The organism is Pseudomonas jessenii (genome assembly GCF_002236115.1).
In the GTDB taxonomy this organism is placed as follows: domain Bacteria; phylum Pseudomonadota; class Gammaproteobacteria; order Pseudomonadales; family Pseudomonadaceae; genus Aquipseudomonas; species Aquipseudomonas jessenii.
Window position 1 is genome coordinate 57,371 of the sequence record NZ_NIWT01000004.1, and the last position, 461,373, is coordinate 518,743.

General features: G+C 60.0%; 397 protein-coding genes, 4 tRNA genes and 5 pseudogenes (2 of these 406 only partly in view). 244 read left to right on the forward strand and 162 right to left on the reverse strand.

Translation table 11 applies throughout. From position 1 onward, the window contains the following. On the reverse strand, nucleotides 1-526 hold the start of the coding sequence (gene recN / locus PSJE_RS13375; protein WP_090453029.1) for a DNA repair protein RecN. It extends 1,148 nt beyond the left edge of the window; the window shows 526 of its 1,674 coding nt (coding positions 1-526); its start codon is at nucleotides 524-526; its stop codon lies off the left edge, out of view. Nucleotides 527-766: 240 nt separating this feature from the next. Between recN and grpE the strand changes: the two genes are divergently transcribed. From grpE to PSJE_RS13415, 8 genes are all read left to right on the forward strand, one after another. After that, on the forward strand, nucleotides 767-1,333 hold the full coding sequence (grpE, locus tag PSJE_RS13380; RefSeq protein WP_015093431.1) for a nucleotide exchange factor GrpE: 567 nt from the start codon (nucleotides 767-769) through the stop codon (nucleotides 1,331-1,333). Nucleotides 1,334-1,398: 65 nt separating this feature from the next. Further along, the gene (dnaK, locus tag PSJE_RS13385) at nucleotides 1,399-3,351 is read left to right on the forward strand and encodes a molecular chaperone DnaK (protein WP_224795452.1); all 1,953 of its coding nucleotides are present in this window, start codon (nucleotides 1,399-1,401) and stop codon (nucleotides 3,349-3,351) included. A 295-nt stretch (nucleotides 3,352-3,646) separates the two neighbouring features. Next, nucleotides 3,647-4,771: a molecular chaperone DnaJ gene (gene dnaJ / locus PSJE_RS13390; RefSeq protein ID WP_057716482.1), complete on the forward strand. Its 1,125-nt coding sequence runs from the start codon at nucleotides 3,647-3,649 to the stop codon at nucleotides 4,769-4,771. A gap of 10 nt (nucleotides 4,772-4,781) precedes the next feature. Further along, a complete protein-coding gene (gene dapB, locus PSJE_RS13395; RefSeq protein ID WP_057716481.1) occupies nucleotides 4,782-5,585 on the forward strand; it encodes a 4-hydroxy-tetrahydrodipicolinate reductase in 804 nt (267 codons plus the stop codon). 259 nt (nucleotides 5,586-5,844) lie between these two features. Continuing rightward, entirely contained in the window at nucleotides 5,845-6,981 is a 1,137-nt protein-coding gene (carA, locus tag PSJE_RS13400) for a glutamine-hydrolyzing carbamoyl-phosphate synthase small subunit (protein ID WP_090453031.1), read from the forward strand. A gap of 116 nt (nucleotides 6,982-7,097) precedes the next feature. Continuing rightward, on the forward strand, nucleotides 7,098-10,319 hold the full coding sequence (gene carB, locus PSJE_RS13405; RefSeq protein ID WP_007988688.1) for a carbamoyl-phosphate synthase large subunit: 3,222 nt from the start codon (nucleotides 7,098-7,100) through the stop codon (nucleotides 10,317-10,319). Between the two features lie 2 nt (nucleotides 10,320-10,321). Next, a complete protein-coding gene (gene greA / locus PSJE_RS13410; protein WP_057716674.1) occupies nucleotides 10,322-10,798 on the forward strand; it encodes a transcription elongation factor GreA in 477 nt (158 codons plus the stop codon). A gap of 28 nt (nucleotides 10,799-10,826) precedes the next feature. Beyond that, a complete protein-coding gene (locus tag PSJE_RS13415) occupies nucleotides 10,827-11,231 on the forward strand; it encodes an MFS transporter (protein ID WP_090457736.1) in 405 nt (134 codons plus the stop codon). Between the two features lie 9 nt (nucleotides 11,232-11,240). On the opposite strand, the gene PSJE_RS13420 is transcribed toward PSJE_RS13415, so the two are convergent. Continuing rightward, on the reverse strand, nucleotides 11,241-11,549 hold the full coding sequence (locus tag PSJE_RS13420; protein ID WP_007942889.1) for a YhbY family RNA-binding protein: 309 nt from the start codon (nucleotides 11,547-11,549) through the stop codon (nucleotides 11,241-11,243). Between the two features lie 105 nt (nucleotides 11,550-11,654). Here PSJE_RS13420 and rlmE point away from each other — a divergent pair, with 105 nt between their 5' ends. The 17 genes from rlmE to PSJE_RS13505 all read left to right on the forward strand — a co-directional run bounded on the left by rlmE (nucleotide 11,655) and on the right by PSJE_RS13505 (nucleotide 27,807). Beyond that, nucleotides 11,655-12,287, forward strand: a complete 633-nt coding sequence (rlmE, locus tag PSJE_RS13425; RefSeq protein ID WP_057716479.1) for a 23S rRNA (uridine(2552)-2'-O)-methyltransferase RlmE — start codon at nucleotides 11,655-11,657, stop codon at nucleotides 12,285-12,287. A 199-nt stretch (nucleotides 12,288-12,486) separates the two neighbouring features. Beyond that, nucleotides 12,487-14,397 (forward strand): ATP-dependent zinc metalloprotease FtsH, encoded by a 1,911-nt coding sequence (gene ftsH / locus PSJE_RS13430; protein ID WP_057716478.1) that lies wholly within the window; start codon nucleotides 12,487-12,489, stop codon nucleotides 14,395-14,397. Nucleotides 14,398-14,405: 8 nt separating this feature from the next. Beyond that, entirely contained in the window at nucleotides 14,406-15,257 is an 852-nt protein-coding gene (folP, locus tag PSJE_RS13435) for a dihydropteroate synthase (RefSeq protein ID WP_090453033.1), read from the forward strand. A gap of 16 nt (nucleotides 15,258-15,273) precedes the next feature. Beyond that, nucleotides 15,274-16,611: a phosphoglucosamine mutase gene (glmM, locus tag PSJE_RS13440; RefSeq protein ID WP_090453035.1), complete on the forward strand. Its 1,338-nt coding sequence runs from the start codon at nucleotides 15,274-15,276 to the stop codon at nucleotides 16,609-16,611. A 66-nt stretch (nucleotides 16,612-16,677) separates the two neighbouring features. Beyond that, nucleotides 16,678-17,433 (forward strand): triose-phosphate isomerase, encoded by a 756-nt coding sequence (tpiA, locus tag PSJE_RS13445; protein ID WP_090453037.1) that lies wholly within the window; start codon nucleotides 16,678-16,680, stop codon nucleotides 17,431-17,433. A gap of 4 nt (nucleotides 17,434-17,437) precedes the next feature. Next, nucleotides 17,438-17,821 (forward strand): preprotein translocase subunit SecG, encoded by a 384-nt coding sequence (gene secG / locus PSJE_RS13450; protein WP_017336473.1) that lies wholly within the window; start codon nucleotides 17,438-17,440, stop codon nucleotides 17,819-17,821. A gap of 22 nt (nucleotides 17,822-17,843) precedes the next feature. Then, a tRNA-Leu gene (locus PSJE_RS13455) sits at nucleotides 17,844-17,929 on the forward strand. Nucleotides 17,930-18,026: 97 nt separating this feature from the next. Continuing rightward, nucleotides 18,027-18,103: transfer RNA gene (locus tag PSJE_RS13460), tRNA-Met, on the forward strand. A gap of 138 nt (nucleotides 18,104-18,241) precedes the next feature. Continuing rightward, complete coding sequence (gene rimP, locus PSJE_RS13465; RefSeq protein ID WP_007915250.1) at nucleotides 18,242-18,700, forward strand: ribosome maturation factor RimP; 459 nt, start codon at nucleotides 18,242-18,244, stop codon at nucleotides 18,698-18,700. Nucleotides 18,701-18,759: 59 nt separating this feature from the next. After that, a complete protein-coding gene (nusA, locus tag PSJE_RS13470) occupies nucleotides 18,760-20,241 on the forward strand; it encodes a transcription termination factor NusA (protein ID WP_007988680.1) in 1,482 nt (493 codons plus the stop codon). A 27-nt stretch (nucleotides 20,242-20,268) separates the two neighbouring features. Next, the gene (infB, locus tag PSJE_RS13475) at nucleotides 20,269-22,794 is read left to right on the forward strand and encodes a translation initiation factor IF-2 (protein WP_090453038.1); all 2,526 of its coding nucleotides are present in this window, start codon (nucleotides 20,269-20,271) and stop codon (nucleotides 22,792-22,794) included. A 159-nt stretch (nucleotides 22,795-22,953) separates the two neighbouring features. Beyond that, nucleotides 22,954-23,355 carry a 30S ribosome-binding factor RbfA gene (gene rbfA / locus PSJE_RS13480; protein WP_007973108.1) on the forward strand — a complete coding sequence of 134 codons (402 nt, stop codon included), beginning with the start codon at nucleotides 22,954-22,956 and terminating at the stop codon, nucleotides 23,353-23,355. 3 nt (nucleotides 23,356-23,358) lie between these two features. Then, entirely contained in the window at nucleotides 23,359-24,276 is a 918-nt protein-coding gene (truB, locus tag PSJE_RS13485) for a tRNA pseudouridine(55) synthase TruB (RefSeq protein ID WP_090453040.1), read from the forward strand. Nucleotides 24,277-24,393: 117 nt separating this feature from the next. Next, entirely contained in the window at nucleotides 24,394-24,663 is a 270-nt protein-coding gene (rpsO, locus tag PSJE_RS13490; protein WP_015093441.1) for a 30S ribosomal protein S15, read from the forward strand. 206 nt (nucleotides 24,664-24,869) lie between these two features. Further along, nucleotides 24,870-26,975 (forward strand): polyribonucleotide nucleotidyltransferase, encoded by a 2,106-nt coding sequence (gene pnp / locus PSJE_RS13495; RefSeq protein ID WP_090453042.1) that lies wholly within the window; start codon nucleotides 24,870-24,872, stop codon nucleotides 26,973-26,975. 139 nt (nucleotides 26,976-27,114) lie between these two features. Then, nucleotides 27,115-27,190 (forward strand) — tRNA-Thr (locus PSJE_RS13500). 311 nt (nucleotides 27,191-27,501) lie between these two features. Further along, nucleotides 27,502-27,807, forward strand: a complete 306-nt coding sequence (locus PSJE_RS13505; protein WP_090453044.1) for a DUF6388 family protein — start codon at nucleotides 27,502-27,504, stop codon at nucleotides 27,805-27,807. A gap of 131 nt (nucleotides 27,808-27,938) precedes the next feature. Here PSJE_RS13505 and nadC read toward each other — a convergent pair whose 3' ends face one another. Continuing rightward, complete coding sequence (nadC, locus tag PSJE_RS13510; protein ID WP_057716471.1) at nucleotides 27,939-28,787, reverse strand: carboxylating nicotinate-nucleotide diphosphorylase; 849 nt, start codon at nucleotides 28,785-28,787, stop codon at nucleotides 27,939-27,941. Nucleotides 28,788-29,030: 243 nt separating this feature from the next. On the opposite strand from nadC, the gene ampD reads away from it, so the two are divergent. The 3 genes and pseudogenes from ampD to PSJE_RS32210 form a co-directional block, all read left to right on the forward strand. Then, the gene (ampD, locus tag PSJE_RS13515; protein ID WP_057716470.1) at nucleotides 29,031-29,591 is read left to right on the forward strand and encodes a 1,6-anhydro-N-acetylmuramyl-L-alanine amidase AmpD; all 561 of its coding nucleotides are present in this window, start codon (nucleotides 29,031-29,033) and stop codon (nucleotides 29,589-29,591) included. Next, nucleotides 29,588-30,424 carry a regulatory signaling modulator protein AmpE gene (gene ampE / locus PSJE_RS13520; RefSeq protein ID WP_057716469.1) on the forward strand — a complete coding sequence of 279 codons (837 nt, stop codon included), beginning with the start codon at nucleotides 29,588-29,590 and terminating at the stop codon, nucleotides 30,422-30,424. Before ampD ends, ampE begins: the two co-directional genes overlap by 4 nt. 1,809 nt (nucleotides 30,425-32,233) lie before the next feature. Beyond that, nucleotides 32,234-32,770, forward strand: a pseudogene (locus PSJE_RS32210) (methyl-accepting chemotaxis protein); the annotation flags it as partial. Between the two features lie 27 nt (nucleotides 32,771-32,797). Here PSJE_RS32210 and PSJE_RS13530 read toward each other — a convergent pair. Together PSJE_RS13530 and cra are read right to left on the reverse strand one after the other, a co-directional pair. After that, complete coding sequence (locus PSJE_RS13530; protein ID WP_090453047.1) at nucleotides 32,798-33,574, reverse strand: TatD family hydrolase; 777 nt, start codon at nucleotides 33,572-33,574, stop codon at nucleotides 32,798-32,800. 3 nt (nucleotides 33,575-33,577) lie between these two features. Further along, nucleotides 33,578-34,573, reverse strand: coding sequence for a catabolite repressor/activator (gene cra / locus PSJE_RS13535; RefSeq protein WP_057716466.1), 996 nt, complete (start codon nucleotides 34,571-34,573; stop codon nucleotides 33,578-33,580). A gap of 290 nt (nucleotides 34,574-34,863) precedes the next feature. Between cra and ptsP (PSJE_RS13540) the strand changes: the two genes are divergently transcribed. From ptsP (PSJE_RS13540) to PSJE_RS13555, 4 genes are all read left to right on the forward strand, one after another. Continuing rightward, nucleotides 34,864-37,725 (forward strand): phosphoenolpyruvate--protein phosphotransferase, encoded by a 2,862-nt coding sequence (gene ptsP / locus PSJE_RS13540; RefSeq protein ID WP_090453049.1) that lies wholly within the window; start codon nucleotides 34,864-34,866, stop codon nucleotides 37,723-37,725. Continuing rightward, nucleotides 37,725-38,666: a 1-phosphofructokinase gene (gene pfkB, locus PSJE_RS13545; RefSeq protein ID WP_090453051.1), complete on the forward strand. Its 942-nt coding sequence runs from the start codon at nucleotides 37,725-37,727 to the stop codon at nucleotides 38,664-38,666. Before ptsP (PSJE_RS13540) ends, pfkB begins: the two co-directional genes overlap by 1 nt. Nucleotides 38,667-38,677: 11 nt before the next feature. Continuing rightward, nucleotides 38,678-40,417, forward strand: a complete 1,740-nt coding sequence (locus tag PSJE_RS13550; protein ID WP_090453053.1) for a PTS fructose-like transporter subunit IIB — start codon at nucleotides 38,678-38,680, stop codon at nucleotides 40,415-40,417. Nucleotides 40,418-40,600: 183 nt separating this feature from the next. Beyond that, on the forward strand, nucleotides 40,601-42,142 hold the full coding sequence (locus PSJE_RS13555) for an alkaline phosphatase D family protein (RefSeq protein WP_090453055.1): 1,542 nt from the start codon (nucleotides 40,601-40,603) through the stop codon (nucleotides 42,140-42,142). 128 nt (nucleotides 42,143-42,270) lie between these two features. Here PSJE_RS13555 and PSJE_RS13560 read toward each other — a convergent pair whose 3' ends face one another. Both PSJE_RS13560 and PSJE_RS13565 read right to left on the reverse strand, forming a co-directional pair. After that, nucleotides 42,271-44,799 (reverse strand): PepSY domain-containing protein, encoded by a 2,529-nt coding sequence (locus tag PSJE_RS13560; RefSeq protein ID WP_090453056.1) that lies wholly within the window; start codon nucleotides 44,797-44,799, stop codon nucleotides 42,271-42,273. 161 nt (nucleotides 44,800-44,960) lie between these two features. Further along, entirely contained in the window at nucleotides 44,961-47,285 is a 2,325-nt protein-coding gene (locus tag PSJE_RS13565; protein WP_057716460.1) for a TonB-dependent receptor, read from the reverse strand. A 207-nt stretch (nucleotides 47,286-47,492) separates the two neighbouring features. Between PSJE_RS13565 and PSJE_RS13570 the strand changes: the two genes are divergently transcribed. Together PSJE_RS13570 and PSJE_RS13575 are read left to right on the forward strand one after the other, a co-directional pair. Beyond that, entirely contained in the window at nucleotides 47,493-48,173 is a 681-nt protein-coding gene (locus tag PSJE_RS13570; protein WP_090453057.1) for a Fe2+-dependent dioxygenase, read from the forward strand. After that, the gene (locus PSJE_RS13575) at nucleotides 48,174-48,935 is read left to right on the forward strand and encodes a tetratricopeptide repeat protein (protein WP_224795448.1); all 762 of its coding nucleotides are present in this window, start codon (nucleotides 48,174-48,176) and stop codon (nucleotides 48,933-48,935) included. 156 nt (nucleotides 48,936-49,091) lie between these two features. On the opposite strand, the gene PSJE_RS13580 is transcribed toward PSJE_RS13575, so the two are convergent. The 5 genes from PSJE_RS13580 to PSJE_RS13600 all read right to left on the reverse strand — a co-directional run bounded on the left by PSJE_RS13580 (nucleotide 49,092) and on the right by PSJE_RS13600 (nucleotide 54,366). Then, complete coding sequence (locus PSJE_RS13580) at nucleotides 49,092-50,255, reverse strand: type III PLP-dependent enzyme (protein WP_056728269.1); 1,164 nt, start codon at nucleotides 50,253-50,255, stop codon at nucleotides 49,092-49,094. A 660-nt stretch (nucleotides 50,256-50,915) separates the two neighbouring features. Beyond that, nucleotides 50,916-52,073 carry an osmoprotectant ABC transporter ATP-binding protein OsmV gene (locus PSJE_RS13585; RefSeq protein WP_090453059.1) on the reverse strand — a complete coding sequence of 386 codons (1,158 nt, stop codon included), beginning with the start codon at nucleotides 52,071-52,073 and terminating at the stop codon, nucleotides 50,916-50,918. Then, complete coding sequence (locus PSJE_RS13590; protein ID WP_057716456.1) at nucleotides 52,070-52,723, reverse strand: ABC transporter permease; 654 nt, start codon at nucleotides 52,721-52,723, stop codon at nucleotides 52,070-52,072. Before PSJE_RS13590 ends, PSJE_RS13585 begins: the two co-directional genes overlap by 4 nt. 12 nt (nucleotides 52,724-52,735) lie before the next feature. Then, nucleotides 52,736-53,629 carry a glycine betaine ABC transporter substrate-binding protein gene (locus PSJE_RS13595; RefSeq protein ID WP_057716455.1) on the reverse strand — a complete coding sequence of 298 codons (894 nt, stop codon included), beginning with the start codon at nucleotides 53,627-53,629 and terminating at the stop codon, nucleotides 52,736-52,738. A 20-nt stretch (nucleotides 53,630-53,649) separates the two neighbouring features. Further along, nucleotides 53,650-54,366: an ABC transporter permease gene (locus tag PSJE_RS13600; RefSeq protein ID WP_057716454.1), complete on the reverse strand. Its 717-nt coding sequence runs from the start codon at nucleotides 54,364-54,366 to the stop codon at nucleotides 53,650-53,652. Between the two features lie 438 nt (nucleotides 54,367-54,804). Here PSJE_RS13600 and PSJE_RS13610 point away from each other — a divergent pair, with 438 nt between their 5' ends. Both PSJE_RS13610 and PSJE_RS13615 read left to right on the forward strand, forming a co-directional pair. After that, on the forward strand, nucleotides 54,805-56,388 hold the full coding sequence (locus PSJE_RS13610) for a peptide chain release factor 3 (protein ID WP_057716453.1): 1,584 nt from the start codon (nucleotides 54,805-54,807) through the stop codon (nucleotides 56,386-56,388). 338 nt (nucleotides 56,389-56,726) lie between these two features. Next, nucleotides 56,727-56,981 carry a hypothetical protein gene (locus PSJE_RS13615; RefSeq protein ID WP_090453060.1) on the forward strand — a complete coding sequence of 85 codons (255 nt, stop codon included), beginning with the start codon at nucleotides 56,727-56,729 and terminating at the stop codon, nucleotides 56,979-56,981. Nucleotides 56,982-57,178: 197 nt separating this feature from the next. On the opposite strand, the gene PSJE_RS13620 is transcribed toward PSJE_RS13615, so the two are convergent. The 9 genes from PSJE_RS13620 to PSJE_RS13660 form a co-directional block, all read right to left on the reverse strand. Further along, complete coding sequence (locus PSJE_RS13620; RefSeq protein ID WP_057716451.1) at nucleotides 57,179-58,159, reverse strand: peptide ABC transporter ATP-binding protein; 981 nt, start codon at nucleotides 58,157-58,159, stop codon at nucleotides 57,179-57,181. Continuing rightward, nucleotides 58,159-59,127 carry an ABC transporter ATP-binding protein gene (locus PSJE_RS13625; RefSeq protein WP_057716450.1) on the reverse strand — a complete coding sequence of 323 codons (969 nt, stop codon included), beginning with the start codon at nucleotides 59,125-59,127 and terminating at the stop codon, nucleotides 58,159-58,161. Before PSJE_RS13625 ends, PSJE_RS13620 begins: the two co-directional genes overlap by 1 nt. A gap of 10 nt (nucleotides 59,128-59,137) precedes the next feature. Next, nucleotides 59,138-60,049 carry an ABC transporter permease subunit gene (locus PSJE_RS13630; RefSeq protein WP_057716449.1) on the reverse strand — a complete coding sequence of 304 codons (912 nt, stop codon included), beginning with the start codon at nucleotides 60,047-60,049 and terminating at the stop codon, nucleotides 59,138-59,140. 10 nt (nucleotides 60,050-60,059) lie between these two features. Then, nucleotides 60,060-61,070 (reverse strand): ABC transporter permease subunit, encoded by a 1,011-nt coding sequence (locus PSJE_RS13635; RefSeq protein ID WP_008051717.1) that lies wholly within the window; start codon nucleotides 61,068-61,070, stop codon nucleotides 60,060-60,062. Nucleotides 61,071-61,142: 72 nt separating this feature from the next. After that, a complete protein-coding gene (locus PSJE_RS13640; RefSeq protein WP_090453062.1) occupies nucleotides 61,143-62,738 on the reverse strand; it encodes an ABC transporter substrate-binding protein in 1,596 nt (531 codons plus the stop codon). 78 nt (nucleotides 62,739-62,816) lie between these two features. Beyond that, on the reverse strand, nucleotides 62,817-64,250 hold the full coding sequence (locus PSJE_RS13645) for an OprD family porin (protein WP_057716447.1): 1,434 nt from the start codon (nucleotides 64,248-64,250) through the stop codon (nucleotides 62,817-62,819). Between the two features lie 174 nt (nucleotides 64,251-64,424). After that, on the reverse strand, nucleotides 64,425-66,026 hold the full coding sequence (locus PSJE_RS13650) for an ABC transporter substrate-binding protein (protein WP_057716446.1): 1,602 nt from the start codon (nucleotides 66,024-66,026) through the stop codon (nucleotides 64,425-64,427). 303 nt (nucleotides 66,027-66,329) lie between these two features. Continuing rightward, complete coding sequence (locus PSJE_RS13655) at nucleotides 66,330-67,955, reverse strand: ABC transporter substrate-binding protein (RefSeq protein ID WP_057716445.1); 1,626 nt, start codon at nucleotides 67,953-67,955, stop codon at nucleotides 66,330-66,332. Nucleotides 67,956-68,401: 446 nt separating this feature from the next. Continuing rightward, entirely contained in the window at nucleotides 68,402-69,118 is a 717-nt protein-coding gene (locus PSJE_RS13660) for an SIMPL domain-containing protein (RefSeq protein ID WP_090453064.1), read from the reverse strand. Nucleotides 69,119-69,490: 372 nt separating this feature from the next. Here PSJE_RS13660 and PSJE_RS13665 point away from each other — a divergent pair, with 372 nt between their 5' ends. The 9 genes from PSJE_RS13665 (at nucleotide 69,491) to PSJE_RS13705 (ending at nucleotide 81,112) form a co-directional block, all read left to right on the forward strand. Then, a complete protein-coding gene (locus tag PSJE_RS13665) occupies nucleotides 69,491-70,753 on the forward strand; it encodes an ATP-binding protein (protein ID WP_057716443.1) in 1,263 nt (420 codons plus the stop codon). After that, entirely contained in the window at nucleotides 70,746-71,306 is a 561-nt protein-coding gene (locus PSJE_RS13670; protein ID WP_007973041.1) for a response regulator transcription factor, read from the forward strand. Before PSJE_RS13665 ends, PSJE_RS13670 begins: the two co-directional genes overlap by 8 nt. 86 nt (nucleotides 71,307-71,392) lie before the next feature. Further along, a complete protein-coding gene (locus tag PSJE_RS13675; RefSeq protein ID WP_057716442.1) occupies nucleotides 71,393-73,120 on the forward strand; it encodes an ABC transporter ATP-binding protein/permease in 1,728 nt (575 codons plus the stop codon). A 177-nt stretch (nucleotides 73,121-73,297) separates the two neighbouring features. After that, on the forward strand, nucleotides 73,298-74,047 hold the full coding sequence (locus PSJE_RS13680) for a FadR/GntR family transcriptional regulator (RefSeq protein WP_178081865.1): 750 nt from the start codon (nucleotides 73,298-73,300) through the stop codon (nucleotides 74,045-74,047). Between the two features lie 403 nt (nucleotides 74,048-74,450). After that, entirely contained in the window at nucleotides 74,451-75,362 is a 912-nt protein-coding gene (gene kdgD / locus PSJE_RS13685) for a 5-dehydro-4-deoxyglucarate dehydratase (protein WP_057716441.1), read from the forward strand. Nucleotides 75,363-75,423: 61 nt separating this feature from the next. Beyond that, nucleotides 75,424-76,869: an aldehyde dehydrogenase family protein gene (locus PSJE_RS13690; protein WP_090453066.1), complete on the forward strand. Its 1,446-nt coding sequence runs from the start codon at nucleotides 75,424-75,426 to the stop codon at nucleotides 76,867-76,869. A 188-nt stretch (nucleotides 76,870-77,057) separates the two neighbouring features. Continuing rightward, nucleotides 77,058-78,419: an MFS transporter gene (locus tag PSJE_RS13695; protein ID WP_057716439.1), complete on the forward strand. Its 1,362-nt coding sequence runs from the start codon at nucleotides 77,058-77,060 to the stop codon at nucleotides 78,417-78,419. Nucleotides 78,420-78,430: 11 nt separating this feature from the next. Then, nucleotides 78,431-79,984 carry a galactarate dehydratase gene (gene garD / locus PSJE_RS13700; protein ID WP_090453068.1) on the forward strand — a complete coding sequence of 518 codons (1,554 nt, stop codon included), beginning with the start codon at nucleotides 78,431-78,433 and terminating at the stop codon, nucleotides 79,982-79,984. 186 nt (nucleotides 79,985-80,170) lie between these two features. Then, nucleotides 80,171-81,112 carry an AEC family transporter gene (locus PSJE_RS13705; protein ID WP_090453070.1) on the forward strand — a complete coding sequence of 314 codons (942 nt, stop codon included), beginning with the start codon at nucleotides 80,171-80,173 and terminating at the stop codon, nucleotides 81,110-81,112. Here PSJE_RS13705 and PSJE_RS13710 read toward each other — a convergent pair. The 7 genes from PSJE_RS13710 to gatC form a co-directional block, all read right to left on the reverse strand. Beyond that, nucleotides 81,109-82,590, reverse strand: coding sequence for a PhoPQ-activated pathogenicity-related family protein (locus PSJE_RS13710; RefSeq protein ID WP_090453072.1), 1,482 nt, complete (start codon nucleotides 82,588-82,590; stop codon nucleotides 81,109-81,111). The genes PSJE_RS13705 and PSJE_RS13710 overlap by 4 nt on opposite strands. 204 nt (nucleotides 82,591-82,794) lie before the next feature. Beyond that, complete coding sequence (locus PSJE_RS13715) at nucleotides 82,795-83,175, reverse strand: carboxymuconolactone decarboxylase family protein (protein WP_057716435.1); 381 nt, start codon at nucleotides 83,173-83,175, stop codon at nucleotides 82,795-82,797. After that, a complete protein-coding gene (locus PSJE_RS13720; RefSeq protein ID WP_090453073.1) occupies nucleotides 83,172-84,233 on the reverse strand; it encodes a calcium/sodium antiporter in 1,062 nt (353 codons plus the stop codon). Before PSJE_RS13720 ends, PSJE_RS13715 begins: the two co-directional genes overlap by 4 nt. 50 nt (nucleotides 84,234-84,283) lie before the next feature. Continuing rightward, nucleotides 84,284-84,658 (reverse strand): septal ring lytic transglycosylase RlpA family protein, encoded by a 375-nt coding sequence (locus PSJE_RS13725; RefSeq protein ID WP_008051680.1) that lies wholly within the window; start codon nucleotides 84,656-84,658, stop codon nucleotides 84,284-84,286. 149 nt (nucleotides 84,659-84,807) lie between these two features. After that, a complete protein-coding gene (gatB, locus tag PSJE_RS13730; protein ID WP_090453075.1) occupies nucleotides 84,808-86,253 on the reverse strand; it encodes an Asp-tRNA(Asn)/Glu-tRNA(Gln) amidotransferase subunit GatB in 1,446 nt (481 codons plus the stop codon). A 10-nt stretch (nucleotides 86,254-86,263) separates the two neighbouring features. Further along, nucleotides 86,264-87,715, reverse strand: coding sequence for an Asp-tRNA(Asn)/Glu-tRNA(Gln) amidotransferase subunit GatA (gatA, locus tag PSJE_RS13735; RefSeq protein WP_057398872.1), 1,452 nt, complete (start codon nucleotides 87,713-87,715; stop codon nucleotides 86,264-86,266). A 17-nt stretch (nucleotides 87,716-87,732) separates the two neighbouring features. Next, the gene (gene gatC, locus PSJE_RS13740; RefSeq protein WP_003221657.1) at nucleotides 87,733-88,020 is read right to left on the reverse strand and encodes an Asp-tRNA(Asn)/Glu-tRNA(Gln) amidotransferase subunit GatC; all 288 of its coding nucleotides are present in this window, start codon (nucleotides 88,018-88,020) and stop codon (nucleotides 87,733-87,735) included. A gap of 211 nt (nucleotides 88,021-88,231) precedes the next feature. On the opposite strand from gatC, the gene mreB reads away from it, so the two are divergent. From mreB to tldD, 8 genes are all read left to right on the forward strand, one after another. Next, nucleotides 88,232-89,269, forward strand: coding sequence for a rod shape-determining protein MreB (mreB, locus tag PSJE_RS13745; RefSeq protein WP_002555108.1), 1,038 nt, complete (start codon nucleotides 88,232-88,234; stop codon nucleotides 89,267-89,269). A gap of 191 nt (nucleotides 89,270-89,460) precedes the next feature. Beyond that, complete coding sequence (gene mreC / locus PSJE_RS13750) at nucleotides 89,461-90,549, forward strand: rod shape-determining protein MreC (RefSeq protein WP_408003799.1); 1,089 nt, start codon at nucleotides 89,461-89,463, stop codon at nucleotides 90,547-90,549. Beyond that, a complete protein-coding gene (gene mreD, locus PSJE_RS13755; RefSeq protein ID WP_007970244.1) occupies nucleotides 90,549-91,040 on the forward strand; it encodes a rod shape-determining protein MreD in 492 nt (163 codons plus the stop codon). Before mreC ends, mreD begins: the two co-directional genes overlap by 1 nt. Nucleotides 91,041-91,072: 32 nt before the next feature. Beyond that, nucleotides 91,073-91,681: a Maf family protein gene (locus PSJE_RS13760; protein WP_090453079.1), complete on the forward strand. Its 609-nt coding sequence runs from the start codon at nucleotides 91,073-91,075 to the stop codon at nucleotides 91,679-91,681. 45 nt (nucleotides 91,682-91,726) lie between these two features. Further along, a complete protein-coding gene (rng, locus tag PSJE_RS13765) occupies nucleotides 91,727-93,184 on the forward strand; it encodes a ribonuclease G (protein ID WP_090453080.1) in 1,458 nt (485 codons plus the stop codon). 75 nt (nucleotides 93,185-93,259) lie between these two features. Continuing rightward, entirely contained in the window at nucleotides 93,260-97,063 is a 3,804-nt protein-coding gene (locus PSJE_RS13770) for a YhdP family protein (protein ID WP_090453082.1), read from the forward strand. A gap of 183 nt (nucleotides 97,064-97,246) precedes the next feature. Next, nucleotides 97,247-98,101, forward strand: coding sequence for a carbon-nitrogen hydrolase family protein (locus tag PSJE_RS13775; RefSeq protein ID WP_057716429.1), 855 nt, complete (start codon nucleotides 97,247-97,249; stop codon nucleotides 98,099-98,101). A gap of 12 nt (nucleotides 98,102-98,113) precedes the next feature. After that, entirely contained in the window at nucleotides 98,114-99,556 is a 1,443-nt protein-coding gene (gene tldD / locus PSJE_RS13780; RefSeq protein WP_057716428.1) for a metalloprotease TldD, read from the forward strand. 48 nt (nucleotides 99,557-99,604) lie between these two features. Here the strand turns inward: tldD and yjgA are convergent, their stop codons facing one another. After that, a complete protein-coding gene (gene yjgA, locus PSJE_RS13785; protein ID WP_056728351.1) occupies nucleotides 99,605-100,129 on the reverse strand; it encodes a ribosome biogenesis factor YjgA in 525 nt (174 codons plus the stop codon). 108 nt (nucleotides 100,130-100,237) lie between these two features. Between yjgA and pmbA the strand changes: the two genes are divergently transcribed. The 6 genes from pmbA (at nucleotide 100,238) to PSJE_RS13815 (ending at nucleotide 105,594) form a co-directional block, all read left to right on the forward strand. Next, entirely contained in the window at nucleotides 100,238-101,584 is a 1,347-nt protein-coding gene (gene pmbA, locus PSJE_RS13790; RefSeq protein ID WP_057716426.1) for a metalloprotease PmbA, read from the forward strand. Nucleotides 101,585-101,834: 250 nt separating this feature from the next. Further along, the gene (locus PSJE_RS13795; protein ID WP_090453084.1) at nucleotides 101,835-102,230 is read left to right on the forward strand and encodes a FagA protein; all 396 of its coding nucleotides are present in this window, start codon (nucleotides 101,835-101,837) and stop codon (nucleotides 102,228-102,230) included. Next, nucleotides 102,223-103,599 (forward strand): class II fumarate hydratase, encoded by a 1,377-nt coding sequence (locus PSJE_RS13800; protein ID WP_090453086.1) that lies wholly within the window; start codon nucleotides 102,223-102,225, stop codon nucleotides 103,597-103,599. Before PSJE_RS13795 ends, PSJE_RS13800 begins: the two co-directional genes overlap by 8 nt. A 27-nt stretch (nucleotides 103,600-103,626) precedes the next feature. Next, nucleotides 103,627-104,055 (forward strand): hypothetical protein, encoded by a 429-nt coding sequence (locus PSJE_RS13805; RefSeq protein ID WP_090453088.1) that lies wholly within the window; start codon nucleotides 103,627-103,629, stop codon nucleotides 104,053-104,055. A 2-nt stretch (nucleotides 104,056-104,057) separates the two neighbouring features. Next, on the forward strand, nucleotides 104,058-104,669 hold the full coding sequence (locus PSJE_RS13810) for a superoxide dismutase (RefSeq protein WP_090453090.1): 612 nt from the start codon (nucleotides 104,058-104,060) through the stop codon (nucleotides 104,667-104,669). A 31-nt stretch (nucleotides 104,670-104,700) separates the two neighbouring features. Then, complete coding sequence (locus tag PSJE_RS13815) at nucleotides 104,701-105,594, forward strand: ZIP family metal transporter (protein WP_057716421.1); 894 nt, start codon at nucleotides 104,701-104,703, stop codon at nucleotides 105,592-105,594. Nucleotides 105,595-105,622: 28 nt separating this feature from the next. Here the strand turns inward: PSJE_RS13815 and PSJE_RS13820 are convergent, their stop codons facing one another. The 10 genes from PSJE_RS13820 to PSJE_RS13865 form a co-directional block, all read right to left on the reverse strand. Continuing rightward, nucleotides 105,623-105,895: an HPr family phosphocarrier protein gene (locus tag PSJE_RS13820; protein WP_057716420.1), complete on the reverse strand. Its 273-nt coding sequence runs from the start codon at nucleotides 105,893-105,895 to the stop codon at nucleotides 105,623-105,625. Between the two features lie 15 nt (nucleotides 105,896-105,910). Further along, entirely contained in the window at nucleotides 105,911-106,768 is an 858-nt protein-coding gene (gene rapZ, locus PSJE_RS13825) for an RNase adapter RapZ (RefSeq protein WP_057716419.1), read from the reverse strand. Nucleotides 106,769-106,770: 2 nt separating this feature from the next. Beyond that, on the reverse strand, nucleotides 106,771-107,235 hold the full coding sequence (ptsN, locus tag PSJE_RS13830) for a PTS IIA-like nitrogen regulatory protein PtsN (protein ID WP_008046148.1): 465 nt from the start codon (nucleotides 107,233-107,235) through the stop codon (nucleotides 106,771-106,773). Nucleotides 107,236-107,247: 12 nt separating this feature from the next. Beyond that, complete coding sequence (gene hpf / locus PSJE_RS13835; protein ID WP_007941242.1) at nucleotides 107,248-107,556, reverse strand: ribosome hibernation-promoting factor, HPF/YfiA family; 309 nt, start codon at nucleotides 107,554-107,556, stop codon at nucleotides 107,248-107,250. 74 nt (nucleotides 107,557-107,630) lie between these two features. Next, nucleotides 107,631-109,124, reverse strand: coding sequence for an RNA polymerase factor sigma-54 (locus PSJE_RS13840; protein ID WP_015093497.1), 1,494 nt, complete (start codon nucleotides 109,122-109,124; stop codon nucleotides 107,631-107,633). Nucleotides 109,125-109,371: 247 nt separating this feature from the next. Beyond that, entirely contained in the window at nucleotides 109,372-110,097 is a 726-nt protein-coding gene (lptB, locus tag PSJE_RS13845) for an LPS export ABC transporter ATP-binding protein (protein WP_008054366.1), read from the reverse strand. After that, nucleotides 110,097-110,645 (reverse strand): lipopolysaccharide transport periplasmic protein LptA, encoded by a 549-nt coding sequence (lptA, locus tag PSJE_RS13850; RefSeq protein WP_057716418.1) that lies wholly within the window; start codon nucleotides 110,643-110,645, stop codon nucleotides 110,097-110,099. Before lptA ends, lptB begins: the two co-directional genes overlap by 1 nt. After that, nucleotides 110,632-111,204: an LPS export ABC transporter periplasmic protein LptC gene (gene lptC, locus PSJE_RS13855; RefSeq protein ID WP_057716417.1), complete on the reverse strand. Its 573-nt coding sequence runs from the start codon at nucleotides 111,202-111,204 to the stop codon at nucleotides 110,632-110,634. Before lptC ends, lptA begins: the two co-directional genes overlap by 14 nt. Before the next feature lie 7 nt (nucleotides 111,205-111,211). After that, entirely contained in the window at nucleotides 111,212-111,736 is a 525-nt protein-coding gene (locus tag PSJE_RS13860) for a KdsC family phosphatase (RefSeq protein WP_008018712.1), read from the reverse strand. Then, on the reverse strand, nucleotides 111,736-112,710 hold the full coding sequence (locus PSJE_RS13865) for a KpsF/GutQ family sugar-phosphate isomerase (protein WP_057716416.1): 975 nt from the start codon (nucleotides 112,708-112,710) through the stop codon (nucleotides 111,736-111,738). Before PSJE_RS13865 ends, PSJE_RS13860 begins: the two co-directional genes overlap by 1 nt. A 275-nt stretch (nucleotides 112,711-112,985) precedes the next feature. Here PSJE_RS13865 and PSJE_RS13870 point away from each other — a divergent pair, with 275 nt between their 5' ends. The 10 genes from PSJE_RS13870 (at nucleotide 112,986) to hisC (ending at nucleotide 120,948) form a co-directional block, all read left to right on the forward strand. Then, on the forward strand, nucleotides 112,986-113,795 hold the full coding sequence (locus tag PSJE_RS13870; RefSeq protein ID WP_007986707.1) for an ATP-binding cassette domain-containing protein: 810 nt from the start codon (nucleotides 112,986-112,988) through the stop codon (nucleotides 113,793-113,795). Next, nucleotides 113,795-114,592, forward strand: coding sequence for a lipid asymmetry maintenance ABC transporter permease subunit MlaE (gene mlaE / locus PSJE_RS13875; protein ID WP_090453092.1), 798 nt, complete (start codon nucleotides 113,795-113,797; stop codon nucleotides 114,590-114,592). The genes PSJE_RS13870 and mlaE overlap by 1 nt, the downstream gene beginning before the upstream one ends. Continuing rightward, nucleotides 114,592-115,059 (forward strand): outer membrane lipid asymmetry maintenance protein MlaD, encoded by a 468-nt coding sequence (mlaD, locus tag PSJE_RS13880; protein WP_007970271.1) that lies wholly within the window; start codon nucleotides 114,592-114,594, stop codon nucleotides 115,057-115,059. Before mlaE ends, mlaD begins: the two co-directional genes overlap by 1 nt. 11 nt (nucleotides 115,060-115,070) lie before the next feature. Continuing rightward, nucleotides 115,071-115,724 (forward strand): MlaC/ttg2D family ABC transporter substrate-binding protein, encoded by a 654-nt coding sequence (locus tag PSJE_RS13885; RefSeq protein ID WP_057716414.1) that lies wholly within the window; start codon nucleotides 115,071-115,073, stop codon nucleotides 115,722-115,724. Beyond that, nucleotides 115,721-116,026, forward strand: a complete 306-nt coding sequence (locus PSJE_RS13890) for an STAS domain-containing protein (RefSeq protein WP_090453094.1) — start codon at nucleotides 115,721-115,723, stop codon at nucleotides 116,024-116,026. Before PSJE_RS13885 ends, PSJE_RS13890 begins: the two co-directional genes overlap by 4 nt. A gap of 114 nt (nucleotides 116,027-116,140) precedes the next feature. After that, nucleotides 116,141-116,380, forward strand: coding sequence for a BolA family protein (locus PSJE_RS13895; RefSeq protein WP_020796650.1), 240 nt, complete (start codon nucleotides 116,141-116,143; stop codon nucleotides 116,378-116,380). A gap of 22 nt (nucleotides 116,381-116,402) precedes the next feature. Then, nucleotides 116,403-117,668: a UDP-N-acetylglucosamine 1-carboxyvinyltransferase gene (gene murA / locus PSJE_RS13900; RefSeq protein WP_056728381.1), complete on the forward strand. Its 1,266-nt coding sequence runs from the start codon at nucleotides 116,403-116,405 to the stop codon at nucleotides 117,666-117,668. A gap of 125 nt (nucleotides 117,669-117,793) precedes the next feature. Then, complete coding sequence (hisG, locus tag PSJE_RS13905; protein ID WP_008018703.1) at nucleotides 117,794-118,429, forward strand: ATP phosphoribosyltransferase; 636 nt, start codon at nucleotides 117,794-117,796, stop codon at nucleotides 118,427-118,429. Nucleotides 118,430-118,555: 126 nt separating this feature from the next. Beyond that, entirely contained in the window at nucleotides 118,556-119,893 is a 1,338-nt protein-coding gene (gene hisD / locus PSJE_RS13910; protein WP_057716412.1) for a histidinol dehydrogenase, read from the forward strand. A gap of 2 nt (nucleotides 119,894-119,895) precedes the next feature. After that, nucleotides 119,896-120,948 carry a histidinol-phosphate transaminase gene (gene hisC / locus PSJE_RS13915; protein ID WP_090453095.1) on the forward strand — a complete coding sequence of 351 codons (1,053 nt, stop codon included), beginning with the start codon at nucleotides 119,896-119,898 and terminating at the stop codon, nucleotides 120,946-120,948. Nucleotides 120,949-121,086: 138 nt separating this feature from the next. Here hisC and PSJE_RS13920 read toward each other — a convergent pair whose 3' ends face one another. From PSJE_RS13920 to algW, 3 genes are all read right to left on the reverse strand, one after another. Continuing rightward, entirely contained in the window at nucleotides 121,087-121,806 is a 720-nt protein-coding gene (locus PSJE_RS13920) for a DUF4198 domain-containing protein (RefSeq protein WP_090453097.1), read from the reverse strand. Nucleotides 121,807-121,818: 12 nt separating this feature from the next. Beyond that, on the reverse strand, nucleotides 121,819-123,924 hold the full coding sequence (locus tag PSJE_RS13925; protein WP_090457740.1) for a TonB-dependent siderophore receptor: 2,106 nt from the start codon (nucleotides 123,922-123,924) through the stop codon (nucleotides 121,819-121,821). An 87-nt stretch (nucleotides 123,925-124,011) separates the two neighbouring features. Then, a complete protein-coding gene (gene algW / locus PSJE_RS13930; protein WP_057716410.1) occupies nucleotides 124,012-125,172 on the reverse strand; it encodes a Do family serine endopeptidase AlgW in 1,161 nt (386 codons plus the stop codon). A 103-nt stretch (nucleotides 125,173-125,275) separates the two neighbouring features. Here algW and PSJE_RS13935 point away from each other — a divergent pair, with 103 nt between their 5' ends. The 3 genes from PSJE_RS13935 (at nucleotide 125,276) to cysN (ending at nucleotide 129,116) form a co-directional block, all read left to right on the forward strand. Next, nucleotides 125,276-126,034, forward strand: a complete 759-nt coding sequence (locus tag PSJE_RS13935; protein ID WP_057716409.1) for a Nif3-like dinuclear metal center hexameric protein — start codon at nucleotides 125,276-125,278, stop codon at nucleotides 126,032-126,034. Between the two features lie 256 nt (nucleotides 126,035-126,290). Beyond that, entirely contained in the window at nucleotides 126,291-127,208 is a 918-nt protein-coding gene (gene cysD, locus PSJE_RS13940) for a sulfate adenylyltransferase subunit CysD (protein ID WP_008046199.1), read from the forward strand. 9 nt (nucleotides 127,209-127,217) lie between these two features. Then, nucleotides 127,218-129,116 carry a sulfate adenylyltransferase subunit CysN gene (gene cysN / locus PSJE_RS13945; protein ID WP_090453099.1) on the forward strand — a complete coding sequence of 633 codons (1,899 nt, stop codon included), beginning with the start codon at nucleotides 127,218-127,220 and terminating at the stop codon, nucleotides 129,114-129,116. A gap of 183 nt (nucleotides 129,117-129,299) precedes the next feature. Here cysN and PSJE_RS13950 read toward each other — a convergent pair whose 3' ends face one another. From PSJE_RS13950 to PSJE_RS13960, 3 genes are read right to left on the reverse strand one after another with little or no spacing between them, the layout of a single operon-like run. Continuing rightward, entirely contained in the window at nucleotides 129,300-130,205 is a 906-nt protein-coding gene (locus PSJE_RS13950; protein WP_090453101.1) for an acyltransferase, read from the reverse strand. Then, a complete protein-coding gene (gene pta / locus PSJE_RS13955) occupies nucleotides 130,206-132,305 on the reverse strand; it encodes a phosphate acetyltransferase (protein ID WP_090453103.1) in 2,100 nt (699 codons plus the stop codon). It abuts the gene before it with no gap. A 60-nt stretch (nucleotides 132,306-132,365) separates the two neighbouring features. Beyond that, nucleotides 132,366-132,692 carry a DUF3565 domain-containing protein gene (locus PSJE_RS13960; protein ID WP_057716672.1) on the reverse strand — a complete coding sequence of 109 codons (327 nt, stop codon included), beginning with the start codon at nucleotides 132,690-132,692 and terminating at the stop codon, nucleotides 132,366-132,368. Here PSJE_RS13960 and PSJE_RS13965 point away from each other — a divergent pair. The 3 genes from PSJE_RS13965 (at nucleotide 132,661) to PSJE_RS13975 (ending at nucleotide 135,052) form a co-directional block, all read left to right on the forward strand. Continuing rightward, complete coding sequence (locus tag PSJE_RS13965; RefSeq protein WP_007942189.1) at nucleotides 132,661-133,146, forward strand: FKBP-type peptidyl-prolyl cis-trans isomerase; 486 nt, start codon at nucleotides 132,661-132,663, stop codon at nucleotides 133,144-133,146. The genes PSJE_RS13960 and PSJE_RS13965 overlap by 32 nt on opposite strands. 122 nt (nucleotides 133,147-133,268) lie before the next feature. Next, on the forward strand, nucleotides 133,269-133,751 hold the full coding sequence (locus PSJE_RS13970; protein WP_056728393.1) for a glutathione peroxidase: 483 nt from the start codon (nucleotides 133,269-133,271) through the stop codon (nucleotides 133,749-133,751). 197 nt (nucleotides 133,752-133,948) lie between these two features. Next, entirely contained in the window at nucleotides 133,949-135,052 is a 1,104-nt protein-coding gene (locus PSJE_RS13975) for an NADH:flavin oxidoreductase (protein ID WP_090453105.1), read from the forward strand. A 115-nt stretch (nucleotides 135,053-135,167) separates the two neighbouring features. Here the strand turns inward: PSJE_RS13975 and PSJE_RS13980 are convergent, their stop codons facing one another. Both PSJE_RS13980 and cysZ read right to left on the reverse strand, forming a co-directional pair. Beyond that, entirely contained in the window at nucleotides 135,168-136,367 is a 1,200-nt protein-coding gene (locus PSJE_RS13980) for a glycosyltransferase family 4 protein (RefSeq protein ID WP_090453107.1), read from the reverse strand. A gap of 36 nt (nucleotides 136,368-136,403) precedes the next feature. After that, the gene (gene cysZ, locus PSJE_RS13985) at nucleotides 136,404-137,156 is read right to left on the reverse strand and encodes a sulfate transporter CysZ (RefSeq protein WP_057716404.1); all 753 of its coding nucleotides are present in this window, start codon (nucleotides 137,154-137,156) and stop codon (nucleotides 136,404-136,406) included. A gap of 314 nt (nucleotides 137,157-137,470) precedes the next feature. Between cysZ and trxB the strand changes: the two genes are divergently transcribed. Together trxB and PSJE_RS31635 are read left to right on the forward strand one after the other, a co-directional pair. Continuing rightward, nucleotides 137,471-138,427 carry a thioredoxin-disulfide reductase gene (gene trxB / locus PSJE_RS13990; RefSeq protein ID WP_057716403.1) on the forward strand — a complete coding sequence of 319 codons (957 nt, stop codon included), beginning with the start codon at nucleotides 137,471-137,473 and terminating at the stop codon, nucleotides 138,425-138,427. 87 nt (nucleotides 138,428-138,514) lie between these two features. After that, nucleotides 138,515-138,604: pseudogene (locus PSJE_RS31635) on the forward strand (outer membrane lipoprotein carrier protein LolA); the annotation flags it as partial. A 2-nt stretch (nucleotides 138,605-138,606) separates the two neighbouring features. Here the strand turns inward: PSJE_RS31635 and PSJE_RS13995 are convergent. From PSJE_RS13995 to PSJE_RS14025, 7 genes are all read right to left on the reverse strand, one after another. Next, complete coding sequence (locus PSJE_RS13995) at nucleotides 138,607-139,857, reverse strand: 2-aminoadipate transaminase (protein WP_090453109.1); 1,251 nt, start codon at nucleotides 139,855-139,857, stop codon at nucleotides 138,607-138,609. A 248-nt stretch (nucleotides 139,858-140,105) separates the two neighbouring features. Then, nucleotides 140,106-140,444 carry a HopJ type III effector protein gene (locus PSJE_RS14000; protein WP_057716401.1) on the reverse strand — a complete coding sequence of 113 codons (339 nt, stop codon included), beginning with the start codon at nucleotides 140,442-140,444 and terminating at the stop codon, nucleotides 140,106-140,108. Beyond that, entirely contained in the window at nucleotides 140,437-140,733 is a 297-nt protein-coding gene (locus PSJE_RS14005) for a DUF1244 domain-containing protein (RefSeq protein ID WP_046040093.1), read from the reverse strand. The genes PSJE_RS14000 and PSJE_RS14005 overlap by 8 nt, the downstream gene beginning before the upstream one ends. 97 nt (nucleotides 140,734-140,830) lie before the next feature. Continuing rightward, nucleotides 140,831-141,202, reverse strand: a complete 372-nt coding sequence (gene folX, locus PSJE_RS14010; RefSeq protein WP_007970304.1) for a dihydroneopterin triphosphate 2'-epimerase — start codon at nucleotides 141,200-141,202, stop codon at nucleotides 140,831-140,833. A 2-nt stretch (nucleotides 141,203-141,204) separates the two neighbouring features. Next, nucleotides 141,205-141,765, reverse strand: coding sequence for a GTP cyclohydrolase I FolE (gene folE, locus PSJE_RS14015; protein ID WP_008046221.1), 561 nt, complete (start codon nucleotides 141,763-141,765; stop codon nucleotides 141,205-141,207). A gap of 19 nt (nucleotides 141,766-141,784) precedes the next feature. After that, nucleotides 141,785-142,495 carry a dihydromonapterin reductase gene (gene folM / locus PSJE_RS14020; RefSeq protein WP_090453111.1) on the reverse strand — a complete coding sequence of 237 codons (711 nt, stop codon included), beginning with the start codon at nucleotides 142,493-142,495 and terminating at the stop codon, nucleotides 141,785-141,787. Between the two features lie 171 nt (nucleotides 142,496-142,666). Further along, nucleotides 142,667-143,236, reverse strand: a complete 570-nt coding sequence (locus PSJE_RS14025) for an antibiotic biosynthesis monooxygenase (protein ID WP_090453113.1) — start codon at nucleotides 143,234-143,236, stop codon at nucleotides 142,667-142,669. Between the two features lie 223 nt (nucleotides 143,237-143,459). Between PSJE_RS14025 and PSJE_RS14030 the strand changes: the two genes are divergently transcribed. Further along, the gene (locus PSJE_RS14030; protein WP_090453115.1) at nucleotides 143,460-144,419 is read left to right on the forward strand and encodes a MerR family transcriptional regulator; all 960 of its coding nucleotides are present in this window, start codon (nucleotides 143,460-143,462) and stop codon (nucleotides 144,417-144,419) included. Nucleotides 144,420-144,422: 3 nt separating this feature from the next. Here PSJE_RS14030 and PSJE_RS14035 read toward each other — a convergent pair whose 3' ends face one another. Together PSJE_RS14035 and PSJE_RS14040 are read right to left on the reverse strand one after the other, a co-directional pair. After that, nucleotides 144,423-145,028: a hypothetical protein gene (locus PSJE_RS14035; protein ID WP_057716397.1), complete on the reverse strand. Its 606-nt coding sequence runs from the start codon at nucleotides 145,026-145,028 to the stop codon at nucleotides 144,423-144,425. 54 nt (nucleotides 145,029-145,082) lie between these two features. Next, on the reverse strand, nucleotides 145,083-145,559 hold the full coding sequence (locus tag PSJE_RS14040; protein ID WP_090453117.1) for a PAS domain-containing protein: 477 nt from the start codon (nucleotides 145,557-145,559) through the stop codon (nucleotides 145,083-145,085). A gap of 102 nt (nucleotides 145,560-145,661) precedes the next feature. On the opposite strand from PSJE_RS14040, the gene PSJE_RS14045 reads away from it, so the two are divergent. The 4 genes from PSJE_RS14045 (at nucleotide 145,662) to PSJE_RS14060 (ending at nucleotide 149,191) form a co-directional block, all read left to right on the forward strand. Beyond that, entirely contained in the window at nucleotides 145,662-146,117 is a 456-nt protein-coding gene (locus tag PSJE_RS14045; RefSeq protein WP_090453119.1) for a flavodoxin, read from the forward strand. A gap of 191 nt (nucleotides 146,118-146,308) precedes the next feature. Beyond that, nucleotides 146,309-147,091, forward strand: coding sequence for a class II aldolase/adducin family protein (locus PSJE_RS14050; protein WP_090453121.1), 783 nt, complete (start codon nucleotides 146,309-146,311; stop codon nucleotides 147,089-147,091). Beyond that, on the forward strand, nucleotides 147,091-147,993 hold the full coding sequence (locus tag PSJE_RS14055) for an alpha/beta fold hydrolase (protein ID WP_057716393.1): 903 nt from the start codon (nucleotides 147,091-147,093) through the stop codon (nucleotides 147,991-147,993). The genes PSJE_RS14050 and PSJE_RS14055 overlap by 1 nt, the downstream gene beginning before the upstream one ends. Nucleotides 147,994-148,279: 286 nt before the next feature. After that, nucleotides 148,280-149,191, forward strand: coding sequence for an SDR family oxidoreductase (locus PSJE_RS14060; protein ID WP_090453123.1), 912 nt, complete (start codon nucleotides 148,280-148,282; stop codon nucleotides 149,189-149,191). 74 nt (nucleotides 149,192-149,265) lie between these two features. Here the strand turns inward: PSJE_RS14060 and PSJE_RS14065 are convergent, their stop codons facing one another. Beyond that, complete coding sequence (locus PSJE_RS14065) at nucleotides 149,266-150,036, reverse strand: N-acetylmuramoyl-L-alanine amidase (RefSeq protein WP_090453125.1); 771 nt, start codon at nucleotides 150,034-150,036, stop codon at nucleotides 149,266-149,268. Nucleotides 150,037-150,615: 579 nt separating this feature from the next. On the opposite strand from PSJE_RS14065, the gene PSJE_RS14070 reads away from it, so the two are divergent. The 4 genes from PSJE_RS14070 (at nucleotide 150,616) to PSJE_RS14085 (ending at nucleotide 157,352) form a co-directional block, all read left to right on the forward strand. Further along, nucleotides 150,616-152,409, forward strand: a complete 1,794-nt coding sequence (locus PSJE_RS14070) for a DUF1302 domain-containing protein (protein ID WP_090453127.1) — start codon at nucleotides 150,616-150,618, stop codon at nucleotides 152,407-152,409. Nucleotides 152,410-152,432: 23 nt separating this feature from the next. Then, entirely contained in the window at nucleotides 152,433-153,803 is a 1,371-nt protein-coding gene (locus PSJE_RS14075; RefSeq protein ID WP_090453129.1) for a DUF1329 domain-containing protein, read from the forward strand. Between the two features lie 141 nt (nucleotides 153,804-153,944). Continuing rightward, nucleotides 153,945-156,491 carry a LuxR C-terminal-related transcriptional regulator gene (locus tag PSJE_RS14080; protein WP_090453130.1) on the forward strand — a complete coding sequence of 849 codons (2,547 nt, stop codon included), beginning with the start codon at nucleotides 153,945-153,947 and terminating at the stop codon, nucleotides 156,489-156,491. Between the two features lie 171 nt (nucleotides 156,492-156,662). Further along, complete coding sequence (locus PSJE_RS14085) at nucleotides 156,663-157,352, forward strand: hypothetical protein (protein ID WP_090453132.1); 690 nt, start codon at nucleotides 156,663-156,665, stop codon at nucleotides 157,350-157,352. Nucleotides 157,353-157,355: 3 nt separating this feature from the next. Here the strand turns inward: PSJE_RS14085 and PSJE_RS14090 are convergent, their stop codons facing one another. Next, the gene (locus PSJE_RS14090; protein ID WP_090453134.1) at nucleotides 157,356-158,141 is read right to left on the reverse strand and encodes an IclR family transcriptional regulator; all 786 of its coding nucleotides are present in this window, start codon (nucleotides 158,139-158,141) and stop codon (nucleotides 157,356-157,358) included. Nucleotides 158,142-158,306: 165 nt separating this feature from the next. Here PSJE_RS14090 and hmgA point away from each other — a divergent pair, with 165 nt between their 5' ends. The 3 genes from hmgA to maiA are packed head-to-tail and all read left to right on the forward strand — an operon-like array spanning nucleotide 158,307 to nucleotide 161,567. Continuing rightward, the gene (hmgA, locus tag PSJE_RS14095) at nucleotides 158,307-159,611 is read left to right on the forward strand and encodes a homogentisate 1,2-dioxygenase (RefSeq protein WP_090453136.1); all 1,305 of its coding nucleotides are present in this window, start codon (nucleotides 158,307-158,309) and stop codon (nucleotides 159,609-159,611) included. 3 nt (nucleotides 159,612-159,614) lie between these two features. Next, on the forward strand, nucleotides 159,615-160,919 hold the full coding sequence (gene fahA, locus PSJE_RS14100; RefSeq protein WP_090453138.1) for a fumarylacetoacetase: 1,305 nt from the start codon (nucleotides 159,615-159,617) through the stop codon (nucleotides 160,917-160,919). Between the two features lie 12 nt (nucleotides 160,920-160,931). Beyond that, nucleotides 160,932-161,567: a maleylacetoacetate isomerase gene (maiA, locus tag PSJE_RS14105; RefSeq protein ID WP_057716383.1), complete on the forward strand. Its 636-nt coding sequence runs from the start codon at nucleotides 160,932-160,934 to the stop codon at nucleotides 161,565-161,567. Nucleotides 161,568-161,687: 120 nt separating this feature from the next. Here maiA and PSJE_RS14110 read toward each other — a convergent pair whose 3' ends face one another. Then, nucleotides 161,688-162,491 carry a SirB1 family protein gene (locus PSJE_RS14110; protein ID WP_057716382.1) on the reverse strand — a complete coding sequence of 268 codons (804 nt, stop codon included), beginning with the start codon at nucleotides 162,489-162,491 and terminating at the stop codon, nucleotides 161,688-161,690. Between the two features lie 183 nt (nucleotides 162,492-162,674). Here PSJE_RS14110 and PSJE_RS14115 point away from each other — a divergent pair, with 183 nt between their 5' ends. Next, nucleotides 162,675-163,694 (forward strand): Glu/Leu/Phe/Val dehydrogenase family protein, encoded by a 1,020-nt coding sequence (locus tag PSJE_RS14115; RefSeq protein ID WP_057716381.1) that lies wholly within the window; start codon nucleotides 162,675-162,677, stop codon nucleotides 163,692-163,694. Between the two features lie 188 nt (nucleotides 163,695-163,882). Here PSJE_RS14115 and PSJE_RS14120 read toward each other — a convergent pair. Continuing rightward, nucleotides 163,883-164,122 (reverse strand): annotated as a pseudogene (locus tag PSJE_RS14120) (YebG family protein); the annotation flags it as partial. A 276-nt stretch (nucleotides 164,123-164,398) separates the two neighbouring features. Between PSJE_RS14120 and PSJE_RS14125 the strand changes: the two are divergent. Further along, nucleotides 164,399-164,899 (forward strand): phosphate-starvation-inducible protein PsiE, encoded by a 501-nt coding sequence (locus tag PSJE_RS14125; RefSeq protein WP_057716379.1) that lies wholly within the window; start codon nucleotides 164,399-164,401, stop codon nucleotides 164,897-164,899. Here PSJE_RS14125 and PSJE_RS14130 read toward each other — a convergent pair. Both PSJE_RS14130 and PSJE_RS14135 read right to left on the reverse strand, forming a co-directional pair. Beyond that, nucleotides 164,896-165,210 (reverse strand): DUF3509 domain-containing protein, encoded by a 315-nt coding sequence (locus PSJE_RS14130; protein ID WP_057716378.1) that lies wholly within the window; start codon nucleotides 165,208-165,210, stop codon nucleotides 164,896-164,898. The genes PSJE_RS14125 and PSJE_RS14130 overlap by 4 nt on opposite strands. Before the next feature lie 314 nt (nucleotides 165,211-165,524). Next, a complete protein-coding gene (locus PSJE_RS14135; RefSeq protein ID WP_090453140.1) occupies nucleotides 165,525-166,901 on the reverse strand; it encodes an L-serine ammonia-lyase in 1,377 nt (458 codons plus the stop codon). Nucleotides 166,902-167,036: 135 nt separating this feature from the next. On the opposite strand from PSJE_RS14135, the gene PSJE_RS14140 reads away from it, so the two are divergent. From PSJE_RS14140 to PSJE_RS14160, 5 genes are all read left to right on the forward strand, one after another. Continuing rightward, nucleotides 167,037-167,984, forward strand: coding sequence for a LysR substrate-binding domain-containing protein (locus tag PSJE_RS14140; protein ID WP_057716376.1), 948 nt, complete (start codon nucleotides 167,037-167,039; stop codon nucleotides 167,982-167,984). Nucleotides 167,985-168,198: 214 nt separating this feature from the next. After that, nucleotides 168,199-168,606 carry an HPF/RaiA family ribosome-associated protein gene (locus tag PSJE_RS14145; protein WP_057716375.1) on the forward strand — a complete coding sequence of 136 codons (408 nt, stop codon included), beginning with the start codon at nucleotides 168,199-168,201 and terminating at the stop codon, nucleotides 168,604-168,606. Nucleotides 168,607-168,829: 223 nt separating this feature from the next. Continuing rightward, nucleotides 168,830-169,408, forward strand: a complete 579-nt coding sequence (locus PSJE_RS14150; RefSeq protein WP_090453142.1) for an RNA polymerase sigma factor — start codon at nucleotides 168,830-168,832, stop codon at nucleotides 169,406-169,408. Continuing rightward, nucleotides 169,405-170,400, forward strand: a complete 996-nt coding sequence (locus tag PSJE_RS14155) for a FecR family protein (protein ID WP_090453144.1) — start codon at nucleotides 169,405-169,407, stop codon at nucleotides 170,398-170,400. The genes PSJE_RS14150 and PSJE_RS14155 overlap by 4 nt, the downstream gene beginning before the upstream one ends. Before the next feature lie 237 nt (nucleotides 170,401-170,637). Beyond that, entirely contained in the window at nucleotides 170,638-173,067 is a 2,430-nt protein-coding gene (locus PSJE_RS14160; RefSeq protein WP_090453146.1) for a TonB-dependent siderophore receptor, read from the forward strand. A 144-nt stretch (nucleotides 173,068-173,211) separates the two neighbouring features. On the opposite strand, the gene PSJE_RS14165 is transcribed toward PSJE_RS14160, so the two are convergent. Further along, complete coding sequence (locus PSJE_RS14165) at nucleotides 173,212-174,087, reverse strand: helix-turn-helix domain-containing protein (RefSeq protein WP_090453148.1); 876 nt, start codon at nucleotides 174,085-174,087, stop codon at nucleotides 173,212-173,214. A 151-nt stretch (nucleotides 174,088-174,238) separates the two neighbouring features. On the opposite strand from PSJE_RS14165, the gene PSJE_RS14170 reads away from it, so the two are divergent. After that, nucleotides 174,239-175,141 (forward strand): DMT family transporter, encoded by a 903-nt coding sequence (locus PSJE_RS14170; RefSeq protein WP_090453149.1) that lies wholly within the window; start codon nucleotides 174,239-174,241, stop codon nucleotides 175,139-175,141. A 27-nt stretch (nucleotides 175,142-175,168) separates the two neighbouring features. On the opposite strand, the gene PSJE_RS14175 is transcribed toward PSJE_RS14170, so the two are convergent. Together PSJE_RS14175 and PSJE_RS14180 are read right to left on the reverse strand one after the other, a co-directional pair. Further along, nucleotides 175,169-175,678: a DUF2165 domain-containing protein gene (locus PSJE_RS14175; protein WP_090453150.1), complete on the reverse strand. Its 510-nt coding sequence runs from the start codon at nucleotides 175,676-175,678 to the stop codon at nucleotides 175,169-175,171. Nucleotides 175,679-175,865: 187 nt separating this feature from the next. After that, on the reverse strand, nucleotides 175,866-176,840 hold the full coding sequence (locus tag PSJE_RS14180; protein WP_090453152.1) for a 2-hydroxyacid dehydrogenase: 975 nt from the start codon (nucleotides 176,838-176,840) through the stop codon (nucleotides 175,866-175,868). A gap of 195 nt (nucleotides 176,841-177,035) precedes the next feature. Here PSJE_RS14180 and PSJE_RS14185 point away from each other — a divergent pair, with 195 nt between their 5' ends. Continuing rightward, on the forward strand, nucleotides 177,036-177,293 hold the full coding sequence (locus PSJE_RS14185) for a hypothetical protein (RefSeq protein WP_090453154.1): 258 nt from the start codon (nucleotides 177,036-177,038) through the stop codon (nucleotides 177,291-177,293). 128 nt (nucleotides 177,294-177,421) lie between these two features. Here the strand turns inward: PSJE_RS14185 and PSJE_RS14190 are convergent, their stop codons facing one another. The 5 genes from PSJE_RS14190 to norR form a co-directional block, all read right to left on the reverse strand. Then, nucleotides 177,422-178,171 (reverse strand): YkgJ family cysteine cluster protein, encoded by a 750-nt coding sequence (locus tag PSJE_RS14190; protein ID WP_090453155.1) that lies wholly within the window; start codon nucleotides 178,169-178,171, stop codon nucleotides 177,422-177,424. A gap of 83 nt (nucleotides 178,172-178,254) precedes the next feature. Further along, on the reverse strand, nucleotides 178,255-178,581 hold the full coding sequence (locus PSJE_RS14195; RefSeq protein ID WP_057716365.1) for a hypothetical protein: 327 nt from the start codon (nucleotides 178,579-178,581) through the stop codon (nucleotides 178,255-178,257). A 152-nt stretch (nucleotides 178,582-178,733) separates the two neighbouring features. Beyond that, the gene (locus PSJE_RS14200) at nucleotides 178,734-179,192 is read right to left on the reverse strand and encodes a GNAT family N-acetyltransferase (protein WP_191622249.1); all 459 of its coding nucleotides are present in this window, start codon (nucleotides 179,190-179,192) and stop codon (nucleotides 178,734-178,736) included. Between the two features lie 27 nt (nucleotides 179,193-179,219). Beyond that, a complete protein-coding gene (locus PSJE_RS14205) occupies nucleotides 179,220-180,122 on the reverse strand; it encodes a chemotaxis protein CheV (protein ID WP_090453157.1) in 903 nt (300 codons plus the stop codon). Nucleotides 180,123-180,318: 196 nt separating this feature from the next. Then, nucleotides 180,319-181,869, reverse strand: coding sequence for a nitric oxide reductase transcriptional regulator NorR (norR, locus tag PSJE_RS14210; protein ID WP_090453159.1), 1,551 nt, complete (start codon nucleotides 181,867-181,869; stop codon nucleotides 180,319-180,321). 156 nt (nucleotides 181,870-182,025) lie between these two features. Here norR and hmpA point away from each other — a divergent pair, with 156 nt between their 5' ends. Both hmpA and PSJE_RS14220 read left to right on the forward strand, forming a co-directional pair. Next, nucleotides 182,026-183,207 carry an NO-inducible flavohemoprotein gene (gene hmpA / locus PSJE_RS14215; RefSeq protein WP_057716362.1) on the forward strand — a complete coding sequence of 394 codons (1,182 nt, stop codon included), beginning with the start codon at nucleotides 182,026-182,028 and terminating at the stop codon, nucleotides 183,205-183,207. 297 nt (nucleotides 183,208-183,504) lie between these two features. Next, nucleotides 183,505-184,014 carry a disulfide bond formation protein B gene (locus PSJE_RS14220; protein ID WP_057716361.1) on the forward strand — a complete coding sequence of 170 codons (510 nt, stop codon included), beginning with the start codon at nucleotides 183,505-183,507 and terminating at the stop codon, nucleotides 184,012-184,014. Nucleotides 184,015-184,564: 550 nt separating this feature from the next. On the opposite strand, the gene PSJE_RS14225 is transcribed toward PSJE_RS14220, so the two are convergent. Beyond that, a complete protein-coding gene (locus PSJE_RS14225; protein ID WP_057716360.1) occupies nucleotides 184,565-184,825 on the reverse strand; it encodes a hypothetical protein in 261 nt (86 codons plus the stop codon). 27 nt (nucleotides 184,826-184,852) lie between these two features. On the opposite strand from PSJE_RS14225, the gene cyoA reads away from it, so the two are divergent. From cyoA to PSJE_RS14260, 7 genes are all read left to right on the forward strand, one after another. Next, nucleotides 184,853-185,797, forward strand: a complete 945-nt coding sequence (gene cyoA, locus PSJE_RS14230; RefSeq protein ID WP_057716359.1) for a ubiquinol oxidase subunit II — start codon at nucleotides 184,853-184,855, stop codon at nucleotides 185,795-185,797. 3 nt (nucleotides 185,798-185,800) lie between these two features. Next, entirely contained in the window at nucleotides 185,801-187,831 is a 2,031-nt protein-coding gene (gene cyoB / locus PSJE_RS14235) for a cytochrome o ubiquinol oxidase subunit I (RefSeq protein WP_015093557.1), read from the forward strand. 3 nt (nucleotides 187,832-187,834) lie between these two features. Beyond that, complete coding sequence (locus tag PSJE_RS14240) at nucleotides 187,835-188,455, forward strand: cytochrome o ubiquinol oxidase subunit III (protein WP_030128695.1); 621 nt, start codon at nucleotides 187,835-187,837, stop codon at nucleotides 188,453-188,455. Beyond that, a complete protein-coding gene (gene cyoD, locus PSJE_RS14245) occupies nucleotides 188,456-188,797 on the forward strand; it encodes a cytochrome o ubiquinol oxidase subunit IV (RefSeq protein WP_090453161.1) in 342 nt (113 codons plus the stop codon). It begins immediately after the preceding gene. Nucleotides 188,798-188,808: 11 nt separating this feature from the next. Then, nucleotides 188,809-189,696 (forward strand): heme o synthase, encoded by an 888-nt coding sequence (gene cyoE, locus PSJE_RS14250; protein ID WP_090453163.1) that lies wholly within the window; start codon nucleotides 188,809-188,811, stop codon nucleotides 189,694-189,696. A gap of 268 nt (nucleotides 189,697-189,964) precedes the next feature. Continuing rightward, nucleotides 189,965-190,603 (forward strand): DUF6036 family nucleotidyltransferase, encoded by a 639-nt coding sequence (locus PSJE_RS14255; protein ID WP_191622247.1) that lies wholly within the window; start codon nucleotides 189,965-189,967, stop codon nucleotides 190,601-190,603. Continuing rightward, nucleotides 190,587-191,039: a hypothetical protein gene (locus PSJE_RS14260; RefSeq protein ID WP_090453165.1), complete on the forward strand. Its 453-nt coding sequence runs from the start codon at nucleotides 190,587-190,589 to the stop codon at nucleotides 191,037-191,039. The genes PSJE_RS14255 and PSJE_RS14260 overlap by 17 nt, the downstream gene beginning before the upstream one ends. A gap of 283 nt (nucleotides 191,040-191,322) precedes the next feature. Here PSJE_RS14260 and PSJE_RS14265 read toward each other — a convergent pair whose 3' ends face one another. Further along, entirely contained in the window at nucleotides 191,323-192,741 is a 1,419-nt protein-coding gene (locus tag PSJE_RS14265) for an aminotransferase-like domain-containing protein (protein WP_090453166.1), read from the reverse strand. A 148-nt stretch (nucleotides 192,742-192,889) separates the two neighbouring features. Between PSJE_RS14265 and PSJE_RS14270 the strand changes: the two genes are divergently transcribed. The 10 genes from PSJE_RS14270 to PSJE_RS14315 all read left to right on the forward strand — a co-directional run bounded on the left by PSJE_RS14270 (nucleotide 192,890) and on the right by PSJE_RS14315 (nucleotide 202,211). Continuing rightward, nucleotides 192,890-193,990 carry an MFS transporter gene (locus PSJE_RS14270; protein ID WP_090453168.1) on the forward strand — a complete coding sequence of 367 codons (1,101 nt, stop codon included), beginning with the start codon at nucleotides 192,890-192,892 and terminating at the stop codon, nucleotides 193,988-193,990. 42 nt (nucleotides 193,991-194,032) lie between these two features. Beyond that, on the forward strand, nucleotides 194,033-195,313 hold the full coding sequence (locus PSJE_RS14275) for an ATP-grasp domain-containing protein (protein WP_090453170.1): 1,281 nt from the start codon (nucleotides 194,033-194,035) through the stop codon (nucleotides 195,311-195,313). 48 nt (nucleotides 195,314-195,361) lie between these two features. After that, a complete protein-coding gene (locus tag PSJE_RS14280; RefSeq protein ID WP_008018868.1) occupies nucleotides 195,362-195,856 on the forward strand; it encodes a RidA family protein in 495 nt (164 codons plus the stop codon). Between the two features lie 83 nt (nucleotides 195,857-195,939). Then, on the forward strand, nucleotides 195,940-196,425 hold the full coding sequence (locus PSJE_RS14285; protein WP_090453172.1) for a cupin domain-containing protein: 486 nt from the start codon (nucleotides 195,940-195,942) through the stop codon (nucleotides 196,423-196,425). 243 nt (nucleotides 196,426-196,668) lie between these two features. Then, nucleotides 196,669-197,313, forward strand: a complete 645-nt coding sequence (yfcF, locus tag PSJE_RS14290; RefSeq protein ID WP_090453174.1) for a glutathione transferase — start codon at nucleotides 196,669-196,671, stop codon at nucleotides 197,311-197,313. Nucleotides 197,314-197,345: 32 nt separating this feature from the next. Beyond that, a complete protein-coding gene (locus PSJE_RS14295; protein ID WP_090453175.1) occupies nucleotides 197,346-198,686 on the forward strand; it encodes a KamA family radical SAM protein in 1,341 nt (446 codons plus the stop codon). A 31-nt stretch (nucleotides 198,687-198,717) separates the two neighbouring features. Further along, on the forward strand, nucleotides 198,718-199,593 hold the full coding sequence (locus tag PSJE_RS14300; RefSeq protein WP_090457746.1) for a branched-chain amino acid aminotransferase: 876 nt from the start codon (nucleotides 198,718-198,720) through the stop codon (nucleotides 199,591-199,593). Nucleotides 199,594-199,611: 18 nt separating this feature from the next. Further along, nucleotides 199,612-200,370, forward strand: a complete 759-nt coding sequence (locus tag PSJE_RS14305; RefSeq protein ID WP_090453177.1) for a TauD/TfdA family dioxygenase — start codon at nucleotides 199,612-199,614, stop codon at nucleotides 200,368-200,370. A gap of 66 nt (nucleotides 200,371-200,436) precedes the next feature. Then, nucleotides 200,437-201,396: a diiron oxygenase gene (locus PSJE_RS14310; RefSeq protein ID WP_090453179.1), complete on the forward strand. Its 960-nt coding sequence runs from the start codon at nucleotides 200,437-200,439 to the stop codon at nucleotides 201,394-201,396. Nucleotides 201,397-201,410: 14 nt separating this feature from the next. After that, nucleotides 201,411-202,211 (forward strand): N-acyl homoserine lactonase family protein, encoded by an 801-nt coding sequence (locus tag PSJE_RS14315; protein WP_090453180.1) that lies wholly within the window; start codon nucleotides 201,411-201,413, stop codon nucleotides 202,209-202,211. Nucleotides 202,212-202,325: 114 nt separating this feature from the next. Here the strand turns inward: PSJE_RS14315 and PSJE_RS14320 are convergent, their stop codons facing one another. From PSJE_RS14320 to PSJE_RS14335, 4 genes are all read right to left on the reverse strand, one after another. Beyond that, nucleotides 202,326-203,756, reverse strand: a complete 1,431-nt coding sequence (locus PSJE_RS14320; protein WP_090453182.1) for an aminotransferase-like domain-containing protein — start codon at nucleotides 203,754-203,756, stop codon at nucleotides 202,326-202,328. Between the two features lie 234 nt (nucleotides 203,757-203,990). Further along, nucleotides 203,991-204,695, reverse strand: coding sequence for a hypothetical protein (locus PSJE_RS14325; RefSeq protein ID WP_057716344.1), 705 nt, complete (start codon nucleotides 204,693-204,695; stop codon nucleotides 203,991-203,993). A 323-nt stretch (nucleotides 204,696-205,018) separates the two neighbouring features. Beyond that, entirely contained in the window at nucleotides 205,019-206,539 is a 1,521-nt protein-coding gene (locus PSJE_RS14330) for a sensor histidine kinase (RefSeq protein WP_090453184.1), read from the reverse strand. After that, nucleotides 206,536-207,255 (reverse strand): response regulator transcription factor, encoded by a 720-nt coding sequence (locus PSJE_RS14335; RefSeq protein WP_090453186.1) that lies wholly within the window; start codon nucleotides 207,253-207,255, stop codon nucleotides 206,536-206,538. Before PSJE_RS14335 ends, PSJE_RS14330 begins: the two co-directional genes overlap by 4 nt. A gap of 298 nt (nucleotides 207,256-207,553) precedes the next feature. Here PSJE_RS14335 and msrB point away from each other — a divergent pair, with 298 nt between their 5' ends. From msrB to msrA, 3 genes are read left to right on the forward strand one after another with little or no spacing between them, the layout of a single operon-like run. Beyond that, nucleotides 207,554-208,072: a peptide-methionine (R)-S-oxide reductase MsrB gene (msrB, locus tag PSJE_RS14340; RefSeq protein WP_090453188.1), complete on the forward strand. Its 519-nt coding sequence runs from the start codon at nucleotides 207,554-207,556 to the stop codon at nucleotides 208,070-208,072. Between the two features lie 33 nt (nucleotides 208,073-208,105). Further along, nucleotides 208,106-209,881, forward strand: coding sequence for a cytochrome c biogenesis protein DipZ (locus PSJE_RS14345; protein ID WP_090453189.1), 1,776 nt, complete (start codon nucleotides 208,106-208,108; stop codon nucleotides 209,879-209,881). Between the two features lie 30 nt (nucleotides 209,882-209,911). After that, nucleotides 209,912-210,619, forward strand: coding sequence for a peptide-methionine (S)-S-oxide reductase MsrA (gene msrA, locus PSJE_RS14350; RefSeq protein ID WP_090453191.1), 708 nt, complete (start codon nucleotides 209,912-209,914; stop codon nucleotides 210,617-210,619). A 46-nt stretch (nucleotides 210,620-210,665) separates the two neighbouring features. Here msrA and PSJE_RS14355 read toward each other — a convergent pair whose 3' ends face one another. Beyond that, on the reverse strand, nucleotides 210,666-211,571 hold the full coding sequence (locus tag PSJE_RS14355) for a LysR family transcriptional regulator (protein ID WP_090453193.1): 906 nt from the start codon (nucleotides 211,569-211,571) through the stop codon (nucleotides 210,666-210,668). Between the two features lie 102 nt (nucleotides 211,572-211,673). Between PSJE_RS14355 and PSJE_RS14360 the strand changes: the two genes are divergently transcribed. Then, nucleotides 211,674-212,849 carry an aspartate aminotransferase family protein gene (locus tag PSJE_RS14360; RefSeq protein WP_090453195.1) on the forward strand — a complete coding sequence of 392 codons (1,176 nt, stop codon included), beginning with the start codon at nucleotides 211,674-211,676 and terminating at the stop codon, nucleotides 212,847-212,849. Nucleotides 212,850-212,857: 8 nt separating this feature from the next. Here PSJE_RS14360 and PSJE_RS14365 read toward each other — a convergent pair whose 3' ends face one another. From PSJE_RS14365 to PSJE_RS14380, 4 genes are all read right to left on the reverse strand, one after another. Further along, complete coding sequence (locus PSJE_RS14365) at nucleotides 212,858-213,112, reverse strand: Txe/YoeB family addiction module toxin (protein WP_057716336.1); 255 nt, start codon at nucleotides 213,110-213,112, stop codon at nucleotides 212,858-212,860. Further along, nucleotides 213,109-213,363 (reverse strand): type II toxin-antitoxin system prevent-host-death family antitoxin, encoded by a 255-nt coding sequence (locus tag PSJE_RS14370; protein ID WP_057716335.1) that lies wholly within the window; start codon nucleotides 213,361-213,363, stop codon nucleotides 213,109-213,111. The genes PSJE_RS14365 and PSJE_RS14370 overlap by 4 nt, the downstream gene beginning before the upstream one ends. A 208-nt stretch (nucleotides 213,364-213,571) precedes the next feature. Next, on the reverse strand, nucleotides 213,572-214,063 hold the full coding sequence (locus tag PSJE_RS14375; protein WP_090453197.1) for a P-loop NTPase family protein: 492 nt from the start codon (nucleotides 214,061-214,063) through the stop codon (nucleotides 213,572-213,574). A 24-nt stretch (nucleotides 214,064-214,087) separates the two neighbouring features. Further along, the gene (locus PSJE_RS14380) at nucleotides 214,088-216,010 is read right to left on the reverse strand and encodes an alkaline phosphatase D family protein (RefSeq protein WP_090453199.1); all 1,923 of its coding nucleotides are present in this window, start codon (nucleotides 216,008-216,010) and stop codon (nucleotides 214,088-214,090) included. Between the two features lie 205 nt (nucleotides 216,011-216,215). Here PSJE_RS14380 and PSJE_RS14385 point away from each other — a divergent pair, with 205 nt between their 5' ends. The 7 genes from PSJE_RS14385 to PSJE_RS14415 all read left to right on the forward strand — a co-directional run bounded on the left by PSJE_RS14385 (nucleotide 216,216) and on the right by PSJE_RS14415 (nucleotide 222,639). Beyond that, the gene (locus PSJE_RS14385; RefSeq protein ID WP_008050013.1) at nucleotides 216,216-217,196 is read left to right on the forward strand and encodes a quinone oxidoreductase family protein; all 981 of its coding nucleotides are present in this window, start codon (nucleotides 216,216-216,218) and stop codon (nucleotides 217,194-217,196) included. A gap of 13 nt (nucleotides 217,197-217,209) precedes the next feature. Beyond that, nucleotides 217,210-218,058, forward strand: coding sequence for a TauD/TfdA dioxygenase family protein (locus PSJE_RS14390; protein WP_057716330.1), 849 nt, complete (start codon nucleotides 217,210-217,212; stop codon nucleotides 218,056-218,058). Nucleotides 218,059-218,173: 115 nt separating this feature from the next. Beyond that, nucleotides 218,174-219,226, forward strand: a complete 1,053-nt coding sequence (locus PSJE_RS14395; protein ID WP_090453201.1) for a beta-keto acid cleavage family enzyme — start codon at nucleotides 218,174-218,176, stop codon at nucleotides 219,224-219,226. Nucleotides 219,227-219,318: 92 nt separating this feature from the next. Then, complete coding sequence (locus tag PSJE_RS14400) at nucleotides 219,319-220,650, forward strand: MFS transporter (RefSeq protein ID WP_090453203.1); 1,332 nt, start codon at nucleotides 219,319-219,321, stop codon at nucleotides 220,648-220,650. After that, nucleotides 220,647-221,309 carry a DsbA family oxidoreductase gene (locus PSJE_RS14405; RefSeq protein WP_090453204.1) on the forward strand — a complete coding sequence of 221 codons (663 nt, stop codon included), beginning with the start codon at nucleotides 220,647-220,649 and terminating at the stop codon, nucleotides 221,307-221,309. The genes PSJE_RS14400 and PSJE_RS14405 overlap by 4 nt, the downstream gene beginning before the upstream one ends. Beyond that, entirely contained in the window at nucleotides 221,306-221,632 is a 327-nt protein-coding gene (locus PSJE_RS14410) for a Rieske (2Fe-2S) protein (protein WP_090453206.1), read from the forward strand. Before PSJE_RS14405 ends, PSJE_RS14410 begins: the two co-directional genes overlap by 4 nt. Continuing rightward, complete coding sequence (locus tag PSJE_RS14415) at nucleotides 221,629-222,639, forward strand: YeiH family protein (RefSeq protein WP_057716325.1); 1,011 nt, start codon at nucleotides 221,629-221,631, stop codon at nucleotides 222,637-222,639. Before PSJE_RS14410 ends, PSJE_RS14415 begins: the two co-directional genes overlap by 4 nt. 307 nt (nucleotides 222,640-222,946) lie before the next feature. Here the strand turns inward: PSJE_RS14415 and PSJE_RS14420 are convergent, their stop codons facing one another. Then, complete coding sequence (locus tag PSJE_RS14420; protein ID WP_057716324.1) at nucleotides 222,947-223,963, reverse strand: AraC family transcriptional regulator; 1,017 nt, start codon at nucleotides 223,961-223,963, stop codon at nucleotides 222,947-222,949. A gap of 356 nt (nucleotides 223,964-224,319) precedes the next feature. Here PSJE_RS14420 and PSJE_RS14425 point away from each other — a divergent pair, with 356 nt between their 5' ends. The 8 genes from PSJE_RS14425 (at nucleotide 224,320) to PSJE_RS14460 (ending at nucleotide 236,339) form a co-directional block, all read left to right on the forward strand. Further along, nucleotides 224,320-224,886: an RBBP9/YdeN family alpha/beta hydrolase gene (locus PSJE_RS14425; RefSeq protein ID WP_057716669.1), complete on the forward strand. Its 567-nt coding sequence runs from the start codon at nucleotides 224,320-224,322 to the stop codon at nucleotides 224,884-224,886. A gap of 124 nt (nucleotides 224,887-225,010) precedes the next feature. Beyond that, complete coding sequence (locus PSJE_RS14430) at nucleotides 225,011-227,014, forward strand: DUF1302 domain-containing protein (RefSeq protein WP_090453208.1); 2,004 nt, start codon at nucleotides 225,011-225,013, stop codon at nucleotides 227,012-227,014. A gap of 41 nt (nucleotides 227,015-227,055) precedes the next feature. Further along, on the forward strand, nucleotides 227,056-228,414 hold the full coding sequence (locus PSJE_RS14435) for a DUF1329 domain-containing protein (RefSeq protein WP_057716322.1): 1,359 nt from the start codon (nucleotides 227,056-227,058) through the stop codon (nucleotides 228,412-228,414). Between the two features lie 209 nt (nucleotides 228,415-228,623). Then, nucleotides 228,624-229,715 carry a WD40/YVTN/BNR-like repeat-containing protein gene (locus tag PSJE_RS14440; protein WP_090453210.1) on the forward strand — a complete coding sequence of 364 codons (1,092 nt, stop codon included), beginning with the start codon at nucleotides 228,624-228,626 and terminating at the stop codon, nucleotides 229,713-229,715. A 16-nt stretch (nucleotides 229,716-229,731) separates the two neighbouring features. Further along, the gene (locus PSJE_RS14445; protein WP_090453212.1) at nucleotides 229,732-232,251 is read left to right on the forward strand and encodes an efflux RND transporter permease subunit; all 2,520 of its coding nucleotides are present in this window, start codon (nucleotides 229,732-229,734) and stop codon (nucleotides 232,249-232,251) included. Between the two features lie 6 nt (nucleotides 232,252-232,257). Continuing rightward, complete coding sequence (locus PSJE_RS14450) at nucleotides 232,258-234,036, forward strand: acyl-CoA dehydrogenase C-terminal domain-containing protein (RefSeq protein WP_090453214.1); 1,779 nt, start codon at nucleotides 232,258-232,260, stop codon at nucleotides 234,034-234,036. A gap of 24 nt (nucleotides 234,037-234,060) precedes the next feature. Beyond that, on the forward strand, nucleotides 234,061-235,704 hold the full coding sequence (locus tag PSJE_RS14455; RefSeq protein WP_090453216.1) for a fatty acid--CoA ligase: 1,644 nt from the start codon (nucleotides 234,061-234,063) through the stop codon (nucleotides 235,702-235,704). 293 nt (nucleotides 235,705-235,997) lie between these two features. Beyond that, complete coding sequence (locus tag PSJE_RS14460; RefSeq protein ID WP_090453218.1) at nucleotides 235,998-236,339, forward strand: potassium channel family protein; 342 nt, start codon at nucleotides 235,998-236,000, stop codon at nucleotides 236,337-236,339. A gap of 166 nt (nucleotides 236,340-236,505) precedes the next feature. Here the strand turns inward: PSJE_RS14460 and PSJE_RS14465 are convergent, their stop codons facing one another. The 5 genes from PSJE_RS14465 to PSJE_RS14485 all read right to left on the reverse strand — a co-directional run bounded on the left by PSJE_RS14465 (nucleotide 236,506) and on the right by PSJE_RS14485 (nucleotide 242,693). Then, nucleotides 236,506-236,727 (reverse strand): formate dehydrogenase subunit delta, encoded by a 222-nt coding sequence (locus tag PSJE_RS14465; protein WP_057716316.1) that lies wholly within the window; start codon nucleotides 236,725-236,727, stop codon nucleotides 236,506-236,508. After that, nucleotides 236,724-239,600: a formate dehydrogenase subunit alpha gene (fdhF, locus tag PSJE_RS14470; RefSeq protein WP_090453220.1), complete on the reverse strand. Its 2,877-nt coding sequence runs from the start codon at nucleotides 239,598-239,600 to the stop codon at nucleotides 236,724-236,726. Before fdhF ends, PSJE_RS14465 begins: the two co-directional genes overlap by 4 nt. Next, nucleotides 239,597-241,156: a formate dehydrogenase beta subunit gene (locus PSJE_RS14475; RefSeq protein ID WP_090453221.1), complete on the reverse strand. Its 1,560-nt coding sequence runs from the start codon at nucleotides 241,154-241,156 to the stop codon at nucleotides 239,597-239,599. Before PSJE_RS14475 ends, fdhF begins: the two co-directional genes overlap by 4 nt. Beyond that, a complete protein-coding gene (locus PSJE_RS14480; protein WP_056855147.1) occupies nucleotides 241,156-241,632 on the reverse strand; it encodes a formate dehydrogenase subunit gamma in 477 nt (158 codons plus the stop codon). Before PSJE_RS14480 ends, PSJE_RS14475 begins: the two co-directional genes overlap by 1 nt. Before the next feature lie 749 nt (nucleotides 241,633-242,381). Then, nucleotides 242,382-242,693 (reverse strand): DUF3077 domain-containing protein, encoded by a 312-nt coding sequence (locus PSJE_RS14485; protein ID WP_090453223.1) that lies wholly within the window; start codon nucleotides 242,691-242,693, stop codon nucleotides 242,382-242,384. A gap of 638 nt (nucleotides 242,694-243,331) precedes the next feature. Here PSJE_RS14485 and PSJE_RS14490 point away from each other — a divergent pair. Beyond that, a complete protein-coding gene (locus PSJE_RS14490; protein WP_090453225.1) occupies nucleotides 243,332-246,151 on the forward strand; it encodes a TrlF family AAA-like ATPase in 2,820 nt (939 codons plus the stop codon). Nucleotides 246,152-246,701: 550 nt separating this feature from the next. On the opposite strand, the gene PSJE_RS14495 is transcribed toward PSJE_RS14490, so the two are convergent. From PSJE_RS14495 to PSJE_RS14510, 4 genes are all read right to left on the reverse strand, one after another. After that, nucleotides 246,702-248,042 (reverse strand): AAA family ATPase, encoded by a 1,341-nt coding sequence (locus PSJE_RS14495; protein ID WP_090453227.1) that lies wholly within the window; start codon nucleotides 248,040-248,042, stop codon nucleotides 246,702-246,704. Between the two features lies 1 nt (nucleotide 248,043). Beyond that, nucleotides 248,044-248,991, reverse strand: coding sequence for a reverse transcriptase domain-containing protein (locus tag PSJE_RS14500; protein WP_090453229.1), 948 nt, complete (start codon nucleotides 248,989-248,991; stop codon nucleotides 248,044-248,046). A gap of 548 nt (nucleotides 248,992-249,539) precedes the next feature. Continuing rightward, nucleotides 249,540-249,869 carry a hypothetical protein gene (locus PSJE_RS14505; protein ID WP_090453231.1) on the reverse strand — a complete coding sequence of 110 codons (330 nt, stop codon included), beginning with the start codon at nucleotides 249,867-249,869 and terminating at the stop codon, nucleotides 249,540-249,542. Nucleotides 249,870-250,017: 148 nt separating this feature from the next. Further along, a tRNA-Leu gene (locus PSJE_RS14510) sits at nucleotides 250,018-250,102 on the reverse strand. A 107-nt stretch (nucleotides 250,103-250,209) separates the two neighbouring features. Here PSJE_RS14510 and queA point away from each other — a divergent pair. The 6 genes from queA (at nucleotide 250,210) to PSJE_RS14540 (ending at nucleotide 256,310) form a co-directional block, all read left to right on the forward strand. Then, complete coding sequence (gene queA / locus PSJE_RS14515; RefSeq protein WP_090453232.1) at nucleotides 250,210-251,274, forward strand: tRNA preQ1(34) S-adenosylmethionine ribosyltransferase-isomerase QueA; 1,065 nt, start codon at nucleotides 250,210-250,212, stop codon at nucleotides 251,272-251,274. A gap of 14 nt (nucleotides 251,275-251,288) precedes the next feature. Next, nucleotides 251,289-252,404 (forward strand): tRNA guanosine(34) transglycosylase Tgt, encoded by a 1,116-nt coding sequence (gene tgt, locus PSJE_RS14520; RefSeq protein ID WP_162130301.1) that lies wholly within the window; start codon nucleotides 251,289-251,291, stop codon nucleotides 252,402-252,404. 43 nt (nucleotides 252,405-252,447) lie between these two features. Next, nucleotides 252,448-252,783 (forward strand): preprotein translocase subunit YajC, encoded by a 336-nt coding sequence (gene yajC, locus PSJE_RS14525; RefSeq protein WP_007956696.1) that lies wholly within the window; start codon nucleotides 252,448-252,450, stop codon nucleotides 252,781-252,783. A 64-nt stretch (nucleotides 252,784-252,847) separates the two neighbouring features. After that, complete coding sequence (secD, locus tag PSJE_RS14530; RefSeq protein WP_057716306.1) at nucleotides 252,848-254,716, forward strand: protein translocase subunit SecD; 1,869 nt, start codon at nucleotides 252,848-252,850, stop codon at nucleotides 254,714-254,716. 9 nt (nucleotides 254,717-254,725) lie between these two features. Then, nucleotides 254,726-255,640, forward strand: coding sequence for a protein translocase subunit SecF (secF, locus tag PSJE_RS14535; RefSeq protein WP_090453234.1), 915 nt, complete (start codon nucleotides 254,726-254,728; stop codon nucleotides 255,638-255,640). A 121-nt stretch (nucleotides 255,641-255,761) separates the two neighbouring features. Beyond that, the gene (locus PSJE_RS14540) at nucleotides 255,762-256,310 is read left to right on the forward strand and encodes a glycine zipper 2TM domain-containing protein (RefSeq protein ID WP_057716304.1); all 549 of its coding nucleotides are present in this window, start codon (nucleotides 255,762-255,764) and stop codon (nucleotides 256,308-256,310) included. Between the two features lie 260 nt (nucleotides 256,311-256,570). Here PSJE_RS14540 and suhB read toward each other — a convergent pair whose 3' ends face one another. After that, entirely contained in the window at nucleotides 256,571-257,389 is an 819-nt protein-coding gene (gene suhB, locus PSJE_RS14545; RefSeq protein WP_008053258.1) for a type III secretion system regulator SuhB, read from the reverse strand. Between the two features lie 146 nt (nucleotides 257,390-257,535). Between suhB and trmJ the strand changes: the two genes are divergently transcribed. The 22 genes from trmJ (at nucleotide 257,536) to PSJE_RS14650 (ending at nucleotide 276,637) form a co-directional block, all read left to right on the forward strand. Then, nucleotides 257,536-258,306 carry a tRNA (cytosine(32)/uridine(32)-2'-O)-methyltransferase TrmJ gene (gene trmJ, locus PSJE_RS14550; RefSeq protein ID WP_008053257.1) on the forward strand — a complete coding sequence of 257 codons (771 nt, stop codon included), beginning with the start codon at nucleotides 257,536-257,538 and terminating at the stop codon, nucleotides 258,304-258,306. 2 nt (nucleotides 258,307-258,308) lie between these two features. Next, nucleotides 258,309-259,085, forward strand: coding sequence for a serine O-acetyltransferase (gene cysE, locus PSJE_RS14555; protein WP_007982740.1), 777 nt, complete (start codon nucleotides 258,309-258,311; stop codon nucleotides 259,083-259,085). Nucleotides 259,086-259,339: 254 nt separating this feature from the next. Beyond that, nucleotides 259,340-259,831 carry a Fe-S cluster assembly transcriptional regulator IscR gene (gene iscR / locus PSJE_RS14560; RefSeq protein WP_007903581.1) on the forward strand — a complete coding sequence of 164 codons (492 nt, stop codon included), beginning with the start codon at nucleotides 259,340-259,342 and terminating at the stop codon, nucleotides 259,829-259,831. 50 nt (nucleotides 259,832-259,881) lie between these two features. After that, nucleotides 259,882-261,096, forward strand: a complete 1,215-nt coding sequence (locus PSJE_RS14565; RefSeq protein WP_057716303.1) for an IscS subfamily cysteine desulfurase — start codon at nucleotides 259,882-259,884, stop codon at nucleotides 261,094-261,096. A gap of 101 nt (nucleotides 261,097-261,197) precedes the next feature. Next, nucleotides 261,198-261,584 (forward strand): Fe-S cluster assembly scaffold IscU, encoded by a 387-nt coding sequence (iscU, locus tag PSJE_RS14570; RefSeq protein ID WP_028620148.1) that lies wholly within the window; start codon nucleotides 261,198-261,200, stop codon nucleotides 261,582-261,584. Between the two features lie 34 nt (nucleotides 261,585-261,618). After that, nucleotides 261,619-261,942 (forward strand): iron-sulfur cluster assembly protein IscA, encoded by a 324-nt coding sequence (iscA, locus tag PSJE_RS14575; protein ID WP_003227904.1) that lies wholly within the window; start codon nucleotides 261,619-261,621, stop codon nucleotides 261,940-261,942. Nucleotides 261,943-261,950: 8 nt separating this feature from the next. Then, nucleotides 261,951-262,472, forward strand: coding sequence for a co-chaperone HscB (hscB, locus tag PSJE_RS14580; protein WP_057716302.1), 522 nt, complete (start codon nucleotides 261,951-261,953; stop codon nucleotides 262,470-262,472). A gap of 51 nt (nucleotides 262,473-262,523) precedes the next feature. Beyond that, on the forward strand, nucleotides 262,524-264,386 hold the full coding sequence (gene hscA / locus PSJE_RS14585) for a Fe-S protein assembly chaperone HscA (protein WP_090453236.1): 1,863 nt from the start codon (nucleotides 262,524-262,526) through the stop codon (nucleotides 264,384-264,386). Nucleotides 264,387-264,388: 2 nt separating this feature from the next. Beyond that, nucleotides 264,389-264,730 carry an ISC system 2Fe-2S type ferredoxin gene (gene fdx / locus PSJE_RS14590; protein WP_007998670.1) on the forward strand — a complete coding sequence of 114 codons (342 nt, stop codon included), beginning with the start codon at nucleotides 264,389-264,391 and terminating at the stop codon, nucleotides 264,728-264,730. A gap of 14 nt (nucleotides 264,731-264,744) precedes the next feature. Beyond that, nucleotides 264,745-264,945 carry a Fe-S cluster assembly protein IscX gene (gene iscX, locus PSJE_RS14595; protein WP_008070969.1) on the forward strand — a complete coding sequence of 67 codons (201 nt, stop codon included), beginning with the start codon at nucleotides 264,745-264,747 and terminating at the stop codon, nucleotides 264,943-264,945. A gap of 89 nt (nucleotides 264,946-265,034) precedes the next feature. Then, the gene (gene ndk / locus PSJE_RS14600; protein ID WP_007903599.1) at nucleotides 265,035-265,460 is read left to right on the forward strand and encodes a nucleoside-diphosphate kinase; all 426 of its coding nucleotides are present in this window, start codon (nucleotides 265,035-265,037) and stop codon (nucleotides 265,458-265,460) included. Nucleotides 265,461-265,488: 28 nt separating this feature from the next. Continuing rightward, nucleotides 265,489-266,631 carry a dual-specificity RNA methyltransferase RlmN gene (gene rlmN, locus PSJE_RS14605; protein WP_057716300.1) on the forward strand — a complete coding sequence of 381 codons (1,143 nt, stop codon included), beginning with the start codon at nucleotides 265,489-265,491 and terminating at the stop codon, nucleotides 266,629-266,631. A 16-nt stretch (nucleotides 266,632-266,647) separates the two neighbouring features. Then, nucleotides 266,648-267,406, forward strand: coding sequence for a type IV pilus biogenesis/stability protein PilW (gene pilW, locus PSJE_RS14610; RefSeq protein WP_090453237.1), 759 nt, complete (start codon nucleotides 266,648-266,650; stop codon nucleotides 267,404-267,406). Further along, on the forward strand, nucleotides 267,406-268,440 hold the full coding sequence (locus PSJE_RS14615) for a RodZ domain-containing protein (RefSeq protein WP_090453239.1): 1,035 nt from the start codon (nucleotides 267,406-267,408) through the stop codon (nucleotides 268,438-268,440). Before pilW ends, PSJE_RS14615 begins: the two co-directional genes overlap by 1 nt. 3 nt (nucleotides 268,441-268,443) lie before the next feature. Continuing rightward, a complete protein-coding gene (gene ispG / locus PSJE_RS14620; RefSeq protein WP_008057743.1) occupies nucleotides 268,444-269,553 on the forward strand; it encodes a flavodoxin-dependent (E)-4-hydroxy-3-methylbut-2-enyl-diphosphate synthase in 1,110 nt (369 codons plus the stop codon). A gap of 38 nt (nucleotides 269,554-269,591) precedes the next feature. Continuing rightward, nucleotides 269,592-270,881 (forward strand): histidine--tRNA ligase, encoded by a 1,290-nt coding sequence (gene hisS / locus PSJE_RS14625; protein ID WP_008053247.1) that lies wholly within the window; start codon nucleotides 269,592-269,594, stop codon nucleotides 270,879-270,881. A gap of 41 nt (nucleotides 270,882-270,922) precedes the next feature. Next, on the forward strand, nucleotides 270,923-271,564 hold the full coding sequence (locus tag PSJE_RS14630) for a tetratricopeptide repeat protein (RefSeq protein ID WP_057716297.1): 642 nt from the start codon (nucleotides 270,923-270,925) through the stop codon (nucleotides 271,562-271,564). Further along, a complete protein-coding gene (gene bamB / locus PSJE_RS14635; RefSeq protein WP_057716296.1) occupies nucleotides 271,557-272,708 on the forward strand; it encodes an outer membrane protein assembly factor BamB in 1,152 nt (383 codons plus the stop codon). Before PSJE_RS14630 ends, bamB begins: the two co-directional genes overlap by 8 nt. A gap of 67 nt (nucleotides 272,709-272,775) precedes the next feature. Beyond that, nucleotides 272,776-272,961, forward strand: a complete 186-nt coding sequence (locus PSJE_RS30575) for a hypothetical protein (RefSeq protein ID WP_139212618.1) — start codon at nucleotides 272,776-272,778, stop codon at nucleotides 272,959-272,961. Further along, nucleotides 272,949-274,418, forward strand: a complete 1,470-nt coding sequence (der, locus tag PSJE_RS14640; protein WP_057716294.1) for a ribosome biogenesis GTPase Der — start codon at nucleotides 272,949-272,951, stop codon at nucleotides 274,416-274,418. The genes PSJE_RS30575 and der overlap by 13 nt, the downstream gene beginning before the upstream one ends. A gap of 291 nt (nucleotides 274,419-274,709) precedes the next feature. Then, a complete protein-coding gene (locus tag PSJE_RS14645) occupies nucleotides 274,710-275,858 on the forward strand; it encodes a pyridoxal phosphate-dependent aminotransferase (RefSeq protein WP_090453241.1) in 1,149 nt (382 codons plus the stop codon). Further along, a complete protein-coding gene (locus PSJE_RS14650) occupies nucleotides 275,846-276,637 on the forward strand; it encodes an amidohydrolase (RefSeq protein WP_090453243.1) in 792 nt (263 codons plus the stop codon). The genes PSJE_RS14645 and PSJE_RS14650 overlap by 13 nt, the downstream gene beginning before the upstream one ends. Nucleotides 276,638-276,823: 186 nt before the next feature. Here PSJE_RS14650 and leuA read toward each other — a convergent pair whose 3' ends face one another. Further along, on the reverse strand, nucleotides 276,824-278,503 hold the full coding sequence (gene leuA, locus PSJE_RS14655) for a 2-isopropylmalate synthase (protein ID WP_057716291.1): 1,680 nt from the start codon (nucleotides 278,501-278,503) through the stop codon (nucleotides 276,824-276,826). 166 nt (nucleotides 278,504-278,669) lie between these two features. Here leuA and PSJE_RS31300 point away from each other — a divergent pair, with 166 nt between their 5' ends. Further along, nucleotides 278,670-278,831 carry a hypothetical protein gene (locus PSJE_RS31300; RefSeq protein ID WP_167362849.1) on the forward strand — a complete coding sequence of 54 codons (162 nt, stop codon included), beginning with the start codon at nucleotides 278,670-278,672 and terminating at the stop codon, nucleotides 278,829-278,831. A 124-nt stretch (nucleotides 278,832-278,955) separates the two neighbouring features. Here PSJE_RS31300 and PSJE_RS14665 read toward each other — a convergent pair whose 3' ends face one another. Both PSJE_RS14665 and xseA read right to left on the reverse strand, forming a co-directional pair. After that, nucleotides 278,956-279,777 carry a peptidoglycan DD-metalloendopeptidase family protein gene (locus PSJE_RS14665; RefSeq protein WP_090453245.1) on the reverse strand — a complete coding sequence of 274 codons (822 nt, stop codon included), beginning with the start codon at nucleotides 279,775-279,777 and terminating at the stop codon, nucleotides 278,956-278,958. Nucleotides 279,778-279,780: 3 nt separating this feature from the next. Next, nucleotides 279,781-281,160, reverse strand: coding sequence for an exodeoxyribonuclease VII large subunit (gene xseA / locus PSJE_RS14670; protein ID WP_090453246.1), 1,380 nt, complete (start codon nucleotides 281,158-281,160; stop codon nucleotides 279,781-279,783). Nucleotides 281,161-281,356: 196 nt separating this feature from the next. Here xseA and PSJE_RS14675 point away from each other — a divergent pair, with 196 nt between their 5' ends. Further along, a complete protein-coding gene (locus PSJE_RS14675; protein ID WP_090453248.1) occupies nucleotides 281,357-282,124 on the forward strand; it encodes a sulfite exporter TauE/SafE family protein in 768 nt (255 codons plus the stop codon). A 141-nt stretch (nucleotides 282,125-282,265) separates the two neighbouring features. Here the strand turns inward: PSJE_RS14675 and PSJE_RS14680 are convergent, their stop codons facing one another. Genes PSJE_RS14680 through PSJE_RS14690 form a run of 3 tightly spaced genes read right to left on the reverse strand, consistent with a single transcriptional unit; the run spans nucleotide 282,266 to nucleotide 284,661 of the window. After that, nucleotides 282,266-282,673: a DNA polymerase III subunit chi gene (locus PSJE_RS14680; protein WP_090453250.1), complete on the reverse strand. Its 408-nt coding sequence runs from the start codon at nucleotides 282,671-282,673 to the stop codon at nucleotides 282,266-282,268. An 8-nt stretch (nucleotides 282,674-282,681) separates the two neighbouring features. After that, nucleotides 282,682-283,110: a DNA polymerase III subunit chi gene (locus tag PSJE_RS14685; RefSeq protein WP_090453252.1), complete on the reverse strand. Its 429-nt coding sequence runs from the start codon at nucleotides 283,108-283,110 to the stop codon at nucleotides 282,682-282,684. 60 nt (nucleotides 283,111-283,170) lie between these two features. After that, on the reverse strand, nucleotides 283,171-284,661 hold the full coding sequence (locus tag PSJE_RS14690; RefSeq protein ID WP_090457748.1) for a leucyl aminopeptidase: 1,491 nt from the start codon (nucleotides 284,659-284,661) through the stop codon (nucleotides 283,171-283,173). Nucleotides 284,662-285,053: 392 nt separating this feature from the next. Here PSJE_RS14690 and lptF (PSJE_RS14695) point away from each other — a divergent pair, with 392 nt between their 5' ends. From lptF (PSJE_RS14695) to pdxJ, 8 genes are all read left to right on the forward strand, one after another. Further along, complete coding sequence (gene lptF, locus PSJE_RS14695; protein ID WP_057716285.1) at nucleotides 285,054-286,172, forward strand: LPS export ABC transporter permease LptF; 1,119 nt, start codon at nucleotides 285,054-285,056, stop codon at nucleotides 286,170-286,172. Next, on the forward strand, nucleotides 286,165-287,226 hold the full coding sequence (gene lptG, locus PSJE_RS14700) for an LPS export ABC transporter permease LptG (RefSeq protein WP_057716284.1): 1,062 nt from the start codon (nucleotides 286,165-286,167) through the stop codon (nucleotides 287,224-287,226). Before lptF (PSJE_RS14695) ends, lptG begins: the two co-directional genes overlap by 8 nt. Nucleotides 287,227-287,397: 171 nt before the next feature. Beyond that, entirely contained in the window at nucleotides 287,398-289,197 is a 1,800-nt protein-coding gene (lepA, locus tag PSJE_RS14705; RefSeq protein ID WP_008053223.1) for a translation elongation factor 4, read from the forward strand. 5 nt (nucleotides 289,198-289,202) lie between these two features. After that, nucleotides 289,203-290,057: a signal peptidase I gene (gene lepB / locus PSJE_RS14710; protein WP_057716283.1), complete on the forward strand. Its 855-nt coding sequence runs from the start codon at nucleotides 289,203-289,205 to the stop codon at nucleotides 290,055-290,057. A gap of 184 nt (nucleotides 290,058-290,241) precedes the next feature. Next, nucleotides 290,242-290,931, forward strand: coding sequence for a ribonuclease III (gene rnc, locus PSJE_RS14715; protein WP_008053221.1), 690 nt, complete (start codon nucleotides 290,242-290,244; stop codon nucleotides 290,929-290,931). Then, nucleotides 290,924-291,826: a GTPase Era gene (gene era, locus PSJE_RS14720; RefSeq protein ID WP_007973959.1), complete on the forward strand. Its 903-nt coding sequence runs from the start codon at nucleotides 290,924-290,926 to the stop codon at nucleotides 291,824-291,826. The genes rnc and era overlap by 8 nt, the downstream gene beginning before the upstream one ends. Before the next feature lie 172 nt (nucleotides 291,827-291,998). After that, nucleotides 291,999-292,682, forward strand: a complete 684-nt coding sequence (gene recO / locus PSJE_RS14725; RefSeq protein WP_057716281.1) for a DNA repair protein RecO — start codon at nucleotides 291,999-292,001, stop codon at nucleotides 292,680-292,682. A gap of 49 nt (nucleotides 292,683-292,731) precedes the next feature. Next, nucleotides 292,732-293,475: a pyridoxine 5'-phosphate synthase gene (gene pdxJ, locus PSJE_RS14730; RefSeq protein WP_090453254.1), complete on the forward strand. Its 744-nt coding sequence runs from the start codon at nucleotides 292,732-292,734 to the stop codon at nucleotides 293,473-293,475. 125 nt (nucleotides 293,476-293,600) lie between these two features. Here the strand turns inward: pdxJ and mltF are convergent, their stop codons facing one another. Further along, nucleotides 293,601-295,061: a membrane-bound lytic murein transglycosylase MltF gene (gene mltF / locus PSJE_RS14735; protein WP_090453256.1), complete on the reverse strand. Its 1,461-nt coding sequence runs from the start codon at nucleotides 295,059-295,061 to the stop codon at nucleotides 293,601-293,603. Between the two features lie 285 nt (nucleotides 295,062-295,346). On the opposite strand from mltF, the gene purL reads away from it, so the two are divergent. Further along, nucleotides 295,347-299,243, forward strand: a complete 3,897-nt coding sequence (gene purL / locus PSJE_RS14740) for a phosphoribosylformylglycinamidine synthase (protein WP_090453258.1) — start codon at nucleotides 295,347-295,349, stop codon at nucleotides 299,241-299,243. 5 nt (nucleotides 299,244-299,248) lie between these two features. Then, nucleotides 299,249-299,560 (forward strand): YqfO family protein, encoded by a 312-nt coding sequence (locus PSJE_RS14745; protein WP_057716278.1) that lies wholly within the window; start codon nucleotides 299,249-299,251, stop codon nucleotides 299,558-299,560. A 184-nt stretch (nucleotides 299,561-299,744) separates the two neighbouring features. On the opposite strand, the gene nagE is transcribed toward PSJE_RS14745, so the two are convergent. The 7 genes from nagE to PSJE_RS14780 all read right to left on the reverse strand — a co-directional run bounded on the left by nagE (nucleotide 299,745) and on the right by PSJE_RS14780 (nucleotide 308,513). Continuing rightward, entirely contained in the window at nucleotides 299,745-301,460 is a 1,716-nt protein-coding gene (nagE, locus tag PSJE_RS14750; RefSeq protein ID WP_090453260.1) for an N-acetylglucosamine-specific PTS transporter subunit IIBC, read from the reverse strand. Nucleotides 301,461-301,489: 29 nt separating this feature from the next. Beyond that, nucleotides 301,490-304,006 (reverse strand): phosphoenolpyruvate--protein phosphotransferase, encoded by a 2,517-nt coding sequence (gene ptsP / locus PSJE_RS14755; RefSeq protein WP_090453262.1) that lies wholly within the window; start codon nucleotides 304,004-304,006, stop codon nucleotides 301,490-301,492. Between the two features lie 154 nt (nucleotides 304,007-304,160). Then, nucleotides 304,161-305,183, reverse strand: a complete 1,023-nt coding sequence (locus PSJE_RS14760; protein WP_090453264.1) for an SIS domain-containing protein — start codon at nucleotides 305,181-305,183, stop codon at nucleotides 304,161-304,163. Continuing rightward, nucleotides 305,164-306,270, reverse strand: coding sequence for an N-acetylglucosamine-6-phosphate deacetylase (nagA, locus tag PSJE_RS14765; RefSeq protein ID WP_090453265.1), 1,107 nt, complete (start codon nucleotides 306,268-306,270; stop codon nucleotides 305,164-305,166). Before nagA ends, PSJE_RS14760 begins: the two co-directional genes overlap by 20 nt. A 39-nt stretch (nucleotides 306,271-306,309) precedes the next feature. Beyond that, on the reverse strand, nucleotides 306,310-307,041 hold the full coding sequence (locus PSJE_RS14770) for a GntR family transcriptional regulator (protein WP_057716273.1): 732 nt from the start codon (nucleotides 307,039-307,041) through the stop codon (nucleotides 306,310-306,312). A 295-nt stretch (nucleotides 307,042-307,336) separates the two neighbouring features. Next, nucleotides 307,337-307,840 carry a L,D-transpeptidase family protein gene (locus tag PSJE_RS14775; RefSeq protein ID WP_007982819.1) on the reverse strand — a complete coding sequence of 168 codons (504 nt, stop codon included), beginning with the start codon at nucleotides 307,838-307,840 and terminating at the stop codon, nucleotides 307,337-307,339. A gap of 121 nt (nucleotides 307,841-307,961) precedes the next feature. Beyond that, a complete protein-coding gene (locus PSJE_RS14780) occupies nucleotides 307,962-308,513 on the reverse strand; it encodes an NUDIX hydrolase (protein WP_057716272.1) in 552 nt (183 codons plus the stop codon). 147 nt (nucleotides 308,514-308,660) lie between these two features. Here PSJE_RS14780 and PSJE_RS14785 point away from each other — a divergent pair, with 147 nt between their 5' ends. From PSJE_RS14785 to guaA, 8 genes are all read left to right on the forward strand, one after another. Continuing rightward, the gene (locus tag PSJE_RS14785; protein WP_057716271.1) at nucleotides 308,661-309,260 is read left to right on the forward strand and encodes a CoA pyrophosphatase; all 600 of its coding nucleotides are present in this window, start codon (nucleotides 308,661-308,663) and stop codon (nucleotides 309,258-309,260) included. A gap of 70 nt (nucleotides 309,261-309,330) precedes the next feature. Beyond that, complete coding sequence (locus PSJE_RS14790; protein WP_057716270.1) at nucleotides 309,331-309,855, forward strand: gamma carbonic anhydrase family protein; 525 nt, start codon at nucleotides 309,331-309,333, stop codon at nucleotides 309,853-309,855. Then, the gene (locus tag PSJE_RS14795) at nucleotides 309,852-310,067 is read left to right on the forward strand and encodes a DUF1289 domain-containing protein (protein ID WP_090453267.1); all 216 of its coding nucleotides are present in this window, start codon (nucleotides 309,852-309,854) and stop codon (nucleotides 310,065-310,067) included. Before PSJE_RS14790 ends, PSJE_RS14795 begins: the two co-directional genes overlap by 4 nt. Nucleotides 310,068-310,853: 786 nt before the next feature. Further along, complete coding sequence (locus PSJE_RS14805; RefSeq protein ID WP_057716267.1) at nucleotides 310,854-311,321, forward strand: VUT family protein; 468 nt, start codon at nucleotides 310,854-310,856, stop codon at nucleotides 311,319-311,321. Nucleotides 311,322-311,398: 77 nt separating this feature from the next. Further along, nucleotides 311,399-312,580 carry a formate-dependent phosphoribosylglycinamide formyltransferase gene (purT, locus tag PSJE_RS14810; RefSeq protein WP_046040988.1) on the forward strand — a complete coding sequence of 394 codons (1,182 nt, stop codon included), beginning with the start codon at nucleotides 311,399-311,401 and terminating at the stop codon, nucleotides 312,578-312,580. 195 nt (nucleotides 312,581-312,775) lie between these two features. Continuing rightward, nucleotides 312,776-313,324, forward strand: coding sequence for a hypothetical protein (locus PSJE_RS14815; protein WP_057716265.1), 549 nt, complete (start codon nucleotides 312,776-312,778; stop codon nucleotides 313,322-313,324). A 229-nt stretch (nucleotides 313,325-313,553) separates the two neighbouring features. Continuing rightward, the gene (gene guaB, locus PSJE_RS14820; protein WP_008053208.1) at nucleotides 313,554-315,023 is read left to right on the forward strand and encodes an IMP dehydrogenase; all 1,470 of its coding nucleotides are present in this window, start codon (nucleotides 313,554-313,556) and stop codon (nucleotides 315,021-315,023) included. Nucleotides 315,024-315,122: 99 nt separating this feature from the next. Further along, nucleotides 315,123-316,700 (forward strand): glutamine-hydrolyzing GMP synthase, encoded by a 1,578-nt coding sequence (gene guaA / locus PSJE_RS14825; protein ID WP_008053207.1) that lies wholly within the window; start codon nucleotides 315,123-315,125, stop codon nucleotides 316,698-316,700. Between the two features lie 190 nt (nucleotides 316,701-316,890). Here the strand turns inward: guaA and PSJE_RS32215 are convergent. Continuing rightward, a pseudogene (locus PSJE_RS32215) lies at nucleotides 316,891-321,600 on the reverse strand (membrane-targeted effector domain-containing toxin). Nucleotides 321,601-321,790: 190 nt separating this feature from the next. On the opposite strand from PSJE_RS32215, the gene PSJE_RS14835 reads away from it, so the two are divergent. Next, a complete protein-coding gene (locus tag PSJE_RS14835) occupies nucleotides 321,791-323,167 on the forward strand; it encodes a multicopper oxidase family protein (RefSeq protein ID WP_090453270.1) in 1,377 nt (458 codons plus the stop codon). Continuing rightward, nucleotides 323,167-323,664 (forward strand): tRNA adenosine(34) deaminase TadA, encoded by a 498-nt coding sequence (gene tadA, locus PSJE_RS14840; protein ID WP_090453272.1) that lies wholly within the window; start codon nucleotides 323,167-323,169, stop codon nucleotides 323,662-323,664. Before PSJE_RS14835 ends, tadA begins: the two co-directional genes overlap by 1 nt. Nucleotides 323,665-323,769: 105 nt before the next feature. Here tadA and cmoB read toward each other — a convergent pair whose 3' ends face one another. The 8 genes from cmoB to PSJE_RS14885 all read right to left on the reverse strand — a co-directional run bounded on the left by cmoB (nucleotide 323,770) and on the right by PSJE_RS14885 (nucleotide 334,273). Beyond that, the gene (gene cmoB / locus PSJE_RS14845) at nucleotides 323,770-324,726 is read right to left on the reverse strand and encodes a tRNA 5-methoxyuridine(34)/uridine 5-oxyacetic acid(34) synthase CmoB (RefSeq protein WP_057716261.1); all 957 of its coding nucleotides are present in this window, start codon (nucleotides 324,724-324,726) and stop codon (nucleotides 323,770-323,772) included. Next, nucleotides 324,723-325,466 carry a carboxy-S-adenosyl-L-methionine synthase CmoA gene (cmoA, locus tag PSJE_RS14850; protein ID WP_008053199.1) on the reverse strand — a complete coding sequence of 248 codons (744 nt, stop codon included), beginning with the start codon at nucleotides 325,464-325,466 and terminating at the stop codon, nucleotides 324,723-324,725. Before cmoA ends, cmoB begins: the two co-directional genes overlap by 4 nt. A 189-nt stretch (nucleotides 325,467-325,655) precedes the next feature. Then, nucleotides 325,656-326,291, reverse strand: a complete 636-nt coding sequence (locus PSJE_RS14855) for a lysoplasmalogenase (protein ID WP_057716259.1) — start codon at nucleotides 326,289-326,291, stop codon at nucleotides 325,656-325,658. Nucleotides 326,292-326,293: 2 nt separating this feature from the next. Further along, nucleotides 326,294-326,686, reverse strand: a complete 393-nt coding sequence (locus tag PSJE_RS14860; RefSeq protein ID WP_090453274.1) for a protease inhibitor I42 family protein — start codon at nucleotides 326,684-326,686, stop codon at nucleotides 326,294-326,296. A gap of 189 nt (nucleotides 326,687-326,875) precedes the next feature. Next, a complete protein-coding gene (locus PSJE_RS14865) occupies nucleotides 326,876-327,334 on the reverse strand; it encodes a hypothetical protein (protein ID WP_090453275.1) in 459 nt (152 codons plus the stop codon). A gap of 186 nt (nucleotides 327,335-327,520) precedes the next feature. Next, nucleotides 327,521-329,938: an endopeptidase La gene (lon, locus tag PSJE_RS14870; RefSeq protein ID WP_090453276.1), complete on the reverse strand. Its 2,418-nt coding sequence runs from the start codon at nucleotides 329,936-329,938 to the stop codon at nucleotides 327,521-327,523. A 315-nt stretch (nucleotides 329,939-330,253) separates the two neighbouring features. Beyond that, nucleotides 330,254-332,665 (reverse strand): glucose/quinate/shikimate family membrane-bound PQQ-dependent dehydrogenase, encoded by a 2,412-nt coding sequence (locus PSJE_RS14875; protein WP_090453277.1) that lies wholly within the window; start codon nucleotides 332,663-332,665, stop codon nucleotides 330,254-330,256. A gap of 225 nt (nucleotides 332,666-332,890) precedes the next feature. Then, a complete protein-coding gene (locus PSJE_RS14885) occupies nucleotides 332,891-334,273 on the reverse strand; it encodes a carbohydrate porin (protein ID WP_090453279.1) in 1,383 nt (460 codons plus the stop codon). Nucleotides 334,274-334,638: 365 nt separating this feature from the next. Between PSJE_RS14885 and PSJE_RS14890 the strand changes: the two genes are divergently transcribed. Next, a complete protein-coding gene (locus tag PSJE_RS14890) occupies nucleotides 334,639-334,869 on the forward strand; it encodes a VF530 family protein (protein WP_090453280.1) in 231 nt (76 codons plus the stop codon). Between the two features lie 2 nt (nucleotides 334,870-334,871). Continuing rightward, nucleotides 334,872-335,516: a Pr6Pr family membrane protein gene (locus PSJE_RS14895; RefSeq protein WP_090453281.1), complete on the forward strand. Its 645-nt coding sequence runs from the start codon at nucleotides 334,872-334,874 to the stop codon at nucleotides 335,514-335,516. A 153-nt stretch (nucleotides 335,517-335,669) separates the two neighbouring features. Here the strand turns inward: PSJE_RS14895 and PSJE_RS14905 are convergent, their stop codons facing one another. Next, the gene (locus PSJE_RS14905) at nucleotides 335,670-336,455 is read right to left on the reverse strand and encodes a siderophore-interacting protein (protein ID WP_090453282.1); all 786 of its coding nucleotides are present in this window, start codon (nucleotides 336,453-336,455) and stop codon (nucleotides 335,670-335,672) included. Then, nucleotides 336,452-337,027, reverse strand: a complete 576-nt coding sequence (locus PSJE_RS14910) for a PadR family transcriptional regulator (RefSeq protein ID WP_057716251.1) — start codon at nucleotides 337,025-337,027, stop codon at nucleotides 336,452-336,454. The genes PSJE_RS14905 and PSJE_RS14910 overlap by 4 nt, the downstream gene beginning before the upstream one ends. Before the next feature lie 501 nt (nucleotides 337,028-337,528). Here PSJE_RS14910 and PSJE_RS14915 point away from each other — a divergent pair. The 6 genes from PSJE_RS14915 (at nucleotide 337,529) to PSJE_RS14940 (ending at nucleotide 344,655) form a co-directional block, all read left to right on the forward strand. Beyond that, nucleotides 337,529-338,017, forward strand: coding sequence for a CS1 type fimbrial major subunit (locus PSJE_RS14915; protein WP_057716250.1), 489 nt, complete (start codon nucleotides 337,529-337,531; stop codon nucleotides 338,015-338,017). Nucleotides 338,018-338,125: 108 nt separating this feature from the next. Then, nucleotides 338,126-340,648, forward strand: a complete 2,523-nt coding sequence (locus PSJE_RS14920) for a TcfC E-set like domain-containing protein (protein WP_090453283.1) — start codon at nucleotides 338,126-338,128, stop codon at nucleotides 340,646-340,648. Nucleotides 340,649-340,686: 38 nt separating this feature from the next. Next, nucleotides 340,687-341,931, forward strand: coding sequence for a hypothetical protein (locus PSJE_RS14925; protein WP_090457750.1), 1,245 nt, complete (start codon nucleotides 340,687-340,689; stop codon nucleotides 341,929-341,931). 59 nt (nucleotides 341,932-341,990) lie between these two features. After that, nucleotides 341,991-342,734 carry a pilus assembly protein gene (locus PSJE_RS14930; RefSeq protein WP_090457752.1) on the forward strand — a complete coding sequence of 248 codons (744 nt, stop codon included), beginning with the start codon at nucleotides 341,991-341,993 and terminating at the stop codon, nucleotides 342,732-342,734. Nucleotides 342,735-342,797: 63 nt separating this feature from the next. After that, on the forward strand, nucleotides 342,798-343,286 hold the full coding sequence (locus PSJE_RS14935; RefSeq protein WP_090453284.1) for a CS1 type fimbrial major subunit: 489 nt from the start codon (nucleotides 342,798-342,800) through the stop codon (nucleotides 343,284-343,286). 169 nt (nucleotides 343,287-343,455) lie between these two features. Continuing rightward, nucleotides 343,456-344,655: a DUF2771 domain-containing protein gene (locus tag PSJE_RS14940; RefSeq protein ID WP_224795449.1), complete on the forward strand. Its 1,200-nt coding sequence runs from the start codon at nucleotides 343,456-343,458 to the stop codon at nucleotides 344,653-344,655. 145 nt (nucleotides 344,656-344,800) lie between these two features. On the opposite strand, the gene PSJE_RS14945 is transcribed toward PSJE_RS14940, so the two are convergent. From PSJE_RS14945 to PSJE_RS14960, 3 genes are all read right to left on the reverse strand, one after another. After that, on the reverse strand, nucleotides 344,801-349,477 hold the full coding sequence (locus tag PSJE_RS14945; RefSeq protein WP_090453286.1) for an NEL-type E3 ubiquitin ligase domain-containing protein: 4,677 nt from the start codon (nucleotides 349,475-349,477) through the stop codon (nucleotides 344,801-344,803). A gap of 171 nt (nucleotides 349,478-349,648) precedes the next feature. After that, entirely contained in the window at nucleotides 349,649-352,762 is a 3,114-nt protein-coding gene (locus PSJE_RS14950) for a transglycosylase domain-containing protein (protein ID WP_090453288.1), read from the reverse strand. A 292-nt stretch (nucleotides 352,763-353,054) separates the two neighbouring features. Beyond that, nucleotides 353,055-353,513, reverse strand: a complete 459-nt coding sequence (locus tag PSJE_RS14960) for an REP-associated tyrosine transposase (RefSeq protein ID WP_090453290.1) — start codon at nucleotides 353,511-353,513, stop codon at nucleotides 353,055-353,057. Nucleotides 353,514-354,041: 528 nt separating this feature from the next. On the opposite strand from PSJE_RS14960, the gene PSJE_RS14965 reads away from it, so the two are divergent. Beyond that, nucleotides 354,042-355,475: an amino acid permease gene (locus tag PSJE_RS14965; RefSeq protein ID WP_090453292.1), complete on the forward strand. Its 1,434-nt coding sequence runs from the start codon at nucleotides 354,042-354,044 to the stop codon at nucleotides 355,473-355,475. A gap of 233 nt (nucleotides 355,476-355,708) precedes the next feature. Here the strand turns inward: PSJE_RS14965 and PSJE_RS14970 are convergent, their stop codons facing one another. Further along, nucleotides 355,709-356,833, reverse strand: a complete 1,125-nt coding sequence (locus tag PSJE_RS14970; RefSeq protein WP_090453294.1) for an OpgC family protein — start codon at nucleotides 356,831-356,833, stop codon at nucleotides 355,709-355,711. Nucleotides 356,834-357,077: 244 nt separating this feature from the next. Between PSJE_RS14970 and PSJE_RS14975 the strand changes: the two genes are divergently transcribed. The 3 genes from PSJE_RS14975 to PSJE_RS14985 are packed head-to-tail and all read left to right on the forward strand — an operon-like array spanning nucleotide 357,078 to nucleotide 359,899. Further along, entirely contained in the window at nucleotides 357,078-357,452 is a 375-nt protein-coding gene (locus tag PSJE_RS14975) for a GtrA family protein (protein WP_057716240.1), read from the forward strand. Continuing rightward, nucleotides 357,449-358,390, forward strand: coding sequence for a glycosyltransferase family 2 protein (locus PSJE_RS14980; RefSeq protein WP_090453296.1), 942 nt, complete (start codon nucleotides 357,449-357,451; stop codon nucleotides 358,388-358,390). The genes PSJE_RS14975 and PSJE_RS14980 overlap by 4 nt, the downstream gene beginning before the upstream one ends. After that, nucleotides 358,391-359,899, forward strand: a complete 1,509-nt coding sequence (locus PSJE_RS14985; RefSeq protein ID WP_090453298.1) for a glucosyltransferase domain-containing protein — start codon at nucleotides 358,391-358,393, stop codon at nucleotides 359,897-359,899. It abuts the gene before it with no gap. 27 nt (nucleotides 359,900-359,926) lie between these two features. Here PSJE_RS14985 and PSJE_RS14990 read toward each other — a convergent pair whose 3' ends face one another. Together PSJE_RS14990 and PSJE_RS14995 are read right to left on the reverse strand one after the other, a co-directional pair. Further along, a complete protein-coding gene (locus PSJE_RS14990; RefSeq protein WP_090453300.1) occupies nucleotides 359,927-361,546 on the reverse strand; it encodes an FMN-binding glutamate synthase family protein in 1,620 nt (539 codons plus the stop codon). 164 nt (nucleotides 361,547-361,710) lie between these two features. Further along, on the reverse strand, nucleotides 361,711-362,511 hold the full coding sequence (locus PSJE_RS14995) for a helix-turn-helix transcriptional regulator (protein WP_090453302.1): 801 nt from the start codon (nucleotides 362,509-362,511) through the stop codon (nucleotides 361,711-361,713). Nucleotides 362,512-362,635: 124 nt separating this feature from the next. On the opposite strand from PSJE_RS14995, the gene PSJE_RS15000 reads away from it, so the two are divergent. The 5 genes from PSJE_RS15000 to PSJE_RS15020 all read left to right on the forward strand — a co-directional run bounded on the left by PSJE_RS15000 (nucleotide 362,636) and on the right by PSJE_RS15020 (nucleotide 366,777). Then, nucleotides 362,636-363,457 carry a carbon-nitrogen hydrolase family protein gene (locus tag PSJE_RS15000; RefSeq protein WP_090453304.1) on the forward strand — a complete coding sequence of 274 codons (822 nt, stop codon included), beginning with the start codon at nucleotides 362,636-362,638 and terminating at the stop codon, nucleotides 363,455-363,457. Between the two features lie 242 nt (nucleotides 363,458-363,699). After that, on the forward strand, nucleotides 363,700-365,025 hold the full coding sequence (locus tag PSJE_RS15005; protein ID WP_090453306.1) for an APC family permease: 1,326 nt from the start codon (nucleotides 363,700-363,702) through the stop codon (nucleotides 365,023-365,025). 155 nt (nucleotides 365,026-365,180) lie between these two features. Then, nucleotides 365,181-365,615 (forward strand): NUDIX hydrolase, encoded by a 435-nt coding sequence (locus PSJE_RS15010; RefSeq protein ID WP_057716233.1) that lies wholly within the window; start codon nucleotides 365,181-365,183, stop codon nucleotides 365,613-365,615. A gap of 23 nt (nucleotides 365,616-365,638) precedes the next feature. Further along, nucleotides 365,639-366,277, forward strand: a complete 639-nt coding sequence (locus tag PSJE_RS15015) for a LysE family translocator (RefSeq protein WP_057716232.1) — start codon at nucleotides 365,639-365,641, stop codon at nucleotides 366,275-366,277. A gap of 2 nt (nucleotides 366,278-366,279) precedes the next feature. After that, the gene (locus PSJE_RS15020) at nucleotides 366,280-366,777 is read left to right on the forward strand and encodes a GNAT family N-acetyltransferase (RefSeq protein ID WP_090453308.1); all 498 of its coding nucleotides are present in this window, start codon (nucleotides 366,280-366,282) and stop codon (nucleotides 366,775-366,777) included. A 177-nt stretch (nucleotides 366,778-366,954) separates the two neighbouring features. Here PSJE_RS15020 and metR read toward each other — a convergent pair whose 3' ends face one another. After that, on the reverse strand, nucleotides 366,955-367,872 hold the full coding sequence (gene metR / locus PSJE_RS15025; protein ID WP_007985733.1) for a transcriptional regulator MetR: 918 nt from the start codon (nucleotides 367,870-367,872) through the stop codon (nucleotides 366,955-366,957). Between the two features lie 117 nt (nucleotides 367,873-367,989). Next, nucleotides 367,990-373,206, reverse strand: a complete 5,217-nt coding sequence (locus tag PSJE_RS15030) for a dermonecrotic toxin domain-containing protein (protein ID WP_090457754.1) — start codon at nucleotides 373,204-373,206, stop codon at nucleotides 367,990-367,992. Between the two features lie 206 nt (nucleotides 373,207-373,412). Here PSJE_RS15030 and PSJE_RS15035 point away from each other — a divergent pair, with 206 nt between their 5' ends. Next, entirely contained in the window at nucleotides 373,413-374,444 is a 1,032-nt protein-coding gene (locus tag PSJE_RS15035) for an alpha/beta fold hydrolase (RefSeq protein WP_090453310.1), read from the forward strand. Nucleotides 374,445-374,574: 130 nt separating this feature from the next. Here the strand turns inward: PSJE_RS15035 and aauR are convergent, their stop codons facing one another. The 7 genes from aauR to PSJE_RS15070 all read right to left on the reverse strand — a co-directional run bounded on the left by aauR (nucleotide 374,575) and on the right by PSJE_RS15070 (nucleotide 383,123). Then, nucleotides 374,575-375,903, reverse strand: coding sequence for a two-component response regulator AauR (gene aauR, locus PSJE_RS15040; protein WP_090453312.1), 1,329 nt, complete (start codon nucleotides 375,901-375,903; stop codon nucleotides 374,575-374,577). Continuing rightward, nucleotides 375,900-377,801: a two-component sensor histidine kinase AauS gene (gene aauS / locus PSJE_RS15045; protein ID WP_090453313.1), complete on the reverse strand. Its 1,902-nt coding sequence runs from the start codon at nucleotides 377,799-377,801 to the stop codon at nucleotides 375,900-375,902. The genes aauR and aauS overlap by 4 nt, the downstream gene beginning before the upstream one ends. 158 nt (nucleotides 377,802-377,959) lie before the next feature. Further along, a complete protein-coding gene (locus tag PSJE_RS15050; RefSeq protein ID WP_057716227.1) occupies nucleotides 377,960-378,694 on the reverse strand; it encodes an amino acid ABC transporter ATP-binding protein in 735 nt (244 codons plus the stop codon). Then, nucleotides 378,691-379,362, reverse strand: a complete 672-nt coding sequence (locus PSJE_RS15055; protein ID WP_057716226.1) for an amino acid ABC transporter permease — start codon at nucleotides 379,360-379,362, stop codon at nucleotides 378,691-378,693. Before PSJE_RS15055 ends, PSJE_RS15050 begins: the two co-directional genes overlap by 4 nt. After that, nucleotides 379,362-380,108: an amino acid ABC transporter permease gene (locus PSJE_RS15060; protein ID WP_057716225.1), complete on the reverse strand. Its 747-nt coding sequence runs from the start codon at nucleotides 380,106-380,108 to the stop codon at nucleotides 379,362-379,364. The genes PSJE_RS15055 and PSJE_RS15060 overlap by 1 nt, the downstream gene beginning before the upstream one ends. A gap of 194 nt (nucleotides 380,109-380,302) precedes the next feature. Next, nucleotides 380,303-381,217: a glutamate/aspartate ABC transporter substrate-binding protein gene (locus tag PSJE_RS15065; protein WP_046041277.1), complete on the reverse strand. Its 915-nt coding sequence runs from the start codon at nucleotides 381,215-381,217 to the stop codon at nucleotides 380,303-380,305. Between the two features lie 277 nt (nucleotides 381,218-381,494). Continuing rightward, nucleotides 381,495-383,123 carry a glucan biosynthesis protein D gene (locus PSJE_RS15070; RefSeq protein WP_057716224.1) on the reverse strand — a complete coding sequence of 543 codons (1,629 nt, stop codon included), beginning with the start codon at nucleotides 383,121-383,123 and terminating at the stop codon, nucleotides 381,495-381,497. 415 nt (nucleotides 383,124-383,538) lie between these two features. Between PSJE_RS15070 and PSJE_RS15075 the strand changes: the two genes are divergently transcribed. Continuing rightward, entirely contained in the window at nucleotides 383,539-383,724 is a 186-nt protein-coding gene (locus tag PSJE_RS15075) for a hypothetical protein (protein WP_090453315.1), read from the forward strand. Nucleotides 383,725-383,874: 150 nt separating this feature from the next. On the opposite strand, the gene PSJE_RS15085 is transcribed toward PSJE_RS15075, so the two are convergent. From PSJE_RS15085 to PSJE_RS15120, 8 genes are all read right to left on the reverse strand, one after another. After that, on the reverse strand, nucleotides 383,875-384,381 hold the full coding sequence (locus PSJE_RS15085) for a BRO-N domain-containing protein (protein ID WP_090453319.1): 507 nt from the start codon (nucleotides 384,379-384,381) through the stop codon (nucleotides 383,875-383,877). Nucleotides 384,382-384,820: 439 nt separating this feature from the next. Continuing rightward, nucleotides 384,821-386,245 carry a gamma-aminobutyraldehyde dehydrogenase gene (locus PSJE_RS15090; protein WP_090453321.1) on the reverse strand — a complete coding sequence of 475 codons (1,425 nt, stop codon included), beginning with the start codon at nucleotides 386,243-386,245 and terminating at the stop codon, nucleotides 384,821-384,823. A gap of 176 nt (nucleotides 386,246-386,421) precedes the next feature. After that, nucleotides 386,422-387,231, reverse strand: coding sequence for an ABC transporter permease (locus PSJE_RS15095; protein WP_057716221.1), 810 nt, complete (start codon nucleotides 387,229-387,231; stop codon nucleotides 386,422-386,424). Then, nucleotides 387,221-388,168, reverse strand: a complete 948-nt coding sequence (locus tag PSJE_RS15100; RefSeq protein WP_057716220.1) for an ABC transporter permease — start codon at nucleotides 388,166-388,168, stop codon at nucleotides 387,221-387,223. Before PSJE_RS15100 ends, PSJE_RS15095 begins: the two co-directional genes overlap by 11 nt. Nucleotide 388,169: 1 nt before the next feature. After that, nucleotides 388,170-389,207 (reverse strand): ABC transporter ATP-binding protein, encoded by a 1,038-nt coding sequence (locus PSJE_RS15105; protein WP_090453323.1) that lies wholly within the window; start codon nucleotides 389,205-389,207, stop codon nucleotides 388,170-388,172. A 256-nt stretch (nucleotides 389,208-389,463) separates the two neighbouring features. Then, the gene (gene ydcS / locus PSJE_RS15110) at nucleotides 389,464-390,615 is read right to left on the reverse strand and encodes a putative ABC transporter substrate-binding protein YdcS (protein ID WP_057716218.1); all 1,152 of its coding nucleotides are present in this window, start codon (nucleotides 390,613-390,615) and stop codon (nucleotides 389,464-389,466) included. 83 nt (nucleotides 390,616-390,698) lie between these two features. Next, nucleotides 390,699-392,156 (reverse strand): gamma-aminobutyraldehyde dehydrogenase, encoded by a 1,458-nt coding sequence (locus PSJE_RS15115; RefSeq protein WP_224795450.1) that lies wholly within the window; start codon nucleotides 392,154-392,156, stop codon nucleotides 390,699-390,701. Between the two features lie 147 nt (nucleotides 392,157-392,303). Further along, on the reverse strand, nucleotides 392,304-393,218 hold the full coding sequence (locus PSJE_RS15120) for a LysR family transcriptional regulator (RefSeq protein ID WP_090453326.1): 915 nt from the start codon (nucleotides 393,216-393,218) through the stop codon (nucleotides 392,304-392,306). A 194-nt stretch (nucleotides 393,219-393,412) separates the two neighbouring features. Here PSJE_RS15120 and PSJE_RS15125 point away from each other — a divergent pair, with 194 nt between their 5' ends. From PSJE_RS15125 to PSJE_RS15195, 15 genes are all read left to right on the forward strand, one after another. After that, complete coding sequence (locus PSJE_RS15125) at nucleotides 393,413-394,105, forward strand: tellurite resistance TerB family protein (RefSeq protein WP_057716215.1); 693 nt, start codon at nucleotides 393,413-393,415, stop codon at nucleotides 394,103-394,105. A gap of 177 nt (nucleotides 394,106-394,282) precedes the next feature. Further along, nucleotides 394,283-395,905, forward strand: a complete 1,623-nt coding sequence (locus tag PSJE_RS15130) for a methyl-accepting chemotaxis protein (protein WP_090453327.1) — start codon at nucleotides 394,283-394,285, stop codon at nucleotides 395,903-395,905. Beyond that, a complete protein-coding gene (locus PSJE_RS15135) occupies nucleotides 395,905-396,441 on the forward strand; it encodes a chemotaxis protein CheW (RefSeq protein ID WP_090453329.1) in 537 nt (178 codons plus the stop codon). Before PSJE_RS15130 ends, PSJE_RS15135 begins: the two co-directional genes overlap by 1 nt. Continuing rightward, a complete protein-coding gene (locus PSJE_RS15140) occupies nucleotides 396,438-397,709 on the forward strand; it encodes a CheR family methyltransferase (RefSeq protein WP_090453331.1) in 1,272 nt (423 codons plus the stop codon). Before PSJE_RS15135 ends, PSJE_RS15140 begins: the two co-directional genes overlap by 4 nt. Further along, nucleotides 397,706-398,386: a chemotaxis protein CheW gene (locus tag PSJE_RS15145; protein WP_090453333.1), complete on the forward strand. Its 681-nt coding sequence runs from the start codon at nucleotides 397,706-397,708 to the stop codon at nucleotides 398,384-398,386. Before PSJE_RS15140 ends, PSJE_RS15145 begins: the two co-directional genes overlap by 4 nt. Further along, nucleotides 398,383-400,662 (forward strand): hybrid sensor histidine kinase/response regulator, encoded by a 2,280-nt coding sequence (locus PSJE_RS15150; RefSeq protein WP_090453335.1) that lies wholly within the window; start codon nucleotides 398,383-398,385, stop codon nucleotides 400,660-400,662. The genes PSJE_RS15145 and PSJE_RS15150 overlap by 4 nt, the downstream gene beginning before the upstream one ends. Continuing rightward, the gene (gene cheB / locus PSJE_RS15155; RefSeq protein WP_057716209.1) at nucleotides 400,659-401,669 is read left to right on the forward strand and encodes a chemotaxis response regulator protein-glutamate methylesterase; all 1,011 of its coding nucleotides are present in this window, start codon (nucleotides 400,659-400,661) and stop codon (nucleotides 401,667-401,669) included. The genes PSJE_RS15150 and cheB overlap by 4 nt, the downstream gene beginning before the upstream one ends. A 48-nt stretch (nucleotides 401,670-401,717) precedes the next feature. Beyond that, a complete protein-coding gene (locus tag PSJE_RS15160; RefSeq protein ID WP_057716208.1) occupies nucleotides 401,718-402,719 on the forward strand; it encodes a response regulator in 1,002 nt (333 codons plus the stop codon). A 207-nt stretch (nucleotides 402,720-402,926) separates the two neighbouring features. Next, nucleotides 402,927-404,022 (forward strand): peptide chain release factor 2 gene (prfB, locus tag PSJE_RS15165; RefSeq protein ID WP_109790603.1). Its coding sequence is split into 2 segments (ribosomal slippage): nucleotides 402,927-402,998 and nucleotides 403,000-404,022, totalling 1,095 coding nucleotides; the frame shifts between segments, so codons are not numbered across the junction. A 114-nt stretch (nucleotides 404,023-404,136) separates the two neighbouring features. After that, nucleotides 404,137-405,639, forward strand: coding sequence for a lysine--tRNA ligase (gene lysS / locus PSJE_RS15170; protein ID WP_057716207.1), 1,503 nt, complete (start codon nucleotides 404,137-404,139; stop codon nucleotides 405,637-405,639). Nucleotides 405,640-405,737: 98 nt separating this feature from the next. Further along, nucleotides 405,738-406,454, forward strand: a complete 717-nt coding sequence (locus PSJE_RS15175) for a TetR/AcrR family transcriptional regulator (protein ID WP_090453336.1) — start codon at nucleotides 405,738-405,740, stop codon at nucleotides 406,452-406,454. Nucleotides 406,455-406,504: 50 nt separating this feature from the next. Beyond that, nucleotides 406,505-407,059, forward strand: coding sequence for a hypothetical protein (locus PSJE_RS15180; protein ID WP_090453338.1), 555 nt, complete (start codon nucleotides 406,505-406,507; stop codon nucleotides 407,057-407,059). Between the two features lie 32 nt (nucleotides 407,060-407,091). Continuing rightward, nucleotides 407,092-408,369 carry a flavohemoglobin expression-modulating QEGLA motif protein gene (locus PSJE_RS15185; RefSeq protein WP_057716204.1) on the forward strand — a complete coding sequence of 426 codons (1,278 nt, stop codon included), beginning with the start codon at nucleotides 407,092-407,094 and terminating at the stop codon, nucleotides 408,367-408,369. Between the two features lie 146 nt (nucleotides 408,370-408,515). Next, on the forward strand, nucleotides 408,516-409,430 hold the full coding sequence (locus PSJE_RS15190) for an alpha/beta hydrolase (RefSeq protein WP_090453340.1): 915 nt from the start codon (nucleotides 408,516-408,518) through the stop codon (nucleotides 409,428-409,430). Further along, complete coding sequence (locus PSJE_RS15195; RefSeq protein WP_057716202.1) at nucleotides 409,427-409,756, forward strand: PA3694 family proteiin; 330 nt, start codon at nucleotides 409,427-409,429, stop codon at nucleotides 409,754-409,756. The genes PSJE_RS15190 and PSJE_RS15195 overlap by 4 nt, the downstream gene beginning before the upstream one ends. Before the next feature lie 138 nt (nucleotides 409,757-409,894). Here PSJE_RS15195 and PSJE_RS32220 read toward each other — a convergent pair. The 5 genes and pseudogenes from PSJE_RS32220 to PSJE_RS15210 all read right to left on the reverse strand — a co-directional run. Then, nucleotides 409,895-409,981: pseudogene (locus PSJE_RS32220) on the reverse strand (OmpA family protein); the annotation flags it as partial. 91 nt (nucleotides 409,982-410,072) lie between these two features. Beyond that, nucleotides 410,073-411,482, reverse strand: coding sequence for a transposase (locus tag PSJE_RS30605; protein ID WP_139212626.1), 1,410 nt, complete (start codon nucleotides 411,480-411,482; stop codon nucleotides 410,073-410,075). Between the two features lie 137 nt (nucleotides 411,483-411,619). Continuing rightward, a complete protein-coding gene (gene lptF / locus PSJE_RS15200; protein WP_090453342.1) occupies nucleotides 411,620-412,411 on the reverse strand; it encodes a lipotoxin F family OmpA-related lipoprotein LptF in 792 nt (263 codons plus the stop codon). Nucleotides 412,412-412,456: 45 nt separating this feature from the next. Continuing rightward, nucleotides 412,457-412,870, reverse strand: a complete 414-nt coding sequence (locus tag PSJE_RS15205; protein ID WP_090453344.1) for a DUF4398 domain-containing protein — start codon at nucleotides 412,868-412,870, stop codon at nucleotides 412,457-412,459. A 316-nt stretch (nucleotides 412,871-413,186) separates the two neighbouring features. Then, nucleotides 413,187-413,531, reverse strand: coding sequence for a hypothetical protein (locus PSJE_RS15210; RefSeq protein ID WP_008051389.1), 345 nt, complete (start codon nucleotides 413,529-413,531; stop codon nucleotides 413,187-413,189). A gap of 202 nt (nucleotides 413,532-413,733) precedes the next feature. Here PSJE_RS15210 and ppc point away from each other — a divergent pair, with 202 nt between their 5' ends. The 6 genes from ppc (at nucleotide 413,734) to PSJE_RS15240 (ending at nucleotide 420,346) form a co-directional block, all read left to right on the forward strand. Further along, nucleotides 413,734-416,364, forward strand: a complete 2,631-nt coding sequence (gene ppc, locus PSJE_RS15215; protein ID WP_090453346.1) for a phosphoenolpyruvate carboxylase — start codon at nucleotides 413,734-413,736, stop codon at nucleotides 416,362-416,364. A 288-nt stretch (nucleotides 416,365-416,652) separates the two neighbouring features. Continuing rightward, nucleotides 416,653-417,300, forward strand: coding sequence for an adenylate kinase (gene adk / locus PSJE_RS15220; protein WP_057716198.1), 648 nt, complete (start codon nucleotides 416,653-416,655; stop codon nucleotides 417,298-417,300). 94 nt (nucleotides 417,301-417,394) lie between these two features. Beyond that, nucleotides 417,395-418,069 carry a tRNA (adenosine(37)-N6)-threonylcarbamoyltransferase complex dimerization subunit type 1 TsaB gene (gene tsaB, locus PSJE_RS15225; RefSeq protein WP_090453348.1) on the forward strand — a complete coding sequence of 225 codons (675 nt, stop codon included), beginning with the start codon at nucleotides 417,395-417,397 and terminating at the stop codon, nucleotides 418,067-418,069. Nucleotides 418,070-418,324: 255 nt separating this feature from the next. Next, entirely contained in the window at nucleotides 418,325-418,630 is a 306-nt protein-coding gene (locus tag PSJE_RS15230; RefSeq protein ID WP_057716196.1) for a hypothetical protein, read from the forward strand. Next, complete coding sequence (locus PSJE_RS15235; RefSeq protein ID WP_090453350.1) at nucleotides 418,630-419,490, forward strand: DUF72 domain-containing protein; 861 nt, start codon at nucleotides 418,630-418,632, stop codon at nucleotides 419,488-419,490. The genes PSJE_RS15230 and PSJE_RS15235 overlap by 1 nt, the downstream gene beginning before the upstream one ends. Nucleotides 419,491-419,524: 34 nt before the next feature. Next, nucleotides 419,525-420,346: an isocitrate lyase/PEP mutase family protein gene (locus PSJE_RS15240; protein WP_090453352.1), complete on the forward strand. Its 822-nt coding sequence runs from the start codon at nucleotides 419,525-419,527 to the stop codon at nucleotides 420,344-420,346. A 22-nt stretch (nucleotides 420,347-420,368) separates the two neighbouring features. On the opposite strand, the gene PSJE_RS15245 is transcribed toward PSJE_RS15240, so the two are convergent. Continuing rightward, the gene (locus PSJE_RS15245; protein WP_090453354.1) at nucleotides 420,369-420,989 is read right to left on the reverse strand and encodes an energy transducer TonB; all 621 of its coding nucleotides are present in this window, start codon (nucleotides 420,987-420,989) and stop codon (nucleotides 420,369-420,371) included. Nucleotides 420,990-421,082: 93 nt separating this feature from the next. On the opposite strand from PSJE_RS15245, the gene PSJE_RS15250 reads away from it, so the two are divergent. After that, a complete protein-coding gene (locus PSJE_RS15250; RefSeq protein WP_057716192.1) occupies nucleotides 421,083-421,865 on the forward strand; it encodes a class I SAM-dependent methyltransferase in 783 nt (260 codons plus the stop codon). A gap of 112 nt (nucleotides 421,866-421,977) precedes the next feature. Here the strand turns inward: PSJE_RS15250 and PSJE_RS15255 are convergent, their stop codons facing one another. Further along, nucleotides 421,978-422,616 carry a TetR/AcrR family transcriptional regulator gene (locus PSJE_RS15255; protein ID WP_057716191.1) on the reverse strand — a complete coding sequence of 213 codons (639 nt, stop codon included), beginning with the start codon at nucleotides 422,614-422,616 and terminating at the stop codon, nucleotides 421,978-421,980. A gap of 93 nt (nucleotides 422,617-422,709) precedes the next feature. On the opposite strand from PSJE_RS15255, the gene PSJE_RS15260 reads away from it, so the two are divergent. The 4 genes from PSJE_RS15260 to PSJE_RS15275 all read left to right on the forward strand — a co-directional run bounded on the left by PSJE_RS15260 (nucleotide 422,710) and on the right by PSJE_RS15275 (nucleotide 429,464). Then, nucleotides 422,710-423,810 (forward strand): efflux RND transporter periplasmic adaptor subunit, encoded by a 1,101-nt coding sequence (locus PSJE_RS15260; RefSeq protein WP_090453356.1) that lies wholly within the window; start codon nucleotides 422,710-422,712, stop codon nucleotides 423,808-423,810. A 6-nt stretch (nucleotides 423,811-423,816) separates the two neighbouring features. After that, complete coding sequence (locus PSJE_RS15265) at nucleotides 423,817-426,882, forward strand: efflux RND transporter permease subunit (RefSeq protein ID WP_090453358.1); 3,066 nt, start codon at nucleotides 423,817-423,819, stop codon at nucleotides 426,880-426,882. An 813-nt stretch (nucleotides 426,883-427,695) separates the two neighbouring features. Continuing rightward, a complete protein-coding gene (locus tag PSJE_RS15270) occupies nucleotides 427,696-427,971 on the forward strand; it encodes a DUF6124 family protein (RefSeq protein WP_090453360.1) in 276 nt (91 codons plus the stop codon). A gap of 146 nt (nucleotides 427,972-428,117) precedes the next feature. Next, nucleotides 428,118-429,464 carry a Fic family protein gene (locus PSJE_RS15275; RefSeq protein WP_090453362.1) on the forward strand — a complete coding sequence of 449 codons (1,347 nt, stop codon included), beginning with the start codon at nucleotides 428,118-428,120 and terminating at the stop codon, nucleotides 429,462-429,464. Nucleotides 429,465-429,509: 45 nt separating this feature from the next. On the opposite strand, the gene PSJE_RS15280 is transcribed toward PSJE_RS15275, so the two are convergent. From PSJE_RS15280 to plsB, 3 genes are read right to left on the reverse strand one after another with little or no spacing between them, the layout of a single operon-like run. After that, entirely contained in the window at nucleotides 429,510-430,199 is a 690-nt protein-coding gene (locus PSJE_RS15280; RefSeq protein WP_057716186.1) for a DUF4197 domain-containing protein, read from the reverse strand. A 27-nt stretch (nucleotides 430,200-430,226) separates the two neighbouring features. Then, a complete protein-coding gene (locus PSJE_RS15285; RefSeq protein WP_090453364.1) occupies nucleotides 430,227-430,625 on the reverse strand; it encodes a YbaY family lipoprotein in 399 nt (132 codons plus the stop codon). A gap of 60 nt (nucleotides 430,626-430,685) precedes the next feature. Then, on the reverse strand, nucleotides 430,686-433,178 hold the full coding sequence (plsB, locus tag PSJE_RS15290; RefSeq protein ID WP_090453366.1) for a glycerol-3-phosphate 1-O-acyltransferase PlsB: 2,493 nt from the start codon (nucleotides 433,176-433,178) through the stop codon (nucleotides 430,686-430,688). 236 nt (nucleotides 433,179-433,414) lie between these two features. On the opposite strand from plsB, the gene PSJE_RS15295 reads away from it, so the two are divergent. After that, nucleotides 433,415-433,624, forward strand: coding sequence for a cold shock domain-containing protein (locus PSJE_RS15295; RefSeq protein ID WP_007954750.1), 210 nt, complete (start codon nucleotides 433,415-433,417; stop codon nucleotides 433,622-433,624). 136 nt (nucleotides 433,625-433,760) lie between these two features. Here PSJE_RS15295 and PSJE_RS15300 read toward each other — a convergent pair whose 3' ends face one another. The 4 genes from PSJE_RS15300 to PSJE_RS15315 form a co-directional block, all read right to left on the reverse strand. Then, complete coding sequence (locus PSJE_RS15300; protein WP_057716183.1) at nucleotides 433,761-434,138, reverse strand: hypothetical protein; 378 nt, start codon at nucleotides 434,136-434,138, stop codon at nucleotides 433,761-433,763. An 81-nt stretch (nucleotides 434,139-434,219) separates the two neighbouring features. Next, complete coding sequence (locus tag PSJE_RS15305; protein WP_090453368.1) at nucleotides 434,220-435,029, reverse strand: putative RNA methyltransferase; 810 nt, start codon at nucleotides 435,027-435,029, stop codon at nucleotides 434,220-434,222. Further along, nucleotides 435,029-436,180: a succinyl-diaminopimelate desuccinylase gene (gene dapE, locus PSJE_RS15310; RefSeq protein ID WP_057716181.1), complete on the reverse strand. Its 1,152-nt coding sequence runs from the start codon at nucleotides 436,178-436,180 to the stop codon at nucleotides 435,029-435,031. Before dapE ends, PSJE_RS15305 begins: the two co-directional genes overlap by 1 nt. Nucleotides 436,181-436,417: 237 nt before the next feature. Next, entirely contained in the window at nucleotides 436,418-439,009 is a 2,592-nt protein-coding gene (locus PSJE_RS15315) for a glycosyltransferase (protein WP_090453369.1), read from the reverse strand. 264 nt (nucleotides 439,010-439,273) lie between these two features. On the opposite strand from PSJE_RS15315, the gene tcdA reads away from it, so the two are divergent. After that, the gene (gene tcdA / locus PSJE_RS15320; RefSeq protein ID WP_046041104.1) at nucleotides 439,274-440,092 is read left to right on the forward strand and encodes a tRNA cyclic N6-threonylcarbamoyladenosine(37) synthase TcdA; all 819 of its coding nucleotides are present in this window, start codon (nucleotides 439,274-439,276) and stop codon (nucleotides 440,090-440,092) included. A 104-nt stretch (nucleotides 440,093-440,196) separates the two neighbouring features. On the opposite strand, the gene PSJE_RS15325 is transcribed toward tcdA, so the two are convergent. The 4 genes from PSJE_RS15325 to PSJE_RS15345 form a co-directional block, all read right to left on the reverse strand. After that, entirely contained in the window at nucleotides 440,197-440,601 is a 405-nt protein-coding gene (locus PSJE_RS15325; protein ID WP_057716179.1) for a SufE family protein, read from the reverse strand. Beyond that, the gene (locus tag PSJE_RS15330; protein ID WP_090453371.1) at nucleotides 440,598-441,803 is read right to left on the reverse strand and encodes an aminotransferase class V-fold PLP-dependent enzyme; all 1,206 of its coding nucleotides are present in this window, start codon (nucleotides 441,801-441,803) and stop codon (nucleotides 440,598-440,600) included. Before PSJE_RS15330 ends, PSJE_RS15325 begins: the two co-directional genes overlap by 4 nt. Nucleotides 441,804-441,948: 145 nt before the next feature. After that, entirely contained in the window at nucleotides 441,949-442,983 is a 1,035-nt protein-coding gene (gene dapD / locus PSJE_RS15340) for a 2,3,4,5-tetrahydropyridine-2,6-dicarboxylate N-succinyltransferase (RefSeq protein ID WP_090453375.1), read from the reverse strand. A 32-nt stretch (nucleotides 442,984-443,015) separates the two neighbouring features. Further along, entirely contained in the window at nucleotides 443,016-443,378 is a 363-nt protein-coding gene (locus tag PSJE_RS15345) for an ArsC family reductase (RefSeq protein ID WP_224795451.1), read from the reverse strand. A gap of 317 nt (nucleotides 443,379-443,695) precedes the next feature. On the opposite strand from PSJE_RS15345, the gene PSJE_RS15355 reads away from it, so the two are divergent. Further along, complete coding sequence (locus tag PSJE_RS15355; RefSeq protein WP_090457756.1) at nucleotides 443,696-445,327, forward strand: Na+/H+ antiporter; 1,632 nt, start codon at nucleotides 443,696-443,698, stop codon at nucleotides 445,325-445,327. Nucleotides 445,328-445,358: 31 nt separating this feature from the next. Here PSJE_RS15355 and PSJE_RS15360 read toward each other — a convergent pair whose 3' ends face one another. The 4 genes from PSJE_RS15360 to map all read right to left on the reverse strand — a co-directional run bounded on the left by PSJE_RS15360 (nucleotide 445,359) and on the right by map (nucleotide 451,190). Next, a complete protein-coding gene (locus PSJE_RS15360; protein WP_090453378.1) occupies nucleotides 445,359-446,102 on the reverse strand; it encodes a M12 family metallopeptidase in 744 nt (247 codons plus the stop codon). Between the two features lie 203 nt (nucleotides 446,103-446,305). Next, nucleotides 446,306-447,505 carry a succinyldiaminopimelate transaminase gene (gene dapC, locus PSJE_RS15365; protein ID WP_090453380.1) on the reverse strand — a complete coding sequence of 400 codons (1,200 nt, stop codon included), beginning with the start codon at nucleotides 447,503-447,505 and terminating at the stop codon, nucleotides 446,306-446,308. 158 nt (nucleotides 447,506-447,663) lie between these two features. After that, the gene (locus tag PSJE_RS15370; RefSeq protein WP_090453382.1) at nucleotides 447,664-450,366 is read right to left on the reverse strand and encodes a [protein-PII] uridylyltransferase; all 2,703 of its coding nucleotides are present in this window, start codon (nucleotides 450,364-450,366) and stop codon (nucleotides 447,664-447,666) included. Between the two features lie 41 nt (nucleotides 450,367-450,407). Next, nucleotides 450,408-451,190, reverse strand: a complete 783-nt coding sequence (map, locus tag PSJE_RS15375) for a type I methionyl aminopeptidase (protein WP_057716174.1) — start codon at nucleotides 451,188-451,190, stop codon at nucleotides 450,408-450,410. A gap of 371 nt (nucleotides 451,191-451,561) precedes the next feature. Here map and rpsB point away from each other — a divergent pair, with 371 nt between their 5' ends. The 9 genes from rpsB to bamA form a co-directional block, all read left to right on the forward strand. Further along, the gene (gene rpsB, locus PSJE_RS15380; RefSeq protein WP_007978390.1) at nucleotides 451,562-452,299 is read left to right on the forward strand and encodes a 30S ribosomal protein S2; all 738 of its coding nucleotides are present in this window, start codon (nucleotides 451,562-451,564) and stop codon (nucleotides 452,297-452,299) included. A 189-nt stretch (nucleotides 452,300-452,488) separates the two neighbouring features. Beyond that, the gene (gene tsf / locus PSJE_RS15385; RefSeq protein ID WP_008052779.1) at nucleotides 452,489-453,352 is read left to right on the forward strand and encodes a translation elongation factor Ts; all 864 of its coding nucleotides are present in this window, start codon (nucleotides 452,489-452,491) and stop codon (nucleotides 453,350-453,352) included. 214 nt (nucleotides 453,353-453,566) lie between these two features. Then, on the forward strand, nucleotides 453,567-454,310 hold the full coding sequence (gene pyrH, locus PSJE_RS15390) for a UMP kinase (RefSeq protein ID WP_008000043.1): 744 nt from the start codon (nucleotides 453,567-453,569) through the stop codon (nucleotides 454,308-454,310). Further along, nucleotides 454,307-454,864 (forward strand): ribosome recycling factor, encoded by a 558-nt coding sequence (gene frr, locus PSJE_RS15395; protein ID WP_008019552.1) that lies wholly within the window; start codon nucleotides 454,307-454,309, stop codon nucleotides 454,862-454,864. The genes pyrH and frr overlap by 4 nt, the downstream gene beginning before the upstream one ends. A gap of 13 nt (nucleotides 454,865-454,877) precedes the next feature. Further along, nucleotides 454,878-455,633: a polyprenyl diphosphate synthase gene (uppS, locus tag PSJE_RS15400; RefSeq protein ID WP_057716173.1), complete on the forward strand. Its 756-nt coding sequence runs from the start codon at nucleotides 454,878-454,880 to the stop codon at nucleotides 455,631-455,633. Further along, the gene (locus PSJE_RS15405) at nucleotides 455,633-456,439 is read left to right on the forward strand and encodes a phosphatidate cytidylyltransferase (RefSeq protein ID WP_090453384.1); all 807 of its coding nucleotides are present in this window, start codon (nucleotides 455,633-455,635) and stop codon (nucleotides 456,437-456,439) included. Before uppS ends, PSJE_RS15405 begins: the two co-directional genes overlap by 1 nt. Further along, the gene (gene ispC / locus PSJE_RS15410) at nucleotides 456,436-457,626 is read left to right on the forward strand and encodes a 1-deoxy-D-xylulose-5-phosphate reductoisomerase (protein WP_057716171.1); all 1,191 of its coding nucleotides are present in this window, start codon (nucleotides 456,436-456,438) and stop codon (nucleotides 457,624-457,626) included. The genes PSJE_RS15405 and ispC overlap by 4 nt, the downstream gene beginning before the upstream one ends. Before the next feature lie 53 nt (nucleotides 457,627-457,679). Further along, the gene (gene rseP / locus PSJE_RS15415; RefSeq protein ID WP_090453386.1) at nucleotides 457,680-459,032 is read left to right on the forward strand and encodes a sigma E protease regulator RseP; all 1,353 of its coding nucleotides are present in this window, start codon (nucleotides 457,680-457,682) and stop codon (nucleotides 459,030-459,032) included. Nucleotides 459,033-459,106: 74 nt separating this feature from the next. Beyond that, nucleotides 459,107-461,373, forward strand: partial view of an outer membrane protein assembly factor BamA gene (bamA, locus tag PSJE_RS15420; RefSeq protein WP_057716169.1) — the 5' portion only. Its footprint extends 109 nt past the window's final position; 2,267 of the gene's 2,376 nt are visible here — the first part of the coding sequence; the start codon lies at nucleotides 459,107-459,109; its stop codon lies off the right edge, out of view.

A 461,373-nucleotide genomic window follows, 5' to 3' on the forward strand; every position in this document is an offset into this window, starting at 1 on the left:
GTCGCTCCAGTTCCTGGCGGGTCTGGCGCCAACGCTGGGCGGCGAGCTGAACCTGGCGGGCAAGGTCGGTCGCGCCGGCATATTCATCGAGCAGGCGGCGGTGAGTATCGGTCTTGAGCAGGGATTGGTGTTCGTGCTGGCTGTGAATGTCGATCAGCAGCTCGCCCAGCGCCTTGAGGTCGCCAAGCGGGCAGGGCGTGCCGTTGATGTAGCCGCGCGAACGCCCTTCGGATGTGATGACCCGGCGCAGGATGCACGGGCCGTCGTTTTCGAGGTCGCGTTCGGCCAGCCAGGCGCTGGCTTCCGGAATGTCGACCAGATCGAAGGTGGCCAGGATATCGGCCTTGTCGGCGCCGGGGCGGACCACGCCGCTGTCGGCGCGATCACCCAGGGTAAGGCCCAGCGCGTCGAGCATGATCGACTTGCCCGCGCCGGTTTCTCCGGTGATCACGCTCATCCCGCGATCGAGTTCGAGATCGAGATGTTCAACGATGGCGTAGTTGTGTACGGACAGGTGCACCAGCATATGGGCCGCTCCCAGGTGTTAGGTCTGGTTATTTATACAGTGTTTTGTTTCGGGCTGACAATGCCCCTCGTTAGCTCGATTCGCTCGGACCGACGAAAGCCTTATCGCGACCGGGAATGACAAAGCAGTTGTTTTTTGTAGGGTTAATCGTCGGCCCCCCTTGAAGCCGGATTTTGCGGCCCCATATAGCTGGGCAGACGCGCGAGTTGAGCTCGCGGACGAAATTGAAAGGAGAAATCTATGGCTGACGAACAGACAGTGGATACGCAAAACCCAGACGCCAACCAGGCGCCCGAGGCTTCGGGTGATGACCTGGCGGCTCGTGTACAAGTGCTCGAAGAGCAACTGGCAGGCGCTCAGGATCAGGCTTTGCGTGTAGCCGCCGATCTGCAGAACGTCCGCCGTCGCGCCGAGCAGGATGTGGAGAAGGCTCACAAGTTCGCGCTGGAAAAATTCGCCGGCGACCTGCTGCCGATCGTCGACAGCCTGGAGCGTGGCCTGGAACTGTCCAGCCCGGACGACGAAAGCATCCGTCCGATGCGCGAAGGCATCGAGCTGACCCTGAAAATGTTCCACGACACTCTCAAGCGTTATCAGCTTGAAGCGATCGATCCGCATGGCGAACCGTTCAACGCCGTTCAGCATCAGGCAATGGCCATGCAGGAAAGCGCAGATGTCGAGCCGAACAGCGTTCTGAAGGTGTTCCAGAAGGGCTATCAGCTCAATGGTCGCCTGTTGCGCCCGGCGATGGTCGTGGTCAGCAAGGCGCCTGCGCCGGTTTCGCCTTCGATTGACGAGCAGGCTTGAAATCCGCCGCAAGGCCCCCATTTATAAGTCAAGCGTTTAAGTGCTACCGCAGTTAGCCACCACTGCTGCGGCAACCAAATCAAAGTTTCGGGAGAGTGAACATGGGCAAAATTATCGGTATCGACCTGGGGACTACCAACTCCTGCGTCTCCGTGCTGGAAAACGGCAAGGCAAAAGTTATTGAAAACGCTGAAGGCGCGCGTACCACGCCGTCGATCATCGCTTACGCCAACGATGGCGAAATCCTGGTTGGCCAGTCGGCCAAGCGTCAGGCCGTGACCAATCCGCACAACACCCTGTATGCGGTGAAGCGTCTGATCGGTCGTCGTTTCGACGAAGAAGTCGTGCAGAAAGACATTCAGATGGTCCCTTACAAGATCGTCAAGGCTGACAACAGCGACGCCTGGGTTGAAGTGAACGGCCAGAAAATGGCGCCGCCACAAATCTCGGCTGAAATCCTGAAGAAGATGAAGAAGACCGCCGAAGACTATCTCGGCGAGACCGTGACTGAAGCAGTGATCACCGTTCCGGCCTACTTCAACGACAGCCAGCGCCAGGCGACCAAAGACGCCGGCCGCATCGCTGGCCTGGACGTAAAACGTATCATCAACGAACCAACCGCAGCTGCTCTGGCTTACGGTATGGACAAGGCCAAGGGCGATCACACCGTGATCGTTTACGACCTGGGCGGCGGTACTTTCGACGTTTCCGTGATCGAGATCGCTGAAGTCGATGGCGAGCACCAGTTCGAAGTACTGGCCACCAACGGTGACACGTTCCTGGGCGGTGAAGACTTTGACATTCGTCTGATCGACTACCTCGTCGACGAATTCAAGAAAGAAAGCGGCATGAACCTCAAGGGCGACCCGCTGGCCATGCAGCGCCTGAAAGAAGCTGCTGAAAAAGCCAAGATCGAACTGTCCTCGAGCCAGTCGACCGACGTGAACCTGCCGTACATCACTGCAGACGCCACCGGTCCTAAGCACCTGAACGTGAAGATCTCCCGCGCCAAGCTCGAAGCGCTGGTGGAAGACCTGGTTCAGCGCACCATCGAACCTTGCCGCATCGCAATGAAAGATGCCGGTATCGACGTTGGCGCGATCAACGACGTGATCCTGGTGGGCGGTCAGACCCGTATGCCACTGGTTCAGAAGCTGGTAACCGAGTTCTTCGGTAAAGAAGCTCGTAAAGACGTCAACCCGGACGAAGCGGTTGCCATGGGTGCTGCCATCCAGGGTGCGGTACTGGCCGGTGACGTGAAGGACGTTCTGCTGCTCGACGTCAGCCCGCTGACCCTGGGTATCGAAACCATGGGTGGCGTGATGACCGCGCTGATCGAGAAAAACACCACGATTCCTACCAAGAAATCGCAAGTGTTCTCGACTGCCGACGACAACCAGGGCGCCGTGACCATTCACGTGCTGCAAGGCGAGCGTAAGCAAGCCGCACAGAACAAGTCCCTGGGCAAGTTCGACCTGGCTGACATTCCACCAGCTCCACGTGGCGTGCCGCAGATCGAAGTGACCTTCGACATCGACGCCAACGGCATCCTGCACGTAGGTGCGAAGGACAAGGCTACCGGCAAGACTCAGTCGATCGTGATCAAGGCCAACTCCGGTCTGTCCGACGAAGAAATCGAGCGCATGGTGCGTGATGCCGAGGCTAACGCCGAGGAAGATCGCAAGTTCGAAGAGCTGGCCGCTGCCCGTAACCAGGGTGATGCACTGGTTCACTCGACTCGCAAAATGGTCTCCGACGCCGGCGATAAAGTGACCGCTGAAGAGAAGACTGCAATCGAAGCTGCCGTAGTTGCCCTGGAAGCCGCCGTTAAAGGCGACGACAAGGCTGCTATCGACGCCAAGGTTGAAGAGCTGTCGAAAGTCTCCGCTCCAGTGGCGCAGAAGATGTACGCCGAACAGGCTCAGCCTGCTGAAGGCGCGGCACCGCACGACGACAAGGCGGAAAAGGCTGACGACGTTGTCGACGCCGAGTTCGAAGAAGTCAAAGACCACAAGTAAGTTGTTGGTCGGCCGGTTGACTGCCTTTAGGCGGTGACTGGTAGGATGTCGCCGCGCGGGAGCTTGCTCCCGCGTTGGCGTATCTGGAATGCGCGAATTTTTACAGCATGCGACAACGTTCACGTGCTGGTGGTATGGCCGGAAATGCTCCTGCTTTTCGTGCCGCAAGTACCGCAAGAATCAAAGACCAGGATCGTTGAATTGACGTGAGTTGGGTCCGGGCCTGTATTGGGGCTCAACGAGTTCGGCAAACTCAGGAGGGTTTTGTCGGACGTCCTCAAGAGTGCAAAGACTTATGGCAAAGCGTGACTATTACGAAGTGTTGGGTGTTGAGCGTGGCTCAAGCGAAGCGGACCTGAAGAAGGCTTACCGTCGCCTGGCGATGAAGCACCACCCGGACCGTAATCCCGATGACAAGGCGTCGGAAGAGATGTTCAAGGAGGCCAACGAGGCCTACGAAGTGCTGTCCGACTCCAGCAAGCGCGCGGCGTACGACCAGTACGGCCATGCCGGTGTCGACCCGAGCATGGGTGGCGGCGGTGCCGGTTTCGGCGGTCAGAACTTCTCCGACATCTTTGGTGATGTCTTCAGTGACTTCTTCGGTGGCGGTCGCGGCGGTTCCCGTGGCGGTGCTCAGCGCGGCAGTGACTTGCGCTACACCCTGGAGCTGGATCTCGAAGAGGCGGTGCGCGGTACGACCGTGAATATCCGCGTTCCGACGCTGGTCAACTGCAAGCCTTGCGATGGCTCCGGCGCCAAGAAAGGTTCTGCGCCGGTGACCTGCCCGACTTGCGGCGGTATCGGCCAGGTGCGCATGCAGCAAGGTTTCTTCTCGGTGCAGCAGACCTGCCCGCGCTGCCATGGCCAAGGCAAGATCATTTCCGATCCGTGCGATTCCTGCCACGGCGAAGGTCGTGTCGAAGAGTACAAGACCCTGTCGGTGAAGGTGCCGGCCGGTGTCGATACCGGTGATCGCATTCGTCTGTCCGGCGAAGGCGAGGCGGGTGCCCAGGGTGGCCCGACTGGCGACCTGTACGTGGTGATCAATGTGCGCGAGCACTCGATTTTCCAGCGCGATGGCAAGCACCTGTTCTGCGAAGTGCCGATCAGCTTCGTCGATGCGGCGCTGGGTGGCGAGCTGGAGATTCCGACCCTTGATGGTCGGGTCAAGCTGAAGATCCCTGAGGGGACCCAGACCGGCAAGCAGTTCCGAGTGCGTGGCAAGGGTGTCGCGCCAGTGCGTGGCGGTGGTGCTGGCGACTTGATGTGCCGCGTGGCGGTCGAGACTCCGGTCAACCTGAGCCGTCGCCAGCGTGAAATGCTCGAGGAATTCCGTAGTTCGCTGGCGGATGACAACAGCCATTCGCCAAAAACCACCGGTTGGTTCGAAGGCGTGAAGCGCTTCTTCGGCGATTTGTAAGGAGACAGGCATGCGACGTATTGCAGTGATGGGCGCCGCCGGGCGCATGGGCAAGACCCTGATTGAAGCCGTGCAGCAAACCCCGGGCGCCGGTCTGACGGCGGCGGTGGATCGTCCCGACAGCACGTTGGTCGGCGCGGATGCCGGTGAGTTGGCTGCGCTGGGTCGTATCGGCGTGCCTCTGTCCGGTGATCTGGATCGGGTGGTCGACGAGTTCGACGTGCTGATCGACTTCACGCACCCGACGGTGACCCTGAAGAACCTGGCTTTCTGCCGTAAACACGGCAAGGCCATGATCATCGGTACCACCGGTTTCAGCGTTGAAGAAAAGCAGTTGCTGGCGGAAGCGGGCAAGGACATTCCGATTGTCTTCGCGGCCAACTTCAGTGTCGGGGTCAACCTGTGCCTGAAGTTGCTCGACACGGCCGCTCGCGTATTGGGCGACGATGTCGATATCGAAATCACCGAAGCTCACCATCGGCATAAAGTCGATGCGCCGTCCGGCACTGCCGTGCGCATGGGAGAGGTGATTGCCGATGCGTTGGGTCGCGATCTGAAAAAGGTGGCGGTGTATGGCCGTGAGGGCCAGACCGGCGCTCGTGATCGCGAGACCATTGGTTTCGCCACTGTGCGCGCTGGCGACATCGTCGGTGATCACACCGTGCTGTTCGCCGCCGACGGCGAGCGCGTCGAGATCACCCACAAGGCGTCCAGTCGCATGACGTTCGCCAAGGGTGCGGTGCGTGCCGCATTGTGGCTGGACGGGCGCGAGCCTGGCCTTTACGACATGCAAGACGTGCTCGATCTGCGTTAAGATGCACCCGAAATCGGGCTCGCGCACAGCGTTTGAGCCCGGTTTTGTTCCGCCAAGCGACGTCCTGTCGCATTCTCCAGCCTTTAAGGCTCATTGGCGGTAGACCAAAAAGGCCTTTTTCTGTAAGCTACAGCTTTAGTGTGTCCACTAAAAGCGCGCAGAATAATTCAGTGAAGAAGCGGGGTGACGTGTCCATACGTCACTCCGCTTTTTTACAACCTGCGATCGCCCTTTCAGGCTTTATTTACGGGAGGTCTTCTTGACTAAGCCAGCCATACTCGCCCTTGCTGATGGCAGCATTTTTCGCGGCGAAGCCATTGGAGCCGACGGTCAAACCGTTGGTGAGGTGGTGTTCAACACCGCAATGACCGGCTATCAGGAAATCCTTACCGATCCTTCCTACGCCCAACAGATTGTTACCCTGACTTACCCGCACATCGGCAACACCGGCACCACGCCGGAAGACGCCGAGTCCAACCGCGTCTGGTCTGCCGGCCTGGTCATCCGTGACCTGCCACTGGTGGCGAGCAACTGGCGTAACACGATGTCCCTGTCCGACTACCTGAAGGCCAACAATGTTGTGGCCATCGCCGGTATCGACACCCGCCGCCTGACGCGCATCCTGCGTGAAAAAGGCGCGCAGAACGGCTGCATCATGGCTGGTGACAACATTTCCGAAGCTGCCGCCATTGCCGCCGCCCAGGCTTTCCCTGGCCTCAAGGGCATGGACCTGGCGAAAGTCGTCAGCACCAAGGAAAGCTACGAGTGGCGCTCGACTGTCTGGGATCTGAAAACCGACAGCCACGCGACCATCGAAGCTTCCGAGTTGCCGTACCACGTGGTTGCCTACGACTACGGCGTCAAGGTGAACATCCTGCGCATGCTGGTCGAGCGCGGTTGCCGCGTGACCGTCGTGCCTGCGCAAACACCTGCTGCCGATGTGCTGGCGCTGAAGCCGGACGGCGTATTCCTGTCCAACGGCCCTGGTGACCCGGAGCCTTGCGACTACGCGATCCAGGCGATCCAGGACGTGCTGGAAACCGAAATTCCGGTCTTCGGTATCTGCCTCGGTCACCAACTGCTGGCCCTGGCCTCCGGCGCCAAGACCCTGAAAATGGGTCATGGCCACCACGGTGCTAACCACCCCGTCCAGGACCTGGACAGCGGTGTGGTGATGATCACCAGCCAGAACCACGGTTTTGCCGTAGACGAAGCGACCCTGCCGGCCAACGTTCGCGCGATCCACAAATCGCTGTTCGACGGCACCCTGCAAGGTATCGAGCGTACCGACAAGAGCGCCTTCAGCTTCCAGGGTCACCCGGAAGCCAGCCCTGGCCCGAACGACGTAGCGCCATTGTTCGATCGCTTCATCACCGAGATGGCCAAGCGACGCTGATCGCTCGCCCTGATGTAGCAAGGCTTGAGGGTGGTCCCGATACCGGCGGCCCCCTCAAGGCTTCAGATTGAACAAGACGGCTTGCCGACTGACCTGCGGATTTGAGTGACAAACCCATGCCAAAACGTACAGACATTAAAAGCATCCTGATTCTCGGCGCTGGCCCGATCGTGATCGGCCAGGCCTGCGAATTCGACTACTCCGGCGCCCAGGCCTGTAAAGCCCTGCGCGAGGAGGGCTACCGCGTCATCCTGGTGAACTCCAACCCGGCCACCATCATGACCGACCCGGCCATGGCCGACGCCACCTACATCGAGCCGATCAAGTGGCAGACCGTTGCCAAGATCATCGAAAAAGAGCGTCCGGACGCGCTGCTGCCGACCATGGGCGGCCAGACTGCTCTGAACTGCGCCCTGGACCTGGAGCGCGAAGGCGTTCTGGAAAAGTTCGGCGTAGAGATGATCGGTGCCAACGCCGACACCATCGACAAGGCTGAAGACCGTTCGCGTTTCGACAAGGCGATGAAGTCCATCGGCCTGGCGTGCCCGCGTTCCGGTATCGCCCACAGCATGGAAGAGGCCAATGCGGTCCTCGAGAAGCTCGGCTTCCCGTGCATCATCCGTCCGTCCTTCACCATGGGCGGCACCGGTGGCGGTATCGCTTACAACCGTGAAGAGTTCGAAGAAATCTGCGCCCGTGGTCTGGACCTGTCGCCGACCAAGGAACTGCTGATCGACGAATCGCTGATCGGTTGGAAAGAGTACGAGATGGAGGTTGTCCGCGATAAGAAGGACAACTGCATCATCGTCTGCTCCATCGAAAACTTCGACCCGATGGGCGTGCACACCGGTGACTCGATCACCGTGGCACCTGCACAGACCCTGACTGACAAGGAATACCAGATCCTGCGTAACGCCTCCCTGGCGGTACTGCGCGAGATCGGCGTGGAAACCGGCGGCTCCAACGTTCAGTTCGGTATCTGCCCGAACACTGGCCGCATGGTCGTGATCGAGATGAACCCGCGTGTATCCCGTTCGTCGGCCTTGGCTTCGAAAGCCACCGGCTTCCCGATCGCCAAGGTTGCGGCCAAGCTGGCCGTGGGTTACACCCTCGACGAGCTGTCGAACGACATCACCGGCGGCAAGACCCCGGCGTCCTTCGAGCCGTCCATCGACTACGTCGTCACCAAGCTGCCACGCTTTGCCTTCGAGAAGTTCTCCAAGGCTGACGCGCGCCTGACCACTCAGATGAAGTCGGTCGGTGAAGTCATGGCCATCGGCCGGACCTTCCAGGAGTCCCTGCAGAAAGCCCTGCGCGGCCTGGAAGTCGGTGTTTGCGGTCTGGACGAGAAGGTTGATCTGGCCAACCCGGAAAGCATGAGCGTGCTCAAGCGCGAGCTGACCGTGCCGGGCGCCGAGCGTATCTGGTACGTGGCGGACGCCATGCGCGCCGGCATGAGTGTTGAAGACATCTTCGGCATGACCATGATCGATCCTTGGTTCCTGGTACAGATGGAAGACCTGATCAAGGACGAAGAGAAGGTCAAGACCCTGGGTCTGACCAGCATCGACCGCGATCTGATGTTCCGCCTCAAGCGCAAAGGCTTTTCCGATATGCGCCTGGCCAAACTGCTGGGCGTGACCGAGAAGAGCCTGCGTGCTCATCGTCACAAGCTGGAAATCTTCCCGGTCTACAAGCGCGTCGACACCTGCGCCGCTGAGTTCGCCACCGACACCGCTTACCTGTACTCGACGTACGAAGAAGAGTGCGAAGCGGCGCCATCGGGTCGCGACAAGATCATGATCCTGGGTGGCGGTCCGAACCGTATCGGCCAGGGCATCGAGTTCGACTACTGCTGCGTACACGCGGCACTGGCCCTGCGCGATGACGGGTACGAGACCATCATGGTCAACTGCAACCCGGAAACCGTATCCACCGACTACGACACCTCCGATCGCCTGTACTTCGAACCAGTGACCCTGGAAGACGTGCTGGAAATCGTCCGCGTCGAGAAGCCAAAAGGCGTGATCGTCCAGTACGGCGGCCAGACCCCGCTGAAACTGGCTCGTGCCCTGGAAGCTGCTGGCGTGCCGATCATCGGCACCAGCCCTGATGCAATCGACCGCGCTGAAGACCGTGAGCGCTTCCAGCAGATGGTTCAGCGCCTGAACCTGCGTCAGCCGCCAAACGCCACCGTGCGCAGCGAAGACGAAGCGATTCGTGCCGCCGCCAAGATCGGTTACCCGCTGGTGGTGCGTCCGTCCTATGTACTGGGCGGTCGTGCGATGGAAATCGTCTACGAAGAAGAAGAACTCAAGCGCTACCTGCGCGAAGCGGTTCAAGTGTCCAACGACAGCCCGGTGCTGCTGGACCACTTCCTCAATTGCGCGATCGAAATGGACGTGGATGCAGTCTGCGACGGCAAGGACGTGGTGATCGGCGCGATCATGCAGCACATCGAGCAGGCTGGCGTTCACTCCGGTGACTCCGCATGCTCGCTGCCGCCGTACTCGCTGCCGGCGCACATCCAGGACGAAATGCGCGAACAGGTCAAGAAAATGGCCCTGGAACTGGGTGTGGTCGGCCTGATGAACGTACAGTTGGCGCTGCAAGGCGAGGACATCTACGTCATCGAAGTCAACCCGCGCGCTTCCCGTACCGTACCGTTCGTGTCCAAGTGCATCGGCGTTTCCCTGGCGATGATCGCAGCGCGTGTGATGGCCGGTAAAACCCTGAAAGAACTGGGTTTCACCAAGGAAATCATCCCGAACTTCTACAGTGTGAAAGAGGCAGTGTTCCCGTTCGCCAAATTCCCAGGCGTTGACCCGATCCTCGGCCCAGAGATGAAGTCGACTGGTGAAGTGATGGGTGTGGGCGACACCTTCGGTGAAGCGTTCGCCAAGGCCCAGATGGGTGCCAGCGAAGTGTTGCCGACCGGCGGTACTGCGTTCATCAGCGTACGTGACGACGACAAGCCACTGGTTGCGGGCGTGGCCCGTGATCTGATCAACTTGGGCTTCGAAGTGGTCGCCACTGCCGGTACTGCCAAGCTGATCGAGGCTGCAGGTCTGAAAGTGCGCCGTGTGAACAAGGTGACCGAGGGTCGTCCGCACGTGGTCGACATGATCAAGAATGACGAAGTCACGCTGATCATCAACACCACCGAAGGTCGTCAGTCGATCGCTGATTCGTACTCCATTCGTCGTAATGCCTTGCAGCACAAGATTTACTGCACCACCACCATTGCTGCTGGCGAAGCCATCTGTGAAGCGCTGAAGTTCGGTCCCGAGAAGACCGTGCGCCGCTTGCAGGATCTACACGCAGGATTGAAGGCATGAGCATAACGAAGTACCCGATGACCGTTCAGGGCGCACGCGCCCTGGAAGAAGAGCACACTCACCTGACCAAGGTCGTTCGTCCGAAGCTTAGCCAGGACATCGGTACGGCCCGCGAGTTGGGTGACTTGAAGGAAAACGCCGAATACCACGCTGCCCGTGAGCAGCAAGGTATGGTCGAGGCGCGGATCCGTGATATCGAAGGCCGCATGCAGAACGCGGTGATCATCGATGTGACGACCATTCCTCACAGTGGCAAGGTGATTTTCGGCACAACCGTCGAAATCGCCAACGTCGAAACCGATGAAAGCGTGACTTACCAGATCGTTGGTGAGGATGAGGCTGACATCAAGCTCGGCAAGATCTCTGTCGGCTCGCCGATTGCCCGCGCCTTGATTGCCAAGGAAGAGGGTGATGTGGTTGCAGTCAAAACGCCTGGTGGCGTTATCGAGTACGAGATTGTCGAAGTTCGCCACGTCTGAAGGCCGGCGCCCGTTTCGTGCGGGCGTCATGCTTTGGCAGCTGACCCAGATGTTGTGGGTCGGCGGCTTGTGGTTGTTGCACGTCGGTCTTTTGCCGGTGCTGGGACGAATTGGCCTGGCACCGCTGCTGATCGATGAAATCGCAGGCATGCTCAATACGCTGGTAGTGGGATTCGCTACGGCGTGTGTGATATTGCAGGCTTTGGTGCTGGTTAAGGCCGAGGGCCTTGTCAGTCTATGGCGCGATATTCGCGGGCAACTGCTGTTGATGGCGCTGTATGCGTGCGCGATGTACTTCGTGGTGCGTTTCGGCTGGCCGGATGCCGTGCGTTGGCAGGCGTTCAGCTATCTTGTTCTGGGCTTTACCGGGCTGGTGCTGGTGTTGCAGCCGATGCCGGGATGGAGTGGCAGGGTGCGCGAAGCACACCCTTGACCCTTGCCATCACTTGAAGCGATGGACGTTCGACAGCTGCTTGTTGACGCTGAAGTTCTTGCGGTAGATCAGTGCCATCTTGCCGATGACCTGGACCAGATCCGCTTTGCCGACCTTGCAGAGCTCTGCAATGGACGCCAGGCGCGATTCGCGATCGAGGATGTTGAGCTTGATCTTGATCAGCTCGTGATCCGCCAATGCGCGTTCGAGTTCGGCTAACACACCTTCAGTCAAACCATTGTCTGCCACAATCAGAACCGGTTTCAGATGGTGGCCAATGGATTTGTACTGTTTCTTCTGCTCTTGAGTGAGCGGCATAATCTGACCCCTGCGTCTGATCTTGTAAAAAGCGGCGGCCAGTTTACCCGAGCGAGTCCGGGACCGCCCAGTTAATCACGACCCGTTTTATTTTCGAGGTGGCCCGTGGCCCGTTCCAAGACAAGCCTTAACTGGCTGAAAGAACATTTCAACGACCCATTCGTCAAAATGGCGCAAAAAGACGGGTATCGTTCCCGCGCCAGCTACAAACTGCTGGAGATCCAGGAAAAGGACCGTCTGATCCGCCCGGGCATGAGCGTAATCGACCTTGGAGCGGCCCCTGGTGGCTGGTCCCAGGTGACCAGTCGTCTGATTGGTGGGCAGGGGACATTGATCGCTTCTGACATTCTGGAAATGGACAGCATCCCGGACGTGACCTTCATTCAGGGCGACTTTACCGAGGATGCCGTGCTGGCCCAGATCCTCGATGCCGTCGGAAATAAGGAAGTAGACCTTGTGATTTCCGATATGGCCCCCAATATGAGTGGACTACCGGCCGTGGACATGCCGCGAGCGATGTTCTTGTGCGAGTTGGCACTGGATCTTTCGACTCGGGTGCTCAAGCCCGGTGGTGATTTTTTGATCAAGATCTTCCAGGGCGAAGGTTTCGACGAGTTCCACAAGAGCGTTCGCCAGCAGTTCGAGAAGGTGCAGATGCGCAAGCCGACTTCGTCGCGCGACCGTTCTCGCGAGCAGTACCTGCTGGGCCGTGGTTTCCGCGGACGCAGTGAGAGTTGAGTGAATTTTCGATCAAGGCGATAGGATTTTTGTATTACGCCTTGTCAGAATTAGCGAATATTGTGTAGGAAGTGTTTCACAAAGGGTTACAGACGGCGCCTGCCAAGTTGTAGGTAATGTAGTAAGTTAGGCCGGTGAATATCATGCGAAGCGCGCGCCAGTAGCGGAGCTTGCTTCAGAGGGTAGTTAATTGAACGATATGGCAAAGAATCTGATCCTGTGGTTGATCATCGCGGCTGTCCTGGTGACGGTGATGAACAACTTCTCCAGCCCTAACGAGCCGCAGACCCTCAACTATTCCGACTTCATCCAGCAGGTCAAGGATGGCAAGGTCGAGCGCGTAGCGGTTGATGGCTACGTGATTACCGGCAAGCGCAACGATGGCGACAGCTTCAAGACCATTCGCCCGGCGATCCAGGACAACGGCCTGATCGGCGACCTGGTGGATAACCACGTCGTGGTCGAAGGCAAGCAGCCTGAACAGCAAAGCATCTGGACTCAGCTTCTGGTTGCCAGCTTCCCGATCCTCGTGATCATCGCCGTGTTCATGTTCTTCATGCGGCAGATGCAGGGCGGTGCCGGTGGCAAGGGCGGGCCGATGAGCTTCGGCAAAAGCAAGGCGCGCCTGCTCTCCGAAGATCAGGTGAAGACGACCCTGGCTGACGTTGCCGGTTGCGACGAAGCCAAGGAAGAAGTCGGTGAACTGGTCGAGTTCCTGCGCGATCCGGGCAAATTCCAGCGCCTCGGTGGCCGCATTCCTCGCGGTGTGCTGATGGTGGGTCCTCCGGGTACCGGTAAAACCTTGATCGCCAAGGCCATCGCCGGCGAAGCCAAAGTACCGTTCTTCACCATTTCCGGCTCCGACTTCGTCGAAATGTTCGTCGGCGTGGGTGCCAGCCGTGTTCGCGACATGTTCGAGCAGGCCAAGAAACACGCTCCATGCATCATCTTCATCGACGAAATCGATGCGGTCGGTCGCCATCGTGGTGCTGGCATGGGTGGTGGTCACGACGAGCGCGAGCAGACGCTCAACCAATTGCTGGTTGAGATGGACGGCTTTGAGATGAATGACGGCATCATCGTGATTGCCGCGACCAACCGTCCCGATGTTCTGGACCCTGCACTGCTGCGTCCGGGCCGTTTCGACCGTCAGGTTGTAGTTGGTCTGCCGGACATCCGTGGTCGCGAACAGATTCTCAAGGTTCACATGCGCAAAGTGCCGATGGGCGACGACGTTGCCCCGGCTGTGATCGCTCGTGGTACTCCAGGCTTCTCCGGTGCTGACCTGGCGAACCTGGTCAACGAGGCATCGTTGTTCGCTGCCCGTGCCGGCAAGCGCATCGTCGAGATGAAAGAATTCGAACTGGCGAAAGACAAGATCATGATGGGCGCCGAGCGCAAATCCATGGTCATGTCCGAGAAAGAAAAGCAGAACACGGCTTATCACGAAGCGGGTCACGCCATTGTAGGTCGTGTCGTGCCTGAGCATGATCCGGTGTACAAGGTGTCGATCATCCCGCGCGGTCGTGCGCTGGGTGTGACCATGTTCCTGCCGGAAGAAGATCGTTACAGCCTGTCCAAGCGTGCGTTGATCAGCCAGATCTGCTCGCTGTACGGCGGTCGTATCGCTGAAGAAATGACCCTGGGCTTCGATGGCGTGACCACCGGTGCCTCCAACGACATCATGCGCGCCAGCCAGATTGCGCGGAACATGGTGACCAAGTGGGGTCTTTCGGAAAAGCTCGGTCCGTTGATGTACGCCGAAGAAGAGGGTGAAGTGTTCCTCGGTCGCGGCGGTGGCGGTCAGAGTGCAAGCTTCTCTGGTGAGACAGCCAAGCTGATCGATTCCGAAGTGCGCAGCATCATCGATCAGTGCTATGGCACGGCGAAGCAGATTCTCACGGACAACCGTGACAAGCTCGATGCGATGGCCGATGCCTTGATGAAGTACGAAACGATCGATGCCGAGCAGATCGACGACATCATGGCGGGTCGTACGCCTCGCGAGCCGCGCGACTGGTCGGGTGGTACGGGTACTTCCGGCACCCCTCCGGTGGTGCAGGATGAGCGTCCGGAAACACCGATCGGCGGTCCTGCTGCTGACGTATAAGGTTTTAAATGACTTCTGTTCAGTCCTCGACCCGGTTGCCTTGCGGCAACCGGGTTCTTGATTTGGCCCAGACGCATGTCATGGGTATTCTCAATGTCACCCCTGATTCTTTCTCCGATGGCGGCCAATACAGCCAGCTCGACGCGGCCATGCGCCACGCCGAAGCCATGGTGGCGGCCGGCGCGACGCTGATCGACGTCGGTGGCGAGTCCACCCGCCCTGGTGCCAGGGTTGTGTCGCCACTCGAAGAGCTGGAGCGCGTAGCCCCCATCGTCGAGCGCATCAATCGCGAACTGGATGTGATCATCTCGGTCGACACCTCAACGCCTGCCGTCATGCGAGAAGCAGCGCGCCTGGGTGCGGGCCTGATCAACGATGTGCGTTCGTTGCGACGCGATGGTGCCCTGGATGCTGCTGCTGCCACCGGGCTGCCGGTTTGTCTGATGCACATGCTGGGCGAGCCGGGCGATATGCAGGACAATCCGCAGTATCAGGATGTCACCCGGGAGGTCGGCGAGTTTCTCGCCGAGCGCATGCATCAGTGTTCATTGGCGGGTATTCCAGCTGAGCGGATCATTCTTGATCCCGGCTTTGGCTTCGCCAAAACCTTGCAGCACAATCTGAGTTTGTTCAAACATATGGAAGTCCTGCATGTCTTGGGGCGGCCCCTGTTGGTCGGGGTTTCGCGTAAGAGCATGATTGGTCAGGCATTGAATCGTCCGGTGGGAGACCGGCTGTATGGTGGTTTGGCGCTCGCGGCGCTGGCTTTGGCGAAAGGTGCGCGTATATTGCGCGTCCATGATGTAGCCGAAACAGTGGATGTGGTGCGGATGATCGCCGCAGTGGAATCAGCCGAATAAGAATGAAGGAGCACTTATGAGCAAAAAATATTTTGGCACCGATGGTATTCGTGGGCGTGTCGGTGAGTACCCGATTACTCCTGATTTCATGCTCAAGCTCGGCTGGGCTGCAGGCATGGCTTTCCGCAAGATGGGCGCCTGCAAGGTATTGGTAGGCAAGGACACCCGAATCTCCGGCTACATGTTTGAGTCGGCGCTTGAAGCGGGGCTGACGTCGGCAGGTGCCGATGTGATGCTGCTGGGGCCGATGCCGACTCCGGCAATCGCCTACCTGACGCGCACTTTCCATGCCGAGGCAGGCATCGTCATCAGTGCGTCACATAATCCGCATGATGACAATGGCATCAAGTTCTTCTCCGGCAAGGGCACCAAGCTTCCGGATGAAGTCGAGCACATGATCGAAGAGCTGCTCGATACCCCAATGACTGTGGTTGAGTCGAGCAAGATCGGCAAGGTGTCGCGAATCAATGACGCGTCGGGTCGGTATATCGAATTCTGCAAGAGCAGTGTGCCGACCGGTACCAGCTTTACCGGCCTCAAGATTGTGATCGACTGCGCCCATGGTGCGACCTACAAAGTGGCGCCGAGCGTGTTCCGCGAGTTGGGCGCTGAAGTCGTCGTATTGTCGGCGCAGCCGAATGGATTGAACATCAACGACAATTGCGGTTCGACCCATATGGGGTCGCTGCAGGCTGCCGTTGTGGCCGAGAAGGCTGATCTGGGCATTGCCTTCGATGGTGACGGTGATCGCGTTCAGATGGTCGATCACACGGGAGCGGTGGTGGACGGCGACGAATTGCTGTTCATCATTGCCCGTGACCTGCATGAGCGCGGCAAGCTGCAGGGCGGCGTGGTCGGAACCCTGATGAGTAACCTGGGGTTGGAGCTGGCCTTGGCGGATCTGGGTATTCCATTGGTGCGCGCCAATGTCGGTGACCGCTATGTCATTGCCGAACTGCTGGAGCGCAACTGGATCGTGGGTGGTGAAAACTCTGGGCACATCGTGTGCTTCAGCCACACCACCACGGGCGATGCAATTATTGCGGCGCTGCAGGTGTTGATGGCGCTGGGCAGGCGTGACGAAGGTCTGGCGCAATCGCGGCAGGCGCTGCGCAAGTGTCCTCAGGTGCTGATCAATGTGCGATTCGGCGGCGGCGCAAGCCCTCTCGAACATCCGTCGGTCAAGGAGGCCAGCGAGCGTGTGACCAAGGCCATGGCAGGTCGCGGGCGTGTGCTGTTGCGCAAGTCCGGAACCGAGCCGCTGGTGCGTGTGATGGTCGAAGGCGAAGACGAAACGCAGGTTCGTGGGTATGCCGAAGAGCTGGCAAAACTGGTTACTGAAGTTTCTGCCTGAATTCGGCTTGCCAGCCATGATTGTGTTGGGTAACATCTGCGCCCACTTTGACCGACGAGGTACAGCATGCGTCGCCCTATGGTAGCTGGTAACTGGAAGATGCACGGTACCCGCGCCAGCGTCGCAGAGCTGATCAACGGCCTTCGTGACTTGGCCTTGCCGAGCAGTGTTGATGTTGCGGTATTCCCGCCTTTCCTGCATATCAATCAAGTGATTGAAGGCCTGGAAGGAAAGTCGATTTCGGTCGGCGCGCAGAATTCTGCGGTGGAATCCGGACAAGGTGCGTTGACCGGTGAAGTTGCACCGAGTCAGTTGGTGGATTCAGGTTGTTCCCTGGTGCTTGTCGGGCATTCCGAGCGCCGCCAGATTCTGGGGGAGCAGGACGCAATGCTGATCCGCAAGTTCGCAGCGGCACAGGCATGTGGCTTGACTCCGGTGTTGTGCATAGGGGAGACCCTGGAGCAACGTGAAGCCGGAAAAACTCTTGAGGTTGTCTCGCGTCAGCTTGGCAGTATCATTGAGGAGCTGGGTGTTGGTGCCTTTGCCAAGGCAGTGATCGCTTACGAGCCGGTCTGGGCCATTGGCACGGGGCTGACTGCAACGCCGCAACAGGCGCAGGATGTGCATGCAGCCATTCGCGCCCAGTTGGCGGCAGAGAATTCTGAAGTCGCACAAGGTGTGCGGCTTCTATACGGCGGCAGCGTGAAGGCGGCCAATGCGGTCGAACTGTTCGGCATGCCGGATATCGATGGGGGTCTCATTGGTGGGGCTTCCCTGAATGCAGATGAGTTCGGTGCGATCTGTCGCGCCGCGGGAAACTGAAAAAATGCTGGAAACAGTCGTAGTCGTTTTTCATCTGCTGGGTGCATTGGGCGTAGTAGCTCTGGTTTTGCTGCAGCAGGGTAAAGGTGCGGATGCTGGCGCGTCTTTCGGAGCAGGTGCTTCAAATACTGTGTTCGGAAGCCAAGGTTCCTCTACCTTTCTTAGTAAGTTTACTGCTATACTTGCCGCAGGTTTTTTCATAACCAGCTTGGGGTTAGGTTACTTTGCTAAAGAGAAGGCTCACCAGCTGACTCAAGTAGGTCTCCCAAATCCAGCGGTACTGGAAGTTCCAAAGCAACAACCGGCTTCTGATGATGTCCCGGTGCTTCAAGAGCAAAAGTCGGCTACTCCAGCGACTGACGTGCCTCCAGCTCAAGAGCAGAAGTAAGAAGGGTTTCAAACGTAGTATTGCCGAGGTGGTGGAATTGGTAGACACGCAACCTTGAGGTGGTTGTGCCCATAGGGTGTAGGGGTTCGAGTCCCCTTCTCGGTACCAATTAGTCAGGAGAGCCCGCTGTTGCGGGCTTTCTTGCAGGTGGAAGGTTACATTGACCCTGTAGGGGATCGGTCGTATACTTCCGCCCCAGCTTTGTCGCGGGGTGGAGCAGTCTGGTAGCTCGTCGGGCTCATAACCCGAAGGTCGTCGGTTCAAATCCGGCCCCCGCAACCAGTTTAAGGAGCCCCTTTTAAGGGGCTTTTTGTTAGCTGGACACTTTCAACGCCGCTGTTCGACGGCGTTTCAAGGATGGGCGTTTCGCCCATTTTTTTATTTTGCATAGCATGCACATACATGCACTAGGGGGTTCAGGTGTCGAGCAAGCTAGAAGAGTTGCAGGCCTTGCTGGCCCCGGTGGTCGTGGCCCTAGGCTATGAATGCTGGGGTATCGAGTTTTCGGCTCAGGGTCGTCACTCGATGTTGCGCGTTTATATCGATAAAGAAGGCGGCGTGCTGGTGGACGATTGCGCCATCGTCAGCCGTCAGATCAGCGGTGTGCTGGATGTTGAAGATCCAATCTCCGTTGAGTACACCCTTGAAGTTTCCTCGCCTGGCATGGAACGCCCTCTGTTCACTCTTGAGCAGTTTGCAAAATTTGCCGGTGAACAAGTGAAGATCAAGCTGCGCTCGCCTTTTGAAGGACGACGCAACTTTCAGGGCCTTCTGCGCGGCGTAGAAGAGCAGGATGTCGTGGTGCAGGTAGATGACCATGAGTTCCTGTTGCCGATCGATATGATCGACAAGGCCAACATTATTCCCAGTTTTGACTGAGGCGTGCCAGATACTGCGGATCCCGCGGATCCAATGGCTTGCGAAAGGCGAGGCGTACGATGAGCAAAGAAGTACTGCTGGTTGTTGAGTCGGTATCCAATGAAAAGGGCGTACCGGCAAACGTGATTTTTGAAGCGCTGGAGCTGGCCTTGGCCACTGCTACCAAAAAGCGTTTTGAAGACGAAGTTGATCTGCGTGTGGAAATCAACCGCCACACGGGTGCATACGAGACATTCCGTCGCTGGACGGTCGTCGAAGAAGCTGACCTGGACGATCCGGCCATCGAAACCTGGCCGAGCAAGGTTGCTGAAACGCATCCTGGCGCCAAGGTCGGTGACGTCGTAGAAGAGAAGATCGAGTCCATCGAGTTCGGCCGCATTGCCGCACAGACTGCCAAGCAAGTCATTGTGCAGAAAGTTCGCGAAGCCGAGCGCGCTCAGGTTGTTGACGCTTACCGCGAGCGCCTGGGTGAAATCATCTCCGGCACCGTGAAAAAAGTTACCCGCGACAACGTGATCGTTGATCTGGGCAACAACGCTGAAGCGTTGCTGGCCCGTGAAGACATCATTTCTCGCGAAACTTTCCGGGTTGGCGTGCGTCTGCGCGCGCTGCTCAAGGAAATCCGCACCGAGAACCGCGGCCCGCAGTTGATCCTGTCGCGTACTGCGCCGGAAATGCTGATCGAGTTGTTCCGCATCGAAGTGCCGGAAATTGCCGAAGGCCTGATCGAAGTGATGGCTGCGTCCCGTGATCCGGGTTCGCGCGCCAAGATCGCCGTTCGCTCCAAGGACAAACGCATCGACCCGCAGGGCGCTTGCATCGGTATGCGCGGTTCGCGCGTCCAGGCAGTGTCGGGTGAGTTGGGCGGTGAGCGTGTTGACATCGTCCTGTGGGACGACAACCCGGCTCAGTTCGTGATCAACGCCATGTCCCCGGCCGAGGTTGCGGCAATTATCGTTGACGAAGATGCCCACGCAATGGACATCGCCGTTGGCGCAGACAATCTGGCTCAGGCCATCGGTCGCGGTGGTCAGAACGTGCGTCTGGCCAGCCAGTTGACTGGCTGGACCCTGAACGTGATGACCGAATCGGACATCCAGGCTAAACAGCAAGCAGAAACCGGCGACATCCTGCGCAACTTCATCGACGAGCTGGAAGTCGACGAAGAACTGGCTCAGGTGCTGGTTGATGAAGGCTTCACCAGCCTGGAAGAGATTGCCTACGTACCGTTGGAAGAAATGCTCAACATCGACGGCTTTGACGAGGAAATCGTCAACGAGCTTCGCGCTCGTGCCAAGGATCGCTTGTTGACCAAAGCCATCGCTACTGAGGAAAAGCTGGCAGACGCCCATCCGGCCGAAGACCTGCTCTCGCTTGAGGGTATGGACAAGGATTTGGCGATGGAACTGGCGGTGCGCGGCGTAATTACCCGCGAAGACCTGGCCGAGCAGTCTATTGACGACCTGCTCGACATCGACGGCATTGACGATGATCGTGCCGGCAAGTTGATCATGGCCGCCCGAGCCCACTGGTTCGAGTAATTAGGCGCGGCCTGAGGAGAGAAGTGCATGACGCAAGTCACGGTGAAACAACTGGCCGATGAGGTCAAAACACCGGTAGAGCGCCTGTTGCAGCAGATGCGTGAGGCAGGTCTGCCGCACACCGCCGCCGAAGAAAGTGTGACTGACAGTGAGAAGCAATCGTTGCTGACTCACTTGAAAAGCAGCCACAAGGCGAAAGTGGAAGAACCACGCAAGATTACGCTGCAGCGTAAAACCACCAGCACCCTGCGTGTTGCTGGCAGCAAGAGCATCAGCGTTGAAGTACGCAAGAAGAAAGTCTTCGTACAGCGCAGCCCGGAAGAAATCGAAGCCGAGCGCAAGCGTGAACTGGATGAACGTCGCGCAGTAGAAAATGCTGCTCGTCAGAAGGCTGAAGAAGAAGCCAAGCGTCGCGCCGAAGAAGAAGCGCGTCGCCAGCCTGCTGCTGCGCCGACCGCTCAAGCCGAACCTGTTGCAGCGCCTGCTGCGGTGGCCGAGCCAGTTCGCGAAAGCGCACCGGTTGTGGCGGCTGCTCCAGCTCCTGCGGCCGATACCCGCAAGCGCGACGAACAGCGCCGTCCGGACAAGCCACGTGCCGATGACAGCAACCGTCGCGGTAGCGGCGATGGCGAGCGCAAAAACGCTCCGCATCGTGCTTCGGTCAAGGAAAAGGCTCCGGCTCCACGTGTTGCCCCACGTACTACCGACGAAGAAAGCGATGGCTTCCGTCGTGGTGGTCGCGGCAAGGCCAAGCTGAAGAAACGCAACGCCCACGGTTTCCAGAGCCCGACCGGCCCTGTCGTGCGCGAAGTGAAGATCGGCGAAACCATCACTGTTGGCGATCTCGCCCAGCAGATGTCGGTGAAGGCTGCTGAAATCATCAAGTTCATGTTCAAACTGGGTACTCCAGCGACCATCAACCAGGTACTGGATCAGGAAACTGCCCAGTTGGTTGCCGAGGAACTGGGCCACAAAGTGACCCTGGTCAGCGACACCGCCCTGGAAGATTCCCTGGCCGAGTCCCTGAAGTTTGAAGGCGAGGCAGTTTCCCGCGCACCAGTCGTGACCGTAATGGGCCACGTTGACCACGGTAAGACTTCCCTGCTCGACTACATCCGTCGTGCCAAGGTTGCTGCTGGCGAAGCCGGTGGTATCACCCAGCACATCGGCGCATACCACGTTGAAACCGACCGTGGCATGGTGACGTTCCTCGACACCCCTGGTCACGCCGCGTTTACCGCAATGCGTGCCCGTGGTGCCAAGGCGACCGACATCGTGATCCTGGTGGTTGCAGCGGACGACGGCGTGATGCCGCAGACCATTGAAGCTGTCCAGCACGCAGTAGCGGCTGGTGTGCCACTGGTTGTTGCAGTGAACAAGATCGACAAGCCAGGTGCTGACCTCGATCGCATCCGTAGCGAACTGTCGGTTCACGGCGTGACGTCGGAAGAGTGGGGTGGTGACACTCCGTTCGTACCAGTCTCGGCGAAGATGGGTACTGGCGTCGACGAACTGCTCGAAGCCGTATTGCTGCAAGCCGAAGTCCTGGAACTGACTGCAACTCCGTCGGCTCCTGGTCGTGGCGTCGTGGTTGAATCGCGTCTGGACAAGGGCCGTGGCCCGGTGGCTACCGTTCTGGTTCAAGACGGTACCCTGCGCCAAGGCGACATGGTCCTGGTCGGTTCGAACTATGGCCGTGTACGTGCCATGCTCGACGAGAACGGCAAGCCAATCAAGGAAGCCGGTCCGGCCATCCCTGTCGAGATTCTCGGCCTGGACGGTACCCCGGACGCTGGCGACGAGATGAGCGTGGTTGCCGACGAGAAGAAAGCCCGTGAAGTGGCTTTGTTCCGTCAAGGCAAGTTCCGCGAAGTCAAACTGGCTCGCGCTCACGCCGGCAAGCTGGAAAACATCTTCGAAAACATGGGTCAGGAAGAGAAGAAGACGCTCAACATCGTCCTCAAGTCCGACGTCCGTGGTTCGCTGGAAGCGTTGAACGGTGCCTTGAACGGCCTGGGTAACGACGAAGTGCAAGTGCGTGTAGTGGGTGGCGGCGTCGGTGGTATCACCGAATCCGACGCCAACCTGGCACTGGCCTCCAACGCTGTACTGTTCGGCTTCAACGTGCGTGCCGATGCCGGCGCGCGCAAGATCGTCGAGCAGGAAGGTCTGGATATGCGTTACTACAACGTGATCTACGACATCATCGAAGACGTCAAGAAAGCCCTGACCGGTATGCTCGGCAGCGATGTTCGCGAGAACATCCTGGGTATCGCCGAAGTGCGTGACGTGTTCCGTTCGCCGAAGTTTGGCGCGATCGCCGGTTGCATGGTTATCGAAGGTGTTGTTCACCGTAACCGTCCAATCCGTGTACTGCGTGAAGACATCGTTATCTTCGAAGGCGAGCTGGAATCCCTGCGCCGCTTCAAGGATGACGCTTCCGAAGTACGTGCCGGCATGGAATGCGGTATCGGCGTGAAGAGCTACAACGACGTTAAAGTCGGCGACAAGATCGAAGTCTTCGAGAAGGTGCAGGTTGCTCGCAGCCTCTAACTCGCGCACTTCAGGAGCCGTGACGGGGCGTCGCATGCAAATGCGCAATTCGTCACCAGGACTCTAAACGCAACGCCCGGTCTGGCTTTTGTCAGGCCGGGCGTTTGCCGCTTTCAGACCTCACGGGTTTCACCGTGGGGCAGTAACAGGTAACAAGACATGGCAAAAGAATATAGCCGTACCCAACGCATCGGCGATCAGATGCAGCGTGAGCTGGCACAACTGATCCGTCGTGAAGTCAAAGACCCGCGCGTCGGCCTGGTCACCATTACCGCAGTGGAAGTCAGCCGTGACGTCGGTCACGCCAAGATCTTCATCACCGTGATGGGGCAGGACAGCGCCGAAGAAATTGCACAAAGCATCAAGGTGCTCAACTCCGCCGCCGGTTTCCTGCGCATGCAGTTGGCTCGCGAGATGAAGCTGCGCAGCGTTCCACAGCTGCACTTCCACTACGACGAAAGCGTCGTGCGTGGTGCGCATCTGTCGGCATTGATCGAGCGCGCAGTGGCTGAAGACAATCAGCATCCGGTTGCGGCAGAAGCCGAAGACACCAAGGAGTAATCGGTGGCTCAGGTCAAACGTATCCGTCGTAACGTCAGCGGCATTATCCTTCTCGACAAGCCGCTGGGGTTTACCTCCAACGCGGCCTTGCAGAAGGTTCGCTGGTTGCTGAACGCCGAAAAGGCAGGTCATACCGGCAGTCTCGATCCCTTGGCCACCGGCGTGTTGCCGCTGTGCTTCGGCGAGGCGACCAAGTTCTCGCAATACCTGCTCGATTCCGACAAGGGTTATGAAACCCTGGCGCAACTGGGCAAGACCACCACCACGGCGGATGCCGAAGGTGAAGTTTTGCAGGAGCGCCCGGTGACCGTTGGTCGCCCCGATATCGAGGCTGTACTGCCGAAATTTCGTGGGCAAATCAGTCAGATACCGCCGATGTACTCGGCACTCAAGCGAGATGGCCAGCCGCTATACAAGCTGGCTCGTGCAGGCGAAGTAGTGGAGCGCGAACCGCGTTCTGTTACTATTACGCGCTTGGAATTGCTGGCCTTCGAAGGTGATACTGCGCGGCTGGCGGTGGATTGCAGCAAAGGCACCTATATCCGTACCCTGGTGGAGGATATCGGTGAGCAACTCGGTTGTGGCGCTTACGTTGCAGAACTGCGACGTACCCAGGCCGGGCCATTCACCCTGGCGCAGACGGTTACCCTCGAAGAGCTGGAAGCGGTACATGCCGAAGGCGGCAACGAAGCGGTCGATCGCTTCCTGATGCCATCGGACAGCGGCCTGCTGGATTGGCCACTGTTGCAGTTCTCGGAAGCGAGTGCGTTCTACTGGCTCAACGGCCAGCCGGTACGTGCCCCGGATGCTCCGAAGTTCGGCATGGTACGGGTACAGGATCACAATGGTCGCTTCATCGGTATCGGTGAAGTGAGCGAAGACGGGCGCATCGCGCCGCGTCGACTGATTCGGTCAGAATGACCGGACGAGGGTGGCTGTCAACAGGCACGGTCACTACTCATTTTTAGATACAGGGATTTGTCCCTGGCCTGTTGAAACTGTTTTTCTGAAACAGTTTCCTGATAAAAGGATTGCCTCATGGCTCTCGACGTTCAAGAAAAAGCTCAAATCGTAGCTGACTACCAGCAAGCTGTTGGTGACACCGGTTCGCCAGAAGTGCAAGTTGCACTGCTGACCGCCAACATCAACAAACTGCAAGGTCACTTCAAGGCCAACGGTAAAGACCACCACTCCCGTCGTGGTCTGATCCGCATGGTTAACCAGCGTCGTAAGCTGCTGGACTACCTGAAAGGCAAGGATCTGGGTCGTTATCAGACTCTGATCGGTCGCCTGGGTCTGCGTCGCTAATAAGCGATTGCGCTAGAGGTTGGTTGTCTGTCGTGCACCAGCGGGTTTCCCGCCGGCGCATGGCAGGCTCCCAGCCTCAAGTTTTATCTGGATACCTGCTTTGCCTGAGTAACACCTGGACAAACCAGTCGGGCCGATTCCCGGCGTTGCCCAAGAATTTCGCAAGAAACCAGTTCCCCCAAGAGCCACAAAGAAGGTAGGACACCGTGAACCCGGTAATCAAAAAATTCCAGTTCGGTCAGTCGACCGTTACCCTCGAGACTGGCCGTATCGCCCGTCAGGCCTCCGGCGCAGTATTGGTCACCGTTGACGACGACGTCAGCGTATTGGTGACCGTAGTCGGTGCAAAACAAGCCGATCCAGGCAAGGGCTTCTTCCCTCTGTCTGTTCATTACCAGGAAAAGACTTACGCTGCCGGTAAGATCCCTGGCGGTTTCTTCAAGCGCGAAGGCCGTCCTTCCGAGAAAGAAACCCTGACTTCCCGACTGATCGACCGTCCGATCCGTCCGCTGTTCCCGGAAGGCTTCATGAACGAAGTGCAGGTTGTCTGCACCGTCGTTTCCACCAGCAAGAAGACCGATCCGGACATCGCTGCGATGATCGGTACCTCGGCTGCGCTGGCGATCTCCGGCATTCCTTTCGATGGCCCGATCGGCGCTGCCCGCGTTGCGTTCCACGAAAGCACCGGTTACCTGCTGAACCCGACTTACGAGCAACAGGCTGCTTCGAGCCTGGACATGGTCGTTGCCGGTACTTCGGACGCTGTGCTGATGGTTGAATCGGAAGCCAAAGAGCTGACCGAAGACCAGATGCTGGGCGCGGTACTGTTTGCTCACGACGAGTTCCAGGTTGTGATCAACGCCGTCAAAGAACTGGCCGCTGAAGCTGCCAAGCCAACCTGGACCTGGGCTCCTGCGCCAGAAGCCACCGAACTGCTGGGCGCTATCCGTGCCGAGTTCGGCGAAGCGATCTCCCAGGCCTACACCATCACCGTCAAGGCCGACCGTTACGCTCGCCTGGGCGAGTTGAAGGACCAGGTCGTTGCCAAGCTGTCCGGTGAAGAAGGCCAGCCTTCTTCCGGCGAAGTCAAAGCGGCTTTCGGCGAAATCGAATACCGCACCGTTCGCGAAAACATCGTCAACGGCAAGCCACGTATCGACGGTCGCGACACCAAGACCGTACGTCCGTTGAACATCGAAGTCGGCGTACTGCCTAAAACCCACGGTTCGGCTCTGTTCACCCGTGGCGAAACCCAGGCTCTGGTCGTTGCAACTCTGGGTACTGCCCGTGATGCACAGCTGCTGGACACCCTGGAAGGCGAGAAGAAAGACCCGTTCATGCTGCACTACAACTTCCCTCCGTTCTCGGTAGGCGAGTGTGGTCGCATGGGTGGCGCTGGTCGTCGCGAAATCGGTCACGGCCGTCTGGCCCGTCGTTCGGTTTCGGCCATGCTGCCTGCCGCTGACGTTTTCCCGTACACCATCCGTGTTGTGTCGGAAATCACCGAATCCAACGGTTCGAGCTCGATGGCTTCCGTTTGCGGCGCTTCCCTGGCCCTGATGGACGCTGGTGTGCCGATGAAGGCGCCGGTTGCCGGTATCGCCATGGGTCTGGTTAAGGAAGGCGAGAAATTCGCCGTCCTGACCGACATCCTGGGTGACGAAGACCACCTGGGCGACATGGACTTCAAGGTAGCCGGTACCGCCAAAGGCGTGACCGCGCTGCAGATGGACATCAAGATCAAGGGCATCACCGAAGAGATCATGGAAATCGCTCTGGGCCAAGCCCTGGAAGCGCGCCTGAACATCCTCGGCCAGATGAACCAGATCATTGGCCAGTCGCGTACCGAACTGTCGGCCAACGCTCCGACCATGATCGCGATGAAGATCGACACCGACAAAATCCGTGATGTCATCGGTAAAGGCGGCGCGACCATTCGTGCGATCTGTGAAGAAACCAAGGCTTCGATCGACATCGAAGATGACGGTTCGATCAAGATCTTCGGCGAAACCAAGGAAGCGGCTGAAGCAGCACGTCAGCGCGTTCTGGGCATCACCGCTGAAGCCGAGATCGGCAAGATCTACGTCGGCAAGGTTGAGCGCATCGTCGACTTCGGCGCATTCGTCAACATCCTGCCGGGCAAGGACGGTCTGGTTCACATCTCCATGCTGAGCGATGCTCGCGTTGAGAAAGTGACCGACATCCTGAAAGAAGGCCAGGAAGTGGAAGTGCTGGTACTGGACGTGGACAACCGCGGCCGTATCAAACTGTCCATCAAAGACGTGGCGGCAGCCAAGGCTTCGGGCGTTTAATCACGCCTCACGCCTGACCGCTTCAACGTTATAAAAAATGCCCCGCCGTGAAAACGGTGGGGCATTTTTTTGTCTGTAGATCACAGAGTTGATTGACGACGTTGCCGTTGCTGAAACTCGGTGCTAGGTTTAGCCCACCGCCCGTGTAGCTCAGCCGGTAGAGCAGCGCACTCGTAACGCGAAGGTCGCAGGTTCGATTCCTGTCTCGGGCACCATTTCCCCCCTCGCTTGTTTCACCTTTCCGCTCAGGTTCTCGAGTTCGCGGTCCTGATCGCTGTTTGAATTTATGTTCCCGCCGTCATCAAAACATCGCGTGCACAACTTTTTGTGGGGAGATGTAAAGAGACGTGTAAATCCTCAGCCAAACGTCCTATATTCGGAGTCTGCCTGAGCAACGCCCAGCAGTTTTCAGATGATCCAGAATGGTTCTGAAGGCCAGATAAACCGGGCTTGATCCGGTTTTTTGTGTCAGAGAGATCCTTGAAGATCCAGATCCATCTTCCATTCCCAGATCAGCGAGAACGCCATGACTGTTAAAGAGATGACCCAGGAAGCCCGACACGAAGAAGCGCTGAAGAAGTATGTGCTGGATGCCCCCGAGTTGATGGACGAGATCAAGGACTTGTCCGCCGACGATCAGAAAGACCAGATCCAGTGGGCGTTCGAGGATGAAGCCGAAGCCCAGGGCTTGCAACCGTGGGAACTGACGCTCAAGTACACATCAACCCCGGAAGAATACGAGACCGAACGCCTGAAACTGCACAAGGAAGCTGCCGAGGTGTTGGGCGTCGAGTGGGAAGAGTACTGCGAGATGAACAATCTGGTGGTCTGACACTCATGTAGGAGCGAGCTTGCTCGCGATGGTCGTTAACGATAACGCCTGTTTACTGGTTAAACATGGCGCTCTCAGGTACATCGCGAGCAAGCTCGCTCCTACAGTTTTGGCAACTCACATACGTGTGATCAGAGACTCAGGCGCATCGACAGATCGACCGCCTTCACATCCTTGGTCATCGCACCGATCGAAATGTAATCCACCCCGGTCTGTGCAATTGGCAGCAACGTACTTTCGTTGATCCCGCCGCTGGCCTCCAGCTTGGCCTTGCCGGCATTCAGGCGCACGGCTTCACGCATGTCGTCCAGGCTCAGTTCGTCGAGCATGATGATGTCGGCACCGGCCGCCAGCGCTTCCTTGAGTTCATCCAGGCTTTCCACTTCAATCTCGACCGGTTTGCCCGGGGCGATCTTGTGCGCGGCGGCAATGGCCTGCGCGATGCCGCCGCTGGCGGCGATGTGGTTTTCCTTGATCAGGAAGGCGTCATACAGGCCGATGCGGTGGTTATGGCAACCACCGCAGGTCACGGCGTACTTTTGCGCCAGGCGCAGCCCCGGCAGTGTTTTGCGGGTGTCGAGCAGCTTGACCTGAGTCTCGGCCACGAAGTCCGCCAGGTATTGCGCGCGGGTCGCCACGCCGGAGAGCAGTTGCAGGAAGTTCAGGGCGCTGCGTTCGCCGGTCAGCAGTGAGCGCGCAGGGCCTTCGAGGTGGAACAGCACCTGATTGGGCGTCACCCGTTCACCGTCGGCAACCTGCCAGTGCACCGCCACCCGCGGGTCCAGTTGCCGAAACACGTTATCGACCCAGGCGGTGCCGCTGATGACGGCCGCGTCGCGGGTAATGATGGTGGCTTTGGCCAGGCGTTCGGCCGGGATCAGCTGCGCGGTGATATCGCCGCTGCCGATGTCTTCATGCAGCGCACGGCGCACGTTGGCTTCGATTTCGGCGGTCAGATCGGCGAGACGTAGATTCGGCATAACAGACTCCACAAACAAAGTGGCTCGATTATAGGGCCATGCCACCGACCAACCCAAGGCATCAGAGCGTTACGTTTGCGCTGGCACCTGTATTTGGTCGAATCCCTGACGTTGCCGGCGTTGGCTGTCGATTCCGAACATACGCCTGTTTGAGATCGGCAACCTCAAACGCGGCAAGTGATCGCGTCCTGGGGGATTATCGCGGCATACTGTGCCAATACAGTCGACGTTGAAGGAATCGGTATGCAGTTGGACCCCGCGAGCGGTTGGATTCAGGGTGTGCATGTCTGCCCCTCTCCCAACTTCAATGCGCGCCCCACAGGCGAAATTTCCCTGCTGGTGATCCACAACATCAGCCTGCCGCCGGCGCAGTTCGCCACTGGCAAGGTGCAGGAGTTTTTCCAGAATCGTCTGGATGTCACCGAACATCCCTATTTTGAAGGGATTGTGGACTTGCGGGTGTCGGCGCACTTTCTGATCGAACGTGACGGTACCGTTACCCAGTTTGTTTCGTGCCTTGAGCGTGCGTGGCATGCGGGCGTCTCGAGCTTCGAGGGGCGGGAAACCTGTAACGATTTTTCCGTGGGCATCGAGCTCGAAGGCACGGATGATCTGCCGTTCACCGACGCGCAATACCACGCGTTGACAGCCCTGACGCGCCAGTTGCAACAGGCGTTCACGGCAATCACCACAGAGCGCATCTGCGGGCACAGCGATATTGCACCGGGGCGCAAAACCGATCCAGGGCCGGCGTTCGACTGGGCACGCTATCGTGCCGCCCTGGCACAAGAGGAAGGACGATGAGTTTTCTGGTGTTGCTGTTGGCGGTGTGGATCGAGAAGTTCTCGGCCCTGCGCCATCGGGTTCAGCGTGACAATGGCTGGACACACGAGCTGAACAAGCTTGAGGCCAGCCCGCGATTTTCAAACCGACCATGGCTGGTGCTGTCGATACTGGTCTTGTTGCCGGTGGCGTTGCTGGGGTTGCTGCTGGTCGTCATCGAGCCGGTGGCCTACGGCTTGCTGGCGTTGCCGATCCATATGCTGGTAGTCATCTATAGCCTGGGGCGCGGTGATCTACTGGGCGATCTCGGGCCGTTCCGCGATGCCTGGCGTCGGGAGGACCTGCAAGCGGCGGCCCATGTCGCCCAGCGCGATCTGGATATCTGCGCAGACAATGGCGAGCAGCTGCTGGAGCAGGTCGAAGGGCATTTGCTGTGGGAAGCCTACCAGAGCTTTTTCGCGGTGATTTTCTGGTACTTCCTGTTGGGTCCGGTTGCGGCGCTGAGTTATCGATTGCTGGCGCTGGCCGAAGAGCACGGGAAAAACCCTGCAGTGGTCGAGCGCGCCGGGCAACTGCGTCACGCCTTCGACTGGTTGCCGGTGCGTCTGCTGGCCGCGAGCCTGGCGTTGGTCGGCAATTTTGTCGCGGTCAGTCGGGTGATGCTGCATGAGCTGCTGAACTGGAACATCAGCGCCGCGCAATTGATCGTGAAAGTCGGGCTGGTGGCCGGTGAAATTCCGGCGCCGGTGACCGGCGCGGAAGGTATCAACAATCTGGACCGCATCTGGGCGCTGCTGCTGCGTGCGGCGGTGCTCTGGTATGCCGGGTTTGCGTTGTGGACGGTCCTGCATTAACCCGGCTGTCTGAGCCATTGTGGCGAGGGGGCTCGCCCCCGTTGGGTGGCGAAGCCGCCCTATGCGATTTGACAGTTGAAACGTGGATCTACGACCTACGACTTCTGCGCAGCCGAACGGGGTAGTGCGGCGATCCGACAAGCCCCCTCGCCACATTGAGTTCGCTTCGTATCGCTCGCGGACTTCTGTCGTTAACCTTAAGTTACAAAACGTCCTGCCGATTTAAGTTATACAGAGATAGCGTCGAATAGTGGCTATCTGCTTTCTGTCTGCGCCTGCCAATAAAAAAAATAAGAAACTGAAGGGAGACATCCAGTGAAGAGCTTGCTCTATCCCGCTGTCGCACTGATGAACCGTCTGAGCTTCGGTATGAAGTTCAGCCTGATCAGCGTACTGTTCCTGGTGCCGATGCTGGTGACCAACTTCTATCTGGTGCGTGACTCCTACCGCGAATTCCAGGGCACGCGCATCGAGCTGCAAAGTCTCGACCTGTTGGGCAGCAGCCTGACGTTGCGGCGCGATCTGGAAACCCTGAACAACCTGGTGCAGATCAATGTCAGCCTCGGCCAATCCGGCAAGGCCGGCAATGTCGAATCGAAAATCAGCGCCCTTGAGCAGAATATTCTGACTCGCCTGCAAGGGCTGACGGCGATGACCAGCGACCCGGAGCAGGTTGCGGTGTTTGATGGCAAACGCGATGAAATGATCGCCGCGTTCAAGGCCCAGCAAACGGAAAATTCCCTGCAAAGCAAAAGTGCCTTGATCGGCAAGCTGGTGGGCAGCGCGCAGATTTTCAGCCAGCTCATCACCAGCCAGTCCGGTCTCAGTCGCGACAACCAGAGCGACATGCGCCAGTTGAGCGAGCTTGTCACCCTCGTCACGCCGCGGGTCACCCAGATCCTGGGCGAAGGTCGGGCAATGGGGTCTTACTCGTTGGGGCAGGGATTCATCAACTCGGCTTCGAGTACCCGTTTCGATGAATTGCTGGCGCAGATTGAAAAGCTCCAGGCCGAGTATGGCCTGAAGTTGCAGGATGCCCTGGGTTCCAGCAAGGCTGCGCGTGAGACCCTGGCCACTCAGGCCGATAGCAGCCGGGCATCCTTGAAGAAAGCCAGCGAGCTGTTCGAAGAACAAGTGGTCATGGCTGATACCCTCGACGCGCCGTGGCAGGGCTTTTACGATCAGGTCAGCGCCCTGATGGACCAGACTTACCAACTCAACGAAGCGGTCCTGAAGTATCTCGGCCCGCAATTGCAGCAGCGACTTGAGCAGAATCGCACGCACATGGTCTTGCAGGCCGTGGCGCTGTCAGTCGTCTTTGTGTTGATCTTTTATCTCTACGGCGCTTTCTATGCCTCGACCCGCACCACGCTCAAGCGCCTGGGGGCGGTGATGGACAAGGTGGCGGCCGGCGACATGACCGTGACCTTCAGCGCCCACAGCCGCGATGAGCTGGGGGAGCTGGGCGAAGTGTTCAACGGCACGGTGAAAAAGATCCATGACCTGATCGAGCGGGTGGGACAGACCGTCAGCGAAGTCGAGCGTCAGGCCGGCCAGGTGGAAAGCGTTTCCGCGCAAAGCAACCAGGCCGTCGCCGGGCAGCGCACGCAGATCGAACAAGTGGCCACGGCGATGAACCAGATGTCGGCCACTTCCCAGGAAGTGGCGCGCAGTGCCGCCGCGGCGGTGAGCAGTGCCCACAGTGTCAACGATGAGACCATCAGTGGTCGTGGCCTGGTGGAGTCGCAGCAAGGCAGCATTGCCGCGCTGGCCAGCGAGATCGATCAATCGGTACTGGTGATCAATCAACTGGCCAGCGACAGCCAGTCCATCAGCCGTGTGCTCGAAGTGATCAAGAGCATCGCCGAGCAGACCAACCTGCTGGCGCTCAATGCTGCCATCGAGGCGGCACGGGCCGGTGAGCAGGGCCGTGGTTTCGCCGTGGTAGCCGACGAAGTCCGGACCCTGGCCAAACGAACCCAGCAATCGACCGAAGAAATCGAGCAGATGATCACCAGGCTCCATGGCGGTGTCGGCGCGGCGGTCAAGGCCATGGGCACCAGCCATGAAATGGCCAATGGCACGGTCGGGCAGTCGGAAAAGGTCCAGCGGGCGCTGGAAAACATCTTGGGAGCGGTCGGCATGATCGTCGACCAGAACCAGCAGATTGCCGCCGCGGTGGAGCAACAAACCGCCGTGGCCCACGACATCGACCAGAACATCGTCGAGATCAATCGCGCTGGCGAGCGCACCGCTGAAGGTGCGCACCAGACCGAAGATGCCAGCCGGGCGTTGTCGGCCCAGGTCGTGGAGTTGAAACAGTTGATCAGCGCATTTCGAGTGTAGCGGTCGCCTGATACCACAGGGTTTGATTCACCAGTTGAACAACTCGCAGGCATTGGCGGTACTGGCCGCAGCCAATTGCTCGGGGCTGATCGCCATGATGTCGGCCAGTGCCGCGCAGATCGCGGGCAGATGCGCGGGGCTGTTGCGTTGGCCGGGGAACATGGCGGGCGCCATGTCCGGGGAGTCGGTTTCCAGCACCACAGAATCCAGCGGTAGCTCGGCGAGCACTCGGTGCATGCGCAATGCTTGAGGCCAGGTCGCCGCGCCGCCCAGGCCGAGTTTGAAACCCAGCTTGATGTATTCCCGGGCTTCTTCCTGGCTGCCGGCAAAGGCGTGGATGATGCCTGCCCGTTTCAGGCGAAACCGTTTGAGCGTGGCAATCACCGCCGCATGGCTGCGCCGCACATGGATCAATGCCGGAAGAGCGAAATCCGCCGCCAATTGCAATTGCGCCTCGAACAACGCCTGCTGGCGGTCGCGGTCCAGGTTTTCGATGAAGTAGTCCAGGCCGATCTCGCCGACGGCACATAGTTGCCGATGGCCAGCCAGGCGGGTCAGCCAATCGCCGAGTTCGCTCAAGTCTTCAGGGCGATGATCGTCCAGATACACCGGGTGCAATCCGAACGCCGCATGCAGGTCGGGATCGTTTTGCACCAGCTCCCAGACCCGCTGCCAATTGACCTGATAAACCCCCAGCACCACGATCCGCCGCACCCCGAGGGCGCGGCTTTCGGCCAGCAGCGCCTGACGGTCGGCGTCGAAGTCCGGAAAATCCAGATGGGTGTGGGTGTCGATCAGCTCCACGGTTCAGTCCTGGCGAATACGCTGCTTGAACGTGCGCGCAATGGCTTGCACACCGGGCCGGTAATCCGACTGCTCGATGGCTGCCAGGGCCAGTGCGAGGGCCTTGTCGGCAATCAGCTGGTGCTGCTGGGCCATGGCGTTGACCGGCAGCGGCAGGAAGTCCAGCAACTGAGTGTCGCCGAACGTGCCGAGGCGCAGCGGGCGGTTTTTCAGCGGGAAGTCGTGCAGCGCATCGAACACGCCTTGAAGCAGCACGTAGGATGTGGTCACCAGGGCATCGGGCAAATGGCCCAGGCGCTGCAGTAATTCTTCCATCAATTGTTTGCCGCACTCGCGGCTGAAGGATTCGCCTTCTTCAATCAGCACCTCACCGTTGAACCCGACGAGCGCCTCTTTGAAGCCGGCGCAACGTTCCTGGCTGATGCTCAGCTCCGGGCGGGCGCCGATCAGCGCGATCTGTTTGGGCAAGGGGGCGAGCAGGCTGCGGGTCAGTTGCAGGCTGGCCTCGCGGTCGTCACTGATCACCGAGCAGAAATGCTCGGGTTCCATGACCCGGTCGATGGCGATGATCGGAATGCCCTTGGCCTGCAATTGGCGATAGCTGTCGTCGCCGGGCGGCAGGCAGCTGGCAACGATCAGTGCGTCGCAGCGCCGGGCGCGGAACAACTGCAGCAATTGCCGTTCGCTGTCCGGCGCATCGTCGGAACTGGCGATCAGCAACTGATAACCCCGGGCCCGCGCACCTTGTTCCAGCAATTTGGCGATTCGCGCGTAACTGGGGTTTTCCAGATCCGGCAGAATGAACCCCAATGTGCGGGTGTGTCGGCTGCGCAATCCGGCGGCCTGTGGGTTAGGCGTGAAGCCATGTTGTTCGACGACCGCGCGCACGCGTTCGACGGTAGCGCTGCTGATGCGCTGTTGTTCGGCCTTGCCATTGATGACATAGCTGGCGGTGGTGACGGACACACCGGCCAACTGGGCGATATCACTGAGTTTCAACCCGCTGTTTCCTTGTTTTTTCGAGATTGCCTCGACATTTTCGTCAATCCTAACCGATTAAGGCAGGCGACCATTGTCGCAACGCATCCGACAAGTTGGACTTCAAGGATGGGCCAATTTCGAGTAACGTGCCAATCGATATAGATTAAACGTTTCAGCAAGCGTATTTTCTACGTTTTAGGCGCCTTTGGCCGGTTCTGCCGTGAAACCGCCAAAAGCGATGACCAAGCGCCTAAGCTGACTCATTCAAAACAATACCTGGTGCCCCAAGGCGCCAAAAAGGAGAAAGCATGCTCGAGCTCACTGTAGAGCAGATTTCGATGGGCCAGTCGGCTGTGGATAAGTCCGCAGCCCTGCAATTGCTGGCCGGGCATCTGGTCGCCGACGGCCTGGTTGCCGAGGGTTATCTCGCCGGCTTGCAGGCGCGGGAGGCTCAGGGCTCGACCTTTCTCGGTCAAGGTATTGCCATCCCCCACGGTACGCCCGAAACCCGCGACCTGGTGTTCACCACCGGTGTGCGCCTGATGCAGTTCCCCGATGGCGTGGACTGGGGCGATGGTCATATCGTTTACCTGGCGATCGGCATCGCCGCCAAATCCGATGAACATCTGCGCCTGTTGCAATTGCTCACCCGCGCCCTCGGCGAGACTGACCTGGGCCAGGCCCTGCGTCGCGCCGGTTCCGCCGAAGCCTTGCTGAAGTTGCTGCAAGGCGCGCCGCAGGAGTTGGCGCTGGATGCACAGATGATCGGTCTCGGTGTGGCGGCCGAAGATTTCGAAGAGTTGGTCTGGCGTGGTGCACGTTTGCTACGGCAGGCCGACTGCGTGAGCAACGGTTTCTCCGCCGTGCTGCAGCAGGTTGAAGCGCTGCCCTTGGGCGATGGCCTGTGGTGGCTGCACAGCGAACAGACGGTGAAGCGTCCGGGCCTGGCCTTCGTCACCCCGGACAGACCGCTGCGTTATCTCGGCCAGCCACTCACTGGACTGTTCTGCCTGGCCAGCCTCGGTGAGGCCCATCAAGCCCTGCTCGAACGCCTGTGCGCGTTGTTGATCGAAGGGCGTGGCCATGAGTTGGGGCGCGCCACCAGCAGCCGCAAGGTCCTCGAAGTGCTCGGTGGTGAAGTGCCCGCCGACTGGCCCAGCGCGCGAATTGCATTGGCCAACGCCCACGGTTTGCATGCGCGCCCGGCGAAAATCCTCGCGCAACTGGCAAAGAGTTTTGAAGGTGACATCCGCGTACGCATCGTTGATGGCCATGACAGTGCGGTGTCGGTAAAGAGCTTGAGCAAGTTGCTCAGCCTCGGCGCCCGTCGGGGACAGGTCCTGGAAATCATCGCCGAACCGGGCATCGCGGCGGATGCGTTGCCAGCCTTGTTGGCCGCCATCGAAGAAGGCCTCGGTGAGGAAGTCGAACCGCTGCCGCCGGTAAGTCAGACGCGTGAAGTCGTTGCCGATATGGCCGAAGTGGTCCTCGCCCCGTCATCTGGCAGCGTGGTTCAGGCGATTGCCGCCGCTCCGGGGATCGCTATCGGCCCGGCGCATATTCAGGTGCTGCAAACCATCGATTACCCGTTGCGCGGCGAGTCCGCCGGCATTGAGCGCGAGCGCCTCCAGCACGCCCTGGCGCAGGTACGCCGTGACATCCAGGGCCTGATCGAGCGCAGCAAGAGCAAAGCCATTCGCGAAATCTTCATTACCCACCAAGAGATGCTCGACGACCCGGAACTGACCGATGAGGTCGATACGCGCCTCAAGCAGGGCGAAAGTGCCGAGGCGGCGTGGATGGCCGTGATTGAAGCGGCGGCTCGGCAGCAGGAAGCGTTGCAGGATGCCTTGCTCGCCGAGCGTGCGGCCGACTTGCGCGACATCGGGCGTCGGGTGTTGATGCAACTCAGCGGCATCGAAACCCCGAGCGAACCGGATCAACCGTACATTCTGGTGATGGACGAGGTCGGCCCGTCCGACGTCGCGCGTCTCGACCCGGCTCGCGTGGCGGGGATTCTCACCGCTCGGGGTGGTGCTACGGCGCACAGTGCGATTGTTGCCCGGGCGCTGGGTATTCCGGCCTTGGTCGGCGCCGGTCCCGGCGTGTTGCTGCTGGCACCGGGTACGGCTTTGCTGCTCGATGGCCAGCGTGGTCGTCTGCATGTGGACGCTGACGCGGCGACCTTGCAGCGCGCCACGGCCGAACGCGATACCCGCGAGCAACGCTTGAAGGCGGCTGCTGAACTGCGTCATCAACCGGCATTGACCATCGATGGCCACGCCGTCGAAGTGTTCGCCAACATTGGTGAAAGCGCCGGCGTCACCAGTGCGGTGGAGCAGGGCGCCGAAGGCATTGGCCTGTTGCGCACCGAACTGATTTTCATGGCCCACCCGCAAGCGCCCGACGAGGCGACCCAGGAAGTCGAGTACCGCCGCGTCCTCGACGGTCTGGCCGGGCGGCCGCTGGTGGTGCGCACCCTCGATGTCGGTGGCGACAAACCGCTGCCGTACTGGCCGATTGCGAAGGAAGAGAACCCGTTCCTCGGCGTGCGCGGCATTCGCCTGACCTTGCAGCGTCCGCAGATCATGGAAGCGCAACTGCGTGCCTTGCTGCGGGCTGCCGACAACCGGCCGCTGCGGATCATGTTCCCGATGGTGGGCAGCGTCGACGAGTGGCGCCAGGCCCGTGACATGACAGAACGCCTGCGCCAGGAAATCCCGGTCGCCGACCTGCAACTGGGGATCATGATCGAAGTGCCGTCGGCGGCATTGCTGGCACCGGTCCTGGCCAAGGAAGTCGATTTCTTCAGCGTCGGCACCAACGACCTGACCCAGTACACCCTGGCCATCGACCGTGGCCATCCGACGCTGTCGGCCCAGGCCGATGGCTTGCATCCGGCGGTGCTGCAACTGATCGACATCACCGTGCGTGCGGCCCATGCTCACGGTAAATGGGTCGGTGTGTGCGGCGAGCTGGCGGCCGACCCGCTGGCGGTGCCGGTGCTGGTCGGCCTCGGAGTGGATGAGCTCAGCGTCGGGGCGCGCAGCATTGCCGAGGTCAAGGCGCGGATTCGCGAACTGGGCTTCACTCAGACTCAAACCCTTGCCCGACAGGCCCTGGCCGTGGGCAGCGCCAATGAAGTGCGCGCATTAGTGGAGGCCCTGTAATGGCCCGGATACTTACCCTAACCCTTAACCCGGCGCTGGACCTGACCGTCCAGTTGCCGCGCCTTGAAGCCGGCCAGGTCAACCGCAGCGATGTGATGCACACCCACGCCGCCGGCAAAGGCGTGAACGTGGCGCAAGTGCTGGCGGACCTCGGGCATCAACTGACCGTCAGTGGCTTTCTTGGCGAAGACAACCTGCAAGCGTTCGAAACATTGTTCGCCAAACGCGGTTTTGTCGATGCCTTCATCCGTGTTCCGGGCGAAACCCGCAGCAATATCAAACTGGCGGAAAGCGACGGCCGCATCACCGACATCAACGGGCCGGGGCCGCAGGTCAGCGAGGCGGCGCAGCAGGCCTTGATGGATCGGCTGGAGCAGATTGCTCCGGGGCACGATGCGGTGGTTGTCGCCGGAAGCTTGCCGCTGGGCGTCAGTGCGCAATGGTTGCAGGCGTTGATCTTGCGCTTGAAGAGCCTGGGGCTGAATGTTGCCCTCGACACCAGCGGCGAGGCATTGCGCGCAGCGCTGAAAGCGGGGCCGTGGCTGATCAAACCCAACACTGAAGAGCTGGCCGAGGTGCTGGGCTGCGAGGTCGTGTCGGTCAGTGCCCAGGCCTTGGCGGCGGAGCGTTTGCATGCCCAGGGCATCGAGCATGTGGTGATTTCCCATGGCGTCGATGGCGTGAACTGGTTCAGCGTCGGCTCGGCGCTGCATGCCACGCCACCCAGGGTCAACGTCGCCAGCACGGTGGGCGCGGGTGATTCGTTGCTGGCGGGGATGCTCCACGGTTTGCTCAGTGCCGATACGCCGGAGCAGACCTTGCGCACCGCCACGGCGATTGCCGCGATGGCAGTGACCCAGATCGGATTCGGCATTGGCGATGCAGCGCAACTGGCGCAGCTCGAACAGGGTGTGCGCGTGCGTCCCCTGACAGAACAATAAGAGGGATTGTCATGAAGTTAGCCATCGTTACGGCCTGCCCGAACGGCATGGTCACCAGTGTGCTGTGTGCCCGGCTGCTCGATGCCGCGGCCCAGCGCCAGGGCTGGAGCACCAGTGTCGAAGTCACCGATGCCGCGCATCCCGAAAAGCAACTGTCGGCGGCCACCCTCGACGCGGCGGAGTGGGTGTTGCTGGTGACCAGCGCGCCGGTGGAAATGTCGCGTTTTGTCGGCAAGCGAGTGTTCCAGAGCACCCCGGCCCAGGCCCTGCAAGACGTGGAAGCCGTGCTGCGCCGTGGAGCGCAGGACGCTCAGGTTTACGTCGCCGAAGAGGCCGTCGTCGAACCTGTGGCGGTTGTCCAGAACGCGCCGCGACTGGTGGCCGTTACCGCGTGCCCGACGGGTGTCGCTCACACGTTCATGGCCGCCGAAGCCTTGCAGCAAGCGGCCAAGCGCCTTGGCTATGAGCTGCAGGTGGAAACCCAGGGCTCGGTCGGCGCGCGCAATCCATTGAGCGCGCAAGCGATTGCCGAGGCCGATGTGGTGCTGCTGGCGGCCGATATCGAAGTCGCCACCGAGCGTTTCGCCGGCAAGAAAATCTATCGCTGCGGCACCGGCATTGCCCTCAAGCAAGCCGAAGCGACGTTGAAAAAGGCCTTGACCGAAGGTCAACAGGAAAGCGTATCGAGCGCTGCCAAAACAACGACCAAACAGGAGAAGACGGGCGTCTATAAACACTTGCTGACCGGCGTGTCCTTCATGTTGCCGATGGTGGTGGCCGGCGGCTTGATGATCGCCTTGTCGTTCGTGTTCGGCATCACCGCGTTCAAGGAGGAGGGCACGCTGGCGGCGGCGTTGATGCAGATCGGTGGCGACAGCGCGTTCAAGCTGATGGTGCCGCTGCTGGCAGGCTATATCGCCTATTCCATCGCCGACCGTCCGGGCCTCGCGCCGGGGATGATCGGCGGACTGCTGGCGAGCACCTTGGGCGCCGGTTTCATCGGCGGGATCATTGCCGGCTTTCTTGCCGGTTATGCGGCCAGGGCGATCAACCGTTATGCGCGATTGCCGCAAAGTCTTGAGGCGCTCAAGCCGATCCTGATCATCCCGCTGCTGGCGAGTCTGTTCACCGGTCTGGTGATGATCTACGTGGTCGGCAAACCGGTCGCCGGGATGCTTGCCGGGCTCACGAACTTTCTCGACAGCATGGGCACCACCAACGCGATTCTGCTCGGAGTGTTGCTGGGCGGCATGATGTGCGTCGACCTCGGCGGGCCGATCAACAAGGCGGCCTATGCATTTTCGGTGGGGTTGCTGGCGTCGCAGAGCTACGCGCCGATGGCGGCGACCATGGCGGCCGGTATGGTGCCGCCGATCGGTCTGGGCATCGCCACGTTCATTGCCCGACGCAAGTTCGCCCAGACCGAGCGCGAGGCCGGCAAAGCAGCGCTGGTGCTGGGGCTGTGCTTTATCTCTGAAGGGGCGATTCCTTTTGCGGCGAAAGATCCGCTACGGGTGATTCCGGCGAGCATCGCCGGCGGTGCGCTGACGGGTGCGTTGTCGATGTATTTCGGCTGCAAATTGATGGCGCCCCATGGTGGGTTGTTCGTCCTGGCGATCCCGAATGCAATCAACCATGCGCTGCTCTACCTGTTGGCGATTGTGGCGGGGAGTCTGTTGACGGCGGTGGCGTATGCGCTGGTGAAACGGCCGGAAGTGGTGGAGTTGGCGGTAGAGCCCGTCACCGCCTGACACCTGACCCTGTGGGAGCGAGCTTGCTCGCGATGACGGATTCACCCTCAACAAATATGTTGGCTGAACGACCGCTATCGCGAGCAAGCTCGCTCCCACAGGGATCTTCAGCGCTGGGAAGATTTGTGTCATGCCAGGGTCATAGGGTCATGCTTTAGTTTTTCCTTTTTCAGGGAGAACACCATGAGCGATTTCAACCTCGGGCGCCGTCGTGTCATGCAAGCGGTCGGCGCCGGGCTGTTGTTGCCGGGGCTGGCGCCGGCGGTGATCGCTTCGGTCAAGGATCGGCCGCAACTCACCGACGGCGTACAGTCCGGCGACCTGCTGGGCGACCGGGCGGTCATCTGGAGCCGCTGCGACCGCCCCGCGCGGATGGTGGTGGAGTGGGACACCCGCAGTCTGTTTCCCAACCCACGGCGATTCGTCTCGCCCCTGGTCGATGCGCGTACCGATTTCACCGCCCGGGTCGAACTCACCGGGTTGCCCGCCGACCAGGCGATTTTCTATCGCGTGCAGTTCGAAGACGCCCGGAATGGCGTTGCCAGCGAGCCCTGGTTCGGTCACTTGCGCAGCGTGCCGCAGGCTCGCCGTGACATCCGTTTTGTCTGGAGCGGCGACACCGTCGGCCAGGGCTTCGGCATCAACCCCGACATTGGCGGCATGCGCATCTACGAAGCAATGCGCCTGCGTCTGCCAGACTTTTTTATCCACAGCGGCGATACCATTTACGCCGACGGTCCGATCCCGGAACAGCTCATCACAGAAGGTGGCCGGGTGTGGCGCAACATCACCACCGAGGCCAAGAGCAAAGTCGCCGAGACCCTTGATGAGTACCGCGGCAATTACCGCTACAACCTGATGGACGAAAACATCCGTCGTTTCAATGCCGAGGTCCCGCAGGTCTGGCAGTGGGACGACCACGAAGTGGTGAACAACTGGTCGCCGGGCAAGCAGCTGGATGCGCGTTACCAGGACAAAGATATCCACAGTCTGGTGGGCCGCGCACGCCAGGCCTGGCTTGAATATGCGCCGATGCGTTTGCAGAGTGCCGATGGCGGCGGGCGGATCTATCGCAAGCTTGGTTACGGGCCGCTGCTCGATGTTTTTGTACTGGACATGCGCAGTTATCGCGGGCCCAACGATGACAATCAGGGCGCTGAAAAACCTTTCCTCGGGCGTGAACAACTGGACTGGCTCAAGCGCGAAATGCAGGCCTCGAACGCGCAATGGAAAGTGATCGCCGCCGACATGCCCATTGGCCTCGGCGTGCCCGACGGCGAGGTCAGCCCTGGTGTCGCGCGCTGGGAGGCCGTGGCCAACGGTGACCCCGGCCCGGCACAGGGGCGTGAACTGGAAATCGCAGAATTGCTCGGCTTTCTGCGGGCGCAAGAGGTACGCAATTTCCTGTTCCTGACCGCGGATGTGCATTACTGCGCTGCCCATCATTACCATCCGGATCGGGCGGCGTTTCAGGATTTCGAACCGTTCTGGGAGTTCGTCGCCGGACCGCTGAATGCCGGTAGCTTTGGACCGAACTCGCTGGATAAAACCTTTGGTCCTGAAGTGGTGTTCGAGAAGGCGCCGCCCGCGCAGAACGTCTCACCGTTTGCCGGGTTTCAGTTTTTTGGCGAGGTGAACATCGATGGGCAGAGCGGGGAGTTGAGCGTGGTGTTGCGGGATCTGGACGGGGTGTCTGTATTTGAGAAAAAGCTGCAGCCGGTTTGAGATGGATATGGATACATGAACCCTTGTGGGAGCGAGCTTGCTCGCGATGGCGGTATTACATTCAACACATTGGTTGACTGATAGACCGTAATCGCGAGCAAGCTCGCTCCCACAGGGAACTCAGTGAATCAGTACACGTCGCGGCGGTAGCGGCCCTGTTCGATCAGGCGCTCCACTTCGGCGCTACCCAACACTTCGTTGAGCACCTGATCCACGCCCGAAGCCATGCCTTGAAGGCTGCCGCAGATGTAGATCACCGCATCGTCCGCCAGCCACTTCTTGAGCTCGGCCGCCGATTCACGCAGGCGATCCTGTACGTAAATCTTTTCGGCCTGGTCGCGGGAAAATGCCAGGTCGAGGCGCGCCAGATCACCATTGATCAGCCACTCCTCCAGCTCCTTTCGGCACAGGTAATCGTGCTCGCGGTGGCGCTCGCCAAACAGCAGCCACTGGCGTTGCTGACCATCGGCAATCCGGGCCTTGAGCAGGCTGCGCAACCCGGCCAGGCCCGTGCCATTGCCCAGCAGGATCATCGGCACCGGTTGGGCCGGCAGATGGAAGCCACTGTTGCGCCGCACGCGCAGGCTGATGGAGCTGCCCACCGGCGCGTGTTCGGTCAGCCAGCCGGAACCGACACCGAGGTTGCCGTCGGCATGCACTTCCTGACGCACGATCAATTCCAGCACGCCATCGGCCGGGATCGACGCAATGGAATACTCGCGCATGGCCAGCGGCACGAGGGCCTCTGCCAACGCTTGGGCGTGCAGGCCGACCAGGTGGGCGCGGTTCTCCGGCAACTGGCGGCTGGCCAGGGCCTGTTCGAGGGTTTCTTCCAGGCCGTTGAGTTGCACCTTGGTTTCACCGTGAATCCCCATGCCGTCGAGGAAGTGCTCGATGGCCCACGGGCAATTGCGCGGCATCACTTCCACCAGGTCGCCCGCCAGCCAGCTGCTGGTGGAAGGAGGCTTGAGGCCCAACAAGTACACCGGCGAGCCACTGCTGTCCGGATTGAGCAGTTCACGATGCAGCAGGGTCCAGTTGTCGTAGCTGGGCGCTTGCCAGGTATCCACGGGGGCCTGGCCGGTCAACAGGCCCAGTTGCTGTTGCCAGTGGCGCAAGGCGTAAGGGTCACCGCTGTCGACCTCCACCGGGGCGAACAGGGTCTTTGCGCCATGTTCGCCCAACCAGGCGTGCAGGCGTTTGGCGAAACCGCAGAAGTGTTGATACTGCCGGTCGCCCAACCCCAGGACGGCGTAATTCAGGCGTCCCAGGCTCGGTGTCCGGCCCAGTACCTTGCGCTCGAAACTGCGGGCGCTGTCCGGTGCTTCGCCGTCGCCGAAGGTGCTGACCACGAACAAGGCATTGTTCGATTCATGCAAGTCCTGCTCGCTGACGTCCGCCAATGGCTGCACTTTGACCGGCAAGCCTGCGGCCTGCAATTGTCCGGCGGTTTGCCATGCCAGCTGTTCGGCAAAACCACTTTGGCTGGCGAAGCCGATCAGCCACGCCGGCGCGTCGCTGGCGGTTTGCACGAGATCTTTGCGCGCATCCTTGATCTGGCGTTTTTTGCGCCGACGATCCAGGTACAGTATCCAGCCGGTGATGAAGAACAGCGGCATGGTCAGCGAGGCGATGGTCAGGATAATGCGCCCGACGATGCCGAAGTAACTACCGACGTGCAGCGCATAGATGCTGGTCAGCAGTTGCGCCTTGAGGCTCTTGTCGCTGTAGCGATCAACCCGTTTGACCACGCCGGTGGCCGGGTCGAGGGTGATCTGGTTCAGGGCGCGGTCGTGAGGCGAAGTTTTCAGCAGGAAGTAAACGGTCGCCGGTTGGCCGGCCACGGGCGGCATGCGCACGTTATAGGAGCTGAGTTGCGGGCCGGCCGCACTGTAGATGCTGCTCCACATCGCCGCGTAATCGGCCGTCGGTGCCGGACCGCTTGGCGCAGGGCCGCGTCCGCCGCGAACGCGTTCGCTCTGTGGTGAGTCGGAGAGCAACCGGGTCAGGCCTTTGTTGTACCACTCGTAGGACCAGGACAACCCGGTCAGCGCCGCCAGGAGGTAAAACACCAGGCACCAGGTGCCGGCCACCGAGTGCAGGTCCCAGTTGAAGCTGCGGCCCTTTTTCTTCCAGTCCAGGGTCAGCCAGGTCCGCCAGCTTTTCCACTGGCGAGGCCAGCGCAGGTATAGGCCGGACAGGCAGAAGAACACCAGAATCAGCGTGCACGCGCCGGTGATCTGCCGCCCCGTGTCGCCCATGGCGAGGAAACGGTGCAGTTGCAGCATCAGGCCGAAAAAGCCCTGGCCGGTGGCGTCGCCGAGGAACTCGGCGGTGTACGGGTCGAAGTAGCGCATCTCGCCACGGCGTTCACCCGGCGGCGGGGTGAACCACACTTTGGCGGCGCTGCCGCTGTCCGTTTCCACCGTGAGCATCGAGACTTTTTTGCCCGATGCGGCTTCGATTCGCTCCACCAGTTCGACGGGCGGCAGCACACCGGCGACCTGTTTCTCGACCTGCAACACAGAAGGATTGAGTGTGCTCAGGATTTCATCCTGAAACGACACCGCCGCCCCGGTGATGCCCATCAGGGCCAGGACCAGCCCGGCGCTGATGCCGAAAAACCAGTGCAACTGGAACAGGGTTTTCTTCAACACGTCGCTCGCCTTGTTCGTTCAAGTTGATTCATCACGGCGCGCATTATGCCGTGGGGTTGTCGAGAAGCATTCTTTTTTACGCACAAAGGCCCCGTTCATGTGGATGAACGGGGCCAGGTCTGATTTCACCCTCTCCTGTGGGATTGCAGTGTGAGTGGCAATCAGAAGTGGAAGTTGGTGCTCAGCAAAGCGGTACGACCGGCCGCCTGGTTGGCGAAGTGAGTCGAGAACGCCTTGTCGTAGTAGGTTTCGTCGGTCAGGTTCTGTACGTTCAGTTGCAGGTCGACGTTCTTGGTCAGCTTGTACGCCGCCATTGCGTCGTAACGAACGTAGGAATCGACCATGGTGGTGTTGGCGGCACTGCCGAACACGTCATCGACATAGAACGCACCGCCACCGATGGTCAGCCTTGGCGTGACCTGATAGGTCGTCCACAGGCTGGCGCTGTTTTTCGGCGTGTTAGGCAGTTCGTTGCCGTTGTTGGCTTTGTTTGCCGGCAGGTCGCCGCCATCGACTTGCTCGCTGTCCATGTAGGCGTAACCGGCGAAGACCTGCCATTTGTCGGTGAGCTTGCCGGTGGCCGACAGTTCGATACCTTGAACGCGGGTTTTGCCGACGTTTTCAAACGTAGTGGTGTTGGTTTGCACACGAGCGTTTTCTTTCTCGGTGCGGAAGATGTCGGCAGTCAGGGACAAACGATCGTTCAGCAGATCCCACTTGGTACCGATTTCGTAGTTCTTGGTGGTTTCCGGCTCCATGTCGCTTTTGAGCAGGTTGCCGTTGCGATCCGGCGTGCCACCCAACGGGTTGCCTTCCGCGCCATCGCCGAGGGTGTTGCCTGGTGGAGTGGCAGACGTCGCATAGGAGGCATAGATGCTGCCGTTTTCCGCTGGTTTGTACACCACACCGAACTGACCGGTAACGAACTCGCTGGTGTCATCGCCCTTGGACGTGGTCACGCTGGAACCGTTGAAGGTTTTGTAGTCGGTGTCGAAATGGTCGTAGCGCAGGCCCATGTTCACCAGCCACTGCTCGGACAACGTCAGGGTGTCGAATACATACAGTGCGTAGGTGTTGGCCTTGGTATCGGTGCCCGCGTAGTTGCGGGAGATGGCACCGCTCCACGGATCATTCGGCGTCGGGTTGGACAGCGAGGTGCAGTTGTAACCGCTTGGCGCGCCGATCAGTGCCGGCGAGCAGTTGTTGGTTACCGCTGCCGTTCCCGGGGTGGTGTCCGTGTTGACGTTGTACGAGGATTTTTCACTTTCCTCGTGGGTGTATTCGACACCGGTGGAGAAGCTGTTCTTGAACCCGGCGATGTAGATATCACCAAACAGGTCGGTCTGGTTGGTGGTGGTCTCGGTGTTGCTCACGCGGGTGTTCGCCCGGCGCCAGACGCTGCCGTTGTTGACGTTGCCTTTACTGTCGTCCGGCTGGGTCAGGATGTAATCCTGCATGCTGGTGCCGTGACGCAGGGTGTTCTTGATGGTCAGCGAGTCGCTCAGGTCGTGCTCGATGGCGAAGGTCGCGGTGTCGGTGCGGGTCTTGCGGAAGTCGCGGTCGGTCAGACCATAGAAATTGCTGCTGTCGCCGCCGTCATTCGGCTTGTCCGGGTTGGACTTGGTGCGTCCAGCCGCGAGAGTGGTCGGGATCGAGTACGGAATGCCCGAATCCGGCGTGTCGTTGCTTTCGAGATGGTAGTAGTCGAGGTTGACGCGAGTGTCTGTACCCAGGCCGAAAGCCAGGGACGGTGCGACACCCCAGCGGTCGTAGTCGACGCTGTCACGTCCGGCGACGTTGCTCTCATGGCTCATCAGGTTCAGACGGCCAGCGGCAGTGTCGGTGAACTGATAGTTGCCGTCCATGGTGTAGCGCTGGGTCTGGTCGGAGCCCCAGGTGAAACCACCATCGAACGAATTGCCCAGGTGAGCTTTCTTGCTGACCAGGTTGATGCTGCCGCCTGCAGCGCCGCGACCGCCGATGGCAGAGTTCGGGCCTTTGCTGACTTCGATCGATTCCACGGCGAAGATCTCGCGGCTCTGGGAACCGGTATCGCGAACGCCATCCAGGTAGGTATCGCCCTGGGCGTCAAAGCCGCGAATGAACGGACGGTCGCCCTGTGGGTTGCCGCCTTCACCGGCACCGAAGGTGATGCCTGGAATGGTGCGCAGGGCGTCCTGCATGTTCATGGCGCCCGTGTCTTTCAACACTTGTTGCGGAATGACGGTGATCGAGCGCGGTGTGTCCACCAGCGGCGCGGTGTACTTGGGCGAGGAGGCTTTCTCTACGTTGTAGGTCGTCTCGTCCTGGGCTTCGCCGGTGATGGCGGTGGCGCCCAGCGAAATCACATTGCCCGGTGCTTTTTCGTCGGCTTTTTCCGCCGCGAAAACCATGTGGCCCGCAGAGCCGGCAGTAATCGCCATGCCGATGGCCGATGCGAGCAGACGTGGTGAACTGACCGGTACTTGTGGTTGTTGACGCGACATTTGAGTTCCCCTCCCCAAGGATTTGAGGCCGCGGAATATAGGGTAAACACGTATTCGTATCAATTGCGAAACATTACTATTCGCACTGAATTTACATTCTTTACAATTTACCCTTACGGTTTCTGCTGACTCATTCGTCAGATGTGTTTTACACAGGCAATAAGAATCAATACCATTGGCATCCCTTTGGTTTCAGGTGCCTTTGTCATGCTGCTGCACATTCCCGGCCTGTTTGAAAAAGACGAGGTGCAGCGCATTCGCGAGGCTCTGGAACAAGCCGATTGGGCCGATGGCAAGATCACCGCCGGCTACCAGTCGGCGAAGGCCAAACACAATTTGCAGTTGCCGGAAGGTCACCCGCTGGCCAAGGAGATCGGCGCGGCGATGCTGGAGCGGCTGTGGAAAAATCCGCTGTTCATGTCAGCAGCGTTACCGCACAAAGTCTTCCCTCCGTTAGTGAACTGTTACACCGCCGGTGGCAGTTTCGATTTCCATATCGACAACGCGGTGCGTCAGCCAAAAGGCAGCATCGAGCGGGTGCGTACGGATTTGTCCGCCACGCTGTTCTTCAGCGAGCCGGAGGATTACGACGGCGGCGAGCTGGAGATCCAGGACACCTTCGGCACCCAACGGGTGAAGCTGCCTGCCGGCGACATGGTGCTGTATCCCGGCACCAGTCTGCACAAGGTCAATGCGGTGACACGCGGAGCGCGACTCGCCTCGTTTTTCTGGACGCAAAGCCTGGTGCGTGAAGACAGCCAGCGCGCCCTGTTGTTCGAGATGGACGGGGCAATCCAGCAACTGACCCGCGATGTGCCCGATCATCCATCGCTGATCCGCCTGACCGGGACGTATCACAACCTGTTGCGTCGCTGGGTCGAGGTGTAAGTGGCGGATTTTCGTTTACGCCGCGAGGAAATGCTCGACGGTGAGCGCCTGCGCGCGATGCTCGACGAAAGTCCGGCCCGTGCGGCCCAGGCCATCCTGATTGCCGCACGAGAAGGAGAGGTCGAAGCCCAGGCCTTGCTCGGGCAGATTCTGCTCGACGGCCAGGGGATCGCGCAGGACCAACCGCTGGCGCTGAGCTGGTTCGGCATCGCAGCGCGCCAGGGGCACCTCATGGCGCGCAACATGCTCGGTCGTTGCCATGAGCATGGTTGGGGCTGCGCTGCCAATGCATCGCTAGCGGCCAGGCATTACCGACTTGCGGCCACTGCAGGGCTGGATTGGGCAATGTACAACTACGCCAATCTGCTGGCGACCGGTCGCGGGGTGATTGAGGATCAGCTTCAAGCACTGAGTCTCTATCGCCGTGCGGCTGAGTTGGGTCATGCAAAATCGATGAATCTGTTGGGGCGGTATCTGGAAGAAGGGCGGGTCTGTCCGGTGAATCCGGCAGCGGCTCGTAACTGGTATCGACGTTCAGCCGAAGGCGGGGATTTTCGCGGGCAGTTCAGCTTTGCAGCGGTCTTGACCGACGAAGGGAATATCGAGGATGCGCTGGTCTGGCTGCGCAAGGCGTTGGCTGGTGGCAACCTGAATTTTCTGCGAGTGGCGAGTCAGGCGCTGATGGGCGCGGTCGATCCGAGGATCCAGGCACTGGCCCACGAATTCCATCATCGTGCCGAAGAATTAACCCCAGTCTCTTGAGCCTTTGTGGGAGCGAGCTTGCTCGCGATGACGTCATGACTTCAGCATCAATGTTGATTGAGCTATCGCCATCGCGAGCAAGCTCGCTCCCACAGAGGGTGGCGTAAATGAAAAAGCCCATGACAGGTCATGGGCTTTTTGTTTTCTACGCAGTATTTACACGTAGAACGACTTCAGCGGCGGGAAGCCATTGAACTCGACGGCGCTGTAACTGGTGGTGTACGCACCGGTCGACAGCCAGTACAGGCGATCACCGATGGCCAGGTTCAGCGGCAGGCCGTACTTGTAGTTTTCGTACATGATGTCGGCGCTGTCGCAGGTTGGACCGGCGATGACCACTTCTTCCATTTCGCCTTTCTTCTCGGTCCAGATCGGGAACTTGATGGCTTCGTCCATGGTTTCGATCAGGCCGGAGAACTTGCCCACATCCGTGTACACCCAACGCTCTACCGCGGTACGGGATTTACGTGCAACCAGTACCACTTCGCTGACCAGGATGCCGGCGTTGGCGATCAGCGAGCGGCCTGGCTCCAGGATGATTTCCGGCAAGTCATCACCGAAGTCTTCCTTCAGGAAGCGGATGATTTCCTCGGCGTAGGTTTCCAGGCTGTTGGTGCGGGTGATGTAGTTGGCCGGGAAGCCACCACCCATGTTGATCAGCTTCAGGTGGATGCCGTCTTCTTCCTTCAGGCGTTCGAAGATCACTTTGACCTTGGCGATCGCCGCGTCCCAGACGCTGATGTCGCGCTGCTGCGAGCCGACGTGGAACGAGATGCCGTAAGGCACCAGGCCCAGGTCGCGAGCGAGGATCAGCAGGTCCATGGCCATGTCGGTCTGGCAGCCGAATTTGCGCGACAACGGCCAGTCGGCGGTGGTCGAGCCTTCGGTCAGGATACGCACGTAGACTTTCGAGCCCGGTGCGGCCTTGGCGATGTTGCGCAGGTCGGCTTCGGAGTCGGTGGCGAACAGGCGCACGCCCTTCTCGTAGAAGTAGCGGATGTCCTTGGATTTCTTGATGGTGTTGCCGTAGCTGATCTGGTCGGCGCTGACGCCGCGACCAAGCACTTTGTCCAGCTCGTAGATCGAGGCGATGTCGAAGCTCGAGCCTTTCTCTTTGAGCAGGTCGATAATCTCGACGGCCGGGTTGGCCTTGACCGCGTAGTAGACCTTGGCGAATTCGAAACCGGCGCGCAGGTCGTCATAGGCCTGGCTGATCATCGCGGTGTCGATCACCACGAACGGGGTTTCCTGTTTGTCGGCGAACGCCTTCATTTTCTGAAAGGTTTCACGCGCGAAATAGTCTTCGACCTGGATCGACATACCTGGGAGCTCCTAAAGGCAAACGTTGTTAATCAATGGGTGCAAATGAACGTCCTCCGTATCCCCACTTTGGTTCGCCTACTTCCCAAGGCATGTCGCCGAAAGCAAAAAGGCCATGGGAAGTGCAGCTTTCCCTTGGCCTTGCTGTCTCGTCGTCAGTACTTGAGCCGGATGGATCGTTTCCAGCATGGACGTTCGGCGCGAACTTTAGGGCGTGAGGGGCTTGAGATCAACAAAAAATGTCGCGTTTTTGCACTCTTCTGACGCGCGTTGCAGGCATCACTCTTTGTAACCGACACAGATGACAGTCGGATGTTCCCGAGGATTTATGGAGTGTTAAAAATACCTGCACGTTCGACGCTTTTGTGTGCAAAGTCGCTAGTAACTACGATAGCGTCAACATCGGCGAAGTTGGCTGCGAAAAGGTGGGCTGAGAGGGGGTTTTACTATTCAGGAGCGTGTTTTCGGATGGTTTTTACAGGCGCTACTGTTGATATTTTTTTCCGGCCTGCGAATCACTGGAAAATCGCATCGAACCTGTGGGAGCGAGCTTGCTCGCGATGACATTTTCACAGCCAGCATCGTAGTTGCCTGAAATGACGCCATCGCGAGCAAGTTCGCTCCCACAGGTTTTGTATTTTTACCGGGTAATGTCAGCTATCAGGCGACCACTGCCTCAGCTGGCGAGACGATATTGGTCTTCATCCCCCGCGAACGTCCGGAACTCAGGTACGCCGCAATCGACTCCTGTGTGACCTCGCCAAGGAACACCCGCTCGGCATCCATCACCGGCAACCACGCCCGATTGAACTCGTACATGCGCGACAGCAGGATGCGCAAATGCTCGTCGTACGCCGCCGTGGCGTTGAACTCGCGTTGGTACTGCGCGCAGGTGCCGCTCTGACGGTGCAAGTCACGACGTCGTACATAACCCAGGGCTTTATTCTCGGCACAAGTGACCACCACATAGCGTCGGTCATGCTCGTCCATCAACTCCAGAGCTTCGGCCACCGGGGTATGCGGGCTGACGGAAGGCGCGTTGTCCGCCGCATCTTCGGCTTTCACCAGCAGCAGGCGTTTCAGTGTGCTGTCCTGGCCGACGAAGTTGCTGACAAACTCATCCGCCGGATGCGCGAGCAAAGTGTCCGGGTGATCGATCTGCAGCAGCTTGCCGGCGCGGAAAATCGCGATCTTGTCGCCGAGCTTGATCGCCTCGTCGATGTCGTGGCTGACCATGATCACGGTCTTGTTCAGCGCCCGCTGCATTTCGAAGAACTCATTCTGGATCATCTCGCGGTTGATCGGGTCGACTGCCCCGAACGGCTCGTCCATTAATAGCAGTGGTGCATCGGCGGCCAGTGCGCGAATCACGCCGATCCGCTGTTGCTGGCCACCGGACAATTCGCGGGGATAGCGATGCAGATATTGCTTGGGTTCAAGCTTGATCATGCTCATCAACTCGCGGGCGCGGTCGTGGCATTTCTGCTTGTCCCAGCCGAGCAGTTTCGGCACGACCACGATGTTTTCTTCGATGGTCATGTTCGGGAACAAACCGATTTGCTGGATGACATAGCCGATGTTGCGGCGCAGTGTCACTTCGTCGAGGCCCGTGGTGTCTTCACCGTTGATCAGGATCTTGCCCGAGGTCGGTTTGATCAGGCGATTGATCATTTTCAGCGTGGTGCTTTTGCCGCAACCGGATGGCCCGAGGAACACGCAGATCTCGCCTTCGTTGACGGTCAGGCTCACCGAGTCCACGGCTTTCACGTCTTTGCCGTTGCTTTGGAAGGTCTTGCTGAGGTTTTGAAGTTCGATCATTTGAGCAGTCCTTTTGGAGTCAGCGAACGTTGCAGCACTTGCAGGATCAGGTCGGCGATGATCGCCAGCACACTGACCAGTACAGCGCCGACAATCAGCATCGACATGTCGCTGCGGCTGATGGCAGCGAGGATGAGTACGCCCAGGCCACCGGCGCCGATGGTCGCGGCGATGGTCATGACGCCGATGTTCATGACCACGGCAGTGCGCACACCAGCGAGGATCACCGGCACGGCGATGGGTAATTCGACCATGCGCAGGCGCTGACCGAAGGTCATGCCGATGCCGCGCGCGGCTTCACGGATGCCCGGTTCGACGTTGGTCAGGGCCAGGTAGGTGTTACGCATGATCGGCAGCAGCGAATACAGAAACACCGCGGTGATGGCCGGCATCGGGCCCAGGCCCTGGCCGAACTTGGAGTAGAACGGCAGCAGCAGGCCAAACAGGGCAATCGACGGCACGGTCAGCAGCACCGTGGCGCTGGCTTGCAAAGGCCCGGCGAGGCTCGGGAAGCGTGTCATCAGGATGCCCAGCGGCACGCCAACCACAATCGCCAGGGTCACGGCGATGCCGACCAGGGTGATGTGTTGGCCGGTCAGCTGTATCACCTGCTGCCAGTCGAGGTGGGAAAAGGCGTTGAGAAATTCCATGGCTTTTCCTCCTTATTTGATTGGATGCTGGCGCAGGAAATCTGCGGCAACGGACGAAGGGCTTTGGTGATCGACATCGACCCGCGCATTGAGCTCGCGCATGGTGTTGTCGTCGAACAGCTCAGCCAGAGGCTTGAGTTGTTCGGCCAGTTGCGGATGCGCATCGAGGTAGGCCTGACGCACCACCGGTGCGGCGGTGTAGTCGGGGAAGTAATGCTTGTCGTCTTCCAGCAGTTTCAGCTTGAAGGCGTTGAGGCGACCGTCGGTGGTGTAGACCAGACCGGCAAACACCTGGCCGTTACGCAGCGCGGTGTAGACCAGTCCGGCGTCCATCTGGCGGATGTTCTTGCGGGTCAGGTTCATGTCGTAGAGCTTGACCATGCCATCAAGACCGTCCGAGCGGTTGGCGAACTCGGTATCCAGCGCCACCAGATTGTTGGTCTCGGCCTCCTTGCGCAGCACCGAGTTCAGCTCGCTGATGGTGTTGATCTGCGGGTATTGGTCAGCAACGTTTTTCGGCAGTGCCAAGGCATAGGTGTTGCTGAATTTCGACGGTGTCAGCCAGACCAGGCCTTTTTTCGCGTCGAGTTCTTTTACTCGTGCGTAGGACTGTTCGCTGTCGAGTTTTTCAGTGACATGGTTGTAGGCCACCAGCGAAACGCCGGTGTATTCCCAGAGCATGTCCAGTTGGCCACTTTCATGGGCGCTGCGGGCCAGATTGCTGCCCAGGCCGCCGGTCACCTGCACCTCGTAACCCTTGGTGCGCAGGTACTGCGAGGTGATTTCCGCCAGCAGGGTCTGTTCGGTGAACACCCGGGCGCCGATGCGGATCAACGGTTTTTCCGTGGCTTGGGCAAATCCTGCGAACAGCAGGACGCAGCCTAGTAAAAAGCTTGAAGTTTTCATGACGATTCCTTTGCCGAGGCTTAAGACGGGCGCAAGCCGCGTTCGAGCCAGAGGCGGCTGGCGAGTGTCACCAGACCGTCGAGCAACAAGGCCAGCAGGGCTGTGCAGGCCGCGCCGAGCAGCAATTGCGGCTGATTGTTCAGGGCGATGCCGGGGAAGATCAGGCTGCCGAGACTGTTGGCGCCGATCAGGAACGCCAGCGGCGCCGTCCCGACATTGATCGCCAATGCCACACGCACACCACCGATGATGATCGGCACCGCGTTGGGCAATTCGACTTTCCACAGCACCTGGCGCGGGGTCATGCCGATGCCGACGGCGGCTTCCTTGAGCGAACCCTGAACGTTTTTCAGGCCTTCGTAGGTGTTGCGCACGATGGGCAGCAAAGAGGCGAGGAACAGGGCGAAGATGGCAGGACCGCTGCCGATGCCGAGGATGCCCAAGGCGATGGCCAGGACGGCCAGGGGCGGAATGGTGTTGCCAATGTTGAAGAACTGCATGAAACGTTCGGCACGGCCGATCATGGACGGGCGGCTGAGGAGGATGCCGGCAGGAATGCCCACGACAAGGGCGGCCAGCATGGAAGCGAGGACGAGAACCAGATGAGCTTGCAGGTAAAACAACAAATCGTCGCGGTAGTGTTCGATCGTGTTGATGCCGATCCATTGGATCAGCAGGGCCAGAAGGGCGAATACCAGCGCGCCTCCTATCAGCCCTTTGCCATAGTGGATAGCCACAGGCGGACTCCTTTTTTCAGTCGGCGAACACTTTCTCGTGTGGCAACGCCATTCCTGGCTGCCGAAAAAATGATCGCGATAAGCAGCTCATGCCGAGCGCGTTTCACTGTAGGAGCGAGCTTGCTCGCGAAAAACTTCAAGACAATGCGTACCTTCAGGTACCCAGCATTATCGTTGACGTCCATCGCGAGCAGGCTCGCTCCTACAGGGGGAAACGCACGACAATCGAGCCATGAGCACAGCCTCGTCAGGCCGAATTGCAGGTGTTTCAGGCCCCCGACGAGTGGTCGTTACGGGGGAGTGGACGTCTCCGTGCTTTAAAAGGTTCCCATCTGAAGCAGCATTTGGCCACCCCTAATGTGCTCAACGGTTCGGTTCTTCGATCAACTTGGGCTATAATCTGCGCCCTTTTTTGAATCACCTGCCAGGCGATTTCCCATGACCAAACAGGCCGCCGAAGTCGCGAAACGCCGCACTTTCGCCATTATTTCCCACCCCGATGCCGGTAAGACCACCATCACCGAGAAGCTCCTGCTGATGGGCAAGGCGATTGCGGTAGCCGGTACGGTGAAATCTCGTAAATCCGATCGCCATGCCACCTCCGACTGGATGGAAATGGAAAAGCAGCGGGGTATCTCCATTACCACGTCGGTCATGCAGTTCCCGTATCGCGAACACATGATCAACCTGCTCGACACTCCGGGCCACGAAGACTTCTCCGAAGATACCTATCGCACCCTGACGGCGGTGGACTCGGCGTTGATGGTTCTCGACGGCGGTAAAGGTGTAGAGCCTCGGACCATCGCCCTGATGGACGTCTGCCGTCTGCGTGACACGCCGATCGTCAGCTTCATCAACAAACTCGACCGTGACATCCGCGACCCGATCGAACTGCTCGACGAAATCGAAGCCGTCCTCAAGATCAAGGCTGCGCCGATCACCTGGCCGATTGGTTGCTACCGTGACTTCAAAGGCGTGTATCACCTCGCCGATGACTACATCATCGTGTACACCGCCGGTCACGGCCACGAACGCACCGAAACCAGGATCATCGAGAAGCTCGACTCCGATGAAGCCCGCGCCCACCTGGGTGACGAGTACGAACGTTTCATCGAGCAGCTGGAACTGGTGCAGGGCGCCTGCCACGAGTTCAACCAGCAGGAGTTCCTCGACGGTCAACTGACTCCGGTGTTCTTCGGTACGGCACTGGGCAACTTCGGTGTCGACCACGTCCTCGACGCCGTCGTTGATTGGGCGCCGCGTCCACTGGCACGCGTGGCCAACGAGCGCACCGTGGAGCCGGTGGAAGAGAAGTTCTCGGGTTTCATCTTCAAGATCCAGGCGAACATGGACCCGAAACACCGCGACCGCATCGCCTTCATGCGCATCTGCTCGGGCAAGTACGAAAAAGGCATGAAGATGCGCCACGTGCGCACCGGCAAGGACGTGCGGATCGGCGACGCGCTGACCTTCTTCTCCTCCGAGCGTGAGCAACTGGAAGAGGCGTTTGCCGGCGACATCATCGGCTTGCACAACCACGGCACCATCCAGATCGGCGACACCTTCAGCGAAGGCGAAGTCCTGGGTTTCACCGGCATTCCACACTTCGCCCCGGAACTGTTCCGTCGCGTACGCCTGAAAGATCCGCTGAAATCCAAGCAACTGCGCCAGGGCCTGCAACAACTGGCCGAAGAAGGCGCGACCCAGGTGTTCTTCCCGGAACGCAGCAACGACATCATCCTCGGCGCCGTCGGTGTGCTGCAGTTCGATGTGGTCGCCAGCCGTTTGAAAGAGGAATACAAGGTCGAGTGCTCCTACGAGCCGATCACTGTTTACTCTGCGCGCTGGATCGAATGCAGCGACAAGAAGAAGCTTGAGGAATTCTCCAACAAGGCTGTGGAAAACCTGGCGCTGGACGGCGGTGGTCACCTGACCTACCTCGCACCGACGCGGGTCAACCTGGCATTGATGGAAGAGCGCTGGCCGGACGTGAAATTCCGTGCGACCCGTGAGCATCACTAAGCGCTGAGTTGCAAAATCCAAAAGCCCCGTTGCGAAAGCTGCGGGGCTTTTTATTGTCTGGCGCAATTGCCTGTAGGGGCGAGCCTGCTCGCGATGATTCCAGCCGCGCTGCATTTATCCAGACAGAGCGTGTCATCGTTAGCCTCCATCGCGAGCAGGCTCGCTCCTACAGGGGGCTTCGTTGTTAGTTGAGTTGTGAATAACCCCTATTCCAAACCAGTCTCCAAACCCGCTGCATTTTCCCCCGCCAGATAGCGTCCAATCTGGAGAACCCGGCTGATCGGAACTAGATTTGACTCAGCACCAGACAGGCACTCAACGAAAGGAAGGAATCGGCTATGAACAGGTTGTTTCGCGTTTTACTGCTGTTGAAGGTGATGGTGATGCTCTCGCTCGGAGCTTCGACGGCGTGGGCCGAGTGTATCGATCACGGGGAGCAGGCTTCGAGCGGGCAGGCGGGTTATGCGGAGTTGATGATCGCCAAGTCCGAATCGGAACCGGGAGATCAGGGGCAGGGCGGTGCGGACAACGACGATGATTCGACCACCGACGAACCGGACTCCGATGAGGAAGAGGGCGACAGCCAGACGTAGTCGCTCTATTGCAGGCAAAAGAAAACCCCTTCTACCTGAGTGATGCGCATTCGAGGCGGAAGGGGTCGGGTTAACGCGTAATTACTTGAGCTACTCAATCCCTGTGGGAGCTAGCCTGCTAGCGATTGCGGTGTGCCAGTGAGCAGAAATGTTGACTGGTATGCCGCTATCGCCAGCAGGCTAGCTCCTACAGTTTTTTATGCCGCGCCGTCGAGGAATTGCTCGGCGTAGTGGCAAGCCACCTGGCGGCCGGCGATCAGGCGCAGGGCCGGCTCTTCAGTGCTGCAACGCTCGGTGGCGTACGGGCAGCGCTTGTGGAAGGCGCAGCCGGACGGCGGGTTCAGCGGGTTGGGCAATTCGCCTACGATCTTGATTTTCGGCTTGTCCGGATCCGGGTGGATGGCCGGCGTCGCCGACAGCAGTGCCTGGGTGTAGGGGTGCAGAGGTCGGGAGTAAATGTCCTCTTTCGTGCCCATTTCCACCGGACGACCGAGGTACATCACCATCACATGGTCGGCAACGTGGCGTACCACCGCCAGGTTGTGGGAGATGAACACATAGGCGGTGTTGAACTCTTGCTGCAAATCCATGAACAGGTTGAGTACCTGTGCCTGAATCGACACGTCCAGTGCCGAGGTCGGTTCGTCCGCCACCAGCACTTTCGGTTGCAGCATCATCGCGCGGGCCAAGGCGATCCGCTGGCGCTGACCACCGGAGAACATGTGCGGATAACGCTGATAGTGCTCGGGACGCAAGCCCACCTGCTTCATCATCGCCTGGACTTTCTCGCGACGTTCCGCGGCGCTCAGGTTGGTGTTGATCAATAACGGCTCTGCAAGCTGATCACCGACTTTCTGCCGAGGGTTCAACGAGGCGTACGGGCTCTGGAACACCATCTGCACGTCTTTGCGCAGTTGCTTGCGCTGGGCCTTGTCGGCACCGGCGACTTCCTGCCCGGCAATTTTCAAGGAGCCGGAGGACGGCTCTTCGATCAGGGTCAGGGCACGGGCCAGGGTGGATTTGCCGCAACCCGACTCGCCTACGACAGCGAGGGTCTTGCCGGCTTCCAGTTCGAACGACACGCCGTTGAGGGCGCGCACGGTGGCGTGACCCTTGAACAGGCCTCGGGACACCTCGTAGTGACGGGTCAGGTCGCGGGCGGTAAGAACGACGGCCATTACGCCACCTCCTGGTTCAGCGGGTAGAAGCAGCGAGCGAGGCTGTTGCTTTTCTGGTCAAGGGCCGGACGTTGTTGACGGCAGTTGTCTTTCACGTACGGGCAGCGTGGCGACAGCAGGCAACCTTGCGGGCGGTCGTAGCGACCGGGAACGATGCCCGGCAGGGTCGACAGGCGCGAGGCACCCAGGCTGTGTTCCGGAATTGCCTTGAGCAACGCTTCGCTGTACGGGTGTGCCGGAATGTCGAACAGTTGCGGCACCTGGCCGACTTCGACCGCCTGGCCGGCGTACATCACGCACACGCGCTGGGCGGTTTCGGCCACGACGGCGAGGTCGTGGGTGATCAGCACCAGGCCCATGTTCTGCTCTTTCTGCAACGCCAGCAGCAGGTCCATGATTTGCGCCTGGATGGTTACGTCCAGCGCCGTGGTCGGTTCGTCGGCGATCAGCAGTTTCGGTTCGCCGGCAATCGCCATGGCAATCGCGACACGTTGGCTCATGCCACCGGACAGTTGGTGCGGGTAGGCGTCCATACGGCTGGCGGCACCCGGGATTTCAACTTTTTCCAGCAGTTCGATGGCGCGCTTGCGCGCAGCCTTGCCGGACATTTTCAGGTGCAGGCGCAGCACTTCTTCAATCTGGAAACCGACGGTGTAGCTCGGGTTCAGGGCAGTCATCGGATCCTGGAAGACCATGGACAGGTCTTTACCCACGATCTGGCGACGCTGGCGATTGTTGAGCTTGAGCATGTTCTTGCCGTCGAAATTCAGGGCGTCAGCGGTGACGATCCCCGGATGCTCGATCAGGCCCATCAGCGCCATCATGGTCACGGACTTGCCGGAACCGGACTCGCCAACGATGGCCAGCACTTCGCCCTTGTCCACTTGCAGGTCGAGACCATCGACGACTGGCGTGGCGTTTTTGTCGCCGAAGCGAACGTTGAGATTCTTGATTTCTAGCAGTGACATGGGAATCTCCTCAGGCGGCGTTCTTGAGTTTCGGGTCCAGCGCATCGCGCAGGCCGTCGCCCATCAGGTTGATTGCCAGCACGCTGAGCAAAATGGTCAGACCAGGCAGGCTCACTACCCACCAGGCGCGTTCGATGTAGTCGCGGGCCGAAGCCAGCATGGTGCCCCACTCAGGGGTTGGCGGTTGTACGCCAAGGCCGAGGAAGCCCAGTGCGGCGGCATCGAGGATCGCCGAGGAGAAGCTCAGGGTGGCCTGAACGATCAGCGGCGCCATGCAATTAGGCAGCACGGTGACGAACATCAGGCGCGGCAGACCGGCACCGGCCAGGCGCGCGGCGGTCACGTAGTCGCGGTTCAGTTCGCCCATCACCGCAGCGCGGGTCAGACGAACGTAGGACGGCAGGGACACCACGGCGATGGCGATCACGGTATTGATCAGGCCAGGGCCGAGGATGGCGACGATCGCCACGGCCAGCAGCAGGGACGGCAGGGCCAGCATGATGTCCATCAGACGCATGATGCTCGGGCCAAGTATGCGCGGGAAGAACCCGGCGAACAGACCCAGCAGGATCCCCGGGATCAGCGACATGACAACCGACGACAAACCGATCAGCAACGACAGGCGCGAGCCCTGGATCAGGCGCGACAGCAGGTCGCGACCCAGTTCATCGGTGCCGAGCAGGAACTGCATCTGTCCACCTTCCAGCCAGGCCGGCGGGGTCAGCAGGAAATCACGGTATTGCTCGCTCGGGTCGTGAGGGGCAACCCACGGGGCGAAGATGGCGCAGAAAATCACCAGCAGCATGAACATCAGGCCGGCGACGGCACCTTTGTTCTTGGAAAACGCTTGCCAGAATTCTTTGTACGGAGACGGGTACAGCAGGCTTTGATCGACTGCTACCGATGGAATTGGAGTGGTCATGGTCATGATCTCAGCGCTGATGACGGATGCGTGGGTTGGCAAAGCCGTAGAGGATGTCCACTACGAAGTTGACCACAATCACCAGGCAGGCGATTAACAGGATGCCGTTTTGCACGACGGGATAATCCCGGGCGCCAATGGCTTCGATCAGCCATTTGCCGATGCCGGGCCACGAGAAGATGGTTTCGGTCAGGACCGCACCGGCCAGCAGGGTGCCGACTTGCAGGCCGACCACGGTGAGTACCGGGATCAGCGCGTTGCGCAGGCCGTGTACGAACACCACGCGTGCCGGCGACAGGCCTTTGGCCTTGGCGGTGCGGATGTAGTCTTCACGCAGCACTTCGAGCATCGACGAACGGGTCATCCGCGCGATCACTGCCAGCGGAATGGTGCCGAGCACAATGGCCGGCAGGATCAGGTGGTGCAGGGCGTCGAAGAATGCGTCCGGCTCGTCGGCCAGCAGCGTATCGATCAGCATGAAGCCGGTGCGTGGCTCGATGTCATACAGCAGGTCGATCCGCCCGGATACCGGGGTCCAGCCCAGACTTACCGAGAAGAACATGATCAGGATCAGGCCCCACCAGAAGATCGGCATCGAGTATCCCGCCAGGGAGACACCCATCACTCCATGGTCGAACAAAGATCCTCGCTTGAGTGCCGCGATCACCCCGGCCAGAAGGCCCAGGATGCCGGCGAACAACAGGGCGGCCATGGACAGTTCCAGGGTCGCGGGGAACAGGGAGGTGAATTCGCTCCACACGCTTTCACGGGTACGCAGGGATTCCCCGAGATCGCCGTGGGCCAGCTTGCCGATGTAATCCAGGTACTGGGCATACAGGGGTTTGTTCAGACCTAGGCGTTCCATTGCCTGAGCGTGCATTTCGGGGTCGACCCTACGTTCTCCCATCATGACTTCTACGGGGTCGCCCGGGATCATGCGAATCAACGCGAAAGTCAGCAAGGTGATGCCGAAGAACGTGGGGATCAGTAACCCCAGTCGGCGGGCAATAAAACTAAACATCGTGTGTTGTACCTCATCAGCCGGTTAGGCGTGCCCGGCATGCCTGGGTCAGGAATGCCGGGAGTTTTCTTATTACTTCACCTGGGTGGTGGCGAAGTTATTCGTGGTGAGGGGGCTAATGTGATAGCCCTCTACGTTGTTGCGCATTGCGGTAAACATTCTAGTGTGCGCCATGCTGATCCACGGCTGGTCCTGGTTGAAAATAACCTGGGCCTGTTCGTAGAGCGCTGCGCGTTCGGCCGGATCGGTTTTTTCCCGGGCCTGGTCGAGCAGCGCCTGGAACTTGTCATTGCACCAGCGTGCGTAGTTTTCTCCGTTCTTGGCCGCTTCACAACTGAGCATAGGCGTCAGGAAGTTATCCGGGTCGCCGTTATCACCCGCCCATCCGGCGGAAACCATGTCGTGCTCGCCGTTTTTGGCGCGTTTGAGCATTTCGCCCCATTCCATCACGCGGATGTCGATCTTGATCCCGACCTTGGCCAGGTCGGCTTGCATCATCTGCGCGCCGAGCATCGGGTTCGGGTTGGTCGGACCGCCACCGTTGCGGGTGAACAGGGTGAAGGTGGTGCCTTCCGGTACGCCGGCTTCCTTGAGCAGGGTGCGAGCCTTGTCCAGATCACGGGCCGGGTTTTTCAGGCTGTGGTTGTAGCCCAGCAGGGTGTCCGGGTACGGGTTGACCGCGGCGGTCGCATTGCCCTTGCCGAACAACGCATTGACGTATGCCTCTTTGTCGAAGGCGATGTCGATGGCTTTGCGCACCCGCACATCACTCATGTATTTGTGCGTGGTGTTCATGGCGATGTAGGAAACGGTCATCGCGTTCAGTTCATCGACTTTCAGCTTGTCGTCTTTCTTGATGCTCGGAATGTCATCCGGCTTTGGATAGAGCGCGACCTGGCACTCGTTGGCCTTGAGCTTCTGCAGGCGCACGTTGTTGTCGGTGGCGATGGCCAGGATCAACGCATCGGCTGGCGGTTTGCCACGGAAGTAGTCCGGGTTGGCCTTGAAGCGGACCTGGGCGTCCTTGTTGTAGCGCTGGAAGACGAACGGGCCAGTGCCGATCGGCTTGTTGTTCAGGTCGCCGGTCTTGTTCGCTTTGAGCAACAGGTCGGCGTACTCGGCGGAGTAGATCGAGGAGAACGCCATGGCGATGTCGGCCAGAAACGGTGCTTCGCGACGGGTCAGGGTGAACTTGACCGTGTTGTCGTCGACTTTCTCGACGCTCTTGAGCAGTTCCTTGAAGCCCATGCTTTCAAAGTACGGGAAGCCCACGCTCGACAGCTTGTGCCACGGATGATTCGGGTCCAGCTGACGCTGGAAGCTCCAGACCACGTCGTCGGCATTCATGTCGCGGGTCGGCTTGAAGTATTCGGTGGTGTGGAACTTGACGCCTTTACGCAGATGGAACGTGTAGGTCAGGCCGTCTTCGCTGATGTCCCAGGAGTCGGCCAGTGCCGGAATCACGTCGGTGGTGCCGGGCTTGAAGTCTGCCAGGCGATTGAAGATGGTTTCGGCCACGGCATCGGCGGTGACTGCAGTCGTGTACTGGACCATGTCGAAGCCTTCGGGGCTGGCTTCCGTGCAAACCACCAGGGGCTTGGCCGAAACACCGACAGCGACACTGAGCAACGCGGCCGCGATGGCCGCACGTAGGGGAAGCATTTTCATCAAGAACCCTCTGCAATCAGTTAAAGGACAAAAGCCGAACGGCCGATTCGTCACTGAATCAGCCGTTCGGCACGGGCATTACAGGATGTTGAACGGAACCGTGGTTACGAGGCGGAACTCGTTGATGCTGCCGTCAGCCTGGTTTTCGCTGGCACGGTGAGCGGTGTAGGTGCCGCGAATCGTGGTGGCCTTGAGCGGGCCGCTCTGCACGGCGTAGGTCGCGCCGATGCCGTATTCATAATGGTGTTCGCCATCCTGGGACTGGATGCCGTCGTAACCCTTGCCTGCCACGCCGCCGTTGCCGGTGTAGTGAGTGCCGTCGATACCCCAGCCGCGAGCCTGGTAGATGTTGAACTTCAGGCCTGGTACGCCGTATTCGGCCATGTTCAGACCGTAGGCAACCTGGAACGATTTTTCGTTCGGGCCGTTGAAGTCCGACAACAGGGAGTTGGCCAGGTAGATGCCGTTGGTTTCGTGCAGGTAGTCGAAGTACTCGTTACCGTTCACTTCCTGGTACGAGAAGGTCAGGGTGTGGGCCTGGTGGGTCAGTCCGAACGACAGCGAGTAGGTGTCGTTGTCGATGTCGCCGATCAGGGCTTTACCGGTTTCCTTGGTTTTGTAGTAGTTCAGGCCGGTGGTCAGGCTCAGTACCTGGCTGTCGCCCAGTACGTGAGAGGCGCCGAAGTAGTACTGGTTCCAGATATCTTCAGCCTGGGTCGCCCAGAGACTGGTGGTCAGGCTGGCGAACGGGTTGTAGGTGATACCGCCGGTGTAGACGTGGTCGGTTTCGACGATGCCGTTTGCGTATTCGGTGCGGAATTTGCGCTGGCTTTCTTCGGTACGCGGTGAGTTGCGGTCGAAGGTGGCCAGGTCGAAGGCCAGGTTGTTCAGCTCTTCGCTGTGGAGGGCCACGCCCTGGAAGCTCGAAGGCAGTGCACGGTTACCGATCACGTCGACCATCGGGCTGCTGAAGTTCATGCGGCCGGCGGTCAGGGTGCTGTTGGAGACACGAGCCTTGACGTTGGCCAGGCCCAGTTTGCTCCACTGGCCTTGAGCGTCGCCGCCCTCTTTGGTCAGGGTACGGTTGTTGCCCGCGCCTGGACGAGTGCCCGGTGCGCCGCCGTTGTTGGACGCCAGGTCTTTGCGGTCCTGGTCCAGTGCGATGGCGTTGTACGCCGCCACCTCAGTGCTGAAGCCAACGGTGCCTTCGGTGAAGCCCGAGTTGTACTTGAGGATGGTGCCCTGGACCCAGTTGATCCGGCGATCGGTCGGGGTCGAAACGCCGTCTTTCTTGTAGGCGAACTTTGCGCCGCGTTGCAGTTGTTCGTTGGCGTACCAGTTGCGCGTGGTGCCGGTGATCGACTGGCCTTCGATAAAGCCGGTGGCTTCGCTTTGGGCGCTTTTCTCGTTCACGGTAACCGGGGTGAAAGCCTGGCTTTGGGTTTCTGCGTAAGCCGTGGCGGTTACGCTGCTGATGGCCATGGCCAATAACGCGGTGCTGCTCAGTTTCATGGGTAAAGCTCCTTACTTTCTTTTTTTTATGCCGGTCTTTTTTTGTGATCCGGCTATTGGTTTAGAACTCATTCACGGCATCGCAAACGTTTGCTGTCAGCCAAATTGGCAAAAGACGGCAAAGCGTCTGCGTGAGGGCGGAACATCCGCCCTCCGGCATTTCTGGCTAATCGGTTATTTTTCTATGCTGACACCCGAGAAAACATTGCGACCGAACGGGCTCACCTTGAACCCTTCGATTTTGGCGCTCAGCGGCTGGTTGACCGTCGAGTGGGCGACTGGCGTCATCGGCACTTGCTGCTTGAGCAATTGCTGCGCCTGTTTGTAGAGCAGGGTGCGCTGGTCGCGGTCGGTGACGACCTTGGCCTGTTTGATCAGCTTGTCGTAAGCCGGATCACACCACATCGAGTAGTTGTTGCCGCCAATGGCGTCACAACTGTAGAGCGTGCCCAGCCAGTTGTCCGGGTCACCGTTGTCGCCGGTCCAGCCGATCAGGCTGATGTCGTGTTCGCCATTCTTGGTGCGCTTGATGTACTCGCCCCACTCATAACTGACGATCTTGACCTTGAGGCCGATCTTCGCCCAGTCAGCCTGGAGCATCTCGGCCATCAACTTGGCGTTGGGGTTGTACGGACGCTGGACCGGCATGGCCCAGAGGGTGATTTCGGTGCCTTCCTTGACGCCGGCAGCCTTGAGCAATTCCTTGGCTTTTTCCGGGTTGTAGGCGGCGTCCTTGATAGTCTCGTCGTAGGACCATTGGGTCGGCGGCATGGCGTTGACCGCCAGTTGCCCCGCGCCCTGGTAGACGGCATTGAGAATGCCTTGCTTGTTCACCGCCATGTCCAGCGCCTGGCGTACTTCAAGCTGGTCGAATGGTTTGTGGCGCACGTTGTAGGCGATGTAACCGAGGTTGAAACCGGGCTTCTCGATCAGTTGCAGGGCCGTGTCGTTCTTCAGTGCGGGCACATCGGCAGGGCGCGGGTGCAGGGTGATCTGGCACTCGCCGGCCTTGAGTTTCTGCACGCGCACCGAGGCGTCGGTGTTGATGGCGAAAATCAGGTTATCGAGCTTGACCCGGTCAGGGGCCCAGTAATGCTTGTTGCCGGTGTAACGGATGTTCGAGTCTTTCTGGTAGCTCTTGAACACGAACGGCCCGGTGCCGATCGGCTTCTGGTTGATGTCGCTCGGCTTGCCTTCGGCCAGCAGTTTGTCGGCGTATTCGGCCGAAAGGATGGCGGCGAAGCTCATGGCGATGTTCTGGATGAACGCGGCGTCCACGCTATTGAGCGTAAAGACCACGGTCAGTGGCCCGGTCTTTTCGACCTTGGCGATGTTCTTGTTCAGGCTCATGCCGTTGAAGTACGGAAACTCTGTCGGATAAGCCTTACGGAAAGGTTGCTGCGGGTCGAGCATGCGATTGAAGGTGAACAGCACGTCATCGGCATTGAAGTCTCGGGTCGGCGTGAAGTATTTGGTGGTATGAAACTTCACCCCTTCGCGCAGGTGAAACGTGTATTTGAGGCCGTCCTCGGAAATATCCCAGCTCGTGGCCAGGCCCGGTACGACGTTGGTCGCGCCTTTTTCGAACTCAGCCAACCGGTTGTACAGCGGCTCGGCGGCGTCGTTGTCGGTCGCAGTGGTGTACTGCGCCGTGTCGAAACCGGCGGGGCTGCCTTCGGAGCAGAACACCAGGCTGTTGTTGGCGGCCTGGCTGATGGAAGTGGCGGCCAACAGGCCGGTGCCCAGCAATGCGGATAAAACCAAGGTATGGCGCATAACGCTCCCTTCTCTCTCAAAGTGTTTTCAATGAGTCGCCGTCCCGTCCGCGGACGTAGAGGCATCACTGATTTCAAGCCATGCGCGCAGCATTAACCGATGACCCACGCGTGCACTGGTCAGATCCCGACGGTATGAGCCACGGGTCCGGCAGTAAATGCGTAGAGTCCTAAAGACTCGTAGGAAATGGCAACGCGTCCTCGCCCGATGCTGTAGTCAGCTGCGGACTAGGATGTAGGCGAATTCCTGCTTTCTCGGAAGATAAAGCAACGGCGACGTCAGGAACGTCGCCGTTGCAAAACCTTATTTGCTGACGCTGACGCCGTAGAAGGAGTTCAAGCCAAATGGGCTGATCTTGAAGTCCTGCACGTTGGCGCGCATGGGTTGGAACACCGTCGAGTGAGCGATAGGTGTCATAGGCACAGCATCCTTGAGGACGTGTTGCGCCTGTTTGTACAGTTCGGTGCGTTTGCCTTGGTCCGAAGTGCGCTTGGCTTGCTTGACGATGTCGTCAAACTTCTTGTCGCACCATTTGGAGAAGTTGTTGCCTTCCAGCGAGTCGCAGCCGAACAGCACGTTCAGCCAGTTGTCCGGGTCACCGTTGTCGCCGCTCCAGCCAATCAGCATCGCGCCGTTCTCACCGCCCTTGGAGCGCTTGATGTACTCGCCCCACTCGTAGCTCTGGATCTTGACCTTGAGGCCGATCTTGGCCCAGTCGGACTGCAGCATTTCTGCCATCAGCTTGGCGTTCGGGTTGTACGGACGCTGAACCGGCATCGCCCACAGGACGATTTCGGTACCTTCCTTGACGCCGGCTTCCTTGAGCAGCTCCTTGGCTTTCTCGGGATCGTACTTGGCGTCCTTGATGGTGGTGTCATAGGACCACTGGGTCGGCGGCATGGCGTTGACCGCCAGTTGGCCGGCGCCCTGGTACACGGAGTCGATGATCTGCTGCTTGTTGACGGCCATGTCCATGGCCTGGCGCACTTTCAACTGCGACATCGGGTTTGGCTTGTCGTCGCCCTTGATCTTGTCCATCACGTTGTAGGCGATGTAGCCCAGGTTGAACCCGGCCTGCTCAGGCATCTTCAAGGACTTGTCTTCCTTGAGCGCCTTCAGGTCGGCCGGACGAGGGAACAGGGTGACCTGGCACTCGTTCTTCTTCAGCTTCTGGATGCGTACCGACGGGTCGGTGGTAATGGCGAAGATCAGGTTGTCGATCTTCACGTCGTCAGGCTTCCAGTAGTCCTTGTTCCCTGTGTAGCGGATGTTGGAGTCTTTCTGGTAGCTCTTGAACACGAACGGGCCGGTGCCGACCGGCTTCTGGTTGATGTCGGCGGCCTTGCCTTCCTTGAGCAGCTGGGCAGCGTACTCGGCGGACTGGATCGAGGCGAAGCTCATGGCCATGTTCTGGATGAACGCGGCATCAACGTCCTTGAGGGTGAACTTGACCGTGTGGTCGTCGACTTTATCGATCTTGGTGATGTTGGTATCCATCCCCATGTCGGTGAAGTACGGGAATTCGGTCGGGTACGCTTTGCGGAACGGATCATCCTTGTTAATCATGCGATTAAAGGTGAACAGCACGTCGTCGGCGTTGAACTCACGAGTCGGTTTGAAATACGGGGTAGTGTGGAACTTGACGCCTTCACGCAGGTGGAAGGTGTAGGTCAGGCCGTCATCGGAAACGTCCCACTTGGTCGCCAGCCCAGGAACCACGGCGGTGCCGCCACGTTCGAACTGGGTGAGGCGGTTGAACATGGTTTCTGCAGAGGCGTCGAAGTCGGTTCCGGTGGTGTATTGACCTGGATCGAAACCGGCCGGGCTCCCTTCGGAGCAGAACACCAGGTTAGTCGCTGCTTGGGCGAACGGTGCGCTGGCTAACAAGCTTGCGCCAACTAAGAACGGAATGACCGCGTGTTTAAGCATGGTGGCCTCATGATTTGTTGTCATTTTTGGAATTAGAGGACGACCTCGTGAGTCGTGCCTGCGGATACTTATGCAGGGGCCATACCCAATGCAAGATCCAGAGTGACTACAAGCCTTAAACGGTGGCACGAACGTACCTTAATGTCGCATTTGTATAATTCCTGACGCATTTGACCGTTTGCGCGGCGTTTTTATGGTGCAAATGACGCACTTTTACAGTGCGCTCTTGACTCGGGTTGCTCCCGCGTGGGGCGGGGGTGTTACTTATTCATACCCCGAATTGTGGGGTGGGCATGGCGTGAATAAGAGTGGTTATTGTTGTACCGATAGTGGCCAATCGACGGCTTTTCTCGGGGGACCTATCCAGTTATAGCTCATGCCTGAAAACTGCCAAAAAAAACGGCGATCATTTTCATGATCGCCGTTTTTGTTTACGGGCTACCGATTCAAGGCATCAGCACTTCAATCGAGCCATCGGCTGTCATGCTGACCTGGCTGGTGCCGGCCTCGACATCCGGCGTCACCGGTGCGCTGTCCATGGCGGCGGCTTTCATCATCATCGGCGCGCGCATGTAAGGCTGTGGATAACCGTTGCTGTTGAGGTTCAGGTTGACGATTTTGTAGCTCTTGCCGCCAAGGGCGTCGGTGGCCAGTTGGGCGCGGGCCTTGAAGGCGGTCACGGCGTCCTTGAGTAGGGCATCTTCGCTGGCCTTGCGGGTCGGGGTGGCGATGGCGAAGTCCATGCCGCCCATTTTCAGGTCGGTGAGCAGTTCGCCGGTCAGCTTCGACAGCGCAGCGAAGTCCGGGCTTTCCAGGCGCAATTCGGCGCGCTCGCGCCAGCCGGTGATTTTCTGGCCCTTGGTGTCATAGATCGGGTAGCTGTTGCGGCTGCCCTGGCGCAGAGTGATGTCCTTGACTTGCTTGGCCTTGGCCAGCGCCTTGTTCATGGTGGTGCTGACATCGGCGGCGAGTTTGGCCGGGTCGGTGTTCTGTTCTTCGGTGTAGAGGGTCACGATCATCAGGTCGCGGGCCACTTCCTGACTGACTTCGGCGCGCAGGGAAATCTGGTTGTAATGAAGCTCGTCGGCGGCCAGGGCCGGGAGGCTGGCGACGGTGCCAACGCTCAGGGCGAGGAGGGCGGCGCTGCGGCGGAATGTGTGCATGAAGGCTCCTTGAAAGGTGCGCAGGGGTATGGTCCGGACCTGCGTGAAACCATCAGACTCTAGCTTTTAAGCTCCGGTTCGCACAGTTACAACTTCTATACAGATGGAACTCAGGTGGCCCTGTGGCGAGGGGGCTTGCCCCCGTTGGACTGCGCAGCAGTCCCAAAACCTGCACCGCGTTATGACAGTTAGACCGAATCGACCTATTTGCGACTGCTTCGCAGCCGAACGGGGGCAAGCCCCCTCGCCACAGTTGTCATCGCCCGCGAAATTATGGGTAGCACTGTGGCCGTTTGCCGCACTTTTGCCTGTCAGCCCCCTCGCTTGGTTATACTCCCTGCGATCCGCCTGGAGCGCTCATCAGGAGAGCTCATGCTCGCCCCCGTTCAAATCACTTCCGCCACTCGCCAGAACCTCTGGCGGCTGACGTTCATCCGCACGTTGGTGCTGGCCGCCCAGGCCGGTTCCGTTGGCCTGGCCTACTGGCTCGAATTGCTGCCGCTGCCCTGGTTTCAATTGGCGGCGACGCTCGCATGTTCAATGCTGCTGTGCGTGTTCACGGCCATTCGCCTGCGTACCTCGTGGCCGGTGACCGAGCTCGAATACGCCGTGCAACTGGCCTGCGATCTGTTTATCCACAGCGCATTGCTGTATTTCTCCGGTGGCTCGACCAACCCCTTCGTCTCCTATTACCTGGTGCCGCTGACCATTGCCGCCGTGACCTTGCCGTGGCGTTACTCGGTGATCCTGTCGGGTATCGCGCTGACGATGTACACGCTGTTGCTGGCGCAGTTCTACCCGCTGCAAACCTTCCCGATCGCCCGGGAAAACCTGCAGGTGTACGGAATGTGGCTGAGCTTCGCCCTCGCTGCAGCGGTGATCACGTTTTTCGCCGCGCGCATGGCCGAAGAGCTGCGTCGTCAGGAAGAGTTGCGCGCCATTCGCCGCGAAGAAGGCCTGCGCGATCAGCAACTGCTGGCCGTCGCCACCCAGGCCGCCGGTGCGGCCCATGAACTGGGCACGCCGTTGGCGACCATGAGTGTGCTACTCAAGGAAATGCGCCAGGATCATCATGATCCGATGTTGCAGGACGACCTGAGCGTGCTGCAGGATCAGGTCAAGTTGTGTAAAGAGACCTTGCAGCATCTGGTACGCGCCGCCGAGGCCAATCGCCGGTTGGCGGTGGAGATGCAGGACGTCACCGATTGGCTTGATGAAGCCCTCAATCGCTGGCACCTGATGCGTCCGGAAGCCAGTTATCGCTTCCAGCGCCTCGGCCAGGGCCCGGTCCCCCGGATGGCGCCGCCGCCGGACCTGACCCAGGCTTTGCTGAATCTGTTGAACAACGCTGCCGATGCCTGCCCCGAAGGGCTGCAAGTGACGCTGGACTGGGATTGGGAAAACCTCACCATCAGCATTCGTGACCATGGCGCCGGTGTGCCGCTGGCCATCGCCGAGCAAATCGGCAAGCCGTTTTTTACCACCAAGGGCAAAGGCTTCGGCCTGGGCCTGTTTTTGAGCAAGGCCAGCGTGACACGCGCTGGCGGCTCAGTGAAACTCTACAGTCATGAGGAAGGTGGCACGCTCACCGAGCTGCGCCTGCCCCGTGTCGCCCGAGGAGACGAACATGAGTGAAGAGATCCAAGTCGAAGGCGAAGAACTGCCGCATTTGTTGCTGGTCGATGACGACGCCACATTCACCCGCGTCATGGCCCGCGCCATGGCTCGCCGCGGTTTTCGCGTCAGCACTGCCGGTTCCGCCGAGGAAGGCCTGGAGCTGGCCAAGGCCGATCTGCCGGATTACGCCGCCCTGGACCTGAAGATGGACGGCGATTCCGGCCTGGTGCTGCTGCCCAAGTTGCTGGAAATGGACCCGGAAATGCGCGTGGTGATCCTCACCGGTTACTCGAGCATTGCCACTGCCGTCGAGGCGATCAAGCGCGGTGCCTGCAACTACCTGTGCAAGCCGGCGGACGCCGACGACGTGCTGGCGGCGCTGCTGTCCGAGCACGCCGACCTCGACAGCCTGGTGCCGGAAAACCCGATGTCCGTGGACCGCCTGCAGTGGGAGCACATCCAGCGCGTGCTGACCGAACACGAAGGCAACATCTCCGCCACCGCCCGTGCCCTGGGCATGCACCGCCGCACCCTGCAGCGCAAACTGCAGAAGCGTCCCGTTCGCCGCTGAACGAATGCGGGCCGTATCTCGCGAAAAACCGGACCGATCATCTATGATCGGTTCGTGTGTGTACTTTTTTCTATCGAGCCTTATCCATGAATCAGAACGCTGAGTATTCCGCGGTCAACGACGCTGTGCGCGGGCAGTTTTTTCGCAAAGTGTGGGCGATGATCACGCCTTACTGGCGCAGTGAAGAGAAGGTCAAAGCCTGGACTCTGCTGATCGCCGTGATTGCGCTGTCGCTGATCAGCGTAGGGATCTCGGTGTGGTTCAACACCTGGTACAAGGATTTCTACAACGCGCTGCAACAAAAGGACGAGGAGGCATTCTGGCGGCTGATCCTGTATTTCTGCGGGATTGCTGCGGTGGCGATCGTCGGCGCGGTGTATCGGCTGTACCTGACGCAGATGCTGACGATCCGCTGGCGGGCATGGCTCACCGAAAAGCATTTCACCCGCTGGCTGGGTGACAAAAACTACTACCAGCTGGAGCAGGGCGGTTACACCGATAACCCGGACCAGCGGATTTCCGAAGACCTCAACAACTTCACTTCCAACACCCTTGAGCTGGGTATCGGGCTGCTGCGCAATATCGTCAGCCTGGTGTCGTTCTCGATCATCCTGTGGGGTGTGTCGGGCAGTATTGAAGTATTCGGCATCACCATTCCCGGCTACATGTTCTGGTGCGTGCTGGTTTACGCGGTGGTCGGCAGCTGGTTGACGCATTTGATCGGTCGTCGCCTGATCGGCCTGAACAACCAGCAACAACGCTTCGAAGCTGACCTGCGTTTCTCCATGGTGCGAATTCGCGAGAATGCCGAAAGCATCGCGTTGTACAACGGAGAACCGAACGAAAACCGCCGGTTGAGCAGCCGCTTCGGGATGGTCTGGCATAACTTCTGGGACATCATGAAGGTGTCCAAGCGCCTGACGTTCTTCACCGCTGGTTACAGCCAGGCCGCGATCATCTTCCCCTTCATGGTTGCCGCCCCGCGTTACCTTTCCGGCAAGATCGAACTGGGCGAACTGATGCAAATCAGCTCGGCGTTCGGCAATGTGCAGGAAAGTTTCAGCTGGTTTATCAGTGCCTACCAGAGCCTCGCTTCCTGGCGCGCCACCTGCGATCGTCTGTTGAGCTTCCACCAGGCCATGCGTGACAACGAAGAACGTGCGCCGGCCATCGACGTCCAGAATTCGGGCTCGGTGCTGAAGGTGCACAACCTCGGCCTCGACCTGGCTGAAGGTCGTCACCTGCTGACCAACGCCGACATGACCGTGAAGGAGGGCGAGCGTGTGATGCTCAGCGGTCGTTCCGGCAGCGGCAAGTCGACCCTGCTGCGGGCGATGGGGCATCTGTGGCCGACCGGCCACGGCAGTATTCGCCTGCCATCGGCGCGCTACCTGTTCCTGCCGCAAAAACCGTATTTGCCGATTGGCACCCTGCGTGATGTCCTCAGTTATCCACAGCCCGGCGATACCTATCCGAACGAGCGCTACGCGCAGGTGCTGGAAACCTGCCGCTTGCCGCACCTGATTGCCCGTCTCGACGAAGCCAACCACTGGCAGCGCATGTTGTCGCCGGGTGAGCAGCAGCGCCTGGCCTTCGCCCGTGCGCTGCTTTATGCACCGCAATGGCTGTACATGGATGAGGCCACCTCGGCGATGGACGAAGAAGACGAGGCCACGCTTTATCAGGCGCTGATCGACGAATTGCCGGGGCTGAGCATCGTCAGCGTCGGCCATCGCAGCAGCCTGAAGCGCTTTCACCCTCGGCACATTCGTATCGAGAATGGCCATCTGGTGGACCAGGCTGTGACTGCATAACACCACAATCCCTTGTAGGAGCGAGCTTGCTCGCGATGGTGGCTAACGATAACGCGTGCTTCCTGAAGACACGCGGCGCTTGCCAGTCCATCGCGAGCAGGGGTGGTGGTGATCGTACAACCGCGTTGCGCTATGATGCGGTTTCAGCCGCCGATTTTTTCGAGACAGATGTTCACCATGGAAAACCCGAACGACGTACCACGCCTCCCACGCAAGCGCCGCAGCCTCGCTCAGGAACTGGTGACGGTGCTGTCGGAGCAGATCCGCGACGGCCATCTCAAGCGTGGCGACAAGTTGCCCACCGAGTCGGCCATCATGGATGCCCATGGTGTCAGCCGCACGGTGGTGCGCGAGGCGATTTCCCGTTTGCAGGCGGCAGGGCAAGTGGAAACCCGCCACGGTATCGGCACCTTCGTGCTCGACACGCCGAGCCCGAGCGGTTTCCGTATCGACCCGGCGACTGTGGTAACCCTGCGAGATGTGCTGGCGATCCTGGAACTGCGCATCAGTCTGGAAGTGGAGTCTGCCGGGCTGGCGGCGCAACGTCGCAGTCCGGAACAACTGGCCAACATGCGCGCCGCCCTCGATGCGTTGAATGAAAGTGCCGCTCACGCCAGTGACGCCGTGGCTTCGGACTTCGCCTTCCACCTCGAAATCGCGCTGTCCACCGGCAACCGCTACTTTACCGACATCATGACCCATCTGGGCACCAGCATCATTCCGCGCACACGGCTGAACTCCGCGCGCCTGGCCCATGACGACCAGCAGCACTACATGAGTCGCCTGAGCCGTGAGCACGAAGAAATCTACGACGCCATTGCCCGTCAGGATTCCGATGCGGCGCGGGCCGCCATGCGTTTGCACCTGACCAACAGCCGTGAGCGGTTGCGTCATGCCCATGAAGAGGCTGAGGCGCAGCGCGGATAAGAAATCTGACTCCGGTAATCCCTCGCCTGATCTGCCGCCATCGCGAGCAAGCTCGCTCCCACAGTGTCTTGTGTCGATCGTAGAATTGAGATCACACACAGCCCCTGTGGGAGCGAACTTGCTCGCGATTGGGCCGTAAGCCACACCAGAAAAGCCTCGTTCCTACTGACTTCTCTTCTGACAACGTATCTCTGATACGCCTACGGTCGCGACTTTTTTCCTCCGCGCTCTTAGGTCGGAGAGCCTCTGATTTGCTGGTTTCCTGATCCGCTTGTCCAACAATTTTCACCCCCAGCGATGAAATGCAGTTGACGGTTGTATTTTAAGTTGTACGATGACCTACAACTTCGGCGCAAGCTGAACGGTTTTCTCACACAACGTCGCAATCCAGGGTGTTCGAATAATGAATCCACAAGAACTGAAGTCCATCCTCTCTTCCGGTCTGCTGTCTTTCCCGGTTACCGATTTCAATGCACAGGGCGACTTCAACCGCGCGGGTTACATCAAGCGTCTGGAATGGCTGGCCCCATACGGCGCCTCGGCTCTGTTCGCCGCAGGCGGCACCGGTGAGTTCTTCTCTCTGGCGGCCAGCGAATATTCGCAAATCATCAAGACTGCGGTCGACACTTGCGCCACCAGCGTGCCAATCCTGGCCGGTGTCGGCGGTTCGACCCGCCAGGCTATCGAATACGCACAGGAAGCAGAGCGTCTGGGCGCCAAAGGTCTGCTGCTGCTGCCGCACTACCTGACCGAAGCCAGCCAGGACGGCGTTGCCGCCCACGTTGAAGCCGTGTGCAAATCGGTCAACATCGGCGTGGTGGTCTACAACCGTAACGTCTGCCGCCTGACCGCGCCGCTGCTGGAACGTCTGGCCGAGCGCTGCCCGAACCTGATCGGCTACAAGGATGGCCTGGGTGATATCGAGTTGATGGTGTCGATCCGTCGCCGCCTCGGTGATCGCTTCAGCTACCTGGGTGGCTTGCCGACCGCCGAAGTCTACGCCGCGGCCTACAAGGCCCTGGGCGTGCCGGTCTACTCCTCGGCGGTGTTCAACTTCATTCCGAAAACCGCGATGGACTTCTACCACGCGATCGCTCGCGAAGATCACGCCACCGTCGGCAAGATCATCGACGACTTCTTCCTGCCGTACCTGGACATCCGTAACCGCAAAGCCGGTTATGCCGTAAGCATCGTCAAGGCCGGGGCAAAAATTGCCGGCTACGACGCAGGTCCTGTGCGTGCACCGCTGACCGATCTGACCGGCGAAGAGTACGAAATGCTCGCCGCGCTGATCGACAAGCAGGGTGCGCAGTAACACATCCGTTCAAGTAAGGCCGCTGAGCAATCGGCGGCCTTTTGCGTGAGGAGATCTCAAAGTGGCAGAAGCAAAGCGTTTCGATAACTACATCAACGGCGAATGGGTTGCCGGTGGCGACTATTCGACCAACATCAACCCGTCCGAACTGACCGACGCCATCGGCGACTACGCCAAGGCTGATCTGGCTCAGGTCCACGCTGCCATCGACGCCGCCCGTGCCGCGTTCCCGGCCTGGTCCACGTCCGGCATTCAGGCGCGTCACGATTCCCTGGATAAAGTCGGCACTGAGATCCTCGCCCGTCGCGAAGAACTCGGCACCCTGCTGGCCCGGGAAGAGGGCAAGACCCTGCCTGAAGCCATCGGCGAAGTGACCCGCGCCGGCAATATCTTCAAGTTCTTCGCCGGCGAGTGCCTGCGCCTGTCCGGCGACTACCTGCCGTCGGTGCGTCCGGGCGTCAACGTTGAAGTCACTCGCGAAGCTTTGGGCGTGGTCGGTCTGATCACCCCGTGGAACTTCCCGATCGCCATCCCGGCATGGAAAATCGCCCCGGCCCTGGCCTACGGCAACTGCGTCGTGCTGAAACCCGCAGACCTGGTTCCAGGTTGCGCCTGGGCCCTGGCCGAAATCCTCTCCCGCGCAGGCTTCCCGGCCGGTGTGTTCAACCTGGTGATGGGCAGCGGTCGCGTGGTGGGCGATGCACTGGTCCACAGCCCGAAAGTCGACGGCATCAGCTTCACAGGCTCCGTGGGCGTGGGTCGTCAGATCGCTGTCAGCTGTGTATCGCGCCAGGCCAAAGTCCAGTTGGAAATGGGCGGCAAGAACCCGCAGATCATTCTCGACGACGCCGACCTCAAGCAAGCGGTCGAGTTGTCAGTGCAGAGCGCGTTCTACTCCACCGGCCAGCGTTGCACCGCTTCCAGCCGCTTTATCGTCACCGCCGGGATTCACGACCAGTTCGTCGAAGCCATGGCCGAGCGCATGAAGTCGATCAAGGTCGGCCATGCATTGAAGGCGGGTACCGATATAGGTCCGGTGGTCTCGCAAGCGCAACTCGAGCAGGACATGAAGTACATCGACATCGGCCAGTCCGAAGGTGCGCGTCTGGTCAGCGGCGGTGGTCTGGTGACGTGCGACACCGAGGGCTACTTCCTCGCGCCAACCCTGTTTGCCGACAGCGAAGCTTCGATGCGCATCAGCCAGGAAGAGATCTTCGGCCCAGTGGCCAACATCGTCCGCGTCGCCGATTACGAAGCCGCGCTGGCCATGGCCAACGACACCGAGTTCGGGCTGTCGGCGGGCATTGCCACCACCTCGCTGAAGTACGCCAACCACTTCAAACGCCACTCCCAGGCCGGGATGGTGATGGTCAACCTGCCGACCGCCGGTGTGGATTACCACGTTCCGTTCGGTGGGCGTAAAGGTTCATCCTATGGATCACGTGAGCAAGGTCGCTATGCGCAAGAGTTCTACACGGTCGTGAAGACCAGCTACATCGGTTCGTAACAAGAAACACCGCGGTATTGGCAACGATACCGCGCCCCCTGTAGGAGCGAGCTCTGCTCGCGATGGTCTCGAGATCGCGAAGTTCAGCCTGATGCCCAGCGTCATCGTTGACGACCATCGCGAGCAAGCTCGCTCCTGCAAAGCACCGTTATTACCCGCATAAAAATAATCAGTGGGAGTACATCTACATGCAATCGACCCAGAAGCCGACTCACGTCCGCTATTTGATCCTGCTCATGCTGTTTCTGGTGACCACAATCAACTACGCCGACCGGGCTACCATCGCAATCGCTGGCTCCAGCCTGCAAAAAGACCTCGGCATCGACGCCGTGACCCTCGGCTACATCTTCTCCGCATTCGGTTGGGCCTATGTGGCCGGGCAAATCCCCGGCGGCTGGCTACTGGACCGTTTTGGCTCGAAAAAAATCTACGCATTGAGCATCTTCACCTGGTCGCTGTTCACCGTGCTGCAAGGCTTCGTCGGTGAATTCGGCATGTCCACGGCGGTGGTTGCGCTGTTCATGCTGCGCTTCCTGGTGGGCCTGGCTGAAGCGCCGTCTTTCCCTGGTAACGCCCGAATCGTTGCGGCGTGGTTCCCGACTGCTGAACGCGGTACGGCCTCGGCGATCTTCAACTCGGCGCAATACTTCGCCACCGTGCTGTTCGCTCCGCTGATGGGCTGGATCGTCTACTCCTTCGGCTGGGAGCACGTGTTCATCGTCATGGGTATCCTGGGCATCATCTTCTCGCTGGTCTGGCTGAAAGTGATCTACAGCCCGCGCGAACACCCACGGATCAACGATGCTGAGTTCAAGCACATCTCCGAAAACGGCGGCATGGTCGACATGGACCAGAAGGGCAAGAAGTCCGACGGTCCGAAGTGGGATTACATCCGCCAGTTACTGACCAACCGCATGATGCTCGGCGTGTACCTGGGCCAGTACTGCATCAACGGCATCACTTACTTCTTCCTGACCTGGTTCCCGGTGTACCTGGTGCAGGAGCGCGGCATGACCATCCTCAAGGCCGGTTTCATCGCGTCCTTGCCGGCAATCTGCGGCTTCATTGGTGGTGTGCTCGGCGGGGTGATTTCCGATTACCTGTTGCGCAAGGGCCATTCCCTGACCTTCGCCCGCAAGGCGCCGATCATCGCTGGTCTGCTGGTTTCCAGCAGCATCGTGGCGTGCAACTACGTGGACGTAGAATGGATGGTCGTCGGCTTCATGGCCCTGGCGTTCTTCGGCAAAGGCGTCGGCGCACTGGGCTGGGCCGTGGTGTCCGACACTTCGCCGAAGCAGATCGCCGGTCTGAGCGGTGGCCTGTTCAACACCTTCGGTAACATTGCTTCGATCACCACTCCAATCGTGATCGGTTACATCATCAGCTCCACCGGTTCATTCAAGTGGGCGTTGGTGTTCGTCGGTTGCAACGCACTGGTTGCGGTGTTCAGCTACCTGGTGATCGTGGGCCCGATCAAGCGCGTGGTGCTCAAAGAGCCACCAGCGAACGGTACTGAAGCCCCAGGCAAATTGTCTCAAGCGCATTCCTGAGGAGCGGTGTCATGCAGTTGATTGAACATTCCGACTCGCCGCGCTACATCCGCCTGCACGAGCGGGACAACGTAGTGATCGTGGTCAATGATCAGGGTGTACCGGCCGGCACCGAGTTTGCGGACGGTCTGGTTACCGTGGATTTCGTGCCGCAGAGCCATAAGGTCACCCTGGAAGACATTCCCGAAGGTGGCCAGGTGATTCGTTATGGCCAGGTCATTGGCTATGCCTTGCAGCCGATTCCCCGAGGCAGTTGGGTCAAGGAAGATCAACTGCGCATGCCGACCGCGCCACCGCTGGACAGCCTGCCGCTGTCCACCGACGTGCCGGCCGCGCAAGCACCGCTGGAAGGCTTCACCTTCGAGGGTTATCGCAATTCCGACGGCACCGTCGGCACGCGCAACATTCTCGGCATCACTACCACCGTGCAGTGCGTGACCGGAGTACTGGATCATGCGGTCAAGCGCATCAAGGACGAGTTGCTGCCCAAGTACCCGCACGTCGATGACGTGGTGGCGCTGACCCACAGCTACGGCTGTGGCGTGGCCATCACCGCCACCGACGCGTACATCCCGATCCGCACCGTGCGCAACCTGGCACGCAACCCGAACCTGGGTGGCGAAGCCTTGGTGATCAGCCTGGGCTGCGAGAAATTGCAGGCCGGGCAAGTGATGCACGAGAACGACAGCTCGGTGGATTTGAGCGAGCCATGGCTGTACCGCCTGCAGGATTCCAGTCACGGCTTCACCGAGATGATCGAGCAGATCATGGAACTGGCCGAGACGCGCTTGAAGAAGCTCGATCAACGTCGTCGGGAAACCGTGCCGGCATCCGAGTTGATCCTGGGCATGCAATGCGGTGGCAGTGATGCGTTCTCCGGCATCACCGCCAACCCGGCTCTCGGTTATGCCTCTGACCTGCTGCTGCGGGCCGGTGCGACGGTGATGTTCTCCGAAGTCACCGAAGTGCGCGATGCGATTTATCTGCTGACCTCCCGCGCGGAAAATCAGGACGTCGCCCAGGAACTGGTGCGGGAAATGGACTGGTACGACCGCTACCTGGCCAAGGGCGAGGCGGATCGCAGTGCCAACACCACGCCGGGCAACAAGAAGGGCGGGTTGTCGAACATCGTCGAGAAGTCATTGGGCTCGATCGTCAAGTCCGGCAGCAGCGCGATCAATGGCGTGCTTGGCCCTGGCGAGCGTTTCAAGCGCAAAGGCCTGATTTTCTGTGCGACCCCGGCCAGCGACTTTGTCTGCGGGACGTTGCAGTTGGCGGCGGGGATGAACCTGCATGTATTCACTACCGGTCGCGGCACGCCTTACGGGCTGGCCATGGCGCCGGTGGTGAAGGTATCGACCCGGACCGAACTGGCGCAACGCTGGCCGGACCTGATCGACATCGACGCAGGGCGCATTGCCACCGGCCGCGCATCCATCGAGGAGCTCGGTTGGGAGTTGTTCCACTACTACCTGGACGTGGCCAGCGGCAAGCAGCAGACGTGGGCGGAGAAGCACAAGCTGCATAACGACATTACCTTGTTCAACCCGGCGCCGATCACCTAAGACCGAGTCGCCTTCATCGCGAGCAAGCTCGCTCCCACAGTGGATTTTCGCCGTGCACAGATTTTGTGTTCGGCACTGGAAAAATGTGGGAGCGAGCTTGCTCGCGATATCGGTCTAACAGACGCCAGGGGACTTGGTGGCTTATCATTAGCCCCCTAACGACGCCCACCCCAAGGTCCTCCCGGCATGCTGGCAATTTTCCTCGAAACCCTGAACATCACCGCGCCGGTGTTCGTCATGCTGTTTCTGGGGGTGCTGCTCAAGCGCATCGACTGGATCAACGACAATTTCATCCACACCGCGTCGGCATTGGTGTTCAACGTGACCATGCCGGCGCTGCTGTTTTTGGGCATCCTGCATGCCGACCTGCACGCGGCGTTGCAGCCGGCGCTGCTGATCTATTTTTCCCTTGCGACCCTGGTGTGTTTTGCCATCGCCTGGGTTTGGGCGATCTGGAAGTGCCCGCGGGAAGATCGGGGGATCTACACCCAAGGTGCCTTTCGCGGTAACAACGGGGTCATTGGCCTGGCGCTGGCGGCGAGCATGTACGGCGACTACGGGATTTCCCTCGGGGCGATCCTGGCGGCGCTGGTGATCCTGTTCTACAACACCCTTTCGACCATCGTGCTGGCGGTGTACAGCCCGGTGATCAAGTCCGATCCGTGGAGCATCTGCAAAAGCGTGTTCAGCAATCCGCTGATCATCAGCGTGATTGCGGCTGCACCATTCGCCTATTTCAAGATCGGCTTGCCCGGCTGGCTGGAAACCTCCGGCCAGTACCTGGCGCAAACCACGTTGCCGCTGGCGCTGATCTGCATCGGCGGCACGCTGTCGCTGGCGGCACTGCGCAAAAGCGGCAGCATGGCGCTGAGTTCAAGCCTGGTGAAGATGATCGGCTTGCCAGTATTGGCGACACTGGGGGCGTGGTTGTGGGGCTTTCGTGGGGCGGAACTGGGGATTCTGTTTCTGTACTTCGGCAGCCCGACAGCCGCAGCCAGTTTCGTCATGGCCCGGGCGGCGGACGGCAATCACGAGTTGGCGGCAGCGATCATCGTGATCACCACGCTGATGGCGGCGGTCACCACTAACGTCGGGATCTTCTTTTTGCAGTGGGGTGGCTGGATTTAACGCCTCTGTTCATCGGCCAGGGTTTTGCACGCCGGTTCGATAACCGGAGGCGCCTGGGTCGGATAGTGCGTGGGTATGACCTGAACCGGGGTCGTCATGACGAAGCCATCGGCAAAAGTCGTTTCGACAAAGGTCGCTTTCCAGCCATTTTCCGGTGTGTCGATCTGTATGTCGGCGTTGAACGGGTCCGTGAGTTTTACGTCTTCAGGCGCGTACTGGATGCCACAGGGGTGACGAAAGTCCCGGGCGACCGGATTTACCGCCGTCCACTGAACCACTCGCACCGGTGTCTCGGAAAAGTGCAGCCCCATCCCTTGTGATGAAACGTGCGGGTTCGAGCGCATGGAAATGACCGGCAAAGGCTTGTCCTGTTGCCAGCGATTGATGACCGGTATCAGCGAGTTCTCGATGAACCGGTTGATACCGTAGTGGCTCGCATTGGGAGCGACTCGCAAAGCTTTCGGACCTGGCAATTGATCGAAGAAATACTGCGAATTGTCTGGCAGGAAAAAATCGTCGCTGCTGGCATTGACGATGTATTTCGGAATCGCCAGGCGATCGGCATAGCGGGTTTGCAGGTAGCTTAACGGGTCTTCGATTTTCATCAGGTGTGCGAAGTTTTCAGTCTTGATCTGTTGGGTGATGCCCTCGTGATGGTAGTCAAAAAATGCCAGTGGCCAGTTCTTTCCATAGGCTTGCCAGGTATGTTCAAGCACATTGTCCGTGCCCAGTACGTCGATCACAAAAGGCACGATGGCCATGATCCGGTCATCTGCAATCGCCGCCAGCCAAGTGGTCCAGCCACGTTTTGATGCGCCGCTGGCAATGAAACGGTCTATTCCCCAGGGTTGCAGCTCCTTTTGCGCGAGGTCCATAGCCTTGCCCATCGACACCACCATGGGCAGGCGCACCGACATGTACAGGCGCTGGTGCGGGTCATCGAGGAAGAGTTTCCAGCTGTGGGCGACACTGGCATCTTCCGTGCGCGCTATGCCGTCGTCGGCATAGGTCAGGTACTGGTTCGGAACGTTGCTGACTGAAATGACAATCGTGCGTGTTTTGCGCGCCACTTCAAGTGCCATGGTTTCGGTAAAGTCCGTCGGATCGTCGGCGTTGTTCTGCCCTGCGTTGGGGGTTCCGTTATTGGCCACCAGCAGTGACTGGCCGTGCAGGGCATTGTCCGGGATGTAGATGTCCACGGTGTGTTTCCACTGCGCGGGGCTGACCAATCCCTGCGGCGACCATTGCTGGGAGGATAGGTCGAAACTGCGCATTTCCACACCTGGAAATGTCGTGTTGCCTTTGGCGGTGTAAACCAGTGGATTGGCGTCTTCGGCTTTCTTGTAGCAGGCAAGCACTTCGCTGAAGTCTTGATTGCTGGCCTCGAAACACGCCTGGGCAGAGGCATGTATCGAGCTGCTGACGAGCAGACTGGATAACATCAATTTCGACAATACGTACCGGGCGGGCAATCCCATGGGAACCTTCCTTGTAAAGCCGGGGGGGGCTGGGTACAACGAAGATGCGCCGGCCTTCCCCTGGCGGTTTTTTGTCGGCGCAGTGTGTCGAAAGGAGGTGTGGATGAACAGGTTTGGCGGGGCGCCTTTTATTGTCGAAATATGTGGTTGAGCCGTTCAGTCACGAGCGTTACCGAGGGCTGTGGTCCGCTCTGGCGATGGTGATCACTCCGGCTTCTGGTAGCTGTCGATCACTTCCTGCGCCGCGCGAAACGCATCGATCGCGGCCGGCACGCCGGCATACACCGCGCAATGCAGCAGCGCTTCGCGAATCTCCTCCACGGTGCAGCCGTTGTTCAGTGCGCCGCGTACGTGACCTTTCAGCTCCTGCGGGCACTTGAGTGCGGTCAGGGCAGCGAGGGTGATCAGGCTGCGGGTTTTCAGCGGCAGGCCTTCGCGATTCCACACGCCGCCCCAGGCGTGTTCATTGACGAAGTCTTGCAGCGGCTGGGTGAACTCGGTGGCGTTGCCCAGTGCGCGGTCGACGAAGGCGTCGCCCATCACTTGGCGGCGGACTTCAACGCCGGGTTTTTTATTCTCGGTCATGGGACTTCCTTCTTATGGTGTTGGCGACGCCAGGCGCGTAGTGACGTGAACAGCAAAAACGCTACCAGCGCTGGCAGGACGAATAACAGCATCAAGTGTTCCAGCTTGCCGGCCAGTGGCATGCCGGTGGTGAACGACACCACGTGCAGCCCATACGCCAGGTACAAACCCAGAAACAGCAGGCCTTCGGCGCGGGTCACCCGATAGCCGGAGTAGAACACCGGCAGGCACAGCGCCGCGATGCCGAGCATCACCGGCAGGTCGAAATCCAGGGCGTTGGGCGACACCGACAGCGGTGACGGTGCCACGAGCGCGGTAAAGCCGAGCACGCCCAGGAGGTTGAACAGGTTGCTGCCAATCACGTTGCCCACGGCAATATCGCGTTCGCCGCGTATAGCTGCGATCAACGAAGTGGCGAGCTCAGGCAGTGAGGTACTGACGGCGACGATGGTCAGGCCGATGATCCGCTCCGACAACCCAAGGTCGGTAGCGACCGCAACGGCTGCCCCCAGCAGCAAGTGTCCGGCGTACACCAGCATCGCCAGTCCGGCGACGATCATCAGCAGGCTGCTCAGCCATGACGCCTGGCCGTTGTGATCATGGCTCGATACCGGGCGTGCCGAGTGTCGCGACTGACGCAGTAACAAGCCCAGGTAAATCGCCAGCGCCGTCAGCAACATCACGCCGTCGGCCCGGGTCAGTTCTTCATTCCAGGCGAGTACGAACACCAACAGGCTGGCGCCGATCATCAACGGAATATCCAGGCGCACCAATTGTCGGGAAACCCGCAGCGGAATGATCAGCGCAGACAACCCGAGGGTGACGAGGATGTTGAAAATGCTGCTGCCGATCACACTGCCGACGGCGATGTCGGCATTGTGCGCCAGGGTCGCTTGCAGGCTGACCGCCATCTGCGGTGCGCTGCTGCCGAGGGCGACGATAGTCAGGCCGATGATCAGCGGTCGTATGTGCAACCGCGCGGCGATGCGTACGGCGGCGCGCACCATCAATTCGGCACCGACAATCAGCAGGAGCAATCCGCTGAGCAATTCGATCACGCTGATCAGGGGTAAATCGGCTAATCCGAAAATGGTCGGGGCTCCATCGGTCAGTCGTCGAGGGCTTGCACGCGAACCCGCGCGGTGCCGCTGCGCAGCATGCCCAGGCGCTCGGCGGCTTCCTTGGACAGGTCGATCAGGCGGCCCCGGGTGTGCGGCCCGCGATCATTGATGCGCACCACGCAGGATTTGTCGTTATTCAGATTGGTGACCTTCACCCGTGTACCGAAGGGTAGCTGGCGATGGGCGGCGGTCATGGAATTCATGTTGAAACGCTCGCCGTTGGCGGTGCGTTTGCCTTGGTGTTTGGCGCCGTAGTACGAAGCCACGCCGGTTTTGTCGTAGCCATGCGGATCGACGGTGTCGGTGCTGGCGCAACCGGCCAGGAGCGAAAGGAGGGCGCAAAGTCCAAGTAGACGCTTCATTTGAAAGCTTCCGAAAACAAATGTGGGAGCGAGCTTGCTCGCGATTGGCATTCTGACAGTCAACTTTGTGTTGAGTGCCGGACCGCTATCGCGAGCAAGCTGGCTCCCACAGGGAATGGAGCCAGATTTTAGAGCTGGCTCCATTCTCATCAGCCTTCGAGCTTGCTTTTGAGCAGTTCGTTGACCTGTTGCGGGTTGGCCTTGCCTTTGGAGGCTTTCATGGCCTGACCGACGAAGAAGCCGAACATCTTGCCGCGCTTGGCTTCGTCTGCCGCGCGGTATTGTTCGACCTGCTCGGCGTTGGCCGCGAGCATTTCGTCCAGCACCGCCGAGATGGCGCCGGTGTCGGTCACTTGCTTGAGGCCGCGCTTGTCGATGATCTCGTCTGCGCTGCCTTCGCCGTTGGCCATCGCTTCAAACACCACCTTGGCGATCTTGCCGGAGATAGTGTTGTCCTTGATGCGCAGCAGCATGCCGCCCAGAAGCTCGGCGGAAACCGGCGACTCTTCGATGTCCAGGCCTTGCTTGTTGAGCAGGCTGCCCAACTCGACCATCACCCAGTTCGCCGCCAGTTTGGCGTCGCCGCCGATGCTCGCGACTTTCTCGAAGTAATCGGCTTGCTCGCGGCTGGTGGCCAGCACACTGGCGTCGTAGACCGACAGACCGAACTGCTCCTGGAAGCGCTCGCGCTTTTGCGGTGGCAATTCCGGCAGGGTGGCGCGCACGTCGTCGAGGAAGGAGTTCTCGATGACCACCGGCAGCAGGTCCGGATCGGGGAAGTAACGGTAGTCGTTGGCTTCCTCTTTGCTGCGCATTGGACGGGTCTCGTCCTTGTTCGGGTCGTACAGGCGGGTCTGCTGGATCACCTTGCCGCCGTCTTCGATCAATTCGATCTGACGCTGGATTTCGCTGTTGATCGCCTTCTCGATGAAGCGGAACGAGTTGACGTTCTTGATCTCGCAGCGGGTGCCGAACTCGGCCTGGCCTTTCGGGCGGATCGAAACGTTGCAGTCGCAACGCAGCGAACCTTCGGCCATGTTGCCGTCGCAAATCCCTAAGTAACGCACCAGTGCGTGGATCGCCTTGACATAAGCCACGGCTTCCTTGGCACTGCGCATGTCCGGCTCGGAAACGATTTCCAGCAGCGGTGTGCCGGCACGGTTCAGGTCGATGCCGGTGGCGCCGCTGAATTCTTCGTGCAGGCTCTTGCCGGCGTCTTCTTCCAGGTGCGCGCGGGTGATGCCGACACGTTTGACCGTGCCGTCCTCGAGGGCGATGTCCAGGTGGCCCTTGCCGACGATCGGCAGCTCCATCTGGCTGATCTGGTAGCCCTTGGGCAAATCCGGGTAGAAGTAGTTTTTACGGGCGAACACGTTGTGCTGGCCGATCTCGGCGTCAATCGCCAGACCGAACATCACCGCCATGCGTACCGCTTCCTGGTTCAGCACCGGCAATACGCCCGGCATGCCCAAGTCTACCAGGCTGGCCTGGGTGTTCGGTTCGGAACCGAAGGTAGTGGAACTACCGGAAAAGATTTTCGACCGGGTGGTGAGCTGGGTATGAATCTCCAGCCCGATCACGACTTCCCATTGCATGTGTGTCTCCTCAGAAGCCGGTTGGGGTGCGGGTGTGCCAGTCAGTGTTCAACTGATACTGGTGGGCAACGTTCAACAGGCGACCTTCCTGGAAATACGGAGCGAGCAATTGCACGCCGACCGGCAGGCCGTCGACAAAACCGGCTGGCATCGACAGGCCGGGCAGGCCTGCGAGGTTGGCGGTGATGGTGTAGACGTCTTCCAGGTACGCAGCGACCGGGTCGCTGTTCTTGGCGCCAAGCTTCCAGGCCGGGTTCGGCGTGGTTGGGCCGAGGATGATGTCGACCTCATTGAAGGCGGCCATGAAGTCGTTCTTGATCAAGCGACGAATCTTCTGCGCCTTCAGGTAGTAGGCGTCGTAGTAACCGGCGGACAGGGCGTAGGCACCGACCATGATCCGGCGCTGCACTTCTGTCCCGAAACCTTCGCCACGGGAGCGCTTGTACAGGTCTTCCAGGTTTTTCGGGTCTGCGCAACGGTAGCCGAAACGTACGCCGTCGAAACGCGACAGGTTGGAGGACGCTTCCGCCGGGGCGATCACGTAGTACGCAGGAATCGCGTGCTGCATGTTCGGCAGGCTGATTTCCTTGACCACGGCGCCGAGTTTTTTCAGCTCTTCGACGCTGGCCATGACCAGGTCGGCAATGCGCGGGTCGAGACCGGCGCTGAAATACTCTTTCGGCACACCGATACGCAGGCCTTGCAGCGAACCGTTGAGGCTGGCGCTGTAGTCCGGCACGGGTTCGTCAATGCTGGTGGAGTCATTCGGATCGAAGCCGGCCATACCCTGCAACAAAATTGCGCAGTCTTCGGCAGTGCGCGCCAATGGGCCGCCCTGATCGAGGCTGGAGGCGTAAGCGATCATGCCCCAGCGCGATACGCGACCGTACGTCGGTTTCAGGCCGGTGAGGTTGGTCAGCGCCGCTGGCTGACGGATCGAACCGCCGGTATCGGTGCCGGTGGCCGCAGGCAACAGTCGAGCGGCCACCGCGGCGGCCGAACCACCGGACGAACCGCCCGGCACGTGTTCCAGGTTCCACGGGTTTTTCACCGCACCGTAGTAGCTCGACTCGTTGGCCGAACCCATGGCGAATTCGTCCATGTTGGTCTTGCCCAGGGTCACGGCGCCGGCAGCGGCCAGTTTGGCGACGACAGTGGCATCGTACGGTGCCTTGAAGTTGTCGAGCATCTTCGAGCCGCAGCTGGTGCGAATGCCCTGGGTGCAGAACAGGTCCTTGTGGGCGATCGGCGCGCCGAGCAGGGCGCCGCTCTCACCATTGGCCCGGCGGGCGTCAGCGGCTTTCGCCTGCGTCAGCGCCAGGTCTTCGGTGAGGCTGATGAAACTGTTGAGCTGCGGATCGAGCTGGGCGATGCGCGCCAGCAGGACCTTGGTCAGCTCTTCGGAGGAAAACTTTTTATCGGCGAGTCCGCGGGCGATCTCGGCCAGAGTCAATTGATGCATTGCAGGCTCTTTCCCTATTAGTCGATGACTTTCGGAACCAGGTACAGGCCGTTTTCGACCGCTGGTGCGATGGACTGGTAGGCCTCGCGGTGATTGGTCTCGGTCACGACGTCTGCGCGCAGGCGCTGGCTGGCTTCCAGTGGGTGGGCCAGCGGTTCGATACCATCGGTATCGACCGCCTGCATTTCGTCGACCAGCCCGAGAATGCTGTTAAGGGCCGAAGTGATGTGTGGAAGATCGGCATCATTGAGGCCAAGGCAGGCCAGATGAGCGATTTTTTCCACGTCGGAGCGTTCAAGCGCCATTGGGATTCTCCAGTGGAAAACAAAACGGACGGCGTCCGTGTGTTAGATTGTCGGAACACTACCGCACTTCTACGGTCATAAGGCCGCGATTGTGGGGCTTGGTGCACAGAAAAGCGGCCAATTTAACATATTGGCGCCTTGCCCAAAATCCCTGTCGTTGTTAGAGTTTGCCGCACTTTTTTACCCACGCGTTGCCTAGGGTCCCTTTCCCATGTTCAAGAAACTGCGTGGCATGTTTTCCAGCGATCTTTCCATTGACCTGGGCACTGCCAACACCCTTATTTACGTGCGCGAGCGCGGTATCGTCCTGAATGAGCCCTCCGTTGTGGCCATTCGGACACACGGTAACCAGAAAAGTGTCGTTGCTGTCGGCACCGAAGCCAAGCGCATGCTGGGTCGTACGCCGGGCAACATTGCTGCCATTCGTCCGATGAAAGACGGCGTGATCGCCGACTTCAGCGTGTGCGAAAAAATGCTGCAGTACTTCATCAACAAGGTTCACGAAAACAGCTTCCTGCAGCCTAGCCCACGCGTGTTGATCTGCGTTCCATGCAAATCCACCCAGGTTGAGCGTCGTGCCATCCGTGAATCGGCCCTTGGCGCCGGTGCCCGTGAAGTGTTCCTGATCGAAGAGCCAATGGCCGCTGCGATCGGTGCCGGCCTGCCGGTTGAAGAAGCTCGCGGTTCGATGGTCGTGGATATCGGTGGCGGTACCACTGAAATCGCGCTGATCTCCCTGAACGGTGTGGTTTACGCCGAATCCGTACGTGTGGGCGGCGACCGCTTCGACGAAGCGATCATCACCTACGTACGTCGCAACTACGGCAGCCTGATCGGTGAATCCACCGCCGAGCGCATCAAGCAGGAAATCGGTACCGCGTATCCGGGCGGCGAAGTTCGCGAAGTCGACGTTCGCGGCCGTAACCTGGCCGAAGGCGTTCCACGCGCATTCACCCTGAACTCCAACGAAGTGCTGGAAGCTCTGCAAGAGTCCCTGGCAACCATCGTTCAGGCCGTGAAAAGCGCCCTGGAGCAATCGCCTCCGGAGCTGGCTTCCGATATCGCCGAACGTGGCCTGGTACTGACCGGTGGTGGCGCCTTGCTGCGTGACCTGGACAAATTGCTGGCCCAGGAAACCGGTCTGCCGGTGATCGTTGCCGAAGACCCGCTGACCTGCGTTGCTCGCGGCGGTGGCCGTGCATTGGAAATGATGGATAAACACACCATGGACCTGCTTTCCAGCGAATAAGTCGCCGGATTGCCTCTATGCTGTTGAGCGCGCAGGCAGCACTTTGCAGTGCTGCCTGTTCGCGTTTATCTTCTGTCAGTCTGCATCCAGGCCGGATTGCTGCCGTATGAATAAACAGAACATTTGCCTGGGAGGAGCGGCTTATTAAACCGCTTTTCACCAAGGGCCCTTCACTTGGCGTGCGCCTGTTGGTGCTGGTCGTGCTATCGGTCGCGCTGATGGTGGTCGATGCCCGTTTCAGTCTGCTCAAGCCTGCACGCAGCCAGATGTCGCTGGTGCTGATGGACGCCTACTGGATCACCGACCTGCCCGGACGACTGTGGGAAGGCGTTGCCAGTCAGTTTGGCAGCCGGACCGAACTCGTCGCCGAAAACGAAAAACTCAAGACCGAGAACCTGCTGTTGCAGGGGCGCATGCAGAAGCTTGCCGCCCTGACCGAGCAGAACGTTCGGCTGCGCGAGTTGCTCAACTCTTCGGCCCTGGTCAACGAGAAGGTCGAAGTGGCCGAGTTGATCGGCATGGACCCCAACCCCTTCACCCATCGCATCATCATCAATAAAGGTGAGCGCGATGGCGTAGTCCTCGGTCAGCCGGTACTCGATGCCCGTGGCCTGATGGGGCAGGTGGTCGAGTTGATGCCCTACACCTCCCGCGTCTTGCTGCTGACCGATACCACCCACAGCATTCCGGTGCAGGTGAACCGTAACGGTTTGCGGGCGATTGCCAGCGGCACCGGCAACCCGGAGCGTCTCGAGTTGCGGCATGTGGCCGATACCGCCGACATCAAGGAGGGCGACCTGCTGGTCAGCTCCGGCCTCGGTCAGCGTTTCCCGGCGGGTTATCCGGTGGCGACGGTCAAGGAAGTGATTCACGATTCCGGCCAACCGTTTGCCATTGTCCGCGCCGTTCCGACCGCCGCCTTGAACCGTAGCCGTTACCTGTTGCTGGTGTTCAGCGACAACCGGACTGCCGAAGAGCGCGTCAACGCTGCCGCCCAGGCCCAGGAAAGCCTGGATGCGCAGGGCGGTGGGCCGATCATTCCGTCGACGGTTCCGAAACCGGTCAGCCCCGCGGTACCCGCTGTACCGGCCGCCGCACCGGCGATTCCTGCGACGGCGGCACCTGCGGTCACCGCGCCAGCCAAGCCAACCACCACGCCAGCCAAGCCTGCGGCCTTGCATCCTGCGGCGGCTAAACCGCCGGCGGCGCAACCCGCTGCCGCGAAGCCTGCCGCCAAACCGCCAGTGTCCGCGCCGGCCACTCCAGTGGGGAGAGAATAATGGGCGGTGTGAAAGCATCCCGAAACGGCTGGATAGTCTGGCTGACGTTCGCCGTCGGTCTGCTGTTGAGCGTTTCGCCTCTGCCGCAATTCATGGAAATCCTGCGCCCGCTGTGGCTGGCGTTGTTGCTGGCATTCTGGGCGTTGAACCTGCCGCAGACCGTCGGGATGGTGACGGCGTTTTGCCTGGGGCTGGCTGAAGACGTGCTCTACGGTACCTTGCTGGGTCAGAATGCCTTGATCCTGACGCTCATCACCTATCTGGTGCTGGCGCTGCAGCAACGCCTGCGGATGTTCCCGATGTGGCAGCAGAGCCTGGTGATCCTGGTGATCTTCGGCCTCGCCCAGCTAGTACAGCTGTGGCTCAGTGCCTTGACCGGCAATCGTCAGCCGACGTTGGCGCTGGTGCTGCCGGCACTGGTCAGTGCGCTGCTCTGGCCCTGGATCAGTTTCGGTTTGCGCGGACTGCGTCGACGCTACAAAATCAATTAATTCGCTCAGGCATTGGACAGGGAGAGGTCTTGATGAAACGGTTGTACCTCGCCTCTGGTTCGCCGCGTCGACGTGAATTGCTCACGCAGATCGGCGTTGCGTTCTGCGCCGTCAGTGCGGACATCGATGAAACTCCTTTAGCTCAAGAATCCCCATCGGCCTACGTCGAGCGTCTGGCACGCGGCAAGGCCGAGGCCGGGCGCGGCGTCGTCGTGTCTGACGAACCATTCTGCGTGCTCGGTGCCGATACCGCCGTGGTGCTCGATGGAAAAATTCTCGGCAAACCGGTTGATCAAGCGGATGCGTGCGCCATGCTGACGATGCTGTCAGGGTGTGAACATGAAGTCCTGACCGCGATTGCCGTGCTCGATGGCGGACGTTGCGAATCCCGGGTTGTCACCAGCCGGGTGCGTTTTCGAGATATCAGTCGTGAGGAAGCCGCAGCCTACTGGGCCAGCGGCGAACCACGGGACAAGGCGGGCGGTTATGGCATTCAAGGACTGGGTGCGGTGTTTGTCGCCGGGCTCGATGGAAGTTATTCAGCGGTGGTCGGACTACCGCTTTGCGAAACCGCGGAACTGCTCGGCCATTTCGGCATACCCTGTTGGCAACCCCGGAACGCACACCAAGCAACGTTCTGAACAGATGCGGCCATTATCGTGAACATGCCTGAACGAGACCCTGCCATGAGTGAAGAGATTCTGATCAACATCACGCCGATGGAGTCGCGCGTGGCGGTGGTCGAAAACGGTGTCCTGCAAGAGGTCCACGTCGAGCGTACGCAAAAGCGCGGGATCGTCGGCAACATCTATAAAGGCAAAGTCGTGCGGGTATTGCCTGGAATGCAGGCGGCATTCGTCGATATCGGCCTGGATCGTGCCGCGTTCATTCATGCGTCGGAAATTTCCGTGCGAGAAGGCCCGGCGGTCGAGAGCATCAGTGCACTGGTGCACGAGGGCCAGAGCCTGGTGGTGCAGGTGACCAAGGATCCGATCGGTTCCAAAGGCGCACGCCTGACTACCCAGCTTTCGATTCCTTCACGTTATCTGGTGTACATGCCGCGCACGGCCCATGTCGGCATTTCTCTGAAGATCGAAGACGAAGCCGAGCGCGAACGCCTCAAACAGGTGGTCACTGATTGCGTGGCCAAGGAAGGTATCAAGGAAGCTGGCGGTTTCATCCTGCGCACGGCAGCCGAAGGTGCCGGCGCGGATGAAATCCTCATGGACATCCGTTATCTGCGCCGTCTCTGGGATCAGATCAACGCCCAGATCAAAACCATCAGTGCGCCTAGCGTAATCTACGAAGACCTCGGTCTGGCGCTGCGCACCCTGCGTGACCTGGTGAGCCCGAAAATCGAGAAGATCCGCATCGACTCCCGGGAAACCTTTCAGAAAACCACGCAATTCGTCGCCGAACTGATGCCCGAGATTGCTGACCGCCTGGAGCACTACCCGGGCGAGCGGCCGATTTTCGACCTGTATGGCGTCGAAGACGAAATCCAGAAGGCACTCGAACGCAAGGTCCCGCTCAAGTCCGGCGGTTATCTGGTGGTCGATCCGGCGGAAGCCATGAGCACCATCGACGTCAATACCGGGGCGTTCGTCGGCCACCGCAATCTCGAAGAGACCATCTTCAAGACCAATCTCGAAGCCGCGACGGCTATCGCCCGTCAATTGCGCCTGCGTAACCTGGGCGGAATCATCATCATCGACTTCATCGACATGGAAGATGAAGAGCACCAGCGCCAGGTGTTGCGCACGCTCGAAAAGCAACTGGAGCGCGATCACGCCAAGACCAACATCATCGGTATCACCGAGCTGGGCCTGGTGCAGATGACCCGCAAGCGCACCCGCGAAAGCCTTGAACAGGTGTTGTGCGAGCCGTGCAATGCCTGTCAGGGACGGGGCAAGCTCAAGACCCCGGAAACCGTTTGCTACGAAATCTTCCGTGAAATCTTGCGCGAGGCTCGCGCCTATCAGGCGGAAGGCTATCGTGTATTGGCAAACCAGAAAGTGGTGGACCGCCTGCTCGACGAAGAGTCGGGCAACGTTGCCGAACTGGAAGGGTTTATCGGGCGCACCATCCGCTTCCAGGTCGAAACCATGTATTCCCAGGAACAATACGACGTGGTGCTGCTCTGAAGCGTTTTGTTTTGATTGTTCGAGAATGGCTGGCCTCAGCTTTTTGCAAAACTTTTGCCATGGGAGCCACCTGACATGGACCGTCTGACACGCATATTGGCCGCACTGACCCGCTGGGGTCTGGGCCTGTGCGCGTTGGTTTTGGTGTTGATGGCGCTCTACGTCAGCCTTGGCCGGGAGCTGATGCCGCTAGTCGCCGAGTACCGCACCGACATCGAAACCAAAGCCAGCGATGCCTTGGGCATGCCGTTGCAGATCGGCGAGCTCGAAGGCAACTGGAGTGGATTCGCCCCTATATTGATGGCCCGCGACGTGACGGTCGGCGACGGCGCCAATGCCTTGCACCTGGATCAGGTGCGCGCGGTGCCGGACCTTTGGGCCAGCTTGTTGGCCCGCCAGGTACGCATCGCTCATCTGGAGTTCAGCGGCCTCAAGATCAACCTCAGGCAAGGTGAGGGCGGTCAGTGGGCTCTGGAAGGTTTGCCGATGCGCCAGGACCAGCCCACCGATCCGGAGCAACTGCTCAATCAGATGCAGATGATCCAGCAACTGTCGGTGCTCGACAGCCAGGTGACCTTGCAGCCGTTTGGCGAATCGCCGCTGACCTTGACTTATGTCGGCCTGAATCTGAAAACCGGGGCGTCGCGGCAGCGGCTCGACGCACGGCTGACCCTGCCGGACGGGCAACCGGTGGCCATGAGCCTGCGTACCCGTATTCGAGCCAGCCAATGGAAGGACGGTGAAGCCGAGGTCTACCTGAGCCTGCCGCAAAGCGACTGGTCGAAGTGGTTGCCTGAACGTCTGACCCAACAGTGGATTTTTTCCGAGATCAAGGCCGGCGGCGAGCTGTGGGTGACTTGGGGCAAAGGCGCCTTGCAAAGCGCTGCGGTGCGCGTGAACGCGCCACAACTCAAGGGTGCCTACGCCGAGCGCAAGCCGATCCAGATCAATAACCTGGCGCTCAATGGTTACTTCCAGCGCAGTGCCAAAGGTGCGTCAGTGACTCTGGACTCCCTGGCGATGAACTTCGGCGAGACCCGCTGGGAAACGCATCTGCAGCTCACGCAAAACGCCGCCACTGATAAAACCGAAGAACTCTGGCACCTGCAAGCCGACCGGGTTGATCTCACGCCGCTGACCCCGCTGCTCAACGCACTGGCGCCGTTACCAGAGGGTTTTGCCACGGTCGTCGAGCGGCTCAAGGTCACGGGTGGCCTGCGTAACGTGCTGGTCGACTTCCGTCCCAATGCCACCGACGACAGCAAGTTCGGGTTTGCCGCCAACCTCGACCAGGTGGGCTTCGACGCCTATCACGGTGCGCCGGCGGCGCGAAATGTCAGCGGCAGCATCAGCGGTGACCTGGGGCACGGCGAACTGCGCATGGACAGCAAGGATTTCATGCTGCACCTGGACCCGATTTTCGCCAAGCCATGGCAGTACATTCAGGCCAATGCGCGGCTGACCTGGAAACTCGATAAAGAAGGTTTCACCCTGATCGCGCCGTATCTGAAAGTGCTGGGCGAGGAAGGCAAGATCGCCGGCGACTTCCTGATTCGCCTGTATTTCGATCACACCCGGGAAGACTACATGGACCTGCGGGTCGGCCTGGTGGACGGTGACGGTCGCTACACCGCCAAGTACTTGCCGACGGTCCTCAGTCCGGCGCTGGACGAATGGCTGCGCACGGCGATTCTCAAGGGCGCGGTGGATCAAGGCTTCTTCCAGTATCAAGGGTCGCTCAGCCACGGTGCCGCGGATGTCGATCGCAGCATCAGCCTGTACTTCAAGGTTCACGATGCCGAACTGGCCTTCCAGCCGGGCTGGCCCCATGTCAGCAAGGTCAGCGGCGATGTGTTTGTCGAAGACAGCGGCGTGCGGATTCTGGCCAGCAAGGGCCAATTACTCGACACCCAGGTCAACGATATCTACGTCGACATTCCCCATGTGCCAGCCGGGCAGAACGTTCATTTGTTCCTCGATGGCGGATTTGCCGGCGGTTTGGGCGATGGCCTGAAAATCCTCCAGGAAGCACCGATCGGTACCGGAGCAACCTTTGCCGGCTGGGAAGGCGAGGGTGACCTGCAAGGCAAGTTGAAGCTCGATATTCCCCTGGCAAAAGGCGAGGAGCCGAAGATCCTCGTCGATTTCAAGACCGCCAAGGCGCGCTTGAAGCTGGCCGAACCTGCGCTGGAACTGACCCAACTCAAAGGTGATTTCCGTTTCGACAGCGGCAAAGGCCTGACCGGGCAGAACATCAGCGCCCGGGCGTTCGACAAACCGGTCACCGCACAGATATTTGCCGATGGCAGCCCGGGCAAGCACAGTACCCGGGTGGCCGCGTCAGGGCAGGTCGAGGTCAAGAAACTGACCGACTGGCTGAAGGTCACCCAACCTCTGCCGGTGAGCGGTGTGATCCCGTATCAACTGCAACTGACACTGGACGGCGCCGACAGCCAGTTGATGGTCAATTCCAGCCTCAAGGGCGTGGCCGTCGATTTGCCTGCACCGTTCGGCATAACCTCCGAGGCCGGGCGCGACACCACGTTCCGCATGACCTTGCAGGGCGACGAGCGGCGTTATTGGGTCAATTACGGAGATTTGGCGAGTTTCACGTTCGCGGCCCCGGCCAGTAGTTTCGCCGACGGTCGCGGGGAGTTGTTCCTCGGTGGCGGCGAGTCCGTCTTGCCTGGCACCAAAGGCCTGCGGATACGGGGCGTGCTGTCGGAGCTGGACGTTGGCCCGTGGAAGGATCTGGTGGACAGATACGCCGGACAAGACCCCGGCGGCAGCGCCAGGCAACTGCTCAGCGGCGCGGATTTCAAGGTGGGCAAGCTCAGCGGTATCGGCACCACCCTCGATCAGGCCTCGATCCAGCTGGCGCGCAAGCCTTCCGCCTGGGCGCTACAACTGGACAGCCAGCAGATCAATGGCAGCGCCAGCCTTCCCGATGCGAAAGCCACGCCGATCACGATCAATCTGCAAACTGTGCGCCTGCCCGCACCGGACCCGACCGTGCTGGCCGATGAAAACTCGCCGGATCCGCTGGCGTCGGTGGACCCGACAAAAATCCCCGCGATGGACATCACCATCAATCAGCTATTCCAAGGGCAGGATCTGGTGGGGGGCTGGTCGCTGAAAATTCGTCCGACGCCCAAGGGCATCGTGTTCGACTCCCTGGACCTGGGCCTCAAGGGCATGCTGTTGGTGGGCAGCGGTGGCTGGGAAGGCGTGCCTGGCGCCAGCAATAGCTGGTACAAGGGCCGTATCAGCGGCAAGAACCTCGCCGATGTGCTCAAGGGCTGGGGGTTTGCGCCGAGCGTCACCAGCCAGGACTTCTATATGGATGTCGATGGCCGCTGGCCCGGCTCACCGGCCTGGGTGGCGACCAAGCGTTTCTCCGGCACGCTTGATGCGACCCTCAATCAGGGTCAGTTCGTCGAGGTTGAGGGCAGTGCCCAGGCGCTGCGGGTATTTGGCTTGCTCAACTTCAACTCCATCGGCCGGCGCCTGCGCCTGGACTTCTCCGACCTGTTCGGCAAAGGCCTGAGTTATGACCGGGTCAAGGGGCTGCTGGTCGGGACCAATGGTGTGTATGTCACCCGTAAGCCGATCCAGCTGACGGGCCCGTCGAGCACCATTGAACTCGACGGCACCCTGAACATGGTGGCCGATCAGATCGATGCGAAACTGATGGTGACCTTGCCGGTGACCAATAACCTGCCGATTGCCGCATTGATCGTCGGTGCACCCGCGGTCGGCGGGGCGCTGTTCCTGATCGACAAGCTGATCGGAGACCGGGTCGCCCGTTTCGCCAGTGTGAAGTACACCGTCAAAGGGCCTTGGAAAGAACCGAAGATTGCCTTCGACAAGGCTTTTTGAAACGCCATCCTTCGGGCCTATGGAGTAGCATGGCCATTGCGGCTCGCCCCTTGTAGGAGCGAGCCCGCTCGCGATGGACGTGAACGATGACGCAGGCTGTCTGAAAAAACGCGTCGCATTCAAACTCATCGCGAGCAAGCTCGCTCCTACAAGGTCTGTGTTGGTTTCAATAAGGAAAAGGCCATGTCTCTAGCGGTGATTCAAATGGTCAGCCAGAGCGATGTGCTGGCCAATCTGGCCCAGGCCCGTCGGCTGCTCGAGCGAGCGGCCGCCGGTGGCGCGAAGCTCGCGGTATTGCCGGAAAACTTCGCCGCCATGGGCCGGCGCGACATTGCCGACATCGGACGCGCCGAAGCACTGGGCGAAGGCCCGATCCTGCCCTGGTTGAAACAGACCGCACGCGACCTCAAGTTATGGATTGTGGCCGGCACGTTGCCGTTGCCGCCGGTGGATCAACCGGCGGCCAAGGTGCATGCCTGTTCGTTGCTGGTCGATGACCAGGGTGAAACGGTGGCGCGCTACGACAAGCTGCACCTGTTCGACGTCGACGTGGCCGACAATCGCGGCCGTTATCGTGAATCCGATGACTATGCTTATGGCAGTGGGGTCGTGGTGGCGGACACACCGGTTGGGCGGGTTGGCCTGACGGTCTGTTACGACTTGCGCTTCCCGGAGCTGTACAGCGAATTGCGCGCGGCCGGCGCGGAACTGATTACCGCCCCTTCGGCCTTCACGGCGGTGACCGGCGCGGCGCATTGGGATGTGCTGATTCGCGCACGGGCCATCGAGACACAATGTTATGTGCTCGCGGCTGCCCAGGGTGGGACGCATCCGGGGCCGCGGGAAACTTTCGGTCATGCTGCCATCATCGACCCGTGGGGGCGTGTGCTGGCACAACAGGATCAAGGCGAGGCCGTGCTGCTGGCCGAACGCGACAGCAGCGAACAGGCGTCCATCCGGGCGCGGATGCCGGTGTCCAGTCACCGGCGCTTTTTCTCGCAGGGCGCCCAGCGACCTGCATCAGAACGACGAATTTAAGGCGTAAAGCATATGAGCGAGTTGTTGTCCTCAGTCAGTGAACACCTGCTGGCGCCCGGTGGCGTCACGATCGAGAGCCTGCAAGGCGTGCTAGGCGACCTGGCCGGGCCGGGCATCGATGCGGCCGACCTGTATTTCCAGGGGCAGATCTCCGAGTCCTGGGCGCTGGAAGACGGCATCGTCAAGGAAGGCAGCTTCAACCTTGACCAAGGTGTGGGCGTGCGCGCGCAATCGGGTGAAAAAACCGGTTTTGCCTACAGCAATGCCATCACCCTGGAAGCCCTTGGCGCGGCGGCGCGGGCCGCCCGTTCGATTTCCCGCGCTGGCCAGAATGGCACCGTGCAGGCATTCACCAGCCAGGATGTCGCGCAGTTGTATGCGCCGGACAATCCCCTGGAAGTGCTGACCCGTGCCGAGAAAGTCGATTTGCTCAAGCGAATCGATGCCGCGACCCGCGCCCTCGACCCTCGCATCCAGCAAGTCACCGTGAGCATGGCCGGTGTCTGGGAACGGATTCTGGTGGCTTCCACCGACGGCGGTCTGGCGGCGGATGTACGGCCGCTGGTGCGCTTCAACGTCAGCGTGATCGTCGAGCAGAACGGTCGCCGCGAGCGCGGGGGGCATGGCGGTGGCGGTCGGACCGATTACCGTTATTTCCTCGGCGAAGACCGCGCCATGGGCTATGCCCGTGAAGCGTTGCGCCAGGCGCTGGTCAACCTCGAAGCCATTCCGGCACCGGCCGGTACCTTGCCGGTGGTGCTCGGTTCCGGCTGGTCGGGCGTGTTGCTGCACGAAGCGGTCGGTCATGGTCTGGAAGGCGACTTCAACCGCAAGGGCAGTTCGGCCTACAGCGGTCGCATGGGCGAGATGGTTGCGTCGAAGCTGTGCACCATTGTCGATGACGGCACCCTGGCCGGTCGCCGTGGCTCGTTGAGTGTCGACGACGAAGGCACGCCGACCGAGTGCACCACGCTGATCGAAAACGGCGTACTCAAGGGCTACATGCAGGACAAGCTCAACGCCCGCCTGATGGGCGTGGCACGCACCGGTAACGGCCGTCGCGAATCCTACGCGCACCTGCCGATGCCGCGCATGACCAACACCTACATGCTCGCCGGCGAAAGCGACCCGGCGGAAATCATCGCTTCGGTGAAGCGCGGCATTTACTGCGCCAACCTGGGTGGCGGTCAAGTGGACATCACCAGCGGCAAGTTCGTGTTCTCCACCAGCGAGGCGTACCTGATCGAGGACGGCAAGATTACCGCTCCGGTCAAGGGTGCGACCCTGATCGGCAACGGGCCGGAAGCCATGAGCAAGGTGTCGATGGTCGGTAATGATCTGTCGCTGGACAGCGGCGTGGGTACGTGTGGCAAGGATGGGCAGTCGGTGCCGGTGGGTGTCGGCCAGCCAACGCTGAAGATTGATGCGATCACCGTGGGTGGCACGGGGTCGTAAGAAGTGAGGCTGCGGGTGAGCTGCGAGGCAGCTCACCCGCTTCGAGAATTAACGCAGACCGCGTTGAGTCTCGTCCAGCTCACGGATGTACTTGAAGATTTTACGGCTGGAAGCAGGAGGTTTGTTTTGCGCAACCTCATGCTGGGCCTGACGGATCAGGGATCGCAATTGCTGGCGGTCCGCGTCCGGGTAGTCGACGACGAATTTTTCCAGTACGGCATCGTCGCCGGCAATCAGACGATCGCGCCAGCGTTCCAGGTTATGGAAGCGTTCGTTGTATTGACGGGTGGAGGCATCGAGTTGATCGAGCAGAACCAGAATGGCGGCAGTGTCCTGATCGCGCATCAGTTTGCCGATGAACTGAAGGTGCCGTTTTCGCGCGATGTTCGCGGTGTGCTTGGGCGCATCGGCCAGAGCCCGACGCATTCCGTCGGTCAAGGGCAGTTTTGCCAGCAAGTCAGGCTTGAGTGTTGTAAGGCGCTCGCCAAGGTCAACCAGAGCATGCAGCTCGCGTTTGACCTGGGATTTGCTTTTTTCTCCCGTATCGAGGGAGTCGTCGTAAGAATCAACCATGGTGGCCGTCCGCAAAGAAACGCCGCCATGATAACCAGTCGGGGGCCGCTTGTCCGGCCCGGTCGCTCGATGACCGTTACCGAAAGCAGAATTTGAGTGGAGAACAGCATGAGTGCAGTTGAAAGCGTCGGCCCACAAGCGTTGCCGGCACTGCAGGAACAAGTCGAGCAGATCATCGCTGAAGCCAAGCGCCAGGGGGCCAGCGCCTGTGAAGTGGCGGTGTCGCTGGAGCAGGGGTTGTCGACTTCGGTGCGCCAGCGTGAGGTCGAAACCGTTGAGTTCAACCGCGACCAGGGGTTTGGCATCACCTTGTACGTGGGGCAGCGCAAAGGCTCGGCCAGCACCTCGGCCAGCGGTCCTGATGCGATTCGCGAAACCGTCGCCGCTGCACTGGCCATCGCCAAACACACTTCGGAAGACGAAGCCTCGGGCCTTGCGGATGCCGCGCTGATGGCGCGCGATATTCCGGATTTCGACCTGTTCCACCAATGGGACATCACTCCGGAACAAGCCATCGAACAGGCCCTGGCCTGCGAAGCCGCGGCGTTTGCCGCCGACAGCCGGATCAAGAACGCCGACGGCACCACCCTCAGTACCCATCAGGGCTGCCGCGTTTATGGCAATAGCCACGGCTTTATCGGCGGTTACGCATCGACTCGGCACAGTCTGAGCTGCGTGATGATCGCCGAGGCCGATGGCCAGATGCAGCGCGATTACTGGTACGACGTGAACCGCCAGGGCAATCTGCTCGCCGACCCGGTGAGCATCGGTCAACGCGCTGCGCAACGGGCGGCAAGTCGTCTGGGCGCACGTCCGGTACCGACTTGCGAGGTGCCGGTGCTGTTTTCCGCAGAGTTGGCTGGGGGGCTGTTCGGCAGTTTCCTGTCGGCGATTTCCGGCGGCAGCCTGTATCGCAAGTCGTCCTTCCTTGAGGGCACTCTCGGGCAGAAGCTGTTTCCGGAGTGGCTGACCATCGACGAACGTCCGCATCTGATGCGTGCCATGGGCAGTGCAGCGTTCGACGGTGATGGTTTGGCAACCTACGCCAAACCGTTCGTCGAAAAGGGCGAGTTGGTGTCTTACATCCTCGGCACCTATTCCGGCCGCAAGCTCGGTATGCCGAGCACGGCCAACGCCGGTGGCGTGCACAACCTGTTCGTCACCCATGGCGACGAAGACCAGGCGGCGTTGCTGCGGCGCATGGGGCGTGGCTTGCTGGTGACTGAATTGATGGGGCAGGGCCTCAACATGGTCACCGGCGATTACTCCCGTGGTGCAGCGGGTTACTGGGTCGAGAACGGTGAAATCCAGTTCGCGGTCCAGGAAGTGACCATCGCCGGCAACATGCGCGACATGTTCAAGCAGATCGTTGCCGTGGGTAATGATCTGGAACTGCGCAGTAACATTCGCACCGGCTCGGTGCTGATCGAGCGGATGACGGTGGCAGGCAGCTAAGCCACGGCCGCTTCACCAAAAGGCGCGCCACCCATTGGGTGGCGCGCCTTTTTTGTTGGCTACAACTCAGATCCCCTGTGGGAGCGAGCTTGCTCGCGATAGCAGCGTGTCAGACGAAATCAATGTTGAAAGTGATGACGCCTTCGCGAGCAGGCTCCCTCCCACAATGGATCTGCTGTGTCGGCACGGCCTTGTTTTGGTTCTCATTATCATATAATAATAAATCTCATTACCGAATGAGCCCCGGATCATGAGTTCTGCCTTGCACGAGCAGCCTTACCTCGAAAGCTGGCGCTGGATGAGTCGCCAGATCCGTTGCGCGATGAACCCCGACGAGCCTCGCCTGATCGACCACTACCTGGCCGAAGGCCGGTACCTGGCGTGTTGCACGGCCACCTCACCCTGGACCGTCGCCGAAACTTCCTTCCGATTGTTGCTCGATACCGCCGCCGATGTCGCGCTGCCGTGGCACTGGCGCACTTACTGTCTCGACCAGGCCTGGCGCCCGCTGCGCGAACTGGAACGCCTCTCGTTGTGCAAATGCCGCCTCAAGCGCTGGCAGAGCTACACCTGGCAACTCGCTACCTGTGAGTTGCAGCCCTCGATTCCTCTCATAGAACTGATGCAAGGATCTCCCGATGAGTAATACCCGTATCGAACGCGACAGTATGGGCGAGCTTCAGGTCCCGGAAGACGCCCTCTACGGCGCACAGACCCAGCGTGCGGTGGATAACTTCCCGATCAGCGGCAAACCGATGCCGGTTCAGTTCATCCGCGCCTTGATCCTGGCCAAGGCAGCGGCCGCCCGCACCAACGTCGAGCTCAAGCAGATCGGCGAAGCCCAGGGCAAAGCCATCGTCGACGCAGCCCAGGGCTTGCTCGAAGGTGATTTCATGCAGCACTTCCCGGTGGATGTGTTCCAGACCGGTTCCGGCACCAGCTCGAACATGAACGCCAACGAAGTGATCGCCACGCTGGCCAGCCGCTTGCTGGGCGAGGCGGTGAACCCCAACGATCACGTCAACTGCGGGCAGAGCAGCAACGACATCATCCCGACCACCATTCACGTCAGCGCAGCACTGGCGCTCCATGAACAACTGCTGCCGGCGCTGACGCATCTGGTGCAGGTCATCGAGCGCAAGGCCGAGCAGGTTCATCACCACGTCAAAACCGGGCGTACGCACCTGATGGACGCCATGCCGGTGCGCATGAGCCAGGTGCTCAACGGTTGGGCGCAGCAGCTCAAGGCCAACATCGGCCATCTGCAGGGCTTGCAGCCAAGCCTGCAATCCCTGGCTCAAGGCGGCACGGCGGTGGGCACGGGTGTCAACGCCCACCCCGAGTTCGCGGCGCGGTTCAGCCAGCAGCTAAGCAAATTGACCCGGGTTAAGTTCCAGCCAGGCAAGGACCTGTTCGCGCTGATCGGCTCCCAGGACACTGCCGTTGCCGTCTCCGGACAGCTAAAGGCCACCGCCGTGTCGCTGATGAAAATCGCCAACGATCTGCGCTGGATGAACTCCGGCCCGCTGGCCGGCCTTGGCGAGATCGAACTGCAAGCCTTGCAGCCGGGCTCTTCGATCATGCCGGGCAAGGTCAACCCGGTCATTCCAGAGGCCACCGCGATGGTCGCGGCTCAGGTCATCGGCAACGACAGTGTTATCACCATCGCCGGTCAGTCGGGCAATTTCGAACTGAACGTGATGCTGCCGATCATCGCCCAGAACCTGCTGAGCAGTATCGAGTTGCTGGCCAATTCCAGTCGTCTGCTGGCAGACAAGGCCATCGCCAGCTTCAAGGTCAACGAAGGCCGGATCAAGGAAGCACTGTCACGCAACCCGATTCTGGTCACCGCGCTCAACCCGATCATCGGTTACCAGAAGGCTGCCGAGATTGCCAAGAAGGCCTATCAGCAAGGTCGGCCGGTGATTGACGTCGCGCTGGAACACAGCGACCTGACGCGCAGCCAACTGGAAGAATTGCTCAACCCGGAAAAACTCACTGCGGGCGGCGTCTAAGCCCCGTTACCGCTTTGGAGGCGCACCATGGAGCACTGGAAACGCACGATCGAAAGAGCCAATCGCTTTTTCATGCTGGGTGAACTGGTCGATGCCCGCGAGGCGTACCTGCAGGCATTGGCTCTGGCCCAGGTGCTGTTCGAGCGCTGGGCGGATGCCGACGAAGCGGTAGCGGCCTGCGTGATTTCCCATCACAACCTGGCAGACCTGCACTTGCGTCTGAATCAGCCGGAGGAGAGCGCCGAATATTTGTGTGCCATCCACCAACGGCTGCTGCAGACCATGCAGGACCCGCGGCTACCTCAAACATTGCGAGAAGCCGCGTTGCGCCAGAGCAGCAAGACCTACGTCGAGCTGCTGAATTTCATCAGTGAGCACGGCGAGTATCCGCGTACCCATCGGCTGCTGCACATCGATGCCGCTTCGCCTGCGCCTCATCATCATGGAGTCCATTGAACATGGCTTTTACCTTGCCTGCCTTGCCGTACGCCTACGACGCCCTGGAGCCGCACATCGATGCGCAGACCATGGAGATCCACTACACCAAGCATCACCAGACCTACATCAATAACCTGAACACGGCTGTTGAAGGCACCGAGTATGCCGAGTGGCCCGTGGAGAAGCTGGTGTCCGCCGTTCAGCAACTGCCGGAAAAACTACGGACGGCGGTGATCAACCAAGGTGGCGGCCACGCCAATCATTCGTTGTTCTGGGAAGTCATGGCGCCCGACGGTGGTGGCGAGCCCGAAGGCGTGCTGGCCAAGGCCATCGATGAACAACTGGGCGGTCTCGACAGCTTCAAGGAAGCCTTTACCAAGGCCGCGTTGACCCGCTTCGGCAGCGGCTGGGCCTGGCTGAGCGTGACCCCGCAAAAGACCTTGGTAGTGGAAAGCAGCGGTAACCAGGACAGCCCGTTGATGAACGGCAATACCCCGATTCTGGGCCTCGACGTCTGGGAGCACGCCTATTACCTGCGTTATCAGAACCGTCGTCCGGAATACATCAGCGCGTTCTACCGCGTGATCAATTGGCCGCAAGTCGCTGCGCGCTATCAGGCCGCACTGGTTTAAGTCTTCCATAAAAACAATCCAAGGCTGGACTATGGGCACTGAAACACTGGCGATCGGAAATGGACGGATGTTTCGTTACGCGTTCGGATCGCTGTTACTTCTGGCGGGAATGAGCCTTTTGGTTGCCCATGGGCTGGCATGGCTCGACCTTGAGCCGAAGTTGCTGCGCGCACTGCAGGGCGGTGCGATCTGCGCCTTGGGTACCGCGCTGGGCGCGGTGCCGGTGTTGGTGATTCGGCGGATGCCGCAGAGGCTCAGCGACACTTTGCTTGGCTTTGGCGCTGGCGTGATGCTGGCTGCGACGGCATTTTCGCTGATCGTTCCGGGCATCTCTGCCGCCGAAGGGCTTGGACTGTCACCTTGGGCGTCCAGTGGGCTGATCAGCTTCGGCATTATGCTCGGCGCCTTCCTGTTGTTCCTGGTGGATCGGAAGGTCTCTGGCGCCAGCCCGGACATGCTGGTCGGCACGCTGGAACGACCGGTCATTGCTCCGCGGATCTGGCTGTTCGTATTTGCCATCATCGCCCACAACATCCCGGAAGGCATGGCGGTAGGTGTTTCGGCCGGTGGCGCAATGCCTGACGCCGACAGCCTGGCCATGGGCATTGCCTTGCAGGATGTACCGGAAGGGTTGGTCATCGCTTTGGTGCTGGCCGGGGCAGGGATGTCCCGGGGCAAGGCGTTCCTGATCGGTGCGGCGTCAGGTTTGGTAGAACCGGTGTTCGCACTGCTATGCGCGTGGCTGGTGAGCCTGGCCGAACTGCTGCTGCCTTTGGGATTGGCGCTGGCGGCGGGGGCGATGCTGCTGGTGGTGACCCACGAAGTCATTCCCGAGTCGCGCCGCAATGGTCATGACAAGCTTGCCAGCCTCGGGCTGCTGATGGGGTTTTGTTTGATGATGGTGATGGATACAGCCCTCGCTTGATTTGTGGTGAGGGGCTTTTGTGGTTGTATTACTCGCCTTCGTCGAAGAAGTTGTTGATCAACGCCACCAGAGCATCCAGCGCTTCCTGTTCCTGCTCGCCTTCTGTGCTCAAGTGGATCGTGGTGCCTTTGCCGGCGGCCAGCATCATCATCGCCATGATGCTTTTACCATCGACCATGGACTGTGGTGTACGTCCGGCCCTGATCTGGCACGGGAACTGACCTGCTACCCCAACGAATTTTGCAGAAGCGCGAGCGTGCAGACCCAGTTTATTGATGATTTCGATTTCCAGAGCAGGCATCGCGATGTGAATCCTTTAGCTGAGGTCGCGGTGGCGGACCTGGACGTTCTTCAGGGATTGTTGCAGCGTTTGCCCCAGGCGCTCGGTCAGGTAGACGGAACGGTGATGTCCGCCAGTGCAGCCAATGGCAATGGTGACGTAGGCGCGGTTGCTGGCGGCAAAGCGAGGCAGCCACTTTAGCAGGTATGTGGAAATGTCCTGGAACATCTCTTCGACATCCGGCTGAGCCGCCAGGTATTCGGCAACCGGTTGATCGAGCCCGGACTGTTCGCGCAACTCCGGTTTCCAGTAAGGGTTGGGCAGGCAGCGCACATCGAACACCAGGTCGGCGTCCACCGGCATGCCGCGCTTGAAGCCGAAGGATTCCACCAGGAACGCAGTCCCCGGCTCCGGCTGATTCAACAGACGCAGTTTGATGGCATCGCGCAGTTGATAGAGGTTCAGGCTGGTGGTGTTGATCTTGAGATCGGCGAGGTCGGCAATCGGCCCGAGCAGGACGCTCTCGACGCTGATGGCTTCGGCCAGCGAGCGGTTGGCGTTGGTCAGGGGGTGACGCCGTCGGGTTTCCGAGAAGCGCTTGAGCAGTGTTTCTTCGTCGGCGTCCAGGTACAGCACATCGCACTGGATGTGGCGGGCACGGACTTCCTCGAGCAGGTCGGGGAAGCGTGACAGGTGGCTGGGCAGGTTGCGCGCGTCAATGGAAACGGCGACCAGCGGCTGCAACATCTCGGTATGAACCAGGGCGCGTTCGGCCAGCTCCGGCAGCAGACCGGCTGGCAGGTTGTCGATGCAGTAGTAGCCGCTGTCCTCAAGAACGTCGAGGGCGGTACTTTTACCTGAGCCGGAACGGCCACTGACGATGATCAAGCGCATGATTACTGACCGTTTTGCTCGTCAAGGACAACCTGATACAGGGCTTCGTTGCTTGCAGCACTACGCAGCTTTTCGCGAACTTCCTTGCGGTCGAGCATGCTGGCGATCTGTCGCAGCAGCTCAAGGTGCGCATCGGTGGCGGCTTCCGGGACCAACAGCACGAACAGCAGGTCAACCGGCGCGCCGTCGATGGCGTCGAAATCGATAGGGGCGTCCAGGTGCATCAATGCACTGATGGGCGAAACACAGCCCTTGAGACGGCAATGTGGAATAGCGATGCCATTGCCAAACCCGGTGGAGCCGAGTTTTTCACGGGCGATCAGCGCCTCGAAGACATCTTGCATCTCCAGGGCCGGCACTTCGCGGGCGATAAGATTGGCAATTTGTTCGAGGGCTTTCTTTTTACTGCCTCCCGGCACGTTCACCAGGGAACGGCCGGGGGTCAGGATACTTTCAAGTCGGATCATGGGTTGGGAGTGTTAACGACCGGTTGCGCCCTGGAGGAGGCTCTGGGTCTTTTCCTTATGCTTTTTGAGTTGTTTATCCAGCTTGTCGGTGAGTGCGTCGATCGCGGCATACATATCGGTATGTTCCGCGTTGGCGACCACTTCATTCCCGGGAATATGCAGCGTGGCTTCGATTTTCTGCTTCAGTTTTTCGACGGTCATCGTGACCTGCACATTAGTGATCTTGTCGAAATGTCGCTCCAATCGTTCGAGTTTTTCGCCGATGTAGGTGCGAAGAGGTTCGGTCACTTCCAGTTGGTGTCCACTGATGTTGACTTGCATACAGCTTCTCCTTCGTTGCCAGTGCATAAAGCGGCAGATCAGATGATCTACCACTGGAACGCTGTGGCGTGGCCCTACATCAACCGCTTGCGTTCGCTCGAAGGCGCGATCCCGAGGGATTCGCGGTACTTGGCGACGGTGCGGCGAGCCACCTGAATGCCTTGTGCCTCCAGTAAACCAGCGATCTTGCTGTCACTCAACGGCTTTTTCTGATTTTCCGCTGCAACCAGTTTTTTGATGATCGCCCGGATCGCCGTGGACGAGCATTCGCCGCCTTCGGAGGTGCTTACGTGACTGGAAAAAAAGTACTTCAGTTCATAAATGCCCCGGGGGGTGTGCATGAACTTCTGGGTGGTCACCCGTGAAATCGTCGATTCATGCATGCCGACCGCTTCGGCGATGTCATGCAGGACCAGCGGCTTCATGGCTTCGTCGCCGTACTCCAGAAAGCCGCGCTGATGCTCGACGATCTGGGTGGCAACCTTCATCAGGGTTTCATTGCGGCTTTGCAGGCTCTTGATGAACCAGCGGGCCTCCTGCAACTGATTGCGCATGAAGGTATTGTCGGCGCTGGTGTCGGCGCGGCGCACGAAACCGGCGTACTGGGCATTGACCCGCAGCCGTGGCACCGACTCCTGATTGAGCTCCACCAGCCAGCGCTCGTTGTCCTTGCGCACGATGACGTCAGGAACGACGTACTCGGCTTCGGTGGACTCGATCTGCGAGCCCGGGCGCGGGTTGAGGCTCTGGACCAGCTCGATGACCTGGCGCAGCTCATCTTCCTTGAGCTTCATGCGACGCATCAACTGGCTGTAGTCGCGGCTGCCAAGCAGGTCGATGTAATCGGTGACCAGGCGCTTGGCCTCGGCCAGCCAAGGGGTCTTGGCAGGCAGCTGGCGCAATTGCAGCAGCAGGCATTCGCCCAGGTTGCGGGCGCCGATACCGGCGGGCTCGAATTGCTGGATGCGGTGCAGGACGGCTTCGATTTCGTCCAGTTCGATGTCCAGTTCCGGGTCGAACGCTTCGAGGATTTCCTCGAGGGTTTCGTCCAGGTAGCCCTGATTGTTGATGCAGTCGATCAGGGTCACGGCGATCAGGCGATCGGTGTCGGACATCGGGGCCAGGTTCAGTTGCCACAGCAAGTGGCTCTGCAGGCTTTCGCCGGCCGAGGTGCGGGTGGTGAAGTCCCACTCGTCATCATCATTGCTGGGCAGGCTGCTGGCGCTGGTCTGGTAAACGTCTTCCCACGCGGTGTCGACGGGGAGTTCGTTGGGGATACGCTCGTTCCAGTCACCCTCATCGAGGTTATCAACCGTCGGGGCGCTTTCCTGGTAGGAGGGCTCCTGGATGTCGGTGTTGGGCTTTTGTTCGGCGTTGTCGGCCAGGGGGTCGGAATTGTCGAAGTCGTCGCCTTCTTCCTGGCGTTCGAGCATCGGATTGGACTCCAGGGCCTCCTGGATTTCCTGTTGCAGGTCCAGGGTCGACAATTGGAGCAGGCGGATGGCCTGTTGCAGCTGCGGTGTCATCGTCAGCTGCTGGCCCATTCTCAAGACTAGCGATGGTTTCATGGCAGGGGCTTAACACCTTATTCGCCGGCGCACATGCGCCATCCACTACAGGGCGCCGGGGCGCCAAACTTAAGCAAATTATATGCCTGAAACTAAAGGGTTTGCCTAGAGCGCTGTAACAATAAAAAACTATAAAGCTGTGTTGCAGCGCTGCCCTTGTCGAGGGCTGACCACGCTTGTCGGCACGGAAGCGCTGGTGAGTGGCTGGTCAGGTGCCCGGGCAAGCTGCCTGGGCACGGCTCAGCGCTTACAGGCGGAACTCATGGCCCAGATACACTTCCTTGACCAGGTCGTTGGCCAGGATGGTCTCTGCGTCGCCTTCGGCAATCAGTTGGCCGTCATTGACGATATAGGCGGTTTCACAGATATCCAGGGTTTCACGAACGTTGTGGTCCGTGATCAGCACGCCAATGCCCTTGGCCTTGAGGTGGTGAATGATCTGCTTGATGTCGCCGACCGAAATCGGGTCCACGCCGGCGAAGGGCTCGTCGAGGAGGATGAATTTCGGGTTGGTGGCCAGGGCGCGGGCGATTTCCACGCGACGGCGCTCACCACCGGACAGGCTCATGCCCAGGTTGTCGCGGATGTGGCTGATGTGGAATTCCTGCAACAGGCTTTCCAGCTCCTTGCGACGACCGGCCTTGTCGAGTTCCTTGCGGGTCTCGAGGATGGCCATGATGTTGTCGGCCACCGACAGTTTGCGGAAGATCGATGCTTCCTGCGGCAAGTAGCCGATACCGGCCTTTGCGCGGCCGTGCATCGGTTGGTGGCTGACGTCCAGGTCATCGATCAGGACACGGCCCTGATCGGCTTGCACCAGGCCGACGATCATGTAGAAGCAGGTGGTCTTGCCGGCGCCGTTCGGGCCAAGCAGGCCGACGATCTGGCCGCTGTCGATGGACAGGCTGACGTCACGCACGACCTGGCGGCTCTTGTAGCTCTTGGCCAGATGCTGAGCTTTCAGAGTTGCCATTACTGGGCCTTTTTCTCGTCGGTTTTCTTCTTCGGCTGGATCACCATGTCGATACGCGGACGCGCCTCGGTGACTTTGCTGCCTGTGGCGCGACCGGCGCTGGCGAGTTTCTTGTCCGTGTCGTAGACAATTTTCTCGCCTTGGGTGACGTTGTTGTCCTTGTCGACAACTTTGGCCTTGTCGATCAGTACGACGCGATTTTGCGAAGCGTGATACTGGATCGTCACGCCCCAACCCTGGACAGGCTTGGTGTCGCCAGCCGTTTGCAATTGCTCGAAGTACGCCAGGTTGCCCACCGAGGTCACTACGTCAATGTCGCCAGCCGGGGTGCGGGTGATGGTAACGGTGTTGCCTGTCACCTTCATCGAGCCTTGGGTGATGATCACGTCACCCTTATAGGTAGCAATACCTTGCTTGTCGTCCAGTTGGGCATCGTCGGCCTGAATACGGATAGGCTGCTGTTGGTCTTCCGGCAGAGCCCAGGCGCTCACGCTTCCCAGTGCTGCGCCCAGACTGAGCAAAATCGGGAGGGTTTTAACGAGCCTCATACTGTCCTCTTACGTTCGATAGCAGGTGTATCCTGCTTTCTTTCAAATACGCTTTCATTCCCTTGCCAGTCGATACACCGCCAGCGCCGTCGATTCTAACGTCTTGCTCGGTCTGCGCATATTGCTGCTGCGGGAACACGGTCATGCGGGTGCTGGTGATCAGGGTTCTACGGTTTTTCTCGTCGAAGCGCGTGATGCGCACGTCATCGATCAGTTCGACCTGTGTGCCATCAGGGTTGACCTCGCCGCGCAGGCTCTGGACGTGCCACGGGAATTCAGTGCCGCGGAACACATTCAGGTCGGGATTGGTCAGCAATGTCACCTCGGTCGCTTTCACGTGCTCGACCTTGTCGGACACCAGATCATATTGCAGCTTGCCGTCGGGCAGGTACTGCACGCTGTGGGCGTTGATGGCGTAATAGTCGATCGCGCTTTCATCGACCGGCGTTACCGGCTTGTCGAGGAAGCGTTCCGGGCTGATGTTCCAGTAGCCAACCGCAGCGAATATCGCCGCGATGCAACTGAACATCAGGGTGTTGCGAAATTTTTTGCTCAGCATAGTGGGCTCACAGGTACGCCGCATTGGCCGCGTCGAGGCGGTCCTGGGCGCGCAGGATCAATTCGCAGAATTCGCGAGCGGCACCTTCGCCGCCACGGGCGAGGGTGATGCCGTGGGCGTGTTCACGCACGAAGCTGGCGGCATTGGCCACCGCCATGCCCAGGCCGACGCGGCGAATCACCGGCAGGTCCGGCAGGTCATCGCCGAGGTAGGCCACCTGTTCATAGCTCAAGTTGAGTTGGGCCAGCAGTTCGTCGAGTACCACCAGTTTATCCTCGCGCCCCTGATAGAGGTGCGGGATACCGAGGTTTTTGGCCCGCCGCTCGACCACCGGGGTCTTGCGGCCACTGATGATGGCGGTCTGCACGCCGGCGGCCATCAGCATCTTGATGCCCTGGCCGTCGAGGGTGTTGAACGTCTTGAACTCGCTGCCGTCTTCGAGGAAGTACAGGCGCCCATCGGTCAGCACGCCATCGACATCGAACACCGCCAGCTTGATCTGTTTGCCGCGTTGCAGCAGGTCCGCACTCATTACATTACTCCTGCACGCAGCAAGTCGTGCATGTTCAAGGCGCCGACCGGGCGGTCTTCACTGTCGACTACGACCAGCGCGTTGATTTTATGGTCTTCCATGATTTTCAGCGCTTCGGCGGCGAGCATCTCGGCGCGGGCAGTCTTGCCGTGTGCTGTCATGACCTGGTCGATGGTAGCGCTATGGATGTCGATGCTACGGTCCAGCGTGCGACGCAAGTCACCGTCAGTAAAAATCCCGGCCAGCTTTCCGTCGGCTTCCAGGATCACGGTCATGCCCAGGCCTTTGCGGGTCATTTCCATTAGCGCGTCCTTCAGCAGGGTGCCGCGCTGTACTTGCGGTAACTCTTGCCCGGCGTGCATGACATTTTCCACTTTCAGCAGCAGGCGTCGGCCCAGGGCGCCGCCGGGATGGGAAAAGGCGAAGTCTTCGGCGGTAAAGCCACGGGCTTCCAGCAGCGCGACTGCCAAGGCATCGCCCATGACCAGGGCGGCGGTGGTCGACGAGGTGGGGGCCAGGTTCAACGGACAGGCTTCGTGCTCGACGTGAACATTCAGGTTGACTTCGGCGGCCTTGGCTAGCGGCGAGTCAGGCTTGCCGGTCACGCTGATCAACTGAATGCCCAGGCGCTTGATCAGTGGCAGCAGGGTCACGATTTCATTGGTGGAGCCGGAATTCGAGAGCGCCAGAATGATGTCGTCGCGGGTAATCATGCCCATGTCACCGTGGCTGGCTTCAGCCGGGTGCACAAAAAACGCCGTGGTGCCGGTGCTGGCCAAGGTCGCGGCAATCTTGTTGCCGATGTGTCCCGACTTGCCCATGCCGACCACGACCACGCGGCCTTTGCTGGCCAGAATCATCTCGCAAGCGCGTACGAAATCTGCGTCGATATGGGGTAGCAGGCCTTGCACGGCTTCTACCTCGAGGCGGATGGTGCGTTGTGCTGATTGAATCAGGTCGCTGGATTGGCTCATGTCAGAAATCGTATAGCCTGATGAAAAGGCGGCGATTATAACGGTTATGATCGAATCCCTCACGCTAGTTCGTCGCGCATTGCCATCCTTGTTGCCGGAAACCTTCTAAACGGGGCCTTCAACCTGTCATGCGGCTGAACATGACCTGGCTTTGGCCTTGGGCGCGCAGCCGTTGCAGTGATATAGTTCGCCGCCAGTTCGGCCTGCCCGGGAGGTATGTGCTTTTGTCAGAAAGCCAGGCGTCCGAGTGAGAGGCTGCATCGCAAGGAGTTTAGATGAGTGCCGATAACGCCTACGCGGTCGAGCTGAAGGGACTGTCCTTCAAGCGCGGTGCGCGCAGCATTTTCAATAATGTCGATATCCGTATCCCGCGCGGCAAGGTCACCGGCATCATGGGGCCTTCCGGGTGTGGCAAGACCACGCTCTTGCGTCTGATGGGCGCCCAGTTGCGGCCCACCAAGGGCGAAGTCTGGGTCAACGGTCAGAACCTGCCAAAACTGTCGCGCAGCGACCTGTTCGACGCGCGCAAGCACATGGGCGTGCTGTTTCAGAGCGGCGCACTGTTTACCGACCTCGATGTCTTCGAGAACGTCGCTTTTCCGTTGCGTGTTCATACCCAACTGCCGGATGAAATGATCCGCGACATTGTCCTGCTCAAATTGCAGGCCGTGGGCTTGCGCGGTGCCATCGAGCTGATGCCCGACGAGCTTTCCGGCGGCATGAAACGCCGTGTTGCGCTGGCCCGGGCGATTGCGCTCGACCCGCAGATCCTCATGTACGACGAGCCCTTTGTCGGCCAGGACCCCATCGCAATGGGCGTGCTGGTGCGCCTCATCCGGTTGCTCAACGATGCGCTGGGCATCACCAGCATCGTGGTATCCCACGACCTGGCCGAGACCGCGAGCATTGCCGACTACATTTATGTGGTGGGCGATGGTCAGGTGTTGGGGCAGGGGACGCCTGACGAGTTGATGAATTCGGATGAACCGCGCATTCGTCAGTTCATGACCGGCGAACCCGATGGCCCGGTTCCGTACCATTTTCCAGCGACGGATTACCGCGCAGATCTTCTGGGGAAGCGCTGATGCGCAGAATTTCATTGATGGAGCGCGTTCGCCGCTTCGGCCAGGCCGGCATCGATGTGCTGGCGGTGTTCGGGCGTTCGAGCCTGTTCCTGTTCCATGCCTTGCTCGGCCGGGGCGGTATCGGTGGCGGCTTCGGGCTGCTGGTCAAGCAGTTGCATTCGGTGGGCGTGATGTCCCTGGTGATCATCGTGGTCTCCGGGGTGTTCATCGGCATGGTGCTGGCGCTGCAGGGCTTCAACATTCTTTCCAGCTATGGTTCGGAGCAGGCTGTCGGGCAGATGGTGGCGCTGACGCTGCTGCGTGAACTGGGGCCGGTGGTGACCGCCTTGCTGTTCGCCGGGCGCGCAGGTTCGGCGTTGACTGCCGAAATCGGCAACATGAAGTCCACCGAGCAGTTGTCCAGCCTGGAAATGATCGGGGTCGACCCGCTCAAGTACATCATCGCGCCACGCCTGTGGGCCGGTTTCATTTCCCTGCCGGTGCTGGCGATGATTTTCAGCGTGGTGGGTATCTGGGGCGGCTCGTGGGTAGCGGTCGACTGGCTGGGGGTCTATGAGGGCTCCTACTGGTCGAACATGCAGAACAGCGTGACGTTCGCCGACGATGTGCTCAACGGGATCATCAAAAGTATCGTCTTTGCCTTTGTCGTGACCTGGATCGCCGTATTCCAAGGCTATGACTGCGAATCCACTTCCGAGGGGATCAGTCGTGCCACTACCAAGACCGTTGTATATGCCTCGTTGGCAGTACTCGGCCTGGACTTTATTCTGACCGCCTTGATGTTTGGAGATTTCTGATGCAAAACCGCACCCTGGAAATCGGTGTCGGCCTTTTCTTGCTGGCTGGCATCCTGGCTTTGCTCTTGTTGGCGTTGCGGGTCAGTGGCCTGTCCCCGACTCCGAGCACCGACACGTATAAACTTTACGCCTACTTCGACAATATCGCCGGTTTGACGGTCAGAGCAAAGGTGACCATGGCCGGTGTGACCATCGGCAAGGTCACGGCCATCGATCTGGATCGCGACAGTTTCACCGGTCGGGTGACCATGCAGCTGGAAAAACGCATCGATAATCTGCCGGCGGACTCCACTGCATCTATCCTGACTGCTGGCCTGTTGGGCGAGAAGTACATCGGTATCAGCGTGGGCGGGGAAGACACCCTGCTCAAGGATGGTGGAACCATCCATGACACGCAGTCATCGCTGGTGCTCGAAGACCTGATCGGTAAATTCCTGCTCAATACCGTTAGCAAAGAAGCTAAATGAGGAACTGTTAAATGATCTCTATCTTGCGACGTGGCCTGTTGGTAATGCTCGCGGTGTTTCCGTTGGTGTCCCACGCCGTAGCGGCGACTTCGGCGCACGATCTGGTGCAGGACACAACCAACCGTATGCTCGCGGACCTGGCGGCAAACAAAGAGAAGTACAAGCAGGATCCGCAAGACTTTTATGCGGCGCTGAACACCATCGTCGGGCCGGTCGTGGATGCCGAGGGTATTTCCAAGAGCATCATGACGGTCAAGTACTCGCGTAAAGCTACGCCTGCACAGATGAAGACCTTCGAAGAAAACTTCAAGAAGGGTCTGTTCCAGTTCTATGGCAATGCCTTGCTGGAGTACAACAACCAGGGCATCACCGTTGAACCGGCCAAAGACGAGTCGGGCGACCGTACCAGTGTAGGCATGACTGTCAAAGGCAGCAGCGGCGCGATCTATCCAGTGTCCTACACGCTGGAAAAGATCAACGGCGAGTGGAAACTGCGTAACGTCATCATCAATGGCATCAATATCGGCAAGCTGTTCCGCGATCAGTTCGCCGATGCGATGCAGCGAAATGGCAACGACCTGGACAAGACCATCAATGGTTGGGCCGGGGAAGTCGCCAAGGCCAAGGAAGCCACCGACAAGAAACCAGAGCAGTCAGCCCAATGAGTGAGTCGGCAGTCCAGATGGACGAAGCGGGCGAGCTGCGACTCAGTGGCGTGCTGGATTACCGCACCGGCCCTGGCCTGCGCGAGCAGGGCAAGGCGCTGATCAAAGCCAGCAATGCTGCAGCGCTGGTGGTCGATTGCTCGGCGGTAACCAAGTCCAGCAGTGTCGGTTTGTCGTTGCTGCTGTGCTTTATCCGTGATGCGCAGGAGGCCGGCAAGGCCCTGAGCATCCGTGGGATGCCGGAAGACATGCGTGAAATCGCTCAGGTCAGCGAGCTGACCGAGCTGTTGGCGCATCCCTAACCCGCATCTATGAATAAGCCCCCCGTCTGAGTCCTGCTTGGCGGGGTTCGCAGGCGCGGGGCTTTTTTGTATGATGTCCGACCCGCGCGCACAGGGCGCCGATTGAGGTTGAGCATGCAGGCCAACGAAGTTAAGAGCTTTCTTGAAGGAAAGCTGCCCGGAACGAAAGTAGAAGTCGAGGGCGAAGGCTGCAATTTCCAGCTGAACGTGATTAGCGATGAACTGGCGGCGTTGAGCCCGGTCAAGCGTCAGCAGCAGGTCTATGCCCATTTGAACCCATGGATCACCGATGGCAGCATCCATGCGGTCACTATGAAATTTTTCAGCAGCGCGGCCTGGGCCGAGCGCACCTGAGCCCAAGGGCGTCGAGATTCTTATGGATAAATTGATTATTACTGGCGGTGCTCGTCTTGACGGCGAGATCCGCATCTCCGGGGCAAAGAACTCTGCCCTGCCGATCCTGGCGGCTACCCTGCTGTGCGATGGCCCGGTGACTGTGGCCAACCTGCCGCACCTGCACGACATCACCACCATGATCGAGCTGTTCGGGCGCATGGGTATCGAACCTGTGATCGACGAGAAGCTGGCCGTCGAAATCGACCCGCGCACCATCAAGACCCTGGTCGCACCTTACGAACTGGTTAAAACCATGCGTGCGTCGATTCTGGTGCTCGGTCCGATGGTTGCTCGTTTCGGTGAAGCCGAAGTCGCCTTGCCTGGCGGTTGCGCCATCGGTTCGCGTCCGGTTGACCTGCACATCCGTGGCCTGGAAGCCATGGGCGCCGTCATCGACGTCGAAGGCGGCTACATCAAGGCCAAGGCGCCTGAAGGTGGCCTGCGCGGTGCGCACTTCTTCTTCGATACCGTCAGTGTGACCGGTACCGAAAACATCATGATGGCCGCGGCCTTGGCCAAGGGCCGTAGCGTCCTGCAAAACGCCGCTCGCGAGCCTGAAGTGGTCGACCTGGCGAATTTCCTGAACGCCATGGGCGCCAAGGTTTCCGGCGCCGGTACCGATACCATCACCATCGATGGCGTCGAGCGTCTGCACACCACCACTTATAAAGTAATGCCTGACCGCATCGAAACCGGCACCTATCTGGTGGCGGCGGCGGTGACCGGTGGTCGTGTGAAGGTCAAGGATACGGATCCGACCATCCTCGAAGCCGTTCTGGAAAAACTCCGTGAGTCCGGTGCCGAAATCACCTGTGGCGAAGACTGGATCGAGCTGAACATGCACGGCAAGCGTCCGAAAGCCGTCAACGTGCGGACCGCTCCGTACCCGGCGTTCCCGACCGACATGCAGGCGCAGTTCATCTCCCTCAACGCCATTGCCGAAGGCACCGGCGCTGTGATCGAGACGATCTTCGAAAACCGCTTCATGCACGTCTACGAGCTGCACCGCATGGGCGCCAAGATCCAGGTCGAAGGCAACACCGCCATCGTCACCGGCACCGAAAAGCTCAAGGGCGCGCCAGTCATGGCGACCGACCTGCGTGCTTCGGCCAGCCTGGTGATCTCGGCCCTGATCGCCGAAGGCGACACGCTGATCGACCGCATCTACCACATAGACCGTGGCTACGAGTGCATCGAAGAAAAACTGCAGATGCTGGGCGCCAAGATCCGTCGCGTTCCGGGCTAGTCCCTGCTGTATGGGCATAAGGACATGCCCGTTGATTTGTTGAAGTCGAGCCGTTTTCGGCTCGATGTGTGTCCGGCGCCATTTGCGACCGGGCATGAGTACCTTGATAAGGACTGACGTTTCCCATGTTGACCATCGCACTGTCCAAGGGCCGCATCCTTGACGACACCCTGCCGCTTCTGGCTGAAGCGGGCATCGTGCCGACCGAGAATCCGGACAAGAGCCGCAAGCTGATCATTCCCACGACCCAGGAAGATGTACGCCTGCTGATCGTGCGTGCCACCGATGTGCCGACTTACGTCGAGCATGGTGCCGCCGACCTCGGTGTCGCCGGTAAAGATGTGCTGATGGAGTACGGCGGCCAGGGCCTGTACGAGCCGCTGGACCTGCAAATTGCCCAGTGCAAGCTGATGACCGCCGGCAAGGTCGGCGCGGTCGAGCCCAAGGGCCGCCTGCGTATCGCCACCAAGTTCGTCAACGTTGCCAAGCGCTACTACGCCGAGCAGGGCCGTCAGGTCGACATCATCAAACTCTACGGTTCGATGGAGCTGGCGCCGCTGATCGGCCTGGCGGACAAGATCATCGACGTGGTCGACACTGGTAACACGCTGCGGGCCAACGGTCTGGAGCCACAGGATTTCATTGCTGCCATCAGCTCCCGGCTGATCGTCAACAAAGCTTCGATGAAGATGCAGCACGCCCGTATCCAGGCGTTGATCGACACCCTGCGCAAGGCAGTGGAGTCTCGACACCGCGGCTGATTCACCTGCGCGACGTTAAGTCGCGCCCGTCTATCCGCCTCATAGCCAGAATTCTCAGGTGCCCAAGCGGAAACGACTGCTAAGTTAGGGCGCCTGAGTTTTTGCCATTCCTATGAGGCTCTCGCTATGACCGCACCGACTGCAATTCGCCGACTCAACGCTGCTGACCCGGATTTCGCGCATCATCTGGATCATCTGCTGAGCTGGGAAAGTGTGTCTGACGACTCGGTCAATCAGCGGGTGCTGGACATCATCAAGGCTGTGCGTGAGCGTGGCGACGCGGCACTGGTGGACTTTACCCGCCAGTTCGACGGCCTGGACGTGAAGTCCATGGCCGACCTGATCCTGCCGCGTGAGCGTCTGGAATTGGCACTGACGCGCATTACCGTGGCTCAACGCGAAGCGCTGGAAGTCGCCGCCGCCCGTGTGCGCAGCTATCACGAAAAACAGAAGCAGGACTCCTGGAGCTACACCGAGGCCGACGGCACCGTGCTGGGCCAGAAAGTCACGCCGCTGGACCGTGCCGGCCTGTACGTACCGGGTGGCAAGGCGTCGTACCCGTCGTCGGTGTTGATGAACGCGATTCCGGCCAAGGTCGCCGGCGTCACCGAAGTGGTCATGGTCGTGCCGACCCCGCGCGGTGAAATCAATGAACTGGTGCTGGCCGCTGCCTGCATCGCCGGCGTCGATCGTGTGTTCACCATCGGTGGCGCTCAAGCCGTTGCCGCATTGGCTTACGGCACCGAAAGCGTGCCGAAGGTCGATAAAGTGGTCGGCCCGGGCAACATCTATGTCGCCACTGCCAAGCGCCACGTGTTTGGCCAGGTCGGAATCGACATGATCGCCGGTCCCTCCGAGATCCTGGTGGTGTGCGACGGCCAGACCGATCCGGACTGGATCGCCATGGACCTGTTCTCCCAGGCCGAGCACGACGAAGACGCCCAGGCGATTCTGGTCAGCCCCGACGCCGAATTCCTCGACAAGGTCGCCGCCAGCATCGCCAAGCTGATGCCGACCATGGAGCGCGCCGCGATCATCGAAACCTCGATCAATGGCCGTGGTGCACTGATCAAGGTGCGCGACATGGAGCAAGCCATCGAAGTGGCCAACCGCATCGCGCCGGAGCACCTCGAATTGTCCGTTGCCGATCCACAAGCCTGGCTGCCGCAGATCCGCCACGCCGGCGCGATCTTCATGGGTCGCCACACCTCTGAAGCCTTGGGCGACTACTGCGCAGGTCCCAACCACGTGTTGCCGACCTCCGGCACCGCGCGTTTCTCCTCGCCGCTGGGTGTGTACGACTTCCAGAAACGCTCGTCGATCATCTTCTGTTCCGAGCAGGGCGCTTCCGAGTTGGGCAAAACCGCTTCCGTGCTGGCCCGTGGCGAATCGCTGACCGCCCACGCGCGTAGCGCCGAGTACCGCATCGTCGACGAAGACTTTCCACAAGGGCAGGGGAACTGAACATGAGTAAATTCTGGAGCCCGTTCGTCAAGAATCTGGTGCCTTACGTCCCGGGTGAGCAGCCGAAGCTGGCAAAACTGGTGAAGCTAAACACCAATGAAAATCCGTACGGTCCATCGCCCAAAGCCTTGGCCGCGATGCAAACCGAACTGAACGACAACCTGCGTCTGTACCCGGACCCGAACAGCGATCTGCTGAAGAGCGCGGTCGCCAGGTACTACGGTGTGCAAAGCAATCAAGTGTTCCTCGGCAACGGTTCCGATGAAGTGCTGGCGCACATCTTCCACGGTTTGCTGCAGCACGATCAGCCGCTGTTGTTCCCGGACATCAGCTACAGCTTCTACCCGGTCTACTGCGGTTTGTACGGCATCAAGTTCGACGCGGTGCCGCTGGACGAGCAGTTCCAGATCAACCCGGCGGACTATGCCAGGCCGAACGGCGGGATCATCTTCCCCAACCCGAACGCGCCGACCGGCTGCCTGTTGGCGCTGGAAGCGGTGGAGCAGATTCTCAAGGCAAGCCCGGATTCGGTGGTGGTGGTCGACGAGGCCTACATCGACTTCGGTGGCGAGACGGCAATCACCCTGGTGGACCGTTATCCGAACCTGCTGGTGACCCAGACCCTGTCCAAGTCCCGTTCCCTGGCGGGCCTGCGGGTTGGATTGGCGGTCGGCCATCCGGACCTGATCGAGGCGCTGGAGCGGATCAAGAACAGCTTCAACTCCTATCCGCTGGATCGCATGGCGAATGTCGGCGCTGCCGCCGCGTTCGAGGATCGCGAGTATTTCGACAAGACCTGCCGGTTGGTGATCGAGAATCGCGAGAAGGTCGTTGCACAGCTGGAGGAGAAGGGTTTTGAAGTGCTGCCATCGGCGGCGAACTTCATTTTTGCCCGTCACCCCCGGCACGATGCGGCGGGGCTTGCGGCGAAGCTGCGCGAGCAAGGCGTGATCGTCCGGCACTTCAAGCAGGAGCGGATTGCCCAGTTCCTGCGGATCTCCATCGGCACGCCAGAACAGAATCAGGCGCTGATCGACGGTTTAGGCGATCTCTAAACCATCCCCCGAACCTGTGGGAGCGAGCTTGCTCGCGATGAGGCCATAACATTCAATATTTTGTTGAATGTCACACCGACATCGTCGGAACGCCGCCCGGAGCAAGCTCGCTCCCACAGTGTTTAGTGTCGCTTTGACTTATTCGTGATGCGGCTCGCCCAGGAACGTCAGCGAACTGAACAGCCCGCGACTATTCACATCAATGCTGTCCTTCACCGGCACTTCCACCTGCGCCGAAATCACGTTCAAGCCTTCATTGCGCACCAGCACCTGAGCCCGGCCGTTTGCATCGGTTTCGGTGCTCAAGGTATTCGGTGCGTTGCGATAGTCCCCCACCAGCTTCACGCCCGCAGCGGGTTTGCCATCCAGTAACACTTGGACTGGCAGCGACTCGCCCGGCCCTACGGTCAGCGGATCGACCTCAGGCAGAATCAGCAATTTCATTTGATCCAGCTTGGGCAGCTTTGCACCCGGCTGATAGATCGCCAGGCTGTACTTGAACGTCTGGGTCGCCTCGATCGCTCCCGGCACTTTGCTGCGTCCTTCGTTGATCCATTTCTTGTCGGCGGTCTGCGACCACATCCCATTGTCGAGCGCCACCGCCATCACGGCGGGTGGTTTAAGCGGTTGCAGGCGCGCGTGATCAGGCAGGCGCTGCACCGTCACCGGAATCATTTTTCCATTGACGTCATAGGCCCAGGCACCGCTGATTTTCTGTGCCTTGAAGGTGTTGTCTTCGGCGCCGTGCCCGTAAATGACCTCGATGTTTCCACGACGTTGTTCGGTCCACAGGCCGTGGGCCGAGACCTCGGTGGCAAACAGCAAGCCGAGCAGTGCCAGGGGTTTGAGTGGGTGCATGGGGACGTCCTTTTACAGAGTGAGTGTCAGGCTGACGGTGAAATTGCGCGGCTCGCCGGGGTTGACCCAGTAGTTGCTGTAGGAGCGCTCGAAATATTTTTCGTCGAAAATGTTGTTCAGGTTCAGGCCCACCGTGATGTTGTCGCTGGTCTTGTAATGGGCCAGCAGGTCGACGGTGTGATACGCGGGTAACTCAAAGTCGCTGCCAGCTTCGCCCGAGCGATCGCCGACATAAGTGAACGCGGCGCCAAGGTCCGAGCCGCGCAGTCGACCGTCCTGGAACTCATAAACACCCAACAGGCTGCCACTGCGTTTGGCCACGCCGAGAATGCGGCTGCCGGTGGGAATGACCTTGTCGCCCTCAGTGACTTCAGCGTCGATGTAGGCGAAGGCGCCAATCACGCGAACAGCGTCGCTGACATGTCCGGTGACTTGCAGATCGATGCCCTGACTGCGTGCCTTTCCCATGGCGCGGCTGGTGTCTGTACCCGGGTCGAGGGTGAGGACGTTTTCTTTCTCGATATGGAAAGCGGCGAGGGTGCTGCTCAAACGGTCATCGAACAGCTCGCTCTTGATCCCGATTTCGTAGCCGATGCCTTCTTCCGGGTCGAAGGATTTACCGGCCGCGTCCAGGCCATTGTTCGGCTTGAACGAGGTCGAGGCGTTGGCGAACAGGCCGACTTCAGGTGTCAGTTGATAAAGCAAGCCGGCCCGTTGGGTCAGCGCGTCGTGGCTCTGAGTGCTGGTAGCGCCACGGGTGTGATCGTCGATGTGTTGCTCGAAATGTTCGAAGCGCACACCGAGCATGCCCCGCAGCTTGTCGGTGAAGATGATCTGGTCCTGCAGGTTCAGTGCATGGCTTTCGACGTGTTCGAAGAAGTCCGTACCCGAGCGTGCGCCGTTGGGTTTTGGCTGGCCATAGACCGGTTGGTAGATGTCTATGGCGTAGGGGCTGCCGGCAATGGTCGTCACCCGTTCGTTCTTGCGGTAGTTCTCGTATTCGCTGCCGATCAACAGTTCGTGCTGCAAACTGCCGGTGTCGAAAAAGCCGCGCAGTTCGAGTTGGGTAATGCTGTCGTGCCAATCGTTGTCACGCTCGCGATAGCGACGATTGACGGTATGGCCGTCGGCATTCAGCGGGCGCGACTCTGACGCGAACCCCCAGAGTTTGCCTTCCTTGTAATGGCTGGCCAGGCGCAGTTTCCAGCTGTCGCCGAGCTGATGTTCGAGGGCGGCCTGCAGCATGTTGTTGTGGTTGTCGATGTCTCCATCATCGGGTTCGCCGAGGAAGGTCGAACGGGAGACGCCGCTCCAGGTGTTGTTGGGGGCGACGATGCCGCGATCGAAGGTCGAACTGTGGCGAACGAATTCGCTTTCCACCAACAGGCTGGTGTCCGGGTTCAGTTGCCAGCTGAAGGAGGGCGCGACAAACACGCGCTGGCTGTCGACGTGATCGCGGAAGCTGTGGTTGTCCTCGATGGTCAGGTTGACCCGCGACAGCACGTTGCCTTGGTCATCCAGTGGCGTGTTGACGTCCAGCGCCATGCGATAACGATCCCAACTGCCCGCGCTGGTGTTCAGGGTCGCGAAGGCTTCGGGCTGAGGTTTCTTGGTGACGATGTTGACTGTGCCGCCCGGATCACCTCGGCCATACAGACTGGCGGCGGGGCCTTTGAGCACCTCGATGCGCTCGATGTTCGCCACATCCGGCGTGCTTGGGTAGCCACGGTTGGCGCTGAAGCCGTCCTTGTAGAACTCCGACGTGGTGAAGCCGCGTACGCTGTATTCGTAAAGCGTCAGGCCACCGAAGTTGTTCTGCTTCGAAACGCCGCCGGCAAAGTCCAGCGCGCGCTCAACGCTGATGCTGCCCAGATCGTTGAGCACGCTGACGGGGACCACGCTGATCGATTGCGGGATGTCGCGAATGGCGGTGTCGGTTTTGGTCGCGCTGGCGGAGCGGGTGGCGCGGTAGCCAGCGACAGGCCCGGTAGGGGATTCGTAGTCGGAAGTGACGCTGATGGCATCCAGTTCCAACGCTCGGGGTTCTTCGGCGAAGGCCGGTTCTCCCAACAGCCCGAGGGCAAGACTTGCCACCGAGGCCTTTATTCGAGACGACATGTTATATTGTTCCAATTCCAAGAATTGAAACAACATAACATAACTAATGAGAATGTCTTCCATCGACCCGAAATGATCGGGTCTGGCTTATTCCTCTTCTTTTTCCTTGATCGGAGCCGGCGGCGGACGCAGGCCGACTTCAGCCATCAGCTTGAGCTCCTTGCCGTTGCGCATCACCTCGATCGCGACCTTGTCGGTCGGCTTGATCCGCGCTACCTGATTCATCGAGCGACGGCCATCACCGGCCGGTTCGCCATCGATGGCAAGAATCACATCACCCAGTTGCAGACCGGCCTTCTGTGCCGGGCCATCGCGGAAAATTCCCGCCACGACAATGCCTGGACGACCGGACAAGCCGAACGACTCGGCCAGTTCCTGGGTCAGCGGCTGCACCTCGATACCCAGCCAGCCACGAATCACCTGGCCGTGCTCGATGATCGACTTCATCACTTCCATCGCCAGCTTCACGGGGATTGCGAACCCAATGCCCTGGGAGCCCCCGGACTTGGAAAAGATCGCCGTGTTGATGCCGGTCAGGTTGCCGATGGCATCCACCAGCGCACCGCCTGAGTTGCCCGGGTTGATCGCCGCATCGGTCTGGATGAAGTCTTCGTAGTTGTTCAGGCCCAATTGATTGCGCCCGGTGGCGCTGATGATGCCCATGGTTACGGTCTGGCCGACGCCGAAGGGGTTGCCGATGGCCAGCGCCACATCGCCGATGCGGATGTTGTCGGAACGCCCCACGGTGATCGCCGGCAAGTTTTTCAAGTCGATTTTCAGTACCGCGAGGTCGGTCTCCGGGTCGCTGCCGATCACTCGCGCCAGGGTTTCCCGGCCGTCCTTGAGCGCCACCACGATCTGGTCGGCACCGCTGGTCACGTGGTTGTTGGTCAGGATGTAGCCTTCCGGGCTCATGATCACGCCGGAACCGAGGCTCGACTCCATGCGTTTCTGCTTGGGCGAGTTATCGCCGAAGAAGCGACGAAACTGCGGATCTTCGAACAGCGGATGGTTGGGTTTGTTGATGACTTTGGTGGTGTACAGGTTCACCACCGATGGCGCCGCGGTGGATACCGCTTCGGCATAAGACACCGGACCCTGCTGCATGCTGGTGGTTTGCGGCGCTTGTTGCAGATTGACGTCGAGGCTCGGGAGCCCGACCCACTGCGGGTAACGCTGGATTATCAAAAGAGCGACAAGCACGCCGGCCAACAGCGGCCAGCCGGAAAAACGCAGCGCCTTGAGCATTAAGCAGTTCCTGAGAGAGTTGCAGGCGGTCTGAGACCGCTCATAATGACGCGCATTATACGAGGCCGCACGCGCCTCTGAACGGGATATTTAGGAGTCTTTTATGGCCGTCGCCCTGAGCACCCTGGTCGAAGAAGCCGACCGCTACCTCAACAGCGCCAAAATCGCCGATTATTGCCCCAACGGCCTGCAGGTCGAGGGGCGGCCACAAGTGATGCGCATTGTCAGTGGCGTCACCGCCAGCCAGGCCCTGCTCGATGCGGCCGTGGAGGCCAACGCAGACCTGGTGCTGGTGCATCATGGCTACTTCTGGAAGGGTGAAAACCCGTGCATCACCGGCATGAAGCAGCGTCGCTTGAAGACCCTGCTCAAGCACGATATCAGCCTGTTGTCCTATCACCTGCCGCTGGACCTGCACCCGGACGTCGGCAATAACGCGCAGCTCGCACGGCAACTCGACATCACCGTCGAAGGTCCGTTGGACCCGGACAACCTGAAGATTGTCGGCCTGGTCGGCTCGCTGAATGAGCCAATGATGCCCCGGGATTTCGCCCGCCGCGTCCAGGAAGTGATGGGGCGTGAGCCGCTGTTGATCGAAGGCAGCGCCATGGTACGCCGCGTCGGCTGGTGCACCGGTGGTGGCCAGGGTTACATCGATCAAGCCATTCTGGCGGGTGTCGATCTGTACCTCAGCGGCGAGGCTTCCGAGCAAACCTTCCACAGCGCCAGGGAAAACGACATCAGCTTCATCGCCGCCGGTCACCATGCGACCGAGCGCTACGGCGTTCAGGCACTGGGGGATTATCTGGCCCGTCGGTTTGCGCTGGAGCACATCTTCATCGATTGCCCGAATCCGATCTGAAAGCGCACCCTCTTCCTGTAGGAGCGAGCTTGCTCGCGATGAACCTGAAGACACCACGGGGTGTCAGACTCCCAGCGTTATCGTTGACGACCATCGCGAGCAAGCTCGCTCCTACAGGGGGTGAGCCCAAACAGGCAGGCATATTCATATGCTCTTTCGATCTAGTTGGCGTCCTGATTAGAAGGGGTCGCTGTGCTAGGATCCCCGCTCGAACACGGCCCGGTGGCCGTTCATAAGAAAGTTTTCGTGAGTAGCCATGGTCGACAAACTGACGCATCTGAAACAGCTGGAGGCGGAAAGCATCCACATCATCCGCGAGGTGGCCGCCGAGTTCGATAACCCGGTGATGCTGTACTCCATCGGTAAAGACTCCGCCGTGATGCTGCATCTGGCACGCAAGGCGTTCTTCCCGGGCAAGCTGCCGTTTCCGGTGATGCACGTCGACACTCGCTGGAAATTCAAGGAGATGTACAGCTTCCGCGACAAGATGGTCGCCGAGCTGGGCCTCGACCTGATCACCCACGTCAACCCGGACGGCGTGGCGCAGGACATCAACCCGTTCACCCACGGCAGCGCCAAGCACACCGACATCATGAAGACCGAGGGCCTCAAGCAGGCACTCGACAAGTATGGTTTCGACGCAGCATTCGGCGGCGCCCGTCGCGATGAAGAGAAGTCCCGCGCCAAAGAGCGTGTGTACTCGTTCCGCGACAGCAAGCACCGCTGGGATCCGAAAAACCAGCGCCCCGAGCTGTGGAACGTCTACAACGGCAAGGTCAACAAGGGCGAGTCGATCCGCGTCTTCCCGCTGTCGAACTGGACCGAGCTGGACATCTGGCAGTACATCTACCTCGAAGGCATCCCGATCGTTCCGCTGTATTTCGCCGCCGAGCGTGAAGTCATCGAGAAGAACGGCACGCTGATCATGATCGACGACGAGCGCATCCTCGAGCACCTGAGCGACGAAGACAAAGCGCGCATCGTCAAAAAGAAAGTGCGTTTCCGTACCCTTGGTTGCTACCCGTTGACGGGCGCGGTGGAGTCCGAGGCCGAAAGCCTCACGGACATCATTCAGGAAATGCTCCTGACGCGAACTTCCGAGCGCCAGGGCCGTGTCATCGACCACGATGGCGCAGGCTCGATGGAAGACAAAAAACGTCAGGGTTATTTCTAAGGGGTTGTCATGTCGCACGCATCTGATTTGATCAGCGAGGACATCCTCGCCTACCTGGGCCAGCACGAACGTAAAGAGCTGCTGCGCTTTCTGACCTGCGGTAACGTCGACGACGGCAAGAGCACCCTGATCGGGCGCCTGCTGCACGACTCCAAGATGATCTACGAAGATCACCTGGAAGCCATTACCCGCGATTCGAAAAAAGTCGGCACCACCGGCGAAGACATCGACCTGGCGCTGCTGGTCGACGGCCTGCAGGCCGAGCGTGAACAAGGCATCACCATCGATGTCGCGTACCGCTACTTCTCCACCGCCAAGCGCAAATTCATCATCGCCGACACCCCTGGCCACGAGCAGTACACCCGCAACATGGCCACCGGTGCTTCCACCTGTGACCTGGCGATCATCCTGGTCGACGCCCGTTACGGCGTGCAGACCCAGACCCGTCGCCACAGCTTCATCGCCTCGTTGCTGGGCATCAAGCACATAGTCGTGGCCATCAACAAGATGGACCTCAAGGACTTCGACCAGGGTGTGTTCGAGTCGATCAAGGCCGACTACCTGCAGTTCGCCGAAGGCTTGAAGCTCAAGCCCACCAGCATGCACTTCGTGCCGATGTCTGCGCTGAAAGGCGACAACGTGGTGAACAAGTCCGAGCGCTCGCCGTGGTATACCGGCCAGTCGCTGATGGAGATCCTCGAGACCGTGGAAGTGGCGGGCGATCGCAACTTCACCGACTTGCGTTTCCCGGTTCAGTACGTCAACCGTCCGAACCTGAACTTCCGTGGCTTCGCCGGCACCCTGGCCAGTGGCATCGTCAAGAAAGGCGACGAAGTCGTGGTCCTGCCGTCGGGCAAGAGCAGCCGCGTGAAATCCATCGTCACCTTCGAAGGTGAACTGGAGCACGCAGGTCCTGGTCAGGCTGTAACGCTGACCATGGAAGACGAAATCGATATTTCCCGTGGCGACCTGTTGGTACATGCCGACAACGTGCCGCCAGTCACCGACAGCTTCGAAGCGATGCTGGTGTGGATGGCTGAAGAGCCGATGCTGCCGGGCAAGAAGTACGACATCAAACGCGCCACCAGTTACGTGCCTGGCTCCATCGCCAGCATCGTCAACAAGGTCGACGTGAACACCCTGGAAGAAGGTCCGGCCAGTGCGTTGCAGCTGAACGAAATCGGCAAGGTCAAGATCGCGCTCGATGCGCCGATTGCCCTCGACGGTTACGACAGCAACCGCACCACCGGCGCCTTCATCATCATCGACCGCTTGACCAACGGCACCGTTGGCGCGGGCATGATCGTCGCCCAGCCTGTAGCTCACGGCAGCTCCACGCACCACGGCAAACTAGCTCACGTCGCCACCGAAGAGCGTGCACAGCGCTTCGGCCAGCAACCGGCCACCGTGTTGTTCAGCGGCTTGTCGGGCGCGGGCAAAAGCACCCTGGCGTATGCGGTTGAACGCAAGCTGTTCGACCTGGGCCGTGCGGTGTTCGTGCTCGATGGCCAGAACCTGCGTCACGACCTCAACAAAGGTCTGCCACAGGATCGCGCCGGGCGTACCGAGAACTGGCGTCGTGCCGCGCACGTGGCGCGTCAGTTCAACGAGGCTGGTCTGCTGACCCTCGCTGCGTTCGTTGCCCCTAGTGCCGAAGGGCGTGAACAGGCCCGGGAACTGATCGGCAAGGAGCGTCTGCTGACGGTCTACGTCCAGGCTTCGCCGACGGTCTGCGCCGAGCGTGATCCGCAAGGTTTGTACGCGGCGGCCGGGGATAACATCCCGGGCGAGTCCTTCCCGTACGATGTGCCGCTGGATGCCGACCTGGTGATCGACACCCAGTCCGTGTCGCTGGAGGAAGGCGTCAAGCAAGTGCTGGGTCTGCTGCGTGAGCGTGGCGCGATCTAAGCGCTGACCGGTAAAAAGAAACCCGTCGATGAGTGATCATCGGCGGGTTTTTTTGTGTCTGGTAATCAGTCAAAACAAACACTAAACCTGTGGGAGCGAGCTTGCTCGCGATAGCGGCGGATCAGTCGACATCAATGTTGAATGTCAGTCCGCAATCGCGAGCAAGCTCGCTCCCACAGGGGATTAGTGTTTGCCTGGGAATTCGTGGTGCAGCTGTTCCAGCAACGCATCCTTGTCCAGCCACAACTGATTGATCCAGCCCTGAAACTGCAGGCGGTATTCACCGTCCTGGTCGTAGTTCTTGCCGATGAACTGCGGCGGGATCTTCAGCTCCTCAAAGTGCACCACCACGTCCGCAACGTTCCCGCACAGCAAATCCCAGAAACCCGGGCGCCCGGCGGGGTAGTGGATGGTCACGTTGACCAGGGATTCAAGCTGCTCACCCATCGCATCCAGCACAAAGGCAATGCCGCCGGCCTTGGCCTTGAGCAGGTACTTGAAGGGTGACTGCTGTTGCTTGTGCTTGCCCTCGGTGAAGCGCGTGCCTTCGACGAAGTTGAAAATGCCCACCGGGTTGTCGCGGAATTTCGCACAGGTCTTGCGGGTGGTTTCCAGGTCCTTGCCTTTCTTCTCCGGGTGCTTTTCCAGATAGGCCTTGGAGTAACGCTTCATGAACGGAAAGCCCAGCGCCCACCAGGCCAGACCGATCACCGGAACCCAGATCAGCTCCTGCTTGAGAAAGAACTTCAGCGGCTGAATGCGCCGGTTTAGCACGTATTGCAGCACCAGGATGTCGACCCAGCTCTGGTGGTTGCTGGTGATCAGGTACGAATGCTGATAGTCGAGGCCTTGCAGGCCGCTGATGTGCCAGCGTGTGCGGCGCACCAGGTTCATCCAGCCTTTGTTGATGCTGATCCAGGCTTCGTGGGTATGGCTCATCAGCCAGCCCGCGAGGCGCTGGGTGAGGGCGAACGGCAATACCTTGACGAGTGCCACGCAGAACAGGAACGAGCAGAGCAGAATCGTGTTCAATGCCAACAGCAGCGAGGCGATCACGCCCCGCAGCGCAGCAGGTAAGAAATCCAGCATTTACACATCCATAGGTCGGTTGGCGGCTTGAATCGCGGTCAGGGCGATGGTGTAGACGATGTCATCGACCTGCGCGCCGCGCGGCAAATCGTTCACCGGTTTGCGCAGGCCTTGCAGCATCGGCCCGAGGCTGACGCAGTCGGCGCTGCGCTGTACGGCCTTGTGCGTGGTATTGCCGGTGTTGAGGTCGGGGAATACGTACACCGTGGCACGACCGGCCACCTGACTGTTCGGCGCCAGTTGCCGGGCCACGCTTTCGTTGGCGGCGGCGTCGTACTGCAAGGGGCCGTCGATCAGCAGCGAGTGCTGTTGTTCGTGGGCGAGCAGGGTTGCCTCGCGGACCTTCTCGACTTCTTCGCCGCTGGCCGACTCGCCGCTGGAGTAGCTGATCATCGCCACCCGTGGCGTGATGCCGAACGCGGCGGCCGAATCAGCGCTTTGCAGGGCGATCTCGGCCAGTTCACTGGCGCTCGGGTGCGGGTTCATCACGCAGTCGCCGTAGACCAGCACCTCTTCCGGAAACAGCATGAAGAACACCGACGACACCAAGGTGCAGCCTGGCGCGGTTTTAATCAGCTGCAGGGCCGGGCGGATGGTGTTGGCGGTGGTGTTGATCACGCCCGATACGAGGCCGTCGACTTCATCCAGGGCCAGCATCATGGTGCCGATCACCACGGTGTCTTCCAGTTGTTGCTCGGCCATTGGCGCATTGAGGCTTTTGCTTTTGCGCAGCGCGACCATCGGCTCGACATAGCGTTCGCGGATCGAGTCCGGATCAATGATTTCCAGGCCCGGTGGCAACTCGATGCCCTGGGCACGGGCGACGGCCTGCACGTCCTCGGGCTTGGCCAGCAACACACAGCGAGCGATGCCACGGGCCTGGCAGATCGCGGCGGCCTGCACGGTCAGCGGCTCGCTGCCTTCGGGCAGTACGATGCGCTTGTTGGCCGCCTGGGCGCGCTGGATCAATTGATAGCGGAAAACCGCTGGCGACAGGCGCATTTCCCGTGGCGTACCGCAGCGCTGGTGCAGCCAGTTGGCATCGAGATGGCCGGCGATGAAATCGGTGATGATTTCGGCGCGCTCGCGGTCATCGATGGGGATTTCCTTGTTCAGGCCATTGAGCAGGTTGGCGGTGTCGTAGGAGCCGGTACTCACCGACAGCACCGGCAAACCAGCCTGCAGGGCGCCACGGCACAGGTCCATGATGCGTGGGTCGGGCAGGGTGTCGCTGGTCAGCAGCAGGCCGGCCAGAGGCACGCCGTTCAAGGCCGCAAGGCTGACGGCGAGGATGATGTCGTCGCGGTCGCCAGGGGTCACCACCAGCACGCCGGGCTTGAGCAACTCCACGGTGTTACGCATGGTGCGGGCGCAAATGATGATCTTGGTCATGCGCCGGGTTTCGTAATCACCGGCGTTGAGCACTTGCGCGCCCATCAGGTCGGCGACGTCGCGGGTGCGCGGGGCGTTCAGTTCCGGCTGGAACGGAATGCAGCCGAGCAAGCGGAAATCACCACTGCGCAGCAACGGCGAATGCTCTTTCAGGCGCGTGGCGAAGGCCTCCATGCTTTCTTCGGTCTTGACCTTGTTGAGGATCACACCGAGGACTTTCGGGTCTTTCGGGCCGCCGAACAACTGCGCCTGCAACTCGACGCGACCGGAGAGCTCGGTCAGCACTTCGTTTTCCGGTGCCGAGACCAGGATCACCTCGGCGTCGAGGCTCTTGGCCAGGTGCAGGTTGACCCGCGCGGCATAACTGGCGCTGCGGGTCGGCACCATGCCTTCGACGATCAGCACGTCCTTGCCGATGGCAGCCTGCTGATAAAGGGTGATGATTTCTTCGAGCAACTCATCGAGCTGGCCGTCGCCGAGCATGCGCTCGACATGGGCCAGGCCCAGGGGCTGCGGCGGTTTCAAGCCGTGGGTACGCGCCACCAGTTCGGTGGAACGTTCCGGGCCCGTGTCGCCCGGATGCGGCTGGGCAATCGGTTTGAAAAAACCGACCTTGAGCCCGGCCCGCTCAAGGGTGCGTACCAGCCCTAGGCTGATGGAGGTCAGACCCACACCAAAATCGGTGGGCGCGATAAAAAAAGTTTGCATGCGGATTCTCTGAAGGAGCATGGCAAAGGTGATCATCTATATCTGACGATCTACCGAAATTCAGTCGCCAAGGTTATCGCTAACCGAGCCCTGTGCGCACCAACCGCAAGCAAAGGGCTGGCCTATTTTTTCAAGGCGTTGCACAGGGTCCATGACCCAGGCGCGGGATTGCCAGGGTGGCTGGTGCCGCAGGTGCTGGGTGTGGCCGCAGGAAAGCTCGGCCACCCAGTGTCCGTCCTCGTCCTGATGGAAGCCTGTGATCGTCGAATCCCGTCTGTCCGGGTTGTGTTCGCTTTCGGACGATTGCTTCGCTAAACTTGGCCTTTCAATTTTCCTATGCAAAAGGTCTCGCCCCATGCTGATCGCCGCCAATAAGGCTGTCTCCATCGACTATACCCTGACCAACGACGCTGGTGAGGTCATCGACAGCTCCGCCGGCGGCGCGCCGCTGGTCTACCTGCAAGGTGCAGGCAACATCATCCCGGGCCTGGAAAAGGCTCTGGAAGGCAAGGCTGTCGGCGACGAGCTGACCGTAGCCGTTGAACCGGAAGACGCTTACGGCGAATACGCCGCCGAACTGGTCAGCACCCTGAGCCGCAGCATGTTCGAAGGCGTCGACGAGCTGGAAGTGGGCATGCAGTTCCACGCTTCCGCTCCGGACGGCCAGATGCAGATCGTGACCATCCGTGATCTGGACGGCGACGACGTCACCGTTGACGGCAACCACCCGTTGGCCGGTCAGCGCCTGAATTTCCAGGTCAAGATCGTTGCCATCCGTGACGCCAGCCAGGAAGAAATCGCTCATGGTCACGTCCATGGCGAAGGTGGCCATCACCACTGATTTCTGCGCTAAGCTCAGATAACTGGAGAGGCGCCTTGTGGGCGCCTTTTTAGTCTGCGGCCGTCCCTGATGACACCGCCAAGTGGCTGTTTCGAGAAGAACACGGGAATCTGGAGTACGCCATGAGTGCTTTTCACGACCTTAAATTGACAGCCCTGGATGGACAGGAGCTACCTCTGGCGCCTTTCAAAGGCCAAGTCGTACTGGTGGTCAACGTCGCCTCCAAATGCGGCCTGACCCCGCAGTACGCGGCGCTGGAAAATCTCTATCAGCAATTCAAGGCCAAGGGCTTCAGCGTCCTGGGCTTGCCGTGCAACCAGTTTGCCGGGCAGGAACCGGGGACCGAGCAGGAAATCAAGGATTTCTGCAGCCTCAACTATGGCGTGACCTTTCCGTTGTCCAGCAAGCTGGAAGTCAACGGGCATGAACGTCATCAGTTGTATCGCCTGCTGGCGGGAGAGGGCGCGGAATTTCCCGGCGATATCACCTGGAACTTCGAGAAGTTCCTGCTGGGCAAGGACGGGCGTGTACTGGCTCGGTTCTCGCCACGCACGGCACCGGATGATCCGACCATCGTTCACGCGATAGAAAAAGCGCTGAGCTGACATCCTCCTCTCCCTCTGTAGGAGCGAGCTCGCTCGCGATGGTTGTAGGAACACCGCGGGGCATCAGACCGCCAGCGTTATCGTTGACCACCATCGCGAGCAAGCTCGCTCCTACATCACCCAAATCAATAGTGCTGTTCAGTAAGTGCGAACCTCCATATTATCGCCGTCATAAAGTCATTTCTGTGGAGCGTCCCATGCCCGTCAAAGCCCTGTTCAAACCGTTCCACCTCGGCACCCTCGAACTGCCGACCCGCGTCGTCATGGCGCCGATGACCCGCTCCTTTTCCCCAGGTGGCGTGCCTAATTCCAAAGTGATCGAATACTACCGTCGCCGCGCCGCAGCCGGCGTCGGCCTGATCATCACCGAAGGCACCACCGTCGGTCACAAGGCTTCCAACGGCTACCCGAACGTTCCGCATTTCTATGGCGAAGCAGCCCTGGCCGGCTGGAAGAAAGTCGTCGACGCCGTTCACGCCGAAGGCGGCAAGATCGTTCCGCAGTTGTGGCATGTGGGCAGCGTGCGCCGGATCGGCACCGAGCCGGACGCCAGCGTGCCGGGTTATGGCCCGTCGGAAAAACTGAAGGAAGGCCAGGTCGTGGTTCACGGCATGACCAAACAGGATATCCAGGACGTGATCGCCGCGTTCGCCCAGGCCGCCAGGGATGCCCAGAGCATCGGCATGGACGGCGTGGAAATCCACGGTGCCCACGGTTACCTGATCGACCAGTTCTTCTGGGAAGGCAGCAACCAACGTACCGACGAATACGGCGGCAGCCTGGCCAACCGTTCGCGCTTCGCCATTGAGTTGATTCAGGCCGTGCGTGCCGCGGTCGGTGAAGGTTTCCCGATCATTTTCCGTTTCTCCCAGTGGAAGCAGCAGGACTACACCGCACGTCTGGTGCAAACCCCTGAAGCCTTGGGCGAGTTCCTCAAGCCATTGGCCGACGCGGGCGTGGACATTTTCCACTGTTCGACCCGCCGCTTCTGGGAGCCGGAGTTCGACGGTTCCGAGCTGAACCTGGCTGGCTGGACCCGCCAACTCACCGGCAAGCCGACCATCACCGTGGGTAGCGTCGGCCTGGACGGCGAGTTCCTGCAGTTCATGGTTAACACCGACAAGGTCGCGCAGCCTGCCAGCCTGGAAAAACTGCTGGAGCGCCTGAACAACGACGAGTTCGACCTGGTGGCGGTCGGTCGTGCGTTGCTGGTGGACCCGGACTGGGCGCAGAAAGTGCGTGACGGCCGTGAGGAAGACATTCTGCCGTTCAGTCGTGAGGCGTTGATGACGCTGGTTTAAGCGGCGACCGGGAAGGCCTCATCGCGAGCAAGCTCGCTCCCACAGGGTGTGCGTTGTACACAAATCCTGTAGGAGCGAGCTTGCTCGCGATGACTGACTCAAGATCACTGAAAAATCAGAGCACAGTCGGCGCATTCGGCACCACCATCTCCCCGGCACAGGCCCCGCGCAACTGTCCCTCGAACTGCTCGATAATCGTCGCCCAACCCTGGCGACTGGCATGCTGGCGCGCATTGAGCCTGACATTGCGCAAGGCTTCCCTTTCCTCCAGCAGCCATGCCGCTGCATCGCAGAACGCTTCTTCATCCCCCGGCATCGCCAGTACGCCGTTGTAGCCATGACGAATATGCTGGGCCGCCGCCGCCTGGTCGTAGGCCACCACGCCGAGCCCCGAGGCAAGTGCTTCAAGCACCACATTGCCAAAGGTTTCGGTCAGGCTCGGAAACAGAAACACGTCGCCCGACGCGTAGTGACACGCCAGGGCTTCACCCCGTTGGGTGCCGCAGAAAATCGCCTCGGGCATTTCGTTTTCCAGTTCCTGGCGCTGCGGGCCATCGCCGACCACGATCAGTTTCAGCGTGCGCTGGGGATAACTCGCCTTGAGGGTATTGAAGGTGCGCTTGAGCAGGCCAAGGTTTTTTTCCGGGGCCAGGCGTCCGACATGAATGACGGCGATGTCTGCCTCGGCCAGCCCCCATTGCTCGCGCAGGGCATTCAAGCGTTTGGCCGGGTGAAACAATTCGCTGTCGACCCCACGGGACAGCAACGCCAGGCGCTCGAAATGCCGCCGCTCCAGTTCCATGCGTTGGCTGACGCTGGGCACCAGGGTCATGGTCGAGCGGTTGTGGAACCAGCGCAGGTAGTGAGTGAGCAGGCGCGTGAGCAAACCAAGCCCGTACTGGTTGGAGTACTGTTGGAAATTGGTGTGGAAACCGCTGACCACGGAAATTCCCAGTCGCCGTGCCGCACGCAACGCAGAGAGCCCCAGCGGGCCCTCGGTGGCGATGTAGAGCACATCCGGGCGGTGACGCGTCCAGCGCCGCAGCAGCTTGTGCATCGACGACTGACCCCATTGCAGGCCGGGATAGCCCGGCAGTGGCCAGCCGCGGCACAGCAGCAATTCATCGTCGCTGCCCAGTTGCTGGTCGCAGCCCTGACGCGGCCGCACCAGCTCCACTTGATGCCCGCGCGCGCGCAAACCGTCGCACAAGCGACCAAGGGTATTGGCCACGCCGTTGATTTCCGGTGGGAAGGTTTCGGTGATCAGGGTGATATGCAGAGCTGTCGTCATGACCCCAGTGTCGGCTGGGGCCATGTCGTCAGTGTGACGTCGGGATGATGGATTTGTGACTCAGCGCTGGGTTACCAGGTTTTCTGCCCCGCGCTCACGCACCCAGAACAGCGTCGCCCCGGCCACGGCAGCCGGCATCATCAGGATGTTCACCACAGGGATCAGCAGCACCAGGTACACGCTGCCGCCGAAGCTCATGCTCTGCCAGCGCTTCTCGCGCAGCCAGGCGAGCATCTCGTTCCAGCCCAGCTTGTGGTTGTCCGCCGGGTAGTCGATGTACTGGATCGCCATCATCCACACACCGAACAACAGCCACAGCGGCGCGGCGATGATGTTCACCACCGGGATGAACGAGAGGATGAACAACCCGATCGCCCGGGGCAGAAAATAGCCAAGCTTGCGCATTTCCCGGGCCAGGGTACGCGGAATCATGGCGATCAACTCGCCCCAACTGAAGGCCGGAAAATCATCGGTGCCGCGCACCACCACTTCGACTTTCTCCGCGAGGAAGCCGTTGAACGGCGCGGCAATGACGTTGGCGAGCATGGTGAAGGTGAAGAACACCATCAACACCACCAGCACCACGAACAATGGCCAGAGGATGTAGCTGAGAAAACTCAGCCAGTCGGGCAGCGATGGCATCAAGGTGTCGACCCACAGGCTGAATTGATGGCTGGCCAGGTAGATCAATCCGACGAACAGCACCAGGTTGATTGCCAACGGCAACAGCACAAACAAACGCAGGCTGGGGCTCAACACCAGCTTGAGGCCTTCGCGCAGGTATTGCGGGCCGGACAGTACAGGGGCGGGCATAAGGTGCTCCGAGCAGAGGGAAAACGCGCCGACCTTACCGGCTTTGCCTTGCAGGCGAAAGCGCGGTGGCGGTATCGACATTCACTGTAACAAAGACGTCGATATCGTCGGTCAGATGCCATAGAGACCACCTATGAGCTGGATTGTTAAACCGTATTTCCTTAATCTTCGCCCCCTCGATACGCTGCACCCAATCTTTTTACAGGACGGTCGGGTCAAGCCTTCCCCAAGTGCTTTCAACCGTTCTTTTTTATTCCAGCCGGCAATCCGGCGTTCCGTGCCAGGTAATCCGGGCCGGTCAACAGGAGCAGGTCATGTCTGAAGTCCGTCATTCGCGAGTGATTATTCTCGGTTCCGGCCCTGCCGGTTACAGCGCCGCGGTCTATGCCGCCCGTGCCAACCTCAAGCCACTGCTGATCACCGGCATGCAGGCCGGCGGTCAACTGACCACCACCACCGAAGTCGACAACTGGCCGGGCGACGTCCACGGCCTGACCGGCCCGGCGCTGATGGAGCGGATGCGCGAGCACGCCGAGCGCTTTGAAACCGAGATCGTTTTCGATCACATCAATGCCGTCGACTTCGCCGCCAAGCCATACACCCTGACCGGCGACAGCGCGACTTACACCTGTGACGCCCTGATCATCGCCACCGGCGCCAGCGCTCGTTACCTGGGCCTGCCATCGGAAGAAACCTTCATGGGCAAAGGCGTTTCCGCCTGCGCAACCTGCGACGGTTTCTTCTATCGCAACAAGCCGGTGGCCGTGGTCGGCGGCGGCAACACCGCTGTCGAAGAAGCCCTGTACCTGGCCAACATCGCCAGCAAAGTCACCCTGATCCACCGTCGCGAAACCTTCCGCGCCGAGAAGATCCTGATCGACAAGCTGAACGCCCGTGTCGCCGAAGGCAAGATCGAGCTGAAGCTGAACGCGACCCTGGACGAAGTGCTGGGCGACAACATGGGCGTGACCGGTGCTCGCCTGAAGAACAACGACGGCAGCTTCGACGAAGTGAAAGTCGACGGCGTGTTCATCGCCATCGGCCACACCCCGAACACTTCGCTGTTCGAAGGCCAGTTGACCCTCAAAGACGGCTACCTGGTTGTGCAGGGCGGCCGTGACGGCAACGCCACTGCCACCAGCCTCGAAGGTATCTTCGCCGCTGGTGACGTGGCAGACCACGTGTACCGTCAGGCCATCACCTCGGCTGGCGCAGGTTGCATGGCGGCACTGGATGCCGAGCGTTACCTGGATAATCTGCAGAACGCTTGATTCTGTAGAAACGAAAAACCGGCTTCGGCCGGTTTTTTTGTGCCTTCGGAAAATACACATGTCCCTGTAGGAGCGAGCGCGCTCGCGATGGTCGTCAACGATAACGCTGGGAGCCTGACACCCCGCAGGGCCCTCAGGTTCTTCGCGAGCATGCTCGCTCCTACAGTGGGCGCTGTGGATCAGGCCAATTTCTTCAGACACGCCTCAAGGATATCCAGCCCTTCCTCCAGCACCGCAGCCTCGATGGTCAGCGGCGCCAGCAAGCGAATGATGTGCCGCGACTTGCCGCTCGGCATCAGCAGCAAACCGGCATCGCGCGCCAGGGCCAGCAGTTGGGTCAATTGTGTCGGTGCGGGCGAGCCATCGGCGTTGATCAACTCGATACCACGCATGGCGCCGACGCCGGTCAGGCGTCCCAGGTACGGCGTCAGGTTGTTCGCGCGCCAGGTTGCATGGCGACCGACAATCGCTTCTTCCTGTTGGGTGCTCCAGGCATGCAGGTTGGCATCGGTCATTTCGTCCAGGGTTGCCAGTGCCGCTGCACAGGCGATGGGATTGCCGGAGTAAGTGCCACCGAGTCCGCCCTTGGGCAAATTGTCGAGCAGTGACTTGCGCCCGACCACCGCACCCAGCGGCACGCCGCCGGCGATGCTTTTGCCGAGCAGAATCAGATCGGGCTCGATGCCCAGCCGCGAGAAGGCGAAACGCTCCCCGGTACGGCCGAAACCGGACTGGATTTCATCGGCGATCAGCACAATGCCCTTGTCGTCGCAGAACTTGCGCAGCGCCTGGGCGAACTCGACGTCCATGGCCAGGAACCCCGCTTCACCCTGCACCGGTTCGACGATAAAGCAGGCGACGTCTTCGACATCGATCTCGACGCTGAACAGGCGCTCCATGGCCTTGAGGGCCTCGCCACAGGTGACGCCGTTGTCCCGGCTGGGGAAGGGCAGGTGAAACACCGGCCCCGGCAGCACGCCGACTTTCTGTTTGTACGGCGCGACTTTGCCATTGAGGTTGAGGGTGGCCAGTGTGCGGCCGTGGAAAGCGCCGTCGAAGGCGATGACCGCGCTGCGGCCGGTGGCGCCACGGACGATCTTCAGGGCGTTTTCCGCCGCTTCCGCGCCGCTGTTGGTGAGCATGCCGCTGACCGGGTAAGCCACAGGCATGAATGCGCTGAGGCAATCCATCAGTTCGAGGTAAGGCTCATGGGGCGCAGCGTTGAACGCGTAGTGGGTCAGACGGGTGGCTTGTTCGCGAATGGCTTCGACGATGCGCGGATGGCAATGGCCGAGGTTCAACACACCGATGCCGCCGACAAAGTCGATGTAGCGTTTGCCATCGGTGTCCCAGACCTCGGCATTCTTGCCATGGCTGAGCGTGACAGGGTGAACGATGTTGATCGACTGGCTGATGGTTTCGCTGCGCATGAATGACCGGCTCGGAAGAAGGAGGACTTCTTTTTATCTAAGCCGTGAGCGGTGGTACGGGGCAAACGAAATAAAGTTGCCGGGTCAATCTTAAAAGTCGGGTTGTGCTTGTGATCAATTGCGCGCCATGAACACAAAACCTGTAGGAGCGAGCTTGCTCGCGATGGTGGTGAACGATGACGCTGGGAGCCTGACACCCCGTGGCGTTCTTCAGTCCATCGCGAGCGGGCTCGCTCCTACAATTTGAATCAGCGGCGAGTCAGCGGTTGCTGAGAGAACTTCACACCGGCCAGGCCGTGGGCAATCAGCGCGCGGATGTTGCCGTGGTCGCTGCCTTCCGGCGTTGCCAGCACCGAGCGGTAATGCTCGCCGAAAGCCAGCAGGGCTTCTTCATCGCTCAAGCCTTCGAGCAGCGCCAGGCCCAGGGTCTTGCACGAGCCTTCGTTCTGCCCGGCCGCGTTTTCCACACCACCGTTGTTGAAGGCCTGAGGCTGGTAGTCGTAACCGGCGGCAATGAACGCAAGGGTGTCGGCGAAGGCGTGTTCGCCGGTCTTGAGGCTGGCGCGCAGGGTGTTCAAATCACTCATTGGGTTTTCCTTTGGCGAACGCCGCTTGCTGGTCGGCGCTGGCTTCTTGCTGATATTGGGCTTTCCATTCGGCGTACGGCATGCCGTAAACCACTTCGCGGGCTTCGTCGAGGCTGACCTCGATCTGGCGGTCGTCGGCCGCGGCCTTGTACCACTTGGACAGGCAGTTGCGGCAAAAGCCCGAGAGGTTCATCAGGTCGATGTTCTGCACATCCTTGCGGCTGTCCAGGTGGGCCACCAGCCGACGAAAGGCGGCGGCTTCGAGTTCCAGGCGTTGTTGATCGGTCATGGCGGTCTCTTCGAGACAGCTTCAAGCGGCACGCTTGAAGCTGCAAGTTGGATGGCGGTGGCTTGAAGTCTACCGCTTGCGGCTTGAGGCTTGAAGCTCAGCGGCTTGCCGCGAGTGTTATAGACACCGACTCGGCGAATCGCAGCGCGTGGGGCTTGTCGACCTCGACCTCGGCGTACAGCACCGATGCGTTGGCCATCACCAGGTCGAGAATTTCCTGGGTCAGACGTTCGAGCAGCGCAAAGCGGTTGCCTTCCACATGGGCGATGATTGCCTTGGTAATGGTCCGGTAGTTCAACGCGTGATCGATGTCGTTGTCCCGTACCGCTTCCTGGGCTGCGTACAGAATGGTGAGGTTGATCAGCACATCCTGCTTGTTGAGGATTTCATCCTCGTTGATGCCGATGAAGGTACGCAGGCACAGGTCTTTGACCCGGATGCGTGCCATACCTGGCTGAAGTTGTGGCATTGCTACTTGCTCCGTCCAATCAATTGCAGGAACTCCTGGCGGGTATTGCTCGACTCGCGGAAGGCACCGAGCATCACCGAGGTGTTCATGGTCGAATTCTGTTTCTCGACGCCGCGCATCATCATGCACATGTGCTGCGCCTCGATGACCACTGCGACGCCGGCCGCGCCGGTCACTTGCTGCACCGCGTCGGCGATTTGCCGGGTGAGGTTTTCCTGGATTTGCAGGCGCCGGGCGAACATGTCCACCAGCCGCGCGATCTTCGACAGGCCCAGCACCTTGCCGGTTGGAATATAAGCCACATGCGCCTTGCCGATGAAGGGCAGTATGTGGTGTTCGCACAGCGAGTACAGCTCGATGTTGTCGACGATGACCATTTCATCGTTGTCGGAGGCGAACAGCGCGCCATTGACGATCTCTTCGACACTTTGCTCATAGCCATGGCAAAGGTACTGCATGGCTTTGGCTGCACGCGTCGGCGTATCGAGCAAGCCCTCGCGGTCGGGGTTTTCACCGAGACCGATGAGGATCTCTCGATAATTCTGGGGCAGGGATAACGTCATGGAAAATCCTCGCGGGACACTATTTGATGTGCCTTCCGCCATTGACGGTCAGGGTGGTGCCGGTGACATAAGGGTTGTCGAGCAGATAGCGCAGGCTCTGGTAGATCACTTCGCAACCGGGTTCGATGCCCAGCGCGGACTTGGCCAGCGCCTTGGCGCGGTAGGCCGCGTCGTCTTCAGGGTTGAACAGTAGCAGGGCCGGCGCGATCCCGTTGACCTTGATGGCCGGCGCGTACCGGGCGGCGAAGGACAGGGTCAGGCTGTCGAGCCCGGCTTTGCTGGCGCAATAGCCGATGTGCCTGCTGCTGCCCTTGCGGGTCACGTCATCGCTGATGTGCACGATGTCGGCGGGGCTCGAGCGTTGCAGCAGGTCGGCGCAATGCAGGTTGATCAGGTAGGGCGCCAGCATGTGCACGCTGAACATGCGGGTGAATGCCGCGGCGTCGGTGTCCGGCGTTTCAGCCAGCCATTCGGAAGCGTTGTGGACGATTGCCCGCAGGCTGTCGGTATGGGTTTTCAGCTCGTTGATGAAGGCGAAGATCCCGGCCTCGCTGGCGAAGTCCGCGAACACCGCGGTGGCCCCCAGGTCGCGCAGGGCTTGTACGCCGGGGCGCTCGCTGCGGTAGCTGAAAATCACCCGATGGCCATCTTCCAGCAATCGCCGGGCGCAGTGCAGGCCGACACGCTGGCCGGCACCGGTAATGAGGACAGGGGCTGCGGAAGAAGTCATGAACGGCTCGCATCGCGGTGAGAGCAAAACTATACCAGCGACGGGAGCGCTCTACCTATTGCGAGGGAAACAAGTGTGGGAGCGAGCTTGCTCGCGATTGCGGACTGTCAGACGACACATATGTTGACTGACACGCCCTCATCGCAAGCAAGCTCGCTCCCACAGGAGGGATCAATGATTCTGTGTGGAGGGTTCGGCACGCAATGGGCGTGCCGGCGTGCTGTTCAGCCAGCCGGCCAGCAAACGGGTCGACAATGGAATGAACAGGTAAACCATCAGCGGCGTCAGGCACAGGGTGCTGATGAACACCCGCGGCAGCAGGCTCATGTCACTCAACAGCGGCCCCAGCACAAAGTTGAACAGCAGCGAGACCGGAAAGAACGCCAGCCAGATCGCCACGGCCTGTTTCCAGCGTGGCGGGCGTTGACCGACGGCACCGAACCAGCCCTCGATGCCGCTGACCCGGTGTTCTGTCGGGTGGGCGAACAGGTCGCCGCCACGTCCGAGCCATGCGCTGCGCGAAGCGGAATGTTCCCAGGCGTGCAGGGTCTGCTCGTCGGCGAAGCGGAAAATGATCTGGAATTCGTCATCGCCGGGCGGCGGAGCGAGCACACCGGAGCCGAGATAACCGGGAAAATCGGTGGCCAATTGTTCGCCTTCGCGCAGCCAGGCGATCAGGTCCTGGTAGCGTCCATTGGCAACGCGGCGCGCAACCATCAGCGTGACGGGAGGGCTAGACATTGTGTATCTCCGTAAGGCATTTGCGTCGCTCCGGATAGGAACTTCGCCAGGCACAGCGCCGGGGTGGTGGGCTGCGACTCGAAACAAGCAAGGATTATTCCTGATTCAGTCAATCGCGTCTGCGGCGTTTTTCGCTCGTTCGCGGCATGGAATTTTTTACGGAAACTTTACGGGGCAGGGGCGTTAGAATACGCCTTGGACGATACAAGGATGTTTCAACAGGATGCCCATATTTACAGACGTCGCTTCAGGCTCCACGCAGGCCGTCGCTCTCGAACAGGAAGAGCTCTTTCCCATTCGCGAGGTGGCGCGACTGACAGGTGTCAACCCGGTCACGCTTCGAGCCTGGGAGCGACGATATGGCCTGATTGTTCCAACACGCACCGACAGTGGGCATCGACTGTATTCGATGTCCGATATTGAGCGTGTCCATAGCATTCTCGGCTGGATCGAGCGCGGGGTTGCCGTCAGCAGGATCGGCAAGATCCTGGCCAGGACCGAGCCACTCCAGGCGTTGTCGCATATCATCCCCAACAACCTCGTGGAAGCCGATTACGCGCAGTGGCGGCAGCAGATTCATGTTGCGGTCAACGGGTTTGACGAGCTTCGGCTGGAGGAGCTCTACGGGCAAGTCTTTTCCAGCTACTCCCTGCCGGTGGTGTTCCAGGGCATTCTGATGCCCGTCTGGAAGCGGTTGTTGCAACGCCAGGAGCAGTTCGGCGGCACCAGCGAGTGGCTGTTCCTGGATGGCTTTTTGCGTTCCCGGGTGTTGCAGCGTCTGTTGTTGATGCGCGAAAAACAGCCGCGTCGCGTGGTCATCTGTGCTCTGGATGGCAATTGCCGGGAACTGGAACTATTGGTCGCCGCCCTGTTCCTGAGTTCCGGGCCATTGGCCGTTCGCGTACTGAACATGGGCCAGCCATTCGAGGAACTGGCGCTGATGTGTGAAAGGATCAAGCCCCTGGCTCTGGTGCTGTTTTCCAATCATGTGCCGGCTCCCGAGTTGCCGCGGCGTCTGAATCGCCTGGCCATGAGTCTGGAGTGCCGATTGTTGTTGGCCGGCGATGCTTCTGACCTGGCACAGGAAAGCCTGGCCGGGTCATCGATCGGTTGCCTGGGCAATGAAGGGGAGGTCATGAGCCAGCGTCTGAAGCAGTTCCTGGCGGGTACTCTGGATACTTGACGTTCAGAGATGCAGCGCGGGATGAGTCAAACGATGCTGTTGCAGGATGAACTGGCGCAGACGCTCGGCTTCATCGGTATCGCTCAGGCTCAGTTGATAGGCGTAGAAGCCCTGTTCGTTTTCTTTCTCGAAAGTACCGCGCAAGGCAATCCGCTCGTAGCCTGAGGGGCTGAACCACAAGGCGAAATGCTTCGGTGGTTTGGTCCTGTTGCGAGCTTCCAGCAAAACCCCTTTGCACGACACTTCGTGTACCCACAGGGTGCCGGGTTGACCCTTGGCGTTTTCCAGCGCTACCGGTTCATCCAGTACCAGGCGCCAAGGCCGGACCATCGGCCCGTCTTCGTAGATGCTGGGCACGCCGAGGCGCAAATGCAGCGCATGGAACTCGTCTTCCACCAAGTGCAGGGGAAAGGTCATTTGCTGGTTTTCGAAGCTGGCTTGAATGGTGACCTGCTCATGGGCCGCCAGGCGGGTGAGCAGGTCACGGATTTGCGACCCACCGTTGACGAGAAGGCTCGACGTTGCGTCCCGCACATTGAGTTGCGGGTTGTGTTGCATGGTCTGGATGAAATCCAGCTCATCCTGGGTCAGGAGCGCGTCGCGTTGCATGGCCAGCTCGAAAGATGTAGTTACAAAGTCATTGGTGATTGTAATTACTGACCATTAATTCTGAGTTTCGTTTGCGCCGTTCGTCGCCTTTAGCTCAGCAAGCTCGGCCTGGAGTTCAGCCAACTGCCTCTCCAGCTGTGCCACGCGCTGTTGCGCCTTGATCTGCACAGTGACGTCTTTCTGTACGCCGACAAAATAGGTTTGCCCGTCCGCTGGATTTTTCACCGTTGAAAGGGACAGCTCGTTCCAGAACGGCGTGCCGTCCTTGCGGTAGTTACGCAGTATTTCCCGGCAGGTTCCTTCACGGTTCAATGCATCGCGAATCAGCGGCAGCGCTTGCTGATCGCGGTCCCCCGACTGCAGGAAGCGACAATCCTGATAGAGGATTTCTTCACTGGAGTACCCCGTCAGGCGTTCGAACGCGGGGTTGACGTAAATGAGGATCTTGTCCTGATCGCCTTCCTTTTCGGCAATCACGATACCGTCGTTGGAGGCGTTGATCACCATTTGCAGCAGTTGTGCATTAATCATCGGAGTATCCTTTCCTGATTGATTGTCAATTGCATTCTAAAAGAATAATCACAACCGTGGTGTTAATATCCGGGTCTTTCACTCGGATTCAGGATCAGATCGATGAAAGTCGCCATCATTTCCGGCTCGGTGTACGGCACGGCCGAAGAAGTTGCCCGCCACGCCGCCAGCCTGTTGAACGCCGCCGGTTTCGAAACCTGGCACAACCCGCGTGCGACCCTCGCCGACGTCCAGGCGTTTGGCCCTGAAGCCTTTCTGGCGGTGACCTCGACCACCGGCATGGGTGAGCTGCCGGACAACCTGCAGCCGCTGTATTCGACCATTCGTGATCAATTGCCAGCAGCCTGGCGCGGTTTGCCGGGCGCGGTGATCGGATTGGGCGATGCGAGTTATGGCGATACTTTTTGTGGCGGCGGCGAGCAGATGCGCGAATTGTTCGCTGAACTTGGCATTCGCGAAGTGCTGCCGATGCTGCGCCTGGATGCCAGCGAAACGGTGACCCCAGAGACGGACGCCGAGCCTTGGCTGGCGGACCTGATCAGCGCACTGCGCGACTGAGCGTTGCCCCGGCCCTATGCCTGTCAGACCCCTGCTGGCGCCGGTCGTTTGACATGGAACCAGGACGGCAGGGCGGCTGACTCGCTGGGCCATCAAGCTGGCTGCCAATGCAACTACACGAACCTCAAGGGCTGACTAGACTCGGTGGACATAGGAAACACTCCATAATAAAAACACCGAGGCTCCTTGCCGTGACTGTCCCTTCCGTCCAATCGCCACCCAGTGTCAAAGACAAGGTCAGTGCTGCCGAGTGGCAGACCCGCGTCGACCTGGCAGCCTGTTATCGCCTGGTCGCCCAACATGGCTGGGATGACCTGATCTTCACCCATATCTCCGCCAAGGTGCCTGGCACCGAAGATTTCCTGATCAACCCGTTCGGGTTGATGTTTCACGAAATTACCGCGTCGAGCCTGGTCAAGGTGGATCAGGCCGGCAACAAGTTGATGGACAGTCCTTACGAGATCAATCCGGCGGGTTACACCATCCACAGTGCCGTGCATGAAGCCCGTCACGATGTCGTCTGCGTGCTCCACACCCACACGGCTTCGGGGGTGGCGGTGTCGGCGCAGAAGCAGGGTGTTTTGCCGATCAGCCAACAGTCGTTGTTCGTGCTTTCCAGTCTGGCCTACCACGCCTACGAAGGCGTGGCGCTCAACCATGAAGAGAAAGTGCGGCTACAGGCCGACCTCGGTGAAAACAATTTCCTGATGTTGCATAACCACGGCCTGCTGACCTGCGGCAGCACCATCGCCGATACGTTCCTGATGATGTTCACCTTTCAGCGTGCCTGCGACATTCAGGTCATGGCGCAAAACGGTGCCGCTGAACTGATCGCCATCGAACCGCAGATTCTGGCCGGCGCCAAAGCCATGATCGCGGGTGTCACCCGAAGTGCTCAAGGAATGGGCGGAGCGCTGGCCTGGCCGGCACTGCTGCGCAAACTCGATAAACTGGACCCGGGTTATAAACTCTGATGGAGCTCGCCGAGATCCCCTTGTGTGTCTGGCGCAAACGCAGCCAGACGTTCGTATTCCGTGGCCAGAGCATCCGCTACTGGGCAGCAGGCCAGGGTGAGCCGCTGTTGCTCATTCACGGCTTTCCATCTGCCAGTTGGGACTGGCATTACCTGTGGCAGCCATTGGCCCAGCGCTTTCGCGTGATCGCTTGCGACATGCTGGGCTTCGGCGATTCGGCCAAACCGGCGAATCACGAATACAGCCTGCTGGAGCAAGCGGATCTGCAGCAGGCACTGCTTGAACACCTGAATGTCGAGCAGCCAGTGCACCTGCTCGCCCACGATTACGGCGACAGCGTGGCTCAGGAACTGCTGGCCCGGCATTACGAATCGCGGGTGGAGCTGGCCAGTTGCGTGTTTCTCAATGGCGGGTTGTTTCCGGAAACCCACCGCCCGGTACTGATGCAAAAACTCTTGCTCAGCCCTTTGGGCTGGATGATCGGCCGCGCCTTCAGCCGTGATGGCCTGGTAAGAAGCTTTCGGCAGATTTTCGGTCCGCAAACCCGTCCCAGTGAAAGCCAGATGGATGATTTCTGGAGTCTGGTCGAAAGCCATCAGGGGCCACGGATCATGCACAAATTGATCGGCTACATCCCGGAGCGACGCGTCTGGCGCGACCGCTGGGTGAGCGCGATGCAACGCGGTGAAGTGCCGCTGCGAGTGATCGATGGCGGGGTCGATCCAGTCTCCGGCGTGCACATGGTCGAGCGATACCGGGAGTTGATCCCGGAGGCGGACACGGTAGTGTTGCCCGACATTGGCCACTACCCGCAGATCGAGGCGCCCTGCGAGGTGCTCAAGCACTACCTGGCGTTTCGCGATCAATTGCTCTTGCCGCCGCGCAAGGTGGCGTGTTCCTGAACCTTAAGGTGAACTGTTGTGGCGAGGGGGCTTGCCCCCGTTGGGCTGCGCAGCGGCCCCAAACCATACGGCGCAGTGATTCAGGTATAACGCGTTTAGCCGGTTTACGACTGCTTTGCAGCCGAGCGGGGGCAAGCCCCCTCGCCACAGGGTTCATGCCTGTTTCTCTTTCAATCATCCCCCTGCCTTATCGCGCACCATTCAGCCTCTCCCGTGTTCATTGTGACCCGCTGCGCCGTGCCTGAAACTCGGACTCACTGTCCCTTGGCCTGCTGGAGTCCCCCCCATGAATGAGTCTGTGCGCTTCGAAGATAAAGTCGTGATCATCACCGGAGCCGGTGGCGGCCTGGGACGGACGCATGCACTGTTGTTCGCCAAACAGGGCGCCAGGGTGCTGGTCAACGATCTTGGCGGCTCGGCCCAGGGCGAAGGCGCCAATGCCTCGGCCGCCGACCGCGTGGTCGCGGAGATTCGCGAGGCCGGCGGCATTGCCGAAGCCAACCACGATTCGGTCACTGACGGTGACAAACTGGTCCAGCACGCCCTGGACGTCTTCGGTCGCGTCGACGTGGTGGTCAACAATGCCGGGATCCTGCGGGACAAGACCTTCCACAAAATGGATGACGCCGACTGGGACCTGGTTTACCGCGTCCACGTCGAAGGTGCCTACAAAGTCACCCGCGCCGCCTGGCCGCACATGCACGAGCAGAATTACGGCCGGGTGATTTTCACCGCGTCGACCTCGGGCATCTATGGCAACTTCGGCCAGTCCAACTACGGCATGGCCAAGCTCGGCCTCTATGGCCTGACCCGCACCCTGGCCATCGAAGGCCGCAAGAACAACATCCTGGTCAACGCCATCGCCCCCACCGGCGGCACGCGCATGACCGAAGGCCTGATCCCGCCGCAAGTCTTCGAACAGCTCAAGCCCGAACTGGTCAGCCCGCTGGTGGTGTACCTGGCCAGCGAGAACTGTCAGGAAACCTCCGGTCTGTTCGAAGTCGGCGGCGGCTGGATGGGCAAGGTCCGCTGGGAGCGCAGCCTCGGCATCGGTTTCGATCCACGGGCCGGCTTCTCCCCGGAAGACGTGGCGGCGCACTGGCAGCAGATCTGCGACTTCGAGGGCGCGGCGCATCCGAAGGACAACATCGAAGCGCTGAAGGAAATGATGGGGAATTTGCAGAAATATACGCTTTGATACCACCGGCAAGGTCACATTGACTGACCTTGCCGGTTGTTGCATTTGTCGGCTGCAAAGCCGTTTGCCAATGGTCAGCCGGGAAAGTATTTGACGACCAGCGCCTTCAGGTTGGCGGCTGTTTGCGCGTCCATTTTTCCATCGAAGTTTTCCGGGCGAAAATGCATCTGGAATGCCCGCACCAATTGTTGAAAACCGCCTTCCGTAGACGCTCCCGAAACATCGTACCCATAGGATTTGAACAGCCCCAGCAATTCGCTTCGGGCTGGAACCCCCGATGTGTTGTATTGGCGCAGATACTCGTCCCGAGTGGTTTCATCGAACCAGGCGCCGACGCCTTTCAAGTAAAGCTCCCGCCAGGGAAACATCGGCCCCGGGTCACTTTTGCGGCCGATCGAAACATCGGAGTGGCCCAGAACCTGCGTCGGCGTGATATCCGGGTAGCGCATGAGGATATTCAGTGCCAGTTGTTCAATCGCAGCAATCTGCTCGGGGTGATACGGCGGAAAGGTGAATTCGCCCTTGTTGTCGGTCGCCAGGTTGACGATTTCAATGCCGATGGACGTATCGTTCAGATTGCTGCGGCTACCCCACTGACTGACACCTGCGTGCCACGCGCGATAGGTTTCATCCACCAGGCTGAAAACTTCCTGCCCGGTATGGCCGGCCTTCAGGTAACTGGGGTCCGTGATATCTGGAACCAGATAATGCGCGCTGACATTGGGGCCAGTCAGGGCACTGACAGAACTCGCAAAGTCAGCGGCCGTGTAGTGAAGAATCAGAAAGCGTATTCGACTGTTGAAACTTCTGGTTGAGCGATACCGGTTGTAGTTGATGGATTTCATGGTTGCACTCGCAATAAGTAGGTTTGAAGTCGGACGAAGATAAAAGTCGTTCGCCGACTTGCTGTTCAACTTAAAGACTTGAGTGCTTTTGGTGTTTACCTATGCTTGTAGGTACTTTCTGAAAGAAAAGTAGGTATGCGAAGCTTTGCCTGGATACTCCGGAGTCACTGACTGGCAGCCGTTAATGATCAAAAACCATCGCCCATAAAAAAGGCCGCTGCAAACGCAGCGGCCAAAGTAAGACGTTGGATCAGGAGCTACAAATCAACGTCAGTGAACACAGGGTGACGAACCGAATCCTCGATTCATCTGAAGTCTCTCAGTCACGGCGCAGGCGGGTACAGGGTGCCTGCGGTGGTTTACTGTGACAGTGAGGTAAGAATAAGCCCTCGGCGCTGTAGGAAAAACACCAATTCCCGACATGCACTGTTGCAGCCCCGGCAACAGTCAGGATTCGGGTGCTCGTCGTCTGTGCCGGTCATCCTTTAGAGGTACACCACGAATACCTCCTTGGTGCGCTTATCGACCCCGGTGCCCGGCAGTAGGGTGAGGCCTTCTGTCACTCACCGGGGAAGACGCATGACAAAAACAACAATGCGCGCCATCTTCACACCGCAGGCGCTGGCGGTTGCAGTCGCATTAGGCTGTTGCGCCCAGGCGCAGGCCCTTTCATTCAACATCGGGGAGATCGAGGGGACATTCGACTCCTCGTTGTCGGTCGGCGCGAGCTGGGGCATGCGTGATGCGGATAAATCCCTGGTGGGCATCGTCAACGGCGGCTCCGGCCAGTCTTCGACCGGTGACGACGGGCGATTGAATTTCAAGAAAGGTGAAACCTTCTCGAAGATCTTCAAGGGTATTCACGACCTCGAACTGAAGTACGGCGACACCGGTGCGTTTGTGCGAGGCAAGTACTGGTACGACTTTGAACTCAAGGATGAAAGCCGCCCCTTCAAGGACATCAGCGATCACAATCGCAAAGAAGGCGCCAAGTCTTCAGGCGGACAAATCCTCGACGCTTTCGTCTATCACAACTACTCCCTCGCCGATTTGCCGGGCACGGTCCGCGCCGGCAAGCAGGTGGTCAGTTGGGGGGAGAGCACGTTCATCGGCAACTCTATCAACAGCATCAATCCGGTCGACGTGTCCGCGTTCCGTCGTCCTGGCGCCGAGATCAAGGAAGGCCTGATCCCGGTCAACATGTTGTTCGCCTCCCAGGGGCTGACGGAAAAGCTGACCGTGGAAGGCTTCTATCAACTGGAATGGGACCAGACGGTCGTCGATAATTGCGGCACTTTCTTTGGTGTCGATGTGGTGGCGGACGGCTGCAACAAGGGCTACACCGTCGCCAGCCCGGCCATTGCACCCTTGCAGCCGATTGCGGCTGCCTTTGGCCAGGGCTTCGAGGTCAGCAAGGAGGGGGTGATCGTTCCCCGTGGTGGTGACCGCGATGCCCGGGATTCCGGGCAGTGGGGTACGGCGCTGCGCTGGCTGGGGGACGACACCGAGTACGGCCTGTACTTCATGAACTACCACAGCCGTTCACCGAATGTCGGGACCACCACCGCCGGCCCCGGTACGCTGGCAAGCATTCCGGGAATCGTTGCCACCGCCAACCGCATCGCCCCCGGCAGCGGTTCGGGCCTGGCCCAAAGTGTGATGCTCGGTCGCGGCCAGTATTACCTCGAATACCCGGAGGACATCCGCCTCTACGGCGCCAGCTTCGCCACCACGTTATCCACCGGCACCGCGTGGAGCGGGGAAATCAGCTACCGTCCCAACGCCCCGGTGCAGGTCAACACCAATGACCTGACCCTGGCCTTGCTCAACCCTATCGCGGGCGGAGCAGCATCGCCCATTGCCACGTCACCGGGGGCCGACAACAAAGGCTATCGCCGCAAGGAGGTGACGCAGATCCAGAGCACCCTGACGCACTTCATCGATCAGGTCGCGGGTGCAGATCGCCTGACCCTGGTAGGCGAGGCGGCGGTGGTTCGGGTCGGTGGTCTGGAAGCACGCACCAAACTGCGCTACGGCCGCGACTCGGTGTATGGCCAGTATGGATTCGGTGGCGATACCGACGGCTTCGTGACTTCGACTTCATGGGGTTATCGCGCCCGGGCCATCCTCGACTACAACAACCTCATGGCCGGGATCAACTTCAGGCCCAACCTCTCATGGTCCCACGACGTCGCAGGCTTTGGTCCCAACGGTCTGTTCAACGAAGGCGCCAAGGCCGTCAGCCTCGGAGTCGATGCGGACTATCGCAACACCTATACCGCCAGCCTCAGTTACACCGACTTTTTCGGCGGCGACTACAACGTCCTCACCGACCGTGACTTCGTGGCGTTGAGCTTTGGTGTGAACTTCTGATCTGGCTGAAAAGGATGAATTCAATGCGCAAGATGATTCTGCAATTGGGCACCGTTCTGGCCCTGAGTCTGCTGGCCGCCAACGTGATGGCGGCGGTGTCGCCGCAAGAAGCCAACACGCTCGGCACCAGCCTTACACCGCTCGGTGCCGAGAAGGCCGGCAATGCCGATGGCTCGATTCCGGCCTGGACCGGCGGCATCCCGAAAAACGCTGGCGCGGTGGACAGCAAAGGTTTCCTGGCCGACCCGTTCGCCAACGAAAAGCCGTTGTTCGTGATCACCGCGGCGACCGTCGACAAGTACAATGACAAGCTCTCCGACGGCCAGATCGCAATGTTCAAACGCTATCCAGAGACCTACAAGATTCCGGTCTACCCGAGCCATCGCACCGTGGCGTTACCGGCAGAAATCTATGAGTCGGCCAAGCGCAGTGCGCTGAACGTAACACCGATCAACGAGGGTAACGGTCTGGCCAACTTCACTGGTAATCGCTACTACGCATTCCCGATTCCGAAGAATGGCGTGGAAGTGATCTGGAACCATGTCACTCGTTACCACGGCGGCAATCTGCGACGCACCATCACCCAGGCAACACCGCAGTCCAATGGCGACTTCACGGTGATCCGCTTCAAGGACGAAGTCGCCGTGCCGTCGTTGCTCAGCGATCTGAAACCGGGCAGCGACGATAACGTCCTCAACTACTTCAAGCAGGAAGTGACCGCGCCGGCGCGGCTGGCGGGCAACGTGTTGCTGGTCCACGAGACCCTCGACCAGGTCAAGGAACCGCGCAAGGCCTGGATCTACAACGCTGGCCAGCGCCGGGTACGGCGTGCGCCGCAGGTCGCTTATGACGGTGTCGGCACCTCATCCGACGGCCTGCGAACTACCGATAACTTCGACATGTTTTCCGGCGCGCCGGATCGCTACGATTGGAAACTGATCGGCAAGAAGGAGATGTACATTCCCTACAACAGCTACAAGCTCGACTCGCCCAACCTCAAGTACACCGATGTGATCAAGGCCGGGCACATCAATCAGGACCTGACCCGCTACGAGTTGCACCGTGTCTGGGAAGTCGTCGCCACGGTCAAGCCGAGCGAGCGTCACGTGTACGCCAAGCGCCACATGTACATCGACGAAGACAGCTGGCAAGTGGCGCTGGCCGACCACTACGACGGGCGTGGTCAACTCTGGCGCGTCGCCGAAGGGCATGCTCAGTTCTACTACGATCACCAGGTGCCGGCCTACACCGTCGAGGCGCTCTATGACTTGATCGCCGGTCGCTATATCGCCCTGGGAATGAAGAACGAAGAGAAACGCAGCTTCGAATTCAATATCGATGCAAAAGCGGGGGACTACACTCCAGCAGCCTTGCGGAGCACGGGAGTCAGGTAGGTTTCCTACAGGGTCTTACACAAAAGGGTGACTTTGCGGTCACCTTTTTTATAGCGGTCGATCAGTGTGTTGAATACTTCTTCAACAAGCGCTCGGGAGGGGGCTAGGGTGGCGCCAGAATTATAAAAAAGGCGCACCACAATGACTGCAATGACGCACTGTCTGGACCGCCCTGGCTTCCTGCCCCGACTGTCGTCCCATCATCTGTCCCGCGAGCGACTGATCGAGCCCATGCTGGTTTCGACCGCTCGGGTGAAGTTGCTTTGCGCACCGGCCGGTAGTGGCAAGAGCGCGTTGCTTGCCGAATGCCTGCTGCGGGCGCCGGAGCACGCTCGGATCTGTTGGCTGCCGCTGACGGGGGCGTCGTTGAGTGCAGCCGATTTACTATTGCGCCTGACGCAAGCGCTGGGTCTGCCCTCGACGGATGAGCCCGGGCTGTTGGCGCATCTGGCCCGATTACAGGCACCGACCTGGCTGTTTATCGATGATTACTGTCGAGCACCCAATCCGGAACTCGACCGGATGCTCGATCGCCTGTTGGCCGTCGACAGCCCGGCGCTGACCTGGTGGCTGAGCTCCCGTCGACGACCACCCTGCAACTGGCCGCGGCTGCTGCTCGATGATGAGTTGTACGAGTGCGAAGGCCGGACGCTGGCGTTTACCGAGGCCGAGGTCGGGCAGTTGCTCGGTCATGTCGAGCCGAGCCTGGCGGCACAAACCGCCAAAAGGGTGGCTCAGCGCAGTGGTGGCTGGTGCGCTGGCGTGCGGATCGCATTGCTCAATGGTTGTCCGTGGTCGGGTGAGCAGGGGCGTTCGGCGACATTGCTCGATTATCTGCAACACGAGTTGTTCAACACCTTGCCATCGGAGTTGGTTGAGGTCTGGAAGGTGTTGGTTCATCTGCCACGCTTCAACGCCAGCTTGTGCGAGCATCTTTTCGGCACGGGTGAGGGCGCACAGTGGTTGCACGCGTTGCAGGACATGGGCTGCTTCATTGAACCCTGGGAAGACTCCGTCGAGTGGTTGCGGGTCTTCGAACCACTGGCCCGGGAGATGCGTGAAGAACCGACCCCGGCCGGGCGATCCTGGCATCGCCGCGCGTGCCAATGGTTCAGCGCCGAAGAAGACTGGCAGGGTGCCTTCGAGCAGGCGTTGCTGGCGCAAGAGCACGAGGTCGCGGTCAGCCTGTTGCAACACTTCAGTTTTGAGCATCTGTTCAAGCGTCAGAACGTCAGCTGGTTACTTAAACTGCACGAGCAGCTGGGTGAACAGTTGACCCTGGGCACGCCGCAACGGGTGGGGTTGATCACCGCGGCGTTGCTGTTTGCCGGGCGTTTCGAGCAGGCGGCTGCCTGCATTGGGCAACTGTCCCGATTTGCCCCGCAACCGACGGCATCCTTGCAACGCCAACTGCTGGCGCGTTGGCAGGCGCAACAGGGTTGGTTGCTGCATTTGCAGGGACGCCTGCCGGCGGCACGGGCGCATTTTATCGAGGCGCTGGACGAACTGGCGGCCGAGGCGTGGCCCGCACGATTGTTGTGTCTGTCCGGGCTGACCCAGCAAGCGCTGCTCAACGCCGACCTCGATGCCGCCCAGGCCTTCAATCGTGATGCCCTGTGCCTGGCGCGGGCGCAAGGCTCGTTGCTGTTTGAAGGCTTGCTCGAACTCGATCATGCGCAGTTGCTGGAGCAGCGTGGCGCACCGCGGCGAGCAGGGCAGTTGCTGGCCGACATCCATGAAATGCTCGGACGGCAGGCTGATCGACCGACGCCGCTGCTGGGACGAATCGCCCTGCGGCGTGGGCGCTTGGCCTTGTGCCGGGGCCAGGATGAATTGGCCGGTGAATGTTTCCAGGCGGGCCTCGATGACTGCCTCCACAGTCAGGACAAGCATGTCCTGTACGGGTTTCTCGGGCAGGCGCAACTGGCGGCCAACCAACGTGATTACGCCCATGCATTTGATCGTCTGCGCGAGGCCGAACGGTTGATGCAGCAACGGCAGATCCCCGACACGGTGTATCGCGGGGTACTGCTGCAAATCAGCAGTCATTTCTGGCTGCAACAAGGGCGCCCGGAGCTGGCCCGGGAAGCGCTGACCCGGGTCTTGCGTCATTATCGTGGGGCCAACGCGCGCCAGGCACCGCCGGCCACGCTGCAACTGATTGCGCGTATCGAATACCAGTTGGTGTTGGCCGAGACTCAACTGCAACTGGTGCAACGTCCACTGGATCGACTCAGGGCGTTACTCGAACACGCGCAACAACACGCCATGCTGGCGCTGGAAACGGAGCTGCAATTGGCAATCTGCGAAGTGGCGGACCTGACGGGTGAGCCGGACACGGCTCACGCAGCGCTGGAGGCCGGGCTGGCGTTGGTCAAGCGTTGTCAGGGACAACAGGCATTACGTGATTTGAACTTGCGCCAGCCGAACCTGATCTGTCGTTTACAAGGCGAGGAGACGGTGACCGCGCTGGCCCTGGATGCCAGCCTGCTAAGTTGTCGGGAGCTGGAAGTGCTCGGCCTGATTGCCCAGGGTAATTCCAATCAGCAAATTGCCGAGCAGCTGTTCATTTCGCTGCATACGGTGAAAACCCATGCCCGGCGCATTCACAGCAAGTTGGGTGTGGAACGGCGTACACAGGCAGTTGCCATGGCAAAGAAGTTGGGATTGATAATGCAGGCCTGGTAGTTGTTGGTTTTTAGTCGGGAAATGAATTCAAACATATGGTCGCGTGCATAAATAACTGTGTTGATTAGTATGGTCGTCGGCGCTGACAAACAAGCAAGTGTTTGCGATGTCAGTATGTTGAGCGACAGTTCGAGCAGGATGCTCGGTTCTTTAACGTGACAGGAAGTCTGTATGAGTGACAGTTTTTTTTCTACCAGTAAAATTGTTCTATTGAAGCGTATTCGTGCGGATTTCGCCGTCGAGGTGCTGTTGGTTGAACGCCTGGGGAAACTCGGGATCAACCCGTTCACGACCTATCTGAATACGTTGGGTGAGAGTATTGACGCCGACGTCATTGAGTCCAGGACGTTATTCGATGAAACGCTGGAGTGGGTTGAGAGAGAGTCGCTGCCTACTTATGTCCAGGTTATCAATGGAATCTTCAAACGGCGTTATTCTTTCGAGCCGGAGTATCAGGTTAAAGGGCTGGATTTGCTAGAGTTTGAAGAAATAGTAATGGATACCGTCCGTTGGTTGACCGATGCGCCCTCAATCAACCTCTCAAAACGCTCGGTCAAGGTTTCTGGTATCGAGCAGGTCCACGCAGCGTTAAAGTATCAGATCCCGGAAATCAATATTGATAATGTGTACTTGACCAGCTTTGTGACTGAGTCGGACGGGCGAAAGATACTTCAATCCAGAAGTCTGGCCGAAGATATCTTTGCTCATTTTCAACATGATGAAATTCCTTACTATCACGGCGAAGGACTGGGTGTTTATTCGATCGCCTACAGTTCCCGGGAATCTGATTTGCATCCGCAACTGACGATCAAGGACATCAGTGACCTTGTAATCGAAATTGCTCCGGATTTCCTGATCTGATACTCAGGGACTTTCGTAGCCCATTCTCCAACTGACGGCCCGCGTCGCAGCCAGTAACCGCTGCGCCGCCGGGCCGTTTTCATCGGCATGAAACAGCGAGGTCGGCCCGACCACGGTCAGTACTGCCGTGATCCTGCCCATGGCGTTGAACACCGGTGCCGACAAGGCATCCACTCCGGGCATCAAGAGTCCATGCACATGATGCAGGCCCCGATGGCGGATCTGATCGCACATCGTTGCGTAGGCCTGATCATCCGCCAAGGCGTGGGCGGTAACGTTTTGCAGTTCCTGTTCACGCAGATCCACGGTTTCACGCGCAGGCAGGTAGGCGCCAAACACCAGTCCCGTCGAGGAACTGAGCAAGGGCAACACCGAGCCCAGTTGTGTCACCACCGTCACCGCACGCACCGCCGGTTCGATATGCACCACGGTCGCGCCCTGATTGCCCCACACCGCCAGGAAACAGGTTTCGTTCAAGTCATCGCGCAGTTCAGCCAGGGGCAGGGCGGCGACTTTCAGCACGTCCATACTGTTGAGTGCCGCCAACCCTACGCGCAGGGCTTCGCGGCCCAGGCCGTAATGGTTGGTGGCGGCGTTCTGTTCGGCGAATCCGCTGGCGATCAAGGCCTGCAAATAGCGATGAACCTTGCTCGCCGGCATCTGCACGTGTTCGGCCAGGCGCGACAGCGAAGTCGAAGGCGACAACTCGGCCAGAGCCTTGAGGATGTCGGTGCCAACCTCGGCCGAGCGGACTTTCTGTTTGCCGTTGCTGTCGCTGGTCTTTTCCATGGTGGTGCTGTGATCCCGTGACGAATGGGCGTCTTTATAGCTTGACGGTCAATACCAATCAAATTACGTTATGCGTAATCAAATTACGATAAAAACAACCCAGGCGTGCCTCGACCTCTGCAACAGAGCGAGCGGCCACTGCCGACTCCCTGTTCAGGAGGCTCCATGAACCCCGATTCAACGACGCCAGCGCTGGCCTACCTGTCAGGCTTCGGCAACGAATTCAGCAGCGAAGCGTTGCCCGGCGCACTGCCTGTCGGCCAGAACTCCCCGCAAAAAGCCCCGTACGGCCTTTACACCGAACTGTTCTCCGGCACGGCGTTCACCATGGCGCGCAGCGAAGCGCGGCGGACCTGGATGTACCGCATTCAGCCATCGGCCAATCACCCGGCATTCGTCAAACTGGACCGGCAACTGGCCGGTGGCCCGTTGGGTGAGGTGACCCCCAACCGCCTGCGCTGGAACCCGCTGGATATTCCCGCCGAGCCGACCGATTTCATCGACGGCCTGGTGAGCATGGCCGCCAACTCGGGCGCAGAAAAACCGGCCGGGATCAGCATCTACAACTACCGCGCCAACCGTTCCATGGAACGCGTGTTCTTCAACGCGGACGGCGAGATGTTGCTGGTGCCTGAACTGGGGCGCCTGCGCATTGCCAGCGAACTGGGCGTGCTTGAACTCGAGCCGCTGGAAATTGCCGTACTGCCACGTGGCCTTAAATTCCGCATCGAACTGCTCGACCCGCAAGCTCGCGGTTACGTCGCCGAAAACCATGGCGCACCGCTGCGTCTGCCGGACCTGGGGCCGATTGGCAGCAATGGTCTGGCCAATCCGAGGGACTTTTTGACCCCGGTGGCGGCCTACGAAAACCTGCAACAACCCACCACGCTGGTGCAGAAATTCCTCGGCCAGTTGTGGGCCTGCGAGCTCAATCATTCGCCGCTCAACGTGGTCGCCTGGCACGGTAACAACGTGCCGTACAAATATGACCTGCGCCGATTCAACACTATCGGCACCGTCAGTTTCGATCACCCCGATCCGTCGATCTTCACCGTGCTGACGTCGCCGACCAGCGTTCACGGCCTGGCCAACCTCGACTTCGTGATCTTCCCGCCACGCTGGATGGTGGCCGAGAAAACCTTCCGTCCGCCGTGGTTCCATCGCAACCTGATGAACGAATTCATGGGTTTGATCCAGGGCGAATACGACGCCAAGGCCGAAGGCTTTGTGCCCGGCGGCGCATCGTTGCACAGCTGCATGAGCGCCCACGGTCCGGACGGCGAGACCTGCACCAAAGCGATCAACGCCGACCTCAAGCCGGCGAAAATCGACAACACCATGGCGTTCATGTTCGAGACCAGCCAGGTGTTGCGCCCAAGCCGTTTCGCCCTCGATTGCCCGCAACTGCAAAACACCTACGACGCCTGCTGGGCTACGCTGCCCGCCACTTTCGACCCGACCCGGAGATAACCCATGACGCAGACTTCCATCACTCGCAGCTGGGTTGCATCCGCCAACGGCCACGCGGACTTCCCCCTGCAAAACCTGCCGCTGGGCGTGTTCAGCCTCAACGGCTCGGCACCGCGCAGTGGCGTGGCGATTGGCGAGCATATCTTTGATCTGCAAGCGGCCCTTGAGGCCGGATTGTTCGATGGCGCCGCGAAGGCTGCCGTCGAGGCCACCCGTGGCGGCCTGCTGAATGCGTTCTTCGAACTGGGCCGCGAGGCTCGCGTCGCATTGCGCGAGCGTTTGCTGGAACTGTTCGCCGAGGGCAGCACCCTGCACGGCAAGATCGAAGCCCAGGGTGCAAAACTGCTGCCGCTGGCGGCAGATTGCGAGATGCACCTGCCGGCGAAAATCAACGATTACACCGACTTCTACGTCGGCATCGAGCACGCGCAGAACGTCGGCAAACTGTTCCGTCCCGACAACCCGTTGCTGCCGAACTACAAGTACGTGCCAATCGGCTACCACGGTCGTGCGTCGACCATTCGCCCGTCCGGTACCGATGTGCGCCGCCCGAAAGGCCAGACGCTGCCGGCCGGTCAGAGCGAACCGACGTTCGGCCCTTGCGCGCGCCTGGACTACGAACTGGAGCTGGGCATCTGGATCGGCCAGGGTAACGACATGGGCGACTCGATTGCCATTGGCGACGCCGCCGACCACATCGCCGGTTTCTGCCTGCTCAACGACTGGTCGGCACGGGACATCCAGGCCTGGGAATACCAGCCGCTGGGGCCGTTCCTGTCGAAAAGCTTCATCACCAGCATCTCGCCGTGGGTGGTCACCGCCGAAGCGCTGGAGCCGTTCCGTCGTGCCCAGCCTGCACGTCCCCAAGGCGATCCGCAGCCGCTGCCGTACCTGCTCGACAAGCGCGACCAGGCCGCTGGCGCGTTCGACATCGAACTGGAAGTGTTGCTGCTCACCGAGGCCATGCGTGAACAGAACCTGCCAGCCCATCGCCTGACCCTGAGCAACACCGGGCACATGTACTGGACCGTGGCACAAATGGTCGCGCACCACAGCGTCAATGGTTGCCAATTGCAGGCTGGTGACTTGTTCGGCTCGGGCACGTTGTCGGGGCCGCAGAGCGGTCAGTTCGGCAGCCTGCTGGAAATCACCGAAGGCGGTAAAAAGCCGATCGAACTGGCCTCGGGCGAGGTGCGTAAATTCCTTGAGGACGGTGACGAAATCATCCTGCGCGGCCGTTGCCGCCGCGACGGTTTTGCTTCCATCGGTTTCGGCGAATGCCGCGGCAAAGTGCTGCCGGCGCGCTAACAGGAGCGGGGCATGGAACTCTATACCTACTACCGTTCGACATCTTCGTACCGGGTGCGAATCGCGTTGGCGCTCAAGGGCCTGGATTATCAATCCTTGCCAGTCAACCTGATCGCACCGCAGGGTGGCGAGCATCGTCAGCCGCCTTATCTGGGCATCAACCCGCAGGGCCGCGTGCCGGCCTTGCGCACCGATGAAGGCGAGTTGCTGATCCAGTCTCCCGCGATCATCGAGTACCTGGAGGAACGTTATCCACAGGTCCCGCTGCTGTCCAAAGACCTGGCTGCCCGTGCTCACGAGCGCGGTGTGGCGGCAGTGATCGGCTGCGATGTACACCCGCTGCACAATGTCAGCGTGCTCAATCGGCTGCGCCAGTCGGGCCACGACGAACCGCAGGTGGTGGAGTGGATCGGTCACTGGATCGGCCAAGGGCTGGCCACGGTGGAGCAGTTGATCGGTGATGACGGTTACTGCTTCGGCCCCGAACCCGGGCTGGCGGACGTCTACCTGATCCCGCAGCTGTACGCGGCCGAGCGTTTCAATGTTTCTCTTGAGGCTTATCCACGCATCCGGCGAGTGGCGGCATTGGCGGCGACGCACCCGGCGTTCATCAAGGCGCATCCGGCGAACCAGCCAGACACTCCTTAAAGCCCCTGCACCAGCCCCATGTGGGAGCGGGCTTGCTCGCGAAGGCGTCGTGTCAGCCAACAATGATGTCGACTGACTGTCCGCTTTCGCGAGCAAGCCCGCTCCCACAAGGTTTTGTGATCAGTGAACGATGGAGTTCGGCGGCAAATGCCCCAGCCGCTCCGTCAGGCGAATCCGCTGGATCGGATCGTCGCTGAGCAGCAGCGCATGCTCCAGGTCAAAACGCTCGGCGTTCGGACAGTCCAGCCGTTGGTACAGGCTGGCCCGGGCCAGATAGTCGGCGGCGCTGGCGTTGCCCAGTTCCAGGACGCGTTCGGCGTCGATCAAGGCATTGATGACGTCGTCGTGGGACAGGTACAACTGGCGCAGGTTGCGCGACAGCCGCTGCAACATCTGCACTGGCTCGGCGGTTTCCAAGTGCTCGGCGCTGAGCTTGATGTTCGGGCCGTACTGGCGGTTCAACAACTCCCGACAATCGTTGGGATAAAGGCGACGGCCGCCGCAGGGGTCGAGCAAATGATCGGCGCCCGGCACCCGCAGCAGGAAATGCCCGGGGAAGTTGACCCCGACCATGGGAATTTCCAGGCCCTTGGCCAACTCCAGCGCAATCAGCCCCAGCGTCAAGGGTTGTCCTCGTCGGCGCTCCAGTACCTTGTCGAGCAGTGCCACTTGCGGGCGCAATGGCGTGAAGTCGTCCTGGGCGAAGCCAAGGTCATTCATGCGCCGCAGCAGCGGTTGGGCCAGTTCACTGACCGGCAGCATCGGCAAGCCACCGCTGACCCGCTGTTGCAACGCCTGGAAATCGGCCAGCAGCGCTTGCGGTTCCACCTCGCTGTCGTGCTCGGCCGCAATCCACAGTGCCGCCTCGAACAGCGCGGGCGGTGAACGTTGCAGACAGGCGAAGAACGATTGGCGCGGGGTCATCAAAATCTCCGGGCAATGCCTCGTTTTAGCCCCCTCTCCGGCATTCGTCCAGTACCGTACAAGAGCGACCACGGGTTATTTCCGAAAGCCTGCATCGGGGCCGTGCTTATTCCGGTGCGCTTCTGCAATTTTTGGGCGCAAGCCTATACTGGCGACTACAAGAAGTGATTCGGGAGCCCTACGATGTTCGCTCTCATGCAAAGCACTCGCCTTGAATCGCTGCATCTGAGCGTTGACTCGGTCACCGGGTTGAAGGCGGTCATTGCCATTCATAACAGCCGGCTGGGGCCTGCCCTGGGTGGTTGTCGTTACCTTGCCTATCCCAGCGACGAGTCTGCGGTCGAGGATGCGGTGCGCCTTGCCCAAGGCATGAGTTACAAGGCGGCACTGGCCGGCCTGGCCCAGGGCGGCGGCGTGGCGGTGATCATTCGCCCCGTTCATGTGGCCAACCGCGCGGCGCTGTTCGAAGCCTTCGGGCGCTGTATCAATCAGCTCGACGGGCGCTACATCACGGCCATCGACAGTGGCACCTCAGTGGCGGACATGGATTGCATCGCCCAGCAGACCCAGCATGTCACCAGCACCACCGCGGCGGGCGACCCTGCGCCACACGCGGCGATGGGCGTATTCACCGGCATTCGCGCCACAGCGATGGCGCGACTGGGCAGCGATAACCTCGAAGGCCTGCGCGTTGCCATTCAAGGCTTGGGCAACGTTGGTTATGCCCTGGCAGAACAGTTGCACGCTGCCGGGGCCGAACTGCTGGTCAGCGATATCGATCACGGCAAGGTGCAACTGGCAATGGAGCAACTCGGGGCTCACCCCATCGCCAACGACGCACTGCTCAGCACGCCTTGCGATATTCTTGCGCCATGCGGTTTGGGCGGGGTGCTCAACAGCCACAGCGTGACGCAACTGCGCTGCTCGGCAGTGGCCGGTTCGGCGAACAATCAGCTGACCCATCTGGATGTTGCCGACCAACTGGAACGGCGCGGCATCCTGTACGCACCGGATTACGTGATAAACGCCGGCGGACTGATTTACGTGTCGCTCAAGCACCGCGGCGAGGAACTGTCGACCATCACCGCGCACCTGTCGAAAATCAGCTCGCGCCTGACTGAAGTGTTCGCCCACGCCCAGGCGGAAAAACGCTCCCCCGCGCGGGTGGCCGACGAGTTGGCGGAGAAGGTGTTGTACCGGTGAAACTGGCATGAGTTTTCCACAGGCATGAAAAAGGCCCTGGGTCATTCGACTCAGGGCCTGTTCAATTCGGGCTTTGCCTATTTGGCGGCTTTTGGGGCCTTGGCAGGCTTGGCCGGGGTGACCGGCTCAGCGGCCTCAACGACCTCGGTTGCCGCAACAGGTTGTGCGACTTCAACCGGTGCGCTGAGCAGTTCGGACAGGGCGTCCGGCTGGCTCTTGAACGCCTTGGCGAACACGTCGCGATTTTTCGCCATGTAGATCCCGGCTTCTTCCACTTGCTGCTCGGTCAGGGACGGAACGGCTTTTTGCAACACTTCAGCCAGCAATTCGGCCAGTTCGAGCATTTTGTCATGACGGTCAGCTTCGGCTTTATCCATGAACAAGCGCTCCAGATCTCGGCTGCTGCGGTATACCACTTCGACGGCCATTCACCACCTCACATGCCTTCACATTGGTTGTCGATTTCGACTACTGTATCTATATACAGCTAAAGGATAAGCGAATCCCTGCCTTTTGGGTAGTGGCTTTTTAATGTAGACCGGATTCGGGATTTGTCAGGCGAGGCGCTGCACAGGTGCGACCAAACGCCACGGCGCACAATCCCGAGTGGCTCGCCATCATGGGCTGGCCTTTTTTCTGCATGCAGAAAAACCGTCACGTCCAACCCGCATCATCCGGTCGAGCCGACCTAAGGAAGCATCATCGTGAAAATCAACTGGGCCGAAAAACTGCGGCAGAACGTGCATGAACTGGCCGAGTCCCTGGGCAATCTGTTTGTCGAAACCTTTCACTACCTGGCGCTGTTCGCCATTGGTGCGGTGACCGCATGGGCGGCGGTGATGGAATTTCTCGGGATGATCGAAGAAGGGCACATCAAGATCGATGACATCTTGCTGCTGTTCATCTACCTGGAACTGGGGGCGATGGTCGGGATTTACTTCAAGACCAACCACATGCCAGTGCGCTTCCTGATCTACGTGGCGATCACCGCGCTGACGCGGCTGCTGATTTCCAACGTATCGCACCACAACCCGCCGGACCTGGGGATCATCTACCTGTGCGGCGGGATTCTGCTGTTGGCGTTTGCGATTCTGGTGGTGCGTTACGCTTCGTCGCAATTTCCTTCGGTGAAGATTGAGAACCCGCACCGCAAAACAGGTAAGGGCTCCAGTGAACATCCGGAAGTAGAAAAGGGCGAGCTTTAAAGCCCCATGGTGGGTCGGTGGCGGTCACTGGCTGGTGGGGGCAGGTTGCGCGTGCCGCCGTCGGTCATTGATTCGAGGATGGCCACGGCGCAGTGGCCCTGCTCGATGGCAATGCCGAACTGAATGCTTTGCACCAATCGTTTGAGGCGCTCGGGGTCATTGCGTTGTTCGGCGCTGATCATGCGTTTGGCCACCACGCGGCCACTGTTGGACAGGGTCAGCATGATGCGGCCGTCCAGGCCCTGAATGCTCAGGTTGATCTGGTAATCCGCTGCAAAGGCATCGGTAATGAGCTGGAAAGGGTTGTCCATGATGCGTCACCGCCTGATTGAACGTGCAGTTGTTGACCGGCCATGATCGGGTTGGTTCGCAACGCCAGACCACCGGCCATCTCGCCATCATTGTTCCAGCATGGAAGAAGCAAGGCCCATGCCGGAAAATTGTCGGACAAAAAACATGTTCTGTAGGGGCGAGCCTGTTCGCGATGGTCGTGAACGATAACGCGTCAAACCAGATGGTTCGCGGCGTCTGAGGGTTTTTCGCGAGCAAGCTCGCTCCTACGGGGGGGGGGGCCGCGTTTTCTGCACGTTTCAGGGCAATTAACCTCGACGTGCCTCCAAAACGGTCAACATTCCACCCAGTTCACCGCCAGTCCGCCCCGCGACGTCTCTTTGTACTTGTCATGCATGTCGGCCCCGGTGTCGCGCATGGTACGGATCACCCGGTCCAGGGAAATGAAGTGTTTGCCGTCGCCGCGCAGGGCCATTTGCGTGGCATTGATGGCCTTGACCGCGGCGATCGCGTTGCGCTCGATACACGGCACTTGCACCAGTCCGCCAACCGGGTCGCAGGTGAGGCCGAGGTTGTGTTCCAGGCCGATTTCGGCGGCGTTTTCCAGCTGCTCCGGGGTGGCGCCAAGCACCTCTGCCAGGCCAGCGGCGGCCATGGCGCAAGCGGAGCCGACTTCACCCTGGCAGCCGACTTCGGCCCCGGAGATCGAAGCGTTTTTCTTGCACAGAATGCCGACGGCAGCTGCACCCAGGAAAAATGCGACCACGTCATCGTCAGACGCATCGGCATTGAATTTCATGTAGTAGTGCAGCACCGCCGGAATGATCCCCGCCGCGCCGTTGGTCGGCGCCGTGACCATGCGCCCGCCGGCCGCGTTTTCTTCGTTCACGGCAAGGGCGTACAGGTTGACCCATTCCATCGCTGACAAGGTGGACGTAATGACATTCGGCTTGCCGATTTCCTGCAGGCTGCGATGCAGTTTCGCCGCTCGACGCGGAACACTCAGGCCGCCGGGCAAGATGCCTTCGTGGCGCAAACCCTGCTCGACGCATTCGCGCATCACCGACCAGATATGCAACAGGCCCTGGCGGATTTCCGCGTCACTGCGCCATGCCCGTTCGTTGGCCATCATCAGTTCGCCCACCCGCAGCCCGTGCTCGTTGCAGAGTTTGAGCAGTTCGGCGGCGCTGGAGAAATCGTAAGGCAGCACCACGTCGCCGGCCGGCGCGATTCCGGATTCGGCTTCGGCTGCTTCGATGATAAAACCGCCGCCCACCGAGTAGTAGGTCTGCTCGAACAGTTCGCCGGTTTCACCGAAGGCTGTCAGGGACATGGCGTTGGGGTGGTAGGGCAGGCTTTCGTCCAGTAGCAGGAGATCGCGTTGCCAGTCGAAGGCAATTTGCGCAACGCCAGCAAGGCACAGTTTGCCGGTTTCGCGCAGGGTGTGAATGCGGCTGTCGATGGTGATTGGATCGATGCGGTCGGGCCACTCGCCCATCAGGCCCATGACGCAGGCGCGGTCCGTCGCGTGGCCGACGCCGGTCGCTGAAAGAGAACCATAGAGGCGGATTTCCACGCGTCGCACGTCGCTCAGAAAACCGTGATCGACCAGCGCTTGGGCAAAGGTTGCGGCAGCGCGCATCGGACCGACGGTATGGGAGCTGGACGGGCCGATACCCACTTTGAAGAGATCGAAAACACTGATAGCCATGCTAAAGCCTGTACACGCAATGGAAGGGAAATCGCTGCCATTTCTGTAGGACAAGCGCAATTTGGGCGATACTGCCTGTCACGAGCCTGCGTGACCAACGAAATTTCCTAAGACATCCTTTAGCAGGACTAAACGATGAGCCGTCAATTACACGCCCAGACGTATGTCTGGCTGAACGTGTTTGCCTGTGCCGCGCGGCACCTGTCGTTCACCCGCTGCGCCGAAGAACTGCACATCACACCGGGGGCGGTCAGCCAGCAGATCCGCCAGCTGGAAGAACGCCTGGGCTTTCGCCTGTTTCACCGCCGCGCCCGCGGAGTGGAGCTGAGCGCAGAGGGGCAGCGCCTGGCCATTACCGTCAACGAGGCCTTTGGCAGCATCGACTCGGAATTGCGGCGACTGGACGCGGGCATGATCAGCGGGATTCTGCGGGTGCGTTCGATTCCGTCGTTCCTGAGCAAATGGCTAACGCCGCGACTGCCGCGTTTGCAGCAGCGTTTTCCGGACATCCAGTTGCGCCTGGTGGCCGAGGACAGCAGCGTGCCGTTGCATGAAGGTGACTTCGACCTGGCGATCGACCTGAACGACGGCAGTTATCCGGGCCTGTTATCCACAGCCTTGCTTGATGAACAGATTTTTCCGGTGTGCGCGCCGAGCCTGTTGCGTGGTCGTCCACCGCTGCATGGTCCGGCGGACCTGATGCACTTTCCCTTGCTGCACGACATCACCGCCTGGCGCGGCAGCTACGAGTACGCGGAATGGGAGTTTTACCTCAACGCCATCGGCTTCGAGGGTGCGGATGTGCGACGCGGGCATACCTTCAATCGCAATCACCTGACGATCGAAGCGGCCATCGCCGGGATGGGGGTGGCGATAGCCCGACGGACACTGCTCAACGATGAGCTGGAGCGCGGGGCGTTGATCGTGCCGTTCGGCCTGGCGGTGCCCAATCACAAGCGCTACATGCTGCTTTACGCACCCGGGGCGTTGAGCCATCCGGGTGTGCGCGCGGTGCACGATTGGTTGGTGGAGGAGGCGGGTGCTTTTCGCAGCCTGCACCCGTTGGGGGAGCGGCAAATGTGAGCAATTATTACGTAAGAGCAGGGCGACCCAACTCCCGACCTTAACAGCGCTTTTACCGGTTGTCCGGCTTTTTTTGCGATTGAAAATTTATCTTTTTTAGGGGGTTGAATTGTTCAGCGTACAGACCGATTGTGTAAGTAAGAGGTCACGGTGATGACGCCCAAGGGCTTAGCTGACCGGCCTCTCGCGAGCTAGCTGAAGTAAGGGATGAACTATGCAAATCCAAGTCAATAGCGATAACCATATTCAAGGCAGTAAACGACTGGAGGAGTGGGTACGTACGACCATTGAGAGCACGCTCGAACGCTACGAAGAGGACCTGACACGAGTCGAGGTTCACCTGCGGGACGAGAACGGCGACAAGCCGGGTCCCCACGACATGCGCTGCCAGCTGGAGGCGCGGCCAAAAGGCCATCAACCGATTTCCGTCACCCATAAAGCCTCCACCATGGAGCAGGCGATCGACGGAGCGGCTACCAAACTTGAACATGCGCTGGAGCATATGTTCGGCAAATTACGCGGCAAACGAGCCAATGTGGTGCCCATCGAGAGTGCCGCCCATGCCGACCATCTGCTGGAAGAAGAGTTTCTTGAGAACGAACAGGCAGCGCTTAACGGCTGACACCTGATTCACTTTTTTACCTTCCCATGAAAACGGGCCTGCATTGCAGGCCCGTTTTGTTTTCGGTGGCTTTTGGATTCCATGGCTATGCCATTGGTGCAACCAACGGGCGTAATAAAGGGCTGCACCCGATCCTTTTGCATATGAGAATATTTATCATTAATATTGCGGCCTTTCCGGTCCCCTGACGCTGTCGTGGCCTCCCCGGTTTTCAGGTCGAAACATGAACGATGATCACTCTGCCCCCGAACCCCGCGATATCGAGCGCGATCCACAGCGCGGGGACCGTGCGCATTTTCTCCAGGTGTTTCTCTCCCAGCGTTCGCAAATGGAAGCACTGGTGAGCCGGCGTGTCGGTTGTCGGGCGACGGCGGCTGACCTGGTACAGGATTTGTTCCTGCGATTCTGGCGGCGGCCGTTGGTGCAAGTCGAGGAACTCAGCACCTACCTGCTGCGCTGCGCCGGCAACATCGCCATCGATCACTTGCGCAGTGAAGGCACGCGGGTCCGGGTCAGCGAAGGTTTGATGGTGGAATCACCAGACAGCCATGGCAGCGGACCGCAAGCGGCGCTGGAGGCGGGCAACGATCTGCGCCATGTCGAAGCCGCATTGCGCGCCTTGCCGGAGCGTACGCGGCAGATCTTCTTGCTCAATCGCATTCACGGCCGCAAATACGCCGAGATCGCCAAGGCCATGGGCTTGTCCCAAAGTGCCGTGGAAAAACATATGATGCGGGCCCTCGAAGCCTGCAAGGCCAGCCTTCGGGAACCCGAACCGCGTACGCCAGGGACAGCACCGTGAACGACTTCAAACGCGTCACCCCGACGCCGACGCCGGCGCAGGAGCAGGCCGCGCTGGCCTGGCTGAGCCTGTTGCATGACCAGCCCAATAGCGGTGACCAAGCGACGTTCAGCCAGTGGTTGCAGGCCGACCCCGCCCATGCCGAGGCCTATGCCCGGGCGCAGGTCCTGTGGGAGTTGAGCGAAGGACCGGCGCGCACACTCGCCGATGAAGACGCTTTTGCCTTGCAGGGCTATCTCAACGCCATGGACAAGCCGCGGCGCAGCACGCTCGGGCGCTGGTCCGGTACGCTGGCGATGGCCGCGTGTCTGCTGTTGATGATAAGTGTCGGTACAGGCTGGCAGCCTATGCGTTGGATTGATGACCTGGGGGCGGATTACGTCTCGGCACCGGGGGAAATTCGCACCGTTACCCTGGCCGATCAGTCGCAGGTGACACTGGATGCCGACAGCGCCATCGCCGTGGATTTCAGTCGCGGTGAGCGGCATGTGCAACTGCGCCGCGGCGCCGGCTTTTTCAGCGTTACCCATACCGGCGAGCCGTTTGTGGTGGACGCCGAGAAAGGCCAGACGCGGGTCCTGGGCACGCAGTTCGAAGTCCGTTTGCAGCCCCACGGTGCACAGGTCACGGTGCTGTCGGGACGGGTTGGCGTGACGGCGCACCAGAAAGCCGATCAGCAAGAGCTCACCGCCGGCCAGCAAGTGGCCTATGGCGAAGGCTCGGCGCAAACACTCCACTCGGTGGACAGCGAAGCGCAGTTGGCATGGCGCCAGGGCTGGCTCAATTACTACAAGGCGACGTTGGCCGATGTGGTACAGGATTTGGCGCGCTATTACCCCGGACGGATCGTGTTGCTCAATGATGAACTGGCGATGCGCCGGGTCAGTGGCAGCTTTCCGAGCAGGAACCCGCAGGCGGTGTTGAGTTCCTTGCAGGGGGTGTTGGGGTTTGAGCAGCATCAGGTTTTGGGGCATCTGATTATTCTGCGCTAAAGCTGTTGGCCTCTTCGCGGGCAAGCCCGCTCCCACAGGGTTACGTGTTGCCCCAATATTGTGAGCAACTCAATACCTGTGGGAGCGAGCTTGCTCGCGATGACGGCAGATCAGACACCCAACCACTCAAATAAAAATATTTTCAGTTTTTGCTGAGGTAAACCCGATTGCCATCCGTGTAGTGACTGAAACTGCGAGTCATTCGCATCCGTTGCGGTTCTACACAGGTCATGAGTCATGAAGTCCAGGGCAAAATCGGGTTCGGTCAAACAATGGTTGGGTGTGTCTGCGTTGAGCTTTTCGGCATTGGCCTTGTTGCCGCTGAGCGTAGCGCTGGCCGCAGAGGCAGGCAGCAGTCAGTCGCGTGGGCAATTCAATTTCGCGCTGGCCGCCAAACCGTTGCCCCAGGCCCTGAGCGATTTCAGCCGAGTGACCGGCATCAGCGTCGTCTACACCGATGAGGCGCCGTACGGTCTCAATGCGCCGGCCATCAATGGCCAGATGAGCGCCGAACAGGCTCTGCAACGTCTGCTTACCGGTTCGGGCTTGACGTTCCGTCGCACCGACGGCCACACCATTGCACTGGAACCACGGCCAACTGAAGGGGCGTTGAACCTGGGCGCGACCACCATCACCTCGGTGATGGATGACTCCATGAGCTATCAACCGCCACCCATCACTTCGGTGATGCGCTCCTCGGCCCCCGTACAGGATATCCCGCAGACGATCAACGTCGTTCCGGCCCAAGTCATCCGCGACCAGGCGCCGCGCAATCTCGATGACGCGCTGGCCAATGTCAGCGGCATCACCCAGGCCAACACCCTGGGCAGCACCCAGGACTCGGTGATGGTCCGTGGCTTTGGCGACAACCGTAACGGCTCGATCATGCGCGACGGCATGCCGATCGTGCAGGGGCGTGGCCTCAACGCCAGCGTGGACCGGGTCGAAGTGCTCAAGGGCCCGGCCTCGTTGCTCTATGGCATCCAGGATCCGGGTGGCGTGGTCAATATGGTCAGCAAGAAGCCCGAGCTTGAGCGGTACAACGCGCTGACCGCGCGCGGTTCGAGCTATGACGACGGCAAGAACGGCAGCGGTGGCAGCCTCGACAGCACTGGGGCCCTCGGCGATTCCGGACTGGCCTACCGCATGGTGCTGGACTACGAAGACGAAGATTACTGGCGTAACTTCGGTGTGCATCGCGAGAGCCTGATCGCGCCGTCGCTGGCCTGGTACGGCGAAAGCACCAAGCTGCTGTTCTCCTATGAGCACCGCGAATTCCTCACACCCTTCGACCGCGGCACGCTGATCGATCCGCGGACCAACCATCCGCTGGACATCTCGCGCAACGAGCGTCTCGACGAACCGTTCAACAACATGGAAGGGCGCTCGGACCTCTATCACTTCGAGGCCGATCACGAACTCAACGACAACTGGAAAGCCCATTTCGGCTACAGCTGGAACCGCGAAACCTACGATGCCAGCCAGGTGCGCGTGACCGCCATCGACACCAAAAAGGGCACCCTGACCCGCAACATGGACGGCACCCAGAATGCGATCAGCACCGACCGGTTCACCACCGCCAGCCTCGAAGGCAACGTGAATGTGCTCGGCATGCAGCATGACCTGCTGTTCGGTATCGACGATGAGTACCGCAAGATCTACCGCGAAGACCTGATCCGCCAAAAAAGCCTGACCACATTCAGTTACGTCAATCCGGTTTATGGTCGGGAAGTGCCGGGCACCACCGTCAGTGCGCCCGACAGCGCGCAGACCGATGAACTGCGCAGCGATTCGGTCTTCCTCCAGGACTCCATCCACCTCACCGACCAGTGGATTCTGGTGGCCGGCGCGCGTTTTCAGGCGTACGACCAGTACGCCGGCAAAGGCGTACCGTTCCACGCCAACACCGACAGCAACGGGCAGAAATGGGTGCCGCGTGCGGGCCTTGTGTACAAATACACCGATGCCTTGTCGTTCTACGGCAGCTACACCGAGTCGTTCAAACCCAACTCGACCATCGCGCCATTGAGCGGCAGCAGTACCGTGCTTGACGGCGGTATCGCTCCGGAAGAAGCCAAGTCCTGGGAGCTGGGTGCCAAGCTTGATCTGCCGGGCCGCGTTACCGGCAACATCGCACTGTTCGACATCAAGAAGCGCAATGTGCTGGTGGCCAACGCCGAAGGTCCGACCACGATTTACAGTGCCGCCGGTGAAGTGCGTTCCCGTGGCCTGGAAGTGGACCTGAGCGGTCAGCTCACCGATCGCTGGAGCATGATCGGCAGCTACGCCTATACCGATGCCGAAGTCACCGAAGACCCGGATTACAAAGGCAATCAGTTGCAGAACGTGGCGAAGAACAGCGGCTCGTTGTCGGCCGTCTATGACTTCGGCAGCGTCATTGGCGGTGATCAACTGCGGGTCGGCGCCGGGGCGCGTTATGTGGGTGAGCGCGCGGGCAACGCGGTGAACGATTTCGACCTGCCGAGCTACACCGTGGCCGATGCGTTCGCCACCTACGACACCAGGGTCGAAGGGCAGAAGGTCAAGTTCCAGCTCAACGTGAAGAACCTGTTCGATCGCACCTACTACACCTCGGCGGCGAGTCGGTTCTTTGTGTCGATGGGGGATTCGCGGCAGGTGACGTTGTCGAGCACCTTGGAGTTCTGACGATAGACCGTGTCATCGTTCATCGCGAGCAAGCTCGCTCCCACAAGGTTTGGCGGTGCTCACCGGTTTTGTGACTACCCCATTCCCCTGTGGGAGCGGGCTTGCTCGCGAAGGCGGTCATGCAGACCACAAAAAAGCTCGGGTCTAGCGCAAAAACGCCTGTCGATATTCGCCGGGCGTCCCGCCAAGTGACTGGCGAAACCGGTTGGTGAAATGGCTGGCGCTGGCAAAACCACAAGCCAGTGCAATCTCCCCCAGTGGCTGCGAGGTCGTGCGCAGCAACTCCCGCGCCCGGTCAAGGCGCCGCGCCAGCACGTACTGGTGGGGTGGCAAGCCGAAGCTTTCGCGGAACATCCGCGCGAAGTGGTATTCGGACAACGCGCACAACGCCGCCAATTGACCGAGGCTGATGGCCTCGTCCAGATGGCTGTCGATGAACTCCACCAGATGCCGGCGCTGGTGCGCGGCCAGCCCGCCTTTAAGGCGTAAGCCCTGACGCACGTTGACCTGGCTGAGCAGGGCATGGCTGAGCAGTTCGTGCGCCAGGCTGCTGGTGAGCAGGCGCTCGCCCGGCTCGTCCCAGTTCAAGGCGACCAACTGCCGAAAGCGCAGCGCCTGCTGCGGATCATCGAGAAAGGTCTGCTCGCGCAGCTGCATTTCCCGTGGCTCGCGATCGAGCAGGGTGACGCAGCCAAGGGCAAATTGTTCGGGGCTGAAATACAGGTGTGCCAGGCGAATATCGCCATTGATCACCCAGCCTGACTGGTGATCGGCGGGGAGGATGCACAGTTTGTCCGGACCACCCTTGTTGCCGGGCTGGTCGCGGCGAAAGGTGCCGGTGCCGCCGGCGAGGTAACAGGACAACGTGTGGTGGCTGGGCGCTTCGTATTCCTGAGCGTCGTGGTGATTGCTCCACAAGGCTGCAGACAAGCCGTCACCGAGCTCGGCGCTGTGCTCAAGGCGAGCATTCGGCGAGCGGTTGAGGGCTTGAAAGACTTGTAGGGTATCCAGTGCAGCCATGGTCGTTGCTCTCTAACACCTGCATCCAACGGCTTGCATCCTACTCCGTAGACGTGCGCCTGCCAGCCTGCCCTCAGACAAAAGCGCAAGTTTATGCAAGTGCGCCCAGGCGTGGCGCCGGACACTGGGCACCTAGCGAGGAGCCTTAGTCATGAACCTTTCTTTGTACCTGCTGACTGTGCTGATCTGGGGTACCACCTGGATTGCCTTGAAATGGCAACTGGGCGTGGTGGCCATTCCCGTGTCAATCGTCTATCGCTTCGGCCTCGCCGCGCTGGTGCTGTTCGTGATCCTGCTGCTCAGCCGACGCCTGCAAGTGATGAACCGTCGTGGGCACCTGATCTGCCTGGCTCAGGGCTTGTGCCTGTTCTGCGTCAACTTCATGTGCTTCCTCACCGCGAGCCAGTGGATCCCCAGCGGTCTGGTGGCCGTGGTGTTTTCCACCGCCACCCTATGGAATGCCCTCAACGCGCGGGTGTTCTTCGGTCAGAGAATTGCCCGCAATGTGCTGATGGGCGGTGCGTTGGGCCTGCTTGGGTTGGGGCTGCTGTTCTGGCCGGAGCTGGCCGGGCATACCGCCAGCCCGGAAACCTTGCTCGGCCTCGGTCTGGCCCTGTGCGGCACCTTGTGTTTCTCGGCGGGCAACATGCTTTCGAGCCTGCAACAGAAGGCTGGTCTCAAACCGCTGACCACCAATGCCTGGGGCATGGCTTACGGGGCGGCGATGCTAACCGTGTGGTGCCTGGTCAAAAGCATTCCCTTCGACATGGAGATGAGCGCGCGTTACATCGGGTCACTGTTGTACCTGGTGATTCCGGGATCGGTGATCGGTTTCACCGCCTACCTGACCCTGGTCGGCCGCATGGGGCCAGAGCGGGCTGCGTACTGCACAGTGCTGTTTCCGGTGGTGGCACTCAACGTGTCAGCGTTCGCCGAGAGTTATCAGTGGACGATGCCGGCGCTGTTGGGGCTGGTATTGGTGATGTCGGGTAACGTACTGGTGTTTCGCAAGCCCAAACCACGCTTGGTACAGGGGAGTAGCAAGCTCGCTTGAGATGACGTTCATCGAGCGCTGAAGTCCTCAGTGCTCGACTTTGATCGCAATATAAATCAGCAGCGGTAGTATGAAGTCGACAATATGCCGGGTCCAGTCTTTGTAACTCCAGGCTTGTGATTGGTCCATGTTGAACCATTCCACGCCGATAACTTGAAAGCCGACATAGTAAAGCAAGAGCGCAATGAGTAATCCTATGATCGCGGGCTTTTTGGCCTCGTGAAACTCTTCAGCGCTGCTACTCATGTTTTTATAAAGATAACAGGTTCCGATCATGAAGAAGAGCGTGTAGATAACCTCGAGCGTAATGATGAGCCAGTAGATGCGGTGATGGAGTATCTGCGAGGTAATGGCCCTGTAGGTGTACTTCTCGTCGTCATCTGTGGTCTCCATGCTCAGGATGTTACTGATGTTTTCGTAGTTGGTTGCGTAGTCCGTAACGTTGCTGTACATCACCAGCAATCCAAAAATACTTATGAATAACATTAGTGTGGCTTTGCTGAAACGTATGACTTGATTTGTCGTAAGTTGATTCAAGGTGGTGATCTCCTTTGTTGTTTCCGTTGTGTCTGGAAAAGTAAGGAGAGTCTAGCGGGTGGTTTTGTTATTTGTTTATTGACTGAATTGCAGGGTGTGTATTCAGACAGTTTTTTTACAGGTTTAGAGTGATATTGTTTTTATTTTTTGCATTTAAGGGCAGGCGCTTTTAACGCCTGCCCTTTTTTCAACCCTTCCAGACTTGCGGATTGACCAGGTCCTGTGGGCGCTCCCCCAACAGCGCACTGCGCAGGTTGGCCAGGGCACGGTTGGCCATGGCATCGCGGGTCTCATGGGTGGCCGAGCCAATGTGCGGCAAGGTCACGGCATTTTTCAACTGGAACAGTGGGGACTCGGCCAGCGGTTCTTTTTCGTAAACGTCCAGCCCGGCACCACGAATGCGGTTGTTTTGCAGTGCTTCGATCAGTGCCGGCTCATCCACCACCGGGCCACGGGAAATGTTCACCAGAATGGCACTTGGCTTCATCAGCGCCAGTTCACGATGGCTGATCAAGTGTTTGGTTTTCTCGCTGAGCGGCACCACCAGGCACACGAAATCGGCCTCGGCCAGCAGTTGATCAAGGCTGCGGAACTGCGCGCCGAGCTCCTGCTCCAGTTCGGTCTTGCGGCTGTTGCCGCTGTAGATGACCGGCATGTTGAACCCCAGGCGACCACGTCGGGCGATGGCGGCGCCGATGTTGCCCATGCCGACAATGCCCAGGGTCTTGCCATGCACATCGCAACCGAACAGCTGCGCACCGACAGTGGCCTGCCATTGCCCGGCCTTGGTCCAGGCATCCAGTTCGGCGACGCGGCGCGCGCTGCTCATCAACAGGGCAAACGCCAGGTCGGCGGTGCTTTCGGTGAGCACATCCGGCGTGTTGGTCAGCATGATCCCGCGTTCGTTGAAGTAGGCCAGGTCATAGTTGTCGTAGCCCACCGAGACACTGGATACCACCTCCAGCGTGGTGGCGTTTTCCAATTGAGCGCGGCCGAGTTTGCGACCGACGCCGATCAAGCCGTGGGCGTGGGGCAGGGCTTCGTTGAATTGGGCGTTGATGTCGCCGTTTTTCGGATTCGGCACGATGACGTCGAAATCCTGTTGCAGGCGTTCGATCATTGGTGGGGTGACGCGGCTGAATGCAAGGACGGTCTTTTTCATGGGCGGGCGGGCTCGTCGGGCGGCGAAGAATAATGAGCACGCTAACATTCTTCGCGGGATTTGTGCGAGTCGTCAGGCGGTCTATGCAAGCTTGCAGCTTGTCGTGCTCCATCCAGTTATACTGCCGCACTTCTTATACTGTGGCATGCGGCCCGCTCACCGGGCCCGACATTTCATGCACCACCCGGAGCTTTCATGACTTCCCCGAAACAACCGCCGGTCGCCGACGCCCTGAACGACGTGCAGGCAGAGCTGCCAGACAGCGTCGACTCCAGCGCCGACAGCGAATCCAAAGCCGGGATCCCGGCCTTCAAATTCCCGTTCAAGCCGGGTGAGCTGGCGGCCGCCAAGGGTTCCAACCAGCCGTGGTACAAGAACGGCGCCAAGAACGGCCACACCAAGACGCCGGGCATGGCACCGCCGGGGACTCGTCGGTCGATGGGTAAGCGCTGAGTTCTTAAGTCTGCGGTGACTGATCTGCCGTCTTCGCGAGCAAGCCCGCTCCCACATTTGGAATGCATTCCTCCAGTGGGAGCGGGCTTGCTCGCGAAGGGGCCGGCACAAACACTGCAAATCCCGGATCAAGTCGCCCGCAACGAAATAAACGAGTAATTCGTCAGCGCATCCGCCGTCACTTGCGCACCTGCGGCCAGCACTTGCCCGGCAATATCATCCCCCGACACATGAAACCGCCATTCACTGCCCCACTGCGGCAACGTTTGCCCGGCCAGGTCGTCGATGATCGCGGCAAATTCCGCCATATCCGGCAGATAAGCGGTAAACCCGTCGCCCTTCAGGGCTGTGGTGCGAATCCCCAGCAGCGCACAAATTGCATCCTTCATCGGAATGTCATCACGATCCGCCTGACGGGAGCGCTGGATCAGTTCCGACAATTCCCGATCGACCAGCTCACCACCGACAATCAGCTCCGGTCCTTTTTCCCACGACTCAGGCGGACATTCCTTCATGGCAGTGTTCAGAGGTATGTGCGGATTGATTTCCATCGGATAGATATGGCACACCAGCGGGCGGCGTTCATAGATGCGGCAGAGGTTGTCTTCGTCAAGATTTCGGCAGGGGCCGACATTGTAGGCGGCGAAGGTGATGGCCACGTACACCTCGGATTCACCGCTGCGCACTGCCGCCGAACGGCGTTCGGCGTGTTCCCGTTGGTGCACCGGCAGACCCAGGCCATTGCCCAGAAACGCTTCCACCAGCACGATCACCTGACCGCCATCGGCTGCCCACATCCGGGCTTCGCCCAGGGTCAGGGGCACATGGTGGTCGTTACAGCATTTGCCGCAGCCTACACAGGAAAATGTTGTATTCATCGAGCGTTCGTTCGCGTCACAGGGCATGAAGCGGCGACAGAATGCCGCCGCAAAAGCCGCTATCGAAGCAAATTATGCGCCAGTCAGTTTGCCTTGCCGGCCGGGCGGATGGAGTCCCATTCGGTGACGTACGCGGTTTTGCTCTTTTTGTTGTACAGGCACAACTCGGTGCCTTGTGCGCCTTTCATGTGCTTTTGCGGGTACTGGCCCTGGAGCAGGAGCGCGGTGTAGCCGACCCGGTCATCGAACTGCGCGGCGTTGCCGACCGGTTTGCTGTCCTTCAGGCCACTGGCCTTGGTGCAACTGGTGAGTACGGCTTTGTCGTAGGTGGCCCAGGCGTCGGGGCTGGAGGCGTGGGCCTGGGAGGCGAGGGCGGTGAGGCAGAACAGAATCAGGGGCGCAGCTTTCATGGTTCAGGCTTCCTTGGGCTGAGTGGCCAAGGCAGGAGTATGCCTGAAAGGTAGATGGAGACTTTGCTGGCCTCTTCGCGAGCAAGCCCGCTCCCACATTGGACGGTGTACACACATCAACTGTGGGAGCGAGCCTGCTCGCGATGGCGGCATCAGAGCGGAACCGGCTCCCGGCGGATCGCGCGCATCCCGACGTTTTCATACAAGCGCCGCGCCCGAAGGTTGTCTTCACGTACCTTCAGGTCCACGAAACCTTCATGCCGCTGCTGGAACACCTTGAACGCCTGCAACAACAGCGCACGCCCCAACCCCCGACCCTGAAACCGCGGGTGCACCACCAGGTTCTTGATATAGGCACTGGTCCAGCACTGGCAAACACCGACCACTTCCTCGGCATCCAGGGCAATGAAGCACAGGGCCGGGTCATATTCCGGATCGGTTTCGAACTGCCGTTGCCACATGTCCAGCGCGGCTACGCGACCACCGCCGTCGAGATAACCGAACTCCATCAACCGGTGCACGGCGGCGCCCAGTTCGGGGCGGTATTCGCTCAGTTGCAGGCCGGTTGGCCAATCAGGGGGCGGCACGACGACAGAGAGGTCGCGCCGCATCAGCCAGCAGAATTCTTCGGTCAACACTCAATAACCCTGTTCGGTGACAGCCTTGGCCGCGGTGATCAGGCACTGGGTCAATTCCGGCGAAGAAAACTTGGTCAGCACCGCGTTCGCCCCCGCCAGTCGTGCTTTCTCGGCGTTCATCGCACTGTCCAGCGAGGTGTGCAGCAGCACATAAAGATGCGCGAAATCCGGGGTTTCCCGCAGGGTGCGGGTGAAGGCGTAACCGTCCATCTCCGACATCTCGATGTCCGAGACGATCAGGTTGATCTGCTGCGCGGTGCCTTGCAGGTCCAGCAGGCAGTCGATGGCTTCCTTGGCGCTGCGGGCCGTATGGCACTGCAGGCCGAGGTTACGCAGGGTGTGCACCGATTGCTGCAAGGCGACCTGACTATCATCGACCACCAGGATGCGTGCGTTGCCGAGCAGTTCGGCGTCTTCCATGCTCAGTTCGGTCGGCGCCATTTCGATTTGTGCCGGGGCGATGCCATGGATGACTTTTTCGATGTCCAGCACTTGTACCAGGGTGCCATCGACCGACGTCACGCCAGTGATGTAGGCACGCAAACCACCGGAGCCGAAGGGCGGCGGGCGGATGTCGGTGGTCAGGCAATGGACGATCTTGCTCACGGCCTGTACGTGCAGGCCCTGCTTGGAGCGGCTGACGTCGGTGACGATCAGGCAGCCGCCGTTGGGGTCTTCCAGCGGACGCTCGCCAATGGCACGGCTGAGGTCGATCACCGACAGCGAGGCACCGCGCAGGGTGGCGATGCCTTTGACGTGGGGATGTGACTCCGGCAGCCTGGTCAGCGGCGGGCAGGGAATGATTTCACTGACCTTGAGCAGGTTGATCGCCATCAGCTTGCCGCTGCGCAAGGTAAACAGCAGAAGCGAAAGTGAGTCTGCGCGGGCTTTGGTGGAGGACATATAAACCTTCTCTGGAAAAAGGTGACGGGCAATCCAGGGATCGCCAATGACTTCGATGCCGGGTTATCGACTTGTTTGGGGCAGGCTTTAACAATTGCGGTGAACAGTAAGACGCCATCGCGAGCAAGCTCGCTCCCACATTGGATCGTCGTCGTTCACACATCCTGTGGGAGCGAGCTTGCTCGCGATGGGGTCATCACTTCATGCCGAGCCTTTTGGCCATCCGCCCAAGATTCGCCCGATCCAAGCCTAGCTCACGGGCCGCGCTTGCCCAGTTGTTGTTGTGCCGCTCCAGGCAGGCACCGATCAACTGGCGCTGATAGTTTTCGGTCGCCTCGCGCAAATCACCTGCTACCAACGCCACAGCGGCGATGGCGGGTTGCTCGGCAGCGGTTTCAACGCTGGCGCTGGGCAAGTCGAGGTCGGCTGCGCTCAAGCTGAGAATCTTTGGCCGCTCCTTGCAATTGCCCAGGGCTTTCAAGGCGCTGCGGCCGATCAAATGTTCAAGCTCGCGCACATTGCCGGGCCAGTCGTAGGCCAATAACGCGGCCTGGGCGTCGCTGTTCAGGCGCAGGCTGTTGAGGCCCATGCGCGAGCGGTTCTGCTCCAGGAAGTAACCGCTGAGCAGCAGCACATCGCGCCCGCGATCGCGCAGGGCCGGCACCTGCAGCGGATACACGCTGAGGCGATGGTAGAAGTCGGCGCGGTAACGGCCGCTGCGTACTTCTTCGGCGAGGTCGCGGTTGGTCGCCGCGATCAGGCGCACGTCGACCTGATGCTCCTGGTCCGAACCCAGTCGCTGCAGTTGACCGCTTTGCAGCACCCGCAGCAACTTGGCCTGCACGGTCAGCGACAACTCGCCGACTTCATCAAGGAACAGCGTGCCGCCATTGGCCAGTTCGAACTTGCCACGGCGGTCGTTCATAGCCCCGGTGAAGGCGCCGCGAACATGGCCGAACAACTCGCTTTCCACCAGGGTGTCGGGCAGCGCGGCACAGTTGAGGCTGATGATCGGTTTGTCGGCGCGGGGCGAGGCGGCATGGATGGCTTGGGCCACCAACTCCTTGCCGACCCCGGTTTCGCCGGTGATCAACACGGTCAGGTCGCTGCCGCCCACCAGGCTGATTTCTTCGACCAGGCGCTTGTGGGCCTTGCTCTGGCCAATCATCTCGCGATTCTGCTGGCCGCTGGCCTGGCGGTAGACCTCGGCGCGCTGATGCTCATCTTCGACCCGGTTGTTCAACCGCTCGATGCGCTCGGCGGCGTTGACCGTAGCGGCCGCGAGGCTGGCGAAGGCTTGCAGGGCATCCAGTTCGATCGGTTCGAAGCGCTCCGGGTCGAGGGCATCGAGGGTCAGCAGGCCCCATGGGCGCTCGTCGATGAACAACGGGCAACCCATGCAGTCGTGGACTTCCAGATGATCATCCAGGCCATCGACCAAGCCGTCATAGGGGTCAGGCAAGTCGCTGTCGGCAGCGAAACGGGTCGGGCCGGGGCCGCTGAGCAGCGCTTCGAAACGCGGGTGCTCGCTGACCTTGAAGCGCCGGCCGAGGGTGTCGGTACTCAAGCCGTCGACGGCCAGCGGCACCAGCCATTCACCATCAAGACGCAGCAGGGCGGCGGCGTCGCACGGGAGCAGGGCGCGCATGGCTTCCAACAGGCGGCGATAACGCTCACCCTCGGGCAGTTCGCGGGACAGGTCGGCGACCAGGGGCAGCAGAGCAGTGAGCAGGGGTTTTGCAGTCATAGTGACTCCGTGTAGTCGGTATGACTATAAACCAGGCAGTGTCTAAATGACTATTCAGTTATTAAGTTATTGATTTATAACGATTAAATAGTTGGCACGAAAGCTGATAAGCATAGGGTAGTCCGTTAGCAACCCAAGAAGACCAGGAGTCACCTTATGCTGAGCGCTCAAGACCGTGCCATCGTCAAATCCACCGTGCCGCTGCTTGAAAGCGGTGGTGAGGCGCTGATCACGCACTTCTACCGCATGATGCTCTCCGAATATCCGCAAGTCCGCCCGCTGTTCAACCAGGCCCACCAGGCCAGCGGTGATCAGCCGCGTGCCCTGGCCAACGGCGTATTGATGTATGCGCGCCATATCGACCAGCTCGACCAGTTGGGCGACCTGGTGGCCAAGATCATCAACAAGCACGTGGCCCTGCAGATCCTCCCGGAGCACTATCCGATTGTCGGCAGCTGCCTGCTACGGGCCATCGCCGAAGTATTGGGCGAAGAGATCGCCACTCCTGAAGTGATCGCGGCCTGGGGCGCGGCCTACGGTCAACTGGCGGACATCCTGATCGGTGCCGAAACCAGCATCTACGACCAGAAGGAACAGGCACCGGGCGGTTGGCGCGGGGCGCGGGAATTCATCGTGGCAGACAAGGTCGAGGAGAGCGCCGAGATCACTTCGTTCTACTTCGAACCCGCGGACAAAGGCCCGATCCTGCTGGCAGAACCCGGCCAGTACATCGGCATGAAACTGATCCTCGACGGTGAAGAGATCCGTCGTAACTACTCGCTGTCGGCACTGGCAAACAAAGGCCAGTACCGCATCAGCGTCAAACGCGAGGCCGGTGGCCGCGCTTCCAACTTCCTGCACGACCAGTTGCATGTCGGCGCCAGCATCCAGTTGTTCCCGCCATCGGGCGAGTTCGTCCTGACCGCCAGCGACAAGCCACTGGTACTGATCAGCGGTGGCGTGGGCATCACCCCGACCCTGGCGATGCTCGAAGCGGCGCTGGAAACCCAGCGGCCGGTGCATTTCATCCACTGCGCGCGCAACGGCAGCGTCCATGCCTTCCGCGACTGGATCGATGGCCTGGCTGAGCGTCACCCGCAACTCAAGCGCTTTTACTGCTATTCCGAGGACGACGGCGTGAGCCCGGCGGCGCACAAGATGGGGTTGTTGAGCCAGCAGCAGTTGCATCAATGGCTGCCGCAAGAGCGCGATCTGGATGCCTACTTCCTGGGGCCAAAAGGCTTCATGGTCGCGATCAAACGCCACCTCAAAGCATTGGGTGTGCCGGAGAAGCAAAGCCGTTATGAGTTCTTCGGGCCGGCGGCGGCGCTGGAGTAAGTGGTTGACGCGGTGGGTCAGCAGGCTCACCGCGTCGCCTTCATCGCGGGCAAGCCACGCTCCCACAGGGATTTGTGTCGATCCGGATTGATGTGAACGACACAACCCCCCCTGTGGGAGCGTGGCTTGCTCGCGAATGCCACACCTCGGTCCTGAACTGAAAAAAGTCAGAAAGTTAATCCCTTCTTAACCGCCTTATCGTCTATTCCCCCGAATCCCCCTCACATGCGCCAGACTCTCAAAGGTCCGGGCCAGCGTGTAGACTGACGGGCAATCGAAATATTGAAGGGAAACGCGATGAGCGATGAATCCATGCGGTTGGGGCGTGAACGGCGCTATCTGGTGTTTTTGGGCATCATTTGCCTGGCGCTGATCGGCGGCGCGCTGTACATGCAAATTGTTCTGGGCGAGGCCCCTTGCCCGTTGTGCATCCTGCAACGTTACGCGTTGCTGCTGATCGCGATCTTTGCCTTCATCGGCGCGGCCATGCGCGGCCGTCGCAGCATCACGGTGTTTGAAACCCTGGTGGTGATTTGTGCAGTGGCAGGTGCAGGCGTTGCCGGGCATCACGTCTATACGCAGTTCTATCCGGCGGTCAGCTGCGGCATCGATGTGCTGCAACCGATTGTCGATGACTTGCCGCTGGCGAAGATCTTCCCGCTGGGTTTCCAGGTCGATGGTTTCTGCTCCACGCCATACCCGCCGATCCTCGGTCTGTCGCTGGCGCAGTGGGCGCTGGTTGCCTTTGTGCTGATCGTGGTGCTGGTGCCGTTGCTGACTTCGCGTAACCGCAAAACGCTGCGTTGAGGTCAACTGCCGCCTCCTATTGTCGGACAAAAAAGCCCCGGTCCTCGAAGAGAGGGCCGGGGTTTTTTTGTCTTGCAGAGCACATTTCAGAGGCTGGGTAAAAAGACTGTGACGGGTGGCAATCAAGGGTGCGACACGTGTGCGACATGTTGTCACAGAGTGAGCGCCGCAGGGCGTTCGAGAAGGCCGGATTGGTGCATGGAAACGTAACGAAATTGGCTTGTTTTGCAGGCTTCCGGTTTTTTCCATTACGGGCACGAACAGGCAGTTTTAACAGGCTCTGGCGAATGGCCAGAGCCCCCGTCATATCGGGCCTTGGGCAAGGTCAAGGGCCGAGAAGAGGGACACGATACTGTCTGAACCGTGGGTGGAAGACCTACTTATTTTGGTGTTTTTGTTGAGAATTAATTTCGATAAGATGCGCCACTTTTGCGAAAACGGTTAATGATTGTTGCCGGTTCGGATAAAAATTATTTCGGGATGAGACATGGTTTATGGAACGTTACATATCTACAATCGCCCGCACTGAATTCCCGGCACTGCTCAAATCTTAACCAGGGGTGAGCAGAAACAGGGTGTCGAGAGGTCTGGTGGCTTCATGCGATTCCCAGGTGTCGGAGCCTCCAATTACCCGCACCAAATGGAATTGGTCTGTAACAAGGCCTTTGACCACGTATTCGAATAAGAACTCACCGCAGGCCCGGGATTTGTCGTACAGCGTCTGACGCACGACGGGCATGCCCTTATTCAATCCAAGAAAAATGCCAACCCTTGGCAGGGTGAAGTGTTGGCGATCAAAACCCAACTGCATTGCGCAAGCTGCTTTAGAGGTCGTGAGATGAGTAAAAACAGGTACCCCAGACTACTAGGCTTATTGCCGCTGATCGGCACGTTGTTGCTGTCAGGCTGCAACATGACCTTGCTCAATCCCAAGGGCCAGGTTGGTCTGGATGAGCGAAACCTGATCATCACCGCAACGCTGCTGATGCTGTTGGTCGTCGTTCCGGTCATCATCATGACCTTCCTGTTCGCCTGGAAATACCGCGCGTCCAACACCAACGCTACCTACACCCCGAAATGGAACCACTCCACCAAGATCGAGATCGCGGTGTGGGCTGTTCCAGTGCTGATCATCATTGCCCTGGGTTACGTCACCTACAAGTCGACCCACGCCCTTGACCCGTACAAGCCGCTGGAATCCGACGTCAAGCCTGTGACCATCGAAGTGGTCGCGCTGGACTGGAAGTGGCTGTTCATCTACCCGGAACAAGGCATCGCCACGGTCAACAAGATCGTGTTCCCGGCGCACACCCCGATCAACTTCAAGATCACTTCCGACGCCGTGATGAACTCGTTCTTCATCCCTGCGCTGGGCGGCCAGATCTACGCGATGGCGGGCATGCAGACCAAGCTGCACCTGATCGCCAACGAGAACGCCGAGATGGACGGTATCTCCGCCAACTACAGCGGCGCGGGTTTCACCGGTATGAAATTCAAAGCGATCGCAACTTCCCAGGAAGATTTCGACGCCTGGGTAAGTGAAGTCAAAAAGGCACCTAAGCAGCTTGAACAAGCTGAATACGCAGCCCTTGCCAAGCAAAGCCAGAACAACCCAGTCGAGCTCTACTCCTCGGTGACGCCGAACCTGTTCCAGACCATCGTCGACAAGTACGAAGGCATGAAACCGGGTCCGAAAGTGAAGCACGAGAAAGAAGAGAAAGAAGTGGCCGCTACGCAAGGAATGGACATGAACTCGCATTCAGCTGCCGGGGCAGAGGAGTAAACGATGTTTGGTAAATTAAGTTGGGAAGCAGTCCCGTTCCACGAGCCGATCGTAATGGTGACCATCGCCATGATCGCGCTCGGTGGTCTGGCGCTGTTCGCTGCAATCACCTACTTCAAGAAGTGGACCTACCTGTGGACCGAGTGGCTGACGTCGGTCGACCACAAGAAAATCGGCGTGATGTACATCATCGTCGCCATGGTCATGCTGCTGCGCGGCTTTGCCGACGCCATCATGATGCGTACCCAGCTGGCCATGGCCACCGAGGGTTCGCCTGGCTACCTGCCACCTGAACACTATGACCAGATCTTCACCGCCCACGGTGTGATCATGATCATCTTCATGGCGATGCCATTCTTCACCGGCCTGATGAACCTTGCAGTGCCGCTGCAGATCGGCGCGCGTGACGTTGCCTACCCGTTCCTGAACTCCCTGAGCTTCTGGCTGCTGGTTTCCGGCGTGGTGCTGATCAACCTATCCCTGGGCGTCGGCGAATTCGCCAAGACCGGCTGGGTTGCCTATCCGCCGCTGTCGGGCCTGCAATACAGCCCTGGCGTGGGGATGGATTACTACATCTGGGCGCTACAGCTATCCGGCCTGGGTACGACGCTGACGGGGGTCAACTTCCTGGCCACCGTGCTGAAAATGCGTACCCCTGGCATGAAGCTGATGGACATGCCGATCTTCACCTGGACCTGCACCTGGGCCAACGTCCTGATCGTGGCTTCGTTCCCGATCCTGACCGCTACCCTGGCGCTGTTGACGCTTGACCGTTACATGGATTTCCACATTTTCACCAATGAACTTGGTGGCAATCCGATGATGTACGTGAACCTGTTCTGGGCATGGGGTCACCCTGAGGTGTACATCCTGATCCTGCCAGCGTTCGGTATCTTCTCTGAAGTCATCTCGACCTTCACCGGCAAGAAACTGTTCGGCCACCACTCGATGGTCTACGCATCGGGCGCGATCTCGATCCTGGGCTTCATGGTTTGGCTGCACCACTTCTTCACCATGGGTTCGGGTGCCAGCGTCAACGCCTTCTTCGGTCTGGCGACGATGCTGATTTCCATCCCGACGGGTGTGAAGCTGTTCAACTGGCTGTTCACCATCTACCAGGGCCGTCTGCGTTTCACCAGCCAGGTTCTGTGGACCCTGGGCTTCATGGTGACCTTCGCCATCGGCGGCATGACCGGCGTACTGCTGGCCATCCCGGGTGCTGACTTCGTTCTGCACAACAGCCTGTTCGTGATCGCGCACTTCCATAACGTGATCATCGGCGGTGCGGTATTCGGTTACATCGCAGGTTTCGCGTTCTACTTCCCTAAAGCGTTCGGCTTCAAGCTGCACGAAGGCTGGGGCAAGGCAGCGTTCTGGTTCTGGATCTCGGGCTTCTTCGTCGCGTTCATGCCGCTCTACGCGCTGGGCTTCATGGGCATGACCCGTCGTCTGAACGCCACCACCAACCCTGAGTGGGTGCCGTACCTGTACGTCGCCATGTTCGGTGCGGTGATGATCGCCGTGGGTATCGCTTGCCAGCTGATCCAGCTGTACGTCAGCGTGCGTGACCGCAACAAGCCGGAAAACATGTGCGAACACGGCGACCCGTGGAATGCCCACACCCTGGAATGGTCGACCTCGTCGCCACCACCGTTCTACAACTTTGCCGTGCTGCCGAAAGCCGACTGCATCGACCCGTTCACCGAAGCCAAGGAAAACGGCACCGCGTACAAGGCTCCGGCCAAGTACCAGCCGATCCACATGCCTAACAACACCGCCACCGGTGTGGTCATGGGCGCGCTGTTGACCGTGTTCGGTTTCGCGATGATCTGGCACATCTGGTGGCTGGCAATCGCTAGCCTGGCCGGCACCGTGATCTACTTCGTGATCCACGCGGCCCGTGATGATCAAGGCTATATGGTGCCGGTCGACGTGATCGAGCGCATCGAAGCCGAGCAGCACAAGCGCCTGGTAGCGGCAGGGAAAATCCCGGCCACCGCCACCCGTGTTGAAACCTCGTTGGAACAGGCTTAAACCATGTCGAATTTAGTGACCAATGTTGGACACGCCCATGGTGACCATGGGCACGATGACCACCACGACTCGGGCGAGATGACCGTATACGGTTTCTGGCTCTACCTGATGACCGACTGCATTCTGTTTGCGTCGATCTTCGCGGTGTACGCGGTACTGGTTAACAACGTAGCGGGTGGTCCGTCGGGCCACGACATCTTCGAACTGCCATACGTGCTGGGCGAAACCGCTCTGCTGTTGTTCAGTTCGATCACCTACGGCTTCGCCATGCTGGCGTTCTACCGGGGCAACAAGAAGCAGGTCCTGGGCTGGTTGGCCATGACCTTCCTGTTCGGCCTGGGCTTCATCGGCATGGAGATCAACGAGTTCCACATCTTGATCTCCGAAGGCTACGGCCCTAGCCGTTCCGGCTTCCTGTCCGGGTTCTTCACCCTGGTCGGTACCCACGGTCTGCACGTGACCAGCGGTCTGATCTGGATGGCGATCATGATGTATCAGGTCAACAAGCATGGCCTGACCTCGACCAACAAGACCCGTCTGAGCTGCCTGAGCCTGTTCTGGCACTTCCTGGACGTCGTCTGGATCTGCGTATTCACCGTTGTTTATCTGATGGGGACTATGTAAATGGCTAACCCAGCTCATTCCCACCATGGCCACGACGACGCCGGTCACGGCAGCTACAAGTCGTACGTCATCGGCTTCATCCTGTCGGTGATCCTGACCGCCATTCCATTCGGTCTGGTGATGTACCCGACACTGCCGAAGTCGATCACCCTGTTGATCGTCCTGGCGTTCGCGATCGTCCAGGTGCTGGTGCACCTGGTGTACTTCCTGCACCTGGACCGTTCGGCCGCGCAGCGAAACAACGTGATTGCGTTTGTCTTCGCCGCGATCGTGATTGTCCTGCTGGTTGGCCTGTCGCTGTGGATCATGTTCAGCATCCACACGTTCATGATGGCGAAGTGAGGTAAGTCCGCATGTCCCTCAAGCACTTTATCCAAATCACCAAACCGGGGATCATTTTCGGTAACGTGCTTTCTGTGGCAGGCGGATTTTTCCTGGCCTCCAAAGGGCATGTCGATCTGGCCATCTTCCTGGCCGCCATGATCGGCACGTCCCTGGTGGTTGCCTCCGGTTGCGTGTTCAACAACTGCATCGACCGCGACATCGACCTGAAGATGGAACGCACCAAGAACCGGGTGCTGGTCCAGGGCTTGATCTCCCTGAAACTGGCCCTGATCTATGCGACCGTCCTGGGTGTCGCCGGTATTGCACTGTTGTACAAGGTGGCCAACCCGTTGGCCGCACTGTTCGCAGTCATCGGCTTCGTGATCTACGTCGGCTTCTACAGCCTGTACCTCAAGCGCAAGTCGGTTCACGGCACGCTGGTGGGCAGTCTGTCGGGCGCCATGCCGCCGGTGATTGGCTACGTCGCAGTCAGCAACACCTTCGACATGGCCGCGCTGACCCTGCTGGTGATGTTCAGCCTGTGGCAGATGCCGCATTCCTACGCCATCGCGATCTTCCGCTTCAACGATTACCTGGCCGCATCGATTCCGGTGCTGCCGGTGAAGCGCGGCATCCAGGTGGCCAAGAAGCACATCCTGCTCTACATCCTGGCGTTCCTCGTGGCGACCTTGATGCTGACCTTCAGCGGCTACGCCGGCATGAGCTACCTCGCCGTCGCCGCGGCCATGGGCATGTACTGGCTGTACATGGCCTGGACCGGCTACAAGGCAGTGGATGACACGGTCTGGGCACGCAAGCTGTTCGTGTTCTCGATCTTCACCATTACCGCGTTGAGCGTGATGATGTCCCTGGACTTCAAAGTGCCGGCGGAGTTGTTGCTGACGTACGCGCCTTAAGCGTCGGATGCTGTAAAGAAAAGCCCCGCCTTCGAGAGAAGAGCGGGGCTTTTTGTTGGGTGCTTTCTGCGGGACCGCGTTGCCGCCATCGCGAGCCTGCTTGCTATGGCCGCGACGCGGACTGACAGGCCTCTTACGATAGGGGGCCTGACCGGCAAAAATGCTTACGGATTTGCCTGAACTTTCCCACGGGTTTTTCAGGTTGAGGGTCGGAAGTCGCCTATCTAGCCTCGGGAGCCGTTATTACGAGGATCCCAGAGGATCTACGATGGAGCTACCAGAGGTAATCACCCCGCGTGTTAATACGGAAACAGCGTTGGGGCAGGCTTTGATTTCAATATTCAAATCTGTCGAAGCGGAACTGGAGCTAGAGAACGCAGGACCAGGGGCCGTCAAAATTATCGTTTTCGGTGGCTGCGCTGTTCACCTTTATACCCATCATCGCGTTTCCACCGACGTCGATGCCGAGATTTATGAGGCTCATGTTCCCGAAGGTTTACACCTGCAAACCATGCTCGCAGAGATACCCGAACAGTTTGTTGATGAGCGATCCGGTCGATTGATGGAGCTGAACTACGACCTGCAATACAACACCAGTTTTGGTCCGATACATGAGGACTATTGGGAGCGGAGCCTTCCTATTGAAGCGTTTCCGATAGAGTCCCCGCTGCACGTTCATATCGCAGCACCTGTCGACATTGCCATCTCCAAGCTGGGCAGAGCGACCGATCAGGACATTGGTGATATCAAGGCACTTCTCAGGGCTGGTTTCATCTTGACTACCGAGTTCCGTCGACTGGCATTGCAGGCGATTGATGTATATGTTGGCAACAAGGAGCCACCAATCTCCGTTCTCACTAATATTTTGCATGATTATCTGGAGAGCACAGATGACGAAGCCTCATAGCGGCCACGTCCTCTCATCCGCCTTGGACACGCTGGTAAAAAGACCTTTAAATCAAGCGGATGACGCTGCTCTCGTGAGCGCCGCCAAAGCTGTCTGGTACTCGGACTCAAATCTTGAAAGCGAGGTTACCGCTTTTTTGAATCGTCACACTGACGAAGTGGAGGTCCGGCGCGCTGGCTATCTGCTCGAGCGATTCACTCGATTTGCTTGCTTGTCCGATCTCCGGGTGTCGGAAACGCTCAATGTCCTCGAGCTTTTTGCACATTCGACTTCCGTGCAAGCCGTGATGCTACAAACCGTCACGCCATTGCGTCGACGCCGTGATGAACTCGCTGTCTCTTGGGGGTTGAGTGAGGGCCTCGGCCTAAAAGCCCAAGCCCTCATGCCTTTTCAGACCCGGCATTACGAAGCTGAGCAGCGCGCCATGTTTTCCTGAGCTCTGGTTGCAGCGAAGAGGCTGCATCGTTTGGCCCAAAAATTGAAACGGCCTACAGCGCAAAGCCCCTCCTTTCGAGAGAACGGTGGGGCTTTTTCATTCATGCGCGGTTGTTACAGGGGGTATCGAGCACCTTCACCACGTTATCGCTGATATCGGGTACGACGCTGAACCCTTGTGGGAGCGAGCTTGCTCGCGATGGCGGCGTGTCAGGCAACATCAATTTTGAATATGACGGCCTCATCGCGAGCAAGCTCGCTCCCACAAGATCGGTGGTCGTCGGTTACTTGCTTTGCTTATCAAGCAACCGGAAAAACCGCTCGCGCACTTGCAAGCTATCGCTGTGCGCCACATTGAAGCGCAGGAACTGGCTGGCATCCGGCCCTTTGCTCAGCAAGGTGCCCGGCGCCAATACCATATTGTTCTCCAGCCCTTGGCGAGCCAGGTTTTCGGCATGCAGGCCGTCCGGCAACCGCGCCCATATAAACACCCCTTCTCCGGGAAGCGAGGAAAGCGAACATCCGGCCTCCGCTAACCAACTGGCCACACGACTGTTCGATTCATAGAGCCGATCCACCGTGCGCCGCGCATGCTTGGCATAGCTGCCGTCGCTGAGCATGGTGCAGGTGATCTGCTCCGCCAGTTCTGAGGTCACGCCACCGCAGGCCATTTTCAACGCGACCATCCGCGCCGCCAATTGTGGCGAGAGCACGGTGTAGCTGACCCGGCTGTTGGCGGTCAGGGTCTTGGAGAAGCCGGAGACATAACTCACATTGTCCAGCCCGCTGGCGGCCAGGCGCGGGGTGCGGCGATGCTGGATGTCGCAGTACAGGTCGTCTTCGACGATGTGGAAGCCATGGCGGTGGCTCAGTTCCAGCAAGCGGTAAACCTGGGCCGGGGTGAACGAGTGGCCGGTGGGGTTATGCAGCGTGCTGTTGGTCATGTACAGCACGGGTTTGTGGGCGATCAGCAGTTGCTCGAAGGCGTCGAGGTCCATGCCGTCGCAATCCCGTGCGATGGTGATGACCTTGGCCCCGTGCAGCGCCAGATTGGCGTGCATGTTGAAGTAGCAGGGGTCGTCGAGCAGTACGGTGTCGCCGGGTTTGACCAGCAGGCGCATCAGCAGGTCGATGGCCTGCATGGTGTTGGCGGTGGTGATGATCTGGTCCACCGGCGCTTCGATGCCGAAGGTCGCCAGCTTCACCCGCAGGGCCTGGCGCAACGGCAAGTAACCGCCGGCCACGCCGTACTCGCCCATGCGCAACGACGTTGCTCGCAGGGTACTGCGCACGGCTTTCTGTAATTCTTCGGCGGGTAGCCACGAGGTCGGCAGAAAACCGCAGCCGGGGCGCAGCGCGCCGTTGTCCAGCAGCAAGGCGCGACGAATCACGCTGAGGGTGTCCTGGGGTTGCAGGTCCGGGCCGGTGCCGCTTTTCAGCGCCGCTTCGGAGCGATGCACGTAATGCCCGGAGCCCTGCCGCGACACCACCAGCCCCTTGGCCCGCATGCGGTCCAGTGCATCGACCACCGTGGACTTGCCTACGTTCATCAAGTCGGAGAGTTCGCGAATCGGCGGCAGCTTGGCGCCGTGGGGCAGGCCCCCGGTGCTGATGGCATGCGTCAGCTGATCGACGATCTGCTGCACCAGCGGCGCACCGGGCTGGAATTCAATGGCGGCAATGACTGCACGTTGAACCTGCATTTTACTGGTCTCTCCGGCAGTAAAGTTCGTTGGATTCTATACGAACTTGCCCTGATCAGGACACGCCTCTCTCTCTACCATGCCCTTACAGACTTTTCTGAATGTCAGCCTTTGTCGGCGGGCGTTCACCCGGTTCCTGAGGTGCTGCATGAGTGTCGAAACAACGGTCGCGGTGGCTAAACCGGTCATTAACCTGCGGTTATTCACGATCCGGATCATCACCGCCGTCTCGCTGTTCGCGGTACTGGGCAAGGCCAACGTCTGGCTCGACACGGCCACCAACAGCATCCTGGCCCTTGGATATCGCGCCTTGTTGCTGCTGTTGCCCCTGACTTTACTGGTACTTGGCCGTCGTTCCCTGAGCGTCACGCTGCTGTGTGCCGGCCTTGGCCTGGTACTGCTGGCGTTGACCAGCAATCAAGGCATGGTGATGTTTGCTGCCGCGTTGTTTGCCTACGGCATTGCCATTGCCGGTTACCTGATCAAGAGCGAAGCGGCCCAGACCAAGGAAGGCGCGGCCTACAACCGCGTCGCCATGAACTTGGGCAGCCTGGTGGCCGGTTTGATCCTGCTGTCGCCGCTTCTCACGCCGACGATGTTTTTCCTCGGCGCGGCGGCCTTCGTGTTGCTGTGCCTGCCGATCGCCCTCGGCGCGACATTCACCACCGAGCCGGTGGTAGCCCGCCCGGCCACTCAGGTCGGCAGCAACTGGGGCAACAAACTGCCCTGGGTGATCGCCGGGATCATCATGGGCATCAAGCTGTTCGGGGTGTTCTCGATCCTGCCACAGGCAATCCTGCTCAAGACCGGCGAGTTGCCGGCCTGGTACGGCTTGATGCTGATCCTCAACAGCGCCGTGGTGGTCTTCGCCCAAGTGCCGGTGATGAAGCTGATCGAGCGCACCGGGCGCTACAAGGTCGTGGCGGTGATCGGGATCATCGTCGGCGGTTTTGCGGTGCTGTCTTCGCCTGCCGCGTTCCACGTCGAAACCCTCGCCGGGGCGCTGGTCTGGGTGGCACTGCTGTCCATTGCCGAATGCGCCTTCAGCTACCTCGATTACTTCTCCGTCAAACAGAACAACATGTTCGTCAAGGAAGTGTCCCTGGGCGTCGGGGCCGGGCTGACCGTGTTGATCATGCGGGTGGTGCCGGCGCCGTACAACGCGCTGGTGCTGGCCGCCATCGGTGCCGCAGGGATCCTGGCCTGGTACTGGCTCAACCGTAAATCCAATGCGTCGTTGCATGACTGAGTCATTGCCGTTGCGGTTTTCACTTTGCAGGTCAGGGGCATTATGAATACGACTTCATGTGTAGTAGTGGTCGGTTACAACGGCAATCGGGTGCACGACATCCAGAAACTGCGCGAGCTGTGCAAGTCGCTCTACAACGCCAGGCTCATCCTGCTGGTCGAGCAAATTCAACCCCATGACGACCAGGTGGCCGATCACGTCTGCAGCACTTCGCTGGCGGAAGAAGATGTGGCGGCATCCCTTGAACTGGTGGTGGGGTGCCTGAATGCCGACAGCTGGAAGCTGATCGGCGTACTGCCGTTCTCCGATCGCGGCGTGCTGCTCGGTGCAGCGCTGGCCACTCACTTCGGCCTGCCGGGCATTACCCCGGAAGAAGCGCGGGCGGGCCTGGACAAGCAGATCTTCCGTCGGCTCGAAGCGGCGGCCAGCACCTCCCCCGGAGATTACCGGCCGGTGTTTTCCGCGCGGGTCGAAAACCTGTCGGAACTGCGCCAGCGCGTCGTCGAACTGGGCGGCAAGGCCTTCATCAAACCGGCCTGCGAAGGTGCGAGCCGGGGCTGTCGCGTCATCCATCATCCGTCGGAATGCGATGACGCCTGGCTGGCCCTGAAGCCTTACCGCGAAGGCGGCATCGTCCTTGAAGCGCTGGTGCAGAACGCCCGTGAATACAGCTGGGACTGTGTGGCCGGCAGCACCTGGGTGACGGAAAAAACCACCACCGAAGGCGCCTACCGCGCCGAGATCCAGCAAGTGGTGCCAGCGCCGTTGTCGGTGGACGTGCAGGCGCGGCTGATGGCGGCTGGCCGGCACATGTCGGCGCTGGTCTCCCAGGACAACGGTGCCTGGCACAACGAAGTGTTCCTGCGCAGCGACAACCTGACCTCGGCCGTGGAAACCAACATGCGCCCCGGCGGCATGCACATCTGGGACCTGGCCAAACGCGCCTTCGTCAATTTCGATCCGTGGGAACGCTGGGTGCGCTGGGCGGTGGAAGGCAAGACCGAACAGCATGAGCCAGTGGCCCGCGGCTACTGCGGCATTCGCCTGCTCAGGGCGCCGGCCGGCGGCATCCTGCGGGCGACGCCCGACATCGCCACCGTGGCCCGTTCGCTGCGCATTGAACTGCTGGAAGGCCAGTACGCCAAGCGCATCGGTGACTCGGTCAGCGCGCAGGTCAAGGACAACTTCTCATTCATCGGCCACATCGTGTTGTTCAACGAACACTACGGGCAACTGAGCAACGACCTGTTGCGTCTGGCCGAGGTGATTGAGTCACGCATCGAGGTGACTTGCCTGGCACCGGTCACTCGCGCCGTGTGTTGAGCCAGCAAGCACCCGTTTTTTGCATTACTGATCAAGAGGGTTCGATCAATGATCCAGCACATGACCTGCGATGAACGCTTCATCGCCCTGGCCAAAGAGTTTGGTTATGACATTTACGGCGAAAACACCGCAGGCGGGCATTACGCGCCGCTGATCCGTCATCACGATGAGCTGTACATCAGCGGCCTGGTGCCGCGCATGAACGGCAAGATCCATTACCCCGGCCGCGTCGGACTGGATCTCACCATGGCTGATGCGCAGGCGGCCGCCAGCATCAGTGCGATGCGTGGGCTGGCGTTGATCGTTGATGCCATTGGTTCGCTGGACAAGATCAAGTCACTGATCCGGGTAACGGTGTATGTGAAGTCCACGGCGGACTTTGTCGATTTGAGCGAAGTGGCCAACGGCGCCTCGGATGTGTTCAGCCATGTACTGGGCGATGCCGGAAAACATACGCGCACCACAGTCGGTGTTTATCAGTTACCCAAGAATGCCGCGATAGAAGTGGACATGATTGCCGCCTTGCGCCCATCGGTTTTATAAGTTATTTCCAGACTTTACAGCGCTGAACTGTTAACTTAAGGTTTAGCGCTAAGGTATGGGAAATAATAAGAAAGGACGTGCGAATGGATAACTTTCAAGGTGCGTTTTTTTCATATAAGGACTTTCGTAAGAGCCTGCACCATCGAACGCCAAGTCCCAAGGTATGGAAAGGCACTGAACTGACGGATATGCGCCAGACCCTTGAAGCCAGCGACGTTGATATTGTCGCGTTGGCTCATGAAAAGAGCATTGAAGGCTGCGAAGTGACGCCTGGCATGGCGATCGCCATGCAATGGCTCAACCCCGGTGTGACGCTCAACGGTCATGCCCATTCCTGGTGGCATCTGTTTGTCATCCAGTGCGGCAGCGGCGTGTTGACCCTTGGCGATGCCGACGGGGTCGATGTCAGCAGCGGTGACGTGCTGCTGGTGCCGGCCTGGACCCGACATGGGTTCGTTAACACCAGTAAATACGAGCCTCTGGCGATGCTGAACATGAGCAATATGCCACAAATGGCACTGCTTTCGAACTTTGCCGACAGCCATGGCCTGATCACCACCCAGCCGTAATTTCCCAGCGCATCAGCCAAGGGAGCCAACCATCGTTGGCTCCCTTTTTTGTTTTTAAGACCTGCCACCGGTATCGCATTTTGCAGCGCTATTGCCGGGATTTTGGCTGCGTATCTGTCGATGAAAAACAACTTTCTGTATCGATTGAAACAGGCAAATTCTGTATCTATTCAGCCTTCATCCAACTTACTACGATCACTTCCAATGCACGTTAATCCCTGCAGTCAGTGAATGGAGTGTTCTATGGATAACAGGAAGCTAAAACTGTATGTCGGCGCCGATCATGTCAGCGCTTTTGCGATGTCGGCTTTTGTGGCGCTCAAGGAAAAGCAACTTTCATTTGAACTTGTTGCTGTCAATCTAAAAGCACGCGAAAACTATATGCCGAGTTATCGCGATCTTTCGCTGACCTGCAAAGTTCCAACGCTGGTTCACGCAGGTTTTGCCTTGTCGGAATCATCGGCGATTGCCGAATACCTTGATGAACTCTCCCCGGGGCATAAAAAACTCTATCCGCAGGACATCCGCCAGCGCGCCCGTGCCCGTCAATTGCAGGCCTGGTTGCGCAGTGACTTGTTGGTGGTGCGCAAGGAGCGCCCGTTTGACCTGGTGTACTTCGGCAAGAAAAACACCGTGCTGTCCGACGAGGCCGAAGCCGCCGTCGAGCGCTTGTTCTTCGTCGCCGGGCATTTGCTGGAAGAGGGCGCCGAGCATCTGTTCGGTGACTGGAGCATTGCCGACACCGACCTGGCAATCATGCTCAACCGACTGGTTGCCAACGGCGATCCGGTGCCGGCACGGCTCGCGGCATATGTGCGTCGCCAGTGGGATCGCGACAGCGTTCGGGCGTGGATGGACATAGAGCGCAAAGCGCCGGCCATCGCGTAACAACACTCAGGGCAATCACCAGGAGCGCGGCCATGCAAGGACTGTCGGAGCACGAACGCTACAAACCCTATAACTCACGCACCATCCGCGACACACCGTACTGGCACAAGCTGACGCCGGCGTTGCAGGAGGCCATGACCGTGGTGGCCAGGGTCATGCCGTTTCGCACCAACGAATACGTGCTGGGCACGCTGATCGACTGGAACAACATTCCGGACGATCCGGTTTTTCGCATGACTTTTCCCCACAAGGACATGTTGCTGGCGGAGGAATATGCCTCGCTCAAACAACTGATCGAGCAGGATGACAGCGCGGCGATCAAGCGTCGGATCGAGGCGATCTGGCGGCGCATGAACCCGCATCCGGCCGGGCAGTTGACCCACAACGGAGTCACCCTCAACGGCAAGGTCCTGCCGGGCATCCAGCACAAGTACCGCGAGACCGTGCTGTTTTTCCCCGGTGCCGGTCAGACTTGTCACGCGTACTGCACCTTCTGTTTCCGCTGGGCGCAGTTCATCGGCGAGGAAGAACTCAAGTTCAACGCCCGTGAGTCCCAGGAGCTGGTCAGTTACCTGAGGGTGCACACCGAAGTGACCGACGTGCTGATTACCGGCGGCGACCCGATGATCATGAACACCCGCTCCCTGGCCGGTTACATCGAGCCGCTGCTGGATTTGCCACACCTGAAGAACATCCGCATCGGCACCAAGTCCGTGGCGTACTGGCCGCAGCGTTTTGTCAGCGACAAGGATGCACCTGAGCTGCTGGAGCTGTTCCAGCGCATCGTCGCGGCGGGGAAAAACCTGTCGATCATGGGCCACTACAACCACCCGGTGGAGATCCGCCAGGTCATCGCCCGCCAGGCCATCGAGCGTATTCGCTCGACGGGCGCGACGGTGCGCATGCAGGCGCCGGTGATCCGCCACGTCAACGAAAACCCCGCTGACTGGGCGGCGCTGTGGACCGAAGGGGTGCGGCTCGGGGCGGTGCCTTATTACATGTTCGTTGAGCGTGACACCGGGCCCAGCCACTACTTCGCGATGCCGCTGGCTCGGGCCTTCGAGATCTTCCAGGCGGCGTACCGCACGGTATCGGGGCTGGCGCGAACGGTGCGCGGGCCGTCCATGAGCACCTTCTACGGCAAGGTGTTGATCAACGGCATCGAGACCGTCGCCGGGGAAAAGGTCTTCGTCTTGCAGTTCCTCCAGGCACGCAATCCGCAATGGGTGTTGCGCATGTTCTACGCGCGCTTCGATCCGCAAGTGACCTGGTTCGACGACTTGCAACCGGCCTTCGGCGAGCGTGCGTTCTTCTTTCAGACCGAGCTCACCGCCGTGCCGGAATTGATACCCGTGTTGCTGGAAACAGCGTAGGAAAATTGATGAACAATGGGGAGATATGGATATGAGCAGTATCCCGTTTGATCAGCGCGAGGGCGTTATCTGGCTCGACGGCGAGTTCGTCGAGTGGTCCCGGGCGCAGTTGCATGTGCTGACCCATGGCCTGCATTACGCGAGCACCGTGTATGAAGGCGAGCGGGTCTACAACGGCAGGATTTTCAAGCTGCGCGAACACAGCGAACGCTTGTATCGCTCGGCGCAATGGATGGATTTTGCCATCCCCTATGAGATGGCTGAACTGGAAGCGGCGAGCCATGAACTGCTGCAACGCAACAAGGTTGCCGACGGCTACCTGCGCCCGGTGGCGTGGCGTGGCAGCGAGATGATCTCCACCTCGGCACGTTTCAACCGTGTGCATGTGGCCATCGCGTGCTGGCAGTGGCCGAGCTATTTCGACCAGGCGGCGCGCATGGCTGGTATCCGCTTGAAGACCGCGAGCTGGCGCCGCCCGCCACCGAGCAGCAGCCCGTTCGAGGCCAAGGCCTCCGGGCATTACCAGATAGCCACGCTGAGCAAGCACGACGCCGAGAACACGGGGTACCACGATGCGCTGATGCTCGACTGGCGCGGCCATGTTGCCGAAGCCACCAGCGCCAATGTGTTTTTCGTCAAAGACCGGACGCTGCACACCCCGCTGCCGGATTGCTTCCTCAACGGCATCACCCGCCAGACCGTGATCGAACTGGCCAAAGCGCTGGACTACCAGGTGGTCGAACGCACGATTTTGCCTACGGAACTTGCCGACTTCGATGAGTGTTTTCTCACCGGCACCGCCGCCGAAATCACCCCGGTGCAGAGCATCGATGAGCAGCACTATCGACCGGGTGACGCCTGCCGCGACTTCATCGCCGCTTACACCTCAACCGTCAACGCCGGATAACCCGCCAGGAATCTCACCATGTCAGACCAAGGGATTGTTGCGTCTCAACCTTGCATTTCGCTCGGCCATCGTCACGAAGAACTGTCGACGTTGGGCTGGACGGTGCTGATCCCGGACGAATTTGCCGATGATGTCGTAGGCACCTTGTGCGAGTTCGGTCGGATCATTCCGCAGTTCAACGGCCAGACGGCCTTTGCCATTACCCGCAAGCCGGGTTACGAAGACTTGCCGTATTCCCAGAGCATGAACGGCATCGGCCCGCACACTGAAGCGCCGGTGTACGGGCCGCCTCCACGCTATCTGGCGTTGCATTGCCATAAACAGGCCAGGTGCGGTGGCGGGCACACCGGGTTGGTGGACGGCTATGAATTTCTCAAGTCCCTGGAGCGCAGTGAACCGGAACTGCGTGAGTGGCTGGATGACACGCCGGTAGAATTTGTCGCCACCGCCAAACCGGGTGAACCGGGACAGCGGCGGGTCAAGGAGTACATCCTCACGCCTACGGAAGACGGGGATATTTTCCGCTTCAGCTACAACCAGTTTCACTACGGCGACGTGAACCCGTCCAAGGAAGCGTTGCAGCAATCACTGGTGACCAACAACACCTCGCCGCTGGCCAGGTTTGCCGTGCTCGGCGAAGCGTATTTCGTCGAGCACAACGTTCCGGTGCTGATTCCCGACGGATGCCTGCTGATTTGGGATAACTGGCGGATGATTCACGCCCGCAGTCGTTACACTGACCCGGCGCGCAACCTGACCCGCTATTGGCTGGCCTGATTTTTCCGTCGCCCTACATTCTTTTGGCGTACCCCTGGCGGGTACGCGCCTTACAGGTATCGCGTCATGCAAACAGCAATCGAGATCGCCCAGGTCGATCATCAACTGATCGTGCGGCTCAACCAGGCCTGGACCAAGCGCGCCACGGTGTGTTCGCCGGACAGGGGCCAGGTGGAAGAAGTTTTTGATCCCGCGCGGCCGGACTACCCGGAGTGCATGGTGCCGTTCTTCCATCATCCGAAATTCCAGGCCTTGAGCGACGAGCTCAAAAGCAGCGTGGTGACCTGGGGCTGGATCGGCTACAACCTGCGCACCGTCACCGCCGAAGAACACGTGGTCAACCCGGCACTCAGTGTCATCGCCAATCAGTACCTGGGCAAGGATGACTGGCATTTTCGCGAGGCCATGCAACAGACCCTGATCGACGAGCACTACCACACGCTGATGCACCTGCGCGCCATCGAACGGACCAAACTCGATCGGGCGCTGGACCAGGATCTGGACTTGCCACCCTCCGTCACTTACCTGCGTCTTAAAGCCCAGCGTGAAGCACTGCCAGAGCAATGGCAGCGGGATCTGGCGGCGATCACGTTTGCGGTGGTGGCCGAGATCAGCGTCAACGCCTATCTGGACTTGCTGGCGGACGACCAGACCATCCAGCCGCAGAACCGCCGGGTGGCCGAACTGCACAACCGCGACGAGTACGCCCACAGCAAGGTGCTGGCCGAAGTGGCGAAGGTCATGTACGCCAACATGCAGCCCACTCAACGGGAGTTTTTCGCACGCAACCTGTCGGTGGCGCTGAGTGCTTTTATCGCTCAGGACTACTCCATGTGGGAGGCGATTCTGACGCAGCTCGGGGTCGAGGAGGCGGCGCTGATCATTGCCGACACCCGCGAGAGCAACAGGAACGCGACCATCATGCGCGACTACAGTGGCCTGCATAAATTGGCCCATGACCTGGGCATCAGCGACCAGATCGATTTCGACTTTCGTCCGACCCTCAAAACCACGACGGTCGCCTGAACCCGGAGGTGCTTATGTCCACGCCTGTGTACGAAGTGTTCGCCATCCGTGTCGGTGCAAACGCCCAGCGCACCGCCAGGGAGAATTTTCTCTACGACGCCTGTTGCGGTGATCCGAATGCGCCGATGCCGCTGGACTACTACTTCTGGGTCATCCGCAACGAACAGCAGGTGATCGTGGTCGACACCTGTTTCCAGCCGGCCACGGCGCACCGGCGCGATCGCCAGATGTATCGCCTGCCGGAAGAATCCCTGCGGCAACTGGACATCGATCCGGCCCGGGTCGAGCACCTGATCCTTACCCATTTGCATTGGGATCATGCCGGCAACCTCGGGTTGTTCCCCAAGGCGACCGTGCATTTGCAAGACGCGGAGTTGCGTTTCTGCACCGGGCCGAAAATGGTCCATCGCACGGTGAACAAAACCTACGAAGTCGAGGACGTGATGTCGGCGTTGCCGCCGCTGTTCGAAGGGCGGATGCGTTTGCACGACGGAGTTGTCGAGGTCGTTCCGGGCGTGACCCTGCATCCGGTAGGCGGACATACACCGGGCAGTCAGGTGGTGCGGGTAGCGACCGAGCGCGGCTGGATTGTGCTGGCCTCGGATGCGGCGCATTTGTGGGCCAACATTCGCGGGCGAAGTCCGTTTCCGATTCTCGATGACCTGGCGCAAACCCTTGAAGCCTTCACCGAGATCGACCGTCTGGCCGACAGCGAAGACCATGTCATCCCCGGCCATGACCCGCTGATCGCCGAGCGTTTTCCGCACTGGAATGATGACCCGCATATCATTTGCCTGCACCAGAATCCGCTCTGAAGATCACCTACAACCCTGTGGGAGCGAGCTTGCTCGCGAAGGCGTCAGTACATTCAAAATTGATGTGTCTGACACACCGCCATCGCGAGCAAGCTCGCTCCCCCAGGGTCGCGGTCAACCCTGATTTTTCAGGATACGTCCCAACGTCTGCAGTGCCTCATCAACCCGCGGCGAATACGGCGCGCCACAGCCAATGCGCACAAAGTGATCGAAACGCCGGGCATTGGAAAAGATATCCCCAGGTGAAATCTGGATGCCGGCCTTCAACGCGTCGTGAAAAAACGTCATCGATGAATGCCGGCTAGGCAGTTCCACCCATAACAGCGTGCCGCCTTGCGGGTGGGTCACGCTGGTGCCGATGGGAAAATAACGGGTGATCGCTGCGCTCATCTGCTCGCGTTGTACGGTCAGGGTTTTCCTCAACCGCCGCAGGTAACGTTCGTAGGACGGTGTCTTCATGAACGCACTGGCCGCCAGTTGCGATAACGCCTCGCACCCGCGCGACTGCGTATGCTTGAGCATCTCCACGCGGTCGTGCCATTTGCCGGCGCTGATCCAGCCAAGGCGCATGCCCGGTGCCAGGGTTTTGTTCAGCGAGGCGCAATAGATCACGTTGTCGGTGCTATCCCAATGTTTGAGCGTGGACAGCGGCTGCTCGGTGTCCACCAGATCGCCGTAGGTGTCGTCCTCGATCAGCACGGTGTCGTGCTCGGCGCACAGTTTCACCAGCCGTGCCTTGTTGGCGTCGGGCATGATGCTGCCCAACGGGTTTTGCAGGTTGGGGATGACGATCAGCGCCTTGACCCGTTCGGGGCCTTGCAGCAGCCGTTGCAGGGCCTGCAGATTCAGCCCGGTATGGGCCGAGGCCGGGACTTCCAGCACGCGCAGGTTCAGGCTTTCGAGAATTTGCAGCAGACCGTAGAAGGTCGGCGACTCCACGGCCACGGTGTCGCCGGGGCGGGTGACCGCACGCAAGGCCAGATTGATCGCCTCGGTGGCGCCGTTGGTGATCACGATCCGCTCGGAGGCCAGGTGGGTCTTGCTGGCCAGTGCCCGCCGGGCCAGGATGTTGCGCAATGCGCTGTTGCCGCAGGCGCCGCCCGCGGTGCCGAGCAGGCAGGCGTCGTAGCGCAGCGCCTTGATCATGTTGTCTTGCAAGGTCTTCAGTGGGTAAAGCTGCGGCGCGCAGTAGGCGCTGGCGAAATTGACCTTGATCGTCGCGCGCTGACTGGCCTTGAGCACCGCACAGACCTGTTCATGAATGCCGACATACGCGCGGGTATCCAGCGCTGGCGCCGAGGTCGTCGGGGCGGGCCTGGGCAGGGTGTCGGGCTGGCGAATGTAGTTGCCGGAGCGTGGCCGGGCTTCCAGCACGCCATAGTCCTCCAGTTCCCGGCACACCTGCACGGCGGTCGACAGGCTGACGGCGTGTTTTTCCATCATCAACCGAATCGAGGGCAGGCGTTCACCGGTTTTCAGGGTGCCGCTGCGGATAGCGTCCAGGTAGTGGTTGGCCAGCTGGCGATACAAGGGGGGCGTGTTCATGATGACCTCGGCAGTTGCACCACTGAGGTCTGGGCTGGAAAGTGAGTTGACGCTCCCCGCAGGCGGACCCGTGGTGCTCATGGGTGAAGGGAAGTGGTGTTCTGCGTCGATACTGGAAGAGTAATCGCGGTTTTGCCCGAATCACGGGCAATAAAAAGCCCCGCACTGATGGCGGGGCTCTTGAGTCGGTCGCTCAGGACCTTGTGGCGAGAGGGCTTGCCACAACAACAGGTATTACTGAGCGGCGATGCTGTACCCGTCGAACGCGGTCTGCTGCTGCAGGGCGGTGATGATGTTCTTGCGGTTGACCGCTTGCTCGGCGCCGCTGTTGTCCAGGAACGTCTCGCTTTCCAGTTCCGCCTCTTCGCCTTCGCCAACGAAGGTGAGGCCGAGGAATTCCAGGGCTTCACGGTCGACGCTCAGGCGCGAGCGCGGGGTGCGCAGCGGCAGGGTGACGCTAATGCCGTCCTTGCTGATGGTGAACACTTCGACTTCTTTCTTCGCCTTGGCGGCTTTGCTCTTGCCGCCGCTCGGGTTGCTGATGGCCTGGTGGGTCTGGTTCAGCACCTTCAGGGCCAGGCCGTAGACGATTTCCTGGAACGCCGGATCGTCCTTGAAGCTGGACAGGATGCGGCTGATCGGGAATTTGCCGCTCAGGTCTTCGAGGGCGGCGATATCGGCAGCCTCGGCGTCCTTGAGCTGCTTGAGCTGGCCCATCAGTTCGTAGGCTTTATCGTCATCGAAGCTGTCGTGGGCCTGGCGGATCGCGGCGCGCAGTTCGCGGATCTGGTCGCTTTCGCGGGTGGACTGGAACGCGTCCAGCACCATCTCGCTGATGGTCTTGGCCTGAGGCACGTGTTGTGAAAGATTGATGGAGTTTTCGTATTCCGCTTTGGACGACAAGGTGACTACGGTTTCAGCGGTATTGGAATCGGACATTGAAATTTCACTACTTCTTTGAACTTGAATAGGGGCGAAAAAGCCCGGGGGCTTTTTCAGGCCGACTAATCTATTGGACCGGGACGGTGTTGTCACGGATCAACAGGCGGCCGGTCATGTTTTTGCTCCCCTGTAGGAGCGAGCCTGCTCGCGATGGACGTTAACGATAACGCGTTCATTCTGGATGAACGCGGTGCCCTTGAGACCATCGCGAGCAAGCTCGCTCCAACAGGGTTAGTGGGGGTACGCAAAATCTGTAAGCACCCGAAAAAACTGTGGGAGCGAGCTTGCTCGCGATGGGGCCTTGTCAGCACCAAAGTTTTTCAGGCCTGCCTCGGTGTATTGAGGTTCATCGACCGCACCGCCAACGCAGTCGCCGTTTCCTCATCGATCGGCAGCGAAAACCGGAACGTCGCACCCCGCCCCGGCACATCGATCAACTGAATCTCGCGCCCGTGCAATTGCAGGATGCGATGCACGATCCGCAACCCCAACCCGCCATCACGGCGTGCGCCGCCGATATTGAACGGCCGCAGGAACAACCCTTCGCGCAGTTCCGGGGCGATGCCGGGGCCGGTATCGCTGACCGTGACTTCGATGAATGAGCCTTGCGGGCGCAGGCCCAGTTCGACCTCGCCACCGGCCGGGGTATGGCGCAGGGCGTTGTCGAACAGGTTGGTCAGCACCCGCTCGATTAGCCCAAGGTCGGCGCAGGCCGCCGAGACGTTGGCGGCAAAAGTGGCCTTCAACTCGACTTGACGCGCTTCGGCGGTGAGTTCGAATTTCTGGAAGATGTCCTGGGCCAGGTCAGTCAGGGAAAAGCGTTCCAGCACCGGCTGTACGAAGCCATGTTCCAGCCGCACCAGTTCCAGCAGCGACTGCGCCAGACCACCTACCTTGCGGCTCTGGTCCAGCGCGATGCCCAGATAGCGACGGCGGTCGGCAGGGGACAGCGTGGCGTCCTTGAGCGACAGGGTTTCCAGATAACCGTGCAACGAGGCCAGCGGCGTGCGCAAGTCGTGGGAGATGTTCGCCACCAGTTCGCGGCGCTCCTGATCCTGGCGGGTCAACGAGCGCCATTGCTCGCCCAGGCGTGTCTGCATCTGTCGGAACGCCGCATCGAGTACGGCGATTTCATCGTGACTCGCGGCTTTCTCCACCGCGACGGGCAGAGCCGGTGTGACCGGCACCCCATCGATGTCGAACTGGCTGACGGTTTCGGTCAAGCGGCGTAACGGCCGGGTGATCAGGGCAAATGCGGTGAGACCGGCAATCAGGCACAGCAACGCCACCAGCCCGATGGACAACAGCGCGGTGTTGAGCGCTGCACTGGTCGCGCCGCGTTCGGCCAGGCGGTCGTGGTCTTCACCGAGCAACACCACGTAGAGATAACCGGCCGGCTTGCCGTCGACCTTAAGCGGTGCGGCGCTGAACACCTTGCGCGCATCGGCGCTGCGCGGGTCGTCGCCGAGAATCGGCAGGGCATCGCCCCGCAACAGGCGCTGGATCGGCGCCAGGTCGATCCGTTCACGACGGATCCGGCCTTCGGGCGCGGCGCTGCCGACAATCTTGCCCTCGGTGTCCAGCAGGTACACCTCGACGCTCGGGTTGACCTGCATCAGCTTGCTGAACAGGTCACGCACGGCATTGGGCATCAGGCCCTGTGTGTCCATCAGCACCGTGTCACTGGCGATGTGCTGCGCCAGGTCCCGGGACAAGCCTTGCACCACTTCCTGCTCATGCATCTGGTTGGAGCGCACCTGCATCCACGCCGACGTGCCGCAGCACACCAGCAGCAGCACGGCGAACACCAGGGACAGGCGTTGCGTCAGGGTCAGCCTCATGGCCGTGGTTCCTCCCCGGTGGCGAATTTGTAGCCGCGCCCCCAGACCGTGAGGATGCGCACCGGTTGCGCCGGGTCGGCCTCGATCTTGGCACGCAGGCGGTTGATGTGGGTGTTGACCGTGTGCTCGTAGCCTTCGTGGCTGTAGCCCCACACGGCATTGAGCAGGTCCATGCGCGAGAACACCTTGCCGGGCTGGCGGGCGAAGAAGTACAGCAAGTCGAACTCCCGGGGCGTGAGGTCCAGGCGTCGTCCATCGAGGGACACTTCGCGGGTGATCGGGTCGATGGCCAGGCCGTCGGTGAGCAGGCTGCCGGCGTCCATCTTCAGGTTGCGCGCCATGGCATCGACCCGGCGCAGCAACGCCTTGACCCGGGCCACCAGTTCAAGCATGGAAAAGGGCTTGGCCAGATAGTCGTCGGCACCCAGTTCGAGGCCGAGAATCCGGTGCACTTCGCTGGAGCGCGCGCTGGTGATGATGATCGGCGTGTAGCGGGCCATGGCGCGGGCGCGGCGGCAGATTTCCAGGCCGTCGACACCGGGCAGCATCAGGTCGAGGACCAGTGCGTCCCAGTTGCCTTGCTGCAGCAGGCGCATGCCTTCATTGCCATCGGCGCTATGCACCACCTCGAACTGCTCGTCGCGAAGATGCAGGCAGATCAGGTCGGCGATATGCATATCGTCCTCGACCACCAGGACGCGTTTGGTCTGTTCCATACAGCTCAATCCTTCGGCGCATTGTGCGTAATGCCACTCGGTCAAGGTGCAAAAACTGTGGGAGCGAGCTTGCTCGCGATGGCGCAATGTCAGTCAACGACGATGCTGACTGTGCAATCGTCATCGCGAGCAAGCTCGCTCCCACAGGAAATGCATTGTTCAAAATTGGCGTTATGCATTGTGCGGGTTTTTCGGCGCCCGAGTTATCACGAATTGTTTAACTTCCCGTGAGGATTTGGCGATCACCCAAAGCCTAGGCTGTGTTCTATGAAACACCCCTGGATTTTTGGAGACGAACATGTTTTCACGACGGCAATTTCTTGTAGCGAGCGGCGGGCTGGGGGTGGCAGCCCTGGCGATCGGCCTGTTGCCGAAGTTTTCCACAGGCTCGGCCTTGATCAGTGAAGCCAGCGCAGCGGAGGTATTCGAAGTGACCCACAGCGACAGCGAATGGCACGCTCTTCTGAGCGACGAGCAGTACGAAATCCTGCGCGAAGAGGGCACCGAGCGGGCCTACAGCAGCCCGCTGAACAACGAGCACCGCGATGGCACGTTCGTCTGTGCCGGTTGCGAGCTGCCGCTGTTTTCCTCGGCGACCAAATTCGACAGCCGCACCGGTTGGCCAAGTTTCTGGGCACCGCTGGACAAGGCCGTGGCGACCCGCCAGGACCGTGCGTTCGGCATGGTCCGTGAAGAGGTTCATTGCCGGCGCTGTGGCGGGCATCTGGGGCATGTCTTCGACGACGGCCCGAAACCCACCGGCCTGCGTTACTGCATGAACGGCCTGGCGATGAAATTCGTGCCCAAGACGGTGTGATCCCCTTCCACTCACTTTTTGCAGGTAATCGCCATGTGGCTGCTGGTCCTCGCTTATCTCGGTGGTGTGCTGACGATTGTCAGCCCGTGCATTCTGCCGGTGTTGCCGTTTGTCTTCGCCCGCACCGGGCAACCCTTCGTCAGAAGCGGGTTGCCGCTGCTGGTGGGCATGGCGCTGACCTTCGCGCTGGTCGCCACGTTGGCGGCGGTGGGCGGCAGCTGGGTGGTGCAACTCAATCAGTACGGGCGTTGGCTGGCGCTGGTGTTCGTGGCGTTGTTCGGTCTGACGCTGTTGCTGCCGCAACTGGCCGAGCGTCTGACCCGACCACTGGTGGCGGCGGGCAGTCGTTTGTCGGAGGCGGCGGGCGCCGATGCACGGCCACGTCCCGGTGCTTCGCTCCTGATCGGCGTGGCCACCGGCCTGCTGTGGGCGCCGTGCGCCGGGCCGATCCTGGGCCTGCTGCTGACCGGTGCGGCGCTGCAAGGCGCCAGCATTCAAACCACCTTTTTGCTGCTGGCGTACGCCGCTGGTGCCGCCACTTCCCTCGCGCTGGCCTTGTTGCTGGGCGGCAAAGTCTTCACCGCGATGAAACGCTCGATTGGCGCGGGCGAATGGCTGCGTCGCGGTCTTGGCGGGGCGATGCTGGCCGGTGTGGCAGCGATTGCCCTAGGTCTGGACACGGGGATTCTGGCGCGGTTTTCCACGGCGTCGACCAGTGGTATCGAGCAAGCGCTGGTGGAGAAACTGTCCGGCAAGTTACCGCGTAACAGCGGGGCGATGATGGCGCAAAACTCGACCTCCGCCGGCGCGGTGCAAGTGGCTGACAAAACCCCGGGCACCTTGCCGGTCGAAGGCAACCTGCCGTCGCTGGAGGGCGCCGTGCAATGGCTCAACTCGCCACCCCTCGATGCCCAGGCCTTGAAAGGCAAGGTCGTGCTGGTGGATTTCTGGACCTACTCCTGCATCAACTGCCTGCGCTCGCTGCCCTATGTGAAAGCCTGGGCCGAGAAGTATCGCGATCAAGGCCTGGTGGTGATCGGCGTGCATGCGCCGGAGTTTGCCTTCGAACGCGACGTCAGCAACGTCACCAAGGCCATGAAAGACCTGGGCATCAACTACCCGGTGGCCATCGATAACGAGTTCAAGATCTGGCGCGCCTTCAACAACGAGTACTGGCCGGCGCATTACTTTGCCGACGCCCAGGGACGCATTCGTTATCACCATTTCGGCGAAGGCGCGTACGCCGAATCGGAGCGGGTCATCCAGCAATTGCTGCGCGAGGCGGGGGCGGCCAAGGTCGCCGACGGGCTGATCAGTGCCAAGGCCAATGGCGTGCAAATGGCCCCGGACAAGGACGCCGTGCAGTCGCCGGAAACCTATGTCGGCTACCAGCGCGCTGAGCATTTCGTGCCCGAAACCGCGCTGGTACCGGACAAGGTTGCGGCCTACAACCCGCCGGCGCAACTGGCCCTCAACGACTGGAGCCTGGGCGGCCAGTGGCATGTCGGCCCGGAGCGGGCCACCGCCAGCGCACCGGCCAGCCGTATCGTCTATCGCTTCCACGCCCGTGATTTGCATTTGGTGCTCGGCCCTGGCGCCGATGGCAAACCGGTGCGTTTCAAGGTGCTGATCGACGGCAAGGCCCCCGGCGATGCCCATGGCATGGACGTGGCACCCGATGGCAGCGGCACCGTGACGGACCAGCGTTTATATCAACTGGTACGCCAGAGCGGCGGCGTGACCGACCGGACCTTCAGTATCGAGTTTCTTGATCCGGGGGCGTCGGCTTACGCCTTCACTTTCGGCTGATAACTGTTCAACGCTTCAGGAGTTCGCCCCATGAAAACACTCTTTACCTGGCGCCGTATCCTGCTGGGGCTGGCGGCTGCCGGCATCATCAGCCAATGCTCGGCCTTCTCTTTCGGCGGTGCCGAAAAGGCGGTCATCATTCCACCGCCGGCCCTTGATGAAACCACCCAGGCCCGCAGCGAAACCGCGGTGTTCGCCGGTGGCTGCTTCTGGGGTGTTCAAGGTGTGTTCCAGCATGTCAAAGGCGTGAAAAACGCTGTCTCCGGCTACGCGGGCGGGGCGGCCAGTACCGCGCAATACGAGCGCGTCAGCAACGGCAATACCGGCCATGCGGAGTCGGTCGAAGTCACGTTCGATCCAGCCCAGGTCAGCTATGGCACCTTGCTGCAGATCTACTTTTCCGTGGCGCACAACCCGACCGAACTCAACCGCCAGGGCCCGGACAGCGGCACCCAGTACCGCTCGGCGATCTTTACCAAAAACGCTGAGCAGCAGCGGGTCGCACAGGCCTATATCACCCAGCTCGATGCCGCCCATGCCTTCGACAAGCCGATCGTGACCAAGCTTGAAACCTTCAACGGTTTCTACCCGGCGGAGGAGGAGCATCAGGATTTCCTGACCGAGCATCCGACCTATCCATACATCGTGATCAACGATTTGCCGAAGGTCGCGCAGTTGAAACAGCTGTACCCGGATCGTTATCAGGAACAGCCGGTGTTGGTGAAGGCGGGGATGTAGTGAATGGGGAATCGACGACCTTGGCACTGAATCGTAGGTCAGCGGATCAGTGCTTGCCCCACAGCTGCATGGCGAATTCGACGAAACGGCGCAACTTCGGCAAACGGTGGCGATCCTGGGCATAGACCAGGTGCATCGGCCGGCTGGGCGGACAGTAATCGGGCATCAGGGCCAACAGCTTTCCGTCCTTGAGGTCCTGCTCGACCAAGGCGTCGGGCATCATCACGATGCCCATGCCGGTGCGCGCCGCTTGATGCAGTCCGGCGGAACTGTTGATCAGCATCGGCCCGCCGACCCCCACGCTGACTTCGCCATCGGGACCGGCCAGGCGCCATTCCTTTTGCACCGATTGCCAGTCATCTCCGGCCGGATAGGCAAAGGACAGGCAGTCGTGATGGCGCAGGTCTTCAGGTGTTTGCGGAGTGCCGCGACGGGCCAGGTAGTCCGGTGACGCGCACATGGTCAGGGTGTAGTCGATCAGCGGGCGGGCGATCAGGTTGGAGGGCTCCAGCGCCCCAAGGCGAAACGCTACATCGAGGCCGTTTTCCAGCAGATCCGGGCGTCGGTTGGTCAGCACCACGTCAAGTTTCACCCGCGGGTTTTGCCGGCTGAACTCACTCAGTGCCGGGGCCAGGCGCTCGGTCCCGAAGGTCAGGGGCGCGGTGATGCGCAGGATGCCGCTCGGTTCGTCCAGAGCCTGCTCGGCCAGTCGCTCGGAATCGGCCACCAACCCCAGCACTTCCAGGCAGCGCTGGTAATACGCGGCGCCGAACTCGGTCAGCCGCTGGCGCCGCGTCGTGCGGTTGAGCAGGCGCACACCCAGCCGTTGCTCCAGGGCCTTGAGGTGATTGCCGACCATGGTCGTGGACATTTCACACTGCAAGGCGGCGGCGGTCATGCTGCCGGTCTCCACCACCTTCACGTAGACGGTCATTGCCTGGAATAAATCCATTATCAAGCTCTGCTTTTAAATGATTGAAGTTTTACGGTGTTTATCCAGCTCTGGTGGCTAACCATACTGCAAAAACACCGACCCTTGCTGGAGCTTGATGTCATGACTGCCGCCTGCCTGATGAGCACTTACCAACCCCTGGCCTTGAGTTTCAACAAGGGCCTGGGCACTCGCCTGTGGGATCAGGCCGGTCGCGAATACCTGGATGCGGTCGCCGGTGTGGCGGTGACCAACGTCGGCCACTCCCATCCGAAAATCGTTGCCGCCATTACCGAGCAGGCCGGGTTGCTGCTGCACACCTCGAACCTCTACAGCATCGACTGGCAGCAACGGCTGGCGCAGAAACTGACGCAGCTGGCGGGCATGGACCGGGCGTTTTTCAACAACTCCGGGGCCGAAGCCAACGAAACCGCACTGAAAATCGCCCGGCTGCATGGCTGGCACAAGGGCATCGAGCAGCCGTTGGTGGTGGTTATGGAGAATGCGTTCCATGGCCGCACCCTAGGCACCTTGTCTGCCAGCGATGGCCCGGCGGTGCGCCTGGGTTTCAACAAGCTGCCGGGGGATTTCGTCAAAGTGCCGTTCGGCGACCTCGGCGCGCTGGACAAGGTGCAACAGGCCTTTGGCTCGCGGATCGTGGCGGTGCTGATGGAGCCGATCCAGGGCGAAAGCGGCGTGCAACTGGCGCCAGCGGGTTATCTCAGCGCCGTGCGCGAACTGTGCAACCGGCGCTCATGGCTGTTGATGCTCGATGAAATCCAGACCGGTATCGGCCGCACCGGCCAGTGGTTCGCGTTCCAGCACGAAGGCATCGTCCCGGACGTCATGACCCTGGCCAAAGGCCTGGGCAACGGCGTGCCCATCGGCGCTTGCCTGGCCCGTGGCAAGGCGGCCGAACTGTTCACGCCGGGCAGCCACGGCAGCACGTTCGGCGGTAATCCGCTGGCCTGCCGGGTCGGATGCACCGTGCTGGAGATCGTCGAAGAACAAGGGCTGCTGGAAAACGCCCGGCTTCAGGGGGCGCGCCTGCTCGAAAGATTGCGCACAGAACTGGCGGGCAACCCGAACGTCTCGCAAATACGCGGCCAGGGCCTGATGATCGGCATCGAACTCAAGCAACCGATCCGCGACCTGAGCCTGATCGCCGCCCGGGATCATGGCTTGCTGATCAATGTCACGCGGGGGAAAACCATTCGCCTGCTGCCGCCGCTGACCATCGATGAGCGGGAAGTGGAGATGATTGTCAGGGGGGTGTGTCGGGTCGTGAACGCTGGCTGAGGTTCTGCTCAGTAATGGTATCTGCACATCACGACGTGTATTTCTCCGTCTTCAATGGCGTAGACCAGACGATGCTCAGCCGTAATCCGGCGTGACCAGAACCCGCTCAAGTTATGCTTGAGCGGTTCGGGTTTTCCAAGGCCGTCGAAAGGCTCACGTTGGATAGCTTTGATCAACAGGTTGATACGCTTGAGCCCTGCCTTATCGTTCTGCTGGAACCAGAGATAATCGTCCCAGGCTTCAGGGGTGAACTCGATATTCATTCTTCAATCAGTTGCCTGGCTTTGGTTTTGCCGGCTCGCAGGTTACCGATTGATTTGATCAAGCGTTCAGCATTGGCTGGGGAACGGAGCAGATAGGCGGTCTCTTCGAGAGCGTTGTATTCGGCCAATGACATCATCACTACCGGCTCGCCTTTCTGACGAGTTACCAGTAGCGGGGCGCGATCTTCATTCACCCGGTCCATGGTTTGCGCCAGATGTGCCCGAGCGTTGGTGTAGTTGATGGTTTCCATGTGTTTGTCCTCGCTTGATGCAGAGAACGTACAGAAATGAGTACATATTAGCAAGGCGATACCTACGAGTGGTTGTTACGTAGAAAGTGCATCCACATTTGTATCAAGTATCGCCGAATGTTCTTCAGGACGTTTCCGAGACAGGTGTAATCCCATTCTGAGCTACATGCCATCCATCAGGTTTGTGTCAGACCACAGCTCCGGATACTTACGAGTGACGAGCTAGTGCGGTGATTTCCTCCCGGTCTTCCAGCCGGATTTTCGCACCGCAAAACCCCTCGAACAGTTGCTGATGCGCCGCAAACCCACTGGACCCCAGCCGCTGGCGATAACTGCCCGCCCACTCCAGCAAGGCGATAAGCAACAGGTCCTGTTCATCGCGCCCGCCCTCGCGTTGTCGAATGTTGGCCACGCATTCCTCGTCCCCTACACTCAGCCAGATCAGCGCAGTCGCTCGTGGCAGGATTTCACTGACGATCCAGCCGTAACCCCCTTCGATCACCCAGCGCTCCTCATCGGCAGCGATCCGCGCCATTCCCAGCGCTTCATTTCGGGGACGGGGGATGCTGTGTTCGTCGGACAGCCAGTGAATCCGGTCGAGATCGGTCCAGGGCACACTCAATTGCTCGGCCAGCCGCTGCGCCAGCCAGCTCTTGCCGGAACCGGAATTACCGATGATCAGGGTGCGGGTGAGGTCCATGAGCGACTCCGATCAATTGTGGGATCACTCGCCGCTTTCGGGGGCCACCATCCGCGTCTTCGGCGAGCCATTGGCGTTGTGCTGAAAAATGTCCTGAGGCTGACCTTTTTCATTAAAGAACACCTGGCCGATCCCCGCCGAGTTCCATAGCCGCTCACCCGCTTCGGCGTGTTCGGGCACGTGGGGCACGATGCGCATGCGTCGACGCTTGGTCAGCCAGTTCAACGGTGAGCGTGGCGAGTACAGCCAGCGGTTGAGGCGGTCGAACCACTCGAGCAGGCTGGGCGGGAATTCATTCTTGATGCCGCTGCTGGTGATCTGCCAGATGCGCGGTCCGGCCTTGCGGTGGCGGATCAGCACTTCGTAGACGAAGGAATAGTGCACATCGCCCGACAGCACCACGTAGTTACCCGGGGTGCGCGAGTGGCGGAAAATGTTCAGGATCACCTGTGCCGCGCCGCGATGGGCCATCCAGTTTTCCGCGTCCACCAGCAGTGGATAACCGCACCAGCTGAATACCCGCTGCACGGTTTCAATCAGTTTGACGCCGAAGATCGGTGCCGGTGAAACGATGATTGCGCTCGGGTGGTCCAGCAGTTCCTGTTGCAGTTCGCTGAGGGCTTCCCAGTCGAGCAAACCGGAAGGCTGCTTGAGGTTCATCTCGCTGCGCCAGCGCCGGGTGCGGGTGTCGATCACCACCATGGCCGGGGTGGTCGGCAGCACGTAATGCCAGTGCTGAAACTTCAGCAGATCACTGATCAAGTCATCCTGAACCGTGCTGTCGAGGTGAAGGTCGCGTGCGCTGGCGCTCAAGGCTCCGGACTTTTCCAACAGGGTAGCGAACGCATCCGGGTTGTTGCCCCAGCCCTGGCACAACATGTACGCCAGCAGCGCGTTGCCGATGATGCGCCGGGAGAACGGATGGCCGTAGGCCGTTTCTTCCCATTGCGCGGAAAGGTTCCAGTCATCGGTGATGTCGTGGTCGTCGAAAATCATCAGCGTCGGCAGATGCGCCAGTGCCCGCGCGACGTCGCCAAGGCCTGCCTTGAAGGCATCGATGCGCGTCTGCTCAAGGGCGTAGCGCTTGAGCCTTTGCGGCGTCAGCGTCGGTGCCTGGGGCGCGATCAGGGTCCAGGGCACTGGCGACCAGACCAACAAGTACATGGCCATGACTTCGGCGAAGGTCACCAGGTGATTGTCGGCGCTGCTGCTGGTGAAAATCGGCTTGCGCGCGCCACCGAAAAATCGCTCGCGCAGGGTTTCATTGCTTTGCAGTGCCGGCAGCAGATCCGCGCGGTGGTAGTAACTGGCCGGATGCTCGTAGAGCCTGGCGCTGTCGCTGACCACCGCGCCTTCGAGGTGCTCCCCGAACAGGCCAAGACGCTCGATCAAGGCGTGAATCGCCCGCAACATCGGCCCCGCGACATCGTCGGCGTAGACCTGATCGCCAGTCATCATCAGCAGTGCCGGGCGGTCCTTTGCCGCGTGTTCCTGGGCCAGCAACCGGTCGACGCACAGCAAGCCGTCTGTCGCCGGGTGATGAGGTTTGCGGCAAGAACCGTGCAGCAACTGATCGACCCGTGCGCGCAGGACGAAGTTCGGGCAATGGGCATCGCCATACAGCAGGTGCGGTGCCCAGTCGGCGATGCCTTTTTCTGTGCCATCGATCAGCAGGTCATAGTCGATCGATTCATCCCGGGGCAGGGCGCAATCGAGTTGCACATCAATCAAGTGCACAAAGGCATGAGCCCCCACCGCAATCACCGTGCATTGCCCGGCATCGAGTCGGATATCGCCGACGCCCTGCAAGCGCAAGGTCAGCGCCAGCGCCCGGGAACCCACCAGCCACAGCACCAGCCGCATGGGCTCAAGACGCCGCAACAGCGGGCCGGCCAGGACCGGCGGCAGGGCTGGGTGATCGTTGGACAGTGGCAGTGCTTCGGACATCCGGGGTCAAGGCTCTTGGGGAATCGAGGCGGGCGATGATAGCGCAGGTGACGACGGGACCGGCTAGAACGATCCCGTTTCTGCCTGTCACCAAATGAAAAGCCATTGTCGTCTGATGAGAAGCGTCTCAACAGGCCTCGTCCTACAGTCCAATCAGCGCAATTCGATGCAACACGCCCATATTGCAGATTGGAGAATAAGAAAAATGGCCAAAGCCGTACGCTTCTACGAAACCGGTGGTCCCGAAGTTCTACGTTATGAGGACGTCGAAGTCGGCGAGCCCGGTCCCGGCCAGGTTCGCCTTCGTCATGTGGCGGTTGGCCTGAACTATGCCGACACCTATTTCCGTAACGGTACCTACCCGATTCCGATGCCCAACGGCATGGGCGTCGAGGCCTCTGGCGTAGTCCAGGCCGTTGGTGAAGGGGTCACCAACGTCGAGGTCGGTGATCGCGTCACCTATACCGGTTTCCTCAACACCCTCGGCGCTTACAGCACCGAGCGCCTGATCCCGGCCGCGCCGCTGATCAAGCTGCCGGAAACCATCAGCTTCGAGACCGCTGCCGCGATGACCATGCGTGGCCTGACGTCCTCGTACCTGATGCGCCGCATCTACGACTTCAAACCGGGCGACAGCATCCTGTTGCATGCCGCCGCTGGCGGTGTCGGTCTGATCGTTTCGCAGTGGGCCAAGTTGCTGGGCCTGAACGTGATCGGCACGGTTTCGACCGAGCAAAAAGCGGAGATCGCCCGGGCTCACGGTTGCGACCATACGATCAATTACAGCCATGAAGACGTCGCCGCTCGCGTTCGCGAACTGACCGACGGTGTGGGCGTCAACGTGGTGTTCGACAGCGTTGGCAAGAACACCTTCATGGGTTCGCTGGATTCGTTGAAACCCCGTGGTCTGATGGTCTGCGTGGGTACCGCGTCCGGCCCGATCCCGGCGTTCGACCCGGTGATGCTGGCGATGAAAGGTTCGCTGTACCTGACCCGTCCGGCCCTGGCCAACTACATCAGCGACCCTGCGGAAAAAGCCGCCCTGGCCGGCGAGTTGTTCGACCATGTCGGCAGCGGCCGGATCAAGATCGAGATCAACCAGCACTACGCCTTGCAGGACGCCGTGCAGGCTCATCGCGACCTTGAATCGCGCAAGACTACCGGCTCATCGATTTTCGTCGTTTAAGGAGCGGCCAGCCATGAAAGTCGAACAATTGACCTGCAGCATTGGCGCCGAACTGATCGGCGTCAACCTGGCCGACGCGGTGCATGACGATGGTCTGTTTGCCGAGATTCGTGCCCAGTTGCTCAAGCACCGCGTGGTGTTCCTGCGTGATCAGGACATCACTCGCGCCGAGCACGTGGCCTTCGCCCGGCGCTTCGGCGAGCTGGAGGATCATCCGGTGGCCGGCAGTGATCCGGAGCATCCGGGGCTGGTGCAGATCTACAAGAATCCTGACCAGCCGATGGACCGCTACGAAAACGCCTGGCACACCGACGCCACCTGGCGCGAAGCACCGCCGATGGGCTGCGTGCTGCGTTGCGTGGAATGCCCGCCAGTGGGCGGCGACACCATGTGGGCCAACATGGTCCAGGCCTATGCGAACTTGCCGGAAGACGTAAAGGTCAAGATCGCCGACTTGCGTGCCCGCCACAGCATCGAAGCGAGCTTCGGTGCCGCCATGCCGATTGAAAAACGCCTGGCGCTCAAGGCGATGTACCCGGACGCCGAACACCCGGTGGTGCGCACCCATCCGGAAACCGGCGAGAAGGTGCTGTTCGTCAACGCCTTCACCACCCACTTCAGCAACTACCACACCCCTGAGCGGGTGCGCTTCGGCCAGGACGCCAACCCCGGCGCCGGCGAGTTGCTGCGTTACCTGATCAGCCAGGCGTACATCCCTGAGTATCAGGTGCGCTGGCGCTGGAAGCCCAACAGCATCGCCATCTGGGACAACCGCAGTACCCAGCATTACGCCGTCATGGATTACCCGCCGTGCCATCGCAAGATGGAGCGTGCCGGGATTATCGGCGACAAGACGTTCTGATCGAACGCCACCTGCATCCGCACTCGCAGCATTCGCACTCGTAAACACGTCTGCCCGGCACGACCCCGGGTGGGCGGAACAATCATAAGAACTGGCATAAGAACTGGAGTTAACCATGCAATTCTTCGACGATTCCCTGCACCCGGAAAACATGGAAAAGGTAGTCATTACCGTGGCCCCGTACGGCCCGGAGTGGATGCCGGAAGACTTCCCGGAAGACATCCCGTTGACCATGGATGAGCAAGTCCAGAAAGCGGTCGAATGCTATGAAGCCGGCGCCACCGTGCTGCACCTGCATGTGCGCGAACTGGACGGCAAGGGCTCCAAGCGCCTGTCGAAGTTCAACGAGCTGATCGCCGGTGTGCGTGAAGCTGTGCCAGACATGATCATCCAGGTCGGCGGCTCGATTTCCTTCGCTCCGGAAAGCGATGGCGAAGCGGCCAAGTGGCTGTCCGACGACACTCGCCACATGCTGGCCGAGCTGACGCCGAAACCGGATCAGGTCACGGTCGCGATCAACACCACGCAAATGAACATCATGGAGCTGTTGTATCCGGAGTACCTGAAAGGCACCTCCCTGGACAACCCGTTGATCCACGCCGCCTACAGCGAAATGACCGTACCGGCGGGGCCGGCCTGGGTGGCCGAGCACCTCAAGCGCCTGATGGACAACGGCATCCAGCCACACTTCCAGTTGACCGGCATGCACGCCATGGAAACCCTCGAGCGCCTGGTGCGCAGGGGCATCTACAAGGGCCCGCTGAACCTGACCTGGATCGGCATCGGCGGCGGTTTCGACGGCCCGAACCCGTTCAACTTCTTCAACTTCATCCACCGCGCGCCGGACGGTTGCACCCTGACCTCCGAATCGCTGCTCAAGAACGTCATGCCGTTCAACACCATGTCGATGGCCATGGGCATGCACCCGCGCGTGGGCAATGAAGACACTATCATTGATCACAAGGGCGATCGTTTCGGCTCGGTTGCACAGATCCAGCAAACCGTGCGCATTGCCCATGAACTGGGCCGTGAAATCGCCACCGGCAAAGAAGCCCGCGAGATCTACCGCATCGGCGTGCAGTACGAAACCATCGAAGAAACCCTGTTGGCCAACGGCATGGCCCCCAACCGCAAGGTTGGGCAGAAAGGTGTACCGCAACGCGGTTGACCTAGGGTCGGGGCGAGAGGCCGTGACCTCTCGTCCGCCTGACCGTTACACGCTTGATAAGAAAAATAAAACAAAGCTCTTGAGGAGGCTGCATGGCCTTTCACCCAATAGCCGCTGACGATGACGACTCCTGCGGAGTCGGCGTTGCGCGCCAATATGCCTGGATCGTCTTTGCCTTGACGTTCGGTCTGTTGATTTCCGATTACATGTCGCGTCAGGTACTGAACGCGGTATTCCCCCTGCTCAAGACTGAGTGGGCGTTGAGCGACGGACAACTGGGTCTGCTTAGCGGCATCGTTGCCCTGATGGTCGGCCTGCTGACATTTCCCCTGTCGTTGATGGCCGACCGCTTCGGTCGGGTCAAGAGCCTGGCGCTGATGGCTTTCCTGTGGAGCGTGGCGACCTTGGGTTGCGCGCTGGCTCAGGACTACCAGCAGATGTTCATTGCGCGGTTCATGGTCGGCGTCGGCGAAGCCGCCTACGGCAGCGTGGGCATCGCGGTGGTGATTTCGGTGTTCCCCAAACACATGCGAGCCACCCTGGCCAGTGCCTTCATGGCTGGCGGCATGTTCGGTTCGGTGTTGGGCATGGCTTTGGGCGGTGCGATTGCCGCCAAGCTGGGTTGGCGCTGGTCGTTCGCCGGCATGTCGCTGTTTGGCCTGGTGCTGGCGATGCTCTATCCGCTCATCGTCAAGGAAGCGCGCATAGCGCCACGACGTGCCGCGCAGATTGCGAACAAGACGGCTGCCGCGGTCAAGCGTCCGCTGCGCACGCTGTGGTCCAGCCGTTCGGTGGTGTCGACCTACATCGCCAGCGGTTTGCAGTTGTTCGTCGGCGGTACGGTGATGGTGTGGATTCCCAGCTACCTCAACCGCTACTACGACATGCCTACCGACAAGGCCGGTGGCATGGCGGCAATCATCGTGTTGTGCAGCGGTGCGGGGATGATCCTGTGCGGCATGCTCAGCGATCGCCTGTGTCGGAACTCGCCGGAGCGCAAGGTCAGCCTGGCCATTGGTTTTTGCCTGGGCAGTTGCCTGTTGCTGTCGGCAGCGTTCGCATTGTCGGCAGGGCCTGTGCAATTGGCGCTGATCTGTCTGGGCATGGCGATTGCCACCGGCACCACCGGCCCCGCCGGTGCGATGGTTGCCAACCTGACCCATTACTCCGTCCACGGTACGGCGTTCGCCACGCTGACCCTGGCCAATAACCTGCTGGGGCTGGCACCCGGGCCGTTCCTGACTGGCCGTGTGTCCGACCTCATCGGCCTGCATGCCGCTTTCCAATTAGTGCCACTGGTCAGCCTCGCGGCGGCAGCGGTGTTCTTCTATGCCAAGTGTCATTACCAAAAAGATATCGCCCGGCTTGAGGGTCAGAGCGTGCCTGAGCCTGTCAGTGCAGCCGGGATAGAGGTGAAGTTGTGAGTCGTCGTTTACGTATTGATGTGTTTTTCGATTTTATCTGCCCCTGGTGCCTGATCGGCAAACGCCAACTGGAGCATGCGCAGGTGCAGTTTCGCAGTCGTCACCCGGATGTGCAGATCACCACGGTGTGGCATGGCGTGCAGTTGCTGCCCCAGATACCGGTAGAAGGTGAACCTTTCGCCGATTTCTACCGCAAGCGCCTGGGCAATGCCGACGCAATGACCATGCGCCAGAATCAGGTACAGCAGGCTGCCGGGGCAGTTGGACTGGCCATCGACCTCAGCCGTATCGAGACGATGCCCAACACTGCGGACGCCCATCGTTTGTTCGAGCGTGCCAGCGCACTGGGCAATGCCAGTCAGCGTGAAATGTTGCTCGAGCGACTGTTCGCCGCTTATTTCCTGAGGCGCGAAAACCTCGGTTGCCGTGAGACCTTGCTTGCCATTGCCCGCTCCTGCGGCGTCGCTCCGGACGGGGTGCTCGATTGCCTGAAGGGCGATGCCACGCCGTTTGAAGGATCCCCCGACGCGACAAGTGGCGTGCCGAGCTTCAAGTTCGACAACCGCATGACGGTGATCGGCGCACAACCTGCTCAGGCGCTGCTCGCGGCCATGACCGAAGCCCTCAGGGAAAGTGATCGCGAGCGGCAGCCAGCATGACCCGGCGCATTCCCGTGCCGGCCGGCAAGCACCCGCAGGCCGGTGGCCGGGCGCTGTTTGAGTTCGAAGACAAAAGCCTGGCGCTGTTCAACGTCGACGGGCAGTTGTTTGCCATTGACGACAGTTGCCCGCACCAGGGCTCTTCCCTATGTGGGGGGCGTCTTGAAGGCCGGGTGATTCAATGCCTCGCCCATGGTTTGCGCTTCGATTTGCACAGCGGCTACCTGCTCAACTCCAGGCAGGTCAAAGTCACCAACTACCCGGTCGAGATCATCGACGGCCAGGCGTTTATCGTCATCGTATCCGAGGAGTCCGCGCCATGAGCGCCATTGCTCTTACCCGTATCCACACTCGCACGCGCGAACTGGCACCTGGGTTAATTGTCAGTCTGATTGTCGCGGCCGCCGCGTCGTTCTTGTCCGAGCACTACGGTGCGCCGGTCATGCTGTTTGCCTTGCTGTTGGGCATGGCCCTGAATTTTCTCGCCGATGACGGCCCCTGCAAGGCCGGTATCGAGTTCACCGCCCGCACCGTGCTGCGCATCGGCGTGGCGCTGCTGGGCATGCGCATCACCCTGGAGCAAATGGCCGCGCTGGGCTGGAAGCCGATTGCACTGGTGGTGATCCTGGTGGTGGTGACCATCAGCGTGTCTGTGATCGCCGCCAAGGCCCTGGGCTTCCAGCGCCTGTTCGGCATGCTCACCGGCGGCGCGACGGCCATCTGTGGCGCTTCGGCGGCCTTGGCGCTGGCAGCGGCGCTGCCGAACCATCCGCAGAAAGAGCGGGCGACCCTGTTCACCGTCATCGGCGTTTCGGCGTTGTCGACTCTGGCGATGATTGTCTATCCGATGATCGCCAACTGGCTGCAGTTGTCGCCGCAGGTGGCGGGTGTGTTCCTCGGCGCCACGATCCACGACGTGGCCCAGGTGGTCGGTGCTGGCTACAGCATGTCGACCGAGACGGGCGACACGGCCACGGTGGTCAAGCTGATGCGCGTTGCGATGCTGCTGCCGGTGATCGTCACTGCGGCGATGATCACCCGTATGCAAGGCGCCGATCCGACCGGCAAGCGCCCGCCGCTGTTGCCGTGGTTCGCCGTCGGTTTTCTGATTCTGGCCTGCATCAACAGCACCGGATGGATAGCGCCTGCGGTGCAGGGATCGGTCAACGAACTGTCGCGCTGGTGCCTGGTGATTTCCATCAGTGCCCTGGGCATGAAGACCCGCTTGCGCGAGCTGGCAGCGGTCGGGATCAAGCCGATTCTGCTGATGGTGGGGGAGACGGTGTTCCTGGTCGTGCTGGTGCTGTTGTTGCTGCGCTGGGGGCTCTGAACATCGGCAAGGATTAAAACCTGTAGGAGCGAGCCTGCTCGCGAAAAACCCAAGAGCACCGCGGGGCATCTGGTTTTACGCGTAATCGTTCACGACCATCGCGAGCGAGCTCGCTCCTACAGGATGTGCGTAGATCCCTGTAGGAGCGAGCCTGCTCGCGAAAAACCCAAGAGCACCGCGGGGCATCTGGTTTTACGCGTCATCGTTCACGACCATCGCGAGCAAGCTCGCTCCTACAAGGATTGCAGTTCCAATCGCGCGCTTTCGGCGACTGTACCAGCAGTCGCCGTTTTTTTTTGCCCTGCTGTCAGGACGGTTTCGCCCCAGCCTGTTTCTGCGCACGCCACGTCGCCGGCGGCATGCCGAACTGGCTGATGAACCAGCGGGTAAACGAGCTCGCCATCGAGTAGCCGAGCATGTCGGCAATGCGGCTGAGGGAGTAGTTGGGGTTGTCCAGGTAACGCAGCACCAGGTCGCGGCGCACGTCGTTGATCACGTCGTTGAAGGCGCAGCCGTCGTCCTTGAGGCGGCGTTGCAGGGTGCGCACGTTCATGCCCTGGCTCTGGGCCACCTGCTCAATGGTGGCGCGCCCCATGGGCAACAGCAGGTAGATGGCCTTGCGCACCTCGAACAGCATCGAGGCGCCTTCGTGGTTCTGCAGCGAGTCGAGGTAGCCCTGGGCATACCGGGCCATGGCCGGGTCAGCGTTGGGGTTGGTCATGTCGAGGCTGATGTCAGGGCAGACGATGCCGTTGAACTCGCTGCCGAACTCCAGGTTGCAACCGAACAGCCGGCGATGCAGGTGCAGGTTGTCCGGTGGCTGGTGCATGAAGTTGACGCTGTAGGGATGCCAGTGTGAGCCCAGCAGGGCCGAGCACAGCCGGAACATTACACCGATGGCCAGCTCCGTGGCCTGGCGGCTGGGCATCGGCGTTTCGGTGACCACCTCTTCGCGAATGATCACCATCTTGCCGGCCTCCTCAATGAAGATGGCCAGCGAGTCATTCATCAGGTGCCGGTAATCCACTACGACCTGCAAGGCATCGCGCAGCGTGCGCTGGTGGCTGAGCAGCAGGCTGACCACGCCGAAGTCCGAGAGCTGGCGCGATTCGGCCATGCTCAGGCCGAAGGTCTGGCAGCCGCTGGCGGCGGCCGAGTCTTCCAGCAAACGGACGGCGGCATCGATATGGATGCGGTGTTCAGGGGCTTGCAGTTGGGCCCTGCTCAAGCCGACAGCGGCCAGCACGTCGCGCGGGTTGAAACCCAGGTACTGGGTGACCTCCAGGTAGTTGGTCAAGACAGCGGCGCGAACAAGCTTGGTCATGCGAAAGTCTTCCCTGTGCCGATGGCGGTTGGCGTGAGCGTGGCGACTATATCCAGCGTATCAACAGTTGAACAGTTGTCATGTCGTTGATGGATTTCATGCCATACGGTCACCAATCTTCTACGCTGCATGGAGCCATCAGCGCTCATCCGTTGATTACAGTGACCTTGCGCCAACCTGCGGGGATTTTCGACCAGTGGTCGCACTGTCCTGCTGTCGGACAATTTGTCATCAAAAGAAAAGTGCATGACGTCCAATGTAAAGCGCTTCGGGTGGGCGCTCTTTAATGTCGACACTACAAAAAGCCCCTGGCGAAAACAGCCAGTCGAGTTATCGAGAAAGCGAAGGTGTTGACCGTGGACAAACTGCAAACTGCCGCCACCATTCTGATCGTTCCGGGTCTGCGCGAGCACGTGGCCGAACATTGGCAAACATTGCTTGCCGCCAGGCTGAGCAACGTGCGCAGTGTTGCGCCGCTGGAGACCGACAAACTCGATTGCATGGCCCGTGTGCGGGCGATTCAACACGAACTCGAACAAATCGACGGCCCCGTGATTCTGGTGGCCCACAGCGCCGGCGTGCTGATGGTCGCGCACTGGGCTGCTCACTACAGCCGTCCGATCAAGGGCGCTTTGCTGGCCGCGCCACCGGACCTCGATGCGGTCTGGCCGTCAAACTATCCGTCTTCCGAAACCCTGCGTAGCCAGGGCTGGAATCCTCTGCCACAAGGCCCGCTGCCATTTCGCAGCATCGTGGCCGGCAGCACCAACGATCACTTGGCCAGCCTTCCTGCGGTCACCCGCATGGCAGAAGGCTGGGGCGCCGAATTGCTCAATCTGGGCGATGTCGGCCACCTCAATCCGGCCGCAGGATTTGGCCACTGGCAGCAAGCTGAAGCACTCATCCTGGAGCTCGATCGCTAGTACAAGGAGCTGGACTGGCAGTACGCCAACCGGCATTTGCCCTCATTCCTTAAACGCAAACCCATCAATGTTTGCGCGAGGGCGGCTGCGCTTAAAACAAAGACAAAAAAGCGGAGACAACGCAATGCACAACAATAAGAGTCACGGCTTCACCGCTCCACGCTACACCTTGCTGGCCTCAGCCATTCTTGCGGCAACGGTACCTGCGGCCCATGCGGTCGAGATCGAGACGGGGAATCCGGACTGGAACGTCCGCGTGGATAACACCATCAAGTACAACTATGGCGTGCGCACCGAAAGCGCCGACAAACGCATGTTGGGAACGCCGAACAATAACGACGGCGACTACAACTTCCGCAAGGCCGGGACCAACATCACCAACCGTATCGATCTGTTGACCGAAATGGACGTGGTCTACAAGAACGCCATGGGCTTTCGCGTCAGCGCCGCCAGCTGGTACGACAAGGCCTATGACAACACCGGCTCCAACTCCAACCCGTTCGTCAACGGCAATGGATCGACCTCGGGCCTGATCGCCAATGACCCGCGCCTGGCCGGGGTCACCCGTGACAACGTCGGCAACGGCAGCTCGCACCTGAGCAATTATGCCCAGCGCTACTACAGCGGTCCTTCGGGCGAAATCCTCGATGCCTTCGTGTTCTACAGCACCGAAGTGGGCGAGGAGTCGATGTTCAGCGCCAAGGCCGGTCAGCACAACGTGTTCTGGGGCGAGACCATTCTCAACCCGGTGCACTCGGTCAGCTATGGCCAGTCCGGCCTCGACCTGGCCAAGCTTGCCGCGTCGCCAGGTACCGAGGCCAAGGAACTGTTCGTTCCGCGTAACCAGGTGTCGATGTCGTTCACCGTCAATCCCGAGCTGACCGTGGGTGCCCAGTATTTCCTGAATTGGGATGCCGCGCGTCTGCCGGAAGCGGGCACCTATTACGGTGGTTCCGACCTGGTCGGCTTCGGCGCGCAATCATTCCTGTTGGGCAACACCAACGCCGTGGTACCGGGCAGCCCGCTAGGTTGTGGCCTGGCGCCGTGCAACGCCTTGACCAATGTGCGTCGTGGCAAGGACCTGACTCCGCATGACAGCGGTGACTGGGGCGTCATGGCCAAATGGTCGCCGGCCTGGCTGGATGGCACCCTTGGCGTTTACTACCGCGAAACCTCGGAAATCCTGCCCCAAGCCTATCTGGACGCCAGGGGCATTACCTCGGCCAACCCGAACGGCACCCGTCCGGCGGGGCAAGTGCCTGCGGTGATCAACACCCTCAATTCGCTGGACACCGCCACCTATCAACTGGCCTATGCCGACAACATCAAGATCCTTGGCCTGAGCTTGTCCAAGGACGTGGGTGGCGTGAGCGTGGGTTCGGACCTGAACGTTCGTCACAACATGCCGCTGGCCAGTATCCCGGCGATCGTCAGTACCCGCAGCCCGCTGGGCCTGGGGCAAGGGCTTGGCCTGCTGCCTGCACGTACGGACGCCACCGGTGTGGTCTATGACACCCCGAGCCGTGGCGACAGCATGAGCGCCACAGGCGACACCCTGCACTGGACGCTCAACGGTCTGATGACCCTGCCGAAAACCCCGGTGTTCGATCAGGCGACTGTGCTTGCCGAGCTGTACTACAGCAACCTGCTCAAGCTCGATAGCAAGAACGAAGCGCTCTACAAGGGTAAGGACAGCTATCGCGGCATCGACGCGCCGACCCGTGACAACTGGGGTCTGGCGGTCAACTTCACACCGACCTGGTACCAGGTCTTCCCGGGTGTCGATCTCAACGCGCCGATGTCCATCAACGTCGGTCTCGACGGTGTGTCACCGGTCTCCGGTGGCGGTGCCAAGGACACCGGCAACTATGCCGTGGGCGTGGGTGCCATTGTCTACAACAAATATTTTGTCGACCTGAAGTACGTGGACTCCTTTGGCGAAACCGACAAGTGCAACGTCAGCGGTGTGAGCACCGGCTCCAAGGGCGGTGACGGCTCCACCCCGAACGCCTTCAGCGGCAACGAAAACTACGCCTGTTACGCCGGTGGCTACTCGTCCTTCTCCGGAGGTGGTGCCACGACTGAGGACCGTGGCGCCGTGTACCTGACGATGAAAACAACATTCTGATTCACCACTGATTTGCTCAATGCAAGCAGGAGAATAACAAGATGAAATTTGTAAAAACCGTGTTGGCCGCTTCGCTGGCCATGGTCTTCGCCGCTCAGGCACAGGCTGCTGTTTCAACTCAGGAAGCTGCCAAGCTGGGCACCAGCCTGACACAGGTAGGGGCTGAAAAAGCCGGGAACGCTGATGGTTCCATTCCTGCCTACAACGGTGGCCTGACCACCCCACCGGCCAGCTTCAAGGCCGGCGACAGCATGCGTCCGGACCCGTTTGCCAGTGAAAAGCCGGTACTGGTGATCGACGGCAAGAACGTCGATCAGTACAAGGGCATGCTCACGGCGACCACGGTAGAACTGGCCAAGCGTTTCCCGACGTTCCGTGTCGACGTGTTCCCGACGCACCGCACCGTTTCGCTGCCTCAAGCGATTCTGGATAACGGCGTGAAGAACGCCAGCGGCGCCAAGTCCCTGGAAGGTGGCCTGGCCATCGACAACGTGCTGCCGGGCATTCCATTCCCGATTCCGCAGTCGGGCAACGAAGCGATGTGGAACTTCCTGTTGCGCTACCAAGGCGTCAGCATCAGTTCCAAGTACGACTCCTGGAACGTTGACTCCGCGGGCGTTCCAAGCTTGGCGACCACCGGGCAAGCGAACATCTCCTACCCGATCTATGAAAACCTCTCGCAGCCGATCAGCAGCGCCGACGTGTACTACCAGATGAAGCTGGCATACACCGGCCCTGCGCGCCGCGCCGGTGAGGCGATCATGCTCAAGGACGCCGCCAACCCGTTGCAGCAACCGCGTCGCGCCTGGCAGTACTTGCCGGGGCAGCGTCGAGTGAAACTGGCTCCGAGCCTGGCTTACGACACGCCAAACCCGGGTACCGCCGGTGCGGGCACCTACGATGACGTGTTCGTCTTCAACGGTGCGCTGGATCGCTACGACTGGAAGCTGGTGGGCAAGCAGGAAATGATCGTGCCCTACAACACCTACAAGCTGACCTACGTGCAGGATCCGAAGTCGCTGACCACCGCCAATCACCTGTCACCTGACTTCGTACGCTGGGAAAAACACCGTGTATGGGTCGTGGAAGGCAACCTCAAGGCCGGTGCTCGTCACATCTACCAGAAGCGCCGCTTCTACCTCGACGAAGACAGCTGGACCGCTTTGGCCTCGGATCAATATGACGCCCGTGGTCAGCTCTATCGCGGTTCCTTCGCCTTCCTGAGCCAGAGCTATGACAAGCAGGTTCCGGACTCCACGCCGTTCATGATCTACGACCTGGTCGGTGGTTCCTACAACATCAACGGCGTAGTCGGCCCTTACGGCGGCATCAAGTACATCGAGCCGCTCTCCAAGGCCCAGTGGTCTTCGGAATCCCTGGCCGGCGCCGGTATTCGCTAAGCCAACCGCAAGCAGACGCTCGCACGATCCACTGTGGGAGCGAGCCTGCTCGCGATGGACCAGAGGGCGACGCGGGCATCCAGACAGCACGCGTCATCGTTAACGTCCATCGCGAGCAGGCTCGCTCCCACATGACCTGCACGGCGCAAGGTTTGAACGTCAGGCACACCGATGTGTGTCCCGGCGCGGTTTTCCGAAGAGGACGCAGCATGTGTTCGTATAAAAACAATATTTTGCAGCTGGCGTTTGGCGTTGTGCTCGGCCTGTCGCAGGGCATCGCCCAGGCGGCCGATTACGTCGATGTACTGGACCTGCCCGCCAGAGTCAGTGCCTTGGCGATCAACAGCCCGTTGTCCGGCATGACCCGCGCCGGCGGGCGCGTGATTGCCGTCGGCCAGCGTGGCCATATTCTGTTTTCCGATGATTCGGGAAACCACTGGCAACAGGCCGCCGTACCGGCCAGTGCCGACCTCACTGCGGTGAATTTTCCGACCACCACCCAAGGCTGGGCGGTGGGTAATGACGGCGTGGTGCTGCACAGCAGCGACGCCGGCGCGACTTGGCAGAAGCAACTCGACGGTCGTCAGATCGGCGCCTTGCTGGTCAAGCATTACACGGCGCTGGCCAGCGCCGAACCGGGCAATGAGCAATGGCCCCAGTTGGCTATGGAAGGCCAACGACTAGCCGATCAGGGCGCGGACAAACCGCTGCTCGGCGTCTGGTTCGCCAACGACAAAACCGGCTATGTGGTCGGGGTATTCAACCTGATCCTGCGTACCGACGACGGTGGCCTGACCTGGACGCCATTCCAGGACCGCACCGACAACCCCCAGGGTTTCCATCTCAACGCCATCGCCTCTACCGGCGACAGTGTGTACATCGCGGGCGAGCAAGGCCTGCTGCTCAAATGGGACGACAGCGCCCAACGCTTCAACGCGGTACCGACGCCTTATCAAGGCAGCTTCTTCGGCGTGCTCGGCAAGCCTGGCGAAGTGCTGATCTATGGCCTGCGCGGCAACGTGCTGCGCAGCACCGACGGCGGCCAGAGCTGGACCGCACTGGACACCGGCCTGCACGTCAGCATCACCGCAGGCCTGATCGATGCCCGTGGCAATTATCGCTTGTTCACCCAGGGCGGGCAGATGCTGGTCAGCCAAGGGACGGGCGCGCAGTTGCATCTGAAGCAGCAACCGGCACCGACCCCGGTCGCCAGCGCCACCCAGTCCGCCAATGGCGCCTTGGTGCTGGCAGGCAGCCGTGGTGCCCGGACGCTGTCCGCCGATCCAGCCCTCGAACCCTAAGAGCGAGAACCCAGACATGGGCAATATCAAACAAGACGCCATGCCGGTGATCCGCGAACTGCGGGATTTCGACCACCGCTCCGGCAACCTCCTCGAGCGGCTGGTGTTCAACTACCGCCCGCTGTTCATGCTGCTGATGGCGCTCGCCACCGTGGTGCTGGGCTTCATGGCCGTGACTCGCCTGGAGTTGCGCCCAAGCTTCGAAAAAATGATTCCCCAGAGCCAGCCCTACATCCAGAACTTCCTGGAAAACCGCCAGTCGCTGCGCGGTCTGGGCAACTCGGTGCGCGTGGTGGTCGAGAACACCCAGGGCGATATTTTCGATCCCGAATACCTGGACGTGCTCAAGCAGGTCAACGACCAGCTGTTCCTCACCGAAGGCGTCGACCGCGCGTGGATGAAGTCGCTGTGGAGCCCGGCCGTGCGCTGGACCGAAGTCACCGAGGACGGTTTCCAGGGTGGCCCGGTGATGCCCGACACCTATTCGGGGCAGCCTGAGCAAATCGAACAGTTGCGCCAGAACATCTCCCGCGCCGGTGTGGTGGGTAGCCTGGTAGCCAGTGATTTCAAGTCGACCATGCTGATCGTGCCGCTGATGGACAAAGCCGCCGCCGGCGGTCAACGCATCAACTACCACGCCTTCTCGCAGATGCTCGAAGAGCAGTTACGCGACAAGATCGAATACGCCGGTGACAGCGCTGCGCGTAAATCCGGGGTCGAAGGCACCGGGCATTACAAGGTGCGGGTGATCGGCTTCGCCAAACTCATGGGCGACCTGATCGACGGCCTGATCCAGGTGATGATGTTCTTCGGCCTGGCCGTCGTCACGTCGCTGATCATCATCTACGCCTACACCCGTTGCGTGCGCAGCACCCTGCTGGTGGTCGGCTGCTCGCTGGTCGCGGTGGTCTGGCAACTGGGTATCGTCGCCTGGCTGGGCTACGCCATCGATCCGTACTCGGTGCTGGTGCCGTTCCTGATCTTCGCCATCGGTGTGTCCCACGCGGCGCAGAAGATGAACGGCATCATGCAGGACATCGCTCGTGGCACCCACAAGCTGATCGCTGCGCGCTACACCTTCCGCCGTCTGTTCATCGCCGGTGTCACCGCGCTGTTGGCCGATGCCGTGGGCTTCGCCGTGTTGATGCTGATCGATATTCCGGTGATCCAGGACCTGGCGATTACCGCCAGCATCGGCGTCGCCGTGCTGATCTTCACCTCGCTGTTGCTGATGCCGGTGGCGCTATCCTATGTCGGTGTGGGCGCGAAAGCCGCCGAGCGTGCGCTGAAAATCGACAACCGCGCCGAACACCACAAAGGCTTCGGCAAACTGTGGGACCTGCTCGACCGCTTCACCACGCGCAAGTGGGCCACCGGTGCCGTATTGGTCGCAGTGTTGATGGGCATCGGCGGTTTCATGGTCAGCCTGAACCTGAAGATCGGCGACCTGGAAAGCGGGGCGCCGGAGTTGCGCGCCGACTCGCGCTACAACCGCGACAACGCCTACATCACCAGCCACTACGCGCTGTCCAGCGACCTGTTCGCGGTGATGATCAAGACCGCGCCGGAAGGCTGCCTGAACTACAAGACCCTGGTGCTCGCCGACCGCCTGGCCTGGGAGCTGCAACAGTATCCGGGCGTGCAGGCGACCGCGTCCTTGGTCAACGCGGTACGGCAGATCACTGCCGGTACTTATGAGGGCAACCCCAAGCTCAACAGCATCCAGCGCAACCAGGACGTGCTCAATTACGCCGCCCAGCAAGCCTCGGTCAACTCGCCGGAGCTGTTCAACACCGACTGCTCGCTGATGCCGGTGATCACCTTCCTCAAGGATCACAAGGCTGAAACCCTCGATGCCGTGGTGGCCATCGCCGACAAGTTCGCCAAGGAAAACAGCAGCGAGGATCGCCAGTTCCTGCTCGCCGCCGGTACCGCCGGGATCGAGGCCGCGACCAACATCGTGGTGCGCGAAGCCAACCGCACCATGCTGCTTTACGTGTATGCGGCGGTGACGCTGTTCTGCCTGATCACCTTCCGCAGCTGGCGCGCCACGCTGGTGGCCCTGTTGCCACTGGTGCTGACCTCGATCCTCTGCGAAGCCTTGATGGTGGCCATGGGCATCGGCGTGAAGGTCGCGACCTTGCCGGTGATCGCCCTCGGGGTGGGCATCGGCGTCGACTACGCCTTGTACCTGCTCAGCGTGCAATTGCACTTCCAGCGCCAGGGCTTGCCGCTATCCCAGGCCTATCGCAACGCCGTGTCCTTCACCGGCCGCGTGGTCGGGCTGGTGGGCATCACCCTCGCCGCCGGTGTGGTGTGCTGGGTCTGGTCGCCGATCAAGTTCCAGGCCGACATGGGCATCCTGCTGACCTTCATGTTCCTGTGGAACATGCTCGGCGCGCTGATCCTGATTCCCGCTCTGTCGTACTTCCTGCTGCGCGAACGGGCACCCAAGCCCGGTTCTGTCGCGGCAACCGAAAACACCGAATCCACTGAACGTCCCGGCATGCCCCATGCCGTGACCACTTCCGAGTAAGCCAAGATGTCTGATTACAAAGCTCCCCTGCGCGACATGCGCTTCGTACTCAACGAGGTTTTCCAGGTGTCCCGGCTCTGGGCACAATTGCCTGGCCTGGCCGACGTGATCGATGAAGAGACCGCCGCCGCCATCCTCGAAGAGGCCGGCAAGATCAGCGGCGAAGTGATCGCGCCACTGAACCGCGCCAGCGACGAACAGGGTTGCACCTGGAACGACGGCGCGGTCACCGCCCCGGACGGTTTTGCCCAGGCCTATCAAGCCTTCGCCGAAGGCGGTTGGGTGGGTGTCGGCGGTGATCCGCAGTACGGCGGCATGGGCATGCCCAAGGCGATTTCGGCCCAGGTCGAAGAGATGGTCAACTCGGCCAGCCTGTCGTTCGGCCTGTACCCGATGCTGACCGCCGGTGCCTGCCTGTCGATCAAGGCCCACGCCAGCGAAGAACTGAAAGCGGCTTACTTGCCGAACATGTACGCCGGCATCTGGACCGGTTCGATGTGCCTGACCGAAGCCCATTCCGGCACCGACCTGGGCCTGATCCGCACCAAGGCCGAACCCCAGGCCGATGGCAGCTACAAGGTCAGCGGCAGCAAGATTTTCATCACCGGTGGAGAGCACGACCTGACGGAAAACATTATCCATCTGGTACTGGCGCGGCTGCCCGATGCACCGGCCGGCCCGAAAGGTATCTCGCTGTTCCTGGTGCCGAAAGTGCTGGTCAACGCCGACGGTTCGCTGGGTGAAAACAACGCGCTGTCCTGCGGCTCCATCGAACACAAGATGGGCATCAAGGCGTCCGCCACCTGCGTGATGAACTTCGACGGCGCCACCGGCTGGATCGTCGACGCACCGAACAAAGGCCTGGCGGCGATGTTCACCATGATGAACTACGAGCGTCTGGGCGTTGGCATCCAGGGCTTGGCCCAAGGCGAGCGCTCGTACCAGAACGCTGTCGAATACGCCCGTGACCGTCTGCAAAGCCGTGCGCCAACCGGTGCGCAATTCAAGGACAAGGCCGCCGACCCGATCATCGTGCACCCGGACGTGCGACGCATGCTGTTGACCATGAAAGCCTTGAACGAAGGCGGCCGTGCGTTCTCCAGCTACGTGGCCCTGCAACTGGACATCGCCAAGTACAGCGAAGACGCACCGACACGCCAGCGCGCGCAGGATCTGGTATCGCTGCTGACCCCGGTGGCCAAGGCCTTCCTCACCGACATGGGCCTGGAAACCACCATCCATGGCCAGCAGATCTTCGGCGGCCACGGCTACATCCGTGAGTGGGGTCAGGAGCAACTGGTGCGTGATGTGCGCATCACCCAGATCTACGAAGGCACCAACGGCATCCAGTCCCTGGACCTGGCCGGGCGCAAGATCGTTGGCAGCGGCGGGGCGCTCTACCGCTTGTTCGCTTCGGAAATCCGCAACTTCACCGCCAACGTTGGCGCTGACCTTGCCGAGTTCATCCAACCGCTGAACGCCGCCGTCGACACTCTCGACGACCTGACCGCGTGGCTGCTGGACCGGGCACAAAACAACCCGAACGAAATCGGCGCGGCCTCGGTCGAGTACCTGCATGTTTTCGGCTACACCGCTTACGCCTACATGTGGGCGCGCATGGCCAAGGCGGTCATAAGCGGCGATGCCGAGGACGATTTCTACACCAGCAAACTGGCCACCGCACGATTCTACTTCGCCCGGTTGCTGCCGCGTATCCACTCGTTGAGCGCATCGGCCAAGGCCGGCAGCGACTGCCTCTACGAGCTGCAAGCCGATCAGTTCTGATCGAAAGGACAAGGAACCTTAAACATGATGGCGACAAAAATAATTCCGCCCGCCGACGGCGCCTATGCCTACCCCTTGCTGATCAAGCAATTGCTGCTGTCCGGCGTGCGCTACGAGCCGGGCCGGGAAATCGTCTACGCCGACAAGCTGCGCTACAGCTACCAGACTCTCAACAAGCGTATTCGCCGCCTGGCCAATGCGCTGACCGCAGCCGGGGTCAAGGCCGGTGACACCGTGGCCCTGCTCGATTGGGACAGCCACCGCTACCTGGAATGCTTCTTCGCCGTGCCGATGATCGGCGCGGTGCTGCACACGGTGAACATTCGCCTGTCGCCGGAGCAGGTGCTGTTCACCATGAACCACGCCGAAGATGACCTGGTGCTGGTGCATGATGATTTCCTGCCCCTGGTCGAGCAGATCCACGGTCGGCTGGAAACCGTAAAAGGCTACCTGCAGCTCACCGATGACGAGGCGACCACGACCTCGCTGCCGGTGCTGGGCGAGTACGAGCACCTGCTGTCCCTGGCCTCGGACCAGTACGACTTCCCCGATTTCGACGAGAACTCGGTCGCCACGCTGTTCTACACCACCGGCACTACCGGCGACCCGAAAGGCGTGTACTTCAGCCACCGCCAGTTGGTGCTGCACACCCTGAATGCCGTCGGCACCCTGGGCGTCTATCAGGGCCAGCCGCTGCTGCGCTCCGACGACGTGTACATGCCGATCACGCCGATGTTCCATGTGCATGCCTGGGGCGTGCCGTATGTCGCGACCCTGATGGGCATCAAGCAGGTCTACCCGGGCCGCTACGAACCCAACAGCCTGGTCAAGCTGTACCGCGAAGAGAAGGTGACCTTCTCCCACTGCGTGCCGACCATCCTGCAGATGATCCTCAACTGCGAGGAAGGCAAGGCGACCCGTTTCGACGGCTGGAAAATGCTCCTGGGTGGCAGCGCGCTGACCCTGGGCGTGGCCAGCGAAGCCAATGCCAAAGGCATGGTGGTGCACGCAGGCTATGGCATGTCCGAGACCTGCCCGTTGCTGTGCCTGACGTACCTGCGCGATGAAGACCTGCAGCTGTCCGCCGAAGCGCAACTGCCGATCCGCATCAAGACCGGCACCCCGGTGCCATTGGTCGACCTGAAGATCATCGACGCCGACGGCAAAGATGTGCCCCATGACGGTGAGTCCCTGGGCGAGATCGTGGTGCGCGCGCCGTGGCTGACCCAGGGCTATCTGAAAGCCCCGGACAAAGGCTCGGAGCTGTGGCACAACGGCTGGCTGCACACCGGCGACATGGCCTCGATCGACAAGCTGGGCGGCGTGGAAATCAAGGACCGCATCAAGGACGTGATCAAGACCGGCGGTGAGTGGATCAGCTCCCTGGAACTGGAAAGCCTGATCAGCGAACACCCGGGCGTGATGTCCGTCGCCGTGGTGGGCATTGCCGACGAACAATGGGGTGAACGCCCGATGGCCATGGTCGTCTGCGAGCCGGGGCAATACCTCGACCGCAAGATTCTGGAGGTGCATTTGCAAGCCTTCGTCGATGGCGGCCGCATCAACAAATGGGCGATTCCCAAGCAGTTCAAGTTCGTCGCCGAAATCCCCAAGACCAGCGTCGGCAAGATCAACAAGAAGCTGATTCGGGAAACTGAAGCGAACTGACACGAACTGACCCGAACACTGTAGGAGCGAGCTTGCTCGCGATGGACTCAAGGGCGTCGCGTTTATCCTGTAAACACGCGTTATCGTTAACGACCATCGCGAGCAAGCTCGCTCCTACAACGAATTCAACAGTGGGCGGTTTCTGGATAGTTTGCGGGGCGTCATCTTTGTCATAGTCCTCGTCAGAGATAACGCCCCGTTAGTCGCAGTTTTCAGCGCCTGTGCCAAGCTGAACGGGGTATTAGCGCCGCGCATTCAACTGCCGGCCAGTCAACCCCCAGGAAGCCCATGCCATGAACCTCGCCCGTGCATCAAACGTTCGCCACGAGTTCTACAAAGCCGTCTGGTTCTATTTAAAAGTGGTCTGGCCGATCTTCTCGATACTGCTTTTGGTGATCATTACGTTCGGCCTCATCATCGCCCACCTGGAAGGCTGGGGCCCGTTAGACGGTATCTACTTCGCCTTCGTGACCGGCCTGACCATCGGCTATGGAGAGCTGGTGCCCAAATTGGGTGTGTCGCGGGTGCTGGCGATCCTGCTGGGTTTCAACGGCGTGCTGATGACCGCGACATTCGCGGCGATCAGTGTCCGGGCCATTGAAGTGACTGTGACGGCGGCGAGGAAAGAGGAATAGGGTGTAGCCTGCTCAACCCAAAGCCAAAGCCAAAGCCAAACCCAAACACAAAACCCCTGTGGGAGCGAGCTTGCTCGCGATAGCGGTGTATCAGCCAGCAAAAATGCTGAATGTTAAGCCCTCATCGCGAGCAAGCTCGCTCCCACAGTTTTTTGCAGCCAGCAGGCTAAGCCTCCCAACCCGCCCCAGTCACCGCCGCCTGCACCAGCGGGTGTAAGTCCGCCCCCTGATGTTCCGTCTGCCAGGCCAGCAACTCCTTGCGCATGCTGGGCGCCCAGTACATCTGCATATGATTGCGCACGCTGAGCACCGCCTGTTGCTGGTCCGGCTGGCTGGCAAAGTACTGGGCGATCTGGTTGGCCATCTTGATCAGGTTGTTCGTGCTCATCGGCGTACCTCCGCTTTGGCGCCACGGCCCCGGTCCTTGAGCAGACGATGCTGTTCATCGCTGAATTCCTGGAAGCGTTTTTGCCACTCCGAAGGGTGATAAACGCGGCTGACTTCCACGGCGGTGACCTTGTACTCCGGACAGTTGGTAGCCCAGTCGGAGTTGTCGGTGGTGATCACGTTGGCGCCCGATTCCGGGAAGTGGAACGTGGTGTACACCACGCCCGGGGCGACCCGTTCGGTGATCCGCGCACGCAGCACGGTTTGCCCGGCGCGGCTGCCGATACCGACCCAGTCACCTTCGTTGATGCCGCGGCTTTCGGCGTCGGTCGGGTGGATTTCCAGGCGGTCTTCGTCATGCCAGGCGACGTTGTCGGTACGCCGGGTTTGAGCACCGACGTTGTACTGGCTGAGGATGCGCCCGGTGGTCAGCAGCAGCGGATAGCGACTGTTGACCTTCTCCTCGGTGGGCACGTAGCCGGTGAGCATGAAGCGCCCCTTGCCGCGCACGAACTCTTCGATGTGCATGGTCGGCGTGCCGTCCGGTGCTTCGGCGTTGCACGGCCATTGCAGGCTGCCGTGGCTATCCAGTGCGGCGTAGCTGACGTTGGTGAAGGTCGGCGTCAGGCTGGCGATTTCATCCATGATTTGCGACGGGTGCGTGTAGTTCATCGGGTAGCCCAACGCATTGGCCAGCGCCACCGTGCCTTCCCAGTCGGCCTTGCCGCCCAGCGGGTCCATGACTTTGCGTACCCGCGAGATACGCCGCTCGGCGTTGGTAAAGGTGCCGTCTTTTTCCAGGAACGAACTGCCCGGCAGGAACACATGGGCGAACTTGGCGGTTTCGTTGAGGAAAATGTCCTGCACCACCACGCACTCCATGGCCGACAAAGCGGCGGTGACGTGCTGGGTATTCGGATCGCTCTGGGCGATGTCTTCGCCCTGGCAATACAGGCCCTTGAAACTGCCGGCCAGGGCCGACTCGAACATGTTGGGGATGCGCAGGCCCGGGTCGGGTTGCAGGGTCACGTTCCAGGCCTGTTCGAACTGCGCCCGCACCACCTCGTTGGAGATGTGCCGGTAGCCAGGTAGTTCGTGGGGGAAGGAGCCCATGTCGCAGGAGCCCTGAACGTTGTTCTGCCCCCGCAGCGGGTTCACGCCAACGCCTTCGCGACCGATGTTGCCGGTGGCCATGGCCAGGTTGGCGATGCCCATCACCGAGGTACTGCCCTGACTGTGTTCGGTGACGCCCAAACCGTAGTAGATGGCCGCATTGCCACCGGTGGCATACAGGCGCGCAGCGGCACGAATGTCGGCAGCGGGTACACCGCAGATCGGGCCAAGGGCTTCCGGCGAGTTTTCCGCGCGGCTGACAAACTCACTCCAGATCGCGAAATCGCTACCCTCGCAACGGGCGTCGATAAAGGCCTGGTTTTGCAGGCCTTCAGTGATGATCACGTGGGCCAAGGCATTGAGCATGGCGACGTTGGTGCCAGGGCGCAGTGCCAAGTGATATTCGGCGCGGGCATGCACCGTATCCACCAGATCAATGCGCCGTGGATCGATGACGATCAGCCGCGCGCCTTCACGCAGGCGGCGCTTGAGTTGCGAGGCGAACACCGGGTGGGCGTCGCTGGGGTTGGCGCCCATCACCAGGATCACGTCGGCCTGCATCACCGAGTCGAAACTCTGGGTGCCGGCGGACTCGCCCAGGGTTTGCTTCAGGCCATAACCGGTCGGCGAGTGGCAGACCCGTGCGCAGGTGTCGACGTTGTTGTTGCCGAAGGCCGCACGCACCAGTTTCTGCACCAGATAGGTTTCTTCGTTGGTGCAACGGCTGGAGGTGATGCCACCGATGGAGTCGCGGCCATATTTTTGCTGCAGACGTCGGAATTCGCTGGCGGCGTAAGTCACCGCTTCATCCCAGCTGACTTCCTGCCAAGGGTCGCTGATGTGCTTGCGGATCATCGGCTTGGTGATGCGATCCGGGTGGGTGGCGTAGCCCCAGGCAAAGCGCCCTTTGACGCAAGAGTGGCCATGGTTGGCCTGGCCGTTCTTGTCCGGAACCATACGCACCAACTGGTCGCCTTTCATCTCGGCGCGGAACGAGCAGCCCACGCCGCAATAGGCGCAAGTGGTGATCACGCTGCGTTCCGGCTGGCCCAACTCGACCACGCTTTTTTCCATCAGTGTCGCAGTCGGGCAGGCCTGCACACAGGCGCCGCAGGACACGCATTCCGAATCGAGGAAGTTCTCACCGCCAGCAGCCGCGACCCGGGATTCAAAACCGCGCCCGGTAATGGTCAGGGCAAAGGTGCCCTGGGTTTCTTCGCAGGCACGCACGCAACGGTTACAGACGATGCACTTGCTCGGGTCGTAGTCGAAGTAGGGGTTGGAGGTGTCTTTCACGTCCTCCAGATGGTTCTCGCCTTCATAGCCATAACGCACTTCCCGCAGGCCGACCTGTCCGGCGACGGTTTGCAGCTCGCAGTTGCCGTTGGCCGAGCAGGTCAGGCAGTCCAGCGGGTGATCGGATATGTACAACTCCATGACATTGCGCCGCAGGGTCGCGAGCTTTGGCGTCTGGGTATGCACGGTCATGCCTTCAGTGACCGGCGTGGTGCAGGACGCGGGGTAGCCGCGCATGCCGTCGATCTCCACCAGGCACATGCGGCAGGAGCCGAAGGCTTCCAGGCTGTCGGTGGCACAGAGTTTCGGAATGGTGGTGCCCAGCAGCGCGGCGGCGCGCATCACCGAGGTGCCTTCGGGCACGCTGATGCTGCGGCCATCGATGTTCAGGGTGACTTGCACCTGGCTGTCGCGGGCTGGCGTACCCAGATCGATATCGGTTTTCGGGTCGAAGAGAGTGATCATTGCTCGGCCTCCGAGGGCTGCAAGCCGAAGTCGGCGGGGAAGTGCTTGAGGGCGCTGGCGACCGGGAAGGAAACCATGCCGCCCAATGCGCACAGCGAACCGTATTGCAGGGTGTCGCACAGGTCCTTGAGGATGATCACCTGCTCATCGCGACCACTCGCGTCTGGCGCGGCGAGCAGGCGGTCGATCACCTCCACGCCCCGGGTCGAGCCGATGCGGCACGGGGTGCATTTGCCACAGGATTCCTCGGCGCAAAACTGCATCGCGAAGCGCGCCATATGGGCCATGTCCAGGGTGTCGTCAGCCACCACCACACCACCGTGACCGAGCATCGCGCCGATGGCGGTGAAGGCCTCGTAATCCAGCGGTGTATCGAATTGCGAAGGTGGCACCCAGGCGCCGAGGGGGCCGCCCACCTGCGCAGCCTTCAGCGGCCGGCCACTGGCGGTTCCGCCGCCGTAGTCTTCCACCAGTTCGCGCAGGGTCAGGCCAAAGGCCCGTTCCACCAGACCGCCATGACGAATATTGCCCGCCAACTGGAAGGGCATGGTGCCCAGGGAACGGCCCATACCGTAATCACGGTAGAACTGCGCACCCTTGGCCAGAATCAGCGGCACCGAGGCCAAAGTCAGCACGTTGTGCACCAGCGTCGGCAGGCCGAACAGACCCTTCAAGGCAGGAATTGGCGGCTTGGCACGAACGATCCCGCGCTTGCCTTCGAGGGAGTCCAGCAACGCGGTTTCTTCACCGCAGATGTACGCGCCGGCACCGACTCGCACTTCCATATCGAACGCCTGGCCGCTGCCGCCGACATTGGCGCCGAGGTAACCGGCATCACGGGCAATGTTCAACGCCGCACGCAGCGTGGCCACAGCATCGGGATATTCCGAGCGAACATAGATGTAGCCGTAAGTGGCACCGACGGTAATGCCGGCGATGGCCATGCCTTCGATCAGCAGGAAGGGGTCGCCTTCCATCAACATGCGGTCGGCGAAAGTGCCGGAGTCGCCTTCGTCGGCGTTGCATACGATGTACTTTTGCGCAGCTTCGGTCGCACGTACCGTGCGCCATTTGATCCCGGCGGGGAAGGCCGCGCCGCCACGGCCACGCAGGCCCGAATCGAACACCGCCGTCGCGGTCTGCTCGCCGCCCAGGGCGATGGCTTGGGTCAAGCCCTCGAAACCGCCGTGCGCGCGGTAATCGTCCAGCGACAGCGGCCGGGTGATGCCGGCACGGGCAAACAGCAGGCGTTGTTGAGTCTTCAGATAAGACAATTCTTCCACCAGGCCCAAGGCCAGTGGGTGGCTGGACGGCTCGCCTTGCAACGCATCGAGCACGGACGGCACATCGGCAGCGGTCAGCGGGCCGAAGCCGATACGGCCTTGCGGGCTGTCCACTTCCAGCAGCGGTTCCAGCCAGTACAGGCCGCGCGAACTGGTGCGCTGTAGCTCCAGAGGCAGATTGCGTTCCTTGGCCTGAGTGATCAGGGCCACGGATACCTCATCGGCACCCACGGCACGGGCTAGCGAATCACAGGGCAGATAGAGAGTCGGCATCACGCGTCCTCCCGGCAAGCGTCGAGCAAGGCATCCAGACGCTCAGCGCTCAGCCGCGCATGCACCCGACCATCCAGCTCCAGGGCAGGCGAACAGGCGCAGGCACCGAGGCAATACACTGGCCGCAAACTGATGCTGCCATCGGCGCTGCTGCCGTGATCGTCCAGTTGCAGGCGCTCGCGCAACTGCGCGGCAAGCTGCTCGGCACCGCGGCTCTTGCACGACTCAGCCCGGCACAGCCGCAGGATATGTCTGGCCGGCGGCGCGGTACGGAAATCATGGTAAAAACTGATCACCCCGCGAACCTCGGCCTGGCTCAGGTTGAGGGCATGGGCAATCTCGGGGACGGCGACATCGGGGACGTAACCGATGCGTTCCTGAATATCATGAAGAATGGGCAACAGCGCACCCGCAGAGCCCTTGTGGCGCTCCAGCAGACTGTTGACCACAGGCAGGTGCAACATCTCATCAGGCATTCAGCAATCCTCACGGTCACGGACAAACCAGATGGTCGTCGGTCGTCCGAAAGTGTCGGCTGCGGCACTCACACCACGTCACGGTATCGTGGCATTTTCAGGCCGTTGGCCAGGGCACCCTGAGCGGGCATCTTGTTGTGCCCGACGCGGTCTTCGCCGCACCTCTACTGGGCATAAAGGGCAGCTTGCCACGCTGCTGTTGATCGACCTGCACCAAAGCGACGTGCTCGGTTCTGCCTACGACTATCCATTAAGTCTAGATGAGTGCCGCAAGGGGCGTTCACACACCGGCCTAATGCCCGAAGGGCTTGTCGATGGCTGATGTATAGCAAGCATTACAGGCGAGAAGAAGCATCAGAACCATGGGCATTCTACGGAGCAGATCCGCCGATCCATTCCGCTACAAACCGAAAGCCATCCCCCCGAACCGAACACAAAACGCCCCGAAAAACCTCAAGGCCAAGCCGAAATACCACCCGGCACACAACCCCCCTGTGGGAGCGAGCTTGCTCGCGATAGCGCCAGCCCAACCACCCTCAATGCTGAAGATTGCACCACAATCCCACTCACACACTGGGGCCAAACAATGCCCGCCAGCCCACCGCAACCCCCTGTGGAAGCGGGCTTGCTCGCGAAAAACGCAAGGCATCCACGTGTCCCGCTGAATACCCCGGCCACCGCAACCAAGCCCGTTCTCACAGCGTCACGCCTGACTTTTGAAACCAAAAACCATCCTGGCGCTTCGCCCACTACCCCTCAGTCGTAGCCCCCGTCCGCTTAGACGCCAGCTCATTATCCCGATCCCGAGTAAGCACCTTCACCGCATCATCCACCAACGCCTTACTCATCGAAGTTAGATAATGCGCAGCCCAAGCGTGACGGTCGGTGTCTCTGGCATAGGCGGCATCTTCAGTGAGGGTTTTGGCCAGGAACAGAAAATCAGAGGCCATGGACAACGCATCGCCGAGGGGAACGCCGCGAGTGACATGAAACAGCGCTTGATCCGCGCAGTAGATGGCCGGTGTCAGGCCGATGGTTTTGAGTTCAGGTTGTTCAGTCATTGGCCACCTCCGAGGATGGAGAGGTAATGGGGGAGGGGGTTACACGATTGGGAATCGCGTAGAGGGAAAAGCCAAATTTCAAACGGATTGATACTGCGCATTATCCAACTCCTTGATATGAGGAGCTGCCACGTTCGTTACCACACGAATGGGTGACAGCTGTGCGCAGGGTGGTAAACCGGGAATCAAGGAAACCGGCACGCCCGAGGGCGTCCCACGCACAGCCGCCATAACTCACGCTGCAGGCATAAAAAAAGCGCCTGATGACGTGATTGGGGCGCTGTTGCGCCTTGAATAACTCGGGTTACCACACCCGGTCGCTGAATTGGCAGCGACGGGGAAAGATTAACGTGAAGGTTATGTAGCTGCAACCGCGTATTGGTCAAAGCGGCAAACAGCGGATGGACCACGCCCCCCGCCTGAGTTCGAACGTTGGCAACCATTACCTCCTTAGGCAATAGGTAGTAATAGTCAAAAACTCACATTTTTGCTTGTCAACGTTTTCAGAGGGACGACTCAAAGGATGGTGAGATGGCGCGATGATATCTGAGCTTCAGCGTGCTACTTTTCGGTGCTTAGCGGGTATCGCGCTTTTGAGTAAGCTTGGGTGCTGGCGCACATTAGGAGCAAAGGACTGGATGGCAACCGAATATTTAGGCATGCGCTGGCGCAAAACAGATTTTCAAGTGCAGACGCCAGAGGATAACAAGCATTGGGCGGATGACGACTTACGGCTGCTTACTCCACGCCGGCCCTTAATTGGAGGAGAGCCCAACGAGAGTGACATTCAGGATAAGGCCAAAATTTTCCTGCGGCGTTGCCATGAGCTGCATCTGGAAATCATTGGCATCACAGATCACAATTTTTCTGAAAAGACGAATCCCCGTGATTGGTTTTTGACGCACCTTGTAGAGCAAAATAAATCTGTTTCAAAGGAGCTAGGGCGGGACCCGATCACAATCCTTCCAGGATTTGAAGTGGACATCGGTTACCACGTTCTCTGTCTGTTTGAGCCTGCAACCAGAGCAAGGGATATAGTTCGAGTCAATTTGATCCTGACAAAACTTGGGCTTGAGGAAAACCGAAGATTCCGAGGGGGCGAACCGCAACCTCTAAGAGATAATGATCAGACCATCAGCTTAAAGAAGCTACTGGAGGTCGTGCAGCGATGCGGTGGTATCGTCATCGGTGCTCACTCTGATCAACACGACGGAATATTGAGCGCTGCCCGCAACATTGAGGACTATCGGCTACCCGGACTATTGGCGGTGGAGGTGACTGCTTTCCCGATGGCGCCGAAGTATCAAGCGATTTTGAGCGGTAAAAACAAGGATTGGTCTCGACAAGGTCGCCAACCTGCTTACGTCCAGTCATCAGATGCTAAATCCCTGAAGACAGATGGTGAAAATCGTCCGTTACCGAACTCACTTGGGTACCGATTTACATGGGTAAAATGCTCTAAACCATCGATCACATCACTGCGCCAAGCTTTTTTGGACGGATCATCTCGCCTACGTCTACAAGATGTTAGGCCTTCGGATACCCAGACTCATCCGCGGATAGTGTCGATCAAATGCAGGGGATTAAAATTTCTTGCTGATCAGGAAATTTTCTTTTCCCCAAATCTCAATACCCTTATAGGAGGGAGAGGCACCGGCAAATCAACGGTGCTGGAGCTATTGCGCTTCGCATTTGGAAGGGATAAGGGCGACACCTTTTCGGAGTCGATTCTGGCCAAATTCGGACGCGTCCGAGCGACATTCTCAGATGACGTCGAAATCCAAGTTCGTTGGCAAACACTTCCAGATCAGGTGGACACAATCTCCCTGAAATCCAATGATGAACATATTTTGCTGGAGGGCGAAGCACATGATTTCTTAACGTATCTCAAGCATCTACCTGTCCAGTTTTTCAGTCAGCAGCAGCTTAGCGATTTGACAGACGTTAACGGTGGAAGTCGATTGCTACTGATGATCGATGATGCTTGTGCAGCTGAGCTACAGGTTCTTAAAGGGCAGGAGGAAACGCTTAGAGCAGAAATCCGCCAGTTGTTTGCAGTGCAGGATCAGTCAACTGCTTTGGCTTCTGAGATTAAAGGTCTGAAGCAGGAGCTTCTCGAACTCAACCGCCAATGGCAGGCTCGACAGGACGTGCAGCAAGAGGCGCAGCAGTACCAACGTGCTGATGCAGCCAAGCGCTATTTCCAGCAGGTCCAATCACAGTTTACGGGCGACCTTGACCGACTGCGGGCTTTCGCAGACACGTTTGCAAAACCAGGGGGGGTAAATGACGGGCGTGTAGAAGCTTGGCCTATGGCTGATTGGTTCAATTCGTTCACCGAGGAGGTCACAGCCTCAAGGCAGAATTCTGCTGACCAATTAGCAAAGTTGGTGGCTCAGATTGAGGGTGAGGTTGTCCGGCTATTTGAACAAAATGAGGGGTGGCTTCAGGTATCTGGAGAACTCGATCAAGTTAAGACTGCCTTTCTTGAAGCCTGTAAGGCTAGGGGGCTGCAACCCCAGGATGTTGCGAGATTGCAGGAGATAGATAAGGCGCGCCTAGTAAAGCAGCGCGCCCTTGACGATAAAGAAGCTCGATTCGCATTACTGGAACCCCAGAAAGACCGACTTATCGTAGCCCTAACGGAACTCCACGATCTTTGGGATACGGAGTTTTTATTGCGCCAACACACAGCACACGAGGTCAGTACCAAGACGGAGGGTGCAATTAAAGTCCTCATACACAAGATGGCGGATCTAGGTCAATTCCACGCCGCCTGGACGAAATTGAGTCCAGACGGACGATCTCGCCTAGGCCGCGCTTGGGATTATATCGGGGACCACATTTTTGAGGATTTCCGAAAGCGCATGATAGGCAAGAAGAGCGGGCCAGTTTCTCCATGGTTGCACATTAAAGAGATTCTTACTGGTGATGGCGCACTTCCATTGGCGCTTCTTGAGTATCGGGACGAGTTGAAAACGCATTTTGTTACTCAGCATCAGTTGTGGCGGGAGGCACGACTGACTCGAGTGGAAGACAACGTGGACATCCAATTGTACCGAGCCGACGGATCGCTAGTTGGCAGCGTACAGAGCCGAGCACTTTCGGAAGGGCAGCGAAATACGGCTGTGCTAAATTTGCTGCTCGCCAAGGGCGAGGGTCCTATTGTCATTGACCAGCCAGAAGACGAGCTGGATTCCAACTTTATCTATCACGAACTAGTACCTTTGTTGCGCAGAATTAAGAACAGAAGGCAGCTCATTGTCGCTACTCATAATGCGAACCTACCCGTGAATGCAGATGCCGATCTGGTCTATGCACTTAAGGTGGCTGAGGGACGCGGAGTCGTTTTAGCTGAGGGTGGGTTGGACAATAATGAAACGACAGGCGCAGTTCTGGATATCATGGAAGGATCGGCTGAAGCGTTTAAGCGCCGATTAGCTAAATATCATTTTTAATACGAAAATCCACCAAGCCTGACTGTATGCCATAAAAAATAATTGTCTCAAAAGGCAAGATTTCCGAAAGAAGTGCAAAAAATTCTAAAAAGGGTCTACTAAAAATGGTCAAATTTATTGTCGGAAAATAAATGACCATTTTTTTAATCCCTTTTTTATTGCTTCGCTCCTTTCTTCTCGGTCCTCTTTCTTCTCAGAGCTCTTGGCGCTAATGACAGTTTACTAGCTACGAAGAAAGCCAGCTTTGTTCCGTGGTGAGTCGTCAGAGGGTAGGCTTGAAGGGCATTGACGCCTCCTCGTTGAAATGGAATATACGATTCACAGCCTCCCACATTGTTAATTTGGTAAATATAAATGCTTAGGACGCGCGGACAGATCTGTCGCGTTGATTCAGACGTCTTTGCTTTTAGTCTGCAGTAAATCGCTAACAATTATGAGGGGCGCTGGACTTGTTGGCGTCGAATAAAACTTCAGAAAGGAAAGTCTCCAACACGCTATAGTTGGCCTCAAACGAGCGCAATATTTTCTACCATTTTAGCTGATTAAATACTCATTCTGGCTTTAATAAAAACCGTTTTAGCACGTTCTCCAGAGGCTCAAATTCCTCTTTATGAGATGAGTGAAGGTAATGAAATAGCTCCCGCTGACTAATCTTGCCTTCATGAATTATGGTGTTGTATAGATCCTTAGGTTTTTTAACGTCGCCTGAAGGATTTAACTCTGTAATCTTGTTGGGGCCATTCGAATAATGATGGTAGATAGCCTTCTCAACACTTTCAATTGGAATGAAATAAGTATTTTCCGATTTTTTGGCCCAGCCGTAAATTTTCTGATCTCCATCAAGTACCGCAATAACGTTTGGTTTTTCCGAGAAATACTCTTCAGTTATATTGCGTTTTAGTAAGTTTACTACGCTGGTTGCTGTTCCAATATAAATTATCTTGTAGCGGAAAAATAGGTCCTGACGAAATTTATCAATAAGGTATTCTAGAAGATCTTTTAAGATGTCATCTTCCGTGAGGATGTATTTATCCCAGTCCCTGAAGCCGTAGAGTAGACTTTTTATAAGATTGTACGATGCTAGCCTAGGTGCTATTCCACCATCTAGTTCGTCCAGGTAAAAAAGCTCCCCGTGCTCCAAAGTTTTCATGAGCGGAAGGGAGTGAGTTGTGAATAATATGTTTACGCCATACTTGGTGCAAAACTCTCGAAGCCTGGCAGCTAGCTTTGTTTGTGCTGCTGCATCGAGGGAAATGTCTATTTCATCGATCACAATGAGCTTTTTTAAGTTTTTTATTTTTCTGTATAAGCTTATTAGGAAAAATTCTCCGGAGCTTAAATAGTCTTCACGAATGTATTTGCTGTCGTCCAGCAAAATACAATAATAATCAAATTTGTTGACGGTTATCTGTATTAGGTTTTCGAATTTTTCTGTTTTATAAATGTGGTTTAGGAGTTCTATAAGCTCAATAGGCTTTTTATATTGACCGAGAACTATGGAGCGCCTAATTTCACCGTCTGATTTTATTATGTTGTCAAAAAAATTGAACCGCTGGCCGTGCGGCATTGGTAATTCAACATCAATATTGTTTTTTAATTCTTCTGGGATTAGTATTTTTGGATTAAGACTTCTGAGGTTCGGGTCATAGTTGAACTGATACTCCGTAGCGTCCGCCCAGTAGGTAATAGAACTATCATTTCTGAAAATACTGCTAGGCGATGTCTGTGCGAAGGTATCCGCGAACTTCAGGTTTTGTACGGCCTTAATAAGCGTTGTTTTTCCGATGCCATTTTTTCCAGCTAGACAAGTAAGTTTGTGGTCGTCTAGACACAGATCTATAGACATTGATTTTATGTGTTGAATGTTGTTTATTTTTATTGATAAGTTCATGTTATTTTACCGAGCCGCGTATGAACATATCTACAATGGTGGCTCCGTATTTGAGTCTGAGTTTATCTAGGTAGGACGGGTCGGTGGTATTAATATAGTTGAGATATCCCGATAGCGTTGAAATTCCTTTTGTGCTGTCTTTTTCAAGGATTTTGTTAAATTGTGGACGGTCCGTGAGGTAGTAATGAAGCATTACTTCAACCTTGGACTTGAGTTTTGTGTCAATCGTTATCTCCCCGTTTGGCAAAATAACCAGTCCTAGCAGTTTTATTTTCCCCCCTACAGTGGTGTACTTGGTTTTCGCAGGGTTAATTTCGAGTTTTTCATTGAAGTACTCTTTAATGAATTCCTCGATAATACTGTCCAATCCGTATAATCGTTCTGATGATCCGGAAATGATAATGTCATCTGAGTAGCGTGTGTATATCAGGTTTTTCTTGTGGCAGTAATTTTCAACTTGGTTGTCAAATTCAAAGAGACAAGCGTTGCTAAGTGGTGGTGATGTGGAGAATCCCGGTGGTAGGGTGCCGTCTAAGCTGACTAGGCTGACAATTCTACCGATATGCGTTGCTATGTCAGATGCAGGCAGGTTGACGATGTTCTGCAGGATGCATGATTCGATAAGTGCGGCATCAATACTTCCAAAAAAATTTTTTAAATCTACTTGGCAGAAATGTCGACTATGTGCGTGTTGCCGCACTGCATCTACAACATTGATTCCTTTACGGTAGGAGTAAACTACGTTGGTGTTGATTTTTAAAAAGTCAGAAATAAATAAATTTATAAATTTATGATAGGCTCGTAACTTTTCGTCAGCTTTGTAGAATATCCGATTCTTTAGTGGGATTTTTTTACATAGCATTGAAAGCGGCGCTTCAATAAAATCATTAAAATCATATTTGCCGTGATACATGGCTTCAAACAATGATTCTAAGGTCTGCTTAGCCACAGTATAGTTTTCCTTGGCGAAGAACGTAATAAAGATATCCTAGGGGATGCGGGGGCATCTGGAAAGGATTTTGCCAAGTCGTAGATCGGAGAGTCTGAAAGGAGTACGAGAGGATAGGAGGGAGAGGCTTACAGTTTGTGTAACCTCCCGACGCTGAGTACGTAGGAGGCACACAAATGTAACACGGATCAAGGCCTGTAGAGGTCAGCATACGACTGGAAGATTCCCCAATCGCTGACATGCCACAGATACTAGGATCGACTCGTTAAAAAATCAAGTCTGAGCTCTTCGATGGGGCTATACGCGTTTCCTGCGTATTACGACACCTCGCCAGGGCAGACCGTGATCCGTTCTCGCAATAGGTATGAGTCTCAGGCTTGATCCACACTGCTCACGCCGGGCTGAGGGTGCTTTGCTAGAGCAAGGTGGCGGTGCCTATACGGAGGGAAATATCAGCGCAGGATAGACCGGTGATCGACTATATGTCATGGCGCTTGATTATGCGTCTGCTCGGTGGATCGGTGTAGATTTCGTTAGCTATCGACCCACTATTGAATATCCTTTAGATATTCCCTGAGCGCGATGAGTGGAACATAAAGTTGCTCGATCATTTGGCAGCCGGCGAACTCAGCTGAAAGCTTCTCCAACTCCCGCCCCAACGGCTTATCCACACCGCCAATGGCCTCCAGCGCCAACCCCACACACTCACCCACCTTCACCTGAATCGTCTCAACATCCCCCCGCCGCACCAGCAACTCAAACACATCCCGCTGGTAATCCCCCATGACCAAATCATCCCGCAAAATCGGGCTTGAATCTTCCGATTCGTAAGCCAGTTTGAGGGAGAAGAGGGCGACGGTTTCCAGGTGCAATTCCATGGGGGGAATCCTTGATGAGTGTCTTACTGACCGAGGGTGCGAGGATCAAAAAATCGCCAGCAGGCTGGCTCCCACAGGGTGGTGGGGTGTCAGGCACTTTATTGCAGGCGAAAAAAAAGGCCTTGCAAAGCAAGACCTTTCTTAATTTTGGTGCCCCGAGGGAGACTCGAACTCCCACTCCTTTCGAAAACGGATTTTGAATCCGCCGCGTCTACCAATTCCGCCATCAGGGCTCAATGGCGGCGAAGTATAGAGATGAGATAACCGCTGGTCAATCAGGTACATGGAGAATTTTTGATAATTCCGCTAGACTTCCCGGCCCTGCTAGACGAACCCCATCATGCGCGTTGCTGACTTTACCTTCGAGCTCCCTGATTCGCTGATCGCCCGCCATCCGCTGGCCGAGCGGCGCAATAGTCGCCTGTTGACCCTTGATGGGGTCAGCGGCGCCCTGGCACACCGTCAATTCACTGATTTGCTGGAGCATTTGTGCCCCGGCGACTTGATGGTGTTCAACAATACCCGGGTGATTCCGGCGCGGCTGTTTGGCCAGAAGGCTTCCGGCGGCAAGCTGGAAATCCTGGTGGAGCGGGTGCTGGACAGTCATCGCGTGCTGGCCCATGTGCGTTCCAGCAAGTCGCCCAAGCCTGGGTCGAAGATCCTGATCGATGGCGGTGGCGAGGCCGAGATGCTGGCGCGTCACGATGCGTTGTTCGAGCTGGGGTTCGCTGAGGAGGTGTTGCCGTTGCTCGACCGTGTCGGGCACATGCCGCTGCCTCCTTATATAGACCGCCCGGATGAAGGCGCCGACCGCGAGCGTTACCAGACCGTCTACGCCGAGCGTTTGGGCGCGGTGGCGGCGCCGACGGCGGGGCTGCATTTCGATCAGGTGCTGATGGAGGCGATCGCCGCCAAGGGCGTCGAGACTGCGTTCGTGACCCTGCACGTTGGCGCCGGCACTTTCCAGCCGGTGCGGGTCGAGAAGCTCGAAGACCACCACATGCACAGCGAATGGCTGGAAGTCGGCCAGGACGTGGTCGATGCCGTTGCCGCCTGCCGCGCTCGCGGTGGTCGTGTGGTGGCCGTGGGGACCACCAGCGTGCGTTCCCTGGAAAGCGCCGCCCGCGATGGCGTGCTCAAGCCGTTCAGTGGCGACACCGACATTTTCATCTACCCGGGCCGGCCGTTTCATGTGGTCGATGCCCTGGTCACCAACTTCCATTTGCCTGAATCCACGCTGTTGATGCTGGTTTCGGCGTTCGCCGGTTATCCCGAGACCATGGCTGCCTACAAGGCCGCGGTCGACAACGGTTACCGCTTTTTCAGCTACGGTGATGCGATGTTCATCACGCGTAATCCTGCGCCGACTGCCCCTAAAGAATCGGGCCCAGAGGAAACTGTATGAGTCGCACCTGTCGTATGTCTTTCGAGCTGCTGGCCACTGATGGCAAGGCTCGTCGCGGTCGTTTGACCTTCCCGCGCGGTACCGTCGAAACCCCGGCTTTCATGCCGGTGGGCACCTACGGCACGGTCAAGGGCATGCTGCCACGGGATATCGAGGCGACCGGCGCTGAAATCATTCTGGGCAACACTTTCCACCTGTGGCTGCGCCCCGGCACGGAAGTGATCAAGAAGCACGGCGACCTGCACGATTTCATGCAGTGGAAAGGCCCGATTCTGACCGACTCCGGCGGTTTCCAGGTGTTCAGCCTGGGCGCGATGCGCAAGATCAAGGAGGAGGGCGTGACCTTCGCTTCCCCGGTCGACGGCGCCAAGGTGTTCATGGGGCCGGAAGAGTCGATGCAGGTCCAGCGTGACCTGGGCTCCGACATCGTGATGATTTTCGACGAATGCACGCCGTACCCGGCCGACGAAGACGTTGCCCGCATCTCCATGGAATTGTCCCTGCGTTGGGCCAAGCGTTCGAAAGAAGCCCATGGCGACAACACGGCGGCGCTGTTCGGTATCGTTCAGGGCGGCATGCACCAGGACCTGCGTATGCGCTCCCTGGAAGGCCTGGACAAGATCGGCTTCGACGGCCTGGCCATCGGCGGCCTGTCGGTGGGCGAGCCCAAGCACGAGATGATCAAGGTGCTGGATTACCTGCCGGGCATGATGCCGGCTGACAAACCTCGTTACCTTATGGGCGTTGGCAAACCGGAAGACTTGGTTGAGGGTGTGCGCCGCGGTGTGGACATGTTCGATTGCGTGATGCCAACCCGTAATGCCCGCAATGGGCATCTGTTCATTGATACCGGCGTGCTGAAGATCCGTAACGCGTTCCATCGCCATGATGATTCGCCGCTCGATCCGACCTGCGATTGCTATACCTGCCAGAACTTCTCCCGCGCTTATCTGCATCACCTGGACAAGTGCGGCGAAATGCTGGGAAGCATGCTCAATACCATCCATAACTTGCGCCATTATCAAGTGCTTATGGCTGGTTTGCGCGAGGCTATTCAACAGGGTACATTGGCCGCCTTTGTCGATGCCTTCTACGCCAAACGCGGGTTGCCTGTTCCGCCTTTGGACTGAGTTTACTGACCCCAAGATTCAACATTTGCAACTGGAGTGCTAAATGAGCTTTTTTATCTCTAATGCCATGGCAGACGCTGCTGCACCTGCGGCAGCCCCTATGGGCGGCGGTTTCGAGTGGATTTTCCTGGTCGGCTTCCTGGTCATCTTCTACCTGATGATCTGGCGTCCACAGGCGAAGCGCGCCAAAGAGCAGAAAAACCTGCTGAGCAGCCTGCAGAAAGGCGACGAAGTTGTGACCACCGGCGGCATCGCCGGCAAGATCACTAAAGTGGCCGACGATTTCGTCGTTCTGGAAGTTTCCGACACCGTCGAAATGAAGTTCCAGAAAGGCGCCATCGCCGCCACGCTGCCAAAAGGCACGCTCAAAGCGATCTAAGTTTCAACTTCATTTTCAATCGACGGGGCGCGCAAGGCGCCCCGCGTCATAAACGGGCGGCGTGATGCTGAACAAATATCCTCTGTGGAAATACATTCTGATCCTGGCGGTGCTGGCGGTCGGTCTGATTTATTCCGCTCCCAATCTTTATCCTGATGACCCGGCCATTCAGGTCAGCGGTGCAAGCACTGCGCTGCAAGTCAATCAGGCTGATCTGGATCGCGTGAGCGCTGCGCTCAAGGAATCCGGGATCAACGTCAAGGCTGCCACGCTGGCAGAGGGCGGCAAGGGCGGTCTGATTCGCCTGACCAAGGCTGAAGACCAGCTGCCGGCCAAGGACGTCGTGCGCAAGGCATTGGGTGATGACTACGTCGTCGCGCTGAACCTGGCACAAACCACCCCGCAATGGCTGCGCAACCTCGCTGCGCACCCGATGAAGCTGGGTCTGGACTTGTCCGGTGGTGTGCACTTCCTGCTGGAAGTGGACATGGACAAAGCCCTCGACGCGCGCCTGAAAGTCTACGAAGGCGACGTCAAGAGCCTGCTGCGTAAAGAGAAGCTGCGCTATCGCAGTCTGCCGCAACTGGGCGGTGCCATTCAGCTGGGCTTCACTGATGAAGCAGCCCGCGAACAGGCCCGTACGCTGATCCGCAAGAACTTCAACGATTTCGACATTGTTCCGGCCGACCTCAATGGTCAACCGGTGCTGCGTCTGGCGATGACCCCGGCCAAGCTGGCGGAAATCCGTGAATACTCCATCAAGCAGAACTTGACCACGGTACGTAACCGCGTCAACGAGCTGGGTGTTGCCGAACCGATCGTCCAGCGTCAGGGCGCCAACCGCATCGTGGTTGAGCTGCCGGGCGTGCAGGACACCGCCGAAGCCAAGCGTATCCTCGGCAAGACGGCCAACCTCGAGTTCCGTCTGGCGGCTGAGCCGGGTGCTTCGAAAGCCACTTCCGAATCCTTCGAGTTCCGTGAGGGCAACCGTCCTCCTGCGCTGATCGAGCGTGGCCTGATCATCACCGGTGACCAGGTAACCGACGCCAAGGCTGGCTTCGACGAGCACGGCAGGCCAGAAGTGAATATCCGTCTGGATGGCCACGGCGGCGAGCTGATGAGCCGTGCGACCCGTTCGAACGTCGGTCGCAGCATGGCGGTGATCTTCATCGAGCAGCGTCCGGTTACCACTTACACCAAGCAGGTGGTCAACGGCGTCGAGAAAGACGTGCCGGTTCAGACCTTCAAGGAAGAGAAGAAGATCATCAGCCTGGCGACCATTCAGTCGCCGCTGGGTGCTCAGTTCCGCATCACTGGCCTGAACGGCCAGGGCGAGTCGTCCGAACTGGCGCTGTTGCTGCGTGCCGGTGGTCTGGCCGCTCCGATGTACTTTGCTGAAGAACGCACCATCGGTCCAAGCCTGGGTGCCGACAACATCACCAAGGGTATCGATGCATCGCTGTGGGGCATGCTGTTCGTCTCGCTGTTCATCATCGCCATCTACCGCTTCTTCGGCATCATCGCCACTGTCGCGCTGACGGTGAACATGGTGATGCTGCTGGCCTTGATGTCTCTGCTGGGTGCAACGCTGACCCTGCCGGGTATCGCCGGTATCGTGTTGACCATGGGTATGGCGGTCGACGCCAACGTGCTGATCTTCTCGCGGATCCGTGAAGAGATCGCCGCCGGCATGACCGTGCAGCGCGCAATCAACGAAGGCTTCGGCCGGGCATTCACCGCGATTCTCGACGCCAACCTGACAACACTGTTGGTCGGCGGCATCCTCTTTGCCATGGGCACCGGCCCGGTCAAGGGCTTCGCAGTGACCATGTCCCTCGGGATCTTTACCTCGATGTTCACGGCCATCATGGTGACCCGCGCGATGGTCAACCTGATCTTCGGCGGTCGTGACTTCAAGAAGTTGTGGATTTAAGGGGCTGCCATGTTACGTACAATCAACTTCATGGGCGTTCGCAACTTTGCGTTCGGCGTCACATTGTTCCTTACGGTGCTGGCCTTGTTCAGCGTCGCCACCAAGGGCATGAACTGGGGCCTGGACTTCACCGGCGGTACGCTCATCGAGCTGACCTACGAGCGTCCGGCCGACGTCACCAAGGTGCGTGAGCAGCTGGTGACCGCGGGTTATCACGAAGCCATCGTGCAGAACTTCGGTGCAACCACCGACCTGCTGGTGCGCATGCCTGGCGAAGACCCGCAACTGGGTCACCAGGTGGCCGAAGCCTTGCAGAAGGTGGGCGGCGAGAACCCGGCGACGGTCAAGCGCGTCGAGTTCGTCGGCCCGCAGGTGGGTGAAGAGCTGCGCGACCAGGGCGGTCTCGGCATGCTGATGGCGCTGGGCGGCATCCTGATCTACCTGGCGTTCCGCTTTCAGTGGAAGTTTGCGGTCGGTGCGATCGTTTCCCTGATCCACGACGTGATCGTGACCATCGGTATCCTGTCGTTCTTCCAGATCACCTTCGACCTGACGGTGCTGGCGGCGGTGCTGGCGATCATCGGTTACTCGCTCAACGACACCATCGTGGTATTCGACCGGGTTCGTGAGAACTTCCGGGTACTGCGCAAGGCCAGCCTGATCGAGAACATCAACATCTCGACCACGCAAACCCTGCTGCGGACCATGGCGACTTCGATTTCCACCTTGCTGGCGATCGCGGCCCTGCTGCTCTTCGGTGGCGACAACCTGTTCGGCTTCTCCATCGCCCTGTTCATCGGTGTTCTGGCGGGTACTTACTCGTCGATCTACATCGCGAACGTGGTGCTGATCTGGCTGAACCTGAGCACGGAAGACCTGATTCCTCCGGCCAATGCCGAGAAGGAAGTCGACGACCGTCCTTGAAGGAAGCTTCTTTCAGCGATGTAGTCCGAAAAAGGCGCGAGTTGAACTCGCGCCTTTTTTTGTGCTCCAAGGCTGGGAGAAGCGCGGGTTTATCCCGCATTTGATGGTCCAGGAGGTTCATGTGAACAAGTCGATGCTGGTTGGTGCTGTACTGGGTGCTGTCGGTGTGACTGCCGGGGGTGCTGTGGCCACCTACAGCCTGGTTAAAAGCGGCCCGGAGTTCGCACAAGTACTCGCCGTTGAGCCGGTCAAGACACAAATCAAGACTCCACGTGAAGTGTGCAAGGATGTAGCGGTCACCCGGCAGGCGCCGGTGAAAGATCAACATCAGATCGCCGGTACGGTGGTCGGTGCATTGGCAGGTGGTTTGCTGGGTAACCAGATCGGTGGCGGCAGCGGTAAGAAGATCGCCACGGTCGCAGGTGCTGTCGGTGGCGGTTACGCCGGTAACAAGGTGCAGGAAGGCATGCAGGAGCGTGACACCTACACCACCACCCAGACCCGCTGTAACACGGTTAACGACATCAGTGACAAGGTTGTAGGTTACGACGTGCGTTATTCGCTGGACGGCAAGGAAGGCAAGGTGCGCATGGATCGTGATCCGGGGAACCAGATTCCGGTGGATAAGGAAGGCAAGTTGATCTTGTCGGAGAATCAGACGGCTCACTGATCTGCTGACGCTGGATTAAAAAAGAAGCACCCTGCGGGGTGCTTTTTTTGTGCCCGCGATCTATGCGCCACCGCAATCCCCTGTAGGAGCGAGCCTGCTCGCGAAGAACCCAAGGGCGCCGCGTTTATCCAGAATTCCCGCGTTATCGTTGACGACCTTCGCGAGCAGGCTCGCTCCTACAGAGGATTGCGGTGTTTTGAGGGGCAAATTCCAGGCATAAAAAAAGCACCCCGAAGGGTGCTTTTTCTGTCGCTGGAAGCTTAGCGCTTCAGCGAGGCTGGCAGGTGCGGCTGGATGGCCGTCAGGACTGCCTTGAAGCACTTGGTGTTGCCGGCAACGACGTGGCCTTTTTCAAGGAAGTCGTGGCCGCCGGTGAAGTCGCTCACCAGGCCGCCAGCTTCCTGGATCAGCAGGGCGCCTGCCGCCATGTCCCATTCGGACAGGCCCGACTCCCAGAAGGCGTCGAAACGGCCGGCAGCCACGTAGGCCAGGTCCAGGCTTGCAGAGCCGGCGCGGCGGATGCCGGCAGTCTGGCCAACCAGGGCGCGGAACATGCCCAGGTAGTTGTCGAGGTTGTCCATCTGGTCGTCACGGAACGGGAAGCCGGTACCCAGCAGGGCGCCGTCGAGGCTGGTGCGACCGCTGACGCGCAGGCGACGACCGTTCAGTTGAGCGCCGCGACCACGGCTGGCGGTGAATTCTTCCTGGCGAACCGGGTCCAGAACAACAGCGTGCTCAAGACGACCGCGGTATTTGCAGGCGATGCTGACAGCGAAGTGAGGAATGCCGCGCAGGAAGTTGGTGGTGCCGTCCAGCGGATCGATGATCCACAGGTACTCTTCGCCTTCGATGCCGGTGCCGGCGTGCATGCCGGTCTCTTCACCCAGGATCGAGTGATTCGGGTACGCCTTGCGCAGGGCATCGATGATTTTCTGTTCGGCGGCGCGATCCACCTCGGATACGTAATCCTTGGCGTCTTTTTCGTCGACCTTGATGGTATCCAGGCGCTCGATGGAGCGGAAGATCAATTCACTGGCGCTGCGGGCGGCGCGCAGCGCGATATTCAGCATGGGCTGCATGGATGTGTCACCTAAGGTTGTTAAAGAAAGCCGGGCATTCTATCAGAAAGTTTCTACAGGAGAAGGACGACGTTCGCTTTCATGGCTTAACGGTAGGATGAGCTGTAAGATTCTGCTCCCGATTATTGTGTTCGAGAGCGCCTCCCTTGCTGCAAAACATTCGTGTCGTCCTGGTCAATACCAGCCATCCGGGCAATATCGGCGGGGCTGCGCGTGCCATGAAGAACATGGGGCTGTCGCGGCTGGTGCTGGTCGAGCCTCGTGTGTTCCCGCATCACGAGGCCGATGCCCGTGCCTCCGGTGCCGGGGACATCCTTGAAAACGCGCAAGTCGTCGCCACCTTGGAAGATGCCTTGGTCGGTTGCAACCTGGTGCTTGGTACCAGTGCTCGCGACCGGCGCATTCCCTGGCCGCTGCTCGATCCCCGCGAATGCGGAACGAAGGTGGTCGAGGAGGCGGGGCAGGGTGCGGAAATCGCTCTGGTGTTCGGTCGTGAAGATTCCGGCCTGACCAACGAAGAGCTGCAGCGATGTCATTATCACGTGCACATTCCATCAGACCCCGAGTTCAGTTCGCTGAACCTTGGGGCGGCGGTGCAGGTGTTGGGTTATGAAGTGCGAATGTCCTGGCTGGCGGCCCAAGGTCAGCCGAGCAAGGTCGAGAAGGAAGAAGTGGCCTCGGTCAAAAGCGCTGAGCTGGCGACCATGGACGAGCTGGAGCGATTCTATGAGCACCTGGAGCAGACCCTGGTGGCCATCGAATTCCTCGATCCGGAAAAGCCACGGCACTTGATGGCGCGCCTGCGCCGGTTGTACGGACGCAGCTCGGTCAGCCGGGCGGAAATGAATATTTTGCGTGGCATCCTCACGGAAACCCAAAAAGCGGCCCGTGGTGAGCTCCTTAAGCGGAAGGATTAATGATGTTCGAGCGTTTGCGTGAAGATATCCAGAGCGTATTCCACCGAGACCCGGCGGCGCGTAACGCTTTTGAAGTCCTGACTTGCTATCCGGGCATGCACGCCATCTGGATCCACCGTTTGTCGGCGATGCTGTGGCGCGCGGACTTGAAATGGCTGGCGCGGCTGGTGTCGAACTTCGGCCGCTGGTTGACCGGGATCGAGATCCATCCGGGGGCCAAGGTCGGTCGTCGTTTCTTCATTGACCATGGCATGGGCATCGTCATCGGTGAAACCGCCGAGATCGGCGATGACGTCACTATTTATCAGGGCGTGACCCTGGGCGGCACCAGCTGGAACAAGGGCAAGCGTCACCCGACGCTGGGTGATGGCGTCGTGGTCGGGGCGGGCGCGAAGGTGCTCGGCCCGTTCACGGTCGGTGCCGGTGCCAAGGTGGGTTCCAACGCTGTCGTGACCAAGGAAGTGCCGCCGGGTGCCACTGTGGTGGGTATTCCGGGGCGGATCATCGTCAAATCCGACGAAGAACAAGATGCCAAGCGTAAGGCCATGGCCGAGAAAATCGGCTTCGATGCCTATGGTGTGACTGAAGACATGCCTGACCCGGTGGCTCGCGCCATTAACCAGTTGCTCGATCACCTGCAGGCGGTCGATGGACGTCTGGAAGGGATGTGCGGGGCGTTGAAGGACCTGGGCAGCAATTACTGTGCGAAAGATCTGCCTGAGCTGCGCGAAGAAGATTTCGCCTGTGTGAAGGATAAGGATCAGAGTCAGGCCAGCTAAACCGAGTCGAATTCATCGCGAGCAAGCTCGCTCCCACAGGTGATCAAGTTGTACAGGCTGACGCGGTCCAGTGTGGGAGCGAGCTTGCTCGCGATGAACGATAACACGGTACTGCTGGCTGTATATGGCCGGCCTTTGCTATGATGCTGCCGCTCTTTTGCGGGTAAACCTGACTAAAGTACTAGGTCTTATAGTTGACTTAAATACTCGGGAATTGCATACTCGCCTCATTCCGAACTCCGTGGTAATTGTCCATGCGACTGACTACAAAAGGCCGATACGCCGTGACCGCCATGCTTGACCTGGCGTTACACGCGCAGCACGGGCCCGTGTCCCTGGCCGATATCTCCGAGCGCCAAGGCATCTCCCTGTCCTACCTCGAACAGCTTTTCGCCAAGCTGCGCCGCAGCAATCTGGTGTCCAGCGTGCGTGGTCCGGGTGGTGGCTACCAATTGTCCCGCGACATGCAGGGCATCCAGGTCGCCCAGGTGATCGATGCGGTGAACGAATCGGTCGATGCAACCAAATGCCAGGGCCAGGGTGATTGCCATCAAGGCGACACCTGTCTGACCCACCACTTGTGGTGCGATCTGAGCCTGCAAATTCACGAATTTCTGAGCGGTATCAGCTTGGCTGACCTTGTGACTCGCCGTGAGGTGCAAGAAGTAGCCCAGCGTCAGGACCAGCGCCGTTGCAACAGCAAGGCGCCACGCCTGGACAAGATTGAAGCGTCCGCCGTCGAATGACAGCCAAAGAGCTAGCGGCACGCCAGCCAGCCTGATTTAGGAGATAGTCCATGAAATTGCCGATTTACCTTGATTACTCTGCGACCACCCCGGTTGATCCCCGTGTTGCGCAAAAAATGAGTGAATGCCTGCTGGTCGACGGAAACTTCGGTAACCCGGCGTCCCGTTCCCACGTGTTCGGCTGGAAAGCTGAAGAGTCCGTTGAAAACGCTCGTCGTCAGGTCGCTGACCTGGTCAACGCCGACCCGCGTGAAATCGTCTGGACCTCCGGTGCCACCGAATCCGACAACCTGGCAATCAAGGGTGCGGCACATTTCTATGCCACCAAAGGCAAGCACCTGATCACCACCAAGATTGAGCACAAGGCTGTCCTGGACACCATGCGCCAACTGGAGCGTGAAGGCTTCGAAGTGACCTACATCGAGCCTCGTACCGATGGCCTGGTGACCCCGGAGATGATCGAAGCCGAACTGCGCGACGACACCATCCTGGTTTCGGTCATGCACGTGAACAACGAAATCGGCACCGTCAACGACATCGCAGCGATCGGCGAACTGCTCCGTTCCAAGGGCATCCTGTTCCACGTCGACGCCGCTCAGTCCACCGGCAAGGTCGAGATCGACCTGCAGAAGCTGAAAGTCGACATGATGTCGTTCTCCGCCCACAAGACCTACGGTCCTAAAGGCATCGGCGCCCTGTACGTAAGCCGCAAGCCGCGCGTGCGTATCGAAGCGACCATGCACGGTGGCGGTCACGAGCGCGGCATGCGTTCCGGCACCCTGGCGACCCACCAGATCGTCGGCATGGGTGAAGCTTTCCGCGTAGCCAAGGAAGACATGGCTGCCGAGAACGCGCGCATCAAGGCGTTGAGCGACCGTTTCTACAAGCAGGTCGAGCACCTGGAAGAGCTGTACGTCAACGGCAGCATGACCGCCCGCGTTCCGCACAACCTGAACCTGAGCTTCAACTACGTTGAAGGCGAGTCGCTGATCATGGCGCTCAAGGATCTGGCAGTATCGTCCGGTTCGGCCTGCACCTCGGCGTCCCTTGAGCCTTCGTACGTACTGCGCGCCCTGGGCCGCAACGACGAACTGGCACACAGCTCGATCCGCTTCACCTTCGGCCGTTTCACCACCGAAGAAGAAATCGATTACGCCGCGCAGAAAGTCTGCGAGGCCGTTACCAAGCTGCGCGCTCTGTCGCCGCTGTGGGACATGTACAAAGACGGCGTCGATATCTCGAAGATCGAGTGGGCGGCACACTAAACAAAGAAGCCGCCGGATACGGGTCCTGTAGCAGCGCGGCGGTACACGCAGCGTAACTGCAGGGTCTCAAGAGCGGCCCTGATGAGTGAGGATTGAGAATCATGGCTTACAGCGAAAAGGTCATCGACCACTACGAAAACCCGCGCAACGTCGGCAAGATGGACGCGGAAGATCCTGATGTCGGCACCGGCATGGTCGGCGCTCCGGCGTGCGGCGACGTGATGCGCCTGCAGATCAAGGTCAACGAAGCCGGTATCATCGAAGATGCCAAGTTCAAGACTTACGGCTGCGGTTCGGCTATCGCTTCCAGCTCCCTCGCCACCGAGTGGATGAAGGGCAAGACCCTGGACGAAGCGGAAACCATCAAGAACACCCAGCTGGCTGAAGAACTGGCCCTGCCGCCAGTGAAAATCCACTGCTCGGTACTCGCTGAAGACGCCATCAAGGCGGCTGTTCGCGATTACAAACAGAAGAAAGGCTTGATCTGATTTTCGAGTTTTGGCGACGAGTAAGGAGTCACCGATGGCTATCAGCATGACAGAAGCGGCTGCTCGACACGTGCGGCGCTCCCTCGACGGGCGCGGCAAAGGTGAAGGGATTCGTCTGGGTGTTCGCACCACAGGCTGTTCCGGCCTTGCCTACGTGCTGGAGTTTGTCGACGAGGTGGTTGCAGAGGACCAGGTGTTCGAGAGTCACGGCGAGAAAGTGATCATCGACCCGAAGAGCCTGGCCTACCTGGACGGCACCGAACTCGATTTCGTCAAGGAAGGGTTGAACGAAGGCTTCAAGTTCAACAACCCCAACGTACGCGGTGAATGTGGCTGCGGCGAAAGCTTCAACATCTGAGGCTTGTCGTGGGTACTCCTTGTCATTTCGCTTTATTTGAGCTGCAACCGAGTTTCGATCTGGATCTCGATCAGCTGGCTACGCGCTACCGTGAGTTGGCGCGCGGCGTTCATCCGGACCGTTTTGCTGACGCTTCCGAGCGCGAGCAGCGGTTGGCGCTGGAACAATCCGCGAGCCTCAACGAGGCCTACCAGACGCTCAAGAGTCCACCCAAGCGCGCGCGTTACCTGCTCGCCTTGAATGGTGGCGAGCTGCCGCTGGAGGTCACGGTGCATGATCCGGAGTTTCTGCTGCAGCAGATGGAGCTGCGCGAAGAGCTCGAAGACCTGCAGGACAGCGCCGACCTGAATGGCGTTGCCGTCTTCAAGCGCCGCCTCAAGGCTGCCCAGGATGAACTGAACCAAAGCTTCGCAGCTTGCTGGAACGATGCCGCGCACCGTGAACGGGCCGAACGCCTGATGCGGCGCATGCAGTTCCTCGACAAGCTCACCTACGAAGTGCGCCAGTTAGAAGAGCGCCTCGACGATTAACCCAGTGCCGCTCCGGTCGCACGCCTGATATACAGATAAGTCCTGATAACGATGGCCCTACTGCAGATCGCCGAACCCGGCCAAAGTCCTCAACCGCACCAGCGTCGTCTGGCTGTGGGGATCGACTTGGGCACTACCAATTCGCTGGTCGCTGCATTGCGCAGTGGACTTTCCGAACCTCTGGCTGACGCAGAAGGGCGGGTCATCCTGCCGTCTGCCGTACGCTATCACGCCGATCGCGTCGAAGTTGGCGAGTCCGCCAAACTGGCCGCCGCCACCGATCCTTTGAACACCGTGCTGTCGGTCAAGCGCTTGATGGGTCGTGGTCTGTCCGACGTCAAGCAATTGGGCGATCAACTGCCGTACCGCTTTGTCGGTGGCGAATCGCACATGCCGTTCATCGAGACGATCCAGGGCCCGAAAAGCCCGGTGGAAGTCTCCGCCGACATCCTCAAGGTTCTGCGTCAGCGTGCCGAGGCGACCCTGGGCGGTGAGCTGGTGGGCGCGGTGATCACCGTTCCGGCCTATTTCGACGACGCTCAGCGTCAAGCCACCAAGGACGCGGCCAAGCTGGCCGGTCTGAACGTGTTGCGCTTGCTCAATGAGCCGACCGCGGCAGCCGTGGCTTACGGTCTGGACCAGCACGCCGAAGGCCTGGTCGCGATTTACGACCTGGGCGGCGGCACCTTCGATATTTCGATTCTGCGCCTGACCGGCGGTGTTTTCGAAGTGTTGGCCACCGGCGGCGACAGCGCCCTGGGTGGCGATGACTTCGACCACGCGATTGCCGGCTGGATCATTGAGGGTGCCGGTTTGTCGGCCGACCTTGATCCGGGCGCGCAGCGTCAACTGCTGCAGACTGCCTGTGCCGCCAAAGAAGCGCTGACCAGTGCCTCGTCGGTCGAAGTGGCGCATGGCGCCTGGAAAGCCGAGCTGACCCGTGAAGTCTTTGATGCGCTGATCGAGCCGATGGTCGCGCGCAGCCTGAAAGCCTGCCGCCGCGCGGTGCGTGATTCCGGTGTCGAACTGGAAGACGTGCATGCCGTGGTCATGGTCGGTGGTTCGACTCGCGTGCCTCGCGTTCGTGAAGCTGTCGCCGAAGCCTTCGGTCGCAAGCCGCTGACTGAAATCGACCCGGATCAAGTGGTGGCCATCGGTGCTGCGATCCAGGCCGATACCCTGGCCGGCAACAAGCGCGATGGCGATGAACTGCTGCTGCTCGACGTAATTCCGTTGTCCCTGGGGCTGGAAACCATGGGCGGCCTGATGGAGAAGGTGATTCCACGCAACACCACCATCCCCGTCGCTCGTGCCCAGGACTTCACCACTTACAAAGACGGCCAGTCGGCCATGGCCATCCATGTGTTGCAGGGAGAGCGCGAGCTGATCAGCGACTGTCGCTCCCTGGCACGCTTCGAATTGCGCGGCATTCCAGCGATGGTGGCCGGCGCAGCGAAGATTCGCGTGACCTTCCAGGTCGATGCCGATGGCTTGCTCAGTGTGTCCGCCCGCGAACTGGGTTCGGGCGTCGAAGCCAGCATCCAGGTCAAGCCGTCCTACGGTCTGACCGACGGCGAAATCGCCAAGATGCTCAAGGATTCGTTCCAGCACGCCAACGACGACAAGGTTGCCCGCGTACTGCGTGAGCAGCAGGTCGATGCCCAGCGCCTGATCGAAGCGGTGCAGGCTGCCCTGGAGGCCGACGGCGACCGACTGCTCGACGCCGACGAGCGCATGGTCATCGACCTGCAGGTGCAGGAACTGACCGAACTGATGAAAGGTACCGATGGTTACGCCATCGAGCAGCAGACCAAGCGTCTGTCGCAAGTGACCGACGCCTTTGCTGCCCGCCGCCTGGACTCGACGGTGAAAGCCGCGCTGGCGGGGCGCAACCTGAATGAGATTGAGGAATAACGATGCCGCAGGTCATTTTTCTGCCACACGAGAAGTTTTGCCCCGAAGGCATGGTTGTTGAAGCTGAGACGGGTATTTCCATCCTCGAACTGGCCCACGAGCACCACATCGAGATGGAAAGTGCCTGTGGCGGCGTTTGTGCCTGCACCACTTGCCACTGCATCATCCGCGAGGGTTTCGACTCGCTGGAAGAGGCTGATGAGCTGGAAGAGGACTACCTTGATAAGGCTTGGGGTCTTGAGCGCGAGTCCCGTCTGGGGTGCCAGGCCAAGGTCGGTACCGAAGACCTGACCGTCGAGATTCCGAAGTATTCGCTCAACCATGCGGCCGAAGCACCGCACTGATTCAAGGATCTGAAATGAGTCTGAAATGGGTTGATGTACTGGAAATCGCGATCCAGTTGGCTGAAAGCAAGCCTGAGGTGGACCCGCGTTACGTGAACTTCGTCGATCTGCACCAATGGGTGCTGGCATTGCCGGAGTTCAGCGATGATCCGACCCGCGGCGGCGAGAAAGTGCTTGAAGCCATTCAGGCCGCCTGGATCGAAGAGGCAGACTGAGTCTGTCGAGCAGGTTAGGCAATACCCGAGAACCCGCGTATAATTCGCGGGTTTAATTTTTCGTAAATTACCGTTTCTGGAGTTACACCATGGCTGTTCAACGTACTTTCTCCATCATCAAGCCTGACGCCGTTGCTAAAAACGTTATCGGCGAGATCACCACTCGTTTCGAAAAAGCTGGCCTGCGCGTTGTAGCTTCGAAACTGAAGCAACTGTCCAAAGCCGAAGCTGAAGGCTTCTACGCTGAGCACAGCGCTCGTGGTTTCTTCAACGACCTGGTTGCTTTCATGATCTCCGGTCCGGTTGTCGTTCAGGTTCTGGAAGGCGAAAACGCTATCGCTCTGAACCGTGAGCTGATGGGCGCTACCAACCCTAAAGAAGCTGCTGCCGGCACCATCCGCGCTGACTTCGCTGATTCCATCGACGCCAACGCCGTACACGGTTCGGACTCCGAAGCCGCTGCCGCTCGCGAAATCTCGTACTTCTTCGCAGCTACTGAAGTAACCACTCGCTAAGCATTGGCTTAAGAGTGAAGGTGAATCCATGACTACATCGACTGTAAAAACTAACCTGCTGGGTCTGACCCAGCTGGAAATGGAAAAATTCTTCGACTCAATCGGGGAGAAGCGTTTCCGTGCCGGTCAGGTAATGAAATGGATTCACCACTTTGGTGTCGATGATTTCGATGCCATGACGAACGTCAGCAAGGCCTTGCGCGAAAAGCTCAAGGCTGTTGCTGAGGTCCGTGGTCCGGAAGTGGTCAGCGAGGACATCTCCAGCGACGGCACCCGCAAGTGGGTGGTGCGCGTGGCGTCCGGCAGCTGCGTCGAGACCGTTTACATTCCCCAGGGCAAGCGCGGCACCTTGTGCGTTTCGTCCCAGGCAGGCTGTGCCCTGGATTGCAGTTTCTGCTCCACCGGCAAGCAAGGCTTCAACAGCAACCTCACCGCCGCCGAAGTCATCGGGCAGGTGTGGATTGCCAACAAATCCTTTGGCAGCGTCCCGGCAACCGTCGACCGTGCCATCACCAACGTGGTGATGATGGGCATGGGTGAGCCGCTGCTGAACTTCGACAACGTCGTCGCGGCCATGCATTTGATGATGGACGACCTGGGCTACGGCATTTCCAAGCGCCGTGTGACCCTGTCGACCTCCGGCGTGGTGCCGATGATCGATGAGCTCTCCAAGCACATCGACGTCTCCCTGGCGTTGTCCCTGCACGCACCGAATGACGCATTGCGTAACCAATTGGTGCCGATCAACAAGAAGTATCCGCTTAAGATGCTCCTCGAGTCGTGCCAGCGCTACATGTCGAATCTCGGCGAAAAACGCGTGCTGACCATCGAGTACACCTTGCTCAAAGATATCAACGACAAGGTCGAGCACGCCGTGGAGATGATCGAGCTGCTCAAGAACATCCCGTGCAAGATCAACCTGATCCCGTTCAACCCGTTCCCGCACTCCGGTTACGAGCGCCCGAGCAACAACGCCATTCGTCGTTTCCAGGATCAGCTTCATCATGCCGGTTTCAACGTCACCGTCCGCACCACCCGTGGTGAAGACATCGATGCGGCCTGTGGTCAACTGGTAGGGCAGGTGCTGGATCGCACCCGTCGCAGCGAACGTTATATCGCCGTGCGTGAACTCAACGCCGACAACGATGTAGCGCAAGACGCCGCGAAATAACCAAGAGAGGATCTCTATGTCCCTGCGCTTTGCGCTGCTTTTGCTGTTGGCCAGCCTGTGTGCTGGCTGCGTGCTTTCGGGTGATTACAACCCGATGAAGACCAGCAAGGGCCGTGATGAAGCGCGTGAGGCCTATGTGCAACTCGGTATCGGGTATTTGCAACAAGGCATGACCGAACGCGCCAAGGTTCCGTTGAAGAAAGCATTGGAGCTGGATGGCTCCGACCCTGATGCCAACGCGGCGCTGGGGCTGGTGTTCCAGGCCGAGATGGAGCCGGAACTTGCCGACGAGCATTTTCGCAAGGCGCTGGCTTCCCGTCCCGGCGATGCACGAATCCTCAATAACTACGGCAGTTTCCTGTTCGAGCAGAAGCGTTACAACGAAGCCTACGAGCGCTTTGAACAGGCCGCTGCCGATACCCTGTATCCTGAGCGTTCTCGGGTGTTCGAGAACCTGGGCATGACCGCAGCGATGCTCGGTCAGCGCGATCTGGCCCGGCAGCAACTGGAAAAAGCCCTGCGCCTGAACCGCCAACAACCACGTGCATTGCTGGAAATGGCTGAGTTGTCTTACGAAGACAGGCATTATGTGCCTGCGCGTGACTATTACGACCGTTTTAGCCAGCTCTCCGAGCAAAATGCACGTAGTCTATTGCTCGGCGTTCGGCTGGCAAAAGTGTTCGAAGACCGCGACAAGGCCGCAAGTGCAGGCCTGCAACTAAAAAGACTCTATCCCGGTACGCCGGAATATCAGCAATACCTGTCGGAGCAATGATGAAAGCGGCGCATCCCGAAGTTGTAGCAGCGAATCGCGTAAACCCCGGTGAGACTTTGCGCCAGGCCCGCGAAAGCAATGGCTGGTCGCTGGCCGAAGTGGCCCTCAAGCTCAACCTCACCACCACTTCCCTGAGCAATCTGGAAGCCGGCGCCTTCGACAAGCTGCCCGGGCATACTTTTGCCCGTGGTTACATTCGCGCCTATGCCAAATTGCTCGGCATGGACCAGGCCGTTCTGGTCCAGCAATTCGATCAATCCACCGGTACCGACTCCCAGGGCAGCAATGTTCACAGCCTGGGCCGTATCGAAGAGCCGGTCCGGGTTTCCCACACCATTTTGCGAATCGTCAGCCTGCTGTTGCTGGTCGCGGTGATCGGTGGCGGTTTCGTCTGGTGGCAGGATCAGACCTCGATGCGCACCAAGGACCTGATCGGTCTGGCACCAGAGCACGTAGAAGTCGAAGGCGCCGACGGTACGACACAGATTCACCCGCTGGACGAGCCGGAAGACCAGGCCGTCGTGGAAGGTCAGAGCGAAGGCGTAACCGCCCTCGCGCTGCCACAGGCCGACGCTCCGGCTGAAGCACCAGAGCAGGCTCAGGCGACTGCGCCAGCCGCCCCGGTAGCGCCGACCACGCCAGCCGCACCCGCGCACACCACCGCGCCCGTTGTCGCAGCGCCGGTGACCCCGGCAGCTCCGGCTCCGGCAGCTCCTGCCGTCCAGGCTCCGGTGGCGACTGCACCGGTAGCCCCTGTCGCTCCTGCTCCAGCGGCAGCCGCGCCGGTGGCCGGCCAAGGCCAGGTTCAGGTGCAGTTCACCTCCGATTGCTGGACACAAGTGACCGACGGTAGCGGCAAGGTGCTGTTCAGCGGTCTCAAACGCAAAGGCGACAGCCTGGCAATCAATGGCAAACCACCGTTTGCCGTGCGTCTGGGCTTTGCCCGTGGCGCTCAGGTCAGCTACAACGGCCAGCCGGTTGATGTCGCTCCGTTCACCAGTGGCGAGACTGCTCGCCTGAAGTTGGGTCAATAAGTCATGCACGGCGAATCTCCAATCAAACGTCGCGAATCCCGCAAAATCTGGGTCGGTAACGTGCCTGTTGGCGGCGATGCGCCTATCGCTGTGCAGAGCATGACCAACAGCGACACCAACGATGTTGCGGCCACCGTCGCGCAGATCAATCGCCTGGAAGCGGCCGGCGTCGATATCGTGCGGGTCTCCGTACCGGACATGGACGCTGCCGAAGCCTTCGGCAAGATCAAGCAGCTGGTCAAAGTACCCTTGGTTGCCGACATCCACTTCGACTACCGGATCGCTTTGCGCGTAGCCGAACTGGGTGTCGATTGCCTGCGGATCAACCCGGGCAACATCGGTCGCGAAGACCGCGTGCGTGCGGTGGTGGATGCCGCCCGTGACCGCGGGATCCCGATCCGTATCGGCGTGAACGCCGGTTCCCTGGAAAAAGACCTGCAAAAGAAATACGGCGAGCCGACCCCGGCGGCGCTGGTCGAGTCTGCCTTGCGCCACGTCGAGCACCTTGAGCGCCTGAACTTCCAGGACTTCAAGGTCAGCGTGAAAGCCTCCGATGTGTTCATGGCCGTCGAAGCCTACCGCTTGCTGGCCAAGGAAATCGTCCAGCCGTTGCACCTGGGCATCACCGAAGCCGGTGGTTTGCGTTCCGGCACGGTGAAATCTGCCGTGGGCCTCGGTATGCTGCTCGCCGAAGGGATTGGCGATACTATCCGCATCTCGTTGGCGGCCGACCCGGTCGAGGAAGTGAAAGTCGGCTACGACATTCTCAAATCCCTGCACCTGCGTTCCCGTGGCATCAACTTCATCGCCTGCCCGAGCTGCTCGCGGCAGAACTTCGATGTGGTCAAGACCATGAACGAGCTGGAAGGGCGCCTCGAGGATTTGCTGGTGCCGCTGGATGTCGCGGTTATCGGTTGCGTGGTCAATGGCCCGGGCGAAGCCAAGGAAGCCCATATCGGCTTGACCGGCGGCACGCCGAACCTGATTTACATCGACGGCAAGCCGTCGCAGAAGCTGACGAATGACAATCTGGTGGATGAGCTTGAACGCTTGATCCGCCAGAAAGCGGCCGAAAAGGTCGAAGCTGAAGCTGCCGTTATTGCGCGCGGCTAAGCCTGGCTAAAAAGAGCCGAACGAATTAAGGAATTTAAGTGAGCAAGTCTCTGCAAGCCATTCGTGGCATGAACGACATCCTGCCCGAACAGACTCCCCTGTGGCGTCATTTTGAAGGCACCGTTTCACGCCTGCTGGATAACTACGGTTACAAGCAGATCCGCATGCCGATCGTCGAGTTCACCGAACTGTTCAAGCGTTCCATCGGTGAAGTGACCGACATCGTCGAAAAAGAGATGTACACCTTCGACGACCGTAACGGCGACTCCCTGACCCTGCGCCCTGAAGGCACGGCGGCCTGTGTGCGCGCGGTGCTGGAACACGGCATCACTGGCGGCGGCCAGGTTCAGAAACTCTGGTACATCGGTCCGATGTTCCGCCACGAGCGTCCGCAAAAAGGCCGTTATCGCCAGTTCCACCAGATCGGTGTCGAAGTGTTCAACCTCGACGGTCCGGACATCGACGCCGAGTTGATCGTGCTGACCTGGCGCCTGTGGGGCGAACTGGGCATCCGCGATGCGGTCAAGCTCGAGCTCAACAGCCTGGGCACCAGCGAGTCTCGCGGTCGTTATCGCGAGGCACTGGTCGAGTTCCTGTCCCGGCATCTGGACAAGCTGGACGAAGACAGCCAGCGCCGCCTGAAGACCAACCCGTTGCGGGTCCTGGACACCAAGAACGCCGAGACGCAGGCGATTCTGGTCGATGCGCCGAAAATGGCCGACTACCTCGACGAAGAATCCCGCGTGCATTTCGAGGGCCTCAAGGCTCGTCTGGACGCCGCCGGCATTCCTTATGTGATCAACCCGAAGCTGGTTCGCGGGCTGGACTACTACAGCAAGACCGTTTTCGAATGGGTCACCGACAAACTTGGCGCCCAGGGCACCGTGTGTGCCGGTGGCCGCTACGACGGTCTGGTGGAGCAGATGGGCGGCAAGCCGACCGCTGGCGTTGGCTTTGCCATGGGCATCGAGCGCCTGGTGCTGTTGCTCGAAACCCTGGAGCAGATCCCGCAAGAGATCTCCCGTCAGGTCGACGTCTACCTCTGCGCCTTCGGTGAAGCCGCCGAACTGGCCGGCCTGACCCTCGCAGAGCGCGTTCGTGACCAGTTGCCCAACCTGCGCCTGCAAGTGAATGCCGGCGCCGGCAGTTTCAAAAGCCAGTTCAAGAAGGCCGACAAGAGCGGCGCGCTGTACGCGCTGATCCTCGGTGACGACGAAATGGCCCAGCAAGTGGTAGGTTTCAAACCCCTGCGTGGCCAGGGCGAACAACAAAGCATTGCCTGGGATGCGCTTGCAGCACACCTGGCCACCTGCGTCGTGCAGGGTTGAAGCTGTCTAAACAGCCGAATTAGCGATTAAGGAGTATTGGGGTGTCGAGTACCGAAGACGAACATTTGATGGAATTGAAGGAATGGTGGTCACGCAACGGTAAGCCCCTGGTCACTGGCGGCCTGTTGGCGCTGGTCATCGTGTTCGGCTGGCAGGCGTTCCAGAAGTATCAGAGCAATCAGTCGCAAGGCGCCTCGATTCTCTATCAGCAATTGCTCGAAACCACGCTGACGCCTGACGGCAAGCCTGATGCGGCCCGTGTTTCGGACCTGGCCGGCAAGCTCAACAGCGAGTTCGGCGGCAGCGCCTATGCGCAGTACGGCAGCCTGTTCGTGGCCAAGGTAGCGGTCGACAGCGGCAAGCTGGACGACGCGGTCACCGAGCTCAAGGCCATTGTCGCCAAACCGGCCAACCCGGCGCTGGGCGAAATCGCCCGTCAGCGTCTGGCCCAGGTACTCGGCGCGCAGAACAAGGCCGACGAAGCACTGAAGCTGCTCGAAGGCGATGCCGACAAGGCATTCCTGGCCACTCGCGAAGAGCTCAAGGGTGACCTGTTGGTGCAGCTGGGTCGTACCGACGAGGCGAGCGCGGCGTATCAAAAAGCCAAGGCGGCACTGTCGGATGAAGCGGCGGTCGGTGGCCTGCAAATCAAGCTGGACGACCTGGCCAAAGGGGATGCGTGACGTGATTCGTTGGAAACATGCAGCATTGCTGGCCCTGGCCATTTTGGCCGCGGGTTGCAGCAGCAACAGCAAAAAAGAACTGCCTCCGGCCGAGCTGGTCGACTTCAAGGAAGAAGTGGTTCTGCACAAGCAGTGGAGTCGTTCGATCGGTGACGGTCAGGGCGAAACCTACAACATGCTGGTTCCGGCCATCGATGGCGATACCATCTATGCCGCCGACGTCACTGGCGTGTTGATGGCGATGGACCGCAACACCGGCGACGTCAAATGGAAGAAAGACCTCGAGTTGCCTGTTTCCGGCGCCGTTGGCGTAGGTTACGGTCTGGTCACCATTGGTACGATCAAGGGTGAAATCGTTGCCCTGGACGCGATCAACGGTGAAGAAAAGTGGCGCGCTCGCGTGTCCAGCGAAGTACTGGCGCCGCCAGCCAACAACGGTGACGTCGTGGTGGTTCAGACCCAGGACGATCGTCTGATCGGCCTGGATGCCTCCACCGGTGACCGTCGTTGGATCTATGACAGCACGCCTGCGGTACTGACCCTGCGTGGCACCAGTGCGCCGATCGTGACCAACCGCCTCGCGGTGGCTGGCCTGTCGACCGGTAAAGTGGTTGCCGTGGACATCTCCAACGGCGTACCGGTGTGGGAACAGCGCGTAGCGATCCCGCAAGGTCGTTCGGAGCTGGAGCGCGTGGTCGACATCGACGGTGGCTTGCTGCTGTCGGGCGAGACGCTGTATGTCGCCAGCTATCAGGGGCGCGTTGCTGCTCTGGACCTGCAAAGCGGCCGTCAGCTCTGGCAGCGTGATGCTTCCAGCTATGCCGGTGTCGCCCAGGGTTTCGGTACCGTTTATGTGACCCTGTCTTCGGGCACCGTTGAAGGCGTCGACGAGCGTTCCACCACAGCCTTGTGGAGCAACGACTCGCTGGCCCGCCGTCAACTGTCGGCTCCGGAAGTGTTCTCCAGCTACGTTGCAGTCGGTGACCTGGAAGGTTACCTGCACCTGCTGAGTCAGGTGGACGGTCGTTTCGTCGGCCGCGAGCGCATCGACAGCGACGGCCTGCGTGCCCGTCCGCTGGTGGTGGGTGACACGATTTATGTATATGGCAACAGCGGCAAACTGGAAGCCCTGACCATTAAGTAAAGGTTTGACTATGCTTGGGGTTAACCCCCCAGGCTGCTTCACCGTTTGTAAGAGTGTAGGAGCGAACTTGCTCGCGATGGACGTCAACGATTACGTTGGCAATCTGGATAAACGCGGTGTCTTTGCGTTTTTCGCGAGCAAGCTCGCTCCTGCAAAAAAACACACGGTGATTGCCCCGAGCACCAGCCGCTGCCTCGCAGCGGCTTTTGTATTTTCTGAAATAACGAAGTGGAGAGCCGCATGGTTCCCGTAATCGCCCTGGTGGGCCGACCGAACGTCGGCAAGTCCACCTTGTTCAACCGCCTGACCAGGACTCGTGACGCCATCGTCGGCGACTTGTCCGGTCTGACCCGTGATCGCCAGTACGGTGAGGCCAAGTGGCAAGGGCGTTCCTACATTCTGATCGACACCGGCGGTATCTCCGGTGACGAGCACGGTATGGACGAAAAAATGGCCGAGCAGTCGCTGCTGGCCATTGAAGAAGCGGATGTCGTTCTGTTCCTGGTAGATGCCAAGGCCGGCTTCACCGCCGCCGACCAGATGATCGCCGAACATTTGCGCAAACGTAACAAGCGTTCCCACGTGGTGGCCAACAAGGTCGACAACATCGACCCGGAAATGGCCCGCGCCGAATTCGCCCCGTTGGGCATGGGCCACGCGATCCCGATCGCCGGTGCCCACGGCCGTGGTATCACCCAGTTGCTGGAAATCGCACTGAGTGACTTCCCGAAAGACGAAGACGAGCTGGAAGAAGGCGAGGAAGAAGATGTAGCCGAAGGCGAGGAAGCCAAGCGCATTCCTGGCCCAAGCGAAAAAGACGGGATCAAGATCGCCATCATCGGCCGTCCGAACGTCGGCAAGTCGACCCTGGTCAACCGCATGCTCGGGGAAGACCGGGTAATCGTCTACGACCAACCCGGTACCACCCGCGACAGTATCTACATCCCGTTCGAGCGTAACGACGAGAAGTACACGCTGATCGACACCGCCGGTGTGCGCAAGCGCGGCAAGATCCACGAAGAAGTCGAAAAGTTCTCCGTGGTCAAAACCCTGCAAGCGATCAAAGACGCCAACGTGGTGATCTTCGTGATGGACGCCCGCGAAGGCGTGGTGGATCACGACCTCAACCTGCTGGGCTTTGCCCTTGAGGCCGGTCGTGCATTGGTCATCGCGATCAACAAGTGGGACGGCATGACGCCGAGCGAGCGCGACTTCGTCAAGATCGAGTTGCAGCGTCGTCTGTTCTTCGTCGAGTTTGCCGATATTCACTTTATCTCGGCACTGCACGGCACCGGCGTGGGCAACCTCTACGCGTCGGTACAGAACTCGTTCAAGTCCGCGGTTACCCGCTGGCCGACCAGCCGCCTGACCCAGATCCTGGAAGACGCGGTCAGCGAGCACCAGCCGCCGATGGTCAACAGCCGCCGGATCAAGCTGCGTTATGCTCACCTCGGTGGCGCGAACCCGCCGATCATCGTGATCCACGGCAACCAGATCGAGAAGGTGCCGAAGTCCTACGTGCGTTACCTGGAAAACACCTACCGCCGTGTGCTGAAGCTGGTCGGTACACCGATCCGCATCGAGTTCAAGGGTGGCGAGAACCCGTACGAAGGCAACAAGAACACGCTCACCGACCGTCAGGTCAACAAGAAGCGTCGCTTGATGTCGCACCACAAGAAGGCCGACAAGAAGCGTCGCGACAAGCGCTGATTCAGCGCTTGCTCACTCTTTTGGGGTGGGCTTGTTGTGGCGAGGGGGCTTGCCCCCGTTCGGTTGCGCAGCAGCCGCAATACCTGCAAGTGCGGTCTGCCAGACACACCGAGATTGCAGGATTGGGGTCGCTTCGCGACCCAACGCGGGCAAGCCCGCTCGCCACAGGGTACGGCGGTGATCAATTGAAGAAGGGCGTCTATAAGGCGCCCTTTTTCATGCCTGCCGTTTGGGCTATCCTCGGACTCCCCCGCGCCGCCGTAGAGCCGGGTGTAGAGCAGGGAACCACCGATGATCACCAGCAAGCTGCCGAATGTCGGCATCACTATCTTCACTCAGATGTCTCAGCTCGCGGCTCAGACCGGCGCGCTCAATCTGTCCCAGGGCTTTCCCGATTTCGCGGCCCCGCAGGCCCTGTGCGATGCGGTCGGCCGGCATATCGCCAGCGGCCATAACCAGTATTCGCCAATGACCGGGCTGCCGGTGTTGCGTCAGCAGATCGCGGCGAAGATCGCCCGCAGTTATGGCGTGCAGGTGGATGTGGATACTGAAGTGACGGTTACCCCCGGTGCGACCGAGGCGATTTTCTGTGCCATTCAGGCGGTTATCCACAGCGGTGACGAAGTCATTGTGTTTGACCCGGCATACGACAGCTACGAACCTTCGGTGGAGCTGGCAGGCGGCCGTTGCGTGCATGTGCAACTGGGCCTGAACGATTTCAGTATCGACTTCGAGAAGCTTGCTCAGGCACTGAGCCCGCGCACGCGGATGATCATTCTCAACTCCCCGCACAACCCTAGCGGTGCGTTGATCAGCCGTGACGAACTCGACCAGTTGGCGACGTTAATCCGTGATCGCGATATCTATGTGATCAGCGACGAAGTCTACGAGCACCTGGTGTATGACGGCGTGCCTCACGTTAGCGTGCTGGCCCATGAGGAGTTGTATCAGCGTGCATTCGTGGTCAGTTCGTTCGGCAAGACCTACCACGTCACCGGCTGGAAAACCGGTTATGTGATCGCACCGCCGGCCCTGACGGCGGAATTGCGCAAGGTGCACCAGTACGTCAATTTCTGTGGTGTGACGCCGCTGCAATATGCCTTGGCCGACTTTATGGCCGAGCATCCGGAGCACGTCGAAGAGCTGCCTGCTTTCTATCAGGCCAAGCGTGATCTGTTCTGCGATCTGCTGGCACCGTCGCGTTTCAGTTTCACCCGGGTGACCGGCACCTATTTCCAGTTGGTCGATTACTCGCAGATCCGCCCGGACCTCAATGACGTCGAGATGGCCCTGTGGATGACTCGCGAGCACGGCGTGGCCAGTATCCCGATCTCGGTGTTCTACCAGACGCCACCGGTCGGCCAACGCCTGGTGCGGCTGTGCTTCGCCAAGCGTGAGGAGACCCTGCGTGAAGCGGCGGAAAAACTATGCGTGATCTGAGTGCATTGCCGAAACTGACCGTTGCGCTGATCCAGACGTCCCTGGCCTGGCACGACCGCCAGGCGAACCTCGAGCATTTCGAGCCGTTGCTGGAGCAGGCTCGCGGCGCCGACCTGATCATTCTGCCGGAGATGTTCACCACCGGGTTCTCCATGGAGTCCGAGACCCTCGCCGAAGCGGAAAACGGGCCTACCAGCAAATGGCTGCGGGCTCAGGCTTTGAGGCTTGATGCGGTGATCACCGGTAGCGTGATCGTCCAGGCCGCCGATGGCAGTCATCGCAATCGTCTGTTGTGGGCACGCCCGGATGGCGAGGTGTGGCATTACGACAAGCGTCACCTGTTTCGCATGGCCGGTGAGCATAACCACTACACCCCCGGCGAGCGCCAGGTGCAGTTCGAGCTCAAGGGCTGGCGAGTACGGCCGTTGATTTGCTACGACCTGCGCTTCCCGGTGTGGAGCCGTGACGCCCAGGACACCGACCTGCTGCTGTACACCGCCAACTGGCCCGGTGCGCGGCGCCAGCACTGGAACCGCTTGCTGCCGGCGCGGGCGATCGAGAACCTGTGCTATGTGGCGGCGGTGAACCGTATTGGCACGGATGGCAAAGGTTTTGCGTATACCGGTGACAGCCAGGTCCTGGATTTCCAGGGCGAGACGCTGCTCAGTGCCGGAGAGGCTGACGGGGTGTTCAAGGTGGTGCTGGATGCGGCGGAACTGGCGGCGTATCGCACGCGGTTTCCGGCGAATCTGGATGCCGATACCTTCGAGTTCACCTGAAATCTTTACTGTCTGACAGGGCCTCATCGCGAGCAAGCTCGCTCCCACAGTGACCGCGTTCACACCGATCAAATGTGGGAGCGAGCTTGCTCGCGATGGGGCCGGGACAAGCAATACAAAAACAGGCAGGCAAACAAAAAGGCCCCGAGGTTCACACCCCGGGGCCTTTTGCATTTCAGCGATGGCTTACGCCGCTTTCGCTTCCGGCTGGCTCAGCGAACGGTTCAGTGCGCTGAACAGGGCCTTGAAGCTGGCGGTGGTGATGTTTTCGTCGATGCCGACGCCATGCACCGCGCGTTCGCCGTTCACACGCAGTTCAATGTAGGCCGCAGCCTTGGCATTGGTGCCAGCGCCGATGGCGTGCTCGTTGTAATCCATGATTTCCACCGGTACCGGCAAGCCGGCCACCAGCGCCTCCAGGGCGCCGTTGCCCTTGCCGCGCCAGTGCAGGTTAGTCTCGCCCTGGCCTTGGCTGGCCACTTCCACTTCGACGGCGCTGTGACCGTTTTCTTCCTGCAGGCGATGGCTGACCAGCGCGTACGGGGTGTTGGCCTGCAAGTACTCGCTGTGCAGCAATGCGTGGATCTGCTGGGCGGTCATTTCCAGGCCCAGGCGGTCGGTTTCACGCTGCACGACCTGACTGAACTCGATCTGCATGCGACGCGGCAGGCTGATGCCGTATTCCTGTTCCAGCAGGTAGGCGATACCGCCCTTGCCCGACTGGCTGTTGACGCGGATGACCGCCTCGTAGCTGCGGCCGATGTCGGCCGGGTCGATCGGCAAGTACGGTACTTCCCACAGTGCGTCCGGTTTCTGCTGGGCAAAGCCCTTGCGGATCGCATCCTGGTGCGAGCCGGAGAACGCGGTATGCACCAGGTCGCCGACGTACGGGTGACGCGGGTGCACCTGGATCTGGTTGCACTCTTCGACGACTTTGCGCACGCCGTCGATGTCGGAGAAGTCCAGCTCAGGGTTCACGCCCTGGGTGTAGAGGTTCAACGCCACGGTCACGAGGTCGACGTTACCGGTACGCTCGCCGTTGCCGAACAGGCAGCCTTCGACACGGTCGGCGCCAGCCATCAGGCCCAGTTCGGTGGCGGCAACGCCGGTGCCACGGTCGTTGTGGGTGTGCAGGCTGATGATCACGCTGTCACGACGGTTGATGTGACGGCCAAACCATTCGATCTGGTCGGCATAGATGTTCGGCGTCGCGCATTCCACCGTGGCCGGCAGGTTGAGGATCATCTTGTGCTCGGGCGTCGGGTTCCAGACTTCGATCACCGCGTCGCAGACTTCCTTGGCGAACTCCATTTCGGTGGCGCTGAAGGTTTCCGGCGAGTATTCGAAGGTCCACTCGGTATCCGGCTGCATGGCCGCGTATTTGACGAACAGCTTGGCGGCGTTCACGGCGATGGCCTTGACCCCGTCCTTGTCCTGGTTGAAGACAATGCGGCGGAAGGAAGGGGAGGTCGCGTTGTACAGGTGAACGATGGCTTTCTTCGCGCCGCGCAGGGATTCGAAGGTGCGCTCGATCAGGTCTTCACGGCCCTGGGTCAGCACCTGGATGGTGGTGTCGTCCGGGATGTGGTTGCCTTCGATCAGGGTGCGGACGAAGTCGAAGTCGGTTTGCGAGGCGGCCGGGAACGACGCTTCGATTTCCTTCACGCCGACCTGCACCAGGGTTTTCCAGAAACGCAGCTTCTTGACGGCGTCCATCGGTTCGATCAGCGACTGGTTGCCGTCGCGCAGGTCGGAGCTGCACCAGATCGGCGCGGCGGTGATGGTTTTCGACGGCCAGGTGCGGTCCGGAATGTCGATGGTCGGGAACGCGCGGTATTTCGAAGACGGGTCTTTGAGCATGCTCATCAGGAAATCCTTATTGTGTTGGCCGAAAAAAGGCGGCCTGCCGGTGGATCAAAAGTTCTTGGACTAACGCTTGGGACGAGGCACCACGATTCAGCCCGGCAGTCGTGCACTGACGAGGCACAGGCTGCGGTGTTGGCGGAGCTGAATGAGGGTGTGAGAGGTTTTCATGCCTTCAACCCTAACCTTGGGGGGGAAAGATGGCAAGCAGTCGAAAAAAATTGAGAGGAATACTCGTGAACGGGTATTTATCGAGATTTTATTGCTGCGATTGGCAGTGATTGTTTTGTTGTTTGCGCGAGGTTTGAGTGGTGCGCAATTGATGATGTGACACTGCCGGACTGCTTTCGGTGTCTGTGATATTGCCATCGCGAGCAAGCTCGCTCCCACAGGTACAGCGCAATCCCTGTGGGAGCGAGCTTGCTCGCGATGAGGCCATCAGCTTCAACAAAAAGCTAGGGCTGAAACGCACCAATGAAGATAGCCGGATCGACCCGCGCATCGTTCAGGCTGATGTTCCAGTGCATGTGCGGTCCGGTCGCGCGGCCGGTCGCACCGACTTTGCCGACCACGTCACCACGGGCCAGTGGCTGCCCCACCTTCACGTCGATTTTCGACATGTGGCAGAACATGCTGATAAACCCCTGGCCATGGTCGACGAACACCGTGTTGCCATTGAAGAAATAGTTACCGATCAGGATCACCTTGCCGGCGGCCGGGGTCTTGATTGGCGTACCGCCGGGTACGGCGAAGTCCAGGCCTGAGTGGGGGTTGCGTTCTTCACCGTTGAAAAAGCGCCGCACGCCGAACTTGCTCGACAGCGGCCCGTTCACTGGTTTGTCCAGCAGCAGGTTGCTCGGGGTGTTGGGGCTGAACGTGCGGTAGGCAGTAATCTGCTCAGCCAGTTCACGCTCGATGCGCTTGAGATTTTCCGGGTCCGGATTGACCTGTTGGGTGTTCTTCAGGGTAATGCGCTGTTCCGGGTATTTCTTGTTGCCAACCGTAAAATTCAGATTACGGCCGCCGCTGCTGACCGATTGAACCCCCGGCTTGACCGTCAGCGGCAGGCCGACAATGGCCAGCCAGTTGTTCTGTTCCTTCACTACCAGCACCGGTTTGCCTTGATAAGTGGCTTTTGGTGCCTGGGCGGACGTGCCCAGGTCCACCACCGAAACGCCTCCCGGCACCGGTTTGTTCAACTGGCGAGTAATGTAGCTGTCGGCATGGGCGTTGAAGGTCAGGAGCAGCAACAGCAACGGAGCAAAGAAACGCGGCATGGATCAATCCAGTAAAGAAAGGGTGACGGGCGTCAGGTGATTGTCTTCGACCCGCACTTGCAGTTCGCCCTCGCCCAGTTTGGCCTTCAGGCGCTGGCCGGTATGGGTTTGCGCGGCGTTGCGGATCGCGTTGCCGCGCTCGTCCAGCAAGATGCTGTAGCCACGGCCGAGGGTCGCCAACGGGCTGACCACATGCAGTGTCTGCATCTGGCTGTGCAACTGCAGGCGACGGCTCTTCAGCCCTTCGCGGATCGCGCGCGGCAGGCGTTCGGCCAGGCTGTCGAGGCGCTGGCGAAGCATTGCCAGTTGCCGGCCCGGATGTTGTGCAGCCAGACGGGTTTCCAGGCGGATCAAGCGTTCGCGGCGGGTGTTGAGGCTGCGCTCGAACGCGCGGCGCATGCGCATGTCCAGGTCATCCAGGCGTTGCGCTTGCTGGCGCAGGCGCTCGCCGGGATGACGCAGGCGCCGGGAAACGCCTTCCAGGCGCAGGCGGTCGCGCATCAAGCGGTCCCGCATGCGCATCACCAGCCGTCGGTGCAGGCTTTCGACCCGACGCACCAGGTCGCTGGAATCCGGTGCCAGCAATTCGGCGGCAGCGGAGGGGGTGGGCGCGCGTACGTCGGCCACGAAGTCGCTGATCGACACGTCGGTTTCATGGCCGACCGCGCTGACAATCGGCGTCACGCAAGCGTCTACGGCACGGGCCACGGCTTCTTCGTTGAAGCACCAGAGATCTTCCAGCGAGCCACCGCCCCGGGCCAGGATCAGTGCGTCGAAACCGCGGGCATCGGCCAGTTTCAGGGCGCGGACAATCTGCGCTGTGGCTTCGCGGCCCTGTACGGCGGTAGGGATCAGGGTCAATTGCACCTGCGGTGCACGACGGCGGAACACGCTGATGATGTCGCGGATCACCGCCCCAGTGGGCGAACTGATGATGCCGATGCGTTGCGGATGCGCCGGCAACGGCACCTTGCGCTCGGCACTGAACAGGCCTTCGGCGCTGAGCTTTTCCTTCAAGGCATCGAAGGCCAGGCGCAGCGCGCCATCGCCAGCCGGCTCCACGGTGTCGAGGATCAGCTGATAATCACCGCGCCCCTCGAACAGCGAGACCTTGCCACGCACCTTGACCGCCAGGCCGTCTTTCAAGGCCTGGCGAACCCGTGCCGCGTTCTGCCGGAACAACGCGCAACGGACCTGGGCGCCGCTGTCCTTGAGGGTGAAATAGACGTGGCCGGAAGCCGGGCGGGCGAGGTTGGAGATTTCGCCTTCGACCCAGATGTTGCTGAACACGTCTTCAAGCAACACCCGCGCGCGGCCGTTGAGCTGGCTGACGGTCAGGACTTCGCGGTCCAGGCCGAGTCTTGCAAAGGGATCTTTAATCATGGGGCGCAGTTTAAAGGCATTTGCCTGGCAATCTCCACGACTGCTCACAAATCCATTGAGGGCATTTATGTGGGAGCGAGCTTGCTCGCGATGGGGCCAGCAAATTCAGCATTGATGTGCCAGACAGATCGCCATCGCGAGCAAGCTCGCTCCCACAGAGGTAAAGTCGCCTCATGTGATCAAGGAAGATGTTCGGATGAATGTGTTTGAACTGTTGAACCAATGGCCATTCGGCCCGCTGGACTGGGTGGTAATCGGTGCGGGCATCGCCCTGGCCTACATCGTGTTCGGCATCGCCGGTTTCGGCACCGCACTGGTGGCCGGGCCGATTCTGATTCTGTTCATGCCGCTGTCGAAGATCGTGCCGTTGCTGGTGTTGCTCGATTTTGTCGCGGCATTCGGCAATCTGCTGCCTTCGCGGCGCGATGTGGCGAGGCCGGAGTTGTTGCGGTTGCTGCCGTGCATGGCGGTGGGCTGCACACTTGGCGTGATATTCCTGCTGAACCTGAAATCCGACCTGTTGCTGCTGCTGATGGGGCTGTTTATTAGCGCCTATGCAATTTACAGCCTGTGGATAAAGGTCCGTCCGGCGCAGTTGTCCGCCGCGTGGGCGCTGCCGATGGGGACGGTGGGCGGAATGTTTGGCGCGTTGTTTGGCAGCGGCGGCTTTCTCTATGCGATCTATTTGAACAGCCGGTTGCCCAAGGAGGCAGCCAGGGCCACCCAGAGTGCGCTGATCAGTTGCAGTACGGTGGTGCGTTTGAGCCTGTTTGCAATCGCCGGTGTGTATGCCGATTTGCCGTTGCTGGTGCTGGCGGTTTGTCTGTTGCCGGCGATGGTGCTGGGGCTGTGGTTCGGTCGACGGCTGACCATGCGCTTGTCCCGCGAGGCGTTTGTGCGCCTGGTGACGTGGTTGGTGCTGGCCAGTGGGATCGCGTTGATCGGACGCTATCTCAGTACCTGAAGATTCAACTTGTGGCGAGACGCTTTGTGTGGGAGCGAGCTTGCTCGCGATGGGGTCAGCAAATTCAGCATTGATGTGCCAGACAGATCGTCATCGCGAGCAAGCTCGCTCCCACAGAAGAGCCCCCCCAATGCAAGCTGTTCAGTCGTTGTACTGGCTCAACAAACGCTCCAGTCGCGCACTGAGGCGGCGTTTGATTTCGGTCTCGATGTGCGGGGCGAAATCGTCGATCACGTCTTGCATGATCAATTGCGCGGCGGCGCGCAATTCGCTGTCCAGGTGCAGCAAGTCATCCGGGTTCTTGCTGGGGGCGGGCGCCGACGTTGCCGCGGTGACGGGTTCAACGATCGGGGCAGGCGTTGTCGGTACGACGGGTGGCGAAGGTTCGCTCACGGCGTCGAACAACATGGGAATCTGTTCCTGATCACCTTCCTCGACCGTGTCGGTCAGCAGAGGCGGTTGCAGGTTGTCATCGCCGAGCAATTGGCGGATCGACTCAAGGTCGTCCAGCAGGTGCGCGGACTGTTGCAGCGGTTTTGGAGTGTCCATTGGAAGGCTCAGAGTCGCTGTAAACGGTGATCTTGCAGAGGATAGCCCTGTTCGCGGTAGAAACGGAAACTCTCCCGCGCGGCCGCTCTGATCGTCGGATCCTCCACCACCACTTCCGCCACCCGGGCGAACCTGTTGGCGAAGACCGGGACTTTCAGGTCGAGATTGACCAGCAAATCCTGATGTTGACCGCAGTCATCGCCCAACCCCAGGACAATCAAACCCTCAGGCTCGGTGTCGGCGGGGCCGTGGGGCACGAAGCTTTCGCCCTTGAACGCCCACAGCCGCGCATCGAGATCGTCACGCTGGGCCGCGTCGCTGCAATGCAGGTAGATGCGGTGGCCCATGCGCCAGGCTTTCTCGGTGAGCTTGCAGGCAAAGTCCAGGCGTGCCGAAGGATCGGCGCTGGGCAGGATATAGAAGTCGACTTTGGTCATTGCGGTTCCAGAGCGGCAAGCGGCGTCACCGGGAAGTGACGCCGCCGCCCATCAACGGTTTCAGGCTTTGGCGCGGTCCAGCAGGTATTGGGTCAGCAGGGGAACCGGACGGCCAGTGGCGCCCTTGTCCTTGCCGCCGCTGGTCCAGGCCGTGCCGGCGATGTCCAGGTGCGCCCAGTTCAGGTTCTTGGTGAAGCGCGACAGGAAGCAGGCCGCAGTGATGGTGCCGGCTTTCGGGCCGCCAATGTTGGCGATGTCGGCGAACGGGCTGTCCAGCTGTTCCTGGTACTCATCGAACAGCGGCAGTTGCCAGGCGCGGTCGTCGGCAGCCTTGCCGGCGCTCAGCAGTTGGCCGATCAGTTCGTCATTGTTGCCCAGCAAGCCCGAGGTGTGGGAACCCAGGGCAACCACGCAGGCGCCGGTCAGGGTCGCGATGTCGATGACCGCTTGCGGCTTGAAGCGCTCGGAGTAGGTCAGGGCGTCGCACAGCACCAGACGGCCTTCGGCGTCGGTGTTGAGGATTTCCACGGTCTGGCCGCTCATGGTGGTGACGATGTCGCCCGGGCGCGAAGCGTTGCCGCTCGGCATGTTCTCGGCGCAGGCCAGGATGCACACCAGGTTGATCGGCAGCTTCAGCTCGAGCACGGCACGCAGGGTACCGAACACGCTGGCGGCGCCGCCCATGTCGTACTTCATTTCATCCATGCCGGCACCCGGCTTGAGGCTGATGCCGCCGGTGTCGAAGGTGATGCCTTTGCCGACCAGCGCGTACGGCTTCTCGGATTTCTTGCCACCGTTGTATTGCATGACAATCAGGCGCGGAGGCTGGGCGCTGCCCTGGCCGACGGCGTAGAACGAGCCCATGCCCAGAGCCTTGATCTTCTTCTCGTCGAGGACTTCGACTTTCAGGTCCTTGAATTCTTTGCCCAGGTCTTTGGCCTGCTCACCGAGGAAGGTCGGGTGACAGATGTTCGGCGGCAGGTTACCCAGGTTACGGGTGAAGGCCATGCCGTTGGCGATGGCGGTGGCGTGGGTCACGGCGCGTTGCACTTCAGCCTGGGCGGCCTTGATGGTCAGCAGGGTGATTTTCTTCAGCGCGCGGGGTTCGGCTTTCTGGCTCTTGAACTGGTCGAAGCTGTACTCGCCGTCCACCAGGGTTTCGGCCAGCAGGCGGGTCTTGCCATAACTGTCGCGGCCTTTGACGACCACTTCATCCAGGGCCAGCACCGCATCGCTGCCGCCCAGGCTTTTGAGGGTATTGAGGATGCCGGCGATGATCTTGCGGAACGGGCGGTCACCCAGTTCGTCGTCCTTGCCAACGCCCACCAGCAGCACACGCTCGGCCTTGAGGTTCGGCAGGCTGTGCAGCAGCAGGCTCTGGCCGACCTTGCCGGCCAGGTCGCCGCGCTTGAGCACAGTGCTGATCGCGCCGCCGCTCAGTTCGTCGAGTTGTCTGGCAACACCGCCGAGCTTGCGGCCTTCGCCGACGGAGACCACGAGAGTGGCGGTCTTCAACGTTTCGGGGTTGACGCTTTTTACAACCAGTTCCATGTCCGGGTCCCTGAATTGATGGTTATCACGCATGCGCCCGACACCTTATGTGCGTCGATTGCTTATAAATAGAAAGGCGCCAGGATCGACCGGCGACAAAGGCCGCAGTTTGAACCTCGCTACCGGCGGCTGACAACCCTCGACCGCACGAATGTAGGAGCGAGCCTGCTCGCGAAGAACCCAAGATTGACGCAGGGTGTCAGGCTCCCCGCGTTATCGTTGACGACCATCGCGAGCAGGCTCGCTCCTACAAGGGGGGATGCATTGCGCAGTGACAGGCGCATCCAATCACAGGATAATGCGCCATCTTTTTTCGGCGGCTCTGCCTTGCGGGCTGTCCGATACGTTTGCTTGTTCGGCCGCCTTAGCCTGACAACCCTGGAGTGTCTGGTTTGATCGTCTTCCGTTATCTATCCCGCGAAGTCCTGTTGACCTTGAGCGCCGTCAGTGCCGTGCTGCTGGTCATCATCATGAGCGGTCGCTTCATCAAATACCTCGCCCAGGCGGCTTCGGGCCTGCTGGATCCGGGGTCGTTGTTCCTGATCATGGGCTATCGCCTGCCGGGCTTCCTCCAGCTGATCCTGCCGCTGGGGCTGTTTCTCGGGATCCTGTTGTCCTACGGTCGCCTGTACCTCGAAAGCGAAATGACCGTGCTCTCGGCCACGGGCATGAGCCAGCAGCGGCTGTTTTGCATGACGCTGTTCCCGGCCACCCTGGTTGCGCTCGTCGTGGCGTGGCTGAGCCTGAGCCTGGCGCCACAGGGGGCCAATCAGTTTCAGTTGCTGCTGAACAAGCAGGATGCCCTGACCGAATTCGATACCCTGGAGCCAGGGCGTTTCCAGGCTTTGCGCGACGGCACCCGGGTCACCTACACCGAGAGCATGTCCGATGACCGCGTCAATCTGGGTGGTGTGTTCATCTCGCAAAAAAACATCAGTTCCAATAACAAGGATCGCGGGATTTCTGTGCTGGTGGCGGAAAAGGGGCGCCAGGAAATTCGTCCGGACGGCAACCGCTACCTGATTCTTGATAACGGCTATCGCTATGACGGTAGTCCGGGGCAGGCCGACTACCGGGCGATCAAGTATGACGAGTACGGTGTGTTGCTGCCAAAACCGGAAGTCAGTGACGAAGTCACCGACCGTGACGCAATGCCGACCCGTACATTGATCGGCAGTGACGACATTCGCATGCGCGCCGAGCTGCAATGGCGCATGTCTCTGCCGTTGCTGGTGTTCATCGTGACCTTGATGGCGGTGCCGCTGTCACGGGTCAACCCGCGTCAGGGCCGATTCCTCAAGTTACTGCCGGCGATTCTTCTTTATATGGCTTACCTGAGCATTCTGATTGCCGCCCGCGGGGCCCTCGACAAGGGCAAGATCCCTGCGGTGTTTGGCTTGTGGTGGGTGCACGGGATTTTCCTGTCCATCGGCCTGGGCTTGCTCTACTGGGAACCCTTGAGCTTGAAGAGGGCGAGTCGCCGCAGCGCGCTGGAGGTGGCCCGTGGTTAAGCTTGATCGCTACATTGGTAGCAGTGTGTTCATGGCGATCCTGGCGGTGCTCGGGATCATTCTTGGTCTGGCGACACTGTTTGCCTTCATCGACGAGATGGGGGAAATCAGCGATACCTACACCCTGGTCGATGTGCTGAGTTATGTGTTGTTGACCGCTCCGCGCCGGATGTACGAAATGCTGCCGATGGCTGCGCTGATCGGCTGCCTGATCGGTCTGGGGAGCCTGGCCAGCAACAGTGAGCTGACCATCATGCGCGCCGCCGGTGTGTCGATCGGCCGGATCGTCTGGGCGGTCATGAAGCCGATGCTGGTATTGATGCTGGCCGGCGTGCTGGTCGGCGAGTACGTCGCTCCGCCCGCTGAAACCGCCGCGCAGGCCAATCGCTCGCTGGCCCAGGGCAGCGGTGATGCGCAAAGCGCCAGGCACGGCTTGTGGCACCGCCAGGGCGATGAGTTCATTCACGTCAACTCGGTACAACCCAACGGCATCCTGTATGGCGTGACCCGTTATCGCTTCGACAAAGAGCGGCACATGCTGTCGGCGAGTTTCGCCAAGCGTGCCAACTTCGAAAACGATCACTGGCAGTTGTCGGATGTCACGACCACGCTGTTCCACGAGCGCAGCACCGAAGTGGTTTCGACCCCGCAAGAGCGCTGGGACGTTGCGTTGAGTCCGCAGTTGCTGAACACCGTGATCATGGTGCCCGAGTCGCTGTCGATCAGTGGCCTGTGGAGTTACATCCACTATCTGGCGGACCAGGGGCTGAACAATGGCCGCTACTGGCTGGCATTTTGGGTCAAGGTGTTGCAGCCGCTGGTGACTGCTGCTCTGGTGTTGATGGCGATTTCCTTCATCTTTGGTCCGCTGCGCTCGGTGACCCTGGGTCAACGGGTGTTCACCGGCGTGCTGGTGGGCTTCACCTTCCGCATCGTTCAGGATCTGCTGGGGCCTTCGAGCCAGGTGTTCGGCTTCCCGCCGTTGCTTTCGGTGCTGGTGCCGGCGGGTGTTTGTGCCGTGGCGGGACTCTGGCTGTTGCGTCGAGCTGGCTGATGGCGGGCATTTTCCGACCGCTTTGACGTTAAAAAACGCCCTTGTCGCAAGACCGGGGCGTTTTTGTAGGCGCCGTCTGACCTGCGAACGTGACGCTTGCGCCGTGGATCAGGTACAATTCCCGGCTATTTTTCGGCGGGCTATGCCTGCAGCCTTTTTGAGTGTTGATCCGTGAGTGATTTGAGTCATATCCGCAATTTCTCCATCATCGCCCACATTGACCATGGCAAGTCGACGCTGGCCGATCGCTTCATCCAGATGTGTGGCGGCCTCGCCGAGCGCGAAATGGAAGCCCAGGTCCTGGACTCCATGGACCTCGAGCGTGAACGCGGGATCACCATCAAGGCGCACAGCGTCACCCTGTATTACAAGGCTCGCGACGGTATCAACTACCAGCTGAACTTCATTGATACCCCCGGCCACGTTGACTTCACCTATGAGGTGAGCCGTTCGCTGGCTGCCTGTGAAGGCGCGCTGTTGGTGGTCGATGCCGGTCAAGGCGTTGAAGCACAGTCGGTTGCCAACTGCTACACGGCCATCGAGCAGGGCCTGGAAGTGATGCCGGTGCTGAACAAGATCGACCTGCCACAGGCCGATCCGGACCGTGTTAAAGAAGAAATCGAAAAAATCATCGGCATCGATGCCACCGATGCGGTCGAGTGTTCGGCCAAGACCGGCCTGGGCGTCGACGAAGTGCTCGAGCGCCTGGTCGCCACCATTCCTGCACCGACCGGCAACTACGAAGATCCGCTGCAAGCGTTGATCATCGACTCCTGGTTCGACAACTACCTGGGTGTTGTTTCCCTGGTACGCGTGCGCCACGGTCGTGTGAAGAAGGGCGACAAGATCCTGGTCAAGTCCACCGGCAAGATCCACCTGGTAGACAGCGTCGGTGTATTCAACCCGAAGCACACCCCTACCGCTGACCTCAAGGCCGGTGAAGTGGGCTTCATCATCGCCAGCATCAAGGACATTCACGGTGCGCCAGTGGGCGACACCCTGACCTTGAGCTCGACGCCGGACGTTGATGTACTGCCAGGCTTCAAACGTATTCAGCCGCAGGTTTACGCCGGTCTGTTCCCGGTCAGCTCCGACGACTTCGAAGATTTCCGCGAAGCGCTGCAAAAGCTCACCCTGAACGACTCGTCGCTGCAATACACGCCGGAAAGCTCTGACGCACTGGGCTTCGGCTTCCGTTGCGGCTTCCTCGGCATGCTGCACATGGAAATCATCCAGGAGCGCCTGGAGCGCGAGTACAACCTGGACTTGATCACCACTGCGCCGACGGTAATCTTCGAGCTGCTGCTCAAGACCGGCGAGACGATCTACGTCGATAACCCGTCGAAGCTCCCGGACCTGTCCTCGATCGAAGACATGCGTGAGCCGATCGTGCGGGCCAATATTCTTGTGCCGCAAGAGCACCTGGGCAACGTCATTACCCTGTGCATCGAAAAACGTGGTGTGCAGGTTGACATGCTGTTCCTCGGCTCCCAGGTACAAGTGACCTACGACCTGCCGATGAACGAAGTGGTGCTGGACTTCTTCGACCGCCTGAAATCCACCAGCCGCGGCTATGCTTCGCTGGACTACCATTTCGATCGTTATCAATCGGCTAGCCTGGTGAAACTGGACGTGCTGATCAACGGTGACAAGGTCGACGCTCTGGCGCTGATCGTGCACCGTGACAACTCGCACTACAAAGGTCGCCAGTTGACCGAGAAGATGAAAGAACTGATTCCGCGGCAGATGTTCGACGTGGCAATCCAGGCCGCCATTGGCGGGCAGATTGTGGCGCGGACAACCGTCAAGGCGCTCAGAAAGAACGTATTGGCCAAATGCTACGGTGGTGACGTCAGCCGTAAGAAGAAACTGCTGGAGAAGCAAAAGGCCGGTAAGAAACGCATGAAGCAGGTCGGCAACGTGGAGATTCCACAGGAAGCCTTCCTTGCAGTGCTCAGGTTGGATAGTTAGGTCCTATGTCGCTAAATTTCCCGCTGTTGCTGGTCATTGCCGTGTTCGTCTGCGGCCTGTTGGCGTTGCTCGATCTGTTGATCCTGGCCCCGCGTCGGCGTGCCGCCATCGCTTCCTATCAGGGCAGCGTCAGCCAGCCTGACATGGTCGTGGTCGAGAAGCTGAACAAAGAGCCGCTGCTGGTTGAATACGGCAAGTCGTTCTTCCCGGTGTTGTTCATCGTGCTGGTGCTGCGTTCGTTCCTGGTGGAACCGTTCCAGATTCCTTCCGGTTCGATGAAGCCAACCCTGGATGTCGGCGACTTCATCCTGGTGAGCAAGTTTTCCTACGGGATCCGCTTGCCGGTGATCGACAAGAAAGTCATCGAAGTCGGTGATCCGCAGCGCGGCGATGTGATGGTGTTCCGCTACCCGAGCGACCCGAACGTCAACTACATCAAGCGTGTGGTTGGTTTGCCGGGCGACACGGTTCGCTACACCGCCGACAAGCGCCTGTTCGTCAACGGTCAATCGATTGCCGAGCAACTGGTCGGCTCCGAGCCGGGCACGCTGGGCAGCGCTGAGCTCTACAAGGAAAAACTCGGTGTGGCCGAGCACATGATCCGCAAGGAAATGAGCCGCTACCGCGCAATGCCGGACCATTCGTGGACCGTGCCGGCCGGGCACTACTTCATGATGGGCGACAACCGCGACAACTCGAACGACAGTCGCTACTGGGATGATCCGAACATTCCCAAGGATCTGCTGGGCATGGTTCCCGACAAGAATATCGTCGGCAAGGCCTTTGCGGTCTGGATGAGCTGGCCGGAACCCAAACTCAGCCACCTGCCGAATTTCTCGCGGGTTGGCCTGATCAAGTAATCAGACACGGCGCTGTTGAACACAGCGCCGAATGCATTTCTGGAGCCGGCACAATGGGCGCCAGAGGCATGAAAACAATGATATTCAGGACGTTATTTTTGAACACAGCTTTAATTGTCCCAAGCCTGCGCCAACTTACGGCGATGGCGGTGGAATCCAGCCACGAACTCAGCGTGGGTAAACCGTGAGCGTCTCCTTAAGCCGTCTAGAGCGTCAGCTCGGCTACACCTTCAAGGATCAGGAACTGATGGTCCTGGCCCTGACTCACCGCAGCTTTGCCGGGCGTAACAACGAACGCCTGGAATTCCTCGGTGACGCCATTCTCAACTTCGTCGCCGGCGAGGCGTTGTTCGAGCGCTTCCCGCTGGCTCGCGAAGGCCAGTTGTCGCGTTTGCGCGCACGTCTGGTCAAAGGTGAGACCCTGGCCGTACTGGCCCGTGGTTTCGATCTGGGCGAATACCTGCGCCTGGGCTCGGGCGAGCTGAAAAGCGGCGGTTTCCGTCGCGAGTCGATTCTGGCCGATGCCCTCGAAGCGCTGATCGGTGCGATCTACCTCGATGCTGGCATGGAAATGGCCCGCGAGCGTGTGCTCGCCTGGCTGGCCGGCGAGTTCGAAGGCCTGACGCTGGTCGACACCAACAAAGATCCAAAGACCCGCCTGCAAGAGTTCCTGCAGTCCCGTGGTTGTGAGCTGCCGCGTTACGAAGTGGTGGATATCCAGGGTGAGCCGCATTGCCGGACGTTCTTCGTCGAATGCGAAATCATCTTACTGAATGAAAAAAGCCGAGGTCAGGGTGTGAGTCGTCGTATTGCCGAACAGGTAGCGGCCGCCGCAGCACTGATTGCCCTGGGTGTGGAGAATGGCAATGACTGATACAAACGCAACTCGCTGTGGCTATGTTGCCATCGTCGGCCGTCCGAACGTGGGCAAGTCCACGTTGCTGAACCACATCCTGGGTCAGAAGCTGGCGATCACCTCGCGCAAACCGCAAACCACCCGTCACAACATGCTCGGTATCAAGACCGAGGGCGATGTGCAGGCGATCTACGTCGATACCCCTGGTATGCACAAGGGCGGCGAAAAGGCCCTGAACCGCTACATGAACAAGACCGCTTCGGCGGCGCTGAAAGACGTCGACGTGGTGATCTTCGTGGTCGACCGCACCAAGTGGACCGAAGAAGACCAGATGGTTCTCGAGCGCGTCCAGTACGTGACCGGCCCGCTGATCGTGGCGTTGAACAAGACCGACCGCATCGAAGACAAGGCCGAGCTGATGCCGCACCTGAGCTGGTTGCAGGAGCAGTTGCCGAATGCGCAGATCATCCCGATTTCCGCGCAGCACGGGCATAACCTCGATGCACTGGAACGCGTGATTGCCGAGCACCTGCCGGAAAACGATCACTTCTTCCCGGAAGACCAGATCACCGACCGCAGCAGCCGTTTCCTCGCCGCCGAGCTGGTGCGCGAGAAAATCATGCGCCAGATGGGCGCCGAGCTGCCGTACCAGATCACCGTTGAAATCGAAGAGTTCAAGCAGCAGGGCAAGACCCTGCACATTCATGCCTTGATCCTCGTCGAGCGCGATGGCCAGAAAAAAATCATCATTGGCGACAAGGGCGAGCGCATCAAGCGCATCGGCACCGAAGCGCGCAAGGACATGGAGCTGCTGTTCGACTCCAAGATCATGCTCAACCTGTGGGTCAAGGTTAAGGGTGGCTGGTCCGATGACGAGCGTGCATTGCGTTCGTTGGGTTACGGCGACCTGTAATACGTTTTCCGGATCAACAATGATCCCCTGTGGGAGCGAGCTTGCTCGCGATAACGGTCTGTCAGTCAACATTGATGTTGAATATCAGGCCCTCATCGCGAGCAAGCTCGCTCCCATATTGGTTTCAGGTTGTATGTAAAACTGCGCTCCTTCATCGAGAACTGCGATTTCCATGTCCCAAGCGCCCGCCCAACCCGCCTATGTCCTGCACTCCCGCGCCTACCGTGAAAACAGCGCGCTGGTGGACTTCCTCACGCCGCAAGGTCGGCTGCGGGCGGTGTTGCGCAGTGCGCGGGGCAAGGCCGGGACACTGGCGCGGCCGTTCGTGCCATTGGAAGTCGAGTTCCGGGGCAAGGGCGAGCTGAAGAATGTCGGGCGCATGGAGAGTGCTGGCATCTCCACCTGGCTCAATGGCGAGGCGCTGTTCAGCGGTCTTTACCTCAATGAATTGCTGATTCGCCTGTTGCCCGCCGAAGATCCTCATCCCGGCGTATTCGATCACTACGCTGCGACTTTGCTGGCGCTGGCTGAAGGTCGTGCTCTGGAGCCCTTGCTGCGCTCCTTCGAGTGGCGCTTGCTCGATGACCTCGGCTACGGTTTTTCCCTGACGACTGATATTCATGATCAACCCATCGCGCCGGACGGCCTCTACCGTTTGCAAGTGGATGCCGGGCTTGAACGTGTCTACCTGCTGCAACCGGGCCTGTTCAACGGCACCGAATTGCTGGCCATGGCTGAAGCCGACTGGTCTGCCCCCGGCGCTTTGTCTGCCGCCAAGCGCTTGATGCGCCAGGCGTTGGCCGTTCACCTGGGCGGCCGTCCACTTGTCAGTCGCGAGCTGTTTCGCAAGCCCTGATCACACCGTATGCTGTGCACCGAACTTTCTCTTCTTCTGGAGCGCTTCCGTGACCACCAGCACCCGTATTCTTCTTGGCGTGAACATCGACCACGTTGCCACCCTGCGTCAGGCCCGGGGCACCCGTTACCCGGACCCGGTCAAGGCTGCACTGGACGCGGAAGAGGCGGGCGCCGACGGCATCACCGTGCACCTGCGCGAAGACCGTCGGCACATTCAGGAGCGCGACGTTCTGCTGCTCAAGGACGTGCTGCAAACCCGCATGAACTTCGAAATGGGTGTCACCGAGGAAATGATGCAGTTCGCCGAGCGCATCCGCCCGGCGCACATTTGCCTGGTGCCGGAAACCCGTCAGGAACTGACCACCGAAGGTGGCCTGGATGTGGCGGGGCAGGAGGCGCGGATCAAGGCGGCGGTCGAGCGTCTGTCGAAGATCGGCTCCGAAGTGTCGCTGTTCATTGATGCCGATGAGCGCCAGATCGAAGCTTCCCGTCGTGTCGGCGCGCCAGCCATCGAGTTGCACACCGGGCGTTATGCCGATGCCGAGACGCCGACCGAAGTCGCCGAAGAACTCAAGCGTGTAGCCGATGGCGTGGCCTTCGGTCTGGCCCAGGGCCTGATCGTCAATGCCGGTCATGGCCTGCACTATCACAACGTCGAAGTCGTGGCGGCGATCAAGGGCATCAACGAACTGAACATCGGCCATGCGCTGGTGGCCCATGCGCTGTTCGTTGGCTTCAAGTCGGCTGTTTCGGAGATGAAGGCGCTGATTCTGGCGGCTGCGAAAGCTTAAAAGACAAACACAAAATCCTGTGGGAGCGAGCTTGCTCGCGATAGCGGTCTGACAGACACAATTGGTGTGACTGACTGGGCCTCATCGCGAGCAAGCTCGCTCCCACATTTGATGTTGGGTGGCTGTCAGAGCGGTGCAGGTTCCTGCGACGGCTTGCTCTTGTCGATCCCCGGAACAAGCAGTTTGCCCTCGGCGACCTGGTCCCCTTCAAGCTGCGGCTGCGTGACCCAGGTCAGGATGTCGTAGTAGCGACGGATGTTCGCCACGAAATGCACCGGTTCGCCGCCGCGGGCGTAGCCGTAACGGGTTTTGCTGTACCACTTCTTTTCCGACAGGCGCGGCAGGATCTTCTTTACGTCCAGCCATTTGTCCGGGTTCAACCCTTCCTTGGCCGCCAGTTTGCGTGCGTCATCCAGGTGGCCGCTGCCGACATTGTAGGCCGCCAGGGCAAACCAGGTCCGGTCCGGTTCCTGAATCGAGTCGTCGAGCTGGTCTTTCGTGTAAGCCAGGTACTTGGCGCCGCCCATGATGCTCTGCCTGGGGTCCAGGCGGTTGGACACGCCCATGGCCTGCGCGGTGTTCTGGGTCAGCATCATCAGGCCGCGCACGCCGGTCTTGGACGTGACCGTCGGTTGCCACAACGACTCCTGGTACCCGATGGCCGCCAGCAGGCGCCAGTCGACTTTCTCCTTCTTGGCGTAGGCCTTGAAGTGCTGTTCGTACTTGGGCAGGCGTTGCTGCAAGTGTTGGGCAAACGTGGTGGCGCCCATGTAGCCGAGGACGTCGACATGCCCGTAGTAGCGGTCCTTGAGGCGTTGCAGGGTGCCGTTCTTCTTGACCTTGTCGAGGTAATCGTTGATTTCGTTGAGCAGGCTGTTGTCGTCGCCCGGGGCGACGGCCCAGCTCTGGTTGCTGGCGTCGCCGAGGTCGAAGGCGACCCGGATGTTGGTGAAGTACACCTGGTTCATCGCCACTTCGTTGGAGTCGACCAGGGTCAGGTCGATCTGACCTTCATCCACCATGCGCAGGAGATCGACGACCTCGACCGCGTCAGACTCTTCGTATTCGATGCCAGGAAACCTCTGTTTCAGCTGCGCCAGTTGTTCGGCGTGGGTGCTGCCCTTGAGCACCATGATCTTCTTGCCCACCAGATCCTTCGCATCGGTTGGCCGGGACTGGCCGTTGCGATAGATGATCTGCGGGGTGACTTCCAGATAGGAGTGGGAGAAGCGCACCTGCTTCTTGCGCTCTTCGCTGCTGACCAGGCCGGCAGCCGCCAGCACCGGGCCATTGGGCTTGCCGACCTGGTTGAACAGGTCATCGAGGTTGTCGGCGGTCTCGATCTTGAGCTCGACCCCCAGATCGTCGGCGAAGCGCTTCACCAGCTCGTATTCGAAGCCGGTCTCACCGTTGCGATCCTGAAAGTAGGTGGCGGGGCTGTTTCGGGTAACCACCCGCAGCACACCATCCTCCTTTACGCGCTCGAGCGTGTTGGGTTTATCAACACAGCCACCGAGCATCAGGAAGAGTCCGGTTGCGATCAGCCATTTGGCGTACCGCGGACGCAAAGCCGTTGGGAAAAACATCTGCGCAGTATACGCAAAGGACCACGAGCGCCATATCTCGACAGTGAGGGGCTTGTCTGCTAGAGATCACAAAACCGGCCGAAACCCCGCAGGAATGGGCCTTGCCTGCATTTTGTTACAGTAAAAATAAGCTGTTGTTGCACGCCCGGTTAACCTGACTTTCGAGGCAGAAACACAGATCGACGCCCGAGTGCAACCGTGCGTAGCGTTTCGGGTGATGTCGCGGGCTGTTTAGGCTAGAATGCACGGCCTCAAAGCACACCCCTTCCCGAGGCTGTCCCGAAGATGTTGATCCTGCGCGGCGCTCCTGCCCTTTCTGCCTTTCGCCACAGCAAGCTCCTTGAGCAACTGAGCCAGAAGGTTCCGGCTGTCAGCGGCCTGTATGCTGAATTCGCTCACTTCGCCGAAGTTACCGGCGTCCTGACCGGCGACGAACAGCAGGTGCTCGCGCGCCTTCTGAAGTACGGTCCAAGCGTTCCGGTACAGGAACCGACCGGTCGTCTGTTTCTGGTGCTGCCGCGTTTCGGCACCATCTCGCCGTGGTCGAGCAAGGCCAGCGACATCGCCCGTAACTGTGGCCTGGCGAAAATCCAGCGCCTGGAGCGCGGCATCGCGTTCTACGTGGCCGGCCAGTTCAGCGACGCTGAAGCCCAGCTGATCGCCGACGGTCTGCACGACCGCATGACCCAGATCGTCCTGGGCAACCTCGAGCAGGCCGCCGGCCTGTTCAGCCACGCCGAACCGAAGCCCCTGACCGCCATCGACGTGTTGGGTGGCGGCCGCGCCGCGCTGGAAAAAGCCAACACCGAGCTGGGCCTGGCCCTGGCCGAAGACGAGATCGACTATCTGGTCAACGCCTTCGTCGGCTTGAAGCGCAACCCGCATGACATCGAACTGATGATGTTCGCCCAGGCGAACTCCGAGCACTGCCGTCACAAGATCTTCAACGCCAGTTGGGACATCGACGGCGAGAGCCAGGAAAAAAGCCTGTTCGGCATGATCAAGAACACCTACGTGATGCACAGCGAAGGCGTTCTGTCGGCTTATAAGGACAACGCTTCGGTGATCGTCGGCTCCGTGGCCGGTCGCTTCTTCCCGGACCCTGAGACCCGCCAGTACGGCGCGGTGCAGGAGCCGGTGCACATCCTGATGAAGGTTGAGACCCACAACCACCCGACCGCGATTGCCCCGTTCCCGGGCGCATCCACCGGTTCCGGTGGCGAGATCCGTGACGAAGGCGCCACCGGTCGCGGTGCCAAGCCGAAGGCTGGCCTGACCGGTTTCACCGTGTCGAACCTGCAGATCCCGGGCTTCGAACAGCCGTGGGAAGTGCCGTATGGCAAGCCCGAGCGCATCGTCACCGCGCTGGACATCATGATCGAAGGCCCGCTGGGCGGCGCTGCGTTCAACAACGAATTCGGTCGTCCAGCACTGACTGGCTACTTCCGTACCTTCGAACAATCGATCACCACCCCGCACGGTGACGAAGTTCGCGGCTACCACAAGCCGATCATGCTGGCTGGCGGCATGGGCAACATCCGTGAAGAACACGTCAAGAAAGGCGAGATCGTTGTCGGCTCCAAGCTGATCGTGCTCGGCGGCCCGGCGATGCTGATCGGCCTGGGCGGCGGCGCCGCTTCCTCCATGGCCACCGGCACCAGCTCGGCAGACCTGGACTTCGCTTCCGTACAGCGCGAAAACCCGGAAATGGAACGTCGCTGCCAGGAAGTCATCGACCGTTGCTGGCAACTGGGCGACAAGAACCCGATCAGCTTCATCCACGACGTGGGTGCGGGCGGTCTGTCCAACGCCTTCCCGGAACTGGTCAACGACGGCGACCGCGGTGGCCGTTTCGAACTGCGCAACATTCCAAACGACGAGCCGGGCATGGCCCCGCACGAAATCTGGTCCAACGAATCCCAGGAACGTTACGTTCTGGCCGTCGGCCCGGCGGATTTCGAACGCTTCAAGGCGATCTGCGAGCGTGAACGTTGCCCGTTTGCCGTCGTCGGCGAAGCCACTGCCGAGCCACAACTGACCGTCACCGACAGCCACTTCGGCAACAGCCCGGTGGACATGCCGCTGGAAGTGCTGCTGGGCAAAGCCCCGCGCATGCACCGTTCGGTGGTTCGCGAGAACGAACTGGGCGACGATTTCGATCCGTCGACCCTGAGCATCGCCGACTGCGTCGAGCGCGTTCTGCATCACCCGGCCGTGGCGAGCAAAAGCTTCCTGATCACCATCGGCGACCGCACCATCACCGGCCTCGTGGCCCGTGACCAGATGGTCGGCCCGTGGCAGGTTCCGGTGGCCGACGTTGCCGTCACCGCCACCAGCTTCGACGTCTACACCGGTGAAGCCATGGCCATGGGCGAGCGCACTCCGCTGGCACTGCTGGACGCTCCGGCGTCGGGCCGCATGGCCATCGGCGAAACCCTGACCAACATCGCGGCCTCGCGCATCGGCAAGATCTCCGACATCAAACTGTCGGCGAACTGGATGTCGGCTGCCGGTCACCCGGGTGAAGATGCACGCCTGTACGACACCGTGAAAGCGGTCGGCATGGAGTTGTGCCCTGAGCTGGGCATCACCATCCCGGTTGGCAAGGACTCGATGTCCATGGCCACCCGCTGGAACGATGAAGGCGTGGACAAGTCCGTGACTTCGCCGATGTCCCTCATCGTGACCGGTTTCGCGCCAGTGACTGACATCCGTCAGACCCTGACCCCGCAACTGCGCATGGACAAGGGCACCACCGACCTGATCCTGATCGACCTGGGCCGCGGCCAGAACCGCATGGGCGCCTCGATCCTGGCGCAGGTTCACGGCAAGCTCGGCAAGCAGGCTCCGGACGTCGACGACGCCGAAGACCTCAAAGCCTTCTTCGCGGTGATCCAGGGCCTCAACGCCGACGGCCACCTGCTGGCTTACCACGACCGTTCCGACGGTGGTCTGCTGACCAGCGTTGTCGAGATGGCGTTCGCCGGTCACTGTGGCCTGAGCCTGAACCTCGACGGTCTGGCAGAAACCTCTGCCGACATCGCCGCCATCCTGTTCAACGAAGAACTGGGTGCCGTGATCCAGGTTCGCCAGGACGCGACCCCGGACATCCTCGCGCAGTTCAGCGCTGCCGGCCTGGGTGACTGCGTGTCGGTGATCGGTCAGCCAATCAACAATGGCGAGATCGGCATCACCTTCAACGGTGACACGGTGTTCGAAGGCCAGCGTCGTCTGCTGCAACGCCAGTGGGCCGAGACCAGCTACCAGATCCAGCGTCTGCGTGATAACGCCGACTGCGCCGAGCAAGAGTTCGACGTGCTGCTGGAAGAAGAAAACCCGGGTCTGAGCGTCAAGCTGAGCTACGACATCAACCAGGACATCGCCGCGCCTTACATCAAGAAAGGCATTCGCCCACAGGTTGCCGTACTGCGTGAGCAGGGCGTCAACGGTCAGGTGGAAATGGCTGCCGCGTTCGACCGCGCCGGTTTCAACGCGATCGACGTGCACATGAGCGACATTCTGGCCGGCCGGGTCGACCTGAACGAGTTCAAGGGCATGGTCGCTTGCGGCGGCTTCTCTTACGGCGACGTATTGGGTGCCGGTGAAGGCTGGGCGAAATCCGCGCTGTTCAACAGCCGTGCCCGCGATGCGTTCCAGGGCTTCTTCGAACGCAACGACAGCTTCACCCTCGGCGTATGCAACGGTTGCCAGATGATGTCCAACCTGCACGAGCTGATCCCAGGCAGCGAGTTCTGGCCGCACTTCGTGCGCAACCGCTCCGAGCAGTTCGAAGCCCGTGTTGCCATGGTGCAGGTCCAGGAGTCGAACTCGATCTTCCTGCAAGGCATGGCCGGTTCGCGCATGCCGATCGCCATTGCTCACGGTGAAGGCCATGCCGAGTTCGCCAGCGAAGAAGCACTGCTGGAAGCCGATCTGTCGGGTTGCGTGGCGATGCGTTTCGTCGACAACCACGGCAAGGTCACCGAAAGCTACCCGGCCAACCCGAACGGCTCGCCGCGCGGGATCACCGGTTTGACCAGCCGCGACGGTCGCGTGACCATCATGATGCCGCACCCGGAACGAGTGTTCCGCGCCGTGCAGAACTCGTGGCGTTCGGATGACTGGAACGAAGATGCTCCGTTGATGCGTATGTTCCGTAACGCTCGTGTGTGGGTGAACTAAGCACCGTGTACAAGCTCAGCTTTTTTGTTCCCGACAGTCATGTCGAGGTGGTCAAAAGCGCCGTATTCGCCGCCGGTGGTGGGCGAATCGGTGCTTATGACCACTGTGCATGGCAAGTGTTGGGCACTGGCCAGTTTCGTCCACTGGACGGCAGCCAGCCGTTCATTGGCGAGGCAGGGCAGGTCGAACAGGTCGAGGAATGGAAGGTTGAGCTGGTGGTGGCCGATGAGTTGATTCGCTCGGTAGTGGCAGCTCTGAAACAGAGCCATCCCTATGAGACACCGGCTTATGAAGTGTGGCGGCTGGAGGATTTCTGATTCTCCGGTGCTGAAATGAAAAACCCGCTGAAAGAGATTTCAGCGGGTTTTTTGTTGCCCAAACTATTGTGGTGTCAGTGAGGGCCTCATCGCGAGCAAGCTCGCTCCTACATTGGATCTGCATACACCGGACCACTGTGGGAGCGAGCTTGCTCGCGATGGCGGCCTATCAGGCACCGAGGATCTAAACCTTGGCACTGACCTCGCTGCGATTGACCAACACCTCCAGTGCATCACTCAAGGTCGGCGCCTTGTCGCCAATCAGCAGATGCCAGATACCGCCATCCAGCTGACTTACACCCTGGCAACCCAACGCTTTCAAATCGAACTCCGACAACGCCTTGCCATCGGCCAGTTGCAGGCGGATGCGGGTCAAGGCCACGCAATCGAGTTGCAGCACATTGTCGCCGCCGCCCAAGGCATTGAGCCATTGCTGGGCCTCGGGTGTCGCCATGGCGGCAGGTGGCGGCGCGTCGATTTCTGCAGCCGGCGACGACACCATGGCGCGACCTAGCGCAGGCATCGCCAGGCGAATCTCATCGGCAATCGCGTCGGCCATTGGCCCCACCACCACTTGCAAACTCCCGCCCTTGCCCGGACGCACCACGGCCATGGCACCGAGTGCTTTCAAGTCGGTATCCGAGGCTTTGTTGCGATCCACCATGTCCAGGCGCAAGCGCGTGGTGCAGGCGCCGACGGTGATCAGGTTTTCGGCACCACCCAAGGCCTTGATGTATGCCCCGGCGCGTTCATTGTCGGCGACGGCAACCTGCTCGACGTCAGCGCTGGTTTCGCGGCCCGGTGTCTTCAGGTCGAAGCGGCGGATACAGAAGTCAAACACCACGTAATAGATCACGGCATACGCCAGGCCCACCGGGAACACCAGCCAGCCGTTGGTGGACTTGCCCCAGCCAAGAATCATGTCGATGAAGCCGCCGGAGAAGGTGAACCCCAGGTGGATGTTCAGCGCATTGGTGATGGCCATCGACAGGCCGGTCAGCAACGCATGCAGCACAAACAGCAACGGCGCGAGGAACATGAAGGCGAATTCAATCGGCTCGGTGACGCCGGTCAGGAACGCGGTCAACGCCATCGACAGGAAGATCCCGCCCATCACCTTGCGCCGTGCCGGCAGGGCGTTGCGGTACATCGCCAGGCACGCGGCGGGCAGGCCGAAGATCATCATCGGGAACATGCCGGTCATGAACTGGCCACCCTTCGGATCGCCGGCGAAGTAGCGCGACAGGTCGCCAGTCACCAGCGTCCCGGTGGTGGGGTCGGTGAAGTTGCCGAACACGAACCACGCCATGTTGTTGAGGATGTGGTGCAGGCCGGTGACGATCAGCAGGCGGTTGAACAGGCCGAAGACGAACGCGCCGAAGCTGCCGCTTTCCATCATCAGTGTGCCGAAGCTGTTGATGCCGTGCTGGATCGGCGGCCAGATGTAGCCGAACACCACACCCAGCCCCACGGCGGCGAACCCGGTGACAATCGGCACGAACCGTCGGCCACCGAAGAACGCCAGGTATTCCGGCAGCTTGATGTCCTTGAAGCGGTTGTACAGCGCGCCGGCCATCAGGCCGCTGACGATCCCGGCGAGCATGCCCATGTTGATGCTCGGGTCGAGCGCCTTGAGGGTGGAGATCATCACCAGGTAACCGATCACCCCGGCCAGACCCGCCGTACCGTTGTTGTCCCTGGCGAAACCGACCGCGATACCGATGGCGAAGATCATTGCCAGGTTGGCGAAGATCACCTGGCCGGCGTCGTGGATGATCGCGATGTTCAGCAGATCGGTATCGCCCAGGCGCAGCAGCAGGCCGGCAATCGGCAGGATCGCGATCGGCAGCATCAGCGCGCGGCCGAGGCGTTGCAGGCCTTCGATGAAAAGTTGGTACATGGCGGTTCTCCGTGGATTCTTGTTGTTCTTCAGCTCAGAGGCCAATGCTGGTGACAGGCGTGACGCACGGCGCTGGCGCTGCTCAACTTGAGCAGATCCTGGCTGATGCGCCGGCATTCGCTGGCGTCGAGATGACGCACGCGGTCCTTGATTTCGCCGACCTGTACCGGGCTCACCGACAATTCACTGACCCCCAGGCCGATCAACACCGGCGTGGCCAATGGATCGGACGCCAGTGCGCCGCACACGCCCACCCAACGGTTGTGCTGCGTCGCACCGGCGCAGGTCTGGGCGATCAGCCGCAGCAGTGCCGGGTGTAGCGCATCGACGCGAGCGGCGAGCCCGGCGTGGTCGCGGTCCATGGCCAGGGTGTATTGCGACAGGTCGTTGGTGCCGATGGACAGGAAGTCCGCGTGTTCGGCCAGTTGCTCGGCCAGCAGCGCGGCGGCCGGAACTTCGATCATCACACCCAGTTCCGGGCGTTGCACCAGGCCGAGTTCACCGCACAAGGCATCGAGGCGCTGGCGGATGTGCAGCAGCTCATCGACTTCCGTGACCATCGGCAGCAGGATCCGGCAGCGTGACAACGGACGCAGGTGCAGCAGCGCGCGCAATTGCTGGTCGAGCAGTTCAGGGCGAGCCTGGGCCAGGCGAATGCCGCGCAGGCCGAGCACCGGATTGGCCTCGGCGGGCAGTGGCAGGTAGTCCAGTTGCTTGTCGCCGCCGACGTCGATGGTGCGGATGATCACCGACTTGTCGCCCATGGCATCGAGCACCGCTTGATAGGCGTGGTGTTGTTCCTGTTCGTCCGGCGCGGTGTGGCGGTCGACGAAGAGAAACTCGGTGCGCAGCAAGCCGACGCCGTCGGCGCCATTGGCCAACGCGTCTGCCGCTTCCGTGCTGGATGCCACATTGGCGGCGACCTCGATGCGCAGGCCATCGGTGGTCAGTGCGGGGGTGTGCGCCTGGGCCTGTTGTTCGGCCCGGCGTTGTTGCTGTTGCTGTTGCAGCTGGCGCACGTCGGCCAGGCGCTGTGTGCTGGGTGTCAGTTCGAGGCGGCCGCCGTCGGCGTCCAGCACCACCGGTTGCCCCTGTTGCTGATCGAGCAGCGTCGAACCCAGCGCCACCATGCACGGCAGGCCCTTGCCCCGGGCCAGAATCGCCACGTGGGAGGTCGCGCCACCTTCGGCCATGCACAGTCCGGCGACGCCTTGCTGGCTCAGTTGCAGTAAATCGGAGGGCGTCAGTTCATGCGCTGCGACGATGGCGCCGGCCGGCACGTCGTAATGCCAGGTGTCGCCGAGCAATGCGCGCAGCACCCGTTGCTTGAGGTCGCGCAGGTCGTTGGCGCGTTCGGCCAGCAGCGTGCTGCCGGTTTGCTGGAGGACTTCGCACTGCACGTCGATGGCCTGGCTCCAGGCGTGGGTCGCGGCCGTGCCCTGGGCGACGGTTTGTATGGCGGCGTCCAGCAGGGCCGGGTCTTCCAGCAGCGCCAGGTGTGCGGCGAAGATCGCCTCTTCAGCGGTGTCCTTGTGTTTTTTCGCCAGGACCAGCGTGCGTTCGATTTCGCTGCGCACCTGGCTCAGTGCCGCGTCCAGCACTTGCTGTTGTTGCTGGGGATCATGATGGCCGGCATCCACCGGCAGGCTGATCGCATTCAGGTGGAACAGCGGCCCGCCGACCAGGCCGGGCGCCGCACAGACGCCGTGCAATACACCGGCTTCGGCGGGGCGATTGCGTTGGGCAATCGTGGTCGGCGCGGCGGCATGGCTGTCTTCGGCCAGGGCTGTGGATAACGCGGTCAGCAAGGCTTGCAGCGCGGCTTCGGCGTCCGGGCCCTGGCAACTGACCTGGACTTCTGCCTGTTCGCCGATGGCCAGCCCCATCAGGCCGATCAGGCTGTCGCAGGTGGCCGACTTGCCGGCGAAATGCAGCTGCGATTTGCTTTTGAATCCTTGCGCGGTCTGACGGATCAACGCGGCCGGCCGGGCATGCAGACCGCCACGATGGGCGATGCGGATGTGGCCGACCACCTCTTCGCCAGCAAGCTCCACGTCCGCCTGCGCGCCCACGCCCTGGCGGCGAATGATGTGTAGCAGCGGCTCGCCGACCTTTACCGACTTGAGGGTGATGGGCCGTGCCTGAAAGTCCTGGCTGTTGGTGAGGATCAGCAGGCTGACCAGGCTTTTGCACTGTTGCGCGACCTTGTCCAGGTCGTAGCGCAGCAGCGGCTGGCCATTGGAGACGCGCGCGCCTTCCTTGACCAGCATCGAAAAGCCCTGGCCTTGCAGTTCGACGGTATCAAGGCCCAGGTGCAGCAGCAGCTCCGCACCGTTGTCGGCACGCAGGGTCACCGCATGGCCGGTGCGGGCGACATGCACCACCACGCCCGCGCACGGCGCATGAAGGGTATCGTTCAACGGGTCGATGGCGATCCCGTCGCCCATGGCGCCGCTGGCAAACACCGCATCCGGGACTTTGGCGAGCGTGAGCACCGGGCCGCTGAGCGGGGCGCTTAAAGTCAGCTCTTTATTGTTGTTATGCATGGCTCGGTCTCATCAAAAAATACGGTTCGGATCAACACGCCCCCCTCTGTAGGAGCGAGCTCGCTCGCGATGGACTAAAGAACGCCGCGTTTATCCAGCAAACGCGCGTTTTCGTTGACGACCATCGCGAGCAAGCTCGCTCCTACAAGGGTGGTTAGTGCGTACGCGTCACTTTGCTCAGGTGCCGTGGCTGGTCCGGGTCCATGCCTCGGGCCACGGCCAGGCCGGCGGCCATCACGTAGAAACTCTGGATCGCGAGAATCGGGTCGAGGGCCGGGTGTTCGGCGCGGGTCAGCGTCAGGTCGCGTTCAAGCACGTCATCCGGCGCGGCCAGCAGGACAAGGGCGCCGCGTTGGCGCATGTCGGCGGCCAGGCTCAGCAAACCGGCCTGTTCGGCGCCCCGTGGGGCAAACACCAGCAGCGGGTAGTTGTCGCCAATCAAGGCCATCGGACCGTGACGGACTTCGGCGCTGCTGAAGGCTTCGGCCTGGATCGCCGAGGTCTCCTTGAACTTGAGCGCCGCTTCCTGGGCGATGGCGAAACCGGCGCCACGGCCGATCACCATCAGCCGCTGACAATCGCGCAAGGCGTCGATGGCCGGGCTCCAGTCCTGTTGCGCAGCATCACGCAGGCCTTCGGGCAAGGCGCGGCAGGCGTCGAGCAGTTCGGCGTCTTCTTTCCAGTGGCCAATCAGCCGGGCGCTGGCGCTGAGGGTAGCGATAAAGCTCTTGGTCGCCGCGACGCTGCTTTCGGTGCCGGCACACAGCGGCAGGCTGAATTCGCAGGCGGCTTCCAGCGGCGAGTCTTCGGCATTGACCAGCGAAATGCTCAAGGCGCCGCGCTTGCGCAACAGGCGCAGGCTGTTGACCAGGTCCGGGCTTTGCCCCGATTGCGAAAAGGCGAATGCCACCTGGCCGCTGACCTTCAACGGTGCCTGTTGCATGGTCACCACCGACATCGGCAGCGACGCCACCGGGATGCCCAGCAGTTGCATGGTCAGGTAGGCGAAGTAACTGGCGGCATGGTCGGAGCTGCCACGCGCCACGGTCATGGCCACTTGCGGCGGCTGACGACGCAGGCGCCCGGCGATCTCGATCATCTGCGGGTCGAGTTGCTGTAATTGGGCTTGCACGGCCTCGAACGAGGACAGCGCCTCTTCAAGCATTTTTGAAGTCAATGTCTTCTCCTTCGACCATGACGGCGGTCAGTTTCAGTGAGCGATCCAGCCGCACGCAGTCGGCCCAGGCCCCCGGTTGCAGGCGCCCGCGTTCGGTGATGCCGAGGTAGTCGGCGGGGAATTGCGACAGGCGCTGCGAGGCTTCGGCGATAGGCAGGCCGATTTTCACCAGATTGCGCAGAGCCTGATCCATGGTCAGGGTGCTGCCGGCCAGCGTGCCGTCGGGCAGGCGCACGCCACCGAGGCATTTGGTCACGGTGTGGCTGCCGAGTTTGTACTCGCCATCGGGCATGCCGGCGGCGGCGGTCGAGTCGGTGACGCAATACAGGCAAGGAATCGAACGCAGGGCCACGCGGATGGCGCCGGGGTGCACGTGCAGCAAATCCGGGATCAGCTCTGCGTATTTGGCGTGGGCCAGGGCAGCGCCGACGATCCCGGGCTCGCGGTGATGCAGCGGGCTCATGGCGTTGTAGAGGTGGGTGAAACTGCTGGCGCCGGCCTCCAGCGCGGCCACGCCTTCCTCATAACTGCCCAGAGTGTGGCCGATCTGCATGCGAATGCCGCGGCTGCTGAGGTCGCGGATCAAGGTATCGTGACCGGCGATTTCCGGGGCAATGGTGATCACCCGGATCGGTGCGAGCGCCAGGTACGCTTCGACTTCGGCCATCAGCGCGGTGTGGGCGAAGTTGGGTTGCGCGCCGAGTTTGCCCGGGTTGATGTAGGGGCCTTCGAGGTGTACGCCAAGCACCCGGGCGCAGCCTTGGGGCCGCTGCTCACAGAATTCGCCGACGGCCTGGAGCACGCTGGATATCTCTTCGCTCGGTGCCGTCATGGTGGTGGCCAGCAACGATGTAGTGCCGAAGCGCACGTGGGTTCGGGTGATGGTTTCGAAGGCCGGCGCGCCTTCCATGATGTCTTTGCCGCCGCCGCCGTGAACGTGCAGGTCGATGAAGCCCGGCAGCAGGTACGGCAGATCGTTGTCCGCCGGATCGCAGGGCTGGCCTTCGATCGACACGACTTTGCCGTGCTCATGGACCAGTCGGCCGCGAACCCAGCCGTGGGCGGTGAGGATGTTGTCTTCGGACATGATCGGTTCTCTGGGTGGGCGGTTTCGCGATGCAGCGTTCTAGCGGCGAAGCTCTGCGACAAAGTCGTAGTAGTCGTTACGGCAATAGGTGTCGGTGACTTCGATGGGCGTGTTGTCTTCCAGGTAGCCGACCCGGGTCATCAGCAACATGGCGGTGCCGGGGGCGATGCCCACCAGGGCTGCGAATTCGTCCGAGGCGTTGATCGCCTGGATGTGCTGCAGGGCGCGGACAACCGGTTTGCCGATGCCGTCGAGGTATTCGTAGAGGGAATCGCCCACCGCCTGCGGCTTGGGAATGATCGAGGCGGGCAGGGTGCTCATCTCGATGGCCATCACCGTGTCGTCGGCCTTGCGCAGGCGTTTGAGGCGCGCGACTTTGTCGTTGGGCGACAGGCCGAGGCGGATCAGTTCTTCGTGGGTCGGCAAGGTGATTTCCCGCTCCAGCCATTGCGATCCGGGCACGAAACCCTTGAGGCGGAGCATTTCACTGAAACCGGAAAGGCGCGACAACGGTTGTTCGAGACGCGGCGTGATGAAGGTGCCGGAGCCCTGGTTGCGGCGGATCAGGCCTTGTTCGAACAACACTTCCAGAGCCTTGCGTGCAGTGACGCGGGAGATGCCCAGCGCCTCGCTCAGATTGCGCTCCGACGGCATGGCCTGTTCGGCTTTCCACTGGCCGGCATGGATCGCCGCTTCCAGATTGCGTGCCAGTTGCAGGTACAACGGCGTGGGTTGGGTGTCGTCCGGGCGCAGGGCTGAAAGGTCGTTCATTTAATTATTGTCCGACGCGTCTGTAGGAAAGTTACTTGTTCGCTGTAGGACAAAAAACTAATACCACTTGAATACCATGTCAATGCAGCTCTCAGGCTGCAGGTGCGTTAAACAGGCCTTATTGGGCGCAGTGGAAAGAGGCTGGATTGAAGTGGTATTAGCGGTGGGAGGATTTAAAGCAAAGATCGCAGCCTTCGGCAGCTTCTACAGGGGGAAATGGTATTCACCCTGCAGGAGCTGCCGAAGGCTGGAATTTTTTTGATTTTTTTTGCGAGGCGACCAAAGGTCGGGGGATTTACGGGCGGATCTCGATCATCGTGCCGTCCGGCACCAGGTTCCAGACTTCGCGCATGTCCATGTTGCGCATGGCGATGCAGCCGTCGGTCCAGTCCAGGGTGTGGAACAGGTCTTCCGGGGTGTCTTCGCTGTCCGGGGTGCCGTGGATCATGATCATGCCGCCGGGCTCGACGCCTTCACGACGGGCGCGGGCGGAGTCGCTGATGTTCGGGTAGGAAATGTGCATCGCCAGGTTGAAACGGTCGCTGATCTTGCGCCAGTCGACCCAGTAGAAGCCTTCCGGGGTGCGCTTGTCGCCTTCCATCAGCTTCGGCCCCTTGGGACGCTTGCCCAGGGAAATGCGATAGGTTTTGAGCGGCTTGCCGTCATTGATCAATTGCAATTGATGGGAAGACTTGAGAATCAGGATTTTCTCGATGACCTTGCCGTCCAGGGTTTCCACGGCAGAAGCCTGGGACACCGTGACAAACGACAAACAGAACAGGGCAAGCAACCAGCGCATTGAAACGATTCCCCAGGAGGTGTCGCGACTATTTATGTATAGAAGTTTTTGCAGGAGCTGCCGCTGGCTCTGGCCGCATTCGGACAATCTTTCGGCGCCTCCCGGTGATGCCGAGATGACATCAGATAATGGCAGGCTGAGCAAGCGGTGGGATCGATTCAGACCGAACGGGATAGATTTCGGTCCGCCGGTCAGCGAAGAAGCATTCTAAGGTACGGCCCACCGTGCGGAAAGCCAGCTCATCCCATGGAATGTCCGCTTCGTCGAATAGTTGCACTTCCAGGCTCTCGGGGCCGGCGCAAAAGTCCAGGTCCACCAGTTCGGCACGGAAGAACACATGCACCTGGCTGATGTGCGGCACGTCGATCAGGGTATAGATGTTCAGGTTGCGCACCCGGGCGCAGGCTTCCTCGGCCGTCTCGCGAATGGCAGCCTGTTCGATGGTCTCGCCGTTCTCCATGAAACCGGCGGGCAGGGTCCAGTAACCGCGTCGCGGCTCGATGGCCCGCCGGCACAGCAATACCTGGGTGCCCCAGGTCGCCACGCAGCCGGCGACGATGTTGGGGTTCTGGTAGTGAATGGCGTGACAACTGTCGCAGACAAAGCGCAGGCGCGAATCGCCTTCGGGAATGCGCTGGGTCACCGGGTTACCGCACTGGCTGCAAAATTTCATGCTGGGGTTCCTGAATGCTGCGCCTATCTTGGCGTGCGGCAGTGCCGGTCGGCAAGTTGTCGTTTCGCGACATGGGGCGGTTGCGGGGGTTGGGCGACCGCAGCGATTGGTGCATGATGCCGGGTAAGGCACAAATCGAGAACACTCATGCTGGACGAGCTACTGCATCGGGTTAGTAACCACACTCCACGCACACTGGAGACCGATCGTCGTTTTCCCGAGGCAGCGGTGCTGGTGCCCATCACCCGCAGTGACGAGCCCGAGCTGGTGTTGACCCTGCGTGCCAGCGGCCTGTCGACCCATGGCGGCGAAGTTGCCTTCCCCGGCGGGCGCCGTGACCCCGAAGACCCCGACCTGATTTTCACCGCCCTGCGTGAAGCCGAAGAAGAGATCGGCCTGCCGCCGGGGCTGGTCGAGGTGATCGGACCGCTCAGCCCGCTGATCAGCCTGCATGGCATCAAGGTCACGCCCTATGTCGGGGTGATCCCGGATTTTGTCGAATACCGGGCCAACGACGCCGAGATCGCCGCGGTGTTCAGCGTGCCCCTGGAATTCTTCCGTAAAGACCCTCGCGAACATACCCACCGCATCGACTATCAGGGCCGCAGCTGGTACGTGCCGAGCTATCGCTATGGCGAATACAAGATCTGGGGGCTGACGGCGATCATGATCGTTGAGTTGATCAACCTGCTGTATGACGCCAAAATCAGCCTGCATCAGCCTCCCAAAAGCTTTATCAGTATCTGAAGCCATCGTTCGAATGGCCTGAATACTGGTTTTGCTGAAAAAGCCTGCCTGAGCCTTGAGGAATACAACAATGAAATACCGCCTGGGCGACGCCCGCGTCGAAACCCATCCACAGAGCTGGGTCGCACCCAATGCCGTGCTGGTGGGCAAGGTCAAGCTGGAAGAGGGCGCCAACGTCTGGTTCAACGCCGTATTGCGCGGCGACAACGAATTGATCCTGATCGGCAAGAACAGCAACGTCCAGGACGGCACCGTGATGCACACCGACATGGGCTACCCACTGACCATCGGTACCGGCGTGACCATCGGCCACAACGCCATGCTCCACGGCTGCACCGTCGGCGACTACAGCCTGATCGGCATCAACGCGGTGATTCTCAATGGTGCGAAGATCGGCAAGAACTGCATCATCGGCGCCAATTCGCTGATCGGCGAAGGCAAGGAGATTCCGGACGGATCGCTGGTCATGGGCTCGCCCGGCAAAGTGGTGCGTGAATTGACCGAGCCGCAAATCAGGATGCTGGAGGCCAGCGCTGCTCACTACGTGCACAACTCGCAGCGCTATGCCCGCGACCTGGCCGAGCAGGAAGAATGACTGCCAGCGAACGCCCGGTTGCATCGCCCTGCGTGAATATCTGTGCGCTGGACGACGATGACATCTGCACCGGTTGCCAACGCACGGTGGAGGAGATTACCCGCTGGAGCCGCATGACCAACGACGAGCGCCGCACGGTGTTGGGGTTGTGTCATGAGCGGGCCAAGGCCAGTGGGTTGATCTGGATGTTGCCTTCCAAATCCGATAACTGAATTGCCCCCAGAAAGTGCTTCGCACTTTATCGCGAGCAAGCTCGCTCCCACATGGGAATGCGTTTGACTGTAGGAGCGAGCTTGCTCGCGATGGACTCAAGAACACCGCGGGGAGCCAGACGTCCCGCGTTATCGTTAACGACCATCGCGAGCAGGCTCGCTCCCACATGGGAATGCGTTCGATTGTAGGAGCGAGCTTGCTCGCGATGGACTCAAGAGCACCGCGGGGAGCCAGACGTCCCGCGTTATCGTTAACGACCATCGCGAGCAAGCTCGCTCCCACATGGGAATGCGTTCGTCTGTGGGAGCGAGCTTGCTCGCGATGGACTCAAGAGCACCGCGGGGAACCAGACTTCCCGCGTTATCGTTAACGACCATCGCGAGCAAGCTCGCTCCCACATGGGAATGCGTTTGACTGTAGGAGCGAGCTTGCTCGCGATGGGCTCAAGAGCACCGCGGGGAGCCAGACGTCCCGCGTTATCGTTAACGACCATCGCGAGCGGGCTCGCTCCCACATGGGAATGCGTTCGTCTGTGGGAGCGAGCTTGCTCGCGATGGACTCAAGAACACCACGGGGAGCCAGACGTCCCGCGTTATCGTTAACGACCATCGCGAGCGGGCTCGCTCCCACATGGGAATGCGTTCGTCTGTGGGAGCGAGCCTGCTCGCGATGGACTCAAGAACACCACGGGGAGCCAGACGTCCCGCGTTATCGTTAACGACCATCGCGAGCAGGTTCGCTCCTACTGTATCCTGTGCGGCAAAATTACAGGTACTTCCACGCCCATGCTCTTCCTGATTGCCTACATCAGCAGCGTCGTGCTGATCAACTACGCCTTTTCCACCGCCCCGCACCTGGACATCATCTGGTCGGCCTGGGGCGGGCTGGTGTTTGTGTTGCGCGACATGGTGCAAGCCCGATTCGGGCATGGCGCCCTCGCAGCGATGCTGGTGGCGCTGGTGTTGTCCTATGTCACCTCCGATCCGTCCATCGCCCTGGCCAGCGCCACGGCGTTCGCCGTTTCCGAGTGCATCGACTGGCTGGTGTTCAGCATCACCCGGCGCCCGCTGCATGATCGCCTGTGGATAAGTTCGGCCCTGAGCATTCCCCTCGATACCTTTATCTTTTTTGGCATGATCGACGCCCTGACGCCGGGCGTGATCCTCACCGCCCTTGGCTCGAAATTCGCCGGGGTCACCGCCGTGTGGCTGATCATGGCCTGGCGCCTGCGCAAACAGGCTGTCGTCAGCTGAAGTTCATGTAAAATGCCGCGCTTTCTCCCCATGGGAAGCGTGCTTCCCTCGATGATCCGCTCCTTGAGGACCTTCAGATGACCCGTATCGGAACTCCATTGTCGCCGACCGCGACCCGCGTATTGATGTGTGGCTGTGGCGAGTTGGGCAAGGAAGTGGTGATCGAGCTGCAACGCCTGGGCGTTGAAGTGATTGCCGTGGACCGCTACGCCAACGCGCCGGCCATGCAGGTGGCGCACCGCAGCCACGTGATCAACATGCTCGATGGTGCTGCCCTGCGTGCCGTGATCGAAGCCGAAAAGCCGCACTTCATCGTGCCGGAAATCGAAGCCATCGCCACCGCGACCCTGGTGGAACTGGAGGCCGAAGGCTTCACCGTTATCCCGACCGCCCGTGCTGCGCAGCTGACCATGAACCGTGAAGGCATCCGTCGCCTGGCCGCTGAAGAGTTGGACCTGCCAACCTCGCCGTACCACTTCGCCGACACCTTCGAGGATTACAGCAAAGCCGTTGAAGACCTCGGGTTCCCGTGCGTGGTCAAGCCGGTCATGAGTTCTTCGGGCAAGGGCCAGAGCCTGCTGCGTAGCGTCGATGACGTGCAGAAGGCTTGGGACTACGCCCAGGAAGGTGGTCGTGCCGGTAAAGGTCGGGTGATCATCGAAGGCTTCATCGATTTCGACTACGAAATCACCCTGCTGACCGTGCGCCACGTCGGCGGCACCACCTTCTGCGCGCCGGTCGGTCACCGTCAGGAGAAGGGCGACTACCAGGAATCCTGGCAGCCGCAAGCCATGAGCCCGGTTGCCCTGGCTGAGTCCGAGCGTGTCGCCAAAGCCGTGACCGAAGCCTTGGGTGGCCGTGGTCTGTTCGGCGTCGAGCTGTTCATCAAGGGTGATCAGGTGTGGTTCAGCGAAGTCTCGCCGCGCCCGCATGACACCGGCCTGGTCACGCTGATTTCCCAGGACCTGTCGCAGTTCGCCTTGCACGCGCGGGCCATTCTCGGTCTGCCGATCCCGTTGATCCGTCAGTTCGGGCCTTCGGCCTCGGCGGTGATCCTGGTGGAAGGGCAGTCGACCCAGACCGCTTTCGCCAACCTGGGCGCTGCGTTGAGCGAGCCGGATACCGCGCTGCGCCTGTTCGGCAAGCCTGAAGTCAACGGCCAGCGCCGCATGGGCGTGGCCCTTGCGCGCGACGAATCGATCGAAGCCGCCCGCGCCAAGGCGACCCGTGCTTCGCAGGCGGTTGTTGTCGAGCTGTAAAAACAGCTGCGGCGGGCCTATACCTTCTAAAGGCTCGCCTACTGATCCTTGTAGGAGCGAGCTTGCTCGCGATGGACTAGAGGGCGACGCGTTCAATCAGAAAGTACGCGTTATCGTTAACGACCATCGCGAGCAAGCTCGCTCCCACAGGTAATTCGCGTCCGATCTTTTATCAGCGCTCCAGGCCTGTACCCCATGAATTCCCAAAGCATCATCGTCCCGAAAATCTCCACCCTGCCGGTACACGAACCCCGGGCCCGGGCCGTTGTGCGCTGGCTGGTGCGCAAGAACATCATCCAGGAAGAGCTGACCACGTGCGGCCGCACCGGCAATCGCATGGGCCATGCGATCGCCGAAGGTGCCCGTGAGGTGGTCCTGCACCCGGACGCGCTGCCGTTCGGCGAGTCGATCAATGGCCTGGAGATCATCACCAAGCGCTGCATCTATACGCCGGCCAAGGGTTTTCTTGGCGAAGCGGGCTGCGCCGAGTGCCGCAAGGAAGTGGGTGAAGCCCTGTTCGAAAGCCTGGAAGACTGGATGCCGGGGCGTACCGACAACTTCACCTGCCCCGAATGCGGGCATGAAGACGACATCAACGGCTTCCTGTTCCTGCAGGAGTGCGGCTTCTCCAACCTCGGTTTTATCTTCAATAACTGGGCCGAAGCCGGGTTCAAACAGAGCTTTATCGATGAATTCGCCGATTGGCTGGATCAGCCGGTCAGTTGGGTGAAAGTCGAGTTGTAGGAGCGAGCTTGCTCGCGATGAACTTGAAGGCGACGTTGGTTTCCAGAAAGCACGCGTCATCGTTCACGACCATCGCGAGCAAGCTCGCTCCCACAAAAAAGCAGCAATCCGTAACGCCGTAATCCCCGTATGTCAGTAATGCCAATAATAGACAGAGTTTTACATTGAACCCGAAGGGGTGTCTGACTATAATGGCGCGCTTCCATTTTCCCGCTCGGGAGCCCCCGCGATGCTGCGTATCAGCCAAGAAGCTCTGACATTCGACGACATTCTCCTAGTGCCCGGTTATTCCGAGGTGCTTCCTAACGAAGTCAGTCTCAAGACCCGCCTTACCCGTGGCATCGAGCTGAATATTCCACTGGTTTCCGCTGCCATGGACACCGTCACTGAAGCCCGTCTGGCAATCGCCATGGCTCAGGAAGGTGGTATCGGCATCATCCACAAGAACATGACCATCGAGCAGCAAGCTGCCGAAGTCCGCAAGGTCAAGCGTTACGAAGCTGGTGTGGTCAAAGACCCGATCACCATCGTCGCCGACGCCACCGTGCGCGAGTTGTTCGAATTGACCCGCATGCACAACATCTCCGGCGTTCCGGTGCTGCACAATGGCGACCTGGTCGGCATTGTCACCTCCCGTGACGTGCGTTTCGAGAACCGTCTGGAAGCCACTGTCCGTGAAGTGATGACGCCTAAAGAGCGTCTGGTCACGGTCAAGGAAGGCGCCGACAAGAACGATGTGCGTGAACTGCTGCACAAGCACCGCATCGAACGCGTGCTGATCGTCGACGACAAATTCGCCCTCAAGGGCATGATGACCGTCAACGACATCGAAAAAGCCAAGGCTTACCCGCTGGCCAGCAAGGACGATCAAGGTCGTCTGCGCGTTGGTGCTGCAGTCGGTACCGGTAAAGACACCGGTGATCGCGTTGCCGCACTGGTCGCCGCCGGCGTTGACGTGGTGGTGGTCGACACCGCTCACGGTCACTCCAAAGGCGTGATCGACCGCGTTCGCTGGGTCAAGCAGAACTTCCCTGAAGTGCAGGTCATCGGCGGCAACATCGCCACCGGCGCCGCCGCCAAGGCCCTGGCCGAAGCTGGCGCCGACGCAGTCAAGGTCGGTATCGGCCCTGGCTCGATCTGCACCACCCGTATCGTCGCCGGTGTCGGCGTGCCGCAAATCAGCGCCATCGCCAACGTCGCCGCTGCCCTTGAAGGCACAGGCGTACCGTTGATCGCCGACGGCGGCATCCGTTTCTCCGGTGACCTGTCCAAGGCCATCGTGGCCGGTGCTTCCTGCGTGATGATGGGCTCGATGTTCGCCGGTACCGAAGAAGCGCCGGGCGAGATCGAACTGTTCCAGGGCCGTTCGTACAAGGCTTATCGCGGCATGGGTTCGCTGGGCGCCATGTCCCAGGCCCAGGGTTCCTCCGACCGTTACTTCCAGGACTCCTCGGCAGGCGCCGAGAAGCTGGTTCCGGAAGGCATCGAAGGGCGTGTTCCGTACAAGGGCACCCTGAGCGCGATCATCCACCAGTTGATGGGCGGCCTGCGCTCCTCGATGGGCTACACCGGCAGTGCCGACATCGAAGAGATGCGCACCAAGCCTGAGTTCGTGCGGATCACCGGCGCCGGCATGGCCGAATCCCACGTTCACGACGTGCAGATCACCAAGGAAGCGCCAAACTACCGCGTAGGTTGAGCCTTCAAGCAACAAGCTAAGCAACCGGGGCTGTTTTATTCAGCCCCGAGTTGTTTCTGAATCACGACTGTTTCCGAATTTTTTAGACGAGACTGAATCATGGCCCTCGACATTCACGCTCACCGCATCCTGATCCTCGACTTCGGTTCCCAGTACACCCAGCTGATCGCCCGCCGCGTGCGTGAAATCGGCGTGTACTGCGAACTGCACCCGTTCGACATGGACGAAGATGCGATCCGCGAATTCGCTCCTAAAGGCGTCATCCTCGCCGGCGGCCCAGAGTCGGTTCACGAAGCCAACAGCCCTCGCTGCCCGCAAGCCGTTTTCGACCTGGGCGTGCCGGTCTTCGGTATCTGCTACGGCATGCAGACCATGGCCGAGCAACTGGGCGGCAAGGTTGAAGGTTCCGAGCTGCGTGAGTTCGGTTATGCCCGTGTTGATGTAGTCGGCAAGAGCCGCCTGCTGGACGGCATCGAAGACCATATCGACGCTGATGGCCTGTTCGGCCTCGACGTGTGGATGAGCCACGGTGACAAGGTCACCCGCATGCCGGAAGACTTCCACATCCTGGCCAGCACTCCGAGCTGCCCGATCGCCGGCATGTTCAGCGACGAGCGTCGTTACTACGGCGTGCAGTTCCACCCGGAAGTGACCCACACCAAGCAGGGCGGTCGCATCCTGTCGCGCTTCATCCTCGACATCTGCGAGTGTGAAGCCCTGTGGACCCCGTCGAAAATCGCTGAAGACGCCATCGCCCAGGTTCGCGCCCAGGTCGGCACCGACAACGTCCTGCTCGGCCTGTCCGGCGGTGTGGACTCGTCCGTGGTTGCCGCGCTGCTGCACAAAGCCATCGGCGACCAACTGACCTGCGTGTTCGTCGACAACGGCCTGCTGCGCCTGCACGAAGGCGAGCAAGTGATGGCCATGTTCGCCGAGAACATGGGTGTCAAGGTGATCCGCGCCAACGCCGAAGAGCAGTTCCTCGGTAATCTGGCCGGCGAAGCCGACCCGGAGAAGAAGCGCAAGATCATCGGCCGTACCTTCATCGACGTGTTCGATGCCGAATCCTGCAAGCTGGACAACATCAAGTACCTGGCCCAGGGCACCATCTACCCGGACGTGATCGAGTCGGCTGGCGCGAAAAGCGGCAAGGCCCACGTGATCAAGTCGCACCACAACGTGGGTGGCCTGCCGGAAGAAATGAACCTCAAGCTGGTTGAACCCCTGCGCGAGCTGTTCAAGGACGAGGTCCGTCGTCTGGGCCTGGAACTGGGCCTGCCGTACGACATGGTCTACCGTCACCCGTTCCCGGGCCCGGGCCTGGGCGTGCGCATCCTCGGTGAAGTGAAGAAGGAATACGCCGACCTGCTGCGTCGCGCCGACCACATCTTCATCGAAGAACTGCGCAAGGCCGACTGGTACCACAAGGTCAGCCAGGCGTTCGTAGTGTTCCAGCCGGTGAAATCGGTTGGCGTGGTGGGTGATGGCCGTCGTTACGCCTGGGTCGTGGCCCTGCGTGCCGTGGAAACCATCGACTTCATGACCGCGCGTTGGGCACACCTGCCTTACGAACTGCTGGAAACCGTTTCCGGCCGCATCATCAATGAAATCGAAGGCATCTCCCGCGTCACCTACGACGTGTCGAGCAAGCCGCCAGCGACCATTGAGTGGGAATGATCGTATGAGCCTGTGAACGCAGGCTCAAAACGATAGCGACAAAAAGAAGCCCCGGGTTGTGAGACCCGGGGCTTCTTGCGTTTCAGTTGTGTTCGCCCCAAATCCCCTATGGGAGTGAGCTTGCTCGCGATGAGGCCAGCACATCCAACATCTCCCGCGCCTGACACGCCGCCATCGCGAGTAGCTTGATTTACACCGGCAAGCGCCCTTCGAGGTTCATGCCCATACGGCTAAGACCCCAGGACAGCTCGTCGATGCTGGCATAAGGCACCTGATTCACGTCGGTCCATGCGGGGCGATTGATCAGGTAGCTGCCGTCAGCTGTGCGCTCGACCATCGTTCGGACCACTTGGCCGAGTCTGTTGCGATGAATCAGTGTCCAGTTTCCGTTCGATTTCTCGAAAGTGAACATGCCTTGCCGATATAGCAGTCGATCAAGTGCTTCCGGTGTCTTTTCAAGCAACGGCAGTGGCATCTGCAAGCTCAAGTCAGCGTGCAAGGTGTCGAAGTTTCCGTCGGTTAATTCGGGTTGGGTGGCAAAGCCGCGGCCTACCTCAATGCCTCGATCCGTTTCAATCAGCAGGCTTTCTTCCGGCAGCACTTCTTCGATACGCAAACCAATACCGCCCTGCATTTCGCTGATGCCGGACATTCCACGAAAGGTGTTGATGTTTTCCTGATCCGTCAGCACCACCCATCTGCCCGCTCCGTTGAGCGTTTTGTCGGCCTCCATGATGGTGTGGGTGAGGTAGGTCTTGATGGCTTGCTCATGCATGTCGGGAAGTGATGGGCCGGGGAAACGGTAACTGGCCAGGCAGTCGGTTGCCTGAATCCGAATGCCATTTTGTTGAGCCGCCTTGACCACTTCAAGCGGGGTGAATCTGCCGGAGGGATCGCTTTTCAGCTTTTGCAAATACGCCTTGAGATCATCGGGCATTGACCCGGTCTTGAAGAATTGATCGAGTTCCACCTGGTTGAAGTCGTTGAGCAGGCGATGGAAATAGATCGTCTTGACTTCCTGTTGGGCAAGGATCGGCATGTTCTCGATGAGAAACCGCATGCTGGCAATGCGGTCCTGGCTTTCACCGATGACCAGGCCCGGTGCCGCTTCAAATATCTTCGGGAGCAGTTCTGCGGCAGTGGTTGATGGCGTCACGACTGGAAGCTGCGGACGAGGGGGTAATGAAGCGAAAAATCCACTGCGGGAAAAGAATTGACGGGCGTCTTGTGACAGCGTGGCGCGCGGGGCCGCGACGTATCGTGCGTAAGTGGACTCTGCGCGAAAGCTTCCGTCTGGCTGACGGACCAGTTTGATATGGGTTTCTCTCTCGCCCATCGCCAGTAGTCTGATACTGAATCGGTTAGTTGCATCGTATTGCGTGGCCGGGCGGCGCAGGATGGCCTGTGTTGGCTCTTGAGCAGAGGCAGACGCAGAGGCGGGAGCAGGCGTAGAGGCCGGAGCAGATGTAGACGGCGGAACGCGGGACCCGCCCGGATGCCGGTTTCCACCACCCCTGAGCCCGGCTCGGGGTGTCAGCTCCCATTCGCCCTCGGCATTGAGACGCACAGGGAGTGAACCTGAAAACGCGTTGGGATTTTCAGGGTCGATGATGGCCCAGGTGCCGCCTCCGTTGGGATCGGCTTCGTAGCGCACGTAATAAGCCCTGTCATCGAGCAAGATCGCAGTGGCGGGGTTGGAGTCGAGTTGATAGATGCCCTGGAATTTCCCGGCTTCACTCACGGGTGTCTGCCCCTCGAGCAGTTCATTGGCTTGCCAGTGGTCCGGTATTTCGATGGGTTGAGAGGTTCCTGACAAGGGTGAATCGAGTTCACTTGCCAGCTCGACGGGCCAGCCCATGGGCTTCATGCCCTTTGCAACCAACGCTTGCTTGAGTTCTTCGAGGTTGTCCACTGTCATGGACTCGTAGGCTGGCCGAAGCGGGGTATCCAGATTCAGCCTTCCACCCGGCGTGGATCTGATGACGCTGTCTGCCATCCCGTTGTTGGCATTGCGATAAACCACAAGGACGCTGCTGCGGTAGCGCTGGAAGGTGAACATCCCCGGTTCAGGCAGCAGCGCTCGCAGTTGTTGCGGGGTCCTGTATGCCCACGGGGTTTGCATCTGCACGCGCCAGTCGCCTTTGATCAGTGCATGGACGCTGTCGAAGTCCATGCCATCAGATACGTAAAAAACAGGGGAATCCGGATAGTCCGCATGCTCCACAGCCAACCCCGGATCGGAGTTGATGGGTTGCGCTTGCCCCGGCGCTACGTCATCGATACGAATGCTCAGGGCATCGGTCTGTTCGCTAATGCCGCGATAGCCTCTGAATGTCGCCATGTTTTCCTGATTGACCAAGGCAACCCATTTGGCCGGTTCTTTCAATGCTTCGTTGAACCGGATGACCTCGCTGGCAAAAAAACTCCTGGCCATCTGGTAATCGGATTCCCAGTTAATCGCTTCTTTGTTGATGTTGTAGGTCGTCGACATGTCGAGGGCCTGAACCCGGATCTGTTGGGTATTGGCGGCTTTGACCAGCGCCAGCAGATTGAATTGGCCTGTTGGGTCGTTGCCGGCCTTTATGTCGAGTTTTTTCAGGTAGTTTTCCAGCTCGGCGGGCATTTCACCGGTGCGCGCGAAGGTGTCCAATTCGAGTTGATTGACGTTGGCCAGCAGCTCCTGCAAGTACAGGGTCTTGACGCCATGTTGCGCGAGCGTTGGCATGTTTTCGATCAGGAACTGTTTGCTGCCGATGCTGCCCCGGCTCTCGCCGACGACCAGGCCCGGTTTTTCCGCGTAGGTCGCTTCAAACAGTTCGCCAGGCGTGGCAAACGCTTGTGCAGAGGACGCCGGTTGGCTCGGTGTCGGTGGGTGAAGCTCGTACCAGGCCCTGGCGTCGCTGATCAGGTTGCGACGAGGTTATTCCTGGGCCATCTCGAATTCGCTGAGGGTGATGACCTCTTGGTTGGCATCGGACATGAGTACGCTGTGGACGTCGATGTCTGCCACTGACCAGATCCGTCTGAACGGGCTGCGTACGTCGGGTCCACCCAGCGCCCATGCCCGCATTTCAGGGTCGTCAAGGCCCGGCACGTGAACGCCTGGCCGTTGTGACGACTCCTCGACGGCGGGGGAGGCGGCGTCCGCTGCTTGCATCCCGCCTCTGAGGCCCAGTTTGGGAACGACTTCCCATTCTCCCGAATCATTCATAAACCGTACTGGAATCGAATCCGTGAAAGAGTCGGGATTGGCCGGGTCGATGATTGCCCAGTACCCACGCCCGTTGAGGCTGTTTTCATAACGCACGTAATAGGCGTTGCCGTTGAGTTTGATGGCGGACGAAGGATTCGAGGCGAGCCGATATGTACCCTGGAACTTGCCTGACTCACGAACCAGGGCGTCATCGCTGAGCACATCATTAATCCTGAAGGAGTCTGGCACTGATGACGCTGGCCTGTCCTCAGTCGAGCCCGTGACAGCCTCTGATTCTCCTTCGATGGTTCCGACCTTCGACCCGGCGGTTTCGGCAGGTGTGGTTGATTCAATCAGATCAGCCATTTCTTTGGCTTCGGCGGCGTCGATGTCCGGGCCGATTTCCTCCAGCGATCCCGGACCTTTGAGCACCAGGAGGTTGAACAGCAAATCGATACCGCTGAGCACGGCGCCAAGAACGCCGGCCTTGCGTTCCTTGGCGGTTTTGCCATTGACCGCCTGATCGATGTTCAAACCCAGGCTGGCGATACTGGCGCCGACCACCGGCAGGGCAATCGGCCAACCGACCACCGCCATGGGGCCAAATACTTTTAAACCGGCGCTGAGGTAACCGATCCACAGTTTCTTGCGCAGATCGCCATTGGACGTCAGCGAGAGTTCGGCTTCGGCAAACATTGCGCTTTTGGTCGAGTTGCTCAACCAGCTGAATGCGTCGCCGGTGATGATCTGGTTTTTTTGATTGATCAGGTGATGGTCGTACTTGCCCCAAGTGCTGACCAGCCGGTTCATGATATCGGTGATGTTCTTGTCGATGGTTTGACGATCGGCCAAGGAAAAATGCGTCATGAAGCCTCGGCGAGCCTCTTCTTCGTTCATCTGCTGCAACATCCAGTAGTGCATGTCCGTCGCGGTTTCCAGCACTTTGAAAGCGACGTTTTCACCGGGCAGATACACGATCTGGCACCCCTTGGGTGCGACGAAACGCAGGATGTTGGTGGCAAGGTACCCGTCGACGTCCAGAGCCCGAACAATGTCGGCGCAAGGGTGCTGAGCCCGCAGCATCTGCAGGTCGACAGGCCAGTTGATCGGACCCATTACGGCGTTAGTGACGAACTGAAAGTCATCGTCGCTCAACTGCCGTTTGTCCCTGGCCTTTACGGCTTGTATCAGAAAATTGCATTTGGCCAGGGTTCGGAAGTCGGTGCCGGACTGCTTCCAGAACGCGGTCAATTTGTCGGTATAGAGCGTGCTGAAATCGATGTTCCAGAACGCCTTCAGCACCTCGTTGCCGTGCAGGCGTACTTCGTTGGTTTCGTTGAACCTCCCGGCGTTCGGGCCGGCGGTATAAAAGCCTGCATAGACGTCAAGCAGGTCGGCGTTGTCCTGATCGCTGGTGCGAAAGCGCTGGATCACCAGCTGTGTCAGGGTCGTGGTTGACGTCGGCGTTGCTTTGACATGCTCCCAACCAGTGAACGTTTTCGAACTGCTTTCGGCTGTGTCGAAACGGTGGAAGTACACCTGATCCGGATCGAGGTCGGTAATGCCGGATTTTTTCAGTAAGTCGCTGGCGACTTCGTGCGCCGTGTCTTGCAGGCTCGGGCAAGTCTGGATCACGGTGGTGGCGATCGCCTTGAGCGCGGCCTTGTCGGCGGCATTGGGCAGCGGGCGTGTTTCGTTCGGGTTCATGCACTCTCTTTCCTTGAGAAAACGGGATGTCGAGGATGGCCGGTTTTTTCAAGGCAAGTGCACTACATAGTTATGCCCACAGCTGATGTGCGGCCACAGGTCACCCTTACCGTTTCGCAGTTGCAGGTGTATCGTATTCGCCTTTTGCAGGCCCCCGGGCCTGTCGCTGATACGTGAGGTAGTTGAGTTCATGTCGTTTACCCGTCGCCAAATCCTCGGTGGCCTGGCCGGTCTTGTTGTCGTTGGTGTCGGTGCTGGGGGCGCGTCGCGCTACTGGCTGGGCAAGATGGCCGACGCCGAGGCGGGCCACGACTACGAGCTGATCGCGGCGCCGTTGGACGTGGAACTGGTAGCCGGGCACAAGACCCAGGCTTGGGCCTTCGGCCCTTCGGCGCCGGGCACCGAGTTGCGGGTGCGCCAGGGTGAATGGCTGCGGGTGCGTTTCATCAACCACCTGCCGGTCGCCACCACCATCCACTGGCACGGCATCCGTCTGCCGCTGGAAATGGACGGTGTGCCTTACGTCTCGCAGCTGCCGGTGCTGCCGGGCGAATACTTCGATTACAAATTCCGCGTGCCTGATGCCGGCAGCTACTGGTATCACCCCCATGTGAGCAGCAGCGAGGAACTCGGTCGCGGCCTGGTCGGCCCGCTGATTGTCGAGGAGCGTGAGCCCACCGGCTTCAAGTACGAAAAAACCTTGAGCCTGAAGAACTGGCATATCGATGAGCAGGGCGCTTTCGTCGACTTCAGTATTCCCCGGGAAGCGGCCCGTGGCGGCACGGCGGGGCGTCTGTCGACCATCAACGGCATCGCGCAAGCGGTGATTGATTTGCCGGCCGGGCAGATCACCCGTGTACGTTTGCTCAACCTCGATAACACCTTGACCTATCGCCTGAATATTCCCGGCGTCGAAGCGCAGATCTATGCGCTCGATGGCAACCCCATCGAACCGCGCCCGCTAGGCAAGGAATACTGGCTCGGCCCCGGCATGCGTATCTGCCTGGCGATCAAGGCGCCGCCGGCCGGTGAAGAATTGTCCCTGCGCAACGGCCCGGTGCGCTTGGGTACGCTGCGTTCGGTGGCCAACACCGACGCCCCGACCGAGTGGCCGCCCGCGCTGCCCGCCAACCCGGTGGCCGAGCCGGACCTGGCCAATGCCGAGAAACTCAACTTCAATTTCGAATGGGTCGGTTCGGTGTCGGTGAACGTCGATAATGGCAAGCCGCCAAGCCTGTGGCAGATCAATGGCAAGGCCTGGGACATCACCGACAAAACCTGTGCCGACCGCCCGATCGCCAAACTGGAAAAGGGCAAGAGCTACATTTTCGAATTGAAAAACATGACCCAGTATCAGCACCCGATTCACCTGCACGGCATGAGTTTCAAGGTCATCGCCTCGAATCGGCACAAGGTCATTCCGTATTTCACCGACACCTACCTGCTGGGCAAGAACGAGCGCGCGCAGGTAGCGTTGGTGGCGGATAATCCGGGTGTATGGATGTTCCACTGCCATGTGATCGATCACATGGAAACCGGCCTGATGGCCGCTATCGAGGTGGCGTGATGCGTCAGATTCGTCCCGCCGCCATCATCGACCGCAGTCGTGATCGCGAATTCATGCGTGAGGCCCTGGCACTGGCGGCCCAAGGCGCGGCCCTCGGCGAAGTGCCGGTGGGTGCGGTACTGGTCCAGGATGGGGAAATCATCGGTCGCGGCTTCAACTGCCCGATCAGTGGCAACGACCCCAGCGCCCACGCCGAGATGGTCGCAATCCGCGCCGCCGCCCAGGCCGTCAGCAATTACCGACTAACCGGCAGTACGCTTTACGTGACGCTGGAGCCGTGCAGCATGTGCGCGGGCCTGATCGTGCACTCGCGGATTGCCCGGGTGGTGTACGGCGCGCTGGAGCCCAAGGCGGGGATTGTGCAGAGCCAGGGGCAGTTCTTTACCCAGGGCTTTTTGAATCATCGGGTGTTGTATGAAGGCGGGGTGTTGGCGGAGGAATGCGGGGCGGTGCTCAGTGAATTCTTCAAGGCCCGGCGCGCAAAACCTTCAGACTGAACACCGCCCCCCTGTAGGAGCGAGCTTGCTCGCGATGGCGTGTCAGGCTAAGTGGTGTCGACTGACACACCATCGCGAGCAAGCTCGCTCCTACAGGTTCTTGCGTTACTTTCTGGCGACGATTACGGCCCGCATCGGCGCCGGCAGCCCTTCAATGGTCTTGCTGTGATCTTCCGGATCGAGGAAGTCACTGAGCGACTGATACTTCATCCACTCCGTCCCGCGCTGTTCCTCGATCGTGGTGGTGCTCACGTCCACGCACTTCACGTCTGTGAACCCGGCACGTCGCAACCACAACTCCAGCGCTGGCACCGACGGCAGGAACCACACGTTGCGCATCTGCGCGTAGCGGTCCTCCGGCACCAGCACCTGATGTTTGTCGCCTTCGACCACCAGGGTTTCCAGCACCAGCTCACCGCCCTTGACCAGGCAATCCTTCAGCGCCAACAAATGTTCGATGGGCGAACGGCGGTGGTAGAACACACCCATGGAAAACACTGTGTCGAACCCTTCGAGGTTCGGCGGCAGGTCTTCGAACGGGAAGGGCAGGTGCCAGGCGTTCGGCTCGGACAGGTAGCGTTGCACCGCCTGGAACTGGCAGAAGAACAGCCAGTTCGGGTCGACACCGATCACGCTGTCCGCGCCGGCGCCAAGCATGCGCCACATGTAATATCCGTTGCCACAGCCGACATCGAGGATGCGCTTGCCTTTCAGGTTCAGGTGCGGGGCGACCCGTGACCACTTCCAGTCCGAGCGCCATTCGGTGTCGACGTGCACGCCGAACAGGTCGAACGGCCCTTTGCGCCATGGCGACAGGCCCATCAGCGCGGTACGCATTTGCGCGCGGGTCTCGTCGCTGCAATCGGTATCGAGCTTCAAGCCATTGAGCAAATCGACTTCGCTCGGCTGGATCTTCGGCAGGGCGTCCAGCGCGCTTTGCCAGCGTTCCAGGTCGCCATGGCCCTTTTCCATTTTCTTGTCGAGTTGCGCTTGCAGAGTGTTGGCCCATTCGGCCAGCGGCGTGCCGGCCAGACGGCGGGCGAGGGGAGACAGATCAATCATGGCAAGGCAATCAACGAGGCAAAGTTAAGACACTGGAACCACGGCACGACTTTCGAGAACCCGGCGGCCAGCAGGCGTTCGCGGTGTTCTTCGAGGCTGTCGGGCTTCATGACGTTTTCGATGGCGCTGCGCTTCTGGGCGATTTCCAGTTCGCTGTAGCCGTTGGCGCGTTTGAAGGCGATATGCAGGTCGGTGAGCAACGCGTGTTCCTGCTCGTCTTCGAAACGCAGTTTTTCCGAGAGGATCAGGGCGCCGCCGGGCAACAGCGACTGACGGATGCGCGACAGCAATGCCGTGCGTTGGTCCGGGGCGATGAACTGCAGGGTGAAGTTCAGCGCCACCACCGAGGCCGGCTGGAACTCCAGGGCGAGGATGTCGCCTTCGATCACCTCCACCGGCAGCAACTCCTGGAACATCGAATCCTGCCCGTTGAGGTACTCGCGGCAGCGTTCGACCATCGCCGCCGAGTTATCCACAGCGATCACCCGGCAGCCATCGGTGCGCACGTGTCGGCGCAAGGCCTGGGTCACGGCACCGAGCGACGAGCCCAGGTCATACAGCACGCTGCCCGGCTGGGCGAACTGCGCGGCGAGCACGCCGAGGTTTTCGACGATGGTCGGATAACCCGGCACCGAGCGCTTGATCATGTCCGGGAACACCCGCACCACGTCCTCGTTGAAGGCGAAGTCAGGCACCTGGGCCAGAGGCTGGGCGAAAAGGCGATCGGGTTCTTTGCTCACGGCGGTTCCAGCGGTGTAGGTGGAAAAGGCCGGCATTTTAGCCAAGTTGGCGCGGGGATGCGCGGGTTGTCTGATAAACCGCCAAGCAGCCTGCAAAGTCTGTGTGTTCAGTGATATTGCTATCGCGAGCAAGCTCGCTCCCACAAGGGCTGTGCAATACCTGTGGGAGCGAGCTTGCTCGCGATGGGGTCAGCGCGGTTTCTGAGTGAACGCCGATGCCGTGATGCCCCATTGCCCCAGCCAATAGCTGAGGATGATCACGTACGGCGCCGCGTCGAACGGCACCACGAAGCGGCTGATGCCGATCACGCTGTCGGAGAACACGAATGCCACTGCACCTGCCGCCGCCAGTAGCGCCGAGCGTTTGGGCACATCGGTCCCGAGTCGGGCCAGGGCGCGCCAGAGCATGGCGCTGATCGCCGTGCCATAGACAATCACGGGCACCAACAATGGCCCGAGGCCGTTGGAAATCAGAATCCCCAGCAGGACGGCGCCGACGCCGAGGGCCAGCACCAGTGGCAGCAATGCCAGGCGCCGGCAATCGCTCAAATACGCTTTCAGATAGGCCAGATGCGCAACCAGAAACGCCCCAAGGCCGAACACGAACAAATCCCCCGGCCATGCCAGCAACACGTCGCCGACCAGGGAGAAAATCAACCCCAGGCTGATCCAGCGCCGATATTCGCCTGGTGGTGCGTCATGCAACCAGCCAAGCAGGGCCAGCACCGGCAGCGGCTTGACCAGCAGGCACAGCAGGGACGCATGCACGCTCAGGCCATAAAGGAAGGTCACTGCGCCCATCAGCGCCAGAATCAGCCAGCCCACGGTCAGTTGACCGAGATCGCGCAGTCGAACGAATCCACCGGCAGCACTTCCGGCGCCCACGGCTGTTGCGAGGTCAGGCGCAAGCGGCCGGTGCCGGTCGCAAACGCCTGAAAGCGCCAGGTCGAGACCCCGGCCGCGCCGACGATGCCGGCATCTTCCGGGTTTCGATAAACCTCTGGCCCCAGGGTGTGCAAGACGCCACCAGCCGAATCCTGGATCGCCCAGCGATAGCCCGTGGTCGGATTGCTCGGCAGGGTCAGGATCAGGTTTTGCCCGTTGGTGAGTTTCACCGGACATTCGCTTTGTTTTTCCACGGTCACGTTTTGTTTCGGTTGCGTGGCACACGCGGCCAGCAAGGCGAGGGCGAGGGGGACAAGCAGGCGAATGGGGGACATGTGGTCAGTGGCTCCGGCGTTCACGACGAACGGCGAGCATAACCGAGATGAGACAAAGTGTGACAGTCGCCCGCAATGGGGGGGCAGGGTTGACGCTATCGCGAGCGGGCCACACACAGGGGGTAGAGGTAACCTCGTGAGAGCGACCTGCTCGGGATAAAGAAAATATTTACTGGTAGTGCTTAACGGTTAACTCACAAGAGAAAAACAGAAATCGCTTTCTGATGTAAATTCGATGCCATGCAGATCTTTGAACTTCATAACGACGTTGCCAGAGTACTGTTGTGTTTCGTTACTCACGGTCAAGTTCATGACACCTTCCAATGCCCAATGGCTGGTGTAGGCAGGGAAGTTTTCGGTATAGGCAATTTCTATCAAATGGTCCGGAGAGTTCAGTGTGTATGTTCCCGTCTCGATATGCTTGGGCATGTAAATGTCAAAGGCCCGGTCGAGTGGGGTGTTTTTTTCTCCGGCCTTGAAAATAGCGAGGATTTCCCTGTTTCCGACGCTGGCGAAAAATTCTTCGGACCGGAAGTCTTCACGATTCTGAAGGGTTGCATTCAAGTGGTTGTTTGGGCAGCAACGGCGAAATTTGACATTGTCATCAATGCGCTCGTCGACAAGATTTCTTCGTTGTTTGATATCCATGGGGTTCTCTCCTTTGTGCTTCTCGCACGAATGATTTGAACCTTGAGGATATAGAGCCGAAGTGCCTGGATGTACTCTCTGTTCTGATAGGATTACAAACCTATTAATTATGTATTTTGAGTTATTGCTGGCCTCGAAAAAATGGTCAGGTTACGAGCCTGACCATTTCGAAATCACACTGTTTAATCAGAACAACACCTTCGCCACATCCGCAAAGCGCTTGGCGAAGTGCACGGTAATCCCTTCCTTCAGATACTCCGGCAACTCCTCGAAATTCCCCCGGTTGGCCTCCGGCAGAATCAGTTCGAAAATCTTCTGCCGCCGCGCCGCAATCACTTTTTCCCGCACCCCGCCAATCGGCAATACATGCCCGGTCAACGTCAGTTCGCCGGTCATGGCCACGCCTTTTTTCGGTGGCTGATTGCGTGCCAGCGACAGCAGGGCGCTGGCCATGGTCACGCCGGCGCTCGGGCCGTCTTTCGGGGTGGCGCCTTCCGGCACGTGCAGATGGACGAAGGCTTCGTCAAAGAATTTCGGATCGCCGCCATAGGACTTCAGGTGCGAGCTGACATAGCTATAGGCGATTTCCGCCGACTCTTTCATCACATCACCCAATTGCCCGGTGAGCTTGAACCCACGGTTGAGGGTGTGGATGCGCGTGGCTTCGATCGGCAGGGTTGCACCGCCCATGCTGGTCCAGGCCAGCCCGGTGATCACGCCGACCCCCGCCAGCACCTGCTCGTTGCGAAACACCGGTTTGCCGAGTGAAGCCTCCAGGTCTTTCGGCCCGAGCTTGATCACGGCTTTCGGTTCGTCGAGCAGTTTCATCACCGCTTTGCGCACCAGTTTGCCGAGGTTTTTTTCCAGCTGGCGCACGCCGGCTTCACGGGCATAACCGTCGATCAGCGCCTTGAGCGCGCTGTCGCTGATGCTCAGGCTGCCCTTGGACACACCGGCTTTCTCAAGCTGCTTGGGCCACAGGTGACGCTTGGCGATGGCGACTTTTTCTTCGGTGATGTAGCCCGACAGGCGAATCACTTCCATCCGGTCCAGCAGCGGGCCGGGGATCGAATCCAGAGTGTTGGCGGTGCAGATGAACAGCACTTTCGACAGGTCCATCCGCAGATCCAGATAGTGGTCGAGGAATTCGACGTTCTGTTCCGGATCGAGGGTTTCCAGCAGCGCCGAGGCCGGATCGCCCTGGTAGCTCTGGCCCATCTTGTCGATTTCGTCGAGCATGATCACCGGGTTCATCACCTCGACGTCTTTCAACGCCTGCACCAGTTTGCCCGGCTGCGCGCCGATGTAGGTGCGGCGATGGCCCTTGATCTCGGCTTCGTCGCGCATGCCGCCAAGGCTGAAGCGATAGAACGGCCGGCCCAGGGATTCGGCGATGGATTTGCCGACGCTGGTCTTGCCCACGCCCGGCGGGCCCACCAGCAATACGATGGAACCGCTGATCTCGCCTTTGTAGGCGCCGACCGCGAGAAATTCGAGGATACGGTCCTTGATGTCATCGAGGCCGGCGTGGTGTTTGTCCAGTACCTTGCGCGCGTGCTTGAGGTCGAGTTTGTCCTCGCCGTACACGCCCCACGGCACCGAGGTCGCCCAGTCGATGTAATTGCGGGTCACCGCATATTCCGGCGAGCCGGTCTCGAGGATCGACAGCTTGTTCATTTCTTCTTCGAGGCGTTTCTGCACCTGCGTCGGCAGGACTTTGCCCACCAGCCGCTGCTCGAACTGTTCGAGGTCGGCGCTGCGGTCGTCCTTGGTCAGCCCCAGCTCCTGCTGGATAACCTTGAGTTGTTCCTTGAGGAAAAACTCGCGCTGATGTTCGCCGATTTTTCGGTTAACTTCGGCGGAAATCTCTTTTTGCAGGCGCGCGACTTCGACTTCCTTGCGCAGCATCGGCAGGACTTTCTCCATGCGCTTGAGCATCGGCACGCAGTCGAGCACTTCCTGCAACTCGCTGCCGGTGGCCGAGGTGAGCGCGGCGGCAAAGTCGGTCAGCGGCGACGGATCGTTGGGGCTGAAGCGGTTGAGGTAGTTCTTCAGCTCTTCGCTGTACAGCGGGTTGAGCGGCAGCAGTTCCTTGATCGCATTGATCAGCGCCATGCCGTAGGCCTTGACCTCGTCGGTCGGCTCGGTGGGCTGGTGCGGGTATTCGACTTCCACCAGGTACGGCGGGCGGTGGTGCTTGAGCCAGGTCTTGAGGCGTACGCGGGTCAGGCCTTGGGCGACGAACTGCAGCTTGCCGTTTTCGCGGCTGGCGTGGTGCACCTTGACCAGCGTGCCGTAGAGCGGCAGGGCCGAGGTGTCGAAATGGCGCGGGTCTTCCTGGGGCGTGTCCATGTAGAACAGGGCCAGGGAGTGGTGATCGGATTTGCTGACCAGATCGAGGGTTTCGGCCCACGGTTCTTCGTTGACGATGACCGGCAGCACCTGGGCCGGGAAGAACGGTCGGTTATGGATCGGGATGACGTAGACCTTGTCCGGCAGGTTCTGGCCAGGCAGGGCCAGGCCTTTGCCAGGTTTGTGCTGCTGGGCGTTTTCCGGATCGGCGTATTCACTCGGGTCTTCGGGGAATTCCTGCTGGTCGCTCATGGGGGCACCTGCGCAATGGGTATGGGTCTTAGATGGGGCAGGTTGGCGGTGGTTTCAACGGTCATTTTCTGCGACGCGGTGTTTCGCAGGTGTGGTCAGCGCAGAGACAGGTTAGCTGGATTTCGCGGCGACACTATCCCCTGTGGGAGCGAGCTTGCTCGCGATGAGGCAAGGACAGACACCCTTGAAGTGACTGTCAGACCGCTATCGCGAGCAAGCTCGCTCCCACAGGGGGCGGGGGTGATTTGAAATCTGCGATAACAAAAAAGGCGACGTCCTCACGGACGTCGCCTTTGTTTTGACTGCCGCTAAAACTTACTCGGACAGTTTGTAAGCAATCACATAGTCACCCATTTTGGTGCCCAGTGAGCCGTGACCACCGACGACCAACAGCACGTACTGCTTGCCGTCCTTGCCGGTGTAGGTCATCGGTGTAGCCTGACCGCCAGCCGGCAGGCGCGATTTCCACAGCTCGTTGCCGGTGTTGACGTCATAGGCGCGCAAGTACTGGTCCAGCGTACCGCTGAGGAAGCCGACGCCGCCGGCGGTGACCATCGAGCCGCCCATGCTTGGCACGCCGAGTGGCAGGCCGATAGGCAATGGCGAGCTGTCGCGGCTGGTGCCGTTCTTGCGTTTCCACACGACTTTGCTGGTGGTCAGGTCGATACCGGCCACGTAGCCCCAGGCCGGCGCCTGGCACGGTACGCCTAACGGCGACATGAACGGGTGCATGATCACCGCGTAAGGTGCGCCCGTGTTCGGTTGCACACCCGCGGTTTCGCTCTCGCGCTTGCTGTCGGCTGCGACTTCGGCACGAGGCACCATCTTCGAGACGAAGGCCATGTAGTTCGGACTGGTGAACAGCATCTGGCGAACCGGGTCGACCGAAACACCGCCCCAGTTGAAGACGCCGACGTTACCCGGATAGATCAGGCTGCCCTGTTCCGACGGCGGGGTGTACTGGCCTTCGTAACGCAGTTCCTTGAACTGGATGCGGCACAGCATCTGATCGAACGGGCTGGCGCCCCACATGGCTTTTTCGGTCAGTTCCGGGGCCAGCAGGTTCAGGTCCGAACGAGCCTGGGTCGGCGCGGTGCGGTCACCTTTTACGGCACCTTGCGGAGCCGGAATCTCCTTGATCGGGATGATCGGCGTGCCGTCACGACGGTCGAGGACGTACAGGCTGCCCTGTTTGGTCGGGGCGATCAGCGCAGGTTTCACGCCGTCGGCGGTTTTCATGTCCAGCAGGGTTGGCTGGCTGCCGACGTCCATGTCCCACAGGTCGTGGTGAGTGAACTGGTAGTTCCAGCGCACCTTGCCGGTGGCCAGATCCAGCGCGACCAGGCCAGCACTGAATTTCTCGGCGCCCGGGGTGCGGTCTGCACCCCACTGGTCAGGGGTCTGGTTGCCCAGTGGCAGGTAGACCATGCCGAGTTTTTCGTCGACGCTGGCCAGCGACCACATGTTGGCCGAGTTGCGGCTGTAGTGTTCGCCCTCTGGCAGCGGTTCGGTCGCGTCGGGATTGTTGCTGTCCCAGTTCCACACCAGATGACCGTCGTGTACGTCAAAGGCACGGATCACGCCGGATGGCTCGTTGGTCGACTCGTTGTCGGTGACGTGGCCGCCCATGATCACCAGATCACGAGTGATCGCTGCTGGCGAGGTGGAGTAGTAGCCGCCGGCGGTGAACGGGCCGATGCCTTGAGTCAGGTCAACCACACCGTTTTTACCGAAGCCTTCGCAGATCTTGCCGGTGTCGGCGTTGAGTGCAATCAGGCGTGCATCGGCGGTTGGCAGGTACAGACGACGCGGGCAAGCCTGGGCAACGGCTTTGCCGGCCTCGGAAATCACTGCGGAGGCAGCGCTTTCAGACTTGGCGTAGGCTGCTTCGTCGTAGTACGACACGCCACGGCAGGTCATGTGGGCGAAGCCCTTGAAGCCCACCGGGCTCTTGATCTGCGGGTCGAAACGCCACAGTTCCTTGCCGGTGTCCGGGTCCAGTGCCAGCACCTTGCTATGAGCGGTGCAGGCATAGAGCATGCCGTTGGCCTTGAGCGGAGTGTTTTCGTTGGTCAGTTCCACCGGGTCATCGGCGGTTGGCAGATCGCCGGTCTGGATACGCCAGGCTTCTTGCAGCTTGCCGACGTTGGCCGGGGTGATCTGCTTGAGCGGCGAGTAGCGGTCACCGAATTCGCTGCGGCCATAGGCCTGCCAGTCGCCTTCGGGCATCTGCGGCGCGGTGCTGGTCATGTCCGCGTTGTCGCGGCCCAGTTCGCCGAAGGTTTCGCCCGGATGGGTGAACTGGCTGGCCACGGCGGTGGCGCCGGCCAGGACCACGGCCACGCTCAAGGCGCCAGTACCCATAGGGGCAGGGCCGTTGATCAGCAATGGACGACGGAACCACGGCAGCAGCATCACCACACCGAGGGCGAACCACAGCGCCAGGCGCGGCACCAGTTGCCACCAGTCGAGGCCAACTTCCCACAGCGCCCAAACAGTGCTGGCGAACAGTACCAGTGCGTACAGGCCTAGCGCCGCGCGGCGGGCGGCGATCAGCAGGACGCCGCTCAGCGCGATGCCGATACCGGCCAGCAGGTAATACAGTGAGCCGCCAAGCATGCTCAGCTTGATCCCCCCGGCCAGCATGGCCAGGCCCATCAGCAGAAGCAATATGCCGAGCAGGGTCGGCAATAGACGGCTTCGGCTCAAGGCACCATCAGTGCTCATAGTGTGATTCTCCGTGACGTTTCAAGTAGTCCCGCGCAAGTTCACTGTAGATGACGATCTTGTGCGGGCAGGGTTCATATAAAACGGGTTTGGCTGACGCAGTCCCTGTAGGAGCGAGCTTGCTCGCGAGAAGCCTGAGAACACCGCGGGGTGTCAGGCTCCAAGCGTTATCGTTCACGTCCATCGCGAGCAAGCTCGCTCCTACAGGGGGGGGGGTGGTGTTTTTTAGAACGACGACTGGACCTTGATCCCGCCGATCAGCGCGTCATCGACCTCGCCCACGCCACCGGGATGGCGGATGTATTGCAGGTTCGGGCGCACGGTCAGCCAGTTGGTCACGTGCACGCCGTAATAGAGTTCGGCGCTGTATTCGGTGTCCTGGGGCGGCAGGTAGGACGGATTGTCGTAGTCGAAAACAACATTGGCCTGGTTGGTCGCCTCGGCATTCTTGCGAAAGGCCGGGTTGACGTGGACGCGGGCCATGGCAAAGCCGATGTCGTCCCTGGCGCGCGCGTCGAGCAAGCCTTTGTAGACAAGACCCGCCTGGACGTAGTTGTCGATGGCGTTGGTCTTCTTGTCGTGCATCGTGCCGTTGGCGAACAGGCTCAGGCCGCGGGAGTGGTCGCTGGCCAGGCTGGTGACCTGCTGCTGAAGGCCCAGCCACGCGCCGTGTTTGCTCGACGCGCTGCGATAGGCTTCGCCACTCAGGGCCGCAGGCTGGCCATTGCTGTCCTTGTAGACGTCGGTGGCGTTAGCGCTGCTGTAGTAGTAACCGGCGCGGTATTCACCCGGCAGGCCATTGAGTTTCGGCGTCCACACCAGCTCTACCGGCAGGACTGCGCCCTGGGTGCCGCTGCCGCTGAGCTTGAAACCGTTGTCGCGGTCAAGGTTCGACGGGTTCTGCTCATACGCGCCGATCTGCGCGTACAACTCTGGCGTCAGGTGATATTTGACCCGTAGCGCCCACTGGCTGACCGGCCAGTTGTACCAGATGTCACCCGCCCAGTTGCCGACCTGGGAGCCGCAGAACGCCAGGTTCTGGAAGTCGCAGGGGAAGCTGTTGAAGTCTTCACCTTCGCCGAAGCGGCCGACCTTGATGTCGAGCTTTTCATCGAAGAACTTCTGCTGATACCACATCTGCGTCAGGCGCCAGGTCTGGCCGCGGCCCCAGACTTCCTGGGCCGATGTGAAGCCGCCGACACGCGGGTCGTTGATGCGGTCGTTGCTGATGTTGTTGCCGCTGCGTTCGGTGATGGTCAGCTGAAATTCGGCATCGTCCCAGCCGAGGATCTTCTGCAAGTCCAGGTGGGTGCCCAGGCCGAACTGGTCGCTGTAGCGCGCGGTGCGGTCGTGGTCGTAGCCGCCGTGAAGGTTGCTGCCCATTTCGCCGGTGTAATCCAGTTTGAAGTCATAGCCTTTTTCCGCCAGCTCCGTACGTGTGCCGTTCCAGTCGCCGAGCATCCACGGTGAGTCGCTATCGAATGCCGGAGCGGCCTGGACACAGGTGGCGAGGCCGAACGCGGTGAAACCGCCGATCAGTTTGAGGGCGTTGTGGCAAGAGACAGTCTTAAAGACAGCGCTGTCTTTCGAAAATCGCAAATCAGGCATAGGGAAGAAATTCTTGATCTTTTTCTGGGGGATGAGCGGAAGAAGTGACTGGCAGAAGCGTTTCAGCTAAAGCGTGCGCAAGGATAATGTTCCGTTACAAATAGAGAAAGGGCTTTTGATGACATGCATCCTTTCAATTTTGGTAACAGTGTTCTCCTGTAGGAGCGAGCTCGCTCGCGATGGTCGTGAACGATAACGCGTCAAACCAGATACCCAGCGGCGTCGTTGCGTTTTTCGCGAGCAAGCTCGCTCCTACAGGATTCCAGGATTCCAAGATCACCTACATTTAACAGACCGCTTCCACCCGAAGAAGCCCTCGGCTAAGGTGCGCGGCTTTCCCATTCCAACATCGCTGAAGGCCCGGCATGACCGAACACAACACTGATCCGCTGCATGGCGTGACGCTGGAACAGATCCTCAACGCGCTGGTTGACCACTACGAGTGGTCGGGGCTGGCCGAGCGCATCGATATCCGCTGCTTCAAGAGCGACCCGAGCATCAAGTCGAGCCTGACGTTCCTGCGCAAAACCCCGTGGGCGCGGGAGAAGGTCGAGCGCTTGTATGTGAAGTTGATGCGCACCAAACGACCGCTTTGAACATGGTCAACCCGTCTGCGTTACGCCGTCGTTTTGTGGTCGTGGCTGCCATGCTCGGCTGGGCGGGGTTGAGCATCCAGATGTACCTGATTTTCCATTCGCGCTGGACGCTGGGCGCCAGCCTGATCGGCGGGCTGGTGAGTTTTTTCAGCTATTTCACCGTGCTGAGCAACACCCTGGTGGCGACCGTGCTGACCTGTGCAGTGACCTCCCGCGAGTCGGCGGCGCGTCGCTGGTTCTTGCAGCCGTGGGTCAGTAGTGGCATTGCCGTGAGCATCGCCGTGGTGAGCCTCGCTTACAACCTGCTGCTGCGCCACTTGTGGCATCCCGAGGGCTGGCAATGGCTGGCCGACGAACTGTTGCACGACGTCATGCCGCTGCTGTTTCTGGTGTATTGGTGGAGTTGCGTGCCCAAGGGCAGGCTGCGGGTGGGACACATCGGGTTGTGGGTGATCTATCCGCTGGTCTACTTCGCCTATTCGCTGCTGCGCGGGCATTTGCTGGCGGTTTATCCCTACCCGTTCATTGATGTCGAGAAACTGGGTTATCCACAGGTGTTCATCAATGCCGGGGGATTGTTGGCGGGGTTTGTGGTGATTGCCTTGCTGGTGATTGGGCTGGATCGGTGGCGTGCCGCCCGGAAGTGAACGCTGATTGTGGCGAGGGGGCTTGCCCCCGTTGCGCTGCGAAGCAGTGCTAAAAGCTGCAATGAGTATTTATCTGAAACACCGCATCAGCAGATTTTACGACTGCTTCGCAGCCGAACGGGGGCAAGCCCCCTCGCCACATTGTGATTCCAGTCACTCCTCGTCACTGTCCCCCAGTTTCCAGTAACCCACCGCCTTGACGAACTGCTCGTCCAGCCCGTGCTCATCCAGCAGCACCCGACGAATCTGCCGCGACACTTTGCTCTCGGTCGCCACCCATGCGTACAGGCTGCCGGCTGGCACCTGGATCTGGCGCACCGTGCTCAACAAATGATCTTTGCCGCCTTCGCGCAGTACCCAGATCACATTGACCTCGGCAGCGCTCTCCAGCACTTGCTGTTCCTTGCCGTTTTCCACTTCGACAATCACCAACGCGCGTCGATTGGCTGCCAAGCCTTCGAGGCGTCGGGCAATGGCGGGCAGGGCGGTTTCGTCGCCGATCAGCAGATAGCTGTCGAACATGTCAGGCACGATCATCGAACCCCGTGGCCCGCCGATGTGCAGGAACTGCCCCGGTTTGGCCTGTTCGGCCCAGGTCGAGGCAGGGCCGTCGCCGTGCAGTACGAAGTCGATGTCCAGTTCCAGGGCGTCCAGATCGTAGCGGCGCGGGGTGTAGTCGCGCATCTCAGGCAGCGGACCATTGTCCTTGCCGGCGCCCAGCACCAGGGTTTCCAGCGCCGCGGCCTGTTCGGCATTTTGCGGGAACAACAGTTTGACGTGATCGTCCGTGCCGAGGCTGACAAAACCTGCCAATTCAGGGCCACCCAAGGTAATCCGGCGCATGCGCGGAGTCAGGTCGACCACGCGCAACACTTCCAGGCGACGGCGTTTGATTTCGTGCATGACACGGTGAATGGTTGAGGCGATGACTTCAGTCATTCGGCGTTCTCCTGAACGGGTTGAACGGCGGGGCCGTCGACGATGGCTTTGGCGGTGTCGTTGAGCAGGACAGCGACGCGCCGGATTTCTTCCTTGCTCCAGCGGCCGTGGTGCAGTTGCAGCGCGTGGCGCAGGTTATGCACGGCTTCGTGAATTTCGGGCGGGCGATCATGGCCGCGCAGCGAGCGTTTGCTGACATCGATGCGCACCCGCACACCTTCAAGGGCGATGGCTTGCTCTTTCAGGGACAGACGTCCGGCGTCGGTCACGCTGTAGCGTTTTTTTCCGCCTTCGGCGTCGCCCTGGATCATTTCGCTCTCTTCCAGAAAGGTCAGGGTCGGGTAGATCACACCAGGGCTGGGGCTGTAGGCGCCGTCGAACATGCCTTCAATCTGGCGGATCAGGTCGTAGCCGTGGCAAGGCTGTTCGGCGATCAGCGCCAGCAACAGCAATTTCAGGTCACCGGGGGCGAAGACCCGGGGGCCGCGACCACCGCGCTCACGTCCGGGGCGTTTCTCGAAGCCGTCGCGGCCGTCGCCGTGTTCACGGTGGGGGGAATGATGGTCTCTCATTTCTGCTTTCTCTCGTCGTGTTTAGATACAACTTAAGATATATCTTAACGAGAAAGCAAGCCCCCCTGACCGGTGGCCGTTCCGAGCGTCGAGCCGATGACCCCGCCAAAACCGCAAAAATAGTGGTAATCAGTGCGGGTGAAAAACCTGAAATTAGTGTTAACTCTCTAATGTTGGGTTTTGGCCTGTTAAATGCGGGGTTTGTGGTATTGGTCTTACAGAAGTAACTTCGTTAGTTTCTGCTTGTCATTGCCGTTAGTGTGCGGTTTGTAGTATTTCTCTTACAGTCAGACATTGGTTTTTAAGTTATTTCAGGTTTTTTCTTTCTCGGGTGATAGCACTTTGGCTACGCACTTGCAGGAACGTTCCTGCTTACTTTCCAGATAAATTGATCGATCATCTTTCGGCGTTGAAAGTTCAGCTGAGCAAATAGCTGCTCGTGACGGTTTTGCTCAACTTGAACTTTCTGCGCTTATCCTTTTAAAAGACAGGTACTGAAAGATGTTCAAGAAAATCGCGTTTGCTGCTCCTCTGGCTGTTCTGGCTCTGAGTTCTTCCGCCGTATTTGCCGCGGGTGAAGCCCGTCACTCCATCAACCTTGTCGCGCATGTACCGACCAACGGTTTCTACGTGGTACCGGTCGATCCGGATCTGGTCAACAAGGATCAGAGAATGGATTACATTCCAAGCAAGGGCACCATGGATGAGGTCAACGGTTTCTTCGACGTACGCAACAACAACGGCTCGGTGCATGCCAGCCTTGAAAGCGTGCCGGAGCTGATCAGTGGTGCATCCAAAATTGGCCTGCAAGTGGCACTCAACAATGTAGTGCTCACCACGACTCCGCAAATGGTGGTTGGCGAGACCGAATCGAATGTCAATTACCGTGCCCCACTCAACATCAAGGCACAAGGCACCACCTTTGCACCAGGTGATTACACCGGTGCCGTCACCATGATGTTCGACGCTGTTCCTCCGGTTGCTCTTTGAACTTGATCAAGAGTCATAAGCGCTTACTTGTATAAGTAACGTGACCGACCGGCAATATTAAAAGTTGCCGGTCGGGTTTCAACTTCTTTGATATTAGAGTATTCGTTCATGTTCCCGATGACGCCCATCGCGGCAGCGCTTGCGTTGCTGTTATGTAGCAGCGCATTTGCGGCGCCCGCTTCCGTTGATAATACGCCGCGAAGTTTGCTGGCCCAGGCCAAAGGCTTGCCGGCAGAGTTCGAGGAGCATTTTTTCGACGTTCCGTTGGCGGTCCGGGTCGAACTCGATCAGCAACCGTTGGGCGAGGCGATGATTGTATTGTCCCGCGATGACCGGGTGACGTTGCTCGATTTCACCGACACCAGTGAAAGCCGCTTCGGCGCCAGCGAACGCGAGACTTGGGCGGATATCCTCAAACCCGGCGTGGCGCTGGGCGCCTGCAGCGGTCAATGCCCGGAGCAGATGCTGGCGGTGCACTACAACCTGGAAAATTCATTGCTGTCGATCGTCACCGAAAATGCCGAACGCGACAGCGAAGCCAAGCGTTTCTACGATCAGCCTGAAGGCGGCAGCAGCGGCCTGATGGTGCGCAATCAACTCAATCTCAACGGCGGCCAGGATCAAGACCTGGGCGGTCGTTTCGGTCTGGAAGCCAGCGGCAGCCTGGGCAACTGGAGCCAGACCTTCAACATGCAACTGGCGCGTCTGGGTGGACCGGACGACAAGACCTATCACGCCGTGCATGAGCTCTTCACCCAGCGCGAACTGGAGGGCAGTTTTTTCCGGCTGGGGTACTTCACGCCCAACTCCGAAGGCTTGACTCGCCAGCCCCGTTCGTTCGGCACCAGCCCCGACACCGCCGTCGGCGTGATGTACGGCAGTTCCGACAGCCTGGCCATCGACAGCCCGAAACCCAGCGTCTACCCGGTTTATGTCACGGCCAACCGTCAGGGTTCCGTGGAAATCTATCGCGATGGCCTGCTGATCAATACACAGTCAGTGCCAGCCGGGTTGCAGACCCTCGACACACGGCCATTGCCGGGCGGTATTTACGAGGTGGAAGTGCGGTTGATCGAAGATGGTCAAATCACCTCGACCACCCAGGAGCTGATCTATAAGCCGAACAACTGGCGCAACCACGATGAGCGCTGGCGCTACAACCTGTTTGCCGGGCAGGAAAGCAAACTGTTCAGCAATTGGGATCAACAAAGCAGTGGCGATGCCACGGCGGGCGCCTCGATCAACTATCTGCTGCACCCGCGGGTGATTCTCGGACTGTCGGCACGCCAGGTGCGCGAAAAACTCCAGTACGGCAGCTCCATCGACTGGACCCTGGGCAACAGCACCAGCGTCTACGCCAATCTTTACCAGACCGAAGACCACGGCACCGGCGCCGATCTGCAAGGCCTGTACAACTACGGCTCTGGCAGTCTGGTGATCAGCCACAACCGTAGCTGGCTCGACACCACCAACACTTATGACACCCTGCCCGACGGCACCCGCGTACGACAACGCAACGTGTTCACCGGCCAGACCAGCAACTCGTCGCTGGCGTTGAACCACCGCATCAGTCGCAAGAGTTCGCTCAACGCGCGGGTGTCCCACAGTGAGGGCAATGTCGAGGGCGTCGGCATCGACCTCGGCTGGACCCAACGGACCCAGCTGTTTGGCAGCGATGCCAATTGGCGCCTGTCGTTGTTCGACCGTCCGGGCAGCTACAGCAGCGGCGATGCGCGCAATCGCGGGGTCGACCTGAGCATCAACATGGCGCTCGGCGGTCCGGGCCAGCAGATTTCCGGCAGCATCGGCAGCCGCACTGCCCGTGAGGGCGGTCGCGACAACAACGCCTCGCTCGGTTACCGCAAGGACCTGCAAGACCACGTGTTGCAGAGCGTCTCGGTGACTGCGCTCACCGACACCTATGGCGTCGGCCTGTCGAGCCTGGCGAATTTTCGTACCGACGAAATCAACGGCGACGGTTTCATTCAACGCTCTTCGTTCAACAACAAATTCACCGGTGGCCTGAACCTCGACAGCACCCTGGTGGTCGGCGCGCAGCGCATGGCGTTGACCAGCCAGCATCAAGGGCGCGGTGCCGGGATGATTGTCGACGTCGAGTCCGACATCGACGGTATCGCCTTGCGCGCCGACGACCTCAGTGGTGGCAGCGCGGCGCTGCGGCCGGGGCGCAATTTCATTCCGCTCACGGCCTACAAAAACAGTTCGGTGAGCTTCGACTTCGAAGGCAATCACGTGCCGGCGGCCAGCATCGAACCGGCGCGCACTCGCTATCACCTGAACAAGGGCGGTGTGGAGTACCGCAAGGTGCGGGTGATGAAAACCCTGACCGTGCTCGGGCGCCTGCTCGATCCGCAGGGTCGGCCGCTCAAGGGCCACCACGTGATCAACCACGCCAGCCGTGGGGTCAGCGAGGTCGACGGTTTCTTCTCGATGGAAATGAACGCGGGTTCACCGACCCTGGAAGTGCGATATGCCGACCAGTTGCTCTGCCAGTTCCGTCTCGATACCGACAAACACCGCAATGAAAACAACGTGCTGATGATCGGTGATTTGCGCTGTTCGCCGGACACCTTGGCGGACGCCAATCGCACGGCTGAGACGGCGGGATGACGGATATCCGGTTCAAGGGATTTTTGAGGTCATGTCAAATGTTAGATATTTCACAAGTTAAAAGGTCAGCCATATATGCAGCCGCTGTTGTTGGAGTAGTCGTGGCGCTGTTCCCTGCTTCAGCCGCAGCGGTCACCCAACAAATCAGGGCAGTGTTTTACCCTGATGCATCTAACCCTCAATTCAATAAGTTCGAAAATAGAACGCCGTTAAGTGGTTTTTGCTTGGATAACCCACCTCAATGCCACGCTGAAAACCTGTTCAGCTTACGCCTGCCTATTCTCTCTTACTCGAATGCAACCATTGTGGGCGGTCATACCAACAAGCGTTTGGGGGCGATGTTTAACATTCCTTCGCAATGGCAAGACGTGACCGTCAGCCACCCAACGGCGCCCCCTCAAACCGTCAGGTTCCGGGTGGCCGGCATGGGCGTGGCCTACAAATTACCTCTGCCGGCACCCGAACTGACCGGCGGGTTAGGCCATAACTATCTGTTTGAGGGCGGTACCTGGAGTTATGCCGGTCCACCGTGCACCGGTTTAATGGGTGCGGGTAATGACATTGGTTTCAATAGTTTCTGGCGGCACCCGGTTAGCGCCGGGATTTGCGCCAAGAAGGCTGTTTTCGATATTCCACAACCCTTCAAATATGAAACATTCGACATTACTTATGAGCTTGATACTCCCAATCCCCAAGACATGGTTTCGGGGCAATACACCGGACAGCATATTTTTCGAGTTGGGCCAAGCCAGGATTTTGATTTGGGCGATGTGATGATTCCTCAGGACAACGTCATCGTTCTTGATTTTCTTCTCGACGTTGAACATGTGTTGAAAATCGACATCCCCCCCGGCGGTGAAAAAATTCAGCTGGTCCCGGCTGGCGGCTGGCAGAGGTGGTTGCATGCGGGGCGAAAACCCGTGCGGTTGTTCCGTGACCAGACCTTCAATATCTCGGCCAGTTCTCGCTTCAAAATGTTTTTGCAGTGCTCAATCAGCGATGGACGGGTCTGCTTAATGGCTGATCGGGATTCGATGCTTAGCGCTCCATTGAAAGTCAGCGTGAGCTTGCCTGGTGGCTTGACCGATAGCGCCGGAAGACCGGTCCAGCGTCAGGAACTGGTGACTGAAGGCGGGGCCGTGACTTTTCAGCCCAGCCACTATGTGGATCGTAAGCCGGGCACGTTGCACTTCGAACTTGAGAAGCCCGATCACTTTTTTTTGCCTGGGGCGCCAAAACAGTATTTCGGCGGCGTCACCGTGATCTGGGATTCGGAAATCTGATGGGCCGCCAATCGATGGACCGCGCCTGTGTTGTGTTCAATGTCATGAGGTTCAAGGGTATGAAACGTCTGTGGTGGCTGTTGGGTTTGAGCGGGTTTTCTCTGGTGGTTCAGGCCGGGCCGCAGATCAACGTGGGAACGGTGTACGACTATCTGGACGGCGACAAGAGCACTTACCTCAAACGCGTATTCAACAGCGGCGACAGCACCGCGTTCGTCAAGGTCAACATCCTGGAAATCATCTACGACGCCGATGGCACACATCGCGAAATACCGGTCGCAACGCAAGCGGATGGCAGCGGTCGGGATGGCTTGATGGCCAGCCCCGCACGGCTGATTGTGCCGGCCAATGGCATGCAGGGTACGCGTTTGCTGCACTTGGGCGCTCGTGACACCGAACGTTATTTCCGCGTGCGTTTTGTGCCGGTGGTACCGGAAAAGGAAGACGACTTCGCGGTGTCCAGTGAAGAGCGCGAAACCTACAAGGAGAACCTGTCGGCGGGGGTCAACGTGATGACCGGGTTTGGCACGGTGTTTTTTGTCCGTCCCAAGAACAGCCGTTTCGACAGCGTGATCGATGACAGCGCCGGTGTTTATCGACTGCGCAACAACGGCAACACCGTGGTGGTGATCGATGAGTTTCGCAATTGCTCGCTGAAGAATGAAACCGAGTGCGAGCCGACCACCAAGCATCACGTTCTGGCGGGCAAGTCGTTCGAGTTCGAGAAGAAACCCGGTCGCGAATACCGCTTCAACCTGATTGAAGGCGCCGACAAAAAAGCGTTGCGCGTTGCCAGCCAGTAACACCGCCAAAGGCGGGTCGCCCTGGAAGACTCGCCGCTTTTTTTCTCGCAACAGGTAACTGACATGATCAAGCAATCGGCCATCGCCCTCTGTGTGGGCGTGATGACGTGTGCCCAGGTTTTCGCGGCACGGGAAGAGCGCACGTTCGAAGTGTGGGCGGATATTCCGACCCTGGGCTTTTACGTGCTACCGGCCGAGACGAACTGGATTCATCTGGAACAGACCCTGCCGTGGAATCGCAACACGTCGAAGCTCGAAGGGTTGCGCAAGAATTTCGACGTCAAGCACGACACCAGTGCGATCGAAGCGCGGCTGGACGCCGAGCCCTATCTGTTCAACGGGCGGGAGGACCAGAACATCTACTTGCGGGTCACCTTCAATGGCCAGGAGTTGAGCCACGAGGCGACGCCGCGCGAAGTGGTATCGGCGGCGCAGGCCATGGCAGGCGGGCGCTTTGCTTTGGAAATCCAGCCGAAAGAGCCGGCCGGTGGTTACAAACCGGGCACTTATTACGGAACGGTTCAGTTGATTTTCAGTGCCGCGGCACCCTGATCTGTTTTTGACAGGGCCCAAAAGTGTGAGAGCACACGGGTGTTGCAGCGTTTGAATGTCGAGTGGATATCGCCACCCAGGGAGCAGGGCGGCTTTTCGGAGATGGATACAGATGAATGTCACAGGTGTTTTGTTTTCAACGAGGCTTTTATGGTTATGGAGTCTTTTAATGGTGTGGTGGCTGATGCCCCAGGCGTTGGCACAAGACGTATCAATCACGGCGTTGTTCAAGCCTGATTCGGCTCATCCGCATCTCAACCAATTCAAGAACACTACTCCGCCCAGTGGCTACTGTCAGCTGTATCCGGGGCAATGTGAGGAAAACAAGACGTTCAGCCTGCAAGTCCCGATTCGATTCGATTCCAGCCAAGCGATCCCGGCCAACCATGCATCGCCGCGCCAGGGCGCAACGTTCAAGGTGCCGGCGCAATGGCGTGATCTGACGGTTCGTCACGAATCCGGGGAAGTGGAGACTGTAAAGGTGAGGATTACGGGTGTGGGCTCCAGGCATGTGACACAAGATGTGATGCAGTTGGTGGGCGGCGCCGATGATTATCGGATTGCGCACAACCTCTTATGGGGATCGAGCTGGGTGAACTCCCCGCCGCCATGTCTTTACAGTGGCGTGGGTTACTACGGTACCAACTACTACGGTTTTTTCTGGAAAACACCGGTTGAGGCCGCGTGTGATAAACAGGCGAAATTCAATATTCCGTGGTTGCGCTACGACCATCTGGATTTTTCCTATGAACTGGTCACGCCCAATCCATTGGGCATGTTGGCAGGCCATTACACAGGCTCGCTCACCTACACGATCGGCCCCAGCGGCGACTTCGATTTCGGCGATGTCATGCTGCCGAGCAGTCCGGTGTTAACCATGAACTTCAACCTCGACGTTCAGCACACCCTCAAGGTCGATATCCCGCCCGGTGGCGAGAAAGTCCAGTTGGTACCGGCCGGTGGCTGGCAGAGCTGGTTGCAGGCGGGGCGCAAACCGGTGCGGTTGTTCCGTGACCAGACCTTCAACATCTCGGCCTCATCGCGTTTCAAGATGTACATGGAGTGTGAGTGGAGCACTGCCTACGACTGCATGCTCGATGACCGTGTCTCCAAGCGTGGGGTGGAGCTGCAGGTCTTTGTCACCCTGCCCAATGGCCTGACCGACATGAGCGGGCAACCCGTCAGGCACATGCGAATGCGATCGGGCGCCGCCAATGCGTTGTATTTCCAGCCGGGTTTCTACGTCGACAGGGCGCCGGGTGTTCTGCACTTTGAAGTGCCCCAGAGTCAAATGGCATTCATGCTCGAACCGGGTGCCGGTCCTTTCTACAGGGGCAAGGTCACCGTGATCTGGGATTCCGAGGTCTGAGGCCTGGGACTGCCGCCATCGCTGGCAGGCCAGTTCCCACAGTGGATGGGTGTCGTACACAGATCTTGTGGCGACCACCGATCCCCTGTGGGAGCGAGCTTGCTCGCGATGAGGCAGGCACATCCAGCATCAATGTTTATGCTTTTTACTGGCCGGCGCGCTTCATGGCTTGACGGGTCAAGCGCCTCGACAGTTCTTTCTCTGCATCACCCAGGTCGACCAGCAGGCGGTCGAAAATTCCATCGCTCAATGGCTCATCGGCGAAGACCACCGTGTCCGGCGCCGGCAGGTCGTTCATCAGTTCCCTGAGCCGGCTGCGCAATGCGGCGCGCTGATACTCCGACTTCGACTCGACCCATTCACGCTGTGTATCGCGCAACGTATCCAGTTGATCCGACAGGCCCAGATAGCGACGTTTATTGGCTTCCATGTCAGTCGCATAGCGCTCGTTCAAATGGTTTTGCCAAAAATCCTGTTCGAGCATTCGATCGACCAGACCATCGCCTTCGCCCAGGGCCAGCACCGTGTCATAGGCTTGATCGATCATCGCGTCAGTGATGCCGGACACCGGCCGGAACAACATGCCCTTCGATTGCCAGGGCAGGTCGAGGCGCTCTGCCAGTCCGGTCTGATAGGCCAGGTAGACCTCGACTTCGTCCGGGTTGCCGCCACGACTGGCGACATCGGCACGGGCAATGTCGTTGACCTGTTCCAGCCGCGCCGCGCCTTTGGCCAGGGTCACCAGTTTCTGCTCCAGCTGCACTGGGTCGGTGGAATACGCGTGGGCCTCGTAGGCGAGCACATCAATGCCCATGTGATTGAACAACTGCGCACCGGCGTCGGCGCAATCCACCGGCGCGATGGCCATGGTGAACAGCTTCTCCCGCAGAGGCGTGTCGACGTAGACGGCATCGAGCATGCGCCAGACACGCTGCACCAGTTGATCCCGGGCCGGGCCGGGGTTCTGGAAGTCGCGGCTCAGGCGGGTATCGAGCAATACGTTCAGGAAGCCCTGTGCCTGGGGCTCATCGGCCAGCTCCGACCAGAGATTGGCACGGTTGACGCCCCAACCGGGTACGTCGCTCCAGTGTTTCGCGCTGTAGTCCGAGTTGACCACCCACTCGGCCAGACTGTTGGAGGGCACGATGGGTTCAGGGGGCAGTTGCACCGAACGACGGATTGCCTGATAGCGACCCTGGTTGGATTCCGACAGATTGCCGACATCCAGCCGGGTACGCGCCACGACCCATGCCTGCGGTGAGCCTGGGACCACTTCGGGAATCAGGTTGATTGGGTTATCCCGAAGATCCAGCAGAAAGCCGCGAGGCCTGGTTTTGCTCAACGTACCTTCAGGCCAGGTGGTAATGACCGTGTCCCGCAGCCCGACAACCTTCAGCCGGGGCATGCTTGAGATGTCGACAACCCTGCCCAAGGGGTTTTCATCCAGACGCAGAATTTCCAGGTAGTCCAGATGCTTCAGTTGCTCGACGGCGGCGGCGTCCAGCACGATTTCATTGTCAATCAAACTCAGTCGTTCGAGCCGCTGCATGGCGCCGATGTTTTCCGGCAGGCTCGTCAGTTCGCATCCTCTGGCGCTGAGTTCGCGCAGGTTGGGAAAATCTTTCAGCAAGCCGTTTGCCTTGGAGGAAAAGCGTGTGTTGTCGAGTTTCAGAAGGGTGATGCGGTCCAGAAATTTCCTCAGATCGGGACGTTGCGACCACCAGTTTTCCAGATTGATGGGTAACAGATCGCCGGAGAGGTCGAGGCCGTAGCTTGATGGATCAGTGCGGCTGCCAAGATCGGTGTTTGTTCTTTCGAAACATTGGATAAGGCCTTCAGCAATGCGGTCGCCACCACCGTTCAGGAAGCCCTTTGAGTCGGGTCCCCAGGTTGGTGGTTGCTGGTTTCGCCAACGATTCAGGATGATCCGTAGTTCGTTCAGATCATCTTCATGCTGCTCAATGGCACTCAGCGGTTGGCCTTGTTCGATCAGGGCATTGGCGAACGTATCAACCTCAACCTCACTGAAGTGCGGATGCAGATCCTGTATCCGTTCATGCAAGGTTCTCGCCTCCCTGCTCAGCCCACCGCCACGCACCAACAACATCGTTTCATGCTCGGCAACCGGGCGAACGGGCGGCTCGGCGAGTACCGTACGGCGTTCGCTGGGCTGGGCCGATTTGACCATGATCCATTGGCGGAACCTGTCGCCGTCACCCGGTTTGTAGCCCAGGCTGTTTCGGCCATTCTCCTGCGTGGCGTGCAGGACGGCTTCGAAAAAGTCATCGGCTTCATGGATCGGCTGATCCTCGCCATCACGCACCTGATACTGCCCGGCATCATCGCGAATCAGCACCCGCACGCGCGTGGCGTCGTCGGGGCCGACGCTGTAACGCAACTCGCCATCGAATGTTCCCTGACGAATCTCGAGGCGCAGGTCGCCGAAGGTATCGGTGTTAAAGCGCAAGGTGCCCAGCACCAGGCGTTCGGTGTCGGGAGTAATTGACGCGCTCGGGTACAAACCCTGGGCCGCTCGTACTGTTTGAGTTTCGAATTGCAGCTCTCGTGCCTGGGTCCTCATGCGCAAAGGCAGGCGGTTTTCCTGGGTAATCCGTTGACGTTCCGCGGCGCTGGCACGCGTATGGATTTGTTCCGCAACGGTCGCCGGCAGCTCCGGGAACTCGCTGAACAGCGGCGCGATTTCAGCGGGTACCGCGGCGGGCGCGATTGGCGGTGAAGCCAGGCGTTGCAGGGTATCGGTCAGCAGCGGTGGCGGCGGGGCGCTTTCAACGTGCACCCGGCGCAGCTCGGCTTCATCGGTGCCGCTGATCTGGCGAATCTGCTCCAGTTGTTCGTCGTTGAAACCATCGGTGCTGTGGCCGAGGCGGCGCATCAGGGGCGAACCTTCCCACTCCCGTGGGTTTTCCGTTTCGCAGACCCAGGCCCCACGGCCATTGTGGCGTAGAGTCGGTGCGTAAGCGTCGAAACGCTGCGGATGGCGGATGCGTTGTTGCCCTGTGACCGGGTCTTCCAGCACTTCGAAGTGTTGATCGTTCAGGCGCACTATGCGTCGGCCCTGATGCTGGTGAATACCCAGGCCATCAGGCCGGGCGTCCTCGGGCAAATCCACGTCGGTGCGTTGATAGGGGCTGAGGTCAGGGTTCCACAAGCGCGTTTCACCGTTTGCCAACTGCACCGGTTTCAGGCCTTCGAAAAACGGCGAAAGCTTCGCCTGTGCAACATTGCCGACGGCGCCTGCCGCCGCGAACACGCCCAACTGGACCACGTTTTCCAGCACGCCGAGGGTCTGCTCGCCGGCCTCGGCCAAGCGTCCCTCGGCCAGGTCGACAAGACCTTCGACCACGCCATCGGTCAATTGATAGGCCGTGTACGCCAGCATCAGTGGGCCCAAGACAGGCACAAATGGGGTCGCCACCAGCAAGGCGATCGTGAGGATGTCCGAGAGCATTTTTTCCAGGTTGTCCCACCAGGCCCAGCGGGCCATGCGGTCGGCGTATTCGGTGGAGATGGCGATCTCCCGGGCATCGTTGAAAATCTTGTTGAGGGTCTGCCGGTAGCGATAGCCCCACAGGTCATTGTTGAAGGTCGTCGCGCGGTCGGTCTTGATGCTCGACACACTGAAATGCAGATCGGGTTTATCCACAGGCGTTTCGCGCCAGCTCGGCAAATTGGTACCTGCGGCAGCCGGCTGCCATTTCACCGTGCTCAGACGCGCGTTCAATCCGGCAAAAAAATGCCCGCGTTGCTCATGGGGCACGAACTGGCTGAAGAACTGTTGATAGCTTTTAACCGATGCGCCATCGCGCAACTGACGTGTCAGTTCCGCCATGAATTCCAGAGACGAAGGGTATTGCTTGAGCGGGTGCTGCGGGTCATGGGGCACATAGGCAATCACCGGGACCGGGCCGCTGGCACTGGCTGTATCCGCCGCGATCAGGATGATGCCGCTCAGGCGCGTGTCCATCATCGCCAGGTTGTAATAGTCGACGGGTTTGCCGTTCCACTTCAGCCGTGAACGATCCTCGAGCATGCCTTGCACCACGTCATAGGCATCCTGATCGATGTCGTGCTTCATCAGGGCCATTTGCGCGGCGACATTCAGTGCGCTTTTCTGGCTGAGAACGACTTTTTGGCGCAGGACATTGCTCGCTGCCTTGTCGCTCGGCTTTAAAGTGTCTTGCAGGTGCTGTTGATAGCGGGCGCCGATGTCCAGTTCGCGACACACGGACTTGAACTGCTCGATGCTCAGTTTGTGCTTGAGCTGTTTGACGTTGAAATGCCCGCGTGCGTCGGGGCGGGTGATGAATTCGGAATCTTGGGTGAACGCCTCGTCTTGGGAAAAGTTGTGCAGCGCGGCATCCAGCAGCGAGATGGTGCGACTGGTGGTTCCTGCGGAAAAGTCATGGACCCACCAGGCTGTCTTAACCGGGGCATACAGGCGCAACCAGGTTTCCTCGACATCGTCTTCGACGCCGAAGCGGTCCCTCAGCTTTTGCTGCAGCAGGGGTTTGGCAAAGGCTGAAATATCCAGCAGATCGCGCAGGGCCTGATCCACGGTGTTCTGCGAGGTCCAGTTAAGCTGGTTGGCTTTTTTCAACTTGCGGTGAGCGGTTGTCGACGCGGTCCTTTGCCAGTCGGGCAGCGTCAGCCTGACAGATTTCAGCGCATCGACACGGGATGGGGAGGTGTTCAACAGCCAGGACGGAATCGCCTTTCTGACCTGATGGAAGTGGATGCTTTTATCGAATGGGGCGATGGCGATCGGGTCTGATCCTTGAATCGCCGAGGGGGTAATGGGCATTGTTTGATCGTCCTTTGATCAGTACCGGGGACGACCAGACTAGGTAAGCATGTTGCCTAAAAAAAGCGCAAAGATTGGTTGTTAAAGGTGCCGGGTGCGACTCGATTCTCCAAAAATCAAAGAGTGAAAAATACATATGTACCGCCATCGTTCCATTTCGTTGAGTCGGGCTTAGCGGCTCGCCGCCACCTCGGTTGGCTGGCACATCGTGTGGGTGCCCGGTTGCAGGTAAGGCGTGAGGATCGGTGCCATGCCCTTGAGCACCTGCACCGGCAACGCCGAGGTGAAGGTAAAGCTTTCCGCCGAGCGGCCTGGCACGAACGCCGTCAGGGTGCCGAAATGGTGATCGCCTATGTAGAACACGAAGGTCGCCGTGCGGTTGAGCGATTTGGAACTCAAGATTCGCCCACCGGACCCGATGGCCTCGATGCGGTTGTCACCGGTACCGGTCTTGCCTCCCATCGCCAGCGGGCTGCCGTCGGGCAGCTTGAAACTGCCGGCCACGCGTTTGGCGGTACCGGCGTCGACCACTTGCGACAGGGCCTCGCGCATGGCGGTGGCTACTTCGGACGGCATCACCCGTTTGCCGACGTCCGGGTCATTGATCAGTTGGGTTTCAAAGGGGGTGTTCGCGGCAAAATGCAGGCTGTCAATGCGCAGGGTCGGCATGCGCACGCCATCGTTGAGGATGGTGCCGATCAATTCGGCCAGGGCTGCGGGACGGTCGCCGGAGCTGCCGATGGCGGTGGCCAGCGACGGTACCAGGTGGTCGAACGGATAGCCGACTTTCTGCCAGCGCTGGTGGATGTCGAGGAACGCTTCGATCTCCAGCATGGTGCGGATGCGACTGTCGCGGGCGCCCTTGTGCCGGCTTTTGAACAGCCAGCTATAGACCTCCTGGCGCTCGAACTGGCTGGCTTTGACGATGTCGCCCCACTTGGCGTCGGGGTGATTGAGCAGGTAGCCCATCAGCCACAGGTCCAGGGGGTGGACCTTGGCGATGAAACCCTGGTCCGGCAAGTCGTAGGAGCCTGGACCGTAGGCCTCGTAGAGCCGCACAAGACGTTCGTCGGTGAGCTTTTCCGTGAGCTTGGCGCCCTTGAGGTGCGAGCGCACAAAGGCGTTGAAGCTTTCCTGGCTGGCCTGCGGCAGCAGGTAGCGGTGCACGGCGGCCATGCGGATCGGGGTCGGGCGCATGCTGTCGAGGAAGGTGTCGAGGCGGTCCTGGGTGTCCTTGTTCTTGTACTTCTTCCAGAACTTGAGCAGGAACGAAGTGCCCTCGCGGTCGGCGAATTCGGCCAGGTACTCCTGACGCCGCGGGTTGCGGTCATCCTTGAGCAGTTCGGCACTGCTGTTCGGGCCGGAGTAGGTGGTGTAGCGCACCAGATCACGCATCAGGCGAATGAACGGCAGGTTGATCGATTCGCGCAGAGCGTCGCGCAGGGGCGGTATCCGGCCGTTGTCTTCCTTGCGGAAGTTGTGGAACGTGTGCAGGCCACCCCCGGTGAAAAACGCCTCGCCGGGGCCGGCGGAGTATTTGCGGTCCAGGGCGGCGCCGAGCATTTTTTGCAGGTCGCGGTCCTTGTTTTCGATCAGGTAGTCGACCGCCCAGCGGCTCAGGCGATCCTGATCCGGCACGTCGACTTTCTTCAGTTCCGGAACGGCCATGCCGGCGTATTTGTCATGCAACTCGGCGATGATTTGCAGGTAGGTGGTCAGCACGCGCATTTTCGCGGTGGAGCCCAGTTCCAGTTTGCTGCCTTCGTTGATGTCGAATGGCTGGTCGGTGCTGTCGGTCTGCACCCGCACCCGCGAGCCGTCCGGGGTCAGTTCGAACAAGGTGAAGCTGTAGCGTACCTGGGTGGTGCTGGTGGTGGTCAGGAGGCGTTCGCCGATCAGGCCGATTTGCGTGGCAAACTCAGGGTCGGCCAGTTTTTTCAGGTACTCGGTGGCCTCGCTTTGCAACTGGCCTTGCAGGGTGCTGGTGGCGGAGAGGTCAAGGCGGTCGAGGTCATACAGCGGGCGATTGAGCATGCCGGCCAGACGGCTGCGCGCGACACTGATGCCCTTGTTGGTTTCAATCGGTTGGATGGTCGGCTGGGTGGCCCAGTCGCGGTAGATCACTTTGCTGGCCAGGGCGGCGGCGGCGAACTCGGCGTCGATCACATGGTTTTGTGCCAGCAGGCGTATATGGCTGTCGGTGAGATCGGCCAGTTCATCGTGACCCTTGGTCAGGTAGTGCGACGGGCGGCGCTGGGCAATCATCAACGACAGCATTTCACGCAGGGCCAGGCCTTTTTCCGCCATGGTTTTTGGATCCGTAGCGGTGCTGGACAGCGCTTCGTTGGCCTGTTTGAAGTCGGAGCCGTACCACACGCGCAACCCTTCAGCCATGCCGTGCACTTCACCGTGGCCCGGTACAGCTGACAACGGCACGCTGTTGAGGTAGTCACGAACCACGTTCTGCCGGATTTCGAGGGTTTGTGGCCCGGCCTGATAGGCGCGTACGGTGGCGGAAACCATCTGGCGAATCTTTTCCGCGCCATTGACTGTCAAGCCATCGGGGGAATGCCGGTACTTCTCCAACTGCGTGGCCAGGGTACTGCCACCGGCGGATTGGCCGGGCACGTGCAACATCTTCGCCAGCTGGGACCACGCCGCCATGCCGAACCGCGGCCAGTCCACCGCCGGGTTGGCCAGCGGTTGCCTGGGGTCGAGCAGGAAGCGGTTTTCGATGAACAGCAGGCTGTTGACCACCACCGGCGGGATCGAGGCAAAGGTTGAATAAAGCTGCTGCGGATAGTGGTACTGGTACAGCGGCGCTGCGCGGCAGTCGGTGATCGACAGCCCGGCCTGGATTTTCTCGGCATAAGGCACGAACAGGCCCTTGTCGCTGTACTTCAGCAACGCCGGAGAAAAGCGGGTTTGCGCCTCAACGATGAAATTGCGCTTGATCAGGCGCGGCAGGAACTCACCCAATGAGCTGTAGCCCAGGCGCCGATCGAATGGACCTTCCCCCGGATAGCGAATCGCATCGCTGGGGCCGGGTTTGAGCTCATAGCTCAGTGACGCGGCGTATTTGCTGACTTCCTGGGCCTGGAACTTCGAGGTGCGCATCTCCCTCATGGCGGCCAGCCCCACGACAATCGCGATAATCAACAGCAATAGCCAGAACGCACCCCATCCGTGTCTGGAACGACGGGGTTTTTCAGGTAACGGCGCTTCATCCTCACTTTCATTCGGAACCACGGTTTTACTCGAATCTGTTTGCCACAAAGCGCCCATAGTCGACTGATCCATTCACGCAGATTGATCGGACTTGACTCAAGCTTAGACGGTGGTTGGCGAGGGTGAAGAAAATGTGAAGGGCAAAATGATGCACGGACGCACCGATAATCAGGCGGATTGAAGCACTCGTGGCGAGGGGGCTTGCCCCCGTTCGGCTGCGAAGCAGTCGTAAATCCGGTATTTGCGGTGTGTCTGATACAACAGTGGTTGCCTGATTGAGGGGCCTGCTTCGCAGTCCAACGGGGGCAAGCCCCCTCGCCACAAAACGCTCGGCGTATGGACTGCCTGTTTACAGCCAGCACGCATCCCAGAGCGGGTAGTCGCCAATTTTATCCACAAGTCCCGCCCTGAGTGGATTGGCAACGATGTAGCGAGCGAACGGCAGAAGATCTTCTCCATCGCGAATGGCCCGGTCGTGGTAGCCGGTTTGCCAGAGTGGGCCACGGCGGCCAGTGATTTCGTTCACTTCACGGGTGCAACGTGACTTGATGGCTCCGATGACACGCCCAAGATTGCCTTCCTCCAACTGCATCAGCCAATGAAAGTGATCGGGCATGACCACCCATGGGATGGAGTTCACTACGTTGGTTTCATGAGCTCGACGTAGTTCTGAAACAAGTAAGCGTCCCAAATGCCAATCCGAAAAGATCGGTTGGCGACCATGAACAACGGCGGTGATGAGATATGCCCGACCGCTCTCGGAATATCGGCCCAGACGCAAGCGGTGGGAGTTGGGTTGAGTTGGCATTCCATTGCTTCCCTTGAGGATATCAATTGCACCTTCAAGGCTAGTACCCGGTTGTCCAGGGTAGATCTGCATGTGTTGAGTGAAAGCTCTGATACCTGTGAAGGAATGACGGCGCGAGAAAGCTGTTGTTGTTTTTGTGGCGAGGGGGCTTGCCCCCGTTGCGCTGCGAAGCGGCGCTAAAACCTGCGACTGGTGGTTGTCTGGCACACAGCGTTTTCCTGTTTTGCGACTGCTGCGCAGCCGAACGGGGCGAGCCCCCTCGCCACAGTTGTGATCGCACCTGGAGAAGGGGGGCGGTCTGTAATGGCTGAAGTAGAGCCTTTTCGAGGGTAAGTACGACTTTGGCAGGGGCATGACGATGCACCATTGTTGTGCAATACTCGGCGCCGTTTTTCCCACTGATCTTGCGGGTTTTTCCTACAAGACGACTCTGCCCACGAAGCAGAACCGGTTCGGGAAGCGATGGCTTATCGGTCAGCGCTTCGCCACTCGGTGGTCATATCCAATAACAAGACGAGGTTGTCCCCCATGCCCGTAGGCAATCACCTGCCCCAAGGCGAGACCGCTCAGGGCGGTCCGCTCAAACGTGAACTCGGCGAGCGGCATATTCGCCTGATGGCACTCGGTGCCTGTATCGGCGTCGGCCTGTTCCTGGGCTCGGCCAAGGCCATTGAAATGGCCGGTCCGGCCATCATGCTGTCTTACATCATTGGCGGTCTGGCGATCCTGGTGATCATGCGCGCTCTCGGTGAGATGGCCGTGCACAATCCCGTCGCCGGCTCGTTCAGCCGTTACGCCCAAGACTACCTCGGCCCGCTGGCGGGCTTCCTGACCGGCTGGAACTACTGGTTCCTGTGGCTGGTGACCTGCGTCGCGGAAATCACTGCCGTGGCGGTGTACATGGGTATCTGGTTCCCCGATGTACCACGCTGGATCTGGGCGCTCGCTGCGTTGATCAGCATGGGCTCGATCAACCTGATCGCGGTCAAGGCCTTCGGTGAGTTCGAGTTCTGGTTTGCCTTGATCAAGATCGTCACCATCATTGCGATGGTGCTCGGCGGTATCGGCATCATCGCCTTCGGTTTCGGCAACGACGGCGTGGCCCTGGGTATTTCCAACCTGTGGACCCACGGCGGCTTCATGCCTAACGGTGTACAGGGTGTGTTGATGTCGCTGCAAATGGTGATGTTCGCCTACCTGGGCGTGGAGATGATCGGCCTGACCGCCGGTGAAGCGAAGAACCCGCAGAAGACCATTCCGAACGCGATCGGCTCGGTGTTCTGGCGCATCCTGCTGTTCTACGTCGGTGCGCTGTTCGTGATCCTGTCGATCTATCCTTGGAATGAAATCGGCACCCAGGGCAGCCCGTTCGTGATGACTTTCGAGCGGCTGGGCATCAAGACCGCCGCCGGCATCATCAACTTCGTGGTGATCACCGCGGCACTATCGTCCTGCAACGGTGGCATCTTCAGCACCGGTCGCATGCTCTACAGCCTGGCGCAGAACGGCCAGGCTCCGGCGGGCTTTGCCAAGACCTCGAACAACGGCGTGCCGCGTCGTGCATTGCTGCTGTCGATTGGCGCGTTGCTGTTGGGCGTACTGCTGAACTATCTGGTGCCGGAAAAGGTGTTTGTCTGGGTGACGGCAATTGCCACCTTCGGCGCGATCTGGACCTGGGTGATGATCCTGCTGGCCCAGCTGAAGTTCCGCAAAGGCCTGAGCGCCAGCGAAGCGGCCGGCCTGAAATATCGCATGTGGCTGTACCCGGTCAGTTCGTACCTGGCGTTGGCGTTCCTGGTGCTGGTGGTCGGCCTGATGGCGTACTTCCCGGACACCCGCGTGGCGCTGTATGTGGGGCCTGCGTTCCTGGTGCTGCTGACGGTGCTGTTCTACGTGTTCAAGCTGCAACCGACCAATGTTTCGCAAGGTGCGGCGCGTTCGGCTTCTGTAGAAGCGAGCTAGCTCGCGATAGTCGATAACGATAACGCGTGTTTCCTGGCTGAACGCGGCGCTCTTGGGTCCATCGCGAGCGAGCTCGCTCCTACAAAAAAACGCTGACCCGTTGTAGGAGCGAGCTTGCTCGCGATGGTCGATAACGATAACGCGTGCTTCCTGGCTAAACGCGGCGCTCTTGGGTCCATCGCGAGCGAGCTCGCTCCTACATAAGACGGTCCAGTGACCGGGTTTTTTTCATATCAGGCGGACGCAGGTTGCAGTGATCGATTCAAGCGCTTGTTGAACTCAAGCCAGGTTGCCAGCAACGCCATCAACCCGGCACCCACCAACGCCGTGAAGATCTGCATGGCAAAAGCATCGTCGGTAAGCGCATTGACCATGTCCGCCAATGGCGCCAACAGCACGCCCAGACAGAAAATCTCCAGCGAGAAACGGCCCATGCGGCAACTTTGCTGCGCGAGCCAGTTTTGTGTCCATCCGCTGTCGGGAATCACTTTCGCCGTGACGTAGGCCAGTGCCAGGAAGTGCAGCAGGCGCACGGGGGAAAGGTCGGTCTTGCTGATGGGATACAGGATGTTTTGCAGGCTCGCCGGCACCACGGCATCGTGTAGGTCCGGCCAACGCCACAGCACGGTCAACACACCCGCGACCACGACATACAGCGCCGCACCGACAAAAAACGGCTGGCGAACCAATGGGCGGGTCTGGGGCAGGCGCGGGCGCTGGCTGTGAATCGCAGCGGCACCGCCGAGTACGAACAGCAGCTGCCAGGCGACCGGGTTGAAATACCACACGCCGTCCTTGATGGCCGCCAGGTTCCAGCCAGCCAGCGGCACCATCAGGTACAGCGCCAATGACATCGAGACCACCACCCAGGCCTTGCGCACCAGCAGCGGCAGCACCAGGGGCAAGCCCGCCAACAGCACGATGTACAGCGGCAACGGGTCCATCAGGTTCGGCTTGAAGCGCAACAGCAGTTCATCGATCAGGGCCTGCTGCGGGTTGCTGATGAAGTGATGCATGCCCATTTCTTCCACCAGATCCCGTGTTTCCACGTGGCTGTTGGCGAAAAACACAATGCCCATCAGCATCGCCAGCAGGAAGATATGCACCACGTAGAGCACCCACGCCCGGCGCAGGATTTTTACGCAGGCGATCAGAAAGCCTTCGCGCGCCAGGACTTTGCCGTACGCCAATACGGATGCGAAACCTGCCAGAAACACGAAGACCTCGGCTGCATCGCTGAAACCGAAGTTACGCAGGGTGATTTGCCCCAAAGGGTTGTGGGGCACGTGATCCCAAAAGATGAAGATCAGTGCCAGACCACGAAAAAAGTCGATCCGGTGATCGCGCGCTAAGGTCATGACAGCAGGCTCGTAACAGCGGGTAAAAATGGGATTGGTCGCTGGCGCAAAGGCCACGCGCCCAATCGGCGGCGCGCAGGGTGGACTGATTCGCGGGCAATTGCAAAACCGGGATATTACCGGATGTCTCGGGCATTGCCCCAAGGCTCAACCGCTGGTCTGAAAGACCGCTTGACCTGCGATTTATGACAGTAAACAGGCTCAAATATCAATAAGTGCAACGTTCTTGAAACGGGAGCCTCACATGAGACTGTTGTGGAAAGGGCTGTCCAGTTACACGGTGATCGGGGTCGCCAACACCCTGATTCACTGGCAGATCTTTTTCCTGTTGAGCGTGGCAGCCGGCCTCAGTCAGGCGATCAGCAACCTGGCCGCCTTCTGCGTGGCTGCGTCATTTTCCTTCTACATGAACGCGCAATTTACTTTCGCCGCCAGTGCCACGGTCGCGGGTTATCTGCTGTTTCTTTTGGGCATGGGGGCACTGAGCCTGGGTATCGGCCATCTGGGTGACCTCTGGCGATTGCACGGCTTGCTCACGGTGGTTCTGTTTTCGGCGTTGAGCCTGGTGTTCGGTTTTCTATATTCCAAATACGTGGTGTTTCGCGGACGTGATCAATGAAAATCTCGCTCATTGTCCCGGTCTTCAACGAAGAGCAGTCCATCATCCTGTTTTATCAGGCGGTGCGAAGGGAGTTGAGATTAGGCGACACCGAAGTCGAGATCGTATTCATCAACGACGGCAGCTCCGACAACACGGCCGAACAGGCTATGGCACTTGCCCAGGCGGATGATCAGGTCATGCTGATCAATTTCTCGCGCAACTTCGGCAAGGAACCGGCACTGTTTGCCGGCCTGGAGCATGCCAGCGGCGATGCCGTGATTCCCATGGATGTCGACCTGCAGGACCCGATCAACGTCATTCCGTTGTTGATCGAGCAATGGCAAAAGGGTGCCGATGTGGTACTCGCCAAGCGCCGCAACCGGGCCGCCGACGGCTACCTCAGGCGCCACAGCGCATCGATTTTCTACCGTGTGCTCAATCGCATCGCCTACACCCGCATCGAGGAAAACGTCGGGGACTTCCGGCTGATGGATCGCAAGGTGGTCGATGTGATCCGTTCCTTGCCGGAGCACCAGTTATTCATGAAAGGCGTGCTGTCGTGGGCCGGGTTCAACACCGTAGTGGTGGAGTTCGAGCGGCCAGGAAGGGTGGTGGGGAGCAGCAAGTTCAATATCTGGAAGCTGTGGAACCTGGCCCTGGAAGGCGTGACCTCGTTCAGTACCGTGCCGCTGCGCTTGTGGACTTACGTCGGTGGCGGCATTTCGATGTTCGCGGTGTTCTATGCGGTGTACATGGTGCTGGACAAGATTTTCTTCGGCAACAGCGTTCCCGGTTATCCGTCGCTGATGACTGCGATCCTGTTTCTCGGCGGCGTGCAACTGATTGGCATCGGCATCCTCGGCGAGTATATCGGTCGCATCTATATCGAGGCCAAGCACCGGCCGCGTTATGTGATCAAGGACATCGTCGGCGGTAAAGACCGGGGCGGGCGTTAAATGGGGCGGTTCAGCGACGTCTTCGTTCGCGAGCTTAGCCGGCATCAGGTCTGGCGGTTTTTTCTGGCCGCCACTCTGGTGTATGTCCTGCCGTTGATCCTCGCCGATTATCCCTACATCGATGACAACTGGCGCTCGCTGGCGGCGGGCATGGCCTGGGCCGAACAGGGCCGACTCTTCGCCCAGCTTTTCTACAACGCGCTGAGCTTCAGCCATGCCGCGCCGAACATCTTTCCCTTGCCCTTGTTGATCGCCACGCTGGCCATGGCGTCGGCGCTGACAAGCCTGACGTTCCATTACTTCCGTCGGCCCACCGTTGCTTGCTGCCTGGTGCTGTTGCCGCTCTGGTACAACCCGTTCTTCCTGCAGAACCTGTCTTATCAATACGACGGTCCCACCACGACCCTGAGCCTGGTGGCGGTGATCTACGCGATCACCTTTCGCCACCCTTGGCGCGGCGTGCAGTGGCTGGTGCCGTCGTTCCTGATTGCCTTGGCGCTGGGGCTGTATCAAGTCAGCCTGAATGTGTTCCTGGGTCTGTGTTGCCTGGAGTTGCTCAGGGCCGCCAACGATAAAACCACCCCGGTACCATGGCGTGACCTGCTGGGCTGGAAAGCCGCTCAGGTCATCCTCGGCGGGTTGATCTACAGCGTCAGTGCTTATCCTTTCATGGGCTCCAACCGCACATTGCTGCTCGATTGGACGGCGCATCCCTCATTGCAGATCCAGATCAACATTGGCCGGGTTCTGGAAAAAGTCGTGCTGCTGTTCCATGGCGGATGGCTCTGGGTGTCCGGCGGGTTGCTGTTGCTCGCGATAGCCGGGGCGGTGCGGTTGGGATTGAACGTAGCGGCGCGCCAGGACAGCGGGCCGAAGAAGCTGTTGATCGGCCTGATGTGTTTGCTGACTTTGCCCGTCGTGACGCTGCTGGTGTCCGGTGTCGCGTTGTTTTTCCGCGACTTCAACGAAGGTGCCCGCACCTTGATGGGCTTCGCCGTGCTGCTGGTGTTGCTGTTCTACCTGGGGCATCTGGCGCTGGCGTCGATCCATGAGCGGTTGCCGCTGCTGTTGATGATTCCCCTGCTGGCCATGTTGTCGTTGTCGTTCGCTTATGGCCGGGTGCTGACGGTGCAGAAAACCTTTGCGTCCACGGCACTGGCCGGTCTTGCGTACGACATCGCCAGCCATCAGTCGCTGCGCGAGGCCAGGCGGATCTACCTCTCGGTGAGTTATTCCGACTATTGGTTGGTGGCGGCGGCAGGCTCATTCAAACAGCTGCCGGTGCTGCACTACTTGCTCAATACCGACTTTTACATGCTGGCCGAAAATCTGCCGAAAGCAGGCATCACCAACGTGGTGGCGGAGCAGGAGCGGCGTAATGCGACGCGGGTCGGCTATCAGGGCTATCCGGCGTTGGTCGAAAGCCGGTTCTACCGGATTTACCTGATCGGCGATTACGGTTTTATCGTGATGAAGGAACCGGCCCCGAGCAAAACACTGCGCTGGTGACGCGCGATTCTGCTCGGGGTGGCGAGGTTATGCCGCCGCTATTTCACTGGGCTCGAAACTATCGGCCCGGGCCATCTGCCACATCCGCGAGTAGAACTCACCGTTCACTTCGCCGGTCAGCAACTCACCCGGTTTGAGGAACACGTGCAACTGCGAGAACAGCTTGATCTCGGTCGCCGACATACGTCGCACCAGATGCTTGGCGGACAACTGCGATGGATGTTCGAGGCCGGCGGCGGCGAGCATTTCCGCCAGGGCCTTGAGGGTGTTGCGGTGGAAGTTGAACACGCGTTGGGCTTTGTCCGGTACCACCAGCGCGCGCTGGCGCAGGGTGTCCTGGGTGGCGACGCCAGTCGGGCATTTGTTGGTGTGGCAGCTCTGCGACTGGATGCAGCCGATGGCGAACATGAAGCCGCGCGCCGAGTTGGCCCAGTCGGCGCCGATGGCCAGCACGCTGGCGATGTCGAAGGCGCTGACGATCTTGCCGCTGGCGCCGAGTTTGATCTTGTCCCGCAGGTTCAGGCCCACGAGGGTGTTGTGCACGAACAGCAGGCCCTCGCGCATCGGCACGCCGATGTGGTCGGTGAACTCCACGGGCGCGGCGCCAGTGCCGCCTTCCTTGCCGTCCACCACGATGAAATCCGGGAGGATGCCGGTTTCCAGCATGGCCTTGGCGATGCCCATGAACTCCCACGGATGGCCAAGGCAGAACTTGAAGCCCACCGGTTTACCGCCGGACAACTCACGCAGTTGCGCGATGAAATGCATCATTTCTATCGGCGTGGAAAACGCGGTGTGGCGCGACGGTGACACGCAGTCCTCGCCCATCAGGATACCGCGGGTTTCGGCGATTTCTTTGGTGACCTTGTGTTTGGGCAGGATGCCGCCGTGGCCGGGCTTGGCGCCCTGGCTCATCTTGATTTCGATCATCCGTACCTGTGGCGTCCGGGCTTGCGCCGCGAAGCGTTCCGGGTCGAAGCGGCCGTCGCTGGTGCGACAGCCGAAGTAACCGCTGCCCAGTTCCCAGGTCAGGTCGCCGCCGTTTTCCCGGTGATAGGGGCTGATGCTGCCTTCGCCGGTGTCATGGGCGAAATTGCCGAGCTTGGCACCCTGGTTCAAGGCACGGATGGCGTTGGCACTGAGGGAGCCGAAACTCATGGCCGAGATATTGAATACCGACGCCGAATACGGCTGGGTGCATTGCGGGCCGCCGACCGTCACCCGGAAACTGCTCGGGTCGCTCAAGGGCGCGGGGCGCATGGAGTGGCCGATGAATTCGAAACCCGACTGATACACATCAATCAGCGTGCCGAAGGGTTTGTCGGCGGTTTCATTCTTGGCCCGGGAGTAGACCAGCGAGCGCTGGGCCCGGGAGAAGGGCAGGGCGTCGCTGTCGGATTCGAGCAGGTACTGGCGGATTTCCGGACGGATGCCTTCGACCAGGTAGCGGATATTGCCCAGGATCGGGTAGTTACGCCGCACTGCGTGCGGACTTTGCAGCAAGTCGAACAGGCCGATCAGGCTGAGGACGGCAGTGACAGCGGTAATTGGCCAGAGCCAGTCGTATTCAAGAAACGGCAGGCTGGCGAGGGTGAAGATCACACAGACGGCAAAGAAGGCGTAGCGGCTCAGGAGTGACAGGCTCATACGGTTTCCTTGGGTTCGGACTCAATATTTGGGCAAAACACAAAACACTGTGGGAGCGAGCTTGCTCGCGATGGCGGCGGGTCAGTCAACATCAATGCTGAATATGAAACCGCTATCGCGAGCAAGCTCGCTCCCACATAAAAGCAAAGTGCTCCGCAGGTCATTCAGGCGTTTTGTGCCTGGAGAAAAATCGAAAACAGCTCGGACTGGGATTTGATCCCCAGCTTGCTGTACATATGTTTCTTGTGGACTTTCACGGTTTCGACCGAGATTTCCAGCTTGCGGGCGATTTCTTTACTGGAGCAACCGCTGAGCATCAATCGCCCGACATCCAGCTCCCGGGCCGTCAACTGCGCGCCTTTGAGTTGCTGCACCGAGGCTTCCAGTTGTACCCGCCAATCAGCTTGCGGCGGTGCGGGGGACAGGGCCACGACTTCGTTGATTTCATAGGGTAGACGCTGGCGCAACAGGCCGAGCACCCACGGCTGGATCAACGACAGCAAGGCGATCTGCTGGCCGCTGAAACGCTGGGTGCTGCCCAGGGACAGGCACAGCGTGCGGTCGCCTTCGAGCTGGCAATTGAACTGGATTTCGTCGGCCACCACATTCAGACGAAAGTAGCGCTGGTAATACTCCGTCAGCTCAAAGTGCTCCGGGGCCACTTCCGACAGGCGATACAGCCCGGTGCGCGACTGCTCGCGACAGGCGATGTAGAAGGGGTCGAGCAGGTACAGGCCGCGCAGGTAATCCTGGAACAACTGGTCAGGGCTGCCGTCTTCGCCGGGGCATTCGGCGAACACCTGGGGGCGCTGATCGGCGCTGAAAAGCAGCGCCACCCAGCTGTCGAAGGGCACGTACTGGTCCAGCAGGCGTACAAGCTGGGTCCAGAAATTGGGCTTGTCCAGGGCGTCGATCAGTTGCCCCACCGAGCGGTGCCAGGCGATGTCGTCCAACGAGAGTGTCATGCATCTACCCCTATCGTGTTACCCCGGCGGCGTAATTCCCCGCCCGGTTGCTTGCTGCGCATACTGGCGCACAGACACCGACCGGGCAATCTTTCTGCCGCCCGGCGCATAACAAGGAATACCCATGAAGGTCGAACTCGCCCAATTGGCAGGCCGTGACAACGACACGGCCTACAACCTCGAACGCACTCTGGCGGCAATGGCTGCATGCGCAGCCGATACGCAGCTGATCCTGTTCCCCGAAGGCCACTTGATGGGTTTCCCTTCGACCGAGTCCGTGGCCGAGGTGGCCGAGGCGCTGGACGGCCCGTCCGTCAGCGCGGTAATCGCCGCCGCCCGCGAGTGCAATATCACCGTGGCCATCGGCATGGCCGAAAACGACAACGGCCGTTTCTACAACACCACGCTGCTGATCACTCCTGAAGGCATCGCGCTGAAGTACCGCAAGACTCACTTGTGGGCCTCGGATCGCGGTGTCTACGAGGCGGGCGATCGCTACACCACCTGCCTGTGGAACGGCGTGCGCGTGGGCCTGCTGATTTGCTACGACATCGAATTCCCCGAGAGCGCCCGCGCCCTGGCGCAACTGGGGGCTGAACTGTTGATCGTCACCAACGGCAACATGGATCCCTACGGTCCGACCCATCGCACCGCCATCATGGCCCGCGCCCAGGAAAACCAGGCGTTTGCGCTGATGGTCAATCGGGTGGAAGAGGGCGATGGCGGTTTGTTGTTTGCCGGCGGCAGCGCATTGGTCGATCCGCTGGGCACCTTGTTGTTCGAAGCCGGACGCGAGGAAGGGCAGTTTGCGGTCGAACTGGACCTGAACCAGCTGACGGCGGCGCGCCAGGATTATCGGTATCTGGATGATCAGCGGCTGAGGTTGCCGGGGGAGGTGGTTGAGCAGGCGGGTGGGCTGCGGGAGCTGCTGATTCCTCAGTGCTGATCCTGATTTCTTGTCGACCGGGCTGTCGCCTTCGCGAGCAAGCTCGCTCCCACAGGGGCGGGCTCCAGTGGATTCGGATTTTGTAATCGACACAAATCCTGTGGGAGCGAGCTTGCTCGCGATGAGGCCCTGACAGACGACACACCTGTTTGACCATTCACCCAAGAACAACAACGCAACACCCGTAATTTGCGCCGAACTCGGCTCTGCCATAAATCCAATAAAATCCGGAGTAGTCGCTCATGGCTCGTTTGCAACGCACCCTGTCATTAGGCTCGGTGGTGCTGTTTGGCATCGCCTATATGACACCGATCATTGTGCTCGGCACCTTTGGCATCCTCGCTCAATCCACCGCCGGCATGGTGCCGGCCGCGTACCTCGCGGCGCTGGTGGCGATGTTCTTCACTGCCATGAGCTATGGGCGGATGGCTTCGGCGTTCCCGGTGGCCGGCTCGGCCTACAGCTATGTGCGCAAGGCCATCAGCCCGAAACTCGGGTTCATCGCCGGTTGGGCGGTGCTGCTCGATTATCTGTTCCTGCCCATGGCGATCTGGCTGATCGGCGCGGCCTACCTCAACTCCGCATTCCCGGCGGTGCCGCAGTGGGTCTGGGTACTGGCGTTCATCGGCATCACCAGCGCGATCAACGTCGTCGGCCTGAAGCTGGCCAACGGCATCAATGCCCTGTTGATGCTGGTGCAGTTCCTGGTGCTGATCGCCTTCGTCGCGCTGTGCGTGCATTACGTCGGCGGTGATGCAAGCACGCCATTGTGGTCGATCAAGCCGTTCTTCAATGGCGACATGCAGATGCCGTTGATCATGAGCGGCGCGGCCATCGCCTGTTACTCGTTCCTGGGCTTCGACGCGGTCAGCACCCTGACCGAAGAAACCCGCGATCCACGCCGCACCATTCCCCGGGCGATCATGCTGATCACCCTGATCGGCGGGTTGATTTTCGTCGGCGTGTCGTACTTCGTGCAGATCGCTCATCCGTCGTTCCAGTTCGACAGCGTCGACTCGGCGGCCTATGAAATTGCCCGCAACATCGGTGGTGACCTGTTCGTGTCGATCTTTTTGATCGGCCTGATCGTCGGCCAGTTCGCCTCGGGGCTGTCAGCCCAGGCCAGCGGTTCGCGGCTGCTGTACGCCATGGGCCGCGACGGCGTGTTGCCGAAGTCGTTTTTCGGGACCTTGCACGAACGCTTCGGTACGCCGATCAACAGCATTCTGCTGTGCGCGGTGGTGGCGTTGCTGGCACTGAAACTGGACGTCACCACCTCGACCTCGTTCATCAACTTCGGCGCGTTCCTGGCATTCAGTCTGGTCAACCTGTCGGTGATCTTCCATTACTGGATCGGTGGCGAGAAAAAAGGCCCGCGCGAATTCGTGCTGTTCCTGTTGTTTCCGTTCATCGGCCTGTCAGCGGATTTGTGGTTGATGGTCAGCCTCGATCATCTGGCGGTTTATCTGGGGTTGAGCTGGCTGGCGATTGGCGTGGTGTACCTGGCGGTATTGACCGGTGGTTTCCGTCGGCAGCCGCCGGAGATGGGTTTCCAGGAAGCCGCATAAAGGAAACTGTAGGAGCGAGCTTGCTCGCGATAAACCTGAGGGCGCCGATGGGCATCTGGTTTTACGCGTTTTTGTTTACGACCATCGCGAGCAAGCTCGCTCCTACAGGGCGGACATGTGATCCTTAGCGTTTTTGAGTCAAGGGCCTTCTGTTTATGTCGACGTTTTCCATGCCTGCCTCCGGGATTATCCGCATCGCCGCCGCCCTGTTGATCGGCCCTGACGGCCGCACGTTGCTGGTGCGCAAGCGCGGCACCACGGCGTTCATGCAGCCGGGTGGCAAGATCGAGCCCCATGAATTGCCGGTCCACGCCCTGGCCCGGGAGCTGGAAGAAGAGCTGGGTCTGGACATCGACCCGGCGCAGGCCGTTTACCTGGGTCACTTCTCGGCACCGGCCGCCAACGAACCGGGGTTTGTCGTACACGCCGAGCTCTTTCAACTGAATATTCATTGCGACGTCACCCCGGCGGCGGAGATCGAAGAGGTGCTCTGGATCGACCCGGCCACCGATGGCGATGTCAGCCTGGCGCCATTGACACGGGACCTGATTCTGCCGTTTTATCGAGCATCGCTGACCGCGATCGCCTGATCATTACGCAAAGGACCTCGCCCATGATCCCGCTTCAAGACCTGCTGATTTTTGCTGCTGCCGCGTTGCTGATGGTAGTGACACCGGGGCCGAACATGATCTACCTGATCTCCCGTTCGATCTGCCAGGGGCGCAAGGCCGGGGTGATCTCGCTGCTTGGGGTGGTCGCCGGATTCTTCGTGCACCTGTTTGCCGCCGCTGCGGGTTTGACTGCAGTGTTCCTGGCGGTGCCGATGGCTTATGAGGTGTTGAAGTGGGCCGGTGCGCTGTACCTGTTGTGGCTGGCCTGGCAGGCGGTCAAACCCGGTGCGCGCTCGCCGTTCGAGGCACAGCAGTTGCCCCCGGACTCTTCACGCAAACTGATCACCATGGGCTTTCTGACCAGCGCCCTGAACCCGAAAATCGCGGTGTTCTATCTGTCGGTGTTTCCGCAGTTCATCACGCCGGAGCACGGATCGGTGTTCACCCAGAGCATCATCCTCGGCCTGACCCAGATCAGCGTCAGTTTCTGCGTCAACCTGTTGATCGCCATGTTTGCCGCGGGCATCGCCTCGTGGTTCGTCAACAATCCGACCTGGCTGGCGATGCAGCGCTACTTCATGGGCTTTGTATTGTCGGGGCTGGCGCTGCGGCTGATGCTTGAGCAAAAACGGATGGCCTGAGGATGTGGATCGAACGACTTGATGCCAGCCATGCCCTGGACTACCGGGCACTGATGCTCGAAGCCTACGACCTGCACCCGCAGGCCTTTACCTCGAGCGTGCGTGAGCGGGCAGCGATGCCGCTGAGTTGGTGGGAGTCGCGCCTGACCGGCAAGCTGGACGTGGTGCTCGGGGCGTTCGAAGAGGGCCGGTTGGCCGGCATTGTCGGCCTCGCGTTCGAGCCTCGGGAAAAGGCCCGGCACAAGGTGACACTGTTTGGCATGTACGTGACCGCCAAGGTCCGCCAGCGTGGGCTCGGCTATCAACTGGTTCAGGCGGCATTGGCCGAGGCGCAGAACCATGCGGGTTTGCGCCTGATCCAGTTGACCATCACCGCCGGCAACGATGCCGCGTTCAACCTCTACCAGCGCTGCGGCTTCATCCAGTTTGGCCTGGAGCCGATGGCGGTGCGTGTGGGCGAGGATTACTTCGACAAGATCCACATGTGGCGTGAGATCTAACCATCACATAGATCCCCTGTAGGAGCGAGCTTTTGTGGCGAGGGGGCTTGCCCCCGTTGGAGTGCGAAGCGCTCCCCAGCATTTCTTCAGACACATTGCGCTTGCAGTTTTCGCGACTGCTTCGCAGCCGAACGGGGGCAAGCCCCCTCGCCACAAAGACCGCATCGTCTGATTGTTCTAGCGAACGGCGCTGACCCCATCCAGCGTCGAAAACGACGTGTCCTTGGCCGTCAGCAAGAAGTCGCGCATGTACGGCGCATCGAGCATGTCGGCGCGGATCGCCGCATACAGTGTGGCGAACAAACCTTTCTCACCCAGCCGCTTGGCTTTCACATAGCCTCGCGAGCTGTATTCATGCAGTGCCCAATGGGGCATGCCGCACACGCCGCGACCGCTGGCCACCAGTTGCATCATCATCACTGTCAGTTCCGAGGTGCGGACCTGGGCCGGTTCGATGTCGGCGGGTTCGAGGAAGCGGGTGAAGATGTCCAGCCGGTCCCGTTCCACCGGGTAGGTGATCAAGGTTTCCGGGAGCAGGTCTTCGGGGACGATATAAGCCTTGCTGGCCAGGCGGTGCTGGTTGGCCACCGCGAGCATCGCTTCATAAGTGAACAGGGGTACATAGGTGATCCCGGCCAGGTCCACCGGATCGGAGGTCACCACCAGGTCCAGGTCGCCACGGGCCAGGGCTGGCAGCGGGGCGAAGGAAAACCCCGAGGCCAGGTCCAGTTCGACTTCCGGCCAGGCGTCGCGGAACTGGTCGATGGTCGGCATCAGCCACTGGAAGCAACTGTGGCACTCGATCGCCATGTGCAGACGACCGGCCGTGCCACCGGCCAGGCGACTGATGTCGCGCTCGGCGGCGCGCAGCAGCGGCAGGGTAGCGTCGGCCAGTTGCAGCAGGCGCAAACCGGCGCTGGTGAAGCGCACCGGTTTGGTCTTGCGCACGAACAGCGGCATGCCCATGCGCTCCTCCAGCTCTTTGAACTGGTGGGACAGGGCTGACTGGGTCAGGTGCAGGCGATCGGCCGCATCCACCAGGCTGTCGGCTTCGCGCAAGGCGTGCAGGGTCTTGAGGTGACGGATTTCAAGCACCGGAGGCTCCATGAGGAAAACTTGTCGATAAATCGAAAAGGTTGAGTTTGTCTCATGTTGGTGCCGCTGTCGACCACAAGCACGGCGGAGCACATGGCATGCTCCGCCGTTGTTACTTTACAGCGAGGAAAAGTGTTTGTTGCCCAGCGGTTTGCCAATGTCTCCGCGCCAGATTGCCTCGACCGTACCGCCACTGGCGGCCACGTCCTTCTGCCATTGCAGGCCCAGGTTGCGTTGTTCCGGCAGTTTCAGATGGCCTTTGACGAAGTCGCTGAACTGGGGCTTGGCCGAGGTGTAGTGGAAGTGTGCGTACCACAGGGGTTGCGCGGGTTCGCTACGCAGGTCGCGCACCTCGTACTCCTGGAGGAAATCCCTGCGTCCATCCGTGCGTTTGCCCAGGTCGCGCAGGCCGCCCTCCTTGCGGATGTCCACCACACGTTGTTCAAGCAGATAGTCCAGATAGCCCTCGGTCGGGGTTTTGCTGTTCAGGGTCTGCTCAATACGCAACGTGCGGCCGGCACGAGTCAATTCATTCGCGCGATTGCGCAATTGCAGCGCGACCGTCTCCGTGGGCGACAGGCGTTCGATGGCCCGGGCTCGCATGTTCAGTTCCGCAGCTTCACTGATCATCATGTGTTCCAGATCGACCGGCAACATGTCCTGACGGGCGTAGCCTTCGACTTTGCTTTTGTAGGCGTCCACGGTGCCGAGCCGTTTCCTGGCTTCCACCAGTAACGGCATGATATCGGTCACAAGTTCCGTTGGCGCAGGCGCCACGGGCTCGCTGAGGTGATATTTGCCGCTGGAGGAACGGGGTAGCCAGGTTTCCCTGAACCCATTTGCACCCTCGACGGTGAAGCGCTGTTGGCGGGTTGCGGTATCCGTGCTGGCGATGCCGATGAGCAACTGATTGTCTTCCGTCTCGAACAGCTGCTTTGACGCATTTACCGCTTTCGCACTTTTGGACGGGCGAGTCTTGATGGCATGACGAGCCGCCGCTTCGACTTCTGCCAGATTGTCGAGAAACGCCGTGACCTGCTCCAGATCCAGATGCTGCGGATAACCCAGGGACCAGGCCCCGAGGTTGCGACGAAATTCGGCATAGGTCGCCAGGCAATCTTCGAGCACCTTGTTGCGCTGGGTAAACGTGGCCTGTACTTCAGGCAATTGATGTTGGGTCAGCAGCGCTCGCCCGACCTTGTCGCGGGCCTGTTTCAACTGTACGTGAAAGTAGACCCAGGACTGGTCGGTGACGGCGTTGTAGTGAGTGATGATCTCCAGCTCATTTGCCGTTTTCAGATAGTAGTAGTTGGCATCGCTGAATTTTTCGTTAACCGTGGCCATATCCGGGGCCATCTTTGATTTTTGCACGCGGTTGGTGATCCGTCCGTTCCATCGATTGGCTTCTGCGACCTGAGTGTGAAGCCGGTCGAAGTCCTTGAGAAACTCGATTCGGATTTCCTTGCGTTGCGCCATCAGTTGAATGTGTGCGGTGGTATTGCTGAACGGCGTGGCCTCCGAACGGGCAATCATTTGATCGATGCGGTTGAGGTGTTCCACCAGGCGCTCCTTGACCAAAGCGATCCGCCGTACCCATCGGTCGACGATGACCCAGGCGCAGCGGCTTTGAGCATCTTCGACCAGCATGCGTCTGCGGCCGTGGCTGATCAGCATCAGTTCTTCAAGGTTCAGGTACTGGGCCTGCGCCAGCTCGATGTCGTTCACGCAAAGAATGTCGGCATTGGCTCGAAGCGGTTGGCGCTGCTCCCGGTCAAGGCTGAAGTAATGTTCCAGCACAGTGTTGGAACTGCGGGTCTGGGTCCCGATGCGCCGGGAGTAGGCATCGGCAGTGTTGGTCAGCGTCAACTGGCGTCGCAACGCCCGATCCGTCCACCAGCGTGGCAGCCAGCGGCGAATGGCGGCGGGCCAGAGCGGGTCGAGGCCGTCAGCCATGTGGCCGAGCACCGCGCCGCCACCGGCTCCGCCTCCTGCCGTCACGGTGCCGTACACCGCATAATGGGTTTTCCAGTTGCCGGTTTCATCCAGGGCGATGGGTTGTTTGTAGGTTCGGGTGCTGGTTGCACTCAAGCGCCATTGCGGTGGGTTGTCGGTCAATTCGATGCGATAGATACGACCCTGGCTGACCATGAAGTCGCCGTCGGCGTGGCGATAAACGTTGCGATAAATCCCTTCGGTGCCCGGTTGCAGGCCGGCGAAGGAAATCTCGTGTTCGTACTCATAGCCCCTGAAGCGTTCGAGGGTGCGTCGGACCTGCTGCGGGGTCGAGACCTGCAAGGCGCCCGGTTGTTTGGTCAGGGCGCGCAATTGTCGCCCGCGAGTGGCGGCGCGCGCGGCACTGGAAGTGGCGCCAACAACGGGCAGTACATCCATGGCAGCGTCGATCAACGACAGCAACACGGCTTCCACCTCGGCCAGGCCATGGCCGACATCACCGCGCAGGAAGGCCGCCGCTGCCTGATTGGTGCTGTTCCAGGCGTCGTACAGGGCAATGGCGGTACCGATGAAAGGCACGACGCCCAGCGCCATTTTCAAGTAGTTGAACATGGCCCCGGAGCGCAGCGCGACGTGCTCCAGATACAAGGCATCGTTGGAGCGCGATGTCGACCGATGCGCCTCCAGCAAACGGCCCATATGCACATTGAGCAGATGCGCTGCCAGGGATGTACTGGCTGGCCAGGCGGTGCCGACGCCGATCAGGGCATCGAAGTTTTTCACCCGGGCCTGGTTGATCCGGCTGACGTGCGAGGCAAATTCCCCGGTCAGGGCGCGACCGGCCAGGTAGTTGACCATCGTGCTGTTCAGGCATTGGTTGAAGAGGAACGTCCGCGCCTGTTCAAGGCTGTCGAACTGACGCACAAACACCCCATCGGGGCAGTCAGGCCGATAGAGCAGGGTCAGGCCGCTGATCTGCTCGACGATAAAAGTCACCCCGGCCAGGGTGCTCGGCCCCTCGCCCGGCGTGTCCGTGCCGCCAACGGTCAGGTGCGCGGGCAACAACACGATGCGCTTGCCGTCGACCGCAAAGGCTTCACGACTGTTGGCGTCGATGGCGATCTGCAGCACGCGCTGGCCCGAGACGTCGATGTCCTTGGCCAGCACGGCGAATTCGCCGTGCAACTGGAGCATCAGCCGCCACGGTTCGTTCAGGCATTCACGACGAAATTCATTGCTGAAGGCCGAGGCGCTAGGGGCGCCAAGGAAGGTCTCGCGAATCAGCCTTTCGTATTTCCCGGCCAGATCCAGCTCGGTGACCATGTTGCGCAGGTAGTCCTGGGTGATGCCGGTTTTCAGTTTCTGCCGTTGCGCCTCGTCGGCGCCGCTGATCTGGACCCGCATCAACGACACCCGATACCACATCGACTGATCGATATTGCCTTGCGCCAGTTCGGCGAGGGACAACAAGCTGCGCTGTTCGCTGCCGGTCAGTACATTCTTTTGCGGTGTTCCCGGCGCTGCGCCCTCGATCAGCACCTTGCGCCACGTGGTGGTGTCGGGGATGTCCAGCAACACTTCAACGTTTTGCGTCAGGGCGAAGTCTTTGCGCAGGCGGGCGTCGATAGCCTTTTTGCTGAATGACTCGCGCAGTGGCAGTTCCCGTTCAAGCAGTTGATGGGAGCGCTTCATCGCCGCGATGTAGGCGGTGAACAACGCCTTGAGCCGATCGCGTTCGGCCGCGGACAGTGCGCTGAGGGACGACGGCAAGCGTGTTGCCAGCGTGGCGCTGCGGTTTTGCTCGACGATTTGTGCGAAGGCCAGCTCCCGCGCGGAGACAGTGGGGACGGTCAGGCGGGCGAGCGTCTGTTCACGCAGTTTTTCCAGTTCCGCCGCGCGTTGACCAGCATGGGAGGGCACGGGGTTGGCGGTCATCAGCCGCGTCGCATGCTGTTCACAACTGTGAAGCTGGGTTTGCAGGGCGTACTCGAACGGGTTGCCGGCCAACGGCAAAAGCTGCAGCGCTTGCGTGTCCTCGTTGGCCGGCTGCCTGAACATCTTCTGCTCCAGTGCCAGGCGGGAGGCGAACCGTTGCAGGCCGCCGAAATGTCCGGGCCAGTAGAGCAACACGCTGTCACTGGCGGACGGCAGCAATGCCGATGGCCGGGCAAACAGCAGTACACCGTCGAGCTCCTGGGTCTGCGTGCGGAGGGTGTCGCCTTCGCTGTCAGTCGCGGTCAACACCAGTCGGGCGACCACCACATCGACCGGTCGAGGTTTTTCGGGCGCGTCGAGCACGGCCGTCAGCCACTGATATTCATCGCTGCTGATCTGATTCAGGTTCAATTGCAGGTCGGCTTCGGCACGCAGGCCACTCAGGCGCGCCTGGTACAGGGCCTTGTAATGTGTGCCCGACGAGTGGCGCAGTTCCAGCAGTTGCGGTGCATCGTCGGCGCTTAACAGGGCACTTGCGGCCTCGCTGCTGGCCTGTTCGGCGGCGCGCAGAGCGTCGAATTGCTGTTGCAGCCTCTGCATGCGCGGGTCGTCGGTGGTGCCTGCAAAGTCCAGCCCCAGAAAGTTTTGCAGTGCCGTTTGCTGTTGCACTAAAGCGCTGTGGCGCAGGCTGAAGGGAACGTCGGGGCTCAGTTGCCCGAACGGGGCGATGTCGTTGCTTGTATCCGGCAGGGGCAGGTCGGTGGGCGAGGCAAAAACACGGTCGTTGCGTTGCCGCTCGGCAGGGGCTGCGGCCAATCCCGCTAAAAGGGACTCCCCACTTTTCGTCAGCTGCGGGGTGTCCAATACGGTGTAATCGACCGTGACGCGGCTGCCCTCGGGTTCAGGTTGCTGCTGGGTCAACCAGCGTTCCAGACTGTTGCGATTTTCAAAGGTCATCCAGGGCGCTTGCCGAGACGGCAGATACAGCAACTGGGTGACCGGTTGGTCGGTATTGCGGGTAATGACCAGGGCACCCGGCAGTTCGTCAGTCAGACCGCTGTTGCCCCTGAGCGACAGGGTCTCGACGTAAATCAGGATCTCGGCGGAGGTTGTCTGCGCTGCCGGGTTGACGAGATCCAGCAGTACGCCGAGCTGCTCGGCATTCAAGGTGCCTTGGGCAAATGCCAATTGGCACGACGCTTCGAAATGCTGGCGATACAAGCGAAGGGCCTGTGCCTGGCGTGAAACGTCGGTACCGCGTGCGCGTGCCTGCCACCAGTTCGAGGTCAAGGTGGCTTGAGGGTTTTGCGCCATGAGGGCCAGCCATTGATCGCGGCAGTCGTTCCAGCGCGCCGAGGCGCTCAGGTACAGGTTTTCATCCGTGTCTTGGGCCAATGAGGAGACGAGGCCGAAGTCGGCCAGCGGTGCGGCAGGTGATTCGTGCATGAAGAAGGACTCCGATGGGTGAAAAATCGGGGCCATTAAAGTTCGTTCGAGAAGCGGCATGGTGGTACATAGTTATCGCGTGCCGCTGTCTGGTCTGATGACCGTCCGGCACTCTTCATCAAACTGTCACGTAACTGTGGCAGCGCGCTTGAACAAACTTCATCAGACTCGCGCTCTACTGGGGTTCTGCGTTTTGGTGTTTCTTCATGCGTGTTTTCTTATCAAGATTTGTTTTTTTGGCCGCCTTTTTATTCGGCCTGCCGTCATTGGCGGCGTCTCGTTGCGATGTCAATGTTCCGACCGAACGGGTGGATCTGGCCCAGGTAAGCCTGGCGTACCAGAGCATTGGCCGTGCGTCGGATCCGGCATTGCTGCTGGTGATGGGGCTGGGCGGGCAATTGATTCACTGGCCGGACGAGGTGGTTGTCGCCTTGTGCCAGCAGGGGTTCCGGGTGATCCGCTATGACAATCGCGATGTCGGCCTGTCGACCTGGCGGCAAGCACCGGCCGACGCCAACCTGACCTTCGAAGTGCTGCGCTACAAACTCGGATTGCCGGTGTCGTCACCGTACTCGCTGACCGACATGGCCGACGATGGCCTGGGCTTGATGGACGCCTTGCACATCGATCAATTCCACGTGTTGGGCGCCAGCATGGGCGGCATGATTGCCCAGCACATGGCTGCCATGGCACCGCAACGGGTCGAGAGTCTGACCCTGATCATGACCACCTCCGGCGCCGAAGGCTTGCCGGCCCCGAGTGCGGCGCTGGTGCAGTTGTTGGCGCGGCGCGGCGCACCGAACCGCGAAGTGGCCCTGGAGCAACAGGCCGACCTGCTGGCGGCGCTGGGCAGCCCGATAGTGACCGACGATCGCCAGGCGTTGCTGCATCAGGCGGCGCAGTCCTATGACCGGGCGTTCAATCCCGAGGGCGTGAAACGCCAGATCATGGCGATTCTCGCCGAGCCGAGCCGGGTAACCCTGCTCAATCAGTTGCGGGTGCCGTCGCTGGTGGTGCATGGCACCGCCGACCCGCTGCTGCCGGTGATGCACGGGGTGCATCTGGCGGCGCATCTGCGCGGCAGTCAGTTGATCTTGATTCCGGGCCTGGCCCATCGTTTCCAGGAGGCGTTCAAGGCGCCATTGCTGGCGGCGGTTTTGCCGTACTTGCGCGAGCACCGAGAAGACACGTCACATTGGGCGCAGATCGAGCCTGTGGCCGATCGCAACCTCCTGTAACCCCCCGATCACCTGTGGGAGCGAGCTTGCTCGCGATTGCGGTGTTTCAGCCAACGATGATGTCGACTGGCCCGGCGCCATCGCGAGCAAGCTCGCTCCCACAGGTTCTGGGTCGCTTTGAGCAAGCCCCCTAATGGCTCAGGCCGTACTTTTTCACTTTGTCGAACAGAGTGGTCTTGGCCATGCCCAGTTCCTGGCTGGCCTGGGTCAGGTTGCCGCCGCTGCGTTGCAAGGCGTCGCTGAGCAGATTGCGCTCGAACGCTTCTACCGCTTCGGCAAAGGCCAGACCCTGATTGCCGCCACCGGCACCGGTTTTCTTGAACGCCGGCAGGCCCAGGGCAAAGCGCTCGGCAACGTTGCGCAATTCACGCACGTTACCCGGCCAGTCGTGGCTCATCAGGTTCGAAACGGTCTGGTTGTCCAGCTCCGGCACCGTGCGGTCGAAGCGTAGGGACGACTGCTGCAAAAAGTGTTCGAACAATTGCAGGATGTCTTCGCGGCGCTCGCGCAGCGGCGGCAGTTCCAAGGTCACCACGTTGAGGCGGTAATACAGGTCACTGCGGAACTCGCCGGTCTTGCTCGACTCGACGAGGTCGGATTTGGTCGCTGCGATGACACGGCAATCCACCGCCACGCTCTGGTTCGAGCCGAGGCGTTCGAGGGTGCGTTCCTGTAATACCCGCAGCAGTTTGATCTGCAAGGGCAGGGGCATGCTTTCCACTTCGTCGAGGAACAGCGTGCCGCCGTCGGCGTGTTCGATCTTGCCGATCCGCCGTTTGCCCGCGCCGGTAAAGGCGTTGGCCTCGTGGCCGAAAATTTCGCTTTCGAACAGGTTTTCCGGCAGGCCGCCGCAGTTCAGTGCGACGAACTGTTTGGTGTGGCGCCGACTGAAGTCATGCAGGCAACGAGCGACCAGTTCTTTGCCAGTGCCGGTTTCGCCCTCGATCAGCACGTTGGCCGAGGTGTCGGCGACGTTGGCGATCAGTTCGCGCAAATTCTGCATGGCTGGCGAACGGCCGATGATCCGCCCTTCGAGGGAGTCACGCTCGGCCAGTTGCCGACGTAACGAGGAGACTTCCCGCGCCAGGCTGCGTTGCTCCAGTGCGCGGCGGGCCACGTCCACCAGGCGCTCCGGGGAGAACGGCTTTTCCATGAAGTCGTAGGCGCCTTTCTGCATCGCGCCGACGGCCATGGAGATGTCGCCGTGTCCGGTGATCAGCACCACCGGCAGGCTGCGGTCGCGCTCCTTGAGTCGTGTCAGCAGTTCCAGGCCATCGATGCCCGGCAGGCGAATGTCGCTGACGACGATGCCGGCGAAGTTGTCGCCGACCCGCTCCAGGGCTTCTTCGGCGCTGCCCACGCCAATGCAGGGAATGTCTTCCAGGGTCAGCGCCTGTTGGCAGCCGAGCAGCACATGGGGGTCGTCTTCGACGATCAATACACTAAGGTCGTTGTTCATATTGGCTCGGCGAGAGTGGGGCTTACCAACGGTAAACTGAGGACGAATGCAGTACCACCGCTGGCCGGGTGCTCGACACCCAGGTGACCGCCGGTGGCGGCGGCGAGGCTGGCGGAAAGGGTCAGGCCCAGGCCCAGGCCCTGTTCGCCGGGTTTGGTGGTGAAAAACGGTTCGAACAGGTGCTTGCGCGCTTCGGCGTCGATGCCGTGGCCGTTGTCACGCACCCGCAGGCGGTATTTGCCATCGAACGTTTCGCCTTCGAGCCACAGCTCGGGTTGCGGCTGCGCTTGCATGGCGTCGAGGGCGTTGCCGATCAGGTTGACCAGAATCTGCTCCAGGCGGGTCTGGTCGATCTGCACCTGCACATCGGTGAAGTCGCGGTGTAATTGCAGCTGAATATTTTCCACCCGGGCGCCTAGCAATTGCAGGGCCGCGTCCACCGCTTTGCCGAGGCAGGCCTGACCTTTGTCGTCTCCGCGCCGGGCGAACGAGCGCAGGCTGGCGGTGATCCGGCCCATGCGGTCGATCAATTCGTTGATAGTCTTGAGGTTGGTGCTGGCCACGTCGAGCTGGCCGCGTTCGAGGAAGCGCACGGTATTGCCGGACAAGGTGCGCAGCGCCGCCAGCGGCTGGTTCAGTTCGTGGGCGATGCTGGTGGACATCTGGCCGATGGCCGCGAGTTTTCCGGCCTGTACCAGTTCATCCTGGGCGCGGCGCAAAGTCTCTTCGGCGAGCCGGCGTTCGCGGATCTGGCCCTTGAGCCGTTCGTTGCTGGCGCGCAGGTCGGTGGTGCGTTCGGTAATCCGACGCTCCAGCTGATTGTTGGCTTCCTGCAAGGCTTCCCGGGCTGCGAGGCGGGTGGCGATCACCTTGCGCCGCTCGTTCCAGGCGATCAAAAGGAACGCCAGGAGGGCAAACGCCACGGCCACCAGGATCCCCTGGTTGATCGCTTCGCGGCGCAAGTCCTGGAGTGGCGTGAGCAGGGTGAAATTCCACGGTGTATCGCTCAACGGCCGGGTTTGCGCCAGATAGCTGATGTTTTCATCGTCGGACACCAGCTCGCTGTTGGCCGGGAACGTGAGTTTTTCCACGCCTTCGGACAGGGTTTCCCGGGCCAGCGGCTGCAGTTCGTTGAGCGGGAACCAGTAGTACTGCAGGCTGCGGGCGAGTTTTTCCTTGGTTTCTTCGCTCAGCGGCACCACCGATTTCAAGCGCCGTGCCGGATCGCTGGAAAGAATGATGATGCCGTTTTCGTCGCTGACGAAGGCTTCCAGGCGAGCCCGTTGCCAGCGCTCTTCCATGGCTTCCAGGCGGACCTTGACCACGGCTACGCCGATGATCTTGCCGTGTTCTTCCAGGCCATGGGCCAGGTAGTAACCGGGTTCGCCGTTGGTGCTGCCGATGCCATAGAAACGCCCCGGCTGACCGCGCACGGCGTTCTGGAAATAGGCGCGAAAGGACAGGTCTTCACCCAGGTAACTGTCGACATCGCGCCAGTTGCTGGTGGCCATGACGCGACCGGTGGTGTCCATCACGTAGATGGCCCGACTGCGGCTGCGCCGGTTCAGGCCTTCAAGGTAATCGTTGACCGTCTGCCGGTATTCCGGAGTCGGGTCGGCCAGCAACTGCGAAACGCTGGTTTCGAGTTCCAGCAGGCTGGGCAGGTAGGTGTATTTGCTGATTTCGCTTTCGACGGCGCGCGCGTGCAGTTCCAGCTGGCGCTGGCCGTTTTCGCTGAGGCTGCGGATGCCGTAGTGCTCACTGATCCAGAAGCCGATATAGCCCAGGCCGATCATCATGGCGATGATCAGTGGCGGCAGGAACAAATGACGAACCAGACGGGGTTTCACGGCGAGTGATGGCGACGTGGCGCGATAAAGAGTGGGGTCGCATTTCATCACAGATGCCTTGGGTCAACCAGCGCTTGCCCGCCTATCTGTCGGAGCGAGCTTGCTCGCGATGGTCGTCAGCGATGACGCGTTCATCCTGGATGTACGCGGTGCCTTTGAGTACATCGCGAGCAAGCTCGCTCCTACAGGGGAGGGGCGTACAGCTCTTAGTGCTGCAGAATCTTGTTGAGGAAGTGCTGCGTACGCTCCGCGCGGGCATTGATGTCACCGAAGAACTCTTCTTTCTTGCAGTCTTCGATGATCTTGCCCTGGTCCATGAAAATCACGCGGTCGGCCACTTTACGGGCGAAGCCCATTTCGTGGGTCACGCACATCATGGTCATGCCTTCGTGGGCCAGTTGCACCATCACGTCGAGCACTTCGTTGACCATTTCCGGGTCGAGCGCCGAGGTCGGTTCGTCGAACAGCATGACGATCGGGTCCATAGCCAGCGCACGGGCAATCGCCACACGCTGCTGCTGACCACCGGACAGTTGGCCCGGGTGCTTGTGGGCGTGGGCCGAGAGACCGACACGCTCGAGCAGTTGCAGGCCTTTCTTGGTGGCCTCTTCCTTGCTGCGGCCCAACACCTTGATCTGCGCGATGGTCAGGTTTTCGGTGATGGTCAGGTGCGGGAACAGCTCGAAATGCTGGAACACCATGCCCACGCGCGAACGCAGTTTCGGCAGGTTGGTCTTCGGGTCGGCGATGGAGGTGCCGTCGACCACGATGTCGCCTTTCTGGAACGGTTCCAGGGCGTTGACGCACTTGATCAGGGTCGACTTGCCGGAACCGGATGGCCCGCACACCACGATCACTTCGCCTTTCTTGACCTCGGTGCTGCAATCAGTCAGTACCTGGAAGTCCCCATACCACTTGTTGATGCTTTTGATAGAGATCATACGGCGAACCTTTTTTGCAGACGCTTGACCAGCTGCGAGGCGGCAAAGCTGATGATGAAGTACACGAGACCCGCGAAAATCAGGAACTCATTGGAGCGGCCAATGATGTCGCCACTGGCGCGCGAAGCATTGAGGAAGTCCACCAGGCCGACGGCGTAGACCAGCGAGGTGTCCTGAAACAGGATGATGCTCTGTTGCAGCAACAGTGGCGTCATCTTGCGGAACGCCTGCGGCAGGATGATCAGGCGCATCATCTGGCCGTAAGACATGCCCAGCGCCTGGGCAGCGCCCATCTGGCCCTTGGGAATCGACTGCACACCGGCGCGGACGATTTCGCAGAAGTACGCCGCTTCGAACATCATGAAGGCCACGATGCACGAGGCGAACGCGCCGATCGGCGTGTCTTCGCCGGTGATCCAGCGCAGCACGAACGGTACCGCCAGGTAGAACCAGGTGATCACCAGCAGCAAGGGGATCGAGCGGAAATAGTTAACGTACGCGCCGGCGATGTTCGACAGCACTTTGTTGTGGGACAGGCGCATCAGGGCAAGGATGGTGCCGAGGATGATGCCGCCGATCACGCCCATGGCCATCAGCTTGAGGGTCATGATCATGCCGTTCCACAGGCCCGGCAGGGACGGGATGATGCCCGAGAAGTCGAATTCCATCATTTACCCCCTACGGAAATCAGGCCCGGTACGGCGACTTTCTTCTCGACCACGCGCATCAGCAACATCAGGCTCATGTTCAGGGTGAAGTAGATCAGCGTTGCCAGGGTGAAGGCTTCGAACAGGTTGGCGGAGAACTCGGCGGTCTGCTTGGTCTGCGCGAGCAGCTCCATCAAACCGATCAGCGAGGCCACGGAGGTGTTCTTGAAGACGTTCAGGAATTCCGAGGTAAGCGGCGGAATGATGATCCGGTAGGCCTGGGGCAGCAGCACGTTCCAGTAGATCTGCGGCAGCTTGAAACCCATGGCGCGAGCCGCGGATTCCTGGCCTTTTGGCAGGGCCTGGATACCGGTGCGCACCTGTTCGCAAACCCGGGCGGTAGTGAACAGGCCCAGGCACACCACGACGCTGAGGAAGGCCGAGGTGGTCGGGTTCAGATCCTGCTTGTACCACTCTTGCAGGTCGGCCGGCAGCAGGTCGGGTACCAGGAAGTACCAGATGAACAGCTGAACCAGCAGCGGCACGTTACGGAAGAGTTCGACGTAGCAGGTGGCGATGCCCGATACGATGCGGTTCGGCACGGTACGCATGACGCCCAGGATCGAGCCCAGTGTCAGGGCGATGATCCAGGCCGCGATGGCGATGCCGATGGTCCAGGCCAGACCGGTCACGTACCAGTCGAAATAGGTCTCGCTGCCCACGCCGGTGGACTTGAAGAACACGCCCCAGTCCCAGTTGTAATTCATTAGGGTCTCCCCTCAGTTCAATCGATGTACAAGTGCCCGCTTGGGGGAAGCTCCGTTCCCGCCCGACCTTTACGATCAGGCACACGCTCCCGGCTCGACAGCCACCGGTTCGAGTGTTTCCAAAAAATGCCAGCAGGAAGTGACCACCTCCTGAAAGGGCCAGGGCCCTCTCAGGAGATAAGGTTAGTCAGAAATCAGGACTTCTTGTCGTCAGCCGCTTTATCAGTCGGCTTGGCGATCAGGGCCTTGAGTTCGTCGCTCATCGGGAAGTTCAGGTTCAGGCCTTTTGGCGGGATCGGTTGCATGAACCATTTTTCGTAGATCTTGTTGATCTCGCCCGATGCGTAGGTGGCCTTGATGGCGTCATCCACAGCCTTTTTGAACGGCTCGTCGCCTTTGCGCACCATGCAGCCGTAGATTTCGTAGGACTGTGGAGTGCCGGTAACGGCCCAGTCACTTGCCTTCTTGGCCTTGGCTGCTTCACCGGCCAGCAGGGCGTCGTCCATCATGAAGGCCACTGCGCGGCCGGTTTCCAGCATCTGGAAGGACTCGCCGTGGTCTTTGGCGGAGATGACGTTCATGCCCATCTGCTTGTCGGCGTTCATCGCCTTGAGGATGCGCTCGGACGTGGTGCCAGCGGTGGTCACGACGTTCTTGCCGGCCAGGTCAGGGAAATCCTTGTACTTGGAGTCGGCCTTGGACAGCAGACGAGTACCGATTTCGAAGATGCCAACGGAGAAGTCAACTTGCTGCTGACGCTCGACGTTGTTGGTGGTGGAGCCGCACTCGAGGTCCACGGTGCCGTTTTGCACCAGCGGGATACGGGTTTGCGAAGTCACCAGGTTGTACTTGACCTGGAGGTTCGGCATGTCGAGGTCTTTTTTCAGCGCTTCGACGACTTTCAGCTGGATGTCGTGGGAGTAGCCGACCGGTTTGCCGGAAGCATCCGCGATATAGGAAAACGGAATGGAAGCGTCGCGATGGCCCAGGGTGATGGTGCCGGACTCTTTGATCTTCTTCAGGGTGCCGGTGAGTTCGGCGGCGAAAACTGGCGTGCTGATCAGAGCGGCAGCAATGGCTGCGCCCAGGATATGGGGAACGATGCGCATCAAATTTTCCTCGACTTTGTTTTTTTTATGGAGCCAGTTCACCGGCCCTTTTGTGCTGCAAAACACCTGAGCGCTACGATGAGTCGGCGCAAAGGACATTCGTCGATGAAGTGTAGAGCATGACTCGTGCCAGACCAGTGTGAATTGGTCAAAGAATTGATTTATAAGGAAATTAAATATTTTTTGCGTTGGGATTTCACTGAGATGATCCGGTTAACCGAACCGACCCGCAGGTCGCGTTCGGAAAACCGAATGGTGGCAGGGTGCTACCCGATCATCAAATGTATTTGCGCTTGTCCGGTGCTGGCGGGAAGTACTGGTACAACCAGGTTTCACTCAGCGTGCGGTCGTTGGTGCGGATGAACAGGCGCAGTTCGACAGGCTCGACGCTGTCATTGGTCGGGTACCAGTCAAACAGGATGCGGTAGCCCTTGATGTCATCGAGCTTGAGAACGCTGAAATCCTTGACCTCGCCGTTCGAGCAAGTGACTACAGGCTCGATGCCTGTGCCTTCAGGCAAGCGGTCCAGGCCGCCGCCGGTGAAGTCCACGGCAAAACGACGGGCCCAGACTGGCGGATAGTGTTCGCCCGGCGCCCAGCCTTCGGTGAAGCCGCCCATGCCGGAGCGGGTCGCATTGACCCGTGCCAACGGCGTTCCGACTGGCGGCAATGCGCTCCAGTACAGCTTGTAGCCGTAATTCAGCGAGTCGCCGGCCGCCACCGGTTTCTTCGGCGTCCAGAAGGCGACGATGTTGTCCATGGTCTCGCCGGTTGTCGGGATCTCCAGCAGGTCGACCGAGCCTTCGCCCCACGCCGTGGTCGGTTCTACCCACAGGCTCGGGCGACGGCTGTACCAGTCGACGGTGTCCTGATAGCTGGCGAACTCGTGGTCGGTCTGCACCAGGCCGAAGCCCTTCGGGTCGGTATCGGCGAAGGCATTGAATTGCAGGGTGGCCGGGTTGTTCAGCGGGCGGCAGATCCACTCGCCGTTACCGCGCCACATGGCCAGGCGGTCGGAGTCGTGGATTTGCGGGTGAATGGTGTCGCACATCCGGCGCTCGTGGGTGCCGCAACTGAACATGCTGGTCATCGGCGCGATGCCTAGCTGGTCGATGGCGGTGCGTGCGTTGACGTGGGCATCGACCTCCATCACCACGCGCTCGGCCTGACAGTCGATATCGAAGCGGTAGGCACCGGTGGCGCTCGGCGAGTCGAGCAGGGCGTAGACCACGAAGCGGGTGCTGTCCTTGTTCGGAGTCTCGAACCAGAACTTGGTGAAGTCGGGAAATTCTTCGCGTTTCTTGGCGTAGGTGTCGATCGCCAGACCGCGGGCCGACAAACCGTACTGGCCGGTGGCGTCTACCGCACGGAAGTAACTGGCGCCGAGGAAGGACACGACATCGTGCTTGTCCAGTTCCGGGGCCTTGAACAACTTGAAGCCGGAGAAACCCAGGTCGCCCTTGAGCTGTGCGGTGTCGACCGTGGTGTTTTCATAGTTGAACAGCGACGGGCGGAAATGCACCTCGCGGGCCATCCGGGTTTTCGGATCGACGCTGTACATGCGCACCGGCTGCTTGAACCCCATGCCGACGTGGAAGAACTGCACGTCCAGCTGCCCCTTGTTTTCTTTCCACAACGAATGATTGCCGTCGTAGCGAATCGCATTGAAGTTCTGCGGGGTCATGGTCGCCAGGGTCGGCGGCAACTGTTGCTTGGTGTCCTGGTAGCGATTGCTGGCGAGCTGTTTGGCCTGGAGCTTCAGCGCCTCGAAATCGAACGCGGTGGCCTCGCCATCAGCGGTGCCGCCGCTGGCGGCCCAGGCCTTGGCGGCCAACAGGCCCGTGGCGGACAAACCGGTGTAGGCCGCGATGGCCATGGAGGCTTTGAGCAAGTTCCTGCGGTGCATAAATACAACCTGTCGTGAGCAATCCCGCGCCGTTCCTGGCACGTGCTGGATCAGAAATATCGGTTCGGACATGCCTTCGGCCAAACGCAACGGACTTATAAACAGATGCCCGACAGCTTAAACCGTTCGAATGCGGAGCAAAATTGATTGATGGCACTGCGCTGGCTCGGCAATGAAACAAGACATGTCGGGAAACAATTCCGACAGGGGTTTCTGATTTAGAGGGCATTTCTGCTTTTTTCGACTAATTACTCTAAAAACCGCTTTTCAGCGCCCGGATTATTTCTATTCTGTGCACATGACCGGTTTATGCCCTTCGGGCCGGTGCGGTTCAGTTGGCATGAGGCGCTGCTGAAAAAGGGTGAGGGCGATGCGGTTTCTGAAGATTTCTTTGACGTAGAGAAGGACATCGTCCATGTCGAAAGTACAAGGCATCACCGAAATATTGGGAATCTTTCCGTGCCTTTCCACTGGCCGGCGAAGACGTCGATTGAATTCCGAAGAGATGAAGCTGGTGGAGCGCTATCGCGAGTTGTCGGAGAGTGACCGGATAGCGATGCGGTATCTGGTGGATGCGATGAGGAGTGTTTCGAGGTTTTGAGTGGACCTGGAGCAGTAATGTAGGAGCGAGCCTGCTCGCGATGTTCGTTAACGATGACGCGTCCGTTCTGGATGTACGCGGTGTCTTTGAGTCCATCGCGAGCAGGCTCGCTCCTACAGTTTCCCTTTTTGATCGGCTCGATTTATCCCTTCAACGGCAAGTGCCAGCGATTGGGAAGGGGCGCTGCACCTGCATCAACTCAGGCATGTCTCGCCACTTGATCCAGGCGTGGTGCTGGTAATGCAGCAAGGGCACCGAAACTCCGGCCCAATTCAAGGAACTCAGGCTTGGCAGGTTCTCCACAGGCTCTGATTTCGCATCACGCAGCGAAGGTATGACTTCGTTGCTCAGCCATTGGCGCAGGTTGCGGTTTTCCGGGACGAAGTGGTGAACCAACAGGGCGTACATGCCTGATTCGCTGACCATCAGGGTTTCGACCGTTTTGCCGTCTTTGCGCAGCCAGACGGTGCGACGTTGGTCGGAGTCGAGTTTCAGGGTGAGCCGTTCATTCAGGGGTTTACCCATCAGGCGCCCAAGGTCCTGAACACAGAACCAGGCTTGGTTGTCTTGCATGAAGGCGTGGAGGAAGCGGTTGTGGCGGGTGAAGACGGTGGGATCGAAATAGGGAAGAGGCGAGCTTAGAGGATGCATTGGCATGGTGTGATTTCCGTTTTGGCCTGGAAAGTCGCCACCAACCCTTCGACAGGTTGGGTGGCGGACCGAGTGGCGTTCGAAGTCGGGACACTTCCAAGTCAAAACGGAAGCCGAAAGGCCCGCGCCACACGGCCCGCCATAATGCAGAACTGAAGGCATAAAACAGCCACAGTTCTATGGGGGCACACGAGCACCGTTTTGACTTGTTCCGGCTTCGACTCCGGGCCGCTGATTTGGCAGCGACGGAACAAAGCCTATCGGTCAGGCGCTCGCGGCGCCAAGTCTACTCTGGCGACGCTTGTTGTAGGAATCGAGGGTTTTTCAGGCAGGCTGAATCTGTAGGAATTTACTGTTTGCAGTGTGGCGGTGGCGCCATCGCGAGCAGGCTCGCTCCCACAGGGGAATGCGTTCCAAATGTGGGAGCGAGCCTGCTCGCGATGCTTTAGTGCTTGAACATCACATGCCGCACAACGGTGTAGTCCTCCAGCCCGTACATGGACATGTCCTTGCCATAGCCGGACAGTTTCTGACCGCCGTGGGGCATTTCGCTGACCAGCATGAAGTGCGTATTCACCCAGGTGCAGCCGTACTGCAAACGCGCTGACAGGCGATGGGCGCGGCCGACGTCGGTGGTCCACACGGAGGAGGCCAGGCCGTAGTCCGAATCGTTGGCCCAGCCCAGCACTTGGGCTTCATCGGTGAATTTGGTTACCGACACCACTGGCCCGAACACTTCGCGGCGGACGATTTCGTCATCCTGCTGCGCATCGGCCAGCACGGTCGGCTCGAAGAAGAAACCATTGCCCTCAACCGCCTTGCCGCCAGTGATCAAGCGGATGTGCGGCTGGGCGATGGCGCGCTCGACGAAGCCGGCAACGCGGTCGCGGTGTTGTGCGGTGATCAGCGGGCCGAGTTCGGTCGACGGATCATCCTGCAAGCCGTACTTGATGCTGCTGACGGCGGCGCCGAGCTTCTCCACGAACTTGTCGTAAATGCCTTCCTGGGCATAGATGCGGCAGGCGGCGGTGCAGTCCTGGCCTGCGTTGTAGAAACCGAAGGTGCGGATGCCTTCGACGGCGGCATCGATGTCGGCGTCGTCGAAGATGATCACCGGGGCTTTGCCGCCCAGTTCCATGTGCATGCGTTTGACGGTGTCGGCGGTGCTGGAAATGATGTTCGAGCCGGTGGCAATCGAACCGGTCAGCGACACCATGCGCACTTTCGGGTGAGTGACCAATGGGCTGCCGACGGTAGGACCACGGCCGAACACCAGGTTGAGTACGCCGGCCGGGAAGATATCCGACGCCAGTTCAGCCAGGCGCAGGGCTGTCAGCGGAGTCTGTTCCGACGGTTTGAGCACCACGGTATTACCGGCGGCGAGGGCCGGGGCGATTTTCCAGGCGACCATCATCAATGGGTAGTTCCACGGCGCAATGGAGGCGATCACGCCCACCGGATCTCGGCGGATCATCGAGGTGTGACCCGGCAAGTACTCGCCACCGGTTGAACCACTCATGCAGCGGCTGGCGCCGGCGAAGAACCGGAACACGTCGGCAATTGCCGGGATCTCGTCGTTCAGCGCAGCGCTGTAAGGCTTGCCGCAGTTGTCCGATTCCAGTTTGGCCAGTTCTTCGCCGTGGGCTTCGATGGCATCGGCGAGTTTGAGCAGCAGCAGCGAGCGGTCTTTCGGCGGGGTATGCGACCAGCTGTCGAACGCAGCGTCGGCGGCGCGCACGGCGGCATCGACCTGGGCTTCGCTGGCTTCGTTGATTTCCACCAGCACACTACCCAGCGCCGGGTTGAACACAGGTTGGGCGGGGCCTTCGCCGCTTTGCAGTTGGCCGTTGATCAGGAGTTTGGTTTGCATGGCTTTGCCCTCTTCGGAACTGTTGTTTTTTCTCGGTGGAAACCGACCCCCTGTGGGAGCGAGCTTGCTCGCGATAGCGGTGTGTCAGGCAACATCAATGTTGAATGTCAGTCAGCCATCGCGAGCAAGCTCGCTCCCACAGGTTCCGGTTTCCACATTGGGAATTGAGTTGTCAGTTACTTACCACCGCTGCCGGCCACGCTTTCGCCACCACGGGTCAGGTAATAGGCGCCGAGGATCGGCAGCATGGTCACCAGCATCACCAGCATCGCCACGACGTTGGTCACCGGCACGTCCCGTGGGCGGCTGAGCTGGTTGAGCAGCCACAGCGGCAGGGTGCGTTCATGGCCGGCGGTGAAGGTGGTGACGATGATTTCGTCAAACGACAGGGCGAACGCCAGCATGCCGCCGGCCAGCAATGCCGAGCCGAGGTTCGGCAGGATGATGTAGCGGAAGGTCTGCCAGCCGTCGGCGCCGAGGTCCATCGAGGCCTCGATCAAACTGTGTGAGGTGCGGCGCAAGCGGGCGATGACGTTGTTGTAGACAATCACCACACAGAAGGTCGCGTGGCCGACGATGATGGTGAACATCCCCGGCTCGATTCCCAGGGTCTTGAAGGTCGCCAGCAATGCGATCCCGGTGATGATCCCCGGCAGGGCAATCGGCAGGATCAGCATCAGCGAGATGCCTTGTTTGCCGAAGAAGTCCCGGCGGTACAACGCGGCCGAAGCCAATGTGCCAAGGACCATGGCGATCAGGGTGGCAATCGAGGCGATCTGCAACGACAGCTTGATGGCCTCGAGCACGTCCGGCCGCGAGAACGCCACGCCGATCCACTTCCAGGTGAAACCCTTGGGCGGAAAGCTGAACGCCGCGTCTTCGGTATTGAAGGCGTACAGGAAGATGATCAGGATCGGGAAGTGCAGGAACACCAACCCGCCCCAGGCGGCGAGGCGCAGGCCCAGGGAAGCTTTGTCAGAGTGCATCGAAGGCCCCCAGTCGTTTGACGATGGACAGGTAAATGGCGATCAGCACGATCGGCACCAGGGTGAAAGCAGCGGCCATCGGCATGTTGCCGATCGCGCCTTGCTGGGCATACACCATGCTGCCGACGAAGTAGCCGGGCGGGCCGACCAGTTGCGGCACGATGAAGTCGCCCAGGGTCAGCGAGAAGGTGAAGATGGAGCCGGCGGCAATGCCCGGGATCGACAGCGGCAGAATCACTTGCATGAAGGTCTGGCGCGGTTTGGCGCCGAGGTCGGCGGAGGCTTGCAGCAGCGAAGGCGGCAGGCGTTCCAGCGAGGCCTGGATCGGCAGGATCATGAACGGCAGCCAGATGTAGACGAACACCATGAAACGCCCCATGTGTGAGGTCGACAAAGTGCTGCCGCCAACTCCCGGAATGCCCAGTACGAACTGCAGGACCGGCTCCAGCCCCAGGTGCTGCACGAACCACTGCGCCACGCCGCCCTTGGCCAGCAGCAGTGTCCAGGCGTAGGCCTTGACGATGTAACTGGCCCACATCGGCATCATCACTGCGATGTAGAAAAACGCCTTGGTCTTGCCGGTGGTGTAGCGCGCCATGTAGTAGGCAATCGGGAACGCGACGATGGCGCTGGCAATCGATACGGCAATCGCCATGCCCAGGGTGCGCAGGATGATGTCGAAGTTCGACGGCTGGAACAGCGCGGTAAAGTTCGCCAGGGTCAGGTCAGGGGTGACCGCCATGGTGAAGTCATCGAAGGTGTAGAAACCTTGCCACAGCAGGACCAGCAATGAACCCAGGTAGATCGCGCCGAACCACAGCAGCGGCGGCACCAGCAGCATCGACAGGTACAGGTTCGGCCGGCGATACAGCAGGTTGGAAAACCTGCGCAACGGCGAGCCGCCTGACGAGGTTTGAGAAATAGCCAAGGTGCTCATCTCACACCCCGCCTGCAACGGTATCGTGCAGCGGAATCATTGCCTCGCGCGCCCAGCGTGCGCTGATGCGCTGCCCGGTCTGGTGCTGTGCACTGGTGTCCAGCCACTGGTTGTTGGCCTTGCTGATGTTCAGGGTCTGGCCGTTTTCCAGTTTCAGCTCATAGCGAGTCGCACTGCCCTGGTACTGGATGTCATGCAGCAAACCGCTGACTTCAATCTCGTGGCTGGCCAGCGGACCTTCGGCGAAGCGCACGTGTTCCGGGCGAATCGAGAACGGTTGCGGATTGCCACTCAACTGTTTGGCCAGCTCGCCGCGAATCACGTTGGAGGTGCCAACGAATTCCGCCACGAAGGTGGTGGCCGGTTTCATGTACAGGTTGCGCGGGCTATCGACTTGTTCGATGCGCCCCTTGTTGAACACCGCCACGCGGTCGGACATCGACAGCGCTTCGGTCTGGTCGTGGGTGACAAAAATGAAGGTGATGCCGAGCTGGCGTTGCAGCTTCTTCAGCTCGCCCTGCATTTGCTCGCGCAACTTCAGGTCGAGGGCGCCGAGGGGTTCGTCGAGCAGCAGCACCCGTGGACGGTTGACCAGGGCGCGGGCCAGGGCCACACGCTGGCGCTGACCGCCGGAGAGTTGTACCGGCTTACGCTCGCCGTAGCCACCGAGGGCGACCATGTCGAGGGCTTCTTCGGCGCGCTTGAGACGTTCGGCCTTGCCGACGCCTTTGACTTTCAAGCCGTAGGCGACGTTGTCGCGAACGTTCATGTGCGGGAACAACGCGTAATCCTGGAACACGGTGTTCACGTCGCGCTGGTACGGCGGCAGGCCGGCGGCCTCCTCGCCATGAATACGGATGGAGCCCGCGCTCGGTTGTTCAAAACCGGCAATCAGGCGCAAACAGGTGGTCTTGCCCGAGCCGGACGGCCCCAGCATAGAGAAAAACTCGCCGTCCTGGATGTCGATGGAAACCCGGTCTACGGCTTTCACTTCGCCGAATTGACGGGAAACGTTGGTGAACTGGACTGCAAGCGTCATGGTGCGATGCTCCAAAAAGGCGAAGGCCGTCGCAGCGGCCCTGCCTGGACTTCTGAAAAAACTGAATCGTGTTCGCGCATGTGTGGCTGGAATACTGACTGTGGCGAGGGGGCTTGCCCCCGTTGGGCTGCGCAGCAGCCCTGAAAACGGTGGGCGCGGTCTGCCAGACCGCAGTGACGGACTAGGGGAGGGCTTCGCCCTCCAACGGGGGCAAGCCCCCTCGCCACAAAAGCGTTTTTGCCACAGAAGCGGTGTGTTATCTGCCGCCCATGATCGCGATGTAGTCCTGGGTCCAGCGGCTGTACGGCACGAACTTGCCGCCTTCAGCCTGCGGGGTTTTCCAGAAGGCGATCTTGTCGAAATTGTCGAAACCGTTGGTCTTGCAGCCTTCGGCGCCGAGCAATTCACTGCCCTTGCACGCTGCCGGCACCGCTGGCAACGAACCGAACCAGGCCGCTACGTCACCCTGGACTTTCGGTTGCAGCGACCAGTCCATCCACTTGTAGGCGCAATTGGGGTGCTTGGCTTCGGCATGCAGCATGGTGGTGTCGGCCCACCCAGTGGCGCCTTCTTTCGGGATGGTCGAGGCAATTGGCTGCTTCTCGTTCATCAGGCCGTTGACCTGATATGGCCAGGCACCGGAGGCGACCACGCCTTCGTTCTTGAAATCGCTCATTTGCACGGTGGTGTCGTGCCAGTAGCGGTGGATCAACGGCTGCTGGGCGCGCAGCAGATCGAGCACGGCCTTGTACTGGGCTTCGGTCAGTTCGTACGGGCTCTGGATGCCCAGTTCCGGCTTGGCGGACTTCAGGTACAGCGCCGCGTCGGCGATGTAGATCGGGCCGTCATAGGCCTGCACGCGACCCTTGTTCGGCTTGCCGTCCGGCAGGTTTTCCGCGTTGAACAACACGCCCCAGCTGGTGGGCGCGGTCTTGAACACGTTGGTGTTGTACATCAGCACGTTCGGGCCCCATTGGTACGGGGTGCCGTAGGTCTGCTTGTTGACCACGTACCAGGGTGCATCCTTGAGGCGCGGGTCGAGGTTTTTCCAGTTCGGGATCAACGCGGTGTTGATCGGCTGCACACGCTTGCCGACGATCAGGCGCAGGGAGGCGTCGCCGGACGCGGTCACCAGATCGTAACCGCCCTTGGCCATCAGGCTGACCATTTCATCGGAGGTGGCGGCGGTCTTGACGTTGACCTTGCAGCCGGTTTCCTTCTCGAAACCGGTCACCCAGTCGTAGGCCTTGTCGCTCTCGCCACGTTCGATGTAGCCGGGCCAGGCCACAATATCCAGTTGGCCTTCGCCCGCCCCGACAGCTTTGAGCGGCTCGGCGGCCTGGACACTGGCGCTGGCCAGCAGCGCGGTGGTGATTGCACTGAGCAGTGCGGTCTTGTGCACGAACATGGGAATTCCCTCTTCTTTAAATTATGGTCGGGGCAGTTGTGAACGTGGTGAAGCATGCCGTTGGCGGCTTGTTATTAGCTTAGTCAGAGATGCTCGCCATGGCGGGCCATGATGTGCCGCACCACGCTGTAGTCCTGAAGCGAATCGCTGGACAGGTCCTTGCCGTAGCCCGAACGTTTCAGGCCGCCATGGGGCATTTCGCTGACCAGCATGAAGTGGCTGTTGATCCAGGTGCAGCCGTACTGCAAGCGCGCCGCGACCTGCATGGCCTTGTCGAGGTTCTGGGTCCAGACCGACGAGGCCAGGCCGTATTCCGAATCGTTGGCCCAGTCCACCGCTTGTCCCAGCTCATCGAAGCGGGTCACGGTAACCACCGGCCCGAACACTTCGCGCTGGACGATCTCGTCACTTTGCTTGCAACCGGCGAGCAGGGTCGGCTGGTAATAGAAGCCGGCGCCGGAGTGCACCGCTGCGCCGGTCACCCGCTCGATGTGCGGCTGGCCCAAGGCACGTTCGACGAAACTGGCTACGCGGTCGCGTTGGCGGGTACTGATCAGCGGGCCGATTTCGTTGTCGGCATCGCGCTTGCCGGCGAAACGCAGGCTACTGACGGCCGCACCGAGCTCGGCCACCAGGCGGTCATGAATCCCGGCCTGGGCGTAAATGCGGCAAGCGGCGGTGCAATCCTGTCCGGCGTTGTAGTAGCCGTAGGTGCGTACGCCTTCGACCACGGCCTGAATGTCGGCATCGTTGCAGACGATCACCGGGGCCTTGCCACCGAGTTCGAGGTGGGTGCGTTTGAGTGTCTTCGACGCGGCCTGGAGAATCTTTTGGCCGGTGACGATATCGCCGGTCAGCGACACCATGCGCACTTTAGGGTGGCTCACCAGGTGGCTGCCGACGCCTTCGCCGCCACCGCAAATAATGTTGATTACACCGCGCGGCAGGATCTCGGCCAGCGCTGGCGCCAGGGCCAGGATCGACAGCGGCGTGTGTTCCGACGGCTTGAACACCAGGGTGTTGCCGGCGGCGAGGGCCGGGGCGATTTTCCACGCGGCCATCATGATCGGGTAGTTCCACGGCGCAATCGACGCCACGACCCCGATAGGATCGCGCCGGACCATGCTGGTGTAACCCGGCAGGTATTCGCCGCTGAGCTGGCCGGTCTGGCAACGCACGGCACCGGCGAAGAAGCGGAACACGTCGACCGTGGCATTGAGGTCATCCTGACGGGCCAGGTGCAGTGGCTTGCCGCAATTCAGGGCTTCGAGACGGGCGAGATGGTCGGCGTTTTTTTCGATGGCGTTGGCGATCTCCAACAGCAGGTTTGAGCGCTGTTGTGGCGTGGTGCGCGACCAACCGGCAAAGGCGCGGTGGGCGGCGAGGATGGCTGCTTCGACTTGTTCGGTGCTGGCTTCGGCGATTTGCGTCAGGATTTCGCCGGTGGCCGGATTGATGATGGGTTCGGCAAAGCCTTGCCCTGCGACTATTTCACCATCGATCAACAAGGCGGTGAACAACGGGGTCTGCGCACCAGCCATTTTTCGGGTTCTCGTTTTTTGTGTGGCTTGTTGTGTAGACATGGCAGCGCTCCCTGTGACTAGGGCCCGGCCGTCTTTATTAGATGCAACAAGACTAGTTCGCGGACCCGAGGACAACAAATACTAAATACTGAAGGTAGCGTTCGATTAAATAGATGGCTTGCGCCCGCCATGGGGTTGTTCGCGCGCGACCGTGAGGAAGGGGTCCACCAATGCCGGCCGCGCGGTGCCGCGACGCCAGGCCAGGCCGACATCCAGGGTCTGGCTGAGGTCGGCGATCGGCTGCGCTTCGATGATGTCGCCCTCCAGTGACCACGGGCGATAGGTCATGTCGGGCTGGATCGATACGCCCAGGCCAGCGGCCACAAGGCTTCGCACCGCTTCGGTCGAGGCCGTGCGCAGGGTGATGCGCGGTTGCAAGGAGGCTGCCGACCACATGCGTTGGGCGTTGCGGTCCATTTCATCGACGTTCAGTTGAATCAATGGCTCGCGGGCCACGTCGGCGAGGTTGATGCTGTCGTGTTCCAGCAGCGGGTGCTGGGCCGGCAGCCATAGCCGGTGCGGCGAGCGGGTCAACACTTCGGTCTGCAATGCGTGGCGGTCTTCGAGGTTGGACAGGATCAACACGCCGACATCGATCTCGCCGCTGACCAGCAAATGCTCGATGTACGGGCGCTCATCCTCCATCACGCGGATTTCCACGTTGGGGTAGGCGCGCTGGAAACGGGTGAGTAGATCCGCCAGGTAATAACCGGCCACTAGGCTGGTCACGCCGACGATCAGTTGCCCGGCGACCTGGTCGGTGCTCTGTTGCAGGCTGCGCTTGGCGTTATCCACTGTGGCCAGGATCAAGTGCGCCTGACGCAGGAATTGATGCCCCTGGTGGGTCAGGGTCATGCCCTTGGCATGGCGGCTGAACAGGCTGACGCCGATTTCCTCCTCCAGTTGCTGGATTGCCAGGGTCAGGGTCGACTGGGAAATGAACGCGGTTTGCGCGGCGGCCGAGATCGAGCCGGTCTCGGCCACGGCGATGAAATGACGGATCTGACGCAAAGTCATCATGGGAAAGCACCCGGTGGGCTGTTTTTATCGATTGGCGAGAGTGTATATCGTTTTTTTTGATAGGCCGGGGCAAGCGGCAATGGGTGCATTGAGGGGGTGCAACATCTGGAAGCACTCTCGCCCACGGGGCGTGGGCACTTTCGTTTTAGGCTGGTGGTCTTGGTTTCAGGTTAAACGTCTTGTGGAGGCGGTAAATGAATACCCGTGGATTGCTCGATCAACTACTCAAGTCCGGCCAGGACCTATTGCAGAACAAGGCCGGCAGCCCGCAGCAAAAGGGTGCGAGCGGTGGCAACGGAGGCCTCGGCAGTTTGCTCTCCGGCGCGAGTGGCGGGGCATTGGCGGCAGGCGCCATGGGCTTGCTGCTCGGCAGCAAAAAGGCCCGTAAAGTCGGGGGCAAGGTCGCGGTCTACGGCGGTCTCGCCGCGTTGGGCGTGCTGGCCTATAAAGCCTACGGAAACTGGCAGGCGCAGCAGGGCGGTGCGGCCGGTGCGCAACCGCAAACCCTGGACCGCGTACCGGACGCGCAAGTCGAGCTGCACAGTCAGGCGATTCTCAAGGCGCTGGTGGCCGCGGCCAAGGCTGACGGTCATGTGGATGAGCGTGAGCGTGCCTTGATCGAAGGCGAATTCACCCGGCTCGACAGCGATCAGGAGCTGCAACACTGGCTGCACGCCGAGCTCAACAAGCCACTGGACCCGAGCGATGTCGCCCGCGCCGCCCGCTCCCCGGAAATCGCCGCCGAGATGTACATCGCCAGCGTGATGATGGTGGACGAGGAAAACTTCATGGAGAAGGCCTATCTCGATGAGCTGGCGCGGCAGCTCAAGCTGGAGCCGGGGTTGAAGGCCGAGCTTGAGAAGCAGGTTCGCCAGGCTTCCTTGTAAACCTTCAGTCCGCCCCACATCCCCAATGACCATTCTACGGTCCCTTTCTGCCTAATCACCCCAGGCACCCATCCCGCCTTTTTTGGCGGGATGAGAAGTAGCGCGCAACCGTCTTATAAATGAAACACCGCCCTCGGCTATACTCCCCGCATTTCGAATCGGCTGCGAGGAATGACTGTGAAGAACTGGACGTTACGCCAACGCATTTTGGCGAGCTTTGCGGTAATTATCGCCATCATGTTGCTGATGGTGGTTGTCTCGTATTCGCGGCTGTTGAAGATCGAAAAAAGCGAGGCCAGCGTGCGTGAGGACGCTCTGCCAGGGTTGTATTACAGCTCGATGATTCGTGGCGCGTGGTCCGACAGTTATGTACGCATTCAGGCCATGCTCGGCCTGGAGGAAGGGCAGGGCTTCACTGCCGAGGATGCCGCGAACTTCAAGGGCTACGCCGAGCGGTTGAAAGAGCAGATGGGCCTCTACCGTGGAACGATTGCCGACGAAGAAGACAGGGTCGAGTTCGCCGCGTTCGAAAAGCTTCATGAAGACTACCACCGGATTCTGGCCGCGGTGATCGAGTTGTATAAACACAACCAGAACGCCGAGGCCGTCAACATGTTCAAGGGTGAACTGACCCCGACCTGGACAGCGGGTCGAATGAAGGTCAATGAAATCCTGCGTCACAACAAGTCTGTGGCGGACGCAGACATCGCGGCCATTGACGATGCAGTGCTCACCGCCAAAGGCATCATGGGTATTTCCCTGGTGATCGCGGTGCTGGCGGCCGCTCTCTGTGGTCTGTTGCTGATGCGCGCCATCATGGCGCCGATGAACCGCATCGTGAGAATCCTCGAAATCATGCGCACCGGCGACCTCAGCAGCCGCCTGAACCTGGAGCGCAAGGACGAATTCGGCGCGGTAGAGACCGGGTTCAACGACATGATGACCGAGCTCACTTCTCTGGTGTCCCAGGCCCAGCGCTCGTCGGTGCAGGTGACCACGTCGGTGACCGAGATCGCCGCGACGTCCAAGCAGCAACAAGCCACCGCCACCGAAACTGCCGCCACCACCACGGAAATCGGCGCGACCTCCCGTGAGATCGCCGCCACTTCCCGGGATCTGGTGCGCACCATGACCGAGGTCTCCACCGCCGCCGATCAGGCTTCCGTGGCGGCCGGTTCCGGTCAGCAAGGCCTGGCGCGCATGGAAGAAACCATGCACTCGGTGATGGGCGCGGCCGATCTGGTCAACGCCAAGCTGGCGATCCTCAACGAGAAGGCCGGCAACATCAATCAGGTGGTGGTGACCATCGTCAAGGTCGCCGACCAGACCAACCTGTTGTCGCTCAACGCCGCCATCGAGGCCGAGAAGGCCGGGGAATACGGACGCGGTTTTGCCGTGGTCGCCACCGAAGTGCGGCGCCTGGCGGACCAGACCGCTGTCGCCACCTACGACATCGAACAGATGGTGCGCGAGATCCAGTCGGCGGTGTCGGCCGGGGTCATGGGCATGGACAAGTTTTCCGAAGAGGTGCGTCGCGGCATGTCCGAGGTGCAGCAGGTCGGCGAGCAGTTGTCGCAGATCATCCATCAGGTCCAGGCGCTGGCGCCGCGGGTGCTGATGGTCAACGAAGGCATGCAGGCCCAGGCCACCGGTGCCGAGCAGATCAACCATGCGCTGGTGCAGTTGGGTGATGCCAGCAGCCAGACGGTCGAGTCTCTGCGCCAGGCCAGTTTCGCCATCGATGAACTGAGCCAGGTGGCCGTCGGGCTGCGCAGCGGCGTTTCGCGATTCAAAGTCTGATGAGCGAAATCACGGCCAAACGCTCCGCCGTGAAGCAGGCGCTGCATGCCTTGTTTCTGGTGTTTCGCGTCGGCAACGAGCGCTATGCCTTGAAGGCTATCGAAGTGGCTGAAGTGCTGCCGCGCCTGCCGTTGAAGCCCATTCCCCATGCCCCCGCCTGGGTCGCCGGGGTGTTCGCCTATCGGGGCACCGTGGTGCCGGTGATCGACTTGAGCGCACTGACCTTTGGCATGCCTGCACAGGCCCGTACCAGCACGCGACTGGTGCTGGTCAACTATCGCCCGGATGAAACCGCCGAGACACAACTGCTCGGGCTGATTCTGGAACAGGCGACTGACACCTTGCGCTGCGATCCGGCGGATTTTCAGCCTTATGGCCTGGACAATCGCCAGACGCCTTACCTCGGGCCGGTGCGCAAGGACGAGCGGGGGTTGCTGCAATGGGTGCGGGTCGGCGATCTGCTGGACGATCAGGTGCGCGCATTGTTGTTTCCCTCGCCGCCAATGGATCCGGCACTGCTGCAGGAGCGGCCATGAACAGCGACCAGCGTTTTTTCGACTTTCTCAAGGAAACCATCGGACTCGACGTGACCTCGGTAGGGCCTGCGATCATCGAGCGAGCGGTGCGCCAGCGCAGCATCGTTTCGCAAGCAGTGTCGGCCGATGAGTATTGGCACACCTTGCAGGGCTCGCGGGACGAGCAGCAGGCCTTGATCGAGGCGGTGATCGTTCCGGAAACCTGGTTCTTCCGCTATCCGGAGTCCTTCGTCACCCTGGCGAAACTGGCGAGCAAGCGTCTGGCCGAGATCAACAACCTGCGCGCACTGCGAATTCTCAGCCTGCCATGCTCCACGGGCGAAGAGCCGTACTCGATCGCCATGGCGTTGCTCGATGCCGGGCTCAAGCCGCACCAGTTCAAGGTCGACGGCCTGGACGTCAGCCCGTTGTCAGTGGAAAAAGCCCGTCGGGCGTTGTACGGCAAGAATTCCTTTCGGGGTGACGACATTGCGTTTCGCGACCGTCATTTCATCGCCGAAGGCGAGAGCTATCGCCTCGATCAGCGGGTGCTCGAGCAAGTGCGCCTGCAGGTAGGCAATCTGCTGGATCCGGCCTTGCTGGCCGGTGAACCGCCATTCGATTTCGTGTTTTGTCGCAACCTGCTGATCTACTTCGACCAGCCGACCCAGAAGCTAGTCTTCGAAGTGCTCAAGTGCCTGACCCACGTTGACGGCGTGCTGTTTATCGGCCCGGCCGAAGGCGGTCTGCTGGGGCGTTTGGGGATGCGCTCGATTGGTATCGCGCAGTCCTTCGCGTTCAGTCGACAGGGAACTGCGGACCCTGATCCCTTGCCGACGTTCGTTCCTGCGCCATTGCCGGTGCCACAACCGTTGCGCAATCCACCGCCTGCGCCAGTGCGCAGCCGTCCGTTTGCCCGGGTTGCGCCGCTGCGGCCTGCGCCTGCAACCTCCGGCTCCGACACTGCCGCGCTGCTGGCCAATATCGCCGTGCTGGCCGATGAAGGCAAAAGCGCCGAGGCGCGAGCGGCGTGTGAAAGCTACTTGCGCAGCCATGAACCGGTGGCTCAGGTCTTTTACTGGTTGGGACTGCTCAGCGATGTGGCCGGCAATACCCTTGAAGCACAGGGTTTTTACCGCAAGGCGTTGTACCTGGAACCGCAACATCCTGAAGCGTTGATGCACCTGGCCGGCTTGCTGCAGGCCCAGGGCGACGCGATGGGAGCCAGACGATTGCAGGAGCGTGCCGCCCGCAGCGCACGTTCCGTCGACAGTGAGCGTAAACGATGATCGCCTCCGATACCTTCAGCGTCACCCGGGATGCCCAGGCCATCGACGATTGCTGGAACCGCATTGGTATCCACGGTGACAAGTCCTGCCCGCTGCTCAGCGACCATATTCATTGCCGCAATTGTGCGGTGTATTCGGCGGCCGCCACACGCTTGCTCGATCGTTATGCATTGCAGCAGGAAGATCGCGGGACTGTGTCTGTCGCGGTCGAGAGCGAGGTGAAAACCCGCTCGCTGTTGATGTTCCGTCTGGGTGAAGAGTGGCTGGGGCTTGCGACCCGTAGCCTGGTAGAGGTGGCGCCGTTGCAAGCGATTCACTCCTTGCCGCATCAACGTTCCCGGGCCTTGCTCGGCGTGGCGAATGTACGCGGAGCGCTGGTTGCCTGCCTGTCGCTGGTGGAACTGCTCGGGCTCGACGGCGCCAGCAGCGTGGCCACCGGTGCACGGGTCATGCCACGCATGCTGATCATCGCCGCCGACGGCGGGCCGGTGGTGGTGCCCGTGGACGAAGTCGACGGGATTCACGCCATCGACGAGCACATCCTCGATACCGCATCGCGCTCAGGTGCTCAGGCCAGCGCCAAATACACCCGTGGCGTGTTGCAATTCAAAGGTCGCAGCCTGCGTTGGCTGGATGAAGAGCAGCTGTTGTGCGCCGTGACCCGGAGCCTCACATGACCCCCGAGCAAATGCGCGACGCTTCGTTGCTTGAGCTGTTCAGCCTGGAGGCCGAAGCCCAGACCCAAGTCTTGAGTGCCGGCCTGCTGGCGCTTGAGCGCGACCCGACCCAGGCCGATCAACTTGAATCGTGCATGCGTGCCGCGCACTCGCTCAAGGGTGCGGCGCGGATCGTCGGTGTCGATGCCGGGGTCAGCGTCTCCCATGTGATGGAAGATTGTCTGGTCAGCGCCCAGGAAGGCCGCCTGTTGTTGCGCCCCGAGCATATCGATGCGTTGCTGCAAGGCACCGATCTGCTGATGCGCATCGCCACACCGAGCAACACCCCGGAAGTCGCGGACATCGAGGCCTATGTGGCGTTGATGGCGCGGTTGCTGGACCCGGCGGCCCCGCTGGTTGCGCCTGCCGCACCGGTGATGGCCGAACTTCAGCTCGAAGCACCCGCGCCGAAGGTCGAGTCGCCGGCGCCTGTCGTCGAACCGCCATCGGCGCCAGCTCCACGCAAGACCAAACGCACCACTGAAAACGGCGAACGTGTGCTGCGTGTCACCGCCGAGCGCCTGAACAGCCTGCTCGATCTGTCGAGCAAATCCCTGGTGGAAACCCTGCGGCTCAAACCGCACCTGGCGACCATGCAGCGACTCAAGCGCATGCAGAGCAACAGCCTGCGCGCACTGGAGAATCTCAATGTGCATCTCAAGGATCACGCCTTGAGCCTGGAGGCCCAGGAAGCCCTTGAGGATGCGCGGCGCTTGCTCGCGCAATCCCAGCAACTGCTCATGGAAAAGAACGCCGAACTCGACGAGTTCGCCTGGCATGCCAGCCAGCGGGCGCAGGTGTTGTACGACACGGCGCTGGCCTGTCGCATGCGGCCCTTTGCCGATGTGCTGACCGGGCAAGTGCGGATGGTCCGGGATCTGGGGCGCGATCTGGGCAAACAGGTGCGCCTGGAAATTGAAGGCGAAAAGACCCAGGTCGATCGCGACGTACTGGAAAAGCTCGAAGCGCCGCTGACTCACCTGTTGCGCAACGCGGTCGACCACGGCATCGAAACCCCGGAGCAGCGCCTGCTGGCCGGCAAGCCGGCGGAAGGTTTGATTCGCCTGCGCGCGTCCCATCAGGCCGGTCTGCTGGTGCTTGAACTGAGCGACGACGGTAACGGCGTGGACCTGGAAAAGCTCCGTCGCAGCATCGTCGAACGAAATTTGTCCCTCGCGGAAACCGCCGCGCAGTTGAGCGAAGAGGAATTGCTGACGTTCCTGTTCCTGCCCGGTTTCAGTCTGCGCGACAGGGTCACCGAGGTGTCCGGTCGCGGCGTCGGCCTGGATGCGGTGCAGCACATGGTCCGGCAGCTGCGCGGCGCGGTGGTGCTGGAGCAGACGGCGGGCGAGGGCAGTCGTTTCCACCTTGAGGTGCCTCTGACCCTGTCGGTGGTGCGCAGCCTGGTGGTGGAAGTCGGCGACGAAGCCTATGCCTTCCCGCTGGCGCACATTGAGCGCATGTGCGACCTGGAGCCGGCGGATATCGTGCAGGTCGAAGGCCGCCAGCATTTCTGGCACGAAGGCCGGCATGTCGGTCTGGTGGCGGCCAGTCAGCTGTTGCAACGTCCGGCCAGCCAGAACAGCGGGCAAACCCTGAAGGTCGTGGTGATTCGCGAGCGCGATGCGATTTACGGCGTGGCCGTGGAGCGGTTCATCGGTGAGCGGACCTTGGTGGTGCTGCCGCTGGATGAGCGCCTGGGCAAGGTGCAGGACATCTCCGCCGGGGCCTTGCTCGACGACGGTTCGGTGGTGCTGATCGTCGATGTCGAAGACATGCTGCGTTCGGTGGAAAAACTGCTCAACACCGGGCGTCTGGAGCGCATTGCCCGTCACAGCAATCAGGTGGTCGAGGCGGCCCGCAAACGAATTCTGGTGGTGGATGATTCCCTGACCGTGCGAGAGTTGCAGCGCAAGCTGTTGCTCAATCGCGGCTATGACGTGGCGGTTGCGGTGGACGGCATGGATGGCTGGAACGCGCTTCGTTCGGAGGATTTCGATCTGCTGATCACCGACATTGATATGCCGCGCATGGACGGCATCGAACTGGTCACGCTGCTGCGTCGGGACAATCGCCTGCAATCGCTGCCGGTGATGGTGGTGTCCTACAAGGATCGTGAAGAGGACCGGCGCCGTGGACTGGATGCCGGGGCCGACTATTATCTAGCCAAGGCCAGTTTTCATGACGACGCCTTGCTCGATGCAGTGGTCGAGCTCATCGGAGGAGCGCGGGCATGAGGATCGCAATCGTCAATGACATGCCCATGGCGGTGGAAGCCCTGCGCCGCGCCCTGGCATTTGAGCCGGCCCACGAGGTGGTCTGGGTCGCCGGCAATGGTGCCGAGGCGGTGCGCCAGTGCGCGCTGGACACGCCGGACCTGATTCTGATGGACCTGATCATGCCGGTGATGGATGGCGTCGAGGCCACGCGGCGGATCATGGCCGAGACCCCGTGTGCCATCGTCATCGTCACCGTGGATCGCCAGCAGAACGTGCACCGGGTGTTCGAGGCCATGGGCTACGGTGCGCTGGACGTGGTCGACACCCCGGCCCTCGGCGCCGGCAATGCCCAGGAAGCGGCGGCGCCGTTGTTGCGCAAGATCTTGAACATCGTCTGGCTGATCGGCGACAAGGGTAACCGCCCGCGCTCGGCGTCGGCACCCTTGCGCTGTTCGGGCTCACGCCAGGGCCTGATCGCCATTGGCTCATCCGCCGGTGGGCCGGCAGCGCTGGAAGCCTTGCTCAAGGGGCTGCCGCGTGATTTCTCTCCGGCCATCGTGCTGGTGCAACACGTTGACCAGGTGTTTGCCGCCGGCATGGCTGAATGGCTCGGCACTGCCAGCGGCCTTGATGTGCGCCTGGCCCAGGAGGGCGAGCCGCCGCAAAGCGGCACGGTATTGCTGGCCGGCACCAATCACCATATTCGCTTGTTGAAAAACGGCACGCTGGCCTACACCGCCGAACCGGTCAACGAGATCTACCGGCCCTCCATCGATGTGTTCTTCGAGAGCGTGGCCAATAACTGGAGCGGTGATGCCGTGGGGGTTTTGCTCACCGGCATGGGGCGTGATGGCGCCCAAGGGCTTAAACTCATGCGCCAACAGGGCTACCTGACCATCGCACAAGACCAAAACAGCAGTGCGGTGTACGGCATGCCGAAGGCGGCCGCAGCCATCGACGCTGCCGTGGAGATTCGCCCGCTGGACAAGATAGCGCCACGATTGCTGGAGATTTTCGCCAAATGAGCACCTTTTCCCTCATTCCTGGCTCAGGTAGTACTCAGGTGACCGCACATGACTGAATTACAGCTCGACGACTTCAAGACCGACGAAAACGCCGCCATGGTGTTGCTGGTGGACGATCAGGCCATGATCGGCGAAGCCGTGCGTCGCGGCCTGTCGAACGAAGAGAACATTGATTTCCACTTCTGCTCCGACCCGCACCAGGCCATCGCCCACGCTGTGCGCATCAAGCCGACAGTGATCCTGCAGGATCTGGTCATGCCCGGTCTTGACGGTCTGAGCCTGGTGCGCGAATACCGCAATCACCCGGCGACCAAGGACATTCCGATCATCGTTCTGTCGACCAAGGAAGACCCGCTGATCAAGAGCGCGGCCTTTGCGGCCGGGGCCAACGATTATCTGGTCAAGCTGCCGGACAATATCGAACTGGTCGCGCGCATCCGCTATCACTCGCGCTCCTACATGACCCTGCTGCAACGGGATGCGGCGTACCGCGCGTTGCGGGTCAGCCAGCAGCAACTGCTCGACACCAACCTGGTGCTGCAACGCCTGATGAACTCCGATGGCCTGACGGGGTTGTCGAACCGTCGGCACTTCGATGAATACCTGGAACTGGAGTGGCGCCGTTCGCTGCGTGAGCAGAGCCAGTTGTCGTTGCTGATGATCGATGTCGACTACTTCAAGGCCTACAACGACAGCTTCGGCCACCTGGAAGGCGATGAAGCCCTGCGCAAGGTCGCCGCGGCGATCAAGGACGCCAGTGCCCGGCCTTCGGACCTGCCGGCCCGCTACGGCGGCGAAGAGTTCGCCCTGGTGCTGCCCAACACCTCCCAAGGCGGTGCACGGTTGGTGGCCGAGAAGCTGCGCCAGACCGTGGCAGCCCTGAAGATCCCGCATAACTCGCCGGCCGAAGGTTCGAGCCTGACCATCAGCATCGGCCTGTCGACTATTACCCCGAAAGCGGGCAGCAACTGCCGCGACCTGATCCTGGCGGCGGACAAGGGGCTGTATTCGGCGAAGAACAATGGGCGTAATCAGGTGGGCATCGGCTGAACAGCCTCCCCGTGTAGGAGCGAGCCTGCTCGCGATGGTCGTCAACGATGACGATGGCTATCTGAATAAACGCAGTGCCTGAGCGTTTCTCGCGAGCAAGCTCGCTCCTACAGGGACTTGGCTTTTCGGCCAGGCGGACTGCCGTTTTCGGCTGTTTCCCGGTATACTCGCCGGCTTTCAAAAGTTCGCCAACGAGTGCTGCCCGTCATGGAAATCAACCCGATCCTGAACACCATCAAGGACCTGTCCGAGCGCTCCGAAACTATTCGGGGGTATCTTTGACTACGATCAAAAGCATGAGCGTCTGACCGAAGTCAATCGCGAGCTTGAAGATCCGAGTGTCTGGAACAAACCTGAATACGCCCAGGAACTGGGCCGCGAGCGCGCTGCGCTGGCGCAGATCGTCGATACCCTGGACGAATTGAACACGGGTCTGGCCGATTGCCGCGACCTGCTGGACATGGCCGTCGAAGAGAACGACGAAGGCGCAGTGGGCGATGTCGTCGCCGAGCTGGCCCGTCTCGAGGAAAGTCTGGCCAAGCTGGAATTCCGCCGCATGTTCAGCCACGAAATGGACCCGAACAACGCCTACCTGGACATCCAGGCCGGTTCCGGCGGCACCGAAGCCCAGGACTGGGCCAACATTCTGCTGCGCATGTACCTGCGCTGGGCCGACAAGCGCGGCTTCGACGCGACCATCATGGAACTGTCCGCCGGTGAAGTCGCCGGGATCAAGGGCGCGACCGTGCACATCAAGGGCGAATACGCGTTTGGCTGGTTGCGGACCGAAATCGGCGTGCACCGTCTGGTGCGCAAGAGCCCGTTCGACTCCGGCAACCGTCGCCACACCTCGTTCTCCGCGGTGTTCGTCTCGCCAGAGATCGATGACAAGGTGGAAATCGAGATCAATCCGGCAGACCTGCGGATCGACACCTATCGCTCCTCCGGTGCCGGTGGTCAGCACGTAAACACCACCGACTCGGCCGTACGTATCACCCACGTACCGACCAACACCGTGGTCAGCTGCCAGAACGAACGTTCCCAGCACGCCAACAAGGACACCGCCATGAAAATGCTGCGGGCCAAGTTGTACGAGCAGGAAATGCAGAAGCGCAACGCGGCGTCCCAGGCGCTGGAAGACACCAAGTCCGATATCGGCTGGGGTCATCAGATCCGTTCGTACGTGCTCGATGCCTCGCGGATCAAGGATCTGCGCACCAACATCGAGCGCAGCGACTGCGACAAGGTGCTCGACGGCGACATCGACGAATACCTGGAAGCGAGCCTGAAGTCCGGGCTGTAAGCAATGCAATACAGGATCGGCTGACCCGGCGCGATCCTTGTAGGAGCCAGCTTGCTGGCGATCCCCAGGCCGCAGGCCTGGGGGCAACGAACCTGTGATGGAATATTTAAAGACATGAGCGACCTAGAACTCGACCCGCAAGCCCTGCAACAGGAAGAAAACTCCCTGATCGCCCTGCGCAAGGAAAAGCTTGCTGCCGAGCGCGCCAAGGGCAACGCCTTCCCGAACGACTTCCGCCGCGAAAACTACTGCGAACAACTGCAGAAACAGTACGCGGACAAGACCAAGGAAGAGCTGGCAGAGGCTGCGATCCCGGTCAAGGTTGCCGGTCGTATCATGCTCAACCGTGGCTCGTTCATGGTGATCCAGGACATGACCGGTCGTATCCAGGTCTACGTCAACCGCAAAACCCTGTCCGAAGAGACCCTGGCCGCGGTGAAAACCTGGGACATGGGCGACATCATTGCCGCCGAAGGCACCCTGGCCCGTTCCGGCAAGGGCGACCTGTACGTCGAAATGACCAGCGTGCGCCTGCTGACCAAATCCCTGCGCCCGCTGCCGGACAAGCACCACGGCCTGACCGACACCGAACAGCGCTACCGCCAGCGTTACGTCGACCTGATCGTCAACGAAGACGTGCGCCAGACGTTCCGCGTGCGTTCGCAAGTCATCGCCCACATCCGCAGCTTCCTGATGAAGCGTGACTTCCTGGAAGTGGAAACGCCGATGCTGCAGACCATTCCTGGCGGCGCGGCAGCCAAGCCGTTCGAAACCCACCACAATGCGCTGGACATGGGCATGTTCCTGCGTATCGCGCCGGAGCTGTACCTCAAGCGCCTGGTTGTTGGCGGGTTCGAGAAGGTGTTCGAGATCAACCGCAACTTCCGTAACGAAGGCGTTTCGACTCGTCACAACCCTGAATTCACCATGTTGGAGTTCTACCAGGCCTACGCCGACTACGAAGACAACATGGACCTGACCGAAGAACTGTTCCGCGAACTGGCGCAGCTGGTTCTGGGCAGCACCGACGTGCCGTACGGCGACAAGGTGTTCCACTTCGGCGAGCCGTTCGTGCGTCTGTCGGTGTTCGACTCGATCCTCAAGTACAACCCTGAGCTGACCGCCGATGATCTGAACGACATCGACAAGGCTCGCGCCATCGCCAAGAAGGCCGGCGCCAAGGTGCTGGGCTTCGAAGGCCTGGGCAAGCTGCAGGTGATGATTTTCGAAGAGCTGGTCGAGCACAAGCTGGAGCAGCCGCACTTCATTACCCAGTACCCGTTCGAAGTGTCGCCGCTGGCCCGTCGTAACGACGACAACCCGAACGTCACCGACCGTTTCGAACTGTTCATCGGTGGTCGTGAAATCGCCAACGCCTACTCCGAGTTGAACGACGCGGAAGACCAGGCCGAGCGCTTCATGGCTCAGGTGGCCGACAAGGACGCCGGCGACGACGAAGCCATGCACTACGACGCCGACTTCGTTCGTGCGCTGGAGTACGGCATGCCGCCAACGGCGGGTGAAGGCATCGGTATCGACCGTCTGGTGATGCTGCTGACCAACTCCCCGTCGATCCGCGACGTGATCCTGTTCCCGCACATGCGGCCGCAAGCGTAAGTGTTTCAAATAAAAAGCCGCCTTTGAGGCGGCTTTTTATTGCCTGTCTGGTACAAACGTATCAACTTGTTAGTTTCATCTGAGAGGAAATACCTGTCGTGATTCGTGCAATAGCTCAAGAAGGTGCAGCGGGTATCGCCACTGCGGTCGCTGAAAGCGTTCAGTACCAGGGCCGCAAGGCCAGCCGACAGGGCAGTGAGCAGCGTCGACAGGACATTCTCGACGCCGCCATGCGCATTGTCGTGCGTGACGGCGTGCGTGCCGTCCGACACCGCGCGGTGGCCGCCGAGGCGCAAGTGCCGTTGTCGGCGACCACTTACTATTTCAAGGATATCGATGACCTGCTCACCGATACCTTCGCCCAATACGTGGAACGCAGTGCGGCGTACATGGGCAAGCTGTGGGTGAACAACGAGGGCCTGCTGCGCGAGATGATCGACAGTGGCGATGGCAGCCCGCAGGCGCGCTCGAAACTGGCGGACGACATTGCGCGGCTGATGACCGATTACGTTCACCGGCAATTGGTCAATCGTCGCGAACATTTGATGGCCGAGCAGGCGTTCCGTCAGGAGGCGTTGCTCAACCCGCGCCTGGCCGAACTGGTGCGCTCGCATCAGCAAATCCTGTTGCAGGGCTCTTGCCAGCTGTTCCAGGTATTGGGCTCGCGCGAGCCGCATCAGGATGCCAAAGTGTTGACGGCGATTATCGGCCGGATGGAATATCAGGGCCTGCTCAACGTAGACGAGCCTGCCGCCGAAGAGGAAATGCTCGGCATCCTGACGCGCTACATGCACCTGGTGCTGGCGTCGGTGTGATTCCGGGCGAAGTTGCCCTGTAGGAGCGGTGTGTTCATAGGGAGTATTGAATGAAAGCCTGGCGTGTCGTTGTGATCGCCTTGTCGTTCCTGCTGCTCAGTGGCTGTCTGGTGACCTTCAAGGAACCGCTGCCCACGAGCGAGCCCGCGCCCAAAGGGTTGCTCGGCAAGTGGACCAGCACCAGCGCCTGGGGCGAGCCCGTCAATCTGGAGTTGACCCGCATCGCCGACAATCGCTACCAGGCCGTCAGCTACTTCAAGGCCAAACCCAAAGAGCGTGAAGCCTACCCCTTCACCGTATCGCGCCATGGCAACCGTTGGTACTTGTCGGCGAAGGTGCCGGCGCAGTTCGGCGGGTATTTCATCATCGGCGGCTTCGAGCTGACCGACCAGCGTGAACTGGTGCTGTACAACCTCGACCCCGAACAGATCAACCAGGCGCTGAAGCAAAACGCCCTGAGCGGAGAAGCGTTTCAGACTGACGACGGCGCAGGCGTGCTGATCAACAGCTCCATGGATCAAGTCGCCGCCTACCTCGACGACCCGGCCAATTCCGATGTGTTCGTCGAAGCCGTACGCTACCAGCGTCAGGCCAAAGCCAAATAAGCAGCACAATCAGGTTTCTACAGGAGTTTCGGGTGGACGATTACCAACAGTCGATACGCATTTTGTCCGATCGCATCGTGCTCGCGCAGACGCCGATCCGCGTCCTCGATGCGGTCAAGTGGGACGACAACATTCGTAAGGGCTTCCTCAAGGCCAAAGGCAAGGAAATGCCGGCCGTGGACCGCGACTACTACCTCAACCGGCCGCTGGCGTTCGATTCCAGCAAAGTGAAGCTGGAGTTCCAGAACATCGAGCGCGACATCACCCGCCAGCTCGGCCAGTTCAACCCGGTCGGCCAGATCATGCGCCGCATGTGCAAGGAATACCGCATGGTGGTGCGCATGCTCGAAGCGCGCGGCACCGAGGATTTCGGCCTGATCTCGCAGGAATTGTACGGTGCCGCCTCCGACGCGTTCCACGCTGGCGATCCGACGCTGTCCGACCTGGGCATGATGTTGTCCGAATACCTGAACAACATCGACGGCCGTGGCGATCTCAAGGATGAGCCGAAGACGCTGACGGCCAAGGATGCGGTCGACCTGTTGCAGCATCGCTTGAACAAGGTATTTGGCGAAGCCGAGGAAACCATCCGGGTGTTCGAGTCCGACGGCATCGTCGCCGATGCGGCGGCCGGCGCCGACTACATCAAGATCCGCTCTGATGCGATGTTCAATCAGCGCGATGTGCGCGCCCTGGAGGTCCACGAAGGGCTGGTGCATGTCGGCACCACCCTCAACGGCCTGAACCAGCCGATTTGCACCTTCCTCTCCAAGGGGCCGCCCTCGTCGACGGTGACCCAGGAAGGCCTGGCGATCCTGATGGAAATCATCACCTTCGCCTCGTACCCCAGTCGCCTGCGCAAACTGACCAACCGCACGCGGGCCATTCATATGGTGGAGGAGGGTGCCGACTTCCTGCAGGTGTTCGAGTTCTTCCGCGAGCAAGGCTTCGAAATGCCCGAGAGCTACAGCAACGCCAGTCGCGTTTTCCGCGGCTCGGTGCCGACAGGTCTGCCATTTACCAAAGACTTGTCCTACCTCAAGGGCTTCATCATGATTTACAACTACATTCAACTGGCCGTGCGTAAAGGCAAGCTGGAGCAGATACCGCTGTTGTTCTGCGGCAAGACCACCCTGGAAGACATGCGTACCTTGCGCCAGTTGGTGGATGAAGGTCTGGTGGTTCCGCCCAAGTACCTGCCGGAACAGTTCCGCGACATGAACGCGCTGTCGGCGTGGATGTGCTTCTCCAACTTCCTCAACCACCTGAGCCTGGACCGGATCGAGGCGGATTACTCGAACATCTTGTGAACAAAGAACTCCCCTGTGGGAGCGAGCTTGCTCGCGATGGCGGCTTTACATTCAACATGGGTGCAAGCTGACAGATCGCAATCGCGAGCAAGCTCGCTCCCACAGGGGATTGTGTTCCAATCCATTATTTCGCGAGGTTTCACCGGATGAGAATCCTCGGCATCCTCTGTCTTCTCCTGGCCCTGAACGGTTGCAGTTCGCTGCTGTTCTACCCCGAACCCGGCCAGTTGTTCACGCCGGAAAAGGCCGGGCTCGAATACCGCACCGTCACCTTGAACACCGCCGATGGCCTCAAGCTGAATGCGTGGTGGCTGCCGGTGAAGCAGGGTGTCGAGGTCAAAGGCACGGTGCTGCACCTGCACGGTAACGGCGGCAATCTGCCAATGCATCTGGGCGGGAGTTGGTGGTTGCCGGAACAGGGCTATCAAGTGCTGCTGGTGGACTATCGCGGTTATGGCTTGTCCGAAGGCAAACCGAGCCTGCCGGCGATCTATCAGGACATCGATGCAGCGTTCAAATGGCTCGACCAGGCCCCCGAGGTCAAGGGCAAGCCGCTGATCCTGCTCGGCCAAAGCCTTGGCGGTTCGATGGCTGTCCACTACCTCGTTCAACACCCCGAGCGGCAGAAACAACTCAAGGCTTTTGTCCTCGACGGCGTGCCCGCCAGTTATCGCAGTGTCGGCCGGTATGCGCTGAGTAATTCATGGGTGTTCTGGACGTTCCAGGTGCCGCTGTCGTGGCTGGTGCCGGACGGCGACAGCGCGATCAACTCCATGACGCAACTCAAGGACGTGCCGAAACTGATCTACCACAGCGTCGACGATCCGATCGTGCCTCTTTCCAACGGCATCCGACTGTATCAAGCTGCGCCGCCGCCGCGGGTGCTGCAACTGACCCGTGGCGGTCATGTGCAGACGTTCGCCGACCCGGTCTGGCGCAAGGTCATGCTGCGTTATCTCGATGACCCGCAACATTTCAATGGCCTGCGCCGCCTGGGTGAAATCCCCAACTACCCGGCGCCCCCGAATTCAGAAGATGAACCACCAGAGAGTCCGCAATGAGTGAAGAACGCAACGCCATCCCGCTGATCATCACCGGTATCTGCAGCATCCTCGGCACCGTCGGTGCCCTGTGGTGGTACGGCTACCTGCACTTCGCCAAGCCCGAGGATGCGTTGCTGCTCAGCGACTTCACCATGCTCAAGACCGTGCCGGGCGAGGACTACAAAGTTTCCCTGGCGCCGGCGGCCCAAGTGGCCCAGTGTATCGATGGCGTGCTGGTGCTGTTCGACACCGAACAGAAAGGCCTGACCGGCGTGCTGGTCGACAGCAAGAAAAAAGCCGTGCGCTGCATGGGGCAGGAGACGCCGCAGAAGCTGGAGCAGTAACGCGATTCTGGCTGGCAATAAAGAACCAATGTGGGAGTGAGCTTGCTCGCGATGGCGGTGTAGCAGTCAACATGGATGTTGAATGTTATGGCCTCATCGCGAGCAAGCTCGCTCCCACAGGTTTTGCATTGAGGCAAATTACTGGGTGTAAGAGCTAACCGCCGAACGCGGAATCACCGGTTGGTTATCGTTGGAAATCGTCACCTCCACCCGACGGTGCATCGCCGGTTCGAGGTGCTGGGTGACGGTGCAGGTTAAATCAACACCGTCCTCCTTCAGTGCCATCAACCCGGTGCCGGTGAGAAAAGTAAAATAGTCATCGCGCTACTTCAAACCAGCGAAAGTTTATCAGCGATGTGCTATTGCCAGCTTCTTGGATTACACCCGCGTTAAATATTCCAGGCGGAAGTGACGGTAGCGTTATCCGCCAAACTCCAGTAGCGTCTGCAGTAGTTGTTTCAATACTCGACTTGCTGTTTTTAGAACTCATTGTATAGGAAAGGGTTATCCCAGCCCCTGGGATACTGGTGCCTTGAAATGTAACGGGATTTGGAGTGGCTGGTGCTCCGGAGGCAGGAGTTTGAATACCTGGTGGTAGTAATGGTAGTCCAATTACGGGGCAAGGTGGACTTGTCTCGCCATTGATTGCAATGGCAACTGTCGCCCCATCTGCCGATGTTGTGCATACACGGACAGTAATACCTGCTGTGTCATCCTTCAAAACTTTACCGGGTTGCAGGGCAGGGTCAACGGTCGTGGCTGATTCTGGAGTCGCATCGAGCTGAATGTTAGTTACAACCCTGTCTGTGGTTGTGTATCTCACCCAAACACCGTTAGCTCGATTATCGGTTGGTGGGAAATTATCGTAATGGGTGGGTTTGCGAAATTCCAGGGCGATTTGACTAGGAGTCAAACCGGTACGATTGATGAGATAAAGTTGCGGTCCACTTTGGCCCAGTACACCCAGGCGATATAGGCCTGAGCGCTCGATTACAGCTGCCTGCGATTTATCCAGCCAACCGGCATACCAGCGGTAGTTTGCTGGGAAGAGCCCCATGCCGCTGTTCACTGGATCACCTGAATCGGTAGGGGTTTTGGTGTAGGGGATGGGGTTGATGACCTCGCAATGATCGGGAGCAAAAACGGTGTCATTTGTTTGCCGGCATTTCGTGTAGATTTTTCCGTGGTTGAATCCGAGGTTATGTCCGAACTCATGTGCCCATATAAAATGGCCATAACCCGACCCGCCCACAATCAACCTGTTTCCCGGCATTTGGGCTTCGCCTCCAATCGCCTCCCTCATGAAGATAAAAAAGTAATCGTATAGCTTTGGATCATAGCCCTGCTGCTTGGCTGCCTCCATAACGCGTTGCATGGTGATGTTAAAATTTCCGGGATATGGTTCGGCAATTCTGGCGGTGAGTGTCGTCCATTTTAAAGTCAGTTTGCCCATTGAAGCTTGTCGTATGTAATCACCGATAGAGCCTGGTTGTTCCGAGGCTGTTTCAGCATAAAGTTTTTGCATGTCGATTTCGCCACTGCCCTGCCAGTGAGTTGCTACTAGCAATACCTTTCTTTCTCCAACGACAGGTCGCTGGTTAACACCTGCTTGTGGCAAAGGAAGGTTGGTTGGAATGGCGTCATCGTTCATTTGGTGTTTCGATTGTGCGCCAGCCACTTGAACTACGATCATGCACGCCCACAAGAGTGCGGCTTTCAGTTTCATGATTCCTTCCTCTAAGTTCTGAAGGTTCTTCATAATTTAGTTTCAGGAATCTCGCTACTGTCAGAAATGACAGTAGCGATTAGTGGCGCAAAAAAAACCGCCTTAAAGGCGGTTTTTTTGCGATAAAGCATCTTGCCTCAGTTCGAGCTAACCGCCGAACGCGGAATCACCGGTTGGTTATCGTTGGAAATCGTCACCTCCACCCGACGGTTCATCGCCCGGCCCGAAGTGCTGCTGTTATCCGCCACCGGATACTCCTTGCCGTAACCCTGGGCGACGATACGCGCAGGATCAACGCCCATCTTCACCAGTGCCGCACGCACGGAACCCGCGCGACGTTCCGACAGCGACTGGTTGTGCGATGCCGTACCGGTGCTGTCGGTATAGCCCTCGACAATCACTTTGCGCTCGGGGTTTTCCTGTAGGTACTGCGCCAGTTTGTTGATGTTCGCCAGGCCGTTGGATTTCAGCTCGGCCTTGTCGGTGGCGAACAGCACATCACCGAAGGTCACCAGTGTCCCGCGATCGGTCTGCCTGGCGTTGAGGCTGTCCTTCAACTGTTTGATCTGCTGATCACGGGCGTCAAGGCGCGCCTGAGCCCGTTGCGCCGAGGCATCTTTCAGGCTGGCCTCGGCGGTGCGCAGGGCGATGGTCTGCTTGGCCACTTCGACGCGCTGGTTGGTCAAATAGGCAAGCTGGTCGACCGTGGTCACGTCCTCCTTGTCCCTGTAGGCCTTATCGGCCTTGTCCAGATAGTCGCTGGCTTCCTTGGTTTCCAGGGCCGCAACCTTGGCCGCTTGCGGATCGGTTTGCAGGCCGGTGTAGTTGGTGCGGGCCTGTTCGAGGTTGGCGTTCGGTGGTGTGGAGCAGGCTGCCAGGGTTACGGTGACAGCCAGCAGGGCACGGATCATCAATTGATTGGATTTCATGATTTCGTCCTTTTAGTCGAGTGGGAATGCGTGGTGCCGCGCCGCTTACTGAACGGTGCGCTGGCTTTCCTGACGCAATTCCTGAACGCCTTTCTGCGCGTCCTTCACTGATTGTTCGGCCTTCATCGCCTGGGCCTTGCGCTCGGCCACGCGAGCGTCCCACTCGGCCTGTTCGGCGAGCATCCGGGCCTGGTCGTATTTTTTGTCGTGCATGGCGATTTCGGCTTGCTTGAGCTTGTCCTGGGCCGACTTCATTTCCACGGCGGCGAACTCGGTGCCGCCGGCGCTCACGGCGTCGTTGACGGCCGATTGGGTGACAGCGTACTGCTCGGTCGGCGGGTTACCGGCGCAGCCGGCCAGGACCAGGCTGCTGCCCAGGGCCAACGCCGCCAGTCTGAGGCTACGCGAACAGGTGAATGAGGGACTTCCGATTCGGGTTTTCATGGTCTTCAACTCCATTGGGCCAGTTCCTGAAAAACGTCGAAGTCCACCCTGGGCAGGGCGCTGAAACCATCAATTGCGGGGTATTTTGAAACGCTCGTCCCAGGCGTGGTTACTTGGGTTGACCCGAGGCTTTTTTTGAAAGTTCAGAGAAATTAGTCAGCTATTGAAAAAACCGTGAACGAATCGACAGGGCTCTAAATCGCATACTTGTGGGAGCGAGCCTGCTCGCGATGGACTTCACTACGCCGCGTTTAATCAGTCATCACGCGGTTTCGTTAACGCCCATCGCGAGCAGGCTCGCTCCCACATAGGGAGGAGTGCGGGGAGTAAATCAGTGTTTCTGTTTGTCGTCGGGCACCGACAAATCGTGCAAATGCCGACGGGACAGCGCCAGAAAGCGCGGGGTCGGCCCAATGTCTTCGTACAGCGGATCGCCTTCTTCATCGGTGGCGACAACGGTGGTGCCTTTGACGTACGGGAAGCTTCTTTCCAGCTCTTCCAGTGCGGCGCCGATCAGATCGCCGAGCAGTTCTTCAGGATGCCGCTTGGGATACATCTCGACGAGCGCGGCCAGGCGTGCGGCAGACTCCACGTCCAGATGAATCGAGTAGCCGGTGTCGGTCAGGCGACCCTTGGCGTTTTCTTCCCAGTGGTGGGCAAGCTCGCGGATTTTCATATTGACCTCATTGCGCTCCCGCTCGTGGCAGGCAGAGTGAGTGTCCGGCATTGGCCGGCGACAACCGTTGTACGGCTTACCGTTCAGACTAGCCTCAACAGGCAAGGTTTACAGTCCCTTCGTCGTCTTGCTTGTAAGAACCTGTCTGGGGCGGCACTCTCTTGTTTCTTAGCCGCCCGGATTTTTTGCTGGAGACCTGCTGATGACCGATATTGATGCACGCTTGCGCGAGGACGTTCACCTGTTGGGTGAGCTGTTGGGCAACACCATTCGTGAACAATATGGCGACGGTTTTCTCGACAAGATCGAGCAGATCCGCAAAGGCGCCAAGGCTGACCGGCGTGGCTCCATGGACGCCGAGCTCAGCGCCAGCCTCAACCAGTTGACCGAAGACGAGTTGCTGCCGGTGGCGCGGGCGTTCAATCAGTTCCTCAACCTGGCCAACATCGCCGAGCAATATCAGTTGATTCACCGTCGCGAGGAATCTCAAGAGGCGCCGTTCGAAGCCCGGGTGCTGCCGGAGTTGCTCGCGCGCCTGCGCGCCGAAGGGCATGGCGCCGACGCGCTGGCCCGGCAACTGGGTCGGCTGGAGATCGAGCTGGTACTCACGGCGCACCCTACCGAAGTCGCACGCCGCACACTGATCCAGAAGTACGACGCCATCGCCGCGCAACTGGCGGCTCAGGATCACCGTGATCTGACCAGTACCGAGCGCGAGCAGATCAAGACCACCTTGCAACGCCTGATCGCCGAAGCCTGGCACACCGAGGAGATCCGCCGCACGCGCCCGACGCCGGTGGACGAAGCCAAGTGGGGTTTCGCGGTGATCGAGCATTCGCTGTGGCAGGCCATTCCCAATTATCTGCGCAAGGCCGATCAGGCCCTGTACGCCGCCACCGGCCTGCGCCTGCCACTGGAGGCGGCACCGATTCGCTTTGCCTCGTGGATGGGCGGCGACCGCGACGGCAACCCGAACGTGACGGCGGCGGTGACCCGAGAGGTTTTACTGTTGGCGCGCTGGATGGCGGCCGATTTGTACCTGCGCGATGTCGATCGCCTGGCCGCTGAGCTGTCGATGCAGCAGGCCAGCGATGAATTGAAAGCCAGGGCGGGAGACAGCGCCGAGCCGTACCGGGCAGTGCTCAAACACCTGCGCGAACGCCTGCGGGCAACGCGTAACTGGGCACATGCCGCCTTGTCGACGTCCGCGCCGGCACCGATCGATGTGCTGCAGGACAACCGCGAACTGCTCGATCCACTGGAGCTTTGCTACCACTCCCTGCACGAGTGCGGCATGGGCGTGATCGCCGATGGGCCGTTGCTCGATTGCCTGCGTCGGGCAGTGACATTCGGTCTGTTCCTGGTTCGTCTGGATGTGCGCCAGGACTCGTCGCGGCACACCGCCGCGATGACCGAAATCACCGACTACCTCGGCCTGGGACGCTACGAGGACTGGAGCGAGGAGGAGCGCATCGCCTTCCTGATGCGCGAATTGAGCAATCGTCGGCCCTTGTTGCCGAACTACTTCAAACCTTGCGCCGACACCGCCGAGGTGCTGGCGACCTGCCGGGAAATCGCCGCTGCGCCGCCTGCATCCCTCGGTTCCTATGTGATTTCCATGGCCGGTGCGGCTTCCGATGTACTCGCCGTGCAATTGCTGCTCAAAGAGTCCGGCGTGTTGCGGCCGATGCGTGTGGTGCCGCTGTTCGAAACCCTGGCCGACCTCGACAACGCGGGGCCGGTGATCGAGAAGCTGCTGCTGTTGCCGGGCTATCGCGCGCGCCTGCAAGGGCCGCAGGAAGTGATGATCGGCTACTCCGACTCGGCCAAGGACGCCGGCACCACCGCGGCGGCCTGGGCGCAGTACCGGGCGCAAGAGCGATTGGTGGATATCTGCCGCGAGCAACAAGTCGAGCTGCTGTTGTTCCACGGTCGCGGCGGCACGGTAGGGCGTGGCGGCGGCCCGGCCCACGCGGCGATCCTGTCGCAGCCACCGGGTTCGGTGGCGGGGCGTTTCCGCACCACCGAACAGGGAGAAATGATTCGATTCAAATTCGGCCTGCCGGACATCGCCGAGCAAAACCTCAATCTGTACCTGGCCGCCGTGCTTGAGGCGACCTTGCTGCCTCCGCCGCCACCTACGCCCGAGTGGCGCCATTTGATGGACGAGTTGGCCGCAGACGGTGTCAGCGCCTACCGCGCCGTGGTGCGGGAAAACCCGCAGTTCGTGGAGTACTTCCGCCAGTCCACGCCGGAGCAGGAGCTCGGCCGTTTGCCGCTGGGCAGTCGTCCGGCCAAGCGCCGGGCCGGGGGGATCGAAAGCCTGCGGGCGATCCCATGGATTTTCGGCTGGACCCAGACGCGCCTGATGCTGCCGGCCTGGCTGGGTTGGGAAGCGGCCCTGAGCAAGGCGCTGGAGCGTGGCGAAGGCGAACTGCTGGGGCAAATGCGCGAGCAGTGGCCGTTCTTCCGCACCCGCATCGACATGCTGGAAATGGTCCTGGCCAAGGCCGATGCCGACATTGCACAGTCCTACGATGAGCGTCTGGTAGAGCCGAATCTGTTGCCATTGGGTGCGCACTTACGCGACCTATTGTCGCAGGCGTGCACCATCGTTCTTGGCCTGACCGGGCAGTCGCAGCTACTGGCACATAGCCCAGCGACCCTTGAGTTCATCCGCTTGCGCAACACCTACCTCGACCCGCTTCATCTATTGCAGGCCGAGTTGCTGGCCCGTTCAAGAGTGCAGGACGTGGCGCAGGGCAGCCCGGTAGAACAGGCCTTGCTGGTGTCTGTGGCGGGGATTGCCGCCGGTTTGCGCAACACCGGCTAAGGTCTTTGCCATGGGGTCAGGCATCCGGCAGGTGAGCCGGATGCCGCCGTTTGACGGGTGCAAAAGTGCTGCCAGGCGACAGTTAATGACGGGGTTGCGACTTGGGAAACTGTGCGCAATGGTCGCAGGAGGCAGCGGTTTCTCCGACTTTTGGCGTCTTGTGTGGGCGCAGCCTGCTGTGTATCTTGATCAGCCTTTGACCGTTTGGGCGGTCACGACCCTATTTTTGAGATTGGCCCCACGAGGCGAATCTGACGTTATCCATATAAAAAATTGAGGAGCACATCGATGCGCGTCATTCTGCTGGGAGCTCCCGGGGCCGGTAAAGGTACTCAGGCACAGTTCATCACCGAAAAATTCGGCATTCCGCAAATCTCCACCGGCGACATGTTGCGTGCAGCGGTCAAGGCCGGCACCGAGCTGGGCATCAAGGCCAAGAGCATCATGGATGCCGGTGGCCTGGTGTCCGATGACCTGATCATCGCACTGGTCAAGGACCGTATCGCCCAGTCCGACTGCGCCAACGGTTTCCTGTTCGATGGCTTCCCGCGCACCATTCCCCAGGCTGAAGCACTGGTGACTGCAGGCGTCGAGCTCGATGCCGTGGTTGAAATCGCCGTTGAAGACGAAGAAATCGTCCAGCGTATCGCCGGTCGCCGTGTTCACGAAGCCAGCGGTCGCGTGTATCACATCGTCTACAATCCGCCGAAAGTGGCTGGTATTGACGACGTCACCGGTGAAGAGCTGGTACAGCGCAAGGACGACACCGAAGAAACCGTGCGTCATCGCCTGTCGGTCTACCACTCCCAGACCAAGCCGCTGGTGGACTTCTACCAGAAGCTGTCGGCTGCCAATGGCAAGCCGAAGTACAGCCACATCGAAGGCGTCGGCTCGGTTGAAGCGATCACCGCCAAGGTGCTTGCAGCCCTGAGCTGAAAAGTCTGACCCGCTGCATCATCCACGGCCCGCTTGCGGGCCGTAGTTGTTTATACTGACGCACTTTTTTCTGATCTCTCTTGTGGATACATCGATGAGCACCTTGCTGGCCCTGGACACCGCGACTGAAGCTTGCTCCGTTGCCTTGCTGCATGACGGCAAGGTCACGAGCCATTACGAGGTGATCCCGCGCCTGCACGCGCAGAAGCTGTTGCCGATGATCAAGCAATTGCTGGCCGATGCGGGCACCACGCTGCAAGCGGTCGATGCCATTGCGTTCGGCCGTGGCCCGGGCGCCTTCACCGGTGTGCGCATCGCCATCGGCGTGGTGCAAGGCCTGGCGTTTGCCCTGGATCGCCCGGTGCTGCCGGTGTCGAACCTGGCCGTGCTGGCGCAACGTGCGCTGCGCGAACACGGCGCCACGCAGGTCGCCGCCGCCATCGATGCGCGCATGGATGAAGTGTATTGGGGTTGCTACCGCGAAACGGCCGGGGAAATGCGCCTGGTGGGGGCGGAAGCGGTACTGCCGCCGGAGTCCGCTGCATTGCCGGCCGATGCTGGCGGCGAATGGTTCGGCGCAGGCACCGGTTGGGGCTATGGCGAGCGTATCGCCGTCAGCCTGAGCGGGCAGGACGCTGGCATGTTGCCCCACGCGCAAGACTTGCTGACACTGGCGCGATTTGCCTGGGCGCGCGGCGAGGCGATCGTGTCCGATGAGGCGCAGCCGGTGTATCTGCGCGATAAAGTGGCAACGCCCAAGGCGCGGTAATCTACTGGACCGGGGTGCTCCCATCGCGAGCAAGCTCGCTCCCACAGGTTTTGTGTTGGACTCAATGTCTGGAGCACCGAAGACCCTGTGGGAGCGGGCTTGCCCGCGATGGCGATCTATCGGACGCAGCCAATCGTCATTTTCTAATCCGGCTTTTAAACCTTTTGCCTTTTATGTGTTCTAGTTATCACTCGGCGGTTTGCGAAGTGGATTTTGCGCCACTAAACTGCCATCACTGATTCCGAGTATGCACTTATGCGTATAGACGGCGTTTCCTCTCAGTCCTACCCCATCAAGCGCAAACCCCGCAAAGGCCGCGTGGTGGAAGACGACGCCATTGATATCGAAGGCGAGCTGGAATTCCCGACTGAAGAGCAACTGGCTGCCCGTGCCGCCAAAGCCTCTGCGCAAAAACTGAGCAATCTTCCCGCTCGTCAGCAAGACATGATTTACCACCGTGCCATGAGCAAAAGCGTGGCGACAGCTCTGGCCAGCTACCTGAGCACCGCCGGTTTCGTCGATTGGGAAGCGGATGTGCTGGGTCTCGACCTGTACATCTGATGTTGCTGCCGTATTACCTCGGTTGCCCATCCTGGAGCGAAAACGCCTGGCGCGACTACCTGTATCCGCCGGACGCCAAACCCGCCGATTTTCTTGATCTCTATTGCCAGGTTTTCAATGCCGTGGAAGGCAACACGACCTTCTACGCGAGCCCGGCTGCCAGCACCGTGCAGCGTTGGGCCGAAACCATGCCCGAACATTTTCGCTTCACCGCCAAGTTTCCCGGCGAGATCAGCCACGGTGGCGATCTGCGCGAGCAACTGACCGCCGCCGAAACCTTCCTGCAATTGCTCGGCCCTCTGGGTGAACGGGTGTCGCCACTTTGGTTGCAGTTGTCGAAAAGCTTCACGCCCCAACGTTTGCCTGAGCTGGCCGGGTTTATCGATGCCCTGCAGCGACCACTGGCCGTTGAAGTGCGGCATGACGAGTTTTTCGCCAAGGGTGACAGCGAACGAATGCTCAACCGGCTGCTGCTGGATCGCGGTGTCGAACGCATCTGTCTCGATCCCCGTGCGCTGTTCAGTTGCACCTCGACCGAGCCTTCGGTGCTCCACGCCCAGTCGAAGAAACCCCGTGTGCCGCCGCGACCGGCGGCATTCACGCAATTTCCGCAGGTGCGTTTTATCGGCCATCCGACGCTCGAGGCCAACGATACGTTCCTGGAACCATGGGTCGAGAAAATCACGCTATGGATCGAAGAAGGTCGTACGCCGTATATCTTCCTGCACACGGCCGACAACCTGCTGGCCGCGAAACTGGCGCAGCGTTTTCACGCCCGGCTGATGCTGCGTTTGCCTGGCTTGCCGGCGCTGCCTGAGCTATACAGAGAACCCGTCGCCGAGCAACTTGGCCTGCTCTGAGGCGGATTCTTTCCCCTCTTCAGGAGCCTGCCCAATGGATGCGCAAACCCTTCGAGCCCAGGCGTTCAAAGCCCTTCACGAACGCCCCGGGGCATTTGTGATTCCCAATCCGTGGGATGCCGGTTCGGCAAAAATGCTTGCCAGCCTCGGCTTCGAGGCGCTGGCGACTACCAGTGCCGGTTATGCCTTTTCCCAGGGGCGTGCCGATGGCGGATTGACCCTCGACGATACCTTGATGAACGTTCAGGCGATTGTCGCCGCCACCGACCTGCCGGTTGCCGTCGACCTGGAAAACGGTTTTGCCGACAACCCGGCTGATTGCGCCAAAAGTATCTTGCGCGCGGCAGAGGTCGGAGCGGTCGGCGGTTCGATCGAAGATGCCACCGGCCGCGAAGAAGGTCCGATCTACTGTTTCGAACATGCCGTGGCGCGCATCGAAGCCGCTGTGGCTGCCGCTCGCAGTCTGCCGTTCGACTTTACATTGACTGCCCGGGCGGAAAACTTTCTGCACGGCAATCCCGATCTGGCCGACACCATCCGCCGTTTGCAGGCATTCGCCGAGGCCGGTGCCGATGTGCTCTACGCACCGGGCCTGCGCAGTGCCGAGGATGTGCTGGCGGTGGTGCGCGCCGTGGCGCCAAAACCGGTGAATGTGTTGATGTCGGGCGGCTTGAAGCTGACGGTCGCGCAGTTGGGTGAAATGGGCGTCAAACGTATCAGCGTCGGTTCGGCGCTGGCCTTGGCGGCCTATGGCGAATTCTTCCGCGCCGCCGAAGAAATCCAGACCTCAGGCACGTTCGGTTTCACGTCCCGGTCGATGCCGTATCAGAAGGCAAATCAGTTTTTCAAAGGTTAAGGGAAGAGGGCGCGGCTGAGGATCAGGCGGCGATGCGCAGGTTCTGCAGGATGATCGGGCGCGCCCAGCCATTGTCGAAATCGAGTTGTTTCTGCTGCTCCACCCGTTCTTCTGGCGAGAACGGCGGGAACAGCTTGTCGAGCAGCTCGAGTTCGAACTCGGCGATGGGCAGGTGCAGCGGACGCGGTTGCGGGGCAGGGCCAGCTTCTGGCAGCGGTTGACCGGCGTTCAATACGATCGGGCGAACCCAGCCGCTTTCGAAGTCCTGCTGTTTTTGCTGGGCGACGATTTCGTCTGCCGGGAACGGTGGGAACGGCTTGTCGGCCAGGTCCATTTCGAATTCGGCAATCGGCAGGAACAGCGGCTCGGGCGGGCGGATTACGTTGTCCTTCACGTCGCATTCACGCTGGGACACGATGTGGGCCAGCAGGTCGCTGCCGACCGTGGGTTCAACAGGACTTTCGAGATCGACCGGTGGAAAATTCAGAGACTCAGGTAGCACTTCACCCGGCTGTTCGGCCAGCGCTCGGGCAAAGAAATCCTGCCAGATGTGGCTGACGCCGCTCAGTGCCTGGGTGTTTCGCAGGTTGTAGTCGCCGTAGGGCGAGATAAAACCTGTGATTGTGGGTTGAATGTCTGACATTTCTCTCGGTAGACGCTCAGCTCTGGCAAAATGCTCGATAGTTTTGTTATCGGCAGTTTTTGCCGATCATTAATTTTTTGAGCGTGTTTTCCGATGATTGATCAACCTGCGGCCTGCCGCATCCATGTCCAGGCCCTCGACGCGGCTTTCGAGCCACAAGCCGAGCAATGGGCCGAGCGCCTGGGCCTGCCAATGCAAGTAGCGGACGGCGAATTTGCCTTGCAGGTGGGTGACATGGGCTTGCAGCTGCAACAGCTGGGGCCGGATGCGCCGGGGCCGGTGCGGGTGGACTTCGTCGAGGGTGGTGCGGCCCATCGCCGACTGTACGGCGGCGGCAGCGGGCAGATGATCGCCAAGGCTGTTGGCGTCGCCCAAGGCGTGCGCCCGCGGGTGCTGGATGCCACGGCGGGGCTGGGCAAGGATGCGTTCGTGCTGGCCAGCCTCGGTTGCGAGATGAGCCTGATCGAGCGTCAGCCGCTGATCGGTGCCTTGCTGGAAGACGGCCTGGCCCGTGGCGCGGAAGATTTCGACGTGGCGCCGATCGTGGCGCGCATGCGCTTGCTCAAGGGCAATTCGATCGAGGTCATGCGCAACTGGGAGGGCGAACCGCCCCAGGTGATCTACCTCGACCCGATGTTCCCGCACCGCGAGAAAACCGCGCTGGTGAAGAAGGAAATGCGCCTGTTCCGGCCGCTGGTGGGCGATGATCCGGATGCGCCGGCATTGCTCGAGGCCGCGTTGGCCCTGGCCAGCCACAGGGTGGTGGTCAAGCGCCCGCGCAAGGCGCCTTGCATTGAAGGGCCGAAGCCGAGTCATGCGCTGGATGGCAAATCCAGTCGGTATGACATTTATCCGAAGAAGGCGCTCAAGCCGTAGGACCGAGTCGCCCCAATCGCGAGCAAGCTCGCTCCCACAGGTACGGTGAAAACCTTGTGGGAGCGAGCTTGCTCGCGATGGCGTCAGTCCAGACACGAACAATCCATCAGGCTCACTCAGGCCGATAAGCCCGCATAAACAACCCCACCACCTCCCGCACATGGCTCTCCGCCTCTTCGCCAACCGGCGGCTCGCCGCAGCCATACAGCAAACGGAAATTTCCGGCGCCCTTGAGCAGGCAGAAGAAGTGCTCGGCCGCGTTGTGCGGCTTGTCGATACGCAGCACGCCACTTTCGTCGATCTTGCTCAGCAGGCGCTCCATGCCATGCAGCATGCGCTGCGGCCCGGCCTCGAAGAAGATTTGCGCGAGTTTCGGATCCTGGCTGCCCAGGGTCATCATCAAGCGGTGCAGGTTCACTGATTCATCACTGTTGATCAGTTGATGAAAACCGCGCGCGATGTTCAGCAGCACGGTTTCCACGGCCACGCCTTCCGGCAGTTCGAAGAACAGCGGTGGCAACTGTTCCTCGCACTTGGCCATCACGGCGGAGGAGAACAGCGTCTCCTTGTCGTTGAAGTGGCTATAGACCGTCAGCTTCGACACACCGGCCTCGGCCGCGACGGCATCCATGCTGGTATTGGCATAACCCTTACTCAGAAACAGCACTTTCGCTGCATCGAGAATTGCCTGGCGCTTGACCAGGTCCTTGGGTCTGCCTGGGCCATTGGGTGCTGAAAGATTGTTTGGCATATTCGTTTTTATTACTGGACTGGTGAGTTTGCTATTAATAACATACTGCTCAGTATAATTATTCAAAGCACCATTAGCGAAAGGTCCTTCACCATGTTCCGCTATGCCTTGTCCCTCGCGTTGCCAGTCACCCTGGCTTTTTTATTGTCTGCGTGTGGTCATGAAGAGGCGCCGCAAGTCAGCGTGCGCCCGGCCATGGTGGTCCAGCCAGAGCCTTCGGCACAGGCCATGGAAAGCTATCCCGGTGAAGTTCGCGCGCGGTATGAGCCGGATCTGGCGTTCCGCATCGGCGGCAAAGTCAGCCGACGACTGGTCGAGGAGGGGCAGCGGGTCAAGGCCGATCAACCCTTGGCGGAGCTCGATCCCCAGGACGTGCGCCTGCAACTGGAGGCCACTCGCGCCCAGGTCGCAGCCGCCGAAGCCAATCTGAACCTGGTGCGATCCGAGCGTGATCGCTACAAGACCCTGATGGAGCGCCAACTGGTCAGTCGTTCGCAATACGACAACGCCGAAAACCTCTACCGTTCCGGTGAAGCGCGCCTCAAGCAAATCAAAGCCGAATTCAACGTTTCCAATAACCAGGCCAGCTACGCCGTGTTGCGTGCGCCGCAGGACGGCGTCGTGGCCAAGCGCCTGGTGGAAGTCGGGCAAGTCGTGGCAGCCGGGCAAACGGTGTTCACACTGGCCACCGATGGCGAGCGTGAAGTCTTGATCAGCCTGCCGGAGCAGAACTTCGGCCGTTTCAAGGTCGGTGAGCCGGTGTCAGTGGAACTCTGGACCCAGCCCGACCAGCGTCTCGCCGGGCGCATCCGTGAATTGTCGCCCTCAGCCGACCCCAAGTCGCGTACCTTCGCGGCGCGTATCGCCTTCAAGACCGGCACTGTGCCTGTCGAACTGGGCCAGAGCGCCCGAGTGTTCGTGCAGGCCGCCGACGTGGTTCCACTGTCCGTTCCGCTGTCTGCGCTGACGGCGGAAAACGGCGTGACTTATATCTGGGTCGTCCGCGCCAACAACACCTTGCAAAGGACCCCGGTGCGGGTCGGTGCCTTCGGCGAGAAAACCGTACCGGTGCTTGAAGGGCTCAACGCCAGCGACTGGGTGGTGGCCGCCGGTGTTCATGTGCTTCTCGAAGGGCAGCAGGTGCGCCCGGTGGATCGCTCCAATCGCGTGGTCAATCTGGCGGACAAGGAGTAAGCCCCGATGCGCTTCAACGTTTCCGAATGGGCGCTGCGTAATCGCCAGATCGTCCTGTTCATGATGCTGTTGCTGGCCATCGTCGGCGCACTTTCCTACACCAAACTCGGCCAGAGTGAGGACCCGCCGTTCACCTTCAAGGCCATGGTGATTCGCACCAACTGGCCGGGGGCGACCGCCGAGGAAGTCTCGCGCCAGGTCACCGAACGCATCGAAAAGAAACTGATGGAAACCGGCGAATACGAACGCATCGTGTCGTTCTCCCGCCCCGGCGAATCCCAGGTGACCTTCATTGCGCGCGACTCCATGCACTCAGTGGAGATCCCGGAGCTCTGGTATCAGGTGCGCAAGAAGATCAACGACATCCGTTACACCCTGCCGCCGGGGATTCAGGGACCGTTTTTCAACGATGAATTCGGCACCACTTTCGGCAATATTTACGCCCTGAGCGGCGAGGGCTTCGACTACGCCGTGCTCAAGGATTACGCCGACCGCATCCAGATCCAGCTGCAACGGGTCAAGGATGTGGGCAAGGTCGAGCTGCTGGGGTTGCAGGACGAGAAAATCTGGATCGAACTCTCCAACGTCAAGCTCGCCACCCTCGGCTTGCCGCTGGCGGTCGTCCAGCAAGCCCTTGAAGAACAGAACGCGGTGTCGACGGCAGGTTTCTTCGAAACCAGCAGCGAGCGCTTGCAGCTACGGGTGACGGGGAATTTTCAAACGGTCGACGAGATCAAGAACTTCCCGATCCGGGTCGGTGATCGCACCTTCCGCATCTCCGACGTGGCTGACGTGCGCCGTGGTTTCAACGATCCACCGGCGCCGCGCATGCGCTTCATGGCGCAAGACGCCATCGGCCTGGCGGTGGCAATGAAGAACGGCGGTGACATCCTGGTACTGGGCAAGGCGCTGGAAATCGAGTTCGCCCGCATACAGAAAAACCTCCCGGCCGGCATGGAGTTGCGCAAAGTCTCCGACCAACCGGCGGCGGTGAAAACCGGTGTTGGTGAGTTCGTGCAAGTGTTGGTCGAGGCGCTGGCCATTGTGTTGCTGGTGAGCTTCTTCTCCCTTGGCGTGCGCACCGGCATGGTGGTGGCGTTGGCGATTCCGCTGGTGCTGGCGATGACGTTCGCGTGCATGTATTACCTGGGCATCGGCCTGCACAAGATCTCCCTCGGCGCGCTGGTACTGGCCCTGGGTTTGCTGGTGGACGACGCGATCATCGCCGTGGAAATGATGGCGATCAAAATGGAGCAGGGCTTCGACCGGGTCAAAGCGGCGAGTTATGCCTGGACCAGTACCGCGTTCCCGATGCTCACCGGTACGCTGATCACCGCGGCCGGCTTCCTGCCGATTGCCACGGCGCAATCGGGCACTGGCGAATACACCCGCTCGATCTTCGAGGTGGTCACCATCGCGCTGTTGGCGTCGTGGGTGGCCGCGGTGGTCTTCGTGCCGTACCTCGGGGAAAAACTCCTGCCGGACCTGGCGAAAATTCATGCCGCCAAACATGGTGCCGGCCAGCCCGATCCCTATGCCACGCCGTTTTATCAGCGCGTCCGGCGTCTGGTGGAGTGGTGCGTACGCTGGCGCAAAACGGTGATCCTGGCGACCGTGCTGTTGTTCATCGCTTCCATCGTGCTGTTCAAGTTTGTGCCGCAGCAGTTCTTCCCGGCATCGGGTCGCCTGGAGTTGATGGTCGATCTGAAACTGGCCGAAGGCGCTTCGCTGAGTAACACCGCCGACGAGGTCAAACGCCTCGAAGCACTGCTCAAGGATAAGGCCGGGATCGACAATTACGTGGCCTATGTCGGTACCGGTTCGCCACGATTCTACCTGCCGCTGGATCAGCAACTGCCGGCTGCGAGCTTCGCCCAGTTTGTCGTCCTGGCAAAAACCATTGAAGAACGGGAAGCCCTGCGCACCTGGTTGATTTCAACCCTTAACGAGCAATTTCCCGCTCTGCGTTCGCGGGTCACGCGCCTGGAAAACGGTCCGCCGGTTGGCTATCCGGTGCAGTTCCGCGTGACCGGGGAGCACATCGAGGAGGTGCGGGCGCTGGCGCGCAAGGTCGCGGCCAAGGTTCGCGAGAACCCGCATGTGGTCAATGTCCACCTGGATTGGGAAGAGCCGAGCAAGGTGGTGTACCTGAACATCGATCAGGACCGTGCGCGGGCGCTGGGCGTGAGCACGGCCAACCTGTCGAGGTTCCTGCAAAGCTCCCTGACCGGTTCCAGTGTCAGCCAGTACCGTGAAGACAACGAGTTGATCGAGATCCTGTTGCGCGGCACCGTGCATGAGCGCACCGAGTTGTCATTGTTGCCGAGCCTGGCGGTACCGACCGATAACGGTCGCAGTGTCGCGCTGTCGCAGATCGCGACCCTGGAGTACGGCTTCGAGGAGGGCATCATCTGGCACCGCAACCGCCTGCCCAACGTGACGGTTCGCGCTGACATCTATGGCAAGGAGCAACCGGCGACGCTGGTGCAGCAGATCATGCCGACCCTCGATCCGATTCGCGCCGAACTGCCGGATGGCTACTTGCTGGATGTCGGCGGCACGGTGGAAGACTCGGCGCGCGGACAGAACTCGGTGAAGGCCGGCGTGCCGTTGTTCATCGTGGTGGTGTTGACCTTGCTGATGCTGCAGCTGCGAAGTTTTTCGCGCACGGCGATGGTGTTCCTGACGGCGCCGCTGGGGTTGATCGGGGTGACGCTGTTTCTGTTGGTGTTCCGCCAGCCCTTTGGTTTCGTGGCCATGTTGGGGACTATCGCCTTGTCCGGGATGATCATGCGTAACTCGGTGATTCTGGTGGATCAGATCGAGCAGGATATTGCGGCGGGGCTCAAGCCTTGGCAGGCGATCATCGAGGCGACGGTGCGGCGGTTCCGACCGATTGTGCTGACGGCGCTGGCGGCGGTGTTGGCGATGATTCCTCTGTCGCGCAGTGTGTTCTTTGGGCCGATGGCGGTGGCGATCATGGGGGGGTTGATTGTTGCTACGGCGTTGACGCTTTTGTTTTTGCCTGCCCTTTATGCGGCCTGGTTTCGGGTTCGCAAAGAGTCGGTTTGATGGTTTGACCGTGGCGGCCTTCGGGCCGACCAGACTTTTGCGGGTGAATGCGATCCCCTGTGGGAGCGAGCTTGCTCGCGATGGCGGCCTGACAGTCGACCTGTATTTTGTTGACTGTGTACATATCCGTTGTTGCGGTAACGGCGGCTGGCGGTTTCGCCCTTACGGCGAGTCACTTTTAACAAGCGCCTTAAAAGTAACCAAAAGCGCTCGCCCCGAACGTCCGGCCCCTCGCCAAGGCTCGGGGTTCCTTCGCTGCGGTATTCATCCGGGGGCATTGCCCTCCGGTCGGCTTCGCTTCGACCTACATGCAATGAGTTCGACTGCGTCGAACGGCGCTGCGCGCCCATCCCCGGATGAGCACCTCCACTCAGTCTGCCGAGGGGGCGGGTGGATCAAGATCAAAAGCTGCAGGCGAGCTAACGCTCGACCTGATGAGTGGTGAAAATCCGTGGGTGTACGCCGACCCATTGTGGGAGCGAGCCTGCTCGCGAAGGCGGCCTGACAGCCGACCTGTTTCTACCGAATGTACTCGGTCAAATTGTGGGAGCGGGCTTGCCCGCGAAGACGGCCTGCCAGCCGACCAATTCCTCACAGATGTACCCGATTCAATTGTAGGAGCGAGCCTGCTCGCGATGACGGACTTACAGTCGACAATGTTTATCGCCAAAGCCAACCATTCAGACCATTCCCACAAGACTTTCAGCTTGCCCGTCAGAAGCACGATCTCTAGCCTTTGCCTGTCGCTGCCAATTCAGTGATCGGGACTGCAAGCCCGCCAAAATGTTAGGCGCCTACTTTGGGAGCTTCGCAATGATCAAAGACAGTCCAGATCCCTCTGCCTCTGAATCCGAAAAACTAGTGTCACACCGCCCCTGCCCAATTTTCACCATCCGTCCAGACGTCGATTCCGAAACCCTGCTGGTCCATGCCTATGAAACTCTCGCCTCTGCGAATGTAATGGCAACCGAACTGTCGTCCTTCCTGAGCGGCCCCACCTGCAATCTGGCACTCGGCATTCAGCAGATGATCGTCCTGGCGCAGCTATCAGTGAACCGGGTCCTCGATCAGCTGGATCCGCAGCAATAGCCAAAGGAAGAAGCCCGCTGAACCTATACCAACCAACCAGCGGGCCTTCATTGTTCCTACATCTATCTCGGACCCGTCTGATATTGAGGCTGAAAAACTCAGGTGTTGTACTCAGAGCCCGTTTTACGCATGTTTGAGACAGCGCCATGAAAAATCCACCCACATTGAGGGGCCGAACCGATCCGGTGTTTGATCGGCTGTTGCGATCGCCCCACAAGGAACGCCTTTCGGAGTACCTCGCCTTGCTCAAACCCCTGGACGATCAGGGGCGTTACCTGCCGTTCGATTCATTGCGCTACCGCTGGGCGCCCGGGTTGGATTCGAACCTGTGCTGGGCCTTGGTCAAGAAAGCGCGGACTGCACAGTATTCGAGCCTTTTGCCATTGGGTGAACCGGTGTGCTGGCTGAAGTTCATGCTGACGCCTCAGGCGCAAAAAGCCATTTCCGTAGTGGATCGTCAGGCGACAACCGCAGTGCTGGAATACATGACCGGCCAGATTGGCGAGCGCGCTCATTTCAGCTATTTGCTCAATGATCTGATCGAAGACGAGGCCATCAGCAGCAGCCAGCTCGAAGGTGCGGCCACCACGACGCGGGTGGCCAAGGACATGCTCAAGCGCCATCGTTCGCCGCGCACACCGGATGAACGAATGGTCATCGGTAACTTCAAGATGATGAACTTCGCCTGGGAGCAGCGTTACGAGCCACTGAGCGTTGAGCTGATTGCGGCCATGCATCGAGTTGGCGTCGAGGGTATCGACGATTCGCAGTACTCGCCTGGAGCATTCAGGACCAACGATGACGTCGTAGTCCAGGATGGCGAGGGCAACACCGTGCATTCGCCACCACCTGCAACAGGGCTCGTGTCACGTTTGCAGGGGCTGGCGAAGTGGATCAATCAACCCCACAACAACCCTCATCAAGCGGACTACCTTCATCCATTGATCAAAGCCATCGCGCTGCATTTTGTCTTGGGTTACGAGCATCCTTTTCGCGACGGCAACGGTCGGGTAGCGCGTGCGTTGTTTTACTGGTTCATGTTCAAAAATGACTTCTCGGCGTTTCGCTACATCGCCATCAGTGTTTTGTTGCGCAATGCGCCGTTGAAGTACGGGCGATCGTATTTGAATACCGAGGCGGATGAGCAGGATCTGACGTACTTCATCGATTTCCAGTGTTCGGTGGTGTTGCGGGCTGTGGGCAGTTTTACCGGGACGTATCGGAAAAGTCTGGACGATGCTGAGCAATTTGATTGCTGGTTGCGTGAAAGTGGTTTTCTCGACCAGCTCACCGAGAAACAGCGGGCGTTGTTTCAAGTGGCCAGAAGCGGAATGGCCAAGGAGTTCACGGCGGTCAATGTGAAGGAGAATCTGGGTTGCTCTTACAACACGGCATCAGCCACGCTAAATGGGCTGGTCGCGTTGAAGTTGTTCGAGAAACGCAAGATGGGGCGCGAGTGGGTGTTCTTTCTAAGACCCGTATCAGCGGCCTGAACCTTTGTGGGAGCAAGCCTGCTCCCACAGGTTTTGTGTCGCGGCTCAGAGCGTACCAAACACCTTCTTCGCCAAACTGGTCGCCGCAGCCGCCGGGTTCTGGCGGATGGTTTCTTCCTGTTTGCCGATCATCTCGAACAAGCCATTCAACGCTTGCTCGGTGACGTAGTTTTCGACGTTGGCGTTTTTCGCATCCACTACGCCCATGGTCGCCGCTTGCCCGGCGAACGAGTTGTACTGCTGGGCCAGGCCAACCTTGTCGGTGGCTTGCTTGACGATGGGCAGGAATTTGGCGCGGATCTGTTCGCGGCTGGTCTTGTTCAGGTATTGGGTGGCCGAGTCGTTGCCGCCGCTGAGGATGCCCTTGGCATCTTCCACGGTCATTTTCTTCACGGCATCGACGAGGATTGGCTGGGCCTGGGTCACGGCGGTTTCCGCCGCTTTGTTCATGCTGGCTTCCAGCTCATCGACCTGGTCACCCATGCCGAACTGTTTCATCTTGCTCGCGACTTTGCCCAGCTTGCCCGGCAGTTCGATTTTCACATCGGGGTTGTTGCTGAAACCACCCGGGGTGCCGAGTTGTTTGACGGCCAGTTGCGCGCCTTGGGTCAGTGCGTCCTTGAGGCCGCCGGTGGCGTCTTTCTGCGACAGGTCGGTGAGGGATAGCGCCAGGGCGTTGGCACAGATCATCAAGCCTGCGCACAGGCCGGCAAAGCGGAGGGTAGGGCGGAACATGGCAACTTCCTTTTTCGAAAAAGACACTTAGCGGGCCGGGTCGACACGGACCTTCAGCGGTTGTGGATCGGTGCCGTCCAGGCGCACGGCATGATTCTCGGTGGTGATGAACATCAGTTTGCCGTCGACTTCGATGCGCGCGTTCACCGAGTAACGGTGGTTGGGCTCTATCTTCAGCGGGTCGTAGCTGAGATGGAAGGCCAGCGGCACCTGCCCTTTGATCTGGCCGCGCTGTTCGTCGATGACCTTCGCCGGGGCATCGGCGAGTGAAATGTCCTGCAGGCTGACACTCAGGACCGCCGTCGGTGGCAGGGCGATGCGTTGCAGGTAGAAGACTTCTCCATCAAGGGAAGCCTTGGGCGCCGGTGTCGGGTGCTGGCAGGCTGTCAGCAGGATGGCGGCTGCGATCAGTGGCAGTTTTTTCATCGGTCAATCTCCGTATCGAGGGCGCCAGAACCGACTGGCGCCCTGATCAATCTAGACGGTTTACAAAGGTGGGGTGGCGTCGGCTGCATCTTCACTGCGATGCAGCGCCACCTGACGGATCGACAAACGAATCTCCGCCGGCAATACGCGCTTGGCCGCGCCTTCGGCCAGTTCACCGAGCAGTTCGTGATAGCTCAGCTTGCCCGCTTCATCGCGCTTGAGCACGTCAAGGTCGAGCATGGTCTGGATGAAGTGGCGGAACAGGCTCTTGTCGAAGAATTCCGGGGCGTTCAGGCCATGCAGGATCGACAGGCGTTGGGCCATGACCGTGCACAGGTCTTCCAGTTCTTCGGCGCTGATGCTGTTCTGGCCACTGTTGAGTAGCAGGGACACGGTCATGTAGAAACGCTGCAAGGTCTGGGCGATGCTTTTCGACAGCAAGGTCAGCAGCACGAAATGCCGCGAGCTTGGCGCCGGGCGCAAGTACACGTCGTTCTCGAAGCGCAGCAGGCCTTGCTCGACGAATGCCTCCAGCCATTGATCGATCACCGCATCCAGTTCGTCCAGCGACCAGCGAATGAACAGCTCCGCTTGCAGGTAGGGATACAACGCGCGGGTATAGCGCAGGATCTGTTCGCGACTCATGCGCGAGGCGCTCTGGAAGAAGCTCGCCAGCAACGCCGGCAGCGCGAAGATGTGCAATACGTTGTTGCGGTAGTAGGTCATCAGGACGGCGTTTTGTTCGTCCAGATAGAGAATCTTGCCCAGGGCATCGCTTTGCTCGGACAGCAGGTCCATGTCCTTCACATGCTCGATCAACGCCCGGCCATCGCCTTCCGGCAAGGTGGTGTGTGGCGAATAGGGGACCTTGCGTAGCAGCGCCAGGTACAGATCCAGCACCCGCGCCATGGCCCGGTCATCCAGCGCCAATCGGGTGGTCGACAGCAGCGCCAGTGCCACCAGGTTGACCGGGTTGATCGCCGCCGCTTCGTTGAGATGCTGCGCGACTTTCTCGCCGAGGCGGTTGGTGGTTTCGTTGAGCCAGGCCGGTCTGAACTGCGGGCCGAGCTCCTGTTTGCGCCAGTCCGGCTGTTCGCTGTTGAGGAATTCCGCCAGTTTGATCGGCTCACCGAAGTTCACCGCCACCTGGCCGAAGCGCTGCTTGAGTGCGCCAATGACTTTGAAAATATCAAAGATCGACTCTTTCTTCTTGGCCGCACCGCGCAGTTCGCCGAGGTAGGTCCGGCCTTCCAGCACACGCTCATAGCCGATGTACACCGGCACGAAGACGATGGGCATGCGCGACGAACGCAGGAAGCTGCGCAGGGTGATCGCCAGCATTCCGGTTTTCGGTTGCAGCATGCGCCCGGTGCGCGAACGGCCACCCTCGACGAAATACTCCACCGGGAAACCCTTGGTGAACAGGGTGTGCAGGTATTCGTTGAACACCGAGGTGTACAGCGGGTTGCCCTTGAAGGTGCGGCGCATGAAGAACGCACCGCCGCGACGCAGCAGGCCGCCGATCACCGGCATGTTCAGGTTGATGCCCGCGGCAATGTGCGGCGGGGTCAGACCGTTGCGGAACAATAGATAGGACAGCAGAAGATAGTCGATGTGGCTGCGATGGCATGGCACGTAGATCACTTCGTGACCCTGGGCGACCTTCTGCACGCCTTCGATGTGGTTGACCTTGATACCGTCGTAGATCTTGTTCCAGAACCAGCTCAGCACCACTTCCATAAAACGGATCGCAGTGTAGGTGTAGTCCGAGGCGATTTCGTTGCCGTAGCGTAGCGCTTGAGCTTTGGCTTTCTCCGGCGAGATGTTCTCGCGCTCGGCTTCGTCGAGGATCGCTTGTTTGACCTGTGGCTGGTTCAGCAAGCCTTTGACCAGGTTGCGGCGGTGGGAAATGTCCGGGCCGATTACCGCAGCCTTCAGGTTGCGAAAGTGAACCCGCAGGATGCGCTGGGCCATGCGCACGGTGCGTTCGTGGCCCTTGTCGTGCTCGATCAGTTCGCGCAGGTGGATCGGCGCGGAGAACTGCACGCGGGTCTTGCGTCCCAGGACGATGACGCTCAGTAACCGACGCAGACGCCCGGTAACGGCCCAGCTGTCGGCGAACAGGAGTTTCCATGGGCTGTTTTCGCTGTCCGGCGACTGCCCCCAGAACACGCTGACCGGAATGATCTGCGCATCTTCGGCGGCGTTCTGGCTCAGGGCGCTGACCAGGCGGGTCAGTGTCGGCGGCGCTCCGCGCTTGTCCTGGCGGCCGAGCCAGTCCGGGTCCGGCGTCAGGTAGAAGAACGCGGCAGGTTCCAGCAGGTTGCCCACCGATACCGGCAGTACCGGGCGTGGCAGGCCGGCCTTGCTGCATTCGGTGTCGACCACGGCAAGGTCGGTCAGCGAAGGGTTTTGCAGGACGTAGAACACCGGACGACTGCGGTCGAGGTTGAGGGTGAACGACGACTGGTTGATCGTCTCGGAGCGAACCCAGAGGTACAACAGTCGGCGCAGGGTGCCAAACACAAGACGGCGGAACGGGGAGCGGGTCATACGGCTTCTGCGTGAGTGAATAAAACCGAGCGTTTGCTCGGGAGGCCGATAGTGTGCCGGATTCGCTGAAAATCGGCAAAAAAGCGCGAAAGTAAACTCTTGTTGAGAGTTTTAACGTCTGTCATATACTCGGCGCTCTGTCGCCGTTGCCCTCATGGGACCGGTATGCGCAGGCTGACGTTCCCGAGGCTTTCCTGCGAAAAGCCCGACCAATAATAAAAAGGGAGTATGAACAAATGGCAACACGCGAAACCGGCAACGTGAAGTGGTTCAACGACGCCAAGGGCTACGGCTTCATCCAGCGCGAGGACGGGGTGGACGTGTTCGTGCACTACCGCGCGATTCGTGGCGAAGGCCACCGTTCGCTGACCGAAGGCCAGCAGGTCGAATATGCGGTGGTGGAAGGGCAGAAAGGGTTGCAGGCTGAGGATGTTGTAGGTCTGTAACCAGAATCTTCAGAACGCCCAAAAACACTGTGGGAGCGAGCTTGCTCGCGATAGCGGTCTGACATTCAACATGGATGTTGACTGAAAGGGCCTCATCGCGAGCAAGCTCGCTCCCACAGGTTTGGTGTGTAGGTTTTTACGCGGTTTTCCAGGTGATTTCTTCTTCACCATCGGCGCTGATGCGAATCCAGCGGTCCGCCGTCTCTTCACCTTCTTCCTCGACCCAGGTGCCCGGTGCACAACGCACTTCCACGTTGAGCGCGGCAAACGCGGCGCGGGCGCAGGCGATGTCGTCGTCCCATGGGGTCTGGTCGCTTTCCAGATACAGGCTGTTCCATTTGCCGACCGCTTTTGGCAGCCAGGTCACTGGCACGTTGCCAGCCTTGCACTTGTAGGTCTGGCCCTTCTGGACCCAATCGGTGCACGGACCCAATGCCGCACCGAGCCAGGCGGCAATGGCTTTGTGGTCGACGTCGGCGTCTTTCAGGTAAATCTCGATATCGGGTTGGCGCATGGATGTCCTCACTGCGGGTCTGAAAAATCCATTCGCGGATTTAGCCGGTCTTGAGCATTTGCCCGAGACCAAAAATTAAGGTTATTGAAGTACGAAATAATCGTAGCGCATCGATACGGTGACCTCGAACGGCTCGGCCTGCTCGATAACGGCAGCACGGCGCTCGGCACTGGCGCGCCAGCCGTGGGGCGTCATGGCCAGCAGGTTCGCCCGGTCCTGACCGCTTTCCAGCGTCAGTTTGAATTCCAGGGTTTCGCTGTGGGCCAGCGCCATGCCTCCCGGCACCAGGGCCAGGTGCTTGTCGTCAGTGTATTCACGGACTTCGTCGTACAGCCGCTCGCGCAGTTCCATCAGGTGGCCGCTGGTCGGCCCGACTTTCATCAGGCCGCCGCCAACACTGAGCAGGCGCTTGGCTTCTTCCCAATCCAGCGGGCTGAAGACGCTGGCCAGGAACTGGCAACTGCCGGAAGCCAACGGCACCCGCGCCATGCTGGCGATCAACCAGGTCAGCTGTGGGTTGCGTTTGCAGGCGCGTTTGACTGCTTCGCGGGAGATGTCCAGGGCATAACCTTCGGCATCTGGCAGGGCCTCGGCGATTTGCGCGGTGTAGTAACCCTCGCCACAACCGATGTCCAGCCAGTGCTGTGGTGCATAACTGGCAGCCAGCTCCGCCAGACGCTTGGCCACCGGGGCGTAGTGCCCGGCATTCAGGAAGTCGCGGCGGGCTTCGACCATCGCCTGGTTATCCCCAGGGTCACGGCTGTTCTTGTGCTGCACCGGCAACAGGTTCAAGTAACCCTGGCGCGCACGGTCGAAACGATGCCCGGCGGGGCAGGCCACGCCGTTGTCCACCGCATTGAGCGGCTCACTGCAGATCGGGCACGCAAGCATCAGGCGAGCAACTTGATCAGGGTCTGGTAGTAGATTTCGGTCAGCACGTCGAGATCGGCTGCCAGCACGCGTTCGTTGACCTGGTGGATGGTCGCGTTGACCGGGCCCAGCTCAACCACCTGGGTACCCATGGTCGCGATGAAACGGCCATCGGAGGTACCACCGCTGGTGGACGCCTTGGTTTCACGACCGGTGATGTCCTTGATGCTCGCCGATACCGCGTCGAGTAGCGCGCCAGGTTCGGTGAGGAACGGCAGGCCGGACAGCGCCCAGTCGATGTGCCAGTCCAGGCCATGCTTGTCGAGGATGTCGGCGACACGCTTTTGCAGGCCTTCGACCGTCGATTCGGTGGAGAAACGGAAGTTGAACACGGCCACCAGGTCACCCGGGATCACGTTGGTCGCACCGGTGCCGGAGTTGACGTTGGAGATCTGGAAACTGGTCGGCGGGAAGAAATCGTTACCGTGGTCCCAGTGCTCGGCAGCCAGTTCGGCCAGAGCCGGGGCAGCGAGGTGGATCGGGTTCTTGGCCAGGTGCGGGTAGGCCACGTGGCCTTGCACACCGCGCACGGTCAGTTTGGCGCCGAGGGAGCCGCGACGACCGTTCTTGACCACGTCACCTACCAGGGTGGTGCTCGACGGTTCGCCGACGATGCACCAGTCCAGACGTTCCTTGCGTGCGGCGAGGCGTTCGACCACGGCCTTGGTGCCGTGGTGCGCCGGGCCTTCTTCGTCGCTGGTGATCAGGAACGCGACTTTGCCTTTGTGATTCGGGTAGTCGGTGACAAAACGCTCGGAGGCGACGGTCATGGCGGCGAGGCTGCCTTTCATGTCGGCGGCGCCACGACCGCAGAGCATGCCGTGTTCGTCGATCAGCGCGTTGAACGGTTCGATCTGCCAGGCCGCCACCGGGCCGGTCGGGACCACGTCGGTGTGGCCGGCAAAGCACAGCACCGGACCGTCGTCCTGGCCGTGGGTGGCCCAGAAGTTATCCACATCTTCGATGCGCATCGGTTCCAGGGTGAAACCGGCATCGCCCAGGCGCTGCATCATCTGCTTCTGGCAATCGGCGTCGATCGGCGTCACGGACGGACGGCGGATCAGGTCGATGGCGAGTTGGAGGGTCGGCGAAAGGTCGGCGTGGGCCGTCATGGAAAACTCCGAAAATCATGAATGTGGGCGCGGGCTAAATGTGGGAGCGAGCTTGCTCGCGATGGCGTTGTGTCAGTCAACATAAACTTTGATTGTTACATCGCAATCGCGAGCAAGCTCGCTCCCACAGGTATCGGGTTCGTTCTGTAAACCCCGACACGCCAGGCCCCGCAAAATGGCGCTTATCTTAAAGCAAAACGGCGACCATTGGCCGCCGTTTAGTGCATCCGCGCAGATTTAGACGACAGGTGCCGTTTCAGGCTCGGCGGCCGGTTTCGGCAGCGACGACAGGAACGCCATGATCAGCGCCGCGACGTACGGCAGCGACTGCACCAGCAGCATGATGACCCAGAAGCGCATGTCGTTGCTCGGCATGCCGTTCACCAGGTAGATCCCCAGGGCCGCGCTCCACAACAGCAGCATGATGAACATCTCTTCCCGGGCTTCGGAAATCGCCACCCAGAAGCCGTGGTTGTCGGCATTCTTCGGCGTACGGAAGAACGGAATGCTGCTGGTGAAGAAACCGTACAGCACCGCTTTGGCGATGGTGTGGGACAACGCCAGACCGGCCAGTGCCGCGCAGAAGGCATCCTTCAGATTGACCCCGACCGCACGACGGTAGAGGAAGATGATCTTGGCGACCTTGAACACGAACAGCGCCAATGGCGGGATTGCGAAGATCAGCAGCGGCGGATCGACCCGTTGCGGCACGATGATCATTGCCGCCGACCACAGCAGCGCGCCAACGGTGAAGAAGATGTTCATGCCGTCCGCCACCCACGGCAACCAGCCCGCGAGGAAGTGGTAGCGCTGGCCACGTGTCAGCTCGGTGTCTTTGCCGCGCAGCAGGCTGGCGGTGTGGCGCTTGATGATCTGGATTGCTCCGTAGGCCCAGCGGAAACGCTGTTTCTTGAAGTCGATGAAGGTATCGGGCATCAGGCCCTTGCCGTAGCTGGTGTGGTAATACGCTGCCGACAGGCCTTTTTCGAATACCCGCAGGCCCAGTTCGGCGTCTTCACAGATGCACCAGTCGGCCCAGCCCAGCTCTTCGAGCACCGAGCGACGGGTCATGGTCATGGTGCCGTGCTGGATGATCGCGTCGCGGTCGTTGCGGGTGACCATGCCGATGTGGAAGAAGCCTTTGTATTCCGCGTAGCAGAGCTTCTTGAAGGTGCTTTCGTTCTGGTCGCGGTAATCCTGCGGCGACTGCACCACGGCGATTTTCGGGTCGGCGAAGTGCGGCACCATGTGCTTGAGCCAGTTCGGGTGCACGCAGTAATCGGAGTCGATCACTGCGATCACTTCGGCGTCCTTGGCGGTGTGCGGGATCAGGTAGTTCAGCGCGCCGCCCTTGAAGCCGGCCAGTGGTGCCACGTGGAAGAACTTGAAGCGCGGGCCGAGGGTTTCGCAATAATCGCGCACCGGTTCCCAGACAGCCGGGTCCTTGGTGTTGTTGTCGATGATCAGGACTTCGAAGTCCGGATAGTCGAGGTTGGCCAGGGCGTTGAGGGTCTGTTTGACCATCTCCGGCGGCTCGTTGTAGCAGGGCACGTGAATCGACACCTTCGGGCGGTAGCTGGAGTCGCCTTCCACCGGCAGGAACTCGCGCCGGCGCTTGTGCACCCACACCGCTTCGGCCAGTTCATGGGCTTCGGTCAGCAGCACGATAAACACCCCGAGCGCACCGAGGGCGAGCAAGAAGCCCACCGTCAGGCTGAACCAGGTGCTGTATTGCTGGCTGTAGTCGTAACCGATCCACACCAGCACCGAACCACACAGGAACGCAATGAAGGTCAGGAAGGTACGGCCACGCTGGCGCAGGGCCGAGCCGTCGATCATCAGCAGGGTCAGCGACAACAGCGCCAATACCACCGAACCAATGGCCAACACGCGCCATTGCGGAATCGCCACCACCGGGCCTTCGAAGTTGAACTTCTGCTGGCGCGCGGCGTTGAACACGCCCCAGTAGGCGCCGACGGAACCTTCGTCGCTGGCTTTCCACGGCTGGTCAAACGCTTCGATCACGAAGTAGTTGAAGCCCTGGCGATTGAGCTTGTTGACCAGGGTTCGCAGATAAATCGCCTGGTCCGCCGGGGAGGCGTCGGCGCCACCACGCATGCGGCCGTTGCTCGGCCAGCCCACCTCGGACAGCAGCAGTGGTTTTTTCGGGAACATCTTTTTCAGGTCGCGGGCGCGGTCGAGGACGAACTGCCCGGCCTTGTCCATCGGAACGAATTCCCAGTAAGGCAGGACGTGCGCGGCAATCAGGTCGACGTGCTTGGCCAGTTCCGGGTGTTCTTCCCACACGTGCCACTGTTCGGACGTGGTCACCGGCACTTTCACGGCGGCACGCACGCGATCGAGCATGACGCTGAGTTCCTGGGCGGTGATTTCCTTGCGGTAAATGGCCTCGTTGCCGACCACCACACGAACCACGCTGCGCGAGGAGTTGGCGATTTCAATGGCACGGGTGATTTCCCGTTCGTTGCGTTCCAGGTCCGGGCTGATCCAGATCCCCAGGGTCACCCGCAAGCCGAACTCTTCCGCCAGTTTCGGGATGTTCTGCAGCGTGCCGTCGACCGAGTAGATGCGGATGTTGTCCGTCAGCTTGCTCATGATCTCCAGGTCGCGACGCATTTGATCGTCGGTCGGGTACTGGTCTTTCTGCGGGAACTGGCCCTGCTGGAATGGCGAGTACGAGAAGCCGGAGATCTGTTCAGGCCAGTTGGGGGCGGTGACCGGGCGGTTGATCAGCGCCCAGAAGCCGGTAAACAAGGCTGCGATGGCGAGCACCACGACCAGGTTGAGTCCAAATTTACGCGATGACATAGTTATTTCGGGTTCCAAAGACTGTGGAACGAAGGAACGGTTGGCGGTCGCCAAGGGGCGCGCATCCTACACCGGGCATTCTCTGGTCGTACAGCGGACAGGGAATTGCCGGACATTGGGCAATCCAAGTCGGTTTAAGTTCTTTCTTTAGAGCGTGTAGGACGAATCTTTGTTCGATGTATTTTTCGTGGATGTTGCCCGTTCATAGCGCAATGATGCTCTTGGGCGCCGACGGCCCTATAATGCGCGCCGGTTTTTGGGGTAATGGTCATGAGTACAGAAGATCCGCGGTTTGCTGGCATCGCCCGCTTGTATGGCATTGAAGGCCTTGAGCGCCTGAAAGCGGCCCATGTGGCGATCGTGGGCGTCGGTGGCGTCGGTTCCTGGGCGGCGGAAGCCATGGCCCGTTGTGGTGTTGGCGAAATTTCGCTGTTCGACCTCGATGACGTCTGCGTCAGCAACGCCAACCGCCAGTTGCACGCGCTGGACAGCACGGTGGGCAAGCCCAAGGTCGAGGTGATGGCCGAGCGTCTGCGCGGGATCAACCCGGACTGCACGGTGCATGCGGTGCCTGACTTCGTTACCCGCGACACCATGGCCGAGTACATCACGCCGAACATCGACTGCGTGATCGACTGCATCGACAGCGTCAATGCCAAGGCCGCGCTGATCGCCTGGTGCAAGCGGCGCAAGATCCAGATCATCACCACCGGCGGCGCGGGCGGGCAGATTGACCCGACGTTGATCCAGGTCTGCGACCTCAATCGCACGTTCAATGATCCATTGGCGTCGAAGGTGCGCTCCACGCTGCGCCGCGACTACGGCTTCTCACGCACCGTGACCCGCCACTACAGCGTGCCGTGCGTGTTTTCCACCGAGCAACTGCGCTACCCGAAACCGGACGGCAGCATTTGCCTGCAGAAGAGTTTTGTCGGTGATGGCGTGAAGCTCGACTGTGCTGGCGGGTTTGGCGCAGTGATGATGGTGACGGCGACGTTTGGCATGGTCGCGGCGACCAAGGCTGTGGACAAGATTGTCGCGGGTGTGCGGCGGCCGGCGGAGCGGGTCAAACCGCAGGTTTAGTCGGTGTGGCTGAAGGCCTCATCGCGAGCAAGCTCGCTCCCACATTGGAATGCGTTCCTCCTGTGGGAGCGGGCTTGCCCGCGATGGGCTGCGAAGCAGCCCTCTTATTGAGCCAACTCCCGCATCCGCTGAAGCACCGCATTCAAGCCATTGCTGCGGGACTCGGACAACTGCCGTCCCAACCCCAGTTGATTGAACCAGTCCGGCAAATCCACCTGCTGCAACTCGGCCGCGGACAAGCCGTTGACCCGCGCCAGCAGCAACGCCACCAACCCGCGAATCAACCGTGCATCACTGTTGGCGCTGAACTGCCAATGACCGTCGCGCAACTCGCCCACCAGCCACACCTGGCTTTCACAGCCGTGTACCCGATTGGCGTCGCACATTTGCGTGTCGCTCAACGCGGGCAGGCGCTCGCCCCATTGCATCAGCAGGCGTGCGCGTTGTTCCCAGCCTGCCGCTTTCTGAAAGATATCGAGTGCCGTAACGGCATCGGCAGGCAGGTTCATCGCAATAGCTCCAGCGCCTGATCCAGGGCTTCAAAGAACCGCTCCAGGTCTTCGGAATCGTTGTACAGCGCCAACGACACCCGAATCGCTCCGGCCAGTTCGAAGCGTTTGAGCAGCGGCATCGCGCAGTGGTGGCCGGCACGCACCGCGATCCCTTGTTCGGTCAGCAAATGCGCGAGATCGGAGTTATGCACACCCTCGACGGTGAAACTGGCCAGTGCCACTTGCGGCTTGCCCAGCAGGCGAATGCCGTTGCGCGCCTCCAGGCCCTTGAGCAGGCAGGCATGCAACGCGGCTTCATGGGCAGACACGGTGTCCTGATCGAGCCCGGCGAGGTAGTCCAGGGTCGCTCCCAGGCCGATCACGCTGGCAATCGGCGGCGTCCCGGCCTCGAAACCCAGCGGTGCCGGGCGAAAGCGTGCGTCGTGATAATTGGCATCGAGCACCATTTCACCACCGAACTGCCAGGGACGCAGTTGTTGAAGTGCTGTATTGCGCCCGAACAGCACGCCCAGGCCATCGGGGCCGTAGAGCTTGTGGCTGGAGAACACATAGAAATCGCAGCCCAGCGCTTGCACGTCGTGGCGACCATGGACCACGCCCTGAGCGCCGTCGATCACGGTCAGGGCGTTGTGCGCCTTGGCCAGTGCCAGCAATTGCGGCAGCGGCTGCCACGCGCCAATCACGTTGGACAGCTGGCTGACCGCCAACAGACGCGTGCGTGGACCGATCAAACCGGCGGCGGCTTCAAGGTCGATCACGCCGTTGGTATCCAGCGGCAGGATCACCAGTTTCAGGTCGCGACGGTGCGCCAGTTGCTGCCACGGCAGCAGGTTGGCGTGATGCTCCAGGGCGCTGATGACAATCTCGTCGCCCGGATTGAAAAGATGTTCCAGGCCATAGGCCAGGAGATTCAGCGCGGACGTCGCGCCGTGGGTAAAGATGATCTGCCCGCAATCGCCAGTATTGAGCCATTGCGCGACTTTGCGGCGGCTGTCCTCGAACGCCTGGGTGGCGTGGGCGCCGGGCAAATGCTGCGCCCGATGCACGTTGGCCGCGCCGTTGGCGTAGTAGTGCGCCAGGGCATCGAGCAGGGCTTGAGGTTTTTGCGTAGTGGCGGCGTTGTCCAGATAGGTCTGGTCTTGCCGTTGCAGGGCGGCGATGGCCGGAAAATCGACACGCCAGGGGGAGAGAATCATCATGCTGTTCGGCCTATGCACTTGATCCCTGTAGGAGCGAGCTGGCTCGCGATGATCGCTTGGACGACACGGGCTGTCTGATGCCCCGCGTTATCGTTGACGTCCATCGCGAGCAGGCTCGCTCCTACAGGAACAGGGATCGTGTGGCTTAGTTGTGAGCGTGCAGCGCTTCGTTCAGTTCGATGGCCGATTTGTGGGTTTTGCATTCCACGGCACCGGTCTCCGAATTGCGACGGAACAGCAGGTCCGGCTGGCCGGCCAGTTCACGGGCCTTGACCACTTTGACCAGTTGATTGTTCTCGTCCAGCAGCGCGACTTTGGTACCAGCGGTCACGTACAGGCCCGACTCGACGGTGTTGCGGTCGCCCAACGGGATACCGATACCGGCGTTGGCGCCGATCAGGCAGCCTTCGCCGACCTTGATCACGATGTTGCCGCCGCCCGACAGGGTGCCCATGGTCGAGCAGCCGCCGCCCAGGTCCGAACCCTTGCCGACGAATACGCCAGCGGATACGCGGCCTTCGATCATGCCCGGGCCTTCGGTGCCGGCGTTGAAGTTGATGAAACCTTCGTGCATCACGGTGGTGCCTTCGCCCACGTAGGCACCCAGACGCAGGCGCGCAGCGTCAGCGATACGCACGCCGGCCGGAACCACGTAGTCGGTCATTTTCGGGAACTTGTCCACCGAGAACACTTCCAGCAGCTCGCCGCGCAGGCGGGCTTCGAGTTGCAGTTCGGCCAGTTCGCTCAGGTCGACAGCGCCCTGGCTGGTCCAGGCCACGTTCGGCAGCAGCGGGAAGATCCCGGCCAGGTTCAGGCCGTGTGGCTTGACCAGGCGATGGCTCAGCAGGTGCAGCTTGAGGTAGGCCTCAGGGGTGGACGACAGCTGGGCGTCTTCGGCCAGCAAGGTGGCAACCAGCGGCTTGTGGCTCTCGGCCAGGCGGGTCAGCAGTTTGCCTTGTACCGCGTCGATGCCTTTCACGGCTTCAGCCAGTTGCGCGGCCTGCGCGGTGGTGAAGGTGATGGCCTGGTTGCCTTCGCTGTAACCGAGGACCGGCGCAATGGCGGCGACCAGTTCGGCGGGCGGGTTGAGCAGTGGCTGGGCGTAGAACACTTCCAGCCATGCGCCTTGACGGTTTTGAGTGCCGACACCAAAGGCCAGGCTGAACAGGGTAGTAGACATGTTGATACCTCTAGCAAATTGAAACGGGCTGCTTACTTGAGCGCAGCCGCGTAGATATCTGGCTTGAAGCCAATCAGGGTTCGGTCACCGAGATCAAGCACCGGGCGCTTGATCATCGAGGGTTGTGCGAGCATCAGTTCGATGGCTTTCGTCTGGTCGAGATCGGCTTTGCGTTCGTCGTCGAGCTTGCGAAAGGTCGTGCCTGCACGGTTCAACACCACTTCCCAGCCGTGCTCGTTGCACCATTGGGTCAGGTGTTCACGGTCGATACCGACCGCCTTGTAATCATGAAAGTCATAGTTGACAGCGTGTTCATCGAGCCAGGTGCGCGCCTTTTTCATGGTGTCGCAGGCTTTGATGCCGAAAAGGTGCAACGTTTTACTTGAAACGGTCAAGGAATTGCCCCCTTTGCAGGTGCCGTAAATAAAAGGTGACGGATTATGCCATGGCCGGACGGTTTCGCGGCGGCTGTGGTCGGGTTTGTCTCTGAGTCATGGCATAAAACCTTTGTAGGAGCGAGCTCGCTCGCGATGAGCCTGAGAACGCCGCGGGGTGTCAGGTATACAGCGTGATCGTTAACGACCATCGCGAGCGAGCTCGCTCCTACAGGGGGTTGTAGTTCTGGCGTGCGACATTGGTGCAAGGGTCAGTAGACAGTCTAAGCGGCTAATATGGCACTTCAATGCTGTTGATCGTCCGGGAACCACGCTTTATGCAAACCGCTTATACCGTCCTGATCCTGTTGATGCTGGTTGGCGTTTCGCGCCTGATCGGACGGGTGGTTCCGCTGCCTTTGCCATTGGTGCAGATTGCCGCTGGGGCCTTGCTTGCCTGGCCGACGCTCGGCCTCCATGTAGCCCTCGATCCCGAGCTGTTCCTGTTTCTGTTCCTGCCACCACTGTTGTTCTCCGACGGCTGGCGCATGCCCAAGCGCGAATTCTGGCACTTGCGCGGCCCGATCCTGACCCTGGCAGTGGGCCTGGTGCTGTTCACCGTGGTCGGCGCCGGGTATTTCATTCACTGGTTGTTGCCCGATGTGCCGTTGCCGGTGGCGTTCGCCCTGGCAGCCGTGCTGTCACCGACGGATGCGGTGGCGGTGTCGGCCATTTCCCGCAACAGACTGCCGACCCCCTTGATGCACATCTTGCAGGGCGAGGCGCTGATGAACGACGCCTCGGGCCTGGTGACATTCAAGTTTGCCCTGGTGGCGGCGGTGACCGGTGTGTTCTCGCTGGCCAATGCCAGCCTGACGTTCGTGTTGGTCGCTGTCGGTGGCCTGGCGGTCGGGGTGGCTTTGAGTTGGCTGGTCGGCCGTCTGCGGGCGTGGATGATCGAGCGGGGCTGGGATGATCCGGCGACGCATGTGGTGTTCATGTTGCTGCTGCCGTTTGCGGCCTACGTGCTGGCCGAGCGCATGGAAGTGTCGGGCATCCTCTCGGCGGTGGCGGCGGGAATGATGCAGAGCTGGCTCGACCTGTTGCCGCGCCAGACCAACACGCGCTTGCTCAACCGAAGTGTCTGGTCGCTGCTGGAGTTCGCGTTCAACGGTTTGATCTTCCTGCTGTTGGGTTTGCAGTTGCCGGACATCATCAAGGCGGTGGCCAGTCACGAAACTTCGCTATGGCCGACGTTGTTGTATCGCGGGCTCGACGTGGTGGCGATTTTCCTGGTGCTGCTGGTTTTGCGGTTCGTCTGGGTGCAAAGCATCTGGCGATTGTCGGTACTGCTGCGGCGATTGCGCGGCAAGGGTGAAGTGACCCGGGTGCCGACGGCGCGATCCTGTTGGTTGCTGACCGTGGGCGGCGTGCGCGGGGCCGTGACGCTGGCGGGTGTGATGTCGGTGCCGATGCTCATGGGCGGGAGCGCATTTCCCGAGCGCGATCTGCTGATTTTCATCGCCGCCGGGGTGATTCTGCTGTCGTTGATTGCGGCCTGCATCGCGCTGCCACTGTTGTTGCGTGGCATCGAAGCCAGTCCGGACGACAAGCGGCGCAACGAAGTGCGCGACGCCTGGCGCAAGACCGCCGAGGCGGCCATTCATGCGCTTGAGACAGAAGAGGTCAATCCACAGGACGCCGCCCAGTCCGCACTGGCCGTCGAACTCAAGGCGCGGATCATGTCCGAGTACCGACATCAGTTGGAGGTGTTCAACGACTCCGCTGAGGCGCAAGCCCTGGCGTTTCAGATGGACTTGCTGGAACGGCGTTTGCGCTTGAAGGCGCTACGGGCGCAGCGCCTGGAGTTGTACAGCCTCAGTCGTCATCACCAGATTGGTGATGACGTGTTGCGTGAGGTGTTGGGGGAACTGGATTTGAGTGAGGCCAAGTTAGGTGTTGTGAAGTAACGGCACCAGCCTGTGAGGTTGAGCGACTTCTTCAAGGATAAAACTTCAAGGCAGCGGCTTTGTCGCCAGCGCTAAGTTTCAGATTTACCGGCTGTTCCCAGTCTCCGATAGTGCAAGTGTTCAATACGTTGTAATGCATGATCGAATGCCGGTCATAAGGTTCGTAGGATCGGTCAGCATCGCGCGGAAGGGGGAACACGGCACCGTCAACAAATTCTCTCGACCAACCGAATTGCCGCGCGTATTGCAGGTAAGTTTTTTCTTTGTCCCATGGAATGCTGGCGTCGGGGTGTTGGTGCTCATGCAGGAATCCAAGAGCATGCCCAAACTCGTGCATGACTAATGATTCATATCCGGCAGAAGAGTAATCTGTTCCCAGCTGCATTGTGTGTAGGTGAGAAGGTTCTGTTAGTGCGTCGGTTCCGATGGCTGAATACATGACGGCGTTTGATAATGGTGTCAGGTAAATCCGAATGTCGCCCTCGTAAAGTTCTTCGTCGTCTATGAGCGTGACAAACTCAAACGTCAAGTTGACGTGCGGTGCCCATTGGTTGATGGCGTTTTTAACTATTTCATGTCCGCCATCGCCATAGTCCGTTATAGCAATTTTCAACGTCCGTCCTGGGCGCCAGAATCTCTGGTGTTCACCCACAGACCTTTTTTTACGTCCGGACGAGCTGGTCGGTGCGTTATTTGGATTTTCGTTTATAGCGGCTTCATAGGATGCCTGAATGTTGGCAGGCGCCTGGATCAAGCAAGGTTTGCTGTTTTTCATAATTAACTTCCATGTTGTTTTTGGATTTCAGGATGCTAACGATTGGATATTGCTGGTGCAATATTTGATGTGGGTGTGAAGTTGGCATCCGGAATGGCGAGATTAACGAAAGTTAATCCATGAATAAAGTTGCCATTAATGCGTTATGTTTCACTGTCAGAATTAAAGAGTCTGTACTGCGTTGCGCAGTACAGACTTAGTCGTTACTTGTTGCGAGTTATAAAGTCACGGATTCGTTCAGCTGCTTCGACACACTCCGCCAACGGCGCAACAAGGGCCATGCGCACACGCCCAGCCCCCGGATTGACGCCCTCGACATCCCGCGATAAATACGAGCCAGGCACGACAGTCACGTGTTCCTGCTCGAACAGATCTCGACAGAACGCAGCATCGTCACCTTCAACATTCGGCCACAGGTAGAAACTGCCATCCGGACGCTGTACGTCCAGCACCGGGCTGAGGATTTCCAGCACCGCATCGAACTTCTCGCGATACAGCGCACGGTTGGCGCGCACGTGCACTTCGTCATTCCACGCGGCAACGCTGGCCAATTGGGTTTGAACCGGCATCGCACAGCCATGGTAGGTGCGATAGAGCAGGAAGCCCTTGAGGACGTCGGCATCACCGGCCACAAAGCCCGAGCGCAGGCCTGGCAGGTTCGAACGCTTGGACAGGCTGTGGAACACCACGCAACGCTTGAAGTCCTTGCGACCCAGTTCCGCGCAAGCGCTGAGCAGGCCTGGCGGCGGCGTTTGTTCGTCGAAGTACAGCTCGCTGTAGCACTCATCGGCGGCAATCACGAAGTCGTATTCGTCGGCCAGGGCGATCAGCTTTTTCAGGGTCTCGACCGGGATCAGGGCGCCGGTCGGATTGCCCGGAGAGCACAGGAACAGGATCTGGCAGCGTTGCCAGATGTCCGGCGATACGGCGTCGAAATCCGGGTTGAAGCCGTTTTCGTCCAGGCATGGCAGGTAATGCGGCTTGGCCCCGGCGAGGAACGCCGCGCCTTCGTAGATCTGGTAGAAGGGGTTCGGGCTGACCACCAGCGCGTCATCGCCACGGTTGACTACGGTCTGGGTGAAGGCGAACAGCGCTTCGCGGGTACCGTTGACCGGCAGCACGTTGCGCGCCGGGTCGATCCAGCCCTTAGGCACATCGAAGCGACGCTCGCACCATGCCGCGATGGCTTCACGCAGCTCCGGGATACCGAGTGTGGTCGGGTACACAGCCATTTTTTCCAGATTGCCGGCCAGGGCCTCGGCGACAAAGCTTGGCGAACGGTGTTTCGGCTCGCCGATGGACAGCGCGATCGGACGCTTGTCCGGATTGGGCGTCACGCTGCCGAGCAGGGCGCGGAGTTTCTCGAACGGGTAGGGCTGGAGCTGGGACAGGGCGTTGTTCATCGATAAATCTCGTTCGGTGTTGGAGCGGCGCTGGTCCCTGTAGGAGCGAGCTTGCTCGCGATGGTCGTCAACGATAACGCGTTCTTGCCAGAATAACGCGGCGTATTTGAGTTCATCGCGAGCAAGCTCGCTCCTACAAAAGGCGGGCCGTTGTTAAGTCAGATGCTGATGCGCGACAGTTTGATATCAGGTTCCTGGTTGACGCTCAGTTGTTCGACGATCGCATCCTGCAGGCGGCTGCACAGCAGCGGGTCGGACAACGGCTGATTGTTGGCGTCGGTGATGAAGAACACGTCTTCCACGCGTTCGCCGAGGGTGGCGATCTTGGCGTTCTGCAAAGACAGATCGAACTCCAGGAAGATCGTGCCAATCCGCGCCAGCAGGCCCGGGCGGTCGGGCGCGGTGAGTTCCAGTACCGTCACCGGGCGCTGGGCGTCGTTGTGGATCGTCACTTGTGGTGCAAAGGCGAAATGCTTGAGCTGACGTGGCACCCGGCGCTGGATGATGGTCGGGTAGTTGTCCGGGTTACGCAGGGCTTCGGTCAGACCCTCGCGGATCTGTTTGACCCGCGCCGGATTATCGCCAATCGAGTCGCCGTCGGTGTCGAGCACGATATAGGTGTCGAGGGTGAACTGGCTGCTGGAGGTGATGACCCGGGCGTCGTGAATGTTCAGGTTGAGCTGGTCCATCGTTGCCACGGTCACGGCAAAGAAGTCGTGCTGGTCCGGGGCATAGATGAAGATCTGCGTGCCACCTTCGAACTCGCGCTGGGTGGTTTCCTTGACCAGCACCAGTGGTCCGCCGTCGGCCGGTTGCTGGAGTATCGCGTCGCTGTGCCAGGCCACGTCGCCGGCGGTGTGGCGCAGGAAATAGTCATCACCCAACTGCGCCCACAATTGCTCGACATCGTCCGGGTCGGTGCCGCCGCGCACCAGGATATCCAGGGCGGCGCTCTGGGTCTGGCGGATCTGCTCTTCGCGATCCACCGGGTTCTCCAGGCCACGGCGCAGGGCGCGCTTGGTCTCGGTGTAGAGCTGGCGCAGCAGGCTGGCGCGCCAGGAGTTCCACAGGGTCGGGTTGGTGGCGTTGATGTCGGCGACAGTCAGCACATACAGGTAGTCGAGGCGGGTTTCGTCGCCAACGATCTGGGCGAAATCGTGGATCACCTGCGGGTCGGACAAGTCCTTGCGCTGGGCGGTGGTCGACATCACCAGGTGGTTTTGCACCAGCCACACGATCAGGCGACTGTCCCACGTGGGCAGTTGATGACGCTGGCAAAAGGCCTCGGCATCCACGGCACCGATGTCCGAGTGATCGCCATGCCGGCCTTTGCCGATGTCGTGGTACAGGCCGGCCATGTAGATCAGCTCGGGCTTGGGCAGCTTGCCCATGACTTTGCTGGCCAGCGGGAATTTTTCCGACACCTGGGTGTACTGCAACTTACGCAGGTGTTTGATCAGGTTCAGGGTGTGGGCATCGACCGTATAGATGTGGAACAGGTCGTGTTGCATCTGCCCGACGATAAAGCCGAATTCGGGCAGATAACGCCCAAGGATGCCGTAACGGTTCATTCGCCGCAGGTTGCGGTGGATGCCGATCTTGCATTTGAACAATTCGATAAACAGGCTGGTGTTGCGAATATCGTTGCGGAAGTCGTCGTCGATCAGGTGGCGGTGTTCCCGCAGCAGGCGAATGGTGTCGGCGCGCACACCCTTGATTTCGGGCTGCTGGGCCATCAGCACGAAGATTTCGAGCATGGCGAACGGCGTGCGGCGAAAGACGTTGTCGTTGCGTGCCTCGATGTAGCCGTCATGCAACTGGAAACGCGAGTTGATCGGCTGCGGTGGCGCTTCGTCTTCCGGTGCGAGGATGACTTCCTCGAAGTGCTGGATGATCAGGTCGCTGAGTTGGGCGATGCTCATGACCACCCGATAATACTGTTGCATGAAATTTTCGATGGCTTGCTTGGCGTCGTCGCCTTTGAAGCCCAGCAGCCCGGCAATGGTGCGCTGGTGATCGAACAGCAGGCGGTCTTCGGCGCGGCCGGCCAGCATGTGCAGGGCATAGCGAACCTTCCACAGGAACTCCTGGGAGGAGGCGAGCAGGGCGTTTTCGCTCTCTACCAGGAACCCTTCGCCTGCCAGTGCCCGCAGGTTCAGGGTGCCGTATTCGCGACGGGCCACCCACAGAATCGTCTGGATATCCCGCAGGCCGCCGGGTGAGCCTTTGACGTTGGGTTCCAGGTTGTATTCGGTGTCGTTGTACTTGTGGTGGCGAGCCTTTTGTTCGGCATGCTTGGCCAGGAAGAAGTCCTTGCTCGGCCACATGTGCCCGGTGCTGGTGACGTCCAGCATGCGCTGGCGCAAACGCTCGGGGCCGGCGATGGTGCGGCTTTCCATCAGGTTGGTGACGACCGTCAGGTCGGCGCGGGCCTCGACGGCGCATTCGTCGACCGAGCGAACGCTCTGGCCGACCTCCAGGCCGATGTCCCACAACAGCGTCAGAAAACGCTCGATGGAATCGCGGAAAACCTCGTGGTCGGCGCTTTCCAGAAGGATCAGCAAGTCGATATCGGAATAAGGGTGCAATTCGCCACGGCCGTAGCCGCCGACCGCGACCAGCGCGATGTCGGCGTCCTCGCTCCAGCTGAACTGCTCCCAGGCCTTTTGCAGGATGTTATCGACGAACCAGGCGCGATCCTCGATCAGCCGGCGAATGTCCCGGCCATTGCGAAAACGCGTGTCGAGCACTTCGCGGGCCTGGCGGATCGCCTTCTTGAAGGCCGCGATCGGGCTTGCCTTCAGGGCCAGTTCAGCCTGGAACTGGCCGCGGTCGAAGAGTTCGGGATCCACCTGCGGCATCGATTGGCTTTCCTTTCTATAGGCGATGTACGGTAGCGGGATCAGGCCGAAACGCGAGGGATGGTGTCATCACTGCGCAGGGTGAAGATCTCGTAACCGGTTTCGGTCACCAGCAGGGTGTGTTCCCACTGTGCCGAGAGCTTGCGGTCCTTGGTGATCGCGGTCCAGCCGTCGCCCAGTACCTTGGTGTCGGCGCGGCCCTGGTTGATCATCGGCTCGATGGTGAAGGTCATGCCGGCCTTGAGTTCCATGCCGGTGCCGGCGCGGCCGTAGTGCAGGATCTGCGGCTCCTCGTGGAACACCTTGCCGATACCATGGCCGCAGAATTCGCGAACCACCGAGAAGCCGTTCTTTTCCGCATGCTTCTGGATAATTTCGCCGATGTCGCCCAGGCGGCAGCCGGGTTTGACGATCTCGATCGCCTTGTACATGCATTCCTGGGTCACCTGGGACAGGCGCTCGGCCCAGACAGGTACGTTGCCGACGTGGAACATCCGGCTGGTATCACCGTGGAAACCGTCCTTGATGACGGTGACGTCGATGTTCAGGGTGTCGCCATCTTTGAGCGGCTTGTCGTTTGGAATGCCATGGCAGACCACATGGTTGATCGACGTGCAGATCGACTTTGGATAGCCCTTGTAATTGAGCGGGGCCGGGATGGCTTTCTGCTCATTGACGATGTAGTCGTGGCAGATCTGGTTCAGTTGATCGGTGGTAACGCCCGGCTTGACGTATTCGGCAATCATTTCCAGCACATCGGCGGCCAGTTTGCCGGCGATACGCATTTTGGCGATATCCTCGGGAGTTTTGAGGGTGACGGTCATACAGGCTCTCTCTGCGCCAGGCGGCGCTTTCTAAACGGAAGGGGCAATGCGCGATCGAACTTCGCGGCCCTGAAAAATACGATTCTACCAGACGATCAACGCAAATCTGCGGCCGTGTGCATCGCTTCTCTCTATAGAATGGTGCATTCTTGGCGGATTCCAAGGGGTGGAACAAAACGCTCGCCAGGATTTCAGAATCCGGGTTCCGTTTTGTCCTGTCTTGTGATATAAAATGCGCCGCTTTCCGGGGATGTCCCGGGAAGCCTAAATCCACACACGTGTCGACACGATGACCTGGGTGCCTTCAGCTGATGCTGCTGGTTGGTCATTGGGATACGTGGAGGCCAAACCCGACTTATTAAGGAACTATCATGTCCCAAGTCAACATGCGCGATATGCTGAAGGCCGGTGTGCACTTCGGTCACCAGACCCGTTACTGGAACCCGAAAATGGGCAAGTACATTTTCGGTGCGCGTAACAAGATCCACATCATCAACCTTGAAAAAACCCTGCCAATGTTCAACGAAGCTCTGACTTTCGTAGAGCGTCTGGCCCAGGGCAAAAACAAGATTCTGTTCGTCGGCACCAAGCGTTCCGCTGGCAAGATCGTTGCTGAAGAAGCAGCACGTTGCGGTTCGCCGTACGTCGATCACCGCTGGTTGGGCGGCATGCTGACCAACTTCAAGACCATCCGTGCTTCCATCAAGCGTCTGCGTGACCTTGAAGTACAAGCCGAAGACGGTACTTTCGCCAAGCTGACCAAGAAAGAAGCGCTGATGCGCACTCGTGACCTGGAAAAGCTGGATCGTTCCCTGGGTGGTATCAAGGATATGGGCGGTCTGCCAGACGCTCTGTTCGTTATCGACGTTGATCACGAGCGCATCGCGATCACCGAAGCCAACAAGCTGGGCATCCCGGTTATCGGCGTAGTCGATACCAACAGCAGCCCGGAAGGCGTTGACTACATCATCCCAGGCAACGATGACGCAATCCGCGCTATCCAGTTGTACATGGGTTCGATGGCTGACGCTGTCATCCGCGGTCGCAACAATGTTGCCGGCGGCACCGAAGTTTTCGTTGAAGAAGCTCCGGTAGCAGCAGCTGAGTAATTGACGCCTTGGCGTTGACTCAGTAAGCAAAAAGGGGGCTTGGCCCCCTTTTTGCCACCTCGAAAACCATTTGTCGGCGCCCACTGCTCTATCTGTAACGTGCGGCAGCTAACAAGGGTGGTTCGGGAAGAATTGATCGCCCGTTCGATCGGGTGGAATGGTTGAAAACCTATCCAAGAGGATTTTGAAATGGCAGAGATTACTGCAGCGTTGGTCAAAGAACTGCGCGAGCGTACTGGCGAAGGCATGATGGACTGCAAAAAGGCCTTGACCAAGGCTGGCGGCGACATCGAGAAAGCCATTGATGACATGCGTGCTTCGGGCGCCATCAAGGCTGCCAAGAAAGCCGGCAACGTTGCCGCTGAAGGCGCTATCGCCATCAAGGCTGACGACAAGGCAGCCGTGCTGCTGGAAGTTAACTCGCAGACCGACTTCCTGGCCCTGCAAGACGACTTCAAGAACTTCGTTGCTGCCTGCGTAGAAAAAGCCTTCGACGAAAAACTGACCGACGCAGCTCCGCTGATCGCCGCTCAGGAATCGGCTCGTGAAGCTCTGGTCGCCAAAGTAGGCGAGAACGTCAATATTCGTCGCCTGGTACGCGTAGAGGGCGACGTTGTCGGCACCTACCTGCACGGTAACAAGATCGGTGTTGCTGTTGTTCTCAAGGGCGGCGATGTTCAGCTGGCCAAAGAGATCGCCATGCACGTGGCGGCAAGCAACCCTGAGTTCCTGCTGCCATCGCAGGTTTCGCCAGAAGCCATCGAGCGCGAGAAGGGCGTTTTCCTGACCCTGAACGAAGACAAGATGAAAGGCAAGCCAGCTGAAATCGTCGAGAAGATGATCGCCGGCCGTATCACCAAGTTCCTGGCTGAAGCCAGCCTGGTAGAGCAAGCTTTTGTGATGAACCCGGAAGTCACCGTTGGTGCCCTGGCCAAGAAAGCCGGCGCTGAAATCGTTTCCTTCACTTACTTCAAAGTAGGCGAAGGCATCGAGAAGCCAGTGGACAACTTCGCAGAAGAAGTTGCTGCCCAGCTGGCTGCCGCCAAGCAATAAGACGGTTTTTTAACTGTCGCCCAGAAGAGGCTGCCCGCTCACGCGCGCAGCCTCTTTTCAGATGGGGTATCAATTTTTATTTGGTTTCCCTTTGGAACTGGCTTACAAAGCCATGTTCCGATGGCGCTGAAGCAGTGCCAAGCTAGAGTGAGCGTCAGCTGTAAAACAGCTCGCAAAGAATTTTTTTTTAAATACGCCGCAGGAGAGATTCGCAATGGCTCAGCAGGGCAGTGGTTATCAGGCTCGCTATAAACGCATTCTACTCAAGCTTAGCGGCGAGGCCCTGATGGGCTCGGAAGAGTTCGGGATCGATCCGAAAGTTCTGGATCGCATGGCATTGGAAGTTGGCCAGCTGGTCGGCATCGGCGTTCAGGTTGGTCTGGTTATCGGTGGTGGCAACCTGTTCCGCGGTGAAGCGCTGAGCAAGGCTGGCATGGACCGGGTCACCGGCGACCACATGGGCATGCTGGCCACTGTGATGAACGCCCTGGCGATGCGCGACGCCCTTGAGCGCGCCAACATCTCGGCCATCGTGATGTCCGCTATTTCCATGGTTGGCGTGACCGATCACTACGATCGTCGCAAGGCCATGCGTCACCTGAATTCCAAGGACGTGGTGATTTTCGCGGCCGGTACCGGCAACCCGTTCTTTACGACGGATTCGGCAGCCTGTCTGCGTGCAATCGAAATCGATGCCGATGTCGTGCTCAAGGCGACCAAGGTCGATGGTGTCTACACCGCTGACCCGTTCAAAGACCCGCATGCCGAGAAGTTCGATCATCTGACTTATGATGAAGTGCTGGATCGCAAGCTGGGTGTGATGGATCTGACGGCCATTTGCCTGTGCCGCGACCACAAGATGCCACTACGCGTATTTAACATGAACAAGCCCGGCGCCCTGCTGAATATCGTACACGGCGGCGCTGAAGGGACCCTGATCGAGGAAGGCGAACAATGATCAACGAAATCAAGAAAGACGCTAAAGAGCGCATGCAGAAGTCTGTGGAGTCCCTGTCGCACAACTTCGGCCGCATCCGTACCGGCCAGGCGCACCCGAGCATCCTGGAAGGCGTGATGGTGCCGTACTACGGCGCTGACACCCCGATCAAGCAAGTGGCCAACATCACCGTCAAGGACGCCCGCACCCTGCAAGTCGTTGCCTTCGAGCGCAACATGCTCGGCGCAGTCGACAAGGCTATCGGCAGTGCAGGTCTGAACTTGAACCCGACCAACCTCGGCGAGCTGCTGCTGATCAGCATGCCGGCCCTGACCGAAGAAACCCGCCGCGGTTTCACCAAGCAGGCCCGTGACGTGGCTGAAGACGCTCGTGTTGCCGTGCGCAACATCCGTCGCGATGCCAACAGCTCGTTGAAAGACCTGGTCAAAGAAAAAGAGATCAGCGAAGACGAAGAGCGTCGCGCCACTGGCGAGATCGACGACCTGACCAAGAAATTCGTGGCTGAAATCGACGCGAAGCTGGCAGAGAAAGAAAAAGACCTGATGGCCGTATAAGGGTCGCGTTTTCATGGAAAAGACTAAGCAGACTGCACCGTCCGCGGTGCCGCGCCATGTCGCGATCATCATGGATGGTAACAATCGCTGGGCGAAAAAACGCTTTATGCCAGGTGTCGCCGGGCATAAAGCGGGCGTGGATGCGGTACGTGCAGTCATTGAAGTCTGCGCCGAGGCCAAGGTCGAAGTGCTGACCCTGTTCGCCTTCTCCAGCGAGAACTGGCAACGTCCGGCCGATGAGGTCAGCGCTTTGATGGATCTGTTCTTCAAGGCGCTGCGTCGTGAGGCCAAGCGCCTCAACGACAACAACATCAGCCTGCGCATCATTGGTGACCGCTCGCGTTTTCATCCTGAGCTGCAGGCTGCCATGCGTGAAGCCGAGGCCATGACGGTTGGTGCCAATCGTTTTGTTCTGCAGATCGCCGCCAATTACGGCGGTCAGTGGGATATCGCGCAAGCTGCGCAACGACTGGCGCGAGAAGTTCAGGCCGGGCACTTGCGTCCGGAAGACATCACGCCTGATCTGCTGCAGACCTGCCTGGTCACGGGCGATCTGCCGTTGCCGGACCTGTGCATCCGCACCGGTGGCGAGCACCGCATCAGCAACTTCCTGCTCTGGCAACTGGCCTATGCCGAGTTGTATTTCTCCGACCTGTTCTGGCCGGACTTCAAACACGATGCCATGCGCAATGCGCTGGCCGATTTTGCTTCCCGCCAGCGCCGCTTCGGTAAAACGAGCGAGCAGGTCGAGGCTGGAGCCCGGGTTTAATGCTTAAACAACGAATCATCACCGCACTGATCCTGCTGCCGATTGCCTTGTGCGGATTCTTTCTGCTTGAAGGTTCCGGTTTTGCACTGTTCATCGGGCTGGTCGTGACCCTTGGTGCCTGGGAATGGGCGCGTCTGGCGGGTTTTGCCACTCAAGCGTACCGCGTTGGCTATGCCGCTGTGGTCGCTCTGGTGCTGTTCCTCATGTACATCCTGCCCGGCCTCGCGCCTTGGGTATTGGGCGCTTCAGTGCTGTGGTGGGCAGTGGCGACGTATCTGGTGCTGACCTATCCGCGCTCGAGCGAGCAATGGTCCAGTGCGGCGACCAAGTTGGTGATCGGCCTGTTGATTCTGCTGCCGGCCTGGCAAGGTCTGGTGCAGATCAAGCAATACCCGTTGGGTAACTGGCTGATCATGGCGGTGATGGTGTTGGTCTGGGGTGCCGATATTGGCGCCTACTTCTCCGGTCGCGCTTTCGGCAAACGCAAGCTCGCACCACAGGTCAGTCCGGGCAAAAGCTGGGAGGGCGTGTACGGTGGTCTCGCGCTGAGCCTGGTGATTACCACAATCGTTGGTCTGGTACGCGACTGGACGGTGGCGGAGCTGCTCAAAGGGTTGATCGGTGCCGCGCTGATCGTGTTCATTTCGGTGGTGGGTGATCTCACTGAAAGCATGTTCAAGCGTCAGTCCGGGATCAAGGACAGCAGTAATCTGCTTCCGGGTCACGGCGGCGTGCTGGATCGTATCGACAGCCTGACGGCAGCGATTCCGGTGTTTGCGGTGCTGCTGTGGATGGCTGCACCATGAGCCGCCCGCAACAGATTACCGTTCTGGGGGCGACCGGCTCGATTGGCCTGAGCACGCTCGACGTCATCGCTCGTCACCCTGATCGATATCAGGTCTTTGCCTTGACTGGCTTCACCCGCTTGAGTGAATTGCTGGCGCTCTGCGTGCGCCATGTCCCGCGATTTGCCGTGGTGCCTGAGATCGCAGCTGCCCGCACCCTGCAAGATGATTTGCGCGCGGCGGGTCTCTCGACCCGTGTTCTGGTGGGTGAGGAAGGTTTGTGTCAGGTCGCTTCCGATCCGGAAGTCGATACGGTCATGGCGGCCATCGTCGGTGCGGCGGGTTTGCGCCCGACACTGGCGGCGGTGGAGACCGGCAAGAAAATTCTGCTGGCCAATAAAGAGGCGCTGGTCATGTCCGGCGCGCTGTTCATGCAGGCCGTGCGCAAGAGCGGTTCGGTGTTGCTGCCGATCGATAGCGAGCACAACGCCATTTTCCAGTGCATGCCGCTCGATTATGCCCGTGGCCTTGAGGTGGTTGGCGTACGTCGGATTCTGCTGACGGCTTCCGGCGGTCCGTTTCGACAGACGCCCATGGCGGAGCTGGCGAATGTTTCTCCCGATCAGGCGTGTGCTCATCCGAACTGGTCCATGGGGCGAAAAATCTCCGTCGACTCGGCCAGCATGATGAACAAGGGGCTTGAGTTGATCGAAGCCTGCTGGCTGTTCGATGCCAAGCCTTCGCAGGTGGAGGTGGTGATTCACCCGCAAAGTGTGATCCATTCGCTGGTCGACTACGTCGATGGTTCTGTTCTGGCACAGCTGGGTAATCCGGACATGCGCACGCCCATCGCCAATGCCCTGGCCTGGCCGGAGCGGATTGACTCGGGTGTGGCGCCGCTGGACCTGTTTGCCATTGCGCGGCTGGACTTCCAGGCGCCCGATGAAGAACGTTTTCCGTGCCTGCGTCTGGCTCGTCAGGCGGCCGAAGCGGGTAACAGCGCGCCAGCCATGCTCAATGCGGCGAACGAAGTGGCGGTAGCGGCATTTCTCGACGAACGGGTTCGTTACCCGGAAATCGCGAGTATCATCGAGGAAGTACTGAATCTGGAGCCCGTAGTGGCGGTGGATGATCTCGATGCAGTGTTCACGGCAGACGCGAAGGCCCGATTGCTGGCCGGACAATGGTTGAGCCGTCACGGGCGGTAAATGCTGCGGATAGTTGGCCCAGGCAGCAGCGGATAGGAATGCGGAGAAAGTAGATGAGCGCGCTCTATATGATTGTCGGCACCCTGGTCGCTCTGGGTGTGCTGGTTACCTTCCACGAGTTCGGCCATTTTTGGGTCGCGCGTCGCTGTGGGGTCAAAGTGCTGCGTTTCTCCGTAGGCTTCGGCATGCCTTTGCTGCGTTGGCACGACAAGCAGGGCACCGAATTTGTCGTCGCCGCCATCCCGTTGGGCGGCTACGTCAAAATGCTCGACGAGCGCGAAGGTGAAGTACCGCTCGATCAGCTTGATCAATCCTTCAATCGTAAATCCGTTCGTCAGCGCATTGCCATCGTAGCGGCGGGGCCGATTGCCAACTTCCTGCTGGCATTTACGTTCTTCTGGGTATTGGCAATGCTCGGCAGCGAGCAGGTGCGTCCGGTCATCGGCGCTGTCGAGTCCGGGAGTATCGCGGCCAAGGCAGGTTTGAGCCCTGGCCAGGAAATCGTGGCCATTGATGGTGAGGCGACTTCCGGCTGGGCAGCGGTGAACCTGCAACTGGTGCGTCGCCTGGGCGAAAGCGGTTCGTTGCAGATAGTGGTGCACGAACAGGGTTCCACGGCCGACTCTCCTCGTGAACTTGTGCTGGACAAGTGGCTCAAAGGGGCTGACGAGCCCGACCCTATCCATTCTTTGGGGATTCGTCCATGGCGTCCGGCATTGCCGCCTGTCCTGGCCGAGCTCGATCCAAAGGGGCCGGCCAAGGCTGCCGGCCTGAAGACCGGTGACCGGTTGGTCGCGCTCGATGGTCGTACGCTCGATGACTGGCAGCAGGTTGTCGATACCGTCCGTATGCATCCTGATACCAAAATCATGCTGCGGGTTGAGCGCGACGGTGCTCAGATCGACGTCCCGGTAACACTTGCCGCTCGCGGCGAGAGCAAGTCACCCAGCGGTTATTTGGGGGCAGGGGTGAAAGCGATCGACTGGCCGCCGGAGATGATCCGCGAGGTCAGCTACGGGCCATTGGCAGCAATTGGCGAGGGGGCTCGACGCACCTGGACCATGAGCGTGCTGACCCTCGATTCACTGAAGAAAATGTTGTTCGGCGAGCTCTCGGTAAAAAACTTGAGTGGACCGATAACCATTGCTAAAGTGGCGGGCGCTTCGGCCCAGTCGGGTGTTGCTGATTTCCTGAATTTCCTTGCTTATCTGAGTATTAGCTTGGGCGTTCTGAATTTGTTGCCCATTCCGGTACTGGATGGGGGGCATTTGTTGTTTTATCTGATCGAGTGGGTGCGTGGTCGTCCCTTGTCAGATCGGGTGCAAGGTTGGGGGATACAGATCGGTATCAGTTTGGTGATCGGGGTGATGTTGCTTGCTCTGGTTAATGATCTGGGTCGACTGTAACGCTTCGCTGAATTGCGAATCTGCCGCATTTTGCGGCAGTTTGTTTATTGCCAGTTGGAATAAGAAAGGACTTCATGAAACGTCTGCTGCTAACTGCGGTTCTCACCGTATTGATGATCGCCGAAGTTCACGCCGAGTCCTTCACTATCTCTGATATTCGCGTCAATGGCCTCCAGCGGGTCTCCGCGGGTAGCGTCTTTGGTGCTTTGCCGTTGAACGTCGGTGAACAGGCGGATGATCGTCGCCTGGTGGAATCCACTCGTGCGTTGTTCAAAACCGGTTTCTTTCAAGATATCCAGCTGGGCCGCGATGGCAACGTCCTGGTCATCACGGTAGTCGAGCGCCCGTCGGTCGCCAGTATCGAGATCGAAGGCAACAAGGCGATCTCTACCGAAGACCTGATGAAAGGCCTCAAGCAATCCGGTCTGGCCGAAGGCGAGATCTTCCAGCGTGCCACCCTCGAAGGTGTGCGTAACGAGCTGCAACGTCAGTACGTCGCCCAGGGTCGCTACTCGGCTACCGTCGACACCGAAGTGGTGCCGCAGCCGCGTAACCGCGTCGGCCTGAAGGTCAACATCAACGAAGGCACCGTTGCGGCTATCCAGCACATCAACGTGGTGGGCAACACGGTCTTCCCTGACGAAGACCTGATCGACCTGTTCGAACTCAAGACCACCAACTGGTTGTCGTTCTTCAAGAACGACGACAAGTACGCCCGTGAAAAGCTGTCCGGTGACCTGGAGCGCCTGCGTTCCTACTATCTGGACCGTGGCTACATCAACATGGATATCGCTTCGACTCAGGTCTCCATTACGCCAGACAAGAAACACGTCTACATCACCGTCAACGTCAACGAAGGCGAGAAGTACACCGTTCGTGACGTCAAGCTCAGCGGTGACCTGAAAGTCCCTGAAGACCAGATCAAGTCCCTGTTGCTGGTGCAAAAAGGCCAGGTGTTCTCGCGCAAGCTGATGACCACCACCTCCGAACTGATCACCCGTCGCCTGGGTAACGAGGGTTACACCTTCGCCAACGTCAACGGTGTGCCTCAACCGCACGACGAAGATCACACCGTAGACATCCTGTTCGCGGTCGATCCGGGCAAGCGTGCCTACGTGAACCGCATCAACTTCCGTGGCAACACCAAGTCCGAAGACGAAGTGCTGCGTCGTGAAATGCGTCAGATGGAAGGCGGCTGGGCTTCCACTTACCTGATCGACCAATCCAAGACCCGTCTTGAACGTCTGGGCTTCTTCAAGGAAGTCAACGTTGAGACTCCGGCCGTGCCGGGTGTCGATGACCAGGTGGACGTCAACTACAGCGTTGAAGAACAAGCCTCCGGTTCGATTACCGCCAGCGTCGGTTTCGCCCAGAGCGCCGGTCTGATCCTCGGTGGTTCGATCACCCAGAACAACTTCCTGGGTACCGGTAACAAGGTCAGCGTCGGCTTGACCAAAAGCGAATACCAGACCCGCTATAACTTCGGCTTTGTCGACCCCTACTGGACCGCCGATGGCGTGAGCCTGGGTTACAACGCGTTCTACCGTACGACTGACTATGACGAGCTCGATACTGACATCGCCAGCTACGCCGTAGACAGCCTGGGTGCAGGCGTGAGCGTTGGCTACCCGATCAGCGAGACTTCGCGTCTGACCTTTGGCCTGACAGCTCAGCAGGACGAGATCAAGACAGGTGTGTACACCGTTGACGAGATCTTCGACTTCGTTAACAAGGAAGGCGACAAGTACCTGAACTTCAAGGCTTCGGCCGGTTGGTCCGAGTCCACCCTGAACAAGGGTGTGCTCGCTACCCGTGGCCATTCCCAGAGCCTGGTGCTGGAATCCACGATTCCAGGCAGCGACCTGTCGTTCTTCAAGCTCGACTACCGTGGCCAGTTGTTCCAGCCATTGAGCGAGAACTACACCATGCGCCTGCACACCGAGCTGGGTTATGGCGATGGCTACGGGTCGACGGATGGCTTGCCATTCTATGAAAACTACTATGCTGGTGGTTTCAACTCGGTTCGTGGCTTCAAGGACAGCACCCTGGGGCCTCGCAGTACACCAAGTACCGGCAAGAACCCTGGTACAGCGGTCGACCCGGACCAGGATCCGCTGCCGTTCGGTGGTAACGTCCTGATCCAGGGTGGTGTGGAGGTTCTGTTCCCGCTGCCGTTCATCAAGGATCAACGCTCCCTGCGGACCTCGGTATTCTGGGATGTGGGTAACGTGTTCGATTCATCTTGCTCGGATACCACAAACGCGGATGGCTCGAAGTCCAACACCAAGTGCAACGATATCAGTCTGAGCAACATGGCCAGTTCCGTCGGTGTGGGTGTGAC

Coding starts and splice junctions, on each gene's coding strand:
- PSJE_RS14505 (WP_090453231.1), bottom strand. CDS start 249,869: ATGGAATTGCACCTGGAAACCGTCGCCCTCTTCTCCCTCAAACTGGCT.
- PSJE_RS14135 (WP_090453140.1), bottom strand. CDS start 166,901: ATGGCTATCAGTGTTTTCGATCTCTTCAAAGTGGGTATCGGCCCGTCC.
- PSJE_RS14280 (WP_008018868.1), top strand. CDS start 195,362: ATGATCCAGCACATGACCTGCGATGAACGCTTCATCGCCCTGGCCAAA.
- PSJE_RS14885 (WP_090453279.1), bottom strand. CDS start 334,273: ATGCCTGATTTGCGATTTTCGAAAGACAGCGCTGTCTTTAAGACTGTC.
- PSJE_RS13920 (WP_090453097.1), bottom strand. CDS start 121,806: ATGCACCCACTCAAACCCCTGGCACTGCTCGGCTTGCTGTTTGCCACC.
- PSJE_RS14045 (WP_090453119.1), top strand. CDS start 145,662: ATGAAAGTCGCCATCATTTCCGGCTCGGTGTACGGCACGGCCGAAGAA.
- maiA (WP_057716383.1), top strand. CDS start 160,932: ATGGAACTCTATACCTACTACCGTTCGACATCTTCGTACCGGGTGCGA.
- PSJE_RS13420 (WP_007942889.1), bottom strand. CDS start 11,549: ATGCCGCTCACTCAAGAGCAGAAGAAACAGTACAAATCCATTGGCCAC.
- hpf (WP_007941242.1), bottom strand. CDS start 107,556: ATGCAAGTCAACATCAGTGGACACCAACTGGAAGTGACCGAACCTCTT.
- cheB (WP_057716209.1), top strand. CDS start 400,659: ATGAGGATCGCAATCGTCAATGACATGCCCATGGCGGTGGAAGCCCTG.
- bamB (WP_057716296.1), top strand. CDS start 271,557: ATGCGTGACGTGATTCGTTGGAAACATGCAGCATTGCTGGCCCTGGCC.
- rseP (WP_090453386.1), top strand. CDS start 457,680: ATGAGCGCGCTCTATATGATTGTCGGCACCCTGGTCGCTCTGGGTGTG.
- PSJE_RS14335 (WP_090453186.1), bottom strand. CDS start 207,255: ATGGAACAGACCAAACGCGTCCTGGTGGTCGAGGACGATATGCATATC.
- PSJE_RS14130 (WP_057716378.1), bottom strand. CDS start 165,210: ATGGACAACCCTTTCCAGCTCATTACCGATGCCTTTGCAGCGGATTAC.
- mreD (WP_007970244.1), top strand. CDS start 90,549: ATGGGCGGTGTGAAAGCATCCCGAAACGGCTGGATAGTCTGGCTGACG.
- frr (WP_008019552.1), top strand. CDS start 454,307: ATGATCAACGAAATCAAGAAAGACGCTAAAGAGCGCATGCAGAAGTCT.
- PSJE_RS14300 (WP_090457746.1), top strand. CDS start 198,718: ATGAGCAGTATCCCGTTTGATCAGCGCGAGGGCGTTATCTGGCTCGAC.
- PSJE_RS15250 (WP_057716192.1), top strand. CDS start 421,083: ATGATTGATCAACCTGCGGCCTGCCGCATCCATGTCCAGGCCCTCGAC.
- PSJE_RS15150 (WP_090453335.1), top strand. CDS start 398,383: ATGACCCCCGAGCAAATGCGCGACGCTTCGTTGCTTGAGCTGTTCAGC.
- PSJE_RS15270 (WP_090453360.1), top strand. CDS start 427,696: ATGATCAAAGACAGTCCAGATCCCTCTGCCTCTGAATCCGAAAAACTA.
- PSJE_RS13820 (WP_057716420.1), bottom strand. CDS start 105,895: ATGCCTGCTCTGGAAATCGAAATCATCAATAAACTGGGTCTGCACGCT.
- PSJE_RS14450 (WP_090453214.1), top strand. CDS start 232,258: ATGTCTGATTACAAAGCTCCCCTGCGCGACATGCGCTTCGTACTCAAC.
- der (WP_057716294.1), top strand. CDS start 272,949: ATGGTTCCCGTAATCGCCCTGGTGGGCCGACCGAACGTCGGCAAGTCC.
- grpE (WP_015093431.1), top strand. CDS start 767: ATGGCTGACGAACAGACAGTGGATACGCAAAACCCAGACGCCAACCAG.
- lysS (WP_057716207.1), top strand. CDS start 404,137: ATGAGCGACCTAGAACTCGACCCGCAAGCCCTGCAACAGGAAGAAAAC.
- PSJE_RS14645 (WP_090453241.1), top strand. CDS start 274,710: ATGATCACCAGCAAGCTGCCGAATGTCGGCATCACTATCTTCACTCAG.
- PSJE_RS14485 (WP_090453223.1), bottom strand. CDS start 242,693: ATGACTGAACAACCTGAACTCAAAACCATCGGCCTGACACCGGCCATC.
- ispG (WP_008057743.1), top strand. CDS start 268,444: ATGCACGGCGAATCTCCAATCAAACGTCGCGAATCCCGCAAAATCTGG.
- uppS (WP_057716173.1), top strand. CDS start 454,878: ATGGAAAAGACTAAGCAGACTGCACCGTCCGCGGTGCCGCGCCATGTC.
- PSJE_RS13695 (WP_057716439.1), top strand. CDS start 77,058: ATGCAATCGACCCAGAAGCCGACTCACGTCCGCTATTTGATCCTGCTC.
- PSJE_RS14865 (WP_090453275.1), bottom strand. CDS start 327,334: ATGGATATCAAACAACGAAGAAATCTTGTCGACGAGCGCATTGATGAC.
- PSJE_RS15205 (WP_090453344.1), bottom strand. CDS start 412,870: ATGGAGTTGAAGACCATGAAAACCCGAATCGGAAGTCCCTCATTCACC.
- PSJE_RS15305 (WP_090453368.1), bottom strand. CDS start 435,029: ATGCTTGCGTGCCCGATCTGCAGTGAGCCGCTCAATGCGGTGGACAAC.
- PSJE_RS15005 (WP_090453306.1), top strand. CDS start 363,700: ATGGCTCGTTTGCAACGCACCCTGTCATTAGGCTCGGTGGTGCTGTTT.
- PSJE_RS13840 (WP_015093497.1), bottom strand. CDS start 109,124: ATGAAACCATCGCTAGTCTTGAGAATGGGCCAGCAGCTGACGATGACA.
- folE (WP_008046221.1), bottom strand. CDS start 141,765: ATGACGTTATCCCTGCCCCAGAATTATCGAGAGATCCTCATCGGTCTC.
- algW (WP_057716410.1), bottom strand. CDS start 125,172: ATGCTCAAGGCGCTGCGTTTTTCCGGCTGGCCGCTGTTGGCCGGCGTG.
- PSJE_RS14240 (WP_030128695.1), top strand. CDS start 187,835: ATGTCGAATTTAGTGACCAATGTTGGACACGCCCATGGTGACCATGGG.
- PSJE_RS13950 (WP_090453101.1), bottom strand. CDS start 130,205: ATGCTGGATTTCTTACCTGCTGCGCTGCGGGGCGTGATCGCCTCGCTG.
- PSJE_RS15300 (WP_057716183.1), bottom strand. CDS start 434,138: ATGCGCCAACCCGATATCGAGATTTACCTGAAAGACGCCGACGTCGAC.
- PSJE_RS14805 (WP_057716267.1), top strand. CDS start 310,854: ATGCTCTTCCTGATTGCCTACATCAGCAGCGTCGTGCTGATCAACTAC.
- PSJE_RS14675 (WP_090453248.1), top strand. CDS start 281,357: ATGAATGTGTTTGAACTGTTGAACCAATGGCCATTCGGCCCGCTGGAC.
- PSJE_RS14410 (WP_090453206.1), top strand. CDS start 221,306: ATGACCCGGCGCATTCCCGTGCCGGCCGGCAAGCACCCGCAGGCCGGT.
- PSJE_RS14065 (WP_090453125.1), bottom strand. CDS start 150,036: ATGAAATCCATCAACTACAACCGGTATCGCTCAACCAGAAGTTTCAAC.
- dnaJ (WP_057716482.1), top strand. CDS start 3,647: ATGGCAAAGCGTGACTATTACGAAGTGTTGGGTGTTGAGCGTGGCTCA.
- dapB (WP_057716481.1), top strand. CDS start 4,782: ATGCGACGTATTGCAGTGATGGGCGCCGCCGGGCGCATGGGCAAGACC.
- PSJE_RS14945 (WP_090453286.1), bottom strand. CDS start 349,477: ATGCCCATTACCCCCTCGGCGATTCAAGGATCAGACCCGATCGCCATC.
- PSJE_RS14085 (WP_090453132.1), top strand. CDS start 156,663: ATGAGTGACAGTTTTTTTTCTACCAGTAAAATTGTTCTATTGAAGCGT.
- PSJE_RS15015 (WP_057716232.1), top strand. CDS start 365,639: ATGATCCCGCTTCAAGACCTGCTGATTTTTGCTGCTGCCGCGTTGCTG.
- PSJE_RS13725 (WP_008051680.1), bottom strand. CDS start 84,658: ATGAAGCGTCTACTTGGACTTTGCGCCCTCCTTTCGCTCCTGGCCGGT.
- PSJE_RS13580 (WP_056728269.1), bottom strand. CDS start 50,255: ATGTCGATCCAGGTCGAAGACTATTTCGCGCGTGAAACCTTTCAGAAA.
- xseA (WP_090453246.1), bottom strand. CDS start 281,160: ATGATTAAAGATCCCTTTGCAAGACTCGGCCTGGACCGCGAAGTCCTG.
- PSJE_RS14170 (WP_090453149.1), top strand. CDS start 174,239: ATGAACCTTTCTTTGTACCTGCTGACTGTGCTGATCTGGGGTACCACC.
- ptsP (WP_090453262.1), bottom strand. CDS start 304,006: ATGCATAACAACAATAAAGAGCTGACTTTAAGCGCCCCGCTCAGCGGC.
- PSJE_RS14040 (WP_090453117.1), bottom strand. CDS start 145,559: ATGATTAATGCACAACTGCTGCAAATGGTGATCAACGCCTCCAACGAC.
- PSJE_RS13630 (WP_057716449.1), bottom strand. CDS start 60,049: ATGACCACTCCAATTCCATCGGTAGCAGTCGATCAAAGCCTGCTGTAC.
- secF (WP_090453234.1), top strand. CDS start 254,726: ATGTTACGTACAATCAACTTCATGGGCGTTCGCAACTTTGCGTTCGGC.
- PSJE_RS14690 (WP_090457748.1), bottom strand. CDS start 284,661: ATGGAACTGGTTGTAAAAAGCGTCAACCCCGAAACGTTGAAGACCGCC.
- PSJE_RS15060 (WP_057716225.1), bottom strand. CDS start 380,108: ATGAATTACAACTGGGACTGGGGCGTGTTCTTCAAGTCCACCGGCGTG.
- PSJE_RS14795 (WP_090453267.1), top strand. CDS start 309,852: ATGACTGCCAGCGAACGCCCGGTTGCATCGCCCTGCGTGAATATCTGT.
- PSJE_RS13935 (WP_057716409.1), top strand. CDS start 125,276: ATGGCCGTCGCCCTGAGCACCCTGGTCGAAGAAGCCGACCGCTACCTC.
- PSJE_RS14925 (WP_090457750.1), top strand. CDS start 340,687: ATGTTAGATATTTCACAAGTTAAAAGGTCAGCCATATATGCAGCCGCT.
- PSJE_RS15105 (WP_090453323.1), bottom strand. CDS start 389,207: ATGACGCTTGCAGTCCAGTTCACCAACGTTTCCCGTCAATTCGGCGAA.
- PSJE_RS14345 (WP_090453189.1), top strand. CDS start 208,106: ATGTGGCTGCTGGTCCTCGCTTATCTCGGTGGTGTGCTGACGATTGTC.
- tsf (WP_008052779.1), top strand. CDS start 452,489: ATGGCAGAGATTACTGCAGCGTTGGTCAAAGAACTGCGCGAGCGTACT.
- PSJE_RS31300 (WP_167362849.1), top strand. CDS start 278,670: ATGCCTTCAACCCTAACCTTGGGGGGGAAAGATGGCAAGCAGTCGAAA.
- PSJE_RS15240 (WP_090453352.1), top strand. CDS start 419,525: ATGGATGCGCAAACCCTTCGAGCCCAGGCGTTCAAAGCCCTTCACGAA.
- lon (WP_090453276.1), bottom strand. CDS start 329,938: ATGAGCGACCAGCAGGAATTCCCCGAAGACCCGAGTGAATACGCCGAT.
- PSJE_RS15145 (WP_090453333.1), top strand. CDS start 397,706: ATGATCGCCTCCGATACCTTCAGCGTCACCCGGGATGCCCAGGCCATC.
- PSJE_RS13665 (WP_057716443.1), top strand. CDS start 69,491: ATGCTCGCCCCCGTTCAAATCACTTCCGCCACTCGCCAGAACCTCTGG.
- PSJE_RS14875 (WP_090453277.1), bottom strand. CDS start 332,665: ATGAGCACTGATGGTGCCTTGAGCCGAAGCCGTCTATTGCCGACCCTG.
- carB (WP_007988688.1), top strand. CDS start 7,098: ATGCCAAAACGTACAGACATTAAAAGCATCCTGATTCTCGGCGCTGGC.
- nadC (WP_057716471.1), bottom strand. CDS start 28,787: ATGCCGAATCTACGTCTCGCCGATCTGACCGCCGAAATCGAAGCCAAC.
- guaB (WP_008053208.1), top strand. CDS start 313,554: ATGCTGCGTATCAGCCAAGAAGCTCTGACATTCGACGACATTCTCCTA.
- PSJE_RS14270 (WP_090453168.1), top strand. CDS start 192,890: ATGAGTGTCGAAACAACGGTCGCGGTGGCTAAACCGGTCATTAACCTG.
- PSJE_RS13570 (WP_090453057.1), top strand. CDS start 47,493: ATGCTGCTGCACATTCCCGGCCTGTTTGAAAAAGACGAGGTGCAGCGC.
- ispC (WP_057716171.1), top strand. CDS start 456,436: ATGAGCCGCCCGCAACAGATTACCGTTCTGGGGGCGACCGGCTCGATT.
- aauS (WP_090453313.1), bottom strand. CDS start 377,801: ATGAAATGCGACCCCACTCTTTATCGCGCCACGTCGCCATCACTCGCC.
- fahA (WP_090453138.1), top strand. CDS start 159,615: ATGACGCAGACTTCCATCACTCGCAGCTGGGTTGCATCCGCCAACGGC.
- rpsO (WP_015093441.1), top strand. CDS start 24,394: ATGGCTCTCGACGTTCAAGAAAAAGCTCAAATCGTAGCTGACTACCAG.
- pyrH (WP_008000043.1), top strand. CDS start 453,567: ATGGCTCAGCAGGGCAGTGGTTATCAGGCTCGCTATAAACGCATTCTA.
- PSJE_RS14975 (WP_057716240.1), top strand. CDS start 357,078: ATGAGACTGTTGTGGAAAGGGCTGTCCAGTTACACGGTGATCGGGGTC.
- PSJE_RS14685 (WP_090453252.1), bottom strand. CDS start 283,110: ATGACCAAAGTCGACTTCTATATCCTGCCCAGCGCCGATCCTTCGGCA.
- PSJE_RS14150 (WP_090453142.1), top strand. CDS start 168,830: ATGAACGATGATCACTCTGCCCCCGAACCCCGCGATATCGAGCGCGAT.
- PSJE_RS13870 (WP_007986707.1), top strand. CDS start 112,986: ATGAGTGCCGATAACGCCTACGCGGTCGAGCTGAAGGGACTGTCCTTC.
- PSJE_RS13590 (WP_057716456.1), bottom strand. CDS start 52,723: ATGGAATTTCTCAACGCCTTTTCCCACCTCGACTGGCAGCAGGTGATA.
- ptsN (WP_008046148.1), bottom strand. CDS start 107,235: ATGATCCGACTTGAAAGTATCCTGACCCCCGGCCGTTCCCTGGTGAAC.
- PSJE_RS14935 (WP_090453284.1), top strand. CDS start 342,798: ATGATCAAGCAATCGGCCATCGCCCTCTGTGTGGGCGTGATGACGTGT.
- secD (WP_057716306.1), top strand. CDS start 252,848: ATGCTGAACAAATATCCTCTGTGGAAATACATTCTGATCCTGGCGGTG.
- PSJE_RS14950 (WP_090453288.1), bottom strand. CDS start 352,762: ATGGGCGCTTTGTGGCAAACAGATTCGAGTAAAACCGTGGTTCCGAAT.
- PSJE_RS15125 (WP_057716215.1), top strand. CDS start 393,413: ATGAATACCCGTGGATTGCTCGATCAACTACTCAAGTCCGGCCAGGAC.
- lptC (WP_057716417.1), bottom strand. CDS start 111,204: ATGCTGAGCAAAAAATTTCGCAACACCCTGATGTTCAGTTGCATCGCG.
- PSJE_RS15210 (WP_008051389.1), bottom strand. CDS start 413,531: ATGAAAATCCGCGAGCTTGCCCACCACTGGGAAGAAAACGCCAAGGGT.
- PSJE_RS14930 (WP_090457752.1), top strand. CDS start 341,991: ATGAAACGTCTGTGGTGGCTGTTGGGTTTGAGCGGGTTTTCTCTGGTG.
- tldD (WP_057716428.1), top strand. CDS start 98,114: ATGAGCGAGTTGTTGTCCTCAGTCAGTGAACACCTGCTGGCGCCCGGT.
- PSJE_RS14815 (WP_057716265.1), top strand. CDS start 312,776: ATGAATTCCCAAAGCATCATCGTCCCGAAAATCTCCACCCTGCCGGTA.
- PSJE_RS14305 (WP_090453177.1), top strand. CDS start 199,612: ATGTCAGACCAAGGGATTGTTGCGTCTCAACCTTGCATTTCGCTCGGC.
- hscA (WP_090453236.1), top strand. CDS start 262,524: ATGGCCCTACTGCAGATCGCCGAACCCGGCCAAAGTCCTCAACCGCAC.
- PSJE_RS14060 (WP_090453123.1), top strand. CDS start 148,280: ATGAATGAGTCTGTGCGCTTCGAAGATAAAGTCGTGATCATCACCGGA.
- PSJE_RS14995 (WP_090453302.1), bottom strand. CDS start 362,511: ATGACACTCTCGTTGGACGACATCGCCTGGCACCGCTCGGTGGGGCAA.
- PSJE_RS14315 (WP_090453180.1), top strand. CDS start 201,411: ATGTCCACGCCTGTGTACGAAGTGTTCGCCATCCGTGTCGGTGCAAAC.
- PSJE_RS14395 (WP_090453201.1), top strand. CDS start 218,174: ATGCAATTCTTCGACGATTCCCTGCACCCGGAAAACATGGAAAAGGTA.
- PSJE_RS14190 (WP_090453155.1), bottom strand. CDS start 178,171: ATGAATACAACATTTTCCTGTGTAGGCTGCGGCAAATGCTGTAACGAC.
- PSJE_RS15010 (WP_057716233.1), top strand. CDS start 365,181: ATGTCGACGTTTTCCATGCCTGCCTCCGGGATTATCCGCATCGCCGCC.
- PSJE_RS13640 (WP_090453062.1), bottom strand. CDS start 62,738: ATGAAAATGCTTCCCCTACGTGCGGCCATCGCGGCCGCGTTGCTCAGT.
- PSJE_RS15280 (WP_057716186.1), bottom strand. CDS start 430,199: ATGTTCCGCCCTACCCTCCGCTTTGCCGGCCTGTGCGCAGGCTTGATG.
- PSJE_RS14420 (WP_057716324.1), bottom strand. CDS start 223,963: ATGACCAAGCTTGTTCGCGCCGCTGTCTTGACCAACTACCTGGAGGTC.
- PSJE_RS15135 (WP_090453329.1), top strand. CDS start 395,905: ATGAGCGAAATCACGGCCAAACGCTCCGCCGTGAAGCAGGCGCTGCAT.
- PSJE_RS14780 (WP_057716272.1), bottom strand. CDS start 308,513: ATGAAATTTTGCAGCCAGTGCGGTAACCCGGTGACCCAGCGCATTCCC.
- PSJE_RS15325 (WP_057716179.1), bottom strand. CDS start 440,601: ATGAACCTGCCTGCCGATGCCGTTACGGCACTCGATATCTTTCAGAAA.
- PSJE_RS14145 (WP_057716375.1), top strand. CDS start 168,199: ATGCAAATCCAAGTCAATAGCGATAACCATATTCAAGGCAGTAAACGA.
- folM (WP_090453111.1), bottom strand. CDS start 142,495: ATGACTTCTTCCGCAGCCCCTGTCCTCATTACCGGTGCCGGCCAGCGT.
- PSJE_RS14380 (WP_090453199.1), bottom strand. CDS start 216,010: ATGTCCGAAGCACTGCCACTGTCCAACGATCACCCAGCCCTGCCGCCG.
- yjgA (WP_056728351.1), bottom strand. CDS start 100,129: ATGGTTGATTCTTACGACGACTCCCTCGATACGGGAGAAAAAAGCAAA.
- PSJE_RS14480 (WP_056855147.1), bottom strand. CDS start 241,632: ATGCCTGATGAGATGTTGCACCTGCCTGTGGTCAACAGTCTGCTGGAG.
- PSJE_RS13645 (WP_057716447.1), bottom strand. CDS start 64,250: ATGAAACTGAGCAGCACCGCGTTATTGGCCATGGCCATCAGCAGCGTA.
- PSJE_RS15075 (WP_090453315.1), top strand. CDS start 383,539: ATGTCGAAAGTACAAGGCATCACCGAAATATTGGGAATCTTTCCGTGC.
- PSJE_RS14985 (WP_090453298.1), top strand. CDS start 358,391: ATGGGGCGGTTCAGCGACGTCTTCGTTCGCGAGCTTAGCCGGCATCAG.
- PSJE_RS15160 (WP_057716208.1), top strand. CDS start 401,718: ATGACTGAATTACAGCTCGACGACTTCAAGACCGACGAAAACGCCGCC.
- PSJE_RS14860 (WP_090453274.1), bottom strand. CDS start 326,686: ATGTCCCCCATTCGCCTGCTTGTCCCCCTCGCCCTCGCCTTGCTGGCC.
- PSJE_RS14615 (WP_090453239.1), top strand. CDS start 267,406: ATGAAAGCGGCGCATCCCGAAGTTGTAGCAGCGAATCGCGTAAACCCC.
- hmgA (WP_090453136.1), top strand. CDS start 158,307: ATGAACCCCGATTCAACGACGCCAGCGCTGGCCTACCTGTCAGGCTTC.
- PSJE_RS13595 (WP_057716455.1), bottom strand. CDS start 53,629: ATGAAAACTTCAAGCTTTTTACTAGGCTGCGTCCTGCTGTTCGCAGGA.
- PSJE_RS13680 (WP_178081865.1), top strand. CDS start 73,298: ATGGAAAACCCGAACGACGTACCACGCCTCCCACGCAAGCGCCGCAGC.
- PSJE_RS15255 (WP_057716191.1), bottom strand. CDS start 422,616: ATGCCAAACAATCTTTCAGCACCCAATGGCCCAGGCAGACCCAAGGAC.
- PSJE_RS15050 (WP_057716227.1), bottom strand. CDS start 378,694: ATGATCTCTATCAAAAGCATCAACAAGTGGTATGGGGACTTCCAGGTA.
- PSJE_RS14980 (WP_090453296.1), top strand. CDS start 357,449: ATGAAAATCTCGCTCATTGTCCCGGTCTTCAACGAAGAGCAGTCCATC.
- PSJE_RS14165 (WP_090453148.1), bottom strand. CDS start 174,087: ATGGCTGCACTGGATACCCTACAAGTCTTTCAAGCCCTCAACCGCTCG.
- tsaB (WP_090453348.1), top strand. CDS start 417,395: ATGAGCACCTTGCTGGCCCTGGACACCGCGACTGAAGCTTGCTCCGTT.
- PSJE_RS15000 (WP_090453304.1), top strand. CDS start 362,636: ATGAAGGTCGAACTCGCCCAATTGGCAGGCCGTGACAACGACACGGCC.
- norR (WP_090453159.1), bottom strand. CDS start 181,869: ATGACTGCAAAACCCCTGCTCACTGCTCTGCTGCCCCTGGTCGCCGAC.
- PSJE_RS15295 (WP_007954750.1), top strand. CDS start 433,415: ATGGCAACACGCGAAACCGGCAACGTGAAGTGGTTCAACGACGCCAAG.
- PSJE_RS14180 (WP_090453152.1), bottom strand. CDS start 176,840: ATGAAAAAGACCGTCCTTGCATTCAGCCGCGTCACCCCACCAATGATC.
- ampD (WP_057716470.1), top strand. CDS start 29,031: ATGCAGTTGGACCCCGCGAGCGGTTGGATTCAGGGTGTGCATGTCTGC.
- PSJE_RS13980 (WP_090453107.1), bottom strand. CDS start 136,367: ATGGCCCCAGCCGACACTGGGGTCATGACGACAGCTCTGCATATCACC.
- rlmN (WP_057716300.1), top strand. CDS start 265,489: ATGACTACATCGACTGTAAAAACTAACCTGCTGGGTCTGACCCAGCTG.
- PSJE_RS13960 (WP_057716672.1), bottom strand. CDS start 132,692: ATGGAGACAGCCTTATTGGCGGCGATCAGCATGGGGCGAGACCTTTTG.
- PSJE_RS14445 (WP_090453212.1), top strand. CDS start 229,732: ATGGGCAATATCAAACAAGACGCCATGCCGGTGATCCGCGAACTGCGG.
- PSJE_RS15095 (WP_057716221.1), bottom strand. CDS start 387,231: ATGCACTCTGACAAAGCTTCCCTGGGCCTGCGCCTCGCCGCCTGGGGC.
- ppc (WP_090453346.1), top strand. CDS start 413,734: ATGACCGATATTGATGCACGCTTGCGCGAGGACGTTCACCTGTTGGGT.
- fdhF (WP_090453220.1), bottom strand. CDS start 239,600: ATGATCACTCTCTTCGACCCGAAAACCGATATCGATCTGGGTACGCCA.
- PSJE_RS14775 (WP_007982819.1), bottom strand. CDS start 307,840: ATGCGCTGGTTGCTTGCCCTGTTCTGTTTGTCGTTTGTCACGGTGTCC.
- PSJE_RS14430 (WP_090453208.1), top strand. CDS start 225,011: ATGCACAACAATAAGAGTCACGGCTTCACCGCTCCACGCTACACCTTG.
- PSJE_RS13975 (WP_090453105.1), top strand. CDS start 133,949: ATGCCCGTCAAAGCCCTGTTCAAACCGTTCCACCTCGGCACCCTCGAA.
- PSJE_RS14110 (WP_057716382.1), bottom strand. CDS start 162,491: ATGACCCCGCGCCAATCGTTCTTCGCCTGTCTGCAACGTTCACCGCCC.
- PSJE_RS14565 (WP_057716303.1), top strand. CDS start 259,882: ATGAAATTGCCGATTTACCTTGATTACTCTGCGACCACCCCGGTTGAT.
- tpiA (WP_090453037.1), top strand. CDS start 16,678: ATGCGTCGCCCTATGGTAGCTGGTAACTGGAAGATGCACGGTACCCGC.
- purT (WP_046040988.1), top strand. CDS start 311,399: ATGACCCGTATCGGAACTCCATTGTCGCCGACCGCGACCCGCGTATTG.
- PSJE_RS13805 (WP_090453088.1), top strand. CDS start 103,627: ATGGAGCACTGGAAACGCACGATCGAAAGAGCCAATCGCTTTTTCATG.
- PSJE_RS14770 (WP_057716273.1), bottom strand. CDS start 307,041: ATGAACGACCTTTCAGCCCTGCGCCCGGACGACACCCAACCCACGCCG.
- kdgD (WP_057716441.1), top strand. CDS start 74,451: ATGAATCCACAAGAACTGAAGTCCATCCTCTCTTCCGGTCTGCTGTCT.
- PSJE_RS14965 (WP_090453292.1), top strand. CDS start 354,042: ATGCCCGTAGGCAATCACCTGCCCCAAGGCGAGACCGCTCAGGGCGGT.
- pfkB (WP_090453051.1), top strand. CDS start 37,725: ATGGCCCGGATACTTACCCTAACCCTTAACCCGGCGCTGGACCTGACC.
- PSJE_RS14890 (WP_090453280.1), top strand. CDS start 334,639: ATGACCGAACACAACACTGATCCGCTGCATGGCGTGACGCTGGAACAG.
- PSJE_RS13550 (WP_090453053.1), top strand. CDS start 38,678: ATGAAGTTAGCCATCGTTACGGCCTGCCCGAACGGCATGGTCACCAGT.
- PSJE_RS15360 (WP_090453378.1), bottom strand. CDS start 446,102: ATGAAAAACAGCAAACCTTGCTTGATCCAGGCGCCTGCCAACATTCAG.
- iscA (WP_003227904.1), top strand. CDS start 261,619: ATGGCTATCAGCATGACAGAAGCGGCTGCTCGACACGTGCGGCGCTCC.
- secG (WP_017336473.1), top strand. CDS start 17,438: ATGCTGGAAACAGTCGTAGTCGTTTTTCATCTGCTGGGTGCATTGGGC.
- PSJE_RS14275 (WP_090453170.1), top strand. CDS start 194,033: ATGAATACGACTTCATGTGTAGTAGTGGTCGGTTACAACGGCAATCGG.
- PSJE_RS13675 (WP_057716442.1), top strand. CDS start 71,393: ATGAATCAGAACGCTGAGTATTCCGCGGTCAACGACGCTGTGCGCGGG.
- PSJE_RS14790 (WP_057716270.1), top strand. CDS start 309,331: ATGAAATACCGCCTGGGCGACGCCCGCGTCGAAACCCATCCACAGAGC.
- leuA (WP_057716291.1), bottom strand. CDS start 278,503: ATGAGCATGCTCAAAGACCCGTCTTCGAAATACCGCGCGTTCCCGACC.
- hisG (WP_008018703.1), top strand. CDS start 117,794: ATGTTGACCATCGCACTGTCCAAGGGCCGCATCCTTGACGACACCCTG.
- cmoB (WP_057716261.1), bottom strand. CDS start 324,726: ATGATTGATCTGTCTCCCCTCGCCCGCCGTCTGGCCGGCACGCCGCTG.
- PSJE_RS15275 (WP_090453362.1), top strand. CDS start 428,118: ATGAAAAATCCACCCACATTGAGGGGCCGAACCGATCCGGTGTTTGAT.
- ampE (WP_057716469.1), top strand. CDS start 29,588: ATGAGTTTTCTGGTGTTGCTGTTGGCGGTGTGGATCGAGAAGTTCTCG.
- PSJE_RS14460 (WP_090453218.1), top strand. CDS start 235,998: ATGAACCTCGCCCGTGCATCAAACGTTCGCCACGAGTTCTACAAAGCC.
- PSJE_RS15090 (WP_090453321.1), bottom strand. CDS start 386,245: ATGCAAACCAAACTCCTGATCAACGGCCAACTGCAAAGCGGCGAAGGC.
- PSJE_RS14185 (WP_090453154.1), top strand. CDS start 177,036: ATGACTTCCCCGAAACAACCGCCGGTCGCCGACGCCCTGAACGACGTG.
- PSJE_RS14255 (WP_191622247.1), top strand. CDS start 189,965: ATGGAGCTACCAGAGGTAATCACCCCGCGTGTTAATACGGAAACAGCG.
- lptF (WP_090453342.1), bottom strand. CDS start 412,411: ATGAAATCCAATCAATTGATGATCCGTGCCCTGCTGGCTGTCACCGTA.
- pta (WP_090453103.1), bottom strand. CDS start 132,305: ATGCAAACTTTTTTTATCGCGCCCACCGATTTTGGTGTGGGTCTGACC.
- PSJE_RS13995 (WP_090453109.1), bottom strand. CDS start 139,857: ATGCGCAGCGAAACCATCAGCCAGTCGATCAACATCGTTCACCCTGTC.
- gatC (WP_003221657.1), bottom strand. CDS start 88,020: ATGGCGCTTGAACGCTCCGACGTGGAAAAAATCGCTCATCTGGCCTGC.
- aauR (WP_090453312.1), bottom strand. CDS start 375,903: ATGAACAACGACCTTAGTGTATTGATCGTCGAAGACGACCCCCATGTG.
- PSJE_RS13965 (WP_007942189.1), top strand. CDS start 132,661: ATGCTGATCGCCGCCAATAAGGCTGTCTCCATCGACTATACCCTGACC.
- PSJE_RS14495 (WP_090453227.1), bottom strand. CDS start 248,042: ATGAACTTATCAATAAAAATAAACAACATTCAACACATAAAATCAATG.
- rbfA (WP_007973108.1), top strand. CDS start 22,954: ATGGCAAAAGAATATAGCCGTACCCAACGCATCGGCGATCAGATGCAG.
- garD (WP_090453068.1), top strand. CDS start 78,431: ATGCAGTTGATTGAACATTCCGACTCGCCGCGCTACATCCGCCTGCAC.
- PSJE_RS14260 (WP_090453165.1), top strand. CDS start 190,587: ATGACGAAGCCTCATAGCGGCCACGTCCTCTCATCCGCCTTGGACACG.
- PSJE_RS14075 (WP_090453129.1), top strand. CDS start 152,433: ATGCGCAAGATGATTCTGCAATTGGGCACCGTTCTGGCCCTGAGTCTG.
- PSJE_RS14265 (WP_090453166.1), bottom strand. CDS start 192,741: ATGCAGGTTCAACGTGCAGTCATTGCCGCCATTGAATTCCAGCCCGGT.
- PSJE_RS14455 (WP_090453216.1), top strand. CDS start 234,061: ATGATGGCGACAAAAATAATTCCGCCCGCCGACGGCGCCTATGCCTAC.
- iscR (WP_007903581.1), top strand. CDS start 259,340: ATGCGACTGACTACAAAAGGCCGATACGCCGTGACCGCCATGCTTGAC.
- pmbA (WP_057716426.1), top strand. CDS start 100,238: ATGAGTGCAGTTGAAAGCGTCGGCCCACAAGCGTTGCCGGCACTGCAG.
- queA (WP_090453232.1), top strand. CDS start 250,210: ATGCGCGTTGCTGACTTTACCTTCGAGCTCCCTGATTCGCTGATCGCC.
- PSJE_RS15020 (WP_090453308.1), top strand. CDS start 366,280: ATGTGGATCGAACGACTTGATGCCAGCCATGCCCTGGACTACCGGGCA.
- PSJE_RS15100 (WP_057716220.1), bottom strand. CDS start 388,168: ATGAGCACCTTGGCTATTTCTCAAACCTCGTCAGGCGGCTCGCCGTTG.
- nagE (WP_090453260.1), bottom strand. CDS start 301,460: ATGTACCAACTTTTCATCGAAGGCCTGCAACGCCTCGGCCGCGCGCTG.
- suhB (WP_008053258.1), bottom strand. CDS start 257,389: ATGCAGCCCATGCTGAATATCGCGCTGCGCGCCGCCCGCAGCGCCAGT.
- PSJE_RS14650 (WP_090453243.1), top strand. CDS start 275,846: ATGCGTGATCTGAGTGCATTGCCGAAACTGACCGTTGCGCTGATCCAG.
- lptA (WP_057716418.1), bottom strand. CDS start 110,645: ATGAGGCTCGTTAAAACCCTCCCGATTTTGCTCAGTCTGGGCGCAGCA.
- PSJE_RS14030 (WP_090453115.1), top strand. CDS start 143,460: ATGCCCATATTTACAGACGTCGCTTCAGGCTCCACGCAGGCCGTCGCT.
- PSJE_RS15115 (WP_224795450.1), bottom strand. CDS start 392,156: ATGGCTGGTGCGCAGACCCCGTTGTTCACCGCCTTGTTGATCGATGGT.
- lepB (WP_057716283.1), top strand. CDS start 289,203: ATGTCGCTAAATTTCCCGCTGTTGCTGGTCATTGCCGTGTTCGTCTGC.
- PSJE_RS15405 (WP_090453384.1), top strand. CDS start 455,633: ATGCTTAAACAACGAATCATCACCGCACTGATCCTGCTGCCGATTGCC.
- ptsP (WP_090453049.1), top strand. CDS start 34,864: ATGCTCGAGCTCACTGTAGAGCAGATTTCGATGGGCCAGTCGGCTGTG.
- PSJE_RS14920 (WP_090453283.1), top strand. CDS start 338,126: ATGTTCCCGATGACGCCCATCGCGGCAGCGCTTGCGTTGCTGTTATGT.
- map (WP_057716174.1), bottom strand. CDS start 451,190: ATGACCGTCACCCTCAAAACTCCCGAGGATATCGCCAAAATGCGTATC.
- PSJE_RS13610 (WP_057716453.1), top strand. CDS start 54,805: ATGACCAAACAGGCCGCCGAAGTCGCGAAACGCCGCACTTTCGCCATT.
- PSJE_RS13800 (WP_090453086.1), top strand. CDS start 102,223: ATGAGTAATACCCGTATCGAACGCGACAGTATGGGCGAGCTTCAGGTC.
- PSJE_RS14160 (WP_090453146.1), top strand. CDS start 170,638: ATGAAGTCCAGGGCAAAATCGGGTTCGGTCAAACAATGGTTGGGTGTG.
- mlaD (WP_007970271.1), top strand. CDS start 114,592: ATGCAAAACCGCACCCTGGAAATCGGTGTCGGCCTTTTCTTGCTGGCT.
- PSJE_RS13625 (WP_057716450.1), bottom strand. CDS start 59,127: ATGTCACTGCTAGAAATCAAGAATCTCAACGTTCGCTTCGGCGACAAA.
- PSJE_RS14400 (WP_090453203.1), top strand. CDS start 219,319: ATGGCCTTTCACCCAATAGCCGCTGACGATGACGACTCCTGCGGAGTC.
- PSJE_RS14895 (WP_090453281.1), top strand. CDS start 334,872: ATGGTCAACCCGTCTGCGTTACGCCGTCGTTTTGTGGTCGTGGCTGCC.
- PSJE_RS15285 (WP_090453364.1), bottom strand. CDS start 430,625: ATGAAAAAACTGCCACTGATCGCAGCCGCCATCCTGCTGACAGCCTGC.
- era (WP_007973959.1), top strand. CDS start 290,924: ATGACTGATACAAACGCAACTCGCTGTGGCTATGTTGCCATCGTCGGC.
- PSJE_RS14385 (WP_008050013.1), top strand. CDS start 216,216: ATGGCCAAAGCCGTACGCTTCTACGAAACCGGTGGTCCCGAAGTTCTA.
- PSJE_RS14375 (WP_090453197.1), bottom strand. CDS start 214,063: ATGGACCTCACCCGCACCCTGATCATCGGTAATTCCGGTTCCGGCAAG.
- PSJE_RS14415 (WP_057716325.1), top strand. CDS start 221,629: ATGAGCGCCATTGCTCTTACCCGTATCCACACTCGCACGCGCGAACTG.
- PSJE_RS14365 (WP_057716336.1), bottom strand. CDS start 213,112: ATGAATATCGAGTTCACCCCTGAAGCCTGGGACGATTATCTCTGGTTC.
- PSJE_RS15180 (WP_090453338.1), top strand. CDS start 406,505: ATGAAAGCCTGGCGTGTCGTTGTGATCGCCTTGTCGTTCCTGCTGCTC.
- PSJE_RS15330 (WP_090453371.1), bottom strand. CDS start 441,803: ATGATGATTCTCTCCCCCTGGCGTGTCGATTTTCCGGCCATCGCCGCC.
- PSJE_RS13865 (WP_057716416.1), bottom strand. CDS start 112,710: ATGAGCCAATCCAGCGACCTGATTCAATCAGCACAACGCACCATCCGC.
- dapC (WP_090453380.1), bottom strand. CDS start 447,505: ATGAACAACGCCCTGTCCCAGCTCCAGCCCTACCCGTTCGAGAAACTC.
- PSJE_RS14285 (WP_090453172.1), top strand. CDS start 195,940: ATGGATAACTTTCAAGGTGCGTTTTTTTCATATAAGGACTTTCGTAAG.
- PSJE_RS14205 (WP_090453157.1), bottom strand. CDS start 180,122: ATGTCCTCCACCAAAGCCCGCGCAGACTCACTTTCGCTTCTGCTGTTT.
- PSJE_RS13715 (WP_057716435.1), bottom strand. CDS start 83,175: ATGACCGAGAATAAAAAACCCGGCGTTGAAGTCCGCCGCCAAGTGATG.
- PSJE_RS13890 (WP_090453094.1), top strand. CDS start 115,721: ATGAGTGAGTCGGCAGTCCAGATGGACGAAGCGGGCGAGCTGCGACTC.
- gatB (WP_090453075.1), bottom strand. CDS start 86,253: ATGCAATGGGAAGTCGTGATCGGGCTGGAGATTCATACCCAGCTCACC.
- PSJE_RS13925 (WP_090457740.1), bottom strand. CDS start 123,924: ATGTCGTCTCGAATAAAGGCCTCGGTGGCAAGTCTTGCCCTCGGGCTG.
- folP (WP_090453033.1), top strand. CDS start 14,406: ATGACTTCTGTTCAGTCCTCGACCCGGTTGCCTTGCGGCAACCGGGTT.
- PSJE_RS15030 (WP_090457754.1), bottom strand. CDS start 373,206: ATGCACGAATCACCTGCCGCACCGCTGGCCGACTTCGGCCTCGTCTCC.
- PSJE_RS13860 (WP_008018712.1), bottom strand. CDS start 111,736: ATGAGTGCGGACCTGCTGCAACGCGGCAAACAGATCAAGCTGGCGGTG.
- rpsB (WP_007978390.1), top strand. CDS start 451,562: ATGTCCCAAGTCAACATGCGCGATATGCTGAAGGCCGGTGTGCACTTC.
- PSJE_RS13760 (WP_090453079.1), top strand. CDS start 91,073: ATGAAACGGTTGTACCTCGCCTCTGGTTCGCCGCGTCGACGTGAATTG.
- PSJE_RS15065 (WP_046041277.1), bottom strand. CDS start 381,217: ATGCGCATCGTTCCCCATATCCTGGGCGCAGCCATTGCTGCCGCTCTG.
- PSJE_RS13415 (WP_090457736.1), top strand. CDS start 10,827: ATGCTTTGGCAGCTGACCCAGATGTTGTGGGTCGGCGGCTTGTGGTTG.
- PSJE_RS14960 (WP_090453290.1), bottom strand. CDS start 353,513: ATGCCAACTCAACCCAACTCCCACCGCTTGCGTCTGGGCCGATATTCC.
- PSJE_RS13710 (WP_090453072.1), bottom strand. CDS start 82,590: ATGGGATTGCCCGCCCGGTACGTATTGTCGAAATTGATGTTATCCAGT.
- PSJE_RS15190 (WP_090453340.1), top strand. CDS start 408,516: ATGAGAATCCTCGGCATCCTCTGTCTTCTCCTGGCCCTGAACGGTTGC.
- gatA (WP_057398872.1), bottom strand. CDS start 87,715: ATGCATCAATTGACTCTGGCCGAGATCGCCCGCGGACTCGCCGATAAA.
- msrA (WP_090453191.1), top strand. CDS start 209,912: ATGAAAACACTCTTTACCTGGCGCCGTATCCTGCTGGGGCTGGCGGCT.
- PSJE_RS13620 (WP_057716451.1), bottom strand. CDS start 58,159: ATGGCCGTCGTTCTTACCGCCCGCGACCTGACCCGTCACTACGAGGTG.
- rng (WP_090453080.1), top strand. CDS start 91,727: ATGAGTGAAGAGATTCTGATCAACATCACGCCGATGGAGTCGCGCGTG.
- PSJE_RS13565 (WP_057716460.1), bottom strand. CDS start 47,285: ATGTCGCGTCAACAACCACAAGTACCGGTCAGTTCACCACGTCTGCTC.
- PSJE_RS14140 (WP_057716376.1), top strand. CDS start 167,037: ATGAGCCGTCAATTACACGCCCAGACGTATGTCTGGCTGAACGTGTTT.
- PSJE_RS13615 (WP_090453060.1), top strand. CDS start 56,727: ATGAACAGGTTGTTTCGCGTTTTACTGCTGTTGAAGGTGATGGTGATG.
- msrB (WP_090453188.1), top strand. CDS start 207,554: ATGTTTTCACGACGGCAATTTCTTGTAGCGAGCGGCGGGCTGGGGGTG.
- PSJE_RS14360 (WP_090453195.1), top strand. CDS start 211,674: ATGACTGCCGCCTGCCTGATGAGCACTTACCAACCCCTGGCCTTGAGT.
- PSJE_RS14080 (WP_090453130.1), top strand. CDS start 153,945: ATGACTGCAATGACGCACTGTCTGGACCGCCCTGGCTTCCTGCCCCGA.
- PSJE_RS15235 (WP_090453350.1), top strand. CDS start 418,630: ATGTTGCTGCCGTATTACCTCGGTTGCCCATCCTGGAGCGAAAACGCC.
- cysZ (WP_057716404.1), bottom strand. CDS start 137,156: ATGCCCGCCCCTGTACTGTCCGGCCCGCAATACCTGCGCGAAGGCCTC.
- cyoD (WP_090453161.1), top strand. CDS start 188,456: ATGGCTAACCCAGCTCATTCCCACCATGGCCACGACGACGCCGGTCAC.
- murA (WP_056728381.1), top strand. CDS start 116,403: ATGGATAAATTGATTATTACTGGCGGTGCTCGTCTTGACGGCGAGATC.
- PSJE_RS14055 (WP_057716393.1), top strand. CDS start 147,091: ATGGAGCTCGCCGAGATCCCCTTGTGTGTCTGGCGCAAACGCAGCCAG.
- yajC (WP_007956696.1), top strand. CDS start 252,448: ATGAGCTTTTTTATCTCTAATGCCATGGCAGACGCTGCTGCACCTGCG.
- PSJE_RS14370 (WP_057716335.1), bottom strand. CDS start 213,363: ATGGAAACCATCAACTACACCAACGCTCGGGCACATCTGGCGCAAACC.
- iscU (WP_028620148.1), top strand. CDS start 261,198: ATGGCTTACAGCGAAAAGGTCATCGACCACTACGAAAACCCGCGCAAC.
- PSJE_RS14295 (WP_090453175.1), top strand. CDS start 197,346: ATGCAAGGACTGTCGGAGCACGAACGCTACAAACCCTATAACTCACGC.
- PSJE_RS14435 (WP_057716322.1), top strand. CDS start 227,056: ATGAAATTTGTAAAAACCGTGTTGGCCGCTTCGCTGGCCATGGTCTTC.
- rapZ (WP_057716419.1), bottom strand. CDS start 106,768: ATGCGCTTGATCATCGTCAGTGGCCGTTCCGGCTCAGGTAAAAGTACC.
- PSJE_RS14665 (WP_090453245.1), bottom strand. CDS start 279,777: ATGCCGCGTTTCTTTGCTCCGTTGCTGTTGCTGCTCCTGACCTTCAAC.
- ndk (WP_007903599.1), top strand. CDS start 265,035: ATGGCTGTTCAACGTACTTTCTCCATCATCAAGCCTGACGCCGTTGCT.
- cyoE (WP_090453163.1), top strand. CDS start 188,809: ATGTCCCTCAAGCACTTTATCCAAATCACCAAACCGGGGATCATTTTC.
- PSJE_RS15120 (WP_090453326.1), bottom strand. CDS start 393,218: ATGATGACTTTGCGTCAGATCCGTCATTTCATCGCCGTGGCCGAGACC.
- PSJE_RS13585 (WP_090453059.1), bottom strand. CDS start 52,073: ATGATCGAACTTCAAAACCTCAGCAAGACCTTCCAAAGCAACGGCAAA.
- PSJE_RS14835 (WP_090453270.1), top strand. CDS start 321,791: ATGTCGTTTACCCGTCGCCAAATCCTCGGTGGCCTGGCCGGTCTTGTT.
- nagA (WP_090453265.1), bottom strand. CDS start 306,270: ATGTCCGAAGACAACATCCTCACCGCCCACGGCTGGGTTCGCGGCCGA.
- PSJE_RS15140 (WP_090453331.1), top strand. CDS start 396,438: ATGAACAGCGACCAGCGTTTTTTCGACTTTCTCAAGGAAACCATCGGA.
- PSJE_RS14440 (WP_090453210.1), top strand. CDS start 228,624: ATGTGTTCGTATAAAAACAATATTTTGCAGCTGGCGTTTGGCGTTGTG.
- recO (WP_057716281.1), top strand. CDS start 291,999: ATGTCCCAAGCGCCCGCCCAACCCGCCTATGTCCTGCACTCCCGCGCC.
- PSJE_RS15245 (WP_090453354.1), bottom strand. CDS start 420,989: ATGTCAGACATTCAACCCACAATCACAGGTTTTATCTCGCCCTACGGC.
- PSJE_RS15070 (WP_057716224.1), bottom strand. CDS start 383,123: ATGCACCGCAGGAACTTGCTCAAAGCCTCCATGGCCATCGCGGCCTAC.
- PSJE_RS13650 (WP_057716446.1), bottom strand. CDS start 66,026: ATGCGCCATACCTTGGTTTTATCCGCATTGCTGGGCACCGGCCTGTTG.
- fdx (WP_007998670.1), top strand. CDS start 264,389: ATGCCGCAGGTCATTTTTCTGCCACACGAGAAGTTTTGCCCCGAAGGC.
- PSJE_RS14905 (WP_090453282.1), bottom strand. CDS start 336,455: ATGACTGAAGTCATCGCCTCAACCATTCACCGTGTCATGCACGAAATC.
- cysN (WP_090453099.1), top strand. CDS start 127,218: ATGTCGCACGCATCTGATTTGATCAGCGAGGACATCCTCGCCTACCTG.
- tcdA (WP_046041104.1), top strand. CDS start 439,274: ATGGTCATGAGTACAGAAGATCCGCGGTTTGCTGGCATCGCCCGCTTG.
- PSJE_RS14390 (WP_057716330.1), top strand. CDS start 217,210: ATGAAAGTCGAACAATTGACCTGCAGCATTGGCGCCGAACTGATCGGC.
- PSJE_RS13660 (WP_090453064.1), bottom strand. CDS start 69,118: ATGCACACATTCCGCCGCAGCGCCGCCCTCCTCGCCCTGAGCGTTGGC.
- lptB (WP_008054366.1), bottom strand. CDS start 110,097: ATGGCAACTCTGAAAGCTCAGCATCTGGCCAAGAGCTACAAGAGCCGC.
- PSJE_RS14465 (WP_057716316.1), bottom strand. CDS start 236,727: ATGAGCACGAACAACCTGATCAAGATGGCCAACCAGATCGCCCAGTAC.
- PSJE_RS13705 (WP_090453070.1), top strand. CDS start 80,171: ATGCTGGCAATTTTCCTCGAAACCCTGAACATCACCGCGCCGGTGTTC.
- PSJE_RS13895 (WP_020796650.1), top strand. CDS start 116,141: ATGCAGGCCAACGAAGTTAAGAGCTTTCTTGAAGGAAAGCTGCCCGGA.
- PSJE_RS14475 (WP_090453221.1), bottom strand. CDS start 241,156: ATGCCGACTCTCTATCTGCCCTGTGATTCGCTAGCCCGTGCCGTGGGT.
- infB (WP_090453038.1), top strand. CDS start 20,269: ATGACGCAAGTCACGGTGAAACAACTGGCCGATGAGGTCAAAACACCG.
- PSJE_RS14005 (WP_046040093.1), bottom strand. CDS start 140,733: ATGACCGATCAACAACGCCTGGAACTCGAAGCCGCCGCCTTTCGTCGG.
- PSJE_RS13775 (WP_057716429.1), top strand. CDS start 97,247: ATGTCTCTAGCGGTGATTCAAATGGTCAGCCAGAGCGATGTGCTGGCC.
- PSJE_RS13970 (WP_056728393.1), top strand. CDS start 133,269: ATGAGTGCTTTTCACGACCTTAAATTGACAGCCCTGGATGGACAGGAG.
- hisC (WP_090453095.1), top strand. CDS start 119,896: ATGAGTAAATTCTGGAGCCCGTTCGTCAAGAATCTGGTGCCTTACGTC.
- PSJE_RS14355 (WP_090453193.1), bottom strand. CDS start 211,571: ATGGATTTATTCCAGGCAATGACCGTCTACGTGAAGGTGGTGGAGACC.
- PSJE_RS15355 (WP_090457756.1), top strand. CDS start 443,696: ATGCAAACCGCTTATACCGTCCTGATCCTGTTGATGCTGGTTGGCGTT.
- PSJE_RS14195 (WP_057716365.1), bottom strand. CDS start 178,581: ATGAAAGCTGCGCCCCTGATTCTGTTCTGCCTCACCGCCCTCGCCTCC.
- mreB (WP_002555108.1), top strand. CDS start 88,232: ATGTTCAAGAAACTGCGTGGCATGTTTTCCAGCGATCTTTCCATTGAC.
- cyoA (WP_057716359.1), top strand. CDS start 184,853: ATGAGTAAAAACAGGTACCCCAGACTACTAGGCTTATTGCCGCTGATC.
- PSJE_RS14090 (WP_090453134.1), bottom strand. CDS start 158,141: ATGGAAAAGACCAGCGACAGCAACGGCAAACAGAAAGTCCGCTCGGCC.
- PSJE_RS15260 (WP_090453356.1), top strand. CDS start 422,710: ATGTTCCGCTATGCCTTGTCCCTCGCGTTGCCAGTCACCCTGGCTTTT.
- PSJE_RS15085 (WP_090453319.1), bottom strand. CDS start 384,381: ATGCCAATGCATCCTCTAAGCTCGCCTCTTCCCTATTTCGATCCCACC.
- PSJE_RS14785 (WP_057716271.1), top strand. CDS start 308,661: ATGCTGGACGAGCTACTGCATCGGGTTAGTAACCACACTCCACGCACA.
- PSJE_RS14990 (WP_090453300.1), bottom strand. CDS start 361,546: ATGAGCCTGTCACTCCTGAGCCGCTACGCCTTCTTTGCCGTCTGTGTG.
- PSJE_RS13770 (WP_090453082.1), top strand. CDS start 93,260: ATGGACCGTCTGACACGCATATTGGCCGCACTGACCCGCTGGGGTCTG.
- dapD (WP_090453375.1), bottom strand. CDS start 442,983: ATGTCTACTACCCTGTTCAGCCTGGCCTTTGGTGTCGGCACTCAAAAC.
- PSJE_RS15195 (WP_057716202.1), top strand. CDS start 409,427: ATGAGTGAAGAACGCAACGCCATCCCGCTGATCATCACCGGTATCTGC.
- yfcF (WP_090453174.1), top strand. CDS start 196,669: ATGGATAACAGGAAGCTAAAACTGTATGTCGGCGCCGATCATGTCAGC.
- cysE (WP_007982740.1), top strand. CDS start 258,309: ATGTTCGAGCGTTTGCGTGAAGATATCCAGAGCGTATTCCACCGAGAC.
- PSJE_RS14000 (WP_057716401.1), bottom strand. CDS start 140,444: ATGAGTGATTTGAACACCCTGCGCGCCAGCCTCAAGACCGGCGAACAC.
- PSJE_RS14915 (WP_057716250.1), top strand. CDS start 337,529: ATGTTCAAGAAAATCGCGTTTGCTGCTCCTCTGGCTGTTCTGGCTCTG.
- iscX (WP_008070969.1), top strand. CDS start 264,745: ATGAGTCTGAAATGGGTTGATGTACTGGAAATCGCGATCCAGTTGGCT.
- cyoB (WP_015093557.1), top strand. CDS start 185,801: ATGTTTGGTAAATTAAGTTGGGAAGCAGTCCCGTTCCACGAGCCGATC.
- PSJE_RS14220 (WP_057716361.1), top strand. CDS start 183,505: ATGAGCGATGAATCCATGCGGTTGGGGCGTGAACGGCGCTATCTGGTG.
- PSJE_RS15315 (WP_090453369.1), bottom strand. CDS start 439,009: ATGTCATCGCGTAAATTTGGACTCAACCTGGTCGTGGTGCTCGCCATC.
- PSJE_RS15055 (WP_057716226.1), bottom strand. CDS start 379,362: ATGGAATTCGACTTCTCGGGCATCATCCCGTCCCTGCCGGGCCTGTGG.
- purL (WP_090453258.1), top strand. CDS start 295,347: ATGTTGATCCTGCGCGGCGCTCCTGCCCTTTCTGCCTTTCGCCACAGC.
- mlaE (WP_090453092.1), top strand. CDS start 113,795: ATGCGCAGAATTTCATTGATGGAGCGCGTTCGCCGCTTCGGCCAGGCC.
- PSJE_RS14325 (WP_057716344.1), bottom strand. CDS start 204,695: ATGTCCGATTCCAATACCGCTGAAACCGTAGTCACCTTGTCGTCCAAA.
- PSJE_RS14970 (WP_090453294.1), bottom strand. CDS start 356,833: ATGACCTTAGCGCGCGATCACCGGATCGACTTTTTTCGTGGTCTGGCA.
- folX (WP_007970304.1), bottom strand. CDS start 141,202: ATGCCACAACTTCAGCCAGGTATGGCACGCATCCGGGTCAAAGACCTG.
- PSJE_RS13810 (WP_090453090.1), top strand. CDS start 104,058: ATGGCTTTTACCTTGCCTGCCTTGCCGTACGCCTACGACGCCCTGGAG.
- PSJE_RS15370 (WP_090453382.1), bottom strand. CDS start 450,366: ATGCCGCAGGTGGATCCCGAACTCTTCGACCGCGGCCAGTTCCAGGCT.
- PSJE_RS14025 (WP_090453113.1), bottom strand. CDS start 143,236: ATGTCTAGCCCTCCCGTCACGCTGATGGTTGCGCGCCGCGTTGCCAAT.
- adk (WP_057716198.1), top strand. CDS start 416,653: ATGCGCGTCATTCTGCTGGGAGCTCCCGGGGCCGGTAAAGGTACTCAG.
- PSJE_RS14225 (WP_057716360.1), bottom strand. CDS start 184,825: ATGCAGTTGGGTTTTGATCGCCAACACTTCACCCTGCCAAGGGTTGGC.
- nusA (WP_007988680.1), top strand. CDS start 18,760: ATGAGCAAAGAAGTACTGCTGGTTGTTGAGTCGGTATCCAATGAAAAG.
- PSJE_RS30605 (WP_139212626.1), bottom strand. CDS start 411,482: ATGAAACTGAAAGCCGCACTCTTGTGGGCGTGCATGATCGTAGTTCAA.
- cysD (WP_008046199.1), top strand. CDS start 126,291: ATGGTCGACAAACTGACGCATCTGAAACAGCTGGAGGCGGAAAGCATC.
- PSJE_RS14320 (WP_090453182.1), bottom strand. CDS start 203,756: ATGAACACGCCCCCCTTGTATCGCCAGCTGGCCAACCACTACCTGGAC.
- PSJE_RS15230 (WP_057716196.1), top strand. CDS start 418,325: ATGCGTATAGACGGCGTTTCCTCTCAGTCCTACCCCATCAAGCGCAAA.
- mltF (WP_090453256.1), bottom strand. CDS start 295,061: ATGTTTTTCCCAACGGCTTTGCGTCCGCGGTACGCCAAATGGCTGATC.
- PSJE_RS13655 (WP_057716445.1), bottom strand. CDS start 67,955: ATGCTTAAACACGCGGTCATTCCGTTCTTAGTTGGCGCAAGCTTGTTA.
- hisD (WP_057716412.1), top strand. CDS start 118,556: ATGACCGCACCGACTGCAATTCGCCGACTCAACGCTGCTGACCCGGAT.
- PSJE_RS14115 (WP_057716381.1), top strand. CDS start 162,675: ATGTTCGCTCTCATGCAAAGCACTCGCCTTGAATCGCTGCATCTGAGC.
- PSJE_RS14490 (WP_090453225.1), top strand. CDS start 243,332: ATGGCAACCGAATATTTAGGCATGCGCTGGCGCAAAACAGATTTTCAA.
- PSJE_RS13815 (WP_057716421.1), top strand. CDS start 104,701: ATGGGCACTGAAACACTGGCGATCGGAAATGGACGGATGTTTCGTTAC.
- trxB (WP_057716403.1), top strand. CDS start 137,471: ATGTCTGAAGTCCGTCATTCGCGAGTGATTATTCTCGGTTCCGGCCCT.
- PSJE_RS15035 (WP_090453310.1), top strand. CDS start 373,413: ATGCGTGTTTTCTTATCAAGATTTGTTTTTTTGGCCGCCTTTTTATTC.
- guaA (WP_008053207.1), top strand. CDS start 315,123: ATGGCCCTCGACATTCACGCTCACCGCATCCTGATCCTCGACTTCGGT.
- PSJE_RS14680 (WP_090453250.1), bottom strand. CDS start 282,673: ATGGACACTCCAAAACCGCTGCAACAGTCCGCGCACCTGCTGGACGAC.
- PSJE_RS13670 (WP_007973041.1), top strand. CDS start 70,746: ATGAGTGAAGAGATCCAAGTCGAAGGCGAAGAACTGCCGCATTTGTTG.
- PSJE_RS14200 (WP_191622249.1), bottom strand. CDS start 179,192: ATGCGGCGCGACCTCTCTGTCGTCGTGCCGCCCCCTGATTGGCCAACC.
- ftsH (WP_057716478.1), top strand. CDS start 12,487: ATGGCAAAGAATCTGATCCTGTGGTTGATCATCGCGGCTGTCCTGGTG.
- PSJE_RS14330 (WP_090453184.1), bottom strand. CDS start 206,539: ATGAGGCTGACCCTGACGCAACGCCTGTCCCTGGTGTTCGCCGTGCTG.
- PSJE_RS13555 (WP_090453055.1), top strand. CDS start 40,601: ATGAGCGATTTCAACCTCGGGCGCCGTCGTGTCATGCAAGCGGTCGGC.
- PSJE_RS14910 (WP_057716251.1), bottom strand. CDS start 337,027: ATGAGAGACCATCATTCCCCCCACCGTGAACACGGCGACGGCCGCGAC.
- PSJE_RS13885 (WP_057716414.1), top strand. CDS start 115,071: ATGATCTCTATCTTGCGACGTGGCCTGTTGGTAATGCTCGCGGTGTTT.
- PSJE_RS13635 (WP_008051717.1), bottom strand. CDS start 61,070: ATGTTTAGTTTTATTGCCCGCCGACTGGGGTTACTGATCCCCACGTTC.
- plsB (WP_090453366.1), bottom strand. CDS start 433,178: ATGACCCGCTCCCCGTTCCGCCGTCTTGTGTTTGGCACCCTGCGCCGA.
- PSJE_RS15265 (WP_090453358.1), top strand. CDS start 423,817: ATGCGCTTCAACGTTTCCGAATGGGCGCTGCGTAATCGCCAGATCGTC.
- ydcS (WP_057716218.1), bottom strand. CDS start 390,615: ATGTTCGTGCACAAGACCGCACTGCTCAGTGCAATCACCACCGCGCTG.
- PSJE_RS14070 (WP_090453127.1), top strand. CDS start 150,616: ATGACAAAAACAACAATGCGCGCCATCTTCACACCGCAGGCGCTGGCG.
- dapE (WP_057716181.1), bottom strand. CDS start 436,180: ATGACGGCCCACGCCGACCTTTCGCCGACCCTCCAACTCGCCATCGAC.
- PSJE_RS13795 (WP_090453084.1), top strand. CDS start 101,835: ATGAGTTCTGCCTTGCACGAGCAGCCTTACCTCGAAAGCTGGCGCTGG.
- tadA (WP_090453272.1), top strand. CDS start 323,167: ATGCGTCAGATTCGTCCCGCCGCCATCATCGACCGCAGTCGTGATCGC.
- PSJE_RS13505 (WP_090453044.1), top strand. CDS start 27,502: ATGACTGTTAAAGAGATGACCCAGGAAGCCCGACACGAAGAAGCGCTG.
- hmpA (WP_057716362.1), top strand. CDS start 182,026: ATGCTGAGCGCTCAAGACCGTGCCATCGTCAAATCCACCGTGCCGCTG.
- tgt (WP_162130301.1), top strand. CDS start 251,289: ATGTCTTTCGAGCTGCTGGCCACTGATGGCAAGGCTCGTCGCGGTCGT.
- PSJE_RS14940 (WP_224795449.1), top strand. CDS start 343,456: ATGGTGTGGTGGCTGATGCCCCAGGCGTTGGCACAAGACGTATCAATC.
- glmM (WP_090453035.1), top strand. CDS start 15,274: ATGAGCAAAAAATATTTTGGCACCGATGGTATTCGTGGGCGTGTCGGT.
- pilW (WP_090453237.1), top strand. CDS start 266,648: ATGTCCCTGCGCTTTGCGCTGCTTTTGCTGTTGGCCAGCCTGTGTGCT.
- PSJE_RS14035 (WP_057716397.1), bottom strand. CDS start 145,028: ATGCAACGCGACGCGCTCCTGACCCAGGATGAGCTGGATTTCATCCAG.
- PSJE_RS14310 (WP_090453179.1), top strand. CDS start 200,437: ATGCAAACAGCAATCGAGATCGCCCAGGTCGATCATCAACTGATCGTG.